The 455,362-nt window shown below is 71.5% G+C and carries 401 protein-coding genes, 3 pseudogenes and 3 riboswitches (2 of these 407 running past the window's edge); of the genes and pseudogenes, 179 read left to right on the forward strand and 225 right to left on the reverse strand.

The genetic code is table 11. From position 1 onward, the window contains the following. From ACQEU8_RS26475 to trpA (ACQEU8_RS26540), 14 genes are all read left to right on the forward strand, one after another. Positions 1 to 122, forward strand: partial view of a VOC family protein gene (locus ACQEU8_RS26475; protein WP_433105320.1) — the end only. It extends 328 nt beyond the left edge of the window; the window shows 122 of its 450 coding nt (coding positions 329-450); the start codon falls outside the window, past its left edge; the stop codon is at positions 120 to 122. Between the two features lie 115 nt (positions 123 to 237). Next, positions 238 to 1,470, forward strand: a complete 1,233-nt coding sequence (locus ACQEU8_RS26480; RefSeq protein WP_433105322.1) for a cytochrome P450 — start codon at positions 238 to 240, stop codon at positions 1,468 to 1,470. A 76-nt stretch (positions 1,471 to 1,546) separates the two neighbouring features. Beyond that, positions 1,547 to 3,250, forward strand: a complete 1,704-nt coding sequence (locus ACQEU8_RS26485) for an MFS transporter (RefSeq protein ID WP_433105324.1) — start codon at positions 1,547 to 1,549, stop codon at positions 3,248 to 3,250. Between the two features lie 225 nt (positions 3,251 to 3,475). Continuing rightward, on the forward strand, positions 3,476 to 3,793 hold the full coding sequence (locus ACQEU8_RS26490; protein WP_433105326.1) for a hypothetical protein: 318 nt from the start codon (positions 3,476 to 3,478) through the stop codon (positions 3,791 to 3,793). Then, positions 3,786 to 4,985: an acyl-CoA dehydrogenase family protein gene (locus ACQEU8_RS26495; protein ID WP_433105328.1), complete on the forward strand. Its 1,200-nt coding sequence runs from the start codon at positions 3,786 to 3,788 to the stop codon at positions 4,983 to 4,985. The genes ACQEU8_RS26490 and ACQEU8_RS26495 overlap by 8 nt, the downstream gene beginning before the upstream one ends. 5 nt (positions 4,986 to 4,990) lie before the next feature. Next, the gene (locus ACQEU8_RS26500; RefSeq protein ID WP_433105330.1) at positions 4,991 to 5,959 is read left to right on the forward strand and encodes a hypothetical protein; all 969 of its coding nucleotides are present in this window, start codon (positions 4,991 to 4,993) and stop codon (positions 5,957 to 5,959) included. Further along, on the forward strand, positions 5,959 to 6,801 hold the full coding sequence (ubiG, locus tag ACQEU8_RS26505) for a bifunctional 2-polyprenyl-6-hydroxyphenol methylase/3-demethylubiquinol 3-O-methyltransferase UbiG (protein WP_433105332.1): 843 nt from the start codon (positions 5,959 to 5,961) through the stop codon (positions 6,799 to 6,801). The genes ACQEU8_RS26500 and ubiG overlap by 1 nt, the downstream gene beginning before the upstream one ends. Then, positions 6,798 to 7,283 carry a hypothetical protein gene (locus ACQEU8_RS26510; RefSeq protein ID WP_433105334.1) on the forward strand — a complete coding sequence of 162 codons (486 nt, stop codon included), beginning with the start codon at positions 6,798 to 6,800 and terminating at the stop codon, positions 7,281 to 7,283. The genes ubiG and ACQEU8_RS26510 overlap by 4 nt, the downstream gene beginning before the upstream one ends. After that, positions 7,280 to 8,359: a type III polyketide synthase gene (locus ACQEU8_RS26515; protein WP_433105336.1), complete on the forward strand. Its 1,080-nt coding sequence runs from the start codon at positions 7,280 to 7,282 to the stop codon at positions 8,357 to 8,359. Before ACQEU8_RS26510 ends, ACQEU8_RS26515 begins: the two co-directional genes overlap by 4 nt. A gap of 56 nt (positions 8,360 to 8,415) precedes the next feature. Further along, a complete protein-coding gene (locus tag ACQEU8_RS26520) occupies positions 8,416 to 9,888 on the forward strand; it encodes an aminotransferase class III-fold pyridoxal phosphate-dependent enzyme (RefSeq protein WP_433105338.1) in 1,473 nt (490 codons plus the stop codon). A 29-nt stretch (positions 9,889 to 9,917) separates the two neighbouring features. Continuing rightward, the gene (locus ACQEU8_RS26525) at positions 9,918 to 11,399 is read left to right on the forward strand and encodes an aminotransferase class III-fold pyridoxal phosphate-dependent enzyme (RefSeq protein ID WP_433105340.1); all 1,482 of its coding nucleotides are present in this window, start codon (positions 9,918 to 9,920) and stop codon (positions 11,397 to 11,399) included. 161 nt (positions 11,400 to 11,560) lie between these two features. After that, a complete protein-coding gene (locus tag ACQEU8_RS26530) occupies positions 11,561 to 13,312 on the forward strand; it encodes an AMP-binding protein (RefSeq protein WP_433105342.1) in 1,752 nt (583 codons plus the stop codon). Next, positions 13,309 to 13,908 (forward strand): NADPH-dependent FMN reductase, encoded by a 600-nt coding sequence (locus ACQEU8_RS26535; protein ID WP_433105344.1) that lies wholly within the window; start codon positions 13,309 to 13,311, stop codon positions 13,906 to 13,908. Before ACQEU8_RS26530 ends, ACQEU8_RS26535 begins: the two co-directional genes overlap by 4 nt. A 153-nt stretch (positions 13,909 to 14,061) precedes the next feature. After that, the gene (gene trpA, locus ACQEU8_RS26540) at positions 14,062 to 14,889 is read left to right on the forward strand and encodes a tryptophan synthase subunit alpha (RefSeq protein WP_433108726.1); all 828 of its coding nucleotides are present in this window, start codon (positions 14,062 to 14,064) and stop codon (positions 14,887 to 14,889) included. A 25-nt stretch (positions 14,890 to 14,914) separates the two neighbouring features. Here the strand turns inward: trpA (ACQEU8_RS26540) and ACQEU8_RS26545 are convergent, their stop codons facing one another. The 13 genes from ACQEU8_RS26545 to ACQEU8_RS26605 all read right to left on the reverse strand — a co-directional run bounded on the left by ACQEU8_RS26545 (position 14,915) and on the right by ACQEU8_RS26605 (position 27,372). Beyond that, positions 14,915 to 15,808 (reverse strand): methyltransferase domain-containing protein, encoded by an 894-nt coding sequence (locus tag ACQEU8_RS26545; protein WP_433105346.1) that lies wholly within the window; start codon positions 15,806 to 15,808, stop codon positions 14,915 to 14,917. Between the two features lie 4 nt (positions 15,809 to 15,812). Next, positions 15,813 to 18,092 (reverse strand): MMPL family transporter, encoded by a 2,280-nt coding sequence (locus tag ACQEU8_RS26550; protein ID WP_433105348.1) that lies wholly within the window; start codon positions 18,090 to 18,092, stop codon positions 15,813 to 15,815. Positions 18,093 to 18,188: 96 nt separating this feature from the next. Further along, entirely contained in the window at positions 18,189 to 19,532 is a 1,344-nt protein-coding gene (gene accC / locus ACQEU8_RS26555; RefSeq protein ID WP_433105350.1) for an acetyl-CoA carboxylase biotin carboxylase subunit, read from the reverse strand. A 1-nt stretch (position 19,533) separates the two neighbouring features. Beyond that, positions 19,534 to 20,055 (reverse strand): acetyl-CoA carboxylase biotin carboxyl carrier protein, encoded by a 522-nt coding sequence (locus tag ACQEU8_RS26560; protein ID WP_433105352.1) that lies wholly within the window; start codon positions 20,053 to 20,055, stop codon positions 19,534 to 19,536. A gap of 161 nt (positions 20,056 to 20,216) precedes the next feature. Then, positions 20,217 to 21,890: an acetyl-CoA carboxylase carboxyl transferase subunit alpha gene (gene accA / locus ACQEU8_RS26565; RefSeq protein WP_433105354.1), complete on the reverse strand. Its 1,674-nt coding sequence runs from the start codon at positions 21,888 to 21,890 to the stop codon at positions 20,217 to 20,219. An 87-nt stretch (positions 21,891 to 21,977) separates the two neighbouring features. After that, on the reverse strand, positions 21,978 to 22,289 hold the full coding sequence (locus ACQEU8_RS26570) for an antibiotic biosynthesis monooxygenase family protein (protein ID WP_433105356.1): 312 nt from the start codon (positions 22,287 to 22,289) through the stop codon (positions 21,978 to 21,980). After that, positions 22,279 to 22,623 carry an antibiotic biosynthesis monooxygenase family protein gene (locus tag ACQEU8_RS26575; protein WP_433105358.1) on the reverse strand — a complete coding sequence of 115 codons (345 nt, stop codon included), beginning with the start codon at positions 22,621 to 22,623 and terminating at the stop codon, positions 22,279 to 22,281. The genes ACQEU8_RS26570 and ACQEU8_RS26575 overlap by 11 nt, the downstream gene beginning before the upstream one ends. Beyond that, a complete protein-coding gene (locus ACQEU8_RS26580; RefSeq protein ID WP_433105360.1) occupies positions 22,623 to 23,375 on the reverse strand; it encodes an SDR family NAD(P)-dependent oxidoreductase in 753 nt (250 codons plus the stop codon). The genes ACQEU8_RS26575 and ACQEU8_RS26580 overlap by 1 nt, the downstream gene beginning before the upstream one ends. 25 nt (positions 23,376 to 23,400) lie before the next feature. Beyond that, positions 23,401 to 23,862, reverse strand: coding sequence for a DUF1772 domain-containing protein (locus tag ACQEU8_RS26585; RefSeq protein WP_433105362.1), 462 nt, complete (start codon positions 23,860 to 23,862; stop codon positions 23,401 to 23,403). Further along, complete coding sequence (locus ACQEU8_RS26590) at positions 23,859 to 24,326, reverse strand: SRPBCC family protein (protein WP_433105364.1); 468 nt, start codon at positions 24,324 to 24,326, stop codon at positions 23,859 to 23,861. Before ACQEU8_RS26590 ends, ACQEU8_RS26585 begins: the two co-directional genes overlap by 4 nt. A gap of 12 nt (positions 24,327 to 24,338) precedes the next feature. After that, a complete protein-coding gene (locus ACQEU8_RS26595) occupies positions 24,339 to 25,643 on the reverse strand; it encodes a ketosynthase chain-length factor (RefSeq protein ID WP_433105366.1) in 1,305 nt (434 codons plus the stop codon). Continuing rightward, positions 25,640 to 26,941: a beta-ketoacyl-[acyl-carrier-protein] synthase family protein gene (locus ACQEU8_RS26600; RefSeq protein ID WP_433105368.1), complete on the reverse strand. Its 1,302-nt coding sequence runs from the start codon at positions 26,939 to 26,941 to the stop codon at positions 25,640 to 25,642. Before ACQEU8_RS26600 ends, ACQEU8_RS26595 begins: the two co-directional genes overlap by 4 nt. Continuing rightward, positions 26,938 to 27,372, reverse strand: a complete 435-nt coding sequence (locus ACQEU8_RS26605; RefSeq protein WP_433105370.1) for a cupin domain-containing protein — start codon at positions 27,370 to 27,372, stop codon at positions 26,938 to 26,940. The genes ACQEU8_RS26600 and ACQEU8_RS26605 overlap by 4 nt, the downstream gene beginning before the upstream one ends. Positions 27,373 to 27,658: 286 nt before the next feature. Between ACQEU8_RS26605 and ACQEU8_RS26610 the strand changes: the two genes are divergently transcribed. Beyond that, complete coding sequence (locus ACQEU8_RS26610) at positions 27,659 to 28,030, forward strand: SchA/CurD-like domain-containing protein (RefSeq protein ID WP_433105372.1); 372 nt, start codon at positions 27,659 to 27,661, stop codon at positions 28,028 to 28,030. A 54-nt stretch (positions 28,031 to 28,084) separates the two neighbouring features. Next, the gene (locus ACQEU8_RS26615) at positions 28,085 to 29,509 is read left to right on the forward strand and encodes a multicopper oxidase family protein (RefSeq protein WP_433105374.1); all 1,425 of its coding nucleotides are present in this window, start codon (positions 28,085 to 28,087) and stop codon (positions 29,507 to 29,509) included. Here ACQEU8_RS26615 and ACQEU8_RS26620 read toward each other — a convergent pair. Next, the gene (locus ACQEU8_RS26620; RefSeq protein ID WP_433105376.1) at positions 29,499 to 30,452 is read right to left on the reverse strand and encodes a LysR family transcriptional regulator; all 954 of its coding nucleotides are present in this window, start codon (positions 30,450 to 30,452) and stop codon (positions 29,499 to 29,501) included. The two genes, ACQEU8_RS26615 and ACQEU8_RS26620, sit on opposite strands and share 11 nt — an antisense overlap. A gap of 216 nt (positions 30,453 to 30,668) precedes the next feature. Here ACQEU8_RS26620 and ACQEU8_RS26625 point away from each other — a divergent pair, with 216 nt between their 5' ends. From ACQEU8_RS26625 to ACQEU8_RS26640, 4 genes are read left to right on the forward strand one after another with little or no spacing between them, the layout of a single operon-like run. Next, positions 30,669 to 31,580 carry an ABC transporter substrate-binding protein gene (locus ACQEU8_RS26625; RefSeq protein WP_433105378.1) on the forward strand — a complete coding sequence of 304 codons (912 nt, stop codon included), beginning with the start codon at positions 30,669 to 30,671 and terminating at the stop codon, positions 31,578 to 31,580. Further along, positions 31,577 to 32,512 (forward strand): amino acid ABC transporter permease, encoded by a 936-nt coding sequence (locus tag ACQEU8_RS26630; protein ID WP_433105379.1) that lies wholly within the window; start codon positions 31,577 to 31,579, stop codon positions 32,510 to 32,512. The genes ACQEU8_RS26625 and ACQEU8_RS26630 overlap by 4 nt, the downstream gene beginning before the upstream one ends. 32 nt (positions 32,513 to 32,544) lie before the next feature. Beyond that, complete coding sequence (locus tag ACQEU8_RS26635; protein WP_433108728.1) at positions 32,545 to 33,297, forward strand: amino acid ABC transporter ATP-binding protein; 753 nt, start codon at positions 32,545 to 32,547, stop codon at positions 33,295 to 33,297. A gap of 55 nt (positions 33,298 to 33,352) precedes the next feature. After that, the gene (locus ACQEU8_RS26640; RefSeq protein ID WP_433105380.1) at positions 33,353 to 34,525 is read left to right on the forward strand and encodes an NAD(P)/FAD-dependent oxidoreductase; all 1,173 of its coding nucleotides are present in this window, start codon (positions 33,353 to 33,355) and stop codon (positions 34,523 to 34,525) included. Positions 34,526 to 34,676: 151 nt separating this feature from the next. Here ACQEU8_RS26640 and ACQEU8_RS26645 read toward each other — a convergent pair whose 3' ends face one another. The 6 genes from ACQEU8_RS26645 to ACQEU8_RS26670 form a co-directional block, all read right to left on the reverse strand. After that, the gene (locus ACQEU8_RS26645) at positions 34,677 to 35,138 is read right to left on the reverse strand and encodes an anthrone oxygenase family protein (protein ID WP_433105382.1); all 462 of its coding nucleotides are present in this window, start codon (positions 35,136 to 35,138) and stop codon (positions 34,677 to 34,679) included. Positions 35,139 to 35,142: 4 nt separating this feature from the next. Continuing rightward, positions 35,143 to 35,523: a SchA/CurD-like domain-containing protein gene (locus ACQEU8_RS26650; RefSeq protein WP_433105384.1), complete on the reverse strand. Its 381-nt coding sequence runs from the start codon at positions 35,521 to 35,523 to the stop codon at positions 35,143 to 35,145. Further along, entirely contained in the window at positions 35,523 to 36,308 is a 786-nt protein-coding gene (locus ACQEU8_RS26655) for an SDR family NAD(P)-dependent oxidoreductase (protein WP_433105386.1), read from the reverse strand. The genes ACQEU8_RS26650 and ACQEU8_RS26655 overlap by 1 nt, the downstream gene beginning before the upstream one ends. Then, positions 36,305 to 36,565: an acyl carrier protein gene (locus ACQEU8_RS26660; RefSeq protein ID WP_433105388.1), complete on the reverse strand. Its 261-nt coding sequence runs from the start codon at positions 36,563 to 36,565 to the stop codon at positions 36,305 to 36,307. Before ACQEU8_RS26660 ends, ACQEU8_RS26655 begins: the two co-directional genes overlap by 4 nt. Further along, complete coding sequence (locus ACQEU8_RS26665; RefSeq protein ID WP_433105390.1) at positions 36,562 to 36,900, reverse strand: TcmI family type II polyketide cyclase; 339 nt, start codon at positions 36,898 to 36,900, stop codon at positions 36,562 to 36,564. The genes ACQEU8_RS26660 and ACQEU8_RS26665 overlap by 4 nt, the downstream gene beginning before the upstream one ends. Positions 36,901 to 37,089: 189 nt before the next feature. Then, positions 37,090 to 38,343, reverse strand: a complete 1,254-nt coding sequence (locus ACQEU8_RS26670; protein WP_433105392.1) for an aldehyde dehydrogenase family protein — start codon at positions 38,341 to 38,343, stop codon at positions 37,090 to 37,092. Positions 38,344 to 38,580: 237 nt separating this feature from the next. On the opposite strand from ACQEU8_RS26670, the gene ACQEU8_RS26675 reads away from it, so the two are divergent. Further along, entirely contained in the window at positions 38,581 to 40,047 is a 1,467-nt protein-coding gene (locus ACQEU8_RS26675; protein WP_433105394.1) for a DUF6002 family protein, read from the forward strand. Next, positions 40,044 to 41,126, forward strand: a complete 1,083-nt coding sequence (locus tag ACQEU8_RS26680; RefSeq protein WP_433105396.1) for a hypothetical protein — start codon at positions 40,044 to 40,046, stop codon at positions 41,124 to 41,126. The genes ACQEU8_RS26675 and ACQEU8_RS26680 overlap by 4 nt, the downstream gene beginning before the upstream one ends. A 125-nt stretch (positions 41,127 to 41,251) precedes the next feature. On the opposite strand, the gene ACQEU8_RS26685 is transcribed toward ACQEU8_RS26680, so the two are convergent. The 3 genes from ACQEU8_RS26685 to ACQEU8_RS26695 form a co-directional block, all read right to left on the reverse strand. Then, on the reverse strand, positions 41,252 to 42,106 hold the full coding sequence (locus ACQEU8_RS26685) for an AfsR/SARP family transcriptional regulator (protein ID WP_433105398.1): 855 nt from the start codon (positions 42,104 to 42,106) through the stop codon (positions 41,252 to 41,254). A gap of 82 nt (positions 42,107 to 42,188) precedes the next feature. Beyond that, positions 42,189 to 43,019 (reverse strand): thioesterase II family protein, encoded by an 831-nt coding sequence (locus ACQEU8_RS26690; RefSeq protein WP_433105400.1) that lies wholly within the window; start codon positions 43,017 to 43,019, stop codon positions 42,189 to 42,191. 113 nt (positions 43,020 to 43,132) lie between these two features. Continuing rightward, positions 43,133 to 43,990, reverse strand: coding sequence for an AfsR/SARP family transcriptional regulator (locus tag ACQEU8_RS26695; protein ID WP_433105402.1), 858 nt, complete (start codon positions 43,988 to 43,990; stop codon positions 43,133 to 43,135). Between the two features lie 305 nt (positions 43,991 to 44,295). Here ACQEU8_RS26695 and ACQEU8_RS26700 point away from each other — a divergent pair, with 305 nt between their 5' ends. The 3 genes from ACQEU8_RS26700 (at position 44,296) to ACQEU8_RS26710 (ending at position 48,276) form a co-directional block, all read left to right on the forward strand. Then, entirely contained in the window at positions 44,296 to 44,652 is a 357-nt protein-coding gene (locus ACQEU8_RS26700; protein WP_433105404.1) for a hypothetical protein, read from the forward strand. A gap of 36 nt (positions 44,653 to 44,688) precedes the next feature. Next, positions 44,689 to 46,977 carry a TOMM precursor leader peptide-binding protein gene (locus ACQEU8_RS26705; protein WP_433105406.1) on the forward strand — a complete coding sequence of 763 codons (2,289 nt, stop codon included), beginning with the start codon at positions 44,689 to 44,691 and terminating at the stop codon, positions 46,975 to 46,977. A gap of 171 nt (positions 46,978 to 47,148) precedes the next feature. Continuing rightward, on the forward strand, positions 47,149 to 48,276 hold the full coding sequence (locus ACQEU8_RS26710) for a sensor histidine kinase (protein ID WP_433105408.1): 1,128 nt from the start codon (positions 47,149 to 47,151) through the stop codon (positions 48,274 to 48,276). Positions 48,277 to 48,337: 61 nt separating this feature from the next. Here the strand turns inward: ACQEU8_RS26710 and ACQEU8_RS26715 are convergent, their stop codons facing one another. After that, positions 48,338 to 48,943, reverse strand: a complete 606-nt coding sequence (locus ACQEU8_RS26715; RefSeq protein WP_433105410.1) for a response regulator transcription factor — start codon at positions 48,941 to 48,943, stop codon at positions 48,338 to 48,340. Between the two features lie 122 nt (positions 48,944 to 49,065). Between ACQEU8_RS26715 and ACQEU8_RS26720 the strand changes: the two genes are divergently transcribed. Beyond that, positions 49,066 to 50,325 carry a cytochrome P450 gene (locus ACQEU8_RS26720; protein ID WP_433105412.1) on the forward strand — a complete coding sequence of 420 codons (1,260 nt, stop codon included), beginning with the start codon at positions 49,066 to 49,068 and terminating at the stop codon, positions 50,323 to 50,325. A gap of 17 nt (positions 50,326 to 50,342) precedes the next feature. Here ACQEU8_RS26720 and ACQEU8_RS26725 read toward each other — a convergent pair whose 3' ends face one another. The 26 genes from ACQEU8_RS26725 to ACQEU8_RS26850 all read right to left on the reverse strand — a co-directional run bounded on the left by ACQEU8_RS26725 (position 50,343) and on the right by ACQEU8_RS26850 (position 82,440). Beyond that, positions 50,343 to 50,996, reverse strand: a complete 654-nt coding sequence (locus ACQEU8_RS26725) for a class I SAM-dependent methyltransferase (RefSeq protein WP_433105414.1) — start codon at positions 50,994 to 50,996, stop codon at positions 50,343 to 50,345. 82 nt (positions 50,997 to 51,078) lie between these two features. Continuing rightward, entirely contained in the window at positions 51,079 to 51,426 is a 348-nt protein-coding gene (locus tag ACQEU8_RS26730; RefSeq protein WP_433105416.1) for a hypothetical protein, read from the reverse strand. Between the two features lie 281 nt (positions 51,427 to 51,707). Then, positions 51,708 to 52,283, reverse strand: a complete 576-nt coding sequence (locus ACQEU8_RS26735) for a hypothetical protein (protein ID WP_433105418.1) — start codon at positions 52,281 to 52,283, stop codon at positions 51,708 to 51,710. Beyond that, positions 52,276 to 52,710, reverse strand: coding sequence for a hypothetical protein (locus ACQEU8_RS26740; protein WP_433105420.1), 435 nt, complete (start codon positions 52,708 to 52,710; stop codon positions 52,276 to 52,278). Before ACQEU8_RS26740 ends, ACQEU8_RS26735 begins: the two co-directional genes overlap by 8 nt. Then, positions 52,707 to 53,180, reverse strand: coding sequence for a hypothetical protein (locus ACQEU8_RS26745; protein ID WP_433105422.1), 474 nt, complete (start codon positions 53,178 to 53,180; stop codon positions 52,707 to 52,709). Before ACQEU8_RS26745 ends, ACQEU8_RS26740 begins: the two co-directional genes overlap by 4 nt. A gap of 86 nt (positions 53,181 to 53,266) precedes the next feature. Further along, on the reverse strand, positions 53,267 to 54,103 hold the full coding sequence (locus ACQEU8_RS26750) for a helix-turn-helix domain-containing protein (protein WP_433105424.1): 837 nt from the start codon (positions 54,101 to 54,103) through the stop codon (positions 53,267 to 53,269). 9 nt (positions 54,104 to 54,112) lie between these two features. Then, entirely contained in the window at positions 54,113 to 54,847 is a 735-nt protein-coding gene (locus ACQEU8_RS26755) for a DUF6879 family protein (protein WP_433105426.1), read from the reverse strand. Positions 54,848 to 55,004: 157 nt separating this feature from the next. Continuing rightward, positions 55,005 to 55,334: a DUF4260 family protein gene (locus tag ACQEU8_RS26760; RefSeq protein ID WP_433105428.1), complete on the reverse strand. Its 330-nt coding sequence runs from the start codon at positions 55,332 to 55,334 to the stop codon at positions 55,005 to 55,007. Between the two features lie 35 nt (positions 55,335 to 55,369). Next, positions 55,370 to 56,473 carry an alpha/beta hydrolase gene (locus tag ACQEU8_RS26765; protein WP_433105430.1) on the reverse strand — a complete coding sequence of 368 codons (1,104 nt, stop codon included), beginning with the start codon at positions 56,471 to 56,473 and terminating at the stop codon, positions 55,370 to 55,372. Between the two features lie 124 nt (positions 56,474 to 56,597). After that, positions 56,598 to 57,932, reverse strand: a complete 1,335-nt coding sequence (locus tag ACQEU8_RS26770; RefSeq protein WP_433105432.1) for an FAD-dependent monooxygenase — start codon at positions 57,930 to 57,932, stop codon at positions 56,598 to 56,600. Next, positions 57,922 to 58,791 (reverse strand): 4'-phosphopantetheinyl transferase superfamily protein, encoded by an 870-nt coding sequence (locus tag ACQEU8_RS26775; protein WP_433105434.1) that lies wholly within the window; start codon positions 58,789 to 58,791, stop codon positions 57,922 to 57,924. Before ACQEU8_RS26775 ends, ACQEU8_RS26770 begins: the two co-directional genes overlap by 11 nt. A 114-nt stretch (positions 58,792 to 58,905) precedes the next feature. Then, positions 58,906 to 59,133, reverse strand: a complete 228-nt coding sequence (locus ACQEU8_RS26780) for an acyl carrier protein (protein WP_433105436.1) — start codon at positions 59,131 to 59,133, stop codon at positions 58,906 to 58,908. A 4-nt stretch (positions 59,134 to 59,137) separates the two neighbouring features. Further along, entirely contained in the window at positions 59,138 to 60,445 is a 1,308-nt protein-coding gene (locus ACQEU8_RS26785) for a hypothetical protein (RefSeq protein WP_433105438.1), read from the reverse strand. Beyond that, positions 60,438 to 61,544, reverse strand: coding sequence for a 3-oxoacyl-ACP synthase III family protein (locus ACQEU8_RS26790; protein WP_433108730.1), 1,107 nt, complete (start codon positions 61,542 to 61,544; stop codon positions 60,438 to 60,440). Before ACQEU8_RS26790 ends, ACQEU8_RS26785 begins: the two co-directional genes overlap by 8 nt. After that, positions 61,544 to 64,594 carry a type I polyketide synthase gene (locus ACQEU8_RS26795; RefSeq protein WP_433105440.1) on the reverse strand — a complete coding sequence of 1,017 codons (3,051 nt, stop codon included), beginning with the start codon at positions 64,592 to 64,594 and terminating at the stop codon, positions 61,544 to 61,546. Before ACQEU8_RS26795 ends, ACQEU8_RS26790 begins: the two co-directional genes overlap by 1 nt. 2 nt (positions 64,595 to 64,596) lie before the next feature. Next, on the reverse strand, positions 64,597 to 64,959 hold the full coding sequence (locus ACQEU8_RS26800) for an acyl carrier protein (RefSeq protein ID WP_433105442.1): 363 nt from the start codon (positions 64,957 to 64,959) through the stop codon (positions 64,597 to 64,599). Between the two features lie 22 nt (positions 64,960 to 64,981). Further along, entirely contained in the window at positions 64,982 to 66,817 is a 1,836-nt protein-coding gene (locus ACQEU8_RS26805) for an acyl-CoA dehydrogenase family protein (RefSeq protein ID WP_433105444.1), read from the reverse strand. After that, positions 66,811 to 68,676, reverse strand: coding sequence for an acyl-CoA dehydrogenase family protein (locus ACQEU8_RS26810; RefSeq protein ID WP_433105446.1), 1,866 nt, complete (start codon positions 68,674 to 68,676; stop codon positions 66,811 to 66,813). Before ACQEU8_RS26810 ends, ACQEU8_RS26805 begins: the two co-directional genes overlap by 7 nt. Next, a complete protein-coding gene (locus ACQEU8_RS26815) occupies positions 68,673 to 70,469 on the reverse strand; it encodes a fatty acyl-AMP ligase (RefSeq protein WP_433105448.1) in 1,797 nt (598 codons plus the stop codon). The genes ACQEU8_RS26810 and ACQEU8_RS26815 overlap by 4 nt, the downstream gene beginning before the upstream one ends. 505 nt (positions 70,470 to 70,974) lie before the next feature. Next, entirely contained in the window at positions 70,975 to 72,801 is a 1,827-nt protein-coding gene (locus tag ACQEU8_RS26820) for a glycoside hydrolase family 15 protein (RefSeq protein WP_433105450.1), read from the reverse strand. Between the two features lie 219 nt (positions 72,802 to 73,020). Further along, positions 73,021 to 74,385, reverse strand: a complete 1,365-nt coding sequence (locus ACQEU8_RS26825) for a lanthionine synthetase LanC family protein (RefSeq protein ID WP_433105452.1) — start codon at positions 74,383 to 74,385, stop codon at positions 73,021 to 73,023. Between the two features lie 291 nt (positions 74,386 to 74,676). After that, positions 74,677 to 75,669, reverse strand: a complete 993-nt coding sequence (locus ACQEU8_RS26830; RefSeq protein WP_433105454.1) for a thiopeptide-type bacteriocin biosynthesis protein — start codon at positions 75,667 to 75,669, stop codon at positions 74,677 to 74,679. Positions 75,670 to 75,844: 175 nt separating this feature from the next. After that, complete coding sequence (locus tag ACQEU8_RS26835) at positions 75,845 to 77,362, reverse strand: tetratricopeptide repeat protein (RefSeq protein WP_433108732.1); 1,518 nt, start codon at positions 77,360 to 77,362, stop codon at positions 75,845 to 75,847. A gap of 205 nt (positions 77,363 to 77,567) precedes the next feature. Then, the gene (locus tag ACQEU8_RS26840; protein WP_433108734.1) at positions 77,568 to 78,551 is read right to left on the reverse strand and encodes a pentapeptide repeat-containing protein; all 984 of its coding nucleotides are present in this window, start codon (positions 78,549 to 78,551) and stop codon (positions 77,568 to 77,570) included. Positions 78,552 to 79,150: 599 nt separating this feature from the next. Continuing rightward, positions 79,151 to 81,571, reverse strand: coding sequence for an ABC transporter permease (locus ACQEU8_RS26845; protein WP_433105456.1), 2,421 nt, complete (start codon positions 81,569 to 81,571; stop codon positions 79,151 to 79,153). Continuing rightward, positions 81,568 to 82,440 carry an ABC transporter ATP-binding protein gene (locus tag ACQEU8_RS26850; protein ID WP_433105458.1) on the reverse strand — a complete coding sequence of 291 codons (873 nt, stop codon included), beginning with the start codon at positions 82,438 to 82,440 and terminating at the stop codon, positions 81,568 to 81,570. The genes ACQEU8_RS26845 and ACQEU8_RS26850 overlap by 4 nt, the downstream gene beginning before the upstream one ends. 111 nt (positions 82,441 to 82,551) lie before the next feature. Between ACQEU8_RS26850 and ACQEU8_RS26855 the strand changes: the two genes are divergently transcribed. Then, positions 82,552 to 83,727: a sensor histidine kinase gene (locus ACQEU8_RS26855; RefSeq protein WP_433105461.1), complete on the forward strand. Its 1,176-nt coding sequence runs from the start codon at positions 82,552 to 82,554 to the stop codon at positions 83,725 to 83,727. Next, positions 83,697 to 84,371 (forward strand): response regulator, encoded by a 675-nt coding sequence (locus ACQEU8_RS26860; protein WP_433105463.1) that lies wholly within the window; start codon positions 83,697 to 83,699, stop codon positions 84,369 to 84,371. Before ACQEU8_RS26855 ends, ACQEU8_RS26860 begins: the two co-directional genes overlap by 31 nt. A gap of 23 nt (positions 84,372 to 84,394) precedes the next feature. On the opposite strand, the gene ACQEU8_RS26865 is transcribed toward ACQEU8_RS26860, so the two are convergent. Beyond that, entirely contained in the window at positions 84,395 to 85,174 is a 780-nt protein-coding gene (locus tag ACQEU8_RS26865) for an SAM-dependent methyltransferase (RefSeq protein ID WP_433108736.1), read from the reverse strand. A 239-nt stretch (positions 85,175 to 85,413) separates the two neighbouring features. Between ACQEU8_RS26865 and ACQEU8_RS26870 the strand changes: the two genes are divergently transcribed. From ACQEU8_RS26870 to ACQEU8_RS26885, 4 genes are all read left to right on the forward strand, one after another. Beyond that, entirely contained in the window at positions 85,414 to 85,809 is a 396-nt protein-coding gene (locus ACQEU8_RS26870; protein ID WP_433105465.1) for a TOBE domain-containing protein, read from the forward strand. 93 nt (positions 85,810 to 85,902) lie between these two features. Beyond that, positions 85,903 to 86,700, forward strand: coding sequence for a molybdate ABC transporter substrate-binding protein (gene modA, locus ACQEU8_RS26875; protein WP_433105467.1), 798 nt, complete (start codon positions 85,903 to 85,905; stop codon positions 86,698 to 86,700). An 8-nt stretch (positions 86,701 to 86,708) separates the two neighbouring features. Next, entirely contained in the window at positions 86,709 to 88,793 is a 2,085-nt protein-coding gene (locus ACQEU8_RS26880; RefSeq protein WP_433105469.1) for an ABC transporter permease, read from the forward strand. Between the two features lie 123 nt (positions 88,794 to 88,916). After that, positions 88,917 to 89,537 carry a helix-turn-helix domain-containing protein gene (locus tag ACQEU8_RS26885; protein ID WP_433105471.1) on the forward strand — a complete coding sequence of 207 codons (621 nt, stop codon included), beginning with the start codon at positions 88,917 to 88,919 and terminating at the stop codon, positions 89,535 to 89,537. Between the two features lie 284 nt (positions 89,538 to 89,821). Here ACQEU8_RS26885 and ACQEU8_RS26890 read toward each other — a convergent pair whose 3' ends face one another. After that, the gene (locus ACQEU8_RS26890; RefSeq protein ID WP_433105473.1) at positions 89,822 to 90,256 is read right to left on the reverse strand and encodes an RDD family protein; all 435 of its coding nucleotides are present in this window, start codon (positions 90,254 to 90,256) and stop codon (positions 89,822 to 89,824) included. 228 nt (positions 90,257 to 90,484) lie between these two features. On the opposite strand from ACQEU8_RS26890, the gene ACQEU8_RS26895 reads away from it, so the two are divergent. Next, entirely contained in the window at positions 90,485 to 91,237 is a 753-nt protein-coding gene (locus ACQEU8_RS26895) for a maleylpyruvate isomerase family mycothiol-dependent enzyme (RefSeq protein WP_433105475.1), read from the forward strand. On the opposite strand, the gene ACQEU8_RS26900 is transcribed toward ACQEU8_RS26895, so the two are convergent. Continuing rightward, positions 91,185 to 92,480: a Cmx/CmrA family chloramphenicol efflux MFS transporter gene (locus tag ACQEU8_RS26900; RefSeq protein WP_433105477.1), complete on the reverse strand. Its 1,296-nt coding sequence runs from the start codon at positions 92,478 to 92,480 to the stop codon at positions 91,185 to 91,187. The two genes, ACQEU8_RS26895 and ACQEU8_RS26900, sit on opposite strands and share 53 nt — an antisense overlap. A 322-nt stretch (positions 92,481 to 92,802) precedes the next feature. On the opposite strand from ACQEU8_RS26900, the gene ACQEU8_RS26905 reads away from it, so the two are divergent. After that, positions 92,803 to 93,402, forward strand: coding sequence for an HD domain-containing protein (locus ACQEU8_RS26905; protein WP_433105479.1), 600 nt, complete (start codon positions 92,803 to 92,805; stop codon positions 93,400 to 93,402). Positions 93,403 to 93,529: 127 nt separating this feature from the next. Here ACQEU8_RS26905 and ACQEU8_RS26910 read toward each other — a convergent pair whose 3' ends face one another. After that, positions 93,530 to 94,105, reverse strand: coding sequence for a TetR/AcrR family transcriptional regulator (locus ACQEU8_RS26910; RefSeq protein WP_433105481.1), 576 nt, complete (start codon positions 94,103 to 94,105; stop codon positions 93,530 to 93,532). Positions 94,106 to 94,205: 100 nt separating this feature from the next. Here ACQEU8_RS26910 and ACQEU8_RS26915 point away from each other — a divergent pair, with 100 nt between their 5' ends. Both ACQEU8_RS26915 and ACQEU8_RS26920 read left to right on the forward strand, forming a co-directional pair. Continuing rightward, positions 94,206 to 94,634, forward strand: coding sequence for a nuclear transport factor 2 family protein (locus tag ACQEU8_RS26915; protein WP_433105483.1), 429 nt, complete (start codon positions 94,206 to 94,208; stop codon positions 94,632 to 94,634). Further along, entirely contained in the window at positions 94,631 to 95,491 is an 861-nt protein-coding gene (locus ACQEU8_RS26920; protein ID WP_433105485.1) for an NAD(P)H-binding protein, read from the forward strand. Before ACQEU8_RS26915 ends, ACQEU8_RS26920 begins: the two co-directional genes overlap by 4 nt. 37 nt (positions 95,492 to 95,528) lie before the next feature. On the opposite strand, the gene ACQEU8_RS26925 is transcribed toward ACQEU8_RS26920, so the two are convergent. From ACQEU8_RS26925 to ACQEU8_RS26935, 3 genes are all read right to left on the reverse strand, one after another. Further along, the gene (locus ACQEU8_RS26925) at positions 95,529 to 96,260 is read right to left on the reverse strand and encodes a maleylpyruvate isomerase family mycothiol-dependent enzyme (RefSeq protein WP_433105487.1); all 732 of its coding nucleotides are present in this window, start codon (positions 96,258 to 96,260) and stop codon (positions 95,529 to 95,531) included. A gap of 5 nt (positions 96,261 to 96,265) precedes the next feature. After that, positions 96,266 to 97,198, reverse strand: a complete 933-nt coding sequence (gene dapA / locus ACQEU8_RS26930) for a 4-hydroxy-tetrahydrodipicolinate synthase (protein ID WP_433105489.1) — start codon at positions 97,196 to 97,198, stop codon at positions 96,266 to 96,268. Positions 97,199 to 97,285: 87 nt separating this feature from the next. Then, entirely contained in the window at positions 97,286 to 98,014 is a 729-nt protein-coding gene (locus tag ACQEU8_RS26935; protein WP_433105491.1) for an SDR family NAD(P)-dependent oxidoreductase, read from the reverse strand. 66 nt (positions 98,015 to 98,080) lie between these two features. Between ACQEU8_RS26935 and ACQEU8_RS26940 the strand changes: the two genes are divergently transcribed. The 3 genes from ACQEU8_RS26940 to ACQEU8_RS26950 all read left to right on the forward strand — a co-directional run bounded on the left by ACQEU8_RS26940 (position 98,081) and on the right by ACQEU8_RS26950 (position 100,501). Then, positions 98,081 to 98,644, forward strand: a complete 564-nt coding sequence (locus ACQEU8_RS26940; protein WP_433105493.1) for a MarR family winged helix-turn-helix transcriptional regulator — start codon at positions 98,081 to 98,083, stop codon at positions 98,642 to 98,644. Between the two features lie 121 nt (positions 98,645 to 98,765). Beyond that, positions 98,766 to 99,425, forward strand: coding sequence for a hypothetical protein (locus tag ACQEU8_RS26945; protein ID WP_433105495.1), 660 nt, complete (start codon positions 98,766 to 98,768; stop codon positions 99,423 to 99,425). Continuing rightward, on the forward strand, positions 99,413 to 100,501 hold the full coding sequence (locus ACQEU8_RS26950) for a hypothetical protein (protein ID WP_433105497.1): 1,089 nt from the start codon (positions 99,413 to 99,415) through the stop codon (positions 100,499 to 100,501). Before ACQEU8_RS26945 ends, ACQEU8_RS26950 begins: the two co-directional genes overlap by 13 nt. Positions 100,502 to 100,600: 99 nt before the next feature. Here ACQEU8_RS26950 and ACQEU8_RS26955 read toward each other — a convergent pair whose 3' ends face one another. The 4 genes from ACQEU8_RS26955 to ACQEU8_RS26970 all read right to left on the reverse strand — a co-directional run bounded on the left by ACQEU8_RS26955 (position 100,601) and on the right by ACQEU8_RS26970 (position 109,729). Next, a complete protein-coding gene (locus ACQEU8_RS26955; protein WP_433105498.1) occupies positions 100,601 to 102,067 on the reverse strand; it encodes a glutamate synthase subunit beta in 1,467 nt (488 codons plus the stop codon). Further along, positions 102,060 to 106,688 carry a glutamate synthase large subunit gene (gene gltB / locus ACQEU8_RS26960; RefSeq protein WP_433105500.1) on the reverse strand — a complete coding sequence of 1,543 codons (4,629 nt, stop codon included), beginning with the start codon at positions 106,686 to 106,688 and terminating at the stop codon, positions 102,060 to 102,062. Before gltB ends, ACQEU8_RS26955 begins: the two co-directional genes overlap by 8 nt. 476 nt (positions 106,689 to 107,164) lie before the next feature. Then, positions 107,165 to 108,529: a cytochrome P450 family protein gene (locus ACQEU8_RS26965; protein WP_433105502.1), complete on the reverse strand. Its 1,365-nt coding sequence runs from the start codon at positions 108,527 to 108,529 to the stop codon at positions 107,165 to 107,167. Next, the gene (locus ACQEU8_RS26970) at positions 108,530 to 109,729 is read right to left on the reverse strand and encodes a cytochrome P450 (protein ID WP_433108738.1); all 1,200 of its coding nucleotides are present in this window, start codon (positions 109,727 to 109,729) and stop codon (positions 108,530 to 108,532) included. A gap of 418 nt (positions 109,730 to 110,147) precedes the next feature. Here ACQEU8_RS26970 and ACQEU8_RS26975 point away from each other — a divergent pair, with 418 nt between their 5' ends. The 10 genes from ACQEU8_RS26975 to ACQEU8_RS27020 are packed head-to-tail and all read left to right on the forward strand — an operon-like array spanning position 110,148 to position 121,727. Then, positions 110,148 to 111,167 carry a LacI family DNA-binding transcriptional regulator gene (locus ACQEU8_RS26975; RefSeq protein WP_433105504.1) on the forward strand — a complete coding sequence of 340 codons (1,020 nt, stop codon included), beginning with the start codon at positions 110,148 to 110,150 and terminating at the stop codon, positions 111,165 to 111,167. Then, positions 111,164 to 112,255 carry a carbohydrate ABC transporter permease gene (locus ACQEU8_RS26980; RefSeq protein WP_433105506.1) on the forward strand — a complete coding sequence of 364 codons (1,092 nt, stop codon included), beginning with the start codon at positions 111,164 to 111,166 and terminating at the stop codon, positions 112,253 to 112,255. Before ACQEU8_RS26975 ends, ACQEU8_RS26980 begins: the two co-directional genes overlap by 4 nt. Continuing rightward, a complete protein-coding gene (locus ACQEU8_RS26985) occupies positions 112,252 to 113,148 on the forward strand; it encodes a carbohydrate ABC transporter permease (protein ID WP_433105508.1) in 897 nt (298 codons plus the stop codon). Before ACQEU8_RS26980 ends, ACQEU8_RS26985 begins: the two co-directional genes overlap by 4 nt. After that, positions 113,148 to 114,485: an ABC transporter substrate-binding protein gene (locus tag ACQEU8_RS26990; protein ID WP_433105510.1), complete on the forward strand. Its 1,338-nt coding sequence runs from the start codon at positions 113,148 to 113,150 to the stop codon at positions 114,483 to 114,485. Before ACQEU8_RS26985 ends, ACQEU8_RS26990 begins: the two co-directional genes overlap by 1 nt. Positions 114,486 to 114,517: 32 nt before the next feature. After that, the gene (locus ACQEU8_RS26995) at positions 114,518 to 115,783 is read left to right on the forward strand and encodes an ADP-ribosylglycohydrolase family protein (RefSeq protein ID WP_433105512.1); all 1,266 of its coding nucleotides are present in this window, start codon (positions 114,518 to 114,520) and stop codon (positions 115,781 to 115,783) included. Next, on the forward strand, positions 115,780 to 117,021 hold the full coding sequence (locus ACQEU8_RS27000; protein ID WP_433105514.1) for an ADP-ribosylglycohydrolase family protein: 1,242 nt from the start codon (positions 115,780 to 115,782) through the stop codon (positions 117,019 to 117,021). Before ACQEU8_RS26995 ends, ACQEU8_RS27000 begins: the two co-directional genes overlap by 4 nt. Further along, positions 117,018 to 118,193, forward strand: a complete 1,176-nt coding sequence (locus tag ACQEU8_RS27005; RefSeq protein ID WP_433105516.1) for an ADP-ribosylglycohydrolase family protein — start codon at positions 117,018 to 117,020, stop codon at positions 118,191 to 118,193. Before ACQEU8_RS27000 ends, ACQEU8_RS27005 begins: the two co-directional genes overlap by 4 nt. After that, complete coding sequence (locus ACQEU8_RS27010) at positions 118,190 to 119,641, forward strand: ADP-ribosylglycohydrolase family protein (protein ID WP_433105518.1); 1,452 nt, start codon at positions 118,190 to 118,192, stop codon at positions 119,639 to 119,641. Before ACQEU8_RS27005 ends, ACQEU8_RS27010 begins: the two co-directional genes overlap by 4 nt. Then, complete coding sequence (locus ACQEU8_RS27015) at positions 119,638 to 120,846, forward strand: CaiB/BaiF CoA transferase family protein (RefSeq protein WP_433105520.1); 1,209 nt, start codon at positions 119,638 to 119,640, stop codon at positions 120,844 to 120,846. Before ACQEU8_RS27010 ends, ACQEU8_RS27015 begins: the two co-directional genes overlap by 4 nt. Continuing rightward, positions 120,843 to 121,727, forward strand: coding sequence for an HpcH/HpaI aldolase/citrate lyase family protein (locus ACQEU8_RS27020; protein ID WP_433105522.1), 885 nt, complete (start codon positions 120,843 to 120,845; stop codon positions 121,725 to 121,727). The genes ACQEU8_RS27015 and ACQEU8_RS27020 overlap by 4 nt, the downstream gene beginning before the upstream one ends. 8 nt (positions 121,728 to 121,735) lie before the next feature. Here ACQEU8_RS27020 and ACQEU8_RS27025 read toward each other — a convergent pair whose 3' ends face one another. The 18 genes from ACQEU8_RS27025 to hisI all read right to left on the reverse strand — a co-directional run bounded on the left by ACQEU8_RS27025 (position 121,736) and on the right by hisI (position 138,687). After that, positions 121,736 to 122,467, reverse strand: coding sequence for a VIT1/CCC1 transporter family protein (locus ACQEU8_RS27025; RefSeq protein ID WP_433105524.1), 732 nt, complete (start codon positions 122,465 to 122,467; stop codon positions 121,736 to 121,738). A gap of 103 nt (positions 122,468 to 122,570) precedes the next feature. Continuing rightward, a complete protein-coding gene (gene mnhG, locus ACQEU8_RS27030) occupies positions 122,571 to 122,969 on the reverse strand; it encodes a monovalent cation/H(+) antiporter subunit G (protein ID WP_433105526.1) in 399 nt (132 codons plus the stop codon). After that, positions 122,966 to 123,592, reverse strand: a complete 627-nt coding sequence (locus tag ACQEU8_RS27035; RefSeq protein ID WP_433105528.1) for a monovalent cation/H+ antiporter complex subunit F — start codon at positions 123,590 to 123,592, stop codon at positions 122,966 to 122,968. Before ACQEU8_RS27035 ends, mnhG begins: the two co-directional genes overlap by 4 nt. Then, complete coding sequence (locus ACQEU8_RS27040) at positions 123,583 to 124,167, reverse strand: Na+/H+ antiporter subunit E (RefSeq protein ID WP_433105530.1); 585 nt, start codon at positions 124,165 to 124,167, stop codon at positions 123,583 to 123,585. The genes ACQEU8_RS27035 and ACQEU8_RS27040 overlap by 10 nt, the downstream gene beginning before the upstream one ends. Then, positions 124,164 to 125,870 (reverse strand): Na+/H+ antiporter subunit D, encoded by a 1,707-nt coding sequence (locus ACQEU8_RS27045; RefSeq protein WP_433105532.1) that lies wholly within the window; start codon positions 125,868 to 125,870, stop codon positions 124,164 to 124,166. Before ACQEU8_RS27045 ends, ACQEU8_RS27040 begins: the two co-directional genes overlap by 4 nt. A 55-nt stretch (positions 125,871 to 125,925) precedes the next feature. Beyond that, positions 125,926 to 126,558, reverse strand: coding sequence for a Na(+)/H(+) antiporter subunit C (locus tag ACQEU8_RS27050; protein ID WP_433105534.1), 633 nt, complete (start codon positions 126,556 to 126,558; stop codon positions 125,926 to 125,928). Continuing rightward, positions 126,555 to 129,623, reverse strand: coding sequence for a Na+/H+ antiporter subunit A (locus ACQEU8_RS27055; RefSeq protein ID WP_433105536.1), 3,069 nt, complete (start codon positions 129,621 to 129,623; stop codon positions 126,555 to 126,557). The genes ACQEU8_RS27050 and ACQEU8_RS27055 overlap by 4 nt, the downstream gene beginning before the upstream one ends. A 149-nt stretch (positions 129,624 to 129,772) precedes the next feature. After that, positions 129,773 to 130,660, reverse strand: a complete 888-nt coding sequence (gene lgt / locus ACQEU8_RS27060) for a prolipoprotein diacylglyceryl transferase (protein ID WP_433105538.1) — start codon at positions 130,658 to 130,660, stop codon at positions 129,773 to 129,775. A 202-nt stretch (positions 130,661 to 130,862) separates the two neighbouring features. Continuing rightward, positions 130,863 to 131,603, reverse strand: a complete 741-nt coding sequence (locus ACQEU8_RS27065) for a DsbA family protein (RefSeq protein WP_433105540.1) — start codon at positions 131,601 to 131,603, stop codon at positions 130,863 to 130,865. Positions 131,604 to 131,704: 101 nt separating this feature from the next. Next, positions 131,705 to 132,523, reverse strand: a complete 819-nt coding sequence (gene trpA, locus ACQEU8_RS27070; RefSeq protein ID WP_433105542.1) for a tryptophan synthase subunit alpha — start codon at positions 132,521 to 132,523, stop codon at positions 131,705 to 131,707. After that, a complete protein-coding gene (trpB, locus tag ACQEU8_RS27075; protein ID WP_433105544.1) occupies positions 132,520 to 133,785 on the reverse strand; it encodes a tryptophan synthase subunit beta in 1,266 nt (421 codons plus the stop codon). Before trpB ends, trpA (ACQEU8_RS27070) begins: the two co-directional genes overlap by 4 nt. Before the next feature lie 225 nt (positions 133,786 to 134,010). Continuing rightward, positions 134,011 to 134,163, reverse strand: a complete 153-nt coding sequence (gene trpM, locus ACQEU8_RS27080) for a tryptophan biosynthesis modulator TrpM (RefSeq protein WP_433105546.1) — start codon at positions 134,161 to 134,163, stop codon at positions 134,011 to 134,013. A 6-nt stretch (positions 134,164 to 134,169) separates the two neighbouring features. Next, positions 134,170 to 134,988 carry an indole-3-glycerol phosphate synthase TrpC gene (trpC, locus tag ACQEU8_RS27085; protein ID WP_433105548.1) on the reverse strand — a complete coding sequence of 273 codons (819 nt, stop codon included), beginning with the start codon at positions 134,986 to 134,988 and terminating at the stop codon, positions 134,170 to 134,172. Positions 134,989 to 135,195: 207 nt separating this feature from the next. Then, positions 135,196 to 135,615, reverse strand: coding sequence for a DUF2752 domain-containing protein (locus ACQEU8_RS27090; protein WP_433105550.1), 420 nt, complete (start codon positions 135,613 to 135,615; stop codon positions 135,196 to 135,198). 23 nt (positions 135,616 to 135,638) lie between these two features. Next, positions 135,639 to 135,920: an HGxxPAAW family protein gene (locus ACQEU8_RS27095; protein WP_433105552.1), complete on the reverse strand. Its 282-nt coding sequence runs from the start codon at positions 135,918 to 135,920 to the stop codon at positions 135,639 to 135,641. Between the two features lie 192 nt (positions 135,921 to 136,112). Continuing rightward, on the reverse strand, positions 136,113 to 136,802 hold the full coding sequence (locus ACQEU8_RS27100) for a TIGR02234 family membrane protein (RefSeq protein ID WP_433105554.1): 690 nt from the start codon (positions 136,800 to 136,802) through the stop codon (positions 136,113 to 136,115). Next, positions 136,799 to 138,316 carry an anthranilate synthase component I gene (locus ACQEU8_RS27105; protein ID WP_433105556.1) on the reverse strand — a complete coding sequence of 506 codons (1,518 nt, stop codon included), beginning with the start codon at positions 138,314 to 138,316 and terminating at the stop codon, positions 136,799 to 136,801. Before ACQEU8_RS27105 ends, ACQEU8_RS27100 begins: the two co-directional genes overlap by 4 nt. A gap of 11 nt (positions 138,317 to 138,327) precedes the next feature. Then, positions 138,328 to 138,687 (reverse strand): phosphoribosyl-AMP cyclohydrolase, encoded by a 360-nt coding sequence (gene hisI / locus ACQEU8_RS27110; protein ID WP_433105558.1) that lies wholly within the window; start codon positions 138,685 to 138,687, stop codon positions 138,328 to 138,330. A gap of 115 nt (positions 138,688 to 138,802) precedes the next feature. On the opposite strand from hisI, the gene ACQEU8_RS27115 reads away from it, so the two are divergent. Both ACQEU8_RS27115 and ACQEU8_RS27120 read left to right on the forward strand, forming a co-directional pair. Beyond that, a complete protein-coding gene (locus ACQEU8_RS27115) occupies positions 138,803 to 139,435 on the forward strand; it encodes a TIGR03085 family metal-binding protein (RefSeq protein ID WP_433105560.1) in 633 nt (210 codons plus the stop codon). 224 nt (positions 139,436 to 139,659) lie between these two features. Then, positions 139,660 to 140,883, forward strand: coding sequence for a serine hydrolase domain-containing protein (locus ACQEU8_RS27120; RefSeq protein ID WP_433105562.1), 1,224 nt, complete (start codon positions 139,660 to 139,662; stop codon positions 140,881 to 140,883). A gap of 161 nt (positions 140,884 to 141,044) precedes the next feature. On the opposite strand, the gene ACQEU8_RS27125 is transcribed toward ACQEU8_RS27120, so the two are convergent. Beyond that, positions 141,045 to 141,935: a LysR family transcriptional regulator gene (locus ACQEU8_RS27125; protein WP_433105564.1), complete on the reverse strand. Its 891-nt coding sequence runs from the start codon at positions 141,933 to 141,935 to the stop codon at positions 141,045 to 141,047. A 96-nt stretch (positions 141,936 to 142,031) separates the two neighbouring features. Between ACQEU8_RS27125 and ACQEU8_RS27130 the strand changes: the two genes are divergently transcribed. Genes ACQEU8_RS27130 through ACQEU8_RS27145 form a run of 4 tightly spaced genes read left to right on the forward strand, consistent with a single transcriptional unit; the run spans position 142,032 to position 146,236 of the window. Next, positions 142,032 to 142,781, forward strand: a complete 750-nt coding sequence (locus tag ACQEU8_RS27130; protein ID WP_433105566.1) for a succinate dehydrogenase cytochrome b subunit — start codon at positions 142,032 to 142,034, stop codon at positions 142,779 to 142,781. Beyond that, a complete protein-coding gene (locus ACQEU8_RS27135; RefSeq protein WP_433105568.1) occupies positions 142,778 to 144,727 on the forward strand; it encodes a fumarate reductase/succinate dehydrogenase flavoprotein subunit in 1,950 nt (649 codons plus the stop codon). Before ACQEU8_RS27130 ends, ACQEU8_RS27135 begins: the two co-directional genes overlap by 4 nt. After that, positions 144,724 to 145,464, forward strand: a complete 741-nt coding sequence (locus ACQEU8_RS27140) for a succinate dehydrogenase/fumarate reductase iron-sulfur subunit (protein ID WP_433105570.1) — start codon at positions 144,724 to 144,726, stop codon at positions 145,462 to 145,464. Before ACQEU8_RS27135 ends, ACQEU8_RS27140 begins: the two co-directional genes overlap by 4 nt. A 37-nt stretch (positions 145,465 to 145,501) precedes the next feature. Beyond that, positions 145,502 to 146,236 carry a class I SAM-dependent methyltransferase gene (locus tag ACQEU8_RS27145; protein WP_433105572.1) on the forward strand — a complete coding sequence of 245 codons (735 nt, stop codon included), beginning with the start codon at positions 145,502 to 145,504 and terminating at the stop codon, positions 146,234 to 146,236. A gap of 95 nt (positions 146,237 to 146,331) precedes the next feature. On the opposite strand, the gene ACQEU8_RS27150 is transcribed toward ACQEU8_RS27145, so the two are convergent. The 3 genes from ACQEU8_RS27150 to ACQEU8_RS27160 all read right to left on the reverse strand — a co-directional run bounded on the left by ACQEU8_RS27150 (position 146,332) and on the right by ACQEU8_RS27160 (position 147,327). Next, positions 146,332 to 146,688: a DoxX family protein gene (locus ACQEU8_RS27150; protein ID WP_433105576.1), complete on the reverse strand. Its 357-nt coding sequence runs from the start codon at positions 146,686 to 146,688 to the stop codon at positions 146,332 to 146,334. 244 nt (positions 146,689 to 146,932) lie between these two features. Continuing rightward, on the reverse strand, positions 146,933 to 147,172 hold the full coding sequence (locus ACQEU8_RS27155) for a hypothetical protein (RefSeq protein WP_433105578.1): 240 nt from the start codon (positions 147,170 to 147,172) through the stop codon (positions 146,933 to 146,935). After that, on the reverse strand, positions 147,169 to 147,327 hold the full coding sequence (locus tag ACQEU8_RS27160; protein ID WP_433105580.1) for a hypothetical protein: 159 nt from the start codon (positions 147,325 to 147,327) through the stop codon (positions 147,169 to 147,171). Before ACQEU8_RS27160 ends, ACQEU8_RS27155 begins: the two co-directional genes overlap by 4 nt. Positions 147,328 to 147,624: 297 nt before the next feature. Here ACQEU8_RS27160 and ACQEU8_RS27165 point away from each other — a divergent pair, with 297 nt between their 5' ends. From ACQEU8_RS27165 to ACQEU8_RS27190, 6 genes are read left to right on the forward strand one after another with little or no spacing between them, the layout of a single operon-like run. Next, positions 147,625 to 148,461 (forward strand): helix-turn-helix domain-containing protein, encoded by an 837-nt coding sequence (locus tag ACQEU8_RS27165; protein ID WP_433105582.1) that lies wholly within the window; start codon positions 147,625 to 147,627, stop codon positions 148,459 to 148,461. Beyond that, positions 148,458 to 148,667, forward strand: coding sequence for a DUF397 domain-containing protein (locus ACQEU8_RS27170; protein WP_433105584.1), 210 nt, complete (start codon positions 148,458 to 148,460; stop codon positions 148,665 to 148,667). The genes ACQEU8_RS27165 and ACQEU8_RS27170 overlap by 4 nt, the downstream gene beginning before the upstream one ends. Next, positions 148,664 to 148,876, forward strand: coding sequence for a DUF397 domain-containing protein (locus tag ACQEU8_RS27175; protein WP_433105586.1), 213 nt, complete (start codon positions 148,664 to 148,666; stop codon positions 148,874 to 148,876). Before ACQEU8_RS27170 ends, ACQEU8_RS27175 begins: the two co-directional genes overlap by 4 nt. Next, positions 148,873 to 149,082 carry a DUF397 domain-containing protein gene (locus ACQEU8_RS27180; RefSeq protein ID WP_433105588.1) on the forward strand — a complete coding sequence of 70 codons (210 nt, stop codon included), beginning with the start codon at positions 148,873 to 148,875 and terminating at the stop codon, positions 149,080 to 149,082. The genes ACQEU8_RS27175 and ACQEU8_RS27180 overlap by 4 nt, the downstream gene beginning before the upstream one ends. Further along, a complete protein-coding gene (locus ACQEU8_RS27185) occupies positions 149,079 to 149,291 on the forward strand; it encodes a DUF397 domain-containing protein (protein WP_433105590.1) in 213 nt (70 codons plus the stop codon). The genes ACQEU8_RS27180 and ACQEU8_RS27185 overlap by 4 nt, the downstream gene beginning before the upstream one ends. Next, positions 149,288 to 149,497, forward strand: coding sequence for a DUF397 domain-containing protein (locus ACQEU8_RS27190; protein ID WP_433105592.1), 210 nt, complete (start codon positions 149,288 to 149,290; stop codon positions 149,495 to 149,497). Before ACQEU8_RS27185 ends, ACQEU8_RS27190 begins: the two co-directional genes overlap by 4 nt. Before the next feature lie 57 nt (positions 149,498 to 149,554). On the opposite strand, the gene ACQEU8_RS27195 is transcribed toward ACQEU8_RS27190, so the two are convergent. Then, positions 149,555 to 150,067, reverse strand: coding sequence for a hypothetical protein (locus tag ACQEU8_RS27195; RefSeq protein WP_433105594.1), 513 nt, complete (start codon positions 150,065 to 150,067; stop codon positions 149,555 to 149,557). 54 nt (positions 150,068 to 150,121) lie between these two features. Continuing rightward, positions 150,122 to 150,481, reverse strand: a complete 360-nt coding sequence (locus ACQEU8_RS27200; protein WP_433105596.1) for a DUF6463 family protein — start codon at positions 150,479 to 150,481, stop codon at positions 150,122 to 150,124. Between the two features lie 78 nt (positions 150,482 to 150,559). Between ACQEU8_RS27200 and ACQEU8_RS27205 the strand changes: the two genes are divergently transcribed. Then, positions 150,560 to 151,198, forward strand: coding sequence for an SIMPL domain-containing protein (locus ACQEU8_RS27205; protein WP_433105598.1), 639 nt, complete (start codon positions 150,560 to 150,562; stop codon positions 151,196 to 151,198). Between the two features lie 29 nt (positions 151,199 to 151,227). Here ACQEU8_RS27205 and hisF read toward each other — a convergent pair whose 3' ends face one another. The 8 genes from hisF to hisD are packed head-to-tail and all read right to left on the reverse strand — an operon-like array spanning position 151,228 to position 157,076. Further along, a complete protein-coding gene (gene hisF, locus ACQEU8_RS27210) occupies positions 151,228 to 151,986 on the reverse strand; it encodes an imidazole glycerol phosphate synthase subunit HisF (protein ID WP_433105600.1) in 759 nt (252 codons plus the stop codon). After that, complete coding sequence (locus tag ACQEU8_RS27215; protein ID WP_433105602.1) at positions 151,983 to 152,414, reverse strand: RidA family protein; 432 nt, start codon at positions 152,412 to 152,414, stop codon at positions 151,983 to 151,985. Before ACQEU8_RS27215 ends, hisF begins: the two co-directional genes overlap by 4 nt. Next, entirely contained in the window at positions 152,414 to 153,139 is a 726-nt protein-coding gene (gene priA / locus ACQEU8_RS27220; RefSeq protein ID WP_433105604.1) for a bifunctional 1-(5-phosphoribosyl)-5-((5-phosphoribosylamino)methylideneamino)imidazole-4-carboxamide isomerase/phosphoribosylanthranilate isomerase PriA, read from the reverse strand. Before priA ends, ACQEU8_RS27215 begins: the two co-directional genes overlap by 1 nt. Before the next feature lie 38 nt (positions 153,140 to 153,177). Continuing rightward, positions 153,178 to 153,834, reverse strand: a complete 657-nt coding sequence (gene hisH / locus ACQEU8_RS27225) for an imidazole glycerol phosphate synthase subunit HisH (protein WP_433105606.1) — start codon at positions 153,832 to 153,834, stop codon at positions 153,178 to 153,180. Beyond that, a complete protein-coding gene (locus ACQEU8_RS27230) occupies positions 153,831 to 153,995 on the reverse strand; it encodes a hypothetical protein (RefSeq protein ID WP_433105608.1) in 165 nt (54 codons plus the stop codon). The genes hisH and ACQEU8_RS27230 overlap by 4 nt, the downstream gene beginning before the upstream one ends. Next, positions 153,992 to 154,582 carry an imidazoleglycerol-phosphate dehydratase HisB gene (gene hisB, locus ACQEU8_RS27235; protein ID WP_433105610.1) on the reverse strand — a complete coding sequence of 197 codons (591 nt, stop codon included), beginning with the start codon at positions 154,580 to 154,582 and terminating at the stop codon, positions 153,992 to 153,994. Before hisB ends, ACQEU8_RS27230 begins: the two co-directional genes overlap by 4 nt. Then, complete coding sequence (locus ACQEU8_RS27240) at positions 154,582 to 155,715, reverse strand: histidinol-phosphate transaminase (protein WP_433108740.1); 1,134 nt, start codon at positions 155,713 to 155,715, stop codon at positions 154,582 to 154,584. Before ACQEU8_RS27240 ends, hisB begins: the two co-directional genes overlap by 1 nt. A 14-nt stretch (positions 155,716 to 155,729) precedes the next feature. Next, positions 155,730 to 157,076, reverse strand: coding sequence for a histidinol dehydrogenase (hisD, locus tag ACQEU8_RS27245; RefSeq protein ID WP_433105612.1), 1,347 nt, complete (start codon positions 157,074 to 157,076; stop codon positions 155,730 to 155,732). A 220-nt stretch (positions 157,077 to 157,296) separates the two neighbouring features. On the opposite strand from hisD, the gene ACQEU8_RS27250 reads away from it, so the two are divergent. From ACQEU8_RS27250 to ybaK, 3 genes are all read left to right on the forward strand, one after another. After that, on the forward strand, positions 157,297 to 158,955 hold the full coding sequence (locus ACQEU8_RS27250) for an oxidoreductase (RefSeq protein WP_433105614.1): 1,659 nt from the start codon (positions 157,297 to 157,299) through the stop codon (positions 158,953 to 158,955). 148 nt (positions 158,956 to 159,103) lie between these two features. After that, entirely contained in the window at positions 159,104 to 159,919 is an 816-nt protein-coding gene (locus tag ACQEU8_RS27255) for an LON peptidase substrate-binding domain-containing protein (RefSeq protein ID WP_433105616.1), read from the forward strand. A gap of 24 nt (positions 159,920 to 159,943) precedes the next feature. Next, complete coding sequence (gene ybaK, locus ACQEU8_RS27260) at positions 159,944 to 160,441, forward strand: Cys-tRNA(Pro) deacylase (protein WP_433105618.1); 498 nt, start codon at positions 159,944 to 159,946, stop codon at positions 160,439 to 160,441. Between the two features lie 131 nt (positions 160,442 to 160,572). On the opposite strand, the gene ACQEU8_RS27265 is transcribed toward ybaK, so the two are convergent. From ACQEU8_RS27265 to ACQEU8_RS27280, 4 genes are all read right to left on the reverse strand, one after another. After that, positions 160,573 to 161,259, reverse strand: a complete 687-nt coding sequence (locus tag ACQEU8_RS27265; RefSeq protein ID WP_433105620.1) for a hypothetical protein — start codon at positions 161,257 to 161,259, stop codon at positions 160,573 to 160,575. Positions 161,260 to 161,326: 67 nt separating this feature from the next. Next, the gene (locus ACQEU8_RS27270; RefSeq protein WP_433105622.1) at positions 161,327 to 162,289 is read right to left on the reverse strand and encodes an ABC transporter permease; all 963 of its coding nucleotides are present in this window, start codon (positions 162,287 to 162,289) and stop codon (positions 161,327 to 161,329) included. 50 nt (positions 162,290 to 162,339) lie between these two features. Beyond that, positions 162,340 to 163,371 carry an ABC transporter ATP-binding protein gene (locus ACQEU8_RS27275; protein ID WP_433108742.1) on the reverse strand — a complete coding sequence of 344 codons (1,032 nt, stop codon included), beginning with the start codon at positions 163,369 to 163,371 and terminating at the stop codon, positions 162,340 to 162,342. 82 nt (positions 163,372 to 163,453) lie between these two features. Further along, positions 163,454 to 164,800, reverse strand: a complete 1,347-nt coding sequence (locus ACQEU8_RS27280) for an NYN domain-containing protein (RefSeq protein WP_433105624.1) — start codon at positions 164,798 to 164,800, stop codon at positions 163,454 to 163,456. A 216-nt stretch (positions 164,801 to 165,016) separates the two neighbouring features. Here ACQEU8_RS27280 and ACQEU8_RS27285 point away from each other — a divergent pair, with 216 nt between their 5' ends. Further along, on the forward strand, positions 165,017 to 165,169 hold the full coding sequence (locus ACQEU8_RS27285; RefSeq protein WP_433105626.1) for a hypothetical protein: 153 nt from the start codon (positions 165,017 to 165,019) through the stop codon (positions 165,167 to 165,169). A gap of 494 nt (positions 165,170 to 165,663) precedes the next feature. Here ACQEU8_RS27285 and dnaE read toward each other — a convergent pair whose 3' ends face one another. Beyond that, positions 165,664 to 169,203 carry a DNA polymerase III subunit alpha gene (gene dnaE / locus ACQEU8_RS27290; RefSeq protein WP_433105628.1) on the reverse strand — a complete coding sequence of 1,180 codons (3,540 nt, stop codon included), beginning with the start codon at positions 169,201 to 169,203 and terminating at the stop codon, positions 165,664 to 165,666. 167 nt (positions 169,204 to 169,370) lie between these two features. Here dnaE and ACQEU8_RS27295 point away from each other — a divergent pair, with 167 nt between their 5' ends. From ACQEU8_RS27295 to ACQEU8_RS27315, 5 genes are all read left to right on the forward strand, one after another. Then, positions 169,371 to 170,699, forward strand: a complete 1,329-nt coding sequence (locus tag ACQEU8_RS27295; RefSeq protein ID WP_433105630.1) for a DUF2252 domain-containing protein — start codon at positions 169,371 to 169,373, stop codon at positions 170,697 to 170,699. Positions 170,700 to 170,810: 111 nt separating this feature from the next. After that, the gene (locus ACQEU8_RS27300; RefSeq protein WP_433105632.1) at positions 170,811 to 171,512 is read left to right on the forward strand and encodes a hypothetical protein; all 702 of its coding nucleotides are present in this window, start codon (positions 170,811 to 170,813) and stop codon (positions 171,510 to 171,512) included. Positions 171,513 to 171,554: 42 nt separating this feature from the next. After that, positions 171,555 to 172,319 (forward strand): thioredoxin domain-containing protein, encoded by a 765-nt coding sequence (locus tag ACQEU8_RS27305; protein ID WP_433105633.1) that lies wholly within the window; start codon positions 171,555 to 171,557, stop codon positions 172,317 to 172,319. 144 nt (positions 172,320 to 172,463) lie between these two features. After that, positions 172,464 to 174,095, forward strand: a complete 1,632-nt coding sequence (locus tag ACQEU8_RS27310) for an alkaline phosphatase D family protein (protein WP_433108744.1) — start codon at positions 172,464 to 172,466, stop codon at positions 174,093 to 174,095. A gap of 28 nt (positions 174,096 to 174,123) precedes the next feature. Beyond that, the gene (locus tag ACQEU8_RS27315) at positions 174,124 to 175,698 is read left to right on the forward strand and encodes a serine/threonine-protein kinase (protein WP_433105635.1); all 1,575 of its coding nucleotides are present in this window, start codon (positions 174,124 to 174,126) and stop codon (positions 175,696 to 175,698) included. Positions 175,699 to 175,707: 9 nt separating this feature from the next. On the opposite strand, the gene ACQEU8_RS27320 is transcribed toward ACQEU8_RS27315, so the two are convergent. Next, positions 175,708 to 176,295, reverse strand: a complete 588-nt coding sequence (locus ACQEU8_RS27320) for a dienelactone hydrolase family protein (RefSeq protein WP_433105637.1) — start codon at positions 176,293 to 176,295, stop codon at positions 175,708 to 175,710. A gap of 167 nt (positions 176,296 to 176,462) precedes the next feature. Here ACQEU8_RS27320 and ACQEU8_RS27325 point away from each other — a divergent pair, with 167 nt between their 5' ends. After that, positions 176,463 to 177,500 (forward strand): mechanosensitive ion channel family protein, encoded by a 1,038-nt coding sequence (locus ACQEU8_RS27325; protein WP_433105639.1) that lies wholly within the window; start codon positions 176,463 to 176,465, stop codon positions 177,498 to 177,500. Between the two features lie 129 nt (positions 177,501 to 177,629). Here the strand turns inward: ACQEU8_RS27325 and ACQEU8_RS27330 are convergent, their stop codons facing one another. After that, complete coding sequence (locus tag ACQEU8_RS27330) at positions 177,630 to 179,234, reverse strand: Na+/H+ antiporter (RefSeq protein WP_433105641.1); 1,605 nt, start codon at positions 179,232 to 179,234, stop codon at positions 177,630 to 177,632. 3 nt (positions 179,235 to 179,237) lie between these two features. Next, the gene (locus ACQEU8_RS27335) at positions 179,238 to 180,179 is read right to left on the reverse strand and encodes an RluA family pseudouridine synthase (RefSeq protein WP_433105643.1); all 942 of its coding nucleotides are present in this window, start codon (positions 180,177 to 180,179) and stop codon (positions 179,238 to 179,240) included. Positions 180,180 to 180,416: 237 nt separating this feature from the next. On the opposite strand from ACQEU8_RS27335, the gene ACQEU8_RS27340 reads away from it, so the two are divergent. Further along, positions 180,417 to 181,679 (forward strand): peptidase M6, encoded by a 1,263-nt coding sequence (locus ACQEU8_RS27340; RefSeq protein ID WP_433105645.1) that lies wholly within the window; start codon positions 180,417 to 180,419, stop codon positions 181,677 to 181,679. 26 nt (positions 181,680 to 181,705) lie between these two features. On the opposite strand, the gene lspA is transcribed toward ACQEU8_RS27340, so the two are convergent. Together lspA and ACQEU8_RS27350 are read right to left on the reverse strand one after the other, a co-directional pair. Then, the gene (gene lspA / locus ACQEU8_RS27345) at positions 181,706 to 182,323 is read right to left on the reverse strand and encodes a signal peptidase II (RefSeq protein WP_433105647.1); all 618 of its coding nucleotides are present in this window, start codon (positions 182,321 to 182,323) and stop codon (positions 181,706 to 181,708) included. 53 nt (positions 182,324 to 182,376) lie between these two features. After that, positions 182,377 to 183,183 (reverse strand): TraR/DksA family transcriptional regulator, encoded by an 807-nt coding sequence (locus ACQEU8_RS27350; RefSeq protein ID WP_433105649.1) that lies wholly within the window; start codon positions 183,181 to 183,183, stop codon positions 182,377 to 182,379. Positions 183,184 to 183,660: 477 nt separating this feature from the next. On the opposite strand from ACQEU8_RS27350, the gene ileS reads away from it, so the two are divergent. Continuing rightward, positions 183,661 to 186,789 (forward strand): isoleucine--tRNA ligase, encoded by a 3,129-nt coding sequence (ileS, locus tag ACQEU8_RS27355; RefSeq protein ID WP_433105651.1) that lies wholly within the window; start codon positions 183,661 to 183,663, stop codon positions 186,787 to 186,789. A 176-nt stretch (positions 186,790 to 186,965) separates the two neighbouring features. Here the strand turns inward: ileS and ACQEU8_RS27360 are convergent, their stop codons facing one another. The 16 genes from ACQEU8_RS27360 to rsmH form a co-directional block, all read right to left on the reverse strand. Then, entirely contained in the window at positions 186,966 to 188,129 is a 1,164-nt protein-coding gene (locus ACQEU8_RS27360; RefSeq protein WP_433105653.1) for a DivIVA domain-containing protein, read from the reverse strand. Positions 188,130 to 188,181: 52 nt separating this feature from the next. Then, on the reverse strand, positions 188,182 to 188,466 hold the full coding sequence (locus ACQEU8_RS27365) for a YggT family protein (protein ID WP_173869241.1): 285 nt from the start codon (positions 188,464 to 188,466) through the stop codon (positions 188,182 to 188,184). Positions 188,467 to 188,530: 64 nt separating this feature from the next. Beyond that, the gene (locus tag ACQEU8_RS27370; RefSeq protein ID WP_433105656.1) at positions 188,531 to 189,169 is read right to left on the reverse strand and encodes a cell division protein SepF; all 639 of its coding nucleotides are present in this window, start codon (positions 189,167 to 189,169) and stop codon (positions 188,531 to 188,533) included. A 141-nt stretch (positions 189,170 to 189,310) separates the two neighbouring features. Beyond that, positions 189,311 to 190,009, reverse strand: coding sequence for a YggS family pyridoxal phosphate-dependent enzyme (locus ACQEU8_RS27375; protein WP_433108746.1), 699 nt, complete (start codon positions 190,007 to 190,009; stop codon positions 189,311 to 189,313). 177 nt (positions 190,010 to 190,186) lie between these two features. Further along, complete coding sequence (gene pgeF / locus ACQEU8_RS27380) at positions 190,187 to 190,918, reverse strand: peptidoglycan editing factor PgeF (protein ID WP_433105658.1); 732 nt, start codon at positions 190,916 to 190,918, stop codon at positions 190,187 to 190,189. Continuing rightward, a complete protein-coding gene (ftsZ, locus tag ACQEU8_RS27385) occupies positions 190,915 to 192,159 on the reverse strand; it encodes a cell division protein FtsZ (protein WP_433105660.1) in 1,245 nt (414 codons plus the stop codon). Before ftsZ ends, pgeF begins: the two co-directional genes overlap by 4 nt. 382 nt (positions 192,160 to 192,541) lie before the next feature. Then, the gene (locus ACQEU8_RS27390) at positions 192,542 to 193,432 is read right to left on the reverse strand and encodes a cell division protein FtsQ/DivIB (RefSeq protein ID WP_433105662.1); all 891 of its coding nucleotides are present in this window, start codon (positions 193,430 to 193,432) and stop codon (positions 192,542 to 192,544) included. A gap of 102 nt (positions 193,433 to 193,534) precedes the next feature. Beyond that, positions 193,535 to 194,629: an undecaprenyldiphospho-muramoylpentapeptide beta-N-acetylglucosaminyltransferase gene (gene murG, locus ACQEU8_RS27395; RefSeq protein WP_433105664.1), complete on the reverse strand. Its 1,095-nt coding sequence runs from the start codon at positions 194,627 to 194,629 to the stop codon at positions 193,535 to 193,537. Between the two features lie 6 nt (positions 194,630 to 194,635). Further along, positions 194,636 to 196,033, reverse strand: a complete 1,398-nt coding sequence (gene ftsW, locus ACQEU8_RS27400; RefSeq protein WP_433105666.1) for a putative lipid II flippase FtsW — start codon at positions 196,031 to 196,033, stop codon at positions 194,636 to 194,638. 48 nt (positions 196,034 to 196,081) lie between these two features. Then, positions 196,082 to 197,518, reverse strand: a complete 1,437-nt coding sequence (gene murD / locus ACQEU8_RS27405; protein WP_433108748.1) for a UDP-N-acetylmuramoyl-L-alanine--D-glutamate ligase — start codon at positions 197,516 to 197,518, stop codon at positions 196,082 to 196,084. A 95-nt stretch (positions 197,519 to 197,613) separates the two neighbouring features. After that, positions 197,614 to 198,678, reverse strand: coding sequence for a phospho-N-acetylmuramoyl-pentapeptide-transferase (gene mraY / locus ACQEU8_RS27410; protein ID WP_433108750.1), 1,065 nt, complete (start codon positions 198,676 to 198,678; stop codon positions 197,614 to 197,616). Between the two features lie 2 nt (positions 198,679 to 198,680). Then, positions 198,681 to 200,114: a UDP-N-acetylmuramoyl-tripeptide--D-alanyl-D-alanine ligase gene (locus tag ACQEU8_RS27415; RefSeq protein ID WP_433105668.1), complete on the reverse strand. Its 1,434-nt coding sequence runs from the start codon at positions 200,112 to 200,114 to the stop codon at positions 198,681 to 198,683. After that, on the reverse strand, positions 200,111 to 201,979 hold the full coding sequence (locus tag ACQEU8_RS27420) for a Mur ligase family protein (RefSeq protein WP_433105670.1): 1,869 nt from the start codon (positions 201,977 to 201,979) through the stop codon (positions 200,111 to 200,113). Before ACQEU8_RS27420 ends, ACQEU8_RS27415 begins: the two co-directional genes overlap by 4 nt. Positions 201,980 to 201,991: 12 nt before the next feature. Continuing rightward, positions 201,992 to 204,082: a peptidoglycan D,D-transpeptidase FtsI family protein gene (locus ACQEU8_RS27425; RefSeq protein WP_433105672.1), complete on the reverse strand. Its 2,091-nt coding sequence runs from the start codon at positions 204,080 to 204,082 to the stop codon at positions 201,992 to 201,994. Then, complete coding sequence (locus ACQEU8_RS27430; protein ID WP_433105674.1) at positions 204,079 to 204,459, reverse strand: septum formation initiator family protein; 381 nt, start codon at positions 204,457 to 204,459, stop codon at positions 204,079 to 204,081. The genes ACQEU8_RS27425 and ACQEU8_RS27430 overlap by 4 nt, the downstream gene beginning before the upstream one ends. 25 nt (positions 204,460 to 204,484) lie before the next feature. Beyond that, on the reverse strand, positions 204,485 to 205,411 hold the full coding sequence (rsmH, locus tag ACQEU8_RS27435; protein WP_433108752.1) for a 16S rRNA (cytosine(1402)-N(4))-methyltransferase RsmH: 927 nt from the start codon (positions 205,409 to 205,411) through the stop codon (positions 204,485 to 204,487). Between the two features lie 461 nt (positions 205,412 to 205,872). Here rsmH and ACQEU8_RS27440 point away from each other — a divergent pair, with 461 nt between their 5' ends. The 4 genes from ACQEU8_RS27440 (at position 205,873) to ACQEU8_RS27455 (ending at position 211,528) form a co-directional block, all read left to right on the forward strand. Further along, entirely contained in the window at positions 205,873 to 206,400 is a 528-nt protein-coding gene (locus ACQEU8_RS27440) for a beta-class carbonic anhydrase (RefSeq protein WP_433105676.1), read from the forward strand. A gap of 189 nt (positions 206,401 to 206,589) precedes the next feature. After that, positions 206,590 to 207,696: an AAA family ATPase gene (locus ACQEU8_RS27445; RefSeq protein WP_433105678.1), complete on the forward strand. Its 1,107-nt coding sequence runs from the start codon at positions 206,590 to 206,592 to the stop codon at positions 207,694 to 207,696. Continuing rightward, the gene (locus ACQEU8_RS27450) at positions 207,696 to 209,138 is read left to right on the forward strand and encodes a DUF58 domain-containing protein (protein WP_433105680.1); all 1,443 of its coding nucleotides are present in this window, start codon (positions 207,696 to 207,698) and stop codon (positions 209,136 to 209,138) included. The genes ACQEU8_RS27445 and ACQEU8_RS27450 overlap by 1 nt, the downstream gene beginning before the upstream one ends. Then, the gene (locus ACQEU8_RS27455) at positions 209,135 to 211,528 is read left to right on the forward strand and encodes a transglutaminase TgpA family protein (protein WP_433105682.1); all 2,394 of its coding nucleotides are present in this window, start codon (positions 209,135 to 209,137) and stop codon (positions 211,526 to 211,528) included. The genes ACQEU8_RS27450 and ACQEU8_RS27455 overlap by 4 nt, the downstream gene beginning before the upstream one ends. A gap of 311 nt (positions 211,529 to 211,839) precedes the next feature. Here ACQEU8_RS27455 and ACQEU8_RS27460 read toward each other — a convergent pair whose 3' ends face one another. The 3 genes from ACQEU8_RS27460 to ACQEU8_RS27470 all read right to left on the reverse strand — a co-directional run bounded on the left by ACQEU8_RS27460 (position 211,840) and on the right by ACQEU8_RS27470 (position 214,223). After that, positions 211,840 to 212,256 (reverse strand): DUF3040 domain-containing protein, encoded by a 417-nt coding sequence (locus ACQEU8_RS27460; RefSeq protein ID WP_433105684.1) that lies wholly within the window; start codon positions 212,254 to 212,256, stop codon positions 211,840 to 211,842. Positions 212,257 to 212,563: 307 nt separating this feature from the next. Continuing rightward, positions 212,564 to 213,340, reverse strand: coding sequence for a methyltransferase (locus ACQEU8_RS27465; protein ID WP_433105686.1), 777 nt, complete (start codon positions 213,338 to 213,340; stop codon positions 212,564 to 212,566). A 313-nt stretch (positions 213,341 to 213,653) separates the two neighbouring features. Then, complete coding sequence (locus ACQEU8_RS27470) at positions 213,654 to 214,223, reverse strand: SAV_6107 family HEPN domain-containing protein (RefSeq protein WP_433105688.1); 570 nt, start codon at positions 214,221 to 214,223, stop codon at positions 213,654 to 213,656. Positions 214,224 to 214,618: 395 nt separating this feature from the next. Between ACQEU8_RS27470 and ACQEU8_RS27475 the strand changes: the two genes are divergently transcribed. The 4 genes from ACQEU8_RS27475 to ACQEU8_RS27490 all read left to right on the forward strand — a co-directional run bounded on the left by ACQEU8_RS27475 (position 214,619) and on the right by ACQEU8_RS27490 (position 220,090). Next, complete coding sequence (locus ACQEU8_RS27475) at positions 214,619 to 215,449, forward strand: ATP-binding cassette domain-containing protein (protein ID WP_433105690.1); 831 nt, start codon at positions 214,619 to 214,621, stop codon at positions 215,447 to 215,449. After that, positions 215,421 to 217,640 (forward strand): YhgE/Pip family protein, encoded by a 2,220-nt coding sequence (locus tag ACQEU8_RS27480; protein WP_433105693.1) that lies wholly within the window; start codon positions 215,421 to 215,423, stop codon positions 217,638 to 217,640. Before ACQEU8_RS27475 ends, ACQEU8_RS27480 begins: the two co-directional genes overlap by 29 nt. A 32-nt stretch (positions 217,641 to 217,672) precedes the next feature. Then, positions 217,673 to 218,302: a TetR/AcrR family transcriptional regulator gene (locus ACQEU8_RS27485; protein ID WP_433105695.1), complete on the forward strand. Its 630-nt coding sequence runs from the start codon at positions 217,673 to 217,675 to the stop codon at positions 218,300 to 218,302. 354 nt (positions 218,303 to 218,656) lie between these two features. Continuing rightward, positions 218,657 to 220,090 carry a phytoene desaturase family protein gene (locus tag ACQEU8_RS27490; protein ID WP_433105697.1) on the forward strand — a complete coding sequence of 478 codons (1,434 nt, stop codon included), beginning with the start codon at positions 218,657 to 218,659 and terminating at the stop codon, positions 220,088 to 220,090. Between the two features lie 27 nt (positions 220,091 to 220,117). Here ACQEU8_RS27490 and ACQEU8_RS27495 read toward each other — a convergent pair whose 3' ends face one another. The 5 genes from ACQEU8_RS27495 to ACQEU8_RS27515 all read right to left on the reverse strand — a co-directional run bounded on the left by ACQEU8_RS27495 (position 220,118) and on the right by ACQEU8_RS27515 (position 224,745). After that, positions 220,118 to 221,158 carry a hypothetical protein gene (locus tag ACQEU8_RS27495; RefSeq protein WP_433105699.1) on the reverse strand — a complete coding sequence of 347 codons (1,041 nt, stop codon included), beginning with the start codon at positions 221,156 to 221,158 and terminating at the stop codon, positions 220,118 to 220,120. A 48-nt stretch (positions 221,159 to 221,206) separates the two neighbouring features. Further along, a complete protein-coding gene (gene metF / locus ACQEU8_RS27500) occupies positions 221,207 to 222,148 on the reverse strand; it encodes a methylenetetrahydrofolate reductase [NAD(P)H] (protein ID WP_433105701.1) in 942 nt (313 codons plus the stop codon). 141 nt (positions 222,149 to 222,289) lie between these two features. Further along, positions 222,290 to 223,015 (reverse strand): thiamine phosphate synthase, encoded by a 726-nt coding sequence (thiE, locus tag ACQEU8_RS27505; RefSeq protein WP_433105702.1) that lies wholly within the window; start codon positions 223,013 to 223,015, stop codon positions 222,290 to 222,292. 113 nt (positions 223,016 to 223,128) lie between these two features. After that, on the reverse strand, positions 223,129 to 223,503 hold the full coding sequence (locus tag ACQEU8_RS27510; protein ID WP_209238355.1) for an Rv2175c family DNA-binding protein: 375 nt from the start codon (positions 223,501 to 223,503) through the stop codon (positions 223,129 to 223,131). 33 nt (positions 223,504 to 223,536) lie between these two features. Then, complete coding sequence (locus ACQEU8_RS27515; protein ID WP_433108754.1) at positions 223,537 to 224,745, reverse strand: NAD(P)/FAD-dependent oxidoreductase; 1,209 nt, start codon at positions 224,743 to 224,745, stop codon at positions 223,537 to 223,539. A gap of 189 nt (positions 224,746 to 224,934) precedes the next feature. Beyond that, positions 224,935 to 225,046, forward strand: a riboswitch (TPP riboswitch). Here ACQEU8_RS27515 and thiO point away from each other — a divergent pair. The 7 genes from thiO (at position 225,042) to ACQEU8_RS27550 (ending at position 232,080) form a co-directional block, all read left to right on the forward strand. Beyond that, positions 225,042 to 226,262, forward strand: coding sequence for a glycine oxidase ThiO (gene thiO / locus ACQEU8_RS27520; protein WP_433105705.1), 1,221 nt, complete (start codon positions 225,042 to 225,044; stop codon positions 226,260 to 226,262). Its footprint overlaps the riboswitch before it by 5 nt. Then, the gene (gene thiS / locus ACQEU8_RS27525) at positions 226,259 to 226,480 is read left to right on the forward strand and encodes a sulfur carrier protein ThiS (protein ID WP_433105707.1); all 222 of its coding nucleotides are present in this window, start codon (positions 226,259 to 226,261) and stop codon (positions 226,478 to 226,480) included. Before thiO ends, thiS begins: the two co-directional genes overlap by 4 nt. An 8-nt stretch (positions 226,481 to 226,488) precedes the next feature. After that, entirely contained in the window at positions 226,489 to 227,286 is a 798-nt protein-coding gene (locus ACQEU8_RS27530) for a thiazole synthase (RefSeq protein WP_433105709.1), read from the forward strand. A gap of 100 nt (positions 227,287 to 227,386) precedes the next feature. After that, positions 227,387 to 229,417 carry a Stk1 family PASTA domain-containing Ser/Thr kinase gene (pknB, locus tag ACQEU8_RS27535; RefSeq protein WP_433105711.1) on the forward strand — a complete coding sequence of 677 codons (2,031 nt, stop codon included), beginning with the start codon at positions 227,387 to 227,389 and terminating at the stop codon, positions 229,415 to 229,417. Positions 229,418 to 229,850: 433 nt separating this feature from the next. After that, positions 229,851 to 230,636 carry a transglycosylase SLT domain-containing protein gene (locus ACQEU8_RS27540; protein ID WP_433105713.1) on the forward strand — a complete coding sequence of 262 codons (786 nt, stop codon included), beginning with the start codon at positions 229,851 to 229,853 and terminating at the stop codon, positions 230,634 to 230,636. A gap of 29 nt (positions 230,637 to 230,665) precedes the next feature. Beyond that, positions 230,666 to 231,520, forward strand: coding sequence for a deoxyribonuclease IV (locus tag ACQEU8_RS27545; protein WP_433108756.1), 855 nt, complete (start codon positions 230,666 to 230,668; stop codon positions 231,518 to 231,520). 92 nt (positions 231,521 to 231,612) lie between these two features. Beyond that, positions 231,613 to 232,080 (forward strand): DUF4396 domain-containing protein, encoded by a 468-nt coding sequence (locus ACQEU8_RS27550; protein WP_433105715.1) that lies wholly within the window; start codon positions 231,613 to 231,615, stop codon positions 232,078 to 232,080. 24 nt (positions 232,081 to 232,104) lie between these two features. Here the strand turns inward: ACQEU8_RS27550 and ACQEU8_RS27555 are convergent, their stop codons facing one another. Then, complete coding sequence (locus tag ACQEU8_RS27555; protein WP_433105717.1) at positions 232,105 to 232,728, reverse strand: sulfite oxidase-like oxidoreductase; 624 nt, start codon at positions 232,726 to 232,728, stop codon at positions 232,105 to 232,107. 221 nt (positions 232,729 to 232,949) lie between these two features. Between ACQEU8_RS27555 and bfr the strand changes: the two genes are divergently transcribed. Next, positions 232,950 to 233,438: a bacterioferritin gene (bfr, locus tag ACQEU8_RS27560; RefSeq protein WP_433105719.1), complete on the forward strand. Its 489-nt coding sequence runs from the start codon at positions 232,950 to 232,952 to the stop codon at positions 233,436 to 233,438. 97 nt (positions 233,439 to 233,535) lie between these two features. Here the strand turns inward: bfr and ACQEU8_RS27565 are convergent, their stop codons facing one another. Next, entirely contained in the window at positions 233,536 to 233,772 is a 237-nt protein-coding gene (locus tag ACQEU8_RS27565; RefSeq protein ID WP_433105721.1) for a (2Fe-2S)-binding protein, read from the reverse strand. Positions 233,773 to 233,937: 165 nt separating this feature from the next. Then, positions 233,938 to 235,281, reverse strand: a complete 1,344-nt coding sequence (locus tag ACQEU8_RS27570) for a class II 3-deoxy-7-phosphoheptulonate synthase (protein WP_433108758.1) — start codon at positions 235,279 to 235,281, stop codon at positions 233,938 to 233,940. A 597-nt stretch (positions 235,282 to 235,878) separates the two neighbouring features. Here ACQEU8_RS27570 and ACQEU8_RS27575 point away from each other — a divergent pair. After that, on the forward strand, positions 235,879 to 237,828 hold the full coding sequence (locus ACQEU8_RS27575) for an anthranilate synthase family protein (RefSeq protein ID WP_433105723.1): 1,950 nt from the start codon (positions 235,879 to 235,881) through the stop codon (positions 237,826 to 237,828). Between the two features lie 123 nt (positions 237,829 to 237,951). On the opposite strand, the gene ACQEU8_RS27580 is transcribed toward ACQEU8_RS27575, so the two are convergent. The 4 genes from ACQEU8_RS27580 to ACQEU8_RS27595 all read right to left on the reverse strand — a co-directional run bounded on the left by ACQEU8_RS27580 (position 237,952) and on the right by ACQEU8_RS27595 (position 241,970). Next, on the reverse strand, positions 237,952 to 238,980 hold the full coding sequence (locus tag ACQEU8_RS27580; RefSeq protein WP_433105725.1) for a 6-phosphofructokinase: 1,029 nt from the start codon (positions 238,978 to 238,980) through the stop codon (positions 237,952 to 237,954). A 200-nt stretch (positions 238,981 to 239,180) separates the two neighbouring features. Continuing rightward, positions 239,181 to 239,852 (reverse strand): response regulator, encoded by a 672-nt coding sequence (locus ACQEU8_RS27585; protein WP_433105727.1) that lies wholly within the window; start codon positions 239,850 to 239,852, stop codon positions 239,181 to 239,183. After that, positions 239,842 to 241,071, reverse strand: coding sequence for a MacS family sensor histidine kinase (gene macS, locus ACQEU8_RS27590; protein ID WP_433105729.1), 1,230 nt, complete (start codon positions 241,069 to 241,071; stop codon positions 239,842 to 239,844). The genes ACQEU8_RS27585 and macS overlap by 11 nt, the downstream gene beginning before the upstream one ends. Positions 241,072 to 241,172: 101 nt before the next feature. After that, positions 241,173 to 241,970 carry a lysophospholipid acyltransferase family protein gene (locus ACQEU8_RS27595; RefSeq protein WP_433105731.1) on the reverse strand — a complete coding sequence of 266 codons (798 nt, stop codon included), beginning with the start codon at positions 241,968 to 241,970 and terminating at the stop codon, positions 241,173 to 241,175. Between the two features lie 216 nt (positions 241,971 to 242,186). Between ACQEU8_RS27595 and ACQEU8_RS27600 the strand changes: the two genes are divergently transcribed. Together ACQEU8_RS27600 and ACQEU8_RS27605 are read left to right on the forward strand one after the other, a co-directional pair. Further along, positions 242,187 to 242,981, forward strand: a complete 795-nt coding sequence (locus tag ACQEU8_RS27600) for an alpha/beta hydrolase (RefSeq protein ID WP_433105733.1) — start codon at positions 242,187 to 242,189, stop codon at positions 242,979 to 242,981. Next, positions 242,968 to 243,570 carry a hypothetical protein gene (locus ACQEU8_RS27605; protein ID WP_433105735.1) on the forward strand — a complete coding sequence of 201 codons (603 nt, stop codon included), beginning with the start codon at positions 242,968 to 242,970 and terminating at the stop codon, positions 243,568 to 243,570. Before ACQEU8_RS27600 ends, ACQEU8_RS27605 begins: the two co-directional genes overlap by 14 nt. Positions 243,571 to 243,574: 4 nt before the next feature. Here ACQEU8_RS27605 and ACQEU8_RS27610 read toward each other — a convergent pair whose 3' ends face one another. The 6 genes from ACQEU8_RS27610 to ACQEU8_RS27635 all read right to left on the reverse strand — a co-directional run bounded on the left by ACQEU8_RS27610 (position 243,575) and on the right by ACQEU8_RS27635 (position 248,997). Further along, positions 243,575 to 244,402 (reverse strand): endonuclease/exonuclease/phosphatase family protein, encoded by an 828-nt coding sequence (locus ACQEU8_RS27610; protein ID WP_433105737.1) that lies wholly within the window; start codon positions 244,400 to 244,402, stop codon positions 243,575 to 243,577. Positions 244,403 to 244,419: 17 nt separating this feature from the next. Further along, on the reverse strand, positions 244,420 to 245,361 hold the full coding sequence (locus ACQEU8_RS27615) for an ROK family glucokinase (RefSeq protein WP_433105739.1): 942 nt from the start codon (positions 245,359 to 245,361) through the stop codon (positions 244,420 to 244,422). 177 nt (positions 245,362 to 245,538) lie between these two features. Next, the gene (locus tag ACQEU8_RS27620) at positions 245,539 to 246,066 is read right to left on the reverse strand and encodes a DUF5304 domain-containing protein (protein WP_433105741.1); all 528 of its coding nucleotides are present in this window, start codon (positions 246,064 to 246,066) and stop codon (positions 245,539 to 245,541) included. 119 nt (positions 246,067 to 246,185) lie between these two features. Then, entirely contained in the window at positions 246,186 to 247,529 is a 1,344-nt protein-coding gene (locus tag ACQEU8_RS27625; RefSeq protein WP_433105743.1) for an ArsA family ATPase, read from the reverse strand. 59 nt (positions 247,530 to 247,588) lie between these two features. After that, positions 247,589 to 248,065: an SRPBCC family protein gene (locus ACQEU8_RS27630; protein ID WP_433108760.1), complete on the reverse strand. Its 477-nt coding sequence runs from the start codon at positions 248,063 to 248,065 to the stop codon at positions 247,589 to 247,591. Between the two features lie 170 nt (positions 248,066 to 248,235). Beyond that, the gene (locus ACQEU8_RS27635) at positions 248,236 to 248,997 is read right to left on the reverse strand and encodes a metallophosphoesterase family protein (RefSeq protein ID WP_433105745.1); all 762 of its coding nucleotides are present in this window, start codon (positions 248,995 to 248,997) and stop codon (positions 248,236 to 248,238) included. Positions 248,998 to 249,358: 361 nt separating this feature from the next. Between ACQEU8_RS27635 and ACQEU8_RS27640 the strand changes: the two genes are divergently transcribed. Next, positions 249,359 to 251,173: an AMP-dependent synthetase/ligase gene (locus ACQEU8_RS27640; protein ID WP_433105747.1), complete on the forward strand. Its 1,815-nt coding sequence runs from the start codon at positions 249,359 to 249,361 to the stop codon at positions 251,171 to 251,173. Positions 251,174 to 251,413: 240 nt separating this feature from the next. Here ACQEU8_RS27640 and ACQEU8_RS27645 read toward each other — a convergent pair whose 3' ends face one another. Then, positions 251,414 to 252,007, reverse strand: coding sequence for an FMN-dependent NADH-azoreductase (locus tag ACQEU8_RS27645; protein WP_433105749.1), 594 nt, complete (start codon positions 252,005 to 252,007; stop codon positions 251,414 to 251,416). A 78-nt stretch (positions 252,008 to 252,085) separates the two neighbouring features. Here ACQEU8_RS27645 and ACQEU8_RS27650 point away from each other — a divergent pair, with 78 nt between their 5' ends. Next, positions 252,086 to 253,018 (forward strand): sigma-70 family RNA polymerase sigma factor, encoded by a 933-nt coding sequence (locus tag ACQEU8_RS27650; RefSeq protein WP_433105751.1) that lies wholly within the window; start codon positions 252,086 to 252,088, stop codon positions 253,016 to 253,018. Here the strand turns inward: ACQEU8_RS27650 and ACQEU8_RS27655 are convergent. Next, positions 253,001 to 254,143, reverse strand: a complete 1,143-nt coding sequence (locus ACQEU8_RS27655; RefSeq protein ID WP_433105753.1) for a glycosyltransferase family 4 protein — start codon at positions 254,141 to 254,143, stop codon at positions 253,001 to 253,003. The genes ACQEU8_RS27650 and ACQEU8_RS27655 overlap by 18 nt on opposite strands. 111 nt (positions 254,144 to 254,254) lie before the next feature. Between ACQEU8_RS27655 and ACQEU8_RS27660 the strand changes: the two genes are divergently transcribed. Next, complete coding sequence (locus ACQEU8_RS27660; protein ID WP_433105755.1) at positions 254,255 to 255,529, forward strand: glycosyltransferase 87 family protein; 1,275 nt, start codon at positions 254,255 to 254,257, stop codon at positions 255,527 to 255,529. Here the strand turns inward: ACQEU8_RS27660 and ACQEU8_RS27665 are convergent. The 5 genes from ACQEU8_RS27665 to ACQEU8_RS27685 form a co-directional block, all read right to left on the reverse strand. Further along, positions 255,483 to 256,703 (reverse strand): hypothetical protein, encoded by a 1,221-nt coding sequence (locus ACQEU8_RS27665; RefSeq protein ID WP_433105757.1) that lies wholly within the window; start codon positions 256,701 to 256,703, stop codon positions 255,483 to 255,485. The genes ACQEU8_RS27660 and ACQEU8_RS27665 overlap by 47 nt on opposite strands. Before the next feature lie 34 nt (positions 256,704 to 256,737). Beyond that, a complete protein-coding gene (locus ACQEU8_RS27670; protein WP_433105759.1) occupies positions 256,738 to 257,778 on the reverse strand; it encodes an NlpC/P60 family protein in 1,041 nt (346 codons plus the stop codon). 227 nt (positions 257,779 to 258,005) lie between these two features. Next, complete coding sequence (locus tag ACQEU8_RS27675) at positions 258,006 to 259,034, reverse strand: NlpC/P60 family protein (protein ID WP_433105761.1); 1,029 nt, start codon at positions 259,032 to 259,034, stop codon at positions 258,006 to 258,008. A 351-nt stretch (positions 259,035 to 259,385) separates the two neighbouring features. Beyond that, entirely contained in the window at positions 259,386 to 260,687 is a 1,302-nt protein-coding gene (locus tag ACQEU8_RS27680) for an NYN domain-containing protein (protein ID WP_433108762.1), read from the reverse strand. Positions 260,688 to 261,184: 497 nt separating this feature from the next. Then, on the reverse strand, positions 261,185 to 261,424 hold the full coding sequence (locus ACQEU8_RS27685; RefSeq protein WP_209238387.1) for a hypothetical protein: 240 nt from the start codon (positions 261,422 to 261,424) through the stop codon (positions 261,185 to 261,187). 211 nt (positions 261,425 to 261,635) lie between these two features. On the opposite strand from ACQEU8_RS27685, the gene ACQEU8_RS27690 reads away from it, so the two are divergent. The 10 genes from ACQEU8_RS27690 to ACQEU8_RS27735 all read left to right on the forward strand — a co-directional run bounded on the left by ACQEU8_RS27690 (position 261,636) and on the right by ACQEU8_RS27735 (position 269,890). Continuing rightward, positions 261,636 to 262,388 carry a rhomboid family intramembrane serine protease gene (locus ACQEU8_RS27690; protein ID WP_433105763.1) on the forward strand — a complete coding sequence of 251 codons (753 nt, stop codon included), beginning with the start codon at positions 261,636 to 261,638 and terminating at the stop codon, positions 262,386 to 262,388. Then, positions 262,385 to 262,666, forward strand: a complete 282-nt coding sequence (locus tag ACQEU8_RS27695; RefSeq protein WP_433105765.1) for an Lrp/AsnC family transcriptional regulator — start codon at positions 262,385 to 262,387, stop codon at positions 262,664 to 262,666. Before ACQEU8_RS27690 ends, ACQEU8_RS27695 begins: the two co-directional genes overlap by 4 nt. A gap of 99 nt (positions 262,667 to 262,765) precedes the next feature. After that, positions 262,766 to 263,083: a small secreted hydrophilic protein gene (locus ACQEU8_RS27700; protein WP_433105767.1), complete on the forward strand. Its 318-nt coding sequence runs from the start codon at positions 262,766 to 262,768 to the stop codon at positions 263,081 to 263,083. Beyond that, the gene (locus ACQEU8_RS27705; RefSeq protein WP_433105769.1) at positions 263,010 to 264,551 is read left to right on the forward strand and encodes a sensor histidine kinase; all 1,542 of its coding nucleotides are present in this window, start codon (positions 263,010 to 263,012) and stop codon (positions 264,549 to 264,551) included. The genes ACQEU8_RS27700 and ACQEU8_RS27705 overlap by 74 nt, the downstream gene beginning before the upstream one ends. After that, entirely contained in the window at positions 264,548 to 265,207 is a 660-nt protein-coding gene (locus tag ACQEU8_RS27710; RefSeq protein ID WP_433105771.1) for a response regulator transcription factor, read from the forward strand. Before ACQEU8_RS27705 ends, ACQEU8_RS27710 begins: the two co-directional genes overlap by 4 nt. 76 nt (positions 265,208 to 265,283) lie before the next feature. Further along, positions 265,284 to 266,720, forward strand: coding sequence for an SLC13 family permease (locus ACQEU8_RS27715; protein ID WP_433105773.1), 1,437 nt, complete (start codon positions 265,284 to 265,286; stop codon positions 266,718 to 266,720). A gap of 86 nt (positions 266,721 to 266,806) precedes the next feature. Next, positions 266,807 to 268,024, forward strand: coding sequence for a glycerate kinase family protein (locus ACQEU8_RS27720; RefSeq protein WP_433105775.1), 1,218 nt, complete (start codon positions 266,807 to 266,809; stop codon positions 268,022 to 268,024). Further along, complete coding sequence (locus ACQEU8_RS27725) at positions 268,021 to 268,377, forward strand: hypothetical protein (RefSeq protein WP_433105777.1); 357 nt, start codon at positions 268,021 to 268,023, stop codon at positions 268,375 to 268,377. Before ACQEU8_RS27720 ends, ACQEU8_RS27725 begins: the two co-directional genes overlap by 4 nt. A 60-nt stretch (positions 268,378 to 268,437) precedes the next feature. Then, positions 268,438 to 269,271 carry a MerR family transcriptional regulator gene (locus tag ACQEU8_RS27730; protein WP_433105779.1) on the forward strand — a complete coding sequence of 278 codons (834 nt, stop codon included), beginning with the start codon at positions 268,438 to 268,440 and terminating at the stop codon, positions 269,269 to 269,271. A gap of 409 nt (positions 269,272 to 269,680) precedes the next feature. Continuing rightward, complete coding sequence (locus ACQEU8_RS27735) at positions 269,681 to 269,890, forward strand: GyrI-like domain-containing protein (RefSeq protein ID WP_433108764.1); 210 nt, start codon at positions 269,681 to 269,683, stop codon at positions 269,888 to 269,890. On the opposite strand, the pseudogene ACQEU8_RS27740 reads toward ACQEU8_RS27735, so the two are convergent. Further along, a pseudogene (locus ACQEU8_RS27740) lies at positions 269,884 to 270,351 on the reverse strand (SDR family oxidoreductase); the annotation flags it as partial. The gene ACQEU8_RS27735 and the pseudogene ACQEU8_RS27740 overlap by 7 nt on opposite strands. Positions 270,352 to 270,698: 347 nt before the next feature. Between ACQEU8_RS27740 and ACQEU8_RS27745 the strand changes: the two are divergent. After that, on the forward strand, positions 270,699 to 271,574 hold the full coding sequence (locus ACQEU8_RS27745) for a glycosyltransferase family 2 protein (RefSeq protein ID WP_433105781.1): 876 nt from the start codon (positions 270,699 to 270,701) through the stop codon (positions 271,572 to 271,574). Between the two features lie 195 nt (positions 271,575 to 271,769). On the opposite strand, the gene ACQEU8_RS27750 is transcribed toward ACQEU8_RS27745, so the two are convergent. Beyond that, the gene (locus ACQEU8_RS27750) at positions 271,770 to 272,672 is read right to left on the reverse strand and encodes a LysR family transcriptional regulator (RefSeq protein ID WP_433105783.1); all 903 of its coding nucleotides are present in this window, start codon (positions 272,670 to 272,672) and stop codon (positions 271,770 to 271,772) included. A 94-nt stretch (positions 272,673 to 272,766) separates the two neighbouring features. On the opposite strand from ACQEU8_RS27750, the gene ACQEU8_RS27755 reads away from it, so the two are divergent. Next, positions 272,767 to 274,008: an MFS transporter gene (locus tag ACQEU8_RS27755; protein ID WP_433105785.1), complete on the forward strand. Its 1,242-nt coding sequence runs from the start codon at positions 272,767 to 272,769 to the stop codon at positions 274,006 to 274,008. Positions 274,009 to 274,066: 58 nt separating this feature from the next. Further along, a complete protein-coding gene (locus ACQEU8_RS27760; RefSeq protein ID WP_433105787.1) occupies positions 274,067 to 274,717 on the forward strand; it encodes an NAD(P)-dependent oxidoreductase in 651 nt (216 codons plus the stop codon). Positions 274,718 to 274,719: 2 nt separating this feature from the next. On the opposite strand, the gene ACQEU8_RS27765 is transcribed toward ACQEU8_RS27760, so the two are convergent. From ACQEU8_RS27765 to ACQEU8_RS27800, 8 genes are all read right to left on the reverse strand, one after another. Next, positions 274,720 to 276,108, reverse strand: coding sequence for an aminotransferase class V-fold PLP-dependent enzyme (locus tag ACQEU8_RS27765; protein ID WP_433105789.1), 1,389 nt, complete (start codon positions 276,106 to 276,108; stop codon positions 274,720 to 274,722). 190 nt (positions 276,109 to 276,298) lie between these two features. Then, positions 276,299 to 276,417, reverse strand: a riboswitch (SAM riboswitch). Positions 276,418 to 277,288: 871 nt separating this feature from the next. Next, positions 277,289 to 277,972 carry a sirohydrochlorin chelatase gene (locus ACQEU8_RS27770; RefSeq protein WP_433105791.1) on the reverse strand — a complete coding sequence of 228 codons (684 nt, stop codon included), beginning with the start codon at positions 277,970 to 277,972 and terminating at the stop codon, positions 277,289 to 277,291. Further along, on the reverse strand, positions 277,969 to 279,132 hold the full coding sequence (locus ACQEU8_RS27775; protein WP_433105793.1) for a uroporphyrinogen-III synthase: 1,164 nt from the start codon (positions 279,130 to 279,132) through the stop codon (positions 277,969 to 277,971). The genes ACQEU8_RS27770 and ACQEU8_RS27775 overlap by 4 nt, the downstream gene beginning before the upstream one ends. 40 nt (positions 279,133 to 279,172) lie before the next feature. Then, complete coding sequence (nirD, locus tag ACQEU8_RS27780) at positions 279,173 to 279,550, reverse strand: nitrite reductase small subunit NirD (protein WP_433108766.1); 378 nt, start codon at positions 279,548 to 279,550, stop codon at positions 279,173 to 279,175. Between the two features lie 44 nt (positions 279,551 to 279,594). Continuing rightward, positions 279,595 to 282,165 (reverse strand): nitrite reductase large subunit NirB, encoded by a 2,571-nt coding sequence (nirB, locus tag ACQEU8_RS27785; protein ID WP_433105795.1) that lies wholly within the window; start codon positions 282,163 to 282,165, stop codon positions 279,595 to 279,597. 5 nt (positions 282,166 to 282,170) lie between these two features. Continuing rightward, positions 282,171 to 283,718, reverse strand: coding sequence for an FAD-dependent oxidoreductase (locus tag ACQEU8_RS27790; protein ID WP_433105797.1), 1,548 nt, complete (start codon positions 283,716 to 283,718; stop codon positions 282,171 to 282,173). Beyond that, the gene (locus tag ACQEU8_RS27795; RefSeq protein ID WP_433108768.1) at positions 283,715 to 285,919 is read right to left on the reverse strand and encodes a molybdopterin oxidoreductase family protein; all 2,205 of its coding nucleotides are present in this window, start codon (positions 285,917 to 285,919) and stop codon (positions 283,715 to 283,717) included. The genes ACQEU8_RS27790 and ACQEU8_RS27795 overlap by 4 nt, the downstream gene beginning before the upstream one ends. Before the next feature lie 25 nt (positions 285,920 to 285,944). Then, complete coding sequence (locus ACQEU8_RS27800; protein WP_433105799.1) at positions 285,945 to 287,321, reverse strand: MFS transporter; 1,377 nt, start codon at positions 287,319 to 287,321, stop codon at positions 285,945 to 285,947. A 199-nt stretch (positions 287,322 to 287,520) separates the two neighbouring features. Here ACQEU8_RS27800 and ACQEU8_RS27805 point away from each other — a divergent pair, with 199 nt between their 5' ends. Further along, positions 287,521 to 288,012, forward strand: a complete 492-nt coding sequence (locus tag ACQEU8_RS27805) for a VOC family protein (RefSeq protein WP_433105801.1) — start codon at positions 287,521 to 287,523, stop codon at positions 288,010 to 288,012. Between the two features lie 228 nt (positions 288,013 to 288,240). Here ACQEU8_RS27805 and trpD read toward each other — a convergent pair whose 3' ends face one another. From trpD to ctaE, 5 genes are all read right to left on the reverse strand, one after another. Beyond that, complete coding sequence (trpD, locus tag ACQEU8_RS27810) at positions 288,241 to 289,308, reverse strand: anthranilate phosphoribosyltransferase (protein ID WP_433105803.1); 1,068 nt, start codon at positions 289,306 to 289,308, stop codon at positions 288,241 to 288,243. Positions 289,309 to 289,523: 215 nt separating this feature from the next. Continuing rightward, complete coding sequence (gene qcrB, locus ACQEU8_RS27815; RefSeq protein WP_433105805.1) at positions 289,524 to 291,173, reverse strand: cytochrome bc1 complex cytochrome b subunit; 1,650 nt, start codon at positions 291,171 to 291,173, stop codon at positions 289,524 to 289,526. Next, entirely contained in the window at positions 291,170 to 292,237 is a 1,068-nt protein-coding gene (gene qcrA / locus ACQEU8_RS27820; RefSeq protein WP_433105807.1) for a cytochrome bc1 complex Rieske iron-sulfur subunit, read from the reverse strand. Before qcrA ends, qcrB begins: the two co-directional genes overlap by 4 nt. Next, entirely contained in the window at positions 292,234 to 293,046 is an 813-nt protein-coding gene (gene qcrC, locus ACQEU8_RS27825; protein WP_433105809.1) for a cytochrome bc1 complex diheme cytochrome c subunit, read from the reverse strand. Before qcrC ends, qcrA begins: the two co-directional genes overlap by 4 nt. Positions 293,047 to 293,148: 102 nt before the next feature. After that, positions 293,149 to 293,766 carry an aa3-type cytochrome oxidase subunit III gene (ctaE, locus tag ACQEU8_RS27830; RefSeq protein ID WP_433105811.1) on the reverse strand — a complete coding sequence of 206 codons (618 nt, stop codon included), beginning with the start codon at positions 293,764 to 293,766 and terminating at the stop codon, positions 293,149 to 293,151. Between the two features lie 243 nt (positions 293,767 to 294,009). Here ctaE and ACQEU8_RS27835 point away from each other — a divergent pair, with 243 nt between their 5' ends. After that, complete coding sequence (locus ACQEU8_RS27835; protein ID WP_433105813.1) at positions 294,010 to 294,423, forward strand: hypothetical protein; 414 nt, start codon at positions 294,010 to 294,012, stop codon at positions 294,421 to 294,423. 115 nt (positions 294,424 to 294,538) lie between these two features. Here ACQEU8_RS27835 and ACQEU8_RS27840 read toward each other — a convergent pair whose 3' ends face one another. The 4 genes from ACQEU8_RS27840 to ctaC all read right to left on the reverse strand — a co-directional run bounded on the left by ACQEU8_RS27840 (position 294,539) and on the right by ctaC (position 299,118). Next, positions 294,539 to 295,834: an Ig-like domain-containing protein gene (locus ACQEU8_RS27840; RefSeq protein ID WP_433105815.1), complete on the reverse strand. Its 1,296-nt coding sequence runs from the start codon at positions 295,832 to 295,834 to the stop codon at positions 294,539 to 294,541. A 148-nt stretch (positions 295,835 to 295,982) separates the two neighbouring features. Continuing rightward, positions 295,983 to 296,381 carry a cytochrome c oxidase subunit 4 gene (locus tag ACQEU8_RS27845; protein WP_433105817.1) on the reverse strand — a complete coding sequence of 133 codons (399 nt, stop codon included), beginning with the start codon at positions 296,379 to 296,381 and terminating at the stop codon, positions 295,983 to 295,985. Then, positions 296,378 to 298,108, reverse strand: coding sequence for an aa3-type cytochrome oxidase subunit I (ctaD, locus tag ACQEU8_RS27850; RefSeq protein WP_433105819.1), 1,731 nt, complete (start codon positions 298,106 to 298,108; stop codon positions 296,378 to 296,380). Before ctaD ends, ACQEU8_RS27845 begins: the two co-directional genes overlap by 4 nt. Continuing rightward, positions 298,105 to 299,118 carry an aa3-type cytochrome oxidase subunit II gene (gene ctaC, locus ACQEU8_RS27855; protein ID WP_433105821.1) on the reverse strand — a complete coding sequence of 338 codons (1,014 nt, stop codon included), beginning with the start codon at positions 299,116 to 299,118 and terminating at the stop codon, positions 298,105 to 298,107. The genes ctaD and ctaC overlap by 4 nt, the downstream gene beginning before the upstream one ends. Positions 299,119 to 299,398: 280 nt before the next feature. Between ctaC and ACQEU8_RS27860 the strand changes: the two genes are divergently transcribed. Beyond that, on the forward strand, positions 299,399 to 300,790 hold the full coding sequence (locus ACQEU8_RS27860; protein WP_433105823.1) for a cysteine desulfurase/sulfurtransferase TusA family protein: 1,392 nt from the start codon (positions 299,399 to 299,401) through the stop codon (positions 300,788 to 300,790). Positions 300,791 to 300,812: 22 nt separating this feature from the next. Here ACQEU8_RS27860 and ACQEU8_RS27865 read toward each other — a convergent pair whose 3' ends face one another. Beyond that, positions 300,813 to 301,685: a GNAT family N-acetyltransferase gene (locus ACQEU8_RS27865; protein WP_433105825.1), complete on the reverse strand. Its 873-nt coding sequence runs from the start codon at positions 301,683 to 301,685 to the stop codon at positions 300,813 to 300,815. 135 nt (positions 301,686 to 301,820) lie between these two features. Then, complete coding sequence (gene nadA, locus ACQEU8_RS27870) at positions 301,821 to 302,999, reverse strand: quinolinate synthase NadA (RefSeq protein WP_433105827.1); 1,179 nt, start codon at positions 302,997 to 302,999, stop codon at positions 301,821 to 301,823. Between the two features lie 237 nt (positions 303,000 to 303,236). Here nadA and ACQEU8_RS27875 point away from each other — a divergent pair, with 237 nt between their 5' ends. Continuing rightward, complete coding sequence (locus ACQEU8_RS27875) at positions 303,237 to 303,590, forward strand: HesB/IscA family protein (protein ID WP_114017239.1); 354 nt, start codon at positions 303,237 to 303,239, stop codon at positions 303,588 to 303,590. A 191-nt stretch (positions 303,591 to 303,781) separates the two neighbouring features. Here the strand turns inward: ACQEU8_RS27875 and ACQEU8_RS27880 are convergent, their stop codons facing one another. Together ACQEU8_RS27880 and ACQEU8_RS27885 are read right to left on the reverse strand one after the other, a co-directional pair. Next, the gene (locus ACQEU8_RS27880) at positions 303,782 to 305,158 is read right to left on the reverse strand and encodes a hypothetical protein (RefSeq protein ID WP_433105830.1); all 1,377 of its coding nucleotides are present in this window, start codon (positions 305,156 to 305,158) and stop codon (positions 303,782 to 303,784) included. Positions 305,159 to 305,299: 141 nt separating this feature from the next. Further along, a complete protein-coding gene (locus ACQEU8_RS27885; RefSeq protein ID WP_433105832.1) occupies positions 305,300 to 305,512 on the reverse strand; it encodes a hypothetical protein in 213 nt (70 codons plus the stop codon). 162 nt (positions 305,513 to 305,674) lie between these two features. Between ACQEU8_RS27885 and ACQEU8_RS27890 the strand changes: the two genes are divergently transcribed. Continuing rightward, a complete protein-coding gene (locus tag ACQEU8_RS27890; RefSeq protein WP_433105834.1) occupies positions 305,675 to 306,649 on the forward strand; it encodes a carbohydrate kinase family protein in 975 nt (324 codons plus the stop codon). A gap of 167 nt (positions 306,650 to 306,816) precedes the next feature. Here ACQEU8_RS27890 and ACQEU8_RS27895 read toward each other — a convergent pair whose 3' ends face one another. From ACQEU8_RS27895 to ACQEU8_RS27915, 5 genes are all read right to left on the reverse strand, one after another. Beyond that, a complete protein-coding gene (locus tag ACQEU8_RS27895) occupies positions 306,817 to 309,966 on the reverse strand; it encodes an efflux RND transporter permease subunit (protein WP_433105836.1) in 3,150 nt (1,049 codons plus the stop codon). A 186-nt stretch (positions 309,967 to 310,152) separates the two neighbouring features. Beyond that, complete coding sequence (locus tag ACQEU8_RS27900) at positions 310,153 to 310,845, reverse strand: response regulator (RefSeq protein ID WP_433105838.1); 693 nt, start codon at positions 310,843 to 310,845, stop codon at positions 310,153 to 310,155. Next, positions 310,842 to 312,167: a sensor histidine kinase gene (locus tag ACQEU8_RS27905; RefSeq protein ID WP_433105840.1), complete on the reverse strand. Its 1,326-nt coding sequence runs from the start codon at positions 312,165 to 312,167 to the stop codon at positions 310,842 to 310,844. The genes ACQEU8_RS27900 and ACQEU8_RS27905 overlap by 4 nt, the downstream gene beginning before the upstream one ends. Before the next feature lie 123 nt (positions 312,168 to 312,290). Next, a complete protein-coding gene (gene pspAA / locus ACQEU8_RS27910) occupies positions 312,291 to 312,569 on the reverse strand; it encodes a PspA-associated protein PspAA (RefSeq protein WP_433105842.1) in 279 nt (92 codons plus the stop codon). Between the two features lie 43 nt (positions 312,570 to 312,612). Further along, entirely contained in the window at positions 312,613 to 313,410 is a 798-nt protein-coding gene (locus tag ACQEU8_RS27915) for a PspA/IM30 family protein (protein WP_433105844.1), read from the reverse strand. A 240-nt stretch (positions 313,411 to 313,650) separates the two neighbouring features. Between ACQEU8_RS27915 and ACQEU8_RS27920 the strand changes: the two genes are divergently transcribed. Then, entirely contained in the window at positions 313,651 to 314,247 is a 597-nt protein-coding gene (locus ACQEU8_RS27920) for a DUF3043 domain-containing protein (RefSeq protein ID WP_433105846.1), read from the forward strand. Further along, on the forward strand, positions 314,244 to 314,930 hold the full coding sequence (locus tag ACQEU8_RS27925; RefSeq protein WP_433108770.1) for a class I SAM-dependent methyltransferase: 687 nt from the start codon (positions 314,244 to 314,246) through the stop codon (positions 314,928 to 314,930). The genes ACQEU8_RS27920 and ACQEU8_RS27925 overlap by 4 nt, the downstream gene beginning before the upstream one ends. A 10-nt stretch (positions 314,931 to 314,940) precedes the next feature. Here ACQEU8_RS27925 and ACQEU8_RS27930 read toward each other — a convergent pair whose 3' ends face one another. Both ACQEU8_RS27930 and ACQEU8_RS27935 read right to left on the reverse strand, forming a co-directional pair. After that, positions 314,941 to 315,378: a hypothetical protein gene (locus ACQEU8_RS27930; protein ID WP_433105848.1), complete on the reverse strand. Its 438-nt coding sequence runs from the start codon at positions 315,376 to 315,378 to the stop codon at positions 314,941 to 314,943. Between the two features lie 57 nt (positions 315,379 to 315,435). Next, on the reverse strand, positions 315,436 to 315,672 hold the full coding sequence (locus tag ACQEU8_RS27935; protein ID WP_433105850.1) for a hypothetical protein: 237 nt from the start codon (positions 315,670 to 315,672) through the stop codon (positions 315,436 to 315,438). Positions 315,673 to 315,756: 84 nt separating this feature from the next. On the opposite strand from ACQEU8_RS27935, the gene ACQEU8_RS27940 reads away from it, so the two are divergent. From ACQEU8_RS27940 to sucB, 6 genes are all read left to right on the forward strand, one after another. Then, positions 315,757 to 316,971 carry a bifunctional adenosylcobinamide kinase/adenosylcobinamide-phosphate guanylyltransferase gene (locus tag ACQEU8_RS27940; protein ID WP_433105852.1) on the forward strand — a complete coding sequence of 405 codons (1,215 nt, stop codon included), beginning with the start codon at positions 315,757 to 315,759 and terminating at the stop codon, positions 316,969 to 316,971. A gap of 168 nt (positions 316,972 to 317,139) precedes the next feature. Next, positions 317,140 to 318,243 carry a nicotinate-nucleotide--dimethylbenzimidazole phosphoribosyltransferase gene (locus ACQEU8_RS27945; RefSeq protein WP_433105854.1) on the forward strand — a complete coding sequence of 368 codons (1,104 nt, stop codon included), beginning with the start codon at positions 317,140 to 317,142 and terminating at the stop codon, positions 318,241 to 318,243. A 141-nt stretch (positions 318,244 to 318,384) separates the two neighbouring features. Beyond that, positions 318,385 to 319,188: an adenosylcobinamide-GDP ribazoletransferase gene (locus ACQEU8_RS27950; protein ID WP_433105856.1), complete on the forward strand. Its 804-nt coding sequence runs from the start codon at positions 318,385 to 318,387 to the stop codon at positions 319,186 to 319,188. A gap of 124 nt (positions 319,189 to 319,312) precedes the next feature. Continuing rightward, a complete protein-coding gene (locus tag ACQEU8_RS27955; protein WP_433105858.1) occupies positions 319,313 to 320,881 on the forward strand; it encodes a leucyl aminopeptidase in 1,569 nt (522 codons plus the stop codon). Positions 320,882 to 321,084: 203 nt separating this feature from the next. Next, the gene (lpdA, locus tag ACQEU8_RS27960; RefSeq protein ID WP_433105860.1) at positions 321,085 to 322,491 is read left to right on the forward strand and encodes a dihydrolipoyl dehydrogenase; all 1,407 of its coding nucleotides are present in this window, start codon (positions 321,085 to 321,087) and stop codon (positions 322,489 to 322,491) included. 61 nt (positions 322,492 to 322,552) lie between these two features. Continuing rightward, complete coding sequence (gene sucB, locus ACQEU8_RS27965; RefSeq protein ID WP_433105862.1) at positions 322,553 to 324,367, forward strand: 2-oxoglutarate dehydrogenase, E2 component, dihydrolipoamide succinyltransferase; 1,815 nt, start codon at positions 322,553 to 322,555, stop codon at positions 324,365 to 324,367. Between the two features lie 93 nt (positions 324,368 to 324,460). Here the strand turns inward: sucB and ACQEU8_RS27970 are convergent, their stop codons facing one another. Genes ACQEU8_RS27970 through ACQEU8_RS27980 form a run of 3 tightly spaced genes read right to left on the reverse strand, consistent with a single transcriptional unit; the run spans position 324,461 to position 327,049 of the window. Then, positions 324,461 to 325,033 carry a hypothetical protein gene (locus tag ACQEU8_RS27970; protein ID WP_433105864.1) on the reverse strand — a complete coding sequence of 191 codons (573 nt, stop codon included), beginning with the start codon at positions 325,031 to 325,033 and terminating at the stop codon, positions 324,461 to 324,463. A 31-nt stretch (positions 325,034 to 325,064) separates the two neighbouring features. Then, on the reverse strand, positions 325,065 to 326,537 hold the full coding sequence (locus tag ACQEU8_RS27975) for a hypothetical protein (protein WP_433105866.1): 1,473 nt from the start codon (positions 326,535 to 326,537) through the stop codon (positions 325,065 to 325,067). Between the two features lie 23 nt (positions 326,538 to 326,560). Further along, positions 326,561 to 327,049, reverse strand: a complete 489-nt coding sequence (locus ACQEU8_RS27980; protein WP_433105868.1) for a hypothetical protein — start codon at positions 327,047 to 327,049, stop codon at positions 326,561 to 326,563. Positions 327,050 to 327,282: 233 nt separating this feature from the next. Between ACQEU8_RS27980 and ACQEU8_RS27985 the strand changes: the two genes are divergently transcribed. The 3 genes from ACQEU8_RS27985 (at position 327,283) to ACQEU8_RS27995 (ending at position 331,988) form a co-directional block, all read left to right on the forward strand. Beyond that, positions 327,283 to 327,909, forward strand: a complete 627-nt coding sequence (locus ACQEU8_RS27985) for a GntR family transcriptional regulator (RefSeq protein WP_433105870.1) — start codon at positions 327,283 to 327,285, stop codon at positions 327,907 to 327,909. Positions 327,910 to 328,176: 267 nt separating this feature from the next. Next, positions 328,177 to 330,867, forward strand: a complete 2,691-nt coding sequence (aceE, locus tag ACQEU8_RS27990; RefSeq protein ID WP_433105872.1) for a pyruvate dehydrogenase (acetyl-transferring), homodimeric type — start codon at positions 328,177 to 328,179, stop codon at positions 330,865 to 330,867. A gap of 83 nt (positions 330,868 to 330,950) precedes the next feature. Then, positions 330,951 to 331,988: a helix-turn-helix transcriptional regulator gene (locus ACQEU8_RS27995; protein WP_433105874.1), complete on the forward strand. Its 1,038-nt coding sequence runs from the start codon at positions 330,951 to 330,953 to the stop codon at positions 331,986 to 331,988. On the opposite strand, the gene ACQEU8_RS28000 is transcribed toward ACQEU8_RS27995, so the two are convergent. Beyond that, on the reverse strand, positions 331,979 to 332,926 hold the full coding sequence (locus ACQEU8_RS28000; RefSeq protein WP_433105876.1) for an SDR family oxidoreductase: 948 nt from the start codon (positions 332,924 to 332,926) through the stop codon (positions 331,979 to 331,981). The genes ACQEU8_RS27995 and ACQEU8_RS28000 overlap by 10 nt on opposite strands. Positions 332,927 to 333,123: 197 nt before the next feature. Between ACQEU8_RS28000 and ACQEU8_RS28005 the strand changes: the two genes are divergently transcribed. Then, a complete protein-coding gene (locus ACQEU8_RS28005) occupies positions 333,124 to 333,645 on the forward strand; it encodes a DUF4240 domain-containing protein (protein WP_433108772.1) in 522 nt (173 codons plus the stop codon). Between the two features lie 34 nt (positions 333,646 to 333,679). Here ACQEU8_RS28005 and ACQEU8_RS28010 read toward each other — a convergent pair whose 3' ends face one another. Then, positions 333,680 to 334,123: a MarR family winged helix-turn-helix transcriptional regulator gene (locus tag ACQEU8_RS28010; RefSeq protein WP_433105878.1), complete on the reverse strand. Its 444-nt coding sequence runs from the start codon at positions 334,121 to 334,123 to the stop codon at positions 333,680 to 333,682. A 202-nt stretch (positions 334,124 to 334,325) separates the two neighbouring features. Here ACQEU8_RS28010 and ACQEU8_RS28015 point away from each other — a divergent pair, with 202 nt between their 5' ends. From ACQEU8_RS28015 to ACQEU8_RS28045, 7 genes are all read left to right on the forward strand, one after another. Further along, a complete protein-coding gene (locus tag ACQEU8_RS28015; protein WP_433105880.1) occupies positions 334,326 to 335,330 on the forward strand; it encodes an SMP-30/gluconolactonase/LRE family protein in 1,005 nt (334 codons plus the stop codon). A gap of 45 nt (positions 335,331 to 335,375) precedes the next feature. Further along, positions 335,376 to 336,263, forward strand: coding sequence for a TIGR01777 family oxidoreductase (locus tag ACQEU8_RS28020; RefSeq protein ID WP_433105882.1), 888 nt, complete (start codon positions 335,376 to 335,378; stop codon positions 336,261 to 336,263). Positions 336,264 to 336,346: 83 nt separating this feature from the next. Then, a complete protein-coding gene (locus tag ACQEU8_RS28025) occupies positions 336,347 to 336,805 on the forward strand; it encodes an effector-associated constant component EACC1 (protein WP_433105884.1) in 459 nt (152 codons plus the stop codon). Positions 336,806 to 336,809: 4 nt separating this feature from the next. Continuing rightward, positions 336,810 to 338,858 carry a caspase, EACC1-associated type gene (locus ACQEU8_RS28030; RefSeq protein WP_433105886.1) on the forward strand — a complete coding sequence of 683 codons (2,049 nt, stop codon included), beginning with the start codon at positions 336,810 to 336,812 and terminating at the stop codon, positions 338,856 to 338,858. 233 nt (positions 338,859 to 339,091) lie between these two features. Next, positions 339,092 to 340,618 (forward strand): FAD-dependent oxidoreductase, encoded by a 1,527-nt coding sequence (locus ACQEU8_RS28035; RefSeq protein WP_433105888.1) that lies wholly within the window; start codon positions 339,092 to 339,094, stop codon positions 340,616 to 340,618. A gap of 195 nt (positions 340,619 to 340,813) precedes the next feature. Then, positions 340,814 to 341,050 (forward strand): hypothetical protein, encoded by a 237-nt coding sequence (locus ACQEU8_RS28040; protein WP_433108774.1) that lies wholly within the window; start codon positions 340,814 to 340,816, stop codon positions 341,048 to 341,050. Positions 341,051 to 341,149: 99 nt separating this feature from the next. Then, complete coding sequence (locus ACQEU8_RS28045) at positions 341,150 to 342,154, forward strand: DMT family transporter (RefSeq protein WP_433105890.1); 1,005 nt, start codon at positions 341,150 to 341,152, stop codon at positions 342,152 to 342,154. Here ACQEU8_RS28045 and ACQEU8_RS28050 read toward each other — a convergent pair. After that, positions 342,069 to 344,309, reverse strand: coding sequence for a terpene synthase family protein (locus ACQEU8_RS28050; RefSeq protein WP_433105892.1), 2,241 nt, complete (start codon positions 344,307 to 344,309; stop codon positions 342,069 to 342,071). The two genes, ACQEU8_RS28045 and ACQEU8_RS28050, sit on opposite strands and share 86 nt — an antisense overlap. Before the next feature lie 160 nt (positions 344,310 to 344,469). On the opposite strand from ACQEU8_RS28050, the gene ACQEU8_RS28055 reads away from it, so the two are divergent. The 8 genes and pseudogenes from ACQEU8_RS28055 to ACQEU8_RS28090 all read left to right on the forward strand — a co-directional run bounded on the left by ACQEU8_RS28055 (position 344,470) and on the right by ACQEU8_RS28090 (position 352,766). Further along, positions 344,470 to 345,201: a hypothetical protein gene (locus ACQEU8_RS28055; RefSeq protein ID WP_433105894.1), complete on the forward strand. Its 732-nt coding sequence runs from the start codon at positions 344,470 to 344,472 to the stop codon at positions 345,199 to 345,201. A 446-nt stretch (positions 345,202 to 345,647) separates the two neighbouring features. Further along, positions 345,648 to 345,829: riboswitch (cobalamin riboswitch) on the forward strand. A gap of 68 nt (positions 345,830 to 345,897) precedes the next feature. Continuing rightward, entirely contained in the window at positions 345,898 to 346,938 is a 1,041-nt protein-coding gene (locus ACQEU8_RS28060; RefSeq protein ID WP_433105896.1) for an ABC transporter substrate-binding protein, read from the forward strand. 68 nt (positions 346,939 to 347,006) lie between these two features. Further along, on the forward strand, positions 347,007 to 348,173 hold the full coding sequence (locus tag ACQEU8_RS28065; RefSeq protein WP_433108776.1) for a FecCD family ABC transporter permease: 1,167 nt from the start codon (positions 347,007 to 347,009) through the stop codon (positions 348,171 to 348,173). Then, positions 348,170 to 348,928 (forward strand): annotated as a pseudogene (locus tag ACQEU8_RS28070) (ABC transporter ATP-binding protein); the annotation flags it as partial. The gene ACQEU8_RS28065 and the pseudogene ACQEU8_RS28070, both read left to right, overlap by 4 nt. 188 nt (positions 348,929 to 349,116) lie before the next feature. Next, on the forward strand, positions 349,117 to 350,130 hold the full coding sequence (locus tag ACQEU8_RS28075) for an ABC transporter substrate-binding protein (protein WP_433105898.1): 1,014 nt from the start codon (positions 349,117 to 349,119) through the stop codon (positions 350,128 to 350,130). Positions 350,131 to 350,134: 4 nt separating this feature from the next. Next, positions 350,135 to 351,160, forward strand: a complete 1,026-nt coding sequence (locus tag ACQEU8_RS28080; RefSeq protein WP_433105900.1) for a FecCD family ABC transporter permease — start codon at positions 350,135 to 350,137, stop codon at positions 351,158 to 351,160. Then, positions 351,157 to 351,954, forward strand: coding sequence for an ABC transporter ATP-binding protein (locus ACQEU8_RS28085; RefSeq protein ID WP_433105902.1), 798 nt, complete (start codon positions 351,157 to 351,159; stop codon positions 351,952 to 351,954). Before ACQEU8_RS28080 ends, ACQEU8_RS28085 begins: the two co-directional genes overlap by 4 nt. Then, entirely contained in the window at positions 351,951 to 352,766 is an 816-nt protein-coding gene (locus tag ACQEU8_RS28090) for a (2Fe-2S)-binding protein (RefSeq protein ID WP_433105904.1), read from the forward strand. The genes ACQEU8_RS28085 and ACQEU8_RS28090 overlap by 4 nt, the downstream gene beginning before the upstream one ends. A gap of 26 nt (positions 352,767 to 352,792) precedes the next feature. On the opposite strand, the gene thrS is transcribed toward ACQEU8_RS28090, so the two are convergent. Then, positions 352,793 to 354,025 carry a threonine--tRNA ligase gene (thrS, locus tag ACQEU8_RS28095; RefSeq protein ID WP_433105906.1) on the reverse strand — a complete coding sequence of 411 codons (1,233 nt, stop codon included), beginning with the start codon at positions 354,023 to 354,025 and terminating at the stop codon, positions 352,793 to 352,795. A gap of 420 nt (positions 354,026 to 354,445) precedes the next feature. Between thrS and ACQEU8_RS28100 the strand changes: the two genes are divergently transcribed. Further along, positions 354,446 to 355,786, forward strand: a complete 1,341-nt coding sequence (locus tag ACQEU8_RS28100) for a DUF5685 family protein (protein ID WP_433105908.1) — start codon at positions 354,446 to 354,448, stop codon at positions 355,784 to 355,786. Positions 355,787 to 355,906: 120 nt separating this feature from the next. Here ACQEU8_RS28100 and ACQEU8_RS28105 read toward each other — a convergent pair whose 3' ends face one another. After that, the gene (locus ACQEU8_RS28105) at positions 355,907 to 358,126 is read right to left on the reverse strand and encodes an NADP-dependent isocitrate dehydrogenase (RefSeq protein WP_433105910.1); all 2,220 of its coding nucleotides are present in this window, start codon (positions 358,124 to 358,126) and stop codon (positions 355,907 to 355,909) included. Positions 358,127 to 358,357: 231 nt separating this feature from the next. Further along, a complete protein-coding gene (locus ACQEU8_RS28110; protein ID WP_433105912.1) occupies positions 358,358 to 359,827 on the reverse strand; it encodes a glyceraldehyde-3-phosphate dehydrogenase in 1,470 nt (489 codons plus the stop codon). Positions 359,828 to 360,053: 226 nt separating this feature from the next. Between ACQEU8_RS28110 and arsM the strand changes: the two genes are divergently transcribed. Beyond that, complete coding sequence (gene arsM, locus ACQEU8_RS28115) at positions 360,054 to 360,932, forward strand: arsenite methyltransferase (RefSeq protein WP_433105914.1); 879 nt, start codon at positions 360,054 to 360,056, stop codon at positions 360,930 to 360,932. Positions 360,933 to 361,205: 273 nt separating this feature from the next. On the opposite strand, the gene ACQEU8_RS28120 is transcribed toward arsM, so the two are convergent. Further along, positions 361,206 to 362,165 carry an alpha/beta hydrolase family protein gene (locus tag ACQEU8_RS28120; RefSeq protein WP_433105916.1) on the reverse strand — a complete coding sequence of 320 codons (960 nt, stop codon included), beginning with the start codon at positions 362,163 to 362,165 and terminating at the stop codon, positions 361,206 to 361,208. Positions 362,166 to 362,333: 168 nt separating this feature from the next. On the opposite strand from ACQEU8_RS28120, the gene ACQEU8_RS28125 reads away from it, so the two are divergent. Next, positions 362,334 to 362,930 carry a TetR/AcrR family transcriptional regulator gene (locus ACQEU8_RS28125; protein WP_433105918.1) on the forward strand — a complete coding sequence of 199 codons (597 nt, stop codon included), beginning with the start codon at positions 362,334 to 362,336 and terminating at the stop codon, positions 362,928 to 362,930. Positions 362,931 to 363,074: 144 nt separating this feature from the next. Here ACQEU8_RS28125 and glnA (ACQEU8_RS28130) read toward each other — a convergent pair whose 3' ends face one another. Next, entirely contained in the window at positions 363,075 to 364,490 is a 1,416-nt protein-coding gene (gene glnA / locus ACQEU8_RS28130) for a type I glutamate--ammonia ligase (RefSeq protein WP_433105920.1), read from the reverse strand. Between the two features lie 345 nt (positions 364,491 to 364,835). Here glnA (ACQEU8_RS28130) and ACQEU8_RS28135 point away from each other — a divergent pair, with 345 nt between their 5' ends. After that, a complete protein-coding gene (locus ACQEU8_RS28135) occupies positions 364,836 to 365,306 on the forward strand; it encodes an RDD family protein (protein WP_433105922.1) in 471 nt (156 codons plus the stop codon). Between the two features lie 95 nt (positions 365,307 to 365,401). Here ACQEU8_RS28135 and ACQEU8_RS28140 read toward each other — a convergent pair whose 3' ends face one another. The 4 genes from ACQEU8_RS28140 to lipB form a co-directional block, all read right to left on the reverse strand. After that, positions 365,402 to 366,091, reverse strand: a complete 690-nt coding sequence (locus ACQEU8_RS28140) for a DUF4191 domain-containing protein (protein WP_433105924.1) — start codon at positions 366,089 to 366,091, stop codon at positions 365,402 to 365,404. 165 nt (positions 366,092 to 366,256) lie between these two features. Then, a complete protein-coding gene (locus ACQEU8_RS28145) occupies positions 366,257 to 366,445 on the reverse strand; it encodes a hypothetical protein (protein WP_433105926.1) in 189 nt (62 codons plus the stop codon). Positions 366,446 to 366,638: 193 nt separating this feature from the next. Then, on the reverse strand, positions 366,639 to 367,586 hold the full coding sequence (gene lipA, locus ACQEU8_RS28150) for a lipoyl synthase (RefSeq protein WP_433105927.1): 948 nt from the start codon (positions 367,584 to 367,586) through the stop codon (positions 366,639 to 366,641). A 148-nt stretch (positions 367,587 to 367,734) separates the two neighbouring features. After that, positions 367,735 to 368,580, reverse strand: coding sequence for a lipoyl(octanoyl) transferase LipB (gene lipB / locus ACQEU8_RS28155; RefSeq protein ID WP_433105929.1), 846 nt, complete (start codon positions 368,578 to 368,580; stop codon positions 367,735 to 367,737). Between the two features lie 249 nt (positions 368,581 to 368,829). On the opposite strand from lipB, the gene ACQEU8_RS28160 reads away from it, so the two are divergent. Beyond that, positions 368,830 to 370,560, forward strand: coding sequence for a regulator (locus tag ACQEU8_RS28160; RefSeq protein WP_433105931.1), 1,731 nt, complete (start codon positions 368,830 to 368,832; stop codon positions 370,558 to 370,560). 55 nt (positions 370,561 to 370,615) lie between these two features. Here ACQEU8_RS28160 and ACQEU8_RS28165 read toward each other — a convergent pair whose 3' ends face one another. Then, positions 370,616 to 371,854 (reverse strand): sensor histidine kinase, encoded by a 1,239-nt coding sequence (locus ACQEU8_RS28165; RefSeq protein ID WP_433108778.1) that lies wholly within the window; start codon positions 371,852 to 371,854, stop codon positions 370,616 to 370,618. A gap of 475 nt (positions 371,855 to 372,329) precedes the next feature. Between ACQEU8_RS28165 and ACQEU8_RS28170 the strand changes: the two genes are divergently transcribed. Beyond that, positions 372,330 to 374,669: an MMPL family transporter gene (locus tag ACQEU8_RS28170; RefSeq protein WP_433105933.1), complete on the forward strand. Its 2,340-nt coding sequence runs from the start codon at positions 372,330 to 372,332 to the stop codon at positions 374,667 to 374,669. A gap of 73 nt (positions 374,670 to 374,742) precedes the next feature. Here ACQEU8_RS28170 and ACQEU8_RS28175 read toward each other — a convergent pair whose 3' ends face one another. From ACQEU8_RS28175 to ACQEU8_RS28185, 3 genes are read right to left on the reverse strand one after another with little or no spacing between them, the layout of a single operon-like run. Beyond that, a complete protein-coding gene (locus tag ACQEU8_RS28175; protein WP_433105935.1) occupies positions 374,743 to 376,218 on the reverse strand; it encodes an APC family permease in 1,476 nt (491 codons plus the stop codon). Further along, a complete protein-coding gene (locus ACQEU8_RS28180) occupies positions 376,218 to 377,798 on the reverse strand; it encodes a GMC family oxidoreductase (protein WP_433105937.1) in 1,581 nt (526 codons plus the stop codon). The genes ACQEU8_RS28175 and ACQEU8_RS28180 overlap by 1 nt, the downstream gene beginning before the upstream one ends. Positions 377,799 to 377,817: 19 nt before the next feature. Further along, positions 377,818 to 379,284 (reverse strand): aldehyde dehydrogenase family protein, encoded by a 1,467-nt coding sequence (locus ACQEU8_RS28185; protein ID WP_433105939.1) that lies wholly within the window; start codon positions 379,282 to 379,284, stop codon positions 377,818 to 377,820. Between the two features lie 196 nt (positions 379,285 to 379,480). Here ACQEU8_RS28185 and ACQEU8_RS28190 point away from each other — a divergent pair, with 196 nt between their 5' ends. Next, a complete protein-coding gene (locus tag ACQEU8_RS28190) occupies positions 379,481 to 380,386 on the forward strand; it encodes a Gfo/Idh/MocA family protein (protein ID WP_433105941.1) in 906 nt (301 codons plus the stop codon). A gap of 109 nt (positions 380,387 to 380,495) precedes the next feature. On the opposite strand, the gene ACQEU8_RS28195 is transcribed toward ACQEU8_RS28190, so the two are convergent. Next, positions 380,496 to 381,302 (reverse strand): putative protein N(5)-glutamine methyltransferase, encoded by an 807-nt coding sequence (locus tag ACQEU8_RS28195; protein WP_433105943.1) that lies wholly within the window; start codon positions 381,300 to 381,302, stop codon positions 380,496 to 380,498. A gap of 314 nt (positions 381,303 to 381,616) precedes the next feature. Here ACQEU8_RS28195 and ACQEU8_RS28200 point away from each other — a divergent pair, with 314 nt between their 5' ends. The 10 genes from ACQEU8_RS28200 to ACQEU8_RS28245 all read left to right on the forward strand — a co-directional run bounded on the left by ACQEU8_RS28200 (position 381,617) and on the right by ACQEU8_RS28245 (position 394,916). Next, positions 381,617 to 382,018 (forward strand): hypothetical protein, encoded by a 402-nt coding sequence (locus tag ACQEU8_RS28200; RefSeq protein ID WP_433105945.1) that lies wholly within the window; start codon positions 381,617 to 381,619, stop codon positions 382,016 to 382,018. Positions 382,019 to 382,250: 232 nt separating this feature from the next. Further along, on the forward strand, positions 382,251 to 383,126 hold the full coding sequence (locus ACQEU8_RS28205; protein WP_433105947.1) for a S1 family peptidase: 876 nt from the start codon (positions 382,251 to 382,253) through the stop codon (positions 383,124 to 383,126). A 279-nt stretch (positions 383,127 to 383,405) separates the two neighbouring features. Further along, on the forward strand, positions 383,406 to 384,053 hold the full coding sequence (locus tag ACQEU8_RS28210) for a LuxR C-terminal-related transcriptional regulator (protein ID WP_433105949.1): 648 nt from the start codon (positions 383,406 to 383,408) through the stop codon (positions 384,051 to 384,053). A 293-nt stretch (positions 384,054 to 384,346) separates the two neighbouring features. Then, positions 384,347 to 387,400, forward strand: coding sequence for an alpha-N-acetylglucosaminidase TIM-barrel domain-containing protein (locus tag ACQEU8_RS28215; RefSeq protein ID WP_433105951.1), 3,054 nt, complete (start codon positions 384,347 to 384,349; stop codon positions 387,398 to 387,400). A 46-nt stretch (positions 387,401 to 387,446) separates the two neighbouring features. After that, positions 387,447 to 388,559 carry a histidine kinase gene (locus tag ACQEU8_RS28220; protein ID WP_433105953.1) on the forward strand — a complete coding sequence of 371 codons (1,113 nt, stop codon included), beginning with the start codon at positions 387,447 to 387,449 and terminating at the stop codon, positions 388,557 to 388,559. Between the two features lie 664 nt (positions 388,560 to 389,223). Beyond that, on the forward strand, positions 389,224 to 391,221 hold the full coding sequence (locus ACQEU8_RS28225) for a hypothetical protein (RefSeq protein ID WP_433105955.1): 1,998 nt from the start codon (positions 389,224 to 389,226) through the stop codon (positions 391,219 to 391,221). 80 nt (positions 391,222 to 391,301) lie between these two features. Beyond that, the gene (locus ACQEU8_RS28230) at positions 391,302 to 392,213 is read left to right on the forward strand and encodes a metal-dependent hydrolase (protein ID WP_433105957.1); all 912 of its coding nucleotides are present in this window, start codon (positions 391,302 to 391,304) and stop codon (positions 392,211 to 392,213) included. Next, entirely contained in the window at positions 392,210 to 393,352 is a 1,143-nt protein-coding gene (locus ACQEU8_RS28235; protein ID WP_433105959.1) for a PDR/VanB family oxidoreductase, read from the forward strand. Before ACQEU8_RS28230 ends, ACQEU8_RS28235 begins: the two co-directional genes overlap by 4 nt. Before the next feature lie 37 nt (positions 393,353 to 393,389). Next, positions 393,390 to 394,103: a TetR/AcrR family transcriptional regulator gene (locus ACQEU8_RS28240; RefSeq protein ID WP_433105961.1), complete on the forward strand. Its 714-nt coding sequence runs from the start codon at positions 393,390 to 393,392 to the stop codon at positions 394,101 to 394,103. A 162-nt stretch (positions 394,104 to 394,265) separates the two neighbouring features. After that, a complete protein-coding gene (locus ACQEU8_RS28245) occupies positions 394,266 to 394,916 on the forward strand; it encodes a response regulator transcription factor (RefSeq protein ID WP_433105963.1) in 651 nt (216 codons plus the stop codon). A 9-nt stretch (positions 394,917 to 394,925) separates the two neighbouring features. Here the strand turns inward: ACQEU8_RS28245 and ACQEU8_RS28250 are convergent, their stop codons facing one another. The 5 genes from ACQEU8_RS28250 to ACQEU8_RS28270 all read right to left on the reverse strand — a co-directional run bounded on the left by ACQEU8_RS28250 (position 394,926) and on the right by ACQEU8_RS28270 (position 401,510). Beyond that, positions 394,926 to 395,939 carry a LacI family DNA-binding transcriptional regulator gene (locus ACQEU8_RS28250; protein WP_433105965.1) on the reverse strand — a complete coding sequence of 338 codons (1,014 nt, stop codon included), beginning with the start codon at positions 395,937 to 395,939 and terminating at the stop codon, positions 394,926 to 394,928. After that, positions 395,936 to 397,585, reverse strand: coding sequence for a glycoside hydrolase family 13 protein (locus ACQEU8_RS28255; RefSeq protein ID WP_433105967.1), 1,650 nt, complete (start codon positions 397,583 to 397,585; stop codon positions 395,936 to 395,938). The genes ACQEU8_RS28250 and ACQEU8_RS28255 overlap by 4 nt, the downstream gene beginning before the upstream one ends. A gap of 81 nt (positions 397,586 to 397,666) precedes the next feature. Then, positions 397,667 to 398,497, reverse strand: coding sequence for a sugar ABC transporter permease (locus tag ACQEU8_RS28260; protein ID WP_433105969.1), 831 nt, complete (start codon positions 398,495 to 398,497; stop codon positions 397,667 to 397,669). A gap of 5 nt (positions 398,498 to 398,502) precedes the next feature. After that, positions 398,503 to 399,429, reverse strand: coding sequence for a carbohydrate ABC transporter permease (locus ACQEU8_RS28265; protein WP_433105971.1), 927 nt, complete (start codon positions 399,427 to 399,429; stop codon positions 398,503 to 398,505). An 806-nt stretch (positions 399,430 to 400,235) separates the two neighbouring features. Continuing rightward, a complete protein-coding gene (locus ACQEU8_RS28270; RefSeq protein WP_433105973.1) occupies positions 400,236 to 401,510 on the reverse strand; it encodes an extracellular solute-binding protein in 1,275 nt (424 codons plus the stop codon). A 364-nt stretch (positions 401,511 to 401,874) separates the two neighbouring features. Between ACQEU8_RS28270 and ACQEU8_RS28275 the strand changes: the two genes are divergently transcribed. From ACQEU8_RS28275 to ACQEU8_RS28285, 3 genes are all read left to right on the forward strand, one after another. Next, positions 401,875 to 403,461 carry a glycoside hydrolase family 13 protein gene (locus ACQEU8_RS28275; RefSeq protein WP_433108779.1) on the forward strand — a complete coding sequence of 529 codons (1,587 nt, stop codon included), beginning with the start codon at positions 401,875 to 401,877 and terminating at the stop codon, positions 403,459 to 403,461. A gap of 25 nt (positions 403,462 to 403,486) precedes the next feature. Beyond that, positions 403,487 to 404,500: a LacI family DNA-binding transcriptional regulator gene (locus ACQEU8_RS28280; protein ID WP_433105975.1), complete on the forward strand. Its 1,014-nt coding sequence runs from the start codon at positions 403,487 to 403,489 to the stop codon at positions 404,498 to 404,500. A 103-nt stretch (positions 404,501 to 404,603) separates the two neighbouring features. Next, the gene (locus ACQEU8_RS28285; protein ID WP_433105977.1) at positions 404,604 to 405,485 is read left to right on the forward strand and encodes a phosphatase PAP2 family protein; all 882 of its coding nucleotides are present in this window, start codon (positions 404,604 to 404,606) and stop codon (positions 405,483 to 405,485) included. A gap of 12 nt (positions 405,486 to 405,497) precedes the next feature. Here the strand turns inward: ACQEU8_RS28285 and ACQEU8_RS28290 are convergent, their stop codons facing one another. Both ACQEU8_RS28290 and glnA (ACQEU8_RS28295) read right to left on the reverse strand, forming a co-directional pair. Further along, positions 405,498 to 408,512 (reverse strand): bifunctional [glutamine synthetase] adenylyltransferase/[glutamine synthetase]-adenylyl-L-tyrosine phosphorylase, encoded by a 3,015-nt coding sequence (locus ACQEU8_RS28290; protein ID WP_433108781.1) that lies wholly within the window; start codon positions 408,510 to 408,512, stop codon positions 405,498 to 405,500. 139 nt (positions 408,513 to 408,651) lie between these two features. Further along, on the reverse strand, positions 408,652 to 410,013 hold the full coding sequence (gene glnA, locus ACQEU8_RS28295; RefSeq protein ID WP_433105979.1) for a type I glutamate--ammonia ligase: 1,362 nt from the start codon (positions 410,011 to 410,013) through the stop codon (positions 408,652 to 408,654). 339 nt (positions 410,014 to 410,352) lie between these two features. Between glnA (ACQEU8_RS28295) and ACQEU8_RS28300 the strand changes: the two genes are divergently transcribed. Next, positions 410,353 to 411,438 carry an LLM class flavin-dependent oxidoreductase gene (locus tag ACQEU8_RS28300; protein ID WP_433108783.1) on the forward strand — a complete coding sequence of 362 codons (1,086 nt, stop codon included), beginning with the start codon at positions 410,353 to 410,355 and terminating at the stop codon, positions 411,436 to 411,438. Next, positions 411,435 to 412,094 (forward strand): FMN reductase, encoded by a 660-nt coding sequence (locus tag ACQEU8_RS28305; RefSeq protein ID WP_433105981.1) that lies wholly within the window; start codon positions 411,435 to 411,437, stop codon positions 412,092 to 412,094. The genes ACQEU8_RS28300 and ACQEU8_RS28305 overlap by 4 nt, the downstream gene beginning before the upstream one ends. Before the next feature lie 194 nt (positions 412,095 to 412,288). Here the strand turns inward: ACQEU8_RS28305 and ACQEU8_RS28310 are convergent, their stop codons facing one another. After that, entirely contained in the window at positions 412,289 to 412,471 is a 183-nt protein-coding gene (locus ACQEU8_RS28310) for a hypothetical protein (protein ID WP_433105983.1), read from the reverse strand. A 174-nt stretch (positions 412,472 to 412,645) separates the two neighbouring features. On the opposite strand from ACQEU8_RS28310, the gene ACQEU8_RS28315 reads away from it, so the two are divergent. Then, the gene (locus tag ACQEU8_RS28315) at positions 412,646 to 413,125 is read left to right on the forward strand and encodes a CAP domain-containing protein (protein ID WP_433105985.1); all 480 of its coding nucleotides are present in this window, start codon (positions 412,646 to 412,648) and stop codon (positions 413,123 to 413,125) included. A gap of 195 nt (positions 413,126 to 413,320) precedes the next feature. Here ACQEU8_RS28315 and ACQEU8_RS28320 read toward each other — a convergent pair whose 3' ends face one another. Both ACQEU8_RS28320 and ACQEU8_RS28325 read right to left on the reverse strand, forming a co-directional pair. Continuing rightward, complete coding sequence (locus ACQEU8_RS28320; protein WP_433105987.1) at positions 413,321 to 414,535, reverse strand: S8 family peptidase; 1,215 nt, start codon at positions 414,533 to 414,535, stop codon at positions 413,321 to 413,323. A gap of 314 nt (positions 414,536 to 414,849) precedes the next feature. Then, a complete protein-coding gene (locus ACQEU8_RS28325) occupies positions 414,850 to 416,001 on the reverse strand; it encodes a helix-turn-helix transcriptional regulator (RefSeq protein WP_433105989.1) in 1,152 nt (383 codons plus the stop codon). Between the two features lie 511 nt (positions 416,002 to 416,512). On the opposite strand from ACQEU8_RS28325, the gene ACQEU8_RS28330 reads away from it, so the two are divergent. After that, positions 416,513 to 418,264 carry an NAD+ synthase gene (locus tag ACQEU8_RS28330; protein WP_433105991.1) on the forward strand — a complete coding sequence of 584 codons (1,752 nt, stop codon included), beginning with the start codon at positions 416,513 to 416,515 and terminating at the stop codon, positions 418,262 to 418,264. Here ACQEU8_RS28330 and ACQEU8_RS28335 read toward each other — a convergent pair. Next, a complete protein-coding gene (locus ACQEU8_RS28335; RefSeq protein WP_433105993.1) occupies positions 418,239 to 419,024 on the reverse strand; it encodes a class I SAM-dependent methyltransferase in 786 nt (261 codons plus the stop codon). The two genes, ACQEU8_RS28330 and ACQEU8_RS28335, sit on opposite strands and share 26 nt — an antisense overlap. Before the next feature lie 132 nt (positions 419,025 to 419,156). On the opposite strand from ACQEU8_RS28335, the gene ACQEU8_RS28340 reads away from it, so the two are divergent. After that, positions 419,157 to 420,383: a sensor histidine kinase gene (locus ACQEU8_RS28340; protein WP_433105995.1), complete on the forward strand. Its 1,227-nt coding sequence runs from the start codon at positions 419,157 to 419,159 to the stop codon at positions 420,381 to 420,383. Positions 420,384 to 420,406: 23 nt separating this feature from the next. Next, complete coding sequence (locus tag ACQEU8_RS28345; protein ID WP_433105997.1) at positions 420,407 to 421,054, forward strand: response regulator; 648 nt, start codon at positions 420,407 to 420,409, stop codon at positions 421,052 to 421,054. Between the two features lie 52 nt (positions 421,055 to 421,106). Here the strand turns inward: ACQEU8_RS28345 and ACQEU8_RS28350 are convergent, their stop codons facing one another. The 5 genes and pseudogenes from ACQEU8_RS28350 to ACQEU8_RS28370 all read right to left on the reverse strand — a co-directional run bounded on the left by ACQEU8_RS28350 (position 421,107) and on the right by ACQEU8_RS28370 (position 426,835). Continuing rightward, the gene (locus tag ACQEU8_RS28350) at positions 421,107 to 421,379 is read right to left on the reverse strand and encodes a hypothetical protein (protein ID WP_433105999.1); all 273 of its coding nucleotides are present in this window, start codon (positions 421,377 to 421,379) and stop codon (positions 421,107 to 421,109) included. 285 nt (positions 421,380 to 421,664) lie between these two features. Continuing rightward, positions 421,665 to 422,864 (reverse strand): MFS transporter, encoded by a 1,200-nt coding sequence (locus ACQEU8_RS28355; protein ID WP_433106001.1) that lies wholly within the window; start codon positions 422,862 to 422,864, stop codon positions 421,665 to 421,667. A 333-nt stretch (positions 422,865 to 423,197) separates the two neighbouring features. Beyond that, a complete protein-coding gene (locus tag ACQEU8_RS28360) occupies positions 423,198 to 424,247 on the reverse strand; it encodes an endonuclease/exonuclease/phosphatase family protein (protein WP_433106003.1) in 1,050 nt (349 codons plus the stop codon). Positions 424,248 to 424,486: 239 nt separating this feature from the next. Further along, a complete protein-coding gene (locus ACQEU8_RS28365; RefSeq protein WP_433106005.1) occupies positions 424,487 to 425,182 on the reverse strand; it encodes a TetR/AcrR family transcriptional regulator in 696 nt (231 codons plus the stop codon). Positions 425,183 to 425,189: 7 nt separating this feature from the next. Further along, positions 425,190 to 426,835: pseudogene (locus tag ACQEU8_RS28370) on the reverse strand (MFS transporter). Between the two features lie 170 nt (positions 426,836 to 427,005). On the opposite strand from ACQEU8_RS28370, the gene panB reads away from it, so the two are divergent. The 3 genes from panB (at position 427,006) to ACQEU8_RS28385 (ending at position 429,832) form a co-directional block, all read left to right on the forward strand. Beyond that, positions 427,006 to 427,833, forward strand: coding sequence for a 3-methyl-2-oxobutanoate hydroxymethyltransferase (panB, locus tag ACQEU8_RS28375; RefSeq protein ID WP_433106007.1), 828 nt, complete (start codon positions 427,006 to 427,008; stop codon positions 427,831 to 427,833). Positions 427,834 to 427,943: 110 nt separating this feature from the next. Continuing rightward, the gene (locus ACQEU8_RS28380) at positions 427,944 to 428,945 is read left to right on the forward strand and encodes an ATP-binding cassette domain-containing protein (RefSeq protein WP_433106010.1); all 1,002 of its coding nucleotides are present in this window, start codon (positions 427,944 to 427,946) and stop codon (positions 428,943 to 428,945) included. Beyond that, entirely contained in the window at positions 428,942 to 429,832 is an 891-nt protein-coding gene (locus ACQEU8_RS28385) for an ABC transporter permease (RefSeq protein ID WP_433106012.1), read from the forward strand. The genes ACQEU8_RS28380 and ACQEU8_RS28385 overlap by 4 nt, the downstream gene beginning before the upstream one ends. Positions 429,833 to 430,120: 288 nt before the next feature. On the opposite strand, the gene ACQEU8_RS28390 is transcribed toward ACQEU8_RS28385, so the two are convergent. Then, positions 430,121 to 433,567 carry an AfsR/SARP family transcriptional regulator gene (locus ACQEU8_RS28390; protein ID WP_433106014.1) on the reverse strand — a complete coding sequence of 1,149 codons (3,447 nt, stop codon included), beginning with the start codon at positions 433,565 to 433,567 and terminating at the stop codon, positions 430,121 to 430,123. Between the two features lie 86 nt (positions 433,568 to 433,653). On the opposite strand from ACQEU8_RS28390, the gene ACQEU8_RS28395 reads away from it, so the two are divergent. Next, positions 433,654 to 434,136, forward strand: coding sequence for a hypothetical protein (locus ACQEU8_RS28395; protein WP_433106016.1), 483 nt, complete (start codon positions 433,654 to 433,656; stop codon positions 434,134 to 434,136). A 104-nt stretch (positions 434,137 to 434,240) separates the two neighbouring features. On the opposite strand, the gene ACQEU8_RS28400 is transcribed toward ACQEU8_RS28395, so the two are convergent. Continuing rightward, the gene (locus ACQEU8_RS28400) at positions 434,241 to 434,615 is read right to left on the reverse strand and encodes a hypothetical protein (protein WP_433106018.1); all 375 of its coding nucleotides are present in this window, start codon (positions 434,613 to 434,615) and stop codon (positions 434,241 to 434,243) included. A 238-nt stretch (positions 434,616 to 434,853) separates the two neighbouring features. Next, entirely contained in the window at positions 434,854 to 435,762 is a 909-nt protein-coding gene (locus ACQEU8_RS28405; RefSeq protein WP_433106020.1) for a LysR family transcriptional regulator, read from the reverse strand. Between the two features lie 135 nt (positions 435,763 to 435,897). On the opposite strand from ACQEU8_RS28405, the gene ACQEU8_RS28410 reads away from it, so the two are divergent. Together ACQEU8_RS28410 and ACQEU8_RS28415 are read left to right on the forward strand one after the other, a co-directional pair. Next, the gene (locus ACQEU8_RS28410) at positions 435,898 to 436,845 is read left to right on the forward strand and encodes an EamA family transporter (protein ID WP_433108785.1); all 948 of its coding nucleotides are present in this window, start codon (positions 435,898 to 435,900) and stop codon (positions 436,843 to 436,845) included. 271 nt (positions 436,846 to 437,116) lie between these two features. Beyond that, entirely contained in the window at positions 437,117 to 437,914 is a 798-nt protein-coding gene (locus ACQEU8_RS28415; protein WP_433106022.1) for a site-2 protease family protein, read from the forward strand. A gap of 123 nt (positions 437,915 to 438,037) precedes the next feature. On the opposite strand, the gene ACQEU8_RS28420 is transcribed toward ACQEU8_RS28415, so the two are convergent. Further along, positions 438,038 to 438,232 (reverse strand): hypothetical protein, encoded by a 195-nt coding sequence (locus ACQEU8_RS28420; RefSeq protein WP_433106024.1) that lies wholly within the window; start codon positions 438,230 to 438,232, stop codon positions 438,038 to 438,040. 53 nt (positions 438,233 to 438,285) lie between these two features. Continuing rightward, positions 438,286 to 439,767 carry an MFS transporter gene (locus tag ACQEU8_RS28425; protein ID WP_433106026.1) on the reverse strand — a complete coding sequence of 494 codons (1,482 nt, stop codon included), beginning with the start codon at positions 439,765 to 439,767 and terminating at the stop codon, positions 438,286 to 438,288. 213 nt (positions 439,768 to 439,980) lie between these two features. On the opposite strand from ACQEU8_RS28425, the gene ACQEU8_RS28430 reads away from it, so the two are divergent. Continuing rightward, complete coding sequence (locus tag ACQEU8_RS28430) at positions 439,981 to 440,688, forward strand: bleomycin resistance protein (protein WP_433106028.1); 708 nt, start codon at positions 439,981 to 439,983, stop codon at positions 440,686 to 440,688. Here ACQEU8_RS28430 and ACQEU8_RS28435 read toward each other — a convergent pair. The 7 genes from ACQEU8_RS28435 to ACQEU8_RS28465 form a co-directional block, all read right to left on the reverse strand. Continuing rightward, positions 440,685 to 441,338: a hypothetical protein gene (locus tag ACQEU8_RS28435; protein WP_433106030.1), complete on the reverse strand. Its 654-nt coding sequence runs from the start codon at positions 441,336 to 441,338 to the stop codon at positions 440,685 to 440,687. The genes ACQEU8_RS28430 and ACQEU8_RS28435 overlap by 4 nt on opposite strands. A gap of 20 nt (positions 441,339 to 441,358) precedes the next feature. Then, a complete protein-coding gene (gene npdG, locus ACQEU8_RS28440) occupies positions 441,359 to 442,072 on the reverse strand; it encodes an NADPH-dependent F420 reductase (protein WP_433106032.1) in 714 nt (237 codons plus the stop codon). 80 nt (positions 442,073 to 442,152) lie between these two features. Beyond that, the gene (locus ACQEU8_RS28445; protein WP_433106034.1) at positions 442,153 to 442,761 is read right to left on the reverse strand and encodes a hypothetical protein; all 609 of its coding nucleotides are present in this window, start codon (positions 442,759 to 442,761) and stop codon (positions 442,153 to 442,155) included. Between the two features lie 9 nt (positions 442,762 to 442,770). Continuing rightward, a complete protein-coding gene (locus ACQEU8_RS28450; protein WP_433106036.1) occupies positions 442,771 to 445,179 on the reverse strand; it encodes a DUF6571 family protein in 2,409 nt (802 codons plus the stop codon). 13 nt (positions 445,180 to 445,192) lie between these two features. After that, entirely contained in the window at positions 445,193 to 445,450 is a 258-nt protein-coding gene (locus ACQEU8_RS28455; RefSeq protein ID WP_433106038.1) for a hypothetical protein, read from the reverse strand. 353 nt (positions 445,451 to 445,803) lie between these two features. After that, a complete protein-coding gene (locus ACQEU8_RS28460; protein ID WP_433106040.1) occupies positions 445,804 to 446,607 on the reverse strand; it encodes a TrmH family RNA methyltransferase in 804 nt (267 codons plus the stop codon). 312 nt (positions 446,608 to 446,919) lie between these two features. Continuing rightward, complete coding sequence (locus ACQEU8_RS28465; RefSeq protein ID WP_433106042.1) at positions 446,920 to 448,041, reverse strand: sialidase family protein; 1,122 nt, start codon at positions 448,039 to 448,041, stop codon at positions 446,920 to 446,922. A 404-nt stretch (positions 448,042 to 448,445) separates the two neighbouring features. Between ACQEU8_RS28465 and ACQEU8_RS28470 the strand changes: the two genes are divergently transcribed. The 5 genes from ACQEU8_RS28470 to ACQEU8_RS28490 all read left to right on the forward strand — a co-directional run. Beyond that, positions 448,446 to 448,652, forward strand: coding sequence for a type A2 lantipeptide (locus ACQEU8_RS28470; protein WP_433106044.1), 207 nt, complete (start codon positions 448,446 to 448,448; stop codon positions 448,650 to 448,652). 214 nt (positions 448,653 to 448,866) lie between these two features. Beyond that, positions 448,867 to 449,673, forward strand: a complete 807-nt coding sequence (locus tag ACQEU8_RS28475) for an HlyD family efflux transporter periplasmic adaptor subunit (protein WP_433106046.1) — start codon at positions 448,867 to 448,869, stop codon at positions 449,671 to 449,673. Positions 449,674 to 449,855: 182 nt separating this feature from the next. Then, entirely contained in the window at positions 449,856 to 451,973 is a 2,118-nt protein-coding gene (locus ACQEU8_RS28480; protein WP_433108787.1) for an NHLP family bacteriocin export ABC transporter peptidase/permease/ATPase subunit, read from the forward strand. Between the two features lie 176 nt (positions 451,974 to 452,149). Next, the gene (locus tag ACQEU8_RS28485; RefSeq protein ID WP_433108789.1) at positions 452,150 to 455,008 is read left to right on the forward strand and encodes an NHLP bacteriocin export ABC transporter permease/ATPase subunit; all 2,859 of its coding nucleotides are present in this window, start codon (positions 452,150 to 452,152) and stop codon (positions 455,006 to 455,008) included. 159 nt (positions 455,009 to 455,167) lie between these two features. Then, positions 455,168 to 455,362, forward strand: the 5' end (the start) of a protein-coding gene (locus ACQEU8_RS28490; protein ID WP_433106048.1) for a GNAT family N-acetyltransferase. It continues 558 nt past the right edge of the window; 195 of the gene's 753 nt are visible here — the first part of the coding sequence; it begins with the start codon at positions 455,168 to 455,170; its stop codon lies beyond the right edge, outside the window.

The raw sequence follows: 455,362 nt of genomic DNA on the forward strand, positions 1-455,362 counted from the left end.
TCGTGCTGGAGCCCCGCGACCAGCCCTGGGGGGACCGGCACGCGTATGTGACCGACCCCGAGGGCAACTACGTGCAGATCACGACGCACAGCAACCACGACTTCGGCTGGAGCGGCGCATGAACAGGTCTCGCCGCGCTCAAGGCGGACTCGAGGCGCGGCTGGGACCCTGGCCGGTGCGGCCGGTCACATCACTGCAGCCTCCGCATGGAAGAACGGCCTTCGAAGGGAGCCAGGTGTGACCACGACAGGTCCGCAGCCCTCGGCACCGCAGCAGGAACAGCCGCCCCTCGCCTACCCGTTGGGCGAGCCCACGCGCCTGGATCTGCACCCGGGCTACGCCAGGCTGCTCGCCGAGGCCCCGCTCACCCGGGTGACGATGCCGCACGGCGGCAGCGCCTGGCTGGCGACCAGCTACGAGGCGGTGCGCGAGGTGATGTCCTCACCCGCCGTCAGCCGCGCGGCTGCGGCGGAGAACCCGGCGATACCCCGGCTGCTGCCCGAACCCCCGCCCGCCGGGACGATCATGACGCTCGACCCGCCGGAGCACTCCCGGCTGCGCCGCCTGGTCAGCAAGGCGTTCACCGCACGCCGGGTGGAGGCCATGCGCCCCCGCATCCAGAAGGCCGTCGACGAACTGCTGGACGGCATGGTGGCGCACGGCGCACCCGCCGATCTGGTGCGGCATCTGGCCGTACCGCTGCCGGTGCGGGTGATCTGCGAGGTGATGGGCGTACCCGTCGAGGACGAGAAGCACTTCCGCGCCTTCACCGAGGGAATCATGGGCACCACGGCCTTCGACTCGGACGAGGTCAAGGCCGCCATGGGCAACTTCTTCGGCTACTTCGCCCAACTGGTCGCCGAGCGCCGCGCCAACCCCACCGACGATCTGCTCGGTGCGCTGGTGACCGCACGGGACGACGACGACAAGCTGACCGAACAGGAACTGGTGTGGCTGGGGGTGGCGCTGCTCATCGGGGGCCACGAGACCACCCTGAACCAGATCACCAACTTCGCCTACGTCCTGCTGGGCAATCCCGCACGCGCGCAGGAGCTGCGCGAGCACCCCGAGCTGTGGCCCAGGGCCGTCGAGGAGCTGCTGCGGTATGTGCCGACCGGTGCCGGCTCGGCGTTCGCGAGCCTGGTGACCGAGGACACGGTGCTGCACGGGGTGCCGGTCGCCGCGGGCGAGGCGGTGATCGTGGACCTGGGGGCCGCCAACCGTGACCCGGCCGCCTTCGATCACCCCGACGAGCTGGACTTCCACCGGGAGCCCAACCACCACCTGGCGATGGGGCACGGCGCCCACTTCTGTCTGGGGGCCCAACTCGCCAGGATGGAGCTGCACATCGCGCTCGGTACGCTCCTCGGCCGCTTTCCCGGCCTGCGGCTCGCGGTGCCCGAGGAGGATCTCACCTGGCGTACGGGGTCACTGATCCGCGGTCTGGACGAGCTGCCCGTCGCCTGGTGACGGCCCCGCCCATGACACGTGCCGAAACCCCGGACCGCCCACAACCTCATAGCACCGACAGTGCGGAGTTGGAGACATGACCACCACAGCGGACAACTCGGTGACCCCGGCGGCCGGGCCGTACCCCAAGCGCTGGCTGGCGCTCGGGGTACTGCTCGCCGCGGCTTTCATGGACCTGCTGGACGTCACGATCGTCAACATCGCCTTACCCGACATCCGCAGTGACCTGGACGCCGGCTACGCGGCATCCCAGTGGGTGGTGACGGCCTACACCCTGGCGTTCGGTCTGGGGCTGATCACCGGCGGCCGGATGGGGGACGGCTACGGCCGCAAGCGGATCTTCCTGCTGGGCATCGGCTTGTTCACGGTCTCCTCGCTGGTGTGCGGCATCGCGCCCAATGTCGAGACGCTGGTGGCCGCGCGTGCGGTGCAGGGCATCGCCTCCGCGCTGATGGTGCCGCAGATCATGGCGACGGTCTACGCGATCTTCCCGGCGAACGAGCGCGGCGGCGCCAGCGGCGCATACGGCGCCGTGACCGGGCTGGCCGCGGTGGCGGGGCCGCTGCTGGGCGGCGTGTTCGTCGCCTACGACGTGCTGGGCCTCGGCTGGCGCGCGGTCTTCCTCGTCAACGTGCCGATCGGGATTGCCGCGCTGTTCGCGGCGTCCGTGCTGGTGCCGGAGACGAAGTCGGACTTCCCGCTGCGGATGGACATCCTCGGCGTGATCCTGGTCAGTGCCAGCCTGCTGCTCCTGCTGTATCCGCTGGTGCAGGGGCGCACCAGCGGCTGGCCCACCTGGATGATCGTTGCCATGGTCGCGGCACCGTTCGTCATGGCCGGCTACGCGCTGCACGCCCGCGCCAAGGAGCGACGGGACGACTCGTCACTGGTGCCGTTGCGGCTGTTCGGGCAGCCCGGATTCAGCGCGGGAACCATCGTGCTGTTCGTCTTCGACGCCACGATGATCGGCTTCTTCCTGGCGATCTCGCTCACCCTGCAGATCGGCCTCGGCTACAGCGCCATGCGTACCGGGCTGCTCTTCCTGCCGTGGGCGATCGGTGCAGCGCTCACCTCCGGCGCCGCCGACGGTCTGGTCGGCAAGCTGGGGCGGCATCTGCTCACCGCCGGCGCGGTGGTGATGGCCGGCGGCATGCTGTGGTTCGCGCTGGCCCTGGAGCCGGGCGCGAGCTGGTGGGAGCTGGCCCCGGGCCTCTTCCTGGCGGGCATCGGCATGGGCGGCGTCATCGGCCCGGCCTTCACCGTCGCGGGCGCGCACGTGGCGGGCCGGGATGCGGGGGCGGCTTCCGGTTCGCTGAGCGCCGCCGTACAGCTCGGCAACGCGACGGGGGCCGCACTGCTGGGCGTCCTGCTGTTCACGCCGCTCGCCAATGCCGCACCTGGCGCCTTCGACGGGCACGAAAAGCAGCTGCGCACCCAGCTGACCGCCGCCGGCGCCTCGGCATCCGAGGCGCGCGAGCTCTCGGCCCAGCTGCGGCCGTGCTTCCTCGACTACGCCGAGGAGGAGAACCCCGACAAGCAGCCGAGGAGCTGTGGCCCGGTGTTCGAGAAGGCCGGCAGCGACCCCAAGGTGCAGCAGGCCGTGGACAAGGCGGTCGACGCCAGCCGCGCCGAGATGTTCACCGACACCTTCGGGCGCTTCGTGTGGTTCACGGTCGGTGGCCTGGCCGTCGTCGCGCTGCTCGCCCAGACGATGCCGCGCGAGGTGCGCGGTTACGAGAGCTGGGGCGAGGAGAGCGAGACGGAGGAAGCCAAGAGCTGACCGACCGTCTCTCCCACACGACCGGAGCCCCGGTCCTGATCCCAGGACCGGGGCTCCGCTCGTGGGCGGAAGCGTGCCGTCGGTGCGGCGCGTCGGGCTCCCGGATGCATCGCGCTCTTTGAGCCGGGTGCGGGTCGGGCGTCTTGAGCGAGTCGGGGCGCTTTGAGCCCGGTGCGAGTCGGGGCGGCCATTCTCCGGGGCACGCGACCGTCCTAATCCCTGGAGATGATCGACGTGCTCGACGGAGCTTTCATTACGGACCACCTGCACGCGTTACGGGTCCAACTGGTCGCGGTCAAGCCCGCCCTGCGGGCGGAGGAGATCGCGCCGGAGGCCTCGCTCACCGAGGACCTCGGATTCGACTCGATGAACCTGGAGGCGCTGGGCCGCAGGATCCGGGAGGCATACCCGGACTTCGACCTGATGCACTGGCTGGACCAGACGTTCCAGTCCGAGTCCGACAGCGTCGGCTCGATGGCCGAGTCGCTGGCCGCGTCCGAGTCCGTGCGGCCCGCCCGTCCGCACCAGGTGCCCCGTGTCTAGCGGCACCGGCAGCGGCCGGGCGGGCCGCACGGGCCGCACCGATTTCGTGGCGCTGGCGCGCGAGCTGGCGCCCGGGTTCGCCGAGCGTGCCGCGGCGCACGACACCGACGCCTCGTTCCCGTACGAGAACCTGGCCGAGCTGGTCTCCAGCGGCTATACGGCGATGACCGTGCCCGAGGAGTACGGCGGTGCGGGGGCGAGCCTGGCCGAGCTGTGCGCGGCCCAGCGGGTGCTGGCCGCCGCCTGCGCCTCGACGGCGTTCTCGGTGAACATGCACGTCCACGGGCTCGCCATGATCGCCAACCTGGGCGGGGAGAGCACCGAGCGGGCCTGCCGGCAGGTCGCCGACGGCGCCGTGATCGCGGGCGGCTTCAGCGAGCCGGGCGTGGGCGGCAACTGGTGGCATCCGACCACCAAGGCGGAGCCGGTGGACGGCGGCTGGATTCTGAACGGCCGCAAGGGCTTCTTCACCGGGTTCCCCGGCGCCACCCATCTGTTCCTGTCGGCCGCCGCCACCGACGACCGGGGCCTGCCGCAGCCGATGGCGTTTCTGATTCCCAAGCCGGCGCCGGAGGACGGGCTGCGGGTCACCGCCGAGTGGGACGCGGCGGGGATGCGCGCCACCGGCAGTCACTCGCTGGCCATCGAGAACCTGTTCGTCGACGAGAAGTGGTCGATCGGCGAACGCGGCAGCCTGCCACTGCTGTTCATGAACGGGGTGCACTGGGCCTGGTGCAGCTTCGCCTCCTGCTTCGTCGGCATCGCGCGCGGCGCCCTGGAGCATGTGGTCGCCACCCAGCGCAAACGGGTCATCAGCGTGATCGGCAAGCCGAACGCGCAGCTGCCCGGCATCCAGTTCCGGGTGGCCGAGATGGCGACCAAGCTGGCGACGGCCGAGGCGTATCTGGAGGCGGCGATCCACGCCGAGCACGACACACCGGACCCGCTGGGCCACTACATCGACATGAGCATCATGAAGTTCACCGTGACCCGGCTGGCGCACGAGGTGGTGACCCTGGCCATGCAGGTGCAGGGCGGCTCCTCGCTGGCCTCCGCCGATCCGCTGCAACGGATGTACCGGGATGTCGTCGCGGGGCTGCTGGTGCCGCCCGCCACCGATGTCGTCCTGGAGTGGGCGGGCAAGCAGGCGCTGGACGTACCGCTGTTCGCCGAGCCCCGGTGGGCGGGGTGAGCGGCATGCCCACGAGCAACGTTGCCGCGCAGAACCTGGAGAGGGGACACGGCGGAATGAACAGCGCGCAGGACACGGCCTGGGAACGGCTCGCCGAGGAAGCGGCACAGCTGGCGGCCGCCTTCGGCAAGCGGCGCACCGACGGCGGTGCCGAGGACCGGATCGCCGAGAACCTGACGGAGCTGACGGCCGCGCTGGGCGCGGACCCGGGCGGCACCGTGGTGCGCCGCGGTGCGCTGCTGCGGATCCTCGCGGGCGGTTGCGGGCGTACGGCGTTCGCGCTGGCGGAGCGGTACGCGGCGGCGGCCCGGGAGCGGGCGACGGCGACCGGCGAGCGGGCGGGGGCGGTCGAGGGCGGCACGGCCACCGGCGAGCGGACGGCGGCAGCCGAGGGCAGCACGACCGCCAGCGAGCAGGCGGCGGCCGATGGCAGCCCGGCGACCGGTGCGGCGGCCAGGACGGCCGAAGACGCCGCGGACCGGGCGGCCGAGGACGCCGCGACCCGCGCGGCCGACCACGCGGAGGCCGCCGTACTGCTGGGCCTGGCCGAGCGCGCGTACCGGCTGGCCGTCGCCGACCTCAAGGAGCGCTCGGCCGAAGCGGCGAGCCCCGCCGAAGCGCCGGCGCTGCTGCCGGGCACCCAGTTCGCGGTGGCGCGGATGCGGGCCGAGCTGGCCTCGGCCGACGCGCTGCTGGCCGCGTACGCCCGTGCCGAGGACGATCCGCACACCACGACCACCCGCGCCGACAGCGCCGTTCCCCGGCTGCGGGCCGGGGCCGTGGCCGAGCAGGTGGTCTCGACGGCGTACGAGCAGATACGCGGCGGGCGGCAGCAGACCGAGCGCCGGCTGTCCCGGATCTGGCAGGACGTGAAGAGCGGCCCGCGGCCCGGCTACGACGCCGACACCGCCTGGGAGCTGGTCGGCAAGGCCGCGTTCGGCATCGACCCGACGCAGACCCCGAGGTGGTTGTGATGGCGGCCACCGGCAGGGACACCGCGGCGCTCGACCCGGCCGCGGCGGCGATCGACAACGACTACTACTCCACCATCGGGGACTCGTGGTGGGACCCGCAGGGGCCGCTGCGGGCCCTGCACGACATGAACCCGGCCCGGGTGGGCTACTTCGTCCGCACCGTGCGCGAGCTGCTGGGCCGCGACCGGTCCGCGCTGCGGGTGCTGGACATCGGCTGCGGCGGCGGGCTGATGAGCGAACCGCTGGCCGCGCTGGGCTACCGGGTCACCGGCCTCGACCTGTCGGAGGGCTCGGTGCGCACCGCGCGCGCCCACGCCGCGGCGAGCGGCGTCGAGGTCACCTACCAGGTCGGCTCGGCCTACGAACTGCCCTTCGCCGACGGCAGTATGGACGCGGTGCTGATGTCCGACGTACTGGAGCATCTGCACGATCTGCCCACGGCGGTCGCGGAGGTCGCCCGGGTGCTGCGGCCCGGTGGAGTGCTGGTCTACGACACCATCAACCGCACCGCCGCCAGCTATCTGATGGCGATCCTGGTGCTGGAGCGGCTGCTGCGGGTCATCTACCCGGGCACCCACAACTGGCGGATGTTCATCCGCCCCCACGAGCTGCGCGCCGCGCTGGCCCGGTGCGGGCTGACCCTGGCCGCCCCGCGCGGCCTGGCACCGACGGCACCGCCGCACCGGCTGCTGGCGGCTCTCGTACGCCGCCGCCCGCTCGGCACCTTCGGGCTGACCTCCTCCACGGCCGTCAGCTACATCGGGCACGCCGTCAAATCCCCCACGGATCCCAACAACAACCCGGCTCCGCCGGACGAGAGGCCCCGGAGGGCCGAGAGATGACATGGGTACGATCCGCCAGTGACAAGAGCGTCACCATCCGCTGCGAACGCGACCGGCTGCGTGCGCTGATCGGTGACGTGGTCGGCTGCGGCCGGCTGATGCCCGGTGTGGAGAGCCTGGAGCGGGCAGCGGCGGGCCCGGACGTGTACCACTACCGGCTGGCCACCGTCTCCAACGGCGCCGTCACCTTCACCCCGGAGTACGAGGCGCGCTTCGACACCTCGGACCCGGACGCGATCGGCTGGGAGCCGTACGGCGAGCACAACTTCCGCTCCTGGGGCACCTTCCGCATCGAGGACGGCGCCGACGACGGTGAGCAGCGGCTGCGTATCGAGACCCGCACGGAAGCGTCGGTCGATGTGGCGCCGGTGGTGATCGTCCTGATCGAACCGTTCGCGCAGAAGGAGACCGACGAGGTCACCGAGGGCTTTCTGCGGGCGATCAAGGAGGCGGCGGAGGACCAGCGGGTGGGTGTGTCGTGACGGCGACAGCGGCGCGGATCCTCGGCCTGGCCCCGGCCTCGGTGGGCGAGCCCGTCGGACAGCAGGAGATGTTCGACGCCTTCTACCGGGGGCTGTACGCCGAAGTGCCGGACGCCGAGAGTCTGTTCCTCAACACCCAGGTGCGCGAGCGCTACATGGCCTGGCCGCCGCACAAGCACTACGCCGAGCGCTACCCCAGCATGCGTGAGCGGATGGCCGCCTGGGAGGAGCACGCCTTCGCGATGGGCCGCGACTCGGTGGCCGCCGTGCTGGAGAGCGTGGCTCCCGGCGGGGTGACCACGGCGGACGTGGGCAGCTACACCTTCGTCAGCTGCACCGGATACGCGGGTCCCACGCCCGAGATGCTGCTGGCCAAGGAGTTCGGGCTGCGCAAGGACCTGCGCCGTACCTTCGTCGGGCACATGGGCTGCTACGCCGCGTTCAACGGCCTCAAGGTCGCCCTGGACGCGCTCACCGCGCGTCCGGCCGAGCTGGCCATGGTGACCTGCGCTGAGGTGTGCTCCGTCCATCTGCGGCCCGAGGTGACCAAGGAACAGATCGTGGTGCACGGCCTGTTCGGGGACGCGGCCGCCACCGTGCTGCTGGCGGCAGGCGACACCGACGAGCCGCCGGAGGTCTCCGGGCCGCTGGTGCTGGGCACCCACACCGAGACGCACCCCGAGAGCGTCCGCGCCATGACCTGGAAGGTGATGGACGACGCGTTCCGGATGACGCTCTCGCCGTATGTGCCGCTGTATCTCTCGGAGACCATCGGGCCGTTCGTGGAACGGCTGCTGACGCCGTACGGGCTCACCCGCGACCAGGTCGCGTACTGGGGCATCCACCCGGGCGGACCGAAGATCATCGAGTTCATCGGGGACCGGCTCGGGCTGCCCGAGGAGGCGGTCCGGCCCTCGCTGGACATCCTCGCCTCGCGCGGCAACTGCTCCTCGCCGACGGTGCTGCTGATCCTGGACCACCTGATGCGCGAGGTCCGTCCCGCACCCGGTGAGTACGGCGTCTTCATGGCCTTCGGACCCGGTCTGACCATGGAATCCGCGCTGATCAGGTTCTGAGCCGGGCTCCCTCCGGCACTCTTTTCGACCCCATCGACACACCGGAGCGATGTGTGATGACGACTTCCGAATCCCCCACCATCGAATCCCTGGTCGCCGATCTGCTCACGCAGAGCTGGGTGACGGACCTGTTCACCGAGCTGACCGAGCGGCAGCAGCAGTCCATGGCGATATCCGGGCAGGTGCGCGAGAAGTCGGTGTCCTCGCACGCCTTCTGGCCGTTCCACGCCCCGCAGTTCCCGCTGGTCACCACCGAGGCGGCCGGCTGCCGGATCACCGACGCGGACGGGCACACCTACCTCGACAGCCATCTGGGCTTCGGCGCCCAGGCGCTGTTCGGACACAATCCGCCGGCCGTCGTGGAGGCGGTACGTGACGTGCTCGGGCGCTCCACAGGCAACGGCTATCTGCACCCGGTGGAGCAACAACTGGCCGCGCTGCTGGGCGAGTTCGTGCCGCACTGCGAGAAATTCGCCTTCCTCAACTCCGGCACCGACGCGACCGCCGCCGCCATCCGGCTGACCCGCGCCCACACCGGGCGCCGGATGGTCGCCAAGTTCGAGGGCGCCCTGCACGGCGTGCACGACCTCGCGGCGCACAACACGGCGTTCTGGTACCACGGCCACCCGGTCGAGCCGTTCCCCTCGATCGGTCCCCAGGGAGTCGCGCCGCTGCCCGCGCTGACCGGTGTCGCGCCGGCACCGGCGAGCGAACTGCTGATCCTGCCCAACGACACCGAAGCGGCACTGGCGCTCATCGAGCAGCACCGCGACGAGCTGGCGTGCGTACTGGGCGAGGCGGTCTCCTCGTCGTTCCCGTACGAGGAACACACCGTGCCGCTGATCCGGCAGGTCGCCGAGCGCTGCCGGGGGCTGCGGGTGCCGTTCGTGCTGGACGAGGTGCTGACCGGGTTCCGGTACGGGCCCTCCGGCGCCGCCGGGCACTTCGGTATCCCCGCCGACCTGTACTGCTACGGCAAGGTCGTCACCGGTCTCGGGCTGCCGCTGTCGGTGCTGGGCGGGCGGGCCGAGCTGCTGGAGCACATGCTCACCTCCGGTCTGGCCCTCACCGACCTGGGCCGCAAGACCTGCGTACAGACCACCCACGCGGGCAACCACCTCTCCCTGGCGGCCTCCTACGCCTCGCTGAGCCTGCTGCGGGAGCAGGGCGACGCCTACTACGCGCGCACCCGCGCCAAGGTGGACCGGGTCCGCTCCCGGCTGGCCGGCTTCCGCGCCGAGACCGGCGTCCCGCTGCGGCTGCTGGGTTTCGGCGACTTCATCGGCTCGTTCGGCTTCACCGCCGAGGAGTCGTACGCCGACTACCGCGAGTTCGCCGCGGCCGTCAACCCGATCGGCCTGTTCCTGCTGACGCTGATGCTGCGGCGCCGCGGCATCTACACGCTGAGCCTGCCGATGCTCTTCACCGGCGACGCGCACAGCGACGCGGACGTCGACGAGATCTGCACGGCCGTCATCGACGCGGCACGCGAGATGGCCCGCAACGACTTCCCGTTCGTGCTGCCCTGAGCTTCTTCCGAGAGAGAGCAACTGCTGCCATGACGACATCCGACATACCGCGCGCCCAGACCGCGGCCGATGTGGCGAACGACGTACTCGCCCAGCCCTGGGTGGGCGAACTGCTCACCGAACTCGCCGAACGGCACCCCGGCTCCCAGCGGTTGGCGGACCGCACCGGCGGCCAGGCGTCCTCCAGCCACGCCTTCCTGCCCTTCCACGCCCCGCAGTTCCCGCCCGCCGTGGTACGCGCCGAGGGCAGCCGCATCACCGATGTGGACGGCAACACCTACCTCGACATGCATATGGGCTTCGGCGGCCAGTCCCTCTTCGGACACAACCCGCAGCCGGTGCTGGACGCCGTACGCGCCCAGCTGACCAGCGCCAACACGGGGAACGGCTATCTCAACGAGATCGAGGCCGAACTGAGCTCGCTGCTGGGCGAGATGCTGCCGCACTGCGAGAAGTTCGCGTTCCTCAACTCCGGCACCGACGCCACCAACGCCGCCATCCGGCTGGCCCGGGCGCACACCGGCAGACAGCTGGTGGCCAAGTTCGAGGGCTGCTGGCACGGCGTGCACGACGTCGCCGCGCACAACACCTCCTTCCTCGCACACGGCACCCCGGGCCTCGCCCCGTTCCCCGCCGTACGGGACGACGGCAGCGTGCGGCCCACCTCGGCGTTCGCCGGCGCGGCCCCGGCCGATGTGCTGGTGCTCCCGCACCATGCGCCGACCGCGCTGGCGCTGCTCGACCAGCACCGGGACCGGCTGGCGTGCGTCATCGCGGACGCGGCCTGCCAGTCGTACCCGTTCACCGAGCACACCATCCCCGAGCTGCGCGAGGTCTCCGCGCGCTGCCGCGCGCTGGGCGTCCCCTTCGTGCTGGACGAGGTGCTGACCGGGTTCCGGTTCGGCGTCGGCGGGGCCGCGGCGCGGTTCGGGCTGGACGCCGACCTGATCGCCTACGGCAAGGTGACCTCCGGACTCGGCCTGTCGCTGGCGGCGCTGGGCGGCCGGGCCGAGCTGCTGGACATCATGCGCACCTCCGGGCTGTCCGCCGGGGACGTCGGCGTCAAGACCTTCCTGGTCAACACCCACTCCGGCAACCATCTGGCGCTGGCGGCCTCGCTCGCCTCGCTGCGAATGCTGCACTCGGCAGGCCCCGGCTTCTACACGCGGGTCAACGCGAAGGCCGACCGGTTGCAGGACAGGCTCGCCGCCTTCCGCAGCCGCACCGGCATCCCGCTGCGGCTGCTGGGCTTCGGCGAGTACTGCGGCACGTTCGGCTTCGTGGAGAAGGAGACCTACGCCGACTACCGCGAGTTCGCCACCGCCGTCAACGCACTCGGCTCCTTCCTGCTGACTCTGCTGCTGCGCCGCCGCGGCGTCTTCACCCTGAGCCTCCCGATGATCTATCTCGGCGACGCGCACGATGAGGCGGACATCGATGAACTGAGTACGGCCGTCACGGACTCCGCGCTTGAGCTGGAACGCCACGGCTTCCCGTTCGTCCTCCCCTGAGGCGTACCCCGCGAGGGGGCTGCGCAGGGGAACACGCGCCCCGTCAGGGGCGCGGGGAACTGCGCGAGCGGCCACGACGCACCCGCAGCCTGCAACGGCCAGGCAGGGGCAGCCCCTGACCAGTCATACCGAAACCGAACCATGACCACCGCGGAGCGGACATGCGTACCAGCACCAGCACAAGCACCCAACCAACCGTCCACCCCGACCGCCTCGACTGGCACCCCGACCCAACCCCCGCGCGGCCCACCGCGAAGCGGAACCTCGCCGCGGCACTGATGGACCGCGCGGCGCGCGAGCCGGACGCCGTCGCCTACTACCTGCCGGAGGAGCCCGAAGAGGCCGAGCGCATGACGGTGGGCGTGCTGTACGAGCGCGCGAACGCGGCAGGCGCCGCGCTGTCCGCCGCCGGAGTCCGCCGCGGGGACCGGGTCATCCTGTGCCTCGACACCTCCGCGGAGCTCGTGGCGGCCCTCTACGGCACCGCGCTGTTGGGCGCCGTACCGATACTCGCCGAGCCGCCACTGACCGTCGGCCGCCGCAAACTGTGGCTGGACCGGGTGACCCATATGGTGCGGGTCACCGGACCGAAGGCCGTCGTCTGCGACGAGTTGCTGCGCGAGACCGCCCACGAGACGCTGACCCCGCGCGGACTGCGCGTACTGTGCCCGCCGTTCGCACCCGGCGCGGTGGCCGAACCGGCGGTCGACGCGGCCCCCGAGGAGCTCGCGCTGATCCAGTTCAGCTCGGGCACCACCTCGGCGGCCAAGGGCATCATGCTCTCCCACCGCGGGCTGCTGGCCGCCGCCCGCTCCATCGGCGAGGGCATCCCCTACCGGCGCGGCGACATCATGATCAGCTGGCTGCCGCTCCACCACGACATGGGCATGGTCGGCGGCCTGCTCTCCACGTTCCTGCACGACCTGCCCTCGGCGCTGATGCGGCCGCTGTCCTTCGCGACCAGGCCGCAGACCTGGCTGCGCGCCATCCACCGCTACCGCGGCACCGTCTCGCCGGCGCCCAACTTCGCGTACCGGCTGGTGGCCTCCACCGCGCACCGGATGGATCTGACGGGTCTGGACCTGAGCAGCTGGCGCTCCGCCTTCAACGGCGCCGAAGTGGTGGAGGCCGGTACCCTGCGCGACTTCACCCGCGTCATGCGCCCGCACGGTTTCCGGCCCGAGAGCATGCGGCCCTGCTACGGGATGGCCGAACTGGGCCTCGCCGCCACCTTCGCCCCCGCCGGATCGCTGCCGCGGATCGAGGTGCTCTCCCGTACCGCCATGGCCGACCAGGGGATCGCCGCGCCGCCGGTCAGCGAGCAGGACGCCCAGAGTTACGTCTCCTCCGGCATCCCCGTCCCCGGCATCCGGGTGCGCGTCACCGACCCGGAGGGCCGCGAACTGCCGGAGGGCCACGCGGGTTCGGTGCGGGTGGCCAGCGAGTCGATGATGGCCGGCTACTACGGGATGCCCGAGCGCACCGCAGAGGATCTGCGTGACGGCTGGCTGGACACCGGCGACCTCGGCTTCACCCTGGGCGGCGAGCTGTTCGTGACCGGGCGCTCGAAGGACCTCATCATCATCGCGGGCGGCAACTACCAGCCCCAGCCGCTGGAGCTGGCCGCCACCACCGTGGAGGGCGTCCGGCCGGGCGGCGTCGCGGCCGTCGGCGTCCTCGACCCCGAACAGGGCACCGAGCGGCTGGTGATGGCCGTGGAGTCGCGGCTGCACTCCGACCCGGAGGAGGCGGCGCTGCTGGGCAAGCGCATCGAACTGGCCGTCAGCAAGGCGACCGGGCTGCGGCCGAGCGAGGTCGTCGTCGTACCGCGCAAGACGCTGCCCAGGACGCCCAGCGGCAAGGCGCAGCGGCCGCTGCTGGCCCGGATGCTGGCGGAAGGCACCCTGCCGTGAGCGGCGGCCCCGGCATGGGGGGCGGCGGGGTCGAACTCGCGCTGCTGGGCGGGTCCCTGCGCCCCGGGTCGTTCAGCACCCAGGTGCTCGGGGTCTGCGCCGAGCTCGCCCGGCGGCGCGGGGCGCACGTCACCGTGATCCCCGCGCCGCAGCTGCGGCTGCCGCTGTACGAGCCGGGGGTCGAGCAGCCCACCGGTGAGGCGCGGCGGCTGCTGGCCGGTGTACGCCGCGCCAACGGGCTCGTCGTCGCCACACCCGTGTACCACGGGGGGATGTCCGGGCTGCTCAAGAACGCCCTCGACCACCTCGAGGACCTCGCGCAGGACACCCCCGCCTATCTCGACGGCCGCGCCGCCGGCGCGGTGGCCGTCGGCTGGAGCGAGCACGGCGCCGCACACGCCGTCGCGGAGGTCCGCAACGCCGTGCTGTGCCTGCGGGGTTGGGTCACCCCGATGAGTGTCACCGTCAACTCCGCGGATTTGCCTCCGGCGGAGGACGCGATATGGGGCAGCCCGCGTACGGTGCGGCGGCTCGAGATCATGGTTGACCAGGTCGTTGAATTCGCCGCCCGTTCCGCCGCCCTGTCCCGCGCTTGAGGAGCAGTTCCCCGCGCCCCTGACGGGGCGCGTCCCCCCGTTGTTGTGAAAGTTCAACCAAACGCAACGCAAGAGGCTGGCGCTGATCGTCGGGGCCCGTCATGATCACGTCGATACGGACTCGATCACGGGGGAGCTCCGATGACGCCTGGCATGGATATACGCGGCACCACCAGCCCAGATGTAAGCCGCCGGGCCACCGGCCCGACCGATTTGCTTGCTCAACAGCAGCCCGCCCTCGGTGCCTTCTGGATGGCGGGGTTTCCGGATGAGCAAGCAGGCGTGGACGTTCTCGTCGCCGCCGCCCGAAGTGGTGCGAGTGTGCTGGAAGTAGGTGCTCCGGCAGCAGATCCGTGGCTCGACGGCCCGGCAATCGCCGCGACGCACCACCATGTTCGCCGTGCGGGGCACGGCATGGATGTCACGCTCGCCACGGTGCGGCAGGTCTCGGCGCTCACCGGCAAGCCCGTCATCGTGATGAGTTACTGGGCCACGGTCTCGGCGTACGGCCCGCAGCGCACGGCCCTCGAACTGGCCGCGTCGGGAGCTGTGGGGTGCCTCGTTCCCGATGTCCCGCCGGAGAGTGTCGCGGCATGGGCAGCCGCGGCCGCCGATGCCGGGATCAGCGCTCCGCTGCTGGTCGGCCGCGAGGCATCGGCTGCCGAGCTGAGCGCCGTCTGCCGGGCCGCCACGGGTTTCGTCTATGCGCCGGCGGTCGCGGGGCAGCGTACGGGCTACTCCGACGGGTTGGATCTGGACGGGCTCGCCTCGTTCGTCGCGGCCATCCGGCGTGCGGCTCCGACGACTCCGGTCCTCACCGGTATCGGGGTCTCCACGCCTGCCCTGGCTGCTGCCGTCGTCCGCCGGCCTGGCGTGGCGGGGGTGGTGATCGGCTCGCCGCTGATCCGTGCCTTCGCCGACGGCGGGCTGAGCGAAGCAGCCGGTCTGGTCGCGGAGTTCGCCGCCGCCGTCGCCCGGTGACGGTGACGGACGGGAGCGGTCCCGCTCACTCCGGTTTGGTGGCGCGGAAGACGCCGTAGCGCATGATGTTCTTGTCGTAGGCCTGCTTCATCAGGGGCACGGAGTTCAGGAAGCGGAAGGTGTTGAAGCCCTTCGCCTTGATGAGGTCGCGTACGACACGCGGATCGCGCACCACCGGCTTGACGATGTCCGCCGACAGCTTCCAGGTGGCGCGCACGTGCTCCGTCCAGTCGACGGTGTCCACATCGGTGAATCCGAGTTCGGCGCAGAGTTCGGCGTAGTGGTCGAGCGGCAGCACGAAGGCGATCGCGAAGTCGCGGTAGAGCTTGCGCAGCAGCCGCACCTCGGCCGGAGCCAGTCGGTCGTCGCGGCAGCACCAGGTGGCGACGGCGAGGGTGCCGCCGGGCTTCAGCACCCGATGGCACTCGGCGAGGAACGCCTTCTTGTCGGGCATCAACTCGCAGCTCTCCATGGCCCAGACGGCGTCGAAGGTGCCGTCGTCGTAGTCGGTGGCCATGGCGTCCAGCAGCCGGAAGCCGGCGCGGTCGGCGACGCCCGCCGCGGCGGCCTTCTCGGTGGCGCGGGCGACCTGCTCCTCGCTGAGTGTGATCCCCTCGACGTGGCAGCCGTGCTGCTGCGCGAGCCAGATCGCGGAGGCGCCGATACCGCAGCCGGCGTCCAGGACGCGGGCGCCTTCGGGGAGCCGGGAGAAGGCGGCCAGTTCGCGGGTGGTGCGCTCCTGGGCCTGGTGGCGGGGGACGTCGGGCGCATCCAGGTCCCAGTAGCCGTGGTGGATGTGCTCGCCCCACAACTGCTCGTACAGGTCGATGAGTTTGTCGTAGTGCTCGCGTACGGCGTCGTGGAGTTCCGCGACAGAACCGGAGGGTGTCAGTCCGGTGTCGCTTGCGGCCTTGTTCACGGCTTCACCTCTTGGCTGGGGCGGGCGGAGTGTGCTGCGCCGGTTCCGGACCGGCGGCAGGCGTGCCCGCTGCGGAAGGGACCCGGCCCCAGACACGCGGGCCGAGCAGGTGGAGGGCTGCCGGCATCACCAGCAGCCGGACGACCAGGGCGTCCAGCACCACGGCGAGCGCCAGGCCGAGACCGAGCTGCTGTACGACGCTGATCCGGGCGGCGAGGAAGGAGACGAAGACGGCGACCATGATCACGGCGGCGCCGTTGACCAGCCCCGCGGTGCTGCGCATCCCCTCGGTGACGGCGCGCTGGTGGTCGGGGTCGCGCAGATAGTGCTCCCGCATCCGGGCGATCATGATGACCATGTAGTCCATGCTCAGCCCGAACATGATGGCGAACAGCAGTACCGGTGTGGTGCTGTCGATGCGCTGGCCCAGCGCCTCCTGGCTGATCAGGGTGAGCAGTCCCATGCTGGCGCCGACGACCATCGCGTTGAGGACGAGCGCCAGCAGCGGCAGCAGCCAGGAGCGGAAGGCGCGGGTCAGCAGGGCCAGCGTGATCAGCGCCACGGCGCCCAGGATGGCGGGCAGCGCGCCGATGAGCGCGTCGTCGAAGTCCACGCCGTGCGCGGTCGCCCCGGTCACCTTCGTATCGAGACCGGGCAGCACATCGGCGCCCGGGAGTTCGTCGCGCAGCTTGCGGACCAGGTCGTGCGCCGCGTCGCTGTCCGGGTCGTCCTTGGCGACGACGACCACCCTGCTCACATAGCGGCCGTCCGTCTGGGTCCACAGCTGCTCGAACGCGGCCTGCGCCCGCGGCGGCACGCCGGTGAAGTCGCCCTTGGTGGCGGACTCCTGGGCGGCGCGCGGCAGTCCGAGGGTGGTGATCGCCTGGACGGAGCCGGTCTCCTCCAGCGCGCGGGCCCGCGTGGTGGCTTCGCCGACCGCGTCGAGCAGCTTGTCCGGCTCGGCGTTGCGCGGTGCGGTGAGGACGGCTTGGAGCGGGAAGAGTTCTTGGGACTTCAGGTCCTCGGAGAGCCGTTCGATGCCCTGCCGGGATTCCGCGTTCGCGGGGAGGATCGAGGCGCTGGCTACTGGCGCTTGGAGGCGGACCTGGGTCATTGGGAGGGACAGGGCGGCGAAGACGGCGACCAGGACGACGAGCAGCCGCACCGTCTTGCCCCGCCCCTCGCTGCTCCGGTAAGGGAGTGCCCCTGCCTGTATCCGCGGGCTGCGGGCCTGTTGTGGTTGCTCGCGCAGTTCCCCGCGCCCCTTACGGGGCGCGGGTCCCAGCGACGCCCAGTTGATCCGGGGGCCCAGTACCCGCAGCACGGCGGGGAGCAGGGTCATGGAGATGGCCAGGGCGATCAGGGTTACGACGATGCCGGCCAGGGCGATGCTGGTGAAGACCATCATGCGGGGGATGAACAGCGCCAGCAGGGCCACCACAACGGCCAGTCCGCTGAACCGTACGGCGTGCCCCGCGGTGCGCATGGCGGTCTCCAGCGCGGTCCGCTGTTCGACGCCGTCCGCCAGCTCGTCGCGGTAGCGCTTGATGATGAACAGGCAGTAGTCCACCGAGACCGCGAGGCCGATGATGGTCAGCGCGTTCATGAACAGCACCGACAGATCGGTGACCTGGGCCAGCAGATATCCGACGGCCATGGCCACCACGAGCGCCACCCCGGCCAGCACGATCGGCACCAGCATGGAGCCGACCGAGCGGAAGACCAGCAGCAGCACGATGATCAGCAGCGGGAAGGCGATCATCTCCGCGGTGACGGTGTCCTTCTCGGACTGCACGCTCATGTCGTAGTCGAGCGCCTGCTCCCCCGTCACCTTCACGTCCACGCCGCGCTCGTCCAGCGCGGAGTCCAGGCGCTCGCGCAGCCCGTCGATCTCCTCCTGCACAGCCGTCGCGTCGGCGTCGAAGCCCAGTTGCAGGAAGGTGGTGTGCCGGTCCTTCGAGAGCCAGGTGGGCTGCGCACGGTAGTCCTCGACGGTGCTGACCTTCGGTGCGCCCTTCGCCACCTCGGCCGCCTGCGGCACGGCGCGGGTCACATCGCCGTCCGGGTCGTGCAGCACGGCCTGCAGGGCTTCCTCGGGCTCGTCGAAGTCCCGTTGGAGCGCCTGCTGACCCTTGCGGTCCTCACCGCGCGGATTCTCGAACCCGCCGGCTTTCAGGGCGCCGGTCAGCCCCATCATCAGCGGAGTGCACAGCGCTGCCAGCACGATCCATACGGCGATCACCGTGCGTGGCCGCTTGATCGCGACCCGGACGACGGATTCCATCGCGACTCCCTGCGGTCTGGGGGAGGTTCCATGTTTCCGTGCGCGGCTCGAGCGCGCCTTGAGCGGCCGTCCCGCCCGGGCCGTTCCCGGGCGGGCTCAGCCCCGGCTGTCGAGGAACGAGGTGATGTGCCGGCCCGCGCGGAAGACGGGGTCGGCGACGATCTCGCGCAGCAGCGGGATGGTGGTGTGCACCCCGGGCCCGGCGACCCGGAACTCGGCCAGCGCCCGGTCCATCCGGTCCAGCGCCTCGTCCCGTTCGGGCGCCCAGCAGATGACCTTCGCCAGCAGCGAGTCGTACTGCGGCGGCACCTTCCACCCGGCCCTGCCGTGCGTGTCCACCCGTACGAACGGGCCGCCCGGCGGGACGAACTCCTCCAGGGTGCCCGGGGCCGGTGCGAAGTCGCGGTCGGGGTCCTCCGCGTTGACCCGGCACTCGACGGCGACACCGCGCGGCACCAGATCCTCCTGGGTCATCCGCAGTGCCTCCCCCGAGGCGACCCGGATCTGCTCGCGTACCAGGTCGACCCCGTACACCGCCTCGGTGACCGGGTGCTCGACCTGGATGCGGCAGTTCATCTCCATGAAGGAGAAACCCTCGTCGTGCACCAGGAACTCGAAGGTGCCCGCGCCGGTGTAGCCGATGGCGCGCGCGCCGCGCACCGCGGCGCGGGCCATGGCCGAGCGCAGCTGCGGGTGCAGCCCGGGTCCTGGGCTCTCCTCGACCAGCTTCTGGTGCCGGCGCTGTACGGAGCAGTCCCGCTCGCCCAGGTGCAGTACGGTGCCGTGTCCGTCGGCGAGTACCTGCACCTCGATATGGCGGGCGCTGTCGCAGTACCGCTCCATGTAGACGCGGTTGTCGCCGAAGACCGCCTGTGCGGTGGCCCGGGTCTGCCGGTAGGCGGGGAGCAGATCCGCCGAGTTGCGGACGACCGTCATCCCGCGGCCCCCGCCACCGGCCGCCGCCTTGATGATGAGCGGGTAGCCGATCCGGGACGCCAGATCGGACGCCTCGGCCGCGCTGTCCACGGTGCCGGGGCTGCCCGGCAGTACGGGCAGCCCCGCATCGGTCATCAGCGAGCGGGCGACGGCCTTGTCACCGAGCTGGGCCAGCACCTCGGGCCGGGGCCCGATGAAGGTGAGCCCGTTCTCCGCGCAGATCTCCGCGAAGTCCGGGTCCTCGGACAGGAACCCGTAGCCCGGGTGCACCGCGTCGGCCCCGGTGCGCAGCGCCGCCTCGATCACGGCGGGCGCCGACAGATACGACTTGCGGGGCGCCCCGGGCCCGATCTGCACCGCGGCGTCCGCCGCCCGCACATGGCTGCTGTCCTTGTCGGCCGTGGAGTGCACGGCCACGGTGCGGATGCCCAGCTCGCGGCAGGTCCGTATGACGCGTATCGCGATCTCGCCCCGGTTGGCCACCAGGACTGTGCCGAAGCCCACGTCATGTCCTCTCGTCCGGGCCGCCGGCGGCAGCGTCGTCGGGGTCGAGCAGCACCAGCGGCTCGCCGTACTCGACGGGCTCACCGTCGCCGACCAGCACCTCCACGACCCGCCCCGGCCGGGTGGCCTCCAGCGGGTTCATCAGCTTCATCGCCTCGATGATGCCGAGCTGCTGGCCCTTCTCCACATGGTCGCCCGGCTGTACGAAGGGCGGTGCGCCCGGCGCGGGGGCGGCGTAGAAGGTGCCGACGAGCGGGGCACATTCGCGATGCCCTTCGAGGAATGTCTCCTCGGCGCCCCCCGCGGCGCCGAGTTCGCTGTGCGAGGCCAGGACGGTCGACGGTGCGGGGGTGTGGTCGCCTTCCCACTCGACCTCGATGCTGGCCGCGCCGAGTGCGATCCGCACCCTGCGCGGCCGGTCGGGTCCTACGCGGACCACTTCGGCGATACTTCGGCAGATGTCTTCGAGGGCCAGGCCACTGTTGTCGTAGTCCAGACCCTGCGTCTGGGTGAACTCACTCATGAGTGCCTCTCAATTGATAATGCGTGCCCGGCATGGGGACTGCGCCCCGAAGGGGCGCGGGGAACGGCTCCCACAGCCTCCGGCCGGGAGGTGCCCCCAGCAACCACAGCGGACGGGCGGCCCGCAAAAAACGCACAGGGGCACCCCCTCACCGGCCGCCATCAGCCCTCCGCAAGTCCGAAGGACCGAAAGCGGCGTCTCCGCGCGGGCACCGACTCCCCATCCGGCGCGGCCCGCAACTCGCGCAGCGCCGCGACAACAGCTCTCCGCACGGAGTCACTGAGCGCGGCGGTGTCCACATGACCGCCGCCCTCAGGTTCAGGAATGACCCCGTCCACCACGCCGAGCCGCAGCAACGACGCCGCATCAAGGGCGAGTTCATCCGCGGCGACAGCCGCCTCCGCGGCGTTCTTCCACAGAATCGCCGCGCACCCCTCCGGACTGATCACCGAATACGTCGCGTTCGCGCAGATCAGCACCCGGTCGGCGACGCCCAGCGCCAGCGCCCCACCGCTGCCGCCCTCGCCGGTCACGACGGCGACGACCGGGACCGGCAAGGACCCCATCAGCCGCAGGTTCTCAGCGATTGCACCGGACTGACCGGTCTCCTCGGCGGTCAGCCCGGGGTAGGCGCCAGGGGTGTCGATCAAGGTGACGACGGGCAGCCGCAGCTTGGCCGCCAGCCGCATCAGCCGGGCGGCCTTGCGGTAGCCGGCGGGTGAGGGCATCCCGAAGTTGCGGCTCACCAACTCGGTCGTGGTGTGGCCCTTCTGGTGTCCGATGACCATCACCGGCAGGTCGTCCAGGCAGCCGATCCCGCCGACGATCGCCGGGCACTCCTCGCCCGCCCGGTCGCCGTGCAGTTCGACGAAGCCGTCCAGCCAGAACCCGATGTGCTCCAGGGTGGTGGGCCGGCCGGCCTCGCGGGCGAGCTGCACACAGTCCCAGGCGGGCAGTTGGTCCAGCAGCTGGCTGTCGCGGACGACGGGATCCTCCTCGCCGCTGCCCCACGCGGGTGCCGGGCTGTCCGAGACGGCGAGCAGCCGGGCGAGCCGGGCCCGCAGTTCGCCCCGTTCCCATACGTCGTCCACCAGGCCGTGGTCACGCAGGAATTCGGCGGTCTGGAAGCCGTCGGGCAGCTGCTGGCGGATGGTCTGCTCGATGACGCGCGGCCCGGCGAACCCCATCCGGGCACCCGGCTCGGCGACGACCACGTCGGAGAGCGTGGCGAAGGACGCGGCGACCCCGCCGTAGGTCGGGTCGGTGACCAGGGTGACGGTCAGCAGCCCGGCCTCGTCCAGTTCGGCCAGCGCGTTGCTGGTCTTGGCCATCTGCATCAGCGCCAGCGCACCCTCCTGCATCCGGGCGCCGCCGGAGGCGGTGACCAGCAGCAGCGGGGTGCGGTCCTTGAGCGCGTGCTCGGCCGCCGTGGTGACCGCCTCGCCCGCCGCGACGCCGAGGCTGCCGCCGAAGAAGCGGAAGTCCATCACGGCCGCCGTGAGGGGACGCCCCTCGATACGGCCCCGGACGGCGAGGACCGCGTCCTGCTGGCCCGTCTTGTGGCGGGCCTGCTGGAGCCGCTCGGCGTACGGGCGCTGGTCCACGAAGTCGAGGGGATTGTGCTGTGTCTCGGGTACGTCGAGGCCTTGGACACTGCCCTCGTCGAAGAGCTGCGCTATGCGGGAGGGGGCGTCCAGTCGGGCGTGTGCCCCGCATTCGGGGCACACGTGCAGCAGCCGCTTGTACCGCTTGCCGTAGACGAGGGAGCGGCAGTTGGTGCACGAGACCCATGAGGGTTGTTGCTGTTGCGTTGGCAGCGCGGTGGAGGTTGTCATTGGTGTCCCTGGGGTTCGCGTAGTTCGGCACCGCCGGTTACCACCCGTCGTGGTACGCGCCGTCGCGGCGGGAAGGAAATGCGGCCGTCAATAGGTGGCATCCACCTCGTAGATGCCGAACGGCACCTTCAGCCGCGTGTCCCGGTACGGGCGCAGCGGCGCGGTGTCGTCCTTGTGGGTGGCGCCCTCCTCCCACGCGCGGAAGGCCGCCATGTCGGACCAGCGGCTGACGACGACGAGCGCGGTCGGGTCGGCGGGCGACCGCAGCAGCTCGTTGCCGAGCATCCCGGGCACCTGTGCCATCCGCTTGCTGACCTGGTGGTACGCCGCGCGTACCGCGGCCAGTTGCTCGTCGTCGTATGCCGCCTGGTGGACCAGTACGCGGACTTCAGCGGGCATCCGTGCCTGCCGTGCCCGGCACGTGTGCGACGACCGTCATCGTGTTGAAGGAGCCCTGGGAGCGGTAGGGGTGCAGCCGCTCGCGGTGGGCGAGGTGCGCGTCGCTGGTCTCGAACTCGCGGAAGCCCGGCTCGTCCACCCAGTCGCTCACGATGTAGTAGACGGACTCCTCGTCGGCCGACTTGGACAGCCACTGGCCCAGGCAGGCGGGGTGGCCGGTGACGGCCTCGGTGCTGCCGCGCCACACCTTCTCGAAGTCGGCTTCCATGCCGGGGTTGATCTGCATCCGCAGCAGCACCCGGAACTGCCCTTCGCGCTTGGTTTCCGTAGGCATCAGGAGATCCCTCCGTCCACGCCGATGGTGGCGCCGGTGACATAGCGGGACAGGTCGCTGGCCAGCCACAGGATGGCGCCGGCAACCTCGTCGGGGGTGCCGAGCCGGCCCAGCGCGGTCTTGGCGCTGTACCGCTCGATCATGAGTTTCTGCTGGTCCTCGGGCATCTTGTGCAGGTTCTCGGTCTCGATGACGCCGAGTGCGACGATGTTGAAGCGGATGCCCTTGGCGCCGAACTCCTTGGCCAGGGACCGGTTCAGGCCGACGAGCGCGGCCTTGGTCGCGGTGTAGTGGGAGCGCAGCGGGATGCCCGCCTCCACCGCCTTGGAGCCGATGCTGACGACCGACGAGCCCTCGCGCAGCAGCGGCAGCGCCGCCTGGATGACCAGGTGGACGCCGGTGAGGTTGGTGTCGACGATGCGCCGCCACTCCTCCAGCGGCAGCTCGGCGTAGGGGATGTGGCTGATGGCGCCCGCGTTGTTGACGACCACGTCGAGCCGGCCCCAGCGGCTGCGGGCCTCGGCGATGAGGGCGCCGACGCTGTCCGGGTCGGAGACGTCGGCGCAGACCACATGGTGGTCGCCGTCGGTCTGCTTGAGTGCCGCCTCCAGCGAGGCGACGGCTTCGCTCTCCTTCTGGTAGCAGGTCAGCACATCGGCGCCGGCCTCGGCGAGGGCGAGCGCGATGCCCCGGCCCACTCCCCTGGTACCGCCGGTGACCAGGGCCTTCTTGCCCTTGAGGCCGAGATCCATGAGTTCCTCCGTAAAGGGTCGTCTGTCACAGCAGCAGCGTGAGGGCCGCGCAGTTGGCGATCAGGGCGAGGACGGTCAGCGCGCTGCGGCGCTGGTTCCAGGCGCCCCAGCGCCAACGCGGGTCGCGGTCGGCGAAGTCGGCGGGCAGATTGTCCGGATCGAGGGTCTGCACCCACTTGTTGACCGGGACGTTCTTGGTGAGCGAGATGGTGATGGTGCCCGCCGCGAGGGCGGCGCCCGCGACGAACAGTCCGCGGGCCACCGCGTGCGGGCTGACCGCCGCCAGCCAGATGTCCCCGGCCAGGGTGCCGAGCAGGCAGATCGGCATGGCCGGGTCGTAGCGGGTGGCGAAGAACGCGTGTGCGTGCACGTACCGGTCGGCGGGCAGCGCCGCCAGCAGCGGCCAGCCGCCGAGCTGCGTGCCGAACAGCACACCGGCGGCCAGCCCGTTGAACAGGACGACGAGCGGGGCGAGATACGCGATCACGACCGCCCCGCCGCTGCCTCGACCTTCTCCTTGATGAGCTTCATCTGGATGGCCGTGTTGCGGTTGAGATGTTCGGTCATGCCGTCGTCGGTGACCGGCGCGGCTTCCTTCATATGGAAGTCCTGCACCCAGCGCATCCTGGTGCCGTCACCCTCGGGGAGGTACTCCCAGTAGATGTTCATGTACTCGAACGGCCCGGTCTCCACACGGTGGGCCCGCACCTGGCGGGCCTTCGGGTCGGGGATCCGCTTGGAGACCCAGCTCCAGACGTTGCCGTCCTCGTCGGGGTGCATGGTGAGCCGGAAGATGATCTCGCGGCCCTGCTCCCCGTCGTTCTCCTCCAGCACCTCGACTGCCGCGTACTCGCTGAACAGCTGGGGCCAGGACTTGAGGTCGTTGGTCATGTCCCAGACCAGGTCCATCGGCGCGTCGATGACGATGCTGTTGTCGGTGTGGCCCGCCATGGCGGTCCCTCCTCACTTCTCGTTGTGTCCCGGCGCGTCCTGCGGCGCGTGTCCCAGCACGAGTGCGGCGTTGAAGCCGCCGTGGCCGCGTGCGACGACCAGCGCGGTTCGCAGCTCGGCCCGGCGTGGCTCACCGAGTACGAGATCGATCTCGTATCCGGGCGCTGCCGCGGCCGGGCCCGCGGTGTGCGGGATGATCTGGTCGCGCAGTGCCAGCAGGGCCGTGGCGGCGTCCAGTGCCGCTCCCCCGCCGTAGAGCCGTCCGGTGAGCGTCTTGGGCGCGGTGACCGGTACGCCGCGCGGTCCGAACACCTCGGCCAGCGCCTCGGCTTCGGCCCGGTCGGCCTCCGGTACGCCGAGCGCGTCGGCGAACACCACGTCCACATCGGCCGGCGCCAGCTCGGCGTCGGCGAGCGCGGTGCGCACGGTGCGGGCCAGCACGGGCCCTCGGTCCGAGTCCGGCGGCGGATCGAAGGCGGCGGCGTAGCCCAGCACCCGGCCGTAGCCCTGCCCGGCGCCGCGGGCCTCGGCCGCGTCGGCGTCCTCGACGACGAGCAACGCACCGCCCTCACCGGGCAGATAGCCGGAAGCGTCGGCGTCGAACGGCAGATAGGCGCGTGCCGGGTCCTGCACGGTGGACAGCTGCCCGGTGGTCAGCTGCGCCGTCAGCCCGTACGGGCACAGCGAGGCGTCGGTGCCGCCCGTCATCACCAGCTTGGCGCCGGTACGAATCAGCCGCCGGGCCTGGCCGATGGCGTCCAGTCCGCCGGCCTGTTCGCAGCACAGCACGCCGCAGGGGCCGCGCATCCCGTGCCGGATGGAGATCTGGCCGGTGGTGGCCGCGTAGAACCAGGCGATGGACTGGTAGGCGCCCACCCAGTCGGGGGCGTGCTGGTAGAGGTTCTCCATCTCGTGCTGGCCGAACTCGGTGCCGCCGGAGGAGCTGGCGGTGACCACGGCCATCTCGTACTCGGGCAGTTCGGCCGGGGTGACCCCGGCGTCGGCGATGGCGGCCTCGGCCGCCGCGAGCCCCAGATGGGTCCAGCGGTCGGTCTGCTGGATGAGCCTGCTGGGCACCCGCTCCTTGGCCACGAATCCGGGCACCTGGCCCGCGAGCCGCACCGGGTAGGGCGTCGGGTCGAACAGTGTGATCCGGTCGATGGCGGAGCGGCCCGCCAGCACGGAGGCCCAGTGCTCCTCGGTGCCGATGCCGGTGGGTGCCAGGACACCGAGCCCGGTGACCACGGGGGCGCGGGTCGGGGTGGTGACGCCGGTCGCGGAGACGGGCGTCGGCCGAGCGGTCGCGGTGGGGCTCATGCGGCCCTCCCCTCGTACGCCACAACTCCGGGCCTGGCCAGCACGGTCGCGCTCTGGAAGCCGCCGAAGCCGCTGCCGACGCTGAGCACCACGTCCATGGCGTGCTCGCGCGCGGTGAGCGGAACGTAGTCCAGGTCGCACTCGGGGTCGGCGTTGTGCAGATTGGCGGTGGGCGGTACGACCTGCCTCTCCAGCGCGAGCGCGCAGGCGGCCACCTCGATGGAGCCGATGGCGCCCAGCGAGTGGCCCACCATGGACTTGATGGAGCTGACCGGGACCCGGTAGGCGTGCTCGCCGAGGCTGCGTTTGAACGCGGCCGTCTCGTGGCGGTCGTTCTGCTTGGTGCCGGAGCCGTGCGCGTTGATGTAGTCGACGGCGGTCGGATCGAGCCGGGCCCGGTCGAGGCAGACCCGGATGGCCTCGGCCATCTCCCGCCCGTTGGCCTTCAGCCCGGTCATGTGGAAGGCGTTGCTGCGGCCCGCGTAGCCGACGATCTCCCCGTAGATACGGGCCCCGCGCGCCTCGGCCGCCGCCTTCTCCTCCAGTACGAGGACGGCGGCGCCCTCGCCGAGGACGAATCCGTCGCGCTGCGCGTCGAACGGGCGGGAGGCGTGCTCGGGGTCGTCGTTGTTGGGCGAGGTGGCCTTGATGGCGTCGAAGCAGGCGGAGGTGATCGGCGAGAGCGGCGCGTCGGTCGCCCCCGCCAGCACCACGTCGCTGCTGCCTTCCTCGATCAGCTGCACGCCGTGCCCGATGGAGTCCAGCCCCGAGGTGCAGCCGGTCGAGATCAGCGCGACCGGCCCCTCGGCGCCGACCTCCCAGGCGACCTCGACGGCGAGGGTGGAGGGCACCATGTAGCCGTACAGATGCGGCACTCCGTAGGTGTGGTCCACCAGCCAGTGCTTGCCGGCGTCGCTGAGCAGGACGTACTCCTCCTCCAGGCCCATGGTGCAGCCCACCGCGCTGCCGATGCTCACCCCGGTACGGGCCGGGTCGGCGGCGGTGAAGTCGTAGCCGCTGTCCGCCACGGCCTCCCGGGCGCTGACGACGGCGAACTGCGCGGCGCGGTCCATCCGCCGGATCTGCCGCGGGGTGAGTCCCGCCGCGACGGGGTCGAAGTCGGCCTCGGCCGCCATCTTGGAGCGGAAGTCCGCGGGGTCGAACAGGGAGATGCGGCGGGTCGCTGTCCGGCCGTCGGACAGCAGCTTCCAGAACGCCTCCCGGCCCACGCCGCCGGGCGCGACCACGCCGACGCCGGTGACGACCGCGCGGCGGCCGGTCGCTGCGTCACGGGTCACGAGGCACCGCCGACCGAGGGGTTGGGCTGCTCGGGCCGGGTCACCTGCTCGGTGTCCACATGCCCCAGGTCGGGCCGGGGCGCCAGCGGCGAGAGGTGGAAGGCGGCGTGCGCGGACTCGGTGCCGGTGTTCACCAGCCGGTGCCGTACCCCGATGGGCACCAGCAGCGAGTCGCCGGGCCCCAGCTGTACGGCCTGCCCGTCCATCGTCATCTCCAGCCGGCCGGTGACGATGTGCAGGAACTCCTCGGAGTAGGGGTGGTAGTGCTCGGTGACGTGCTCGCCCGGCGCCAGGGTCAGCACCCCGCCGAAACCGCTGGTGCATCCCGTGGTCTTCGGGCTGAGCGTGGTCCTGATGTCGCCGCCGCGCCGGGTGTTGGCCTCGACGTCGTCGGCGTGCACCCGGACGGTGCGCGTGATCTCGGTGGTCACTGACCCCCGCCTCCTTCGGTGTCCTTGGCTGGTGCCGCCGGGTGGTTGCGCCCTCGCCCAGCGCGGGGACCTTGGCAGCCGGCCCTACAAGTCCGCTCGAACCGCCATGGATGGGGGCTTCGCCCCGAAGGGGCGCGGGGAACTGCGCGCCAAGCCACAACGCGCCCGCAGTCTGCAGACGGCGGACAGGGGCAACCCCTCCCCAGCGGAGCTCAAGCACGCGGCGAGCGGCATCCGGCGAGATAGCCCCGCAAGGACCATGTCCGCGACAGCGAGGGAGCAGCCCATGCCGTTCGCCGCCATTACCTACGACATCAAGGCGGGGTACGAGAAGGAGATCTCCGAGATCTTCGGCAACTTCCGGCGAGTGGGCTCGCCCGTCGTCCAGGACGAGGCGGGCGGCGAGGCGGCGCGCATCCTCTCCACCGCCGTCTTCATCCGCGACGACACGATGGTCCGGGTCATCGAGTACCAGGGCGACCTGGACGCCATCGCCCGGCACATGGCGACCCAGCCGGGGGTGCGCGAGGTGGAGGAGAAGCTGGCCCCGTATCTGGCCCGGCCACGGGCGACCGACACGGTCGAGGGCTTCGTCCAGACGTTCCGCCGTTCGCTGCTGACCTGCATGGCGCAGATGTCGGTGAGGGACGCCGCCTGATCCGGGCCCGCCCGATCCCGGCTCGCCAAGTCCGGCTCTCTGGAGGAGTTCTCCTTGCTCACACGCAGAAACATGCTCAGGGCCACCACCGCGGCGGGCGTGCTGGCCGCCGTACCGGCGGGCGTCGTCGTCGGCAGCCGGTCGGGCACCGCACGGGCGGCCGAGTCGCCGTTCACCACCCCGCTGAAGGTGCCCACCCCGATTCGCCCGGTGCGGCTGGCCGACCACGACTTCTACCGGCTCACGACGCGGGAGGCCGACGTCACCGTGCTGCCGGGCACCACGACGCGGATCCGCTCCTTCAACGGGACGATGAGCCCGCTGATCGTGGCCCGGCGGGGCAGGCCGGTGGTCATCGAGCAGATCAACAGGCTGAACGTGCCGTTCTCCATGCATCTGCACGGCGGCCACACCCCGGGGAGCTCGGACGGCCACCCCAAGTACCAGGTGAACCCCGGCGACCAGCGGATCTTCCGCTATCCCAACGCCCAGGACGCCGCCACCCTGTGGATACACGACCACACGCACCACGAGCACGCCGAGAACGTCTACCGCGGGCTGGCGGCCACCTACCTCGTCACCGACGAGTTCGAGGAGAGCCTGCCGCTGCCCAAGGGGCAGTACGACGTGCCGCTCCAGCTGCGTGACGCCGAGTTCGAGGAGAACGGCGCGCTGGTGTGGGACATGCATGACTTCGAGGGCCGCCACACTGTCCTCGTCAACGGCCGGCCGCGCCCCTACTTCGAGGTGGCGGCCCGTAAGTACCGGCTGCGGCTGATCAACACCTCCAACGAGCGGCTGTTCCTGCTCCAGCTCGGCGAGGGCGAGGGCGAGGAGTTCACGCACATCGCGACGGACGGCGGGCTGCTTCCGGCGCCCGTCACCACCCGGCTGCTCCAGCTGTGGCCGGGCGAACGGCACGAGATCGTCGTCGACTTCGCCCGCTACGGCGTCGGCCGGAAACTGGTGCTCAACAACACCTACCCGTACGAGGGCGAGGCCCCCGGGGTCATGCGCTTCGACGTGGTCCGCGAGGCCGCCGACCCGAGCAGCGTGCCGTCGAAGCTACGGCCCGTCCCGGACTTCGGGACCTCACAGGTCGAGCGCGAGTTCACGATGTCCTTCAATCCGAAGACGGGCGAGCACCTCATCAACAACAAGCCGTTCGACGTCGACCGCGTCGACATCCGGCCGAAGCTGGGCGTCACCGAGACCTGGAAGATCACGAATGCCGACACCCAGTACGGCATTCCGCACTCCATGCATCCCCACCTCAACGCCTTCAAGATCCTGGACCGCAACGGCAAGCCACCCGCGGCCGGTGAGGCCGGGCTCAAGGACACGATCTCCGTCCTGGCCGGGGAGTCGGCGCGTATCCAGCTCCGCTTCACCGACTACGAGGGCCTGTACATGTACCACTGCCATCTGCTGGGGCACCTCCAGATGGGCATGATGGGCCAGATGGACATCACGCGGTGACCGCGTGGCACTCCCCATCGGCCCGCTCGGGCAGTGCGGCCGCGGCGGCGTGCAGCAGGGTGAGGGCCTGGGGGAGGAACGGGTTGGGGTCGGTGGTGCGCCGGGTGGCGTAGACGCGGCGGGTGTGCGTGGGGTCGGTGAGCCGGACGAGCCGGGTGCCGGAGGTGTCGGGTGAGGTCGGCGGGTCCGGGACGGCCAGCTCGGGTGCGATCGCCACGCCCAGACCCTGCCGGACCAGCTCGTAGGGCAGGTTGTAGTCGTTCGTACGGAAGAGCACTTCGGGCAGGAAGCCGCCGGCCGCGCAGATGTGGCGCAGACAGCGAGCGGCGTCCGTGTCCTCGTGGTAGCTGATCCAGCGCTCGTCCCGCAGTTCGGCCAGGCGCAGCTGCGGCCGTCCGGCCAGCGGGTGCGCGGCGGGCAGCAGCAGATAGAGCGGCTCCTCCAGGACCAGCGTGTGCTCCAGCCCCTCGGGCCAGCTGTGCGGCACCACTCCATACTCGAAGATCACCGCGAGGTCCAGCCGCCCCTCCAGTACGGCGGGCACCGTGACCTGCGGGTCTCCTTCCTCGTAGCGGACCTCCACCTCGGGCCGGTCACGCAGGAACCCGGTCAGCACCGTCGGCACCAGCCGGAACCCCGCGGACCAGAAGCTGCCCAGCCGCAGCCGTCCCCGCTCGGCGGCGGCGTAGGCGCGCAGCTCGTTCTCCGTCGCGGCCAGGTCGGCCAGCAGCCGTCCCGCACGCCGGGCCAGTTGGAGCCCGGCCGGGGTCGGGCGCACGCTGCGCGGTGAGCGCTCGAAGAGCGGGACGCCCAGGGCGCGCTCGACGGTGGAGATCTGCTGCGAGACGGCGGAGGGCGTGTACCCGAGGCGCTGGGCCGCCGTACGGAAGGATCCCGCGGCGACGACCTCGCATATCGCTTGCAGCTGCGGTGGGGTCAGCATCAGCTGAACTTAACACCCCGTACGGCAACGTTCATTCTCTCTGACCTTGCCCAGGCCTCCGCCATCCCGCAGATTATTGAGCCTCGCCTCGCGATGTCATGCCCCATCTGGCCTGTTTGTCCGGCTGGGGGCACGGGGGTCATCCCCCGGGAAATCGCAGCGGGCGTCCACCGCCTGCACCGGTCCCCTGACCAGCAGCTGAAGAAGGGAGGCACCGTGCCGGGAAGGCATCCGCGGGCCCGCGCCACCGCACTTCCCCTCGCGCTCGCGGCGCTGCTCATCTCGACCGTGACGGCCTGTGGCGGCACCGATACCGTCAACCGGTCCAAGGTGCCCGAGCAGCGCACCGACCCCGCTCTCCGCGCGCTGCTCCCCGAGGACATCCGCGCCAAGGGGAGTCTGACCTCGGCCGTCGGCAACGACTATCCGCCGCTGTCCCTGCTGGACATCGACAACAAGACCGTCATCGGCGCCGAACCCGATCTCATCCGCGCCGTCGGCCAGATCCTCGGCGTACGCGTACACCTGGTGCAGGCGAACTTCGACAGCATCATCGGCGGCGTCCGCTCCCACCGCTACGACGTGGCGATCCAGGCCATGCTCGACAAGAAGGAACGCCAGTCGCAGGTCACGTTCGTCGACTACATGAAGACGAGCAGCTCCATCCTCGCCTCGAAGCAGTCCGCCGGGAACATCCGCTCCCTCACCAGCCTGTGCGGCAACCAGGTCGCCGTCGAGCAGGGCACCTCGCAGGTCGACGACGTGGCGGCGCAGGCGAAGAAGTGCGCGGCAGCCGGCAAGCCGAAGCTGGAGAAGCTGGTCTTCCCCGACTCCGTCGGCTGCTTCCAGGCCCTGTCCACGGGCCGCGCCGACGCCTTCGTCGGCGGTACCCCCACCGTCGTCTACCAGGCGGAGATGTCCCACGGGAGGTTCCGCACGGCAGGCAAGCCGTACCGCTTCCTGCCCTACGGAATCCTGATCAACAAGGAGGAACGCACCTTGGTCCGGGCCATCCGCGGTGCCATGCAGAAACTCATCGACAACGGCACCTACGCGAAGATCCTCAAAGCATGGGACATCGAGTCGGGGGCTCTCGAGCGCGCCACGGTGAACGGGGGCTCGGCATGACCCAGATCCTCGCCCCCGCGGACCGCGGCGGCACGGCCGAGTCGCTGACCGCCGTCCCGCTGCGCCGTCCAGGACTGCGCGTCGCCGCGGTCGTCGTCACCTTCCTGCTGGTCTTCCTGCTGGAGGGCTGGATCACCAATCCCCGGATGCAGTGGGGAACCGTCGGTGAGTTCCTCTTCTCGCCGGTGATCATGGAGGGGCTACGGACCACGCTGCTGCTGACGGCGCTCGCCATGGCGCTCGGCATCGCCGGCGGTGTCGTCCTCGCCATCCTGCGGATGTCCTCGAACCCGATCCTGTCCCAGCTGAGCTGGTGCTACATCTGGATCTTCCGCGGCACCCCGCTGCTGGTCCAGCTGCTGTTCTGGTACTTCCTGTCCGCGGTCGTCCCCACCGTCGGCCTCGGCATCCCCTGGGGGCCGACGTTCGTCCAGGCCGACACCAACACCCTCATCACCCAGCTGACCGCCGCCGTCCTCGGACTCGGGCTGCACGAGGCGGCGTACATGGCGGAGATCGTGCGGGCGGGCATCACCTCCGTCGACGACGGCCAGAACGAGGCGGCCCAGGCGCTGGGCATGTCCCGCGGGCAGACCCTGCGCCGCATCGTGCTGCCGCAGGCGCTGCGCATCATCATCCCGCCCACCGGCAACCAGGCGATCTCCATGCTGAAGACCACCTCGCTGGTCTTCGCCATCGCCGTACCCGAACTGCTGACCTCGATCCAGGGCATCTACTCGCGGAACTTCCAGCAGGTTCCGCTGCTGGTCGTCGCCTGCTTCTGGTATCTGGTGGCGACCTCGGTGCTCAACGTCGGCCAGTTCTATCTGGAGCGGCGCTTCGGCCGCGGCGCCAGCCGTGATCTGCCGCCCACCCCGCTCCAGCGGCTGCGCGCCGCAGCCCGGAACCACCGTGAGGAGAAGGCACGTTGACCCCCGCAGCGACATCGACAGCGGCCCCGGCCGTGATCAGAGCCGAGAGTGTGCACAAGAGCTTCGGCCGGACCGAAGTACTCAAGGGCATCGACCTGACCGTCGCCCCCGGCGAGGTGATGTGCCTGGTGGGCCCCTCAGGGTCCGGCAAGTCCACCTTCCTGCGCTGCGTCAACCATCTGGAGGCCATCGACCGGGGACGGCTGTACGTACGCGACGAGCTCGTCGGCTACGAGGAGCGGGACGGCCGGCTGTACGAGCTGAGCGAGAAGGCCGTCTCCCGGCGCCGCCAGGGCATCGGCATGGTCTTCCAGCGCTTCAACCTCTTTCCGCACATGACCGCCCTGGAGAACATCATGGAGGCTCCCGTCCAGGTCAGGCAGGAGCCGAAGGAACAGGCCAGGGCACGCGGCACCGCGCTGCTCGACCGCATCGGGCTGGCCGACAAGGCACACAGCTACCCCGCCCAGCTCTCCGGCGGCCAGCAGCAGCGGGTGGCCATCGCCCGCGCCCTGGCGATGGAGCCAGAGCTGATGCTCTTCGACGAGCCCACCTCGGCGCTCGACCCCGAACTGGTCGGCGAGGTGCTGGAGGTGATGCGGACGCTCGCCGAGGACGGTATGACCATGGTCGTCGTCACCCATGAGATGGGCTTCGCGCGGGAGGTCGGCGACTCGCTGGTGTTCATGGACGACGGGGTCGTCGTCGAGACCGGCCCGCCGGCGGACGTGCTGGGCGCCCCGCGCCACGAGCGCACCCGCGCCTTCCTCAGCAAGGTCCTCTGACCGCCCCGCCCGACCCTTCCCGCTGCACCCGCCACCCCCCCAAGGGAGTTCCGTCATGTCCCGAGCCGTCGTCATCGGTGCCGGAGTGATCGGCGCCGCCACCGCGCACCGGCTCGCCGAAGCAGGCGTCAGCGTCACCGTCCTCGACGCGGGCGGCCCTACGCCGGGCACCTCCAGCGCCACGTTCTCCATCGACGTCACCCACCTCAAGACCCCGCACTCCTACTTCCAGCTCAACCGGCGCAGCGCGGCCCTGCACCGGGAGCTGGAGGAGGAGATCCGCGCCGTGGGAGGGGATGCCGGCTGGCGCCACCGGGCACCGCTCGTGCAGTGGGGCCACACCGAGGAGGAACAGCGCACCCTCCGGGCCCGTGCCGAGCGCCTGGCCGGCTGGGGGCATCCCTGCCGCACCGCCGACCCCGGCGAACTGCGCACTCTCGCCCCCGGTGTCGACCCTGCCGCCTGCCACGCGCCCGAACTCGTCGTGCACGACGACGCGGCCTGGTACGACGCGCCCCTCCTCGCCCGCACGCTGCTCGACCGCGCCGCGACGCTGGGCGCCGACATCCGCTACGACAGTCCCGTCACCGCTCTGCTGCTGGACGGCGGGCGGGTACGCGGCGCCGAGGCACGCGGCCGGCGCTTCGAGGCCGACCACGTCGTCAACTGCGCAGGGCCCGACGCCGGGCGCGTTGCCGAACTGGCCGGTGTACGGCTGCCGTTGCGGCAGATCCCCGGGCTGGTGGGCGAGTCGACCCCGCTCGCCGAACCGCTGCGGGCCATCCTCGCGACGCCCGGCGTGGATCTGCGCCCGGCGCCGGGGAACCGGGTCTGCGCCATCTCCTGGCCGGTCGACGCGCTGCTCGAGCCCACCGCGGCGACCGCCGTCCCTCCCGAGGCGGATCTGCTCGGACGGTGCGCCGCGTTGCTGCCCGCCTTCCGTGCCTTGGGAGGGACCCGCATCGGGGTGCGGCCCGTCCCTGAGGACGGCCTCCCTCTGGTCGGCCCGCATCCGGAGGCGCCCGGCCTTTACACCATTACGACGCACAGTGGGGTGACCCTGGCGCCGCTGCTCGCCGCCTTTGCGGCACAGGAGTTGACTACCTCCGCCCCCATCCCGGAGCTGGCCCCCTACCGGCCCGACCGCGACACTTCCCGCCCGATCCGCGACGAAAGCCTCGCCGTGATGAGCGGCCACCGAGCGGAGGCTTCGCCGTTGTCCCGGTGAGGGGCTGCCCCTTGCTGTCGGTTGCGGACTGCGGGTCGTTTGTGGCTTGTCGCGCAGTTCACCGCGCCCCTTCGGGGCGCGTCCCCCTTGCTGTGCTTGGGCAGTCTGCGCCAGGGGCGCAGGGTGGGCAAGCGCAGCACCCCCACGCGGGTCACAGCGCTGTCACCGCAACGGCGTTCAGCGCCAAGGCGGCGAGGGACAGCGCGGTGCGCAGCAGGTGCCAGCGGCGCCACAAGGGGCGGGGGTCCTCCCAGTCGTCGGGCAGCGCGGTGGGGTCCGCGACAGCCTTGACCCGTCTGTTGATGGGCACGTTGCACAGGTGGGAGACGGCGGAAACGCCCAACAGCAGGACCGCCGCGACGGCGAACAGCGCACGGGCCGAGGCGCCGTCGGCCACGAAGGCGAGGGCGACGGCCAGCCCCGTGGACGTCAGGACGACGACCGGCATGGTGGGGTCCCAGTTCCGCCCCAGCAGCTTGTGCGCATGCACATACGTGCCGGTCTCCATGGCGAACAGCGCCGGCAGCACGCTGAGCGCCACGGCGAAGAGGACCCCCGCCGTGACGCCGCTGCCGAGGAGAACGGCCACCCCGAGGACAGCGTCCACCCGCATCGGTTCAGCTCCCGGCTGGGTGTGTGTCCACGGTCAGCTGGGCGATGGACCGCATGGTGGCATCCCGGAAGTAGGCCGCGAAGGCCGCCGGGGAGGAGGTGTCGCGCTCCTCGGCGAGATACGGCTGGAGCTTCTCCTCCAGGATGTGCACGCCCTTCTGCTGGGCCATGTGCTTGCCGACCGCGGCGAAGTCGCCCTCGTAGTGGATGACGCGCACCATCACGTCGTCCTTGATGAAGACGCCGGTGCCCAGCAGCCGTCCGGCCGCCTGGCCGTCGTCCCCGGTCAGATCGGGGGTGTCGACGCGCTTGAAGTTGGCGAAGATCTCCGCGATCTCGTCCTCGTGGCCGGGCTTGACCCGGTAGGTGATTGCCGCGTAGGGCATCAGATTCCTCCATCGACTGTGAGCGTGGCGCCGGTGATGTAGCGGGAGGTGTCACCCGCGAGGTAGAGGACCGCGCCCGCCACGTCCGCCGCGGTGCCCAGCCGGCCCAGTGCGGTCATTCCGGCGAGGCGCTCGACCAGCTGCGGCGGCAGCCCTGCACCCGGCTCGTCCTCGGTCGCGGTGACGCCGGGCGCGACGGTGTTGACGCGGATGCCGCGGCTGCCGACCTCCTTGCACAGCGCCCGGCCGAAACCGACGAGCGCCGCCTTGGAGGCGGAGTAGTGGGTGCCCAGCGCCCGTCCCCGCAGGGCGACCGAGGCGCCGACGTTGACGATCGAGGCGCCGTCCGCGAGCAGTTCGTGGACGGCGCGGGTGACCAGATAGGCGGAGGTCACGTTGGAGTCCATCAGCCGGTGCCACTCGGTCTCGTCCAGGTCGGCGAACTTGCTGTGCCCGTCGACACCGACGTTGTTGACCAGCACATCCAGGCCGCCCAGCCGCGTGCGGCACTCCTCGGCGAGCCGGGCGGCGTCCCGCGACTCGGTGACATCGGCGCGCACCAGGTGGTGTTCGGCACCGGTGGCGGCCAGCGCCTCGGTGAGGGTGCGCGCGTCGTCACCAGCCGTACGGTGGGCGACGACGAGCCGGGCACCCGCCTCGGCGAAGGCCAGGACCGTGGTACGGCCGATGCCCCGGGTGCCGCCCGTGACCAGCACACGCTTGCCCGCGAGTCCCGGCGCTGGGAGCACACCGCCTTCCGTACCGGCTGCGGTTCCGCCGCTCATGCCGCATCGGGCAGGTTGGCGTTGATCATCTTGAGCAGCAGCCGGGGCGTCTCCGCCTCCACCACGGCATCGTCGGACAGTTCGACGCCGTACTCGCGCTTGATGACGCCGGTCACCTGGAGCAACGCTAGTGAGTCGTAGCCGAGTTCGAGGAACGGCACGTCCAGTGCCGACTCGTCGGCGATGTCGACGTCCTCGGCCTCGCCCGCGCACTCCAGCAGCTTCTCGGCCAGCTCGCGCTGGGTGAACTCGCTCACTGGATCCTCCCTCCGTCTTCCGTCCATACGTAGAACGGGTTGGCCATCGCGTCCTTGGGCTCCTGCCAGTTCGGGTCGTAGGGCGACACGCACTGCGCGAGGCGGGTGTTGATGTCGTCGTAGAGGGGGTGGCTGCGGGCGCGGTAGAGGTTGGGAGTGATGTCGTCGTCCGCCTCCACGAGGTGGAAGTACAGGTCGTGGAAGGTGAAGAGCGTCCGCCGCGCCACCCCCACCATGTGGGGGAGTTCGGTCGCGTCCGACTCCTCGAAGATCCGCGCGATGGAGTCGGCCTTACCCGGCTCCATCCGCGCCACTATGAGCGTCCGGTGTGCCACCGTCGCCTCCTTCGGAAAGGTCTGGAGCAGCCCGTCCCATCCATCCGACGGGCCTACCCGCGCAGATTGCCAGGGGGCTCTACAGCGCCACTCAACCCGCGCCCCGAAGGGGCGCGGGGAACTGCGCGCTCGGCCAGGTCGTGCCCGCAGCCTGCGAACGCAGCAAGGGGCAGCCCCTCTCCAGCACGGCTACCGCAGCGGGCCGGTAATCACAGCCCGGCGCTGCGCGACCTCGCGCGACAGCAACAGCGGACGCCCAATCAGCCGCCCCTCCCGCCGCACACCACTGGCCCGCACGCCATACCCGCCGAACGGCTGATTCCCGTCCTCCGCATCAAAAGGCGTGGCATCACGCAGAACGACAGCCGTACCAAGGGTCTGCCCTGTCAGCCGCGGCTCACCGAGCACCCCCGCGTACATCCCGCGCTCCAACTCCAACGGATGCCGCGCCCAGGCCCGCAGCAGTTCGGGGTCCTCATAGGGGACGACACAGAACAGCGGCCCGGCCAACGGCGGCGGATGGAAGCCGGGATCCTCGTCGAAGACGAGAAGTGAGGGCTCAACCTGCATCCGCTCCAGATCGGTTCCACCACCCGCCACCACCCGATCCCCGTGCGCGGCCAGAAAGCGCGCAGCCCCCTGCACGGCCTCCCCGTAAGTGAGCGCGGTGAGCACGGCGTCGGGCCAGCTACGGGCACCGACCGTCAGCACGGACAGCTCGGCACGCAACTGCTCGACCAGCGCGTTCAGCCGCAGCCTGTGGACGAACAGCACATCGGGGCAGAGCCGGTCCTGGCCCGAGTTGTGCAGCCGGGCACGCAGCACGGCACGGCACGCGGCGGCCGGTTCGGCACGCGGCCCGACGATCAGCGGGTTGGGCGCGGGCCCTGAGAGGAGGAAGAGCGGTCCGTCGCCGATCCGGGTCATCAGCCGGCTGCCGTCCTCGGCGGAGCCGGTGAAGACGACGGCGTCGGACTCGGCGCACACGGGCGTGAAGTCGCTCTCGGCGGCGTCGGTGAACCGGATCCGCTCGGCCAATTGCGGCTCCAGCCTGCGGCTGATGATCCGGTGCACCTCGTAGGCGGTCTCCCGGATCCGGGGCGCGGGCCGTACCACCACCTCGTCGCAGTAGAGCGCGGGCACCAGGCAGTCGCGGACATAGGAGTAGAGCGCGGTCTGCTGCGGGAGGACGACGGAGATCCGGGACAGCTGCGGCACTCCCGTGCGGGCCAGCTCCCAGGGCGCTCCGGCCACCGCGCGCAGCGAGCGCAGCAGTTCGTCGCGGGCGCTCGCATAGGTGGCGAGCCGGGTGAGCGCTGTCAGCAGTTCGGTACGGCCGTGCAGCAGCGCGGCGCCGGCGCCCGTGGCCCTTTCGTGCGCGGCCTCGAGGTCGGGCCACGTGCGGGTGACGGATTCCAGCACGGGCATGGAGGGCTGGGTCATCGACGACTCCTCGGGCGCGGGCGGGGCCGGTCCGACCGGTTTCAACCGGCACTCGACCCAGCCGGGTTACCTTTCCCTGCGGCTCGCCGCCGCATTTCCGAGGAATCACCGATGTCGTTCGATGTCATGCAATCTCATACCAGAGACGGTGATTTCAGCGTAGAGGGACACAGGCGGGGTGTCGAGAGGGCCGACCCGGGCAGCGGGCCGGTCCCGGATCAGGAGGGGGACCCGTCCATGACTCTCACCGCACACACCGGCCCCGACACGGATACCGGCCTCGCCGGGCCCCGGCAGCGGACGGCGTCCTCCGGGCAACCGCTGACCGACCACTGGGACACCGTCCGTACCCTCGTCCGTGCCCTGCACGAGCGAACGGCTGCCGCGGAACCGGGTGGCGCGGCGGAGGATCCCGCCGCCTTCACCCCGGACGGCGAACTCCCGGCGCTCGACGGCCAGTTGCGCGCCTACCTGGCCCCCGCGAGCGCGCGCGTCGTACGGCTGCCGGACTACCGCGGCACCCGGCTGCATCTGCTCGACCTGTGCCGGGGCCCGGGAGCGCAGGCGGTGCAGCCCGGCGGGGCGCTGGTGACGGTCGCGCGCGCTGTGCAGCACGTACGGCGCACCGGCCAGGGCGTCACGCTGCTGGCACCCTCGTCCGGCAACAGGGCGACCGCGCTGCGCGCTGCCGTGCTGCGCGCCCAGATGTGCGGGCTGGCGGGCCCCGACCAGGTGCGGGTGGTCAGCCTGGTGCCCGCCTGCTCGCGGCACAAGGTGGCGGACTCGGCGCTGGCCCGGCACCCGCAGCTGCGGCGCCGCAATCCGCTGGTGGTCTACCACGGTTCGGAGCCGGGCGCCGTGCACGAACTGGCCGCCGCGTACTGCCGGGAGCGCGCGAGTGCGCTGCGCACCGGGACGGGCACCGCGCTGTGGTACGTGCACGATCCCGTCGAACAGCAGGCGATGGACGCGCTGCGCGCCTTCGTGGAACGGGACGCGCTGGGCGCCGCTCCGGCCGCCGGCCGGGTGCACGCGCAGGCGGTCGCCACCGGATCGGGACTGCTGGGCCACCGCCTGGGCAGCACACTGGTGCAGCCGGACGGTGCGACAGAGCCGTCTTCTTCGCGCTATCTGCTGGTGCAGCAGTTGCACACTCCGGAACTGGTGCTCCATCTGCTGACCGGATCGTTCTCCCGCGACGGCGTGCCGCCGTACAGGTACGACAGGGCGCGCCGCCTCCACCAGCAGCCGCCCGAGAGCCGGGACCCGCACTTCCCGCGTACCGCCCACAGCCTGGAAGAGATTCTGGAGCCCACCTTCTTCACCCGCGCCCCGGCGACGGCGCCCGCGACGACCGCGCTGGTGCGCACGCACGGGGGCGACGGAATCGTCGTCTCGCGCTACGAGTGCCTGGCCCGCTATCCGTCCGTACGCGCCATGCTGCGCCCGGCGGGCATCGAACTCCCCGCCGACCCGGCGCGGCTGGCCGAGTGGTCGCTGGTGATGACGCTGACCGGGGTCATGAACGCCGTGCAGCGGGGCCTGCTGACCGAGCCCGAGGTGGTGGTGCACGGCACCGGCTCGTACAGCGCGGACGACGACCGCGCCCCGGTGCCGGACGAGCTCGTGCGGTACGCGGACTCCGTCGACGAGCTGCACTCCGTCGTCACCCGGGCACTGCACCCGTACGGATGGCGGCCGTGACGGCGACGCCGGGCCTGCCCGGCGTCCCCCTGCCGCCCGCCGGTCCGCTGGTGCTGCCGCGGCACTCCTACGACGAACTGTTCGACACCGCGGCGCAGTTGCTCGCGCTGGTGCGCAGAGCGGTGCTGGCGCCGGCACCCTCCTGGCCGGAACGGCTGGTCGCCCTGGGCGCGGACCCAGCGGACCAACTGCCGCACTCAGGGCTGGAGACCACGGAGACGGACTGCTGCACCCTGCTGGCCGGTGCCGATTTCGTGGTCGGCGAGGCGGGACCATGGCTGGTGGGCCTGGACACCGGCGCGGCCCTCGGCGTTCCCCACGAGTGCGAAGCACTCCCGGAGCAGGGTGGGGAGCCGCTGTTCGGGTACGACCCGCGGGCCGCCCGTGCCGAGGCGCTCGCTGACCTGTGCGCCCGCAGGGGGCTGCCGCCCGCCGTGGCCCTGATCGGGCCCGGCTTCCACCCGGACGAGGCACAGGACCTGCGGGACCGCGGCTTCACCGCCGACCTGGTGGACCCCGGCCGGCTGCCCGGCGCACTGGGCCGCCCCGGCCGGCTGCGCTATGCGCTGGGCATGCTGGGCACACGGCAGTCAGGCGGTACGGACCCGGCGCCCGTACGGCACGCACAGCGCGCCGGACTGTTGCTGCTGCCGCCGTTCAGCAGTGGTCTCTTGGCCGACAAACGGGCGCTGGCCCTGGTCTCCGAGGGCCTTCCCTGGATGACCCGCGGCGAGCGCGCACTGGTGGAACGCCGACTGCCATGGACACGGATCACCCTCGCGGGCCGCACCGGATGGCACGGCACCGAGCAGCAACTGCCCGACCTGCTGCTGGCCCACCGCGAACGGTTCATATTGAAGCGAGCTGTGTCCGGTACGGGGCCCGTCCTGGTGGGCCACGAAACGGACGACCGCACCTGGACCACCGCGATACGGCGGGCCTTCGAGCAGGCCGACAGCGTGGTCCAGGAACACGTGCGTCCCGCGGCTTCGCCGCTGGTGCTACGCACTCTGCTATTCGGCAACCGCCCGGGCGGCTGCCACCTCCGCCATCCGCCCCGCACCGTGCTGGCCCACTAAGGCTTGCCCCCGCATGGGAGCCGCGGACCGCGCCCCGTCAGGGGCGCGGGGAACTGCGCGAGCGACCACAACGCACCCGCAGCCCGCAAAGGACGGACAGGGGCACCCCCTCCCCGGAAAACGACTCAGCCCCCACGGAGTGCCCTCAGCGGCCCCCCGCTGCCGCTGAAGGCCGCCTCACGGGCAGCACCGGTCAGCTCCAGTTCGACGGCCGAGTCGAGCACGGCACACTGCAGCCGCTGCAGATCGGGCGAGGGATCCAGACCCAGTTCGCGGGATAGAACCCCCCGCAGCCGCTGGTAGACCTCCAGCGCGTTGCCGCGTCTGCCCGAGCGGTACAGGGCGAGCATCAGCTGCGCCTGAATCCCCTCGTGCAGCGGGTGCTGCGCGGCCAACCCGGAGAGTTCGCCGACCAGTTCGTGGTGCCGGCCCAGGCTGAGGTCGACCTCGATGCGCTGGTTGAGGATGCCCAGCCGGGACTCCTCCAGCCGGGTCGCCTCGATCTCCAGCAGCGGTCCGCACTGCACGTCCACCAGTGCGGGCCCGCGCCACAGCTCCAGCGCCCTGCGGAAGGAGGCGGAGGCGCCCACGAAGTCACCGGCCTCCAGCGCCCGGTGTCCGGCGCCGGAGAGCCGTTCGAACTCCGAGACGTCGACCATGCCGCCCTGGGTGTCCAGCAGATAGCCGCCGGACTCGGTGATCAGTACGCTCTTGGCGCCGTTCGGCAGGTCGGCGGGAAGCCGATCGCCGAGGGCCGCCGCGATGAGGTTGCGCAGTTGTAGTACGTACGTTTGCAGTGTGGTCTGGACGCTGCGCGGCGGTGACTCTCCCCATAGCTCCTCCACCAGGGAGGCGACGGAGACCACCTGGTCCGGGTAGAGGGCCAGCAGGGCGAGCACCTTTCTCGGTTTGACCGCGGTCGGGACGACGGAGACCCCCGATTGGACGACCCTGCAGGGCCCCAGCACGCTGATGTCCATCTCTCGCTCCCTTCGGGTGCGTTGTGTGCGAGATCGAAACGATGTGTCGTACGTCGGAACTCGGAACACTCGGAACTCGGAACTACATGGATGCTTCGGACAGGTGCGAGACGCGCTCCCGCCCGGTGCGCAGGCGCAGTTGTGCCGCCAGCAGCTCGGGCAGCGCGGTGTCGCGGACGAAGAAGTGGCCGCCGGGGACGGTGTGCACGGCGAACGGCCCGTTCGCCCAGCGCCGCCACTCGGCGACGGCGGCGGGCGGTGCGGCCTCGTCCGCGGTGCCGGCGAAGGCGTGCACAGGGCAGTCGAGCGGCTCGTTCCAGCCCTCGTCCGCCGCACCGTCGACCCCGCGCAGGCTGGCGGCGAGCCGCAGGTCGTCGCGCATGGTGGACAGCAGGGTGCGCAGCCAGCGCGGGCGCTCGAACAGATAGGAGGGCAGCGTGCCGTAGCGGTCCAGCGCGGCCAGCAGCGCCGCGTCGGGCAACTCACGCTGGTCGGTCAGCGGCGTCGGCAGATGCGGCGGCGGGCAGGCGCCCAGCCCGACCAGTGCCGGCGTCGGGCGGCCCGCGCGCCGTACCCGCTGTGCGAAGCGGTAGGCGACGAGGGCGCCGAGGCTGTGCCCGTACAGCGCGTACGGCTGTTCCAGCAGTGGACCGAGTTGTGCGTCGAGCTCGTCCAGCAGCCGGCGCCCGTCGGTGATCCTGGGCTCACGCAGCCGGGTCTCCCGGCCGGGGAGCCGGACGGGCAGTACACATACGCCGGGATCGAAACCGCGGCGCCAGCGCGCGAAGGTGAGCGCGCCCGCACCCGCGTGGTGGAAGCAGAACAGCCGCAGTCCGTCGGCGGACACCTCGCCCGTGCCGGGCGGTGCGTCCGTCGGCCGGTGGCCGGGAGGTGCCGCGAGATACGCGTTCATCCCTCCCCCCTTCCCCCGTCCCCTTGACGGGGCCGGTCGCCGAGGGCCAGATCCTCACGACCGGCGCTGGACGACAGCTCGAAGCGGGGTGGACCGGGCCCGGGTAGGGCACATCACCCCGCGAGACCGGCGGCCTGGCCCGAGCCGGTTCCGCGCCACGCGTCCAAGGCATCCTCGCCCCGGAGAATGGCCTGGTGAAGGCGGTCGATCCGGGGCGAGGGCTCCAGGCCCAACTCCTCCACGAGGGTGCCGCGCAGCCGCCGGAAAGCGATCAGCGCGTCCGAGGAGCGGCCGTCCTGGTGGAAGGCGACCATCAGCAGCGCGTGCAGATTCTCGTAGAGCGGATAGCGGCCGCGCAGCGCGCACAGTTCGCCCAGCACCTCGCGGTGCCGCCCCATCCTCAGGTCGGCGTCGATACGCCGCTCCAGCGCGCCCAGCCTGCTCTCCTCCAGCCGGGTGGCCTCGATGGACAGGTGTTTGCCGTGCGGGAGGTCGGCGAGCGCGGGGCCGCGCCACAGCGCGAGTGCGGAGTCCAGCAGCTGCGACGACTTGGCCATGTCGCCCGCCTCGTAGGCGGCGTGCCCGGTGCGGGTCAGCCGCGCGAACTCGAGCGCGTCGACGTCGCAGTCGGCGATCTCCAGCTGATAGCCGCCGTGCCGGGTGGCCAGGATGTCCTTGTCGCTGGGCGCGTACGGGTCGCGGGGCGCGGGTCCGGCGCCGGGCAGCGCGCCCGGTTCGCCGAGCGCGGCGCGCAGCCTGCGGCGCAGTTGCAGGATGTAGGTCTGGAGTGTGGTGGGGGCGCTGCGCGGCGGGCCCGAGCCCCACACCTCCTCCATCAGGTCGGACACCGGCACGATGTGCCGGCTCTGGAGGGCGAGCAGGGCCAGGATCTGCCGCGGCTTGGCCGCGCTCGGCGCGATCGAGACGCCCGCCGTCTCGGCGTGCAGAGTTCCCAGCACCCTGATACGCATTGGGGGCCTCCCCGTTGGCGGTTCTCGCAGAAGTGATGCGAAGTGATACAGGATCTGGAGAATCCCACCCCGGCCGTGTGGGGGAACAGTGAGTAACTCACGATCATGGCGCGGATATGTGGCGGGACGAGCCATGAATTCTTCACATGGAGGGTCGTGAAGCGGCCACTGGCCCCCGTACCGGGTCCCACTCACACTTCTGTTCTGCGCAACGGACCCATCAAATCGGGCCACTCCCCACACCGCGTCGCCCCATGAGTCCACGGGGGGCCATGGGTTTCTCTCAGCAGACGGGAGACGTCACGATGTCAGGTCACGCGCTCGCCAAGGTCACCGTCAACCGCGCGCACAGCGCCCTTGACTCCATCGACCAGGACTGGCGCTTCGCCGAATTGACCGCCCAGTGCTGTCTCGACCCGGCCCTCGCGGTGCGCTACGCGGTCGAACCGCGCAGCGTGCTGGCCGAGTTCGGCATACCCACCGACGAGCGGACGCACATTCCGGCGCTGCCCACCGGGCTCGGCTGCGAGGTGACCATCACCAGCCTCAACCCGCGCGACACCGTCGGCCACTCCGCCCTGTGCGACAGCTGGACGTACGCAGCGCCGGCCGAGCAGCGCATCCCCACCGTTCCGATCTCCCCCATCGAACCGGGCTGCTGAGTCAGCTCGAAGCACACAGAGCGGGGGATACACAGAATGGAGATCGAAACCGCACTGCCCCGACTGGGGTTCCGTAAGAATCTGCGCCCGGCCGTCGTGCCGGGGGACGCCACGTATCTCGTCTCCGAGCAGGGAGTCACAGCGGTCGAGGGCGCGGCGATGGCCGCCCTGGCGCCGCTGCTCGACGGCAGCCGGGATCTGGCCGAACTGGCCCGCGATACCCGCGGAGTGCTCTCGCCCGGCCAACTGGGCAGCCTGCTGGGCCAGTTGACCGAGGCCAACCTCGTCGCCAGCTTCGCCCCCACCTCCGGTTCGAGCGCGGCACAGTCCGATGCCACCTCAGCGTTCTGGGAGTCCGCCGGGCTGAACGGGGTACGGGCCGACGCCGAACTGTCCGCGGGACGGGTCAGACTGCTCACCCTCGACGGGAGCGAGGACCCCGGCGCCGCCCGGGACGCGTTCCGGGCCGCCGGAGTGGCGCTGACCGAGCCGGACGACACCTCCGGGCACACCCTGACGGTGGTGCTGTGCGAGGACTATCTCTCGCCGGCGCTGGCCGATATCGACGCGGCGCAGCGGCGCACCGGCCGGCCCTGGCTGCTGGCGAAGCCGTACGGCGTCGAACCGTGGCTCGGGCCGTTCTTCCAGCCGGGCGAGGGCGCCTGCTGGCACTGCCTCGCGCACCGCCTCAGACACCACAGGACGGCGCACAGCTATGTGGGCCAGGCGCTGGGCCTGTCCGCGCCGGTCACGCCGCCGCGTGCGCACATCCCCGCGAGCCGGGCCTGTGCGCTCCACATGCTGGCGTTCCGGGCGGCGACCTGGCTGGGCGGGTTCCGGGACGCACGCCAGTCGGCGGTATGGACCCTGGACAGCCTGCGCGGCGAGGGCCGGCACCACCCGGTCGAGCGCCGGCCGCAGTGCCCGGCCTGCGGCGATCCGGCGCTGGTTGCCGTCCGCACGCGGCAGCCGGTGACGCTCGTCTCCCGTCCCAAGGTGATCACGGGCGGTGGTCACCGGTCGCTGTCGAGCCGCGAGATGCTTCAGCGGTACGAGCGCCTCGTCGGCGAGGTCACCGGCGTGGTGCGGCTGCTGCAACGTGACCCGCGCTGCCCGTCCGACCTCAACGCCTTTGTGTCCGGCAGCAATCCGGCCCTGCTCGGCAACGGGGTGCGCACCCTGCGCTCGGCGCTGCGCAGCCACAGCGCGGGCAAGGGCGTCACGGAGCTGGAGGCGAAGGTCGGGGCGCTGTGCGAGGCGCTGGAGCGGTACTCCGGCACCTTCCAGGGAGACGAGGCCCGCATCCAGGGGCGCTTCACCGAGCTGGGCGGCGCGGCGGTGCATCCCAACTCCTGCCAGCTGTACGACGAGCGGCAGTACGCCCACCGGCGGGAGTGGAACGCGGTGCACTCGCCGTTCCAGTTCGTCTGCGATCCGTTCGACGAGCAGGCGGTCATCGACTGGACCCCGGTGTGGTCGCTGACCGAGCGGCGGCACCGGCTGCTGCCCACCTCCATGCTCTATTTCGCCACCCCGCAGCACACCGAAGCGCCGGTCTTCGCCCGCGCCGACTCCAACGGCAACGCGGCGGGCAGCAGCCTGGAGGACGCCATCCTCCAGGGCTTCCTGGAGCTGGTGGAACGCGACGCGGTGGCGCTGTGGTGGTACAACCGCACCCGTCAGCCGCAGGTGGACCCGGAGTCCTTCGGCGAGGAGTGGATCTCCCGGATGCGCGCCTCGTACGCCGCGATGGGCCGCGAGTTCTGGGTGCTGGACCTGACCTCGGACCTGGGCATCCCGGTGATGTGCGCCGTCTCCCGGCACACCGACCGCACCCGCTGCGACCGGGAGGACATCCTGTTCGGCTTCGGCTGCCATCAGGACCCGGCGCTGGCCCTGCGCAGGGCGTTGACGGAGATGACCCAGATGCTGCCCGCAGTGCTGGACACCCGACTCAGCTTCGAGGACCCGGTCTTCCGGGACTGGTGCGTCCGGCGCAGGGTCGCCGACCAGTCCTATCTGGCGCCGGATCCGGAGGCGGCCGTGCTGTGTGCCGCCGACTACACCTACACACCACGCCCCGACCTGCGCGAGGACGTGGAGGACGCGGTGGCGCTGCTGCGCCGGCACGGCATGGACATGCTGGTGCTTGATCAGACCCGGCCCGATCTGGGCATCCCGGTGGTGAAGGTCGTCGTGCCGGGGCTGCGGCACTTCTGGGCACGATTCGCACCCGGAAGGCTCTACGATGTGCCCGTTTCACTCGGCCGTCTCGCTCAGCCGCCGCACTACGACGGCCTTAACCCCATCCCGGTGTTCGTCTAGCCGATGGTGGCCCCCGACCCCCTCGCCTATGCTGTGCACACCTTCGGCGGGGCGAGGGGGGATCGCAAGGTGAGCCCTGGGGGAGAGCGAGCCTCTTTACAGCAGCAATCTTTACGTCAGCGACCACAGCACTGGGCACTGAGGACGCCCGTGTACGGGGTCGACGCCGCCATGGCTCCGCGGATAGTGCTGACCGTCTTCGTCGTGGCGCTCAGCGGAATCATGGGCGCGGCCGTGCTGCACCTGCTGACCATCGGCGGCTCGCTGAACCAGATCCTGGTCGGCGGTACGGCGATCGCGGTGATGTTCTGCACCCAGGTGGCCCGCTCGACCCAGCGCGGCATGCGGCTTAGCCGCGCCTACCAGTACGGGGTGCTCGTCGTGCAGACGATCTGCACCTTTCTGCCGATGCTGCTGCTGGGTACGTCCTGGGTCGGGCTGCCGGGGCTGCTCGCCGGCTCGCTGCTGCTGACGCTGCGGAAGCCCTGGTCATGGCTGGGGATGGCCGGCTGCCTGGCCAGCGTCATGATCGTCACCACCTCCTCGGGCTGGCCGCCGCTGGACGTGGCCTACAACGGGGTGTCCACGCTCACGACCTGCGCCGTCGTCTACGGGCTCACCAAGCTGTCCGAGATCGTCATCCAACTGCGTGCGGCACAGCAGGAGATCGCGCGGCTGGCCGTCGAGGAGGAGCGGCTGCGCTTCGCCCGTGATCTGCACGACCTGCTGGGCTACAGCCTGTCGGCGATCACCCTGCGCAGCGAGCTGGCGCACCGGCTGGTGGACGCCGATCCGCCCCGCGCCAAGGACGAGGTGACACATGTCCTGGAGATCTCCCGGCAGGCGCTGTCCGACGTACGGGCCGTGGCGCGCAGCTACCGCAACATCTCGCTGCCCGTCGAGATCTCCTCGGCCGTCTCGGTGTTCGAGGCGGCCGGAATCGAGGCGGAGGTCGACTCCACGCTGGAGAACATCTCGGAGACGGTCGGTACGGTGCTGGCCACGGTGCTGCGCGAGGGCGTGACCAACATCCTGCGGCACAGCAAGGTGCGGCACTGCCAGATCACCGTGCGCGGCGGCCCGGACCACGCCGTGCTGCGGCTGGTCAACGACGGGGTGCAGCCGCGCCCCGACCCGCTCGACCCGACCACTCCGCAGCCGGACGCCGACGGCGGCAGCGGCATCGGCAACCTGGCCACCCGAGTCGCCGCGATCGGCGGCACCCTGCACGCGGATGTGCACGAGGACGGCTGCTTCCATTTGGAAGCGAAGATTCCGCCTTCGGTACGCGGCGCCTAGGACCGGCGCTCCAGGCCGGCGACGCTCCAGGCCCCGCATCGCACGGAGGCGGGTCGTCCGGCTACAACCAGCCCTGCTCGCGGGCGATCCGCAGGGCGTCCACCCGGTTGCGCGCCCCGAGCTTGATCACGATGGTCGTCAGATAGTTGCGCACGGTGCCCACCGAGAGGAACAGCCGCCCCGCGATATCGGCGGCCTCCGCGCCCTCGGCCGCCAGCCGCAGCACCTCGGTCTCGCGCGCGGTGAGCGGGTTCTCCCGCGCCGACCAGGCATCCAGGGCGAGTTCGGGGTCGATGACGCGCTCCCCCGCCTGGATGCGGCGGATGGCGTCCGCCAGCTTGCTGGGCGGGGCGTCCTTGAGGAGGAAGCCGGAGACATGGGCCTCCAGCGCTCGGCGCAGATTGCCGGGCTGGCCCAGGCTGGTGAGGATCAGGGTGCGGCAGGACGGCAGCTTCTCGTGCACCTCGGCGGCCGCCGTCAGCCCGTCCATGCCCGGCAGATCGATGTCGATGACGGCGACGTCGGGGCGGTGCGCGAAGACGGTCGGCAGAATGTCGCTGCCCGAGTCGACCTCGGCGACGATCTCGATGTCCGTCTCGATGTCGAGCAGCGCCACCAGAGCGCCACGCACCATATGCATGTCCTCGGCGAGCACCACTGAGATCATCGTCGAGGTCCCCCGCGGACTCGGCCTGGCCTGACTGGCGTTGGAGACGAGAGAATACCGCCTCCCGCCGCCCGCAACACCGCCTCGACCATGAATCGAGGCCAAAGTTGAACAGTGCGTGCATGGCCCAGGATTCCGCCGCCCGTACCGACATCCGCGCCGACGCGCACACCAACTCGCACGCCTACCCTCCACCGCGCCGTTCGGCGACCGAGGTGCCCGACGCCTATGCCGTACTGCGTGCCCAGGAGCCGGTCGCCGAGGTCACCCTGCCCAGCGGCGACACCGGACACCTGGTCAGCCGCTATGCCGACGTACGGGCCGTGCTCGCCGATCCGCGCTGCTCACGGGCCGCGACCGTACTGCCCGAGGCACCGAAGCTGACGGCCGTCCCGTTCGACGCGGGCGGCCTGTTCACCATGGACCCGCCCGAGCACACCCGGCTGCGCGGCCTGGTCGCCCGCGCCTTCACCCCGCGCAGGGTGGAGGGCATGCGGCCCCGCATCGCCGAACTGGCCGGGGAGCTGGCCGACTCCATGGCGGCGGCAGGCAGCCCCACCGACCTGAACGCGGCGTTCGCCTTCCCGTTCCCGGTGGCCGTCATCTGCGAACTGCTCGGCGTCCCCTACGCGGACCGGGAACGGTTCCGTACCTGGTCGGACGCCGTACTGTCGCTGACCGCGCATACGCCCGAGGAGATGATGCGGCACAAGCAGGCGCTGCTGGGCTATTTGCGCGACCTGGTTGCCGACAAGCGGCGTGCGCCGGGCGAGGATCTGCTGAGTGCGCTGGTCGCCGTACGGGATGAGGAGGGCGGCGCGGAGGGCGGGCTGAGCGAGCATGAACTGCTCACCCTCGCCATGACGTTGCTCATCGCCGGGCACGAGACCACGGTCGGTGTGCTGGGCACCTCCGTCTTCACCCTGCTGCGGCAGCCCGGCCGGCTGGCCCTGGTACCGGACGGGGAGGAGGAGTCGGCCGCGCTGGTCGAGGAGCTGCTGCGGATCAACCCGATCGGGGACGGCGGGCCGCTGCGGGTCACCACGGAGCCGGTCGAGATCGCCGGGCGGGTACTCCCCGCCAACAGCGCGGTGATCGCCTCCATCTGCTCGGCGAACCGGGACGGTGCCCGCTTCCCGGACGCGGACCGCTTTGTTCCAGGCCGCGCCGATGATCCCACCCAGCCACCCCACCTGGCCTTCGGCCACGGCCCCCACTACTGCCTGGGCGCCCCTCTGGCCCGCGCCGAACTGTCCATCGCCCTCCACGTACTGGCCGACCGCTTCCCGACCATGCGCCTGGCCGCCCCCGTCGAGTCCATCACCATGCACACGGGCTTGCTGGTCAACCGCCTGACGGAGCTGCCGGTCGAGTGGGATTGAGCTTCTTGTGTCCCGGCTCAGGCTTGTGCGGTGACGATGAGCGTGCCGATGTGTCCCGGCTCGGGAGCGTCCAGCACGGTGGCCTCCGCGGCGGTGAACCCTGCGCGGGTCAGCAGGCGTTCCCATACGCGGGGCCGGAAGCTGTAACGGTAAGTGAACATCGCAGGCCCGGCGAAGCCGCCCTTGTACATGCCCTGCGGGCCATAAGCACCGGGAATGGCCGGCGGCTGGGAGAACACGAACACACCACCGGCGTTGAGCCGGGCCCGGACGAGGGGGAAGAGCCGCCCGGGATCGGCGAACCACGCGCAGCCGAAGACGGAGTAGATCGCGTCATAGGACGCCTTGTGCGAGTCGAGATGGTCGAGCACTTCGCCGCAAACGAAGGTGGCGCCCGGGATGCGCCAATGCTCTTTGAGCTTTTTGACCATGACGGGCGAGAGATCCAGTCCGGTCGCCTGCAACCCCTGCTTCGCGAGGTAGGCCACCGCGCGACCGGTGCCACAGCCGATCTCCAACGCGGTCTTCGGGGCCCCGAGCAGCTCGGGGCCGGGGCCGTGCGCGGCGTACTGGGTCCAGCGGAAGGCGGGCTCGGCGTCGGAGTCGAACGCCGATTCCGCGTACGAGTTCCACAGTTCGGTCTCGACGGCGATGTCGTGGGGAACGGGCACGGGGGGGTTCCTCTCCGGGAAGCCGGGGGGTGCCCGCCCCGGGCACGGTGCGGGCGGGGGCGGGCGCGGTCCTGGCGGTCGGTCAGCGAGGCGGGTCGGGGCAACGCTCGCCATCGCGCGGGCACGCCAACGCACACCGCACCACCAACTGCCCGCGCGAGTAATAGCCCGCGTACGCGTCGGCGTCCCGGTCGACACAGCCCCGCAGGTAGGCCAGCTTTCCGTCGACATCCGTCGGCGGCATGCCGCGTACCTCCTTCTCCAGCCAGGCGTAGGCATCTTCCGGGTCGGTGAAGGTGCCGGCCCGCATGGACTGCGGTTTGCGGAACCACTGCGCGATGGTGTTCGGGGGAACTGCCGACTGAAGATTCCGAGCCTCGCTGTCCTTCGGCCACTGTGCCCCGGTGTAGGCGTACGCGTGCCAGTGCACCGTCCGGCTTCCTTCCTGGTGGACGTGGCGCCCCGGTCCGCGAACGGAGCGCCACGCGTGCGGAGTTGTTACCGGTCGCCGCCGCCACAGCCTTGGCCGCTGCCGCAGTCAGGGGCGTCAGCCGGGTCGGTAGGCTCATCGTCCTCGGGATCGGCGGCCAGGATCAGGGCATGCATGGTGCTCCTCCTTCTGCTGGCTTTCTCGGGGACCCGCCTCCGGGGCTGCGGCCGTCACGCGTTGGAGTGGAAGCCGTGCGCGGCGGCTCGCCCAGGGGGCGGGGGTCATGAGGGGGCGCCTCCTCGTTTCCGCGCCCGGCGGATGATCTCGTCGACCACGGGCGGCAGGTTGGCCGGTCGCCTCCTGCAATCCGCGCACACCGGCACATCGCGGTCCGGACCGGTGGTGGACATGCAGCGGACGATTTCGACGCCGTGTGCGGTGCCGCAGCCTTCGCAGCGGGCCGTCACATCGCCACCGCCCTCACCGCGGAGAGCGGGTGTCGTCGGCCGCGACTCCGAGGCTGTGAGGATGGCGTCCAAGAGCAGCATCCCCGCCTCCAGCTGGACCATCGGGTTCGCGGGCAGCCCGTCCGACACGACGCGCGAGCCGGTCGGCGCTTCACGAGCGGACCGTTGCAACTCGACGGCGAACTGCCCGGCCTCGGGCCCGGTCGGATGCGCCAGTTCCAGATACGCGGCCTGGCGGGCGAGATGCGTGAGGACACGAGCGCGGTCCCCAGCACTGAAGTTCTCCCAGAAGAGCCGTAGGAACTTCGACTTCATGGCCTCCTCGGGGCCGTGTGTCCGCAGGCGCTCGGTCATGAACCGGCGGAGCGTCAGGTGGCGGGTGTCAGACACGACCGGCCTCCCGGGCCTCGGCCGCGGCGGCTCGCCTCGCCAGCGCCGCGATCGCCTGTTTGGCATCGGGGGATGTCGTCCACTGATGGGCCAGCGCTCGTGCGCACGGCAAGCAGGCGTACTCCCCACTCCCCGCTCCCGAGCCCTGCTCGTGGATGGTGATGAGCGCGACGTCGTCGGCCATGCCTTGGTGCCAGGCGCAGTATCCGGCCGTCATGTGGTCTTCTTCCTTCTCTGCGGATGGGCAGGCGCAGGTGCCCTGCGCGGTGATCCAGCCGGGCTCATCGCCGCTCGATGTGGGCTCGGCCCCGATCAGGACGGTCGGCAGTACGCCGCAGCGTCGGCACGCCACACGTTCGGCCAGGACCGCGTCCAGGACCGCGCGGACTGCCGGGTCACCGGCTGCTGTTGTCGGTGCGGCGCTCATACGAATGCCGCCGCGGGTAGACGGATGCGAGCGCCGAAGGCAGCGCCGAGCGCGACAGGGTCTGTCAGTCGGCCCGTACCGTCCGGGCTTTCGAGCCAGCCTCGGCCGTGCCCGTAGTCCCCGGGCGCCGGGCACCGCAGGGGTTTGCTGCGGGGCCACACGATGAGGCGGCGGAGGTTGTCCAAGTGGTCAGCTGCGTCCGGCGGAAGGAGCCACCAGGCCAGGCGGCTCTCCGGGTGGACGAGAACGGGGCCGAGCTTGCCCGCGCGGGAGAGGGCCGGTATGGCGTCCATGCTTTCCAGCAGGTCAGCCTCGACCACGTTCCACGTGGGCGGCACCCCCAAGGTGGCCAGACCATCGCGGGCCCATGCGGCGTAGACGTCAGTGGGGTGCGGCGTTGACTCGGCGAGCCAGCGGGCGCCGGCCGACCATGCGGGTCCCGCCTTTGTGTGCGCTGTTGAGAGCACCATGGCAGGACCGTAGGGAGAATCGGGATTCACCCAGGGCCTTGATTCTCGAATATTCGCCGCTCGTCAGCGCTGATTCGCCCGGATGCTCAAGTGAGGTCGATCTGCGCCCTCGCGCGGGTGATGAGCCGGTGCGCCTTGGCGCCGTAGACAGCCGGTGCCGTGATGGTCTGCCAGAGGCGGGCGTACAGTCCCACGCTCCCAGCGTCGTCCAGCCACAGTTCTGCGTGCCAGTCCTCGACGATGACCAGCCGCTCGTCGTACAGCCAGAACCCGTTCGCCGGGGGGATGTCCAACGGGGCCCCGAAGGGAACGATGCCAAGGTGCACGGTGTCCATGCCGAGGACACCGCTCAGTCTGTCGAGTTGCCCGGCGAGAACAGAGGGCGGGCACACCATGGCGTGCAGCGCTCCTTCCCACAGCACGATCTCGAAGCGGCGCCCCGGGTTGTACAGCTCCTCTTGGCGCCGTATACGGGCGCGGACAGCGTCGTCGATGTCCCGGACGGACTGCTGGAGGTCGGCGTACCGGGAGAAGATCGCACGGGCGTACTCGGCGGTCTGGAGGATTCCTACAACCATGGCAGGCTGCCATGCCCGCATCAACCGGGAGCGTTCACACTCGACGGTGAGCGTTTCCTGCACTGGCCGGTGCCCACTGGCCAACTGGCGGCGCCACGAGCGCGACCGCGACTCCAGCCCTGCGAGGCGGGATGTCAACTCGTCCGCAGCATTGGGGTGGCCGGTTGCCTGCGCCCAAGCGGTCAGGTCATCCGGGGTCGCGGTCTGCCGTCCCGTCTCCAGCTTTGAGACCTTCGACTGCGTCCAGCCCAGGCGTTCGGCGAGCTGGCGCCCGGTGAGGCCGCCACGCATTTCGCGGAGGCGGGCGCCGAGCGCCACACGCGCCTGTTGGAAGTCCGTGCTCACACCGCGAAGTTATCGTTCTGCCCGGTCGTAGGGGGTGGCGTAGTGCCACGCTGCCTCTCGCACCTGGCAGTACCGCACGACCTCAACCGGGTTGGAGACCAGCTCGACCCCGGTCATCTCGTCGGCTTCGTCGAACTGAAGCAAAGCCACCACACGGGCGTCGAAGATCCAGAAGTCTTCGGTGGGCAGCCGTAGCTCCTCGGCGGTGGCTCGCGGCAGAGTCCGGATGGTCTCTCCGACCGCCGTGTTGCGGCGGGCGTTGTCCAGGAGGTAGCGCTGGCCCTCGGTGGGTGGCGAGTCGAGGATGCGGACACGCTCGAACCGCTTACCATCCGCGGCCTGTTCGCGCCGGTTCACGCACCACGGGTCGTCAAGGTCCCATTGCACCGAGCCGGTCCGCAGGAACTCGCTGTAGGTGTCGGTCTCCTCGTCGGAGGCGTAGCGGCGGCGGGTCTCCAGTCGCCATGCCGAGTGCTTGAGTGTGGTGAACATCTGGCCGAAGTCTTCGAGGGTGATCGCCTCGCGGGTGGGCACAGGCTCCTTCGGGCCGAAGTTCGCGAGCAGCGCCCGCGGTACGGTCACGGCACATTCGGTGGGTTTCACGTTGGCGAGCTGCGCCATCTCTGCCGGGTCTGTGACTTTGTCGCCCTGGACGAGCCACTCGTCAGTGCCCTCGATCTCGTACAGCGTGGGGCATCCGTCGTTACCGCTGCCGCTGCCCACCATGCGGATTCGCCGCGTCATGCCGTCACCTTCCTCGGTTGCGGGATGGACCCGACGCTAGCTGGAGAGGCGGACAGTGCGGCAGGTATCGGGGGAGTCTCGTACAACCAGCGCAGCGACTCGGTAGGGTCGCTCGCTGAATCGGTGAGGTTCCCCAGCCCTCACAGCACGGAGCGTGCTAAAGCCGCGAGCCGTCACGCGCTCGCGGGCCGTAGCCGAAGGCCCGGTCGACGGCGATGTGGGCGAGCCAGCCGCAGGCGGCGACGGCCAACGTCCGGTTGCGCAGGGCGCGGGCGGCGCCGAAGAGGGTGAGGGGGATGCCGGGTGAGTGCAGGACGTTGTAAGGGCGGACCGCGTAGGGCGGGAGGGGGTCGAAGGTGGGTGCCGACGCCGCACCGTAGAGGAGGGCGGCGTCGGGGAGGAGCGCGGAGGTCCACAACACGCGGTTGCGGGGGCCGCCCAGCCTGGCGCCCGCGACAAGGGCCGCCGCGCCGATCGTGCCGCTCACAGTTCGGCCCCAAGGGGTGCGCCAGCTCCAGCCGTTCATGTCCGCAACCGGCCCCGCCGACCCCCGCGCAGTCCGGCGGCCGCCTCAAGTGCCGTACGGCGCAGCGGGTGGATGCCCAGATCGCGCAGGGCCGAGCCGAGCAGCAGGGGGCGGATCCGCGCGAGGTGGGCGGGGGCGCCGTGTTCATCGTCGACCATGAGGAACCGGCGCCGCGCCGACGGGTCGCGGGCCAGCGCCGCCGCGTCGCTGAGCGGCACGATGTCGTCCCGCAGCGCGGCGACGTAGGTGACGGGCAGGTCCGTCAGCCGGGCCAGCTCGTCCGCCGTCAGCGCCCACTCCCCCAAGTCGGCGGGCGGACGGCCGGTGAGCCGGGCCAGGGTGTGCACCGTCGTCGCGGGGAGGCCGGCGTGCCAGTCGCGGTCGTGGAAGAAGTGGCGTACGGGCGCGCCCACCGTGGAGACGCCCACGAGGCGGCGGTCCGTCAGCGCGGCCCGCAGCGCGAGGTGGCCGCCGAAGCTGAGGGCCACGGCGTGGGTGCGGCTGACGTCGGCCCGGTCCGCGAGCCGGTCGAGGAGGGCGCTCACCATGGCGGGCGCGGCGGCGTCGTAGGGCAGGGTGTTCTCCCCCACACCGGGCAGCTCCGTGACAGCGAGGGCGGTGCCCAGCGTGGTGGCGCGGGCCAGCAGCGGCGCCCACTGTTCCTTGACGGAGACGATGCCGCCGCAGACGACGATCAGGGGGCGGGGCGCCTGCCGGGACAGGCCAGCCGTCCATGCCGCGAACCCACCGCCGAGGGCGGGCAGTTCGAGCTCCGTACGGCTGATGCCGGGGTGGGCCGACCGCCAGTTGTCGAAGGAGCGGACGCACAGCCGCTGCGCCCGCTCCCGCGCGGGTCCGTCCACATAGGGGAAGCGGGCCAGCGCGTAGTGGCGGGCGGCGTCCAGGTGGCGACCACGGGCGGCGAGCGCGTCCCCGGCGCGGTTCCAGACGGCGGGCCAGGAGTCGGCGGCGTCGCCGTGTGCCGTACGGATACGGGAGAGCACGGCGCGGCAGCGGGCAGCCGGTATGCCCTGCGCGCGGGCGTGCAGGGGCGCGAGCGCGCGGAGTTCCGTCAGCGTCGGTGATTCGGTGCCGCTCATACGGGTCTCACCTCGCGTGCGAGCGCGCGGAGTTCCGTCAGCGTCGGTGCTTCGCTGCCGCGCATGCAAGTGGCGCCTCGCTTCATACCGGTGTCACCTCGCTTCATACACGTGTCGCCTCGCTTCATACGGGTGTCACCTCACTCGGGCAGTCCGCCTCGTCCCGTGCAGCGTCCGGGCGCCGGCCGGGGAAGTACGCCGGGGCCAGCACCCGCCGCCGCAGGGCCGGGCTGGCGTCCAGGGTGCGGTAGAGGGTCCGGCGCAGCGCTGTCGCGGCGGGCGCGGTCAGGGTGAACATCCGCTCCTGCCGCAGCTGGAGGGCGCGGGAGCGGCGTACGTGCGGCTCCCGGCGGCGCTGGAAGACCTGCAGGGCCCCGGTCAGTGCCCGGCCGCGGACCCGCCGGTCGCGGCCCAGCGCCTCGGCGACCAGCGGTGCCAGCTCCACCGCGTCGGCCAGCGCGTGGTTGACGCCCTGGCCGAGGACGGGCGAGAGGGTGTGCGCCGCGTCGCCGATCAGTACGACGCCGGGCGCCGACCAGCGCGGTACATCGGTGGTGAAGATGTCCAGCAGCGCGGTGTCCGACCAGCTGCGCAGCCCGGTGCGGGCCGACTCGGCCGCCTGCGCGGCCAGTTGGCCGAGTCGGGCGTGCAGCTGGTCGAGGCCGCCCGCGCGCAGTGCCCGCAGCCCGCCCTTGGGGATGTTGAGGCCGACCCGGACCGTGCCGTCCGTGCTGGGCAGGAACAGCCCGTGGCTGCTGCCGGCGATCCGCACCCGGTAGGCGCGTCTGTCCCAGTCGGCGGGGAAGGGCAGCTTCATCCACACCACGTCCCGCTCCAACGGCAGTTGCCGCGCCCGCTCCGCCAGCCCGCTCAGCCGGCGTACGGCGCTGTAGCGGCCGTCGGCGCCGACGGTCAGTGCCGCGCGGACCCGCACCGTTCCGGTCGGTGTGCTCGCCCGTACGCCCGTCACCGCCGGGCCCTCCACCAGCAGGCCGACCACCGTGGCGGGCTCCAGTACGGTGCAGGAGCCGGGCTGCCCGCCGGTCAGCTCCGCGAGCGCCGCCAGCAGGGTGGGCTGGGCGAGTTCCACCGGGTGCCGGTAGCGGTAGGGGAAGTCGGCGAACCGTACGTCGAGCACGCGGCGGCCCGCGTCCTCGATCTCCAGCCGGTCCACCCGGTGCGCCGCCTCGCGCACCCGCTCCCAGACGCCGAGCCCGGCCAGCAGCCGTACGCCGTCCGGTGAGACGGACTCGCCGCGGAAGGCGGGGCCCGTGCCGCGGGCCGGGTCGCGCTTCTCCAGCAGGACGACGTCGCAGCCCAGCCGGGTCAGCGCCAGCGCGAGAGCGCGGCCGCCCGGCCCGCCGCCGACCACGCACACGTCCGTGTCCAGGTCCGCCGTCCCGCTGCCGCTCGGCGCCGTCGGCTCGCAGCGGTCCTCCCCGGGCTGTTCACTCCGCACGGTTCCCCTCCCCCGTCTCGTCCACCAGTGCCGCGATGAGCCCCGCGTCCAGCATCGTGGCCGCCGCCGTGTCGCTCGTGTCGCCGAAGCCCGCGTCGAAGAGGGCGACGCTGACGGTGTAGGCCCGGTCGATCAGACAGGTGTGGAACGCCCACTCCTCGCCGGTGCCCGGCGCCCCGTCGGGCCGCAGCACCTGCACGTTGCGGTCCTGCGGGCTGAATCCGAACTCGGTGAAGCGGAACCGCATGCCCTGCCCGATGGCCTTGCTGTACGCCTCTTTCAGCGTCCACAGCCGCACCAGTGCGGCGTTGCGCCGCTCCTCGGCGATCTGCGCCAGGGTGCGGCGCTCGTACGGCGTACAGACCTGGTTCTCGGTGCCCAGACCCAGCATCGGCCGGTCCTTGGCCTCCGCGTCGACGCCGATCCAGCCGCGCCGGGTGAGGCCGACGAGCAGCAGGTCCTCGGTGTGGCTGAGGCTGATGTCGATCTGGTCGAGGCCGCGCAGATAGGGGCGCCCGCCGGGCTTGTAGGCCAGTTCGACGGCTTCCGGCGCGGCCTCGATGACCGCGCACGCCACATGTTTGAGCAGCAGTCTGGACGCCACGAAGCGGGCCCTGACCTGCGGATGGGTCATCTTCTGGAAGCGGACGTGGTCCCGGCCGAGCAGCGGCCGCAGCCGCGGGTCCTCCAGGTCGTCGGGCAGCCACTGCGCCAACCGCGCGTGCACGACGACGCTGCCGTGGCGCTCGACCGCCGCACGGACCCGCTCCCAGGGTCCCTCCGGTCCGCTCACCCGCACCGGCCGGGCGAGGGTCTGTGCCGTTCGCTCGTCCGTCGCGGGGCCCAAGGTGATCGCCATGCCAGCCCTCCAGGCGTGTCCCCACGCCGTCGAGTACGTCCGCCGCGCGGTGACCCGGCGAGTTCACCGCGAGCGTGCCCGGCAGTGCCTGCCGGGCGGCCGGGGCGCGTGCGGTCATGTGCCCACCGCTACGGCCCAGATGTCGCGCAGGCTGCGTGCCTGGAGTACGGCGTCCACCGGTACCGGCCGGCCCAGTTCCTGCTCCAGCAGCGCGACCAGCCGCAGCAGGTGTACGGAGTCCCACTCGGCCAGCTCGGTCAACTCCGCCTCGGCGTCGGCGGAGGCGAGCGCCGTACCGAGGTGCGTATTGGCGAGTTCGATCAGTTCTTCGACGGTGCGCACGCCCTCACCTCCCCCCTCCTACTGGATGTGCCCAGGGTCCGGCCGGGGCTCTCCGCTCCTCGTCGGGGAGGGCCGGAGTGTCGAACCAGCCGTCCGCGAGCAGACGTTCGACGTGCAGTGCGGGCTCGCCGCCCAGCGGGACCACGACGGCATCGGGCTCTTCGGCGCGGACGGTCTCCCGCTCGAAGGGCGTGTTGTCGGCGAAGACGACGGCCTCCGGGGCGATGCCCAGCCGTGCTGCGACGGTGCGCACGCCCTCGGCCCTGGAGCCCCAGTCCGCGACGACGGTGGCGAAATGGTCGGCGCTCAGCGGGAATTCGGGATGCCCGGCCAGGGTGCGGGCGACGTCCTCAGGGTCGTTTCTGCTGCACACGGCGAGCAGGACGCCCTGCGAGGCGAGCTGTCCGACGGTGCGCTGGAAGGCACGGAAGGCCGCGCCGCGCAGAGTGCGGGTGCCGTCCAGATCGAGCACCAGGCACTTCTTGGCGGCTCCGCGCAGTCCGCGGATCAGGTGCGCGGCCTCACGGGCGTAGCCGGCCAGCAGCTCGGTGGTGCAGTGCGCGTCGGCGTAGGCGCCGGTGCGCGGCGCGTCGGCCCGCACTCCCGCGCTGGTGACCGGTTCCAGGTCGAGGACGGCGAGCCCGGCGGACGGGTCGGTCATGTACAGCAGATCGGCGTTGAACTGCCGCCACAGTCCGCCGAGTTCGGCGCGCTGGGTGAGCGAGGTGAGCTGGTGGGTGAAGCGGTGCAGCAGTGGCACGGTGTTCAGTACGAGGGTCGCCCCGGCGGGCGCGTACGCGGCGTGTGCCTCGGCCAGTTCGCCGAGCAGCCTGCGCTGCCGCTCGGCCGCGACGCTCACCTCGATCGGCTGCCACGGCGCGGTGACCTTGTCCCAGACGGTGAGCGGATCCAGCACGCACAGGGTGACGTCGGGGGCGTGGGCGTAGAGCGGGGAACGGGGATCGGCGAGCTCTCCCAGGTGGCCGCCGGTGCCGCACACCCGGATACGGGCCAGGATGCCGTGCCGCGCCAGCTGTCCGGTGAGCGCGGGCACCAGCTCGCCGACGGTTCCCCGCCCGGTGACCGCGACGCGCACGGTGGGGGTGTCCGGGTGGTGGGCGAGCACCTCGTCGGGGTCGAGCGGGGCGAGCACCCGTCCGGCGAAGTCGAGTTCGTCGCCGGCCGCGTCGGCCAGCAGCCCGCGCACGGCCGGGTACGCGGCGGCGAGCCTGCCCTGCGCGTGCAGCGTACGCAGGGACGGCGCGTGGCCGAGGTTCCCGTACCCGGTCGGCGTGCGGTCCCTCTCACGCATCGGGTGCCTCCTGAGGTGCTGCTCGCGGTGCCCCTTCCGGTGCCTCCACGGTGAATCCGGCACGGATCCATTTGCTGGACTCGACAGCCAGCGCCAGCGCCCGCTGTGCCCGGGTCAGGCGGGGCAGCAGGCGGTCGAGCTGGAGGAAGACCAGCGCGTTGCCGTTGTTGCCGGTCTCCGCGACACAGGAAACCGGCTCCCACTCGAATCCCTGGCCCAGCTCACTCGTGATCCGCTCGGTCATCCGGCCGCTGAGCTGCGGGGGAAGGAGGTAGTCCACGGTGTCGGGGCGCCAGCCCGAGACGGTCAGCAGCGTGTCCCGCAGCTCGCGGGCCAGCACCGGTACCCGGTGCTCCACCGCCTTGTAGTCCTCCGTCACCGCCGGGCCCCGCACCCCGCCGTTGCGCAGGTCGGCCGCGCCGAACCACTCGACGCGCTGCCCCGGGGGCAGTCCCAGCCCCGCCAGCCGGTGTTCGAGATGGGTGAGTACGGCCCGGGTGCCGGGGCGGTGCGTTCCGCTGACGACGGCGGCGCCCGCCCCGTCGCCGAACAGTACGTAGTTGACCAGCGCGCCCGGCGGCAGCTCGCGGAAGTCCTGCGCCAAATCCAGGTGTTTGCTGCACACGTCACCGCCGACCACCAGGCCGAGCCCGGACGGGCTGACGGCCAGCAGAGCGCGGGCCACGGCGAACGCCTGCACGGCGCCGCCGCAGCCGGACTGGAGCTGGTAGGCGGCGGCTCCCTCGATGCCCAGCCGGTCGGCCAGCAGCGCGGCCGTGGTGGGCATCAGCGCGTCCGGGGTGGCCGTGGCCAGCACGATGAAGCCGACCTCGGACGGTTCGGCACCGGCGTCCGCCAGCGCGCGGTCGGCCGCGTCGGTGCACAGGTCCTCCAGGGACCAGCGGACCCGCCCGCTGTCCAGATCCACGGCGAAGTGCCGGGTCCTGGTGCCGATGAACGTCTCCACCCACGCGGAGGGGATGCCGAGGCGGTGGGAGAGCCGGTCGTTGCCGACCGGCTCGCCGGGCAGCGCGGTACCCATGCCCAGCACGTGCAGGGAGGGGGCACCCGCCGCCGCTGCCGCGCGGGCGCGGGCCATCACACGGCCGCCGGTGCCAGCAGGCCGCGCAGATAGGCGGCGAGGGAGCCGATGCTCACCAGGCTGGAGAGCATCTCGGGCAGCGACAGCTCGCCCAGCTCGGGAAAGCGGACTTCCAGCCGGTATTTGAGCTCCATCAGCATCACGGAGTCGAAGCCCAGGTCGTCGTAGAAGCGCACTTCCTCTTTCAGCTCGGTGGGGGCCCTCCCGGTGATCTCGGCCACCACGATGCGGATTCCGGCGAGGAGGTGCCCCTGTCCGTTGATTGCGGACTGCGGGTGCGTTGTGGTTGCTGGGGGCACCTCCCGGCCGGAGGCTGGGGGAGCAGTTCCCCGCGCCCCTTGACAGGGACCCCGCAAAGCTTGGGAGGTCTGCGCCAGAGGCGCAGGGCCGGCAAGCGCAGCGCCCTTCGCGGGGTACGCGGACTCGTACCAGGACCGCCAGTGGGTGGCGAAGACATGCGGCTGCATCCGCACGATGCGCCGGTCGGCTTCGGCGTACAGGCGGTCCCACTCGGGGTCGAGGCCGTCCTGGTAGAGGCGGGCCACAACTTCAGCGAGCTGCCGGGGACCGGAGTCGGCATTCCGGCAAGGAGCCAGCGCAGCGACCCCGCGGGCCGCGGTGATACGGCGCAGCAGCCCGGTGAGCACCGGCTTGGGGCCGATCTCCACGATGTGGGTGGGCGGTTCGGCGCACAGCGAGCCGACGGCCTCCTCGAACCGTACGGTCGCCGGGATCTGCGCCGTCCAGTACGCGGCGTCCAGCGCGGCCCCCTCGGGCAGCTGCCCGCCGTACACCGTCGAGTGGAACGGGATCCGCGGCGGCGCCCCCGGCACCTCGTCCGCCGCGTCGGCGAAGGCGTCCAGCATCGGCTCCATCAGCGGCGAGTGGAAGGCGTGCGAGACGGTCAGCGGGGTGCAGCCGAAGCCGCCCCGGTCCAGCCGCTCCCGGATCCGGGCCAGCCCCGCCAGATCGCCGGAGAGAACCGTGGCGCCGGGGGCGTTGACGGCGGCGACCGCGCACAGCGGCTCGTCCTCGGCCAGGGCCCGCGCTTCCCGGGCGCGGGCCCGGGTGGCGAGCATGCCGCCGCCCTCGGGCAGCGCCTCCATCAGCGCGCCCCGCCGCGCCACCAGCCGGGCCGCGTCGGCCAGTTCCAGCCCGCCGGCGAGCACCGCGGCGGCGAACTCGCCGATGCTGTGCCCGATCACCGCGCACGGCCGCAGCCCCAGCTCCGTCAGGGTCCTGGCCAGCGCGTACTCGACGGCGAACAGCGCGGGCTGGGTGAGCCCTGTGCGGTGCACACGCTCGCTGCCGCCCAGGATCAGCTCGTGCACCGGCTCGCCGGTCCAGGGGCGCAGCGCGGCCGACGCGTCCTGGAGGAAGCCGCGGTAGAGCGGCGAGCCCGCGTACAGCGCGGCCGTCATGCCGGGGTACTGCGACCCCTGACCGGTGAACGCGAAGGCCACCATGGGCTCTTCGGTGGCGGCGACCGGCTCCGGCATCGACCCGGCCGCCGTCCGCAGCTCTTCGGCCAGCTCCTGAGGGGTGCCGGCCACCGTGGCGAACCGGCACGGCTGCGCCGACCGCACCCGGTTGCTCGTACGGCACAGGGCCGCCAGATCCCCGTCCGGAGCGGCTTCGGCAGCCGCCGCCTGGACGCGGAGGTTCTCGCGCAGCGCGTCGGGGGTGTCGGCGGAGAGGGTGAACACACCGGGTGCCGTCCCGTGCCCCGATTCGGGTGGCGGTGTGTGCGGTGCCGGGCCCAGGACGAGGTGGGCGTTGGTGCCGCCCATGCCGAAGCTGGAGACGCCGACCCGGCAGCCGGGCCCCTCGGCGGCCAGCTCCAGCGGTTCCGTCACCAGCTCCATACTCCGTTTGGCCAGGCCCAGTTGGCCGTTCTCGGTTCCCACGGACGGGCCGGGCGGCACGGTGCCGTGGTGCAGCGCCAGCACGGCTTTGACCAGCCCCGCCATTCCCGCGGCGCCCTCGGTGTGACCGATGGCGGCCTTGACGGAGCCGAGCGCGAGCGGTGCCGCGCGCGGGCCCTGCCTGGCGCCCAGCGCGTCGTCGAGGGCGAGCACCTCGATGAGGTCGCCGAGCGCGGTGCCGGTGCCGTGCGCCTCGACGTAGCGGATCTGGTCGGGCTCCGCGCCCGCGCGCACGCACGCGGCCGTGACGACCTCCCGCTGGGCCGCCCGGTGCGGAGCCATGATGCCGTTGCTGCGCCCGTCCTGGTTGACGGCGCTGCCGTGGATCACCGCGTACACCGGGTCGCCGTGTTGTACGGCCTCGTCGAGCCTGCGCAGCGCCACCACGCCCACGCCCTCGCCACGGCCGATGCCGTCGGCCTCGGCGGCGAACGGCTTGCAGCGTCCGTCGGCGGCGGCGAGCCCGGCCTGCTGGTAGATCTGGTCCAGCGCGGTGCCGATGACGATGTTGACGCCGCAGGCCAGCGCCAGGTCGCACTCGTCGGTCAGCAGCGCGTTGCAGGCCAGGTGCACGGCCACCAGCGACGAGGAGCAGGCGGTGTCCACGGTGAGGCTGGGGCCGCGCAGATCGAGCTGGTAGGCGAGCCGGTTGGCGAGCATCGAGCGTCCGCTGCCGGTGCCGGTGCGGGGTGTGATGCCCGCGGGGTCGGCCAGCGCCAGCCGCGCCCAGTCGTCGGACATGGCGCCGACGTAGGTCCCGGTGCGGCTGCCGGCCAGCTCGGGCGGCGGCACCCCGCAGTCCTCGACGGCCCGCCAGGCACACTGCAACAGCAACCGCTGCTGCGGATCCATGGCGGCTGCCTCGGCGGTGGAGATGCCCAGGAAGCCGGGGTCGAAGGCGTCGGCGTCGGCGAGGAACGCGCCCTTGGCCCCGGCGCGGAACCGGGACGGCGGAGGGCTGCCGACGGCGTGCGCGGAGCCGTTCAGCAGCCGCCAGTACGCGGCCGGATCCGGCGCCCCGGGAAAGGCGCAGTCCAGGCCGACGACCGCGACCGCACGCGAACTCGGCTGCGGCGCCGGTCGGTTGGCCGCCGTTCCGTTGGCCGACTCGGGGCGGGGCATCGTCACACCTCCGCTGATCCGTCGGCGCGTGCGTGGCCGCCTCTGCGCGCGTACTCGTCGGCGAGGCAGCGGGCCAGCGCCTCGACGGTGGGGTGGTCCCAGGCGACGGTGGGCTCCAGATACAGCGCGAACTCGTCCTCGATGTCGCCGTAGAGGCTCAGCGCGGCGACGGAGTCCAGCCCGTACTCCGCGAACGGCGTGCGCGGGTCGATGTCCTCGGCGGGCCGGCTCAGGAACTCCGCGAGCCGGGCGGTCAGCCACCGCGCGAACTCGCGCTCACCCGGCTGCGCGTGCAACGCCGCGCGGGCCGGCGTACGGGTCCCTGACGGGTCCGGGGCCTGCGCCCCGGTCGGTTGCGGCACCATGGCATGCTCCTCGTCCTGCTCCTCAGCCGGCGAGCGGGGTGTCGTACAGGTCGTAGCTGCGGGCCTCGTGGTACCGCGACAGCACCTCGTCCAGCAGATGTTCCTCCCAGCCGGCGGGCAGCTTGGGCAGCGGACGGCCGAGCCGCTTGGCGAGCCGGGTGAGGGCGACGGTCAGCCACACCGGTGAGGCGAGGAAGTCCGTGGAGGCGGCGTGCGGGTCCGCCTCCCCATCCGGGTCCGGGGCGCCGCCCTGGTTGCGCCATACGCCGAGGCAGGCCGCCGCCGCCAGCAGCAGTGCGTAGCGGTCCGCACCTGCGTAGGCACGCGGACTGGCCAGCACGGTACGGTCCTTGGCGGGCATGGCGGAGCACTCCTCCTGGAGGCCGCGCAGCTCCGCCTCAAGCTCCCCGGCCAGCGCGACCATCGCCTCGCCGTACTCGCCGGTACGGGCACCGATGCCCGCGCCCTCCGCGCCGCCCTCGCCCGCCAGTTCGTCGGCGACGCCCACCAGGGAGCACGCCAGCCCGTCCGCGGTGGCCACCAGTTCCAGCCGCCCGGGGTCCAGCGGCGGCAGCGGGTCGCGGATCCGGAAGAGCCCATCCGGTGCCGGTGGTCCCGTGAACCAGGCGGTGCGGGCCAGCCGGGGCAGCTGCGGGATGATCGTCGCCTGGCAGGCCGCGGTTCCCGCGTGTCCGAGGCTGATCATCGGCAGGTCCCGTACGTGCTTCTGGAAGGCGCCGTACTCGCCGCCGCGCACATAGAAGTTGGCGCCCAGGACGACGGACAGGTCGTAGGTGGTATCCGTCAGCAGCTTCGGCAGCAGATACTTCACGGCTGCCGCGTACACGCTCGTCTCGGCGGGCAGCAGATGCACCGCGCGGGTGGCGACCAGCGCCAGACAGTCGCAGATCAGCAGGTCGGTGAAGGCGCCGACGAGAGTGGCGCGGGCGTGCGGGATCTCCAGCACCGAGCGGTTGTACAGCTGCCGGTTCAGCGCGAAGCTCACGGCGGTACGCAGCGCGGTGTCGCCCCCGCCCAGGATCATCGACGGCACGACGCTGCGGGTGATCTGGAAGGAACGCAGCGCCAGTTCGACACCGTCACCCAGCTCGCCGACGAGCGCGTCGCCGGACACGGGACAGTCGGTGAACTCGATTCCGGCGTTCTGGCAGCCGCGTACGCCCACGGTGGCGTAGCGCGGCAGATAGCGCAGATGGCCGTCCGGCAGCCGGTCCTTCTCCACCAGCAGCACGGAGTGGCTGCGGCTGCCCGCGGCGTCGTCCGTGCGGCTGAAGAGGACGAGCGCCTCGGCACGGACGACGTTGTTGATCACCTGCTTGACGCCGTCGAGCAGGAAACCACCGTCGGCGGTGGGGGTGGCCCGGAACTCGTTGCGTACGAAGTCGTTGCCGTGCGCCAGCTCGTGGTACGCGATGGCCAGCCGGCCGCCGCCCAGCAGCAGTTCGGCCACCCGCCGCCGCTGCTCGTCGGTACCGGCCGCCCAGACGGCGATGGCGGCGAGGAAGGAGGTGGCGCCGTAGCCGAGCCCCAGGCTGGCGTCCCTGCGGAAGACGGTACGCAGCACCCGGCCCATGGTGTCGACCCGCTCCAGCCTGCCGCCCCACTCCCGCGGTACGAACTCGGCGTTCAGCTGGAAGTCGGTCAGTACGTCCTCGGCCTCGGCGAGCAGTTCCCCCCGCTCGTCGGCGGCCAGCAGCGCGGTGATGCCCAGCGGGTTGTCCGGGTCGGACGGATCGCCGAAGCGGCGTTCCAGATCGGCGACACGGTGCTGGACCCGGAGCTCTTCTTCGGCTCCGGCGCCCTCGGTGTGCCCGGTGCCCTCGGTCGGCGTCAGCATGGCGGTCCCTCTGCTATGCGGCACGGGAGCAGCGAGAACAGCTCCCCCGCCGCGTACTGTGCGGCCATCCGTTCCAGCAGCCGCTCGTAGAGCGACTCCCGCGCCTCCTCCTCCACCCCCCAGGGCCGCGGCAACGGCCCGGTACTGCCGGGTACAGCCTCCTCCAGCGCGCTCGAGAGCCGGTCCAGCACCGCCTGGAGCCACAGCGGCGACGGAGCGCCGTCGGCCTCGCCGGGCGGCTGTCCCTCGCGCCAACCTCCGTCGTACGGCCCGCTGTTGTGCCGCCACAGGCCCAGTGCGCAGGCGGCGGCGAAGCAGGCGCTGTAGCCGCGCGCCAGATCGAAGCTCTCCACGGGCGCCCCGCCGGGCAGCAGCCGGGCCGCGCCCATCCGGGCATGCAGCTCGCGGCACGCCGCTGTGAGGGTGGCTGCCGAGCGGGCCGCGGGCGCCAGCCGGGCGTCCGCGGCGGCCGCCCGTTCGAGGGCCGCTGTGCTCGTGGGCAGGGACGCCATCAGCGCGCTGCCGTCCCGGGCCAGCAGGCTCAGCCGGTCGGGCCGCAGATCCGGCAGCGGGCCGGTGAGGGAGAAGGTGGCGGCGTGCTGCTCCGGGTCGCAGGATCGGCCCGTCCGCCGGGCGAATCCGCGGGCCAGCGTGCGGAACTGGGCGGTGAGCGCGTACAGGTTCACCATCGTGTTGCCGTCGAAGATGCCCACTATGCGGTGGTCGCGCTCCAGCTTCTGGAACCGCCCGTGCGCGTGGTAGTCGCTGAGGAACGCCCGCGCTCCGAGCACCCCGCGCAGCCGCAGCAGCATCCGGTCGACCATGGTGGGCACCAGATACTTGGCGACCGCCGAGGTGACGCTCAGCTCGCCCGGCAGTGTGTGGATGCTGCGTGCCGCGACCGTGCTGAGCGCCTCGGCGGCCAGCAGATCTCCGTAAGCCTCCGCCAGCGTCCGCCGCACCTGCGGCAGATCCAGCATCCGCCGCCCGTACAACTCCCGCTCCGCGGCGAACCCGTGGGCGAGCCGCAGCCCGTGGTCGGCCGCGCCCAGCGACAGCGCCGTGCACAGCGAGCGGGTGATCTGCAGCGCCTTCAGTACGGTTTCCGGACCCTTGCCCTCCTGCCCCACCAGACAGTCGCGGGCCACCGGCGCCCCGTCGAAGGCGAGGCCGCTGATGTCGGCGCCCCGGATGCCGAGCGTGGGCACCTTGGGCAGGGTGCGGAAGGTGCCGGACGGCAGCTCCGCCTTGTCGACGAGGAGCAGGCTGAAGCCGCGCGGGCCGCCCTCGGGCGCCGTACGGGCCAGCAGGCAGACGAGGCGGCCGCGGGTGGCGTTGTTGATCAGCCACTTCTCACCGGAGATGCGGTAGCCGTCGGGTGTCGCCTCAGCGACGACCTCGCCCGCCATCAGGTCGCTGCCGTGGGCACGTTCGGTCAGTCCCAGCGAGACGGGCTCTCCGGCGCGCACCAGATCCGCCAGCCGCGCGGCCCCCGCGCCCTCCTCGGCGACCCAGATGCACACCGCGCCCAGAAAGGTCTTGCCGTGCCCGACGGCTGTCGTCAGATCCCGCCGGGCGAGGGTACGGATCAGCTCCAGCAGCTGCGGCAGGCAGGTGAGGGTGCCGCCGTACTGGGCGGGCACGTAGTAGTGCTGGAGCCCCAGCTCGTCGAGCGCGGCACAGGCGGCGGAGGGGAACTCCTCCGCGGCATCCGCGCGCGCGGCGGTGGCGTAGCCGAACGGCCCGGTGCTGTCGTGCGGGTCACCGAGCCAGGCGTCCAAGCGTTCGGCGAGCGGCCAGCGCGCGGCGGACGCCGCCTCGCGCTCCTGCCGCGTACGCCGCCCGCGCAGCACCGTCATCCCCGCTCCCCCGCAGCACGGCGGCTGCCTGCGCGCGCGTCGGCCCCGGCGTCGACCAGCTTGCGCACCTCGGGGGCGACCACCTCGTGCAGCGGCTGGATCTGTCCCTCCAGGAACATCTGCCGCATGGCGCGGCGTTGCAGCTTGCCGCTGGTGGTCCTGCGCACGGTCCCCGGACGCACCAGCAGCACGTTCTCCGCGGCGACCTCGAACTCCCGGGCCACGCACTGCTGCACATCCGCCGCCAGCGACGCCAGCTGGGTGTCGTAGTTACGGCTGGTGCGTACCTCCTGGACGACGACCACATGGTCGCGGTCCGACTCCACCGAGAACGCGGCACTGGAGCCGAAGAGCGCGCTGACCTGCTGCACGCTGCGCTCGATGTCCTGCGGGTACAGATTGCGGCCGGCGACGATCATGATGTCCTTGAGCCGTCCGGTGACGAACAGCTCCCCGCCGTCCAGCACTCCCAGGTCCCCGGTGCGCAGGAACCCCTCGGTACCGTCGGCAGTGGTGGCGCGGAAGGCGTGCGCGTTGTCCAGCGGCCGGTTCCAGTAGCCGTGCGCCACGCTGTCCCCGCGCACCCACACCTCGCCGACCCGTCCGTCCGGCAGCTGCGCATGGCTCTCGGGGTCGACGATCCGCACCTCGCAGCCGCGCGGGATGCCCGAACTGACCAGGGTGCGGCTCGGCCTGGCAGGCCGCGCGTCGCACAGGGAGTGGTGCTCCAGGTCGCCCGAGTCGACGGTGCGCTCCAGCGCCGGGGCGCCCGGTGTCCCGCCGGAGACCAGCAGGGTGGCCTCGGCCAGCCCGTAGCAGGGGTAGAACGCCGAGCGGCGGAACCCGGTGGGGGCGAACCGCTCGGCGAACGCGTCCATCGTCTCAGCGCGCACCGGCTCGGCCCCGTTGACGGCCGTCGTCCAGCGGGAGAGGTCCAGCCCCCGCATCTGCTCATCAGTGACGCGGCGCAGACACAGGTCGTAGCCGAGGTTGGGGCCGCCGCCCGTGGTGATGCCGTAGGTGTCGACCATCCGCAGCCAGTTGACAGGTCGCTTGACGAAAGTGATCGGCGGCATCAGCACCCCTCTGCCGCCCAGCCACAACGGGTGCAGCAGATGGCCCGCCAGCCCCATGTCGTGGTGGAACGGCAGCCAGCCGCCGACCACCGAGTCGGCCGTCGTGCGCATTCCCTGCCGGATGGCCTCCTGGTTGGCCAGCATGTTCCGGTGCGTCACCATGACGCCCTTGGGGTCGCTGACCGACCCGGAGGTGTACTGGAGGTAGGCCACGTCGTCGGGGAAGAGCCCGGGCTCGTGCCACTCGGGCGCGGGCGCGCTGTTCGTGCTCGTCGCCCGGTCGGTGGCCAGGCAGACGACCTCGGAGTGGCCGATGGTGGCCAGGAGTTGGGAGACGGCGGAGGCGTTCGCGGAGTCCGTCATCAGATAGCTGACGGCTGCGTCCTTGATGATGTTCGCGACGCGCTCCACGTTCTGCCGGGCGCCGCTGGGGGGTGGCGCCGGAACGGCCACGGCGCCGGCGAGCAGACAGCCCAGGAAGCTGGTGACGAACTGCGCCCCGTCGGTGTGCAGGATCAGCACCCGCTGCCCGTGACAGCCACGCTCCTGGAGCCAGGCCGCCAGGTGCAGGGAGCGCGTGCCCAGGTCGCCGTAGCTGAGGGAATCGGCTTCGAGTCCGTCGTCGCGGCCTGCCCGGACGAACTGGTAAGCGGTCGCTTCGGGCCGCTCGTGGATTCTCCGCAGTGCGAGTTCCGAGAAGTTCCTGGGCACAGCCATCATCGCCCCCATAGCCCCGTTGGCGACCCGCCCGACGGGCGGGCCGTTTCAGACGACCCGCGAACGTGTCATCTCTGGCCAGAGCTTGACTCGACCCTCTCAAGTCCCCCTTTATTCACCGTGGATCCTTGCGGATCGGGAGCCGTCGCTTTGTTCTCCCGCACCTCGAAGTGCGGGACCACCCAGAGCATTCCGTATGTGGAGAGGGCCCTCCATATCACCGTCAACGCCTTGCGAACCCACACGTTTCCTCCCGGGGGGCAGCCGATTGGGCCCCCAGCGTGAGAGCTCCCACTCGTGGACGGCTCTAGACCCCGACTCCCCCCCGGTTTCCGGCCAGGGGGTGCCACTGCCCGTGGCACGCGGGCTGCGGGCGCATTGTGCTTGCTCGCGCAGTTCCCCGCGCCCCTTCGGGGCGCGTCCCCCTGCGGAGCTTGGGAGGTCTGCGCCAGAGGCGCAGGGCTGGCAAGCGCAGCCCCCACGCCGGGCAAGCGGAATGCCGGTGTCAGCCCTCACCTTCGGCGGGACGCCCTAGGCGCAACGCGGCGTCTATGAGGGGCACATGGCTGAAGGCCTGCGGAAAGTTGCCGACCAACCGTTGGCGCGCGGTGTCGAACTCCTCCGCGAGGAGGCCCACATCGTTGCGGAGGGCGAGGAGGCGCTCGAAGAGGCGGCGGCCCTCGGCGGGGCGGCCGATGAGGGCGAGGTCGTGGGACAGCCAGAAGGAGCAGGCGAGGAAGACGCCCTCGCCCCCCGGCAGCCCGTCCCCCTCGCCGGTGACGGGGTAGCGCCGTACGAACCCGTCCTCGCACAGTTCCCGCTGCACCGCCTCCACCGTGCCGACGACCCGCGGGTCGTCCGGCGGCAGAAAACCCACCTGCGGTATCAGCAGCAGTGAGGCGTCCAGTTCCCGCGAACCGTAGGACTGGGTGAAGGTGTTGCGGTCCGCGTCGTACCCCTTGGCGCACACCTCGCGATGCACATCGTCACGCAGGGCACGCCACCGCGCGACGGGGCCGTCCAGGCCGAGCCGGGACAGCCGGCGCACCGTGCGGTCGGCGGCCACCCAGGTCATCACCTTGGAGTGGGTGAAGTGCCGCCTGGGGCCGCGTACTTCCCAGATGCCCTCGTCGGGCTCCCGCCAGTTGGACTCCAGATAGTTCATCAGCTTCATCTGGAGGATGTGCGTGCTGTCGTCACGTACGTCGGGCGTCAGCCCGGAGGTCTGGCCGAGCCACAGCGTGTCGACGACCTCCCCGTACACATCCAGTTGGAGCTGGTCGGCGGCGCCGTTGCCGATACGTACCGGCCGGGAGCCCTCGTATCCGGGCAGCCAGGCCAGCTCGGACTCGGCGAGCTCCCGCTCACCGGCGACGCCGTACATGATCTGGAGGTTCTGCGCGTCCCCGGCGACGGCCCGCAGCAGCCACTCGCGCCAGCGCCGGGCCTCCTCGCGGTAGCCGGTACGCAGCAGCGCGCCCAGTGTGATGGCGGCGTCCCGCAGCCAGGTGTAGCGGTAGTCCCAGTTGCGCACCCCGCCGAGTTCCTCGGGCAGCGAGGTGGTGGGCGCGGCGACGATGCCGCCGGTGGGCGCGTAGGTGAGGGCCTTGAGGGTGATGAGGGAGCGGACGACGGCCTCCCGCCAGCGCCCGGTGTAGCTGCACTGCGCTGTCCACCCGGCCCAGAACCGCTCGGTGCCGCACAGCAGTTCGTCCGCGTCGGGCCGGGGCGGCGCCGCCAGATGCGAGGGCTGCCAGCTGAGGGTGAGCGTCACCCGCTGCCCCGCGGCGACGGCGAAGTCCGCATGGGTGGTCAGGTCGCTGCCGTACGTATCGGCCTCGGTGTCCAGCCACAGCGAGTCGGGCCCCGCGACGGCGACCGTACGGTCCGCGAGCCCGGTGGCACGCTGCCCGCCCTCCCGCCGCACCCACGGCACGACACGGCCGTAGCTGAACCGCATCCGCAGCGCGGAACTCATCCGCACCCGCCCGGAGACGCCCTCCACGATCCGCACCAGGCATGGCGCCGCGTCCCGGCGCGGCGGCATGAAGTCGATGACGCGTACGGTGCCCTCGGGCGTGTCCCACTCGGACTCCAGCACGAGTGAGTCGCCCCGGTAGCGGCGCCGCGCGGCAGCCTCCCCGGGCGCCGGACCGCGGGCGGCGGGCGCCAGCCGCCAGAACCCGTGCTCGTCGGTGCCGAGTAGGCCCGCGAAGACCGCGGGCGAGTCGAAGCGCGGCAGACACAGCCAGTCCACCGAGCCGTCCCTGGCGACCAGCGCAGCTGTCTGCATGTCACCGATCAGCGCGTAGTCCTCGATCAGCGTCGCCACCCGGCCTCCCCGAAACCGCCGTAGGGCCCACGGCCCCACCAGCACAAGCGCCCCCTGTGGAGCCTCGCTAGAGCCCCGCTGGGGCACCCCGCAGCGGGTCCGGCGGCCGACGGGCTGGGCACGGCGCGTACCCGGTAGGTGCGGCAGAGCGCGGCACGTAACCGGTACGTGCGGCGGTGCGACTCAGCGGCACGTAACCGGTACGTGCGCCGCCGCGGCTCAGCGCAGGCCCAGGCACGGCAGCCAGCTGCGGCTTCCGCCCGTCGCGGTCAGCATGGCGGCGAGGGCGCCGCCCGCACCGCCCAGCAGCCCGCACCGTTCCTCGGCCAGGGCCGCCAACTCGTCCTCGTGCGCGACGAGATGGCACAGCAGGCGGCTCCGCAGCGCGGTGGCGGCGGGCAGCCCGCCGTGGCGGTGCAGCGCGTCGGCGATCGCCAGCACGCCCGCAGCGCCGTGGCACAGACCGAGCCGGTCGCCGGGGTGGTCCCCGAAGAGGTGGTAGCCCTCGTGGAAGCCCTCGGCCAGCGAGGTGAAGGCGGTCGCAGCCCAGGCGGATGCCGCCCCGTCGCCGAGCGCGTCGGCGGCCTCCCACAGCGCCCAGGAGACGCCGGGCGTGCCGTAGCACCACCCTTGGCGCGCGTTTCCGCCGGGCAGCCGCGGAGCTCCGGCGGGCCCACTGGCGTTCCAGCTGCGGATGTCCCGCGCGTCGTCGAAGGACTCGCCCGTCAGCCAGTGGCAGGTGTGACCGAGTGCGGCGGTCAGTTCGGGGCGCGGGCCCAGTCGCCGTACGGCCGCGCTGAGCGCCGCCGTGACACCCGCGACGCCGTGCCCCATACCGGTGTTGATCCGCCCGTGCAACCATCCCAGCAGCGGGTGGTCGGGGTAGTGGGCGCGCAGACCGGGCAGTTCGGGCGTGTCGCAGAGGGCCGCGAGGTGCTCCGCGTATGCGGTCAGCCCCACCAGGCCGGGAGCGTTTCCGTCCGCGACGCCGTCGGTCAGCCCCTTTCCGAAGCCCTTGGGCGCGCGCCTGTCGTCCGCGCCGGCCGGCATGCTTCGCGCGCCGGCCGCCCTGTCCCGCGTACTCCTCGCGTGGGGCAGGTCCGCGGTCAGCACGAGGAGGACGCCGGAGGGGCCGAGGATCAGGTCGTAGTCGGGGAACGTCACCGCCCCGTACGGCACTTGGCCGCTGACGGGCCGGTCCAGCAGCCGGTCCCGCAGCCGGTCGGCGACCGGCTGCAGTGCCGGGTGCAGTACGGCGCACTGCCGCAGCCCCACCAGCGTCCCGGCCAGCCCGCCGTCGTACAGCCCGCGGTGGCCGGGGCCGCGGCCCGCCGCACGGGCCCACACGGCGCAGGCGCGGGCGGCGACCGCCGCCGCCTCGGCGCTTCCGACCGCGGCCACCTGCCGCGCCAGTACGGGGATTCCGGGGTCACCTGCGGGTTCGGGCGGCGTGCCGACGGATACGTCGGGCGGGCGCTGTACCGCGGCCTGTCTGGCGCGGTCGGCCCATCGGTCGAGCGCGGCGACGGCGACCCGTAGGGCCACCGCACGGATCCCGGCGTCGGTGAGAGCGTGCTGGGTCATGGCGGGGTGCCTCCCATCGGTCGATGAAGGTGTCCGGGGAGCCGCCCGGCCCGCTGCCGGGCGGCTCGTGGCAGCCATCGGCCCTGTACGGGCCGAGAAGCGGTGCGGGTCAGCAGATCACTACGGATCCGCAGACGACGATCGTGCGGAGTTCGCTGTGATCGGCCTTCGGCGAGGGCTCCGCCAGTTCGCTCTCGGTGACCCGCGCGTCGGGGCTGCGGCAGGGTCCTCGGCTCCGCCCCGGGTCGGCCCGCCGCACTCGGGCCGAGGTCGCACCTTGTGGCGGCGGCGTCAGTGCCGGGGTGGTGTGCCCTCATGGGGGAGCCCTCCCTCGGCTGCCAGCGCGTCGGTCATGATGCTCTGGCGGGCCAGGGACAGTCGGCCGCGGTTCCAGTGGAAGACCGTGAAGTAGGCGGCGGCCGTACGCGGACCCACTGTCGCCTGACCGGCCTCGAAGTACCCCTTCCGCCAGCGGGTGGCCGCCTGGCGGACCGCCTCGGCATGCCGGGTCAGCGCAGGGCGGCGCTTCTCCGGGAAGGCACGCAGAGCCTCTTCGCGGGACGCACGCCAGTACGCGACGATCCCAGCGGCGGCCTGCCGCCGTGCCTCCGGATCGACGCCCGCCGCCGCGCCGCGCAGCCCGCGTCCCGCCTCACGGCTCACGGCGTGCCACACCCCCCGGTGCTCCCAGCCGACGATGCCCAGCCCGGCGAAAAGTTCCCGCAGCAGCAACAGCGAATGCCGCCAGGCCGTCAACTGGCCCTCGCTACCGCCGTGCTGGGCGTGGTGATCCAGCCAGGCGAAGGAATCGAGGGTGAACAGGTCGTGCACGTACGCCATCGATGCCGGACCGCCGAACAGATACTGCTCCGGCTCGTACACCACCGACACCGGCCGCGTCCGTGCCCCCTGGCACCGGTCGAGCCGACGCAGCAGCGCGGCGCGCAGCGGTTCGACGTCATCCGCCCCTGACGCCTGAAAGCGCACCCGCATTCCGGGTTCCTTGTGCATGAAGAAGAAGTTCCGCGCCCGGTCGGCACCGAGGAATTCCCGTGCCACGACACCGAGTTCCGCGCAGAAATGCGCGCGGGCCCGCTCCTCCCGCTCCACCGCCAGATTGACCTGCGTCCAGGGCGGGTCGGCCCTCGTGTCCCGCGCGGCGGCGAGCCCCGCGGCAACACCGGCCGACAGGGCCGCCCGACCACGCGATCGCAACTCCCGCAGCCGCTCTCCGACAACGGACCGGGTATGCGGCGGACGCAGCAAATACCAAGCATCGGGCAATTTCCAGCCCCTTTCGCCGGTGATTACGCTGCCGCAATCACGTCATAAAAGGGACTTGCCCGCCTTTCCGATCACCCAACGACCGACCCGGATTCTTCATATGACCGGCAGTTGTGCGCCGGTGACCCGAGGGCGGACTGCGGGCGCCAGGGGAAGCGGGGGAGGCGCCCGGTCGTCAGTCCTGCGAGGGCCCCGTGGCAGCAGTTCCCGTTGTGGCATGGGCATCCGGCGGGGCATGGGCACCCGCCGGGGCGAGGGCTTCCGCCGGGGTGGCCGCTCCGGCCAGCGCCTTCTGGCCGGGGGCAGCCAGGTCGGCGGCCTTCGTACGGGCGGTGGCGGCCAGCGCCGCGCGGCCCAACTCGTCGGCGAGGCGCGCCTGGCCGAGCCAGTTGTAGGGGCTGGTGGGGCGCAGGTTGAGGCGTTCGCTCAGCAGGGTGCGGGCCAGTTCGCAGCGGCGGGCACGCAGCGCCGCCTCGACCAGCGTGCGCTGCACGGCATCCCGCTGCGCATGGCTGCCGCCGAACGTATGGAGCCGCCCACGCAGCGGCAGCAGCAGGTCCACAGTCTCTTCGTACCGTCCCCGCGCGAAGGCGATCAGCGCCCGGCAGACCGGAAGCCCGATCTCCGCCGTCATTGTGTGGTTGGTGACGCCGGGGAGCGGACGCGCCGCCCACTCCGTACGGTCGGCCACCAGCGCCTCGGCCTCGCGCACCCGACCGGCACCCAGGTACGCCATGACGGCATGGGTGTCGTTGAAGGCGTAGTGCGGACCGTCGCCGCGCGCCGCCCAGGCGTCGGCGAGCGGCCCCCAGCGGTCGCCGACAGCCCGCCGGGCCTCCTCGCCCTCCAGGTAGAGCCGCCACAACAGCGCGGCCGCGTCCAGCAGTTCGAGGGCCAGACCCGCGGAGGAGGCGGGGTCGAGCACGGCGTCGTAGATCTCCAGCACGCGGCCCGTATCGCCGGCCTCCAGCGCATAGAGGGCGTAGTGCCACCAGTTGTGCACCGCCATCATGTTGTTGGCGCCCCAGTCCGGCGTGCGCGCGTCGAGATAGCGGATGCCCTCCGCGAAGCGCCCCTGCATCTCGAGGGTGTGCACGACCGCGTGGATGCCCCACACATCGTACGGCTGGCGCTCCACGGCAGCCGACGCCATCTCCTCGGCCCGGGTGTAGTGGCCCGACTCCTCCAGACCGAAGCCGAACATGCCCAACAGCGGCCCGTAGTGCGGATCGTCCTCGTCCCACGCCGTCAGCGCCCCGGCGATCCGGTCGCGCAGCGATGCGGCGTTCCCGGTGAAGAAGTCGATCTGGTGCCCTACGGTCAGCGCCAGAGTGTCCCGCGGCCAGCAGACGTTGATCTCGCGCAACAGCTCCCCGGCCCGCTCGACGTCCCCGCCGAGCCAGACGGACGCGGCACACAGGTGGGCCCGCTCGCGCTCGGTGAACCCGCTGTTGTCCGCCTCGGCACGGAACCGCGCGAACTCCTCACCCGCGGCCGCCGCCTGCGTCTGCTCCGTACCGAGCAGACCCAGATACGCCGCGAACACCTGGCCCATCGGCGCCCCTGGCGCCACCCGGCGCATCGCCCCGACGGACTCGGCTACATCACCCCGGAAGAACAGCAGCGAGTCCACCGCGCTCTCGTACCACGCCGCTGCCTCCGCACCGCCCTCCCCACTGCCGAGCCCACTCATCTCCAACCCGTGCCGGTCCCGCCGCCGAGAGCCGGCCCGCCCAGCCCGCGCCGTCTCGCCCGGACCACCTTGCCCGGAGGCGGCGGTCCCCTCCACCTGGTCCGATCCCACCGGGGCCCCGCCCTCTGGGACCTGGTCCCCGACAGCCGCACCGGGCCCCTCCGCAGCGGGCTCCTTCATGGCCGACCCGTTCGGCGCGGGTGCCTCACTCGGTGGGGCGGCGCCCGGACTGACCGGTGCCGTTGCGGCGTACCACTCCTCCGTTCCGTTTGCCGCGTCCTCCACGCCCGGTGCGCTGCTCATTGCCGCTCCTCCCGCCGACGCCGCCACCGCCGCCCGCGGTGGCCTTCCCACGCGGCATACCCCGCACCTGCCGCGGAGCCTCATGCTGCCCGGGCGGAGGGCCGGTCAGCCAGTGCGCGGGGCGGGTCAGCGTGTCGGGCACCGTGGTCGCGGAGTCACCGCGGGCGGCGTTCAGTTGCGGCTGGGTCAGAAAGAGCGAACCCGACAGGTCGGCACCCCGCAGATCGGTGTCCCGCAGATCCGCTCCGAGCAGGTCGGCCTGACGCAAGTCCGCACCGCGCAGGTCGGCCGCGATCAGCAGCGCACCCCGCAGCGTGGCCCCGCGCAGCCGCTCGCCCCGCAGCCGGGCGCCCATCAGATCGGCCCGCCGCAGATCACGCCCACCGAGACCGCTCCGCACGCGCGCACTGACCGTCTCCAGCACCGGCCCCACGCGCCCCCGCCACACGTCCACATCCACACCGCGCAGCACCTCGGCGTCGCCCTCGACCAACGCGTCGAGCTCCGCGATCAAGCGCCGCGCCTCCTCTTCCTCCCCGCCCTGCTCCGCGGCTTCGGCCTCCGTCAGCAACCACAGCAACTCATGCAGCTGCCTCGTCACCCGGAAAACGGCGAACATCTCCGGCCCCGGCGTCAGCCCCTCCCGCGCGGTCACGCGCTGCCCGGCCCCGTAGCAGTCGAAGACCGAACAGCCGGTGAAACCGCTCTCCCGCAGCCCCGCGTGGATCGAGCACCGATTGTCCGCGGTCAGGTTCGCGCATCGCTTCCCGGCCGGCTTGTCCACAGCGAAGTCGGCCGACGCCGTGAACGGCAGCGCCACACAGCACAGGCCCGCGCAGCTCCCACAGTCGGCCCGCAACCGCTCCGTACTCCCCCGCCCACTCATCTCACTCACCCACCCAACGTAACCCGCCCCGAAACCCCCTCCCGCCCCCATGACGACGCCCAGACCACCCCTCCCACCAGCCCACCCAACGCCTCCGGAATGCCTCCGCGCCAAGGCCCCGTCCCGGCCGCCCCCCCTGGCCGGACCCGTCCCGGCCGGACTGCGGCCGCGCGAGGGCCCGGCCCGCGAGGGCCCGGCCCGCGAGGGGCCGACGCGTGAGGGGACCGACGCGTGAGGGGACCGGCGGGCGAGTAGGGCCCGGCCCGCGGGTGGGCGGGCACGAGGGTGGGCGGGCGCGGGGGGCTGGCCCCCTGCCGTGGCCTGACATGCGAGGAGGGCTCGTCCGCCGGAGGGCCCTCACGAGCGGCCCGAGGCGCCCCGCGCGGGGGCCGCCCTGCCAAGCGAGCGCGACCACCCTGTCAGGGAAGTCCGCCCCATGAAGGGCCCCGCGATGGCCCGGCCCAGCGAAAGCGCCTGCCCTCGCGAAAGCGTCTGCTCGCCGAAGGCGCTCGTCCGACAGGGGCCCCACCCGCAACTGTCCGGCCGAAGACCCTCGCGAGCCCGGCGAAGCGGGGGCGGGGGGGGCGGACCACCGTGCGCTATCCCACACGTGCCCCGGGTCTTCCGGCCGGGCCCCGCAGCAGGCCGTACGCCGGAACGACGCTCGCCACCAGGCCCAGCACCAGGCAGCCGCCCACGGCGCCCGCCACCCACCGCCAGGCGACCACCGCCTCCACAGGGACACCCATGCTCTCCCGCAGCCCGTGGACCATCCCCAGCAATGCGGGTATGACCACGACCATGCCCAGCGCGGCCCCCAATGCGACAGCGCAAACCGTCTCCCCGGCGACCGCTCGCAGCCCCTGCCTGGCAGTTGCTCCCGAGAGCCGCAGGATCCGCAGGTCCCGAGCTCTGTCAGCGGTGGCCGTCAGCAGCGTGGAGGCCACGGCTATGGCGGTATACCCCGCAGTCATGGCCACCAGCATCAACGTGAAGATCCATACCAGTCTGTCTTCTTCCGCCTCGCTCGAAGAGGCATAGCTTTCCACCGAGACCTCGCGCGCCCCCAGTTCATCGCCCAGCTGGGGCACCACGTCCTCACTCGTCCGATAGGCGACGTCCGTGAGAGCCGACGGGTCGTGCGCCCGCACCACCCCACGCGGGAGCAACAGTTGATACGGCACCTCCCCGTCGCCCAACACTCCCGCCACCCGCAGCCGCTCGCTGCGGCCGTCCTCGAAGGTGAGCACCGCGCTCCGGCCCTCCTGCCAGCCATGCGCGGCGGCCACGGATTCAGTCACCAGGACCCCGCCGACCGGTGGCCAGGGGTGGCCGTACAGTCGCGCAAACCCCTCACCGACCCCCGCCGCTGTGAACGCCTCCTTCCCGCGTCCGCCGTAGACGGTGGTGCCCAGCATCGCGTTGCGTGTCACACCGGCTTGTGCCGTCGCCGCATCGCTGAGCCCCGGAGTACCCGCGGGCGCCAGCGCGGTGCGTGCTCGCACAGAGGCCGCCTGCCGGTCGGTGTCGGCGGTCTCCGTCGTCTGCACCGTGCTGGTGATCAGCACGGCAAACGTCACGGTGGCCAGCACCGGAGCGACGGTGGCAGAGGTGCGGCGCACCGCTGCTCGCATGTTCTCGCGTACGAGCAGTGACGTCGCCCCTGGACGGCGGGCCAGCGGACGGGTGAGCGCTCCGACGACGGGTCGCACCAGCCCCGGTGTCAGCAGGGTGAGCCCGGCCGTCAGTCCTATTGCCGTGCCCAATCCGAGCAACACCATGGTGTCGCTGTCTGCGAATGCCGTTCCCACCGCGCACGCCAGCCCGAGCGCGGTCGCCGTCAGCCCGGCCGCCCAGCGCCTCCGGGGCATGGGCCGCTCGTCGACCGCCGCTTCCCGCATCGCCTCCATCGGTGCCACCCGCGCCGCACGCCGAGCTGCCGACCACGCCCCGACCAGGGCGACAGCATTCCCCAGGAAAAGCGCGGCACACGGCACCCACCAGCGGAAGCGCACCGAGAAGCCCTCCGGCTGCAAACCCGCGTCCACCAGCACACCGGCGACCGAGGGGGCGACCGCCGACCCCACCACCGCCCCCACGGCGGCACCGAGCACCCCCACAGTCATCGCCTCCGCACAGACCGTGCGGCGCACCTGTTCGGGGGTGGCCCCGATGATCCGTAGCAGCCCGAACTCCCGGCGTCGCTGCGCGACGGTGAAGGCGAACGTCGAAGAGACGATGAAGACGGTCACGAAGGCCGAGAGCGCGGCCATGGCGGTGAGCACCTGCGAACCGATCCACCGGGTCATCTCGTCCTGTTGGGGCGCCAGGGCGTCGCGGTCTCCTCCGGTGAGGACCTCGCCTCCCCCGGCCGTGTCCGCCACGGTGCGCTCGGCAGCGGACACCACGTGGGCGACGGATGTGCCGGGCTCAAGGGTGAGTCCGATTACGCGGACCCCGCCGGCGAGAGCTGCTGCACGCGTGTCGGTGACGTAATAGCCGGGCCCGTCCAGCGTGCCGGAGACGGTGAACCGGTGGGGACCGTCGGCGGTGAGCACAGTGATCCGGTCTCCGGGCTGGTGCCCGTATGAGCGGTCGAGGGCGATGTGGTCGTGTTTCGTCGGCGCCCGCCCATCGTGGAGACCGTAAGAGGCGAGGGCGGCCGAGGACCAGCCGTGCCCCTGTCGTTCGCTCTTGTCCTGCTCAGTATCGGGTAGTTGGGCGTAGAAGGAGCGGTCGGCGACGGCCGCGCGGACCCCCGGAAGCCGGTCCAGCTTCCGTCTCAGCTCTGTGGCGTGTCCCGGCTCCCATGGCGGCGGCTCAGCGAACTTGCCTCCCACCTGGTCCCCTGCTGACGCCCGCACCAACACAGGTGCGCCGGCCAGTCGTTCAGGCACTCCGGAGCCACCGGACAGCAATATCAGTGCGCTCATTGTCACGACGGCGACGCCGAGCGCCACGGCCACGAACGATCCGAGGAACGCCGGCCAGCGCTCGCGCACGGTGGAAAGACTGATCACGGCTGAACCGCCCCTCGGCCGTCGTCGGCGGGCCGGGGATCGGGGTCCTCGGCAGCGTTTCCGACTGTTGCCGACTCCTCCAGCGCGGCCATACGTGCCGCAATCGCCTCCGCCCCTTCACTGCCGCGCAGTTCGTCGACGGGTCTGCCATCGGCGAGCAGCACTACTCGGTCCGCATAGGCGGCGGCTGCGGGGTCGTGGGTGACCATGATGATTGTCTGGCCGTTCGCATCGACCAGTTCGCGCAGCAGCCGAAGGACACCCCGTGAGGTATGTGTGTCGAGCGCGCCTGTCGGTTCGTCGGCCAGGAGCACTGCTGGGCGCGTGATGACGGCCCGGGCCAGGGCCACCCGCTGCTGCTGGCCGCCGGACAGCTCGCTGGGCCGGTGCCCGGCACGCTCGCCGAGTCCGAACCGTTCGAGGGCAGCGGCCACTTCTCCCGGGTCGGCACGGCGCCCGGCCAGCCGCAGCGGCAGCTCGACGTTCTGGGCAGCGGTCAACGCGGAGACGAGGTTGAATGCTTGGAAGACGAAGCCGATGCGGTCACGACGCAGCTCGGTCAGCGCGTTCTCGTCCAGTCCGCCCAGCTCGTCACCGGCGACCAGCACACTTCCCTCAGTCGGCCGCTCTATACCGGCCGCACAGTGCAGCAACGTGGACTTGCCCGAGCCGGATGGGCCCATCACCGCGGTCATGGTGCCGCTGGCGAACCCGAGGGTGACGTCGCGAAGTGCGGTGAAGGCTCGGTCGCCTTCTCCGTACCGCTTCCCCACTCCCCGAAGTTCTACGGGCGCCGGCGCCTCGGTACGTGCGGCGGGATCCCCGGCCGTCGGGCCGGTGGCCCGTGACGTGATCTGTTCCTTGGTCATGGCTCCAAGGGAACGCCGCGGGATGCCCCGAACACACCAGTGCCTGGGCGAGTATCAGGACTACACCTGGCACTACTGCCCCGGCCCATGCCGCCGGGCTACGGTCGTTCGGTGATCTCACGAACCGTCCTGGAAGCTCTCGGCCGTGCGCCACTGCGGTTTCCACTCACCGCTTGGCCATGGCGCTCGCTGGCCTACCTACTGACCGGTGGCGGGCTGGCGGCCGCGGTGTATCTGACCGTCGCGGCCGTGCTGGCCGCGCCGTTCGGCAGAGCGACCGGAGTGCTGTGCTCGGTGCTGGCCATAGCGTTCGGCGCCGCGTTGTCCGGCCCGCTGGAGCGGTGGCGACTCGGCTTGGTGGAGCTCGATGTTCCGCTGCTGCCCAAGGGCCGGAGAGCCTATGGCTACGGCGCGGTCTCGGTGCTGGCGGTGGCATGGGCCGACCTGGCGGTGGCGCTGGTCTCGCTCGGCATCCCCGGAATGCTGCTGCTCTCGCCGCTCCAGCCGACGGCGACGAGTTGGGAGAGGGTCACGGGCCCGATAGCCGGCGCGATGCTGCTGGTCGTCGCGACCTATCCAATAGGCGCGTGGGCGGGGGTCCGAGGTGCGGTCACACGCTCGGTCCTGGCGCCCAGGGACGGCGAGCTGCGTGAGGTTGTCCGCTCCCGGGCCCGGCTGGTGGACGCGTTCGAGACCGAGCGTCGCCGTATCGAGCGCGATCTGCATGACGGGGCGCAGCAGCGACTGGTGGCGCTCAACGTGCGGTTGGGTCTGGCCACGTTGGACCTGCCTGCGGGGAGCGTCGCGGCCAAAGAAGTCGGTGAGGCGCACGCGCTGGCCAAGGAGGCTCTGGCCGAGTTGCGGGAGCTGATCCGCAACGTGCACCCGCAGGTCCTCAGCGAGCGGGGCCTGCACGCGGCGGTGCGGGACATAGCGGGCCGCTCGCCGATACCTGTGGACCTGGATATCGAGTTGCCGGGTCGGCTGCCGGCCGCTGCGGAGACCACAGCGTTCTTCGTGACGTCCGAGGCGCTGACCAATGCGGCGAAGCACAGCAGGGCAGCGCGCTGCGCGGTGAGGACACGCGTCCAGGAGGGAGTGCTGCACTTGGAGGTGACGGACGACGGGGTAGGCGGTGCCGACACAGAGGCCGGCTCGGGCCTGACCGGTCTGGCCGACCGGGTGGCCGCTGCCGACGGCAGAATGTTCCTGTCCAGCCCACGAGGCGGACCGACCCGGGTGAGAGCGGAGATCCCATGCAGGCCGAGCGCCCTCTCCGAATCGTGATAGCTGAGGACGGCGTGCTGCTGCGCGAAGGGATGGTCCAGTTGCTCCAGCGCTTCGGCCACGAGGTGTCGGCGGCGGTGGGTGACGGTGATGCACTGCTCGCGGCGGTGCGGGAGCACCGGCCGGAGCTGGTCGTGGCGGATGTGCGGATGCCGCCGGACTTCTCCGACGAGGGTCTGCGTGCGGCGCGCGCCCTCCAGGCGGAGCAGCCGGAACTGGCCGTGTTGGTGCTGAGCCAGTATGTGGAGCAGACGTTCGCCGAGGAGTTGCTGGAGAACGGCGAAGGCGGGGCCGGTACGGGGTATCTGCTCAAGGAACGGGTGGGAGATGTAGGGGAGTTCATGGATGCGGTCGGCCGCGTCGCCGACGGAATCACGGTGGTGGATCCGGAGGTGGTGCGCCAGCTCCTCGCCCGTCGCCGCGGTCCGCTGGAGCGGCTCACTCCCCGGGAGCGCGAAGTGCTGGCGCTGATGGCGGAAGGGCACTCCAACGCGGCCATCGCGCGTCGCCTGGTGGTGACGGAAGCGGCCGTCGCAAAGCACATCGCGGGGATCCTGCACAAGCTTGAACTTCCCGCGGACGATCCGGACGTCAACCGCCGTGTGGTCGCCGTGCTGACGTATCTGCGAGGGGAGGGCACATAGGAGAAGAGCGTTAGGAGAGGGAGTCAGGGCTTGCGGGCCACGGCGCCGAACTGGGCGACGGTCTTCTCCTCTTCCGCCACATGGCCCGGACGCCAGCGAGCGCACGAGACGATGCCGGGCACCAGCAGCTCCAGTCCCTGGAAGAAGCGGGCGACTTCGGCGCCGGTGCGGGCGGTGATGGGGGGTGTGGCGTTCTCGTTCCAGAAGCGCATGGCCTCGATGTTGCCGTCGCCGCCCAGTTCGAGGGTCGGGTGGGTGAGCGCCAGGTAGCTGCCGGAGGGGACGGCCGCCATCAGGGTGTCCACGATGGCTGTCGCCTCGTCGGTGTCGGCGATGAAGTTGAGGATGCCCAGCAGTATGACGGCGACCGGCTCGGTGAAGTCGAGGGTGTCCGAAGCGGCATCGAGGATGGCTCGCGGCTGGTGGGCGTCCGCGTCGATGTAGTCGGTCTCGCCCTCCAGGGAGCCGGCGAGGCGGGCGCGGGCGTGGGCGAGGACGGTGGGGTCGTTGTCGACGTAGACGATCCGGGAGGCGGGAGCCACGCTCTGGGCCACCTGGTGGGTGTTCTCGACGGTGGGCAGCCCGGTGCCGATGTCGAGGAACTGCCGGATGCCCGCCTCCCCCGCGAGGAACCGTACGGCGTGGCCGAGGAACGCGCGGTCCGCGCGGGCCACCTCGCGGATGCTGGGGAACATGCTGCTGACGTGGTCGCCGACCTGCTGGTCAACGGCGTAGTAGTCCTTGCCGCCGAGCCAGTAGTTCCACACCCGGGCGTTGTGCGCGATGCGGGCGACCGGGGGCATGTCCCCTGGGGGATCGCTGCGCTCGCTCACCTCGGTGCCCTCTCCACTCGACGCCTGCCCCCAGGAGCTGTGCGCCGAGTCCAGGCCGCACCGTGGGTGGGTCGGCAGCGCAGCGCCGCGCGCAGCTCCGCTCGGCCGAGACGCGGGGTTGGTGATTCATCCAGGGAGGGCTGGCAGATGCCATAAAGAGAGGGGATAAACATTGCAGATGCGAGGCCGGACCTCATACGTTGACGCACATGCAGTCGTACACCATCGGGCAGGCCGCGCGGCTGCTCGGCGTCAGTCCGGACACGGCCAGACGCTGGGCCGACGCGGGACGGGTCGCCACGCACCGTGACGAGAGTGGGCGCCGACTGATCGAGGGGCGCCATCTGGCGGCCTTCTCGGTGGAGCTCGCCCAGCACACCGGCGAGGACGAGGAGAACCCCTATACCTCGGCCCGTAACGCGTTCCCCGGCATCGTCACCGCCGTCAAGCTCGGGGATGTGGCGGCGCAGGTCGAGATCCAGGCGGGTCCGCACCGGCTGGTCTCCCTGCTGACCCGGGAGGCGGTCGAGGAGCTGGGGCTGGAGGTCGGGATGCAGGCCACTGCCCGGGTGAAGTCGACCAACGTCCATATCGACCGCCCCTGAGCTGTCGACCGTGCCTGAGCTGTCGACCGCCCCCGGTACCGAGTCACAGCTCCCTCGCCCCACCCGCTCACTGCCTCACCAGGAGTTCCGCCGATGGCCACGAATCCTCTGACGCCTCTGACGCCTCGCCGGGTGCTGGCTGCGCTCGGCACCGTTGCCGTTCTCGTCCCCCTGGCGGCGTGCGGAAGCGACAGCGGCGACGGAGACGAGGGCGGTAAGGGCGGGAAGACCGAGCTGACGGTGCTCGGTGCCGCGTCGCTCACCGATGTGTTCCAGGCGGCGGGCAAGGCGTACGAGAAGGAGCACCCCGGCACGAAGGTGAAGTTCTCCTTCGCCGGGTCGCAGGAGCTGGCGGCGCAGGTCAAGCAGGGTGTTCCCGCGGATGTGCTGGCCACGGCGGACACCAGGACCATGGACGGGCTCAAGGGCGAGACGGGCAGGCCGGCCGTCTTCGCGAAGAACCGGCTGGTGATCGCCACGGGCGAAGGCAACCCGAAGCACGTCAAGGGCCTCAAGGACCTGGCGGACAGCAAACTCAAGGTGGTGCTGGCCGCGCCGGAGGTACCCGTCGGCCGATACGGCAAGCAGGTGCTGGACGCGCAGAAGCTGAAGGTCGATCCCGTCTCGCAGGAGCCGAACGTACGAGCCGTGCTCAGCAAGGTGGAGCTGGGCGAGGCGGATGCGGGCCTCGTCTACAGGACCGACGCGGCCACGGCGCCCAAGAAGGTCGACGCCGTCGACATTCCCGACAGTCAGAACGCCATCGCCTCCTACCCGGCCGCCCCGCTGAAGCAGTCCGAACACCCGAAGGAGGCCGCGTCGTTCGTGAAGTGGCTGAGCACGCCCGAGGCGCAGAAGTTGCTGCGTAAGGCCGGCTTCCAGCGCCCATGACCCCGCCCATGACGCAGCTTCCAGCGCCCGCGACCCCGCCGGCGAAGCTCCGCGCCCGCTCCGGGAGGCCCCGGACCCGGCCGCGTACGCCGTTCGCGCTGGCGGTCCCCGCGCTGCTCGCGATCGCGTTTCTGCTGGTGCCGCTGCTCGGCATCCTGACGCGTACGCAGTGGGGGGACCTGGGCTCGCATCTGGGCAGTGAGGGCGTCACCGAGGCGGTGCAGCTCTCGCTGCTGGTGTCGTTCGGCGCGCTCGCGCTCTCCCTGGTTCTGGGCGTGCCGTTGGCCTGGCTGCTGGCGCGGGTCGACTTTCCCGGCAAGGCGGTGGTGCGCTCGCTGGTGCTGTTGCCGATGGTGCTGCCGCCGACCGTGGGGGGCGTGGCGCTGCTGTTGGGCTTCGGGCGTCGGGGGCTGCTGGGGCCGTGGCTGGAGGACACGTTCGGCATCGTTCTGCCGTTCCACACCTCGGGTGCGGTGGTCGCGGCGACGTTCGTGGCGATGCCGTTCCTGGTGATCAGCCTGGAGGGCACGCTGGCCGGGCTGCGGCCCGCCTACGAGGAGACGGCGGCCTCGCTGGGCGCCGGGCCGCTGCGGGTGTTCGGCACGGTGACGCTGCCGCTGGTCGCCCCGGGGCTGGCGGCGGGCGCGGCGCTCACCTGGGCACGGGCGCTGGGCGAGTTCGGGGCGACGATCACGTTCGCGGGGAACCTGCCGGGGACGACGCAGACGCTGCCGCTCCAGGTGTATCTCCTGCTCCAGGACCAGCCGGAGGCGGCGACATCCGTGTCGCTGCTGCTGCTCGTCATCGCCATGGCGGTGCTCATCGGACTGCGCGGCCGGTGGGCGGGAACGGGCCCGCGCCCCGAAGGCGCACGGGGAACTGCGCGCTCAGCCATGGGGGTACCTCCCTGCTCGAAGAGCCTGGGGGAAGACCCGCAGCCCGCGACGAACAGCCAAGGGCAGCCCCTCCTCGACCCCCTTCCCCGGACAGAGAAGTGGCCGCTGCACGCTCGCGTCACCGGTTTCACCGAGCTCACGCTGGAGGCCGCGCCCGGCACCACGGTGGCTGTCGTCGGCCCCAACGGTGCGGGGAAGACGACGCTGCTGCGCGCGCTGCTCGGCCTCACGCCGCGTGCTCGCGCCGAACTGTCGCTCGGTGACACCGAGGTCGGCGGACTGCCGCCGCACCGGCGCGGGGTCGCATGGGTCCCCCAGGACGATGCGCTGTTCCCGCATCTGAGCGCGCTGTCGAACACCGCGTACGGGCTGCGCGCGCAGGGCGTACGGCGTACCGAGGCGCGCCGTCAGGCTCAGGAATGGCTGACGCGGCTGGGCGTCGGGCACCTGGCGCACCGCAGACCGGGGCAGCTGTCCGGCGGTCAGGCGGGGCGGGTGGCGCTGGCCCGTGCGCTGGCGGCGCGGCCCCGACTGCTGTTGCTGGACGAACCGCTGGCCGCGCTCGACCAGACGACGCGCGCCCAGGTACGGCACACGCTGCGCGGCCACCTGGCCGGGTTCGGCGGCGTCTGTCTACTGGTCACGCACGACCCGGTGGAGGCGGTCTCGCTGGCCGACCGGGTCCTGGTGCTGGAGGACGGCCGGGCCGTCCAGGACGCTCCGCCCGCCGAGGTCACCCGCCATCCGCGTTCGCCATGGGTCGCGCGGATGCTGGGCCGTAACGCACTGGCGGGAACGGCAGCGGGGGACGGCACGCTGACCCTCGACGGCGGGGGCAGCATGGTGGTCGCCGACACGGTGGCGGAGGGGGCCACCGTGCTGGCGGTCATCGCTCCGGAGGCGATCGCCCTGCACCGCGAGCGCCCGCACGGGAGCCCGCGCAATGTATGGCCGGGGACGGTACGGGAGATCACGGCGGTCGGCAGCCGGCTGCGGGTGCTCGTCACGTCGACACCCGGCCCCGCGAGCCCGAACGACGCGGACAGCGCGCCCGGTCCGCACAGCCCGTACAGCCCGCACGGACCGGATCTGGTCGCCGAGATCACCACGGAGGCCGCTGCCGAGCTCGGGCTGGCGGACGGCGCCGAAGTGTTCACCAGCGTCAAGGCGACGGAGATAACCCTCGTCGAGAGATGACTCCTCCCGGCGGCCCCTGCCGGAGCCGCCCGACCTCTGTTCGGGATAATGACCAGGCACGCCGTTGACATCGTTCCGTAAAGCGAACGTACAGTGCGAGGAACGCGACGAAAGGGAGGGGCCGTGAGCGGTCCTGAGGGGTCGATCCGGGGAATGCTGGCGCTCAATCTGAAGCGGGCGCGGACCCAGCGGGGACTGTCGATCTCCGAGCTGTCCCGACGGTCGAAGATCGGCAAGGCGACGCTGTCCCAACTGGAGTCCGGCACCGGAAACCCCACCATCGAGACGGTCTTCAGCCTGTCGCGGGTCCTGGAGGTGCCGATCTCCGACCTGTTGGACACCCGGCAGCCCGCGGGGCTGCGCGTGGTGCGGGCCAAGGACGTCGAGGTGCTCAGCGGCGAGGCCATCGACCTGCGCCCGCTGCAGCGGATCGAGTCCGGGCAGGCCGTCTTCGAGGTGTACGACCAGCAGGTCAGGGCCGGTGAGCGGCGGGACTCGCTGGGTCACGTGGGCATCGAGCACACCATCGTGCAGGCCGGGCGGCTGGCGGTGACGGTGGACGGGCACGAGGTGGAGCTGTCGGCCGGGGACTACGTCGGTTTCGACGCCACACTGCCGCACAGTTACGCCGCCGTGGAGGGGACGGTGCGCTCGGTACTGCTGCTCCAGTACCGAGCGGACCAACAACTGTCCCCGGACACCCCGGGCTCCCTCCCGGGCGAGGTCGCGCCGTGCGGTGAGTAGGGGTCCCGCACGGGGATAGGGCGGCCCGCGAGGGCGCCGCCCTTCGTTTGGTTCGACGAACGGGAAGGTTCGGTGAACGGAACGCGAGTCGTCGTGCTGCGCTTGCCCAAGCACAGCAGGGGGACGCGCCCCGTCAGGGGTGCGGGGCTGTGTTCATGTGCGGCTCCGCCGCGATGGGGGTCCCCCCTGTTCGAGCGAAGCCGAGAACTTGGGGGAGCGACCAGCCACAACACACCCGCAGCCCGCAACCGTCAGACAGGGGCACCCCCTCCCCGGAAGCGGCGTCAACCCGCGGCAGCTCGGCGCGCCCTCCGGTCCAACGCAAGGGTCCCCGCGGCATTGTCGTGCCAACACCGCTGATACGGCTTGTCCCACAGGCAGGAGGCGACGTTGAGCAGGCCCACGATGGGGATCACCGCCAGGAACAGGTACAGGAACTCCCGCCCCAGCGCCTGGAAGAACCCCGCATGCCGGCCGGTCCGCATCCGTGCGACCTGCACCCCCATCAGCCGCTTGCCCACCGTGTAGCCGAACCGGGAGAGGGCGAAGGGGTACAGCAGCGTCCACAGGAGCGCACTGCTGCCGAGAGAGGCGAGCGCACGTGCGGTGCCCTCCTCGGTGTACGTCGTCACGACGCCGTACACCGGGACGCTGACGACCGCCCAGAGCATCAGGTCCACCAGTCGAGCCGCGAACCGGGCGGATCGGCTCGCGAGCACGAGAGTTTCCTGGTCACTGTCGGACGGCACGTGATCCCCCATGGTGTGGTCGTATCCCGAAGCTTGGAACGCGGTCACACTATGGGGCGCTGTCATCGCCCCGTCGGCCACCCCCGCGATCAGCGCAGTTCCGCGCGCACCTTCGGGGCGCGTCGCTCAATCTCCTGCGGCTCCGCTTGCAGCGGAATTCGGTCGCCGTCGAGGGTGTCGGCGGGCAGGCTGCGTGCCATGGAGAACTCCGAGTTCATCGACGTGCTGCGCCGTGAGGGGCGCCTGTTCGCGGATGCCGTCGAGCAGGCCGATCCCACGGCACCCGTCCCCTCCTGTCCCGACTGGTCGGTACGCGACCTGGCCACCCACCTCGGCACGGTGCACCGCTGGGCGACCGGCTTCGTACGGGACGGCCGTACCGAGCGGGTGTGGCCCTCCGAGCCGCCCGGCGCTGAGGAGTTGCCCGACAAGGAGCTGGCGCCGTGGCTGCGGGAGGGGCACGGGCTGCTGGTCGAGGCGCTGGAGGCGGCGCCGGACGACCTGTCCTGCTGGACGTTCATACCCGCACCCTCCCCGCTCGCGTTCTGGGCGCGGCGGCAGGCGCACGAGACGGCGGTGCACCGGGTGGACGCCGAATTGGCGCTCGGCGTCCCGCTGTCCCCGCTGCCTGCCGCGTTCGCCGCCGACGGTACCGACGAGCTGCTGTGCGGCTTCTATCCGCGCCGCGGCACCCCGGAGGGCTTCGCCGCCGAGCCCCGCACTGTGTACGTACGGGCGACGGACGTGCCCGGCGCGGCCTGGACCGTGTTCCTGGGCGACCCGGCGCGCGCCGACCGCGTCACCGGGCCGCCCGCCGCGCCGGACTGTGTGTACGAGGGCACGGCCGGGGACCTGTACCTCGCGCTGTGGAACCGGCTGCCGCTGGAGGACCTGACCCTCAGCGGTGACGTGTCCGTGGCGCACCGCTGGCGGGAGTTGTTCCAGCCGTAGCCGCGGCGACCGTACGCGTGCGGGCGGCGCGGCGGGCGGCAACGGCCCGCGCCGCCCCGCCCGTCGCCAGCGCGAGCGCCACCAGCAGCGCGCTCACCCACAGCGGCGCGCGGTAGCCGAACCCGGCGCCGAGGGCGACGCCACCGGCCCACGGGCCCAGCGCCGCACCGACGTTGAGGGCCGCCGTCGCGAAACCGCCCGCCAGCGTCGGCGCCTCGGTCGCCGCGTACAGGGCCTGCGAGATCAGCGTCGAGCCGACGGCGAACGAGAGGGTGCCCTGGACGAGTACTAGGACGACGGCCGCGGCCGGGCTGCCCGCCGTCAGTGCGAACAGCACCCACCCGGCGAGCAGCGCGCTCCCGCCCACGGTCAGCAGCCGCAGCGGCCGGGTGTCGGCCACCCGGCCCGCGGCGGTGACGCCGAGGAACGAGCCGAGCCCGAAGAGCGCCAGCAGCACCGGCACCCAGGTGTCACCGAACCCCGCGACATCGGTGATCAGCGGGGCGAGGTACGTGAACGTACAGAACGTGGCACCGTTGATCAGCGCGCCCAGCAACAGCGTCACCGACAGCCGCGGCCCGCGCAGCGCCCGCAACTCACGGCGGACACTGACGGGTTGGGCGTGCGCCGGGTCCGCGAACGCCGCGTCCGAACGCGCCGCGTCCGCCGCCGGCGCGGCTGCCCGTGGCGGCCCGTCGTCCGCCCCCGGCCGCGACCGTACGAGGGCGAACACCGTCGGCGCCGACACCAGCGCCACGGCCCAGAACGCCGAGCGCCAGCCCCAGGTCTGCCCCAGCAGCGCCCCCGCGGGCACCCCGGCGACACAGGCGAGGGTGACGCCGCTCAACAGCACGGACGTGGCCCGCCCTTTGGCGTCCGGCGGCACCATCCCGGCGGCGGCGGTCAGCGCGACGGCGAGGAACCCGGCGTTGGCCAGCGCCCCCAGCACCCGGGTGGCGACCAGCACCGCGAAGCTCGTCGTCACCGCGCCCACCACATGCACGAGCAGAAACGCGCACAGAAAGCCGAGCAGCGCCCGCCGTCTGTCCCAGCGACGGCTCAGCACCGCCATCAGCGGCGCGCCCACGACCATCCCGACGGCGAACGCCGAGGTCAGCAACCCGGCTGCGGAGACGGACACTTCCAGGTCGGCGGCGAGGTCCGGGACGAGCCCGGACAGCATGAACTCCGACGTTCCCTGCGCGAACACCGCCAGCGCGAGAACGTACAACACAAATGGCATGAAAAACTCCGCAATCCCTTTCGGAAAAGGACAGCGGCAGGCGCGAGCAGCACCCGGCGGCAGGGCATGCCTGAAGAAGCCTCGGAGAAAGGCGTGACTCAGGAAGGGAATCCGTCCAGCCGGGCACGCGGCAGCACTACCGCGAAACAGCCCGTGGCACGGCGATCCGATGGCGCTCGGCGCACACAGCGACAGCCACCGGACGACCGGTGGCTAGAGTCTGGAAGCCTCTGGGCTGGACATGCCCGCACCTTAACGGCGCCCCACCGCCAGGGTCCAAGCATTTTTGGACGAGAACGAGAACGAGGACAGGACGAGAACCATGCCGGACACCCGCCCCCTGTTCGACTTCATCGCCTACACCGCCCGGCTGCGGGAGGTCGAACGGCACAACCGGGCCACCGCCACCCGGCCCGAATCGGTGGCCGAGCACTCCTGGCATCTGGCGATGGTGTGCTGGGTGCTGCACGCCGAGTTCGAGCGGGAGAGCGGGCTGCGGCTCGATCTGGGCCGGATGCTGAAACTGTGCCTGATGCACGACGTGGTGGAGATCGACGCGGGTGACCCGTCGGCCTGGCACACGGCCGACGAGGACGCCGTCGCGGACAAGGCGCGCACGGAGGAGGCGGTGGCGCGCGAACGGTTCGGCGCGCTGCCCGCACCGCTGGGCCCTGAACTGCTCGCTCTCTGGCGGGAGTACGAGGAGGGCGCCACCCCGGAGGCCCGGCTGGTGCGCGGCGTCGACCGCCTCAACCCGGCACTGATGCGGCTGCTCACCGGTCAGGGCTGGTCAGACGTGGGCGCCGACGCCGCGGCCCTGGACAGCCTCCAACTCCCCCGGGTGAGCGTCAGCCCGGCCTTGACGGCGCTGTACGAGGAGGTACGGGAAGCCGCGGTTGCCTGCGGCCTGCTCCGCCGCTGACACCTGTTCTGGAGACCGCCTCTGCCTGACCGTTGCAGGCTGCGGCTGCGTTGTGGCTTGTCGCGCAGTTCCCCGCGCCCCTTCGGGGCGCGTGTCCCTGCGGACACGCCCTGGGCCCGCGGATCGCTCAGCCCAGCACCCGGGCGGTGAAGGCCGCCAGTCGGGCCCGCGCCTGTTCGCGGTCGGCCTGTTCGTGGCGTACGAGGTGTTCGACGAGGTCGGCGCGGGTGGCGGCGAGCAGCGCGTGCGCGGTGAACCCGCCGTCGGTGAAGCCGGGGAGCTGCTCCAGCAGGTCCTGGAGTGTGCGGTGCCAGCGCGCGTAGTGCGCGGCCTGGTAGGGGCTGTCGCTGCCGGTGCCCTCCAGGGCCAGGGCGAGGTGGCGGTTGTCGAACTTGAAGCAGAGGACGGCGTCCAGCAGGGCCGACACCCGTTCGTGGGGCGGGGCAGCCGGGCCCAGCGGCGGCTCCCCCTCCTCCACGGCGTTTCTGATCGGTTCGAGCCGTGCTTCGTACAGTGCGCGGATCAGGCCGGTGCGGTCGCCGAAGGCGCGGAACAGCGTCGCTTTGCCCACGCCGGCCGCTGCCGCGACGTCCGCCATGGTGATGGCCTCGGGGCTCTCGCAGCGGGCGAACAGCTCGTCGGCTGCCGCGAGGACGGCAGCCCGGTTGCGGGCTGCGTCCTTGCGTGGTTTGCGCTCGGGCATGAGGTCTCTCCGTGCCACTCCGGTTGCAAAACGGACCCGGGGTCCGTATCGTCCAACATGAAACGGACCCGAGGTCCACATCGTACGGGACAGGAGCACCATGCCCACTCACCCGGCACCGGCGGACCTCTTCCGCCATGGCCTGCAACTGCTGCTGGAGAAGAACATCCCCGCCTGGGTCGAGCTGTGGGACGACGACGGGGTGTTCGAGTTCCCGTTCGCGCCCGAAGGCCGGCCCCGGCGGCTGGCGGGCAAGGCCGCGGTCGCCGACTACATGCGCGGCTACCCCGACCACATCGACCTGCACGACTTCCCCCACCTGGAGATCCACCAGACCACCGACCCACGCACCATCGTGGTCGAGATGCGCGCAGTGGGCCGTCTCGTGCGGACCGGCAGCCCCTTCGAGATGACCTACATCGCTGTCGTGACCGTCGAGAAGGGCCTCATCACCCACTACCGCGACTACTGGAACCCGCTCACCCTCCTCCAGGACCCCGCGAGCGACTTCACCCGGAGCAGCCGATGACCACCACCGGCACCACTCTCGTCATCGGGGCCACCGGCACCACCGGCAGCCGCGTCGCCGCCCGGCTCGCCGCCGGAGGACACCGCGTCAAGGCCGCCTCCCGGCGCGCCACAGCGGTGCCCGGCACCCGCCCCGTCCGCTTCGACTGGGACGATCCCGCATGCCACGGCGAGGCCCTGCACGGCGCGGACCGGGTCTATCTGATCCCGCCGCTCGGCGACCCGGAACCGACCGGCATCATGCTGCCCTTCCTCGAACAGGCCCGCGCGGCAGGGGTACGGCGCGCGGTGCTGCTCAGCTCCTCGGCGATCCCCGCGGGCGGCCCGGCCACCGGGCGGGTGCACCAGGCCCTGCCCGGCCTGTTCGAGGAGTGGGCGGTGCTGCGGCCCTCGTGGTTCATGCAGAACTTCACCGGCGACCACCCGCACGCACAGACCCTCCGGGCGGACGGGACCGTCCTGACCGCGACCGGCGAGGGCCGTGTCGGCTTCGTGGACGCCGACGACATCGCGGCCGTCGCCGTACACGCGCTGACCGATGCCCAGGCCCCGAACACCGATCTGGTCATCACCGGCCCGCAGGCGCTGAGTTACGACGACGTCGCCGCCACCCTCACCCATGTCACGGGCCGCACCGTCACCCACCGGCGGCTGACCTACGAGCAGTTGCGCGACCGGCTGGCCGCCGTCCTGCCCGTGGAGTTCGCCGCGCTGCTGGCCGGGCTGGACCAGGCCATCGCCGAGGGCGCAGAGGACCGCACCACCGACACCGTCGAGCGCCTCACGGGGCGCCCGCCCCGCAGCTTCCGCACGTTCGCCGTACGGGAACTGTCGCGGAGCGCTCGCGTTCCGGGGTGACGCTCAGCGTTCCGGGGTGACCCTCAGCTCCGGGTCCTCAGCTCCATACTGTCCGGTCGGTCTGCTGGGGCGGATGCGGTGGCCAGGGGCCCAGTTCGGGGAGGCCGTCCGGGGAGCGGGGCGGACAGTCCGGCACCCGCCCGGCCAGCCATGCCGCCAAGTCCCGTACGGCGCCGCGCACTTCGCGGTCCGGTGCGGTCTCGCCCCCGCCGGCGTGCCAGCGCCGGTCCAGATCCGTGGCGACCAGGCTGGTGCCGGGCGGCAGCCTGCCCAGCAGAAAGTCCAGGGCATGGCCCGCCAACTCCGGGGGCCAGGCTGCCGGGCCGACACCGAGGTCCAGATCGACCAGATGGATCCACACCTCGCGCCAGCGGGCGAACACCGTCGCGGCGATATCGGCGTCCCGGAACGAGACGGGACGCCGCCAGTCCTCGGCCTTGGCACGGGACCAGACCGACATCAGCGCCTGGGTGTGTCCGGCCAGCGCCGCCCGGTGCTCCGCTGCCGTACGCCCGGCCGTGGCCTCGATGATCGCGTCGCGCTCGGCCTGTCCCCCGTCGTAGGCGGGCACCCGCTCCCCGCGCAGCGCGTGCTCGGCGAGGCGGGCGAACATCCGGGCGTTGTCGGTCAGATGCGCCAGCACGTGCCCACGCGACCAGCCGGGCAGCGCGGACGGCGCCCGCACCTGCTCGTCGTCCACATCGGCGAGCAGCTCTCGGAGCACTCGCTGGGCCTCGGCCACTTCCGCAACAGGAGGTATCACAGGCACCGACACTAGACCCTCGCCCCGGCCCCCGGCCCGGCCACCGCCGCTGTCGCCGTCTCCGCCTTGTCCAGCAGCTCCAGCAGATGTGCCGTCAGCGTCGGGCCCGCGTCCAGGAGTGGGCCCCGCACCGGGCCCGCGGGCAGGCCGCGCGCGTTGAGCAGGGCCTTCACGGCGACGGTGCCCGGCTGGCCGGTCATCACCGCCTCGGTCAGCGGGGCGAGCGCGAGATGGCGACGCGCCGCCGGCTCGTGCTCCCCCGCGTCATAGGCGTCGAGCACCCCGCGCACCAGCGGCGCCGCGACATTGGCGACGGTGCTGATGCACCCCGCGCCGCCGATCGCCCGCAGCGGCAGCGCGAACTCGTCGCAGCCCGCGTAGTACGCCAGCCCGGTGTCCGCCATCACCCGGGAGGACTTGATCAGGTCGTACGCGCAGTCCTTCACGCCCCTGATCCGCGGATGCCCGGCCAGCCGCAGCAGCGTGCCGGTGGTCAGCGCCGTTCCGGTGCGGCCCGGGATGTCGTAGAGCAGCACCGGCAGCCGGGTGGCATCGGCCACCGTACGCAGATGGTGCGCCACGGCCTCCTGGGTGGGACGCGAGTAGTACGGCGTCACCACCAGCAGGCCGTGCGCGCCCGCCGCCTCGGCGGCCCGGGCGAGCGCGACGGTGTGGCGGGTGTCGCTGGAGCCGACCCCCGCCACCACGCTCGCCCGGTCCCCCACCTCCGCCACCACGGCGCGCACCAACGCGGCCTTCTCGTCGTCGGAGGTCGTCGGCGACTCACCCGTCGTCCCGCTGAGCACGAGGGCGTCACACCCGCCCTCGTCCACCAGGTGCACGGCAAGGCGCCGAGCCCCCTCGACATCGAGCTCCCCCGCTGCGTCGAACGGGGTGACCATGGCTGCTGCGATACGGCCCAGGGGCCCTGCGGAGATCGGCATGGCCGGAGTGTGCGGCCGGGAGGGTCCGCGCACCATTTAATTGCCGTGAATCCTGCGTATAAGCAGCGCTTCACTGTGCGGCGGCGGTCAACGGGTGCCGCGTTCCCCGCCGTTGACGTTGAGCACCTGCGCCGTGATGTCGCGTGCCGCGGGCGAGGCCAGGAAGGCGACGGCTCCCGCGATGTCCCCCGGAACGCCCGGGCGGCCCAGCGCGGTGGAGGCGATGAGATGGTCGCGCCGCTCGGGCGTGAGGTGATCGCGGAAGAACTCGGTGTCGGCGATGTAGCCGGGCGAGACGACGTTCGCGGTGATGCCGCGCCGCCCCAGCTCCTGTGCCAGGCCCAGGTTCCAGGAGGCGACGCCCGCCTTGGCCGCCCCGTACGCTCCGGAGCCCTTGTCGGCCGCGATGGAGCCGATGCTGATGACAGCGCCGCCCTCCGCGAGCCGGTCCTCGACCGCCTTGGTCGTCAACGCCGCGCTGAGCAGATTGGCGTCCAGGTTGGCGCGGAAGCTCCGCGCGAACGCCGCCAACGGGCTGATTCCGGGGTCCTCCGAGGCGTCGAAGTCGGTGTTGCCGCCCGCGTTGTTGACCAGTACGTCCAGCCGCTCGGGCAGCTGGGGCAGCAGCCGCTCCACCGCTTCCGGGTCGGTGTGGTCGCAGACCACGGCCCGCGCGCCGATCTCCTCGGCAGCCGCCTCCAGTACCTCCTTCCGGCGGCCCGTGATGACGACCGCCTCCCCCTGTTCCGCGAAGTGCCGCGCCACAGCCAGCCCGATGCCTGTCGCACCGCCGGTGACCAGGATGCCGCGTGCCATAGAGTGTCCTCCACGTTCTGTGCAGACCTAAATTTAGACCTGAACATAACACGGGAAGAAGGGGCCATGGCAAGCGATCACTACCCGCTGGACAGCGCGGGCGACTACCCCGTGGCGGACATCGCCGCAGCGTGGAGGCGCGAGCGCCCCGGCACGCCGGTCTCCTCGATCGGCATCGTCACCCCGCTCTGGCGGCTGGCCAAGCTGTTCGGCGACGACCGCCGCCGCGTGCTCGCCCGCGCGGGCGTGGACACCGCAACCCTGGATCTGCTCAGCGTGCTCCGGCGCGCGGGTGAGCCGTACACCCTCACCACGCGGGAACTGGCCGACCGCTCCATGATCACCGCGGGCGCCATCTCCCAGCGGGTGGCCCGCGCCGAACGGGAGGGCCTGGTCACCCGCCGCCCCGGGGGCGGCCGCCGCCGCTCGGTCCTGGTCGAACTGACCCCGGCCGGACACGAATTGGTCGAGTCCACCGTCGACCAGGTCCTCACCCGGGAGGCCGAACTACTGACGGGCCTCGACCCCGACCAGCAGAACCAGCTCGCCGAGTTGCTGCGTGTTCTCCTCCAGGACGTGCAACGGCAGTTGAATGATCACCGATTGACACAAGTGGGAGAACCGGACTGAGTGGGAGAACCGGACTGAGGACTGTTCGGCACTCCTTTCACTGTAGTAACTTTAAGTGATCAAAACTGCGGGTGATTCGTACCGCCGGCGCCCACGGACAGAGAGCTGAGAGAACTTGCGCATGAATAAGCAGGCCAGCACAGCGATGTGGACCGCAGCAGCCCTCGCCGCGTCCCTCCTCCTGGGCGCGTGCGGGAGCGACGGCGGGTCGAAGGACAAGATCGACGGCGCCAAGGGAGAGGGCAAGGCGGAGTCCAAGTCCCCCTCCCCGTCGAAGAGTTCGGCTGGATCCGGGCGCCAGGCGCCCGAGGAGATCAAGCTGGCGAAGGACGCGAAGAACGTCTTCGAGGACGCGAAGACCGGTGACCCGAAGAAGGATGAGGTCCTGGCGGACAACCAGGCGCGGATCAATGTGGTGGACCGGATCATCACCACAGGAAAGAGCGTGAACGATCTGAAGCTGTACGCCGATGGTCAGGCATTCATCGATGCCACCAAATACATCGAGGAGTACACCGATGATCAGTACAGCTGGGCAGGCGTCACCCGTTACTACAACCAGCAGGTCAAAATCCTCGACGGCAGCACCGCGCAAGTCTCCTACTGCGTCGACGACTCGAAGGCGAACGACAAAAACCTGAAGACGGGAAAGCTCGACCCCTACGAGTCCGACGACAAGAGGGACACGCTGGAAACCAGCCGCATGCGGCAGAGCAAGAGCGGAATCTGGCAGGCCTATTCCAGCCAGACGAAACGGGGAGCAGAGGAATGCGAAAAGTAGCGAAGGCAGGTGTCGCTCTCTCTCTGGTCGTCGGAGTCTCCCTCTCCATGGGGTCACCGGCACAAGCAGAGAAGAGGCGAGGAGACCGGGCCAGCGGCTCCGCCAGCAACGGCAAAGCGGCGGCCGAGGTCTCCCACGTCCAGATAACCGGCGGCGGCGGTGGGGGAAAGAACACCGTCAAGCTGAACCCCAAGGACCCCAACTGGGAGCCTCCGGCGTGCTGGTATGAGCCGAAGACCACTCCCAAGGAGCTCAAGGAGCAGATCGAGAGCCTGAAGCCGAAGAAGCCGAAGAAGAAGGACAAGGACGAGGGATCGATTCTCGCGCCCAGCACCGACGCCACGGATCTCTCCAACGCCCTCCGCGGCCAGGCCAAGAACGTTCTCGACAACTACTACCAGACCGACAAATACAAGGACTACAACATCGACAAGCAGGGCGAGGGGATGTTCTGGGAGGGGGTGCGGAATCCCAACAAGGCGGATGACCCGAAGGCGGACGCATGCAGCGAGCACGCGATCTGGGTGCCCAAGGGGAAGCCCCCGAAGAGCATGCCGCTCGCCGTCAGCCCGAAGATCCTCGCGCAGTACGCGTACGAGGAACTGCCCATTCCGGGGACCGAGATCTCGCTGAACCCGGAGAACAAGCAGACGGTGAATCTCGACACCTGGGTGTGGCTGGACAAGGGCAAGTTCAAGCCGGTGGATGTGACGGCGTCGCTGGACCTCGCCGACGGCACCCACCTCTCGGCGACCACCACCGCCAAGCCCACTTCCCTCACGCTCGAACCCGGCACCGGCGATGCCAAGACCTACCCCGGGTCCGGAAAGTGCGTGGTGAAGAACGGCCAGCTGGGCGAGGAGTACTCGGCGGGGAAGAAGGACCGGACTCCGCCGTGCGGGATCAGGTATCTGCGGGCCAGCGGAAAGAACGGGTCCTATCCGCTGAAGGCGACGCTCACCTGGAACATCAGCTGGAAGGGTTCCGACGGCACCGGCGGCGATCTGCCGGCCGGCACTTTCAGCGAAACCAAGGACGTCACGGTGAAGGAAATCCAGTCCATCGTCCGGGACTGACGAACCGCCGGACGGACACACACCGCGGCGCCTGCCACAACCCGGTCGGGGACTGGCAGGCGCCGCGTCGTCCGTACGCCCTTGTACGGAAGCAGGGGGTCAGACCGTCAGCGCGCGGTCCGTCGGGCGGATCGGCGCGTGCAGGGTGCTGCTCTCACCGGTGAGGTGGCGGTCGACCGCCTTGGCGGCCGAGCGGCCCTCGGCGATGGCCCAGACGATCAGCGACTGGCCGCGGCCCGCGTCACCGGCGACGTAGACGCCGGGGACGTTGGTGGCGTAGTCGCCGTCCCGCGCGATGTTGCCGCGGGCGTCCAGCTCGACGCCGAACTGCTCGACCAGGCCGTTCTCCCGGTCGACGCCGGTGAAGCCCATGGCGAGGGTGACCAGTTGGGCGGGGATCTTCCGCTCCGTGCCGGGCTTGGGCTCCAGCTTGCCGTCCACCATCTCCACCTCGACCAGGTGCAGCCACTGGACGTTGCCGTCCTCGTCGCCCTCGAAGTGGGTGGTGTTGACGGAGTAGACCCGCTCGCCGCCCTCTTCGTGGGCGCTGGTGACCTTGTAGAGCATGGGGAAGGTCGGCCACGGCTGGCGGGCCGGGTCCCGCTCCTCGCCCGGCTTGGGCATGATCTCCAGCTGGGTGACGGAGGCCGCGCCCTGCCGGTGCGCGGTGCCGACGCAGTCGGCACCGGTGTCGCCGCCGCCGATGACGACGACGTGCTTGCCCTCGGCGGTGATGGGGGGCGTCACGAAGTCGCCCTCCTGCACCTTGTTGGACAGCGGCAGGTACTCCATCGCCTGGTGGATGCCGTTCAGCTCGCGGCCGGGGACCGGCAGGTCACGCGGCGTGGTGGCGCCCGCCGCGATGACGACCGCGTCGTACCGCTTGCGCAGCTTCCGCGCGTCGATGTCGCGGCCGATCTCCACACCGGTACGGAACTTGGTGCCCTCAGCGCGCATCTGCTCGATACGGCGGTTGATGTGCCGCTTCTCCATCTTGAACTCGGGGATGCCGTAACGGAGGAGACCTCCGATACGGTCCGCGCGCTCGTAGACGGCCACCGTGTGGCCTGCGCGGGTCAGCTGCTGGGCGGCGGCCAGTCCTGCGGGGCCCGAGCCGATGACGGCGACGGTCTTGCCGCTGAGCCGCTCCGGGGGCTGCGGGGTGACGCCGCCGGTCTCCCACGCCTTGTCGATGATGGAGACCTCGACGTTCTTGATGGTGACCGCCGGCTGGTTGATGCCCAGCACGCACGCCGACTCGCACGGCGCCGGGCACAGCCGCCCGGTGAACTCGGGGAAGTTGTTCGTGGCGTGCAGCCGCTCGCTCGCGGCGTCCCAGTCGCCGCGGTAGGCGTAGTCGTTCCACTCGGGGATGAGGTTCCCCAGCGGACAGCCGTTGTGGCAGAAGGGGATGCCGCAGTCCATGCAGCGCCCGGCCTGCTTGCTGATGATGGGCAGCAGGGAGCCGGGTACGTAGACCTCGTTCCAGTCCTTGACCCGCTCCTCGACAGGGCGGGTCTTGGCGACCTCGCGGTCGGTGTTCAGGAAGCCCTTGGGGTCAGCCATTGGTCGCCGCCTCCATCATCTTCTCGTGGGTCTCGGACTCACTGAGCCCCGCTCGCTCGGCGGCGTCCTTGGCGGCGAGCACAGCCTTGTACGTGGCGGGCAGGACCTTGCTGAAGCGGCTGAGCGCCCCGTTCGGTCCGTCCCAGTCGGCGAGGAGCTTGGCGGCCACGGTCGAGCCGGTCTCCTCCTGGTGGCGTCGCACGACCTCGTGCAGCCACGTCTTGTCGTCGTCGGTCAGCTCCTCGACGGCACCGCGCAGCCCTGCGTTGACGTTCGCCAGGTCCAGGTCGATGACGTAGGCGGTACCGCCGGACATGCCGGCGCCGAAGTTGCGCCCCGTGCTGCCGAGGACGACGGCCGCGCCGCCGGTCATGTACTCGCAGCCGTGGTCGCCCACGCCTTCGGAGACGACCAGGGCACCGGAGTTGCGGACGCAGAAGCGTTCGCCGACCCGGCCGCGCAGGAAGATCTCGCCGCCGGTGGCGCCGTAGGCGAGGGTGTTGCCCGCGATGGTGGAGTACTCGGCGAGGTGGTCGGCGCCCCGGTCGGGGCGGACGATCACGCGGCCGCCGGACAGGCCCTTGCCGACATAGTCGTTGGCGTCGCCCTCCAGCCGCAGTGTGATGCCGCGCGGTACGAAGGCGCCGAACGACTGGCCCGCGGAACCGGTGAAGGTGATGTCGATGGTGTCGTCGGGCAGTCCGGCGCCGCCGAACTTCTTGGTGACCTCGTGCCCGAGCATGGTGCCGACGGTCCGGTTGACGTTGCGGATCGCGACCTGGGCGCGGACCGGCTCGGCCTGCTCGGCGGTGTCGGCCTGGAGCGCGTCGGCCGCCAGCTTGATGAGCTGGTTGTCCAGCGCCTTCTCCAGGCCGTGGTCCTGCGCGGTGGCCTGGTGCAGTACGGCGCCCTCGGGCAGTTCGGGCACGTGCAGCAGCGGCGCCAGGTCGAAGCCCTGGGCCTTCCAGTGGTTCACGGCGCGGGAGGTGTCGAGCAGTTCGGCGTGCCCGATGGCCTCGTCCAGGGTGCGGAAGCCCAGCTCGGCGAGGAGTTCGCGGACCTCTTCGGCGATGAACTCGAAGAAGTTGACGACGTACTCGGCCTTGCCGCTGTAGCGCTCGCGCAGCACCGGGTTCTGGGTGGCGATGCCGACCGGGCAGGTGTCCAGATGGCAGACGCGCATCATCACGCAGCCGGAGACGACCAGCGGCGCGGTGGCGAAGCCGAACTCCTCGGCGCCCAGCAGCGCGGCGATGATCACGTCACGGCCGGTCTTGAGCTGGCCGTCGGTCTGTACGACGATCCGGTCGCGCAGCCCGTTGAGCAGCAGCGTCTGCTGTGTCTCGGCCAGGCCCAGCTCCCAGGGGCCGCCCGCGTGCTTGAGCGAGGTGAGCGGGGAGGCGCCGGTGCCGCCGTCGTGCCCGGAGATGAGCACGACGTCCGCGTGGGCCTTGGAGACGCCCGCCGCGACCGTGCCGACGCCGACTTCGGAGACCAGCTTCACATGGACGCGGGCTGCCGGGTTGGCGTTCTTCAGGTCGTGGATGAGCTGGGCGAGGTCCTCGATGGAGTAGATGTCGTGGTGCGGCGGCGGCGAGATGAGGCCGACGCCGGGCGTGGAGTGCCGGGTCCTGGCAACCCACGGGTAGACCTTGTGGCCAGGGAGCTGGCCGCCCTCGCCGGGCTTGGCGCCCTGGGCCATCTTGATCTGGATGTCGTCGGCGTTGACGAGGTACTCGGAGGTGACGCCGAACCGGCCGGAGGCGACCTGCTTGATCGCGGAGCGCCGGGCCGGGTCGTACAGCCGCTCGGGGTCCTCGCCGCCCTCGCCGGTGTTGGACTTGCCGCCGAGCTGGTTCATGGCGATCGCCAGCGTCTCGTGCGCCTCCTGCGAGATGGAGCCGTAGGACATGGCGCCGGTGGAGAACCGCTTGACGATCTCACTCGCGGGCTCGACCTCCTCGACGGGGATCGAGGGGCGGTCGTTCTTGAGGGAGAACAGGCCGCGCAGCGTCATCAGCCGCTCGGACTGCTCGTCCACCCGCTGGGTGTACTGCTTGAAGATGTCGTAGCGGCGCTGCCGGGTGGAGTGCTGGAGCCGGAAGACGGTCTCCGGGTCGAACAGGTGCGGCTCGCCCTCGCGGCGCCACTGGTACTCGCCGCCGATGTCCAGCAGCCGGTGCGCGGGCGCGATCCCGGAGGACGGGTACGCCTTGGCGTGCCGGGCCGCCACCTCCTTGGCGATGACGTCGATACCGGCGCCACCGATCTTGGTGGTGGTGCCGTGGAAGTAGGTGTCGACGAACGACTCGTCCAGTCCGACGGCCTCGAAGACCTGTGCGCCACGGTAGGAGGCGACGGTGGAGATGCCCATCTTGGACATCACCTTCAGCACGCCCTTGCCCAGCGCGTAGATCAGGTTGCGGATGGCCTGCTCGGGCGGCAGCTCCTCGGCGCCGGGCAGGAACGTACCGGCGCGCACCAGGTCCTCGACGGACTCCATGGCCAGGTACGGGTTGACCGCGGCGGCGCCGTAGCCGATGAGCAGCGCGACATGGTGCACCTCGCGTACGTCACCGGCCTCGACCAGCAGCCCGACCTGGGTGCGCTGCTTGGTGCGGATGAGGTGGTGGTGCACGGCCGAGGTGAGCAGCAGCGACGGGATCGGCGCGTGCTCGGCGTCCGAGTGCCGGTCGGACAGCACGATGAGCCGGGCCCCGGATTCGAGCGCCGCGTCGGCCTCCGCACAGATCTGCTCGATACGGGCCGCGAGGCCGTCCCCTCCTTCGGCGACTCGGTAGAGCCCGGAGAGCGTGGCGGACTTGAAGCCCGGCAGATCGCCGTCGGCGTTGATGTGGATGAGCTTGGCCAGCTCGTCGTTGTCGATGACGGGGAACGGCAGTGTGACGCTGCGGCAGGAGGCGGCCGTCGGGTCCAGCAGATTGCCCTGCGGGCCCAGCGACGAGTACAGCGAGGTGACCAGCTCCTCGCGGATCGCGTCCAGCGGCGGGTTGGTGACCTGCGCGAACAGCTGGGTGAAGTAGTCGAAGATCAGCCGGGGCCGCTCGGAGAGCGCCGCGATGGGCGAGTCGGTGCCCATGGAGCCGATCGGCTCGGCACCGCTGCGGGCCATCGGGGCGAGCAGGACCCGCAGCTCCTCCTCGGTGTAGCCGAAGGTCTGCTGGCGGCGGGTGACCGAGGCGTGGGTGTGCACGATGTGCTCGCGCTCGGGCAGGTCGGCCAGCTCGATCAGGCCGGCGTCCAGCCACTCCTGGTACGGGTGCTCGGCGGCCAGCTGCGCCTTGATCTCGTCGTCCTCGATGATCCGCTTCTCGGCGGTGTCCACCAGGAACATCCGGCCGGGCTGGAGCCGGCCCTTGCGCACGACCTTGGCCGGGTCGATGTCGAGGACACCTACCTCGGAGGCGAGGACGACGAGCCCGTCGTCGGTGACCCAGTACCGGCCGGGACGCAGTCCGTTGCGGTCGAGAACGGCGCCGACCTGGGTGCCGTCGGTGAAGGTGACGCAGGCGGGGCCGTCCCAGGGCTCCATCATCGTGGAGTGGTACTGGTAGAAGGCCCTGCGCGCGGGGTCCATGGAGTCCTGCGACTCGGCGCTCTCCCAGGCCTCGGGCACCATCATCAGCACCGAGTGCGGCAGCGAACGCCCGCCCAGGTGCAGCAGCTCCAGCACCTCGTCGAAGGTCGCCGAGTCGGAGGCGCCCTCCGTACAGACGGGGAAGATCCGCTCCAGCGTCTCGTGCCCTCCGCCGTGCTCGCGGCTGAAGAGTTCGGAGGCGAGCTGCGACTCGCGGGCGCGCATCCAGTTGCGGTTGCCCTGCACTGTGTTGATCTCACCGTTGTGCGCGACGAACCGGTACGGGTGGGCCAGCGGCCAGCTCGGGAAGGTGTTGGTGGAGAAGCGCGAGTGCACCAGCGCGATGGCGGTGGCGAAGCGGCGGTCCGACAGGTCGGGGAAGAACGGCTCCAGCTGCCCGGTCGTCAGCATGCCCTTGTAGACCAGGGTGCGCGCGGACAGCGAGGGGAAGTACACGCCCGCCTCGCGCTCGGCGCGCTTGCGCAGCACGAACGCCAGCCGGTCGAGAGCGATGTCGCTGCGCTTGCCCTCGGCGTCGGCGACGAACAGCTGCCGGAACGTCGGCATGGTGGCGCGGGCGCCGGGGCCCAGCAGCTCGGGCGCTACGGGCACCTCGCGCCAGCCGAGCACCGTCAGCCCCTCCTCGGACGCCAGTGTCTCGATGTGCGAGACGGCCGCCGAGGTGGCCCCGGGGTCCTCCTCCTGCTGGGGCAGGAAGGCGATGCCGACGGCGTAGGAGCCCGGCTCGGGCAGCGCGAACGGAACGCTCTCGCGGAGGAAGGCGTCGGGGACCTGAAGCAGGATGCCGGCGCCGTCCCCGGTGTCCGGGTCCGATCCGGTGGCGCCCCGGTGCTCGAGGTTACGGAGCACGGTCAGCGCCTTTTCGACCAGCTCATGGCTGGGCTCACCGGTCAGGGTCGCCACGAAGCCGACACCACAGGCGTCGTGCTCGTATCGGGGGTCGTACATCCCCTGCTTGGCAGGGTGGTGGGCGGCCCAATCCGCTGTCGGCGCAGCACGCATCGGCTCTCCCGTCGTCTCGTGGCAGTGGTACGTACCGAGGGACGACGTTGGCCCTCATGTGGCAAAACGTGGTGCAGAAATTTTCGTGCAGGTTACATGGTGGCCGACTTCCCGGAAAGTGGAAGCCGCATCTCACCATACGAACGCGGGCGCAGCTGTGTGAGCGCGCCGACGCGGGATGGCCCTTATGGGACCTGAAGGAACCTGCACAGAGGGTTCGGGGTGGGTGGCCCCGAGTGAACGAGCGGTGTTCTCTCGCACGCAGGCGTCATTGCCGGCGGCGTTACGGACTTCTGCCCAGCCATACGCAAGCTGAAACCGCCGGGTAACACAAGGATCATGCGACGTTTGCCGCCGCGCGTGCCATGAACCGGGTCACAGCCTGCGTGTCCCGCATGGGGGGCTGCGCTTGCCCACCCTGCGCCCCTGGCGCAGACTGCCCAAGCTTCGCGGGAGGAGCTGCCCCCCATATCGGCCTACCGCAACCGCACCGGCAGCGACTCCAGCTCGTTCTGCGTCAGCACCGGCCGATTGCGGATCTCCGCGACGGGGACGGCCAGCGACAGCGCGGGGAAGCGCTCGAACAACGCGGGTAGCGCGACCGACGCCTCCAGCCGGGACAACGCGGCGCCGGGGCAGATGTGCGGCCCGTGCCCGAAGGCCAGGTGCCGGATGGGCGCGGGCCTGCGCACGTCGAAGCAGTCGGCGTCGTCCCCATGCTGCGCGCGGTCCCTCCCGATGGCCCGGTAGGACATGACCACCCCCTCCCCCTCGCGCACCACCACGTCACCGACCTCGATGTCGGAGGTCGCGAACCGCATCAGCAGATGGGTGGAGGGCGACTCCCAGCGCAGCGTCTCCTCGATGACCGCCTCCCAGCCCACCTCGCCGTCCAGCACCAGGCGCAGCTGGTCCGGATGGGTGAGCAGCGCCCGTACGGCGCACAGGATCAGGGTCACCGTGGTCTCGTGCCCGGCGGCGACCATGGCCTCCAGATTGCCGCGTACCTCCTCGGCGGTCAGCGGCTCGCCGCCCTCGTCGGCCAGTATGAGGGCGCTGGTCAGGTCGTCGCCGGGGGACGCGGTCTTGTCCCGGACCATCTCCGCGTAGAGGCAGTCCAGCTCCTCGATGACGGCGAGCCGCTCGTCCTGCGGCGTCAGCATCGAGAAGAACGCCTCGTACAGCCGGTGCAGCCGTGGCTCCAGCGCGGGATCGACACCCATCAGGGAGCAGACCACCGACATCGGCAGCGGCTGCGCGAAGGCCGACTTCAGATCGAGGGGCGCGTCGGGGGCGTGTGCGGCGTGCTCCTCCATCGCGTCCAGCAGCCGACCGGTGATCCGTTCGACGGCGGGCCGGATCGCCTCCAGCCGGCGCGGGGTGAGGGCCTGCGCCGTCTTGACCCGCAGCCGCCGGTGCTCGGCGCCGTCGACGGTGAACATGGAGCGGCCCGCGTCGACCATGCCGATCAGCGGCCAGCTCGCGTCGATCGCGCCGCTGCGCCACAGGTTCCAGCGGGTGATGTCCTTGACCAGCCGGGTGTCGGTGAGCAGCTTGCGCGCTTCGGCGTGGGTGGTGACCGTCCATGCCTCGGCGCCCATGAGATCGATCCTGGCGAGCGGCCCGGCGGTGCGCAGCGCCTCGGTCTCCTCGGCGAGGGTGCCGACGAGCGGGTCGATGGCCAGCGGTTCGACGGCGACCCGGTCGACGGTGACCGGACAGCTGCCGGAACCGGGCGCCGCTCCCCCGCCCGCCGGGCAGCCGTCCGGGCCGGGGGCTGCCGTCCCGGCGCCGGGATGTGCGGCGCTCGCAGTGGTCCGCGGCTGTCCGTTCCCGTTCATTCAGCGGCCTCCGTACGGGGGTGTGGTGGCGAACCGGACGGGGAGCACCGTCATGCCGCGCAGGAAGGGCGAGGGGCGGCGGGCCAGGGTGCTGGGCGCGACGGCCAGTTCGAGGTCGGGCAGCCGGTCCAGCAGCACCTCGATGCCCGTTCTGGCGATGACTTCGGCGATCTCCTGCGCCGGGAAGGGGCACTGGTACTCGCCGTGGCTGAAGGCGAAGTGGGCGAAGTTGCTGTTGCGCAGGCCGTCCGCGCTGTCCTGGGTGTGCGCCGTCGGGTCGCCGTTGGCGCCGGCGAGGCCGAGCAGCAGCATGTCGCCCTGGGCGATCACCTGGCCGCCCAGCCGGGTGTCGCGCGCGGCCCAGCGGCCGGCCAGGATCTGGGTGGGGGTGTCTTCCCACAGCACTTCGTTCATGGCCTCGGGGATGCTGTGCCGGCCTCCGGTCAGCGAGGCGGCGAAGCGTTCGTCGGTGAGCATCAGCCGCACCGAGTTGCCGATCCAGTCGGCTGTCGGGAGGAACCCGGCGGAGGTGATGGCCATGAGATTGAGGGCGTAGGCCTCGTCGGTGAACTCCGAGGGATGGGCCAGCATGGCGGAGACCACGTCGGCGCCCGGGGAGAGGTGTTTGCGGACGACCAGCCGCTGCATGAGGGCCAGAGCCTGCTCGAACCCGGCCAGCGCGTCGGGGCCGCCGTCGCACATGTCCGTCAGGAAGCGGATCAGCTCGGGCCCGTCGGAGTCCGGGAAGCCCAGGATGCGGGCGAGGGTGAGCAGCGGCAGCGGCTTTGCGTACGCGGAGACGATCTCGGACTCGCCCGCGCCGCAGAAGCCGTCGATGAGCCGGTCGGCGATCTCCTCGGCGGTGCGGCGCAGTTCGATGTGGTCCACGCTCTCCAGCGCGTACTGGACCATGGCCAGATGGCGGCGGTGCTCCTCGCCGACGGTGAAGTAGACCGAGGGCTGCCGGGTGCCGATCATCGGGCGCAGCGGCCAGTCCTCGGGGAGGGTGTCCCACTGGTTCCACAGCCCCTGGTCGCGGGGGAAGAGCACCGGGTCGGTGGTGACCTGGTAGAGCTCGCGGTAGCCGATGACGAGCCAGGCGGGTACGTCGCCGGGGAGGGTCACGGGGACGACGGGGCCGTGGTCGCGGCGCATGTCCCGGTAGACCGCCTCCAGGTCGGTGTGGAACCGGGGGCCCATGAGCGGGACCGGCCCCGGGGCGCCTTGGCCGCCGCCCGCCTTGGCCGGGCACCCCCGGCGCTCCGCGGAAGGGGCGCTCGCGGCCGGTGGGCCGTGCGCGGCGGCGGGCTCGTAGGGCTGGGGCTGACTGGTCACGGTCGTAACTCCCCTGGGGGCGGCGGCACTTGGAGTGTTCGCAGGTGTCACTTCGTGCCCAGCCTAGGCACGTTACCGATCAGCATGAGGCCGTTCTCGACGATCGGTACCACTCTTTACGTCCGTATCCGTCCATGGTTGTTCGCTCAACTATCCGGTGTGCACGCCCCCTTGACGCGCCGAGCACCCGGCCGCACCATCTGTAAACGTTTTCAGTCGCTGTAGCGGTTACCTGTAAAGGCGTTCAGCCGACTGGCGGCCCACCATCGCGAAGGGGCGAGTGATGCCTGAGCGCGTACCACCGACCGTCGTGTCGATCGCGGAACGAGCGGGCGTCTCCATCGCCTCCGTCTCCCGGGTACTCAACGGCGTGGGAGCGCGGCCCGAGACCGTACGCCGGGTCGAACGCGCGGCGGCCGAACTGGGCTATGTGCCCAACGCCGTGGCCCAGTCCCTCAAGGGCGGCCGTACCAAGCAGCTGACGTTCGCCATGCAGGACATCGGCAACCCCGTCTACGTCGCGATGGTCCGCCAGATCCAGGCCGTCGCCCGGACCGCCGGCTACCGGCTGCTGCTGCACTCCACGGACGCCGTCCTGGAGGACGAACTGGCCGTCGTACGCAGCCTCGGGGACCGCACCAGTGACGGCCTGATCCTCTGCCCCATCCGCATCACTCCCGAGCACATCGAGGTGCTGAAGGCCGCGGCGGGCCCGGTGGTCGTCATCGGATCGCTGCCCGGCGACGTGCCGGTGGACGCGGTGGCGGCCGACTCCGTCACCGGTGCCCGGCTGGCCGTCACCCACCTCGCGGAGACGGGCAGACAGCGCATCGCCTTCCTCAACGGCCCGCTGGACACGGTGCCGGGACACAACCGCCGCCAGGGCTACCTCAAGGCGCTCGCGGACCACGGAATCGTGCCGGAGCCCGCGCTGGAGCGCGCCACCGCCTTCGGCCCGGCGGCCGGCCGCGCGGCGATGCTCGACCTGCTCGACTCCGGTGCGGCACCGGACGCCGTCTTCTGCGCCAACGACCAACTCGCGCTCGGCGCGGGGCAGGCCGCGCACGAGCGGGGGTTGCGGATACCTGAGGACGTGGCCCTCGTCGGTATGGACGACAGTGAGCTGGCCCGCGCCGGCTGGCCGCCGCTCACCAGCGTGGATCTGGGCTCCGAGGAACGGGGTCGGGCGGCGGCACGGATGCTGCTGGAGCGGCTCGCGGGTACGGCGACGGCGGCCCGCCGGGTAACCGCCGCTCCCCGCCTTGTCGTGCGCGGCTCCTCCGCACCGCGGTTCGGCTCATGAGCGGCGGTACCCGGCATGGGGCGCTGCGCTTGCCCACCCTGCGCCCCTGGCGCAGACTGCCCAAGCTTCGCAGCGCAGGGGAGACGCGCCCCGTAAGGGGCGCGGGGAACTGCGCGACCAGCCACAAAGTGCCCGCAGCCCGCAAACCCCAGACCGGGGCACCCCCTCCCCGAACCCCCGCGGCCCGCAAGCGGCTGCTCGGGCTCGACCATGGGGCCTGGTTTCTGTTGCTGCCCGCGTTGATACCGATCCTGGTGCTGAGCGTGGGGCCATTGCTGTACGCCGTCTCGCTGGCCTTCACCGACGCGCAGGCAGGCCGCACCGTGCGGACGGACTTCATCGGCGTCGACAACTTCGCGGACTTGCGGCTGGACTCGCTGTTCTGGGAGTCGTTCCGGATCGGCCTGGTGTGGGCGGTGTCGGTGACCGCGCTGCAACTGCTGCTGGCGCTCGGGCTCGCGCTGCTGCTCAATCAGAACCTGCGGTTCCGCTGGCTGGCCCGCACGCTCGCGCTCGTCCCGTGGGCGATGCCCGAGGTCGTCGTCGGCATCATGTGGCGGCTCGTCTACCACCAGGACGCGGGCATCCTCAACCGGACACTGCGCCAGCTGGGGCTGCTGTCAGGGGGCTCGGGCAACATCGACTGGCTGACGAACCTCTCGCTCGCGCTGCCCGCCGTCATCCTCGTCGGCGTCTGGGCAGGCATGCCGCAGACCACCGTGGTGCTGCTGGCCGGATTGCAGAACGTGCCCCACGAACTGACCGAGGCCGCACAGCTGGACGGCGCCGGGGTGTGGCGGCGGTTCGCCGCGGTGACCTGGCCCGCGCTCAAGCCGGTGGCTCTCGCCATCACCGCGCTCAACTTCATCTGGAACTTCAACTCCTTCGGCCTGGCCTATGTGCTCACCCAGGGCGGCCCCGGCGGGCAGACCCGGCTGCCGATGCTGTTCGCGTACGAAGAGGCGTTCACCTACGGACAGTTCGGCTACGCCGCCGCCATGGGCGTCGTGATGATGGCCGTCGTCGCCGTGTTCCTCACGGTATTCCTGCGCAAGCGGCTGAAGGGCTCGGAGGAGGGCACCGTATGAGCGCGCCGACCGGCACCCGAAGCCCGGCACCGCCCGCCCCGGCCCTGCCAGCGCGGCGGCGGGTACGGCGGATCGCGGGCCGTACTGGGCAGTACGCGGGGCTGCTGTGCTATCTCGTCTTCCTCGCCTTTCCGCTGGTGTGGCTCGTGTCCACGGCGTTCAAGTCGCCCGGCGAACTGGGGGAGATCGACCCGACGTGGCTCCCGCGGCACCCCACCCTGGAGAACTTCCGCTCCGCCTTCGAGGCGCAGCCACTGGCCCGCTCGGCGCTCAACAGCCTGATCGTGGCGGGCGGCGCGACCCTCGTCTCCGTCACGATCGCGGTGCCCGCCGCCTATGTGCTGGCCCGCCACCGCTCCAAGGTGAGCGGCGCGGCCAACGGCTGGGTGCTGGTCAGCCAGATGTTCCCGTTCGTGCTGGTGATCATCCCGCTGTTCCTCGTACTGAAGAACCTCCACCTGATCGACTCGGTGGGCGGGCTGGTGATCGTGTACGTCGTCTGGAATCTGCCGTTCTCGCTGTGGATGCTCCAGGGGTATGTACGCGCGGTGCCGGTGTCGCTGGAGGAGGCGGCGGCCGTGGACGGGGCGAGCAGGTGGCGCGTACTGCGCAGCGTCGTGCTGCCGGTGCTGGCGCCGGGGCTGGTGGCGACCTTGATGTTCTCCTTCGTCACCGCATGGAACGAGTTCTTCTTCGCGCTCGTGCTGCTCAAGTCCCCGGAGAACCAGACGATGTCCGTCATCCTCACCCGGTTCCTCGGCGCCGAGGGCGTCGCCGACCTGGGCCCGCTGGCCGCCGCCTCGGTGCTGGCGACCATTCCGAGCCTGCTGTTCTTCGCACTGCTCCAGCGGCGGCTCGTCGCCGGGATGCTGGCAGGGGCGGTGAAAGGCTGATGCGCCGCGTCACACTCCCGGGCCGTCGGGCCGCCGCGACCCTGCTGGCCTGCGTCCTGCTCGCCGCCTGCGGAGGCGGCGGCGAGGGTGACGAGGACGGCACCGTCACCCTCGACTACTACAGCCTGGCCTGGCAGAAGGAGTCCGTCGCGGCCAACAAGAAGCTGGTCGCGCAGTGGAACAGGACGCACAAGAAGGTCAAGATCCGCTACGTGCAAGGCACTTGGGAGACCGTCCACGACCAGCTGCTGACCTCGTTCGAGGGCGGCGAGGCACCCGACATCATCCACGACGACGCCAGCGACCTGACCGACTTCGCCTACGGCGGCTACCTCGCCGATCTGCGCCCGTATCTGCCCGAGGCCACCCGCACCGCCATCCCGCGGCAGAGCTGGGACTCCGTGACGATGAACGGCGGCCGCCTCTACGGTGTGCCGTTCCTCCAGGAGCCCAGGGTGATCATCGCCAACCGGAAGCTGCTGGAGCGCTCCGGGGTGCGCGTTCCCACTGCGGAGCAGCCGTGGACGTGGGGCGAGTTCGAGCGGGTCGCGAAGAAGCTGACCCGCGACAAGGACCGCAACGGCAAGCCCGAGCGGTACGGCACCGTGTGGACGATGAAGGAGCCGGTCAAGCAGACGGTCAACCTGGCGCTGTCCACCGGCGGGAAGGTCTTCACCAAGAAGCGGACGGACGACGGCATCAAGAACGCGGTCCGCTTCGAGGCGCGGGACGCGGCGATGAGCCGGCTCATCCGCCGCCAGGTCGACGAGGACCGTACGGCGCCCAGAAGCGGGCTCGGCATGGGCGGCTCCGACGCGCTGCCCGGCTTCTTCGCGGGGCGCTACGCGATGGCGCCGCTCAACTTCTCCTACCGGCAGCAGGTGCAGCAGCAGGCCCCGGACGGCTTCGAGTGGACCGTACTGCCGCTGCCCCGGGGTGAGCGCCCCGGGGAGAACGTGCAGGGTGTCGTCCCGCAGACCCTCTCGGTGGCGGAGGAGAGCCGGCACAAGCAGGCCGCCGCCGACTTCGTCGCGTATATGACCACGCCCGGGCGCCAGGCCGAACTCGCCAAGGGGGACTGGCTGTTGCCCACCGCAACGGAGGCGCTGCGGGATCCCGCCATCAACCGGCGGAAGGACGGCTGGCGGACGGGCGCGCAGATCGCCCGCACCCTGCGGCCGTCACCGACGCTGGGCGTGCGGGGCTACGCGGAGTGGTCCGACAAGGTCGCCACCCCCGCCTTCCAGCGCTACTACCACGGGGACACCGATCTGGAGACGCTGCGCGACTCCCTCGTCGACGACGGCAATCTCATACTCGACCGCTACCAGCGCTAGGGCACGCACAGCACGCACAGAAAGAGCACCGCATGAGCGCCGAGCACTCGGCCGCAGCACCGACCGCGCCACCGCCCTCCCACCCCTCGCTCCCACCCGTCCCGGTCCCCGCACCCATGGCTCCCCCGTCGCTCGCCCCCTCCCCCGCCGACCGCGCCCGGGGCGCCATGGTCGGGCTCGCCGTCGGTGACGCCCTCGGGGCCCCGGCCGAGAACATGAAACCCTCACAGATCCGTGAACGCTGGGGCCGGATCGAGGGGTTCGTCTGCGAGGACCCGGCCGGTACGGACGACACCGAGTACGCCATCTTCTCCGGGCTGTTACTGGCCGAGCACGGCTCGGCCCTCACGGTCGCGCATGTGGAGGCCGCCTGGCACCGCTGGATCGCCGACCTGGAGGGCGACGGGGCGGGCTCCTTCCGGGGCGCGGGCTTCAGCGAACGCGGCACGCTGGAGAATCTGCGCCGGGGCCTGGCAGCGCCCATCTCCGCACAGCACCGGCACGCCTGGAGCGACGGACTGGCCATGCGTGCCGCGCCGTTCGGTGTCTTCGCCGCGGGCCGGCCGGCCGAGGCGGCGCGGCTGGTCTCCATCGACGGCACCGTCAGCCACGAGGGCGAGGGCATCTACGGCGGGCAGGCCGTGGCGGCAGGGGTGGCCGCCGCGATGGTGAGCGACAGCCCGCACGCCGTTGTGCAGGCCGCGCTGTCGGTCATCCCCGAGAACGCGTGGACCTCACGCTCCCTCCAGCGCGCCGTCTCGGCGGCGCGGCGGGCACCGCTGCGGCCCGACGCCACCCGGCTGAGCGTCGAGCGGGCCGTACGCTCGTCCGTCGTCATCGGCGGCTATCCGTGGACGGACCTCGCGCCGGAGGCCGTCGGGCTGGCGTTCGGCGCGTTCACCGCCGCGCGCGGGGACTTCACCGGCTCGGTGCTCACCGCCGTCAACATGGGCCGCGACGCCGACACCACGGCTGCCGTCGCGGGGGCGCTGGCGGGTGCGCTCCGCGGCGAGCCGGCCATCCCAGCGCAGTGGGCCGCCGCGATCCGCCCCGCACGCGGCAGTTGTCTGCCCGCCATGGCCGGGCGGCACGTCCGCGACATCGCCGACCGACTGGCTCCGGTCCACGACGCACCGGCGCCCCGCCCAGGCACACCGGGGACGCGGCCAGGCACACCGGGGACGCGGCCAGGCACACCGGCCCCCCGCCCAGGCGCACCGGCGCCGCGCCGTGAGCCGCTGGCGCCGGTCCGCGACACGCGGGATGCCGCGTACCACGACGCCCGGGACGCCTCGTGAGCTGCGCGACGGCCGCCCCGCGCCCCACCCCCTCGCCCGGCGGTGACGGCGCCGCCCGGATCGAGGGGCTGCTGCTGGGGCTGGCCGCCGGGGACGCGGCGGGCTGGCCCTCCGGGCGGCACCGGGCTGCGCGGCTGCCGGACTGGACGCGCAGACTGACCCGCGAACTCGACACGTTCGCCGAGCAGAACGCCACCACGACACTGCCGGTGCCCATCGCGCTCAACCAGCCGCCCGAACCGCTGCGGCTGGGCCCGTCCGACGACGCCGAGTGGGCCGCCTTCACCGCGCACGCGATCCTGTCGGCCGACGCGGCGGGGCACAGCGACCTCACCCTCGACCAGCGGGTGCGCACGGCGCTGACGCTGGCGTGGAACGCGCTGGCCGACGAGGTCGCGGCTGCCGCCGAACGCGCCGAGGAGATCGAGTCGGCGCAGATACCGCTGCGCGCCCGGATCTCCGTACGCGCGGGCCTGGGCAACCTCGCCGCCGGGCTGCGGCCGCCGGCCACCGGGCACGACAACCCGCACTACTTCGACGACGCCGCCTGCGTACGCGCCGCCGTACTGGCCGTCGTCCACCCCGGTGACCCGGCGTCGGCGGCGGCGCTCGCGGAGTTCGACGCCCGCTACTCGCAGGACGACGACGGGGTGCACGGCGCCCGCGCGATGGCCGCGGCCGTCGCGGTCGCACTGGCGGGCGGCGACACCGGCGCCTGTGTGCAGGCAGCGCTCGGCCAGTTGCCCGAGGGCACCGAGATCCGCCGCAACGCGCTGCACGCCGTGCGGCTGGCGCGCTGTGCGCTGCGGGAGAGCGCCTCGGGGTCGGGCAGCGCGTTCGCGCTCGTCCCCGTGCTGGAGCACGAGATCGTCGACCACGTCTACAGCTACGGCATCGCCGCCGCCGAGACCGTGCCCGTCGCGCTCGCCGTGGCGACCGCCGCGCGGGGCTCGCTCAGCGCCGCCGTACCCGCCGCCGCCTGTCTGTCCCGGGTGGCCGACTCGGCACCCGCGCTGACCGGGGCGCTGGCGGGCGCGCTCGGCGGCTCCGGATCGCTGCCCGTCTCCTGGCGGGAGAGCTGCCGGGAGCTGTCCGGCTGCGCGCTGCCGCAGTTCGCCGGCACCGATCTGGTGGCGACCGCGCGGCGGCTGGCCGCACACCATCTGCTCACGCCACCGACGGACGCACCACCGACCACTGCCCGGACCCTCGCCCCGGAAGGACCCCCGGAATCATGAGTTCCTCCCCCGCACCGGACCGCGCCCTGCCCGCACTGGAGGACCGCAGCGTGGGCTGCCTGGTCGGCGCCGCAGTCGGCGACGCACTGGGCGGCCCGGTCGAAGGCTGGACCCCCGAAGCCATCGCCGAACGGCACGGCGGCCGGGTCAGGGGCATCGTCGAGCCGTTCCACAAGGACCAGTGGCGTACGGCCCGGCCCATCGCGCCGTACCACAAGGGCGACGGGCACGTCACCGACGACACCCTGATGACCCACGCCCTGGTCCGCGTCTACGAGACGGTCCGCGACCATCTGGACGCGTACGCCGTCGCCGACCATCTGGTGCCAGAACTCATCGGCACCCCCCGCTGGATCCCCGAACTGGAAGCGGAGGCCCTGCTGTTGCAGCGGGTCTTCCTCGCCGAGAAGTGGCTGGTGGCCCGGCTGCACTACGGGCATGTCGACCCGCGCGAGGCGGGGACCGGCAACATCGTCAACTGCGGCGCCGCGATGTACATGGCGCCGGTCGGCATCGTCAACGCGGGCAACCCGGACGCCGCCTACGCGGAGGCGCTGGATGTGGCGGGCGCCCACCAGTCCTCGTACGGGCGGGAGGCGGCCGGGGTGTTCGCCGCCGCCGTGGCCGCAGCGCACCGGCCGGGCGCCACGCCGGGCTCGGTCGTCGAGGAGACACTACGGCTCGCCAAGGACGGTACCCGCGCCGCCATCGCGGCCGTCTGTGAGACGGCCGCGCGGTACGACGACTGGGAGGCGGCGCTGGCCCCGCTGCGGGAGGCCGTCGCGCCCTTCGACACCGTAGGACCCGACTACCGCAGCCCCTCGCTGGGCGCCCGCCGTCCCTCCCGGCTGCACGCCATCGAGGAGCTGCCGATAGCGCTGGGCATGCTGCTGGTCGGCGCCGGTGACTACCGCGCCACCGTGCTCGGCTCCGTCAACTACGGGCGGGACTGCGACTCCATCGCCTCGATGGCCGGAGCCCTCGCCGGTGCCCTGCACGGCGAACGGGCCGTCCCGGCCGACTGGAGCGAACAGGTCGCCGCCGCAAGCAAATTGGACCTCCACACCCCGGCCGTGTCCCTGGCCGCCGTCACCCGCGAAATCTTCACCCGCGACCTCGCCCGCCGCCGCGCCCACGAAGCCGCGTTCGCCGCGCTGGGAGGGCCACGATGACCAACGGCATGCCCGGCGCCCCCGGCGCATCCATGTTGCGGCTCACCTGGGTGCAGCCCGAGGATCTGGTCGGGCACGAGTTGCGGCAGGCGGCCGAGGACGGGCGGGATGCTTCGGGCGTCGAGCGGCGGTGGCTGGCGGCGGGAGGGCGGGCGGCGCCGGAGCGGGCCGGTGCGTCGGAGGGCCCGGCCGATCCGCGACTGCGGTCGCTCGCCGAGGAGTTGCTGGACGAGCTGGCTCAGCTGGCGGTGCCGTCGGCCGGGCAGGAGCCGACCGGTCTGGAGGCGATCCGTGCCGCCTGCCCGGACTGGCCGGCCGCGCGGCACGAGGTGCGGCCCGGACTGGAAGAGCGGCTGCACGCCGCCTGGTTGGGCCGCGCCGCCGGGTGCGTACTGGGAAAGCCCGTGGAGAAGGTGCCGCTGGAGGGGATCCGGGCGCTCGCCCGGGCCACCGGTAACTGGCCGCTGACCACCTGGTTCACCGCGCGCGGCCTCGATCCCGAGACCGCCGCCGCGCACCCCTGGAACCGCCGCTCCGCCGCGACCTCGCTCGCCGAGAACCTCGACGGGGCGCCCGAGGACGACGACCTCAACTATCCGCTGCTCGGCATCCTGCTACTGGAGCGGTACGGCCGCGGGTTCGGCACCGCCGACGTGGCGCGGCTGTGGCTGGACGAGCTGCCCGCAGGCCGTACGTTCACCGCGGAGCGGGTGGCCTACCGCAATCTGCTGGCGGGGGTGGAGCCGCCGCGTACGGGCGCGTACCGCAACCCGTTCCGCGAGTGGATCGGCGCCCAGATCCGGGCCGACATCTTCGGCTGGACGCACCCGGGCGACCCGGCGGCAGCGGCTGAGGCCGCGTGGCGGGACGCGGTGCTCACCCACACCGCCAACGGCGTCTACGGTGCGATGTTCGTCGCGGCGGCGCTGGCCCGCGCGGCGGGCGGCGGCGGGGACGTGGACGCGGAGACCTGCCTGGCGGCGGGGCTGTCCGTCGTACCGCCCGCCTCCCGGTACGCGACCGCTGTCCGTACCGGCATCGCCGCCGCCCGGGCAGCCAGGGACGACAGCGTGGCGGGGTTCGAGGCGGTGGTCGACGGGCTGCACGAGGCGTACGGCAGCCACCACTGGGTCCATGTACTGCCCAACGCGGCGCTGCTGGCCGCAGCGGTGGCCCATGCGCGCGGCGACTTCGACGGGGCCGTCCGCCGGGTGGTGTCGGGCGGTTGGGACACCGACTCCAACGGGGCGACGGCCGGTTCCCTCACCGGCCTGCTGGCGGGCTCCCCCGCCACCCTCCCCGACCGCTGGACGGACCCGCTGCACAACCGGCTGGCGACGAGCGTGGGCGCCATGGACGGCGTCGGCTTCGACACGCTGGCCTCCCGTACGGCTGCGCTGGCATCCCCTACGACCGTGCCGACCAGCGAAGGGAGCACAACCCCATGACTGACGGGCCCTCAACCGACGCCCCGCTCACCGGACTCCGCGTCCTCGACCTCGCCACCCTCTTCGCGGGCCCGCTCGCGGCCACCATGCTCGGTGACTTCGGCGCCGAGGTCATCAAGGTCGAGCACCCGCACAAGCCCGACCCGTCCCGGGGGCACGGACCCAGCAAGGACGGGGTCGGCCTGTGGTGGAAGCTGCTGGGCCGCAACAAGAAGACGATCACCCTGGACCTCTCCTCTCCCGACGGCCGCGACGTACTGCTGAAGCTCGCCGCGAAGGCCGATGTCGTCGTGGAGAACTTCCGCCCCGGCACCCTGGAGCGGTGGGGGCTGGGCTGGGAGGAGCTGTCCGGGGCCAATCCGCGGCTCGTGCTGGCCCGGGTGACCGGCTTCGGCCAGCTCGGCCCGTACGCGCGCCGCCCCGGATTCGGCACCCTCGCCGAGGCGATGAGCGGCTTCGCGGCGCTCACCGGCGAGCCGGACGGGCCGCCGACGCTGCCCCCGTTCGGCCTCGCCGACTCGATCGCCGCGCTGTCCACCGCGTACGCCGTCATGACGGCGCTGGCCGGGCGGAACCGCACCGGGCGGGGCCAGATGGTGGACATGGCGATCATCGAGCCGATGCTGACCGTGCTGGGCCCGCAACCCCTCTGGTACGACCAGCTCGGCTACCTCCAGCCGCGCACCGGCAACCGGTCGGCCAACAACGCGCCGCGCAACACTTACCGCACGGCGGACGGCCGTTGGGTCGCCGTCTCCACATCCGCCCAGTCCATAGCCGAGCGCGTGCTGCGGCTGGTGGGGCATCCGGAGTTCCTGGCCGAGCCGTGGTTCGCGACCGGCGCGGGCCGCGCCGCGCACGCGGCGGAGCTGGACGAGGCGGTCGGGGATTGGATAGCCCGCCACGGCCACGACGAGGTGCTCCGCGCCTTCGAGGAGGCGCAGGCCGCCATCGCGCCCGTCTACGACGTCCGCGACGTACTGGCCGACGAGCAGTTCCGCGCCCTCGGTTCGATCGCCGAGGTCGAGGACGACGAACTCGGCACGGTGCGGATGCAGAACGTCCTCTTCCGGCTGTCCGAGACCCCAGGCGGGATCCGCTGGGCGGGCCGCCGGCACGGCGCCGACACCGACGAGGTGCTCTCGGGCCTCGGCCTGACGAAAGAGGAGATCGACAAGCTGCGGGAGGGAGGTGTGGTGCGGTGAGGACCTCAACGGCCGCACCGGCCCCGCGGGCAACCGGACCGGCCGCTCCGGAGACCTGGCTGACCTGGCTCTACGTTCCCGGGGACCGGCCCGATGTGGTCGCCAAGGCACTGCGTTCGGGCACCGACGTGGTGCTGGTCGACCTGGAGGACGCCGTCGCCCCCGAGCGCAAGGCGTATGCGCGTGCCGCCACCGCCGAGCTGCTGTCCGACGACGCGCCCGGCCCGGTGCCCGTCCATGTACGGGTCAACGACCTGGACGGCCCGCTCGCCGAGGACGACATCCGCACCCTGGCGCCGCTGCCCGGGCTCGCCGGTCTGCGGCTGCCGAAGGTGACGGGCACGGCCTCGCTGCGGCGCGTCGCCGGCTGGGTACCGAGGGGGAACGTGCCACCGCTGTACGCCCTGCTGGAGTCCGCGCTCGGAGTCGAGCACGCCTTCGAGATCGCGACCGGGCACCACGCGGTACGCGGTATCGCACTGGGCGAGGCCGATCTGCGCGCCGACCTGGGCATGACGTCCGGCACCGGCGGCGGACTGGAGTACGCGCGGGGGCGGGCGGTGGTCGCGGCGCGGGCCGCCGGGCTGCCACCACCGCCGCAGTCGGTGTACCCGGATGTACGGGACGTCGAGGGCCTGGCCCTCGACTGCGCGGAGGGGCGGGCGCGCGGGTTCCTCGGCCGGACGGCCATCCATCCGCGGCAGCTCCCGGTGATCGAGGAGGCGTACCGGCCCAGCGCGGAGGAGGTTGCCGCCGCGGAGGAGATCGTGGCGGCCGCCGGCCCGGACGCGGGGGCGCTGGCGCTGCCGGACGGCCGGTTCGTCGACGCGGCCGTCGTCGCGGGGGCCCGCCGCACGCTGTCGCTGGCCCGCCGCCACTGATCCGTCCGCTATCCGACCGCGACCCCGAACAGGGCGCCCAGCCCGTAGGTGACCGCCGCGGCCGCTGCGCCGAGGCCAAGCTGGCGCGCTCCGCTGAACCACCAGCTCCGCGCGGTGACCCGAGCGACGACCGCCCCGCACACGAACAGTCCCATCAGCGCGAGCAGCACAGCGGGCCACAGCGCGGTGGTCCCGAAGAGGTACGGCAGCACGGGCAGTACGGCGCCCAGTGCGAACGAGAAGAACGAGGAGACGGCCGCGACGGTGGGTGAGGGCAGGTCGGCGGGGTCGATGCCCAGCTCTTCCCTGGCGTGTATCTCCAGCGCCTGCTCCGGGTCGCGGTGCAGCTGCCGCGCGACCTTCATGGCCAGGTCGGCGTCGACGCCGCGTGACTCGTACAGCGCTGCCAGTTCCCTGACCTCCTCGCGCGGGCTGCGCCGCAGCTCACGGCGTTCGATCTCCAGCTCGGCCTGGACGAGTTCACGCTGCGAGGCGACGGAGGTGTACTCGCCGGCGGCCATCGAGAAGGCGCCGGCCGCCAGACCGGCGAGACCGGCGATCACGATGGTCTGGGAGGAGGCGGCGCTGCCCGCCACGCCGGTCATCAGACCGAGGTTGGAGACCAGCCCGTCCATCGCGCCGAACACGGCGGGCCGCAACCAGCCGCCGTTGACGTCGCGGTGGGTGTGGTTGTCGCGGTGTGCGACGTGGGTCGGGTCGGTGACTCCGGCTAGGGACATGGCCGGTACGGCTCCTTCGCTTCGAACAGTGGGCGCAGATGTGCGTCCACTGTTCGAAGCGTAGACACCAATCCCCGTACGCTGCCAGCAAGCAAGGCCGAACTTACCCCTCTGACCTGGGGTTTTCCTCAGGGCCCTGGCGATCTTGGGCGGCGGCCTCCGTGCGCAGCGCTTCCGCCAGTTCGTCGCGGACCACGGCATCCCGGTCCAGCCGGCCGGTCCGGTAGGCGGCCCGGCCCACCATGTGCGCGGCCACCGGTGAGGTCAGCAACTGGAAGAGGCCGACGAGCAGCAGGGTGCACAGGTCGATGGGGCTGCGCAGCCACAGTCCGGCGCCGATCAGCACGAGCAGCAGGCCGAGGGACTGCGGCTTGGTCGCGGCGTGCATCCGGGCGAGGACGTCCGGCAGCCGCAGCAGCCCGATCCCGGCCAGCAGACACAGCAGGGCGCCCGTCAGCATGCAGACGGCACCCGCCACATCGGCCACGGCGATCCAGCTCATCGCGGCTCCTCCTCTCCGGTGCCGTCCTCGCCGGTACCTTCCTCGCCGGTGCCCTCACTCTCGTCCACGTCCTCGGTCCCGGCCTCGTCCCGCAGCGCCATGAAACGGGCGACGCCGACCGAGCCGGTGAAGCCGAGAAAGGAGAGGACGAGGAGAACAGGCAGATAGAAGGGGTTGCCCCCGACCGCCGACTGGAGGGCGATACCGGCCATCACCACCGCGACCAGCGCGTCGAGGGCGACGGCACGGTCCAGCGTCGAAGGCCCTCGCACCAGCCGCAGGGTGACCATCAGCCCGGCGGCCAGCAACAGCCCCGCGATCACCGCGGAGGCCAGCTCGTAGACCGCCGCGTGGGGAGCCGCGGCCAGTTGGGCGTACGGCGCGTGGGGAGCCGGCGCCAGCTGGGAGTACGCCGCGTCGGGAGCCGCCGCCAGCTGGGAGTACGCCGCGTCGGGAGCCGCCGCCAGCTGGGAGTACGCCGCATCGGGTGCCGCCGCCAGTTGGGCGTACGGCGCGTCAGGAGCCGCCGTCAGCTGGGAGAGCGCGTCAGGAGCCGCCGTCAACTGGGCGTACGCCGCATCGGTTGCCACCGTCACCCCAAGCGGCGCCGCTGTCACCGCCACCGGCCGAACACCTCCTCGGCGGCCTCGGAGGCGCGGATCGCGGTGACGTCGGCGGCGGTGCCGAAGGCCTCCACGACCCGGGTCTCCAGGCGCAGCGCGTCCCGCCGGGCGCGGGCCAGATCCTCCTCCCGTTCGCCGCCGAGCACATGCAGATAGAGGGTGCCCGACCGGCGGTCGACCTCCAGGACGGTGCTGCCCGGTACGGCGGTGACCGCGACGGCCGTGACGGTCAGCATCAGGTCGCCGGGGCAGCGCATCTTCACCGCGAGTACGGCGCAGCGCGGGCGCCCGGGCCCGAGGATGTAGCGGTTGATCCGCCAGCTGGAGACAGCCATGTCCAACCCGAAGGTGATGACGAACCGCACGATGCCGAGCGGATGCAGCCGGGCCTGCTTCTCGATGGGCGGCAGCGGGAACACGAGCACCACCAGCAGCGCGACCAGCACCCCGGTCCCGATGTTGGCCGGGGTCGGGGTGCCCCACAACAACAGCCACAGCAGAGTGAGGCCGAGGACCATGGGCCACTGGGTGGCACGCAGCCGACTGGCCTCGCGGAGCCGCTGAGGGGCCGTCATCCGGACATCACCGCCTCCACATAGGGGGTGCGCGCCAGCAGTTCGTCGGCCGCGCGGTCGGTCAGTGCGAACAGCGGCCCGGCGAGCACGGTGAAGCCCAGCCCGAAAAGCACGAGGGCCGTGGTGGCGCCCGCCATGCTGACGGGGAGTGAGCTGCTGGTGGTGATCTCCTGGCCGCCGAAGGTGGCCGTCCCCCGCCGTGGCGCCAGCACCGTGAGTCCCCCGGTGGGCCAGTCGCCGACACCGCCCGCCGGCGTTCCCCCGCCGCCGGCGGCCGAGGGTTCCCCTTCCCGGCCGCCCTCGCGGGGAGCGCCGTCCTCGGGGGTGTCCTCCTCCGTCGATTCCAGCACCGTGCCCGCCTCGCACATCTCGGGTGCGGGGGCGCGCCAGAACGCCACGTTCCACGCCTTGGCCAGCGCGTACAGGGTGAGGAGGCTGGTGACGGTGCCGCCGCCCACCAGTACGTAGGCGAGGGCCCCGCCGTCGTCGACCCCGGCCCGCAGCAGCCCGAACTTGCCGAGGAAGCCGGAGAGCGGCGGGATCCCGGCGAGGTTCAGGGCGGGGACGAAGAACAGCACGGCCAGCAGCGGGGAGAGCCGCGCCAGGCCACCGAGGCTCTGGAGGTCGGTCGTCCCGCTGCGCCGCTCGACCAGCCCGGCGACGAGGAAGAGCGTGGTCTGCACGGTGATGTGGTGGGCGACGTAGAACACCGCACCGGAGATACCGCTGGGGCTGCCCAGCCCGATCCCGAAGATCATGTATCCCATGTGGCTGATGAGGGTGAAGGACAGCAGCCGCTTCAGGTCGGTCTGCGCGACGGCACCGAGGATCCCCACGAGCAGCGACAGCAGCGCGAGGACCAGCAGGACGGTGCCGATACCGGGCCCCGGGAACAGCAGCGTCTGGGTGCGGAGCATGGCGTAGATGCCGACCTTGGTCAGCAGCCCCGCGAAGACGGCCGTCACCGGTGCCGGGGCCGTGGGATAGGAGTCGGGCAGCCAGGCGGCCAGCGGGAAGACGGCCGCCTTGATGGCGAAGACGCCGAGCAGGGCGATCTGGATGACCATGCCCACGCTGTCCGGCAACGCGTCGAGCCGGGCGGGCAGTGGGGCCATGGTGACGGTCCCGGCCGCCGCGTACACCATGGCGACGGCGGCCAGGAACAGCATGGACGACAGCAGCGAGACGATCGCGTACGTGGCGCCCGCGCGGATCCGCGCCAGGGTGCCGCCGATCGTCATCAGCACGTAACTCGCGGTCAGCATCAGCTCGAAGCCGACGTAGAGGTTGAACAGGTCCCCGGCCAGGAAGGTGTCCGAGACCCCGGCCACCAGCACCAGGTACGAGGGGTGGAAGACGGACATCGGGGTGGTGTCGTCGTTGTCCGCCATGCCCTGGCCCACGGAGTAGACCAGCACGGACAGCGTCACGGACGAGGAGATCACCAGCATCAGCGCGGAGAGCCGGTCGGCGACCAGCACGATCCCCACCGGCGGCGCCCATCCCCCGGCGAACATCACCTGCGGCCCGTGCCGGTCCGCTGCGATAAGCAGCAGCAGCGAGACGACGAGCACGGCCAGCAGCACGGCAGCACTGATGAAGCGCTGCACGCGTTCCAGTCGCGCGCCGATCGCCAGTTTCAACCCCGCCGCACAGAGGGGCAGGATCACCGGCAGGGGCACCAGCCCCGCGGCCCCGCTCATCGCCGCCCTCCCCACGCGGGCCAAGAAGTTCGCGGCGGACACAAGGTGCTCGGCGTCATCGGTCCGCGCCCAGGATGGTCTGCCATGGGTCGTCCTCCCCTACGATCTCCTCCGCGGTCTCCTCGGCCCGCGCCTGCCGGGCGCGGAAGGCCCGGGCGTCGGCGCGGGCGCGGCGGCGCAGCCGGCGGTACCGGTCGCGGGCCGTGCCCAGCCGCTCGTAGGCGGTGAGCTCCCGCGCCTCGCGCTCCTCCTCGCCGCGTGCCAGGGCCCGGTATTCGAGGCGCCGCTTGCGGTACGCGGTGCGGAGCCGTTCGCGCTCCTCGGCGTAGGTGGCGCGGCGGACGACGCGGATGTCCTCGATGTCGTCGGGTACGTCGTCGCTGCCGGAGTGCTGCCAGGAGCGGTAGGCCATGGTCGCCAGGAACGCCGTCAACGCGAGGGTGATGACGATGGCGGTGAGGATGAACGCCTGCGGCAGCGGGTCGGCCATCCGCTCCCGTGCCGAACCCGGGTAGAGCAGCGCGGCCTCGCCGTCCGGCCCTGAGGTGGCGAGCACCAGGATGTTGACGCCGTTTCCGATGAGCACGGCGCCCAGCAGGATGCGGGTCAGCGGCCGGGCCAGCAGCAGCGCCGTACCGGCGGCGAACAGCACCCCGCCGCAGCACACCAGGGCGACCGTTCCCGTCATGCCGACCGGCCCTCCCCCGCGGCGGGCGAGCCCGCACCGCCGCGTTCGCGCTCCAGACGGCGGTCGATCTCCGAGCCGAGGCTGCGCAGCACATCGAGGACGACGCCGAGCACGAGCAGATAGACGCCGGCGTCGAAGAGCACGGGGCTGGCCGCGTGGAAGTGCCCGACGAGCCAGAATTCGCCGGTCACCTTGCCGGCGGCCAGCACGCTGCCGCCCAGCCAGAGCCCCACGAGTCCGGTACCGGTGATGATCAGCAGGCCCAGCCCGAGCAGAAAGCCCGCGTCCACGGGTGCGGCCGCCGCCAACTCCAGGCGGCCGCCCGCCAGATAGCGCACGGCCAGCGCCAGCCCGGCCACCAGGCCCGCGGTGAAGCCGCCGCCCGGCTGGTTCTCGGCGGAGAAGAGCAGGTACAGGGAGAGCACCAGGATCGGGTGGAAGACCAGCCGGGCCATCACCTCGAACATCACCGAGCGCCCCTCGGGGGCGAGCGTGGAGCTGGCCGCCAGCCAGGTGCGGCGCGGTGCGACGGGCGAGCCGTGCGGCGGGCGGGCCCCGGGCCGTACGGGCAGCTTCCAGGCGTCCCGGCGCCCGGCGGGGAGGCGGTGTGCCCCGGTTTCCGCGACCTCGCCGGGCCGGGCCAGGGCGACGCTCGCCGAGCCGGGTGCGGCGGCGGGCCCCGCTTCCGGTCCCGCGACGGGCGCCGTCGGCGGAGGGCCGCCGGGCTCCTCCGCCCTCGGCACCGGCTGGGCGACAGGCACCCGGGTGCGGCGGCGCAGATAGACGAGGCTGGTGACACCGATGGCGGCGACGGCGAGCACCGCGGACTCGCCCATGGTGTCCCAGGCGCGCAGGTCGACCAGGGTGGTGGCCACCACGTTGCGGACGCCCTCGTGCGCCGTCGCGGAGAGCAGCTCGGGCCCCGAGGGCGGGGCGGTGCGGGCCGCGAGCGAAATCTGGACGAGCCCGGCGATCAGCCCGCCCGCGGCGACGGAGAAGACCAGCTGCACACTTCGCCGCGTCCGCCACATCCGGCTGCCGTCCGGGAAACGCGCCGGCAGCCTGCGCAGTACGAGGACGAAGACGGTCAGCGAGACGGTCTCCACGGCGAACTGCGTCAACGCCAGGTCGGGCGCGCCGTGCAGTACGTAGAGGAGTCCGGCGCCGTATCCGGTGATGCCGGCGAGGACGGCGGCCTTGAGCCGCTGCTGTGTCACCACGCACAGCACCCCGACCCCCGCCACCCCGGCCGCGACGACCAGCTGGGGGATCGAGTCGTACCAGCGTGGGGCGCCCAGTTCCGTCCAGGGCCGGCCCGCCACCAGCTGCGCCGTCTCGAAGCCGAACAGTACGACGAGGGCCGTACCCAGGTAGACGGGCAGCGAGCCGCGCTGCACGGCGCCGGTGACCTGGAGCGAGAGCCGCTCCAGCGCCCACAGCGAGCGGGCGAACGCCTGGTCGCCGTCGATCTGCGAGAGCCGCTCGCCGAGTGCGCCGAGCGGCCGTTGGGCGAGGAAGACCGCGGCGCCCAGCGCCCAGGAGAGGGCCGCGAGGGCCAGCGCGAGGCCCCAGCCGTGCCACAGCGCCAGGTGGTAGGGCGCGCCCACGGTGGGGAACGCGTCGGCGTACCGGCCCAGCAGCGGGTCGAGCCACACCACACCCGGGCCCAGCACCAGCCCGGCCAGCACACACACCAGCGGCGGCCCCAGCAGCAGCGCTCCGGCGCGGGCACCCTCCGGGCAGGTCACCGGGTTCAGCGGCGGGGCTCCGCCCTTGCGGGCGAAGGCTCCCCACAGGAAGCGCAGCGTGTACGCCGTGGTCAGCGCCGAGCCCGCGACCACGGCAACCAGCGTCCACGCCTCGGCCGTCCCGGCGTCCAGCAGCGCCGCGACGGCCGCCTCCTTGGCGGCGAACCCGAGCAGCGGAGGCACCCCCGCCATCGACAGCCCGGCGAGTACGGCGACACCGCACAGCGCGGGCAGCGCCCGGCCGACGCCGGAGAGCCGTTCCAGGTCACGTGAGCCGGTGAGGTGGTCGATGATGCCGACGACGAGGAAGAGCGGCGCCTTGAACAGCGCGTGTGCCAACAGCACATCGGCCCCGGCCAGCGCCGCGTCCCGGGTTCCGTCGCCGACCAGCACGGTGAGGAAGCCGAGCTGGCTGACCGTACCGAAGGCCAGCAGCAGCTTCAGGTCCGTCTCACGCAGCGCCCGCCAGCCGCCCAGCAGCATCGTGACGCTGCCCAGCACGAGCACCAGCGTCCGCCACGGCGCCACCTCGGCGAAGCCGGGCGCGAGCCGCGCGATCAGATAGACCCCGGCCTTGACCATGGCCGCGGCGTGCAGATACGCGGAAACCGGTGTGGCCGCGGCCATCGCCCCCGGCAGCCAGAAGCTGAACGGCCATACGGCGGACTTGGACAGCGCCCCCACCAGCACCAGCACCAGACCGCCCGCCACCAGCGCCCCGCCGCCGGGCGGATCGGCGAGCAGCTGCGAGATCCGGTAGGTGTGGCCGGCCCGCCCCAGCATCAGGAAGCCGACGAGCATCACCAGCCCGCCGAGCGTGGTGACCAGCAGCGCCTGCAGCGCGGCACGCCGGTTGGTGCGGTGCTCCGAGCTGTGCCCGATGAGCAGGAACGAGAAGACCGTGGTGAGTTCCCACAGCACATACAGCACGATCAGGTCGTCGGCCAGGACCAGCCCGAGCATGGCCCCGGCGAACGCGGTCAGCGATCCGGCGAAGGCCCCGAGCCGTGGTTCGCCGCGGTCGAAGTAGGCCGCGCAGTAGACCATCACCAGGGCGCCGATGCCGCCGGCGATCAGCACCATCACCAGCGCGAGCGCGTCACACCGCAGCGCGATCCCGACACCGAGCGCCGGGATCCAGTCGGCGTGCTCGGTGACGGCTCCGCCGTCTGCGACCTGGGCGTAGTGTGCCGCCGCCCATCCGGCGGCGCCGGCCGGCACCGCCGCGAGCAGCAGGAACGCGCGCGGACCGAGCCACCGCACCAGTGGCCCGGCGCAGCACGCTGCCGCGAAGTGGGCGACGATCAACCACAGCACGCACCGAGAATTGCATACATAGCTATGCAATTCGGACAGGCCGCGTCCCCTCTGCTGCGCTTGGGCAGTCTGCTCCCCCAGCCTCCGGCCGGGAGGTACCCCCAAGGCGCAGGGCTGGCAAGCGCAGCCCCCGACGCCGGGTACGGACGCTAGGTGGCGGACTTCTCCGCGGGGGACCCCTCAGGCGCGGCGTCAGGGCCATCGGCGTCAGAGTGTGGCTCGACAACATCCTCGCGGCCGGGCCGCTTCTTCGCGGAGACGACGATGTAGACGACCGCCGCCACAAAGACGATGAGCGCCGTCCAGTTGTTCAACCGCATGCCGAGCAGGTGGTGCGCGTCGTCCACGCGCAGATACTCGGTCCAGAAGCGCCCCGCCGTGTACCCGGCCACATAGACCGCGAACGCCCGGCCGTGCCCCAGCTTGAAGCGGCGGTCCGCCCAGATCACCAGCAGCGCGACGCCGATGCACCACAGCGACTCGTACAGGAAGGTCGGGTGGTACGTCGCCACGTCGGGGGTGTCGACCGGCCGGTGCTCCGGGTCGATCTTGAGGGCCCACGGCAGATCGGTGGGCCGCCCGTACAGCTCCTGGTTGAACCAGTTGCCCCAGCGGCCCAGTGCCTGCGCCAGCACGATGCCCGGCGCCACGGCGTCCGCGTACGCGGGCAGCGCGATGCCCCGGCGGCGGCAGCCGATCCAGGCGCCGAGCGCGCCAAGCGCGATGGCACCCCAGATGCCCAGTCCGCCGTCCCAGATCCGGAGGGCGTCGACGGGGTTACGGCCCTCTCCGAAGTAGAGCTGGTAGTCGGTGATGACGTGGTACAGCCGGCCGCCGACGAGGCCGAACGGTACGGCCCATACGGCGATGTCGGCGACCGTTCCAGGCTGTCCGCCCCGTGCGACCCACCGGCGCCCGCCGAGCCAGACCGCGGCGAAGACGCCGAGGATGATGCAGAGCGCGTAGCCGCGCAGCGGGAGCGGCCCGAGGTGAATCTCACCGGCCGATGGACTGGGGATAAAGGCAAGGGTCTCCATGGCGAACCCGACGCTACCGTGCCCGGCACCACCCCGGACAATCAGCCCGCACAACGGCTGGATAACGCTGATCCCCGCACCCGAAGGGGCGCGGGGATCAGCGCCCCGAAGGGGCGCGGGGAACTGCGCGACAAGCCACAACCCACCCGCAGCCCGCAACCGGCGACCAGGCGCACCCCCTCACCGGCACCAGGAGAGGGGGCTAGCTCTTGGCCTCGACGAGCCTCCGCAGCTTCGCCGGGGTCAACGGATCCGACTGATCACTGAAAATGTCCTTGCCGTTCAGCAGCACGGTGGGGGTCCCCTTGTACCCCGACGAACGGAACGCCGCGTCGGAGCGCTTCACCCAGTCGTCGTGCCGCCCACTCGTCACGCACTCCTTGAATCCGGCGTCCGCCAACCCGTCCACCTTCCCGGCCAGTTGGATCAGCCGCTGGGTGCTGGCGAACGCGTCCTGCTGCTCGCCGGGCTGGTTGCGGTACAGCACATCGTGGTAGGGGGCGAACTTCCCCTTGTCGCGGGCGCACGCTGCCGCGTTGGCCGCCTCGTGGGAGCCCCGGCCGCCCATGTTCCCGTCGATGAGCGTCACCAGGTGGTACTCGGCCTTGAGCTTGCCCGCCCGCTCCAGGCTCTTGATCGTGCCCCCGAAGGCGTTCTCGAACTGCCCGCACGCCGGGCAGCGGAAGTCCTCGTAGACCGTGAGCTTGGCCGGGGCGCCGGCCCGGCCCACCGTGACCGGCTTCGCCGACTGGCTGCCCTTCTCGTCGCCGCCCATGCTCGCCACAGTGGCGCCGATGCCGGTGGCCAGGGCCAGTGCGCCGACGACCAGGGCGCCCGCCTTGAGCGAGCGCCGCCTGCGCTCGGCTGCCTTGTCCCGTTCCCGCTCGGCCCGCAGGCGCTCGCGGGCCGAGCGCTTGCCGCCGTCCTTGCTGTTCTGGCTCATCACGCCCGACCCAACGAGAGGGCTCCGCCTCCGACGAGCACACAGCGCGCTTTTTCACCCAAAAGGGATGGCCCCCCGGATTGCTCCGGGGGGCCGTTCCGCTACCGGCGGACGCCCTCGGCCAGGGCCGCGGCGAGCTCCCGCACCTCGGCGAGGCCCGCCTCCAGGTCGTCGGCCGCCAGCAGGAGCTTGACGAACGCCGAGCCGACGATCACTCCGTCCGCGAAGGCGGCCACTTCGGCGGCCTGCGCCGAGTTGGACACCCCGAGCCCGACGCACACGGGCAGCGAGGTCGTGGACCGTACCCGCGCCACCAGCTCGCGGGCCTCGTTGCCCACCGACTCGCGCGTACCGGTGACCCCCATCAGCGAGGCGGCGTACACGAAGCCGCTGCCCGCGGCGGTGATCCGGGCCAGCCGCGCGTCCTGGCTACTGGGCGCGACGACGAAGACCGTGCCGAGCCCGGCCTGCTCGGCCGCCTTCCGCCAGCCGTCCGACTCCTCGACCGGCAGGTCGGGCAGGATGCACCCAGCACCGCCCGCCGCCGCCAGCTCCTCGGCGAAGCGTTCAGCGCCGTACCGGTCGACGGGGTTCCAGTACGTCATGACCAGCACCGGCTTCCCGGTGGCGGCGTGCGCCTCGCGGACCGTACGCAGTACGTCGGCGATCCGCACCCCGCCTTCCAGCGCGATGGTGTCCGCCGTCTGGATGACCGGTCCGTCCATCACGGGGTCGCTGTGCGGCAGGCCGACCTCGACCACGTCGCAGCCGCTCTCCAGCAGCGCCGTACAGGCGGCGATGCCGCCCTCGACGGTGGGGAACCCGGCCGGGAGGTAGCCGACGAGCGCGGCCCGGTTCTCGGCCTTGGCCTGCGCCAGGGTCTCCTGAAGCAGTGCGATGTTTCCGCCCGTGCCGCTCATGCGTGCTCCCCCTCGGCCTTCTCGTCCGTCCCGTCCGTGCCGTCCAGCAGGCCGAAGTACCGCGCGGCCGTGTCCATGTCCTTGTCGCCGCGGCCCGAGAGGTTCACCAGGACGATGCCCTCACTGCCCAGCTCCTTGCCCAGTTCGAGGGCGCCCGCCAGCGCGTGTGCGCTCTCGATGGCCGGGATGATGCCCTCGGTCTCCGAGAGCAGCCGCAGCGCCCGCATCGCCTGGTCGTCGGTGACCGGGCGGTACTCGCCGCGCCCGCTGTCCTTGAGGAACGCGTGCTCGGGGCCGATGCCCGGGTAGTCGAGCCCGGCCGAGATCGAGTACGGCTCGGTGATCTGCCCCTCGTCGTCCTGGAGGACATAGCTTCGCGAGCCGTGCAGGATGCCCGGCTCACCCGCGGTCAGCGTGGCGGCGTGCTCGCCCGACTCCACGCCGTGCCCCGCCGCCTCGAAGCCGACCAGCCGCACGCCGGTGTCCGGCAGAAAGGCGTGGAAGAGCCCGATCGCGTTGGAGCCGCCGCCCACACAGGCGGCGACGGCGTCCGGCAGCCGCCCTGTGCGCTCCAGGATCTGCCGCCGCGCCTCGACGCCGATCACGCGGTGGAAGTCGCGGACGATCTGCGGGAAGGGGTGCGGCCCCGCGACCGTGCCGAACAGGTAGTGCGTACGGTCCACATTCGCCACCCAGTCGCGGAACGCCTCGTTGATGGCGTCCTTGAGGGTGCGGCTGCCGGAGGCGACGGGGACGACCTCGGCGCCGAGCATCCGCATGCGGGCGACGTTCAGCGCCTGCCGCTGGGTGTCGATCTCGCCCATGTAGATGGTGCATTCGAGGCCGAAGAGGGCGCACGCGGTGGCGGTGGCCACGCCGTGCTGGCCCGCGCCGGTCTCGGCGATGACGCGCGGCTTGCCCATGCGCTTGGTGAGCAGGGCCTGGCCCAGCACGTTGTTGATCTTGTGCGAGCCGGTGTGGTTGAGGTCCTCGCGCTTGAGGAAGACGCGGGCGCCGCCCGCGTGCTCCGCGAACCGCCGCACCTCGGTGAGGGCGCTGGGGCGGCCCGTGTAGTTGACGAGCAGCTCGTCGAGCTCGGCGGCGAAGGCGGGGTCCGCCTTGGCCTTCTCGTACTCGGCGGCCACCTCGTCGACGGCGGCGACCAGCGCTTCGGGGATGAACTTGCCGCCGAACGCGCCGAAGTACCCGGCGACGTTGGGGCTGAGACCCTCGGGGTCAGGAATGAAGTAGTCGGATGACATGCCGACAGTGCTCCTCGCGAGTGGGCTGACGTGATGACTCGGCCCCCGCCCCACCCCTTCCCGAAATTCTTTGGGGGCTCCGCCCCCGAGCCCCCGCTCCTCAAGCGCCGGAGGGGCTGAGATTCAGCCTGCCTGGACGCGAAGCGATCAGGGGGAAAGGGGGAGCCCTCTATTCGGGAAGTGGGGGTACCTCCCGGACGGAGTCTGGGGGAGGATCGGGGAACGTCAGCGCCATCGACGGCCGCGGATCACGCCCGGCTCGCACCCGATGTGGTACCGGACGGACCGCCCCCGCACCCGCCGTGCCGGAGCCCGGCAGCCACGCGGCCGGCACCCGCGCGCCAGCGCGAGGGAGCACAACGAGACGGCGACGGACACGGGGCGTCAGCCCCTCCCGTGCCGCAGCGCCGGGTGCGCACCGGCGGCGACGAGATCGGAGACCGCGGTCTTCGGGTCCTTGCCGGTGACCAGCGACTCCCCCACCAGAACGGCGTCGGCCCCCTCGTTCGCGTACGCGATCAGATCGTGCGGGCCCCGGACGCCGGACTCGGCGACCTTGACGATGTGGTCGGGGATCTCGGGCGCGATCCGGGTGAAGTTGCTCCGGTCCACCTCGAGGGTCTTCAGATTCCGCGCGTTGACCCCGATGATCTTCGCCCCGGCCGCCACCGCCCGCTCGGCCTCCTCCTCGTCGTGCACCTCGACCAGCGGGGTGAGCCCGATGGACTCGGCGCGCTCGATCAGGGAGACCAGCGCCTCCTGCTCCAGCGCGGCGACGATCAGCAGCACGACGTCGGCGCCGTGCGCACGGGCCTCCCACAGCTGGTAGGAGGAGAAGATGAAGTCCTTGCGCAGCACGGGGATGTCGACCCGGGCCCGTACGGCCTCGAGGTCGGCCAGCGAGCCGCCGAAGCGGCGGCGTTCGGTGAGGACGGAGATCACGGCGGCGCCGCCCGCCTCGTAGTCGGCGGCGAGCCCGGCCGGGTCGGCGATGGCAGCCAGCGCGCCCTTGGACGGGCTGGAGCGCTTGACCTCGCAGATCACCCGCACTCCGGCCGTGCTGTCGCCCTTGAGCGCCGCGAGCCCGTCCTTGACCTGGGGCGCCCGGGCGGCACGCTCCTTGAGCTCCTCGAGGCTGACGCGCGCCTGCCGCTCGGCGAGGTCCTCACGCACGCCTTCGATGATCTCGTCGAGCACACTCACCGAGCGGCCTCCTTGCTGGCTGTGGTTACGGGCTGGCTGGATCGATCGGCCTGGTGACCGGGGGCGGCCCCTCATGGACGGAGCAGGGGATGGTCGGGTGGGGCACTGTGATGGTATCCGCCGCGGCGCGGAGGTCCCGCATCCGGTTGAACACGGTCCCATATAGCGGACAAATCACCGCCCCGGTGGCCGTCCGTGCGGGACCGGTCAGGGAGTCAGCCCGCTGCCGAGGGGCGTATTCCGGACAACCGTGAACGCCACCACCAGCACCCCCGCGGCCCACCAGTGCCAGGCCCGCAGCCGTACCGGAAAGGAGTACGGCCGGGCCCGTACCGCGCGGGCGGTCCAGTGCAGCCAGCCCAGCGCGAGGGCGGCGAAGAGCAGGACAGCGAGCGCGTTGGCGCCCAGCGCGGTGGCCAGCTCACCGTGCGCTGCGGCGTGCGCGCTGCGCAGCCCGCCGCAGCCGGGGCAGTACAGCCCCGTGACGGTCAGAAAGGGGCAGGCCGGGTAGTGGCCCGGCTGATTGGGGTCGACGGCGGCCACATAGCCGAAAGCCGCGCCCGCCACGGCGAGGGAGCCGAGGGGCGCGGCCAGCCGCGGCACCGCGCTGCGGAGGCGGTGCCGCACCGTCGCGGCGTGCTGCCGGTCGCTCAGGAGGAGTGCGCCTTGCTGTGGACCTGCGGGTGTGCCTGCTGGTGCGCCAGCCGGTGGGCGCGCGCCTGCTCGGCCGTCATGCCCTTGGACTTGGACTGGCCGAGGCCCGCCGCCCGCATGATGCCGCCGATCACAGCACCCGCTCCGATGATGACCAGTCCCGCGATCACACCGGCGGGCTGCGCCATCACCGTGAAGGCGGAGGCGACGCAGAAACCGACGAAGGAGATGATCGAGCCGGTCCAGGCGGCCGGGGTGTGTCCGTGGCTGTGCGCCATGAATGCTCCTTGAATCACAACATGAGGTGGGGCCACCCGGCCCGTTCGCCGCCTATTGTCCCCCTTCCCCGGCAGCCCGCCACCGCGGGGGTCGCGTCCCGCGCCCCGTCAGGGGCGCGAGGAACTGCGCGAGCAACCACAACGTGGGCGCACCCCGCGAACCACAGCCAGGGGCAGCCCCGAATCGGAACTTCAGGCCGTGCCGCGAGTGGGGTCCTCCCCCCGATCCAGGGCCTTCCACAAATCCTCGGGCCGGTCGGGATCAACTCGCCGAGGCCCGCGCGCAGCGCGCTGCCGCAACGGCGCCCGCTCATACCGCGCACTCCCCGACATCGACGGCCACCCACTCCCGTACCGCAGCGCCAACAGCCCCGCGATCAGCAGCAACGCGCCACCCGCGGCCGAGACGTACGGCCACGCAGTGACGGAGACGGCACCGATACCACTGTCCGCAAGCCCACTGGTCCTCGCAGCCTCAGCGGCCAGCGCCCCGGTGTCGTCGGCGCCGAGCAGGGCGGAGGCCAGCACGGCGGCGCCGCACAGGGTGAGCAGCCCGGCGACGACACGGCGGCCGGTGCGGCGTACGGCGAAGACGGCGACAAGTGCGGCGAGGCCGACCAGGGCCAGGGCGCTGGGCAGGCCGGTGACGTCGCCGCCCTCGGCGCTGACCGGCACCGCGCCCTGTGCGAACTTCGCCGTGGACTCGCTCCACGTCTGTCCTGCGGAGACCAGCGCGAGCGCTGCCCCCACCGCACCGCTCAGCAGTGCGACCGCCAGCGCGGTACGTGCCGCGCGCGAGCGCCCGGGGCGGGGGGCCGCGTCCGCGGAGTGCGGGGTTCCCTCGGCACCGTTCGGGTCAGGAGCGGGGGCTGAAGAAGTCACCCCTCAACGCTACCCCCGAGCCGCTCGGCGGTCCGGACCGCCCTCAGTACCGCCGCTGCCTTGTTGGCGCACTCGGTGTCCTCGGCCGCGGGGTCGGAGTCGGCGACGACACCGGCACCAGCCTGGACGTAGGCGGTCCCGTCGCGCAGCAGTGCCGTACGGATCGCGATGGCAGTGTCGGAGTCGCCCGCGAAGTCGAGATATCCGACACATCCGCCGTAGACGCCGCGCTTGGTGGGCTCCAGCTCCTCGATGATCTGGAGCGCGCGTGGCTTGGGCGCCCCGGAGAGGGTGCCGGCCGGGAAGCAGGCGGTGAGGGCGTCGAACGCGGTGCGGTTCTCGGCCAGTTGACCGGTGACGGTCGAGACGATGTGCATCACATGGCTGTAGCGCTCGATCGACATGAAGTCGACCACTTCGACGCTGCCCGGCTCGCAGACCCGCCCCAGGTCGTTGCGGCCCAGGTCCACCAGCATCAGATGCTCGGCGCGCTCCTTCGGGTCGGCCAGCAGTTCCTCCGCCAGCGCGGTGTCCTCGCCCGGGGTGGCGCCGCGCGGCCGGGTGCCGGCGATGGGGTGCATCATCGCGCGGCCGTCCTCCACCTTGACCAGCGCCTCGGGGCTGGAGCCGACGATGTCGAAGCCGTCGAAGCGCAGCAGATACATATACGGGCTCGGATTGGTCGCCCGCAGCACCCGGTAGACGTCCAGCGCGCTCGCCTCGCAGCGGGCCTCGAACCGCTGCGAGGGCACCACCTGGAACGCTTCCCCGCCGCGGATCCGTTCCTTGATGTCCTCGACCCAGCCCTGGTACGTCGCACCGCCCGACCTGGCCTCGAACGCGGGGAGTTCGGACGGCGGCAGCGCCACCGGCTCGACGGGTGCGGGGCGGGCGAGGTCGGCGGTCATCGCGTCCAGCCTGCGTACGGCGTCGGCGTGCGCCTCGTCCACGCCGGTGTCCAGGTCGTTGTGGTTGATCGCGTTGGCGATGAGCAGCACCGTGCCGTCGCGGTGGTCGAGGACGGCGAGGTCGGAGGTGAGCAGCATCGTCAGCTCCGGCAGCGCGAGATCGTCCCGGGTGCCGGGGTGGTGGCCGACCTTCTCCAGCCGCTGGACGATGTCGTACCCGAGGTAGCCGACCATGCCGCCGGTGAACGGCGGCAGGTCCCCGCCCTGGTGCAGGTCGCGCGGGGTGTGCAGGGCCTCGACCGTCTCGCGCAGCGCGGCGAGCGGGTCACCTGCGGTGGGTACGCCGACGGGCGGGGTGCCCTGCCAGTGCGCCTGGCCGTCGCGCACGGTCAGCGCCGCGTCGCTGCGGACGCCGATGAAGGAGTACCGCGACCAGGTGCGGCCGTTCTCCGCCGACTCCAGCAGGAAGGTGCCGGGGCGCTCCTGAGCGAGCTTGCGGTACAGGGCGATGGGGGTGTCGCCGTCTGCCAGCAGGCGGCGGGTCACCGGGATGACCCGCCGGTCCTTGGCGAGCGTGCGGAAGGTTGCGAGGTCGGGCGCCGTCATGGCCCCTCACCCTACTGGTCGGCGGGCAGCAGCACGTCCGCGTCGAAGCAGGTCCTGCTGCCCGTGTGACAGGCGGCGCCGAGCTGGTCGACCTTCACCAGCACCGTGTCGGCGTCGCAGTCGAGCGCCACGGACTTGACCCACTGCACATGCCCGGAGGTGTCTCCTTTGACCCAGTATTCGCCCCGGCTCCGGCTCCAGTACGTGGCCCGGCCCGAGGTCAGCGTGCGGCGCAGCGCCTCGTCGTCCATCCACCCCAGCATCAGCACCTCTCCGGTGTCGTACTGCTGGGCGATGGCGGGCAGCAGCCCGTCCGCGTTGCGCTTGAGCCGGGCGGCGACGGCAGGGTCGAGAGTGGTCTCCTGGGACATGGCTCCATTGTCCCGCACCGCGCGGAGCCTCCGTACGGACCGGCGGACACGCCCCGCACACGCCCGCACACCCACAGCGCCCCGCTGTCCTCGGGCCCGCCGTACGCTTGCAGGCATGTCGACCCATGCGAAGCGTGAACGCCTGCTGCTCGCCGATCTCTTGGAGACGCACGGCCCGGAGGCTCCCACCCTGTGCGAGGGGTGGCAGACCCGGGACCTGGCCGCGCACATCGTCGTACGGGAGCGCCGAAGCGACGCGGCGGGCGGTCTGCTGATCAAGCAGCTCGCGCCCCGACTGGAGCGGGTGCAGGGCGAGTTCGCGGCCAAGCCGTACGAGGAACTCATCCAGCTGATCCGCACCGGGCCGCCGCGGATGTCGCCCTTCGCGCTCAAGCAGGTGGACGAGGCGGCCAACACGGTCGAGTTCTTCGTCCACGCGGAGGACGTACGCCGCGCGCAGCCCGACTGGACCCCGCGCGAGCTGGACCCCGTCTTCGAGGACGCGCTGTGGCGGCGGCTGGAGACCGCTGCCCGGATGTACGGCCGCAAGTCCCCGGTCGGCCTCGTGCTGCGGCGGCCCAACGGGCAGACGGCCGTCGCCCACCGCGGCACGCCCGTGGTCACCGCGGTCGGTGCTCCCTCGGAGCTGCTGCTGTTCGCCTCCGGCCGGCAGGAGCACGCGGATGTGGAGCTGGACGGTGACAAGGACGCCATCACCCGTCTGACCCAGGCGAATCTGGGCCTGTAGCGCCGGGGAGGGGGTGCCCCTGACGGGGCGTCTCCCTGCTGTGCTTGGGCAGTCTGCGCCAGGGGCGCAGGGTGGGCAAGCGCAGCCCCCATGCGGGGTACGCGGCCGGAAGTGCGCCCCCATTGGCGCCGGGCGGCGACCCTGGGGCGGGACAGGGATCGGTACGGGGGCGGGTCAGGGTGTTCCCGGATGGAGCCGGGGCGCTCAGTCGCGAAGGTGGAGGTATGACTTCCTTGCCGCTCTCCCGCAGCCGAAAGTCCACTCCCCGCACCCCCTCCCGCAGGACCCTGCTGACAGGGGTGCTCTCCGGCGCCGCGGTCGCCGCCGTCGGTACGCCGGTGCCGGTCGCCGTCGCCGACAGCGCGGGCGGGGCCGGGCGCCCCACCCTGCCTCCGCCCGACGCCCGCGCGCTGCGGGCCGCCATCGACGATCTGGCGCACCCCCGCTCCTCCGGCGCCCAGCTGCGGGTGAGCGGTTCGGCCGGCAGGTGGTACGGCACCTCGGGGGTGTCGGACCCGGCGACCGGACGCGCTGTCGGGCTCAACGACAAGGTACGTGCGGGCAGCATCACCAAGCCGTTCGTGGCGACGGTCGCGCTCCAGCTCGCCGACGAGGGGCGGCTGCGGCTGGAGGCCCCCGTACGGCACTACCTCCCCGATCTGCTGCCGGAGCGGTTCGGCGCGATCACCGTGGCGCAGTTACTCGACCACACCAGCGGGCTGCCCGACCATGTCGGACTGCCCGAGCGGAAGACGCCGGAGGACGTACTGCGGCACCGCTTCGACCGGTGGACGCCGCAGCAGATCGTGGAAACGGTCACCGGCGGCCCGCTGAAGTTCCGACCCGGCACCAAGCAGGAGTACCGCGGCATCAACTATGTGCTGGCGGCGCTGGTCGTCGAGCAGGTGACGGGGCGGCCGTACGGCGTCGTGATACGGGACCGCATCCTGCGTCCGCTCCGGCTCGGGCACACCTCGTTCCCGTCGGCCGAGGGCAATCCGCGGCGCATCCGCGGGCCGCATATGCATGGCTGTCTGGAGTTGAGCGACGGCTCGCTGGCGGATGTCACCGAGTTCGACATGTCGATCTCGCACGCGGACGGTGAGATCGTCTCCAGCACCGGTGATCTGCACCGGTTCCTGTCCGCGCTGTTCTCCGGTGCGTTGCTGCCGGAGCGGCAGTTGCGGCGGATGTTCACACTGCCGCCGCGGCATGTACGGATGCTCGATGGGAGCCCCGCGCGGTACAGCGCCGGGCTGCAGACCGCCACCGTGAACGGGGTTGCCCTGTGGGGCAAGACCGGTGAGTTCTACGGCTACGCGGCTGGCATGTTTTCCACCCGCGACCAACAGCGCCGTCTCGTATGGGCGTTCACCCCAGTGCGGCTGGACGCGGACCAGTCGCCGATGGCGCAACGGATTGCTGACGCGGCGACGGCGCCCCGCTGAGGGGCTGCCCCTGTCTGTCGTCCGCGGACTGCGGGTGTGTTGTGGCTTGGCGCGCAGTTCCCCGCGCCCCTTACGGGGCGCGTCCGCGTCCCCCTTGCTGCGCTTGGGCAGTCTGCGCCAGGGGCGCAGGGTGGGCAAGCGCAGCCCCTATTGCGGGGCACTCAGGAGCCGCCGGCCAGCCGCTCCGCAATGATCTGCTGGAGCTCCCGCGCCGCGCGAGGTGGCGAGACATCCCCGCGGTGGGCCACCGAAATGGTGCGGTGCAATCCCGGCGAGGCGAAACGGGTGATCCGCAGGCCGGAGCGGGCGGCGACCATGCTGGGGACGACGGCCAGGCCGAGGCCGGCGCGGACGAAGCCGAGGACCGCGTCCATCTCGCCGCCCTCCACGGCGAAGGCGGGTTCGAAGCCCGCGTCCCGGCACGCGGCGACGGTCAGCTCCCGCAGGTCGTAGCCGCGCCGGAACATCGCCAGCGGGCGGTCGCGCAGGTCCTGGACCCGGATCCGGGAGCGCCGCACCGGCGCCGGCGCGTCCGGTGACGAGACGACGACCAGTTCCTCGCTCAGCAGCTCCGCCGTGGTGAGCACCGGCCCCTGCCCGGCGAGCGGGGTGATGATCAGCGCCAGGTCCAGCTCGCCCGCCGCCAGCACCCGCACCAGGTCCTGGGAACCGTCCTCGTGGACGACCAGCTCCACACCGGGGTACCGGTCGTGGAAGGCGCGCAGTACGTCAGGGACCAGGCTGGCGCACAGGCTCGGCGGCGCCCCCAGCCGCACCCGTCCGCGCCGCAGCTGCGCCACCTCCTGCACCTCGCGGCGCGCCGTCTCGGTGTCGGCCAGCACCCGCCGGGCCAGCGGCAGCAGGGCCTCGCCCGCGTCGGTGAGCGAGATGTGGCCGCGTGCCCGGTGGAACAGCTCCGCGCCCAACTCCCGCTCCAGCGACCGGATCTGCTGGGAGAGCGAGGGCTGCGCGACGTGCTCACGCTGGGCGGCCCGGGTGAAGTGGCGGGTCTCGGCGACGGCCACGAAGTAGCGGAGCTGCTGTAGCTGCATACGGCAAGCATACGGCTCGGCGATAGCCAGCCTCTATCGTGCGCAGCCGTTCTATGTCTTGGACTGATGCCGGGGCAGGCTCCTACTTTCATGGCCATGGCGACGGTTACGCGCACTCCCACCTCCCAGAGCCCCGGGCCCGGCCCCCGTCCGCCGGTCAGGCAGCGGCGGGGCGGCGTCCTGCGCACCCTGTGGGGCTCGACGATCGGCAAGAAGACGGTCATGGCGGTCAGCGGGCTGCTGATGCTGGCCTATCTGCTCGTCCACATGTTCGCCAATCTGAAGGTCTTCTTCGGCCCCGAGGAGATGAACGGCTACGCGCACTGGCTGCGCACCTTCGGGGAGCCGCTGCTGCGCCACGGCTGGTTCCTGTGGATCGCCCGCGCGGTGCTGCTCGCGGCCGTGGTGCTGCACGGCGTCAGCGCCTACCAGCTCAGCAGGCGCGACATCGCGGCGCGCCCCGTCAAGTACCAGCACACCCGGCGCCGAGCGAGCTACGCGACCCGCACCATGCGCTGGGGCGGGATCATCCTGGCGCTGTTCATCGTCTGGCACGTCCTCGATCTGACGACCGGAACGGTGAATCCGCGCGGCCAGGAGGGCCACCCGTACGAGAACATCGTCGCCGGCTTCCGGAACTGGTACGCGAACGTCATCTACATCGTCGCCATGCTCGCCGTCGGCCTGCACATCCGGCACGGCTTCTGGAGCGCCGCCCAGACCCTCGGGGTGACCCGACCCGGCGCCGCCCGCCTGCTCAAAGCCGGGGCGACCGGCCTCGCGCTGGTCATCACCGCGGGCTTCCTCTCCGTACCCATCGGCGTCATGACGGGAGTGGTGAAATGAGCACCCCTTACCAGAGCTACCGCACCGGCGATCCCGTCGCCGACACCAAGGCGCCCGACGGGCCCATCGCCGAGCGGTGGAACCGGCGCCGGTTCGAGGCGAAGCTGGTCAATCCGGCCAACCGCCGCAAGCACACCGTCATCGTCGTCGGCACCGGTCTCGCGGGCGGCTCGGCGGGGGCCACCCTGGCGGAGGCGGGCTACCACGTCGTCCAGTTCTGCTACCAGGACTCCCCGCGCCGTGCCCACTCCGTCGCGGCGCAGGGCGGCATCAACGCTGCGAAGAACTACCGCAACGACGGCGACTCCGTGCACCGGCTCTTCTACGACACCGTCAAGGGCGGTGACTTCCGCTCCCGGGAGTCCAATGTGCACCGGCTGGCGGAGATCTCCACCGAGATCATCGACCAGTGCGTGGCGCAGGGCGTGCCGTTCGCCCGCGAGTACGGCGGGCTGCTGGACACCCGCTCGTTCGGCGGCGTCCAGGTCTCCCGCACCTTCTACGCCCGCGGCCAGACGGGCCAGCAGCTGCTGCTCGGCGCCTACCAGGCGCTCTCGCGGCAGATCGCCGTCGGGAACGTGGAGATGCACCCCCGCGCGGAGATGCTGGATCTGATCGTCATCGACGGGCGGGCCCGCGGCATCGTCGCCCGCGATCTGCTGACCGGCCGCATCGACACCTACTTCGCCGACGCGGTGGTGCTGGCGACCGGCGGCTACGGCAACGTCTTCTACCTGTCGACCAACGCCAAGAACTCCAACGCGACAGCCGTCTGGCGCGCACACCGCAGGGGCGCCTACTTCGCGAATCCCTGCTTCACCCAGATCCACCCCACCTGCATCCCGCGCTCCGGCGACCACCAGTCCAAGCTGACGCTGATGAGCGAGTCGCTGCGCAACGACGGCCGGATCTGGGTGCCCAAGGCGGCCGGCGACGACCGCGCGCCGCAGGACATCCCGGAGGAGGAGCGCGACTACTACCTGGAGCGCCTCTACCCCTCCTTCGGCAACCTCGTCCCCCGCGACATCGCCTCCCGTGCCGCGAAGAACGTCTGCGACGAGGGGCGCGGTGTGGGCCCCGGCGGTCAGGGCGTCTATCTCGACTTCGCGGACGCCATCGCCCGGCTGGGCCGGGCGGCCGTCGAGGAGAAGTACGGCAACCTCTTCGAGATGTACGCGCGGATCACCGCCGAAGATCCGTACACCCGTCCGATGCGGATCTATCCCGCCATCCACTACACGATGGGCGGGCTGTGGGTCGACTACGACCTGATGACCACCATCCCCGGCCTCTTCGCCATCGGGGAGGCCAACTTCTCCGACCACGGCGCCAACCGGCTCGGCGCCTCCGCGCTGATGCAGGGGCTGGCCGACGGCTACTTCGTGCTCCCGGCGACACTCGGCGACTATCTGGCCCGCCACCCGCACCAGGACGTCGATCCGGACCATCCGGCCGTCCACGAGGCGGTGTTCGCCGTCACCGACCGGCTCTACGCCCTGCTGTCCAACAACGGTGACCGCTCCCCCGACTCCTTCCACCGCGAACTCGGTGAGCTGATGTGGGACGAGTGCGGGATGTCCCGTACGGAGGAGGGGCTGCGCAAGGCGCTGGAGCGGATCCCCGAGCTGCGCGCCGAGTTCTGGCAGCGGATCAGGGTGCCCGGCTCGGGCGAGGCGCTGAACCAGTCCCTGGAGAAGGCCAACCGGGTCGCCGACCATCTGGAGCTGGCCGAGCTGATGTGCCTGGACGCGCTGCACCGCGGCGAGTCGTGCGGCGGCCACTTCCGCGAGGAGTCCCGCACGGCCGACGGCGAGGCGGCGCGCAAGGACGAGGAGTTCTGCTACGCCGCCGCCTGGGAGTTCACCGGCGTCGGCGAGGCCCCCGTGCTGCACAAGGAGGCCCTCCGCTTCGAGTACGTCCACCCCACCCAGCGGAGCTACACGTGAATCTGACCCTTCGGATCTGGCGCCAGCCGGACGCCTCGGCGGACGGCGAGATGCGCACCTACGAGGTGGCGGACATCTCCCCCGACATGTCGTTCCTGGAGATGCTCGACACCCTCAACGAGCGGCTGATCGAGCGCGGCGAGGAGCCCGTCGCCTTCGACCACGACTGCCGGGAAGGCATCTGCGGCGCCTGCGGCATGGTCATCAACGGCCAGGCCCACGGGCCCGAACGCACCACCACCTGCCAACTGCACATGCGGCACTTCACCGACGGCGACACCATCGACATCGAGCCCTGGCGGGCCGCCGCCTTCCCCGTCGTACGGGATCTGGTCGTCGACCGGTCGGCGTTCGACCGGGTGATCGGCGCCGGCGGCTACATCACGGCGCCGACCGGGGCAGCGCCCGAGGCGCATGCCACAGCCGTACCGAAACCCGCCGCCGATGCGGCGTTCACCCACGCCGAGTGCATCGGCTGCGGCGCCTGCGTGGCCGCCTGCCCGAACGGCTCGGCCATGCTGTTCACCTCCGCCAAGGTGAACCACCTCAACGTGCTGCCGCAGGGCGCCCCCGAGCGGGAGAGCCGGGTGCTCGGCATGGTGGAGCAGATGGACGCCGAGGGCTTCGGCGGCTGCACGCTGGCCGGGGAGTGCGCCACGGCCTGCCCCAAGGGCATCCCCATGCCGTCGATCGCCGCGATGAACCGCGAGTATCTGCGGGCCGCCGCCAAGCGGTGATCGCCTCCGGGAGGGGGCCGCATACAGTGGGGACACCATGAGTAGCGAGCGGCCCACCCTCCCCGAACTGGCGCGCCAGGCGCTCTCCTCCGTACAGCGGGGCTACGACCTGCTGGCCCCGAAGTTCGAGCACACGCCGTACCGGACCCCGGACAGCGTCCTGGACGCCACCACCAATGCCCTGAAGACGATCGGCCCGTTCACCGACGGCCTCGACCTGTGCTGCGGCACCGGCGCCGGCGCCCGTGTGCTCCGCGAGGTGTGCACGGGCCGGACGGTGGGCCTCGATTTCAGCGCGGGCATGCTGACGGAGGCCCGTTACCGGTACGCGACCGCGCCCGACCCCGCCCCGCACTGGGTACGGGGCGATGCGCTCGCACCGCCGTTCCGCCCTGGCACCTTCGATCTGGTGGTCAGCTTCGGCGCGTTCGGCCACTTCCTGCCCGCCGAGCGCCCCCGCCTGTTCACACGGATCCGCGAAGTCCTCCGCGACGGCGGCACGTTCGCGTTCCCCATGGCGGCCCCGCCGCGCCCCGGTACGGCGGCGTACTGGACGCTGCTCGGATTCGATGCCGCGATGCGCGTACGAAACGCCGTCTGGCGGCCCCGCTTCGTCATGTACTACCGCACCTGGCCACTGGCCGAAGTCCACCGCGATCTGCTTGCCGCGGGCTTCGACGTGTCATTGCGGCCCCTCCCCGAACTGGGCCGCCGGGCGGACGGCTCCCCGCGGTGCCGGCTGCTGCTCGCGACCGCCGCACGGAGTGCCTGAAGTAGGGGGGTGCCCCTTGCGCGGTCCCGCAGACCGCGGGTTGGTTGTCGTTTCCCGCGCAATTCCCCGCGCCCCTTCGGGGCCCGGCCCTCATATCACCAGGAACCGTGGTAGGCCAGGTTCAGGGACAGGGCGGCCACCGCCAGACAGAAGAACACGGCCCACGGTCCCAACTGCCGGTCGTGTACCCGCACATGGGCACAGAACGCACCGACGAAGTACAGCACGAGACCGGCGGCGGAGAGCATCCCCAGCACCGGCACGGCAAACCCGGCCAACAGCCCCAGCGCGCCCGTCCCCAGCAACGCGCCCAGTGGAAGCATCCACGACCGGGGCACGCGCAACTTGTCCGCCTGGCTCTTGGGGTAGTCGTGGCCGATGAAGTTGGCGATGGCGGCCGAACCGTTGGCGACGGAGGTGAGAAGGGTGACCACGAGGTAGGCGGTGAACACGAAGGTCTCCTTCTTGGCGAGCTTCTTGGCGAGAGCGACGGTTGAGTGTCCACTTCTTGGACGAGACGGGGCACCTGAAGGTGACATCCGCTGCCCGGGCAGCCCCTGACCGCCGGTGGAGCCCCCTTCCCTCACAGGTAGATCCGTTTCTTGCACTTCGTGCAGTGCTTCGCCCCTCGGGCGACTTCGTGCCGGCAGGGCTTCTTCAGCTCGTCGGCTGGGGGGCGCTCCCCTCGGGGATCAGTCACAGCCATGCTCCCGGTTCGAACCGGTACGGGCGCGTGATGATCTCCCGGTAGGTGAGGTGCTCCGGGTTGTCCTTCAGATGGCGGGTGACCCAGTTGTGGGGTACCGACTGGCTGGTATGTGGGGAGGGGGTCTGGTCGCAGACGGCGCACTGCATGGTGAAGGTCACCGGCTCGGCGTCCGGCTCCGTATCCGGCACCAACCGGAACTCACGAAGCCGGAAGGTCACACGGGTCACGCACGCACCACCGACTTCCTCCCGTGCCCCGGATGCCGCCGCAGCAGCACGACACAGTCGGTGACCCGACTCCAATCCCCCACCGTGCGCGCCGCTTCCCGCTCACGCTCCAGCCGCGCACACTCCACGCAGGCCGCGCTGTCCTTCGCAGTCACGATGCCGCCTCCGATACGCGACGCGCCTCCTCCAACCGCCGCGCCATCGCACACGACCGCCTGCGCGTACAGCTACGACACTCCTGGCGGTGCATCAGATACGCGGCCTGAAGCTGCTCGACATCAGCCCTGCGCGGGGGCGTAGACCTCACGGCCTCGCCGACCCGGCCTCGTGAGTCGTACTCGATCACGACTGCTCCTCTCCGTAGCCCTGTGACTACCAAGGGGATTCAGCGTGGCGTGGCGTGGGGAACCATTCAACGTGTCAGACGAGAACGGAAGGTCGGTGAAAGCCCGTTGAACATCAAGGAGTTGGACCCGGACAGCTCTCCTCAGGCAGCTTTCGGAGCGCGCCTACGCAGCATGCGGGAGGCGCGCGGCTGGAAGCAGGAGGAGCTGGCCGAGAAGACCGGGTATTCCAGCACGCATATCTCAGCCGTCGAAACTGGTCGCAAGATGCCGACCTTGCGCTTCTCGCGCAGCGCGGACATTGCCTTCGGCATCGCGGACACGACGGACACGTTCGAGCGCCAACACCGCGAGATCCGCCACGGCAGCTTGCTGGAGGGCTTCCCGCAGTTCGTCGACCACGAGGGGCGCGCCGTAGAGATCCGGCTGTACGAAGTGGGGGTCATTCCCGGTCTGCTTCAGACTCCGGAATACGCAACGGTCCTGGCGGACAGCGCCGTCAGGCGGGGGGCGATCACCGACGAGCAGGCTCACGAGCGGGTCACGCTCGTCGCGGAGCGGCAGGCCGCACTCGTCCGAACGCCCCCGCCGCTGGTCTTCGCAGCGCTGGACGAAAGCTGCCTGCGTCGTCCTGTCGGCGAACTCGCCGTTATGAACGCCCAGTTAGAGCGGCTGATCGAGTTCGCCCAACTGCCGAACACCGTCCTCCAGGTCGCTCCGTTCAGCATGGGGGCTCACCGCCCGTTCGACCTGCCGGTCACCGTCCTCACGATGCCGGACCGCTCGCTGATGTCGTACGCCGAGTCGGCACAGCGGGGCCATCTCGAACGGGACAACAAGTTCGTCCTGCCGATGCTGACGGCCTACCATCAACTACAGGCCGAAGCCCCCTCCCAGGCTGAATCCGTGGCCTTGATCCACCAGTTGCGAAAGGGCACCCCGTGACGACTGAATCCCCCCGTTGGTACAAGTCCTCGTACAGCAACAACGGCGGCCAGTGCATCGAGGTCGCCGCAAACCTCGCCGCCACACACGGCGTGGTCCCCATCCGCGACTCGAAGAACCCGACAGGCCCAGTCCTCAACCTCCCCACCGACGCCTTCACCACCTTCGTGGCAAGCGTCAAAGCCGGAGACTGGGGCACCCAGTGACGACCGAAGCCCCCCGTTGGTACAAGTCCTCGTACAGCAACAACGGCGGCCAGTGCATCGAGGTCGCCGGAAACCTCGCCGCCACACACGGCGTGGTCCCCATCCGCGACTCGAAGAACCCGACAGGCCCAGTCCTCAACCTTCCCGCCACCGCACTCACCGCCTTCATCACCGGCGTCAAGACCGAAGACTTCGGAGGCACCCCGTGACGACCGAAACACCCCGCTGGTTCAAGTCCTCCTACAGCAACAACGGCGGCGCCTGCGTGGAGGTCGCCACCAACTTCGCCGCGTCGAACGGCACAGTCCCCCTCCGGGACTCCAAGAACCCAGCTGGCCCCGTCCTCAACCTCCCTACCACCGCATTCGCCACCTTTGTGGCAAGCGTCAAGGCCGGTGACTGGGGCACCCCGTGACGACCGAAAACCCACGCTGGCTCAAGTCTTCCTACAGCGACAACGGCGGCCAGTGCGTAGAGGTCGCCGCAAACCTCGCCACCTCACACGGCATCGTCCCCATCCGCGACTCGAAGAACCCCACCGGCCCCGCCCTCAACATCCCGGCCACCGCATTCGCCGCCTTCATCACCAGCGTCAAGACCGAAGACTTCGGAGGCACCCAGTGACAACCGAAACCCCCGGCTGGTTCACCTCCTCCTACAGCGAGAACGGCGGCGCGTGCGTGGAGGTCGCCGCAAACCTCGCCGCCACACACGGCGTGGTCCCCATCCGCGACTCCAAAAACCCCACCGGCCCCGTCCTCAACCTCCCGGCCACCGCATTCACCACCTTCATCGCGGGCGTCAAGACCGGCGAACTCGGCACCGTCTGACCGCCAGGGCTGCCCCATCGTGCGAACACGATGGGGCTTCTCGCTGTCCGAAGTCCGCTACGAACGGTCGATCGATCCCCAGGCTCGGTATGGCCGTTGCGGCTCATGCCCGGAGGGCGGTGTGCTGGGGCGGGAGCGCCTCTCGCGCCGGGCGTACACCCCCACGACGAGGAGGACTGCCACGGGAATGAGGAGCACGGCAGCGAGCACCAGGCTGATAACCGCTGCTGCGGTCTTCCCATCCTGTACAGCCCCGATGCCGGTGGCGGCGAAGGCCCCACCGAGCACGAGCGGGGGCAGCCCCCAGGGCCACGGGTGGGGCTCGGGAACGGGCTGGGAGGACCGTCCCTCCCGGAAGGCCGCGTACCAGTAGCGGGCGCACCACCAGGCGACCGCGTACGCCGACAGCGCAGCCGAGCCGAAGCCGATCAACGGCCACGGCCGCTCGGACATACTGACCGCCGTGGCACTCAGCGCCACGCCGGCCAGGGCCAGGAACGGCGTGAGGATCGACCCCATGGCCAGGCGATGTCGACGGCTGCCGCTGAGAGCGTTGGAGGGCATGAACATGAAACAAACCCTAACCATGCGCACCCGGTGAGCACCCGGCCGCGCTGTAGCCGCTCAGCCGCGCCGGGCCCTCCGCAGGAGCACGCCGCCGATGCCGACCAAGGCGGGGAAGCCGCCCTTGGGCATGGCCGTGGCTCCCACCGCGCCGACGCCGATCAGTACAGCGCCCGCAGCACGCTGGGCAGCGGTGTCGCCGTGCTCCTCCGCCGAGCTGAGCAACCGGCCGCCCATCCACAGCGCGGGCGCCGCCGCCATGAACCAGAAGGCCGCCGCCCGGTCGCCACGGTCCGGAACAGAGTTGACCAGCCCGTCACGGGCCAGCTGTGCCAGTACATCGCGGTAGATCACCGCGCCGATCGCCCCGTGTCCCAGCGCGGTGGCCTGAAGCCACCAACCTGCTGATCGTCGCTTCATGTGCCGATCGTAGCCACAGCCAACGGAGTTGAGCGGACCGCCCCGCCCGCCATGGCGCACGCGTGTTTGACTGGCCGCATGCAGATGAAGATCGACAGCCCATGGGGCATCAGCGTCTACGGCGCCGCGAGTGTGAACGCCACCCCCGACCTCGTGCGGCTGCGGATCGCCGTGGACCGCACCGAGCAGACGGCCGGGGAGGCATTCGGCTCGGCGCGAGAGGGAGTCGCGGCGCTGCGGCGGACGTTCCGGGAGTACGGCGTGCCGGACACGGCCGTCTCCTCGTCGCGGCTGGGGCTGCGCACGGAGTGGGAGGGATACAACGCGAGCCGGAAGTTCCTGGGATACCGCTGCCAGGCGGACTTCTCGGTGACGCTGACGGAGATGGACGCGCTGGAGCCGCTGCTGGTGGCCGCCGTGGAGGCAGGCGCCAACCGGGTGGACGGGGTGGACTTCGACGTACGGGACAAGCCGGGGCTGCGCGCCCGTGCCCGTACGGAGGCGGTTGCCGCCGCCCGCCGCAAGGCCGAGCTGTACGCGGAGGCGGCCGGGGTCACACTCGGCGCGGTGGTGCACATCGAGGACGTGGACCCGGAGGGCCCCCTCGCCTCCCGATACCGGGGCCACGCCGCCGACGCGCCCTCGGGCGACGGGGATCTGTCGCCGGGCCAGGTCACCGTCCAGGGCGCCGTCCTGCTGGGTTTCGCCCTGGCATGAGTGCCCTCACGTAAACGCGGCAGGGGCCGTCAGCGCACCGGGTGACCCGCGTCCCGCAGGGTGTCCTTCACCTCGCCGATCCGCAGATCACCGAAGTGGAAGACGGAAGCGGCCAGTACGGCGTCGGCTCCGGCTCCGATGGCCGGCGGGAAGTGGTCGAGGCGTCCGGCGCCACCGGAGGCGATCACCGGGATGGTGACGTGCTTACGGACGGCGGCGATCATCTCCGTGTCGTAGCCGTCCTTGGTGCCGTCCGCGTCCATGGAGTTGAGCAGGATCTCTCCCGCGCCCAGCTCCGCGGCGCGGTGCGCCCACTCGACGGCGTCGATGCCGGTGCCGCGGCGCCCGCCGTGCGTGGTGACCTCGAACCCGGTGCCCTCGGCACGGCGGCGGGCGTCGACGGAGAGCACCAGCACCTGGCTGCCGAAGCGTTCGGCGATCTCGCCGATCAGCTCGGGACGAGCGATGGCCGCGGTGTTGATGCCGACCTTGTCGGCCCCGGCGCGCAGCAGCTTGTCCACGTCCTCGGGGGTGCGTACCCCGCCGCCGACGGTCAGCGGGATGAAGACCTGCTCGGCGGTGCGCCGCACCACGTCGTAGGTGGTCTCGCGGTCGCCGGAGGAGGCGGTGATGTCCAGGAACGTCAGCTCGTCGGCGCCCTCGGCGTCGTAGACCTTGGCCATCTCGACCGGGTCGCCCGCGTCGCGCAGGTTCTGGAAGTTGACGCCCTTGACGACCCGGCCGGCGTCCACGTCCAGGCAGGGGATGACTCGGACCGCGAGGGTCATGGTGCTTGTGCTCCTTGCTGCTCCCGGCTGTCCGGGCCTTGCTGGTTCCGGTATGCCTCGATCTCCACCTCGACGACGAGGCTGGGGTCGGCGAACCCGGACACGATGATCATGGACGAGACGGGCTTGATCTCGCCGAACAGCTCCTTGTGGGCGCGGCCGACCTCCTCCACGTCCCGCGCGTGGGCGAGGAACATACGCGTACGCACCACGCTCTCGGCGCCGAGCCCCAGTCGCTTCAGCGCTTCCAGCCCGACACCGAACGCGGTGACCGTCTGCTGGTACGGGGTGTCCGCGGCGACCTCACCGCCCACGACCGAGGTGCAGCCGCCCACCAGCACCAGGCCGTTGGGCAGCTCCACAGCGCGGGAGTAGCCGAAGGCTTCCTCCCACGGCGCATCGGACGCGATCCGGTGTATCGAGCCCATCAGGCAACCGCCTCCAACGCCTCTTCAAGGGTGAACGCCTTGGCATACAGGGCCTTACCCACGATCGCGCCCTCGACGCCTTCGGGTACCAGCCCCGCGATGGCCCGCAGATCGTCGAGGGAGGAGACGCCGCCGCTGGCGATCACGGGCCGGTCGGTGACGGCGCACACGTTTCGCAGCAGCTCCAGGTTGGGGCCCTTGAGGGTGCCGTCCTTGGCGATGTCGGTGACGACGTAGCGGGCGCAGCCCTCGGAGTCCAGCCGGGCCAGCGTCTCGTAGAGGTCGCCGCCGTCCCGGGTCCAGCCCCGGCCGCGCAGCGTGGTGCCGCGTACATCGAGGCCGACGGCGATCTTGTCGCCGTGCTCGGCGATGACCTTGGCGACCCACTCGGGGGTCTCCAGCGCGGCCGTACCGAGGTTGACGCGGCGGCAGCCGGTGGCCAGCGCCGCTTCGAGAGAGGCGTCGTCGCGGATGCCGCCGGACAGCTCGACCTTGATGTCCATGGCGCGGGCGACCTCGGCGATCTGCTTCCGGTTGTCGCCGGTGCCGAACGCGGCGTCCAGGTCCACGAGATGCAGCCACTCGGCCCCGGCACGCTGCCAGGCCAGTGCGGCCTCCAGCGGGTCGCCGTAGGAGGTCTCGGAGCCGGACTCCCCGTGTACGAGACGGACGGCCCGTCCATCCCGGACGTCCACGGCGGGCAGCAGTTCAAGCCGGTTGCTCACGGCGCTCTCGCTCTCTCGGCTCACAGAGCTCACAGGACTCACAGGGTTTCGATCCAGTTTCTCAGCAGCTGTGCTCCGGCGTCGCCGGACTTCTCGGGGTGGAACTGGGTGGCCCACAGCGGCCCGTTCTCCACGGCGGACACGAAACGGTCGGCGTGCGTCGTCCAGCTGACCACCGGCGGCTTGAGGGCCGGGTTGGTGGCTTCGAGCTCCCAGTCGTGCACGGCGTAGGAGTGTACGAAGTAGTAGCGCTCGTCGGCGGAGAGTCCGGCGAACAGCTGCGAGCCGGCGGGCGCCTCGACGGTGTTCCAGCCCATGTGCGGGACCGGGTGCGCGGCGTCGTTCTTGAGCGGGCCGACGGTGCCGGGCCACTCGTCCATGCCCTCGGCCTCCTGGCCGTGCTCGATACCGCGGGAGAAGAGGATCTGCATACCGACACAGATCCCCAGCACGGGCCGGCCGCCCGCCAGCCGCCGCCCGACGACCCAGTGGCCGCGCGCCTGGATGAGCCCCTCCATGCAGGAGGCGAAGGCACCCACGCCGGGCACCAGCAGGCCGTCGGCGGCCATCGCCTTGTCGTAGTCGCGGGTGATCTCGACCTCGGCGCCGACCCGCTCCAGGGCGCGCTCGGCGGAGCGCACGTTTCCGAAGCCGTAGTCGAAGACCACGACACTCTTCTTGCTCTGCGTCGTCATGACCACCACTCCAACCGCAGGATTCCGGCCACCAGACACATGGCGGACGCCAGGGCGAGCAGCACGATCACGCCCTTGGGCAGCTGCTGCTTCCAGAACGAGATCGCCCCGCCCGCCAGAAACAGCCCGACGAAGATGAGCAGGGCGGACAGTCCTGTCATAGCGCGCCCTTGGTGGAGGGGATCCCCGTCTGCCGCGGGTCGATCTCGCTGGCGTAGCGCAGGGCGCGGGCCAGCGCCTTGAACTGGCACTCCACGATGTGGTGCGCGTTGCGCCCGTACGGCACGTGGACGTGCAGCGCGATCTGCGCCTGGGCGACGAAGGACTCCAGGATGTGCCGGGTCATCGTGGTGTCGTAGCTGCCGATCATCGGCGCCATGCCCTCGGGCTCGGTGTGCACCAGGTAGGGGCGGCCCGACAGGTCGACGGTCACCTGGGCGAGCGACTCGTCCAGCGGCACCGAGGCGTTGGCGAACCGCACGATGCCGCGCTTGTCACCGAGGGCCTGCTTGAAGGCGGCGCCCAGTGCCAGCGAGGTGTCCTCGATGGTGTGGTGGCTGTCGATGTGCAGATCGCCCTCGGTCTTGACCGTGAGGTCGAACAGGCCGTGCCGGCCGAGCTGGTCGAGCATGTGGTCGTAGAAGCCCACGCCCGTGGAGATGTCCACATCGCCCTTGCCGTCGAGGTCGATCTCGACCACGACAGAGGTCTCCTTGGTGGTGCGCTCCACCCGGCCCTTGCGCGTCATCAGTCGCTCTTCTCCTTCAGCTCCTTCGTCACGGCTCGCACCGCGTCGAGGAACGCGTCGTTCTCCTCCGGCGTGCCCGCCGAGACCCGCAGCCAGCCGGGGACCCCGTTGTCCCGGACCAGTACGCCGTGTTCCAGCAGCGCCTCCCACACGGCGTGCGATCCGGCCGCGCCGTCGAAGCGGCCGAACTGTACGAAGTTGGCGTCCGAGGGGGTGACCTCGCAGCCGATGGCCCGCAGTTCGGCCACCAGCCGGTCACGCTCGGCCTTCAGCTGCTCGACGTAGCCGAGCAGGGTGTCGGTGTGCTCCAGCGCGGCCAGCGCCGTGGCCTGGGTGACGGCCGACAGGTGGTACGGCAGCCGCACCAGCTGGACGGCGTCCACCACGGCGGGCGCCGCGGCCAGATAGCCGAGCCGCAGCCCGGCGGCGCCGAACGCCTTGGACATGGTGCGCGAGAGCACCATCGTGGGACGGCCCTCGATCAGCGGCAGCAGCGAGGGCCGGTGCGAGAACTCGCCGTACGCCTCGTCCACCACCACCAGCGCCCCGCGCTCGGGCCGCGCCGCCTGCGCGGCCTCGTACAGCGCCAGTACCGTCTCCTCGCCGACGGCCGTGCCGGTGGGGTTGTTGGGCGAACAGACGAAGACGATGTCCGGCTTGTGCTCGGAGATGGCGGCTACGGCGGCCTCGGTGTCGATGGTGAAGTCGTCGTTGCGCGGCCCCGAAAGCCACCCGGTGCCGGTACCGCGGGCGATCAGCGCGTGCATCGAGTACGACGGCTCGAAGCCCAGCGCGGTACGCCCTGGGCCGCCGAACGCCTGGAGGAGCTGCTGGAGCACCTCGTTGGAGCCGTTGGCCGCCCACACCTGCCGGTGGTCGACGCTGTGGCCCGCCGTACGGGACAGATAGCGGGCCAGCTGGGTGCGCAGCTCGACCGCGTCCCGGTCCGGGTAGCGGTTGAGCTCGCGCGCGGCCTCGGTGACCCGCTCGGCGATGCGCTTCACCAGCTCCTCGGGGAGCGGGTAGGGGTTCTCGTTGGTGTTCAGCCGTACGGGCACGTTCAGCTGGGGCGCGCCGTAGGGGGACTTGCCGCGCAGCTCGTCCCGGATGGGGAGTTCGTCCAACGAGGACACAGAGGGGTTACCGGTCACGAGCCGTTCTCCGGAACTTTCCAGTCGAACCTTGCCTTCAGAGCCGCACCGTGGGCCGGCAGATCCTCCGCCTCCGCCAGCGCGACGACATGGTGGGTGATCTCGGCCAGCGCGTCCCGCGTGTAGTCCACGACGTGGATGCCGCGCAGGAAGGACTGGACCGACAGGCCCGAGGAGTGGCAGGCGCAGCCGCCGGTGGGCAGCACATGGTTGGAGCCCGCGGCGTAGTCGCCGAGCGAGACGGGCGCGTACGGGCCGACGAAGACGGCGCCCGCGTTGCGCACCCGCGCCGCCCAGGCCGCGGCGTCGGCGGTCTGGATCTCCAGGTGCTCGGCGGCGTAGGCGTTGACGACGGCCAGCCCGGCTTCGAGGGAGTCGACGAGCACGATGCCGGACTGCCGCCCGGCCAGCGCCTCGGCGATGCGTTCGCTGTGCTTGGTGGCGGGCACCTGCGTCTTCAGCTCCGCCTCGACGGCCTCGGCCAGCGCCTCGGAGGGGGTGACGAGGACGGCGGCGGCCACCACGTCGTGCTCGGCCTGGCTGATCAGGTCGGCGGCGACATGGGCCGCGTCCGCGGTGTCGTCGGCGAGGATCGCGATCTCGGTCGGGCCCGCCTCGGAGTCGATGCCGATGACGCCCTTGAGCAGCCGCTTGGCGGCGGCCACATAGATGTTGCCGGGGCCGGTCACCAGCTGGACCGGGGGGCACTCCGCGGTGCCGTAGGCGAACATCGCCACGGCCTGGGCGCCGCCCACCGCGTAGACCTCGTCGACGCCCAGCAGTGCGCAGGCGGCGAGGATGGTGGGGTGCGGCAGGCCGCCGAACTCGGCCTGTGCGGGCGAGGCGACGGCCAGCGCGCCGACGCCCGCCTCCTGCGCGGGGACCACGTTCATCACCACGGACGACGGGTAGACGGCGCGCCCGCCCGGTACGTAAAGGCCCACGCGCTCCACCGGCACCCAGCGCTCGGTGACGGTGCCGCCGGGCACCACCTGCACGGTGGAGTCGGTGCGCCGCTGGTCGCGGTGGACGATCCTGGCCCGCCGGATGGACTCCTCCAGGGCCGCGCGAACGGCCGGATCCAGCTCATCGAGGGCCTTGCCGAGCTCCTCGACGGGCACCCGGGACTGCGCCAGGCGCACCCCGTCGAACTTCTCCGTGTACTCGATCACCGCCGCCGAGCCACGATGCCGTACGTCCTCGCAGATGGGCCGCACCTTTTCCAGGGCGGCCTCGACGTCGAGCTCGGCACGGGGCAGCAGGTCACGGTCCAGCACGCCGGTCGCCGACCCGGAGGGGGAGGCGGCGACGGCTGCACCACGCAGATCGATTCGGGAGATCACACACCCAAGTCTCTCAGACCGGCAGTGGGCAGCTGTCGCCTGTATCAGAGGCTGATACAGGTCACACGAGACGATCGTCGCCACCCGCGTTCATCCGGTCACGGAGCGGGAATGGGAGCGGTACGACCACTGTGTTCGAACGCCGGGCGACACGACTGCCGTGTTCTGCCGATTTCGAACGCCGAGACATCGAGGAATTGAAAACCGAGGGGGGAACAGCGTGAGCGAGCCAGCGGACTCCGGCGAGCCGCCTCCGGGGCTGCATCTGACGACTGCCGAGTGGGGGCTGTGGCAGGCGTTCCGCAACGGCAGCGAGCAGGATCTGCGCAGCGGCGAGGCCGAGCTGGACGACCCGAACGGGGATCACGTCTGGGGCCCGGACCGTACGGTGCGGGCGAGGGTGATCGCGCTGCTGCTGCTGCACGGGCCGCCGCCGCTGCTGGGCCGGGTGGCCTCGCTGCATCTGACCGGCGCCTTCGTGACGGGCTGCCTGGATCTGGCGGGCGGCGCCGTGGAGTCGTACTTCGAGCTGCGGCAGTGCCGGTTCGAGGACGAGGTGCGGATGCCGGAGGCGCGGGTGAACACCGCGCGCTTCGTGGACTGCTACCTCCCCCGGCTGGAGGCGGCGCGGCTGACCACCGAGGGCGATCTGCATCTGCCCAGGTGCAGCATCCCGGAGGGCATCAAGCTGACGGACGCCACGATCGGCACCGACCTGCTGCTCAACGAGGCCACCATCGGCAGCGGGCGGCGGACCCGCGCCATAGCCGCCGACGGCGTCACCGTCTCCCAGGAACTCCAGGCCAGCCTGCTGGTCACCGACGGGCAGGTCAGTCTGCGCGGTGCCTCCGTCGGCAGCTCGCTGCACATGTTCGGCTCGGTGCTGCGCAATCCGCGCGGACGCTTCGCGCTGTACGCGCCGCAGATGACCGTCGAGCAGGTGGCGAGCTTCGCCGACGCCGGCCGCGGCAGCGCCCCGCAGATCTACGGCGCCACTCCGCCGACCGGCACCCGCTACGACACCACCGACCAGGGGGCCGCCTTCCCCCGGGGTCTCGGCTTCGCCCGACCGGGCTGGGACCCCCATCGCACCAAGCACTTCCAGTGCACCGGCGGCATGGTGCTGGACGACGGGCGGTTCGGCTCCTCGCTGGTGATCGAGAACGCCCGGCTGGAGATGCAGCGCGACCAGGAGCTGTCGCTGCGGCGCATCACCACTCCGGAGCTGACCTTCACCCCGCAGCTGCCCGAGCGCGGCCTGGTCGTGCTGTCCGGGGCGAGCGTGGAGAAGCTGATGGACCGCGCCTCCAGCTGGCCGGGCGACCACCGGCTGTGGATGGCCGGCTTCACCTACCAGCACGCGATCCCCAAAGAAGGCCACTTCAACGTCCGGGAACGGCTCCAGTGGATCAACTCCGCCACCGCCGAGTACGCCCCCGAGCCGTACGAGCAGCTGGCGGCGATGTACCGGAACAGCGGTGAGGACACCAACGCGCGCCTCGTCCTGCTGGCCAAGCAGCGCCGCCGCCGCGAGACCCTGCCGCTGCCCGGCAAGCTGTGGGGCTTCCTCCAGGACTGGACGGTGGCGTACGGCTACCGGCCGGGGCAGGCGGCGCTGTGGATGGCGCTGCTGTGGCTGACCGGGGCGATGCTGTTCGAGGCGCACCGGCCGCCCGCGCTCAAGGGCGACGAGGCGCCGCACTGGAACGCCGCGCTCTACACCCTGGATCTGCTGCTGCCCGTCATCACCTTCGGGCAGGACACCGCGTGGGACCCGGGCGGCGGCTACCAGTGGATCGCCGCGGGGATGATCCTGGCCGGCTGGGTGCTGGCGACGACGGTGGCCGCGGGCGCCACCCGGCTGCTGCGGCGGCAGTAGCGGCGGGGGTGTGTCCCGGTCGCGCCGCTGGTGAGCGCGTCGGTCCCGGCGCGGGCGTACGGAGCCCGCGCCGGGAAGGGCGTCGTAGGCGCCTCGTAAGGCGCACCGGGCCCCGCAGTGGGCGCCGGAGGCTTTAGGCTTACCGGTTGTGACAACCGCGCTTCCGCTCTTCCCGCTCAACTCGGTGCTGTTCCCGGGGCTGGTGCTGCCGCTGAACATCTTCGAGCCGCGGTACCGTGCGCTGATGCGTGACCTGCTCGCGCTCCCCGAGGACGCGCCGCGCCGGTTCGGCGTCGTCGCCATCAGGGACGGTCGCGAGGTCGCACCCGCGGCCACCGGTATGCCCGACTCGGCGCCGCCACAGGGCACCGACCCGACGGCCGGCTTCGGCCCCGACCCGATCAAGTCGTTCTACACGGTCGGCTGCATCGCCGACGCCTCCACCATCCGCGAGCGGGTCGCGGGCCTGGGCGCCCCGGAGGCCGCGGACGCAGCCGAGGAGGCGGCGCCGGGGGCCGACCCCCGCACCAGTACGACCGGCTACGAGGTGCTGGCGACCGGCACCACCCGGTTCCGGCTGCTGTCGGTCGACGCCTCAGGGCCGTATCTGACCGGCGAGATCGAGGAGTTGCCCGAGGAGGAGGGCGACGAGGCAGGCGCGCTCGCCTCCGGAGTGCTGCGCGCCTTCCGTGCCTACCAGAAGCGGCTGGCCAGCGCCCGCGAGCGGACCCTGGCCGCCGGTCAGGAGCAGGATCTGCCGGACGACCCGTCGGTCGTCTCCTATCTGGTCGCGGCGGCCACCGTGCTGGACACCCCGGCGAAGCAGCGGCTGCTCCAGGCGCCGGACACCGCGACCCGGCTGGCCGACGAGCTGAAGCTGCTGCGCAGGGAGACCGCCGTCATCGGCAAGCTGCCGTCGCTGCCCGCGGCGGACCTGACCCGAAGCCCGACCAGCCAGAACTGAACAACCTACCCGGGGGCGGAGCACATGGCGAAGAAGAACAAGCGGCAGGGGTCCGCCACCCCGGCGATCGTCGCCGCGACCGAGGCCGGTATCCCGTTCGAGACCCACGCCTACGAGCACGATCCGGCAGCCCCCTCCTACGGCGAGGAAGCCGCCGAGGCCATGGGTGTGCCGCCGGAGCGGGTCTTCAAGACGCTGGTCGCCGAGGTCGACGGCGCCCTGACCGTCGCTGTCGTCCCGGTTTCCGCCTCGCTGGACCTCAAGGCCCTCGCGTCGGCTGTCGGCGGCAAGCGCGCGGCCATGGCCGATCCGGCGGCGGCCGAGCGCACGACGGGCTATGTGCGCGGCGGCATCTCCCCCCTCGGCCAGCGCAAACAGCTGCCCACGGTGCTGGACGCTTCCGCTGAGGAGCACGCCGCGATCTGCGTCTCGGCGGGCCGCCGAGGCCTGGAAATAGAGCTCGCCCCCTCGGACCTGGCCAAACTGACGGGAGCCGTGATCGCCCCGGTGGCCCGCGCCTAGCTCACCCGCAACGCCTGCGTACCCCGCATGGGGGCTGCGCTTGCCCACCCTGCGCCCTGGGGGCACCTCCCGGCCGGAGGCTGGGGGAGCAGACTGCCCAAGCGCAGATATAGAGCGGCGCCCAGAAGCGCTCAGCTCTTCCAATGCTGCGGGGCGGCGACAACCGCGCCGGGGGCGTCGTCCCGAGGCCCGAAAAGGGCGGTCACCAGCAAATGGACGAGGACGGCCGCGAACGGCCAAGCCAACAGCACCCCGTACGCGTGCAACTCCAGCGGAGCGTCAAACGTGGCGCCCTTACCCGCCGCCTGCGCCGCCGCGGACAAATCCGTCTCGGGGCCGAACAAGACCCCGGCCCGCCACGCCAGCAAGGAACCCAGCACCCCGCCGACGCCGAGGCCGACGACAAGGCCGACGCCGCCCTTCCGGCGGAGCAGGAAGACCGCGAGGCCCGTCACGACGCCGAACGCCAGACCGAGCAGCGTGAAGACACCCTCAGCTCCGATGGCCTCCTCGCCCTCCGGGTGCTTGGGGACGGCGATCTTGCCGTACGCGTACATCGGCACCCGGGGCGCCAGCCACAACCACAGCAGCCCCATCAGCACCCCGACAACAGCGACGGCCACCGCACAGACGGCGGCGTCCCGCAGTTCGCGGCGCACGAGCGGCCCGCCCTCGCCGCCGTAGCCCGCGCTCACCACGTGCGGCGGCGCGGGAGGCGGGGCCGAGGCGGCGGTGCCGGGCTGGTCACCCGGTCCGGGCGGCGGCGCGGAGGGGTGCGAGTGGTCCGGGTTGTGCGGGGAGGGCGTCGGTACGGTCACCCCGCCATCGTGCCAGGTCCGCACCGTACGGGAGGCCCCGGCCCACTCCGCGCACGCCCGGGCGGGGTCAGCGGGTGGCGGCCCACCGGTAGGCCCGGGTGGCGACGGCGAGGGAGAGCACCCCGACCGCCGCGCAGACGCCCAGGTCGGCCACGACATGCCCCCAGTCGGGGTGCGGCTCGAAGGTGCGGGCGAAGGCTTCCACGCCGTAGGTGGACGGCAGCAGGTCCCGCGTCCACCGGACCGCCAACGGCAGCCCACCGGCGGGCAGCACGCCCAGCAGCAGCGCCGCCGACATCCCCAGCTGTCCGCCGAGGGTGGCCAACTCGGGGCGCGGGGCGAGCAGTCCCAGCGCGGCGCCCAGCCCGGCGAGCGCGGCGCCGGCGAGCGGGACGACGGCGACCAGCACCCACAGTCCGCCCAGCGGAAGCTGGTAGAGCACGCTGCCTGCCACCGCCGTCACCAGCACACCGGGCACGGTGAACGACGCGTAGGCGGCCGCGGCCCCCAGCACCACGGACGCTGCCGGTACCGGCAGCGTCGCGTAGTGGTCGAGGCCGCCGCCCGCGCGGAGCTGCCCGAAGTACTGCGCCAGCAGGTTGAGCGCGACGAAGGCGACGACCAGCACGCTGGACCCGGCGACCACGGCCCGCGCCTCCGCGCCGCCGTCCACCACACCGCGCATCAGCACCATGATCCCCAGCGACTGGAACGTCGCGACGAACAGCAGCGGGATCCGCGCCACCCGGGCCCTGGAGAGCTGCGCCCGGTAGACGGCACCCAGCGCGGGCCACATCCGCGCCCGCGGGGCCAGCGGCGCGCCCGGATCCCCACCGGCGGCCACGCCGCCCAAGTCCCCACCGGCGACCGCGCCGCCCGGATCCCCACCGGCGGCCACGCCGCCCAGGTCCCCGCCGGCGGCCGCGCCCACGCCGTCACCGGCGGCCGTACGGTGACCTTCGGTCTCCACGGCACCCGGCGCCGCCGCGTCGCTGTCGGTCCTCGTAGGGCTCTTCACCGTCGTCCTCATCGTCACGCCTCTCCCCCAGCCCGCGGCCGGGGAGGTGCTTTCGTCCGCCCTCACCCTTTGACCAGGCCCTCGGCGCCGTCCTGGCCGGCGGCCCGGCCGCCGAGCGCCACATAGACGTCCTCCAGGCTCGGGGTGGCGAGCCGGAAGTCGTCGAGCGCGGCGAACGCCGCACCCGTGGTGACCCGCGCGACCGCCTCCCGTGCGGCCTCCGGCGGCATCCGCAGCGTCCAGCGGCGGCCGGTGACGACGGCACCGGCGGCGAGCGCGGCGACGTCCGGGAGCTCCACCGGTGCCCTCTCGCGCCACACCAGCTCCAGCCGCACCTCGTCGCCGACGGCCGCCTTCAGTCCGCCGGGGGTGTCACAGGCGATCACCCGGCCCTGGTCCAGCACGGCGACCCGGTCCAGCACGGTCTCGGCCTCGATCACGTTATGGGTGACGAGTAGTACGGTCACCCCTCGCTCGGTACGGCGCCGGTCGACGGCCGCCCACACCGCACGCCGCGCGTGCGGGTCCATACCGGTGGTCGGCTCGTCCAGCACCAGCAGCGGCCGGTCCCCGACCAGTGCCGCCGCCACACACGCCAGCCGCCGCTGGCCGCCGGACAGCTTCTTGAGCGGCCGGGCCGCCAGCGGGGTCAGCCCCAGCTCGGCCAGCACCTCGTCGCGTGCCACCCGGGCCGCCGCGGTCTCCATCCCGCGCAGCCGCGCGGTGGTCTCGGTGGCGAGGGACACGGTCAGCTCGTCCAGCGCGGTGGACTCCTGGCCGAGATAGGCCAGCAGCCGCGCGGCCCGCTCCGGGTGGCGTACCAGATCGTGGCCGAGCACCTCGACCGCTCCGGCGTCGGGCCGCAGCAGGCCGGTGAGCTGTCGTACGAGGGTGGACTTGCCGGCGCCGTTGGGGCCCAGCAGGCCGAAGATCTCGCCTTGCCGCACATCCAGACAGATCCCGTCGGTGGCCCGGACCGCTGGGGCTGCCGGTGTGCCGCGCTGGGCCCGCACCGGCGGATAGGTCTTGACCAGGTCCTCGACGCGCACGGCGGCCCGGATCGGCGTCGTTCCGCTTGCCACCGAGCTGTCCACCGCCTGCCGAGTGCCCGTTCTCACGACCTATGAGGGTACGCGTCCGGGTTCCGCCGCCCCGCTTCGGGCCCGTACCGGCCGGTCAGTCCGCGGCGGGGGCGGCTTCGGCCGAGGTGCCGGAGCGGGCGTCGACCTCGCGCCAGAAGCCCGCGCGGATCGCGTAACGGTCGTGTTCGTCGATCTGGTCGTCCTTGTGCGCGAGCAGCCCGAACCGGGCCGCGTAGCGCAGCAGTTCGCCGTCGATCCGGTGCGGAATCCGTGGATACTCGCCGGAGAGCTGCGTCAGATGGCTGTCGTTGGTCAACCGTTCGATCCAGCGGCGGGCGAAGACCTGGCCGACCTCGTACGGGTCGCCGCTGACCGCGGTGATGTCCTCCTCGCGATCCGCCCAGCGCTGCTCGGCGGTGGTGAGCTGGGCGAGCATCGGCAGCGCCGCCGTCTCGGGCGACTCGCCGGGTGCGGCCCGCTCGACCCAGCCGCGGTCGGACGACCAGCGCAGCGTGGCCCCGGGCGGCCCGGCCTGCGGGCTCGTCTGCTGCCCGTGCCGGCCGAGGTCCGCCAGGTCCTTGGGCGTGGGGACGCCCTCGGTCCGGTTGGGCCCCGCGCCGCCGGACGCGTGCTGTTTGCCGGCCACGGTGTCGCCGGCGGTGTCCGCGCCCGGCTCGGTGTCCTCGGCCCGCGGGTCGGCCGGGGCCGGCGCGGGCGCCTGGCCGGGCGGCCCGGGCGGCACCCCCGGTCCCGCTGGACGGTGCTCGACGGCGGCGTCGCCGTTCTTGGCGGTCTCCGGCAGCGGCGCGGAGAGGATCGCGGCGATCTCCGGGCGGGGTGCGGGCTGCGGCGCGCAGGGCGCGGTGAGGTCCTTGGCGCGGACGACGGGCGTGATCCATGTACGGTCCAGCACGCGCCGCTCGTCCGCCTCGGCGACCAGGTCCTCGGACTGGTTGTAGTCACCGTCGGCGGCCTGCACGGCCCACAGATGGACGGCGACGCCATGCTCCTTCGCCGACATCAGGCCCGGCAGCAGATCGCCGTCGCCGGTCACCAGCACGATGTCGGAGCAGGCACGGTTGCGGGCGAGTTCGGTCAGCTCCGCGTGCATGGCGGCGTCGACGCCCTTCTGCGCCCACCGTCCGTCGCTGCGGGTGAGGGCGCCCAGCCGTACGGTCACCCGTGGCATCACGCGCAGCCTGCGATGCTCGGGCTGGGGGACCCGGTCCGGGGCGCCGTCGAACCAGTAGATACGCAGCAGCGCACGCTGGGTGTCCGCCTCGGCCTGCTGGCGGAGCGCCTGGATGAGACCGGCGTGGTCGACGGTGATCCGCGAGCGGGTGGGTTCCCGGGCCAGGAGGCTGGCGGCGGCGCCCAACAGATAACCGGCGTCCACCAGGACGACGCAGCGGTCCACGACGTTCCACCCACTCTCGGTCATGACGTACAGCCGAGGCTGTGCCTTCGCGTGCCGGCCGTTCCCCGTGTCCTTCGAGTCTGCCCGACCGTACGGGGGTTATCAGCCGGAACTCGATCATCGGCGTGGCGCCTGCGGCTGCTTACTCGCCGTAATTGTCCGACATGCACGGCATTTCGGAGCATGTAACGCTGAACGCGGGGCTGTGTGGAGCCCCTCGTTCAGGAGGCGATCACGATCATGGCCAAGAACAAGAACCGTCAGCAGCCGCGGCAAGGGCGCTCCGCGGAGGAGCAGCGGCGGGAGAGGGAGCGGGCGAAGGCGGCTGCCGCCGAGAGGGCTCCCTCTGACGTCTCCCGCAAAATGAGGGAGCGCCGCTTCGGCCACAACTGACCGCTACCAATAAGTGAGGGCCGCGGGTGGGTTGAGGGCCTCGCCTTGGGCCCTCTCCCGTTGTTGGGGGCGCTGCCCCCAAACCCCCGGTCCTCGCCGGACGGGCGTTGGGGCGGCTCCGCCCCCCAACTGCCCCCCGCTACGGGGGCTCCGCCCCCCTAGGAGCCCCCCCGACCCCATGCCCCCGTCTGGACAATTCGACCCCCGCCCCCGGTCCAGGACCATTCGGTGCGGGTGGCGCCCATATCTGGGGTGGTTGAGAGCGCCCATTGCTCCAACCCCAGATATGGGCGCCACCCGCAGACAAAAGGCAGCAGCTCACGGGCGGTCTGCTCTTACGTCAGTAGAGCCCGAAAGTGCGGAAGGGGGGTCCTAGGGGGGCGAAGCCCACCTAGCGGGGGCCGTTGGGGGGCGGAGCCCCCCGACACGACCCGTCGGCGGCAGCCGAAAAACAAAGGGGGCGTGCCCCCACAAGCGACGGGGCCCTCGCAGGGTTATGCGAGGCAGGAGGGACCCAACAATTCCTTGAGGTCACCAAAGAGCGCGGGGTCCGGGGTCACCCGGTGCCGATCAAGGCGAAGAACCGTCGTCTTCCGCGCCCCCTCAAGACGAACCCGCACCTCACTGGCCCCCCGATGCTGAGCAAGCACATAGCCGAGCTTTTCAACCAGCGGCGGCGTCACCTTCACGGTCGGAATCGTAATCGTGACCGGCGCCGACGCGGACGCCTCACTCAGATCAGGGACCTGCAATTCCATGGCGACCAGCCGCGGTACATCCTCCCGCTTGTCAAGGCGGCCCTTGACGAAAACGATCGCGTCCTCCACCAACTGCGTGGAGACCAACTGATACGTCGCGGGGAAGAACATGCAGTCGATGGACCCCGCCAAATCCTCCACGGTCGCGATCGCCCACGCATTGCCCTGCTTGGTCATCTTCCGCTGAAGGCCGGAGATGATCCCACCGATCGTGACGATGGAGCCGTCGGAGTAATCGCCCCCGGTCAACTGAGCGATAGCGGCGTCCGCCTTGTCGTTGAGCACATGCTCAAGACCGAACAACGGATGGTCGGAGACGTACAGGCCGAGCATCTCCCGCTCCTGCGCCAGCAGATACGTCTTGTCCCACTCCTCCTCGGAGAACTGCACATCGAGTCCGAAGCCGGGACCGGAGTCCTCGGCCTCACCACCGAGATCGCCGAAGAGGTCGAACTGCCCCTCGGCCTCCTTCCGCTTCACCTGCACCACGTTGTCGATCATCGGCTCGAACTGCGCGGTCAGCCCTTTACGCGTATGTCCCATCTCATCAAAGGCACCGGCCTTGATCAGCGACTCGACGGTCCGCTTGTTGCAGACGACGGCTTCGACCTTGTCCAGGAAATCGGGGAAAGAGGTGTACTTCCCCTTGGCCTTGCGGCACTTGACGATCGAGTCCACCACATTCTGGCCGACATTCCGAACGGCGGTGAGACCGAAAACAATGGTGGAGTCGTCCTTCGAGGTGAAGTTCGCCTCCGACTCGTTCACATTCGGCGGGAGCACCTTGATGCCCATCTTGCGGCACTCGTTGAGATAGACCGCCGACTTGTCCTTGTCGTCGCGCACCGAGGTGAGCAGCGCGGACATGTACTCGGCCGGGTAGTTGGCCTTGAGATACGCCGTCCAGTAGGTGACCAGCCCATAGGCGGAGGAGTGCGCCTTGTTGAACGCGTATCCGGCGAAGGGCACCAGCACGTCCCAGACGGCCTGGACGGCGGCGTCGGAGTAGCCGTTGTCCCGCATGCCCTTCTGGAAGTTCACGAACTCCTTGTCGAGAACCTCCTTCTTCTTCTTGCCCATCGCCCGGCGCAGCAGGTCGGCCTGTCCGAGGGAGTAGCCGGCCAGGACCTGGGCGGCCTTCTGCACCTGCTCCTGGTAGACGATCAGGCCGTAGGTGATGTCGAGGACCTCCTTGAGAGGCTCCTCCAGCTCCGGGTGGATCGGAGTGATCTCCTGCTGGCCGTTCTTCCGCAGCGCGTAGTTGATGTGGGAGTTCATCCCCATCGGGCCGGGACGGTACAGCGCCGAGACGGCGGAGATGTCCTCGAAGTGGTCGGGCTTCATCATGCGCAGCAGGGAGCGCATGGGGCCGCCGTCGAACTGGAAGACGCCGAGGGTGTCACCCCGGCACAGCAGCTCGAAGGTCTTGGGGTCGTCCAGCGGCAGATCGAGGAGCTTGAGGTCGACGCCCTTGTTCTTGCGGATCATCTTGACCGCGTCGTCCATGATGGTGAGGTTGCGCAGCCCCAGGAAGTCCATCTTCAGCAGGCCCAGCGCCTCACAGCTGGGGTAGTCCCACTGGGTGACGACCGTGCCGTCGTTCTTCGGCGAGAAGATCGGCGCGTGGTCGATGATCGGCTCGCTGGACATGATGACGCCCGCCGCGTGCATGCCCATCTGCCGCACCAGGCCCTCGATGCCCATGGCGGCGTCGATGACCTTCTTGACGTCCGGCTCGTTCTCGTACATCGACCTGACCTCGCCCGCCTCGCTGTAGCGGGGGTGGTTGGGGTCGGTGATGCCGGAGAGCGGGATGCCCTTGCCGAGCACATCGGCGGGCATCGCCTTGGTGATGCGGTCGCCCATCGCGTACGGGTAGCCCAGCACCCGGGAGGCGTCCTTGATGGCGGCCTTCGCCTTGATCGTGCCGTAGGTGCCGATCATGGCGACCTTGTCGGCGCCGTACTTCTCCGTCACATAACGGATCACGTCTCCCCGCCTGCGCTCGTCGAAGTCGATGTCGACGTCGGGCATGGTGACGCGCTCGGGGTTGAGGAACCGCTCGAAGATCAGCCCGTGCACCACCGGGTCGAGGTCGGTGATGCCCATGGCGTACGAGACGATCGAGCCCGCCGCCGAGCCACGGCCCGGGCCGACCGCGATGCCGTTGTCCTTGGCCCAGTTGATGAAGTCGGCGACCACGAGGAAGTACCCCGGGAAGCCCATGTCGATGATGACCTTCATCTCGTAGTCCGCCAGTTCCTGGCGGTCCTGGGGGACGCCGTCCGGGTAGCGGCGGGCCATACCGCGCCGGACCTCCTCGCGGAACCAGGAGATCTCGTCGTATCCCTCGGGCACCTCGAACTTCGGCATCAGATTCTTGGGCTCGAACATGCCCTCGGTCTCGATGCGTTCGGCGATCAGCAGCTGGGTGTTGCGGCAGCCGGACTGCCAGGCGTCCGAGGAGTCGATGGCATACATCTCCTCGGCGGACTTGATGTAGTAGCCCGCGCCGTCGAAGCTGAAACGGTCCGGATCGGAGAGGTTGCTGCCCGTCTGGATGCACAGCAGGGTGTCGTGCGCCGCCGCCTCGTGCTCGTAGGTGTAGTGCGAGTCGTTGGTGACGACGAAGGGCGCGTTGATCTTCCTCGCGATGCGCTCCAGGCCGTCCCTGGCGCGCTTGTCGATGTCGATGCCGTGGTCCATCAGCTCGACGAAGAAGTTCTCCTTGCCGAAGATGTCCTGATACTCCCCGGCGGCCTTCAGGGCCTCGTCCTCCATGTCGAGACGGATCTTGGTGCTCACCTCCCCCGAGGGGCAGCCGGTGGTCGCCATCAGTCCCTCGGCGTACTCGGCGAGCAGTTCGCGGTCCATCCTGGGCTTGCGGAAGAAGCCCTCCAGGCTGGCGCGCGACTGGGCGCGGAAGAGGTTGTGCAGCCCGGTGGAGTTCCGCGCCCACATCGTCATATGGGTGTAGGCACCGTTACCCGACACGTCGTCCCGCTTCTGGTGCGGGGTGCCCCACTTGACCGGGCGGGTGTTCCTGCGGTGGTCGGGTGCCAGATACGCCTCGATGCCGATGATCGGGGTGATCCCGGCATCCTTTGCGGAGTGGAAGAAATCGTAGGCCCCGTGAAGGTTCCCGTGGTCGGTCATCGCGATATGCGACATGCCCATCTCATTGCAGGCGTTGAACATGTCCTTCAGCCGGGCTGCGCCGTCGAGGAGTGAGTACTGCGTGTGCACATGCAGATGTGTGAAGGGCTTGTCGGTCACGACGAAGGCCACCTCCGGGCGCGGGTCTTCTGGGGCGGCCTAGGAGTCTACGACCCCCCACCGACAGCCGCCGAAGAACCGACCGGGCACCCCGCCACGTCCACGTACGTTGGACACTCGATTCCTCGTACACCGGTTCAGTCCCTACCGCCTTACGGAGCGCACCCATGACCACGGCAGGCCAGGCAGCAGAGCGCGGCGAGACCATCCTGCGGGTCTTCGACACCGCTTTCGGCGACCTTCTCGCCGCCGACCCGGCGGCTTTCCGTACGAAGTTCCGCAAGATGGCGTCCTCCGCCTTCGCGTTCTACCGCGGCACGGCCTGCCTCTTCTACGCCGATCTGCACGAAGAGCGGGACGGCGGCCCGTTCCTCGACGAGCGCACCAGCCGGGTGTGGATACACGGCGACCTGCACGCCGAGAACTTCGGCACCTATATGAACGCCAACGGCCGGCTGCTGTTCAACGTCAACGACTTCGACGAGGCGTACGTCGGCCCCTTCACCTGGGACCTCAAGCGCTTCGCGGCCTCGGTGGCGCTGCTGGGCTACAGCAAGGCGCTCAGCGACGAGCAGATCACCGCGCTGGTGACCACCTACGCCGACGCCTACCGCGACCGCATCCGCGCCACGGCCTCCGGAGTCGCCGGAACCGAGCCCTCCACCCTCACCCTGGAGACCGCCCGCGGCCCGGTGCTGGACGCGCTGCGCGCGGCCCGCGCCAACACCCGCTTCGGGCTGCTGGGCACCATGACGGAGATCCGCGACTGGGAGCGCCGCTTCAGCCCGGGCGGCGGCTCCATCGAGCTGGACAAGGTGACGCGGGACGCGGTCCTGGAGGCGTTCGACGCCTATCTGCACACCCTCCCGCCGCACGAGGGCCGGGACCGGCACGGCGCCCACCGCGTCAAGGACGTGGTGGGCCGCCGCGGCATCGGCATCGGCAGCGCGGGGCTGCCCTCGTTCAACATCCTGCTGGAGGGGCACAGCGACGCCCTGGAGAACGACCTGGTCATCTATATGAAGCAGGCGCAGACCCCGGCCGTCTCGCGGCACATCACCGACCAGGCCGTACGGGACTACTTCCAGCACGAGGGCCACCGCACCGTCATCTCGCAGCGTGCCCTCCAGTCGCACGCCGACCCGTGGCTGGGCTGGGCGGAGCTGAACGGCACGGGCCAGCTGGTGGCGGAGGTCTCGCCCTACGCGGTGGACCTGGACTGGTCGGATCTGTCGGACCCGGACGAGATCGCGCAGGTCACCGCCGATCTGGCCCGCGCGACGGCGACCATGCACGCGGCGGCGGACGAGGCGGAGAGCGGCCACAGCCTGGTGCCGTTCTCCACCGAGCGCGCCATCGACGAGGCGATCTCGGCGGACGAGGCCGGCTTCCGCGAGATGCTCGTCGATTTCGCGCACACCTACGGCGCCCAGGCGCGCCGGGACCACCAGATCTTCGTGGACCTCTTCCGCAATGGGCGTATTCCGGGGGTCTGAGCACGGTCGTCCCGGGTCCGAGCACGGTCGCGGGGGCGCCGGGAAATGCCGGGCCCCCGGATCCGGCCCTTTAGAGACCGCTTACGCGATCCCATGGCACACTCGGTCACCATGGGAGCAGCAGGGGTAAGGACAGCACGCGCGGGGCTCTTCACGGCCCTGTGCGTCACCCTGTCCTCCGGCGCCCATGTGCTCCTCTCCGGCGCCCCCGTCCCGCTGCTGCCCTGTCTCACCGTCTCCGCGGTGATCTTCGCCCTCGCCTTCGCGCTGGCCGGGCGGGAGCGGAGCTTCGCCCGGATCGCGGCACTGCTGATCCCGCTGGAGCTGTCGGCGGACACCGTCTTCACCACCGGCCAGCACGCCTGCTACGGGCAGACGGGCGGGCCGGTGACCGGCCCGCTCCGCTCGGTCGGCCTCGATCTGCTGTGCGGCGGCGGCAGCGTGGGCACGCCGCTGGCGCGGATGGCCGCACGCGGCGGTGAGGCCGGTGCCTATCCGCTGGGCGTGCACGGGGTGCCGGGCCCGGCGCTGCCCTGGCTGCTGCTGGCCGCCCACGTCGGCGTGGGCCTGCTGGGCGCCCTGTGGCTGCGGCGCGGCGAGGCGGCCCTGGCCCGGCTGCTGCGCGCTGTGGCGACCAGCGCCTTCCGCCCCCTGCGGCTCGCGGTGGCGGTCCACCGCGCCTCCCGCGGCAGCGGCCCGGCCCTGCCGCGGCGTACGCCGCACCCCGGCCGTCCCCGCGCACTGCCGCTGCTGACCCATTCCGTACACCGTCGCGGACCCCCCGCGCTCGCCACCGCCGCACCGGCGGTCTGAGCAGGGTTCCCTTTCGCGTACGGACAACGGAGAAGAACAGTCATGAGCAAGCGCAACAGTTCGGAAGCCAAGCGCGCGGCCCGCGAGCGGCTGCGTGCCGAGCGGGAGAAGCAGGCCAAGAAGGAGCGGACGCGGCGGCAGCTGCTGGTCGCCCTCTCGGTGGTCGGAGTGCTGGCCGTGGTGGCCGGTATCGGCATCTTCATCGCCAAGCTGAACGACCAGGACTCCAGCGGCGACGACATGGCCGTCACCACCGCGGGTGCCAAGGCCGAGAAGACCATCGACGTCTACGAGGATCTGCGCTGCCCGGCCTGCGCCAGCTTCGAGCAGGCGGTGGGCGAGCCGCTCCAGAAGGGTGCCGAGCAGGGCAAGTACAAGCTGCGTATCCACCTCGGCGCGATCATCGACGGCAACATGGGCGGCTCCGGCTCCAAGAACGCCGCCCGCGCGCTGGGTGCCGCGAAGGCCGTGAGCGCCAAGGCGTTCGCGGACTACAAGCAGCAGCTGTACTCGGCCAAGTGGCACCCCGAAGAGCAGGGGCCCGACAAGTTCGCCGACAACAACTACCTGCTCAAGGTCTCGGACACCGTCCCGGAGCTGAAGGACAACAAGGCGTTCGAGAAGGCCGTCAAGGGCAAGAAGTACAACAAGTGGGCCAAGGACATGATCGCCAGCTTCAACGGCTCGGAGATCCAGAGCACCCCCACCATCAAGATCGACGGTGAGCAGGTGCAGCCGCAGGACGTGCCCGCCAAGCTCAAGGACATGGGCGTGGACCTGAAGTCGGGCAAGGAGAAGACGAAGTAGCCGACGCAGAACCCGGCGAGACGAGGGGCAGACCGCAACCTGCGGTCTGCCCCTCGTTCTTACTGATGCGTAGCATGGCCGCTCGTGACTTCTACCGACTTCGCGAGAACCCAAACAGCCCTGCCCGCAAGAGCCGAGGGGCCGGTGCCGGCGCCGCGGCGCCGCGCCGTGGTCGCCGCCGGCGCGGCGGGGGCAGCGCTGCTGCCGCTCGCGGGTGCGCTGCCCGCCGCGAGCGCCGCCGACGCCGGTCCCGCGTTCGTGCACGGTGTGGCCTCGGGTGACCCCCTCCCGGACGGGGTGCTGCTGTGGACCCGGGTCACCCCGGAGCCCGGCGCCGTCCCCGGTTCCGGCAAGGGCGCCCCGGTCGAGGTGGCCTGGGAGGTGGCCGAGGACCGCGGGTTCGGCACCACCGCGGCGCACGGCACCGTGAAGGCCGAGGCGGCCTCCGATCACACCGTCAAGGCCGATGTGCGCGGGCTGCGCCCGGCCACCACGTACTACTTCCGCTTCACGGCCGACGGTGTGCACTCCCCCGTGGGCCGCACCCGTACCGCGCCCGCCGAGGGTTCCGAGGTCGCCAACCTGCGCTTCGGGGTGGTCTCCTGCGCCAACTACGAGGGCGGCTACTTCGCCGCGTACCGGCACCTGGCGGCCCGTACCGATCTGCACGCGGTGCTGCACCTGGGCGACTACATCTACGAGTACGGGCACGGCGAGTACCCCACCGGGGACGCCGTCGTACGGACCGTGCAGCCCACGCACGAGATCGTCTCGGCGGCCGACTACCGAATACGGCACGGCCACTACAAGTCCGACCCCGACCTCCAGGCCCTGCACGCGGCGCACCCGCTCATCGCCATCTGGGACGACCACGAGTTGGCCGACAACGCCTGGTCGGACGGTGCCGGCAACCACGACCCGGCAGCAGAGGGCGAGTGGGCGAAGCGGATGGCCGCGGCGAAGCAGGCGTACTTCGAGTGGCTTCCGGTGCGGCCCTCCACCGCGGGCACCACCTTCCGGAAGCTGCGCTTCGGGCAGTTGGCCGAACTGCATCTGCTGGACCTGCGCTCGTTCCGCGACGCGCAGGCGGAGGTGGGCGACGGCAAGGACATCGACGACCCGGACCGGACGCTGACCGGGCGCCGGCAGCTGGACTGGCTCAAGCGGGGTCTGGCGGACTCCGCAGCCCGCTGGAAGCTGGTCGCCAACCCGGTGATGATCTCCCAGGTGGCCTTCGGCTCCGTCCCCGCCAAGTTCCTGGGCCCGCTGGCCGAGTGCCTGGGCGTGCCCAAGGAGGGGCTGGCCGTCAACACCGACCAGTGGGACGGCTATACGGACGACCGGCGGGAGCTCCTCACGCACCTGCGCGACAACCGCGTCACCGACACCGTCTTCCTGACCGGTGACATCCATATGAACTGGGCCAACGAGGTGCCGCTGCGCGCCGCCGACCAGCACGAAGAGCCCCCGGTCGCCACGGAGTTCGTCATCACCTCCGTCACCTCCGACAACCTCGACGACATCCTGCACGTCGCCCCCGACACCCTCTCCGGCGTCGCCGAGGCGGCTGTCCGCGCCGCCAACCGCCATGTGCGCTGGGTCGACATGGACTCGCACGGCTTCGGGGTGCTGGACGTGGACGCGGCGCGGGCGCAGATGGACTACTTCGTGCTGTCCGACAAGACGGACAAGAACGCCACCGCCACGCTGCGCCGCTCCTACCGCACCGCCTCCGGCTCACAGCGCGTCGAACGCACATATCAGCCGATACGCTGAGCCGCAGTACGCGCCGTACGCTGACCCCATGACAGGGGGCGGGCGCGGAAGGCGCGGGCAGGTCGTCGACGGGCGGTTCGAGCTGCTGGAGCGGCTCGGGGCCGGGGGCATGGGCACGGTTTGGCGGGCGCGGGATGTCGCGCTGCACCGCGAGGTGGCGCTGAAGGAGGTCCGGCCCCCGGCCGCCGATCCGGACGACCCGGAGGCGGCGCTGGAAGGCTCGGAGGGCTCCCGGGCGCTGCGCGAGCGGGTGCTGCGGGAGGCTCGCGCCCTGGCCCGGCTCAGCCATCCACATGTGGTGACGATCCATCACATCGTGGACGAGGGCCCCTACCCCTGGCTGGTGATGGAGCTGGTGGGCGGTCCGTCGCTCGAACAGCGGCTGGCCCAGGGCCCGTTGGAGCCGCGCGAGGCGGCGCGGCTCGGCCGGGAAGTGCTCTCCGCGCTGCGTACCGCGCATGCGGCGGGCATCCAGCACCGCGATGTGAAGCCCGGTAACGTGCTGCTGCGCGAGGACGGTTCGGCGGTGCTGACCGACTTCGGGATCGCCGCGCTGCAGGGCTCGGCGACGGTGACGGTGACGGGCGAGTTCCTGGGCTCGCCGGAGTTCATCGCCCCGGAGCGGATCCGGGGCATCGACGACGACCCGGCGAGCGACCTGTGGTCACTGGGGCTGACGCTGTACCTGTGCACGGAGGGCCACAGCCCGCTGCGCCGCGCCACCACGCTGGCCACCATCGCCGCCGTCATCGACGACCCGGTTCCGCCGCCGGTACGCAGCGCGGCCCTGGGGCCCGTGCTGGAGGCCGTACTCGTCAAGGATCCCGCGGCCCGGATCGGCGCCGCGGAGCTGGAGCGGATGCTGACCGATGTGGCGGAGGGGCGGGAGGCTACACCGTATCTGCCGACGGAGCCGTCGATGCCGGTCCGCACGCCCGCCCCGGCCGGGCCACCAGCGCCGCCGCCGTCCGGGGCGGCGACCACTCCGCTGCCCGCCGGCGGCGCCCCGGAACGGCGCCGCGGCCGTATCGCGTTCGCCGTCGTCGGAGCCGTGGTGGCTGCCGCCCTCGTCGCCGGGGGTGCGTATCTGCTGACGCGGCCGGACGGGAAGTCCGCCGACGCGGGGGACAGCAAGCCCAGCGCACGGCCCTCCCCGACGATGACGGACGCCAAGGATCGCTCCTCCCCCGGGCCCTCCCCCAAGGAGAAGGCGAGCCAGCAGCCGGAGCGGAGCCAGAGCCCGGGCGCGGAGTCCTCCGGCTCCCCCGGCAACACCTGGGTCGCCCAGCTCGGCTCGGTCGCCAAGTCGGACGGCATCGGCGAGCGCGACAGGATGCGGGCCACGTTGAGCCGCAAGACGGAGGGGGTGCGCTATGTGGACAGCGACCGTTACGCCTCGCTGCGTCCGGGCTACTGGATGTTCTACGCCCCCGGCCCCTCCGGCGGCTTCCGCAGCGGCCTGGAGGTGACGGACTGGTGCGTCGCGCGCGGCCTGACGTCGTCGAGCCAGTGCGTGGGCCGCTTCGTCAGTGACAACGCGGCCGACCGTCGCTACGTCTGCGCCCCGGACAAGAGCCGGGGTACGGGGCGCTGCCAGCGCTGAGCCCGTCGCCTACAGCGTCTCCAGGAACCCCAGCACCGTCCGCCAGGTGCGCTCGGCGGCTTCCTTGTCGTAGTCCTCCAGCTCGGCGTGGGTGTACAGGTGCCCGGCACCGGGGTATCTGTGCACCTCCACGTCGGCGCCGGCCCGCTGCATCCGCAGATACCAGGCGGTCAGCCAGTCGTGCGACTCGAAGGCGTCGGGGTCCCCGACGTGCAGCTGCACCGGGAGGTCGTCCACCGCGGCGTCCTCCGCGATGTCCGACGTCCCGGAGAACAGCACCAGGCCGCGCGCCTTCTCGTCGGCCAGCGCGAGGGTCTGGGCGATGGAGCCGCCCAGCGAGAAGCCCGCGTAGACCAGGCCCTTGTCGGAGTGGGGTGCCGTGGCGGTCACGGCCCGTCGCAGCAGCTCGTCCCGGTCGGGGCTGCCCTCCTCCTCGCGCATCCGCATCCCCTCCTCCACCGAGGCGGCCGTCCGCCCGTCGAAGAGGTCCGGGATGATCACCTCGTGCCCCGCGGAGCGGAGCCGCTCAGCCGCGGCGTGCACATCCGCGGTGAGCCCGCACACGGAGTGCAGGAGAACGATCGATACGGATGCCACAGATGTCACTTCCTTCACAAACAGCCCCCGGTGGGAGCCCTGGAGCCGGGTACTCCACATGGTGCCAGGTACGGTCGTCCGTGGTCCTCGGGCGGCCGCCGCGCGACCGCCCACCCCGGTGCCGCGCGACCGGCGGCCCTCACAGGTGACCTAGGAGAAAGGCGACCATGGAGAACGTGCTCCGGCCCGTCATCGTCTTCGGTGGCGCGATCGTGCTCTCGTACGTCCTCGCCTGGGCCGTCGACCGGCTGATGGTACGTCTCGACGTCCGCCACCCGGAGACCCCGATGTGGGGGCTGCTGCGCAGCGGCCGCTTCCCCTTCCAGGCGGTGCTCTTCGTCGCGCTGGTCAGCTCCTTCTTCGACCAGACCGAGCTGGCCAAGGACCACAGGGCCGGCGTCGACCGGTGGCTGACCATCGTCCTGGTCGCGGCCTCGGCCTGGCTGATCCTGCGGATCGTCGCCGCGATAACGGAGACGATCGCCACCCGGTACGCGGGCGCCACCCACGATCCGGCACGCGGGCGCCGGGTGCGCACCCAGCTGACGCTGATCCGGCGGCTGATCACCGCCGTGGTGACGGTGATCGCGGTGGCGGCGGTGCTGCTCCAGTTCCCCGGCATGAAGACGTTCGGCACCTCGATGCTGGCCTCGGCCGGTGTGCTGGGCATCGTCGCCGGTATCGCGGCCCAGTCGACGCTGGGCAACCTGTTCGCCGGGCTGTCGATCGCCTTCGGGGACATGGTGCGGATCGGCGACGAGGTCGTGGTGGACGGCGAGATGGGCACGGTCGAGGAGATCACCGTCTCGTATCTGGTGCTCCTGACCTGGGACGAGCGGCGGATCACGATGCCCGTCTCGTACTTCACCAGCAAGCCGTTCGAGAACTGGTCGCGCGGCGGCCCGCAGCAGACCGGCACCGTCTATCTCCACCTCGACCACTCGGCCCCGATCGCCGAGCTCCGCGCCAAGGCGGAGGAGCTTGTGCGGGCCAGCGACGAGTGGGACGGGCGCAGCTGGGGCGTGGTGGTCACCGACACCACGCCCACCACGATCGAGGTGCGGGTCGCGGTGACGGCACGCTCCTCGGACGATCTGTGGACGCTGCGGTGTTCGCTCCGCGAGGAGCTGATCGCCTGGCTGAAGGCGTGCCACCCCGAGTCGCTGCCGGGGATCCGGCACATTCCGCAGGAGAAGCTGGTCTAGTCATCCGCGGTACTGGGACGGGGGTGCCCCTTCCTGGCCTCCGCAGACTGCGGGTTCGTCGTGGCCGGTGGGGGCACCTCCCGGCCGGAGGCTGGGGGAGCAGTTCCCCGCGCCCCTTCGGGGCGCAGCTCACAGCCCCCGAAAACTGCGGACGTCCAACTGGTGCAGCACCCGGTCCACAACCTCCGGATCGACACCGGCCTCCCCGCGCGCCGCAAGCACCTCATGCCGCGCAGCGGACAGCAGCTCGCCCTGGAGCCGCCGCATCTTCTGGGCCCGGGCCACCCGCTTGCTGTGCGCGGCGCGGCGCTCCTCGCCGACGATCTCGGGGGAGATCCGCGCGCCCACGTCCCAGGCCCGCCGCAGCAGCGTCTCGGAGACCTCTTCGGGCAGCTCCTCGACCTCTTCGATCTCCTTGAGCCGCTTGCGGGCCGCCTTGGCGACGCGCAGCGCCAGCTGCCGCTCCAGCTCGCGCTCGGCGGCGCTGTCGGTCTGCACGTTCAGCCGCCTGACCAGCCGGGGCAGGGTCAGCCCCTGGAAGATCAGGGTGACGATCACCACGGCGAAGGCGATGAAGATGATCGCCTCGCGGCCGGGGAAGGCACCGCCCCCGGCCTCCGGCTCCACGGACAGCGGGACGGCCAGCGCCAGCGCGACGGAGGCCACCCCGCGCATCCCGGCCCACCACACGACGACGGTCTCCCGCCAGTTGCGCGGAATGTCCTCGTCCAGGTCCTTGCGCTGGTGCAGCCGCTGCGCCAGCCATGCGGAGGGCAGCAGCCACAGCAGCCGCAGAACGACCACGACGCCGACGACCGCGAGGGCCGCGGGCAGCAGCTGCCGCCAGTCCTCCTGCACGGTGCCGAAGATGGTATGCAGTTCCAGCCCGATCAGCCCGAAGGCGATCCCGGTGACCAGCGTGTCCACGATCTGCCAGAATGTCTGCCCGGCCAGCCTGCCCTGCACGTCGTCCGCGTCCACGGCGTGCCCGGAGGCCAGATAGAGCGCCGTCGTCAGGACGCCCAGCACGCCCGAGCCCATCAGCTCCTCGGCCAGCACATAGGAGGCGAACGGCACCAGCAGGGTCAGCCCGGTCTGGAGGGTGGCGTCCCCGAGGTAGCCCATCAGCTTGTTGGCGAGCCAGCCCAGCGCGAGGCCGACGGCGACGGCCACCACTCCGGAGAGCACCAGTTCGCCCAGGGCGACGGGCAGCGAGAACGAGCCCGTGACGGCGGCGGCGATCGCCACGTGGTAGAGGGTGATCGCCGTCACATCGTTGAACAGACCCTCGCCCTCCAGCGCGGAGACCAGCCGCCGCGGCAGACCGACATTGCCCGCGACGGCGGTGGCGGCGACCGGGTCGGGCGGCGCCACCAGCGCACCCAGCGCCACGGCCCCCGCGACGCCGAGCCCGGGCACCAGTGCGTTGGCCACGGCGGCCACCGCTGCGGTGGTGACGAAGACCAGTGCGACCGCCATCAGGAAGATCGGCCGCTTGTTCGCCGCGAACTGCCGCCAGGACGTGCGCTGGGCAGCCGCGTAGATCAGCGGCGGCAGCACCAGCGGCAGGATGTACTCGGGCGGCAGCGTGACGTTCGGTATGGAGGGGATCAGCGCCAGCACGCCGCCGAAGATCGTCATCAGTACGGGCGAGGGCAGCCCGAGCTTGTCCCCGAGGGGGACCATGAGGACGGCGGCGAGCAGCAGGGCGAAGAAGAGAGCGAGCTGATCCATGGATCAGGAGCTCTCGGCGCGCACCTTGTCCAGTGCGGCCTGGAGGTCTGCCGGGTAGGCACTCTCGTACTCGACCCAGCCCCCGTCGCCGGGGTGTTCGAAGCCGAGCCGCACCGCGTGCAGCCACTGGCGCTCCAGCCGTAGCCGCTTGGCCAGCGTCGGGTCGGCGCCGTAGGTGAGGTCGCCGACGCAGGGGTGCCGGTGGGCCGCCATGTGCACCCGGATCTGATGGGTGCGGCCGGTCTCCAGCTTGATGTCCAGCAGACTGGCGGCGCGGAACGCCTCGATCAGGTCGTAGTGGGTCACCGAGGGCTTGCCGTCGGAGGTGACCGCCCACTTGTAGTCGTGCTGGGGATGGCGGCCGATGGGCGCGTCGATGGTGCCGCTGAGCGGATCGGGGTGGCCCTGGACCAGCGCGTGGTAACGCTTGTCGACGATGCGCTCCTTGAACTGCCGCTTGAGCAGCGTGTAGGCCCGCTCGGACTTGGCGACGACCATCAGTCCGGAAGTGCCCACGTCCAGCCGGTGCACGATGCCCTGCCGCTCGGCGGCGCCGGAGGTGGCGATGGTGTACCCGGCGGCGGCCAGCCCGCCGATGACGGTGGGACCGCTCCAGCCGGGGCTGGGGTGGGCCGCGACACCGACCGGCTTGGCGATCACCACGAGGTCGTCGTCGTCATGCACGATCTCCATGCCCTCGACGGGCTCGGCGACGATCTGCACCGGCTGCGCCTGCCGGGGCATCTCGACCTCGATCCACGCCCCGCCCTGCACCCGGTCCGACTTGCCGGCGGGCGCCCCGTCCAGCAGCACCTTCCCGCCCGCGGCCAGCTCCGCCGCCTTGGTCCGTGAGAAGCCGAACATCCGGGCGAGCGCCGCATCGACGCGTTCGCCCTCCAGACCATCGGGTACGGGCAGGGTGCGGGTTTCAGGAAGCGTGCTCACCTGATCGAGTATGCCGGACGGCGGCATTCGGCCGTATGCCACCTTGACGCGGCCCCCTCTCCGCGCTTGATGCGGCCCCCTCTCCGCGCGGTAACGGATCCCTTTCCGCCCCCATCTCCCGGCCGGTGCGAGGCGACGTCACTCGCGCGGCTCCGCCCGAGGTGCGGCGCCCCGCTCCGCGGCCGACGGTGTCCGTGAGCCTCGGGACCCGTCGAGCACCCCCGGAGGGCACGCCCGATGACGCCGCGCAGGACACCGAAGCACCCCGCGCCGGACTCCGGCGCCGAGCCGGGCATACGCCGCAGCCCCGCGCACCGCCGGGCGCTCGCGGTGGCGACGGCGCTGGCCACCGCCTGCCTCACCCTGGCCCCGGCCCAGGTCGCGTCGGCCGAGGGCATCGCGGGCCCCTGCGCGATAGCGCCCGGCAGCGGCACCGACGAGGGCCCGCTCAACCCCGCCTACGTCCGCCCCCACGGCCACAAGCGGGCGCTGATGCTGATGGTCGACTTCAGCGACCACCCGGCGGTGACCCCGGCCCATGAGCGCGCCCGCTTCTTCTCCCGGTACGGCGACCGCTTCTGGGACCGCGCCTCGTTCGGGAAGTACCGGCTGGACACCGACACCAGCTCCGACTGGATACGCATGCCGCGACCGTGGTCCTCGTACGGGATAACCCGCGGCATACCGACCGGTCTGATGCGCGGCTACGTCCAGGACGCACTGGAGGCCGCACGGCGGCAGGGCACCGACGTGGACAGTGCCGACCTGGTCTTCATCGTCGCCGACAGCAATCTGCCCGCCGCGCCGACCGTCTCCCAGGCGCACACCTTCCACGGGCTCAGGGCGGCCGGCACCCGGGTGCACGGCGCGGCCCTCGTCTTCGGCCGCGCCGTCGACTCGCCGCTGTGGCAGCGCGGCAACTTCGTGCACGAGGCCCACCACCTCTACGGCCTGCCCGACCTCTACAACGTCGCCGAGAACGCCTCCGTCGAGTACGTGGGCGGCTGGGACACCATGAGCATGGCGGGCATCTCCGACCTGCTGGGCTGGCACAAGTGGAAGTTCGGCTGGCTGTCCCGCTCCCGGGTCGGCTGCGTCACCTCGTCCGGCACCACCGAGCACACCCTCTCCCCGGTCAGCTCGGCCGACGCGGGCCTGGCCGTCATCCGTACGGGGCGGCACCGCGCGATAGTCGCCGAGGCCCGCACCCGCTCAGGACTGGACCGGGACATCTGTGCCGAGGGCGTACTGCTCTATACCGTCGACTCCGGCAGACCCACCGGCGAGGGCCCCGTACGCGTCGTCGACTCCCGGCCCCGCAGCGGCGGCGGCGCGGCCTGCGCCGACCGGCTGCCCACCGAGCTCGCCGAGATGTCGGACGCGCCCTTCACACCCGGTGAGAGCCACACCTTCCGCGGCGGGATACGGATCACCATCACCGAGGCCACCGGCCACGGCCGTTACGGCATCCGCGTCCAGGTGCCGGACGAAGGCGACTGAGCCACGCGACCGCCGGCCGGGGCGGCTCAGTCCCGGTGGACGGTCCCGTCCGGGTCAAGGCCGCGGAAGGAGAGCAGCACGATCAGGATGCCGCCGCACACGATGGCCGAGTCGGCGAGGTTGAAGACGGCGAAGTGCTTGGGCGCGATGAAGTCCACGACGGCGCCCTGGAAGACGCCCGGCGTACGGAAGATCCGGTCGGTCAGATTCCCGCACGCGCCGCCCAACAGCAGGCCGAGCGCGATCGCCCACGGGGTGCTGTAGAGCTTCCGGGCGATCCGCGCGATCACCACCACGACGGCCACCGCGATCGCGGTCAGCAGGATCGTCAGCGCCTCCCCGATCCCGAAGGCGGCGCCCGCGTTGCGGATGACGTTCAGCTGGAGCCAGGGCCCGAGCAGCTCGACCGGCGCATGGTTCTCCAGCTTCGCGACCACGACCAGCTTGCTGAGCAGATCCAGCACGAAAGCGAGCCCGGCCACCCCGATCAGCACACTGATCCGGCGCCTGCGCTGTGCTGGAGCGGCCGGCTCCTCCTCGGTGCGCTCCGCCTCGGAGCGCACCTCTTCGTCCCTGCGCTCCGCTTCGCCGCCGCCGGCCGCGCCTTCGTCGGGGCCATCGACAGGCCGCTCCACCTCAGTCACGCTTTGAGGGTACGACACGCGCGGACGGCGGCGTTCACGGCGTTCTCCCGCGGTCAGCGGCGCTCCTGCTTCTGCTTGCACTCCACGCACAGCGTGGCCCGCGGGAACGCCTGCATCCTGGCCTTCCCGATCGGTTTGCCGCAGTTCTCGCACAGCCCGTACGTCCCCGCGTCCAGCCGCTCCAGCGCCCGCTCGCTCTGGTAGAGCATCTCGCGCGCGTTGGCGGCCAGCGCCATCTCGTGCTCGCGGGTGATGTTCTTGGTCCCGGTGTCGGCGTCGTCGTCACCGGCGCCGTCGCCCGAGTCGCGCATCAGCCCGTTGAGCGCCTCATCCGCGGAGATGATCTCCTGCCGCAGCCGCTCGGCCTCGTCCCGCAGCCCCGAGCGCGCCTCCTCGACCTCTTCCGGGGACCAGGGGTCCTCGTCGGGGCGTACCGGCAGTTCACCGGGGGCCGCAGCGCCCTCCCCGTTCCGCGCCGAGGGCACTGCCTCGGCCTCCGTCACTGCCGGAGTCTTCTTCGCAGCCACCGTCCCTGCTCCCGTCGTCTTCTGCGCGGCCTGCCCGGCGGGCGCCTGTGCGGTGCCCTCCGCGCGGTCCGCTGCCGCTTCGGCCGCCGTCACTTCCGCGGCGCCCTCATCGGCCGCCGCCCGTTCCCCCGCGGTCCTCTTCGCCGCGGCTTTCTTCGCCGGAGCCTTCTTCGCCGGTGCCTTCTTCGCCCCCGCCTTCTTCGCCGGTACCTTCTTGGCGGCCCCCTTGCTCGCCGGTGCCGCCTTGCCGGGAACCTTCTTCGCTGCCGCGGCCTTTTTCGTGGTCTTCTTCGATGCTGCCGTCTTCTTCGCGGCGCTCTCCTCCGCCACCATGACCGCGGCCCCTTCACATTTTGTGATCTTGCTCGCGAACGTGACCGGAACGATAAATCGACTTCAAGCACACGGCAACGGGGCACGCCGGTCTGCAACCTTTGTGCCCCGCCCGGGCGCTCGAAAACCGCTCCGTGCCCGCGCGTGAATCCCCGTACACTGGGGGCGGCGAGAGGCGTTGATGGGGACGAGTAGCGTCCGTGAGCGGCCCAGAGCGATCCGGGGACGGTGGAAGCCCGGAGGCGAGCGCGGCGTGAAGATCACCCCGGAGCCGCCGGAAGAAAGTCCGGAAGCAGCAGCTTCCGGGCGAGTAGAACCGGCAGCGCTGACCCAATGAGGGGACGGTGGGCACAGCCCGTCGTCAAGGAGGGTGGTACCGCGGGTCCGCCGCCGGCCAGGCAGGCGAGCTCGTCCCTCCGACGGAAGTGAAGACGCGCAGCATCTTCCCGATGTCCGCCGGAGGAAGAAGACCCGCCGATGCAATACAACCAGGTGCCCGCCCAGGTCGACCTGCCCGCGCTGGAGCGCGCTGTGCTCGACTTCTGGCGCGAGAGCAAGGTGTTCGCCCGCAGCCTCGAGATGTCCGAGGGCCGCCCGGAGTGGGTCTTCTACGAGGGCCCGCCCACCGCGAACGGCATGCCGGGAGCGCACCACATCGAGGCCCGTGTCTTCAAGGACGTCTTCCCCCGCTTCCGTACCATGCGCGGCTACCACGTGGCCCGTAAGGCCGGCTGGGACTGCCACGGCCTGCCGGTCGAGCTGGCCGTCGAGAAGGAGCTGGGCTTCAACGGCAAGCAGGACATCGAGAACTACGGCATCGCCGAGTTCAACGCCAAGTGCCGCGAGTCGGTGACCCGCCACACGGACGCCTTCGCCGAGCTGACGACCCGGATGGGCTACTGGGTCGACCTGGACGACGCGTACCGCACGATGAACCCCGAGTACATCGAGTCGGTCTGGTGGTCGCTGAAGCAGGTCTTCACCAAGGGCCTGCTGGTCCAGGACCACCGCGTCGCCCCCTGGTGCCCTCGCTGCGGCACCGGCCTGTCCGACCACGAGCTGGCCCAGGGGTACGAGACGGTGGTGGACCCCTCGGTCTACGTCCGGATGCCGCTCACCTCGGGACCGCTGGCCGGCGAGGCGTCCCTGATGGTGTGGACGACCACCCCCTGGACGCTGGTCGCCAACCTCGCCGTGGCCACGCACCCCGACGTCACCTACGTCGTCGCCTCCGACGGCACCGACAAGATCGTCGTCGCCGAGCCGCTGCTGGACACGGCACTCGGCGAGGGCTGGCACATCACCGGCGAGCGCTACACGGGCCGGGAGATGAACGGCTGGCACTATCAGCGCCCCTTCGAGCTCGTCGACATCCCCGGCGCCCACTTCGTCGTCAACGACACCTATGTCACCACCGAGGACGGCACCGGCATGGTGCACCTGGCGCCCTTCGGTGAGGACGACTTCCGGGTGGCCCGTGCCAACGGCATCGAGCCGGTCGTGCCCGTCCGCGCCGACGGCACGTTCGAGCCGGAGCTGGACCTGATCGGCGGCCAGTTCTTCAAGAAGGCCGACGAGGCCCTGGTCGCCGACCTGGACGCCCGAGGTCTGCTGTTCCGGCACGTGGCCTACGAGCACAGCTACCCCCACTGCTGGCGCTGCCACACGGCCCTCATCTACTACCCGCAGCCGTCCTGGTACATCCGTACGACGCAGATCAAGGAAGCTCTGCTGCGGGAGAACGAGGCGACCAACTGGTTCCCCGACTCGGTCAAGCACGGCCGGTTCGGCGACTGGCTGGACAACAACGTGGACTGGGCGCTGTCCCGCAACCGCTACTGGGGCACCCCGCTGCCCATCTGGCGCTGCGAGGAGGGCCACCTCACCTGCGTCGGCTCGCTGGCCGAGCTGAGCGAGCTGTCCGGCAGCGACCAGTCAGGGCTCGACCCGCACCGCCCCTACATCGACGCGGTCACCTTCGGCTGCCCCACCGAGGGCTGCACGCTGGAGGCCCAGCGCGTCCCCGAGGTCATCGACGCCTGGTACGACTCGGGCTCGATGCCCTTCGCCCAGTGGGGTTACCCGTACAAGAACAAGGAGCTGTTCGAGAAGCGCTACCCGGCGCAGTTCATCTCGGAGGCCATCGACCAGACCCGCGGCTGGTTCTACACGCTGATGGCCGTGGGCACCCTCGTCTTCGACAAGTCGTCGTACGAGAACGTCGTCTGCCTCGGCCACATCCTCGCCGAGGACGGCCGCAAGATGTCCAAGCACCTGGGCAACACCCTGGAGCCCATCCCGCTGATGGAACAGCACGGCGCGGACGCGGTGCGCTGGTTCATGGCCGCGGGCGGCTCGCCCTGGGCCGCCCGCCGGGTCGGCCACGGCACCATCCAGGAAGTCGTCCGCAAGACGCTGCTGACCTACTGGAACACCGTCGCCTTCCAGGCCCTCTACGCTCGTACGGCCGGCTGGGCGCCCTCCGAGTCCGACCCGGCGCCGAACCTGCGGCCGCTGCTGGACCGCTGGCTGCTGAGCGAACTGCACGCCCTGGTCGACCAGGTCACCCTCGCCATGGACAGCTACGACACCCAGCGCGCGGGCAAGCTGCTGTCCACCTTCGTCGACGACCTGTCCAACTGGTACGTCCGCCGCTCCCGCCGCCGCTTCTGGCAGGGCGACGCCGCCGCGCTGCGTACGCTGCACGACGTGATCGAGACCGTCACCAAGCTGATGGCGCCGATCACCCCGTTCCTGACCGAGCGCGTCTGGCAGGACCTCGTCGTCCCGGTCACCCCCGGCGCCCCGGACTCGGTCCACCTGACCTCCTGGCCGCAGGCCGACCTCAGCCGTATCGACCCCGAGCTGTCCCAGGACATGCTGCTGGTCCGCCGGCTGGTGGAGCTGGGCCGCGCCTCCCGCGCCGAGTCCGGCGTCAAGACCCGGCAGCCGCTGTCCCGAGCGCTCATCGCCGCGCAGGGCTTCGAGACCCTCTCCCCCGAGATGCGCACCCAGATTACGGAGGAGCTGAACGTCGAGCAGCTCGCCTCCCTCTCGGAGGTCGGCGGCTCGCTCGTCGACACCACGGCCAAGGCCAACTTCCGGGCGCTGGGCCGCCGGTTCGGCAAGGAGACCCAGACGGTCGCCAAGGCCATCGCCGAGGCCGACGCCGCCGCGCTGTCGGTGGCCCTGCGGGAGGGCACGGCCACCGTGCGGGTGAACGGGGAGACCGTCGCCCTCAGCCCGGAGGAGGTCATCATCACCGAGACGCCCCGGGAGGGCTGGTCGGTGGCCTCCGACTCCGGTGCCACCGTCGCGCTGGATCTGGAGATCAGCCCCGAGCTGCGGCGCACCGGACTCGCCCGCGACGCCATCCGGCTCATCCAGGAGGCCCGTAAGAACTCCGGCCTCGATGTCGCCGACCGGATCGAGCTGCGCTGGCAGTCGGGCGACCAGGACGTGGCCCGCGCCCTCGCCGAGCACACCTTCCTCATCGCGGAAGAGGTCCTCGCCGAGGAGTTCGCCCAGGGCGACCCCGCCGAGATCGAAGGCCCGACCTTCGAGGACGAGGCTCTCGACCTGAAGTTCCGCCTCCGCAAGCGCTGAGCCCTCCCCGGCAGGCCGTCCATCGAAGCACCCCCACCCATTCCGGGTGGGGGTGCCCGCTTTTGTCGGGTTGCCAGCTTTGTCGGGTTGCCGGTGTCGAACCACAAACAGGCCGGGCCCGAGAGCACCTGGTGCTCTCGGGCCCGGCCTGTCAAAAGGGGCTCAGCGCTTGCGGCTCAGCTCTCGTCCTCGTCGATGAGGAAGCCCCGCATGGGCGACGGCGCCTGCTGGCCCTGCGGACCGCCCTGCGGCCGCACCGGCGCCATCGGCTGCGTCATGGCAGGCGACATCTGCTGCTGCCCACCGTAGGACTGCCCGGCACCGCCCTGGGTGTGCGGGCCACCACCGTGGCCGCCCATGGAGTGCCCGTTGCCGCCCATCGACTGGTGCCCGCCCATGGAGCCGCCACCGCTGGTGGCCGCCCCCGCCGGGGCTCCGGCCGACGCCATCGACGGCGTGGGCGCGGGCAGCGACGCGGTCGCCGGCGTCCGCGGCGGCGCGAGCGAGTCGTCGGCCTGGTTCTCCAACTGCCGCAGCTGGCTCTCCAGGTACGACTTCAGCCGCGTACGGTACTCGCGTTCGAAGCCGCGCAGGTCCTCGACCTTGCGCTCCAGGGTGGCGCGGGCGGACTCGAGGGAGCCCATCGCGACCCGGTGCTTCTCCTGCGCGTCCCGCTCCAGCGCGTCGGCCTTGGCGCGGGCGTCCCGCTCCAGGCCCTCGGCGCGGCTGCGGGCCTCGCCGACGATCTTGTTGGCCTCGGAACGGGCCTCCGCGATCGCCTGGTCCGCGGTCTGCTGCGCCAGCGACAGCACGCGGGCCGCGCTGTCGTTGTTCTGGCCGCCGCCGGGCATCTGCGGGCCGCCCTGCGGGCCACCTGGACCCATGGGACCGCCCTGCTGCGGGCCGGGGCCACCGGGGCCCATCGGACCGCCCTGCGGACCCGGACCACCGGGACCGCCGTGTCCACCGGGGCCGCCGGGGCCCGCGGGGAGCTGCGCCTGTCCGCCGGGAAGCTGCGGCGGGCCGCCCATGCCCTGCTGTTGGGGCGGGACGGGCTGCGGTCCGGATATGGCGGCGGGCACGGGGGCCCCGCCTTGCTGCTGCTGCCTGTCCTGAGGTTCAGGAGGCTTTCGCATGCCGCCCTGTTGTTGCTGGTTCTGCGCGGCCGCGCGCGTGGCCGCAGCCAGCTTGGCGCGCAGGTCCTCGTTCTCGCGCAGCAGCCGGGTCAGCTCGGCTTCGACCTCATCGAGGAAGGCATCGACCTCGTCCTCGTCATAGCCTTCGCGCAGACGGACGGTCGTGAACTGCTTGTTCCGCACGTCCTCGGGGGTCAGTGGCATCTCTTCACCTCAACGTAAGTCGTCGGCATATCGGCAAGACCATTCCGATCGTTCACAGCCTGGCCACGACGTTGATCAGGATGTAGACGATGATCATGAGTACGAAGAAGGACAGGTCTAGCGCCACGCCCCCGAAGCGCAGCGGTGGGATGAACCGCCGCAAAAGCTTGAGTGGCGGATCGGTGACAGTGTAGGCGGCCTCCAGAACGACCACCATCGCCTTGCCGGGTTGCCATGAGCGGGCGAACTGGAAGACGTAGTCCATCACCAGCCGGAAGATCAGCACGAGCAGGAAGCAGTACAGCGCGATTTGGACCACGTCCAGTGCGGTTCTCATCTGCGCGTCCCTCTCCCCTGGGGCTCTCGTGCGGCCTTGGCGGCCTGTTCCTGGATCCTGCGTCTCAGCTCTGGTTGAAGAACCCGCCCTCTGCGATGCGGGCCTTGTCCTCCGCCGTGACATCGACGTTAGCAGGAGACAGCAGGAACACCTTCTGCGTCACTCGCTCGATACTGCCGTGCAGACCGAAGACCAGACCAGCCGCAAAGTCGACAAGTCGCTTCGCGTCGGTGTCGTCCATCTCCGTCAGATTCATGATCACCGGAGTGCCTTCACGGAAGTGTTCCCCGATGGTACGGGCTTCGTTGTAGGTCCGAGGGTGCAACGTGGTGATCCGGTACGGCTCACGTTCGGACACGACCTTGGGCATGATCACCGGGGCACTCTTCTCGACATTCTGGCGTTCAGGTGTGATGGATGACACCGGAGCAATTCTCCCGGCTCGTCCGCTTTCGGCAGCAACCGCCGGGGTCGACTCCGGCTCCCGCTCCCGCTGCGCCGGGGGGTGAGCAACCCTCACCGGCTCCTCAGGTTCGGTCTTTTGGAGGGAATGGTGTGATTGTTCCGACTCGTACCGCCGACGGTCACGTTCGGGCTCGGGCTCGGGCTCGAACTCGTCGTCAGGGTCGAATCCCCGGCCGTCGTACCCATCGTCCTCCACGAGGCCGAGGTAGACCGCCATCTTGCGCATCGCGCCGGCCATTCTCTGCGTCCTCCGCTCTGTGGTGGATCGACTCCGCCCCCGTCACCGGTGGCCCTGGGATGATCCACGCAGCCTCTCCGACCGGCCTTTTCCGGCGGAAATGACCATATATTCTGCTGTGGCCCAACTCGCTTCGCGACGTTACCGGAGCCGGGGTCGGTCTCCGAGTACCGCGCTGCCGACGCGCACATGTGTCGCACCGGCAAGCACTGCCTCTTCGAGATCCGAACTCATTCCCGCCGACACCATCGTCGCAGCAGGATGCGCCGCTCGCAGGGCGGTTGAGATTTCCAACAACTGGTCGAAAGCCGCCCTCGGCCGCCCGGCCAGCGGTCCGGTCAGCGGTGCGACAGTCATCACTCCGTCGAGCCGCAGACCTTGGGCGGCCGCCACCGTCTCCGCGACATCCGTCACACCGTCGGGCGCGACACCGCCGCGCTCCCCCACCGAGCCTGACTCGGCGTCAAAGGCGACCTGGATGAGACACCCGATCTCGTGTTCCACGCGCACGGCGGCGTTCGAGAGCGCGGTCACGAGCCGGGCGCGGTCCACGGAGTGGACGAGACCGGCATAACCGGCAACCGACCGCGCTTTGTTGGTCTGCAACTGGCCGACGAAGTGCCAGGTGAGCGAGGTGTCCGCACAGGCTGCCGCCTTCGGCGCCGCCTCCTGGTCGCGGTTCTCGGCGACGTTCCGCACCCCCAGCTCGGCCAGCAGCCGGACATCGCTCGCGGGGTAGGTCTTGGTCACGACGATGAGAGTGACTTCCTCGCGCTTACGCCCCGCCGCGAAACAAGCGCCTGCGATGCGCTCCTCCACCCGGGCGAGGTTGGCGGCCAGCTCCGCCCTGCGCGCCGCCTCAGGGGATTCTGGCGGCTCCTGGGACCCGGCGGGGGCCTCGAACCGCCCAGAAGCCGCAGAGGCCGCAGCGGCGGACTCAGTGGGCACAGAGGACTCACCGGACACAGGGGACTCGGAAGACCCAGGGGGCTCAGGAGACATCTCTGCGGTCACTTCTCAGCTCGCCTCGATCCAGACATAACTCGCAAGCCTCCCCGTCGTCTTGTCCCGGCGGTACGAGAAATGATCAGCGGACTCCAGCGTGCATACGGAGGACTGTTCGCACCGGGTGACTCCCGCCCGGGCGAGCTGCGCCCGCACCCCGGCGGCCATGTCGACGGCGGGGGTCCCCTGCCGGGTGGTCGCGTACGCCTCGGGAACGGCCGCCGCGACCTCGGCACGCATCTCGTCGGGCACCTCGTAGCACCGGCCACAAACGGCGGGACCGGTGCGTGCGACCATGCGCTCCGGCTGTGCGCCGAGCTCGGTCATCGCCTCGACCGTCGCACTCACCACGCCCGCCAGCAGGCCGGGCCGCCCGGCGTGCGCCGCGCCCGCGACTCCCGCAACCGGGTCGGCGAGCAGCACCGGCGTGCAGTCGGCGGTGAGCACCGCCAGCGCGAGCCCCCGGCGCGCCGTCACCACCCCGTCGACGGGCGGCGCGTCAGCGCCGAACGGGCGGTCCACGACGGCGACGTCACGTCCGTGCACCTGATGCATCCAGACCACCTCGTCGGGCGACAGTCCGAGCACCCGAGCGGCGCGCTCCCGGTTGGTCAGTACCGCCTCGGGGTCATCACCGACCGCGCCGCCGAGGTTGAGCTCCTCATACGGAGCGGCGCTCACCCCACCCCACCTGTCGGTGAAAGCGAAGTGCGCGCCGCTGACCGTCTCTTGCGCAGCTATCACTTCAGGAAGTCCGGCACATCCAGCTCTTCCGCCTGACTGTCGTGGTACGGGCGGGCCGGCGGCACCTGCGGGGTGGGGGCCGCGGGCGGCGGCACCTCGCTCACCGGCGCGGGCTCCGGGCGGGGCGGGGTGTCCTCCTCGCGGGGCGGGGCGACAGCGCCGAGACCGCTGAACGAGGGCCGCTCGGGCTCCGGGTCAGGGGAGGAGGACGGCTCGTCCTTGTACGAAGGCGGAGCCGGGGAAGCGGCGGACGACGACTGGCCGAGCGCCTTCTCGCCCTTCTTGGAGGGCGGCTGGCCGCCGTCGAACCCGGCGGCGATGACGGTGACCCGGACCTCGTCGCCGAGCGCGTCGTCGATGACCGCTCCGAAGATGATGTTCGCCTCGGGGTGCGCCGCCTCGCTCACCAACTGGGCGGCCTCGTTGATCTCGAACAGACCGAGATCCGAGCCACCGGAGATGGACAGCAGCACTCCCCGCGCCCCGTCGATGGACGCTTCAAGCAGCGGCGAGGAGATGGCCATCTCGGCGGCTGCCACCGCACGGTCGTCGCCGCGGGCCGAGCCGATGCCCATCAGCGCCGACCCCGCCTCGGACATCACCGACTTGACGTCCGCGAAGTCGAGGTTGATGAGGCCCGGCGTGGTGATGAGGTCGGTGATGCCCTGAACACCGGAGAGCAGCACCTGGTCCGCCGACTTGAAGGCGTCCAGCACGCTGACCTGACGGTCCGAGATGGACAGCAGCCGGTCGTTCGGAATGACGATCAGGGTGTCGACCTCGTCGCGCAGCCCCGCGATGCCGTCCTCGGCCTGGTTGGCACGGCGGCGGCCCTCGAAGGTGAAGGGACGGGTGACGACACCGATGGTGAGGGCGCCGAGCGAGCGGGCGATGTTCGCCACGACGGGCGCGCCGCCGGTGCCGGTGCCACCGCCCTCGCCCGCGGTCACGAAGACCATGTCGGCCCCCTTGAGGACCTCCTCGATCTCCTCGCGGTGGTCCTCGGCGGCCTTGCGGCCGACGTCCGGGTTGGCTCCGGCGCCGAGGCCGCGAGTCAGCTCGCGGCCCACATCGAGCTTGACGTCGGCGTCGCTCATCAACAGGGCTTGCGCGTCAGTGTTGATCGCGATGAACTCGACGCCCTTGAGACCGACCTCGATCATCCGGTTGATGGCGTTCACGCCACCGCCGCCAATACCGACGACCTTGATGACTGCGAGGTAGTTCTGCGGTGCTGCCACGTCGAAGGCCTCTCGCCTCGAGTTACGTATCCCTGTGGGGCGGTTCGAACGCCGACCCGAACCCTAAGTGTGAAGTTTAGGGTTACCAGTGCCTGTCTTACTTGGACTCTTCGCAACGGACACTAAGTCGACAAGTGCTGGGTGTTCAACGAACACGCCGAACCTCCCGTTTTTCTTTTCACCCTATGTGATCAGACCGAGCAGTAGCCATCCAGGGTGCTCACCAGCAGCAATGCCCGTCAACTGGGACGGGTTGCTCCCGGTGAGGACATCAGCCTGATCATGTGGGGCAGCCCGGGTCAACTGACGCGGCCACGGAACGGTGGAGTCCAGTCGTTCGCCGAACCCGGCTGGGCGTACACGGGCTTTGTGGGCGAGGCGGCTAACTGTCCGATGCGGCTGGGGCGCTGGGAGCTGTGACGTCGAAGTGCTCGGCGTCCTTGGCGGCTTTCATCAGGGCCGTCAGCGCCTTGGTCTTCGCCGGGCCGCGCTCCGGGCTTCCCCACCGGACCGTGCGACCGCCCGTCAGATGCAGAGTGATGTCGTCGTAGGAACGGACCCTTACGGTGCGGACGGCGCGGTGGACGGAATCGGGCAGCGCGCCTGTGACCCGGGCCGCCGCACGGCGTAGCCGCGCCGCTGAGAAGTACCGCTCGGCTTCCGGTTCCTTCGGTTCCACTACGAGATGCGGAACGCCTTTCGGCGGCTTGCCGACTGTGGCGAATCGCACCCCTTCGGAGTCCACTTCCACGTATTTGCCGGCGCTCTCCATGGCGAGTTCGGGCCGTCTTTCGGTGACGGTGAGCGTGACGCCGTGCGGCCACGACCGTTCGGCCTTGACCTCGCGCACGCGGGGCAGCGCCTGACGTACGCGCTGCTGTACGGCCGCCTTGTCGACGGTGATGAGCGGCGCGCCGCTGGGGACGGCCGCCGCGCGGGAGACCGCGGAGTCGCTCAGTGCCCTGGTGCCGGTGACGGAGACCCTCTCGACACGCAGCCACGGCGAGCCGTACAGCAGCCAGCTGCCGAAGCCGCCCAGCGGAACGGCGAGAACGAGCAGCAGGAGGAGGACGCGCCGCCATCGCAGGCGCGTCCTCAACCCTCCCGGGCGCGGCCGGTCCTCGGGGTCGCGGTTGCCCGAACGTGCGCCGGAGCGGGCGGCGGCACCGGGGTTGCCCCGCCCGCTCCGGTCGGCGGTCCGGCTCCGCGAGCGCGTGCCGTCGGCCCCGCCGGACGCCTCCGGCGCCGTCGACTCTCTGGACGCCTTGGACATCTTGGACGCTTTCGGCGCCTTGGTCGCCCTGACGGCTTTGGCAGCTCGGACCACAAGGACCACCCTGCTTTCTGTGAGCCGCCGCTTCCGCGCCGCGCCGTATCAGCCCTGGCGGCGCGCGGCGATCGCCTCGTACACCATGCCGACAAGCAGTTCATCGGCGTCCGGACGGCCGAACTCGGCTGCCGCGCGCGACATGGCGGTGAGCCGCTGCGGGTCGGCGAGGACCGGGAGCACATTGCTCTGGATCCACTCCGGCGTCAGCTCCGCGTCGTCGACGAGGAGTCCACCGCCCGCCTTGACGACCGGCTGGGCGTTGAGCCGCTGTTCGCCGTTGCCGATCGGCAGCGGGACGTAGGCGGCGGGCAGCCCGACAGCCGACAGCTCCGCTACGGTCATCGCGCCCGCGCGGCAGAGCATCATGTCGGCCGCGGCGTACGCGAGGTCCATCCGGTCCACATACGGTACCGGCACATACGGCGGCATTCCGGGCATGTGGTCCACGTGGGGGAGTTCGTTCTTGGGGCCGACCGCGTGCAGGATCTGGATGCCCGCGCGCTGGAGATGCGGAACGACCTGCTGGACGACCTCGTTGAGCCGGCGGGCGCCCTGCGAGCCGCCGGAGACCAGCAGCGTCGGCAGGTTGGGAGCCAGCCCGAACGAGGCACGCGCCTCGGGCCGTACGGCGGAGCGGTCGAGGGTGGCGATGGAGCGGCGCAGCGGAATGCCGACGTAGCGTGCGCCGCGCAGCTTGCTGTCGGGCGTGGAGACGGCGACCCCGTGCGCGTAACGGGAGCCGATCTTGTTGGCGAGCCCCGGGCGGGCGTTGGCCTCGTGCACGACGATCGGCACACCGGCGCGCTTGGCGGCCAGATAGCCGGGCAGCGCCACATAGCCGCCGAAGCCAACGACGCAGTCGGCCTTGGTGCGCTCCAGGATCTGCTCGGCGGCCTTGATGGTGCCGCGCAGCCGCCCGGGCACGGTGATCAGCTCGGGCGTGGGTTTACGCGGCAGCGGAACGGCCGGAATCAGCTCGAGTTGGTAACCACGTTCCGGCACGAGCCGCGTTTCCAGGCCGCGCTCGGTACCGAGGGCCGTGATCCCCACGGTCGGGTCCTGCCTGCGCAGGGCGTCCGCGAGGGCGAGCGCGGGCTCGATATGGCCGGCGGTCCCCCCACCGGCGAGTACGACGTGCACGCTGTTTCACCGCTCTCCGGACGGCGGCCTTCCGGCGCGCCGTCTCATCGTCTTCTCTCTCTTCCGGCCGGGGGTGCTCCGCGATCGCAGCACCCCTGCCAGCCCTCCCCGAGACGTGCGCTGCCACAGGGCGGGCTGCCGCACGGCCAGGGCAGCGCGTGCTGCCGGGTCGCTGCGCGCGAAGGCGATCAGCAGTCCGACAGCGAACATCGTCGGCAGCAGGGCGGACCCACCATAGGAGAACAGCGGGAGAGGGACACCGGCGATGGGCAGCAGACCGAGCACCGCTCCCACATTGATCACCGCCTGCGCGATGATCCACGTCGTCACTCCTCCCGCGGCATACCTGACGAAGGGTTCCTCCGTGCGTCCGGCCACGCGGATACCCGCATAGCCTAGAGCCGCGAAGAGGGCGAGTACCGACAGCGTCCCCGCCAGACCGAGTTCCTCCCCTGTCACGGCGAAGATGAAGTCGGTGTGGGGTTCGGGGAGTTGACCCCATTTTTCCACACTCGCCCCCAGTCCGGAACCGAACCATCCTCCGGAGGCCAGCGCATAGATTCCGTGCACTGCCTGCCAGCACCGGTCGTCGGGCCCGGGATCGGTGGCGCCGATGCAGCCGAGCCGCGCCATCCGGTTGGGGCTGGAGGTGACCAGCAGCGCGGCGGCTGTGAGTCCGGCCACGAGGACGCCGGTGAACAGCCGGGTCGGCGCGCCCGCCAGCCACAGCAGCCCGAACAGCACGGCGCCGAGGATGAGTGCGGTGCCCATGTCGCCGCCGAGCATGATCAGTGCGAGCAGCAGCAGGGCCACCGGGACCAGCGGAACGAGCAGATGCTTCCACTGGGTGAGCATCTTCTTGTCGCCCTTGCGCGCGAGCAGGTCGGCGCCCCACAGGACGAGGGCCAGCTTGGCGAACTCGCTGGGCTGGAGCTGGAACGGGCCGCCCAGATAGATCCAGTTCTGCTGGCCGTTCACCTCCTGCCCCACACCGGGCACCTGCACCAAGCACATCAGGAAGACGGAGACCAGCAGCAGCGGGTAGGCCAGCGCCCGGTGCAGCCGTACCGGCATCCGGGAGGCGGCCAGCAGCAGCACCGCACCCAGCGCCGCGGCCACCAACTGCTTGCGGAAGTAGTAGGTGGAGGCCAGTCCTGACTGGAGCGCCTGGATCTGCGAGGCGGAGAAGACCATGACCAGACCGAGCACGGTGATGAGCAGACTGCCGCCCAAAATCAGGTAATACGCCGTCAACGGGCGGTCCCAGGCGCGCTTGGCGCGGGCGTAGAGCCGCTGCGGCGCCGAGGTGCCCGTAGGCGTACCGGGGTGTCTCGGCGGACGCATGGGCGCGGGCTGGCTGCTCGCGCGCCGGGGCGTGGGCGGTTTGGCGGATCGCGCCGTCATTCCGTATCCCCTCCGTCTCGCCCGCGTCCTCGGCCGGCGGGGACGGGGTCAGTGCTCGCTATGGCCTTCGGCAGGCTCGCTGTGGCCTGCGCCGGTGCTGTGACCTTCGGCGGTGGCGAGGGCCCTGACCGCCTCGGCGAACGCGTCGCCGCGGGCGTTGTAGTTGACGAACATGTCCATCGAGGCGCACGCGGGGGCCAGGAGTACGGTATCGCCGGGCCGCGCCAGCGCTGTCGCCCGGCGGACGGCCTCCGCCATCGCCCCAGTGTCCGTGCGTTCGAGGTCGGCCACGGGCACATCGGGCGCGTGTCGCGCCAGCGCTTCGGCGATCAGCTGCCGGTCGGCGCCCATCAGCACGACGCCGCGCAGCCGGGGCGCGGACGCGGCGACCAGTGCGTCGAACGTCGCCCCCTTGGCCAGCCCGCCCGCGATCCACACGATGGACGGGTAGGCGGCCAGCGAGGCCTCGGCCGCGTGTGTGTTGGTGGCCTTGGAGTCGTCGACGTAGGAGACGCCGCCCACCTCGGCGACGTGGGTGATGCGGTGGGCGTCCGGGCTGAAGGCCCGCAGTCCGTCGCGTACGGCCGCGGGCGGTACGCCGAAGGCGCGGGCGAGGGCCGCCGCGGCGAGCGCGTTGGCGATGTTGTGCGGCGCTGCGGGTGTGATGTCGCCGGTCTCGGCGAGCTCCTGCGCCTGCTGCTGCCGGTCGGCGACGAAGGCCCGGTCCACCAGAACGCCTTCGACCACGCCGAGTTGGGAGGGCGCCGGGGTGCCGAGGGTGAAGCCGATGGCGCGGCAGCCCTCGACCACGTCGGCGGCCCGCACCAGGTCCTCGGTGCGGGGCACGCCGGTGTTCTCGGGGTCGTCGGCGTTGTAGACGCAGGCGATCTGGTTGCCCTCGTAGATCCGGCCCTTGGCGGCGGCGTACGCCTCCATCGAGCCGTGCCAGTCGAGGTGGTCGGGCGCGAGGTTGAGCACGGCGCCGGAGTGCGGGCGCAGGCTCGGGGCCCAGTGCAGTTGGTAGCTGGACAGCTCGACGGCCAGGACGTCGAGGTTGTCGTAGGGCTCCTGCTCCAGTACGACGTCGATGAGGGAGACGCCGATGTTGCCGACCGCTGCCGTCCGCAGCCCCGCGGCGCGCAGGATGCAGGCGAGCATCTGCACGGTGGTCGTCTTGCCGTTGGTGCCGGTGACCGCCAGCCATGGCGCGGCGTCGGGTCCGCGCATCCGCCAGGCCAGCTCCACATCGCCCCACACCGGTACGCCGGCCTCGGCCGCCGCCTGGAAGAGGGGGCTGGTGGGTTTGAAGCCGGGGGTGGTGACGATGAGGTCTGTGCCCTCGGGGAGCGTACGGTCGTCGCCGAGCCGGACGGTGACCCCGAGCGCCTCCAGTTCGGCCGCCTGGCGGCGTGGGCCCTCGCCGTCGCCGCCGTTGACGGCTGTGACGCGGGCCCCGAGCCGGTGCAGCGCCTTGGCCGCGGGCATGCCGCTGACGCCGAGCCCGGCGACGGTGACGTGCTTGCCGGACAGCTCCTCGGAGAGCTTCGTCAGGTTCGTCCGGTTCGTCGCGTCGGCGGCGTTCACTTGCTCGCCGCCCAGCCCGCGTAGAAGATGCCGACGCCGACGATGGCGCACATGCCCTGGATGATCCAGAACCGGACCACCACAAGGACTTCGGACCACCCCTTGAGTTCGAAGTGGTGCTGGAGCGGGGCCATCTTGAAGACCCGCTTCCCGGTGAGCCGGAACGAGCCGACCTGGATCACCACGGACATCGTGATCAGTACGAACAGGCCGCCGAGGATCGCCAGCAGCAGTTCGGTGCGCGAGCAGATGGCCAGCCCGGCCAGCGCGCCGCCGAGGGCGAGGGAGCCGGTGTCGCCCATGAAGATCTTCGCGGGCGAGGTGTTCCACCACAGGAAGCCGAAGCAGGCGCCCATCAGCGCGGCCGCTACGACGGCCAGGTCGAGCGGATCTCGTACTTCGTAACAGCCGGGCCCCGCGGTGGCGATATGCGCGCAGGACTCCTGGTACTCCCATACGCAGATGAACACATAGGCGCCGAAGACCATCACCGAGGCACCGGTCGCCAGACCGTCGAGGCCGTCGGTGAGGTTCACGCCGTTGGACATCGCCAGGATCATGAACAGCGCCCAGACGACGAACAGCACGGGCGGCAGGGCCCAGCCGAAGTCCTGGGTGAAGGAGAGCTTGGTGGAGGCGGGGGTGAGCTGGCGCGCGTCCTCGAAGCTGAGCGCGAGGAGGGCGAAGGCGATACCGACGATGAGCTGGCCGGCCATCTTCGCCTTGGCGCGCAGGCCCAGGCTGCGCTGTTTGACGATCTTGATGTAGTCGTCCAGGAAGCCGACCAGACCCATCCCGGCGAACAGGAAGAGCACCAGCACACCGGAGAAGGTGGGCTGCTCGCCCGTGATGAGCTTGGTCAGCACATAGGCGAGCAGCGTCGCCAGGATGAAGGCGATACCGCCCATGGTGGGGGTGCCGCGCTTGCTGTGGTGGTTCTGCGGGCCGTCGTCGCGGATGAACTGGCCGTAGCCGCGCGAGGCGAGCAGTTTGATCAGCAGAGGGGTCCCGATCAGGGACAGGAAGAGTCCGATGACCCCGGAGAAGAGGATCTGCTTCATCGTCATCGGGCGGAGCCCTCACCCTCCCTGGTCCCGTCCTCGAGGAGGGCGGCCGCCACCCTCTCCAGACCCACCGACCGGGAGGCCTTCACCAGTACGACATCCCCCGTACGCAGCTGACCGCGCAGCAGGTCGACGGCCGCCTCAGTGCCGGACACATGCACCGACTCCTCACCCCACGAACCCTCGTTCTTGGCACCCATGTCGAGCCAGGCGGCCTCCCGGCCTCCGACTGCCACGAGCTTGCTGACGTTGAGCCGGACGGCGAGCCGTCCGATCGCGTCGTGCTCGGCGAGTGCTTCGTCGCCGAGCTCGGCCATCTCGCCCAGCACCGCCCAGGTCCGGCCCCCCCGGGCCTTCGCCGCCTCCCCCATGGCGGACAGCGCACGGAGCGCGGCCCGCATGGAGTCGGGGTTGGCGTTGTAGGCGTCGTTGACGACCGTGACGCCGTCGGCGCGCTCGGTGACCTCCATCCGCCAACGGGAGAGCGTGCCGGCGGAGGAGAGCGCGTCGGCGATGTCCCCAGCGGGCATGCCCAGTTGGTGGGCGACGGCCGCCGCGGCGAGCGCGTTCGACACGTGGTGCTCACCGTACAGGCGCATGGTCACATCGCCGCACCCGGTAGGTGTGTGAAGGGTGAAAGCTGGTGTGCCGCGTTCCGACAACCTCACGTTTTCGGCCCGTACGTCCGATTCCGGGGCCTCGCCGAAGAGCAGCACCCTGGCCCGGGTACGTGCGGCCATCGCGCGGACGTACGGGTCGTCGGCGTTGAGCACCGCCACTCCCCCGTCGTCCGCCGTCGGCAGCGTCTCCACCAGTTCGCCCTTGGCCTGGGCGATCTGCTCACGCCCGCCGAACTCGCCGATGTGCGCCGTCCCGACGTTGAGGACGACACCGATCCTGGGCGGGGTCAGCTCTGTGAGGTAGCGGATGTGGCCGATGCCGCGGGCGCCCATCTCCAGCACCAGATGCCGGGTGGTCTCATCGGCACGCAGGGCGGTCAGGGGCAGGCCGATCTCGTTGTTCTGCGAGCCCTCCGGCCACACCGTGGGGCCCAGCCGCTCCAGCAGCTGGGCGATGAGGTCCTTGGTGCTGGTCTTGCCGCTGGACCCGGTCAGCGCGACGACCTCGGTGCCGAGCGTGTGCGCGGTGTGCCGGGCCAGGGCGCCCAGGGCGCGGGTGACGTCGTCGACGACGATCGCCGGGACGCCGACAGGGCGGGTGGCGAGCACGGCGACGGCACCGGAGGCGACCGCGGCGGCGGCGAAGTCGTGCCCGTCGGCACGCTCACCGGCGAACGCCGCGAAGAGCGCGCCGTGGCCCGCCTCCCGGGAGTCGATCACCACCGGCCCGGTGATCCGCGCTTCCGGGTCCGTTATGTCGTGCTGCCGTCCGCCGGTGAGGGCGGCGATCTCTGCGAGGGAGAGGGGGATCATCGGTTCTGGTTGTCTGTCCGGTGGTTCTCGGCGGGAGAGGACGAGGGGTAGGAGGGAGAGGCAGGGGACGGTGCGGCCGGTACGGCGGCCGCGGAGGAGTGCTGGGGTTGCTCGGCCGACCGGGCGCGGATGGCGTCGTGCAGGACCTGGACGTCGTCGAAGGGCCGCACCACGCCGGCGATGTCCTGGCCCTGTTCGTGGCCCTTGCCCAGCACGAGGACGGTGTCGCCGGGTTCGGCCCGGTCGACGGCGGCCCGGATGGCGGCGGCCCGGTCCTCCTCCAGAAGCACGGTGCCGCGCTCGTGGGCCGGGACCTCGGCGGCGCCGCCGAGCATGGTGGCGAGGATCGCGAGCGGATCCTCGGAGCGCGGGTTGTCCGAGGTGAGCACCGCCGTGTCGGCCAGCCGGGCCAGCGCGGCGCCCATGGCGGGGCGTTTGTGCGGGTCGCGGTCGCCGCCGCAGCCCAGGACCGCGTGCACGGCGCCGTCGGTGACCTTGCGGACGGCGTAGAGCACGGACTCGACGGCGTCGGGCTTGTGCGCGTAGTCGACGATGGCGAGGAAGTCCTGGCCCGCGTCCACCCGCTGGAGCCGGCCGGGAACGCCGGGGACGGCGCCGATGCCCTCGGCGGCGGTGTCCGGGTCGATCCCGGCGGCGACCAGCGCGGTGAGCGCGGCGAGCGCGTTGGCGACGTTGAAGGGACCGGCGATGGGAGCGCTGGCGAGCACTTCCCGGCCGTCGGGTCCCACGGCTGTGAACGTCGAGCCGAGCGGGCCGACCTCCACGTCCTCGGCCCGCCAGTCCGCGTCCGGGTGGCCCTCGGCGGAGAAGCTGGTGACGGGGAAACCTTCGTCCTTGAGCTCGCCCAGCAGCCGGAAGCCGTACTCGTCGTCGAAGTTGACCACTGCGGCCCGCGAGCGCTTCGGCGTGAACAGCTGCCGCTTGGCCTGGAAGTAGTCCTCCATGTCCGGGTGGAAGTCGAGGTGTTCGGGGCTGAGATTGTTGAACACCGCGACGTCGAAGACGCAGCCGTCGACCCGGCCGAGGACCAGCGCGTGACTGGAGACCTCCATCGTCACCGAGCTGACGCCGCGCTCGCGCATCACCGCGAACAGCGCCTGGAGATCGGTGGCCTCCGGCGTGGTGCGCTCGGATTTGATCCGCTCGTCGCCGATCCGCGACTCGACGGTGCCGATCAGTCCGGTCAGCCCGCCGCCCGCCCGTCGCCCGCCACCGCCCTTCGCAGGACACGCTGCGCGTGGCTCCCCTTGTTGGGCCACTCTGCGCAGCCCGCCATCGACCAGGTAAGCCGTCGTGGTCTTGCCGGAGGTGCCGGTGATGCCGATCTGGAGCAGGTCCTCGCCGGGGGTCCCGTAGATGGTGGCGGCCAGCTGTCCCATCCGGCCGCGCGGGTCGGGCACGGTCAGCACCGGCAGCCCGGTGGCCTCGGCGCGCCCGGTGCCGCCCGGGTCGGTCAGTACGGCGACGGCACCCAGGCTCTGCGCCTGCTCCACGAAGTCGGCCCCGTGCAGCCGGGCGCCGGGCAGCGCGGCGTAGATGTCGCCGGGGCGTACGGCGCGCGAGTCGTGGGTGATGCCGGTGACGGACACATCGGCCTCGGCTGCGTCGCCGGCGCCGGACACCGGAGCGCCGGGGTCGTCGGCATCCAGCAGTCGGGCCAGCTCCGCGAGCGGGACGGGTACGACCCGCGTGGGGCGGGGCGGCCCGGGGAAGGACTCGGGGGAGGTCTGATCAGCTTGTGGCACGGCGGTGAGCGTACCGGGCGGGACGGTCGCGCCGCGAAGCGAGGGGCTCGGCGGCGCTGATCCCTCAGGGTTGTACGCGCTGTCAGTGATCGTTCTCACGTGGTGCATGGCTCAGCCGTTCCGGCCCTTCCCCGCGAGTACGGGGATTCGCGCGGGTTTCGCCCCGGTCGGGGGGATCTGGAGGCTCTTGAGGGAGAACTTCATGACCTTCTTGTAGACGGGGCCGCACACGTCGCTGCCGAAGTAGCTGCCCTTCTTGGGGTTCTGGACAGCGCAGTAGACGGTGATACGCGGCTTGTCGGCGGGCGCGAACCCGGCGAAGGAGGCGGTGTAGCCGTGGTAGCGGCCGGTCTTCGGGTCCACCCGGTTGGCCGTACCGGTCTTCCCCGCGACGCGATAGCCGGGGATCTTCGCGGTGGTGCCGGTGCCCTCCATGTCGCCCACCACGGACTCCAGCATCCGCGACAGGGTCCTGGCGGTCTTCTCGCTCACGACCCGGCGCTTCTCGGGCGGCGCGGCGGGTTCGTAGTGCCCGTCGGGTCCGGTGGTGCCGCGTACGACCGTCGGTTCGATCCGCTCGCCGCCGTTGGCGATGGTGGAGTAGATGGAGGCCGCCTGGACGGCGTTGAGGGAGAGGCCCTGGCCGAAGGGGATCGTGTACTGCTGGGAGGCGCTCCACTTGCCGGGCTTGGACAGCAGGCCGTCGGTCTCGCCGGGGAAGCCGAGCCCGGTGGGCCGGCCGATGCCGAACTCGCGCAGATAGTGGTGGAGGACCTTGTTGGCCTGCCGCTGCGTCCTGCCGAGCTGCTCCGTGGCGAGGATGGTGCCGATGTTGCTGGACTTGGCCAGTACGCCGTTGAGGGTCAGGTGCCAGGTGGGGTGGTCGACGTCGTCGGCGAAGGCGCGGTCGGCGCGCTTGAGCCGGTTGGGAACGGTGACGGCCGTGGTGGGGGTGGCCTTGCCCTCCTCCAGCACGGCGGCCATCGACATGACCTTGCTGGTGGAGCCGGGCTCGTAGACGTCCTGGACCGCGGGGTTGCCGAAGGAGTCGACCTTCGCGCCGCGGATGTCGTTCGGGTCGAACCCGGGCGCGCTGGCCATGGCGAGCAGCTGGCCGGTCCTGGTGTCCTGGACGATGACGTAGCCACTGTCGGCGTGCGAGGTGGACACCTGGTCGGCGATGGCCCGCTGGGCCGACCACTGGATGTCCCGGTCCAGCGTGAGCTCTATGTCGGAACCCGGCTTGGCCGCCTGCTCGCGGGCGCTCACGGTGGGAACCTGGCGGCCGCCCGACTGGGCGTAGGTGATCTTTCCGTTCTCGCCCACGAGCTTGTCGTTCAGCATCGCCTCGAGCCCGGCACCGCCCTTGCCGTCGGAGTTGACGAAGCCGAGCACGTGGGCGGCCAGCTCCTTGTTCGGGTAGACGCGTTTGGCGTGCTTCTCCTGGTAGATCCCGGCCAGCACATTGGGCTTCTCGCCCTTGGGCGCCGCTGCGGACTCGGCGGCGAGCCCCGCCTTGAGTTTCTTGATCTTCCGCCAGGTCTGCGGGGTCTGCTGGCGGGCGAGCAGAACGTAGCGGGTGCCCGGCCGGGAGAGCTTTGCGGCCAGTTCCGCCCGGTCCTTGTGCAGCAGGGGCGCCAGGATCCTGGCGGCCCGCTCGGGGGCATCCTTGATCTTGGTCTGCTTGGGGCTGAACAGATACGGGTCGGCTGTGATGTCGTAGGCGTCCACCGTGCTCGCCAGCGCGGAGCCGTCCCGCGCCGTGATGGCGCCGCGCTCGGCGGCCAGCGGGACGGTGATGTAGCGGTTGACCGCGGCCTTGTCCGCGTAGGCGCTCGCGTCGATGGCCTGCACCTGGAGCAGCCGTACGGTGAAGGCCAGGATGACCAGCGTCAGCCCGACGGCGACCAGCCGCAGCCGGGGCCGCGGGTTCACCAGCCGCAGCGGAGCGGACCCGCCGCCCTGCGGAGGGCGGGCACCGCCGCCACGCCGAGCCGCCGGCGGCCGGGCGCTCTTGGACGTCGTACGGGATGTCGTACGGGACGCGGCCGGGCGGCCGGGGCGGGGCACGCGGCGCGGGTTGTCCTCCTGGCTCCGGTCGGCGGTGCGGCCCTTGCCCGGCGCCTGGGCCCGGCCCTGGTCCGGTGCCTGGCGGGGGGTCTGGCGGGCGCCGCGGCCCGGCTCGCGGGGACGCTCCGTCACGGGCCCACCTGCTCGGTGTCCTCGGTGGGCGCGCTCTCCGGTTTGCCGCGCACGGTGCCGTCCGGGTTGAGGAAGACGGGGTTGCCGCTCGGCACCAGACCCTGCTCACGGGCGCGCTCGGCCAGCTCGCCGGGGGCCGCGTAGCCGTCCACCTGCTGCTGGAGGGCCTGTTGCTGGTCCGTCAGCTCCTCGGTCTCCTTCTCCAGACGTTCCAGCTGGAAGGAGCCCTTGTTGAGCGCGGAGTTCAGCAGCAGCAGGGCCAGCAGTCCGCTGCCCAGCAGCAGGACGACCAGCAGGACGAACGGGGCGCGGGCCGCCGGGGTGTTCCCGGCGGGCATCAGTCTGGCCAGCCGCGCGATGCGCTGCTGTGCGGTCATGTCGCCTCCCTCGTGCGGCGGGCGGTCATGGCGCCTCCCTGATGCGCTGGACGGCCCGCAGTCTGGCCGGTGCGGCCCGGCGGTTCTCGGCGATCTCCTCGTCGGTGGGCAGCTCGGCGCCGCGGGTCAGCAGCCGCAGCCGGGGCTGGTACTGCTCGGGTACGACCGGCAGTCCTGGCGGGGCCGAGTTGCGGGAACCGGTGGCGAACAGCTGTTTGACCAGCCGGTCCTCCAGCGAGTGGTACGCCAGGACCACCATCCGGCCGCCCACGGCGAGCAGGTCGAGTGCGGCGGGCAGCGCCCGCTCCAGCACCGCGAGCTCCCCGTTGACCTCGATCCGCAGCGCCTGGAAGGTCCGCTTGGCCGGGTTGCCGCCGGTGCGCTTGGCGGCCTGCGGCAGGGCGTCCCGGATCACCTCGACCAGCCGGGCGCTGCGGGTGAACGGTTCCTTCGCGCGTTCCCTGACGATGGCCTCGACGATCCGGCGGGCCTGCTTCTCCTCGCCGTAGGAGCGCAGGATGCGCACCAGGTCGCCGGGCGGGTAGGTGTTGAGCACCTCGGCGGCGCTGAGCCCCTTCGTCTGGTCCATGCGCATGTCCAGCGGGGCGTCCTGCGCGTAGGCGAAGCCGCGGTCGGCCTCGTCCAGCTGGAGCGAGGAGACGCCGAGATCGAACAGCACGCCCTGGACGCGGGGGACGTCCAGCCGGGCCAGCACCTCCGGCAGTTCGTCGTAGACGGCGTGCACCAGGGTGGCGCGGTCCGCGTAGGGAGCCAGCCGCTCGCCCGCGAGCTCGAGCGCTGCGGTGTCCCGGTCCAGGCCGATGAGGCGGGCCGAGGGGAAGGTGGCCAGCAGCGCCTCGCTGTGGCCGCCGAGGCCGAGGGTGCAGTCGACGACGGTCGCGCCGGGCTCGGCGAGGGCGGGGGCGAGCAGGTCCAGGGTGCGCCGGAGCATGACCGGGCTGTGGAGTTCGCCGATGGGCCGCTCGTTGGTGGTCACTGTGCCCTCTCAGATCTGGCGGGCACCGTGCACATGCTCCTTGGTCCCCGCCCGCTCGAAGGGGAGCGGCCACCCGCGCCGAGCGGGCGCCGGAGGCCGGGAGCGGGAGGAGGCCGAGCCGCACGTGCGCGCCCGCGCACGCGAGGGGAATCGGGGTCCTTGGGGAGCGTTCGTCGCCTCCCACTTCGCGTCACTTTAGTCCACTCGTCCCCTCGGTCAACTACGGGACCAGGCGCGTCCACCTACGGGATCACGGCCATCCTGACAGCGGCTGACACCTGACGGGTGACCACGGTGTGCGCCGGACCAGGAAGGCCGCCGAGGGCCCTGTGGGTTACCTCACACCGCGGCGAGCCGCCCGTTTTCGCCACCCTCCGGACAGGCCGCCCACCCCGGAAGCGTCTAACGTCGTACACATGTCGATATCTGCGCCTCGGCCCCAGCCCGCACCGACCGTGATCGATGACCTCGTCGCAGCGAACCAGGACTACGCGCGCGAGTTCACCGACCCCGGGATGGACGCCCGCCCGGTCCGCAAGGTGGCCGTTGTCGCCTGCATGGACGCCCGCCTGGACCTGCACGCCGCGCTCGGCCTGGAGCTGGGTGACTGTCACACCATCCGCAACGCGGGCGGCGTCGTCACCGACGACATCATCCGCTCCCTCACCATCAGCCAGCGCGCGCTGGGCACCCGCTCCGTGGTGCTCATCCACCACACCGGCTGCGGACTCCTCAATCTCACCGAGGATTTCCGGCACGAGCTGGAACTGGAAGTGGGCCAGCGGCCGTCCTGGGCTGTCGAGTCCTTCAAGGACTTGGACCAGGACGTGCGTCAGTCGATCGAACGCGTACGGACCTCACCGTTCCTGCCCCACCGGGACGATGTACGCGGCTTCGTCTTCGACGTGACGACGGGCCTGCTGCGCGAGATCGCCCCGGCCTGAGCCCGGCCCGAGCCGGTCCGGCTCTTGGGGGGGGGCCGCTGCCCGGAACACCCGGGAGAGTGACGGAAGGCCCTGTCGCCGTGAAGAATACGCAACAGCGCACACAGCAGGGCCCGGTGGAGCGGACGCGGGCGCGTACGCAGCGGGCACGTATGAACGGGCAAACGGGGATGGGGCCGAGGAGGGCCGGTGACGACCTATGACGAGCGGGCGAACCTGAGCGATCTGAGCGCCACAGCGGGCGAGGTGCGCCGCTGTGTCGAGTCGGTGATCGAGGGAAAACCCGAAGTCGTCCGGCTTTCGCTGACGGTGCTGCTCGCCGAGGGGCACCTGCTGATCGAGGACGTGCCGGGCGTCGGCAAGACGATGCTCGCCAAGGCGCTGGCCAAGGCCATCGACTGCTCGGTACGCCGCATCCAGTTCACCCCCGATCTGCTGCCCTCCGACATCACCGGAGTCAGCGTCTACGACCAGCAGCGCAAGGACTTCGAGTTCAAGCCCGGAGCCGTCTTCGCGCAGATCGTGATCGGCGACGAGATCAACCGCGCCTCCCCCAAGACCCAGTCCGCGCTGCTGGAGTCCATGGAGGAGCGCCAGGTCACCATCGACGGGCAGACCTACGAACTGCCCGACCCTTTCATGGTGGTCGCCACCCAGAACCCGGTGGAGATGGAGGGCACCTACCCGCTGCCCGAGGCCCAGCGCGACCGGTTCATGGTGCGGGTGTCCATCGGATATCCGAGCCCGGCCGCCGAGCTGGAGATGCTGGACGTGCACGGCGGCGCCTCCCCGCTGGACGACCTCCAGCCGGTGGCGCACGCACACGACATCGCCAAGCTGATCGAGACCGTACGGGGCGTGCACGTATCGGACGCGGTACGGCGATACGCGGTCGAACTGGTGGCCGCCACCCGGTCGCACCCCGAGCTGCGGCTGGGCGCCTCGCCGCGCGCGACGCTGCATCTGCTGCGGGCCTCCAAGGCGTCGGCGGCACTGGCCGGGCGCGAGTTCGCGCTGCCCGACGATGTGCAGTCGCTGGCGGTACCGGTGCTGGCGCACCGTCTGCTGCCCACCGCGCAGGCGCAGTTGAACCGCCGTACGGCAGAGCAAGTGGTGGCCGAGATCCTGCAACGGGTTCCCGTACCCGCCATCGGCCCCGGCCCCTCGGCACCCGGAACGGCACCGGGCGGCCCCGGGGCGCCGGGCGCGCCGGGCGATTACGGACAGCCCCCGGCACCACCCGGACAGCACCCCCCGATGGGCCGGCCGCAGACCGGGCAGCCCCGGGGCTACTGATGGCCTACGGACCGGCCCCCAGCGCACCACCGGCCCCCGGCGCGGCGCCGCAGAGCGGTACGGGGCCGTACGGTGCGGGGCCCTACGGCGCGGGCGCGGCCGGTGGTCCCGGCAGCGCCGACGAGGACCGGGGCCGGCCGGAGCGCCGGGGTTCGCTGCGGCTGGCGTTCGGCGGGCTCACCACCCGCGGCCGCTCGTTCCTGGCGGCCGGGGTGGCGGCGGCGCTGTGCGCGTACGTACTGGGACAGGACGAACTGCTGCGCGTCGGCGTGCTGCTGGCGGTGCTGCCGCTGGTGTGCGTGCTGGTGCTGCACCGCACCCGCTACCGGGTCGCCGGCTACCGCAAGCTGTCGCCCTCCCGGGTTCCGGCCCGCTCGGAAGCGCGCGTCAAGCTGCGGATCGAGAACGTCTCGCGGCTGCCCACCGGGCTGCTGATGCTGCAGGACCGGGTCCCGTACGTGCTCGGTCCGCGCCCCCGGTTCGTCCTGGACCGGGTGGAGCCCGGCGGGCGGCGCGAGGTCTCCTACCGGGTCCGCTCCGACCTGCGCGGACGCTATCCGCTGGGCCCCCTCCAGCTGCGGCTGACGGACCCGTTCGGGATGTGCGAGCTGACGCGCTCCTTCAGTTCGTACGACACCCTCACCGTCGTACCGCCCGTCGAAGCCCTGCCGGCAGCGCGGCTGGCCGGCGAGACCAGCGGCTACGGCGAGGGGCGGCAGCGTGCCCTGGCGCTGGCCGGGGACGACGATGTGATCCCGCGCGGCTACCGGCACGGCGACGACCTGCGCCGGGTGCACTGGCGGTCGACGGCGCGCTACGGCGAGCTGATGGTGCGCCGCGAGGAACAGCCGCAGCAGGCCCGCTGCACCGTACTGCTGGACACCCGCCGTGCCGCCTTCCCCGGCGCCGGGCCCGACTCCCCCTTCGAGTGGGCGGTGGCGGCCGCCGCCTCCGTCTGTATGCATCTGCTGGAGCGGGGTTACTCCGTACGGTTGCTGACCGACACCGGGGCCGCCGCACCGGGCCCGGAGAGCGGGGGCTTCCTCTCGGACACCTCGGACACTGCGGGGCTGCTCCTGGACACCCTCGCCGTCGTCGAGCACTCGCACGAGCAGGGGCTGTCCGGCGCCTATGACGCGCTGCGCGGCGGGACGACCGGAAACGAGGGACTGCTGATCGCGTTCCTCGGGGCGCTGGACGAGGAGCAGGCGCTCACGGTCGGCCGGATGCGGCAGCGCTCCAACCGCGCCGTTGCCTTCCTCGCCGGTCCCGCCGGGCAGCAGCACGCGGGCGGCGCGCAGGCCGCGCCCGATAGCGAACAAGCCCCGCTGCGCGCCCTGCGCGAGGCCGGGTGGACAGCGCTGCCCGGCGGGCCGGGAACATCGCTGGCCACGCTGTGGCAGGAAGCCGACAGTGACAGCACCAAGGGGCTGGGACGATGAGTGGACGGGGAAGGCTCGCATGCTGCGCCGCGCTGGCGACCCTGGCCGCGTCCTGCGCGCTGCTGCCGCTGGTGGACCCGGCGACCTGGCTGCTCCAGGCCGCGCTGCTGACCGCCGTACAGACCGGAGTGGGCGCGGCAACCCGCCGGGTGCCGCTGGCCCGGCCGGTGACCGTGCTGGCACAGGCCGTCATCTCGCTGCTGCTGCTCACCGTCGTCTTCGCACGGGAGTACGCGCCGGCCGGCTTCCTGCCCAGTCCGGCGGGCCTCCAGCACTTCGGCACGCTGTTCGAGCAGGGCATCCAGGACGTGAGCAGGTACGCGATACCGGCGCCCCTCACCGACGGCATCCGGCTGATGCTGGTCGGCGGCGTCCTCGTCATCGGCCTGCTGGTGGACATGGTCGCGGTCACCTACCGCAGCGCGGCCCCCGCCGGGTTGCCGCTGCTGGCCCTGTATTCGGTGGCCGCCGGGCTCTCCCAAGGCGGTGCGCGCTGGCTGTGGTTCCTGTGCGCCGCGGGCGGCTATCTGCTGCTCCTGCTGGCGGAGGGGCGCGAGCGGCTGTCGCAGTGGGGCCGCGTCTTCGCCGACCGGGCCCGGCCGGGTGCGGCACCGCATCAGCCGGGCAGCATCGGCGGCCCCGCCCTGGCGCCGGTACGCACCGGACGGCGGATCGGCGTGCTGGCGCTGGGCCTCTCACTGGTGGTACCGGCCGCGCTGCCCTCGCTGAGCGGCGGGCTGCTGGAGGACGTGGGCTCGGGCGGTGGAGGCGGCGGCAACAAGGGCGGCGGCACGGTCTCCGCCGTCAACCCGGTCGTCGCCCTCAAGAACAGCCTCAACCAGCCGCAGAACCGCACCGCACTCACCTACTCGACGGACAGCGACGACGAGGAGCTCTATCTGCGGATCGTCGCACTCGACAAGTTCGACGGCGCCCAGTGGAAGCCTTCCGAACGGCGCATCGGCGAGATCCCGAACCCGCTGCCCACCCCACGGGGCCTGGGCCCTGACATCCGGACCCGCACGGTCAGCAGCACCATCCAGGCGAGCGACGCGTACGCACAGGACTGGCTCCCGATGCCGTACCCCGCGAGCCGGGTGCAGGTCGACGGCAAATGGCGGTTCGAGCCCGAGGGCCGCACCATCGTCGGCTACGACAAGCAGACCACCCGCGGCCTCCGCTACAGCGTCGACAGCCTCAGCGTCCAGCCCACCGCCGAGCAGCTGCGGAACGCCCCCGCGCCGCCGCCCGCGCTCCAGCGCGAGTACACCGCGGTCCCCGACTCACTGCCGTCCGTCGTACCGAAGACGGCACGCAAGGTCACCCGCGGCGCGAAGGACGACTACGACCGCGCCGTGCTGCTCCAGGACTGGTTCGCCGACAAGGGCGGGTTCAGCTACGACACCGAGGTGGAGGCCGGCACCGGCGCCAACGCCATCGCCGACTTCCTGAAGCAGAAGGAGGGCTTCTGCGTCCACTTCTCCTTCGCCATGGCATCGATGGCACGCACCCTGGGCATCCCGGCCCGGGTCGCGGTCGGCTTCACCCCGGGCACGGCGCGCGGCGACGGCAAGATGGAGGTCGGCTTCCAGGACGCGCACGCCTGGCCCGAGCTGTATTTCGAAGGGGTGGGCTGGACCCGCTTCGAGCCCACCCCCACGCGGGGCACCACCCCGCCCTACGCCCAGCCGGACTCGCCGGACACCGACGAGAACCCGGGCGAGGAGCTACCCGACCGGAGCCAGGACGACCAGCCCTCGGCAAGCCCCTCGCCGTCCGACCGGTGCTCGGCCCAGGAGAAGCGGGCCGATCCCGAGTGCGGGGCCGCGGCCCCGCTCCCCGACGCGGGGAACTCGGCGCAGGGGCCGCCCGTGGGCACCATCGCCGGTGTCGGCGCCGCAGGTGTGGCGGTGCTGGGGTTGCTGCTGCTGCCGATGCTGCTGCGGATGCGCAGACGTTCCCGGCGGCTACGGGTCCCGGGCTCGGGCCCTGGCGGTCCTGACGCGGTGCTGGCCGCCTGGCACGAGCTCCTCGACACCGGGTGGGACCACGGGATCCTGCCCGAGGACTCCGCGACCCCGCGGACGGCCGCCGCGCGGCTGGCCCGGATCGGTCAGCTACGGCCGGACGACGCCGAGGCGGTGCAACGGGTGGCGCTCGCGGTCGAGCAGGTGCTGTACGCGCCCGCCCCGGGGGCCGCCCCCGGGATCGCGGACGAGGTCCGCCGCATCCACGCCGGGCTGCGTGCCGCCGCCCCCCGCACCGTGCGGATCCGCGCCCTCCTCCTGCCCCCTTCGACGGCCCGCCTCCTGTGGGCCGCCCGCCGCCGGGCACGCGCCATGCGGGCCCGCTGGACCCGCGCGCTCACCCGCCCCCGCCTCGCGAAGTGACCGGGCGGGGCGGGGGGGGCGGTCTCCCCGGTGCGGCACGGCGAGAGTTCGACGCGGAACGACGCAGCCCGGGCGCGGAACGACGTAGCGCGGACACCGAACGACGTAGAAACGCGAAACGAAGCAGCGCGGACGCAGAACGACGTAGGGACACGGAACGACGTAGCCCGGCGGTGCCGAATCCACCTCTATCGGTGAGTTCGGCACCGCCGGGCTACGTCATGGCTGGTCACCGCTGCGGCGGACGAAGGGGCCGGGGGCGGCGGGAGCGAGAGGAGACAGGTGCGGCGTCCGCGTCGGCGCGCTCCGCGTCAGTGGTGGCCCTCGTCGCGGCGGCGCTGCCAGCGCTCCTCGATGCGGGCCATCATCGACTTGCGGCTCCGTGGCTGCTGTCGGCGACCCGATCCGGACCCCGACCCCTGCGCGGGCTGGCCGCCGGTCTGTCCCTCGCCCTGCTTGGGGGCCTTCCGCCACCCTGTCACCGCGAGGACAGCGCACCCCAGCATCACCAGGAAGCCGACGACGCTGATCCAGATCTGCTGAGCGACCATTCCGGCCATGAGGAGCGCGATACCCACCAGAAAGCCCGCAACCGCTTGGTAGACCCGCTTGCGGGTGTACCGGCGCAGCTCACTTCCCTCGAGCGCTGTCGCGAACTTGGGATCTTCGGCGTACAGCGCTCGCTCCATCTGCTCGAGCATCCGCTGCTCGTGCTCAGAGAGCGGCACGGAGTCCTCCTACTCGTCGGTCGCGGGGGCGACCGGATGCGACTCTTTCAGGATAGGCAGGGAATCGCCCCCGTGAAACCCGCCCCTCTACGCCAATTCCTCCCACCACACCCGATATACCGGACGGGGGTGCCGACGGCGTGTTCCGTTCATTCCCGCACCACCTTTCCGCCATGCCGGACGGTGTGCCTCGATCATACGGCGCGTAGCGGATGATCGGGCGGTCGTGAACAGAGCCCTCGCCGCACAACGCGAGCGCCCCTGCCGCGCGGCACGAGCGCCCCCCGCCGGACAAACGCGGGAGACGTCAGCCGACGGTGCCCATGGGCGCGCGAGGGGAAACCTCGGCCAGCACATGCAGCTGGCTGGCGACCGACTGGAAGTCGGGCAGCTCGGCGGCGGCGGCCTCCAGCCTGGCAAGCGCCTCCAGCGCGTCCGGCTCGGTGTCCACGAGCGCGCCGGGCACCAGGTCGGCGAAGACCCGTACGCCGTGTACGGAGATCACTTCGAGGCCGGTGCTGGTCACCAGCGCGGTGAGCTGCTCGGGGGTGAAGCGGCGGGGCATGGGGTCGCCCTCGCCCCAGCGTCCGCCGGGCGAGGTGAGGGCGTGCCGGGCCTCGGTGAAGTGGCCGGCGAGCGCGCGGGCCAGCACGGCTCCACCCAGCCCCGAGGCCAGCACACTGAGCGTGCCGCCGGTCTCGCGCAGCGCGGCGACGGCGTTGCCGAGGCCCTCGGCCGGGTCGTCCACGTACTCCAGGACGCCGTGGCAGAGCACCACGTCGTAGGCGCTGCGCTCGGCCACGTCGAAGAGGCCGCGCACATCGCCCTGGACGCCGCGCACCCGGTCGGCGACGTCTGCCTCGGCGGCGCGGCGCTCCAGCGCGAAGAGGGCGTCCGGGCTGGGGTCGACGACGGTGACACGGTGGCCGAGCCGGGCGACGGGCACGGCGAAGTTGCCGGTACCGCCTCCGGTGTCGAGGACCTCCAGCTCGGCGCGGTCCGCCAGTTTGGCGCGCTGGTCGAGAGCTCCCCTGAGGACGTCCCAGACCACTGCGGTCCGGAGGGTTGCGCTGGGGCGGGACATGCGGTGCTCCTCGGCTCAGGGACGGGCGGTTCCCACCTTATTGCCTCCGGCTGTGGTCGGCGGATCTTGGGCCCGTCCCTCCGTTGTTCCGGGGAGGGGGTGCCCCCGGCCGTTGCTTGCGGGGTGCGGGTCGTTGTGGTTGATCGCGCCGTTCCCCGCGCCCCTTCGGGGCGCGTTCCCCTGGCCGCTCATCCCGCCCGCCGGGCCCAGGCCGAGGAGGGGGTGCCCCTGGCCGTTGCTTGCGGAGTGCGGGTGAGTTTGTGGCTGGTCGCGCAGTTCCCCGCGCCCCTTCGGGGCGCGTTCCCCTGGCCGCTCATCCCGCTCGCCGGTTCCAGGTTGGGGAGGGGGGTTCGTCGGTGGTGGTCGTGCGGGGGTGGGGGAGGGCGGGCTGGGTGATGAGCAGGCGCTCGACGAGGCGGAGGAACATCCCGGCGTAGTGGACCAGGTCGTCGGCGTCGCGCCAGGTCGCGGCGCCGGCTATGCCGGCTTCGGCGCGGGCGCGGCGGGCGGCGCCGGAGGCGAAGAGGGCGGCCCACTCGGCGAGTTCGGGCGCGACTTCGGGCAGCACCTCCCAGGCGCTGCGGATGGCGGGGCGCCGCACCCGGCGCGGACCGGCTCCGCGCTTGCGGGCCGGCTCGAGCTCGGGCCTGCCGCGGACGGCGAGGACGGCGGCGGCCGTGCGCAGTGCGGCGAGGTGGGCCGTGGCGTACCGCTCGTTGGCGGTCTCCATGGCGGCCGCCTCGTCGAGGCCGTGCTGAGCCTGGGCGAGCAGGTCGAGCGCGGCGGGCGGGGCCGTGGCCCGGCGGAGCACGGGGTGGATGTCGTGGGCGTCGCGGGTGGGGTCGGGGTGGCTGGCGGGCTGCGCTGTCGGCTGCGGGGGCACGGGGCGCGCTCCCCGAGAAGGTCGCATCACGTGAATCAACCTCCCGTCGGCTGATGCCGGTTCAGGAACCGGTCGTATGGGCACATCGTGTCGCATGCCACTGACAATCGGCTTGACCTGCGCAAACGCCGTGCGGTGCGACGAGGCGCCGGGGCGATCGGCCCGGCGGCGGGGCCGGTTGGCGTACGAGCCCACGTCTGCGGCATACTTTGGACTGACCAGTCAGTTCAAAAAGCGCCGTGCCCGGCACCGGGGACCGGGCACGGCGCGCCGGTCCGGGATTGCGCCGGGCGCTGCGGCCTGCGGGCACGACCGGCGGCGGGACAGCAGACCGACCGGCAGCAGGCCGACAGCAGACCCGGTATCGGCAGGCGCGACAGAGAGCGGGAGGGGCCGTGACACAGCTGCGGGGAGCCGCCGTATCGGCGGAGGACTTCGGGCTCGACGGGCCACGTGGCCCGGTATTCGACGGGGTGAGCTTCACCGCGCAGGCGGGCTCACTGATCGCCGTGACCGGCCCGTCCGGGTCCGGACGCACCTGTCTGCTGCTGGCGCTGACCGGCCGGATGAAGGCGAGCCGTGGGCACGCCAAGGTGGCCGGGCACCCGCTGCCCAAGCGGCTCGCGGCTGTACGCCGGATCAGCGCGCTGGGCCCGGTCCCCGGCGTCAACGACCTGGACCCGGCGCTGACCGTCACCGAGCAACTCCGCGAGCGCGTACTGCTCCAGCGGCGGTTCGACAGCCCGCTGCGTGCGCTGCTGCGTCCCCGCAAGGAGCGGGCCGCGGCGAGCCGGGCGCGGCTGGAGGCGGCGCTGGAGACCGCGGGCCTCGATCTGGACGCGCTGCCCAAGGGCGGACGCACAGCAGTACGTGATCTGGACCGGCCGACGGAGCTGCGGCTCGCGGTGGCGCTGGCGCTGCTGGGCGAGCCGCGGCTGCTGGCCGTCGACGATGTGGACCTGAAGCTGTCGGAGAGCGAACGCGGGGACGCGTGGGGGCTGTTGCGCGCCGTGGCGGAGGAGGGCACCACGGTGCTCGCGGTGTGCAGCGAGCCGCCGGCCGAGGGCGCCGTGGTGGTCCGTATCGAGAAGGCCCGCGCGGGCGACGACCGCGAGGCGCGGAAGACCGGGGCGGCCGGGGAGTCCGGCGACGCGCGGACCGAAGGGGACGACGACCTGGAGAGGGAGGGGGCGGACGATGCGCTCGCCGAGGCTAGCCGCGCTTGAGCTGAAGCGGTTCGGCAGGGGACGGCTGCCGCGGGCCGCGATGGCCGCGATGCTGCTGCTGCCGCTGCTGTACGGCGCGCTGTACCTGTGGTCGTTCTGGGACCCGTACGAGCGCCTGGACAAGGTGCCGGTGGCGCTGGTGAACGAGGACCAGGGGGCCTCCGTCAAGGGCGAGAAGGTGAACGCGGGCGACGACATCGCCAAGGGCCTGCACAACAGTGACTCGTTCGATTGGCACGAGACCAGCGCGGCCGACGCGCGCAAGGGGGTCGAGGACGGGCGGTACTACCTGTCGCTGACGGTGCCCGCCGACTTCAGCAAGCGGGTCTCCTCCAGTTCGGGCGACTCCCCCGAGACGGGTGCGCTCAAGGTGCGTACCAACGACGCGAACAACTACATCGTCGGGCAGATATCCCGCACCGTCTTCTCCGAGGTCCGCGCCAGCGCCTCCAGCAAGGTGTCGCGCGGCTTCTACGACAAGATCTACGTCTCCTTCTCCACGCTGCACGGCAAGACGGCGAAGGCCGCCAAGGGCGCCGACGATCTCGGCGAGGGCATCGGCAAGGCGAAGAAGGGCGCGGGCAAACTCAAGAACGGGCTCGGCGACGCGGAGGACGGCAGCGGCCGGCTCAAGAGCGGCACGGCCAAGCTGCACAAGGGCTCCGGCACCCTGGAGACGGGCGCGGGCCAGGTCGCCGAGGGCACCCAGAAGCTGGCCGACAAGGTGAACGGCGCCGCCGGCAAGGTGCGGCCGTTCCTCAAGGCGCACAGCGGCGACATCGGCAAGGCCGCGCGCGGGGTGGCCCGTACGAGCAAGACGCTCAAGCAGAACCTCAGCAAGCTGCCGGGCGCCGCCCAGCGCGCGCAGACCGACTCACGCGAGGCCGCCGACACGCTCTCGAGGCTTTACGAGGCACGCTGCGGCAAGGGCGCTCCCGGCAAGGGCGTTCCGGGCAGGCCCAGCCCTGACGTGACACTTCCGGGCGACGCGTCCCCCGAGGCACCGCAGCCGCCCCCGCCCTCCTCGCCGTCTTCGCCCTCCACCGGCAAGACCGGCAATGCCGGCACGGCTCTCGCGCCAAGCTCCTGCCCGGAGTTGAAGAAGGCCGCGGATGCCGCCGAGCGGTCGGCTCGGGTCGCCGCGAAGGTCAACGGGTACGTCAAGAACGAGAAGAACCTCGACGAGCTCGGCCGCGACCTCGACGACCTCAACCGCGCCGCGAACGACGTCGCCAAGCGGGCCCCGCACCTCCAGCAGGACGTGGACAGCGCCGTACGGCAGATCAACAAGCTCAACAAGGGCGCCCACAAGGTCGCCAAGGGCGCCGGAAAGCTGCACTCCGGGCTCGGTACGGCCAAGAGCGGCGCCGCGACACTCGACACCGGTCTCGGCAAACTGTCCGGCGGTGCCGCCTCGCTCGACGGCGGACTGTTCAAACTGGCCGACGGCTCCGGAAAGCTGGCCGGCGGCCTGCACGACGGCGCCGAGCAGATCCCGGACTACGACAAGAAGCAGCGCGACGACCGTACGGGCGTGATGGCCGACCCGGTCGACCTCGCCTCCCACAAGGCGCACACGGCGCCCAACTACGGCACGGGCTTCGCGCCGTACTTCATCCCGCTCTCCCTCTGGGTCGGCGCGATGATCGCGTACATGCTGCTCCAGCCGCTGAACAAGCGGGCGCTGGCGGCAGGTGCCCCGGCCTGGCGGATCGCACTGGCGGGCTGGCTGCCGGTGGCCGCGATCGGGGTGGCACAGGTGGCCGCGCTGATGAGCGTGCTGCACTGGGGGCTCGGCCTCCAGATGGCGCGCGGCCTGGCGACGGTGGGCTTCCTGGCGCTGGTGACGGCGTGCTTCACGGCCGTCGTCCAGTTCCTCAACGCGCGCTTCGGACCGGCGGGCCGGATCCTCGTACTGGCGATGCTGATGCTCCAGTTGACCTCGGCGGGCGGTACGTACCCGATCCAGACCAGTCCCGGCTTCTTCAACGCGATCCACCCGTTCCTGCCCATGAGTTACGTGGTGGAGGGGCTGCGGCATCTGATCACCGGCGGGGAGCTGTGGCCGGTGTGGCGGGCGTGCCTGGTGCTGCTGGCCTTCACGCTGGGCGCCCTCGCGCTGACGGCCGTCACCGCGCGCCGTAAGCAGGTGTGGACGCTGGACCGGCTGCGTCCGGAGATCTCGTTGTGAGGACGAGGTCGTTCCGAGAGGAGAATGGCCGCATGACGAGTGCCCGCACCACCACGCCACGCAGCCGCAGCGCCACCAGGGACAAGCTCTTCCACGCGGCGGTCACCCTCATCGCCGAACAGGGGTTCTCCTCCACGACCGTGGAGGAGATCGCCGAACGGGCCGGAGTGGCCAAGGGCACGGTCTACTACAACTTCGCCAGCAAGACCGAGCTGTTCGAGGAACTGCTGCGGCACGGGGTGGAACTGCTCACCGCCGATCTGCGGCAGGCCGCCGAGGAGACGGCCGGGCGGGGCGGCAGCCGGGTGGACGCGCTGGACGCGATGGTCCGCGCGGGGCTGCAGTTCATCGACCGCTATCCCGCCTTCACCCAGCTCTACGTCGCCGAGCTGTGGCGCACCGGGCGGGCCTGGAACGACACCCTGCTGATGGTGCGCAAGGAAGCGGTCGCCGTGGTGGAGGGCGTACTGCGGGCCGGCGTCGCGGAGGGAGAGCTGAGCGAGGAGATCGACATCCAGCTCACCGCCGCCGCGCTGGTGGGGATGGTGCTGGTGGCCGCGCTGGACTGGAAGGCCTTCCAGCCGGAGCGCTCCATCGAGGACGTGCACGGGGCGCTGTCCCTGCTGCTCCAGGGCCGGGTCGGCGGGGACCGGCTCCGCTGACCGCGGAACCGGCCCCCTATGCGAGGCGGCCCCGCGCGCTGCGCGGGGCCGCCTCATCTGTGCGGGGGGTGGCTTCCGGAAAGGCGCCGGGCGCCGTTCCGCGGCCCCGTGTCAGCGGTGCGGCCCCGTGCCCTTCCGTGTGGCCTCACTCTGCCGACCCGAACGGATGGGTCCATCCGTTCGGGTACTCAAGATCTCGGGTGAGTACGGGTACCTACGCCTGCGTGCGCCCCGCCTCTCCGTCTTTCCGGGGGGTGCCCCTGCCCGAAGCTTGCGGGCTGCGCGTCTGTCGTGGCTGGGCGCGCAGTTCCCCGCGCCCCTGACTGGATGTGGGGGTCGGTAGGGTCGGTGGGCATGGCACGGATCGTGGTGGTCGGGGCAGGGATGGGTGGGATGGCGGCGGCGGCTCGGCTGGCTGTCGCCGGGCACGAGGTCGTGGTGCACGAGCGGGCCGGAACGCACGGCGGTGCCGTACGGCAGTACGCGCGCGGGGGCTTCACCTTCGACACCGGGCCGGGGCTGCTGCACCTGCCGGCCGTCTACCGGGACCTGTTCGTCAAGACCGGCCGCGAGCGGCTGGAGGACCGGGTGGAGCTGGTCCAGGTGCCGGTGACCGCGCGCCATGTGTTCGCCGACGGCGACGGCAGCGCCGTATCGCTGCCGAACGCCTCCCGAGGCAAAGTGATCGCCGCGCTGGACGAGGCGCTGGGCGGCGGCGCGGGCGAGCGCTGGGCCGGGATGCTGACCCGGGCCCGCGAGGCGTGGGAGGCCACGCGCCGCCCGCTGCTGGAGGAGCCGCTGCGCGACGAGCCGTCTTCCCGGGGCACGCTCGTTCGGGACGGCGCCTATCCGGCTCTGCGGAAGAGGGGCCTGTTCCATCGGCGTACGCCGACACTGGCCGAGGCCGCGCGGCACGAGCTGCGTGATCCACGGCTGGCGGCGATGCTGTGCGGCTGCGTCTGGGCGCACGGTCTGGATCCGGCAACGGCCCCCGCGAGCGCCGCCGTTCTCGCCTACGTCGAGGACACCTTCGGCACCTGGTACGTACGCGGCGGCATGCGTGCGCTCGCCGACGCGCTCTATGAGCGCTGTCTGGAGCGGCGGGTGACCTTCCACTTCGACAGCGCTGTGACCGGCGTACGGGAGAAGGACGGCCGGGCGGCGGGTGTGGAGCTGGCCGACGGCTCGGTGGCCGACGCGGACGTGGTCGTCGCGGCCGGCGGTCCCGCCGCGCCCGGTGGCCAGGGCGGTGCGGAACGGGGCGCGGCCCGGTTCACCGTGCTGCTCGCGCTGCGCGGCGCCCGCCCGGAGGGCACGGCGCACCGCACGCTGGTGCACCGGGCCGACGCGCCGGGGCAGCCGGTGACCGTTCTGCGGCCCGATGATCCGGCGCTGCGCCCGGATGACGAGCACGAGACGGCGGTGCTCACGCTGCCGGTGCCTCCGGGGACGGGCGAGGCACCCGGTGCGGCGGAGCGGCTCGCCGAGCAGTTGCTGGCGGCGACGGACGCGGCGGGGCTGGGGCTGAGCGAGCGGCTGCTGTGGCACGAGGTGCGTACCCCGGCGGACAGCGAGGCGGAAACGGGCGCTCCGGGCGGCCGGGTGCCGCCGCCCGCGCTGCCCGGGGCAGGCGGTGCCTTCCTGTATCCCGCGAACCGGACCGGGTTGCCGGGCCTCTACGCGGCGGGCGGCTGGTCCCACCCGGGCGGCGGGCTGCCCGCGGCGGGCATGAGCGGCGCCATGGTGGCGGGGCTGGTCCAGGACCCGGAGTGGCGCGGCTCGGTCTGAGCCCCGGCACCCCGCGTCAGGCGGGGCTCAGTACTGGCCGCTGCCGTAGTAGTCCTGCGGATACTGCGGCGTCTGCTGCGGATACGGCTGGGCCTGGGCCTGGGGCTGCGGCTGGGAGGCCGCGTCGTCGGCGTAGTAGTCGCCGTACTCGTTCCCGTAGCCGTACGGGGCAGGCGGTTCGGCCGGAGGCAGGGGCGCACCGGCGTCCCGCTGCTGGGGGACCCAGACGCCACCGGGCGGCGTCTCGGGGACATCGGGGTAGTACGGCTGAGCGGGCTGTTGGGGCGGCGTCGCCGGGTAGCCGTACTCGTCGGCGTAACCGCCGTAGCCGGCGTACGGGTCCGCGTACTCCTGCTGGGCGGGATAGCTCTGGTACTCGGCGGCTCCGGCGGGGTCCGGGTACCCGGCGTACTGACCGGCGTATTGCTCGCCGGACCCGTCCCCGTAGGCGAACACCTGGGTCTGGTCGGGCGCCTGGGCCGGCATCGGTCCCGGCGTCGGCATCGGTCCCGGGGCCTGGCCGAAGAGTGAGGTCTCTTCCTCGTAGCCGTCGGTGCCGGTGCCGGTGCCGCCGTACGCGTCGTAGCCGGCGTAGGCGTAATCGGGCCCGGCGCCGGTTCCCGTGCCGAACTGGGCGGCGGGCTCAGGCTGGCCGTAGCCCTGCTGGCCGTAGTCGTCGACGGGATCGGGCACCGGAAGCGTGCCGGGGGCCTGCACGGCGCCGGGGCCGTGGGTCTGGAGGTCGGAGACCTGGAGCGAGGCGGTGTCAGGGCCGGGCGCCGCGCCCCCGCGGCGGCGCCGGCTGGAGCCGGGGCCACCGCCGAGCGACCACCCGGCGGTGAACCCGCTCCGCACGGAGAGCGTGACGAACGTCTGGCCGACGGCGAAGGCCGCGATGCCGACGCCGATCACGATGACCGACGGCAGCACGGTGCCCACCACCACGCCCAGGAAGCCGGCGAAGGCCAGCGCCCGCCAGCGCAGCCGGGCCTTGTACTGGAGCAGGACCTCGCCCAGCAGCCACAGCGCAACGACGCCGAACGCGATATAGAGGACCGTCCAGCCCATCTACGCCCCTCTTCCCGCTCCCGCCGCCCTCATGGGCGGATCCGTGGCTCAAGCCCCCTTGCGAAGGCCCAGGTTAGCCCTCTCCCGAAGGCCGAGATTCTGGTGGATCTCCAGCGTCGCCGTGGAGTGGTTGAGCGTGATGAAGTGCAGCCCCGGGACGCCTTCGGCCATCAGCCTCGCACACAAGTCTGTGGCGTACTCGATTCCCACCGAGCGTACCGCTGCCGGATCGTCCTGGACCGCGTGGAGTCGCTCGATCATCTCGGTCGGCAGGGTGGCGTTGCTCAGCTGCGCGAACCGTTCGATCTGCTTCACGTTCGTGACGGGCATGATCTCCGGGATGATGGGCGTGTGGCAGCCGGCCGCGGCGACCTTGTCACGCAGCCGCAGGTAATCCTCTGCCCGGAAGAACATCTGGGTGATGGCGTAGTCGGCACCGGCTTTGCACTTGTTCACGAAGTGCCGGATGTCGCTCTCCCAGTCGGTTGAGCGCGGGTGCATCTCGGGGAAGGCCGCCACGCCGACGCAGAAGTCGCCGGACTCCTTGATCAGCTCCACGAGTTCGGAGGCGTAGTTGATCCCGTCGGGGTGCTCGACCCACTCCCCCAGCGGGTCGCCGGGCGGGTCGCCGCGCAGCGCGAGCACGTTGCGGATGCCCGCGTCCGCGTACTGCCCGATGACGTTGCGCAGCTCGGCCCGCGAGTGGTTGACGGCGGTGAGGTGCGCGACCGGGGTCAGCGTGGTCTCGTTTGCGATGCGCTCGGTGTTGCGGACCGTGCCCTCACGCGAGGAACCGCCCGCTCCGTAGGTGACGGACACGAAGGTCGGGGACACCGCCTCGATGCGCCGCAGCGCGTCCCACAGGGTCCGCTCTCCCTTCTCGGTCTTCGGCGCGAAGAACTCGAAGGAGTAGGACTGCTCTCCGCTCGCGAGCAGATCACGCACAGTCGGCGGACGGTCTGTCCTGGGAGCTGAGATACCGATGGCCATGGATGCAGGCTAGCGGCCTGACCTGTAGAGCGGCTCGACACTGCCACGTTAAGGGATGATCTGTCCGTTTCCCGGATGGCCGATGTCCACCTGTTGGACAGGCGGCCACCCCGTGTTACGGGAACGGCCGGGTCACTGCACTCAGGGGTGCGGGTCGCCGTCGGCCGCCTCCCGCAGCCGCTGCGCCAGCGAGGCCGCGGCGGCCCCCGGATCGTCGGCCCGGGTGAGCGCGCGGACCACCACCACCCGGCGGGCCCCGGCCTCCAGCACCTGGTCCAGGTTGTCCGCGTCGATCCCGCCGATGGCGAACCAGGGCCGTGCCGCCGGATTCGCGGTGGTACGGGCGGCGGTGTGACGGACGAGATCCAGCCCCGGTGCCGGGCGGCCCGGTTTGGTGGGGGTCGGCCAGCACGGACCGGTGCAGAAGTAGTCGACGCCGGGCTCGGCCAGCGCCGCGTCCGCCTCGGCCGCGGAGTGCGTGGAGCGGCCGATCAGCACCTCGTCGCCGAGCAGCGCGCGGGCTGCGGGAACGGGGAGATCGCCCTGGCCGAGGTGGAGCACGTCGGAGCCGGCGGCGTGGGCCACGTCCGCGCGGTCGTTGACGGCGAGCAGCGCGCCGTGCCGGCGGCAGGCCTCGGCGAAGACGGCCAGCTGCGCCAGCTCCTCCGCCGCCTCCATGCCCTTGTCACGCAGCTGGACGATGTCCACGCCGTTCGCCAGCACCGCGTCCAGGAACTCGGGCAGATCGCCCTGCTCCCTGCGGGCGTCGGTGCACAGATACAGCCGTGCGTCGCCGAGCCGCTTCCGCGCTTCGGCGGACGGGCCGGAGCCGGTGGACGCGGCGGGCGTGGTGGTGCTGCGGGACATCGTGCGGTGCTTCCCCCCATGAGGGGGTGCGTGGACCCGCGAGCGGGCCCACGCACCCGGTGGTGTCGGTGTTCTTCCGGGTGCCCCGGGCCGGCCGGCCCGGGGCAGCGGCGTCAGACGGCGAGCGCCTGGGCGCGGCGCTTGACCTCCGTGCCCCGGTTCTCCCGCAGGGCCGTCACGGGCGAGCCGGGCAGGGACTCGTCCTCGGTGAACAGCCACTCGAGCATCTCTTCGTCGCTGAAGCCGTCGTCCTTCAGGAGCGTGATGGTGCCCGACAGGCCCTTCACGATCCGCCCCTCGCCGATGAAGGCGGCCGGAACCTGGAGCACCCTGTTTCCGGACTCCGCTTCCCGCCGCACCGCGATCAGCTGGCCTTCCTTCACGAGCTGCCGTACCCGGGTCACTTCGACGCCGAGCTTCTCGGCGACGTCGGGAAGGGTGAGCCAGGCGGGGACGAGAGCATCGGTCTTTGCGTCAATCTCGGTCACGGGTTCCAGACTGCCATCTGGGACCGACGGTCACTACCGCGCCGCCTGCTTCAGGGCGACGGCCGCGTCGCCCAGCAGTGTCCGGTCCACGGTCATACCCTGCTGAATCAGCTTCCGGCCCTGCGCGAGATCGCGCGGACGGCCGACGGCCAGCAGCGCGGCGAGCCGCTCCCCGCGCAGCCAGCACACGCTCCAGGCTGCACTGTCGGGAGAGCCGCGCCACACCAGTTCGTCGTCCTGGTCGTGGTGGCCGATGTACTGCACGAAACGGCCGAACTGCTCGGACCAGAAGTACGGCACCGGATCGTAGGCAACGCTGTCGGCCTCCCCGTCGGCGTGCCCCTCGGCCAGCAGGTTCGCGGCAACCGTACGGGGGCCCTGGAGCGCGTTGTCCCAGTGGTGGATCAGCAGCCGCCGGCCGTACCGGGCCGACGGGAAGGAGGCGCAGTCGCCCACGGCGTAGATGCCGAAGTCGTGACTGCCCGAGACCGGGGCGCGCAGCCGGGCGTCGGCGGCCACGGCACCGTCGGGGCCGAGTTCCACGCCGGAGTCGCGCAGCCAGCCGGTCGCCGGACGGGCACCGATCCCGACCAGTACCGCGTCGGCCGCCAGCCGCGTGCCGTCGGCGAGCAGCACCTCACCGCGTTCGACCGCCGCCACCGCCACCCCGGTGCGCAGCGTCGCCCCGGCCTCCGCGTACCAGGCCCGCATCGGCTCGGTGACCTGCGCGGGAAGCGCGCCCGGCAGCGGGGTGTCCGCGGCCTCCACGACGGTGACCTCGCAGCCCCGCTCGCGTGCCGCCGTCGCGAACTCCGCGCCGATCCAGCCCGCGCCGACCACCACGATCCGGCCCCGCTCGGCCAGCACCGGCCGCAGCCGCCGCGCGTCGTCCAGGGTGCGCAGCAGATGGACGCCGGGCACGCCCTCGCTGCCGGGCAGGGTCACCGGCTCGGCGCCGGTCGCCAGCACCAGACGGTCGTAGTGGACGGGCCCCGCGTCGGTGACCAGCAGCCGCTCGCCCGCATGCAGCCCGGTGACGGTTCTGCCCAGCTCCAGCTCGATGTCCAGCCCGGCGAAGTCGATCTCGAAGAGCGGTGCCTCCGCCGCCTCTCCCGTACCGAGGAGCACGGCCTTGGACAGCGGCGGCCTGTCGTACGGCGCGTGCGGCTCCGCCCCGATCAGCCGTACGGAACCGGGCCAGCCCTGTTCCCGCAGCTGCACGGCGGTCTGCACGCCGGCCATACCGGCACCCACGATCACGACCCGCTGCTGTTTCTGACTGTCGCTCACGCGATCACTGTATGCCGGGCGGCTCGTGCAGCCATCGGTCACCGGTCGTAGGGCCGCCGGTCGAGCGTCGCGTGGCGCCTGGCCGGGCGCCGGTGGGCCTTACCCGGCTCGGAGGCACCGCAGTAGGGTGGGTGCGGTAGTTACGGCATACGCGGGAGCCCGGACGCACCGGGCTGAGAGGGAGGCTGACGGCCTCCGACCGTCCGAACCTGATCCGGGTCATTCCGGCGAAGGGAGCAGCAGCGCCCATGCGCGTCATCTCGATTCCTGCGGAGCGCACCGCGAAGGACGCCACCCCCGACGGACGGGGTGCGAGCCCCGATGTGCTCGTCCTCGGCGGCGGCCTCATCGGCCTGGTCACCGCCTGGCGCGCCGCCGGCCGCGGGCTGGCGGTCACCGTCGTCGACCCCGAGCCCGGCGGCGGCGCCGCACAGGTGGCGGCGGGCATGCTGGCGGCCGTCACCGAGCTGCACTACGGCGAGGAGACGCTGCTGGACCTCAACCTCGCCTCGGCGGCGCGCTATCCGGACTTCGTCGCCGAACTGGAGGCCGCCACCGGGCTGGACACCGGCTACCGGGCCTGCGGCACCCTCGCGGTCGCGCTCGACGCCGACGACCGCGCCCATCTGCGCGAGCTGCACGCGCTCCAGCAGCGGTGCGGGCTGGATTCGCAGTGGCTGACCGGCCGCGAGTGCCGCCGCCTGGAGCCGATGCTGGCGCCCTCGGTACGCGGCGGAGCCCGCGTGGACGGCGACCACCAGATCGACCCGCGCCGGCTGGCGACCGCGCTGCTGCGCGCCTGTGAACGTACGGGGGTCACCTTCCGGCGCTCCCGCGCGGTGCGGCTGCTCACCGCCCGCGACCGCGCCGCGGGGGCCGCCCTCGACGACGGCACCGAGCTGCACGCGGGGCAGACAGTGCTCGCGCTGGGATCCCGCAGCAGCACGCTGGAGGGCCTGCCGCCTGAAGTGGCGCCGCCGGTCCGCCCGGTGAAGGGCCAGGTCCTGCGGCTGCGGATGCCCGCCGCCCGACACGGCGCCTTCCTCTCCCGTACGGTCCGCGCCGTCGTACGCGGCGGCCCGCTGTATCTGGTGCCGCGCGAGGACGGCGAGCTGGTCGTCGGCGCCACCAGCGAGGAGCTCGGCTGGGACACCACGGTCACCGCGGGCGGCGTCTACGAGCTGCTGCGGGACGCGCATGAACTGGTACCCGGCATCACCGAACTGCCGCTGGCCGAGACCCGCGCCGGACTGCGCCCGGGCTCCCCCGACAACGCGCCGCTGCTCGGCCCCACCGCACTGCCGGGTCTCCACCTGGCCACCGGCCACTACCGGCACGGCGTACTCCTGACCCCCGTCACCGGCGAGGTGCTGGCCGAACTGCTGACAACGGGCGAACTGCCCGAGTCCGCGCGCCCCTTCGCACCCCGGCGCTTCGCCGCCTCCCATCTCCAGGAGCAGCCCGCATGACGTCCACCACCCGGATGCTGACCGTCTCGGTCAACGGCGAGCCCCGCCGGATTGCCGCCGGGCTCACCCTCGACCGGCTCGTGGCCACCCTCACCACCGCGCCCTCAGGGGTGGCCGCGGCGCTCAACGAGGACGTGGTCCCCCGGAGCCGCTGGGCCGCCACCCCGCTCGGCGAGGGCGACCGCGTCGAAGTTCTCACCGCAGTCCAGGGAGGCTGAGCACAGCGATGGCCGACGATCCGCTGACCATTGGCGACACCACCTTCACTTCGCGCCTGATCATGGGCACCGGCGGCGCGCCCAGCCTCGACATCCTCGAACGCGCCCTGCTGGCCTCCGGTACGGAGCTGACGACGGTCGCCATGCGGCGGCTGGACCCCTCCGTGAGCGGATCCGTGCTGTCCGTACTCGACAAGCACGGCATCCGCGTACTGCCGAACACCGCCGGGTGCTACACGGCGGGCGAGGCCGTACTGACCGCGCGGCTGGCCCGCGAGGCGCTCGGTACCGACTGGGTGAAGCTGGAGGTCATCGCCGACGAGCGCACCCTGCTGCCCGACCCCGTCGAGCTGCTCGACGCCGCCGAGACCCTGGTGGACGACGGCTTCACCGTGCTGCCGTACACCAACGACGACCCGGTGCTCGCGCGGAAGCTCCAGGACGTGGGGTGCGCCGCCATCATGCCGCTCGGCTCCCCCATCGGCTCCGGGCTCGGCATCCGTAACCCGCACAACTTCCAGCTCATCACCGAGCGGGCCGAGGTCCCCGTGATCCTGGACGCCGGTGCCGGTACGGCGTCCGATGCCGCCCTCGCCATGGAGCTGGGCTGCGCCGCCGTGATGCTGGCCTCCGCCGTCACCCGCGCCCAGGAACCGGTGCTGATGGCCGAGGGCATGCGCCGTGCGGTCGAGGCGGGGCGCCTGGCTTTCCGCGCGGGGCGCATTCCCCGACGCCATTTCGCGGAGGCGTCCTCGCCTGTTGAGGGAGTCCCCGTGCTGGATCCCGAGCGCCCCGCCTTCCACTAGCGAGGGCGGCGCCGACGGCTTGTCACTGTTCGGCTCCAGATCCTCCGCAACCCGCAACCACACGGCCGAGCCGGCGCAGGCCCCTCGTACACTCTGCGCAATGGACACCACCCTCAAGGACCCCCTGGTCGGTCAGGTTCTCGATGGCCGGTACCGCGTCGACGCCCGGGTAGCCGTCGGCGGCATGGCGACCGTGTACCGCGCCATGGACACCCGCCTGGACCGCGTGCTGGCCCTGAAGGTGATGCACACCTCCCTCTCCGCGGACGACACGTTCGTGACCCGCTTCATCAGGGAGGCCAAGTCCGCCGCGCGCCTGGCGCACCCCAACGTGGTCGGGGTGTTCGACCAGGGCACGGACGGCACATACGTCTACCTCGCGATGGAGTACGTGGAGGGCTGCACGCTCCGCGACGTACTGCGCGACAGGGGCGCCCTGCGCCCCCGCGCGGCACTCGACATCCTGGAGCCCGTGCTGGCCGCGCTGGGTGCGGCGCACCGTGCCGGTCTCGTACACCGGGACGTGAAGCCGGAGAACGTGCTGATAGGGGACGACGGCCGGGTGAAGGTCGCCGACTTCGGGCTCGTCAGGGCCGTGGACAGCCAGACGTCCGCGACGACGGACTCGATCCTGGGCACCGTCTCCTACCTGGCGCCGGAGCAGATCGAGGACGGTACGGCGACCCCGCGTACGGATCTGTACTCGTGCGGCGTGATGCTCTACGAGATGCTGACCGGCAGCAAGCCGCACTCGGGGGCCTCCCCGGCGCAGGTGCTCTACCAGCATCTGAACAAGGACATGCCGGCCCCGTCAGCTTCGGTGCCGGGGATGGCGGCGGCGCTGGACGCCCTGGTCGCGCGGGCGACGGCGCGGGCGCCCGAGGGGCGCCCCGAGGACGCTGTCGCGCTGCTGTCGGAGGTGCGGACGGCCCGCGCGGCGCTGACCGACGAGGAGCTGGACGCGGTGCCGCCGCAGGCCAAGGCCGACGGCGCAGGTCCGGCGGGTCCGGCAGCCGCCGAGGACGCTTCCCCGGTCCCCGGTGAGATGGCCGCGGCAGCGCACACCGACGCCGGCACGCGGACCGAGGCCGACACCTATGTGATCCCCCGCCCGGCGGGGACCGCGGCCGACGACCCGGTGCCGGACGCGGAGCCGCTGGACCGTACGGCGCTGCTGAGCGCGCCCCCGGCCGCGCCGCCCACCGCTCCGCCGGACGGCGCGGTCGGGCCCGGTGGCGGCGCCCCGCGGCGGCGGGCGCTCCAGCCGCGCTGGGTGCTGGTGACACTGGGGGTGCTGCTGGTCGCGCTGGTGGGCGCGGGTGTCTGGTACGTCAACTCCGGGCAGTTCATCCGCACGCCCGCCGTGCTGGACAAGACCCAGTCCGAGGCGACGAGGACGCTGTCGGACGCCGGGCTCGATGTGAAGGTGGACCGCGACTACAGCGAGCGGGTCAAGCGCGGCCATGTCATCAGCAGCGACCCGAAGCCGGGCGAGCGCGTCCGCAAGACGGGCAGCGTCACACTGACCGTCTCGCGCGGCCCCCAGGTGGTGAAGGTCCCGGATCTGAAGGGCACCCCGCTCTCGGACGCCCGCCGCAAGCTGAAGGACGCCGGTCTCGAGCCGGGGGTGGTCAAGCGGCGGTTCGACGAGGAGACCGCGCAGGGCTCCGTCGTCTCCACCGACCCCGCCCCCGGCAGCAAGCGCAGGCCGGGCGTGGCCGTGGCGCTCACGGTCTCCAAGGGCGCGCCCGTGGACGTGCCCGATGTGGTCGGTGACGACCAGAGCGACGCGGTGGACGAGTTGAAGGAGGCGGGCCTGAAGGTCCGTATCGCGTCCGAGCGAGTCCACTCCGAGCACGACAAGGGCACCATCGCCCGTCAGTCGCCCACCGACGGCACCAGGGCGGCCAAGGGCGACACGGTGACGCTCACCGTCTCCAAGGGCCCCGACATGGTCGAGGTGCCGGATGTGGAGGGCAGCAGCGAGGACGAGGCCACCTCGAAGCTGGAGCAGGCGGGCTTCGAGGTGAACGTACGCCGCATCTTCTTCGGCGACACCGTCTTCAACCAGTCCCCCGACAGCGGCGAGCAGGCGCCCCGGGGCTCGGAGGTCACCATCTGGCTCCGCTGAGCCCTCTCCCGCCCCCGCTCACCCCTGCTCCGCACAGCCCCGCGACGGCCGGTACGCCGGCCGACTCGCGGGGCTTTTCCGTGTGGTGGATCGGTCACCGTGCGTGGAGTCATGTCCGACTTGGCGCGCATATCCCGTCACGGGCAGTGGTGCCCGGCCTTGCGGCATGTGAGCCCACCCATAGGACGCACGTCACCTACGACATGGAGTAGTGGAAAGGAATCCACCGCGCGACCTGGAATGCAGGGGTGAAAAACGCGGTGTGCGCGGACCCCCGGCAACGAATTCAGGTAGTACGTCACACCTTTGATTTCGTAAAACGGGCCCTTTAACAATTGCGGTCGTCGCACGGCGCCGAAACAGCACTCGGCGTTTCTCCCCGGCTCCCCCGCCTCTGCGACGACGCCAGCGATGAAAGGTTCCGCACTTCCTCATGCCCAACATCTCCAGCCTCAGTCTCAGCCCCAAGGCCAAGAAGTTCTCCGCCATCGGTCTCGGCGCCGCGGGCGTCGCCACCCTGGCCGCGACGGTTCTCCCGAGCACGGCGGCCCACGGCGACTCCGGCCAGGCCACGGCCAAGAAGGTCACCGCTGAGAGCGTCGCCTTCAGCTCCCACTCCTCGGTGCTGCCCAAGCAGGGCAAGGACCTCACCGCCCAGGAGCAGTCCCTGGTGAAGGTGCCCGCCGACGCCGAGAAGGTGGCGAGCGTCAAGGACGCCACCACCACCGCCAAGAGCTTCACCAGCACCGACGAGGCAGCCGCCGCGATCAAGGCCGATGCCGCCAAGCGTGCCGCCAAGGCCGCGGCCCAGGAGAAGGCTCAGGCAGCAGCGGCGAAGGAGCGTGCGGTCCAGGCCGCGGCGAACCGCTCCAAGCAGCGCGCCGCCGCGCCCAGCTACCCGAACAACCTGGACGGCTGGATCCGTGAGGCCCGCGCCATCATGGCCAAGCACGGCATCCCCGGCTCCTACGAGGGCATCAAGCGGAACATCATCCGCGAGTCCGGCGGCAACCCGCGGGCCATCAACAACTGGGACATCAACGCCGTCAACGGCGTGCCCTCCAAGGGCCTGCTCCAGGTGATCAAGCCGACCTTCGACGCCTACCACGTCGAGGGCACCGCGTACGACCAGTACGACCCGGTCGCGAACATCGTCGCCGCCTGCAACTACGCGGCGGACCGCTACGGTTCGATGGACAACGTCAACTCGGCATACTGAGTGGTGTGACCACGAACGAGACGCAGCGCATGCGTAATCCCATTGGCGGCCATGTCCCCGTAGCCGGGGGCCTGGCCGCCACTGGTATTTCCTATGCCGCAGATATCGGCGCCGAAGCACTTCAGGTATTTGTCGCGAATCCGCGCGGCTGGGCCACGCCGCCCGGAAATCCGGACCAGGACGCCGAATTCCGCACCGCATGCGCGGAGCGTGGACTTCCCGCGTATGTACACGCTCCTTATCTGATCAATTTCGGCTCGCACACGGAGGAAACGGCCACCAAGTCCGTGCTCTCGCTGCGGCATTCGCTGCGGCGCGGGCGTGCCATCGGCGCGCTGGGTGTCGTCGTCCACACCGGCGCGGCGACCGGCGGCCGGTCCAGGTCGACGGCGCTCGCCCAGGCGCGCGAGCTGATGATGCCGCTGCTGGACGAGCTGACCCACGACGACGACCCGTGGCTGCTGCTGGAGCCGACGGCCGGGCAGGGCGCCTCGCTCTGTTCCCAAGTGCACGAGCTGGCCCCGTACTTCGAGGCGCTGGAGCACCATCCGAAGCTCGGCGTCTGCCTCGACACCTGCCATGTCTTCGCCGCCGGCCACGACCTGGCCGCACCCGGCGGGGTGGAACGCACCCTGGAAGAGCTGGTGTCGGTGACAGGGCCTGGGCGACTGCGGCTGATCCACGCCAACGACTCCAAGGACGTGGTCGGCGCGCACAAGGACCGGCACGCGAACATCGGCGCCGGCCACATAGGGAGCGAGCCGTTCGCCGAGCTGCTGGCCCATCCGCTGACGGCGGGCGTACCGCTGGTGATCGAGACCCCGGGCCGCAAGGAGGGGCACGCGGCGGACGTGGCCATGCTGAAGAAACTGCGGGACCGCTGAGGCTCATCCGGACACTGGTGGAATACCCCCAAGGGGTATAACGTTATGGCGACGCGACAGCGCTATCCGCTCTGCTCACGACGAGGTGTCCCATGACTCAGCACGCCCAGCACGACGCCGTCCACTCCTCCTGGGCCACAGCGGCCAAGGCCACCCTGCACTGCCTCGTCGGCTGTGCGGTGGGCGAGATTCTGGGCATGGTGATCGGTACGGCTCTGGCCTGGCACAACGCGCCCACCATGGCGCTGGCGATCGCCCTTGCGTTCGCCTTCGGCTACAGCTTCACGATGTACGCCGTCGTCCGCGCCGGCCTCGATCTCCGTACGGCGTTCAAGGTCGCCCTCGCCGCCGACACGGTCTCCATCCTGGTCATGGAGCTGGTCGACAACGGCGTCATCCTGCTGGTCCCCGGCGCGATGGACGCGCATCTGGACACGGGGCTGTTCTGGGGCGCCCTCGCGGTGGCCTTCGCCGTCGCCTTCGTGGTCACCACGCCGGTCAACCGCCGGCTCATCAGCGCGGGCAAGGGCCACGCGGTGGTGCACCAGTACCACCACTGACGGGACGGGGGGCGGGCGGAGCGCCTACAGCTCCGGGCCGTCCCCCGGCTCCTCCTGGTAGGAGTAGCGCTGTTCCTTCCAGGGGTCGCCGATGTTGTGGTAGCCGCGCTCCTCCCAGAAGCCCCGGCGGTCCGCCGTCATGTACTCGATGCCCCGGACCCACTTGGGGCCCTTCCACGCGTACAGATGGGGCACGACGAGGCGGACGGGGAAGCCGTGCTCGGCGGTCAGCAGCTCACCGGCGCGGTGCGTGGCGAAGACCGTCTTTTCAGATGTGAAGTCCGACAGCCGCAGGTTCGCGCTGAAGCCGTACTCCGCCCACACCATCACATGGGTGACATCGGCCGCGGGCGGCGCCAGTTCGAGGATCGTACGGGCGAGTACGCCACCCCACTCGGCGCCCAGCATGCTGAACTTCGCGACGCAGTGCAGATCGGCCACCACGGTCCGGTACGGCAGCGCGGAGAACTGCTCATGGTCCCAGCAGTGCTTCTCGCCGTCCGCCGTGGCGCCGAAGACCCGGAAGTCCCACCGCTCCCGGCGGAACTTGGGTACGGGGCCGTAGTGGGTGACCGGCCACCCACGCTGGAGCCGCTGCCCGGGCGGAAGCTCCGGTTGCTCCCCTTCGCGGCTTTGCGGCTGACCCATGTCCCCATGGTGACAGACCCGGGGCGCTGGTCTTGACCACCCCCCGAGCGGGTAGTCGGTGGGGAGCTCGACACCGCTCACAACAGCAAATTTGGGCACACCCGGTAAGCGTGCACTTACTGGACCGAGCCGGTGGGCGGTGACAGGATGCGCGATTGCGCGCCACGCAAGGCGCGCACTGCCCGGTACATGCGTCATGCCCCTGGAAGGAGCCCGCCACCATGCAGGGCGACCCCGAGGTCATCGAGTTCCTCAACGAACAGCTCACCGCCGAGCTGACCGCGATCAACCAGTACTTCCTGCACGCGAAGATGCAGGAGCACTTCGGCTGGACCAAGCTCGCCGAGTACACCCGCGCCGAGTCCTTCGACGAGATGCGGCACGCGGAGCGGCTCACCGACCGCATCCTCTTCCTGGAGGGCCTGCCGAACTACCAGCGGCTCTTCCATGTACGGGTCGGCCAGACCGTCACCGAGATGTTCCGGGCCGACCGGCAGATCGAGGTCGAGGCGATCGACCGGCTGAAGCGCGGCATCGACCTGATGCGGAACAAGGGCGACATCACGTCCGCCAACATCTTCGAGGACATCCTCGCGGACGAGGAGCACCACATCGACTATCTGGACACCCAGCTCGACCTGATCGACAAGCTGGGCGAAGCGCTTTACATCTCCCGGCAGATCGAGCAGACGGCCCCCAAGGAGACGTGAGGGGGTGCCCTTCCGGCGAAGCTTGGGCAGTCTGCGCCAGGGGCGCAGGGTGGGCAAGCGCAGCCCCCATGCGGGGTGCGCAAGAGGCGCCGCAAGCCTAAGCAGCAGCTGGGGCCGGTGACGGCTGGGCCGTGAGCGGGGACTCGCCGCGGTCGAGGGCTGCTCGGCGTGGGCACTGACCCCGGCCGAGGATGCCCTGGATACGGCGGACACAGGAACCGCAGTCCGTGCCGGCCTTGCTGGCGGAGGCTATCTGGCGCGGGGTGCACGCCCCCGCCGCCGCGTGCTCTTGCACCTGCTCTTCGGTGACGCCGAAGCACGAGCAGACGTACACGCGGCCACCTCCGCCTCGGATCGATCCGGTCAGTCTCAGACTTGCTGAGGTTAACCTAACCTTACCCATCTGGGCCTGTCCACATACGCCACTGGGGCCCGCGTCACACAGGTGATGCGGGCCCCAACGGTGCGGCAGTACATGACCGGGCGCGGACGCCTCCGGTCACTGGTCGCGGTACATCTCCGCGACCAGGAAGGCCAGGTCGAGCGACTGGCTGCGGTTGAGCCTCGGGTCGCAGGCCGTCTCGTAGCGCTGGTGCAGATCGTCGACGAAGATCTCGTCGCCGCCGCCCACGCACTCGGTGACATCGTCACCGGTCAGCTCCATGTGGATGCCGCCGGGGTGGGTGCCCAGGCCCTTGTGGACCTCGAAGAAGCCCTTGACCTCGTCCAGGACGTCGTCGAAGCGGCGCGTCTTGTGGCCGCTGGCCGCCTCGAAGGTGTTGCCGTGCATCGGGTCGCAGACCCAGGCCACGGTGGCGCCGGAGGCGGTGACCTTCTCCACCAGCTCGGGGAGCCGGTCACGGATCTTGTCGGCCCCCATTCTGGTGATGAAGGTGAGCCGGCCCGGCTCGCGGTCCGGGTCGAGCCGCTCGATGAGGGCGAGCGCCTCTTCCGAGGTCGTCGTGGGGCCCAGCTTCACCCCGATCGGGTTCCGCACCCGGGAGGCGAACTCGATGTGCGCACCGTCCAGCTGCCGGGTGCGCTCGCCGATCCAGACCATGTGCCCGGACACGTCGTAGAGATTGCCGCTGCGCGAGTCGACGCGGGTGAGCGCCGACTCGTAGTCGAGCAGCAGTGCCTCGTGCGAGGAGTAGAACTCGACGGTCTTCAGCTCTTCGGGGTCCGTGCCACAGGCGTGCATGAACTTCATGGCCTGGTCGATCTCGCGCGCCAGCGCCTCGTACCGCTGCCCGGAGGGGCTGGACTTGACGAAGTCCTGGTTCCAGGCGTGCACCTGGCGCAGATCGGCGTAGCCGCCGGTGGTGAAGGCGCGGACCAGGTTCAGCGTGGCGGACGACGCGTGGTACATCCGCTTCAGCCGCTCCGGGTCGGGCCTGCGGGCCTCGGGGGTGAACTCGAAGCCGTTCACCGAGTCGCCGCGGTAGGAGGGCAGCGTCACACCGTCGCGGGTCTCGGTGGGCTTGGAGCGGGGCTTGCTGTACTGGCCCGCGATCCGGCCCACCTTGACGACCGGAACCGAGCCCGCGTAGGTGAGGACGGCTCCCATCTGGAGGAGCGTCTTCAGCTTGTTGCGGATGTGCTCGGCGCTGACCTGGTCGAACGCCTCGGCGCAGTCGCCGCCCTGGAGCAGGAACGCCTCACCGCGCGCGACCGACCCCAGCCGCTCCCGCAGCTGGTCGCACTCGCCCGCGAAGACGAGCGGCGGATAGGACTCGAGCTCGGCGAGGACGGTACGCAGAGCCTCGTGGTCCGGCCAGTCGGGCTGCTGTGCTGCGGGCAGGTCCCGCCAGGTGTGGGCACCGGCATCGGTGTGGGCGTTCACAGTCACGGACCCAAGGTTACGGGGTTGTACGGGAAACCTGTTCAGCTGCCCGCCATACGAGACCCGTATCACCAGCGGCCGGGCGGGGACGGCGCCCGGGGCGGCACAGCGGGCGGGCGGCGGCATCGGGGGAACCGGCGGCGGGCCGTCGTGGAGCGGCTCCCCCAGCGGAAACGGCAGGTCCAGCGGCGGTGGCCGCGCAGCCCTCGCGGGTGCCGGCGCACTCGCCCAGCACCTCAGTGGCCCGGAACGCGCTGCCCGGGAGCGGACCCGCTCCGCTCGACGAGCGGCTGCCGAGCGGTGTTCAAGTGCGCCTCTGCAGGGGTGCGTTGGCGCACCCGGTCCGGGCATCCTGGCCGCGCGGCGCGGCGGGTCTCCGGACGCGGAGGCGGACACGGCTGCCTGCTGGTCCGCTATGGTGTCCGGCATGCACACGCTGTCGACCATGAACTGGTGGTGGCCCGCCCGCACGGCGGCCCGCCACGACGCGCGTATGCACTGAACAAGCTCAGTCACGTGCCAGGCCGCCCGAGGGGCGGCCTTTGCGTTTCCGCGGCCGTTCCTCCCGTACACCTCGTACACGCGAAGGGACCCCGCATGCACCGCACCGCCACACCGGCCCACACCCCCTCACCCGCCGCCCTTGTCGAGCGTCTGACCAGCGACGACGCCCCACCGTTCGCGCTGTTGCGCAGGCGGACGCCCGGCCGGGACTCCGATCTCGTCGAGGTGCTCACCGGCAGCGTGCACGAGGTGGAGCGGCTCGCCGATCTGCCCGTGCGCCCGGACGGCGAGGCGGGCGCGCTCGCGCTCGTACCGTTCCGGCAGATCCGCGAACGCGGCTTCGATGTACGGGACGACGGCACACCGCTGTCCGTGCTGCTGCCCGACGAGCGGTACGAGCTGCCGCTGACCGGCACGCTCGCCGCGCTGCCGGACCATCCGGTGCGCGTCGAGCAGGGAGCGTTCGATGTGGCCGACAGCGCGTACGAGGAGATCGTGCGCCGGGTCGTCACGGACGAGATCGGTGCCGGCGAGGGCGCCAACTTCGTCATCCGGCGCGACTACCTGGCCCGCGTCCCCGGCTTCTCCCGGGCGGACGCGCTGGCCCTGTTCGGGCGGCTGCTCCGCGGTGAGCAGGGCGCCTACTGGACGTTCGTCGTCCACACCGGCGACCGCGTACTGGTGGGTGCCAGTCCGGAAGTACATGTCCGGATGACCGGGGGAACCGTCGTGATGAACCCCATCAGCGGCACCTACCGCTATCCGCCGCAGGGCCCGGATGTGGCGGGGCTGCTGGACTTCCTGGCCGACCGCAAGGAGAGCGAGGAGCTGTCCATGGTCGTCGACGAGGAGCTGAAGATGATGTGCACCGTCGGCGACGAGGGCGGGGTCGTCGTCGGGCCGCGGCTGAAGGAGATGGCGCACCTGGCGCACACCGAGTACGAGCTGCGCGGCCGCAGCACGCTGGATGTGCGCGAGGTGCTGCGCGAGACGATGTTCGCCGCGACGGTGACCGGCTCTCCCGTGGAGAACGCCTGCCGGGTCATCGAGCGGCACGAGGCCGGCGGGCGCGGCTACTACGCGGGAGCTCTCGCGCTGCTCGGCCAGGACTCGGGCGGCGCCCAGACGCTGGACTCCCCCATCCTCATCCGCACCGCTGACATCGACGCGCGCAGCGGCCGGCTGCGGGTGCCGGTGGGTGCCACGCTGGTGCGCGCCTCCGACCCGGCGAGCGAGGTGGCGGAGACACACGCCAAGGCGGCGGGCGTGCTGACGGCGCTGGGGGTGCGCGAGGCACGGGACCGTACGCCGGACGGTCCGCGCCCGCGGCTGGCGGACGACCCGCGGGTCCGGGCCGCGCTGGAGGGGCGGCGCGCCGGGCTCGCGCCGTTCTGGCTGCGGATGCGGGTGGGGCGGCAGGAGCGGGCCGACGCGGCGCAGGTGCTGGTCGTCGACGGCGAGGACACCTTCACCTCGATGCTGGCGCACCTGCTGGGCTCGACGGGGCACCCGGTGCGGGTACGCCGCTACGACGAGCCCGGACTGACCGAGGCGGCGCTGCGGCACGAGGGGCCCGTGGTGCTGGGCCCGGGCCCTGGCGATCCGCGCGATGCGGCCGACCCGAAGATGCGGCTGCTGCGCGGCCTCACCCGCGAACTGGTGCGTGCCCGGCGGCAGCCACTGCTGGGGGTCTGCCTCGGGCACGAACTGCTCGCCGATGAACTGGGTCTGGAGCTGGTCCGCAAGCAGCGCCCCCACCAGGGCGCGCAGGAGACGATCGAGCTGTTCGGGCGGCAGGAGACGGTCGGCTTCTACAACTCCTACACCGCACGCTGCGACGACGAGGCCGCCGCCGAACTCGCCCTGCACGGCGTCGAGTTGAGCCGCGACCGGGCCACCGGCGAGGTCCACGCGCTGCGCGGGCCCGGCTTCGCCGGGGTGCAGTTCCACCCGGAGTCGGTGCTGACCCTGGACGGGGTGACCGTGACGGCGCAGTTGCTGGCGGCGGTGAGCGAGGGAGCCGCGAGCGCGGGACGGCCGTGAGCACCCCGGTGTGATGTGAGCACCCCGGTGTGAGGGGTGGGAGCCCCCGAGGGGGCTCCCTTCTCCTCGTTCCTCCCCGGATCCCGCGCTGGCCGCGTCCCTCGCCGGCGCCCGAGGGACGCGTCAGCCGAAGAAGACGCCCGCCTCCTCGTAGAGCGCCGGGTCCACCGTCTTCAGCTTCTCGGTGGCCTTGGCGAGCGGGACACGGACGATGTCGGTACCGCGGAGGGCGACCATGCTGCCCCACTCCTCGTCCCGTACCGCGTCGATGGCGTGCAGCCCGAAGCGGGTTGCCAGCCAGCGGTCGAACGGCGTGGGGGTGCCGCCGCGCTGCACATGGCCGAGGACGGTGGTGCGGGCCTCCTTGCCGGTGCGGGACTCGATCTCCTTGGCCAGCCACTCGCCGACCCCCGAGAGCCTGACGTGCCCGAAGGAGTCCGTGGAGCCGTCCTTGAGGACCATCTCGCCGCCCTTGGGCATCGCACCCTCCGCGACCACGACGATCGGCGCGTAGCTCGCCTTGAAGCGGGAGGTGACCCACTCGCAGACCTGGTCGACATCGAACCGCTGCTCGGGGATCAGGATGCAGTTGGCGCCGCCCGCCAGCCCCGAGTGGAGGGCGATCCAGCCCGCGTGCCGCCCCATGACCTCGACCACCAGCACCCGCATATGGGACTCGGCCGTGGTGTGCAGCCGGTCGATGGCCTCGGTGGCGACGGTGACGGCTGTGTTGAAGCCGAAGGTGTAGTCCGTCGCCGACAGGTCGTTGTCGATCGTCTTGGGCACGCCGACACAGCGGATGCCGTAGTCGTCCGTCAGCCGGGCCGCGACGCCCAAGGTGTCCTCGCCGCCGATCGCGATCAGCCCGTCGACCTCGTACTTCGCGAGGTTCTCCTTGATCCGGCGGACGCCGTCCTCCTCCTTGAACGGGTTGGTGCGCGAGGAGCCGAGGATCGTGCCGCCGCGCGGCAGCATGCCGCGCACCGCCGGGATGTCGAGCCGGACCGTCTCCCCCTCCAGCGGTCCGCGCCAGCCGTCGCGGAACCCGGTGAACTCGTAGCCGTACTGCTGGACTCCCTTACGGACGACAGCCCGCATGACCGCATTGAGACCGGGGCAGTCGCCGCCCCCGGTCAGCACTCCGACCCGCATGGGATCTCCCTTCTCCGCATGGACGCACCTGGATGCGACGCCGTGAACACACGGCGCAACGTCCGTCACGCTAGCGGTGATCCACGTCACACGGGATGTGGCGAGCGGTGGATTTCCTTGGGAGAGGAGGGATTTGAGGATAGGGCAATCACTCGTACGAAGGACGTGCGTACGCGGTGCCGGCTGCCCCGCCAAAGGCGCTAGTCGTCCAGGCCGCGTTCGATGGCGTATCGCACCAGCTCGACGCGGTTGTGCAACTGGAGCTTGCCCAGGGTGTTCTGGACGTGGTTCTGCACGGTGCGGTGGGAGATGACGAGCCGTTCGGCGATCTGCTTGTAGCCGAGGCCCTTGGCGACCAGGCGCAGCACCTCCGTCTCCCGCTCGGTCAGCTTCGGCACGTCCGGGGCGTCCTCGGCGGCCGGGGCCGGGTCGGCGGCCAGCCTGCGGTACTCGCCCAGCACCAGCCCGGCCAGCCCGGGTGTGAAGACCGGGTCGCCCAGCGCGGTGCGGCGTACCGCGTCCAGCAGCTCTTCGGGGCCCGCCGACTTGACCAGATAGCCCGTGGCCCCGGACTTGACGGCCTCCAGCACATCGGTGTGCTCCCCGCTGGCCGAGAGCACCAGCACCCGCAGCGCCGAGTCGGGACCGACCAGTTCGCGGCAGACCTCCACACCCGGTTTGCCCGGCAGGTTCAGATCCAGCACCAGCACATCGGGGGAGGTGGCGCGGGCCCGGCGGACCGCCTGCTCACCGTCGCCCGCCGTGGCGACGACCTCGAACCCGGCCTCGGCCAGATCGCGTGCGACGGCCTCGCGCCACATCGGGTGGTCGTCGACGACCATCACCCGGACGGGTTGTGCCTCAGTTGTCATGTTTCGGAACCCTCATCTCCACTTCCGTTCCCTGTCCGGGCACCGACACCAGCTCCGCCGTGCCGCCCAGGTCCCGCAACCGGCCCCGGATGGAGAGCGCGACTCCCATCCGGCCCTCGGCCTCCGCGTCCGCCAGCCGTCCCGCGGGGATGCCGGGTCCGTCGTCCCGTACGGTCACGAGCACCGCGTCCGGCTCGTCCTCCAGCAGGATCCACGCGTGCGCCTCGCCGCCCGGCCCGCCGCCGGCGTGCCGGGCCACATTGTCCAGTGCGGCACCGACAGCGGCCGCCAGTTCGGTGGCCGCCCTGGCGGGCAGCAGCACCGGCGCCCCGGGCTCGGAGAAGGTGACCCGGGAGGTGGCGTACGAGGAGAGCAGCGCGCGGACGTCGCAGGGGGCGGTGTCGTCGTCGGTGGCATCGGGGGCGGTGGCATCGGGGGCGGTGGCCGGGTTGCCGCCGTCCGTGGCGAGCGCGGGCCAGCGGTCACCCGTGGGGGCGCGCCCGGGCTCCGGCACCACGCCGCTGGAGACCAGGGCGCGCAGAGCCACCTCCTGTTCCCCCGCCATCCGGCCCAGCTCCGCCGCTTCACCGCCGAGAGCCGTGCCTCTGCGCTGCACCATGGCCAGCACCTGGAGGACGCTGTCGTGGATGTCGCGGGCCAGCCGTTCCCGCTCCCGGGTGGCCGCCTCTATCTGGAGGGCGCGTGCCAGGGTGCGTTCACTGGCGCGGGCGACCTCGATGACATAGCCGATGGCGACGCTCGCGACACAGACGAGCAGCACGTTGTGGAAGGTGGAGCGGGTGATCATGCCGCGCTCCACGATGTTGGCGATCCCCACCAGCACCGAGGCGCCCGCGGCCCACCGCCAGCCGCCCTTGAGCGCGAACGCGAGGACGGGGCCCGCCACCCAGATGGACGGCAGGGTCGGGCCCACCAGACCGTGACCGTCCACGACCGGGGAGAGCAGGATGCCGACGACGCCCAGCACGATGTCCGTGACGAGGAACGGCAGCGTGCAGCGGTCGGCCGAGCCCACGTTGCGCAGCGTGCCGAACGTCCAGCAGGCGAGCACCAGGAGGTAGACCCCGCCCGGCACCGGAGCGCTGTACTCCCGGTAGCTCCAGAAGAAGACGCCGAGGACGTAGAGGACGGCAAGGATGCGGTAGCCCGTCAACGCCCGCCACAGCGGCTGCTCCACGGACATCAGCTTCGCACCCATGGCTCCCCCACCTTGTCCCGTGCTTCTGCCGCAGCAACTTCTTCCCGCCGCAACGGCGGGACGACGAACGGCGAGAGTCCGGCGGTCCGACGACTGCCGGACTAGGCAGCCTTGTTGCCGCCCGCCTCATCCTGACCGGTCCGCTTCTCGGCGGCTCCCTCGCCCTTCGCGGCTCCCTCGCCCTTGGCGGCCTCCGCGATCTTCGCGGCCTTCGCGGCCTCCGCGATCTGCCGCTTCGCCGCCGTCGCGTACATGTCCACGTACTCCTGGCCGGACAGCTTCAGGATGGCGTACATGACCTCGTCGGTGACGGCGCGCTGGATGAACCGGTCGTTGTCCATGCCCTGGTACCGGCTGAAGTCCAGCGGGGTGCCGATCCGGATGCCCGGGCGCATCAGCTTGGGGACGACCTTGCCGGGTGGCTGGATCTTCTCCGTATCGATCATGGCCACCGGGATCACCGGAGCGCCGGAGCGCAGCGCGACCCGGGCGAGGCCGCCGGGCTTGCCCCGGTAGAGGCGGCCGTCGGGCGAGCGGGTGCCCTCCGGGTAGATACCGAAGAGCTCGCCGCGCTCCAGCACTTCGAGGCCGCTCTTGATCGCCGCCTCACCCGCACCGCGTGCGCCGGAGCGGTCGACGGGGAGCTGGCCGACGCCCTTGAAGAACGCGGCCGTCAGCTTGCCCTTGACCCCGGGCGAGGTGAAGTACTCGGCCTTCGCGATGAAGGTCACCTTGCGGTCGAGGACGGCGGGCAGGAAGAAGGAGTCGGAGAAGGACAGATGGTTGCTCGCCAGGATGGCGGGCCCCTCCGCCGGCACATTCTCCAGGCCCTCCACCCAGGGCCGGAACGCGAGCTTCAGCGTGCTGCCGACCGACAGCTTCATCGCGCTGTAGAACAACCTCGACCTCCTTGGTGGGACGCCTCGACCCTATCCCGCCACCGTGCCACCGGATCCCCGCCGTCCGCCGTCCGGCTGCTGGGGCGGTCGCAGGCCGCCCGAGGTGTGACCCCGGGGGCCCCTTGGACACTGCCGGACCGCCGGAGGACGAATTAGGGTGGCAGCACTCCTTGCCGAGTTGCCGAGCCACGACCGCTGAGCCTCTGGAGGCCCACCGTGCCGCCCATCCTTCCCGGAGCCGAGCCATTCCACCGCGACGGATCAGCGACCGGTGTGCTGCTGTGTCACGGCTTCACCGGGACCCCGCAGTGCCTGCGCCCCTGGGCCGAGGACCTGGCCGGGCACGGGCTGACGGTCTCCCTGCCGCTGCTCCCCGGGCACGGCACCCGCTGGGAGGACATGGCCATGACGAGCTGGGAGGACTGGTACGCGACCGTCGACCGGGAGCTGCAGCTGCTGCGCGAACGCTGCGACCAGGTCTTCGTCGGCGGGCTCTCGATGGGCGGCACCCTGGCGCTGCGGCTGGCCGCGCTGAACGGGAACGCGGTACGCGGGATCATCGTCGTCAACCCGGCGATGACCTTCCCCCGGCTGCCGGGGTATCTCCTGCCCGTCGGCCGCTTCCTGGTCCGCTCTGCGCCGGGCATCGTGAGCGACATCGCCAAGGAGGGCCGGCAGGAGCTGGGCTACGACCGGGTGCCCACCCGGGGCGCGTACGCGCTGCGCAGTTTCCTCCGCGTCGCCCAGCGGGATCTGCCGAAGGTGACGCAGCCGCTGCTGGTCCTGCGCAGCCGCACCGACCATGTGGTGCCGCCCGCTGACTCGGCCCTCATCCTCAGCCGCGTCTCGTCCGAGGATGTGACCGAGACCGTGCTGGAGAACAGCTACCACGTCGCCACCCTCGACCACGACGCGGAGCGGATCTTCGCCGACGCCCGCGGCTTCATCGACCGGCTCACCGGCGTACAGGAGCCGCTCAGCACAGCACGGAGCGCCCGTGACGGCGCCTGACCCCGACGAGGGCGAGCCCCGCGACCCGAACGAGCCCAAGGACTCCGCCGACGACCGAGGGAGCGGATCGGCACTGCCGCCCGAGGAGGAGGCGGCCTGGGCGGCGATCGTCGCGGCGTACGGCGAGGAGCCGGCGGAGCCCGTCGAGCCGACGGCCGCGGACGGTACGCCCGAGAGCCGCAGCGGGGACGGGGCCGGGGAGCCGGACGGTGACATGCTCACCAAGCCGCGGCCCGCGCCGGACGCGGAGCCGCCGGTGCGCAGCTTCACGGTCTACGCCGCTGGGACCGGGCCCCGCGACTGGGAGCCCGCCGAAGACGAGGACGAGGACGGCGAGGGGCACTTCGAGCCGCCCGAGCCGCCGCCGCTGCCCGAGACGGACACCACGACGAAGTTCGCCTGGCTGGCCGCGCTGGGCGGGCCGCTGCTGCTGATCGGCACCGTACTGGTGCAGGCCGATCTGACGTGGTGGATCATCACCCTCGGGGTCGGCGGCTTCCTCGGTGGCTTCGCCACCCTGGTGACCCGGATGCGGGACGGCCGTGACGACGACGACTGGGACGACCCGGGGCGCGGCGCCGTGGTGTGAGCCCTCAGGCCCGCCCGCCCGCGCGGATCCGCAGCGCCGCCAGCACCGGGAGGTGGTCGGTGGCGGCGGACAGATCGCCCTCGGTCACACCCGGCAGCCCGCGGGGCACCCCGGCGCCCAGTACCTCGACGCCCTCCCCCGCGAAGACGGCGTCGATGCGCTGCACCGGTGCCGCGGGCGTCGAGGTGTACTCGGCGCCCCACGGCGCCACCCCCCACGCGTCCCGCAGCCCCTCTCCGAGCAGCCCGAAGGTCCGGCCGCCCGCCCGCTCGTTGACGTCGCCCGCGGCCACCACCGGGCAGCCGAACGCGGCGGTCCGCTCCAGCAGGGCGCGGGCCTGCTGCCGCCGCTCGCGGGCCTGGAGGCTGAGGTGGAAGCTGACGACGCCCAGCCGGGTCGGCGGCACCTCCTCCGGACAGCCGGGAGCAGGCCCGAACCGCAGCTCGGCGGTGGCGAAGCCACGCTGGTGCAGTCCGGGCGTACGCGGCAGCAGCACGTCCTCGGTGCGTTCGACGTGGGCCCGCAGCGAGGCGAGGATCATCGGTCCGGCCGCCGTCGCGCCGCCGGTGACATAGGTGAGGTCGGTACGGCGCGCCAGCCAGGCCGCCCGCTTGCGCCAGCGGAAGAAGCGCGGCGCCTCCTGCACGCAGACGACATCGGGGGCGCACGCCCGGATGACCCGGACGAGCGCCTCCCCGTCGTCCCGCAGGGAGCGGATGTTGTAGCTGAGCAGCCGGACGACGGCCGAGCCGTCGGACTCCGTACGCGAAGCCGGCAGGTCGGCGACCGGCACGGCCCCTCCCGCCGTCGTCTCGCCCGTCTCCCTGGACACCCCGCCCCCCGATCCGCTCAGCCCTGGCGGGCCAGGTCCGCGACGCCGACCATGCCCGCCTTGTTGCCCAGTTGGGCGGCGAGGACCTCGGCGTGCGGGCGCCAGCGGCTGCCGACGAGCCAGCGGCGGTAGGACTTGCGGATCGGGTCGAGCACCAGCTCGCCCTCGTCGGAGACACCGCCGCCGACGATGAAGGCGCCAGGGTCGAAGAGGGAGGCGAGGTCGGCGAGGCCCGCGCCCGCCCAGCGGGCGAGCTCGCGGAAGGAGTCGATGGCGACCGGGTCGCCCTGCCGGGCCGCCTCGCTGATGTGCTTGCCGCGGATGCCCTCGGAGGTGCCGTCGCCCAGCCCCAGCAGGATCGCGGCGTTGTCCGGGGTGGCGGTGGCGCGCTGCTGGGCGTAGCGGAGCAGCGCACGCCCTGAGGCGTACTGCTCCCAGCAGCCCTGGTTGCCGCAGCCGCACAGCAGGCCGTCCGGGACCATCCGGATGTGGCCGAACTCGGCAGCCACGCCGTACCGGCCGCGGTGCAGCTTGCCGCCGATGATGGTGCCGCCGCCCAGGCCCGTGCCGATGGTGATGCAGACGACGTCCTCGTGCCCTGTGCCGACGCCGAACTTGTACTCGCCCCAGGCAGCGGCGTTCGCGTCGTTCTCGATCACGACGGGCAGGTCGATGCGCTGCTCGACCTTGTCCTTGAGCGGCTCGTGCCGCCAGCTCAGGTTGGGGGTGAACAGCACGGTGGCGCGCTTGTCGTCCACATACCCGGGGGCGCCGATTCCGACGGCCTCCACCTGGTACTCGGCGCTGGCCTGGCGTACGGCGTCCGCGATGGCGTCGATCACTGCTTCAGGGGTGTCGGGTGTGGGCACCGTGCTGGTCTCGAGAATGGTGCCTTTCTCGTCCACAACGCCAGCCGCGATCTTGGTGCCGCCGATGTCGACCCCGATTGTCAGTCCCATGTGTCCCTCGGTCATCCGAATGTGATCCCCGCCGCCGCCAACGGTACCGGAGCACGCTTCCGCGAGGGGCACGCCCCGAAGGGGCGCGGGGAACTGCGCGCCCGGCCACGACGCGCCCGCAGTCCGCACGCTTCGCGCAGGGGCACCCCCTCGCCGGCCCCCCGTGCGGGGCCCGCTCTAGTCGCGGTCGTGGTCCTCGTCGTCGGGCTCGACCTCGATGTGCTCCTCGACGGCCCGCTCCGCGGCTCGCGCGTCCAGGTCCGCCTGATGGGAGAGGTCGGCGATCTCTTCGACGTCGATCCGCTCCGCGTCTTCGGCGCCGGGGCGTTCGGTCCAGCGGCGTTCGGCCTCGTGGACCACCGAGCGATAGGCGGCGAGGAGTTCGCCGCCCGCGGCGGCGAGGTGGTCGAAGAGCTGCGGATTGCGCTCGACGACGGGCTCGATGGTCGCCTTCGCCTGCTTGAAGAACTGCTGCGCCATGCCCTGCGCTGCGGCCGATCCGACGGCGCCCATCAGCGGCTTGCCGAGTTCGGCGACCTTCTCGGTGACCGCGTCCGCCAGCCGGCGCAGCTCCTCGGCGGCGTTGACGGGCGGCGGGCCGTACTCGGCGCGGCGGCGGGCCTTCTCGGCGGCCAGGTCCTCCTCGCACGCGGTGGCCCAGGCGTCGGGGTCCGGGGCGGCAGGGCGCTCGGCGGCATCGCTCATGGCGGGCTCCTACGGGCGAAAGGTGGTGGCATGGTGCGGGCCGTGCACTTTCCGACGTTACCCGAACGGCGGCACGGGGTTGAGGGGGAACGGCAGTGCGCGGCCGGGCCTGCGCACGGTCAGCCGCTCTGCCCCGCCGGTTCGGGGCGCCCTCGCCGGCCGGGCCACAGATCGGGGTCGGGGGTGAAGCGGACGCTCAGCACCCCGCCCTTGAGGCCAGCGCCGGACACCCGGCAGCGGCGCAGAGCCGACGGGAGCGGGAGCACCCGGCGGTAGGGGCCGACGCCCACGGTCAACTCGTCGCCGCGCCGCACCAGTTCCAGCTCGTCGCGTTCGGCGCCCGGCAGCGGCAGGTGCCACACCAGTTTTCCGTCCCCGGCCAGCCGGTCCTCCAGCCAGCCGTACGGGATGTCGGTGCCGGGTCCGCTCTCGGTCCCGGCGGGCGGGCGCAGGCCCTCGCCCGCTGTGCGGTCGGCGGCCACGGCGGTGCGGGCGGCGTTGGCGAGGGCCTTCAGGTCCTCGGGGCCGCGCGGATCGCGGCCCAGGTGCGGCAGCTCGCACAGCGGCACGGACTCGGCCTCGCACTTCTCCCGCAGCGCTGCCAGCGCGGTCTGCTGCTGTCCGGCCAGCGCGGCCAGCCAGGGGTCACCGGAGCCGGTCGGCAGCAGCCGGTTGGCGACGACGGACTCCAGCGCGAGCCCGTGCAGCCGCAGGCCGGCCCCGGCGGTACGCAGCGCCTCGGCGGCGAGCGGTCCCGGCTCGGTGACGAGGCGCACGATCGTCGTCGGGGACTCCACGATCCGCTGCACTCCGGCGAGTTCGTCCGACCAGCGCGTGGCGGCGTCGTACAGCCACTGCGCGGGCATGGGGGCGCCGGCGAGCTGGGCCAGTACGGGGCGCAGGGCGCGGGCGGCCTGCCGCTCGGTGGGTATGAGGCGGCGCAGATAGCGGCGCAACTGTTCAGGCAGGACGAGCAGATTGAGGCCCTCGGGTGCGGCCGGCATGTCGACGACGACGATGTCCCAGCCGGCGCCGTCTGCCGTGCCACCCGTGTGCGCGGTGTGCAGGGCGCGCAGCAGGGCGAAGGTTCCGGCGCCGGGGAGCTCGGTCAGCTCGTCCTCGTCCAGCGGTACGGCGCCGAGCAGGTCGAGCACGGTCTTGCCGCGCGTCTGGAGGTCGACGGCCTGCTTGCGGAACTCCTCGCCGGAGTCGATACGCAGCAGCCACAGCCCCGTCGCACCGGCGACAGGTTCGGGCCTGCCAGGCCCGGGGGCTTCCGGCGGGTGTGTGGCGGGCTCCGCGCCGGCCCCGTCGCCGGGGCCGACCGCGCCCAGCAGCGCGGTCAGCCGGCGTGCGGGCTCCGCGCTCAGCAGCAGGGTGCGGTGCCCCTGGGCCGCGGCAGCGCACGCGGTGGCGGCGGCAACGGTGCTGCGCCCCGCCCCGCCCGCGCCGGTGACCAGCACGGTCTGAGGGCCGGGGCGCTGCGGTGCGGAGGGCTGGGACCCGGCGCCCGCTCCGCCGGTCAGTTGCCCTCTCCGGACGCCTCGGCGCCGCCCGCCTCGACGCGCTTCTTCAGCCCGTCGAGCGCCCGGTCGATGATGACCTTCTCGGCCTTGCGCTTGATCATTCCGAGCATGGGGATCTTGACGTCGACGGTGAGCTGGTACATGACCTCGGTCCGCTCGCCGCCACCGACCGGAGTGAGGCGGTAGACGCCGTCGAGGGAGCGCAGCATCTGGGACTTGACCAGCGACCAGCGCACCTCGTGCACCTCCGGGTCACCGATCCACTCGTAGGCGAGGGTGTGCTCGTCCTTGATGGCTCCGGCGTCCAGCAGCAGGCGCACCTGCTCGGCACGGCCCTGCTCGTCCGTGCCGAGGATCTCGGCCTCCTTCACCTCGCCGGCCCACTCCGGGTAGCGGGGGAAGTCGGAGATCACCTTCATCACGGCCTCGGGTGCCGCGTCAACGGTGATGCTCGAGCTGGTGTGTTCCGCCATCGCCATGGCCCTCCGATATACCCGTGTCCGAAATGCCCGCCGTAGGTGGAATGACCGCGCGGGATGCCCGCCGTGGCGCGGGGAAGCGTCTGCGAGGGAAGGCTACCGCGCGGTCGTACGGGCCGACGCCGCGCGGGTCATCACCCCGAGCCTCCGGCCCTCTTGCCCCGTCACCACTCCAGCACCCACGGCGTCCCGGTCGCGTTGAAGTGGCCGACGTTGACGCACTCGGTGGCGCCGATCCGCATCCGCTGCGCCAGCGGCTGATGGACGTGACCGAACAGGTGGTAGCGGGGGCGCAGCGTGTGCAGGGCCTCCAACAGCTGCGGACTGCCCCGCTCGAAGCGGCGCGCGACGGTGTCGTAGCACAACTCGGGCACTTCGGGCGGGATATGGGTGCACAGCACGTCGATCTCGCCCAGCGCGGCGATCTTCGCCGCGTAGGCCTCGTCGTCGATCTCGTACGGAGTGCGCATCGGCGTGCGCAGCCCGCCGCCGACGAAGCCGAAGCGCCACCCGCCGATCACCACCGTCTCGCCGTCGAGGACGTTCACACCCGGGCGCGCGTACTCGGGCCACAGGGGAGGCATGTCGACGTTGCCGTATGTGGCGTACGTGGGGGTGGGGAAGGCCGCGAACAGTTCGGCGTACTGCTTGCGCACCGCCGCCTCCATCGCGGCGTCCCGGTCGAGCCCGGCCCACAGCTCCCGGGAGAACGCGCGGGCCTCGGTGAAGCGGCGGGCCGTACGCAGGGCGACGATACGGTCCGCGTTCTCGACGCCGAACAGATCGGGGAAGATCCCGCGCGAGTGATCCGCGTAGTCGAGGAAGAGGATGAGGTCTCCCAGGCACACCAGCGCGTCAGCTCCCTCGCCCGCTTTCGCGAGGTCCGCACTGTTGCCGTGTACGTCGCTGACCACGTGGACTCGCATGCGCCCCACCCTAGATCGCCGCGCAGGTCACGGGGAGGGGGAGCAGACCCGCGGAGGGTGGCACGGCCCGGCGGACGGAGCGGCCCGCTCCACCGCGGCAGCCGAAAAGTGCCGTAAGCCCGCTCTTACCGTTCCCTCCCCCTCGCGGCTTCCGTGTCCCCGAACGCCTCGACTAGGCTGCTATCTGCCATCTCCACCTGTGACGCACAAGACATCTCCGCGTCACCCTCTACCCCCGCCCCCATACCGATGGGTAACGTCCGGGCCGTCATTCTTCCGGGATCGCTCGCCGACCCTGGACCGAGCCAATGGAGGCCGACCCCCGCGGCCCCGGTTGGCGCGCCGACGAGGAGCAGCAGTCTTGCGCGAGTACAGCCTTCCGGCCCTCTACGAAGTCCCCGCAGAGGGAAACCTGACGGACCTCATCCGCCGGAACGCGGCTCAGCACCCCGATCTCCCCGTCCTGGGGCGCAAGCGGAACGGCCGGTGGGAGGACGTGACCGCCACCGCCTTCCTCGCCGAGGTGCGGCAGGCCGCCAAGGGACTGATCGCGGCAGGCGTGGAGCCCGGCGACCGGGTGGGCCTGATGTCGCGCACCCGCTACGAGTGGACGCTGCTGGACTTCGCGATCTGGAGCGCGGGCGGTGTCACCGTGCCCGTCTACGAGACCAGTTCGCCCGAGCAGATCTCCTGGATCCTCGGCGACTCGGGCGCCGTCGCCTGCCTGGTGGAGACCGGCAGCCACGCGGCGGCCGTCGACTCCGTCCGCGACCGGCTGCCCGAACTGCGGGACGTGTGGCAGATCGAGCCAGCGCCCGACACCGACGGGGGCGAGGCCGCCGTCGCACAACTCGCCGCGCTCGGCGCCGGGATCAGCGACGAGAAGGTGGAGGAACGCAGCTCCGTCGCCGACGCCGACTCGCCCGCCACCATCGTCTACACCTCCGGCACCACGGGCCGCCCCAAGGGCTGTGTGCTCACCCACCGCAGCTTCTTCGCGGAGTGCGGGAACGTGGTCGAGCGGCTGCGCCCGATGTTCCGGCCCGGCGAGGGATCGGTGCTGCTGTTCCTGCCGGTCGCGCACGTCTTCGGGCGGCTGGTGCAGGTGGCGGCCGTGATGGCACCGATCAGGCTGGGGCTGGTCTCGGACCTCAAGAACCTCACCGAGGAGCTCGGCTCCTTCCGGCCGACGATGGTGCTGGGTGTCCCCCGCGTCTTCGAGAAGGTCTTCAACTCCGCGCGGGCCCAGGCCGTCGCGGGAGGCAAGGGCAAGATCTTCGACAGGGCCGCCGAGGTGGCCGGCGCCTACAGCCGCGCCCTGGACGACCCCGCGGGCCCCTCACTCAAACTGCGGATCCAGCACAAGGTCTTCGACAAGCTGGTCTACAGCAAGCTGCGCGCCGTCCTCGGCGGCCGGGCCACCCACGCCATCTCCGGCGGCGCACCGCTGGGCGCGCGGCTGGGCCACTTCTTCCGCGGCGTCGGCTTCACGGTGCTGGAGGGGTACGGGCTCACCGAGTCGTGCGCCGCGACGGCCTTCAACCCGTACGACCGGCCCAAGATCGGCACCGTGGGGCAGCCGCTGCCCGGCTCCGTCATCCGGATCGCCGACGACGGCGAGGTCCTGCTGCACGGCGAGCATCTGTTCACCGGCTACTGGAACAACCAGCAGGCCAGCGACGAGGCGCTGGCCGACGGCTGGTTCCACACCGGCGACCTCGGCACGCTGGATGTGGACGGCTATCTGACCATCACGGGGCGGAAGAAGGAGATCCTGGTGACCGCGGGCGGCAAGAACGTCGCCCCCGCCGTCATCGAGGACCGCATTCGCGCCCACGCGCTGGTCGCCGAGTGCATGGTCGTCGGTGACGGACGCCCCTTCGTCGGCGCGCTGCTGACCGTGGACGAGGAGTTCCTGCCGCGCTGGGCCGCCGAGCACGGCAAGCAGGACCTCAGCCATGAGCAGCTGCTGGCCGACGCCGATCTGCTCGCCGAGCTCCAGACCGCCGTGGACGAGGGCAACAAGGCCGTCTCCAAGGCCGAGTCGGTGCGCAAGTTCCGGGTGCTGCGGGAGCAGTTCACCGAGGACTCCGGCCACGTCACCCCCTCGCTGAAGCTGAAACGGGGCGTGGTCGCCAAGGACTTCGCCGACGAGATCGAGGCGCTGTACGCCTGAGGCGTGCCCGCGCTCCTTACGGGGCACCGTCTTGCGCTTGGGCAGTCTGCGCCAGGGGCGCAGGGTGGGCAAGCGCAGCCCCCGTGCCGGGTACGCAAGATCCGCCGGGCACGCCATTGCGCGCCCCTGTCGGGGCGGGGAGCTGAGCCGCCAGTTCGGTGACCGTTTGCCGTGCGGCGGTCATTGATTCCGAGGCCAGGTGTTGGAGGGGCGCCAGTGCTGGGATGTCCCAGGCGCGGGTCAGTTCGGCCGTGGCGAAGTGCAGCTGGTCTGCGGGGACTCCGCGGTCGGTGAAGTAGCCGCGCAGGTAGGGGACTTGGAAGTCGAGTCCCTCGCGCGGGGCCGGGGTCCGTAGCCGCCGCGGGCGCTGATGACCACGACGTGCTTGTCCCGCAGTCGGCTCAGGCCCGTCGCCGGGTCGAGGAGCGCCCCCGGAAAGCTGATGCGGTCGATCCACGCCATCAGCGCCGCGGGCACCGTCAGGTTGTACATCGGCACGCCCAGCAGCAGTACGTCCGCCGCCAGCACCTCCTCGACCAGCGGCCGCGTCGTCCGCCACACGCGCTCGTCCGCGACGTCCCGCACCAGTGCGGCCACCCGGTCGACCGGCACGGTGCCGTGCCGCTCCACCCAGTACCCGAACCGGGCATAGGCAGCGGTCACCTGCGGCACCGGATCGGCGGCCAGGTCGCGGTAGTGGTAGCCGGTAGTGCCGTGCCGGGCGCGCCAGGTGTCGGCGAACAGCGCGGTCAGCCGCCTGCTGACGGACTCGCCCGCCGGGCTGACACTGGCGTCGATGTGCAGCAGGGACGGCTTCGCCGCATCGTGGTTCATAAAAGAGGGCTCCCGGTCACTTCTGTCGCGTCGGATACGTCGATGAAGGTGACGGAACGCGCTGGGGAAAGGTGACCGATGGACGAGCTGACCGGGCTGGCCGAACGTTTCGAGGAGCGCCGGGCTCTGCTGCTGGCCCTCGCCTACCGGATGCTCGGCTCGCTCAGCGAGGCGGAGGACGCGGTGCAGGAGGCATGGCTGAGGCTGAGCCGTACGGACGCCGCCGCCATCGACAACCTGGCCGCCTGGCTGCGTACCGTCGTCTCCCGTATCTGCCTGGACATGCTGCGCGCCCGCGCCGCCCGCCCCGAGGAACCCGTGGGACAGCAAGTGCCGGACGCGGTACGGGGATTCGAGGAGGCCGGCGGCCCGGAAGACGAGGTGCTGCTGGCCGACTCGGTGGGCAGGGCGCTGCTCGTGGTGCTGGACACACTGGGGCCCGCCGAGCGGGTCGCGTTCGTGCTGCACGACATGTTCGCCGTTCCGTTCGAGCAGATCGCGCCACTGCTGGAGCGCTCCCCCGTCGCCGCGAAGAAACTCGCCAGCCGCGCCCGCCGCCGGGTACGCGGCACGCCCGCCGTGCCCGTCGCGGAGCTGGGCGAACAGCGGGCGCTCGTCGAGGCGTTCCTGGCCGCGGCGCGGGGCGGCGAGCTGGCCGGGCTGCTCGCCGTGCTCGCTCCCGATGTGGTGCGGCGCAGCGATCCCGCCGTACTGCCCCCGGGCGCCGCCGCGCTGGTGCGGGGCGCGGACGCGGTGGCGCGCGGCACGGTGCGGCTGGGCCAGCGGTCGCGGTATGCGCAGACCGCGCTGGTGGACGGGGCCGTGGGAGCCGTTGTGGCGCCGCGCGGACGGCTGCTGTGCGCCCTCACCTTCGTCTGCGAGGGGGGCAGGATCGCGGCGTACGAGGTGATCGCGGACCCGGCGCGGCTCGCCGGGCTTGAGCTGGCGCTGCTCGATCCGGTGCCGTCCGCGCCGGCTGCGGGGCTCCCGCTGTCACAGCAGTTCGCGTAGTCGTTCCGCGAGCAGATCCCAGCGCCAGCGCTCCTCGACCCACTGTCGGCCGCGGGTGCCCATGCGGGTGCGCAGTTCGGGATCGCGGAGGAGTTCGGTCAGCCGGTCGGCGGTCTGCGCGGGGCTGCCGCCGTCGACGACCCAGCCGGTCTCGCCGTCCAGCACGGCGTCCGGCGCTCCACCGGAGTCACCGGCGACGACGGGCAGCCCGGTCGCGGACGCCTCCAGGTAGACGATGCCGAGCCCCTCCACGTCCAGCCCGCCGCGCCGGGTGCGGCACGGCATCGCGAAGATGTCACCCGCACCGAAGTGCGCGGGCAGCTCCTCCCAGGTGACGGGGCCGGTGAAGCGGACGGCGTCGGTGAGCCCGCGGGCGGCGGCCAGCTTCTCCAGGTCGGCGCGGTAGGGGCCGCCGCCGACGATCAGCAGCACGGCGTCGGGTACGGCCTCCAGCACCCGGGGCATGGCCTCGATGAGGGTGTCCTGGCCCTTGCGGCGTACGAGACGCGAGACGCAGACGACCACGGGCCGGTCGGTCAGCCCCAGCCGGGCGCGGACCGCGTCGCCGCCCGAACCGGGGTGGAAGGTCTTCTCGTCCACGCCGGGCGGCAGTTGCACCATCCGCGCGGCGGCCCCGGGCGTGAGCGCGGCGGCGATCCGGCGGCGCGTGTAGTCGCCGAGGTAGGTGAGGGTGTCGGTCTCCTCGCCGATCCGCCGCAGCAAGCCGCGGGCCGCGGGGAGCTGTGCCCAGCCCGCCTCGTGGCCGTGTGTGGTCGCCACGATCCGCTCGGCCCCGGCCCTGCGCAGCGCGGGCGCCATCAGCCCCAGCGGCGCTGCGGCGCCGAACCACACCGCGCGGCAGCCGTGCTCCCGCAGCAGCGAGACGGCACGCTTGGTCACCCGTGGAGTGGGCAGCAGCATCGTCGTACGGTCACGGACGACCGTGAAGGGCTGCTCGGCGTCGAACGCCGCGGTGGCTTCCGCACCCTCCCGGCCCCGCTTCCAGGTCGAGGCGTAGACGACGACCTGGGACGGGTCCAGGCGCAGCGCCATGCTGTGCAGGAACGCCTGGATGCCGCCGGGGCGGGGCGGGAAGTCGTTGGTGACGATCAGGGTCTTGTGCATCGCCGCCGACAGTACCGCGCACCGGCGCGGGCGGGCGGCCGAGGTGTGGTGCCTGGTGGGACCGGAGGAAGGACAGGTGTGCGGGGCGAGGCGAGGAGGGCCCGCGGTGCGGTGGCGCCCGTGCTGGTGTGGGCGGTCACCCGGGCGGTGCTGCTGCTCTACGTCTTCAAGGTCTTCACCGTGCCGGGAGGCATGGACATCACCACCGATGTCTCGGTGATCTACCACGGCTGGTTCGACCGGCTGAGCGGCGGAACGTTTCCCTCCCATGACGTGACCTGGCAGTATCCGCCCGCCGCCGCACTCGTGATCCTCTCCCCCGGGCTGCTCACCGGGCTGGGCCTGCTCGGCTACGCCTCCGCCTTCTTCGTACTCGCCTGCGCCGCCGACGCGGTGGTGCTCGGGCTGCTGCTGTACGCGGTACGGCGGCGCGGAACCAGAGACCCGGACGCCGGCTCCCGGCGGCGGGCCGGGGTATGGGCGTGGGTGGCCGGGGTGCCGCTGCTGGGGCCGACGGCGTACGCGCGCTACGACCTGATGGTGACCGTGCTCGCCGTCGCCGCGCTGCTGGCGGCCGCGCGGCATCCCCGTACGGCGGGGGCGCTGGCCGGACTTGGCGCGCTGGTGAAGGTGTGGCCGGCGCTGCTGCTGCTCGGTACGCCGCGGGGCCGCGCGACGCGGACGGTCTGGCTGAGCGCGCTGGTGACCGTGCTCGCGGTGACGGCCGGCTTCGCCGCCACCATGCCGGGGGCCATGGACTTCCTGTCCGCGCAAGGCGGTCGCGGCACGGAGGTGGAGTCGGTCGGTTCCCTGGTGCTGCACGCGGCGCGGCAGTTCGGCTGGGAGGGGCAGGTGCTGCTGCGGTACGGCTCGATGGAGTTCGTGGGGCCGGGGGTTGGGGCCGTGAGCAATGTGGCCGTCGTACTGACCGGTGTGGTGTTCGGCTGGCTGCTGTTGTGGCGGTTGCGGGCCCGGGTGTGGACCTCGGCGACCCCGGCGGACGCCGCGCTCGCCGGGGTGCTCGTCTTCGTGGTGACGAGCCGGGTGCTGAGCCCGCAGTATCTGATCTGGCTGGTCGGACTGGCCGCTGTCTGTCTGACCCTGCGGGCCAGCTGCCAAGCGGTGCCGGCCTGGCTGGTCCTTTTCGCCGCCGCGCTCACACAGTTGGAGTTCCCGGTCTGGTTCGCGGACGTGGTCGCCAGCGAGGGGAAGGGCACGGTGGTGTTGGCCGTACGGAACCTGGTGCTGGTCGTTGCCGCGGTGCTCTCCTGCGTACGGCTGTGGCGGTCGGCCGTTGTGGAGCCGCCCGAGGTGCCCCGGCCCCGCGAGAGGGCCGGGGTCAGTGGCGCAGCTGCTGAAGTACGTACGTCCGCCAGCGGTCGGTGAACTCCTTCTCGGAGATGCCCAGGACGGAGCGGAGCGCCGCGTTCGCGTCCGGGCGCTTGCCGTCGTTCTCGCGGCCCGCCTGCTCGTAGAGGGCGAGCAGTTTGCCGGTGCCCCACTGTTCGGCGATCATCCGGCAGGCCAGCCAGCTGCCCTCGTAGGCGCGGGCCAGCGCGGCGGGGTCGTTGCCGAAGTGGAAGTCGCCGTCGGAGGGGAGCGTGTGCGCTTCGTCCGGTGCGCGGGCCAGTTCGGGCGCCGCCTCCTTGGGGGTCAGCTGGGAACGGCGGTAGCCCGACCAATCGGCGATGCCCTCGGAGAGCCACAGGGGGGTGGCGGGGGTGGTCTGCCTGCGGGTGGCTACATGCGTCGTCTCGTGGGTCAGCACCACCTGTCGGCCTTCCTCGCTGAGCAGCCCGTAGGCGCGCGGGTTGACGACGATGCGGTCGGCGTCGCTCCTGGCCGCGCCAGTCACCTCACCGGTGGTGACGGCGGCTATGCCCGCGTATGTACGGGAGTTCGCGGCGGGCGAGCCCAGCAGACGGGCCATCTGCCGCGTCGAGGCGGGCGCCTCCAGCACCGGCCTGCGGGACCAGCCGTCCGGCCAGGTCGCGGTGACGGCGGGTACGGCGCGGTCGGCGGCGTCGGCGAGTGCGCGGAGTTCGGAGCGTTTCCGGCCCACGCCGAGCACCAGGCTGTGGCTGCCCCGTACGACGGTCATGGTGCCCTGCTCCCACAGCTGGGCGTCGCTGCCGGATGCCTCGGCGGCGATACGCCAGGCGCCGTCGCGCCGTACGAAGCGAAGCCGTTCGGTGGCAGTGCTGGCGACCCGGTCGTAGCCCGCGAGCCGGTAGCGCAGCGTGGCCTCGACAGTCGCGATGTCGTGCGCCTTTGTGACCTTGCGCACATCGTAGGACCACTCGGCGAGTGGCAGCCGGCGCAGATTGTGGAAGGCCCGGCGCTGTTCCCCGCGGTGGCCCGGGTCGACGGCGGTGAGATAGCCCGGCTCATCGCCGCCGCGCAGGGCCGCGGCCTGGCGATCGAGGGTGTGCTGGAACGGGCCGTGGTCGTGGCCGCGGCCGGCCGTGCCGAGGCAGGCGCCGAGGCCGCACAGCAGGGCGAGCGCTGCCGTACCGCTCAGCGCTCGCCCGTACCGGAACCGTTGCCGCCGTGTGCCCACCCCACCGAGGGTACGGGCGGGCCGGCGGGGGTGATCAGGGTCTGGTGACCGAGGAGATCGGCATCATGCCGACCGGGTCGTAGCGCACCGGGGCACCGGGATGGGGCGCGTGCACGACCTGGCCGCCGCCCACATACATGCCCACATGGCTGGCGTCGTCGCGGTAGACCACCAGATCGCCGGGGCGGGCCTGGCTGAGCGGGACCTGCCGCCCTGCCGAGCCCTGGGCCTGCGAGGTACGGGGGATGGAGGTGCCAGCCTGTTTGTACGCCCACTGCATGAGACCCGAGCAGTCGAAGGCGCCGGGCCCGGCCGCACCCCACGCGTACGGGCGTCCGACGGCGGACTTGACGGCGGCGACGGCCGCGGCGGCGCGCTGCGAGGAGGGCTTGGAGCCGCCGAGATCGACCCCGGCCGCGTCCTTGGCCCGCTTCCCGTTCCGGGCGGCGCGTTCCTGGGGGGAGAGCTGGTGGAGCAGCCGCCGGGCCGAGGCGAGCTTCTGCTGCACGTCCTTCTTCTGGCGTTTGAGGGTCTTCTGGAGCCCGTCGAGCTGTTCGAGCTTGCCGGCGGCCTCGCTGCGCTGCTGCTCCAAGTGGCGCTGGGCCGAGCGGAGTTGGCGCAGCTTGGTCTGCTGGCGGCTGCCGATACGGTCGAGAGTGGCGGCCTTGTCGAGATAGCTGTCGGGATCCTCGGTGAGCATCAGCGCCACGGCCGGGTCGATGCCCCCCGAGCGGTACTGTGCGCCCGCGAGCGAACCGAGGGAGTCGCGCAGCCGGTTGACCTTGGCCTGGCCACGGGCGACGCCGTCCTGGGCGTTGGCCACCTGCTTGCGCAGCTCGCCGGTGCGCTCCGCCACCCCGTTGTACTTCTCCGTCGCGACTTCCGCCTGCTCGTAGAGCCGGTCGATACGGGAGTTGAGGCGGGCCGTCGGCTTGTCATCGGGCTTGGCGCCCGCCGGTGCCGCGGGGACGAGCGCGGCTGCCGCGCCCGCAGCGGCGGCGGACAGCACGGTGACTCGCGCTGTCCAGCCCTGCCCGGGCTGCGGGGTACGTCGAGGGGACCGGTGCGATGCCACTGGAGGAGGCGTTCCTTCCGCTAGGCGACTTGCGCCCGCAGAATGTAGCCGTGCCCTTACAGGGGACAAAGGACCGTCCGGCGTCCGTAAATCCCGCTCCGCACCGCGGTGTTCGCCGATCACGCAGGTCACCGGCCAGGTTCCGGGGTCATCCGGATCCGGGTGGTTTCACTCGGACGAAGGACGTTTAGCGGTCATCACACTGGCTGGTGATCAGCCGGGACCGGTCAGACCCGTACGCCGAACTGGAAGGGCATGTTGCCCATCGCCTCGAAGCGCACGTTGGCACCGGGCTTGGGCGCGTGCAGCACCTGGCCGTTTCCGGCGTAGAGGCCGATGTGGTGCAGGTCGCCGTAGAACAGCACCAGGTCGCCCGGCTTGAGCTGGCTCTGGCTGGATATGCGGGTACCGGCGTTGGCCTGCGCCTGGGAGGTACGCGGCAGCGAGACACCCGCCTGCTTGTACGCCCACGAGGTCAGCCCGGAGCAGTCGAAGGAGCTGGGGCCCGTGGCGCCCCATACGTAAGGGCTGCCGATCTTGCCCTTGGCGGCGGCCAGCGCGGCGCCCGCACGGCCCGAACCCGGCGGCACCTTGCCCAGGTCGGCGCGGTCGCTGGAGGCGCGGTCGGCGCGCTCCTGCTTCTCGGCGAGCTTCGCCTTCTCCTTGGCGGTCAGCGTGTTGAGCAGCCGCTGGGCCTCGGAGAGCTTGCCCTGGATCTCCTTCTTCTTCTTGCCGAGCTCCTTGCGGGTGCTGCTGAGATCCTTCAGCTTGCCGGAGGCCTCCTTGCGCTGCTGCGCGAGGGTGCGCTGCTTGGCCTGGATCTTCTTGAGCGCGGTGGCCTGCTTGGTGCTCAACTGGTCCATGGCCGAAGCCTTGTCCAGGTAGTTGTCCGGGTCGGACGAGAGGAAGAGCTGCACCGAGGGATCGATACCGCCGGAGCGGTACTGCGCGGTGGCCATCGAACCGAGCTTGTCGCGCATGGTGTTGAGCTCACCCTGGCCGCGGGCGACGCTGTCCTGGAGGTTCTCGACCTCCTTGGAGAGCTTGGACTGCTTCTCCTTGGCGCCGTTGTACTTCTCGGTGGCCGCCTCGGCGTCCTCGTAGAGCTTGTCGACCTTCTCCTTGACGTCCTTCTTGGAGGACTGCGGGTCGGCGTGGGCCGCCTGGGAAGTGAGAGCGACTGCCGCGGCAGCGGTCATGGTGAAGACACTGACACGTGCGCGACTCGGCTGCTTGGGACGACGGTGGGACGCCACTGGGGCGAGCTCCTTCTTCCTCAGCCGCCTGCCGGTCTGGTCATCTCCGGCTCCGCCGCACGGGACTGGGCGATCCCGGCGCACGGAACGAGGCGGTCCTCCGCTGTCACCCCGGATAGGTGATCTACCGAGCGAAGGTTTGGGCTGAGAGTAGCCACGCGTAGTGATCCGATCAAATCCCTCGGGAAAAAAGGCGTCCCGCAGCCGCATTCTTTACCCGGCATACACGTTGGGCGACCACAACCTCACACAGGGCTCATCACACCGCGCTGCGCGGCAGTCCCGATGTCCTTTATGTACCGAGGAGTTAAGAGCGTGCCCTTCAGTTCCGTGCGGAATCCGCTGACGAAGTCAGGTACGGGCAAGCCGTTTGAGGAGAAGGGCGGAGGACACCGGCCGCGCTCCGGCCGCCGCGCAGCCGTCGGCGACCTCCCGGTCGCTGGAGACCACCACCACGGCGCGGCCCGGCGGTTCGGCACGTACCAGCCGGCGGATCAGCTCGTCCGCGGTCTGTCCCGGTTTGGAGAAGAGCACCCGCACCCCGCGCGGCGGCGCCAGCAGCACCGGCGCGGCGAGCTCGGCGCCGTCGAAGACGCAGGTGACCTCGGCGCCCGACTGCGCCGCCAGCACGGCGAGTCCGCCCAGCAGCCGCAGCCGCTGCTTCTCCAGCGGCAGCGTGGGATAGCCGGTCTTGGTGACGTTGTAGCCGTCCACCACCAGATGGGAGTGCGGCAGCGCCAGCAGCTGGTCCAGCAGCGCGGGGTCGGTGTCCGAAAGCGCCCGGGCCGCCACGTCCTTGGGCGACATCCGGCCCGGCTCCACGGCGTCGACCGTATCGGCCGGGCGGGTCTCGGACGGTGGCAGCGCCAGTTCGCGGCGCAGCCCCTGCGCCGCGTCGAGCACGGTGTCGAGCAGCAGGCGTACCCGCATGTCCTCCACGCTGCGGCCCTCGCGTGCCGCACGCCGACCGGCCTCCAGCGCGGACTCGGTCTCGGAGAGGCGGGACTTGAGCCGGCGCACCTCGCTGTCGAGCGCCGCCTTCTCCGTACCGGCGGCGGAGCGCACCGCGTCCAGTTCCTCCTGGAGCTTGCGCAGCGACGCCTCGCGGCGGCGCACATCCGACTGTGCGCTGCGCAGCTTGCGCTGGGTGCCGTCCAGCTCCTTGCGCAGCGCCTCCAGCTCACGGCGGCGCTGCTCGGCCTCGTCCCGCGCCGCGCCCCTGGCCTGGGCCAGCTCCTCGCGCAGCCGGGCCAGCTCGCGCTGGGCCTCCTCGCCGGCGCGTTCGGCCTGCGCGCGCTGGGCCTCCTCGCCCGCCGCCGCGACCAACTTGGCCCAGCCGACCGGGCGCAGGATGTACGCCGCTGCCGCCACGTCCACCGGGTCGGCGGCCGGGGGCGGGGTGCCCTCGTCGAGCGCGCCCGCCAGCTCGGGGAGCTGTTCGCGCACCCTGGAGGCGATGCGCTGCCGGAAGACGGCGTCGTTCTCCAGCGCCGCCGCCATCGCGTTGCCGCCGAACTTGGCGCGGCGCTGCGGGGTGAAGCGTGCGTACTGGCGCAGCGGGGGCGGGAGTTCGGCGACGGTCAGCCCGCCGAGGGCTTCACCGGTGACGGCGACCACTCGCCGCCGCACCTTCTCCGGCAACGGCCGCTCCAGGCTCTCACTCTCGGCGTCGGGACCGTCGGTGCCGGGCCGCTCGGTGTGGGGCCCGTCGGTGCGGGGGCCCTCCGCGTGGGGGCCCTCGGCGTTGGGCCCTTCCGTGCCCGGTCCATCCGTGCCGGGCCCCTCGGCGTCATGTCCTCCGGTGTTGGGCCCCTCCGCGCCGGGCCCGTCCGTGTGGCGCCCCTCGGCGTCGTGCCCTTCCGCGCTGGGCCCCTCCGTGCCGGGCCCGTCGGTGCGGGGCCCCTCGGCGTTATGCCCCTCAGTTCCGGAGCCCTCCGTGTGGCGCCCCTCGGCGTCGTGTCCTTCCGCGCTGGGCCCCTCCGTGCCGGGCCCCTCCGTGCCGAGGTCCGGGGCCGTCCGGGCAGCCGGGTCCTGGGCCGCCGCGCGGGCAGCGGGCCCGGTTCCCTTTCCGGCAGCCGGTTCCGGCTGCCGAGGGTCGCCGCCCGTCCGTTCCTCCACCGGTCACACCTGCCGTCTCTGAGCCCTGAGCCCTATACCTGAGCGCTGGGCCGGTCCACCAGTTCGACCTGGTCCACGGCGTTGCACCATCTACAGCGCACGGACTCGATGCTCTCACTGAGCACATCCCGCTCCTCGACCGTCGGCGCTCCGGCCAGGTCCAGATGGACGTACTCGACCACCTTGCTGGAACGCGTCACGTCGAACCGGGTGAGATTGCCGCACAGGGTGCAGCGCCAGCGGGTCTCGTCCGTCGGCGTGGGGACCGCCATCGTCTCGTCCTCTTTCGTCGAAGTGCCCAGTCTCGAAGGGCCCAGTCCGGAAGGCCTCGGCCTCGAAGGTCTCGCTGCTGTAGATCCGCGGAACACATCACGGACATGCGGCCCGGGGTCACATCCCGTAAACCCTACGGCCTGGGACCGTCCGCGTGCCTCCACGTGTGTCGAGGAGCATGCCCGGACACCGAGCCGTCATGATCCGGACATGGACGGCACCGACCGCGCCGACACCACGCGCCCGGACCGCGGCGAGAGGACGTGGCCCCGGCCCCCGACCCGGCCGCTGACCACCTACGCCCTGCTGGGCTGCTGCTGTCTGGTCTTCCTGATCGGACCGGCCTCCGGCTTCGTGCACTCGTACGGTACGGGGCAGGCGCTGGAGCAGGCGCGGTCGGCCTACTTCGAGCGGTGGGGCGTGGTCCCCCGCGCGCTGCTCAGCGGTGCCGCGCGCCCGCTGACGACGCCGCTGACCGCGCTGTTCCTGCACGGCAACTGGCTGCATCTGCTCGGTAACCTGCTGCTTCTCCATGTCTTCGGCGGGCTGGTCGAGCAGCGTATGGGCCCGGCGCGCTTCGTCCTCTTCTTCCTGGGCACCGGTTGCGCGGCCATGCTCTGCTACGCGGTGGCCCACCCGGAGTCCGGCGAGCCGCTGGTCGGCGCCTCCGGGGCGATCTCGGCGGTGCTGGGCGCCTTCCTCCGGCTGTCCCCGCACACCAGGGTGACCAGCCTCTTCCCCTTTCTCTTCTTCCTCCCGCTGCGCTTTCCCGCCTGGGTGGTACTGCTCTTCTGGCTGGCCTTGCAGTGGCTGGCCGCCCGGCAGGACGGCGACGGACCAGGCGTCGCCTATCTGACCCACGTGGTGGGTTTCACGCTCGGCTTCCTGTATGCCTGGCTCCGTTACCGCCGGGCTAGAGTGACCGGGCCAACCCCGGCGTCAGAGGGAGAGACCGAACCGTGATCACTTCCATCGTCCTCATCAGGACGAGCACCGAACGCATCCCCGAGATCGCCGAGCAGATCGCCGCCATCGACGGTGTCAGCGAGGTCTATTCCGTCACCGGTGCGCACGATCTGATCGCCATGGTCCGCGTCGCCCGGCACGACGACCTCGCCGACATCATCCCGGGCCGGATCAGCAAGGTCCCGGGCGTCCAGTCCACGGAAACCCATATCGCCTTCCGCACCTACTCCCAGCACGACCTGGAGACTGCCTTCGCCATCGGGCTCGACTCCTGACAGCAGCGTTCGGGCTCGACTCCCGACAGCCGCGTTGATGAACGTTTTCTCATCCGCGCTTCATCGGCCCGCACCGGTGGGCGCGGCAGCGTGGCCCGTATGGCCTTCTCACACCGCATCGCGACGCTCACGGCCGTGGTGGCGATCCCGCTGGGCATCGCCGCCACCAGTTACGCGCTGACCGACAGCCCGGATCCGCCCAAGCCGCCCGCGAAGGTCGAGCTGGAGAGCGAGAGCCCGTCCGCCGAGCGCCCCGAACCGTCCACCGGCCCCTCGAAGGGGTCCTCCCGGCCGTCCGGGGACGAGACGGTGCGGCCACCCGCCACCGACGACACGAGCGACGATGACCGCAGCGAGGACACGGACGACGGGAACGACGACGACGGCAGGGACGACGGGCCGGGAGACGACGGCTGACGGCGGGCCCGGGCCGGCGCCCGCGCGGCGGCCATGGATCTCCGCCCGGGTCCGCATCCTGCTGTGGCTGCTGGCCGTGATGGCGGTGGCGCTGGGCACCGTCGCCACCACCACCCGGTCGATCCTGGTGCGCGACGTGGACCACAGGGTGACGCGGCTGCTGGAACAGGAGACGGGCGAGTTCGCCAACTTCGTCGACCGCGGCCGGGACCCGGCGACCGGACGCCCCTTCACCGAGGCCAGACGGCTGCTGAAGGTCTTCCTGGAGCGGCAGTACGCCGACCCGGACGAGGAGTTGCTGGGTGTGGTGCGGGGCAAGGTGATCCGGCAGGACCGCGACATACCCTCCGCGCTGCCGCTCCACCAGGACGAGCAGGCGCTGCGCCGTATCACCTCGGGCGAACGGCGCAGCGGCGTACTGCACCGGCCGCAGGGCGAGGTGCGCTGGGCGCGCGTCCCGATCGAGCCGGGCGGCGGCGCGCCGTCGGGCACCTTCATCGTCGCCTTCCACGCCGACCGCGAACAGGCCGGGCCGCAGACGGTCTTCCGCATCCTGCTGGCCATATCCGGCGTGGCGCTGCTGCTGACGTGCGGCATCGGCTGGGCCGTCGCGGGGCGCATCCTGGCCCCCGTACGGCTGGTGCGGACGACGGCCGCGCAGCTGACCGAACAGGATCTGACCCGGCGCATACCGGTGCGCGGCAGGGACGACATCTCGGCGCTCGCCGAGACCTTCAACGCCATGCTGGACCGGCTGGAGCGCGCCTTCGCCGCGCAGCGGCAGTTCGTGGACGACGCCGGGCACGAGTTGCGCACCCCGATCACGATCGTGCGGGGCCATCTGGAGCTGATGGGGGACGGGCCCGAGGAACGCGAGGAGACCGTCCGGGTCGTCACCGACGAGCTGGACCGGATGAGCCGCATCGTGGAGGACCTGCTGCTGCTCGCCAAGGCCGAGCGGCCGGACTTCGTCACCCCGGAACCGGTGGAGCTCGCCGAGCTGACGGCCGATGTGTTCGTCAAGGCGCGGGCTTTGGGCGAGCGCGGGTGGCGGCTCGCCGAGGTGGCGGAGGGCACGGTGCACGTCGACCCGCAGCGCATCACCCAGGCGATGGTCCAACTGGCGCAGAACGCCGTCCAGCACACGGCCAGGGGCACGCCCGTACACATCGGCTCCCGACGCTCGCGTACCGGGCACGCGGTGGAGCTGTACGTCGCCGACAGCGGACCCGGCGTCAGCGCGGCGGACGCCGAGCTGATCTTCGAACGCTTCCGCAGGGGCACGGCCAGGCGCGGCTCGCGCGGCAGCGGCGCCGGGCTCGGGCTCGCCATCGTGAAGGCCATCGCCCAGGGGCATCCAGGGGGCCGGGTGGAGCTGCGGCCCACGGCGGGCGGCGGGGCCACATTCGTCCTCGTCCTGCCGGAATCGGGGGCAGCCCACTCGGAGCAGGAGGAGGAAGACATATGACGCGGGTGCTGATCGTGGAGGACGAGGAGCGGATCGCCGCGTTCGTGGAGAAGGGGCTGCGCGCCAGCGGCTTCACCACGACGGTCGCCGCTGACGGGGACACCGCGTACGACTACGCCCACACCGGCGGTTTCGACCTGGTCATCCTCGACATCGGGCTGCCCGGCCGGGACGGTTTCACCGTGCTGCGGCAGCTGCGGGAGGCGCGGATGACGGTGCCGGTGATCGTGCTGACCGCGCGGGACTCGGTACGGGACACGGTCGCGGGCCTTGAGGGCGGCGCCGACGACTGGATGACCAAGCCGTTCCGCTTCGAGGAGCTGCTGGCCCGGGTACGGCTGCGGCTGCGTACGGCGGCACGGGAACCGGAGATCACGGTGTTGCGCAGCGGTGAGCTGTCCCTGGATCTGCGCACCCGGCGGGCCCGTGCGGGCAGCCGCACGGTGGACCTGACGGCGCGGGAGTTCGTCCTGCTGGAGCTGTTCCTGCGGCACCCGGGGCAGGTGCTGTCGCGGGAGCAGATCCTCTCGCACGTGTGGGGCTACGACTTCGACCCCGGCTCCAACATCGTGGACGTATACGTGCGTGCCCTCCGCAAGAAGCTGGGTGCGGAGCGGGTGGAGACGGTCCGCGGGATGGGGTACCGACTGCCCTGAGCGCGGCACAGCCGGATGAAATCCCCTTCATCAGCCGCTCATCGAGGGCTCACCGCCGGGCCGAAGACTCCTGGGTATGACACCGCCCGTCCGGCAGGGTCTCCCCCTGACCGCCCTCTGCGCCCTCTGCGTCGCGCTGAGCCTGTGCGCGCTGCTCGCCGTGCCCGGCAACTTCCCCGGGCTGAGCGGTCAGGCCCGCGTGACGCTGGCCGTGTTCGCCCTGGCGACGTGCGCCTGGATCGGCACCCCGATCGACGACACCTACGTGGCGCTCGGCGGCGGGCTGGCACTGGCTGTGACCGGGGTGATCAGCTCCGACACGCTGTTCGGCACCCTCGGCGACGCGACGGTCTGGTTGCTGATCTGCGCGTTCGTCCTCGCCGCAGCGGTCACCAGGACAGGGCTGGCGGCGCGGGCGGCCGCCTTCCTGGTCAGCGGGGCCCGGTCGGTGCGGCAGCTCGTTCATCTGACGACCGCCGCACTGGTGGTGAGCGCGTTCGCGATACCCGCCACCTCGGGGCGGGCCGCGCTGGCGCTGCCCGTCTTCCTCGCCCTCGCCGCCGTACTGTGGGAACGCGTACGGCTGGTGGTGATGCTCGCGCTGCTCTTCCCCACCGTCATCCTGCTGTCCGCCGTGGCCACACTGATCGGCGCGGGCGCACATCTGATCACCGTGAGCGTGCTGTGGGAGTCGGCGGGCCGGCACGTCGGCTTCACCCAGTGGTTGCTGCTCGGTCTGCCGCTGGCCGTCGTCTCCTCCCATCTGGCCGCAGAGGTGGTGCTGCTGACCACCACGCGGCGTGCTGACCGGCGCGAGGGGGTCCGCGTCACCGCCGAGGACATCCAGCGGCACTCCACGACCCGGGTCACCGGACCCCTGTCCCCGCCGGAGGCCCGCGCCGCGCTGCTGCTCGTCACCGTCGTCGTCCTGTGGTGTGCGGAGCCGCTGCACGGGGTGTCGCCCGCGCTCGTCGCGCTGATCGGCGCCGTCGTCGCCGCCTCGCCCGCGCTGGGCACGGTCGGGCTGAAGGACGCGCTGAAGACGGTGCCGTGGTCGCTGCTGCTGTTCATGGCCGCGACGATGGCGATGGGCGTCGCGCTGTCCACGTCCGGCGCCGCCGAGTGGCTGGTCGGCGGGCTGCCCGGAAGTTCAGCCGTACCGCCGTGGGCGTTCCTCGCGGCCGTCGTGGTGGTGAGTACGGGAGCGCATCTGCTGCTCCAGTCCCGGTCGGCCCGCTCCAGTGTGCTGGTGCCGCTCGTGGTGGCCGCCGCGGCGGGTGCGGGCGTCAATCCGGTGTCGGCCGCGCTCGCCTCCACCGCGGCGGCCGGCTTCTGCCACACACTCCCCGCCTCGGCGAAGCCCGTGGCCCTCTTCGCCGATGTTCCCGACACCCCCACCTACACGCGGAACGACCTGCTGCGGCTGTCCGCCGTGCTCGCGCCGCTGACGGCGCTGCTCGTCCTGCTGTTCGCGCTGGCGGTCTGGCCGCTGCTCGGCGTTCCCGTGCTGTGAGCCGTACCGCTGTTGTGAGCAGTACCGCTGCTGTGAGCCGTACCGCCCCGCCCTGCTCTGTCACCCCGCGCTCTTCAGGAGATCCGATGCCGTTCCACTTCGCTCTCGCACCCAGCGGATTCAAGGAGTCCCTCTCCGCACGGCAGGCCGCCGAGGCCATGGCCGTGGGTATCCGCAGAGTCGCCCCTCGGGCCACGCTCGATCTGATACCGCTGGTGGACGGCGGTGAGGGCACGGCCGAGGCACTGGCTGTGGCGACCGGTGGCCGGCTGGTGCACCGTACGGCGACCGGGCCGGTGGGCGAGCCGGTGCCGAGCCACTTCGCGCTCCTCGGCGGGGCAGGCACGCTCGGCGCACGTCCCACCGCGGTGGTGGAGATGGCGGCGGTCGCGGGTCTCTCCCTGGTTCCGGCAGACCGCCGCGATCCGGGGTCGACGACCACGTACGGCGTCGGGGAGCTGATCCGCGCGGCGCTGGACGCGGGGGTACGCCGGGTGATCGTCGGGTGCGGCGACTCCGGCACCTCGGACGGCGGCGCCGGAGCGCTCCAAGCACTGGGCGCGCGACTACTGGACGCGGACGGCGTGGAGCTGCCACACGGCGGAGCCGCCCTGGCGCGGCTGGACCGTATCGATCCGTCGGGCCTCGACCCCCGGCTGGCGGGGACCGAACTGGTGGCCGCCTGCAATCCGTTCAACGTGCTGTGCGGGCCCTCGGGTGTCGCCCAGGTCTTCGGGCCGCAGAAGGGCGCGACGCCTGCCCAGGTCCGGTCGCTGGCGGCGGCGCTGGAGAGGTGGGCGGCGGTGCTGCGGCGCGACCTGGGCGCGGGCGGTACCGCCGTCGATCTGCGCACCGGCCCCGGAACGGGCGCCTCCGGTGGCCTGGGCGCCGGGCTGGCCGCGCTCGGCACCAGTCTGCTGCCCCGCTTCGAGGTGCTGCTCGACCATCTCGACCTGGACGCCCGGCTCTCCCGCGCCGACCTCGTGCTGACCGCCGAGGGCTCCCTGGACCGGCAGACCGCACGCGGCAAGGTGCCCGCCGAAGTGGCTCGCCGCGCCAAGGAGTTCGGCAAGCCCGTGCTGGCACTGGCCGGCACCCTGGGCGAGGGCGCCGACGAGACCCGGGCCAGCGGCATCGACGCGTACCGCTCGATTCTCCCCGCGCCGCTCACACTGCCCGACGCCCTCGCGCTGGCCCCACTGCATCTGGCCGACGCCACCGAACACGCCGTCCGCATGGTGCTGCTGGGCACCCGGCTCCCCGCGGCGCGGCAGCTGACCGGGGCCGGTAGCGTGGGGGAATGAGTACGGGGCAGGTTGCGACGACCACGCTGTGGCGGCCCACCGGGCCGAAAGAGCTGGAGCTGGTACGGGAACTGGAGTGGCGGGCGTGGCCGCCGCGGCTGCCGGAGCAGCCGATCTTCTATCCGGTCCTCAACGAGGACTACGCCGTACGGATCGCCCGGGACTGGAACGTCAAACACGACGGGGCGGGTTACGTGACGCGGTTCCGCGTCGAGTCGGAGTTCCTCGCGCGGTACCCCGTCCAGCAGGCCGGCGGGGAGACCATTCTCGAACTGTGGGTCCCGGCCGAGGAGCTGGCGGAGTTCAACGCGCACATCGTCGGGCCGATCGAGGTCGTGCACGAGTTCCGGTGAGCTGACGGGCCGGATCCGGGGGTGGACTCTCCCTCCCTGGGAGAGTCCATTGTTGTCCCCGTGAACGACGACGTTGCCCCCGTGAACGACGACCGACTGCTGTCCATCGGACAGTTCGCCCGCCTGGCCCGGCTCAGCGTCAAACAGCTGCGGCACTACGCCGATCTGGGACTGCTGCCGCCCGCCCGGGTGGACTCCGTCACCGGATACCGCTACTACCGCGCCGGGCAGGCCCGCGACGCGCTGACCATCGGACTGCTGCGCTCCCTCGACGTGCCGCTGCCCGTCGTCGCGGAGGTGCTGCGCGGGGCGCCCGAGGCCACCGGCGCACTGACCGCCGTGCGCGACCAGCTCGACGACGAGCTGGCCCGGCGGCAGCAGAGCCTCGCCGCGCTGGAGCGGATCCTGGAGCGGGGCCTGCCCAGCGCGGAGACCGCCCACATCGCCCTCCGCGAGGAGAACCCGCAGCGCGTCGCCCTCGTACGGGACGTCGCCACCTCGCCGTACGACATCGGCCGGGTCACCTCGCAGTGCGTGGCCCGGTTGCTGCCGCTGCTCGACCCCGCTCACCCTCCCCGGCTCACCGGACTCTTCCCCCTCGACATGGAGGAGCAGGTCCCGGTCGCGGTCGCCGCCGCACTGGAGGAGGGGGCCGCCGCGCCGGAGTCCACCGCCGTGGATCTGCTGCCCGGCGGGGTGTTCGCCTGCGCCACGCACATCGGTCCGTACGCGCAGATCCCGCTGACCGCGCACGCCCTGCTGGCCTGGTGCGCCGAACACGGGCACGCCCTCGCCGGACCGCTGCGGGAGGTCTACGTCGACGATCCCGCCGTCACCCCACCCGACCAGCTCGTCACCCGGCTGATGGTTCCCGTACGGGAGACCGGCGCATGACCGGGACGGGCGCGCAGAGCAGTACGAAGCAGAGCAGCATGAAGGAGACCCGGACACCGTGAAGACCGATACCGCTTCCTGGTACACCGCCACCGACGAGCCCGAGCCGGCCGAGTACGGGCCCGTGCGCGGCCTGGGCGTCACCGGGCAGGGCGAGCCCGGCGGGGAGGAGTACGGAATCTGCGTACGCGCCCTGTACGCCGTCGCCGGTGCGCTGCCGGACGCCGAACCGGTGCCGCTGGAGGGCCGGTGGTGGGTCGAGGACCCGCGTCCGCCTCTTGAGGTGGAACGCGAGCTGTGGCGGTGGCATCTGTTCCTGCGGCTGCCGGACGAGCTGGACCCGGCCCTGGCCGATCAGGCCCGGGAGGCGGCGCGCCCCTCGGGTGCGGCCGTCGACCGGGTCCAGCTGGTGACGTTCACCGAGGGACGCTGCGTACAGCTGGTCCACCACGGGCCCTACGCCGATGAACCGGCCTCCCTCGCCCGCATGGACCGGTATATGCGAGAGCACGGCCTGGTGCCGAACGGACTGCACCACGAGATCTATCTGTCGGACGTGTCGGAGACCGACCCCGCCAAGATGCGGACGCTGCTGCGCCACCCGTGCCGCCCCGCGTGAGGTGCCGCCCCGTACAGGTTGCCGACCGTCGGGAGGATGCCCGCGACGCTGCCGACCAGCACGATCCCCCCCCCCGTCGCCCGCAACTGCTCCGTGGCCGCCCGGATCAGCAGGGCAGGGCCGAGGACATTGGTGAGCACCATGCCCCGCCAGCCCCCGGGGTCGCCATCGGTGACGGTGTCGTGGGTGGCGAACCCCGCGTTCGCCACCGCGTTGTCGAGCCGCCCGAACCGTTCGACGGTCGCCTCCACGGCGGCCTGCACCGCCATGTGGTCCCCCGCGTCACCGGCCACCGTCAGCAACGCTTCCGCCTCCCCGACCTCCGCCGCGAACCGCCCCAGCCGCCGCTCATCCCGACCGGTGACGGCCACCCGATGCCCGACCCCCAACAACCGCCGCGCCACCGCAGCCCCAATACCGGCCGAGCCCCCCGTGATCAGCGTGACGGGTGAGTCGCTCATGAGTCCTCCAGGACAGCAATAGGGGCCGGACCGGAACGCCGGCCCCGGACAAACGCCGACGTTCCGAACGCCCTGGCGGATACCACCACTTCGAGTGCGCTCCAACGCAAGTCCCGCGTACGACACCGGGAGCTCGGGACGGCGCATGCTGCCCTGGGTGCGGCCAGGAAGTCAGCCAACTCCGCGTCGCTCAAGTCGGCATACGGGGTGTCGGCGGGCATTCCGGCGCTGGGTGAACTGAGGTAATCGCCGATACGTAGTGGGGGCATGAAGACCTCTCTTGCGGTCGGCCCCGCTGCCCGGATCGTTAGCATCTGCGGCAGTCCCGAGGAACGGAGCGTTCATCTGTGAGTAGTCCGCGCATCGGCGTCGCCATCCTGACGATGGGCAACCGGCCAGCCGAACTGAGGGAGCTGCTGGAGTCGGTCGCCACGCAGGAGACGCCCGCGCAGCGGGTGGTGGTGGTCGGGAACGGGGCGCCACTGCCTTCGCTCCCGGACGGGGTGACCGGCCTCGAACTGCCGGAGAACCTGGGCGTGGCCGGCGGCCGGAACGCGGCCCTTGCCTGCCTGGCCGAGTTCGAGGACGTCGATGTGGTGGTGGATCTGGACGACGACGGTCTGCTGATCAGCCGCGATGTCTTCACCCGCCTGGCAGCCCTGTACGAGCGGGACGAGCGGCTGGGCATCGTCAGCTTCCGTATCTGCGATGAGCGCGGCCGTACCCAACGGCGCCATGTGCCGCGGCTGCGGGCCGGTGACCCGATGCGCGGCGGCCTGGTCACCACCTTCCTCGGCGGTGGCCACGCCCTCTCGGCCCGGATGCTGAAGCAGACCGGCGGCTGGCCGGATGCCTTCTTCTACGCCCATGAGGAGACCGACCTTGCCTGGCGGGCCCTGGACGCGGGGTGGAAGGTGCTCTACGAGCCCGCCCTGGTGCTCCAGCACCCGTGGACCTCGCCGACCCGGCACGCGGTCTTCCACCGCATGGTCGCCCGGAACCGGGTGTGGCTGGCCAAACGCCACCTGCCAGCGCCGCTCGTCCCCGCCTACCTCGGCGCCTGGACCCTCCTCACCCTTGCCCGAACCCGCTCCTGGGGCGGGCTCCGCGCCTGGTTCGGAGGGTTCGCCGAGGGCGTGCGCACATCGTGTCCACCACGGCGGCCGATGCGCTGGGCCACGGTCTGGCGCATGACCCGCCTCGGCCGCCCGCCGGTGCTCTAGCCACCCGCGGCCCGCTCGGCGAGCAGCCAGCCCGGCACCGCGCCCGGGGTCCCGCCCAGCCACCGCCCGCTGACGGAGGACATGGTCCGCAGCATCAACCCCGGACGTTCACTCGCCGACATCACGCGGAGCACCGCAGGCGTGCACTACGCGAAGAGCTCGTCGAGCTCCCCTTCATGACGCCGCTGTGAGCCCTCAGTCCGCCAGCTCCCCCTCCCCCTCCCCCACCCCCAGCTCCCGCAGGAACGCGGTGCCCGCGGGGGTGAGGCGGGTGGTGCTCCAGACCAGGCGTTCATCGCGTTGGGGGCCTTCGTGTACGGGGAGGACGCGGACGCCCGAGAGTTGGGAGACGAAGGCGGAGGGGAGGAGGGCGATGCCCATGCCGTTGCGGACGAGGCCCGCGAGGAACTCCCAGTGGGAGACCTCGAAGGCGACGTCGCGGTGCAGCCCGGCGGCGGCGAAGATCTCTTCCGTCTGGGCCCGGGCGTGGCTGCCCGCGGCGAAGTCGACGAAGGTCTCCTCGGCCAGCCGCGCCAGCTCCAGCGGCCCGTCGGCGCCCTCGTCGGCGAGGGGGTGGTCGGGGGCGACCATGACGACATGGCGGTCCCGCACCAGGGTGCGGGACCGGACGCCCTTGGTGCGGAAGGCCGGGGTGACGCCGAGGAACGCCAGGTCGAGCGTGCCGCGGCGGACTTCCTCGACCAGCATCTCGCTGCGGCTGGAGGTGAGGCTGATCCGCACCTGCGGATAGCGGGTGTGGAAGTCACGGAGCAGCCGCGGCAGGTCGACGGAGGCGATGGTGCTGATCGCGCCGAGGGCGAGGGTGCCGCGGATCTCGCCGGTGGCTGCCGCGACCTCGGCGGCGGCACGCTCCGCGGCCTCCAGGGACTGCCGGGCGGCGGGAAGGAACGCCTCACCGGCGGGGGTGAGCGCCACCCGGCGGCTCGTACGGTCGAACAGCCGGGCGCCCAACTCCTTCTCCAGCTTGGCGATCTGGTGGCTGAGCGCGGACTGGACGACATGGCAGCGCTCGGCGGCACGGGTGAAGCCGCCGGTCTCGGCGACGGCGACGACATAGCGCAGCTGCTGGAGTTCCATGCGCCCACCCTAGACGGATCGATCGCAGTCCACGATCGCTCGCATGACAAGGATGTGTTGGACTCATCGATACCGGCGACCGCAGTCTGAACGCATGACCGAAACCGCCGCCGACGCCCGGCCCACGAGGCCCGCCGAGGCCGACCCCGCAGCCGGGGCCGCCGCGCCCAGCCGCAGGCTGCTGCTCCTGATGGCCGTCGCCACCGGGCTCTCCTGCGCGGGCAACTACTTCGCCCAGCCCCTGCTCGACCTCATCACCCGCGACCTGCACATCGGCACCACCCTCGCGGGCCTGCTGGTGACCGCCTCACAGGCGGGTTACGCGCTCGGCCTGCTGCTGATCGTCCCGCTCGGGGACGTGCTCGACCGGCGTCGCCTCGCGGTCGGCCTGCTGGCGGCCACCGCGCTCTTCCTCGCGCTGACGGCCGCCGCGCCCAACGGGCCGCTGCTGCTGGCGGGCACCGTGGCCGTGGCGCTGACGGCGGTCGGCGCGCAGGTCGTCGTCGGCTACGCCGCGGCCCTCGTGCCGGACGAGGCACGCGGGCGGACCGTGGCCACCGTGATGTCCGGGGTGCTGCTGGGCGGGCTGCTCGCCCGTACCGTCTCCGGCGCGCTGGCCGGCCTGGGCGGGTGGCGCACCGTGTACTGGGTCAGCGCGATACCCGTCGCGGTGATGGCCGTGGCGCTGCACCGCTACCTGCCCCGGGCACGGTCCACAGCCCGGCTGTCGTATCCCGCACTGCTGCGCTCCTCCCTCTCACTGCTGCGCGAAGAGCCGCTGCTGCGCAGCCGTTCGGTGCTGGGCGGCCTCTCCCTCGCCTCGTACAGCGTGCAACTCACCGCGCTGACCTTCCTGTTGGCCCGGCCGCCCTACAACTGGTCGGAGGGGGCGATCGGCCTCTTCGGACTGCTCGGCGCCATCGGCGTGCTGGCGATGACCTTCGCCGGACGGCTGGGCGACCGCGGCTTCACGCAGTACGTGACCGGGTCCGGCATCGTCCTGCTGGGCGGCGGCTGGCTGCTGCTTCTGGCCGGTGAGCGCTCGCTGCTGTGGCTGTCCCTGGGCATCGTCGCGCTGAACATCGGTCAGCAGGCCGTGCTCAACAGCAGCCAGACGGTGCTGTACGCGCTGCGCCCCGAGGCCCGTAACCGCCTCAACTCGGTCTTCATGACCAGCTTCTTCATCGGCGGCGCCACCGGCTCGGCACTGACGGCCGTGGTGTGGGCACGCGTCGGCTGGCCCGGCGTGTGCCTGCTGGGGGCCGGACTGGCCGCGGGCGCCCTCGCGGTGTGGGGGCTGGAGCGGATCCGCGCGGAGCGCGGCACGGCGCACTGACCACACACACCCCCGAACCACTTATCGACAAGTCGTTCTCACCTAGGAGTTGAGCACCATGCGCATCACCGTCTTCGGCGCGGCGGGCAACGTCGGCAGCCGGATCGTCACCGAGGCCCTCTCGCGCGGCCACCAGGTCACCGCCGTCGTCCGCGACCCGGCCCGCTTCGCCGCGCTGCACCCCGGAGCTGCACACCGGGTGGGCGACGCGGCCGACGCCGGTGACGTCGCGGCCCTCAGCGACGGCCAGGACCTGGTCGTCAGCGCAACCCGCCCCGCGCCCGGCAACGAGGAGGGCCTGCTGCTGGCAGCACGCGGCCTGCTGGCCGGCCTCGGCACCACCGGCGTACGGCTGCTGCTCGTCGGCGGCGCGGGCAGCCTGACGGTGCCCGGCACCGAGGGCCGCGTCCAGGTCAGCGACGACCCGCGCTACGTACCCGAGGAGTGGCGCCCCATCGCCGAGGCGTGCAACGACCAATACGAGCTGGTGCTGCGGCACGCCCCGGCCCACCTGGACTGGGCGTACGCCAGCCCGCCCGCGCTGCTGGAGCCGGGCCGCCGCACCGGCCGCTACCGGCTCGGCGCCGACGAACTGCTGCTGGACGGCGAGGGCCACTCCGCAATCTCCATGGAGGACTTCGCCGTGGCTCTGATCGACGAGGCGGAGCGGCCCAAGCACCACCGGGTGCGGTTCACGGTGGCCTACTGAGCTCAGCTCCCGGCGTGCCCGGGTGCCTCCGAGACGCAACGGCCGTCCTCCGTACGGTAGTTCAAGCGCGCCCCGTCCCGCACCAGCTCCCGTACGGCGGCGACGAACCGGTCCACGTGCTCGTCCGGCGTCCCGGCGCCGAAGCTGACGCGGATCGCGTTCAGCGACCGTTCGCCGGGCGCGGCCTCGGGTGCCCCGCACTCGCCGGGAGTGTCGCCCTGCCGGCCGAGAAGGGCGCGCAGCAGCGGGTGGGCGCAGAAGAGGCCGTCGCGGACACCGATCCCGTACTCGGCGGAGAGCGCCGCCGCGAAGTGCGAACTGTTCCAGCCGTCTACGACGAACGAGACCACGCCCACCCGGTCGGCGTCCTCCCCGAAGAGGGAGAGGATCTGCACCTCGGGGACGTCGGCCAGGCCGGTGCGGAGCCGGGCCAGCAGCTCCTCCTCGCGGGCCACGAGGCGGTCGAACCCCGCCTCGGTCAGTGCCCGGCAGGCGGAGGCGATGGCGTACGCGCCGATGACGTTGGGCGAGCCCGCCTCGTGCCGGGCGGCGGTGGTGTGCCACTCCACGTCCACGCCGCCGTCCGCACCGCGGGTCACCCGGCGGCTCGCGCCGCCGCCCGCCAGATACGGCTCCGCGGCGCGCAGCCAGTCGGCGCGGCCGGCCAGCACACCCGCGCCGAACGGCGCGTACAGCTTGTGCCCGGAGAACGCCACCCAGTCCGCCTCCAGTTCGGTCAGGCTGACGGGACGGTGCGGGGCGAGCTGCGCCGCGTCCAGCACCAGGCGCGCGCCGTGCCGGTGCGCGGCGCGGGCCAGCTCGCGCACCGGCCACACCTCGCCGGTGACGTTCGAGGCACCCGTCACACAGACCAGCTTCGGCCCGACGGGGGCCCCGTGCAGCGCCGACTCCAGCGTGGCGACGGCCTGTTCGGGCGAGCGGGGCGCGTCCAGATACGTCACGTCGTGCGTCCGCCACGGGAGGAGGGAGGCGTGGTGCTCGGTCTCGAACACGAACACCCTGGTGCCCTGGGGAAGTGCCGCCGCCAGCAGGTTGAGGGAGTCGGTCGTCGCGCGGGTGAAGACGACCTGGTCGCCCTCGCGGCAGCCGAGGAACTCGGCGACGGCCTGCCTGCTCTGCTCGAACAGCTCCGTCGACAACTGGGAGAGGTGGCCGGCGCCGCGGTGCACGCTGCCGTAGTACGGGGCGTACGCCGCCACGTCGTCCCAGACCCGCTGCAATGCGGGGGCGCTGGCCGCGTAGTCCAGCGCCGCGTAGGGGGCTTCGCCCCCGGTGCCGAGCGGCACCTGGACGTCGCGGCCCAGTACGGGGAGGGGGGCGTCGCTGCGCGTGGGGGTACAAGAGGGGGCAAAAGCGATTGCGGACGGCATAGCGGTACTCCGGCAAGGTGAAGAGCGTGCGTGGCAAGGGGAATCACGGCATGGCGATGCCGTGTGCTGGTCGCCTTACGGCGGAACAGTGGGAGGGCCGGGGCGCGTTGAAAAGTGCCGCCCGTCGGCCCTAGCGCATTCGCTTGCTCACAGAAGGCTCCCTCGTAGACCAGGACCCCTGGCGGAGAGGGATCCGCGCTTGCCGTAGACCTTGCTGTCCTACGGCCTGGTCATCACCCGGGGCACCCCGCCACGGACGGAGGGTTGCCGGACAGCGGGCCGGGGCCTTTGTCGCTGTCGCTCGTGACCTGCGAGGGAGTATGCCACAGGCCCCGCCGCCCCACCATTGGTACGTCCGCGATGTGGACGCCCCCTGTGCTCGAGGGAGCACAGGGGGGCGGGTCGTGGCTGTGGGGGTGGGGGGGTGGCGGTGAGGGCTCGGGGTGGGAGGGGTGGGGCAGAGGTGGGGAGTTGGGGTGGCGGGGTGGGGGGGTTGGTGGTCTGGGGTGGGTGGTGGCGTGGGCGGGTGTGGGTGGTGGGTCGGGTGGGTGGGTGTTGGGGGTGGCGTGGGTGGGTGGGGTTGGTGGCGGTGCGGGGTGGGTGGGGGTGGTGGTGGCCTGGGGTGGGTGGGGGGTGGTGGCGGCTCCCCCCGCCTGCCGCCGGGACGGCTGGCTTGTGGGGGCACGCCCCCTTTGTTTTTCGGCTGCCGCCGACAGGTCGTGTCGGGGGGCTCCGCCCCCCAACGGCCCCCCGCTAGGTGGGCTTCGCCCCCCTAGGACCCCCCTTCCGCAATCGCAGAAGCCACTGACGTAAGAACCGCCCGCCCATGAGTCGCTGCCCTTTGTCTGCGGGTGGCGCCCATATCTGGGGTTGGAGCAATGGCCGCTCTCGACCACCCCAGATATGGGCGCCACCCGCAGCGGATGGTCCTGGGCCAAGGGCGGAGGACGAATTGTCCAGAGGGTCGATTGGGGTCGGGGGGCTCCTAGGGGGGCGGAGCCCCCGTAGCGGGGGGCAGTTGGGGGGCGGAGCCGCCCCAACGCCCGTCCGGCGAGGACCGGGGGTTTGGGGGCAGCGCCCCCAACACAGGAGGGGGCCCCGGGGTGGGGCCCTCAACCCACCACCACCCCCACCCACCCGCAGCCCTCAAACCACCAGCCCCCACCCACCCGCGAGGCCCTCACCCCACGGCGGCGCCAACACGAAGGGGCACCCTCGCGGCGAGCGCGGCGGCGACGGCGGGGTGCCCTCCGAGGGGCGAGGCCACGACATCGGCGCCGGCGGCGTGGAGCCGGTCGGCGAACAGGCCGGGCGCCAACAACCAAGAGGCGACGGCAACCCGCGAAGCGCCCGCACGGCGCAACCGCGCAACCTCGTCCGCGACAGCCGGCTCCGCGGTCGCGGCCCAAGCCACCGGCACGGGCCCCCGCAAAAGCCGGCCGAGCCGCCGCGCCATGGCGTGCGCCTCGGCACGCGCACCGGCGTCGGAGGACCCGGCGGCGGCCAGCACCACGGCGTCCCCCTCCCGTACCCCGGCCTCGGCGAGCCGGTCGACGAGGGCGGGCAGCAACGCGGCGTCGGCCCCCAGCGCGGGGGTGATGGTCACATCGGCGGCCCGCCCCGCGGCAGCGACCTGCGCGGGGATGTCGACCCGCACGTGGTAGCCGGAGGCGAGAAAGGCGGGGACGAGGCTGACGGGGCCCGGCAACCGCTCCAACGCCTCGGCGACGGTCGGCCCCCGTACGTCCGCGTAGGCAACGGCGACCGGCTGCCCCAGCCGGGCGGCGACACCGTCGGCCAGCTCCCGTACGGTGCGGGCGCCGGTGAGGTGCCGGGTGCCGTGCGCGACGAGCAGCACCGTCATGCGTCGGCCTCACAGACCGATGTGGGGTCGAGGGCGATGCGGTAGCCCCGCTTGGTCACGGTCTGTACGACCGAGGAGACCCCCAGCGAGGTGCGCAGCCGGGCGACAGCGGCTTCGACGGCGTGTTCGTCGGTGCCGCCGCCGGGCAGATAGGGCAGCAGATCGGCGCAGGACATCACCTGACCGGGGTGGCGGGCCAGCGCGCGCAGGATGGCCATCGGGCCGGGGCTGACCGGCCGCAGCTCGCCGTCCAGGAGTGCGGCGGAGCCCCGTACTTCCAGGGTGTGGCCCGCGGCGGGCAGGGTCGGCGCGGTGGCGGGCAGCCGTTCGCACAGCAGCCGGACGAGGGCACCGACACGGAACCGCTCCGGCCAGTAGGCGGGGATGTCCCGGGCGAGCAGCGGCGCGGCGGTGACGGGCCCGACGCAGGCGACCTGGGTGCGGCCGCGCAGCGCCTGGGTCAGTTCCCCGGTGACGCCGTTCTCCTCGGCGCGGGCGTAGAGCCCGGCGGCGGCCAGCGCGCTGGTGAAGGTGAGGGCGTCCACGCCGCCGCCCAGTACGCCGTCGATGAGCCGGTCGAGCGGGCCGGGGTCGACGGGGCCGGTCCACCGGTAGACGGGCACCGGCACGACCTCGGCACCTGCGCCGCGCAGCGCGTCGATGAAGTCCCGCAGTGGTTCACCGTGCAGTTGGACGGCGATCCGCAGTCCGGCCAGGTCGTCGCGGGCCAGCAGCCGCTCGAGGACCTCGGTGGAGGACTCCGAGGCGGGCGACCAGGACTCGCGCAGCCCGGCGGCGCGCAGGGCACCGCACGCCTTGGGGCCGCGGGCCAGCAGTTCGCCGGTGGCGAGGGCGCTGCGCAGGGCCTCGCCCTCGCCCCAGCCGTCGGCGGCCTCCATCCAGCCGCGGAAGCCGATGCCGGTAGTGGCGACGGCCACGTCGGGCGGGCGGGCCACCAGTTCCTTGGTGGCGTCGCGCAGTTCCACGTCGTCCGCGAGCGGGACGATGCGCAGCGCGGGCGCGTGGACGACCTCGGCGCCGCGGCGCTCCAGCAGCGCGCCCAGCTCCTCGGCCCGGCGCGCTGCCGTGACCGCGACGGTGAACCCCGCCAGCGGGGGAACGGATCCCGTGCGGCTTCGCGACGGTTGAGGTGCCGACACCGCGTCTCCTCTCAGTGCTCAGGTGGGGGCTGCATGCTGTTCATCGTCCCCCGACCAGCGTTTCCACCGTGTTTCGCGGGGCAGAGACCTCGATCACTCCGCCGGTCAGCCGCACCTCGTGGACGGGGAGCCGGGCGGTCTCGTCGTCCAGGCAGCGGCCGGTCGCCAGCTCGAAGGTCTCCTTGCCCAGCGGCCCGGTGACGACGGGGACGCCGTCCCGGTCGCCGACGATGCCGTGGCAGATGACGGGTGCCCCGCTGAACGGGTCCAGATTCCCGACCGCGTACACCTCGCCGGTGTGCAGCCGGAAGAGGGCGACGGCGCTGCCGTCCGGCAGCAGTGCCGCGCGGCCCTGCTCGACGGGGAGGACGTCCAGGGGGCAGACGGCGGACCAGTCGGTGGAGGTGCTGGTGGTCATGGTCGTCACGGCGGTCACCTTTCGGCTCGTACGGGCAAGGGTGCTCATCGGGTGCGCGCCCCCTCGGCGGCGGGCACCGGCGGCATGCCGAGCGACACCGGGCCCGGCACCGGCACCGGCTGCTCCCGCTCGACGGCGAAGGAGATCGCCGGGTCGGGGGTCTCGGGGGCGTTGACGAAGGAGGTGAAGCGGGCCAGCTTCTCGGGGTCCTCCAGGACGCCGCGCCACTCGTCGTGGTAGTCGGCGACATGGCGCTCCATGGCGGCGTCGAGTTCGGCGCAGATGCCGAGCGAGTCGTCCATGATGACGGCCCGCAGGTGGTCGAGGCCGCCTTCCAGGTTCTCCAGCCAGGCGGCGGTGCGCTGGAGGCGGTCGGCGGTGCGGATGTAGAACATCAGGAACCGGTCGATGGTGCGCACCAGCGTCTCGTGGTCCAGGTCGGAGGCGAGGAGTTCGGCGTGCCGGGGGGTGAAGCCGCCGTTGCCGCCGACGTAGAGGTTCCAGCCCTGCTCGGTGGCGATGATGCCGAAGTCCTTGCTGCGGGCCTCCGCGCACTCGCGGGCGCAGCCGGAGACGCCTGCCTTGAGCTTGTGCGGGGCGCGCAGTCCCCGGTAGCGCAGCTCCAGTTCGATGGCGAGGCCGACCGAGTCCTGGACGCCGTAGCGGCACCAGGTGGAGCCCACGCAGGACTTCACCGTACGGACGGCCTTGCCGTAGGCGTGCCCCGATTCGAAGCCGGCGTCGGTGAGCCGGCGCCAGATGGCGGGGAGCTGTTCGAGGCGGGCGCCGAGCAGGTCGATGCGCTGCCCCCCGGTGATCTTGGTGTAGAGGCCGAAGTCGCGGGCCACCTCGCCGAGCACGATGAGCCGGGCCGGGGTGATCTCGCCGCCGGGGACGCGGGGTACGACGGAGTAGGTGCCGTTGCGCTGCATGTTGGCGAGGTGGCGGTCGTTGGTGTCCTGGAGGCCGCCGCGTTCGCCGTCGAGGATGTGGGTGCCGCTGTCGCGGGAGGCGAGGATCGCGGCGACGGCCGGCTTGCACACGTCGCAGCCCCGCCCGCGCCCGTGCTCGGCCACCAGCTGCGAGAAGGTGGTGATGCCGGTGGCCGCGACGATCTCGAAGAGTTCGGCCCGCGAGTGGTCGAAGTGCTCGCACAGCGCCTTGGACTGCTCGACACCCGCTGCTTCGAGGATCTGCTTGAGCGCCGGTACGCAGGAGCCGCAGCCGGTCCCGGCCTTGGTGCAGGACTTGAGCGCGGGGACGTCGGCGCAGCCCTGTTCGGTGATGGCCTCGGTCAGCGCGCCCTTGGTGACGGCGTGGCAGCTGCAGATCTGCGCGGTGTCCGGCAGTCCGGCCACCCCTCCCCCGGCCGCCGCGCCGCCCGCGGACTCCGGGGCCAGCAGGGTGGCCGGGTCGGCGGGCAGCGCGCTGCCGACCAGCGGGCGCAGCAGCGGATAGCCGGAGGTGTCGCCGACGAGGATGCCGCCGAGCAGCGTCTTGGCGTCGTCGGAGACGACGAGCTTGCCGTAGGTGGCGGCGACCGGGTCGTTGAGGACGACCTCCAGCGCGCCCGGCGTGGTGGCGTGCGCGTCGCCGAACGAGGCCACGCCGACGCCGAGCAGCTTGAGCTGGGTCGCGGTGTCCGCGCCGGGGAAGGCGGCCTCGCCGCCCAGCAGCCGGTCGGCGACCGTCTCGGCCATCGCGTATCCGGGTGCGACCAGTCCGAGTGTCCGCCCCTCGATGCAGGCGACCTCGCCGACGGCCCACACCCGCGGGTCCGTCACCGACCGGCAGCTCTCGTCCACGACGACGCCGCCCCGCTCCCCCACCTCCAGCCCGGCGTCCCGGGCGAGTTCGTCGCGGGGCCGCACGCCTGCGGCGAAGACCACCAGGTCGGTCTCCAGGAAGGTGCCGTCGCTCAGCTCGACTCCGCCGGCCGCGCCGGTCTCCGGGTCGGTGACGACCTGCTTGGTGCCGGTGCCGGTGTGCAGGGTCACGCCGAGCTCGCTCACCATGCGGCCGAGCAGCGCGCCGCCGCCCTCGTCGAGCTGGACGGCCATCAGATGCGGGGCCATCTCCACGACGTGGGTGGTCAGTCCCAGCAGCCGCAGCGCGTTGGCGGCCTCCAGCCCGAGCAGTCCGCCGCCGACGACGACGCCCCGACCGGTGGCCGACTTCTCGGCTGCCGCGCGGATGGCGTCGATGTCGTCCAGGGTGCGGTAGACGAGGCAGCCGGGCGCCGTGGAGCCGGGCAGCGGCGGCACGAACGGCCGTGATCCGGTGGCCAGTACGAGCGCGTCGTACGGCACCCGCTCGCCGGACGCGGTGAGTACGGCGTTCGCGTCGCGGTCGAGCGCGGCCGCCGGGTCGCCCAGCCTGAGGTCGACCCGCCCGGGGTCGTGCTCGGGCAGCCGCAGGGCGCTCTCGTCGGCGCCGTCGAAGCAGGACGAGAGGGCGACGCGGTCGTAGGCGGGGCGGTGCTCCTCGGCGAGCACGGTGATGTCCCACTGCCGGTCCGCGTCACGGGAGTCGAGGGCTTCGACCAGTCGGTGGCCGACCATGCCGTGGCCGACGACGACGAGCTTGCGCGGGGCTTCGGAGTGCGAGTCAGTCATGGTGTTCACCTCGGGGCGGTCGTGGCAGGGGTGTCACGGCTGGAGAGCGGGTCGGTCTCGGCGAGCCAGGCGGCGATCTTCTCGACGGCGCCGCGGCAGCCGCCGCAGCCGGTGGTGGCGCGGGTGGCGTCGGCCAGTTCGCGGGCCGACCGGGCGCCGTCGTACCAGGCCGAGCGCAGGGCGCCCTTGGTGACGCTGTTGCAGCGGCACACCATCGCGTGGTCGGGCAGCGCCTCGCCGGTCTCGCCCGCCGACTCGGGCGGCAGTGCCCGGCCGAGCATGAGGGCGAGCCGGTCGGAGGGGGCGGGGGCGCCCTTGTCGTAGAGCTGCACAAGGCCGGCGGCAGCGTCGGGCACCCCGAGCAGGATGGCGCCGGTGACCCGGTCGCCGTGCAGCACGAGCTTGGCGTAGCGCTCCCGGCTCGGGTCCTCCAGCCGCAGGACCTCGGGGCCGCCGTCGTCCGCGAAGCCGCCCTGCGCCGGGCCGCCACCGGCCGGGGCGTGCCCCGCGAAGCCGTCGTCGTCCACGAACGGATCGCCCAGGCAGGCGAGTTCGATACCGGCGGCCTTGAGCCGAGTCACTCGCGGGGTGCCGAAGTAGCGCGCGTACGGGTCCTCGCCGGTCAGCCGCTCGGCCAGCACGGTCGCCTGTTCCCAGCCGGGCTGTATGAGCCCGGGCTCGGCGTCGGCGCAGTCGCCGAGCGCGTAGATGTCCGGATCGGAGGTGGTGAGGGTGTCGTCGACGGCGATTCCGGCCGGGCCCACCTCCAGGCCGCACTCCTCGGCGAGCCCGGTCTCGGCCCGTGCGCCCGTGCACAGCAGCAGCCCAGCGGCGGGCAGCACACTGCCGTCGTCCAGGTGGAGCCCCTTGCCGGGCTCCCAGCGCACCGCCATCACGCCCAGCCGCTGCTCGATGCCGGTACGGCGCAGCGCCCGGCCCAGCACCCGCCCGGCGGGCGCGTCCAGCTGCCGGTCCATCACATGCGGCGCCGGGTGTACGACGGTCACCGCGACTCCGCGGGCCACCAGCGCGCGGGCTGCCTCCAGCCCGAGCACGCCGCCGCCGAGCACGGCGATCCGGGCGCCGACCGCGCGGGCCCGGTCGGCGAGGCGGCGCAGCCGGCGCGCGTCGGCGAGCGTACGCAGCGCGGTGACGCCACGCGCCAGTGTGCCGCTCCCCTCGTCCGTGTCGTCGCGCAGTCCGGGCAGCGGGGGTACGGCGGTGCGGGCACCGGTGGCCAGTACGAGCCTGTCGTACGGGAGTTGCCGCCCGTCGGCGGTGCTGACGGTGCGGGCCTCACGGTCGATGCCGGTGACGGTGGTGCCGGTGGCCAGCGGGCTGCCATCGGGGGCTTCCTGGGCCAGATCGGCCTCCGTCAGCGAGCCGGACAGCAGCCCGGGCAGCAGTACCCGGTTGTAGCCGCCGACCGGTTCGGCGCCCAGCACGGTCATCCGAACCCGCCTGCTGCGCGGGTCGCGCCGCAGCGTCTCCTCCTGCAGCCGCGCGCCGACCATTCCGTTGCCGACGACCACGACGTTCAGTGCCCGGTTCACGCTGCCTCCCTCCGGCCGGCGGCGCCGCCCCCGTCGGCGCGCTCCAGCCGTACGGCGCTCAGCTTGAACTCCGGCATCCGGCTCACCGGGTCGAGCGCGGGGTTGGTGAGCGCGTTGGCTGCCCCGTCGCCCGGGAAGTGGAACGGCAGGAACACGGTGTCGGTGCGCAGGCTCGGCACGCAGCGGGTCCGGGCGAGGACGGCCCCGCGCCGGGAGACGATCCGCGCGGTGTCCCCGTCGGCGAGCCCGGCACGACGGGCCGTGTCGGGGTGCACCTCGACATACGGCTCGGGTGCGGCGGCCAGCAGTTCGGGCACCCGGCGGGTCTGCGCACCGGACTGGTAGTGCTGCAACTGCCGCCCGGTGGTGGCGTACAGCGGGTGCTCGGCGTCGGGGAGCTCGGCCGCGTCCCGGTGCTCGACGGGCAGGAACCGGGCACGCCCGTCGGGGTGCGCGAACCGGTCGAGGAAGAGCCGCGGCGTGCCGACGGTGCCCGCGCCGGGGTCCGCACCTTCGCGTACGGGCTCACCGGCCGCGCCCTCGCGTACGGGCCAGTACACGGCCTCGCCCGCGTCCAGGTGTTCCGGTGCGGCGCCCGCGTAGTCGGCGGTGCCGCCGGCCGAGGCACGGCGCAGTTCGTCGAAGACGGGCGCCGGGTCGGCGGGGAACTCGTGCCCGGCGCGGCCCAGCCGCACGGCGAGTCCGTGCAGCACCTCCAGGTCGGTACGCACACCCGGCGGCGGGGACTGGGCCGCGCGGCGCCGCAGCACGCGGCCCTCCAGATTGGTCATGGTGCCTGACTCCTCGGCCCACATGGTCACCGGCAGCACCACATCGGCGAGTTCGGCGGTCTCCGAGCGGAGGAAGTCGGCGACGACGAGGAAGTCCAGCGCGCGCAGCCGCTCGACGGCGCGGCGTGCCCGCGGCGCGGAGACGGCCGGGTTGGAGCCCATCACCAGCAGCGCCGCCGGGCCGTCCGGCGTACCGAGCGCGTCCAGCAGCTCCCAGGCGCTGCGTCCGGCACCCGGCAGCGACTCGGCCGCAACTCCCCAGATCCGGGCGATGTGTTCGCGGGCCGCGGGGTCCTCGATGTGCCGGTAGCCTGGCAGCTGGTCGGCCTTCTGGCCGTGCTCGCGGCCGCCCTGGCCGTTGCCCTGCCCGGTCAGGCAGCCGTATCCGGAGCCGGGGGTACCGGGCAGGCCCAGGGCGAGGGCCAGGTTGATCCAGGCGGAGACGGTGTCGACACCCTTGCTGTGCTGTTCGGCACCGCGCCCGGTGAGGATGTGGGCGCGGCGGGCGCGGGCCAGCGCGGCGGCGGCGCGGCGCAGATCGGCCGCGGCAACGCCGGTCAGCCGCTCCGTACGCTCCGGCCACCAGCGCGCGGCGCACTGCCGTACGTCCTCCCAGCCCACGGTGCGCTCCTGGCGGTATGCGGTGCGCCGCGGGGTGTCCAGATGGCCCTCCACCAGTGCGACGTGGAGCAGCCCCAGCGCCAGCGCGAGGTCCGTACCGGGCGCCGGCTGGAGGTGGATGCCGCCACCGTCCAGCGCGGCCTGCGCGGTGGCCGTGCGGCGCGGGTCGACGACGATCAGCCGGGCCGGGTCGAAGTGACCCATCAGCGGCGGCATCGTCTCGGCGGGGTTGGCACCGACCAGCACCACGGCCTCGGAGTCGTCCAGGTCCGTGACGGGAAAGGGCAGCCCCCGGTCGAGCCCGAACGCCTTGTTCCCGGCCGCCGCGGCCGACGACATGCAGAACCGGCCGTTGTAGTCGATCTGCGAGGTGCCGAGCGCGACCCGGGCGAACTTGCCGAGTGTGTACGCCTTCTCGTTGGTCAGCCCGCCGCTGCCGAAGACGGCCACCGAGTCGGCACCGTGCGTCTCACGGAGCTCCGCGAAGCGCCGGGCCACCAGGTCGAGGGCCTCGTCCCAGCCGGCCTCACGGAGCGGAGCGCCCTTGGCGTCCCGTACCAGCGGGGTGGTGAGGCGCTCGGGCGAGTCCAGCAGATGTGCGGAGGTCCAGCCCTTCTGGCAGAGGCCGCCCTGGTTGGTGGGGAAGTCGCGCGGGGTGACGGTCAGCCGGACGGGTGTGGGACCCGGGCCGGTTTCGGGGGTCAGGGTCATGGCGCATTGCAGGGCGCAGTACGGGCAGTGGGTCGCGGTGCCGGTCCCGCCGCCGGTCGTGGTGCCGGTCGCGGTCACGGGGCCTGCGGCGGCCGTGCTCACGTCAGCCCCTCCGCTCGGCGGTGGCGGGCTCCGGCTGCCGCGTACCGGCTGCCCGGTCGGCGCGCTCCGCCGCGGGCCGCCGTACGTACCCGACCAGGGTCACCACCAGGCACAGGACGTAGAAGCCGAGGAACGCGCCGATGGCCGCGTCCGCGCCGCCCGTCGACTGGTACGACTGACGAAAGGCGAGGTTGATGGCCACACCGCCCAGCGCGCCGACCGCACCCGAGATCGCGATGACGGCACCGGAGAGCCGGCGCCCCTGGGCTCGGGCCTCGGCCGGGTCGTCGCCCGCCTCCACCGCGCTCTCGGCCCGCGCCGCGTAGATGGCGGGGATCATCTTGTAGGTCGACCCGTTGCCAAGACCGGTCAGTACGAACACCACCGTGAAGACGGCGACGTACGCGGCGAACGAACCGACGGCCGAGGCGATCAGCACACATCCGGCACCGACCGCCAGCGCGAGGAACGTCCACGCGGTGACCCGCGCCCCGCCGAACCGGTCGGCCAGCCGCCCGCCCAGCGGCCGGGAGAGCGACCCCAGCAGCGGCCCGAGGAAGGTGAGCGCCGCGGCCTGCACGGGGGTCTTGCCGAACTCGTTCTGCAGCACGAGACCGAAGGCGAAACCGAAGCCGATGAAGGAGCCGAACGTCCCGATGTACAGCAGCGAGACGGTCCAGCAGTGGCGGTCCCGCGCGGCGATCCGGTAGGCGCCGTAGTCGGTGCGGTTGGTGGCCAGGTTGTCCATGCCCCGGCGGGCCAGCAGCGCGGACAGCAGCAGGGCCGGTACGAACAGCAGGGGCAGGATCTCCGGGCGCGCGACCCCGGCAGTGGCCAGTACCACCAGTCCGAGGATCTGCACCATGGCGACCCCGAGGTTGCCGCCCCCGGCGTTCAGCCCGAGCGCCCAGCCCTTCTCACGCTCGGGGAAGAACTGGTTGATGTTGACCATGGAAGAGGCGAAGTTGCCCCCTCCCAGCCCGGCGACCCCGGCGCACAGCAGCAGCGCCCACAGCGGGGTCTCCGGCCGCCGCACCAGTACGGCCGCCAGCAGCACCGGCACCAGCAGCGCCAGCGCGGAAGCCACCGTCCAGGTGCGTCCCCCGAACCGGGTGACGGCGAACCCGTACGGCAGCCGCAGCAGCGCGCCGACCAGCGACACCGACGAAACCAGCAGAAACTTGTCGTCCGGGGTGAGCGAGAAGCCCGCCTCGGGGGTCATGAACAGCACCAGCACCGACCACAGGCTCCACACCGCGAACCCGATGTGCTCGGCGAACACGGACAGCCACAGGTTCCGCCGCGCCGTGCGCCGCCCCTCACGTTCCCAGAACCCCGGGTCCTCGGGCTCCCATCGAGTGATCCACCGTGCCCTCACGTCGCCTCCTGTCCGCTGGAAGGAACACCGACGCTAGGAGCCCGCTGTTTCGACCTGCGTGTCCTCCCGTAACACGCAGGAAAGGGACTGCTCACTCGAGCCGGGGGCCCCATGTGAGAACTCGGCCCTGAGGACCGATGAATTTCTCCGGCGAAGCCGGTCCGTATCCGCAGAGACCCACCGACCAGGAGGTATCACCATGAAGCCGCAGAAGATCAAGACGTTCCTCTGGTACGACGGGCAGGCCGAGGAGGCGGCGAAGTTCTACACCTCGCTGTTCGACGACTCCCGCATCCTGGAGACCACCCACTACAACGAGGCGCACAACGAGGTGGCCCCCGGCAGGGCCGGCTCCGTGCTGACCGTCCTCTTCGAGCTGGCGGGACAGCAGTTCGTCGCCCTCAACGGAGGCCCGGAGTTCCAGTTCACCGAGGCGATCTCCCTCCAGGTGGAGTGCGGCTCCCAGGAGGAGGTGGACACCCTCTGGGCCAAGCTGACCGCCGACGGCGGCGAGGAGGGCCCGTGCGGCTGGCTCAAGGACAAGTACGGCGTCTCCTGGCAGATCGTCCCCCGCCGCCTGTTCGAACTCCTCGACGAGGGGGCACCGGCCCAGGCCGAGTCCGTCACCAAGGCCATGCTCGGCATGCACAAGCTCGACATCGCCACCCTGGAATCCGCCGCCAAGGCGTGATCCCCGCACCATGTCGCGGGGCTCCGGTGCCCGCTTGTGGGCATCTGTTCCGCCAAGGGCGGAACGGGTGGGCACAAGCGGGCCCGCACCCGCGCGACGGCCGCACCCCGCACCGCGCAGTGGGCGCCCCTCGGGTGCGGCCCGGTGGCCGGTGGCTGCGCTTGCCCACCCTGCGCCCCTGGCGCAGACTGCCCAAGCGCAGCGCAGGGCAGGGGCGGCGCCGCGCCGTTACGGCCGATTACTCGCCGTAACCCACCGTTCCAGGACCTCCCTCGCCGCGCCGGAGTCAATCGACTCCGCCGCGCTCCGCATCCCCGCGGCAATCTGCTCCGCGAACGGCGCCGCACCCGGCGAAAGCGCCACCAACGCGGCGGCTGCATTCAGCAGCACCGCGTCCCGCACCGGCCCCCGCTCCCCCTCCAGCAGCCGGCGGGCCACATCCGCGTTGTAGGCGGCGTCCGCACCCCGCAGCGCCTCGACGGGCACCAGTTCGATGCCGACGTCGCGCGGATCGAAGCTCTCCTCCCGTACGACACCGTCCCGCACGACCCACACGGTGGAGGTCGCGGTCGTGGTCAGCTCGTCCAGCCCGTCGTCCCCGCGGAAGACCAGCGCTGAGCTGCCGCGCGCCGCCAGTACACCCGCGATGATCGGCGCCATCCGCGCGTCCGCCACTCCGGTGGCCTGCGCGGCGACCCGGGCCGGATTGGTGAGCGGACCGAGGAAGTTGAACGGGGTGGGCACCCCCAACTCCTTGCGGGCCACGGCCACATGCCGCAGCGAGGGGTGGAACTTGACCGCGAAGCAGAAGGTGATGCCCGCCTCGTCGGCCATCTCCGCGACCCGCTCCGGCGACAGCTCCAGATTGACGCCCAGCTTCTCCAGCACGTCCGAGGCGCCGCTGGCGCTGCTCGCGGCGCGGTTGCCGTGCTTGACGACCTTGACGCCGGTGCCCGCGACGACGATCGCCGACATGGTGGAGATGTTCACGGTCTTCGCCCGGTCGCCGCCCGTACCGACGATGTCGACGGTGGGCCCGGGGACCTCGATCGTCCGGGCGTGCTCGTACATCGCCTGTACGAGACCGGAGATCTCCTCGACGGTCTCGCCCTTGGCCCGCAGCGCCACCGCGAAGCCGGCGATCTGTACGTCGCTGGCCTCTCCGCGCATGATCCGGTCCATCGCCCAGGCGGTGGCATCCGCGCTCAGGTCCTCGCCCGCGAGCAGTGTGCTCAGCACGTCGGGCCAGGTACGCGCCGCCATGGTGTCGCCTCCGGCGGGGGTAGCAGCGCTCATGGTGACCACTTCCTGGCAATAGACCGACGCGTTGGTGCGGCCACCCTACCGAGTCCAGGTGCCGCACCGGCCAACCGTTCAGCTGGAGGACCCCCGGCCCCGGAGACCGGGCCGGAACAGGGGCGCCGGCGGGCCCGGGGCACAAAGCCGGGAGGGGCCCGCGGGATGTACCCGCGGACCCCTCCCGATGTGGCGGATCCAGCTGTGCGAACCGGTCAGTGGTGCCCGTGGCCGCTCTCGATCTCGCGGTACTCCTCCCGGGTCGGCTTCGGGATCTGACCCGCCTCCCCGTAGTAGCCCTTCGAGAGCTTCGCCCGCAGCTTCTGCCCGCGGGACACCTTCCGCTGGACACCGTTCTCGTCCTTGAGCGGACCGATCTCCACCGGCTCGTACTGGTCGTGCGCGGTGAGCGTGTGCAGCTGCTCCTGCGAGAGCGGCTCATGGATCTCGACGAACTCGCCGTGCGGCAGCCGCTTGATCGTGCCGGTCTCCCGGCCGTGCAGCACCTTCTCCCTGTCCTTGCGTTGCAGGCCGAGGCAGATGCGCCGGGTGGCCCAGAAGACCAGGACCGGCGCGACGAAGAAGCCGATGCGTACGAACCAGGTGATCGCGTTGATCGACAGATGGAAGTGCGTCGCCCACAGGTCGTTGCCGCCGCCGACGAGGAGCACGAAGTACCAGGCGATCCACGCGGCGCCGAAGGCCGTACGCGTAGGTGCGTTGCGCGGCCGGTCGGCGATGTGGTGCTCACGCTTGTCCCCCGTCACCCATGCCTCGATGAACGGGTAGACGGCAATCGCGACCAGCACCAACGGGAAGATGATCAGCGGGATGAACACGCCGAGCACCAGCGTGTGACCCCACAGATTGACTTCCCATCCCGGCATGAACCGGATCAGGCCCTCGGAGAAGCCCATGTACCAGTCGGGCTGCGCGTTGGTGGACACCTGGTCGGGCCGGTAGGGCCCCAGCACCCAGATCGGGTTGATGGTGAACAGCGCCGAGATGGCCGCGATCACACCGAAGACCAGGAAGAAGAAGCCTCCGGCCTTGGCCATGTACACCGGCAGCAGCGGCATGCCGACCACATTGGTGTTCTTCCGGCCGGGGCCCGCGAACTGGGTGTGCTTGTGGTAGAAGACCAGGATCAGATGCGCCACCAGCAGCCCGAGCATGATGCCCGGCAGCAGCAGGATATGGACCGAGTAGAACCTGGCCACGAAGTCGTGCCCGGGGAACTCGCCGCCGAACAGGAACATCGACAGATACGTGCCCACGATCGGCACGGACAGGACCGCGCCCTCCATGAACCGGACACCGGTGCCGGAGAGCAGGTCGTCCGGGAGCGAGTAGCCGGTGAAGCCGGTGAACATGCCCAGGACGAAGAGCAGGAACCCGAAGACCCAGTTGACCTCGCGCGGCTTGCGGAACGCCCCCGTGAAGAAGACGCGCATCATGTGCACGAACATCGCCGCGAGGAAGATCAGCGCCGCCCAGTGGTGAATCTGCCGCACCAGCAGACCACCGCGCACATCGAAGCTGATGTCCAGCGTCGAGGCGAACGCCTCCGACATCCGGACGCCCTGCATCGGCGTGTACGGGCCGTGGTACTCCACCTCGTTCATCGACGGGTGGAAGAACAGCGTCAGATAGACACCGGTCAGGATGATGATGATGAAGCTGTAGAGCGCGACCTCACCCAGCATGAAGGACCAGTGGTCCGGGAAGATCTTGCGCATATTGGCCTTGGCGAGGCTGTAGATGCCCAGCCGTCCGTCGGCCCAGTCGGCGACCCGCTCACCAGCGGGTGCCTTCTTCTTGCCCTCGGCAGCCGCGCTGCCCGGGGTATCGGTTGCAGTACTCATCCGCGCTCCCAGAAGGCCGGACCGACGGGCTCCGCGAAGTCGCCCTGCGCTTCGAGGTAGCCGTCCTTGTTGACGCTGATGTTGAGCTGCGGCAGCGGGTGGCCGGCGGGTCCGAAGAGCACGCGCGCACCGTCGGACAGGTCGAACGTCGACTGGTGGCACGGGCACAGGACGTGGTGGGTCTGCTGCTCGTAGAGGCTGACGGGGCAGCCGACGTGCGTGCAGATCTTCGAGAAGGCGACGATCCCCTCGTGCGACCAGTCCAGCTCGCGCTTGTCCTTGATGTCGCTCGGCTCCAGCCGCACGATCATCAGAGCCGCCTTGGCGATCTCCTTCGCGAACTCCTCGTCGTCGTGCTCCAGGCCCTCGGGCTTGGCGAACGTGAGCGAGCCGACGGCGATGTCCTCGGGACGCAGCGGCTCGTTCGTGTTCTCGTTGACGAGCAGCTTGCCCTTCTTCCAGGCGGTGTGCCGCAGCTTGTCCTCGGGCAGCGGGCCCAGATCGCGCAGCAGGACGACGCCGGAGAGCGGCACCAGGGCCACGGCACCGAACATCGTGTTGCGGATGAGCTTCCGGCGGCCGAAGGCCGACTCCTTGGCACCCTGCTTGAAGTCCGCGATGACCTTCTCGCGCACCTCCGGGGGCGCGGTGATCGGATGCCGCTCGTCGACCATCTCCTCGTCGGACATCAGCGTGCGGGCCCAGTGGACCGCGCCGGCGCCGATGCAGAAGAGGGCGATGCCGAGGGTGAGGCCGAGTGCCAGGTTCAGCGCGCTGACGTGCCCGATCGGCCAGACATAGACGATCTCGTCGATCGGGAAGGCCACGAAGGAGGCGATGAAGCCCACCGTGGCCAGCATGGACAGCGTGAAGAAGAAGGCGACGGTGCGCTCGGAGCGCTTGGCCGCCCGCTCGTCGATGTCCTGGATGCGGTGCTCGTGCGGCGGCAGGCCGGGGTCCGCGAAGGGGTCGCCCTTGGCGACTTCCGCGCCGTGGGCCTCTTCCCGCGCAGCGGGCAGGTTCTCGTCTGACACGTTCTCGTCTGGTCCAGTCTCGCTACTCATGACTTCTTGGCCTTTGCGGTCCGAGCGGCGACCCAGACGGCGACGGCGATCAGCACGCCGAGACCGAAGACCCAGGCGAACATGCCCTCCGCGACAGGGCCGAAGCCACCGAGCTTGAACCCACCGGGGCTCTCCGACTTGTCGCTGTTGACCTCCTTCACGTACGCGACGATGTCCCGCTTGTCCTTCTCGGGAAGCGCACCGTCGGTGAAGGACGGCATGTTCTGGGGGCCGGTCTGCATGGCCTCGTAGATGTGCTTGGGGTCCACATCCTCGAGGTCGGGCGCGAACTTGCCGTGCGTGAGGGCGCCGCCCTCGCCGGTGAAGTTGTGGCACTGCGCGCAGTTGGTGCGGAAGAGTTCCCCGCCCCTGGCGACGTCGGCACCGCTCGGGTCGTACATGTCCTTGGTGGGCTTGGTCGGGCCCGAACCCAGTGAGGCGACATACGCGGCGAGCTGGTTGATCTCGTCCTGGTCGTAGATCCTCTTCTTCTTGGGCACCTGGGCGCCAGGCTGCTGGGCCGGCATCCGGCCGGTGCCGACCTGGAAGTCGACCGCCGCGGCCCCGACACCGACCAGGCTGGGACCGTCGCTGGTCCCCTGGCCGCCGGTCCCGTGGCAGCTGGAGCACCCGGTGGCGTAGAGCTTCTTGCCCTCCTCGATGGCGAGGGACTTACTCGACTCCTGCTCGGCCTTGGCCTCACCCGCGGGAGCGAACGCGGTGTACAGCCCCCCGGTGGCCGCCAGCGCGAAGAGTAGAACGACAAGCGCCGCCAGCGGATGGCGCCGTCGTGCGGAGAGCTTTTTCACGGATTACCCCGGTGTCAGGATCTTCTCGTCGATGCTGTGTCTGTCCGTCTGTTCCGTAATCCGCCTGTGCGGTACGGCGCGCGGCCCTGCCGCGCCCCTCGGTTACCGGATCAGGTAGATCGTGGCGAAGAGGCCGATCCAGACGACATCGACGAAGTGCCAGTAGTAGGACACGACGATGGCGGCGGTGGCCTGGTGGTGAGTGAACCGCCTGGCCGCGTAGGTGCGCCCCAGGACGAACAGGAAGGCGATGAGACCGCCTGTCACGTGCATCCCGTGGAAACCGGTGGTCAGGTAGAACACCGATCCGTACGGACTCGAGGAGAGTGAGGTGCCCTCCTTGACCAGCTCCGTGTACTCGAAGACCTGGCCGCCGATAAAGATCGCACCCATGACGAAGGTGACGATGAACCACGCGCGGAGCTTCTTCACATCACCGCGCTCGGCAGCGAAGACGCCGAGCTGGCAGGTGAGCGAGGAGAGCACCAGGATCGTGGTGTTCGTCGCGGAGAAGGGAAGGTTCAGCTCAGCGGCATGCTCCTTCCAGTACTCGGCGCCGGTCACCGACCGCAGGGTGAAGTACATCGCGAAGAGGGCCGCGAAGAACATCAGCTCGGAACTCAGCCAGATGATGGTTCCGACGCTGGTGAGGTTCGGCCGGTTGACCGACGGGTGCGCGTGCCCGGTTTCTACTGCTGTTGCTGTCGCCACGACCGACATTATGTCGGTCGCTTATCCCGGCCTCACTTCGGGGGGTCCCGTTCGGTGTGTCCGTACCCGGCTCCCGCGCCGTGTCCTGGGAAGACGGCATTCCCACCGCCCGCTTACGGCCCAGTATCGGGGTGTGCCGACCGCTGTTGACGGTGCGTCGGAGGGAGTAGCATCCGAGCGGCGCCACCGCGGAAATGTGGCTACGAGCCGCCCGGTGCGTCACGGTTCGCCCGATACGGACGCGGAGGAACGATGCAGCCGACCGCCACGGTGCTGGTCTACAGCGACAACGCCACCACCCGCGAGCAGGTGCGGCTCGCAGCGGGCCGCAGGCCCGCCACCGATGTGCCCGAGGTCCGCTACGTGGAGTGCGCCACCCTCCCCGCCGTGCTCGAAACGCTGGAGGAGCTGCACGTGGACGCGTGCGTGCTGGACGGGGAGACCGCCCCGGCCGGCGGGATGGGCGTATGCCGGCAGATCAAGGACGAGATCTTCGACTGCCCCCCGGTGCTGCTGCTGATCGGCAGGCCGCAGGACGCCTGGCTGGCGACCTGGAGCCGGGCCGAGGCGACCGTCTCGCACCCGGTGGACCCGGTGGCGCTGGCCGACGCGCTGGCCGGGCTGCTGCGGGACCGCACCGGCGACGGCACCCTCGCCCGGGCCTGAAGCCCCGGGCCGTCCGGGCCCTCAGCGCAGAAGTGCCGCGCCCGTCCGCCCCCCGATCGGGGCGCGGACGGGCGCGTCTTTCTTGTCACACCTTTCCGGTCACACAGCGGAGGGGTCATACCTGGGGGCGCAGCCGCGCGGCGTCCGCGGGGCTGCTGCCGACGGGTTTGTCGCTGTCGACGGCGCTGCCGGCGCGCCACTTTCTCCAGTCCAGATTCCAGTCCCCGAAGCCGTTGCCGAAGGGGGCCATCTTCTCGCCGGCCGAGTTGACGTGCTGGACGATGTCGCCCTGGCGAACGTTGTTGAAGAACCACTTGGCGTTGGCGCTGCTCATTCCGGTGCAGCCGTGGCTGGTGTTCGACACGCCCTGGGAACCGACCGACCAGGGGGCGCCGTGCACGTACTCACCGCTGTTGGTGAGCCGGGTGGCCCAGTAGACGGGCAGGTCGTAGAAGTCCGAGGCACCGATGCTGGCGCTGGTCATCCGGACGAACGGCTCCTTGGTGAGGATCACCTTGATGCCGTTGCGGGTCTCGTAGCCCGCCTTGCCGGTGGTGACGGGTATGGAGCGGACGGTCTTCCCGTTCTTTCTGACGGTCATCACATGCGAGGAGGCGTCGGTGAGCGCTTCTATTCGGTCGCCGGTCTTCATCCGAACGGATTCCGCCTTGCCGCCGTAGAGGCCGTCGCGCACCTTCAGCCCTTTGAGTGACGAGCGGAGGGTGATGGAGGCGTGGGCCGGCCAGTAGGAGCGGGGCCGGTAGTGCAGCTCCTTGCTGTCCACCCAGTGCCAGGAGCCCTCCACATGGGGCCGGGACTCCACCTTCAGCGCCCGCTCGACCAGCTCGCGCTGCTTGCGGCCCTTGACGCGGTGGCTCAGCTCCGCCGTGAGCGGCTGTCCGACGCCGTAGGTGCCGCTGTCCGGGCCCAGTTTGACGTCGAGGTGCTTGGATGCGGGCTTGGTCTCGAAACGCAGTGTGCGCCGTCCTGGGGCGCCCTCGTCGTTCTCCGTACTCACCTGGAGGGTGTAGCGGGCGCCGGCGGCCAGCGGCCCGGTGCTGTGCCAGCGTTTGCCGTCGGTGGACAGTTCGCCCGGCACCACATGGCCCGAGGCGTCGGTGGCGAAGATGTCGGTGAGGGTGTCGCCGTGCTGGGCGGTGATTTCCAGGGGCTTGTTCGGGTCGACGTCCTTGCTGTCGGCGTCGGCGTTGACGGCCACGGCGTCCGTGGCGTCGTAGGGGGTGGAGGCGAGCGAGTTGCCGCTGCTGCCGGTGCCGCAGGCGGCGAGCCCCACGGAGAGGGGTGCCAGCAGCAGGGCGCAGCTCTTCACCACCCGGCGCTTGTACTTACGGGACACGGTTCGGGGGGTGAGGACCCCCTGCGCTATCGCGGTGCGTGGGCTGTAACTCATGGCCCCAAAATATGAAGAATCGTCATTTCGGGCCCGCTGAGTGCGTACAAACGGGTCGGCCCCCCGGAGTGTCGGGGGGCCGATCCTTGCCTTTTCAGTTCTGTGGTGCCGCGTCAGTTCCGCGGTGCCGCGTTGCGGTGCTCGACGGCTACTGGGTGCGGTTCACGCCGTGGTAGTACTCGAACACCCAGCCGAACAGGCCGATCAGCAGCAGCGGCGCCGAGACGTACACCAGCCACCAGCCCAGGGCCACGCCCAGGAAGGCGAAGGCGCCACCGAGGCCCAGAATCAGCGGCTGCCAGCTCCATGGGCTGAAGAAGCCCAGCTCACCGGCGTCGTCCGCGACGTCGGCCTCCTTGTTGTCCTGGGCTCCGGTGTCGACCCGGCGCGCGGTGAACGCCAGGTAGTAGCCGATCATGATCGACAGACCGAAGGCCAGGAAGAGGCCCGTGGTACCGACCGGCTCCTTCGACCAGAGCCCGTAGGTGATGGCAACTGCCAGCAGGAACACCGACAGCCACAGGAACATCTTGCCCTGGATCTTCACTTCCCGGCCTCCTTGCTGCCGGCGAGCGCCTTCTCTTCCCTGTCCACGTTCTCCAGCTCGTCAAGCGCGGAGATTTCCGGGTGGTGCAGGTCGAAGGCCGGGGATTCGGAGCGGATACGGGGCAGGGTGAGGAAGTTGTGCCGCGGGGGCGGGCAGCTCGTCGCCCATTCGAGCGAACGGCCGTAGCCCCACGGGTCGTCGACCTCGATCTTCTCGCCGTACTTGTGCGTCTTCCACACGTTGTAGAAGAACGGCAGCAGCGACATGCCCAGCAGGAACGAGCTGATGGTGGAGATGGTGTTCAGCGCGGTGAAGCCGTCGGCCGCCAGGTAGTCGGCGTACCGGCGGGGCATGCCCTCGGCGCCCAGCCAGTGCTGCACCAGGAAGGTGCCGTGGAAGCCGATGAACAGCGTCCAGAAAGTGATCTTGCCGAGCCGCTCGTCCAGCATCTTGCCGGTGAACTTCGGCCACCAGAAGTGGAATCCGGCGAACATCGCGAAGACCACGGTGCCGAAGACGACGTAGTGGAAGTGCGCGACGACGAAGTACGAGTCGGAGACGTGGAAGTCCATCGGCGGCGAGGCCAGGATGACACCGGTCAGACCACCGAAGGTGAAGGTGATCAGGAAGCCGATGGTCCACAGCATCGGTGTCTCGAAGGACAACGAGCCCTTCCACATCGTGCCGATCCAGTTGAAGAACTTCACACCTGTCGGCACGGCGATCAGGAAGGTCATGAACGAGAAGAACGGCAACAGCACGCCGCCCGTCACATACATGTGGTGCGCCCAGACCGTCACCGAGAGGCCGGCGATGGCGATGGTGGCGCCGATCAGACCGATGTAGCCGAACATCGGCTTGCGGCTGAAGACCGGGATCACCTCGGAGACGATGCCGAAGAACGGCAGCGCGATGATGTACACCTCTGGATGGCCGAAGAACCAGAAGAGGTGCTGCCACAACAGCGCCCCGCCGTTGGCCGAGTCGAAGATGTGCGCCCCGAACTTCCGGTCCGCCTCAAGGGCGAACAGCGCGGCGGCCAGCACCGGGAAGGCCAGCAGCACCAGCACACCGGTCAGCAGCACGTTCCAGGTGAAGATCGGCATGCGGAACATCGTCATGCCGGGTGCGCGCATGCAGATGATGGTGGTGATGAAGTTGACCGAGCCGAGGATGGTGCCGAAGCCGGAGAGGGCCAGGCCCATGATCCACATGTCGGCGCCGACACTCGGCGAACGGACCGCGTCCGAGAGCGGCGAGTAGGCGAACCACCCGAAGTCGGCCGCGCCCTGCGGGGTGAGGAAGCCGCCCACCGCGATCAGCGAGCCGAACAGGTAGAGCCAGTAGGCGAACATGTTCAGCCGCGGGAAGGCCACATCGGGCGAGCCGATCTGCAGCGGCATGATCCAGTTCGCGAAGCCGGCGAACAGCGGGGTGGCGAACATCAGCAGCATGACCGTGCCATGCATGGTGAACGCCTGGTTGAACTGCTCGTTCGACATGATCTGCATGCCGGGACGGGCCAGCTCGGCGCGCATGAAGAGCGCCATGACGCCGCCGATGCAGAAGAAGACGAACGACGTGATCAGGTAAAGGCTCCCGATCTTCTTGTGGTCCGTCGTCGTCAGCCAGTCGACAACGATCTGTCCTGGCCGCTTGGGGCGTCCAGGGGTTGTCGCCTCAGCCGTCGCGGCGGCGGCACCCTGGGGTTCGTTGAGGATGCTCACGGGTTATTCGTCTCCGCATTCTTGGCGCCGCCCGTGGTGGCGGTACCCGCCGGGATGTAGCCGGTCTGGCCCTTCTTCGCCAGGTCCTCCAGGTGCTTCTGGTACCGCTCCGGGGAGACGACCTTCACGTTGAAGAGCATCCGGGAGTGGTCGACGCCGCACAGCTCGGCACACTTGCCCCTGAAGGTGCCCTCCCTGTTGGGGGTCACCTCGAAGCGGTTGACATGGCCCGGGATGACGTCCTGCTTCATCAGGAACGGCAGGATCCAGAAAGAGTGGATGACGTCACGGGAGGTCAGGATGAACTGGACCTTCTCCCCCTTGGGCAGCCACAGGGTCGGACCCGGGTTGCCGTTCTGCGGGTTCTTGTCCGCGGGAGTGCCGGCCGTGTAGACGCCCTCGGCACCCTTGGGGAAGCCCTTGGTCATCCGGTCCGGGATGGCGCTCAGCTCCTTGTCCAGCGCCTTGTCCGTGTTGACGTCCGTCTTCGGGTCGCCGTCCACGTCCTCGACGTAGTTGAAGCCCCAGCTCCACTGGTAGCCAACGACGTTGATGACGTGGGTGGGCTTCTTGGAGGTCGCCAGAAGCTTCGTCTCGTCCCGGGCGGTGAAGTAGAACAACACCGAGATGATGATGATCGGGACCACCGTGTACAGCGCCTCGATGGGCATGTTGTACCGGGTCTGCGGGGGGATCTCGACCTTGGACCGGGAGCGCCGGTGGAAGATGACGCTCCACAGGATCAGACCCCACACCAGCACGCCCACGGCGAGCGCGGCCGCCCAGGAGCCCTGCCACAGGGAGAGGATCCGCGGCGCCTCGTCCGTTACCGGGGTGGGCATGCCGAGGCGGGGGAAGTCCTTTGATGTGCAACCGGTCGCGGTCGCCAGGACCAGGCCCGCAGCCAGCGCCTGCTGCAGCTTCCGCCGCATCGGGCGCCGCGACGTGGGGGTGCCGCCCACTGCGCCCGAAGGGCGCCCGTGGGGGAGGTCTGAGCCGTTGGGACTCACGTAGCGCCTTCCCGAGAGTCTCGCCCGCGACGGTCGGGCGCGGCCCTCTTACGTGGTCGGGCGCCGGCCCAGGCGCGGGCAGGGGTTTGGATGTTTATGCGGACCAAACCCTAGCCGACGCCATTTGGGGTCGCGCGGGGAGGGGGTGTAACGCGCCGCGCGCCACCCTGATGGGGTGGAATGCCGTCCCGGCGCCCCTGAACTGACGTTGTGCAGGCCGGTTCCGGGCCGTCTGCGGCGCCCGGTTCGCGGGGTGCGCGTGCGGCGGTAGCGTACAAGTGTGTCCTATTTTGATGCCGCCTCTTCGCTCCCCCTCCACCCCGTCGCGCGGCAGGCGCTGCTGGCGTCGATGGATGAGGGATGGGCCGATCCCGGCCGCCCGCACCGCGAGGGCAGGCGGGCGCGGATGCTGCTGGACGCGGCGCGCGAGACCGCGGCCGAGGCCGTCGGGTGCCGCCCCGACGAGCTCCGTTTCACCTCATCGGGTACGCAGGCGCTGCACACCGGGATCACCGGGGCGCTGGCCGGGCGGCGCCGGGCCGGGCGGCGGCTGGTCGTCTCGGCCGTCGAACACTCCGCCGTACTGCACACCGCCGAGGTCCATGAGCGGGCCGGCGGCCAGGTCCGCCAGGTCGGCGTCGACCGTACGGGCCGGGTGGACGCACAGGAGTGGGCGCAGGCGCTCGGCGAGGACTGTGCGCTGGCCTGTCTCCAGTCCGCGAACCACGAGGTCGGCACCGTCCAGCCGGTGGCGGAGGCTGCCGCGGCCTGCGCCGAGGCGGGCGTACCGCTGCTGGTGGACGCGGCGCAGTCGCTGCCCTGGGGGCCGGTGGAGGGGGCCTGGTCGCTGCTGACCGGGAGCGCTCACAAGTGGGGCGGCCCCGCGGGCGTCGGGCTGCTCGCCGTGCGCAAAGGTGTGCGCTTCGCGCCCCAGGGACCGGTGGACGAGCGGGAGTCCGGTACCGCGCCCGGCTTCGAGAACATCCCGGCCATCGTCGCCGCGGCGGCCGCGCTGCGGGCCGTACGGGCCGAGGCCGAAGCGGAGGCCGCCCGGCTGTCGGCGCTCGTCGACCGGATCCGGGCCCGGGTGCCGCAACTGGTGCCGGACACCGAGGTGGTCGGCGACCCGGTGCGGCGGCTGCCGCATCTGGTGACCTTCTCCTGTCTGTACGTGGACGGTGAGGCGCTGCTGCACGCGCTGGACGCCGCGGGCTACTCCGTCTCCAGCGGCTCGTCCTGCACCTCCAGCACGCTGACCCCGAGCCATGTGCTGCGGGCCATGGGCGTGCTGTCGGAGGGCAACGTACGGGTGTCGCTGCCCCCGGGGACCGCCGAGAGCGAGGTGGACCGGTTCCTGGAGGCGCTGCCCGCCGCGGTCGAGGGCGTACGGGCGCACCTGGGCGCCGGGGCCGGCACCGCCGCCGAGCCCGCGCCCTCCGGCGCCGCCGCGGAGGTCACCGTCGACGCGCGGGGCAAGCTGTGCCCGCTGCCGGTCATCGAGCTGGCCAAGGTCATCGAGGATGTGCCCGCCGGCGGCGTGGTCCGCGTCCTCGCCGACGACGAGGCAGCGCGCCTCGACATCCCCGCCTGGTGCGAGATGACGGGGCACGCCTTCGAAGGGGTCGAGGGCGTCGAGTACCGGGTGCGGCGTACGGGGGCGCGCGCCGGCTGAGCCGGGCCGGCCGGGCAGGCCCTCACAGGAAGGCGCCGGACGGGATGTACGGCGACGGGGGACGCATGCCGCGGAGGCAGACGAAGCCTTCCGCGCGGAGCTCCAGGCCCGCGCGGAGGCCGACGTCGACGGCCCACTGCTGGTCCGCGGTGAGGTCCTGCACCTCCACGACGGTCCCCTCCCCCACCCCGAGCAGCGCGGCGGTCAGCACGCGGGTGGCGAGCCGCCGGGAGGTGGCGCCCAGGAGGGCGACCTTCGCGCTGCCGTCGTCGTCGCTGAGGTAGCAGTAGCCGCTGCCGGCCAGGTCGTCGGCGACCACCAGCCGGTGGTGCCGCATCAGGAACTCGTGGTCGGGCCCGTGGGCGCCGCCGCGCAGCCGCCGGTCGACGGAGTCGAGCAGGTCGCGGTCGCGCGGGCCGCCCTCGACCGCCGCGCCCTCGACGGGGCCGAGGCCCGCGCGGTCGACGACGCCGCGCATCCTGATGGTGGGGTGCAGTTCGAATCCGGCCTGCCGGTACACGCGGGCGGCGGCCGGGTGCCGGGAGCAGCAGATGATGCCGCGCAGACAGCCGCGGCCGTACTCCAGGGTGCGGGTGAGCAGTGCTCGCCCGACGCCCTTGCCCTGGACGCCGGGCAGTACGACGAGGAGGGCCAGGCCCCAGGTGCCCTCGCGGATGTGGGACTGCGCGGCACCGATGGCCTGGCCGGCCTCGTCCTCGGCGAGCCAGCTGCCCGCGGGGTCGTGCCGGACGATGTGCCGCACCTTTTCGCGGCTGCGGGGCGCCTGCGGCGGGGCAGCCCCTTTGAGGGCGTGCGGCTCCCCGAACGCCGCTTCAGTCAGCTTTCTTACGGTCTCCGCGTCGTCCTCGGTGTCTCTGACGGGTCGCAGCAGCATCCGCGCACGGTACGGCGACATGAGGGATCGCCTCAACGATGCTGATGAGGGAGTGCCCCTGCCCGTTCGTCCGCAGGCTGCGGGCGCCTTGTGGTTGCTCGCGCAGTTCCCCGCGCCCCTGACGGGGCGCGAGCCTTACGGAAGGGCCAGCATCCGTTCCAAGGCCAGCTTGGCGTACTTTTCCGTTTCCGCGTCGACCTGGATCCGGTTGACGACGTTGCCGTCGGCCAGTGACTCCAGAGCCCACACCAGGTGCGGGAGGTCGATGCGGTTCATCGTGGAGCAGAAGCAGACGGTGCGGTCGAGGAAGACGATCTCCTTGTCCTCGGCGGCGAACCGGTTGGCCAGCCGCCGTACGAGGTTGAGTTCGGTGCCGACCGCCCACTTGGAGCCGCGGGGAGCCGCCTGGAGCGCCTTGATGATGTACTCCGTGGAGCCCACCTGGTCGGCCGCGGCGACGACTTCGTGCTTGCACTCGGGGTGCACCAGCACGTTGACGCCGGGGATGCGCTCGCGTACCTCGCGGACCGAGTCCAGCGAGAAGCGGCCGTGCACCGAGCAGTGGCCGCGCCACAGGATCATCTTGGCGTCGCGGAGCTGCTGCGGGGTAAGCCCGCCGTTCGGCTTGTGGGGGTTGTAGACGACGCAGTCGTCCAGCGTCATCCCCATGTCGCGGACGGCGGTGTTCCGGCCGAGGTGCTGGTCGGGCAGGAAGAGCACCTTCTCGCCCTGGCCGAACGCCCACTCCAGGGCCCGCTTGGCGTTGGAGGAGGTGCATATGGTGCCGCCGTGCCGGCCGGTGAACGCCTTGATGTCCGCTGAGGAGTTCATGTACGAGACGGGGACGGTCGCCTCGGCGACCCCGGCCTCGGTGAGTACGTCCCAGCATTCGGCGACCTGTTCGGCGCTGGCCATGTCCGCCATCGAGCAGCCGGCCGCCAGATCGGGGAGGACGACCTGCTGGGCATCCGAGGTGAGGATGTCCGCGGACTCGGCCATGAAGTGCACGCCGCAGAAGACGATGTACTCGGCCTCGGGGCGGGCCGCGGCGTCCCGGGCCAGCTTGAAGGAGTCACCGGTGACATCGGCGAACTCGATCACCTCGTCGCGCTGGTAGTGGTGGCCGAGCACGAAGACGCGGTCGCCGAGCTTCTCCTTGGCGGCGCGGGCACGGGCCACCAGGTCCGGGTCGGACGGGGCGGGAAGGTCGCCGGGGCACTCGACTCCGCGCTCGCTCTTGGGGTCGGCCTCGCGGCCGAGCAGCAGCAGTGCGAGCGGTGTCGGCTGTACGTCCAGCGGCTGGGCGGCACTCACAGGACCAGCCCTTTCTGTGGCTCTGATTCGACTTCGCGTCGGATTCTCGTCTAAGTGACGTTATCTATCATAACTGCTTCACGTCAGTTTGACGATGGCCATCGCGTCGATGTGACGCATTCCCAGCCGCTCCGGCGGTGTGCGAGCATGAAGTGACGCTCCTGGAATGAATCCGGGATGCCGTCGGTTGAGCCCGACGGTAAGAGAGCAGTCCGTACCAACCCGGGAGAGAAGCAGATGTCCGTTTCGGACGAGACCGCTGTAAGCGAGGGCATCATCCTGTCCGACGCCGCCGCCGCGAAGGTCAAGAGCCTGCTGGAGCAGGAGGGCCGCGACGACCTGGCGTTGCGCGTCGCCGTCCAGCCGGGTGGCTGCTCCGGCCTGCGGTACCAGCTCTTCTTCGACGAGCGCTCGCTCGACGGCGACGTGGTCAAGGATTTCGACGGTGTGAAGGTCGTCACCGACCGGATGAGCGCCCCCTACCTCGGCGGCGCCTCCATCGACTTCGTCGACACCATCGAGAAGCAGGGCTTCACGATCGACAACCCGAACGCCACCGGCTCCTGCGCCTGCGGCGATTCTTTCAACTGAGCCCACTTGTTGTGCGGGGGGCCGCCGTAGCAGTCGAGGCCGTCGGCCGCCTGCGGGTCGGTTTCGGCTGATCGCGCAGTTCCCCGCGCCCCTTCGGGGCGCGCGCACCATTTGCGACATGACAAGGGCGGCGGACTCCCCCCACCAGGAGTCCGCCGCCCTTGTCGTTCCGGTGGACGGCGCCGGTCCGGTTACTTACGGGGCAGCTTGTCGCCGTCCCGCGCGTCGACCACCTTGCGGTCGCCCAGCTCCTTGTCGAGCTTCACCTCGGCGGTCTGCTTCTTGGCGATCTTGACGCAGACGTTCTTGCCGTCCTTCTTCTTCTTTGCCTCGATCTTGACCTTCACCGCGGATCCCGACTCGTCGGCGGTGGCCTTGTAGGTGTCGCACACCCCGCCCCAGAAGGTCAGCTTCAGGGTGCGGCCGTCCGCCCGGTACGACTCGATCGCCTGCGAGGGCTGCTTGCCGCCCGTGCCGACGTCACCGCTGCCCGGCTTCGAGGGGTGGCCGGAGGTCTTCGAGGGCTTGAGGTACTTCTGCTGCACGGCCGGGTGGGTGACCTCAAGGTCACCGCCGCCGGGCCGCTCCACCTTGTAGATCCACGCCGGGACGAGCAGCGGCTTGCCGTGCGAGCGCTCCAGCGAGAGCCCGAAGACGGCGTCGCCGACCTTCGTCGGCTCGTTGCCCCGCTCGCCCTCGTCCCCGTGCCCGCCGCGCGACTGGTTCGCCTTGTTCATCTCGTCGAGCGTCGCGGTGGCGCTCTGCACCGGGTAGACCTCGCCCTTGTCGGTCTTGTTCCAGCTGCCCTGCGCCCGGGTGATGGTGCCCTTGTCGTCCACCACGAAGGTGCTGTCCCAGCCGTGCGTGGGCAGGTGGTCCACCCTCGGCGAGGCGGTGACGGTACGGGTGCCGCCGACCGGCGATCCGGCGTCCAGCGTGGCGTCGTCGAGCCCGAGCGCCTGCAGCGCCGGGCGTACGGCGTCCTCCGCCTTCTTCTCGGACAGGGGTTTGCCGCCCGGTGCCGGGTCGGGGTCGGCGTCCAGCGGTACGGTCTGGCCGTTCTGGTACGTCCACGCGCCGCCGGCCGCCCCGCGTTCGGCGGTCAGCCGGGGGCCCTTGCCCTGGCCGCCGCCCACCTGCCAGCGGCCGTCCTGGTCCTTGATGGTGCCCTTGACGTGCAGCGCCTCGGCGAGCTTCGCCACCTGCGCGCGGCTCACATCGTGCCCGGGCCGGTAGACGGCCGCGGCCTTGGGACCGTCCGGCAGCTCACCGTCGGCGCGGTAGCCGCGCGGGCCCATCGGCTCGCCGGGCGCGATGCCCTCGCCGCTGTCCCGCGCCGAGGTGGCGGTGCCGTCCAGGGCCAGCCTCGGAGGGCTGCCGTCGGGGCCGCGGTCGGCGTTCTTGCCGGCCGAGCCGTTCGTGTCGCCGGAAGAGGCGGTGGACGCCCAGTACGCGCCGCCCCCGCCCGCGACGAGGACCGCGGCGGCCACGGCGCCGACGGTAAGCTGCCGCCGCCTGCTCCGGGGTGCCGGGCGGCCCTCGGTCTCGGAGGACTGGTCTGTACTCACCGAAAACTCCTTTGGCTCCGCGTCCATGAGCCCTCCCGCACGGGGGTGCTCATGTCCCCCGTCATGCGGGGGTCGTGAGTGGGACGGAGACCGGAAGCGGACGGTTCCCGGGTGGCGCGCTCCGTGGCAGAACCCGGCCGCTCAGTCGCCGTACTCGGACATGCCGTCCAGCAGCCGTGCGGAGCGTACCGGCACGCGCACGCCGTGCAGCGAGGCCGGCCGGACGGGGCGCCGTTCCTCGGGCATTGCGGGCGGAACCGTCCAGTGCGGGACCATCCGCGCGCAGTCGCCGAGCAGTTGCTCCATCGACTCGTGCTCGGCGTACTCGGCCGGGAAAGGCGCTGTTTTCCACATGAGGATCACGCTACGCATCCGATGAGCTGCCCGGAAGACCCTACTATGAGGTAGTTGTGTCCTGTTCGGCTCCGGGGACCCAGCGGGTAGCGTGGCGAGCGCCTTTCCCTCGTGCGCTGGGCGTACGGGGGTACCCGATGTCTCTCAGGAGCAGAATTCGTCGTGCGTATCGCAGTCTGCGGCTCCATCGCAAACGACCACCTGATGACCTTCCCGGGGCGCTTCTCCGACCAACTGGTCGCCGACCAGTTGCACACGGTCTCGCTCTCCTTCCTCGTCGACCGCCTCGACATCCGACGAGGCGGCGTCGGCGCCAACATCGCCTTCGGCATGGGCCAGCTCGGCGTCCGGCCGGTCCTCGTCGGCGCGGCGGGAGAGGACTTCGAGGAATATCGAGCCTGGCTCGACCGCCACGGTGTGGACACCGAGTCCGTGCACATCTCCGAGGTCGCGCACACCGCACGATTCGTCTGCACCACCGACGCGGACAACAACCAGATCGGCTCGTTCTACACCGGCGCCATGAGCGAGGCCAGGAACATCGAGATCCAGCATGTCGCCGACCGCGTCGGCCGGCTCGACCTCGTGCTCATCGGGGCCGACGACCCCGAGGGGATGATGCGCCACACCGAGGAGTGCCGTACCCGCGGCATCCCCTTCGCCGCCGACTACTCGCAGCAGATCGCGCGGATGGACGGCGAGGGCATCCGCAACCTCACCGACGGTGCCACCTATCTCTTCTCCAACGAGTACGAGAAGGAGTTGATCGAGGCCAAGACCGGCTGGAGCGACGAGGAAGTGCTCCAGCGCGTCGGCACGCGCGTCACCACGCTGGGCAAGAAGGGGGCGCGTATCGACCGGGCGGGCGAGGAGCCGATCGTCGTCGGCGTCGCCGAGGAGAAGAAGAAGGCCGACCCCACCGGGGTCGGCGACGCCTTCCGGGCCGGCTTCCTCTCCGGACTCGCCTGGGGCGTCAGCTTGGAGCGGGCCGCGCAGGTGGGGTGCATGCTGGCGACCCTCGTCGTCGAGACGGTGGGCACGCAGGAATACGAGCTGAGGCGGGTGCACTTCATGGAGCGCTTCACCAAGGCCTACGGCCATGACGCCGCCACCGAGGTCCAGGCCCACCTGGCCTGAGCGCCCGCGGGCGGAAGCAGCCGACACAGCGAGGGGGCCCGAATCCGGGCCCCCTCCCACTGTTTCCGGGCCGCTGTCTCCGGGGCTCCGATCTGTTTCCGGGGCTCCGTTCCAGCAGGGCCGGGGCCCGGCGATGGCCCCCCACGGGCGGCCGGGCCCCGGCAGTCTCAGGAGCCGGAGGAGGACTCCGCCGGCTCCGCCTCGGAGCGAGCCCGCGGTGAGGCGCCCTCACCCGCGGGTGAATCCCCGCGCTTGGCGGCCCGCTTGGCGGCGCGGCGCTCCTTCCTCAGTTCCACCATGGCGTACAGCGTCGGCACCAGCAGCAGCGTGAGCAGCGTCGAGGTGATCAGGCCGCCGATGACCACGACCGCCAGCGGCTGCGAGATGAACCCGCCGTCCCCGGTGACGGCGAGCGCCATCGGGGTCAGCGCGCAGATGGTGGCGAGCGCCGTCATCAGAATGGGCCGCAGCCGGTGCCGGCCGCCCTCGACGACGGCGTCGATGACGCCGTAACCCTGCCGCCGGTACTGGTTGATCAGGTCGATGAGGACGATGGCGTTGGTCACCACGATCCCGATCAGCATCAGCATGCCGATCATCGACGGGACGCCCAGCGGGGTGCCCGTCACGACCAGCAGACCCAGCGCGCCGGTGGCCGCGAACGGGATGGACACCAGCAGGATCAGCGGCTGGACGAGCGACCGGAAGGTCGCCACCAGCAGCATGAAGACGATCGCGATGGCCGCCAGCATGGCCAGGCCGAGCGAGCTGAACGCCTCGTCCTGGTCCTGCGAGAGCCCGCCGATCTCGGCGGTGGCGCCCTTGGGCAGGTCCAGCGAGTTGATCTCGGACTGGAGCTCGGCGCTGACCGCGCCGGTGTTCTCGCCGGTCGGCTTGGCGGTGATCGTCGCAGCGCGGGCGCCGTCGATACGGGTCAGCTGCACCGGCCCCTCGACGGTCCGTACCTCGGCGACCTTGCCCAGCGTGGTGCCGCCGAGCGGCAGCCGCTTCAACTCCGCGACGGTCTCGGCCGGTTGCGGGGAGCGGACGACGACATCGCGTTCGGTGTCGTCGAGCACCGCCTTACCGGATTTGGTCCCGCTGACCGCCTGGGTGACGGCCTGGCCGAGCGCGGCGTCCGAGAGCCCGTGGCGGGCCGCCTCGGGCTTGGCGGTGACCGAGACGCGGGGCACGGACTGCGACAGGTCGGAAGATACGTCGGTGACGTCGTCCAGCCCGGCGACCTTGGCGCGGACCTGCTCGGACGCCTTCTTCAGCACCTCGGCGTCGCCCGACTTGACGACGACGCTGAGGTCCTGGGTGCCGAAGCCGTCACCGGCGTTGACGGTGGTCTCGCCGATGGACGGGCCGAGCTTCCGCAGACCGTCGTCCACCGCGTCCTGGACCGCGTCGCTGTCGGCGGACTCCTTCAGCCTGATCTGGTACGTGGCCTGGTTGGCGTCCGTACTGCCGCCGAACGCCGCCATCAGGCCCGCCGAGCCGACGGTGACCTGGTAGTCCTCGACGCCATCGACGCCGGACAGCATCTTCTCCACCTTCTCGGCCTGCTTGTCGGCCGCGCTCAGGCTGCTGCCAGGCGGCAACTCCTGCTGGACGGTGAGCTGCTGGGTCTCGCCCTGGTCGAAGAAGTTGGTCTTCAGCAGCGTCGCCATGCCCCCGGTGGCCACCAGCACCACGACCGCGATGAGCAGGCTGGTGAAGCGGCGGCGGGTGGCGAACCGGAGGACGGGGACGTACAGCCGCTGGAGCGGGCTGTTCGCCTCCTTCTCCTCGGCCTTGCGGCGCTGTTCGGCGGGGTCGAGCCCGCGCAGCGACTTGGGCGCGCGCAGGAACCAGTACGAGAGCACCGGTACGACGGTCAGCGACACCAGCAGCGAGGCGAGCAGTGCGACGGTGATGGTGAGCGAGAAGCCGCCGAACAGCGCGCCGACCATGCCGCCGACGAACGCCATCGGGAGGAAGACCGCGACCGTCGTCAGCGTGGAGGAGGTGATCGCGCCGGAGACCTCCTTGACGGCGTCCAGGATCGCGGTGGTGCGCTCCTTGCCGTAGGTCAGATGCCGTTTGATGTTCTCCAGGACGACGATGGAGTCGTCCACGACCCGGCCGATGGCGATGGTCAGCGCGCCCAGCGTGAGCATGTTGAGCGACAGGTCCCGCGTCCACAGCACGATCAGCGTGAGGACGACGGACAGCGGGATGGAGACCGCGGTCACCAGCGTGGAGCGCAGCGACAGCAGGAAGACCAGGATGACGACGACGGCGAAGACCAGCCCGAGCATGCCCTCGGTCGTCAGCGAGCTGATGGACTTGGAGACCTGCGGGCCCTGGTCGGCGACGACGGTCAGTTCGGCGCCCTTGCCGAGGTCGGCGCGCAGCTGCGGGAGCTTGTCCTCGACCGTCTCGGAGATGTCGACGGCGCTGCCGTCGTTGTCCATGGTGACCGACACCGACAGGCTGCGCTTGCCGTTGGTGCGGGTCAGCGAGGTGGCCTTGTCGGGGGTCTCCTCGACGGTGGCGATGTCACCGACGTCGACCGGCCTGCCCGCACCCTTGCCGGGGATGCGCAGCCGCTCGATCTGCTCGATCGAGGTGTAGCCGTTGCCGACCTGCACGGTCCTGGACTTGCCGGATTCGTCGAAGGACCCGGCGGGCAGCGAGGCGCCGCCCGCCTCCAGCGCCTTGGCCAGATCGGCCGGGGTCAGCTTGGCCGCGGCCAGCTTCTTGGGGTCGGGGGTGACGGCGACCACCTGGTCCTGCACGCCGTCGACGGTGACCTGGCTGACGCCGTCGATGTCCTTGAGGACCGGCACCACGGAGGTGTCCAGCGCGTCGGCCAGCGCCTGCTGGTCCTTGCCCGCGGAGGAGGCGGCGAGCACGACGGTGGGGATGTCGTCGGTGCCGCCGGAGACGACCTGCGGGTCAACGTCGTCGGGGAGCTTGGCGCGTGAGCGGTTGACGGCCTGCTGGACGTCGGCGACGGTCTGCTCGGAGCCGTCGCCGTAGTCGAACTGGGCCATGACGACGGCGGAACCCTCACTGGCCGTCGAGGTGACCCCGGTGATGCCGTCGACGCCCTGGATGTTCTCTTCCAGTGGCTCGACGACCTGCTTCTCGACCACATCGGGGGAAGCGCCCTGGTACGGCGCGATGACCGAGACCATGGGCAGGTCGATGGAGGGCAGCAGCTGCTGTTTGAGCTGGGGGACGGCGATGGCGCCGAAGGCGATGGCGACGAGCGCCATCAGACCTATCAGCCCACGCTGGAGGAGGCTGAGGCGGGACAGCCAGGACATGGGAGCCGGATCTCTCTCTCGGTTCGGGACGTGCGGGTGCCGCCGCCGGGCGGGCAGACACCTGGAGCCGCCTACACCCTCACGCACGTACGGCGCGGAATTCTCCGCCGCAGGTCCCCTTCTGCCGACGGGCGCGTACTGCGGCCGCAGTACACGACTGAGAGAGCCGCAGTACGCCGCGGCAGGTCACTCCGAGAGGGAGGGCCGCACCAGGCCGCTCTCGTACGCGGCGACCACCAACTGCGCCCGGTCCCGGGCGCCGAGCTTGGACATGGTGCGGTTGACATGGGTCTTGATCGTGAGCGGGCTGACGTCGAGCCGTTCGGCGATCTCATCGTTGGACAGCCCCGCGGCCACCTGGGTGAGCACCTCGCGTTCGCGTGCGGTGAGCGCGTCCAGCCGGGCCGCGCCACGTCCCTCGCCGGCCAGGCCGTCCGCCTGTGAAGTGCCGCCCTGCGCAAGGAACCTGGCTATCAGTCCTTTGGTCGCCGCCGGGGAGAGCAGGGCCTCGCCGTTGGCCGCCGTGCGGATCGCGGAGAGCAGTTCACCGGGCTCCGCACCCTTGCCGAGGAAGCCGGAGGCCCCGGCGCGCAGCGCGCTGACCACGTACTCGTCCACCTCGAAGGTGGTGAGGATGACGACCTTCACCTCGGCCAGCGCCGGATCGGCGCTGATGGCGCGGGTGGCGGCCAGTCCGTCGGTGCCGGGCATCCGGATGTCCATCAGCACCACGTCCGCGCCCTTTTCGCGGACCAGCGCCACGGCCTCGGCCCCGTCGGCCGCCTCGCCCACGACCTCCATGTCCGCCTCGGAGTCCACCAGCACCCGGAACGCGCTGCGCAACAGCGCCTGGTCGTCGGCGAGTACGACTCGGATCATGCGGGGGTCTCCTTCCGGGGAGCCGTCGTAGTCTCCAGCGGCAACCGTACGTGGACCCGGAAACCGCCGCCGGGCAGCGGTCCGGTCTCGCACGCGCCGTGCAGCGCGGCGGCCCGCTCCCGCATCCCGACCAGGCCGTGTCCGCCGCCCGCCCCCTCCGGGTGCGCTTCGTCGACGCCGTCGGGATCGGCGGGGTCGGCGGCGGGGGCGGTGTCCTCGGGGATGGTGTGGGTGGTGCCCGCGCCGTCGTCGATGACGTCGATCTCCAGCGCCTCCGCGTCCCGCCGTATCCGCACCTCGGCGTGGGCGCCGCTGCCCGCGTGCTTCTGCACGTTGGTGAGGGCTTCCTGGACGACGCGGTAGGCGGTCAGGTCCACTGCCGAGGACAGCGGCGTCCCGGCACCGAGCGGCGGGGTGTCCACGACGACGGACATCCCGGCGTGCCGGAAGCCGTCCACCAGTTCGTCCAGCACCTCCAGCCCCGGCGCGGGTTCCGTGGGTGCGGTGCTCTCCCCGGACTGGCGGAGCAGCCCCAGGGTGGTCTGCAGCTCGGCGAGGGCGTGCCTGCTGGCGTCCCGGACGTGCGCGAGTGCCTGTTTGGCCTGGTCGGGGCGCTGGTCCATGACATGTGAGGCCACCCCGGCCTGCACGTTGACCAGCGCGATGTGATGGGCGACCACGTCGTGCAGCTCCCGGGCGATCCGCATCCGCTCCTCCGCGACGCGGCGCCTGGCCTCCTCCTCACGGGTGCGCTCCGCCCGCTCGGCGCGCTCCCGGATGGCCTTCACGAACGCACGCCGGTTGCGGACGGCCTCCCCGACGGCGGCGGCCAGCGCGGTCCAGGCGAGTATGCCGAGGTTCTCCTGCGCGTACCACGGCCGCGCTCCGAAGAGCATGCCCGCGCCGGTGAGCACCCCGACGGTGAGGGCGCCGACCCGCCAGCTGGTGCGGCGGTCGGTGGTGTTGGTGACGGTGTAGAGCGCGACGACCGCGGCCGCTGCGAGCGGCGCCCGGGGGTCGGAGTTGGCGGACGGGCCGGGGCTGAGGACGAGCCCGACGACGCAGATCAGGCTGGTCAGCAGCAGCACCGGGATCGGGGCCCGGCGGCGCAGCGCGAGCACTCCGCAGGAGAGCGCGGCCAGCAGCACGGTCTGCCCGCTGATCGCGCGCTCCGCGAATTGCGGCTGGCCGTCCGGTCCGTGCGGTTCCGTGGCGGCGCCGAGGAGGATGCAGCAGAACGTCCCGAGGGCGATGAGGGCGTCGACCGCGTGGGGGTGTGCACGGAGTCGCTCGCGGATGTCGCGGAGTGTCACGGCAGGCACCGTATGCCCGGCTCTCCTGGTGTGGGCTGTCGGATCTGCTCTTGCAGGTCGCGTTGTGCGGTTGTGCGGGTGGTGCGCGTGGGGGGTGGCGGGGGCGCCGGATCGGGGCGCCGATTCCGGGGGCTAGCCGGGGATGAGTCCGTCGTCGCCGAGCATCTGCCTTACCTCTTCCAGGTCGGCGTCGGGCGCGGGGAGGATCAGCTCGGAGGGTTCGAGCGCGTCGTCGGGCAGCGGGCTGCCCAGCCTGCGGACGGCCTCCAGCAGCGCGTAGAGGGTGCGGCGGAAGGCTGCCTCGTCACCGCTCTCCACCTCCGCGAGCAGTTCGTCATCGAGCTTGTTGAGTTCGACGAAGTGGCTGTCGTCCAGTCTGAGCTGGCCTTCGCCCATGATCCGTACGATCATGCCGTTCTCCTCCTCCGGCTGGGGGTGCCGCTGAGGCCCGGGTTCACTCCTTGTTGAACTTGGGCGCTTCCTGCTGGCCGTTCGCCTGGCCCTCCTGGCCCTGGCCCCCCTCGATGGCCTGCTGGCCGTTGCCGCTGCCGCCGGCCAGCTCCGCCTTCATCCGCTGGAGCTCCAGCTCCACGTCGCTGCCGCCGGAGAGGCGGTCGAGCTCGGCGGTGATGTCGTCCTTGGCCATACCGGTGGGGTCGTCCAGCGCGCCGGAGGCCAGCAGCTCGTCGATGGCGCCGGAGCGGGCCTGGAGCTGGGCCGTCTTGTCCTCGGCCCGCTGGATGGCCATGCCGACGTCGCCCATCTCCTCGGAGATGCCGGAGAACGCCTCGCCGATCCGGGTCTGCGCCTGGGCAGCCGTGTAGGTGGCCTTGATGGTCTCCTTCTTGGTGCGGAACGCATCCACCTTGGCCTGGAGGCGCTGCGCCGCGAGGGTCAGCTTCTCCTCCTCGCCCTGCAAGGTCTGGTGCTGTCCCTCCAGGTCGGTGACCTGCTGCTGGAGCGCCGCCCTGCGGGAGAGCGCCTCGCGGGCCAGGTCCTCGCGGCCGAGCGCGAGTGCCTTCTTGCCCTGTTCCTCCAGCTTCGAGGACTGCCCCTGCAACTGGGTCATCTGCAGTTCCAGGCGCTTGCGGGAGGTCGCGACATCGGCCACGCCCCTGCGCACCTTCTGCAAGAGCTCCAGTTGCTTCTGGTAGGAGTAGTCGAGCGTCTCGCGCGGGTCCTCAGCCCGGTCCAGGGCCTTGTTGGCCTTCGCGCGGAAGATCATCCCCATACGCTTCATGACACCGCTCATGGGCCTCGCGCGCCCCCTTCGTAACGGACTCAAGCCCTCGGCAATCTACAGACCCCAGAGTACGGGGCTGTCTTCCATTACCGCACCGTTCGGGCGCGGATGCGCTCATCCTGGAGGACGATCAGCCGCCCGCACTCTCCGGCGCAAGGAGTAGGCACCGCTCCACGGCGGGGCCGGTGCTCTCCGGTGCTTTCCCCCGGGGGCTGGGGCCCACTCTGATTCACACCGTACTCTTGAGATGTGTTCCGTAGCCGTTCGACGAAAGCAGGGCAGGCCGACTCACCTCAGGTGACGGCTGCCGAGCCCAAGCAACCCCGCGACCCGCAAGCCCCCAAGGGTCGCCCCACCCCCAAGCGCAACGAGGCGCGCGGTCCGCGCCGCCCGGTGGCCGGGCCGCAGAGCCGCAAGGACGCGGTCAAGCGGCAGCGCGAGGCCCGCAGGGCCGCGCTGGCCAAGCAGCGCGAGGCGCTGGCCAGCGGGGACGAGCGCTATCTGCCCGCGCGGGACAAGGGCCCGGTGCGGCGGCTGGCGCGGGACTTCGTGGACTCCCGGTTCAGCGTGGCGGAGTTCTTCCTGCCGATGGCCGTGATCATCCTCGTGCTGAGCATGCTGCCCTCGCTCCAGCTGAAGAACATCTCGCTGCTGCTGTGGCTCGTGGTGATCCTGCTGATCATCGTCGACTCGATCGGCATCTCGGTACGGCTGAAGAAGAAGATCCGCGAGCGCTACCCCGACGAGAACCGCCGGGGTGCCGTCGCCTACGCGCTGATGCGGACCCTCCAGATGCGCCGTATGCGCCTGCCCAAGCCGCAGGTCGCCCGCGGCGAGAAGCCCTGATCCGGCACGAGCTGGTCGCCCGACAACTTGAGGAGCGGATCGCCGCGCACTTCGAGGTGGGGCGGCGGCTCAGAGTGCTGGACGCCGGGCTGGGCGACGGCGCGCAGGCGCTGCGGCTGGCCCGGGCCGGCCACGCGGTGACGGGTCTGGAGGCCGATCCATCGCGGCTGGCCGAGGTCGAGGCGGCGCTGGCGGACGAGCCCGAGGGCATCCGCGCCCGCTTCCGCACGATGGCCGGCAGCGGCCAGGACACCGGCGCCCACTTCCTGCCCGGCACCTTTGACGTGGTGCTCTGCCATGACGTGCTCGACCGGACCCGGGACCCGGACAGCACGCTGGCCGGGCTCGCCCGGGTGCTCGACACCGGAGGGCTGCTCTCGATCGTGCTGCCCAACGTGACGGCACGCGCGATGCGGCCGGGGCTGGCCGGTGACTGGGACGGCGCCCATGCCGCGCTGGTGGCCGACCCCCCGGAGAGCGACCGCTTTCTGCGGCTGGAGGCGCTGACCTCGTTCCTCGCCCGGATCGGGGTGCCCATGGAGCGCTGGTACGGCGTGGGGGTCTTCGCGGCGGACGATACGGCCACGGGCGCGGCGGCCCTCGATGTCGAGGAGCGCGCCTGCCGGATGGACCCGTACCGGGGGGTGGCCCGGTCGCTGCACCTGTTCGGGGTGCGGGGCTGACCAGTCGCGGTCAGCCTGCCGGGGGCCGGAACTGAGGGGGCTCGCGGAGCTCTATGTCGGCGACGTCGATGCCCCGCTCGCGGGCCAGATGGGCGAGGGTCTCGGTGCGGGCCGGTTCGGGGGCCTGGGTGTCGATGAAGGCACCCAGCCACTCCCCCGTCCGCCGGTTGTAGGCCAGCCGGCGGGAGGCGGCGGCGCTGCTGATGGTGCCCGTCTCCGCGACCTTGAAGTCGGAGCCGATGGCTGCCTTGGCCACATGCGCGGCACAGGCATCCATGAAGCGAGGACTGGGGCGCTCGTCGCCACCGTAGAAGAACGCCTCGATCACCTCGGGACCGCGGACGGACTTCTCCGCGAAGATGCCCGCCTTCTGCAATGCCGCCAGTGTCCGGTCCCGCTTCTCGGCCGGGCCCCGCAGAACCACGTAAACCGCGCCACGTACGTTCATGAGTACCGAGGGTAGCGGCTCTGCGGAAAGATCAGACCTCCGCGGGGAAGACCGCTTTCACTCCGCGGCAGCGCCCCCGTTGTCGCTCTCCGTGGCGGAGTGCAGGCTCATCGGCCCGTAGACGGTGTCGCCGTCGTCCTGGAGGATCACCTGATCGGTTCCGCCCTCCAGCAGCTCCCGCCACACCTCCCCGAGCCACGACTCGGCGTCCGACTGGGTGGGGAACTCCTCGGGCTGCACGGCGGGTTCCGTCTCCGTACCGTCGGCCTTCTCGAACCGCCACGTCCACGCCATCAGTGCCTCCGTAAGATCGCCGGTTGCTCCCGGAAGCGTAGTCCCCTGTGCGCACGCGGCGGCAGGTCACGAGACGATCAGAGGGTGGAACTCACTCTGCTCGGCACCGGCGAACCCGCCGGTCTCCCCCGGTCCGACTGCCCCTGCGCGTGCTGCGCCGCCGCGACCGGCCAAGAGGCCCGCGCCGCGACGGCACTGCTGGTGGACAGCACCCTGCTGCTCGACCTGACCCCCGGGCCCGCGTTCGCCGCGGCGCGGGCCGGCCAGTCGCTCAGCGGCGTACGGCAGGTGCTGCTCAGCCACCCGCACGACGGGCCCGCGCTGGAGGTACCCGCCGGGCTGCCGGCGCCCATTCGGGTGCCGGACCGGCAAGAGCTGGCGCTGATCAGCGGGCACCGGGTGCGGGCGCTGGCACTGGACTCGCCGGGCACCGGCTATCTGGTGACGGGACCGGACGGGGAGCGGCTGCTGTATCTGCCGCCGGGCGCCGCGCTCGCCGGGACGGGCAGCGGGGTCGGGCACGGCGGCCCGTACGACGTGGTGCTGCTGGACGTGGTCGGGCGGCCGGACGCGCTGGCCCGGCTGCGGGACGCGGGCCTGGTCGGCGCGGCCACGGATGTGCTCGCCGTCCACCTCGGGCACGACGTACCGCCGGGTGCCGAGCTGCACCGGCGGCTGGCCGCGGCCGGCGCGCGCGCCGTGCCGGACGGTACGACGCTCACCGTCGGCGAGTTCCACGGCGGGGTGGACGTCTCCGAGATCCCCCGCCGGACGCTGGTGCTGGGCGGGGCGCGCTCGGGCAAGTCGGTGGAGGCCGAGCGGCGGCTGGCCGCGTTCCCCGGGGTGGTGTACGTGGCGACGGGCGGCACCCGCGAAGGCGACCCCGAGTGGGCCGCCCGGGTGGCCGAGCACCGCGAGCGGCGGCCCGCCTCGTGGCGTACCGAGGAGACCTGCGATCTGGTGCCGCTGCTGGAGCAGGACGGACCGCCGCTGCTGATCGACTGTCTGGCGCTATGGCTCACCCACACCATGGACGAGGTGGGTGCCTGGGACGACACCCGATGGGCACAGGGCGGCGCCACCGAGCTGGCCGCCCGGGTGCGGGCGCTGATCGAAGCCGTACGGGCCACGCGGCGCCGGCTGGTGGCCGTCAGCAACGAGGTGGGCTCCGGAGTCGTACCGGCCACCCCGGCCGGCCGCCGCTTCCGGGACGAACTGGGCCGACTGAACGCGCAGTTCGCGGACGAGTGCGAGCACGTACTGCTGGCGGTGGCGGGCGTGGTGCTGCCGCTGCGGTGAGGGGCCCGCGCCCCGTCAGGGGCGCGGGGAACTGCGCGACCAGCCACCAAGCACCCGCAGCCTGCGATGCACAGCAAGGGGCACCCCCTGTGCAGCAAGGCGCCGGACACAGGCGCAACCCGCAGCAGCTGATGAACCCGAAAGGGCACTCACGTACGCTCAGCGAGCATGAGCGAGCGCAGTCTGGATCTGGATGACTTCTCCGACCTCATCGAGCGGCCGCACGGCGGACTGCGCCGGGAAGCCGAGGAGCGGCGGGCGCTGACCGGGCTGCCCCCGCGGGCCCTGGGGCGGCTGGAGGACGTGGGCGAGTGGCTCAGCTCCGCGCAGGCCCAGGTGCCGGTGCGGCCGGTGGCCAACCCGCGCCTGGTGGTGTTCGCGGGCGACCACGGCGTCGCCGAACTCGGCGTCTCCACCCGGCAGCCGGGCACCGCCACCGAGCTCGTCCGTGAGCTGCTGGACGGTGTCTCCCCTGCGGCCGTACTGGCGCGCCGCTTCGAAGTGCCGGTGCGTGTGGTCGACATGGCGCTCGACTGCGACCCGGGGGAGCTGCCCGCCGAGGTGACCCGGCACCGGGTGCGCCGTTCGTCCGGGCGGCTGGACATCGAGGACGCGCTGACGCCGGAGGAGGCCGAGGCGGCGTTCCGCGCGGGGATGGCCGTCGCCGACGAGGAGGCCGACGCCGGTACCGACCTGGTGGTGCTCGGCGATCTGAGCGTGGGCGGCACCACGGCGGCCGGGACGCTGGTCGCCGCGCTGTGCGGCACGGACGCCTCCGTGGTGACCGGGCGCGGCGGAGGCGGCATCGACGATCTGACGTGGATGCGCAAGTGCGCCGCCATCCGCGACGGGCTGCGCCGGGCCCGGCCCGTACTGGGCGACCAGCTGCAACTGCTGGCGACGGTGGGCGGCGCCGATCTGACGGCGATGACGGGGTTCCTGCTCCAGTCGGCGGTGCGGCACACCCCGGTCGTCCTCGACGGGGTCGTCTCCGCGGCGTGCGCGCTGGTCGGCCAGCGGGTGGCCTTCCGGGCGCCGGACTGGTGGCTGGCGGGCCAGGCAGGCAGCGAGCCGGCCCAGGCCAAGGCGCTGGACCGGCTGGCCGCCGATCCGCTGCTGGAACAGGGCGTCGAGGTCGGCGGCGGCACCGGTGCGCTGCTGGCGCTCCCCCTGGTGCGAGCCGCCGCCGCCCTGGCCGCCGAACTCCCGGTGCGGAAGGGGGCGTCCGACTCCGCCAAGGGCGCGGCCGCGGGCGCTGTGGACGCCACCTGACTTGAGCGCCCTCCCGGCTGTGCTGGGGAGGGGCTGCCCCTGGCAGTCGTTTGCAGACTGCGGCAGGACTGTGGTTTCTCGCGCAGTTCCCCGCGCCCCTTCGGGGCGCGTCCCGCCGCTTGGGCAGTAGCCTGCCCGGCCATGGAATCCTCCTCGCCCGCCGCGGACGCAGCGCCGGCCTCGACAACCGAAGGGCTGCGGTTCGCGTTCGGCACGTTGACCGTGCTGCCCGTGAGCGTCGCCCGCTGGGACCGCGCCGCCGCCCGTACGGGCATGGTGTGTGCGCCGGTGGTCGGGCTGGTGGTGGGGCTGGTCGCCGCCGCGGCAGGCGCCGGGCTGCTGGTGTGCGGGGCCTCCCCGCTGCTCGCCGGGGTCGCGACCGTGGCGGTCCCCGCTGTACTGACCCGGGGCCTGCACTTGGACGGGCTCGCCGACGTCGCCGACGGGCTCGGCAGCGGCAAGCCCGCCGCCGAGGCGCTGCGGGTGATGAAGCAGTCCGACATCGGGCCGTTCGGCGTCCTCACGCTGGTCTTCACACTGCTGGGACAGGTGGCCGCGATCGCCGAGCTGTACGGGGAGGGCTGGGCCGCCGGGGCGGTGGGCGCCGTCGCCTCCGCCGTCGTCGCGCGGGGTGCGCTGACCCTCGCCTCCCGGGAGGGCGTGCCCGCCGCACGGCCCGAGGGGCTCGGCGCCGCCGTCGCGGGGACGGTGCCGCGGGGTGCCGCGCTGGGCGTCGCCGGGTGCTGTGTCGCGGTGGCGGCCGCTTTGGCGGTGGCTGTGGGGCATGGTGCCGGGTTCGCGGTTGCCGCCGTGCTCGGACTGGGGGCCGCCGAGGCGCTGTTGCGGCGGTGTGTGCGGCGGTTCGGGGGTGTGACGGGGGATGTGTTCGGAGCGGTGGCCGAGGTCGCGGCCTGCGGCACGCTGGTCGCGGTCGCCGTTCTCTGATCCCGCCCCCGCACCGTAACTCCCCCGAGAGTGTGGGAATGCGGGCATACGATGCCCGGAGCGTCCGAAGCCGGAGGCGCCCACGCGCCTTCGAAGTCATGTCCAGGAAGAAGGTCTCTCCCACGTGTCTGCACTGACTCTCAGCTCCTCGTCCGCGGCGACGCTGCGCGCGGACGCCGTCGTCGTCGGTATCGCCAAGAGCGGTTCCTCCGGCAAGGGCCGGGCGGCCAAGGCGGCCGTCGCCCTCGCTCCCGGCGCCGAGGCCGTGGACAAGGCGTACGGCGGCAAGCTGGCCGCGACACTGGAGACGCTCGGCGCGAGCGGCGGCGAGGGCGAGGTCACCAAGCTGCCGGCGCCCGCGAACGGTCTGAAGGCCCCGCTCGTGGTTGCGGTGGGTCTCGGCGACGCGGCCGGCGGTCAGGAGCCGTACGACACCGAGGTGCTGCGCCGTGCGGCGGGCGCCGCGGCCAGGGCGCTGGCCGGCAACAAGAAGGCCGCGTTCGCGCTGCCCGTCGCGGACGCCGAGGCGGTGGCGGCGGTCGCCGAGGGCGCGCTGCTGGGCGCGTACTCCTTCACCGCGTACCGCGGCAAAGAGAATGAAAAGGACAGCAAGGCCAAGGACGCCTCCGCGCCGCTCGCGGAGATCGCGCTGGTCGGCGCCAAGCCGCGGGACAAGGCGCACAAGGCAGCCGTGGAGCGGGCGCTGGTGGTGGCCGAGGAGGTGCACCGGGCCCGCGATCTGATCAACACCCCGGCGAACGGGCTGGACCCCAAGACCTTCGCCGCCGAGGCCAGGGCCGCCGCCAAGGCGTTCGGGCTCACCTTCGAGGTGCTGGACGAGAAGGCGCTGGCCAAGGGCGGCTACGGCGGCATCCTGGGGGTCGGCAACGGCTCGGCGCAGCCGCCGCGGCTGGTCCGTATCGGCTGGTCGCACCCGAAGGCGAAGAAGTCCCTCGCGCTGGTCGGCAAGGGCATCACATACGACTCGGGCGGCATCTCGCTCAAGCCGGCGGGCCACAACGAGACGATGAAGTGCGATATGAGCGGCGCAGCGGCCGTCCTCTCGGCCGTCGTCGCGACGGCCCGGCTGGGGCTGCGGGCCAAGGTGACCGGCTGGCTGGCGCTGGCGGAGAACATGCCGTCGGGGTCGGCCACTCGTCCGGGTGATGTGCTGACCATGTACAGCGGCAAGACGGTGGAGGTGCTCAACACCGACGCCGAGGGCCGGCTGGTGCTGGCGGACGCGCTGACCCGGGCCATCGAGGAGGAGCCGGACGCGATCGTGGACGTGGCGACGCTGACCGGCGCGATGGTGCTGGCGCTGGGCAACCGCACGTTCGGGATCATGGCGAACGACGACGCGTTCCGCGACGCGCTGCACGAGGCGGCCGACGAGGCGGGCGAGGCGGCCTGGCCGATGCCGCTGCCCGACCACCTGCGCAAGGGCCTGGAGTCCCCGGTCGCCGACCTCGCCAATGTCGGGGAGCGGATGGGCAGCGGCCTGCTGGCCGGGCTCTTCCTGAAGGAGTTCGTCCCCGAGGGCACTCCCTGGGCGCACCTGGACATCGCGGGCCCCGCTTTCAACGAGTCCGGCCCGTTCGGCTACACGCCCAAGGGCGGCACGGGCTCGGCGGTACGTACGCTGGTCCGGCTCGCGGAGCGCACGGCCGAGGGCGATGTGCCCCTCGACTGAGAGCGCGGCGGGAGGGGGCCCGGGGGCGTCGTCCCCAGGCCCCCCAGGACCCCACTCCCCGGTTCCTTTCAACAAGTGCGAAGATGGGTGACCGGCAGGACAGGGCCCCGCACGGCTTGACAGAAGCCGAGACAGGGCCGAGCAGACAAAAAGCGGCCGAACCTCAAGCCGCCCGGTCGCAGGAGACCGGCTACGGCGTACCCATGCATGGAGGACGTGACGTGGCGAACGACGCCAGCACCGTTTTCGACCTAGTGATCCTCGGAGGCGGTAGCGGCGGTTATGCCGCTGCCCTTCGCGCCGCGCAGCTCGGTCTGGATGTCGCCCTCATCGAGAAGGACAAGCTGGGCGGTACCTGCCTGCACCGGGGCTGCATCCCGACCAAGGCACTGCTGCACGCCGGCGAGGTTGCCGACCAGTCCCGGGAGAGCGCCGAGTTCGGTGTCAAGACCTCGTTCGAGGGCATCGACATGGCCGGCGTCCACAAGTACAAGGACGGCGTGATCTCGGGGCTCTACAAGGGCCTCCAGGGGCTGGTCGCCTCCCGGAAGGTGACCTATGTGGAGGGCTCCGGCTATCTCTCCTCGCCCACTTCGGTGGACGTCAACGGCCAGCGCTACGAGGGCCGCCACATCCTGCTGGCGACCGGCTCCGTGCCGAAGTCGCTGCCGGGTCTGACCATCGACAACGAGCGCATCATCAGCTCCGACGACGCGCTGGTCATGGATCGGGTGCCGAAGTCCGCGATCATCCTGGGCGGCGGCGTCATCGGCGTCGAGTTCGCCTCGGTGTGGAAGTCCTTCGGCGCGGACGTCACCGTCGTCGAGGGTCTCAAGCACCTGGTGCCGGTCGAGGACGAGAACAGCTCCAAGCTGCTGGAGCGGGCCTTCCGCAAGCGCGGCATCAAGTTCAACCTGGGCACCTTCTTCGACAAGGCCGAGTACACGGCCGACGGCGTCAAGGTCACGCTGGCGGACGGCAAGGAGTTCGAGGCCGAGGTGCTGCTGGTGGCCATCGGCCGCGGCCCGGTCTCCGAGGGCCTGGGCTACGAGGAGGCCGGGGTCGCCATGGACCGCGGCTTCGTCACGGTGGACGAGTACTGCCGCACCAGCGTCCCGACGATCTCCGCCGTCGGCGACCTCATCCCCACTCTCCAGCTCGCGCATGTGGGCTTCGCGGAGGGCATCATGGTCGCGGAGCGGCTGGCCGGGCTGAACCCGGTGCCGCTGGACTACGCCGGTGTGCCGCGCGTGACCTACTGCAACCCGGAGGTGGCCTCGGTCGGCCTCACCGAGGAGCAGGCCAAGGAGCGGTACGGTGCCGACAAGGTGGTCACGCTCAAGTACAACCTCGCGGGCAACGGCAAGAGCAAGATCCTGAAGACGGCGGGCGAGGTGAAGCTCGTCCAGGTGCGCGACGGTGCCGTGGTCGGCGTCCACATGGTCGGTGACCGCATGGGTGAGCAGGTCGCCGAGGCCCAGCTCATCTACAACTGGGAGGCGCTGCCGGCCGAGGTGGCCCAGCTCATCCACGCCCACCCGACGCAGACCGAGGCGCTCGGCGAGGCGCACCTGGCGCTGGCCGGCAAGCCGCTGCACTCCCACGACTGACCGCCGGGTTCCAGTCAGGGCGCGACCCATCCGCACAGTTTTGTAAGGAGCAACAGAAACCATGGCGGTTTCCGTAACCCTGCCGGCGCTCGGCGAGAGCGTGACCGAGGGCACCGTCACCCGCTGGCTGAAGGCCGAGGGTGAGCACATCGAGGCCGACGAGCCACTGCTCGAGGTCTCCACAGACAAGGTCGACACCGAGATCCCGGCGCCCGCTTCCGGGACCATCGCTTCCATCAAGGTCGCCGAGGACGAGACGGTGGAGGTCGGCGCCGAGCTGGCCATCATCGACGACGGTTCCGGCGCACCGGCCGCCGCCGCACCGGCAGCCGAGCCCGCGCAGGCCGAGGCCCCCGCCGCCGCTCCGGCCGCAGCGGAGCAGCCCGCTCCGCAGCCGCAGCCGCAGCCCGAGCCCGCCGCCGCGGCCCCGTCCGGCGGTGGCGCGGCCGAGGGCACCGATGTGGTGCTGCCCGCGCTGGGCGAATCCGTGACCGAGGGCACCGTCACCCGCTGGCTGAAGCAGGTCGGTGACGAGGTCGAGGCCGATGAGCCGCTGCTCGAGGTCTCCACCGACAAGGTCGACACCGAGATCCCCGCCCCGGCCGCCGGCACGCTGCTGGAGATCACCGTCGGCGAGGACGAGACGGCCGAGGTCGGCGCCAAGCTGGCCGTCATCGGTGCGGCCGGTGCCGCTCCGGCGGCCGCGGCTCCCGCGCCTTCGGCTCCGGGCAAGCCCGCCGAGGCGGCGCCGCAGCCCGCGCAGGAGGCCCCGCAGGCCCCGGCTGCTCCGGCGCAGCCCGCCGCGCCGCAGACGCCGCCGGAGCCCTCGCAGGCCCAGCCCGCTCCGGCACAGCCGGCTCCGCCCGCCCAGCCGGCCCCGGCCCAGCCGGCGCCCGCTGCGCAGGCGCCCGCGGCCCCGGCCGCTCCGGCAGCGGCGCCGGAGGCCGACGGTGCCTATGTGACGCCGCTGGTGCGCAAGCTGGCGGCCGAGCAGGGCGTGGACCTCTCGTCCGTGCGCGGCACGGGAGTGGGCGGCCGGATCCGTAAGCAGGACGTCATCGAGGCTGCCGAGGCGAAGAAGGCCCAGGCTCCGGCCCCGGCTGCCGCACCGGCCGCGTCCGCCCGGCCGACGTCGCCGAAGCTGGAGCCGTCGCCGCTGCGCGGTCAGACGGTGAAGATGCCGCGGATCCGCAAGCTCATCGCCGACAACATGATGAAGGCGCTGCACAGCCAGGCGCAGCTGTCCACGGTCGTCGAGGTGGACGTCACCCGCATCATGCAGCTGCGGGCCCGCGCGAAGGACGCCTTCGCGGCGCGGGAGGGCGTCAAGCTCTCGCCGATGCCGTTCTTCGTGCAGGCGGCAGCCGAAGCGCTGAAGGCCCACCCGGCCGTCAACGCGCGGCTGAACGACGACGGCACCATCACCTACCACGACGTCGAGAACATCGGCATCGCGGTGGACTCGGAGAAGGGCCTGATGGTCCCGGTCATCAAGGAGGCCGGGAACCTCAACCTGGCGGGCATCGCCCGCAAGACCGCCGAGCTGGCCAAGAAGGTCCGCGAGGGCGGTCTGGGTCCGGACGACATGTCCGGCGGTACGTTCACGATCAGCAACACCGGTTCGCGGGGCGCGCTCTTCGACACCATCATCGTGAACTACCCGCAGGTCGCCGAACTGGGCATCGGCGCCACTGTGCGCCGCCCGATGGTCGTCAACCACCCGGACCTGGGCGAGACCATCGCGATCCGCGACATGGTCTACCTGACCCTGTCCTACGACCACCAGCTGGTGGACGGCGCCGACGCCGCCCGCTACCTCAACGACGTCAAGGCCCGTCTGGAGGCCGGCGAGTTCGAGGGCGAGCTGGGGCTGTAGCCCTGGTTGCCTGTTCAGCTGAAGACGGTGCCCCCGCCACATCCCCGTGGCGGGGGCACCGTCGTGTGAAGAGTCCGTCTTCCGGCCTGCCGCCTATTCGATGTCCGACCTGATGTAGAAGCGCGTGGCACCGGGCTCGAAGTCGTGAGTGAAGAGGCGGACGCAGTGGTTCAGGCGCTTGAGCCCGGGCGGCTCTTCTCCTACCTCGTCCAACGGCGCGCTGTCCGGGCAGAGCGACAGCATTCGCAGCCCCTCGGTGAGGGTCTCGGGCTCCGGGACGTGCAATCGGCGGAAGGGTGCTGTGGGGCGGTGGTCGGGCCCCTTGGGATGGTCGTTGGAAACCATCTCCTGGTCCGGCGGCTTCAAATCGGCGAGATATTCTTTCGCTTCTTTCGCGGGAAGCGTGAAGGTCAACAGCGCAGTGTCGTACCGTGACCCGATCTTGAGGGCTGCCCGCTTTTCGGTGGCGTCAGCCGGTATCCGTACCCCCACCTTGCGGCTCAGCGACGCCGAGGTCACACCTTTCTTCCAGCAGCATTTCTCTTCCTTCTCGGCCTGGTCCGACTGCACCCGGTCGGCGAGGAGGGACAGCCCGAGAACGAGGGCGGCCGCACCGCCCAGCACAGCCGCGCCGATGATGAGGGTCAGGCGCGCGGTCCGCGACATGAGGGGCCTCCCGTGGTTCTTGCCGGCGTTTTCACAATTGCCGGTCAGGGTCTGCTCTTCCGCCGTCCCGCCCCAGACCGGGCCCTTCCGGCTCCGGAAATGTGCCCTCCCCCGGGGTGTCGGCCAGTTCGCGGTGCAAGACCGAACTGTTGCCGGACACGTCGAACTCTTTGGCCAATCCGGTCTCATGAAGGCTCGCAGGCTGTCCGTCAGGAACGGAAATCGGGCCGATATGTATTCCCTTTCCCTTGGACCAGTTGTAACGGTCCCACATGTTCACCTGGTAATCGAGATCGACTTTGGGATCACCGTTGTCATCGGGCTTCACAGTGACCACGCCGGTCACGTTGGCCTGCGCCGAACCGATGGCGTAGAACCAGTTCGGATCGTCGTCCTGATCGAACCTGTAACCGTTGGCTCCAGTCTCCACCGGGATGGAAACCGGCCTGTTGCCGTTGTTCTTGAATTCTTGCAGCGCCTTCTCGCGCCACTCGCCCTGCTGGCTCTTGATCAACTCTTCGGTATATTCCTTGAAGTCGTCGGAGTCATCCATCACCTTGTCGACGGAAATCTCCAGGGGGCTGCCGTCGTTCGACAAGTAATGGTCCAGGTACCGAGAGGCATCCGACATGCCCAGCCAGCCTCCGCCCCCGGCGAATGCCAGCATCTCCGCCTCGGTCAGGCGCTCCCGTACCCCCGGCTCCCGCGCCCCGTGCCGTCCGGACCCGGCGTCCGGCGAGATCCGTTTTACGGTGGGGCCGAAAATCCCGGCGTCCTTCAGTCCGTCCTTGTGCTTCTCCCACAACTCGGCACGGGCGCCCGGGCTCAGGGACCGCCAGAGTCGTCGTAGCTCGGCCTTCTCCTCCTTGCCGCTGTCACCCTGCGCGGCGAGCTTCATGGCCCGGGGCAGTTGGGCGGCGTCGAGCGAGGGGTACTTGCCATGACCCGCGTTGTGCGGCGACTTTCCATGGCTCTTGCGCAGCAGATCCCGGGCGGCCTTGTCGATCTCCGCGGCATGCGCGACCAGGTCGGTCAGATTTTCGGCGTAGTAGTCGATCAAGCCCTGCGCCCGGGCGGGGATGTAGCCGTCGACCCGGCACTCCATCGGCGAGACCCGCACGGTTCCTCCCTTGCCGTCGAAGACCAGGAGGCTGGGATTATTGGACTCTATATCGGGTGAGCCCGACCTGGCCTCACTCGTCAACGCCTTCGCCAGCTTCTGCAGCCGGGACAGTTCCGTATGAGCGTCGTCGAGCACGGCATGAATGCTCTTCGCTTCCGCGTGCAGGTCCCCGATTTCTTTGGCCGTGGCGGTGACGAACTTCTTCGTCACCGTGGCGTTTGCGCCCTTCCAGGCAGCCGCGTTCGCTTTTGCCTGCAACCCGTCGGTGGCCATCGTCTTCAGGCCGGCGAGGTCGTCGACCATGGTCTTCCAGTCGTCGACCGCAGACTTGAGCTTGCCGAGGTTCAACTCGATCAGGTCGGTGTACGAAAATTTAGCCACCTGTCCGCTCCCGCCCGCTTCCGCTACTTCACATACTTGAGGATCTCGGACGGGCTCATCGGCGTTCCGTCCCGGTGGCGCATCGAGGCGGCTATCTCGATGTCGTCATTCTCATGAGCCTTCTTCGAATAGTCCAGGTGATTCGATATGTGGGCACACATCTGAAGCACCGTCTTCACCTGGGAACCCCACACGGCGAGCGTGTTGTCGAGTTCGTCGCCCGTGAGGAGGTGGTGCGCGGACAGCTCCTTCGCCGCACTCGCGGTGGAGCACATATCTCCCTTGTCCCGGCCCGCGTTGGCGATATCCGCCTTCTTCCGCAGTGCCCCGTGCAGCTTGAACGCCTCATGCCCGACGGCACCGAGATCGTCCTGGTGCGCCACGAGATCGGGCTCCCCCGAGGCCGCACCGTCGCCGGCGCCGTCGGCGGGCGGGGCGTGGTTCAGTTGCATGCGGGTTTCCTGCGGCCCTTGGCCGACTTTCAATTGCGTCCATTCACGTTCGAAGGTCATCTCGTCCCCCATTGACCAGCAAAGCGGACAGCGCGCACGCTCAACTCTGCGTAAGAGTATGACGAGCCGAATCGTAGCCGTCCGCCGTCAACGGCGTCGGCTTCGTTCGGCCTGGTCGGGAATGGCGGCGCCGCCCTTCCCGAGTGGCCGCGGTGGCACGGAGTGCCTTGGTTGGTCGTATCGTCTAAGACGCCCTCGGCATCGACTCGCCAGGCAATCGGTAAGGAGCCCTCATGACCCCGCCCGTCGTCCAGTCGCTGCGCGAGCAGATCCGCGAGCACCTCGTGGAGGGGATCGTCAGCGGGCGGTGGAAGCCCGGCGAGCGGATCGTGGAGCGGCGGATCGCGGTGGAGCTGGAGGTCAGCCAGACCCCGGTGCGGGAGGCGCTGCGGGAGCTGGAGGCGCTGCGGCTGATCGAGTCGTCACCGAACAAGGGCGTACGCGTACGGGAGCTGTCGGCGGCGGATCTGGAGGAGATCTATCCGGTGCGCGCCGGGCTGGAGCAGATCGCCGCGGAGTTGGCGGTGCCCCGGCTGGCAGGCGATGTCTCGGCCCTGCGGCCCCATGTGGCGGCGCTGTACGAGGCCGACCGGCACGGGGACGGGGAGGCCCAGGTGCGGCACACGGTGGCCTTCCACCGCGAGCTGGTCCGCGCCGCCGGAAACAGCGTGCTGCTGCACACCTGGGAGGGCCTGGGGATCGAGGTGTGGACCGCGCTGTCGATCCGCTGGCTCGGCACGGTGCAGGAGTCGTACGCGGAGGAGCACGAGGCTGTTATGGCCGCGATCGAACGTTGTGACCCGAACATCGGGGTGCTGGTGAAGGAGCATGTGCTGGGCTGCGCCCCGGCGCCCCGATAGGGGCGCGGGGAACTGCGCGAGCAGCCACAGGGCAGCCGCAGCCGGGGACGTGCCCCGGACCGCAACGGCGAGCTTCCGGCATGGGGTGCCAAATTCCATGGCACGGAATGCCAATTTCGGCAGAAGCTTTGATCGATCATCGATCAGAGGCGTACAGTCCCTCCGTTGGGTGCCCCCTGTCCTGCCCGTCAGGGTTTACAACGCCCACCCGCACAACCGCCCTCCCGACCCGTTTGGAGGGGCCTACACGTCCGGAAGGTGGCCACCATGCCCGATCCCGTACGCCCGCGTCCGAGCGAGCTGGACCAGCTCCCGGACCGTGATCCGCAGGAGACCGGCGAGTGGCGCGAGTCGCTCGACGCCGTCGCGGCACATGCGGGCGACGAACGAGCCGCGTACCTGGTGCGTCGTACCGTAGAGCACGCGCAGCACAGCGGTCTGGCCGTACCGGCCCTGCTGGAGACGGAGTACGTCAACACCATCCCGACCTCGGCCGAGCCCGCCTTCCCGGGTGACGAGGCGATGGAGTCCCGGATCACCGCGTGGAACCGCTGGAACGCGGCGGCCATGGTCACCCGCGGCAGTCGCTACGGTCTCGGCGGCCATATCGCGACCTTCGCCTCGGCGGCCTGGCTGTACGAGACGGGCTTCCAGCACTTCTTCAAGGGCAAGGAGGCGCCGGGAGGCTCCGGCGACCAGCTCTTCGTCCAGGGCCACGCCTCCCCCGGCATCTACGCCCGTGCCTTCCTCGACGGGCGGCTCACCGAGGCGCATCTGGACCGCTTCCGCCAGGAGGCGAACGGCGACGGGCTGCCGTCCTACCCGCATCCGCGGCGGCTGCCGTGGCTGTGGGAGTTCCCCACCGTCTCCATGGGGATCGGTCCGATTTCCGCGGTCTACCAGGCGCGGTTCAACCGGTATCTGACCCATCGCGGGATCAAGGACACCTCCACCTCGCATGTGTGGGCCTTCCTCGGTGACGGCGAGATGGACGAGCCCGAGTCGACCGCTGCCCTCGCCCTGGCCGGGCGTGAGCAGCTGGACAACCTCACGTTCGTCATCAACTGCAACCTCCAGCGCCTGGACGGCCCGGTCCGCGCCAACTTCAAGATCGTGCAGGAGCTGGAGACCCAGTTCCGCGCCGCCGGCTGGAACGTCGTCAAGTCGCTGTGGGGCTCCGCCTGGGACGAGGTGTTCGCGCTGGACACCACCGGCGCGCTGACCCGGCGGCTGCGCGAGGTGCCGGACGCGCAGTTCCAGACGTACGCCACCCGCGACGCCGGCTACATCCGCGAGCACTTCTTCGGCGCCTCCCCCGCCCTCGTCGAGCTCGGCAAGCTGCTGAGCGACGACAAGATCACCGAGCTGTTCAAAACCTCACGCGCCGGCCACGAGCCGCGCAAGGTCTACGCGGCGTACAAGGCGGCCGTCGAGCACAAGGGCGCCCCGACGGTGATCCTGGCGCAGACCGTCAAGGGCTGGACGCTGGGCCCGGGCTTCGAGTCCCGCAACGCCAACCACCAGATGAAGAAGCTCACCGGCAAGGAGTTCCGCGCCATGCGGGACCTGCTGGAGCTGCCCATCCCGGACAGCAAGCTGGACGACGAGCTGGTGCCGTACGTGCACCCGGGCCCGGACTCCCCCGAGGTGCGCTACCTCCAGGAGCGGCGCGCCGAGCTCGGCGGCCCGGCGCCGGCCCGCAAGGTGCATCCGGTCGGCCTGCCCGCACCCGCCGACAAGCCCTTCGACGTGCTGAAGAAGGGCTCGGGCTCGCAGGAGATCGCCACCACCATGGCGTTCGTGCGGCTGGTCAAGGACCTGATGCGGGAGAAGGAGACCGGCAAGCGCTGGGTGCCGATCGTCCCGGACGAGGCGCGTACGTTCGGTATGGAGTCGCTGTTCCCGTCGGCCGGTATCTACTCGCCGCTCGGCCAGAACTACGACCCGGTCGACCGCGACCAGCTGCTGTACTACAAGGAGGCCAAGGACGGTCAGATCCTCAACGAGGGGATCACCGAGGCCGGTTCGCTGGCGGACTTCACCGCGGCGGCCACGTCGTACGCCACGCACGGCGAGCCGATGATCCCGTTCTACATCTTCTACTCGATGTTCGGGTTCCAGCGCACCGCCGACCAGTTCTGGGCGCTCGCCGACCAGCTCGGCCGCGGCTTCGTCATCGGCGCCACGGCCGGTCGTACGACGATGACCGGCGAGGGCCTCCAGCACGCCGACGGCCACTCGCATCTGCTGGCCTCCACCAACCCGGCGGTCATCTCCTACGACCCGGCGTTCGCCTACGAGGTGGGCGTCATCGTCAAGGACGGGCTGCGCCGGATGTACGGCCCGGATGGCGATGCGCAGGAGGACGTCTTCTACTACCTGACGGTCTACAACGAGACCAAGGTGCAGCCGCCGATGCCCGAGGGCGAGGGCGTCGAGGAGGGCATCCTCAAGGGCCTCTACCGCTTCCGGGAGGCCGAGGACGCCGCTGGTGACGCCCCGCGGATCCAGCTGCTCGCCTCCGGTACGGCGATCCACTGGGTGCTCGAAGCGCAGCGGATCCTCGCCGAGGAGTGGGGTGTCGCCGCCGATGTGTGGTCGGTGCCGTCCTGGACCGAGCTGCGGCGCGAGGCCATGGAGTGCGACGCGGCGGCGCTCCGCGGCGAGGAGCGGGTGCCGTATGTGACCCGCGCACTGGAGGGTGCACCGGGTCCGGTGCTGGCCGTCAGCGACTGGATGCGGGCCGTGCCCGACCAGATCAGCCAGTGGGTCGAGCAGGACTGGGCGTCGCTGGGCACCGACGGGTTCGGGCTCTCCGACACCCGCGAGGCCGCCCGCCGGTACTTCGGCGTCGACGCGGAGTCCGTCGTCGTGGCAGCGCTGTCGCGGCTCGCGCGGCGGGGCGAGGTCAAGACGGAGGACGTCCGCCGGGCCGCCGAGAAGTACGGCCTCGCGTAGTAGGACCCCGGCCCGTGCCCCGTCCCTCCCGCGTATGGGAGGGGCGGGGCGCGGGTTCTTTGCTGCGGGGGACAATCGACGGCATGCGTGCCGCCCGGCTGATCAAGATGGTGCTGCTGCTCCAGGCGCGGCGGGAGATGACCGCCGCTGAGCTCGCTCAGGAGCTGGAGGTCTCGGAGCGTACGGTCTCGCGTGACGTACTGGCGCTCTCCGAGGCGGGCGTGCCGGTGTACGCGGACCGGGGCCGCGCGGGCGGCTACCGGCTGGTCGGCGGCTACCGCACCCGCCTCACCGGTATGGGCCGCAGCGAGGCTGAGGCGCTGTTCCTGTCGGGGGTGCCGTCGGCCCTGCGGGATCTGGGGCTGGACGACGCGGCCTCGGCGGCACGGCTGAAGGTCTCGGCGGCACTCGACCCCGCCCTGCGCAATGTGCACGACAGTGCGGCGCAGCGCTTCCATCTGGATGCCCCGGGCTGGTGGCAGGCGCCCGAGACACCGCCGTTGCTGCCCGCGCTGGCCGACGCCGTCTGGTCGGACCGGAGGGCCGCCGTCCGCTACCGCCGCCGGGACGAGCGGGGCGGCGGTGAGGTCGAGCGGGAGCTGGAGCCGTACGGGCTGGTGCTGAAGGCGGGCCAGTGGTATCTCGCGGCCCGCGTCCCGGCGGACGCGGGCCACCCGGACCGCAGCCCCTGGCGGGTCTACCGGGTCGGCCGGTTCACCGAGGTCGCGGTCAGGGACGAGCACTTCGACCGCGACACCGGCTTCGACCTCGCCGCGTTCTGGACGGAGCAGGCCGCGGCTTTCGCCCGCTCCCTCCTGCGGTACGAGGTGACGCTGCGGCTGACGGAGTCCGGTGCGCGCCGGCTGCGGTACCACACCGACCGGGCCGCGGCCGACGAGGCGCTGGCGGATGGCACCGCCGACGATCAAGGCCGTACGACAGTGCGGCTGCGGGTGGAGAACGAGGAGGTGGGCTACAGCCAGCTTCTCGCTCTCGGCCCGGAGTGCGAGGTGCTGGGGCCGCCGTCGTTGCGGGAGCGCTTCGTGGAAGCGGCACGGCGGACGGCGGCCCTCTACGGCCCCTCCACCTCGGCGGCGGAGGGGCCCGCGGGTCAGCGGTAGCCGGTCACGTCCGCCGGCTTGCCCGCGAACTGGACCTCGGCGATATAGCGCCAGGCGTCAGGGGCGGAGCCGTCCACATCGGTGAAGCCGTAGACCTTGGCGAGACCGCCGCTGGAGAGGGACTGCCCGTTCCAGCGGGCCACCTCCGGGTCGGCGGCGAGCGCGGCCACGGCGCGGCCGATGAAGACGGGGGTCTCGGAGATGGCGAAGTGCGGGTCTGTGGCGCAGCCGTCCCGCCAGTTCTCCTCCGTCACCTTGAAGTGGGTGTCGAGCATCGCCTCCGAGCGCAGCCAGCCCGGGGTAAGGCAGACCACGGTGGTGCCGTACTCCTTGGCGTCCTCGGCGAGCGCGCGGGCCATCCGGAGGGGGGCGGCCTTGGCCAGGTCGTAGTAGACGGGCTCGCGGTAGTTCCGGTTCGACTCCTCGGTGCCGTCGGTGATCTCGATCAGCAGTCCGCCCGGGCGCCGGTTCAGCAGCGGCAGGGCGTAGGTACTGGTGATCAGATGGCTGTCGATGCCGAGCCGCAGCACCCGCAGCCCGTCGGCCAGATCGTGCTCCCACAGCTTCTTGTCGAAGCCGACGAGGTGGTCGCCGCCCCACAGGTCGTTGACGAGGATGTCGAGTGCGCCCTGTTCGCGGTCGATACGGGCGATCAGTTCCCGCACCTGCTCGGGGTCGAGGTGGTCGACGGCGACGGCGATGCCCGTGCCACCGCTCTCCCCGCCCGCCTCGGTCGCCAGTTCGGCCGTCCCCTCGATGGTCTCGCTCGTCCGGCCGACCTCGCTGGCCTTCTCCCGAGTGGTGCGGCCGGTCGCGTAGACGGTGGCTCCGGCCCGGCAGAGTTCGACGGCCATGGCCCGGCCCGCTCCCCTGGTGGCGCCCGCGACCAGGGCCACCTTGCCCGCCAGCGGACCGTGGGAGCTGTTCGGTTTCTGCACCTGTTCCTCCTTGCTGCCGCGGCTCGTTGCCGCGTGCGCTGCCGCGTCGGTTGGTGGGAACACGCTGACAGCGATACAGGACAGCCTCTGTCGGGTATTGCCGGGTATCGCATTCGCATCACGTCTCATAACGACACAGCCGCATCTGGCGCACTCCGCGTGCGTTGTGGGCGCACAGGCCCGATGCTGAGGGCGTGATGGACGAGACGGAGTTCTGGGAGCTGATCGACTCCACCCGCCAGGAGGCCGACGGCGACCCCCAGGAGCAGGCGGATCTGCTGGTCGAGCGGCTGACGCAGCTCGACCCCGACGCGGTGACGTACTTCGCCCGCCACTTCGAGTCGCGCTACAACCGTGCCTACCAGTGGGACCTGTGGGCAGCCGCCTGGATTCTGCTGAACGGCGCCAGCGACGACGGGTTCGACGCCTTCCGCTGCTGGCTGATCGGCCAGGGCCGGGAGGTCTTCGAGGGTGCGGCGCACGACGCCGACGCGCTCGCCGAACTGCTGGACGACTTCGACGAGGAGCTGGACGGCGACGGCGAGGAGCTGGGCTTCGCGGCCGACGAGGCGTACGAGCAGCTGACCGGTACCGTCCTGCCCGACCTGGGCTTGCCGGAGGCGTCGGCCGACCCCGACGGCATCCCCCTCGACATGGAGGACCCGGCAGCGCTGGCCGACCGGCTGCCCCGGCTGTGGGACCGCTTCCGGAGCGAGTGACCCCCGGCCCGGCTCAGCGGCGCCGGTCGCCGACTCACTCCGGCCGTACGGACTCCAGATACTCCACGCTGCGCGCCAGCAGCGAGATCAGCTGTTCGCGTTCCTCGTCGGTGAACGCGGCGGCCAGTCCCCGCTCGACGCGGATCGCGTTCTCGTCCGCCTGTGCCATCACCTCGGTGCCGAGCTCCGTCAGCCGGGTCTCCAGCACGTTGCGGTGCCAGGCGTGCGGGGTGCGGGTGATGAGACCGCGCTGCTGAAGGTTCTTGAGGATCGTGTTCATCGTCGGCGCCGTCACCCGGCACGCCCGGGCGAGGGCGGCCGCCGGCATGCCGGGGTTCTCCGCGAGCTGGAGCAGCGCCGCGTACTGAGGGACCGTCAGCCCGGCGGGCTTGAGCACGGCGTGCTTCGTCGCGTTGAGCGCGTGCTCGGCGGCCTTGATGTGCGAGCCGAGGCGCTCGGCGGCGGGCATGGAGGTCATTGCTGCATCGTATCGACCAGCACGAAAGTAAGTATCTTGACGATGATTAGAGTTCTAACTAACGTACGCGTACGTCTTACTAGTAGGGGACTCAGGGGCGACGTGTCCGCCCCATTCACCCCTCTTCTGCCGCTTCTGCCGTTGGAGGCACACCATTCCTCGCTCGACGTCCCGTCCGCGCGCCCTCCTCCGCCGCCGCGCCGTGCCGACCGCGCTCGCCGTGCTGACGGCGGCCACCGCGCTGACCGCCTTCACCACGCCCGCCACCCACCCCGCGCCGCCCGCACACTCCGCGCACGCTTCCCAGCTGCGGATCTCCACCGCCTACGAACTGCCGGGCGACCGCGTCTACCCGGAGGGGATCACCGCGGATCCCCATTCGGACCGGATGTACGCGGGGTCGTACGAGACCGGTGCCGTCTACCGGATGACGCCCGGGCACCGGGTGGCCGAGACATTCCTGCCCGCCGGTGCCGACGGCCGGCACACCGCCAACGGACTGAAGGTCGACCGCGCGGGCCGGCTGTGGGTCACCGACTCCACCCGAGGCGTCTCCGTCTACGACACCCGCACCCGGCAGCTGCTCGCCCGCTTCGACGTCACCGGCGACAAGCCCTTCTTCGTCAACGACCTCGCCCTCACCCCGGACGGATCCGCGTATCTGACGGACAGCATGCGCAATGTCGTCTACCGCGTCACACCCGCACAGCTGGCCCGCGCCCGGGCGGAGGGCGGACGCGGACAGCTGGTCCCCCGCTTCGACCTGTCCGGGCTGCTGCCGCCGCGGCCCGACGAGAAGCCGTACGCCCTCAACGGCATAGCGGCCGGGCCCCATGGCCGCTATCTGCTCACGGCCGACATGACCGGCGGCGGGCTCTACCGTCTGGACCCGAGCACCGGCAGGGCGTCCCGCGTCGAGCTCCACGGCGCGGACCTGCGCAACGCCGACGGCCTGGAGACAGCGGGCAACCGGATGTGGGTCGTGCACAACACGGACAACGCGCTGAGCCGTTGGCGGCTCGGCCACGACGGCACCGAAGCCCGCCAGGAGGCCCGCGCGAGCGACCGGGACCTCCAGCTGCCCACCACGCTGGCCAGGGAGAACGGCACCCTGTACGTGGTCCGCTCGCAGTTCGACAAGGGCGGGCCGATGGGCCCGGGCACGCCGCGGACGCCGTTCACGATCGCCGCCGTAAGGGGGCTGTGAGGCTCAGCGGCGCCGACCGCGGTACGCATACGCCAGGATGGGCGCATGCGTATCGCGGTCACCGGCTCCACCGGACTCATCGGCTCGGCTCTCACCCGCTCACTGCGGGCCGAGGGCCATGAGGTGCTGCGGCTCGTACGGCGGCCCGCGGAGGCGTCCGACGAGGTGCGGTGGGACCCCAAAGAGGGCCGCGTGGAGGTGGCCGAACTGGTCGGCTGCGAGGCCGTCGTCCACCTGGCGGGGGCGAGCGTGGGCGCACACCGCTGGACGGACAGCTACAAGCGCGAACTGCGCGACAGCCGGGTGCTGGGCACCCGGACCCTCGCCGGCGCCCTCGCCTCGCTGGACACCCCGCCCCGCACCCTGATCGTCGGCACCGCGGTCGGCTACTACGGCGACACCGGGGACCAGGCCGTCACCGAGAGCGCCGGTCCCGGCACCGGCTTTCTGGCCGAGCTGTGCCAGGACTGGGAGGCCGCGGCGAAGCCCGCGCAGGACGCCGGTATCCGTACGGTGTTCGGCCGCACCGGACTGGTCGTCGCGCGGGGCGGCGGGGCGTGGGGGCCGCTGTTCCCCCTCTTCAAGGCCGGGCTCGGCGGCCGGCTGGGCAACGGCCGCCAGTACTGGAGCCATATCGCGCTGCACGACCATCTGGCGGCGCTGCGCTTCCTGCTGGGAGAGGAGTCGCTGAGCGGCCCGGTGAACCTCACAGCGCCGCAGCCCGCCACCAACCGTGAAGTCACCGCCGCCATGGGGCGGGTACTGCACCGTCCCACCCTCTTCGCGGTCCCCGCCCCCGTGCTCCGGATCGCACTGGGCGAGTTCGCCCAGGACGTGCTGGGCAGTCAGCGCGTCCTCCCCCGCCGGCTGCTGGACGCGGGCTTCCGCTTCGCCTTCCCGACGGTCACGGACGCCATCCGCAGCGCTGTATGAGCCCCTGATCCGCGCCCTCACAGATGTCAGGGAGGTTCGGGAACTACCTCGCTGTATACGGGAGTTGTGCGTACCGTAACCACATGGCGAGGGAACCGGACGGGGGCGCTGTGAAGGTTGAGATCTCTGTGCTCGGCGACGACACGACGGTGACCGCGGACCTGTACCAGTGGCTGCGGGACGACCCCGGCATCCGCCGACACGCCGAGCTCGAACTGGTCAGTACGCCGGGCGACGGCACCGCCATGGGCGCGCTGGAGGTCATCAGCCTCGTACTGGACCAGGGCTTCGCCGCGGCGAACCTGGGCTTCGCCTACGCCGCTTGGCGCGCCGCACGCCCCACGGCCCCGCCGCTCACCGTGACGGTGGAGGGCAGGCAGCTCACGGTCAGTGGCGGCTCCGAGGAAGAGGTGGCCCGGCTGGTGCGGGCGTTGACCGATACGGCGGAGGACGAGGACACCGCGGAGGACCAGGACACCGCGGAGGACGACGACGCCGCGGAGGACGAGGATCGGGGCGAGGGCGGGAGCGAGGAGGGGTAGCGGGATGGAGGCGGGACTCAACGGGCTGCCGGACCCCACCCGTTCACGGGCCGTCGTCATCGGAGCCGCCGAGTACGACGTCCTGCACAGCCTCCCCTCGGTGACGAACAACGTCGACCGGCTGACGGAGCTGCTGCGCGGCCCGGACGGCTGGGGACTGTCGGACGATGACTGTGTACCGCTCCTCGACAGCAGCCGCGAGGACGTGTTCGAGGCGGTCAGCGCCGCCGCGACAGCAGCCGATGACGCGCTGCTCGTGTACTACGCAGGGCACGGTCTGCTGGACGGAGAGGACGGCCTGCACCTGGCCCTGCGGACCTCGCACGCCGGCGAGCTGTACCGCGCGGTCGAGTACGCGCCACTGCGGAAGATGATCCTCAACAGCCGGGCGCAGCACCGCGTGGTCATTCTCGACTGCTGCTACAGCGGCAGCGCGGCCGGCCGCCATCTGAACGCCTCGGACGGCATCGCCGACCACGCGGCGATCGAGGGCACGTATCTGATGACGGCCACCGCGCGGACCAGGATGGCGCTGGCCCCGGAGGGTGAGACGTACACCGCCTTCACCGGCGAGCTGGTGAAGGTGCTGGAGGAGGGCATCCCCGAAGGGCCGCGGCTGCTGGACCTGGACACCGTCTTCCACCGGGTGTGGCGCGAGCTGAAGGCCAAGGACCGCCCCGAGCCCGAACAGCGCTCGCGCAACACCGGCCACCTGCTCGTCCTCGCCCGCAACCGCTGGAACCCGGCGCCGACCCAGGAGGCACTCCGCTACGCCGCGGCTCTCCGGGAGGTGTTCGGCCAGCGGCGCGACGGCGTCGCCGAGGACTCCGCGACGGTGGAGCGCTATCTGAGCGGCGCCTGGATCGCACCCCGCGAGTTCCTGGAGGAGATCTGCCCGGAGGGGTCGGCCGAGGCGGACCGCCTGCACGCCCTGCGGCGGGAGGCCCAGAAGACCGCAGCGGACACCGAGACGCAGCTGGCCTACGCGCAGGAGGAGGGCGAGCGGCTGCGGTCCGAGGTGGAGCAGCTGCGCACGGAGACAGCCCAGCTCCGGGCCGAGGCGCTGACCGAGGAATCGAGTGCCCAGCGGTGTGCCGAGCTCAGCGAGAAGCTGACGGCGCTGACACAGCAACTCGCCGAGGAGCGACAGCGCGCGGAGCACCTCGACCGCGCATGGCACGAACTCCAGCAGTCGGATGCGGCCAAGCAACGGCAGCTGGAGCACGCCGGCGTCTACGTCCGCGAACTTGAGGCCGAGCTGACGGGCCTGCGCCAGGCCCAGGACCGCGATCAGAAGGCCATCCGCCGGCTGAGTCACGAGGTGAAGGTCCTCCAGCGCCAGCTGCGGCTGCACGCGAAGGAGGAGTCGGCGGAGGCCCAGGAAGACGTCGGCCTCGGGCGGAGTGTGCGTACCCAGGCGGAGCAGCGGGCGAGCCACGAGAGCGAGGAGACAGGAGAGGCAGGGGACGCCACGGGGCCGACCGGGGTGAAGGTGCAGAACCCGGACAGTACAGCCGCCCCTGCGCCGAAACCCGGTGGGGTGGCGGTGGGCTCGGCGACGGTTCTGGCCATCATCTTCGGGATCCTGTACTTCGGCTGGGCGCTCGTCGCCGACGCGGAGAACGAGGGGTTGACGTTCTCCAGCGGACGCGAGCCGGTCACCGCGAACAACAGCACGTCCCGGGTCAGCATCTACGACCACGCATGGGATGTGGCGGAGACGATGGACTCCACCTTCCGTCCCGTCGGGGGTGTCCTCGGCGATCCCGATCTGAGCGGCGTGACCAGCGGCCTGGAGGTGACGGTGCCCGAAGGGTGCAGCGACAGGACCGTGCGCTGGCAGCTCAAGGTCGACGGCAAGCGGGCGAAGTCCGGCGTCCTCCATGGCAAGCGGAAGTACGAGATCGACGCCTCGATTCCGCTGACGCAGCGGCCCAAGGCGGTGACGCTACAGGCGGACTGGAACGGGCGCAGCAGCTCATGCCCCTCCTTCGGGCTGAAGTGGCTGGACCCGGAGCTGGACGTCTCGTTCGATCCGCTGTTCCCGTTCTAGCCTTCCCTCGCCGTGGGCGCCCGGGTGTGCCTCCGGGCGCCCCCCGCGCGACGTACCGCCAACCCGGTCACACACCAACTCTCGAACACGGGTATGAGGCGAGCCCGGTGGGGCATCAGGACGACAGCCGAAGCCCCACAGCGGCACAAGAACGCACGCACAGCACCAACGCGACAGCAGCGACAAGGCCAACCCCCATCAGACCCGCACGCGCGTCGACGTCGGGAGGACACGTGCTGACCAGCAGCGCAGACGCAGACATCCGCACCGGGACCTGCGGTGAGGAGGTGGATGCCGTCGGCAGAGACCGGACCGCCGACGTGGTGATCGTCGGTGCGGGTCTGGCCGGGCTGGCCGCCGCGCACCGGCTGAGCCGCGCGGGGATGCGCGTGCTGGTCCTGGAGGCGGCCTCCCGCGTCGGAGGGCGGCTGCGTACCGACCACGTCGAGGGGTACCGGCTCGACCACAGCCCCGGGGTGGTCAGCCTGGACCGGGACGCGGACGCTTTCGCGCGGCTGCCCGCGCTGGAGCCGCTCGCGCTGCGCCCGTTCACCCCGGGAGCGCTGCTGCACTCGGAGGGCCGTACGCATCGCGTGGCGGCCCGGCCGGCGGAGCGCGCTGCGCAGTCGGTGCGGTCGGGCCGCCCGGCCGGGTTCGACCGGCGCACGAAGGGCGCAGGAAGCACGCGGGGCGCACTGACGGCGCTGCATACGGCTCGCGCGCTCACCGGCGCGCGCAGCCGCGCCGACATGTCGGACGCGCTGGGTCTGGTGAGGCTGCGCGCGTCCCTCGCCCGGTTCGCCGCGGTGCCGCCCCAGGGACTGCTGGCGCGGCCCGAACTCCCTGCCTGCCAGGCGCTGTCGGCGCGCGGCCTGCCCTCCCGGCCGGCCGAGACGCTGGTGCGGCCGCTGCTCACCGCGCTGCTGTCGGACCCGGCGCTGACGACCTCCAGCCGGGTGGCCGACCTGACGCTGCGCGGCTTCGCGCGGGGCGGGCTCGGCGTACCGGCGGGCGGCCAGGCCACCGTGACCGAGCTGCTGGCGGCCGCACTGCCGCCGGGCACGGTGCGCACCGGCGTACGGGTCACCTCCGTGAGCACCCACACCGTCGAGACCGCGGAACACGGCACGTTCGGCTGCGAGGCGGCGCTGGTGGCGACCGGTGCCCGCTCGGCCGCCGCGCTGCTGCCGGGGCTGCGGGTGCCCCAGTTCCACCCGGTGACCGTCCTGCACCACGCGGCGCCCGACCCCCTCCCGCCGCCGGTCGCGCGCGTGCCGTCGTTCACCGTGTGTGCCGAACGGGACGGCACGGATCCTGATCCGGTCAGCCACACCTGGGTGGCCTCGGCGGTGGACCCTTCGCGTGCCGCGCCGGGCCGCACGCTCGTCACGTCCGTCGTACTGGGCGAGCGGGCGGCCGAGCCGCCCACCGCGCTGGACAAGGCGGCCCGTGACCAACTCGCGGGCGTCTACGGCACCTCGACCGACCGCTGGGAGCTGTTGGCGGCCTACCACGATCCGGAAGCGGTACCGGCCATGCCCGCGCCGCACGACCCTCGGCGGCCGGTACGGGTGCTGTCGGGGCTGTACGTGTGCGGGGAGCACCGGGACACCAGCACCCTGCGCGGGGCGCTGAGTTCGGCGCAGCGTGCGACGGAGCAGATCCTGCGGGACTTCGGCCGTCCGGCCGCCGGGGAACAGGCCGCGCAAGAGGCCGCGCAAGAGCCCGCAAAGGAGACCGCACAGGAGACCGCCGCCTAATCGAACAAAGATCCCGAACTCCCCAGTGACCAGCGGGTTTTGTCAGTGGGGCGGGGTAGAATCGAAGTAGTTTCCAGGAAGCGCACCGACGTCGTGAGGAGACTGTCGATGACTGCTGTCCGTTCCCGTACCTCTCGTTCGCACTCCCGCCCCACCACCCGCAGCCAGTCGCACCAGCAGCAGCACCTGCCGAAGATGTCCACCCTGCCCGTCCTGCCCAAGAAGCCGCTCCCTGCCGGGCAGCCGCGCGAGTGGTACGAGGCACACAACCGCCGGCTCAAGGCCATGCGGATCGCCATAGCCCTGCTCGACACCGGCGTCTACACCGCCGCGCAGGCCCGCAACCACACCATCCGGGCGACGGCGCACCGCATCGGCGTGCATCCGCCGTCGCCGACCACCTGCCGTCTGGTGCGCTCCCTGCTGCCGTAGCGATCCAAGGGAGCACATCGGAAAACCAGTGGCGTCATGAGCATGGGTAGCCTACGGTCCTGACTCGCATGCGCGGTCGGTGAACCAGAAGGAGCCCTCATGGCGGCAGGCAAGGGACGCGCCGAGGCCACGGCGCTGGCAGCAGCCGGAATCACGGTGGTGCTGTGGGCCTCGGCATTCGTCTCCATACGCAGTGCGGGCGAGCACTACAGCCCAGGTGCCCTGGCACTGGGACGGCTCGGGGCCGGCGCCCTGGTGCTGTGCGCGGTGCTGCTCGTCCGGCGCGAAGGGCTCCCGCCCAAGGCCGCCTGGCCCGGCATCATCACCTCGGGCGTCCTGTGGTTCGGCGGCTACATGGTGGCGCTCAACTGGGGCGAGCGGCTGGTGGACGCGGGCACGGCCGCGATGGTCGTCAACATCGGGCCCATCCTGATGGCGGTGCTCGGCGGCTGGCTGCTCAAGGAGGGCTTCCCCCGCCGGCTGCTGGCCGGGATGGCGGTGTCCTTCGCGGGCGCCGTCGTCGTCGGCCTGTCCGTCTCCGAGGGCGGCAGCTCCTCGCCACTTGGGGCCGCGCTGTGCGTGCTGGCAGCCGTTGCCTACGCCGTCGGGGTCATCAGCCAGAAGCCCGCGCTGCGGCACGCCTCGCCGCTCCAGGTCACCGCGTTCGGCTGCCTGATCGGCTTCGTCGCCTGCCTGCCGTTCAGCGGCCAACTGGTCTCCCAGGCGGCGGACGCGCCCCTGGCGGCCACGCTCAACACGGTCTATCTGGGCGTGTTCCCCACCGCGCTGGCCTTCTCGACCTGGGCCTACGCGCTGTCCCGCACCACCGCAGGACGGATGGGCTCCACGACGTACGTGGTGCCCTTCCTCGTCGTCCTGATGTCCTGGCTCTTCCTGGACGAGGTGCCCGGCTGGCTGACCCTGGCGGGCGGACTGCTGTGCCTGGCGGGGGTGGCGGTCTCACGCTCGCGCAGCCGCACACCACGCCCCCCGCGCCCCGGCACCGTGACCGACCCCGCTACGGCGCCGTCAGACCCGCAGCAGACCGGCCCAGCCGCGCAGCCGACGTCCCCAGCCCCGCAGGCCCGTCGAACGGCCACGTAGGCAGGAAGTGGCGGCGCAGATCCGCCTCCTTGTAGCGGCGGCAGTCGTGATGCCACACCAGGATGCCCGCCATCCAGTTCTCCAGCTCCCGCACATAGCCGTCCAGCGCCGCCCGGCCCGCCTCGTCCAGCGCGAAGTCGTCGTAGAGGACGGGGAACTCGTGCGCGGCCACATGCTGGAACTGCCGCATCCGTGACTTCATCAGGTCGTCCACGATGCGCAGTGCCGTCGGATAGTCGCAGTCGAAGAAGTCGCGGACGACCAGCAGCCCGTTGTGCAGCTCGCCCTCGAACTCGATCTCCTTCTGGTACGAGAAGACGTCGTTGAGCAGACAGGCGTAGTCGGCGGCGGCGTTCTCCAGCGACTTCATCGGGCCGCTGCGGTAGATCTCCTCCGGGATGGTGTCCGGCTGGGTGAGCCGGCACAAGCTCATCGTCAGATCGGAGCCGAAGGTCCTGCGCCGCATCTCCACATAGTCGACGGGGTCGGGGATGCGGTTCTGCGCCTGGTTGTCGAGCTCCCACAGCCAGCTCTCGGCCATGGTCTCGATGGCGGTGCGGAACCGCCGGCGCTTGGCGGGGCTCATCGGGCCCGCCGTCCTGACCCACAGATCGGCCAGTGAACGCTCGAAGGGGCTCGCCGGAGGCGGGGGCGGTTCGCCGTCGACGGGCATGAAGTGGGACAGCCGCCGGGTGCACTCCTTGGCGCCCGCCAGATCGCGGGTGCGGCCGAAGCGGGCCGGATAGTAGTCGTCACCCCAGGTGCCCCAGGCCAGCCAGGCGGAGGCCAGATCGAGCTCGTCGGCCGTCGCGTCCGGGTGCAGTCCGGCGGCGCACAGCGGCAGATCGTAGTCCCGGATCAGCTCCTCGTCCCACACCCGGCTGCCGGGCACATCCGGCTGCGGGTCCAGCAGGCCCATCGTGTGGGCCCAGTCGACGAGCCGTTCCCGGGCGCCGCCCAGGTGCGGGCTGAGCCGGTGCTCGAACGGCATCTCGAAGTCGGGCAGCACCGAGGGCCCGGTGCGCTCGTGCGGTACGTGGGTGAAGGAGCGGGCGCGGCGTACCTGCGCCCGGGTCTGCGGGCGCAGCACATCGGCCGCAGAGGTGCCGAGACCGGCCGGGACGAACGGCAGCCGCGCCGGGCCGGTGCCGTCCACGCCGCCGCCGTTCATATAGCGGCTGGAGCGCATGTGCCACTCGTGGCCGCCGGACTGCCAGTCCTGAAGTCCCTTGGTGTAGGCGGCGATATCGGCGCACGCCGCCGCGTCCAGTCCCTCGTCGGCGCAGAGCGCGGGCAGTTCGGTCAGCGCGGTGTGCTCGAACTGCTGGAGGCGGGAGGTCAGCAGGTCGTTGACGGCGTCGGCGGCCTCCTGGGTGCCGCACTCCAGAAACGTCTCCAGGACCAGCACACCGTTGGACAGCTCTCCCTCGTCCTGGATCTCGCGCTGGTACGAGAACAAGTCGTTACGCAGATGGACGGCGTCGGAGAAGGTGTCGCGCAGTACGCACAGCGGCCGGGACGCGGCAACAGCCGCCGGCACCTCGGCGTGCGCCGCGAACTCCACCAGCCCGGCCGACCAGGGCGCGCCGCCGACCTTGCGCCGCATCTCGATGTACTCGACCGGGTTCGGCACCCGCCCGATGTTGATGTTGGACAGCTCCCACAGCGACTCGTTGAGCAGGTTCTCGGTGCTGACGGCGAACCGCTTGCGCCAGTCCGCAGACATCGACGGCACCGTCCTGGCCCACAGATCGGCCAGCCCCGCCTCGACGGGGTTGGTGGGTTCGGGCACCGTGGCCGCGGGGTCGTCCTCAAGCGGCATGAACAGCGGCAGCCGGTCGAGATACGCCTTGCCGCCCGCCCGGTCCTGGGTGCGCTTGAACTCCTCCAGGAAGTGGTCGTCGAAGAAGAAGACCCACACATACCAGTCGGTGACCAGCGCCAGATCCTCCGCGCTCGCGTCGGGGTGGGTGTACGCGCACAGCAGCGCGTAGTCGTGCGCGTCCAGGTCGGCGGTGTCCCAGATCCCCGACCCCTCCAGCATCCCCATCTCCCGTGCCCACTCCCGCGAATGGGCCCGCGCCTCGGCCACGTGCGGGTTGAGCCGGGCCGGGTAGGGCACGTAGAAGTCGGGCAGTTCGAAGGGTTGCGACAACGTCACTGTCCCCCAGGTCGTCGGATCGGGTGCTGCCTTGGCCTACCCGGCGCGGGATGACGAGCATCCTTTTTCACTCGGACGTGGGACCCCGCTCTGTTACCAAGCCGTCGAACAAATGCCTGGAACGGCTGGCGATCGGGCTGCTAACTTCGCGTTCGTGGCGAAGCTGAATCAGATCATCGCAGTCGAGAAGGGCGTCAAGTCCAAGGTGCTCCAGGACCTGGCGCAGGCACAGCACGGGCTGGCGAAGCCCCAGATGCTGGCCGGTATCTCGCGTACGTACCAGCCCAAGGACGAAGAGGGCGAGCAGCTTCCGCCGGAGTCGACGCGGGTCCAGGTCAAGGCCGAGGATGTGCTGAAGGAAACGGCGAAGATCCTGACCCGGCTGTTCGATGTGACGGCGACGAAGGACTGGGCGAACCTCACGGCTCGTGCGGACGTCGTCGTCGACGGACGCACCGTCCTGTCCGAAGTACCCGTCTCCTACCTGCTGTTCCTGGAGAAGCAACTGGGCGAGCTCGGCTCCTTCCTGCGGAAGCTGCCGGTGCTGGACGGTGCGGAGGCGTGGGAGAAGGACCCGTCCACGGACTGGTGGAAGACCGAGCAGGTCCGTACGGTGCGCACCAAGAAGGTGCCGCGCAACCATGTGAAGGCGGAGGCCACGGAGAAGCACCCGGCCCAGGTCGAGGTGTACTACGAGGACATCCCCGTCGGCTACTGGACCACGGTCAAGTACTCCGGCGCCCTGCCCGCACGCCGGGTCAACGAACTGCTGGAGCGGCTGGACAAGCTGGCCGCCGCGGTGAAGTTCGCCCGCGAGGAGGCCAACGGCACCGAGGTCACCGACAAGCGCGTCGGGGACGCCGTCTTCGGCTACCTCTTCGCCTGACCGACTCGGGAGCAGCCCACGATCAAGACCGCACAGACTCCCCGGGCCAGGGGTTCGACGACCTCTCGGTCCGGGGTGCGCCAGGAGCGCAAAGCTGAAGCTGAAGCTGATGTGTGAACCCCCGGCGCCCTGTACGAACACAGGGGGCCGGTCAGTCTCAACCTCTCGCTCCAAGCTCAGCATCGCCGTTCATCGCCCGGCAACCGGGGCGGTGACGACCTCGAGACGCTGGTTCGAACCCAGCCGGCGCATCCACGCTGCGCCGTGGTGGAGTGGCTCCACGCGAGGACATCGCCGAACGATCCGCCCATGAACCGTCAGGGCGTGCGAACGAACGGCAACCAGGACCCCGGGGCCGGGTAAAGCCCCGGGGTCTCTTTCTTCCCCTTCTCCCTCTCCGCCGGTTTGCGCGGCTCTGCCGTGCTTGTTCCGGCTGTCTGCCCGCGTGGTACGTTGCAGCCGCCAGTCAAACCCTTGAACGGGTCAGGGAATCCGGTGCGAATCCGGAGCTGACGCGCAGCGGTGTGGGACTGGGGCATGCACGAGGCCACTGGGGACGTACGTCCCTGGGAAGGCGCACGCCCCCACAGTCCCGAGCCCGAAGACCTGCTGGCACCCGCGCTCGGACCACCCCGGGCGCGGTGGCACGCCGGGCCCCGCGACTTGGGCCTTACGACGGAGAAGGAACACCTGGCCATGCGCCGACCGCGCCGTATCCGCGCCCTCGTGCTGGGTCTCGCCCCGGCACTCGTCCTGAGCACAGCAGGCTGCGGCGAGGGCTCCACGACGGAGGCGTCCGGCAAGGGCACGGCCCCCGGATACCCCCGTACGCTGCACAACTGCGGGCAGGACGTCACCCTCCAGCGGCCCCCGCGGCGGGCCGTCTCCCTCGACCAGGGCTCGACCGAGATCCTGCTGGCGCTGGGCCTGGGCGACCGGATGGCGGGCACCGGCACCTGGACCGACCCCGTCATGAAGGGCCTCGGCAAACAGAACGCGAAGGTGCCGCGGCTGGCCGACGGTTACCCCGCGCTGGAGAAGGTGCTCGATACGGACCCGGACCTGGTGACCGCCTCCTTCTCCGCCACCCTCGACAAGGGCGGGGTCGCCCCGCGCGGCAAGTTCGCCGACCTCGGGGTGCCCACCTACCTCTCCCCCGCCGACTGCGCCAAGAAGTCCGGCTCCAACGGTGACGGAGCACGCGACAGCCGGCTGGAACTGAGCACCGTCTACGGCGAGATCCGCGATCTGGCCAAGGCGTTCGGCGTGCGGAAGCGCGGCGAGCGGCTGGTGGCCGACCTGAAGGCGCGGGTGGCGAAGGCCACCCGGGGCGTCGACGCACGTGGCACCTCCGTCATGTACTGGTTCGCCAACTCCGAGTCGCCGTATCTGGCGGGCTGCTGTGGAGCGCCCGGCATCATCACCCGCGCGGTGGGCGCCGAGAACGTCTTCGACGACACCCGTGACGAATGGCCGCAGATCGGCTGGGAGACGGTTGCCGACCGCGACCCCGATGTGATCGTCCTGGGCGATCTGACCCGCAAGAACCAGACCGCCGAGACGGCCAAGGCCAAGATCCGGAAACTGGAGTCGGACCCGGTCACCCGCCATATGACAGCAGTCCGCCACAAGCGCTACATCCTCCTCCCCGGCGCCGCGATGAATCCATCTATCCGCACGGTGGAGGGAGTGGAGAAGGTGGCGCGGGGGCTGCTCGAGTTCGGGCTGGCGAAGTGACAGACGAACGGAGCTCGGAAGCTGCTGCCGACCCGGCACCGGGGGCTGCGCTTGCCCACCCTGCGCCCCTGGCGCAGACTGCCCAAGCTTCGCAGGGGACACGCGCCCCGTCAGGAGCGCGGGGAACTGCGCGAGCAACCACAACGAAGCCGCAGCCCGCAAACTTCAGGAAGGGGCACCCCCTCAGCGGAGCCTTCCGTACCGCGCGAGGCGCAACCCTCCTGTGCGGGATCGGAGTCCTCGCCCTCGCGATATCGATCGCCGCAGCAATCACCGTCGGCCAAGCCGGGCTCGGCGTAACCGACGTATGGCGGGTCGTCATAGAACGACTGGGCGGCGCCGACGCGGGGGTCTCACCCCTGCGCGAGGGCATCATCGTGGAACTGCGCCTCCCTCGCGCGATGCTGGCCGCACTGTGCGGCGCCGGCCTCGGCCTGTGCGGCGCCGTCCTCCAGTCCCTGCTCCGCAACCCACTTGCCGACCCGTTCGTACTGGGCGTCTCCTCCGGCGCCTCCACAGGGGCGGTCGCCGTGGTGGTGCTCGGCGTGGGCGGCGGCGCCCTCTCATTGTCGGCGGGCGCTTTCGCGGGCGCCGCACTCTCATTCGCGCTGGTCCTGCTGCTTGCGCACACCTCGGGCGGCACCACGGACCGGGTGCTGCTGTCGGGCATCGCCGGTATGCAGCTGTTCTCGGCGCTGACCTCGCTGATCGTCTTCACCTCGGCGGACGCGGAGCAGACCCGCGGGGTGCTGTTCTGGCTGCTGGGTTCGCTGGGTTCGGCCGACTGGAACGAAGTGGCGCTGGGCGCGGCCGCGTTGGTGGTGGCGCTGGTGGTGTGCCTGGCGCGGGCCGACGCGCTGGACGCCTTCGCCTTCGGGTCGGAGGCCGCCGCCTCGCTGGGCGTACCGGTGCGGCGGGTACGGCTGACGCTGCTGCTGGTCACCGCGCTGCTCACGGCCGTACTCGTCAGCTCGGCCGGCGCGATCGGCTTCGTAGGGCTGGTGCTGCCGCACGCGGCCCGCGCGCTGACCGGGCCCGCGCACCGGCGGCTGCTGCCGGTAACAGCGCTGGTGGGCGCGGTCTTTCTGGTGTGGGTGGACACCGCGGCCCGCACCCTGCTGGCGCCGCGCGAGCTCCCGGTCGGGGTGGCGACCTCACTGCTGGGGGTGCCCGCCTTCGTGGTGATCCTGCACCGGGGGCGGCGCGCCCGTGCGGGCGGGGGTGCGGGGCTGTGAGCCTGAGCGCGGACGCGGTGTCCTGGACGGCGGGCGGACGGCTGATCGTCGACGGGGTGAGCCTGGAGCTGCGGCCCGGCCAGACGGTGGGGCTGCTGGGCCCCAACGGCTCGGGGAAGTCCACGCTGTTGCGGCTGCTGGCGGGTATCCGGCCGGCCTCCTCGGGTGTGGTCACGCTGGACGGCAGACCGCTGCGCGAGTTGGGCCGCCGTGCGGTGGCCCGGCGGGTGGCCGTGGTGGAGCAGCACGCGGAGACCGGCGTGGAGCTGACCGTCGGCGATGTCATACGGCTCGGCCGCATCCCGCATCGCGGCGTCTGGTCCGGGCCCCGGGCCGGGGACGAGTCGGCGGTGCGGGAGGCCGCCGTGCACACCGGGCTCGCCGACCGGCTCGACCAGCCCTGGCACAGCCTCTCGGGCGGGGAACGGCAGCGGGTGCAGATCGCGCGTGCGCTGGCGCAGCGGCCGAGCGAGCTGCTGCTGGACGAGCCCACCAATCACCTCGACATCCAGTATCAGCTGGAGCTGCTGGCGCTCGTCGTCCGTACACCGGTCACCAGCGTGATCGCCCTGCACGACCTCAACTTGGCGGCGATGTTCTGCGACCACCTGGTGGTGCTGCGGCAGGGCCGGTCGGTGGCGGCGGGCCCGCCGGGCGAGGTGCTGACGGAGCGGCTGGTGTCCGATGTCTACGGGGTGCGCTCGGTGGTGACACGGGACGGCACGGACGGCCGGCCCTCGGTCCGTTTCCTGCCCCCGGCCGAGCGCCCGGAGCCACCCGATCCCCCGGAACAACCGGAGCCCGCGGAGCAACCCGATCCCGCGGAGCAACCGGAGCCCTCAGAGCCCATGACCCCCGCGGAGCCCGCAGAGCCCGCAGAACCCCCGAAGCCACCGCCGCGCCGCGAGACCACCCACGCCAACACCTCGTCGAGGAGACGCTCATGAACCGGCCGGGACCGGCCGCACCGCGCGGTGCCAGGTGCGCGGTGCTCGTATCACTGCTGCTGATATCCCTCACCGCATGTGCGGGCTCCGGCGGGGGCGCGGCGAAGTCCGGCCGCTCCGCCGAGGGTTTCCCGTACACGGTCACCAACTGCGGGGTGAAGACGACCTTCACCGAGCCGCCCCGGCGCGCCGTGACCATGAACCAGCACGTCACCGAGATCATGCTGGCCCTCGGCCTCCAGGACCGGATGGCGGGTACCGCCTATCTCGACGACCGGATCCTGCCCCGCTACGCGAAGGCGTACCGCGGCATCAAGGTGCTGGCGAAGAAGTACCCGTCCAAGGAGGCGCTGCTGGCCGCCAACCCGGACTTCGTCTACGGCGGTTACGCCAGCGCCTTCGACAAGACGGAAGGCCGCGAGCGCGCGGCCCTCACCGGGAGCGGCGTCAAGACGCGGCTCAACGTGGAGAACTGCACCAAGGATGTCGGCGTCTCCACGCTGCACCGCGAGATCCGGGAGATCGGCCGTACCTTCGGCGTGCCCCGTCGTGCCGAGGCGCTGATCAGGAAGCAGGACCGGCAGCTGGCGGCCACCGCCCGGCGGCTGAAGGGGACGGAGCGCACCCCGGTGTTCGTCTACGACAGCGGCGACAGCTCCGCGTTCACGGCGGGCGGCAAGGGCATCGGCAACGAGATCCTGCACCGGGCCGGCGGCCGCAACGTCTTCGCGGATGTCGACAAGAACTTCGCCGATGTCTCCTGGGAGAAGGTCGTGCAGCGCAAGCCCGAGGTCGTGGTGATCTACGACTACGGCGGGACGACCGTCGCACAGAAGAAGAAGCGGCTGCTGGACGATCCGGCGCTGGCGGACGTACCCGCCGTCAAGCACCGGCGGTTCGCCGTGCTGCCGCTGTCCTCGGCGGTGCTGGGGCCGCGGGTGCCCGACGCGGTGGACGAGCTGGCCCGCCAACTGCATCCCGGACAGGGCTCGGACGACGGTGCCGAGTAGCGGTATGCGGGCCGGTTCCGGGTCGCGGTGCACGCTGGTGACCGTGGTGCTCGTCGCCGTACTGGTCGCCGGGGGCCTCGCCGGGCTGGCGCTGGGGTCGGCGCGGATCCCGCTCGGTGACGTGGTGGCCGCGCTGACCGGCCGCGCGCAGCCGGGGCCGTTCGCCACGATCGTGCTCGACGTACGGCTGCCGCGGGTGCTGCTGGCGGCCGTGGTGGGGGCCGGACTCGCCCTGGTGGGCGCGGTGCTGCAGGCGCTGGTGCGCAATCCGCTGGCCGACCCCTATCTGCTGGGCATCTCGTCCGGCGCTTCGACGGGTGCGGTGCTGGTCATCGTGCTGGGGATCGGTGCCGTCTCGATGCAGCTGGGCGCGTTCGCCGGGGCGCTGCTCGCGCTGGTCGTCGTCTACGCGATGGCGCGGCGCGGTGGAACGCTGACGTCGCTGCCGACGGGACGGCTGGTGCTGGCGGGAGTGGCGGTGCAGTACGTGCTCTCGGCGCTGACGAGTCTGGTCCTGGTGACCTCCTCGGAGAACGAGCATCTGCGGGCCATCCTCTTCTGGACGCTGGGCGGGCTCGGCCAGGCCCGCTGGGGCACGCTGCTGCTGCCGGCTGTGGTGCTGGGCGCCGGGCTGGTGCTGCTGCTGGCGCTGGCCAGGCCGCTGGATCTGCTGCTGGCCGGCGATGAGGGCGCCACCGTGCTCGGCCTGGACACGGGGCGCTTCCGCGCCGCGGCGTTCGTACTGGCCTCGCTGGTGACGGCGGTGCTGGTGACGGTGAGCGGCGCGATCGGCTTCGTCGGGCTGATGGTGCCGCACGCGGCGCGGATGGCGGTCGGCGCCGGGCACCGCGCGCTGCTGCCGGTCGCGGCGCTGGGCGGGGCGGCGTTCCTGGTGCTGGCCGATCTGGCGGCCCGTACCGTCGCCGCGCCGCAGGAGATCCCGGTCGGTGTGCTGACGGCGCTCACCGGCGGACCGTTCTTCCTGTGGCTGCTGCGCCGTACGCAGCGCACCGAGGGGGTGTCGGCGTGATACGGCCGGGTGCGCTGCGCGCCGAGGAGCTGTCGTACGAGGTGACTTCGGGGCGTGCCCTTCTCGACGGGGTGACGCTCGACGCCGCACCCGGCGAGACCATCGGCGTCGTAGGGCCGAACGGCAGCGGCAAGACGACGCTGCTGCGGTGTGTCTACGGGACGCTGCGGCCCACCCGGGGCCGGATCACGCTCGACGGCGACGACGCGGCGGCGCTGAGCGTCAAGGCGCGGGCCCGGCGGGTGGCGGCCGTGCCGCAGGACACGGGCGGCGGCTTCGGGCTGACCGCAGCGCAGGTGGTGGCCATGGGCCGCTCCCCGCACAAGCGGTTCTGGGAGGGCGACACCGCGCGGGACGCGGCACTGGTCGCCGAGGCGCTGGAGCGTACGGGGGCCGCCGCGCTGGCCGGGCGGCCCTTCGACGAGCTGTCGGGAGGGGAACGGCAGCGCGTGGTGGTGGCCCGCGCGCTGGTGCAGGACCCCGCGCTGCTCGTCCTGGACGAGCCGACCAACCATCTGGACGTGCGCTACCAGTGGGAGCTGCTGGCGCTGGTGCGGAAGCTGCCCGCCACCGGTCTGCTCGCCCTGCACGACCTCAACCTCGCCGCGTACTTCTGCGACCGGCTGTATGTGCTCCAGGCCGGGCGGGTGGTGGCGGACGGTGCGCCGGAAGAAGTGCTGACGCCTGGTCTGCTGGCCCGGGTGTACGGGATACGGGCCGAGGTGAGCGTGCATCCTGAGACCGGTGCGCCGACCGTGGTGTACCTGCCGCCGAAGGAGGTGCAGCGCCGATGAGCGGACGCCGGGCGCCTGTGCTGCTGGACGAGTTGACGGCGCTGATCGAACTGACGGACCTCGCGTCGGCGCACGGCCCGCGCTACCACATGCTGCCGGGCGACCCACCCGCCGCCGAAGCGGACGCGGGCGAGTGGCTGCCCGCCGACCAGCTCGTGGACCCGGAGCCCGGCCCGGGCACCGCCGAGCTGCGGCGGCTGCTGACCGCCGAGTGGGAGGGCAGCGGGCACCGTACGGCACATGCGGCCGCGCTCACCTTGATCGCGGTGTACGCGGGGCGGGTGACGGCGGCGGCGATGCTGGGCTGGGTGCTCGACGGCCGGGTGTGGGACGTGCGGCCGCACAACGTCCTGGTACGGCCGGGCACGCATGGCATCGCGGGCGTACGGCTGCGCGTCCCGCGGCTGCTCGCGGCGCCGGCCGAGGACCGCGGAGCCGGCCTGGCCGCCCTCCACGAGGCCGTGCTGGACACCCATCTGCTGCCGCTCGCCGCCGCGCTGCACCGGGCCACCCGCGCCGGGCTGCGGCAACTGCACGGCGGGGTGGCCCACGGCTGCGCCACCGCGCTGAGCGCCGCCGCACCTCGTCCGGCCGGTGAACTGGCCCGGCGCTGGGCGGAGTTCACCGCCCCGCTGCCGCGGCTGGCCCGGCTCGGCGAACTCGCCGAGGTCACCCGCACCGACGGCACCAGCCGCCTGCACTACCTCCGCAACACCTGCTGCCTCTACTACACCAGCGCGGAGGCGGTTCGCTGCGTCAGCTGCTGCCTGACTCCACGGGCCGACCGGCTACGGGCGTACGCCGCCCGCTGAGCGGGTTCCCGACCTCCGAGGCGCAGTCACCACAGCTCGGTGCTGTGCTGCCCGACGAGTCCGGTGATACTAGCCAGCGCCTCCTCGACTGGCAGCGAGTCGAGGCGGCGACCGTCACGCAGCCGCACCGCGAGGCACCCCTCGGCGGCCTCCCGGGGCCCGATCACCGCCTGGTACGGGACGAGCCGCGCTTCCCGTACCCGGGCGCCCAGGCTGCCCCGTTCCGGTGCGGCGAGTTCCGCGCGCAGACCGGCGGCGGCACAGCGCTGCACCAGCGCCTCGCCGTCGGGAACCTGCGCCTCGGACACCGGCAGCGCCACGACTTGGGTGGGCGCCAGCCAGCCGGGGAACGCGCCACCGTGCACCTCGATCAGCTGCGCTACGGCACGTTCGACGCTGCCGATGACGGCCCGGTGCACCATCACGGGCCGGTGCCTGGCGCCGTCCGCACCGATGTAGTGCAGGTCGAAGCGTTCGGGCTGGTGGAGGTCGATCTGCACGGTGGAGAGGGTCGACTCCCGGCCCGCCGCGTCGGCGATCTGCACATCGATCTTCGGCCCGTAGAACGCGGCCTCGCCCTCCGCCGCCTCGTACGGCAGCCCCGCCTCGTCCAGCACCTCGGTCAGCAGCGCGGTGGCCTGCCGCCATTTGCCGGGATCTGCCACGTACTTGCCGCCGGGGGCCGGGAGGGAGAGCCGGTAGCGGGCCGCCGCGATGCCGAGCGCCAGATAGGCGTCGCGGATCAGCTCCAGCGCCGCCCGCGCCTCGGCGGCCACCTGGTCGAGGGTGCAGAAGATGTGCGCGTCGTTCAGCTGGATGGCCCGTACCCGGGTCAGCCCGCCGAGCACGCCGGAACGCTCCGACCGGTACATGGCGCCCAGCTCCGCCATGCGCAGCGGCAGTTCGCGGTAGCTGTGGGAGCGGGACCGGTAGATGACCGCGTGGTGCGGACACAGGCTGGGCCGGAGCACGAACTCTTCGCCTTCGCTCCCCTCGCCCACCTTCAGCGGAGGAAACATGTCGTCGGCGTAGTGCGCCCAGTGCCCGGACAGTTCGTACAGCTCGCGCTTTCCCAGCACCGGCGAGTACACATGCTGATAGCCCGCGCGGCGCTCGGCGGTGCGGATGTACTCCTCCAGCGCGTGCCGGACGGTGGCCCCGTCCGGCAGCCAGTACGGCAGACCGGCCCCGATCAGCGGATCGGTGCCGAAGAGACCCAGCTCGCGGCCGAGCGAACGGTGGTCGTGGTGGGCGGTCATACGGCTCTCCCTCGTCGTGCGGGCGGACACCCGAGGGAGCGGACGACAAAGCCCCGGGCGCTCGGCCCGGGGCTTCGGTGGTACGTGGTACGTCGGTCAGCGCGCCGGGACCTGGTCCGGCGTCGTCGTCCTGGAGATGCGTACGGCACGCTGCATGGGAGGGAACGTAGCAGAGGGCGGGCGCGGTGGTCGCGGGGTTTTCCGCCGCCTGCCGCCCGCTGCCGCCGCCCGAGTTCGTCACGTTGCCCGGCGCCGTCTCGCGATACGGACCCGTTTCCCCGTCCCCCTCCCAGCCAACCTGACCTGCGGCGACGGGAGTTGGGAGGGAGAGGCAGGGGGCCCGTGGCAACCGGGGGGACAGTCGGTAGCATCCGGCACTGCGCATGCACCACAGCAGTCGAATGACGTACGGGGGAGCTCGTGTTCGGAATCGTCAGGCCCTGCAAGCACCGACTGTCGGAGGGGCTCAGGACCGAGTGGATGGCGCATCTGTGCGGGCTCTGTCTCGCGCTGCGGGGCGACCACGGGCAGTTCGCCCGGGTGGTGACGAACTACGACGGGCTGCTCATCTCCGTACTGACGGACGCGCAGACCGGTGTCGCCACCGCCGGGCGCCGCACCGCGGGGCCGTGCCCGTTGCGCGGTATGCGGACCGCGTCCGTCGCACAGGGCGAGGGGGCACGGCTGGCGGCCTCGGTGTCGCTGGTGCTGGCCTCGGCGAAGGTGCGGGACCACATAGCCGACCGGGACGGGCTGCTGCGCCGCCGTCCGGTGGCTGCCGCAGCGCGCCGGATAGCCTCCGGCTGGGACCGGGCCGGTGCCCGTACCGGCAGCACGCTGGGCTTCGACACGGCCGTCCTGGTCGACGCCGTGGACCGGCAGACCGACGTGGAGCGCGCCGCGGGCCCCGGCACCGCGCTGACAGCCGTCACCGAGCCCACCGAGACGGCGACGGCCGCGGCCTTCGCGCACACCGCGACGCTGGCCGGCAAGCCGCACAACGCCGCCCCGCTCGCCGAGGCGGGCCGGCTCTTCGGGCGCCTCGCCCATCTGCTGGACGCGGTCGAGGACCGGGTCACGGACGCCGCCGAGGGCGCCTGGAACCCGATCAACGCCACCGGCGCCACCCGCGCCGAGACCCGCCGGCTGTGCGACGACGCGGTGCACGGCATCCGACTCGCGCTGCGCGACGTGGAATTCGCCGACCCGCGGCTGGCACACGTCCTGCTGGTGCACGAGCTGCCGCGCGCCGTGGACCGCGCGTTCGGCACGACGACGTGCACGCACACCACCGCCCACGCCCCCGGCCCCGGCCCCGCTCCCGGCAACCCGTACCAGCAGCCGTACGGCCATCCCCCGCAGGGCCGGCCTCCCTACGGCCAGGCCCCGCAGAACCTCAACGGCCCCGGCAACCCGTACGCGGGCGGCGGCGGCCAGATGCCACCCGGCGGCGGCAACGACTGGGGCGGCTGGGGCGGCGGCCCTGGCGGCAGCCACAACCCCAACTCCCCCAACCAGCGCCCCCCTCGCGGCTTCTTCGCCGGCTGCGCGGCCTTCGTCGGACTGTGCTGCACCTGCCAGCTGTGCTGCGCCTCGGAGTACGAGGGCCCCTGGTCCCGCCGCAAGCGCGAAGGCCTCTGCTCCGACTGCTGCGACTGGTGCGACTGCTGCAGCAACTGCTGCAACAGCGGCGGCGAAAGCGGCGGCGGCGGCGATGGTGGCGGCGGCTGCTGCGACTGCGACTGCGGGTGCGACTGCTGACGGAACCCGCCGTCGTACGTCACAAGACAGGCGCCCCGACATGACGGTCGTCGCGACAACAGAAGGGCCCGGGAACGGTCACCACCGTTCCCGGGCCCTCCCGCATGGCGGGGTGCTGCGTCAGCCCAGCGAAGCCAACGCGTCGTTGAAGGTCTTCGACGGGCGCATCACGGCCGCCGCCTTCTCGGGGGACGGCTGGTAGTAGCCGCCGATGTCGGCGGGCGAGCCCTGGACGGCGAGGAGTTCGTCGACGATCGTCTGCTCCTGCTCGGCCAGCGTCTTGGCCAGCCCGGAGAACGCCTGCGCGAGCTGCGCGTCCTCGGTCTGCTTGGCCAGCTCCTGCGCCCAGTACAGGGCGAGGTAGAAGTGGCTGCCGCGGTTGTCGATGCTGCCGAGCTTGCGGCTCGGCGACTTGTTCTCGTTCAGCAGCGTGCCGGTGGCGCGGTCGAGGGTGTCCGCGAGGATCTGCGCCCGCGGGTTGCCCGCCTTGTGCGCCAGGTGCTCGAAGCTGACGGCCAGCGCGAGGAACTCGCCCAGGCTGTCCCAGCGCAGGTAGTTCTCCTTGACGAGCTGCTGCACGTGCTTGGGGGCCGAGCCGCCGGCGCCCGTCTCGAACAGCCCGCCGCCGTTGATCAGCGGTACGACGGAGAGCATCTTGGCGCTGGTGCCCAGCTCCATGATCGGGAACAGGTCGGTGAGGTAGTCGCGCAGCACGTTGCCGGTGACGGAGATGGTGTTCTCACCGCGGCGGATGCGCTCCAGGGAGAACGTCATCGCGTCGGCCGGGGACATGATCTCGATCCGCAGGCCCTCGGTGTCGTGCAGCGGCAGGTACTCGCGGACCTTCCGGATCAGGTTCTTGTCGTGCGCCCGGGTCTCGTCCAGCCAGAAGACGGCCGGGTCGCCGGTGGCGCGGGCGCGGGTGACGGCCAGCTTGACCCAGTCCTGGATCGGCACGTCCTTGGTCTGGCACATCCGGAAGATGTCGCCCTCGCCGACCGCCTGCTCCAGCACCAGCTCGCCCTCGCCGTCGAGGACCCGCACCGTACCGGTGGTCGGGATCTCGAACGTCTTGTCGTGGCTGCCGTACTCCTCGGCCTTCTGCGCCATCAGGCCGACGTTGGGCACGGAGCCCATGGTGGCCGGGTCGAAGGCGCCGTTGGCGCGGCAGTCGTCGATGACGGCCTGGTAGATGCCCGCGTAGCTGCTGTCGGGGATGACCGCGAGCGCGTCCTGCTCCTGGTCGTCCTTGTTCCACATGTGGCCCGAGGTACGGATCATCGCGGGCATGGAGGCGTCCACGATGACGTCGCTGGGCACATGCAGGTTGGTGATGCCGCGGTGCGAGTCGACCATCGCCAGGTCCGGGCCCTGGGCCAGCTCCGCGTCGAAGGACGCCTTGATCTTGTCGCCCTCCGGCAGCGACTCCAGGCCCTTGAAGATGCCGCCCAGACCGTCGTTCGGGGTCAGACCGGCGGCGGCCAGCTTGTCACCGTAGGTGGCGAAGGTCTTCGGGAAGAAGGCGCGGACGGTGTGACCGAAGATGATCGGGTCGGACACCTTCATCATCGTCGCCTTCAGGTGCACCGAGAACAGCACACCCTCCGCCTTGGCCCGCTCGACCTGCGCGGTCAGGAACTCACGCAGCGCGGCCACCCGCATGACGGCGGCGTCGACGACCTCGCCCGCCTGCACCGGCACCGACTCGCGCAGCACGGTGGTGGAGCCGTCGTCGCCGTGCAGCTCGATACGGAGCGCGCCGTCCTGGGCCAGTACGACGGACTTCTCGGTGGAGCGGAAGTCGTCGCCGTCCATGTGCGCGACGTTCGTCTTCGAGTCGGCGCGCCACTCGCCCATACGGTGCGGGTTGGCCTTGGCGTAGTTCTTCACGGAGGCCGGGGCGCGGCGGTCGGAGTTGCCCTCGCGCAGGACCGGGTTGACGGCGCTGCCCTTGACCTTGTCGTAGCGGGCGCGCACCTCCCGCTCCTCGTCGGTCTGCGGGTCGTCCGGGTAGTCCGGCAGCGCGTACCCCTTCTCCTGCAACTCCGCGATGGCGGCCTTGAGCTGCGGGATGGACGCCGAGATGTTCGGCAGCTTGATGATGTTGGCCTGCGGGGTCTTGGCCAGCTCGCCGAGCTGCGCCAGGGCGTCCTCGATGCGCTGGTTCTCCTCCAGGCGCTCGGGGAAGCTGGCGATGATCCGACCGGCCAGGGAGATGTCGCGGCTCTCGACGGCGACACCGGCCGTCGAGGCGTATGCCTCGACCACGGGCAGGAACGAATACGTCGCCAGGGCCGGGGCCTCGTCAGTGTGCGTATAGATGATGGTCGAGTCAGTCACCGCTACTCCGCTTCGCGTCTACATCGTCTCGATATCAAGATATCCCGTCGGGCGGCGCCGGAGTAAAGCGGCCCGCGCTTGGCCGCCTGCGCGCGGGGGACACACCGCGCGAGGGAGGACGGGTAGCCGTCCGGGCCGCTCGACAAGCGGAAGTCGAGCCGCCCGGACGGTGCGCGAGATCGCTTCGCGAAATCGGTCCGCAAGAACGGTCCGCGAAATCGGTTCGCGAGATCAGCCGGCCGGGGCCGACGCGGGAGCCGACGCCGGGGCCGGGTACGTCGGGTACTCCGTCCCGGAGACGTACTGAACGACGCGGATGACCTGGCAGGAGTAGCCGAACTCGTTGTCGTACCACAGGTACAGAATCGCGTTGTCGCCGTCGACCTTGGTGGCACCGGCGTCGACGATCGAGGCGTGGCGCGAGCCGATGAAGTCGTTGGAGACCGCGTCGGGGGCGCTGATGAAGTCGATCTGACGCTTGAGCGGCGAGGTCAGGGAGACATCGCGGAGATGGTCGAGGACCTCCTCGCGGCTGGTCTCGCGGGCGAGCTGCAGATTGAGGATGGCGATCGAGACATCCGGCACCGGAACGCGGATCGAGCTGCCCGTGATCTTCGCCTTGAGGTCCGGCAGCGCCTTGGCTACGGCGGAGGCGGCACCGGTTTCGGTGATGACCATGTTGAGCGGCGCCGAGCGGCCACGCCGGTCGGATTTGTGGTAGTTGTCCAGCAGGTTCTGATCGTTGGTGAACGAGTGAACGGTCTCCACATGACCGCGCAGCACCCCGAACTCGTCCGCCATCGCCTTCAGCGGCGGGACGATCGCGTTGGTGGTGCAGGACGCGCAGGAGATGATCTGCTCGTCCGGCTTGATCATGTCGTGGTTGACGCCGTGCACCACGTTGGGCACATCGCCCTTGCCCGGCGCGGTCAGAATCACCTTGTCGACACCGGGGCGCAGATGCTTGGACAGCCCCTCGCGGTCGCGCCACCTGCCGGTGTTGTCGATGAGGATGGCGTCCTTGATGCCGTACGCCGTGTAATCCACCGACGTCGGGTCGTCGGAGTAGATCACCTTGATCTCGTTGCCGTTGGCGATGATCGTGCTGTTCGCCTCGTCGACGGTGATCGTGCCCTGGAACTGGCCGTGGATCGAGTCGCGGCGCAGCAGCGAGGCGCGCTTGACGAGATCCTGGCCCGCGCCCTTGCGGACGACGATGGCGCGCAGCCGCAGCCCGTTGCCGGAGCCCGCCTTCTCTATCAGCAGGCGGGCGAGGAGACGGCCGATGCGGCCGAACCCGTAGAGCACTACGTCCCGCGACGCACGGCGTTCAGTCGCGTCGGCGCCCGTGGCACCGGCGACGGCCCGCGCGGTGAACTCCTCGACCGACAGACCGCGGTCGTCGGCCTTGTACGTCGCGGCGAGCATGCCGATGTCGATCTGGGAGGGGCCGAGATCGAGCGCGGCGAGCGCTTGCAGGAACGGCAGCGTCTCGGTGACCGACAGCTCGGCGCCGGCAATCTGCCGGGCGAACCGATGGGCCTTCAGGATGCTGATCACCGACTTGTTCACCAAGGAGCGGCTGTGCAGCAGGACCGTTACGTCCCGCTCCCGGTGCAGCTTCCCGATGATCGGGATCATCGACTCCGCGATTTCCTCGCGGTGCTTCCAGTTGGTGAACACGTCGTCGTTGACAGTCACAGATTTATCTTTCGAGCTAGGCGGTGCTCACATGTTAACCCCCGCCCCTACAGGCGTTCGACCGGCCACCCCCTCGCCGGGGTCCCCCCTGATTCGACGAGCTTCTATCTTGACGACTGTCGATTCAGCGCGCACCCTTGAATTCAAGAACATCGAAACAGCACCAGCACCGGTACACAGCCGGCTTCATCCCCAGTAGCCGGCCCTTACCTCCCAGGAGTGCGTCATGAGCGAGACCGATGAGCTGCGCGAGACCGTCCGCCGACGGTACGCGGCCGCAGCGATCCAGGTGGCCGAGGGAAACGCGGCGTGCTGCGGGCCGGAGTCGGGCGAGGCGGGGTCGGGGTCCGGGTCCGGGGCCGAGGCGGGGCCAGGGGCCGAGGCGGGGCCCGGGGGCGAGGCCGGGACCGGGGCCGAGGTCGGCGACAACTTCGGCGCCCAGCTCTACGCGGCCGATCAGCGCGAGGGCCTGCCCGCCGAGACCGTCGCCGCCTCCCTGGGCTGCGGCAACCCGACCGCAGTCGCCGAACTCCACGAGGGCGAACGCGTCCTCGACCTCGGCTCCGGCGGCGGCATCGACGTCCTGCTCTCCGCCCGACGCGTCGGCCCCACCGGCAAGGCGTACGGCCTGGACATGACCGAGGAAATGCTCGCCCTGGCCCTCGCCAACGCGAGAAAGGCCGGCGCGACCAACGTCGAGTTCCTCAAGGGCACCATCGAGGCCGTACCGCTGCCCGCGAACACCATCGACGTCATCATCTCCAACTGCGTCATCAACCTCTCCACCGACAAGCCCGCCGTCTTCGCCGAGGCGTTCCGCGTCCTGCGCCCCGGTGGCCGTATCGGCGTCTCCGATGTCGTCGCGGACGATCACCTCACCCCCGCACAGCGAGCCGAACGCGGCGATTACGTCGGCTGCATCGCGGGCGCGCTGTCGTTCGCCGAGTACCGCCGAGGGCTGGAGGCCGCGGGATTCACGGCCGTCGAGATCACCCCGACCCACCAGGTGGCCGACGGCATGCACTCCGCCCTGGTCCGCGCCACCAAGCCGACCACCACAGCCGAGTCGACGGCCGGACGTGACGGAGCCGATGCCCGGGCATGACGCGGGCCCGTGGCCGGACTTGGCACGCAGCGGAGGCACGCGGAGCCCGGGGTCGTAGCCGCAAAGGACGGCGAACCCGCCGTCCTCCCCACCATGACGTGGCGCTGCGCGGCGTGCCCCTCATGCTGTGCGGGATCGATACCGGCTGACGAAGTGTTGCGGCCCACGCCGGGCAACACGGCTACCGTCACCAGCTCGCCTTCACCAGCTCAGTGGGTCACCACATCCGACCATCGTCGGTGACACCCGCTCCGAAACGATGGCCCTGCGGGGCTACTTGGATTCGATCCGTCCGAGCGGGTCGGGGCTGCTCGTCAGCGCGTCGCGCGCCGCCTGCCAGGCGGAGTCCCCGGGGCAGAGCTCGGTTCGGAGGTACGCCCAGGTGAGCCGCTGGACTGCGGACACCCGCACGGGGTTCTCGTCCGTCGTCTCGGCGACGTCGTATCCGGAGACCCCGCCGAGCCCGTGCTCCGCGCCGAACAGGGTGAGCAGGGACTTGGGGCCCGGGGAGAGGACGTACGGATCGGCGTGCCAGTCCGGGCCTCGAACCGTCAGATGGTCGGAGATGTCCTTGTCACCGGCGACCACGAGCGCGGGCGTCGTCATCGTGGAGAAGTCCGTGGTCAGGAGGAAGGCGAAATTCTCGGCCACGGACTCGGTGAGCGCGTCGCCACCCCTGCCGGGCGCGGCAAGCAGTACGCCCGCCTTGATCCGCGGCTCGGTCAGGTTCACTTCCGCTCCGTCGTCCGGATCGATGAGCCGGGCGCCCAGCAGCAGGCTCGCGGTGTGCCCGCCCATCGAGTGCCCGGCCACGGCGACCTTGCTCCGGTCCAGGCGCCCGACGAGTTGCGGGACGGCGGCCTCGATGACGTCGAACTGGTCCAGGATGCGCGTCATGTCCTCGGCCCGCGATCGCCAGTACATCGGCGCACCGGGGGTATCGGGGGCCAGGCTCAGCGTCCGCGAGCTCAGATGGGTGGGCTGGATCACGACAAAGCCGTGCGCAGCCCAGAAGTTGGCGAGAGGTGCGTAGCCGTTCAGTGAGGAGAGGTGGTTCGAGAAGCCCTGACCATGCGAGAGGAGGATGACCGGCAGGTCGCCCCCGGTCACGGGCGCGGAGACACGTACCTCCAGGTCCACGGCCCGGCCGGGAGCCGGCAGCACCACAGGGCTGACCGAGAGGACGGGAGCGGGCGAGCCGAAGGTGTCGGCAGGGTAAGTCGATTCACTCATGAGGCATTTGTCCATTCGATGGCCTCCAGCGCCGGTCCGATACGACTGACGGCAGGGGGAGGCAGGCAGAAGCATCCGGCTTCAGCTAGGCTGAAAGCGGAGCGTTGTTCCGATTGACGATACGGAGCGCTGTTCCGTTTCGTCAATGGCCATCGGAAGGAGAGCGCGGTGTCCACTGCAGGCCACTCCGGGCAGGCACCGGCCCGAACCAAACGGGCCGACGCGCAGCGCAACCAGCAGGCGCTGCTCGCCGCGGCCGCCGCGGTATTCGTCACCTCCGGCGTCGACGCGCCGATCCGCGAGATCGCGGCCAAGGCAGGCGTCGGGATGGGAACGATCTATCGCCACTTCCCGACCCGGGCGGATCTCGTCGTCGCCGTCTACCGCCACCAGGTCGAGGAGTGCGCCGAGGCCGGCCCGAACCTGCTGGCCGACGCCGACTCTCCCCTCGCGGCACTCCGTGAATGGGTCGACCTCTTCGTGGACTTCCTGGTCACGAAGCACGGCCTCGCCAACGCCCTGCAATCCGACAGCAGCGGCTTCGAAGCGCTCCACACCTACTTCCTCGACCGCCTCGTGCCCGTCTGCGCCCAACTACTCGACGCCGCAGCCGCCGCCGGCGAAATCAGCCCCGGCACCCAGGCCTACGAACTGATGCGCGGCATCGGCAACCTCTGCATCACCCGCGACACCGACCCCCACTACGACCCCCACCGCCTGATCGAACTACTCCTACGAGGCCTACAACACCCGCAGCCGTCCTGATGCCCCGGCACTGCGGCAAAGCACCACCTCTCAAGGACCGCCAACACACGAGGGCCGCCACCCAACATGGGTAGCGGCCCTCAGCAAACTACTGACACACCGTCAACGCTTCAGACTCCCTCACAGGCAGCCCGAACCCGCGGTTTAGATGTCGAAGTACAGCTCGAACTCGTGCGGGTGGGGGCGGAGCTGCATGGGGGCGATTTCGTTGGTGCGCTTGTAGTCGATCCAGGTCTCGATCAGGTCGGCGGTGAAGACGCCGCCGGCCTGGAGGTACTCGTTGTCGGCCTCGAGGGCTTCCAGGACGGCCGGGAGGGAGGTGGGGACCTGGGGGACGTCGGCGTGCTCTTCGGGGGCGAGCTCGTAGAGGTCCTTGTCGATCGGCTCGGCGGGCTCGATCTTGTTCTTGATGCCGTCCAGGCCCGCGAGGAGGAGGGCGGAGAAGGCCAGGTAGGGGTTGGACGAGGGGTCCGGGGCGCGGAACTCGACGCGCTTGGCCTTCGGGTTGGAGCCGGTGATCGGGATCCGCATCGCGGCGGAGCGGTTGCGCTGCGAGTAGACCAGGTTCACCGGGGCCTCGAAGCCGGGCACCAGGCGGTGGTAGGAGTTCACCGTCGGGTTGGTGAAGGCCAGCAGCGACGGGGCGTGGCGCAGGATGCCGCCGATGTAGTAGCGGGCGGTGTCCGAGAGGCCCGCGTAGCCCTGCTCGTCGTAGAAGAGGGGCTCGCCGCCCGTCCACAGGGACTGGTGGACGTGCATGCCGGAGCCGTTGTCACCGAAGATCGGCTTGGGCATGAAGGTGGCGGTCTTGCCGTTGCGCCAGGCCGTGTTCTTGACGATGTACTTGAACAGCATCAGGTCGTCGGCCGCGGCCAGCAGCGTGTTGAACTTGTAGTTGATCTCCGCCTGGCCCGCGGTGCCCACCTCGTGGTGCTGGCGCTCGACCTTGAGGCCGGCGCGCATCAGCTCGGAGGAGATCTCGGCGCGCAGGTCGGCGAAGTGGTCGACCGGCGGGGCCGGGAAGTAGCCGCCCTTGTAGCGGACCTTGTAGCCGCGGTTGCCGCCGACCTCGATGGCGCCGGTGTTCCAGGCGCCCGCCTCGGAGTCGATGTGGTAGTAGCCGGCGTTCGCCTTGGTCTCGAAGCGGACGTCGTCGAAGACGTAGAACTCCGCCTCCGGGCCGAAGAACGCGGTGTCGGCGATGCCGGAGGAGGCGAGGTACGCCTCGGCCTTCTTGGCCACGTTCCGCGGGTCACGGCTGTACTGCTCGCCGGTGATCGGGTCGTGGATGAAGAAGTTGATGTTGAGGTGCTTCTCGGAGCGGAACGGGTCCACACGCGCGGTCGACAGGTCCGGGACCAGGGCCATGTCGGACTCGTGGATGGCCTGGAAGCCGCGGATCGAGGAGCCGTCGAACATCAGGCTCTCGGCCGGGTCGAAGGACTCCGCCGGAACGGCGAAGTGCTGCATGACGCCGGGCAGGTCGCAGAACCGGACGTCGATGTATTTGACGTCGTTGTCCGCGATGTACTTCTTGGCCTCGTCGGCGTTCTGGAACATCCATCCTCCTAGTCCCGCCGCGTCGGGACGGGCTTGCTCCGGCTCCGGCTGCGGGCACAGGGGCGCCGCACGCCTGGTGGCCGACCTTAGGCAGGGGCCATTTCTCCAGCATGACCCATCTGTTTCGCCGATGTTAACCACCAGGCCGGACGGGCAGCGGATAACCGTACGGAGTGCGACTGTTACGGTCGGTTTGCGACCTTCTTGCCCGGCGTTTAACCGGAGCCGCGAGGGCTACGCCGTGTATACGGCGTACAGCGCCTGGTGTACGGCGTACGAGCCGATCCGGCCGTACGGCCCTACGGGGGTCGATCCGCCGCGAAACCGGCGCGATACCGTTGGCGGGTGGACAACAGGGACGCAATCGGGTCGTGGCTGTCGGGACCGCGCGCCGCGGCGGAGGAGATGGGAGCCGACTTCGGCTACCGCGGCAAGCGGCTCGGTCTCCCCGAGGAGGGCCCCGGAGCCATCGCTCCGGTCGGGCGCCGGATCGGCGCACTCTTCATCGACTGGACGCTCTCGGCCGTGATCGCCTTCGGACTGCTGGCGGGACGCCGTCTGGAGGCCACCAACAACTGGGCGCTGGTCGTCTTCCTCGTCATGAGCCTCCTGACCGTCGGAACGGTGGGCTCGACACCGGGCAAGCGGCTGCTGGGGCTGCGCGTGGTCTCCCTGGACGGGCTGGAGAAGCTGCCGGTGTGGCGTGCCGCGGTCCGTACGGTGCTGGTCGGCCTCGCCATCCCCGCGCTCATCTGGGACCGCGACAACCGCGGACTGCACGACCGGTTCTCGGGCTCGGTCCAAGTACGGATCTGAGCGAAGCGAAGCCGTGAGACGGCAAGCAGGGTGGGACTCCCCGAGAGGGAGCCCACCCTGCTTTTCGATTCACCGCTACGCGACCAGGTGCGGGGTCAGCGGCCCTGCGGGCCCTTGGGGAGCTTCATGCCCTTGGGCATCGGGCCCTTCGGGATCGGCATGTTGCTCATGAGATCGCCGAGCGCCCGGAGCCGGTCGTTGATCTGGGTGACCTCGGCGCCCTGGAGCTGTCGCGGCAGCTTCATGATCCTGACGCGGAGCTTCTGCAGCTCGACCTGGCCCTCGTCGTTGCCGACGACCAGGGTGTGCACCGGTACGTCGCCGACGACCCGGTTCATCTTCTTCTTCTCGGACGCCAGCAGACCGCGCAGTCGGTTCGGGTTGCCCTCACCGACGAGCACGATGCCCGCCTTGCCGACCGCGCGGTGGACGACGTCCTGGCTGCGGTTCATCGCCACGGCCGGGGTGACCTGCCAGCCCCGTCCGATGTTCTCCAGCACGGCGGCCGCTGCTCCCGGCTGTCCCTCCATCTGCCCGAACGCGGCCCGCTCGGCACGCCGCCCGAAGACGATCGCGCAGGCCAGCAGGGCCAGGAGCACGCCCACGATCCCCGCGTAGACCGGGTGGTCGATCAGAAAGCCGACCGCGAGGAGTACACCGAAGGTGACAAGCCCCACGCCGGCCAGGATCCAACCGATCTTCCGGTCCACGCGCCGGGTCATCTTGTACGTCTGAGCGATCTGCTTGAGCCGCCCAGGGTTCTCGGTGTTGTCCTTCCTCGCCATGCGGTGAAGTTTACGTGGGACAGCGGGCGGACCGCTGCGCGGCTGGGGGTACGGGGGTTGCCCCGGAAGACAGCAGCACGTGGGACAGCGAGCCGATCACCCCGAGGGCGAACCGACCGCCGCGCGGTCACAGGTGCGGCGGTCGCCCTCGCTGGGTGGGTGGGGTCAGCCGCGGGAGGTCAGAAGGGTGCGGTGGTCCGAGGCGGCGTTCAGTACGGTTTCCGCCTCGTGCCGGGCACGGGCGCGGCGGCGGTCCTCCAGGACCGCCGACCACGCGTTACGCCGGGCGACCCGCTGCCCGTTGCCGAAGAAAAGGTGTTCCAGACCTTCCAGTGCCCACAGGGTGGTTCGCACTGTCGTCCCCTCCGTCAGTCATCCGTCTGAACCGGGCGCTCTGTCGCACAGCCGACCGGGCCGCACATGCGCGGTATGTGGTTTCAGCGTTACGCATTGGTGTTACCAGGCGATGACCGGAGGGTCAAAGTCCACGAAAGCCTGTGCGGCGAAGCTCACTCTCCGCCTCGCCGCACAGCCCCGCCCGTACGCGTCAGGCGGCGGACGTCGTGCCCGTACGGCGGGCCTCGACGGCCTGCTGGTAGAGGCGGCCGGCCCGGTACGAGGAGCGGACGAGCGGTCCTGACATGACGCCCGCGTAGCCGATCTCGTCGGCCTCCTGCTTCAGCTCGACGAACTCCTGCGGCTTCACCCAGCGCTCGACCGGGTGGTGCCGCGGGGTGGGCCGCAGATACTGGGTGATGGTGATCAGCTCGGTGCCGGCCTCGTGCAGGTCGCGCAGGGCCTCGCTGACCTCCTCGCGGGTCTCGCCCAGGCCCAGGATGAGGTTGGACTTGACGACCAGCCCGGCCTCGCGGGCGCGGGTGAGCACCTCCAGCGAGCGCTCGTAGCGGAAGCCGGGCCGGATGCGCTTGAAGATGCGGGGCACCGTCTCGACGTTGTGCGCCAGCACCTCGGGACGGGAGGAGAAGACCTCCGCGAGCTGGTCGGGTTCGGCGTTGAAGTCGGGGATCAGCAGCTCGACGCCGGTGTCCGGCATCAGACCGTGGATCTGGCGCACGGTCTCGGCGTAGAGCCAGGCGCCGCCGTCCTCGAGGTCGTCGCGGGCCACGCCGGTGATCGTCGCGTAGCGGAGCTCCATCGTGCGCACCGACTCGGCGACGCGGCGGGGCTCGTCGCGGTCGAGCTCGGCGGGCTTGCCGGTGTCGATCTGGCAGAAGTCGCAGCGGCGGGTGCACTGCTCGCCGCCGATCAGGAAGGTCGCCTCGCGGTCCTCCCAGCATTCGAAGATGTTGGGACAGCCCGCCTCCTGGCAGACCGTGTGCAACCCCTCGCTCTTGACCAGGTTCTGGAGGGCGTTGTACTCGGGGCCCATTTTCGCCCGGGTCTTGATCCACTCGGGCTTGCGCTCGATGGGGGTCTGGCTGTTGCGGACCTCCAGGCGGAGCATCTTGCGACCGTCGGGTGCGACAGCGGACACGTCCGGCTCCCTACGTACTTTCGATTCAGCGGCGGGTATCAGCCTACGCCTGCGGTTTACGGCTTTCGTACGGGCCGGAGCCCAGGAAAAGCGCCCTGGTCAGCCCACGGCGGGACCGCGACCTGTTCGGCCGCGGCGGGACCGGGACTCAGACCGCGCGGGGCAGCGGGGTCGAGGACTCCAGCACCTCGCGCAGGTGCTTCTCCATCAGAGGAAGCACCTCGGAGACCGGAACATTCCTGCCCAGCTCCTGCGAGAGCGAGGTGACGCCCGCGTCGCGGATACCGCAGGGGACGATCCGGTCGAAACCGGTCGTGTCCGGGTTGCAGTTCAGTGCGAAGCCGTGCATGGTCACGCCCTTGGCGACGCGGATACCGATCTGCGCCAGTTTCCGGTCCTCACCGCGCTGGCCCGCGTTGGAGGGCGCGTACTCCGGGCCCATCAGGCGCGGGTCGTAGTCCTCCTGGTTCAGCCGCGGGTCGAAGTCCAGCGCCAGGCCGGACGCCCCGTCGCCCGCGGAGTGCTTGCCGGCAGGCTTCTCGACGGTGTCGCCCAGCACCCATACGCCGCTGCGGCCCTCGACCCGCGTCGTCTCCAGGCCGAGATCGGCGCAGGCGCGGATCATGGCCTCCTCGAGGCGTCGGACGTGCGCGACGACGTCGACGGGGCGCGGCAGCTTCAGGATCGGATAGCCGACGAGCTGGCCAGGGCCGTGCCAGGTGATCTTGCCGCCGCGGTCGACGTCCACCACGGGAGTGCCGTCGAGCGGGCGCTCGCTGTCCTCGGTACGCCGCCCGGCCGTGTAGACCGGTGGGTGCTCCAGCAGCAGACAGGTGTCGGGGATCTCGTCGGCGAAGCGGGCCGCGTGCACCCGCTTCTGCTCCTGCCAGGCGTCCAGGTAGTCGACGGCGTTGTCGCCGAATCCCAGGTGGACGAAGCGAAGTTCGCCGTCCACCGGACCGTCCGCCGGACCCTCCAGCCGGGGTTCTCCCATGCCTTCTCTCCTTCGTAAGCCCGCGTCCGCACGCCGGCACACCAGGTGGCGGGCCGCTCCGCGCTCCGCGCCCTCAGCCACTGTACGGCCGTCGCGGTCCGTCCCCGCAGGTGGCTGCCCCCTCACACGTACGGATGAATACGCGACGAAGGACGCGAACGTTGTACGAGGGCCCGTTACATTCGCGCCGTTCCAGCAGGGCGCCCCGGCGTCTGACACAAGCCGTGAGGGCAGGAGACCGTAGACCTGATGACGATGGAACGACCTGGGGAGTCCGTGAACGACGCGGCCCAGCCATCCCAGCAGCGCATCCCCAACCGCCAGCTCGCCGCCCTGATCGCCGAGGCGGGCTTCTCCAACGCGGGCCTGGCCAGGCGCGTGGACCAGCTCGGCCTCGAACACGGTCTTGACCTGCGCTACGACAAGACGTCGGTGACCCGGTGGCTGCGCGGCCAGCAGCCCAGGGGCACCACCCCCGCACTGATCGCCGAGGTCTTCACCCGGCGCCTGGGGCGGCGGCTGACGGCGCAGGATCTCGGCCTCGACGCCTGCGCGCCGGTGTACGCGGGGCTGGAGTTCGCGGCGACGCCCGCCGAGGCGGTGGACATCGTCAGTGGCTTGTGGCGCAAGGACTCCGGCAGCCACGCGGAGCTGCGGAAGATCGCGTTCACCCCGGCGGGGCTCGTGGTGCCCAGCCGGGACTGGCTGATCGGACGGGCCGACGAACGCGTGGCACGCGGCCCGGAACCGGACGGCTCGGGCAGCCCCGCGGGCCCCGGCGGCCCGGGCTCCGCCGGAGGACCGGCAGGCTCAGGACCGGGACCGGGACAGTCCGCTGCCGGCCCCGGTGCCGGAGTGGGCGCGGCCCGTGGGCACGGCCTCGGAACGGGACACGGGCCGAACCATGGCCCCGGCCCCGGGCACGGGCCCGCCGCCGGCGGCCCGGGCGGCGCGGGCGCGGGGCACGGCGGCGGGCTGCGCGTCCCGCCGCAGTCCCGGGTCGGCGGCGCTGGCGTGCCGACCCGGCCCCCGTCGCCGGCCGCCGCACGGCTGGACCGGGTGGAGCGCGGGCCAGGCCAGCGGGTCTCCGGGGGCGATGTGGCGGCGCTGCGTTCGGTGTGCGAGCTGTTCCGCGCCCTCGACCACGCCTACGGCGGCGGGCACGCGCGGCAGGCCCTGGTGCGGTATCTGGAACACGAGGCCGAGCCGATGCTGCGCGGTGTCTACGGAGAGCAGTTGGGCAGGCGGCTGTTCGCCGCCGCGGCCGATCTGACCCGGCTGGCGGGCTGGACCTCGTACGACATCGCAGCGCACGGACTGGCGCAGCGCTACTTCGTCCAGGCGCTGCGGCTGACCCAGGCCGCGGGCGATCGCGCTTTCGGCGCCTATGTGCTGGTCACGATGAGCAGGCAGGCCGTCTATCTGGGGCACGGGCGGGAGGCGGTGCAGCTGGCGCGGGTCGCGCAGCAGGGCGTCGGCACCTCCGTGCCGCCGGTGGTCCAGGCGCTGCTGCACGCGGCGGAGGCACGCGGGCACGGGGTGCTGGGCGAGGTGCGCGCCTGCACCGCGTCGCTGGCCCGCGCCGAGCGGGCGCTGGAGGCCGCCCGGCCCAGCGAGGACGTACCCGCCTGGGCGCGGTTCTTCGACGAGGCGCAGCTGGCCGACGAGTTCGGGCACTGCCATCGCGACCTCCAGCAGTACCGCGCCGCCGCGCAGCACGCCGAGCGCTCGCTCCAGCTGCGCAGTGCCGGGTTCGCGCGCAGCCGGCTGTTCTGCCGGGTGGTGCTGGCCACGGCCCGGCTGGGGCTGGGCGAGATCGAGCAGGCGTGCGCGCTGGGCGCCGAGGCGGCGCACCAGGCGGCGGAGATGCGGTCCGTACGTGCTCATGAGTACGTACGGGATTTCGAGCGGAGGTTGGAGCCGTATCGGGACGCGGCGGCCGTTCGGCAGTACCGGGAGAAGGTCTCGGCGCTGGTGTGAGGGTGTTCTGGGGAGGGGGCGCGTCCCCTCCCCCTGCACTGTGGTCGGGCGCGCCTCAGATGGGGCGGCAGGGGATCTCCATGGTGACCATGGTGGGGCCGCCCGGTGGGCTGCTGATGGCCAGGATGCCGTCGAAGGTGCCCAGCCGGCGCTCGATACCGGCTATGCCAGAGCCCTTCGAGATGTCGGCGCCGCCCTGCCCGTCGTCGGTGACGGATATCCGGAGCATGCCGCCCGCGTCGTAGGAGTAGTGGATGTCCAGCCAGATGTGCTCGGATCCGGCGTGTTTGACCGCGTTGGTGAGGACCTCGCTGACCGCGAAGTAGGCAGCCGACTCGACCGGTTCGGCGAACCGGCCGGGCAGTTCGATGTCGACCTCGACGGGCAGCTGCATCCGCAGTGCGAGGGCCTGAGCCGCGTCGCCCAGGCCGCGTTCGGCGAGCACCGGCGGATGGATGCCGCGCACCAGGTCGCGCAGCTCCGTCAGCGCCTCCGCTGAGGACTCCCTGGCCTGCGCGATGAGTTGCTTGGCCTTGGCGGGGTCCTGTTCGACGAGGGCTTCGATGGTGCCGAGGCTCATCCCCATGGCGACCAGCCGCGCCTGCGCACCATCGTGCAGATCGCGCTCGATCCGCCGCAGCTCCGCGGCCGAGGTGTCCACGGCGTCGTGCCGCGTCTCGTACAACTGCTCCACCCGCCGGGCGAGGAGGGCGCCCCTGGTGGGGGCCAGCAGTCCGCGGGCCAGCTGGAAGTGGGCCGTGAGCAGATACGGGTTGGCGTAGCGGGCGAGGAGCAGTACGAAGCTGCCGAGGGCCGCGCACTGCACCGCGTCGCTGAAGGTCTCGACGTGGATGAAGCCGTACCAGTAGTCCCCCGCGACGGCGTGCCATACGCCCGCGAACATCACCCAGCCCTCCACGCCGTAGCCGATCAGTGCGGGCGGCAGCAGTGCGAGGACGTAGCCGAACACGGCGTCGGTGATCAGCCATATGAAGTCCCGCCAGGTGGCCGGGTCCTTGAGCAGCAGCACGCAGCGCTCGACGTACCCCGTCACGCCGTACGGGCCCGGCGGCAGCGGCCGGTAGGGGGTGCGGATGTGCAGGCCCGCCCACTCGCCGGCCAGCGCGCGGCGCCGGTCGGCGTGCATCCTGACGACGTGCAGCACCCATGGGGTGGTGAAGACGCCGACGCCCAGCGGCAGGAACACCAGCGAGAGCAGCGTCATCAGGAACAGGGTCAGCGAGAAGCCGAGGGAGAGGACCGACAGCACGAGGCCGCGGCCGGCCGCCAGCAGCGCGGCCCCGGCGCCGCCCGCAGCCGGACGCCACCGGGCCGGCTCCGGCCGCTCGGTGCCGTCCCTGCGTCCCGTCGCCGCCTCCTTGGTCCAGGACTCCCTGGCCCCGGGCTCCTTGGTCCCCGTCACCTTGCTCCCGCTCACCGCTCGTCCTCGGTCACCACTCGCCCCCAGCTTCGTCGTCCTCCGGCCCCGCGGTCCGGGTGCCGTGGCCGTGCCGTTCGTCGGGCACGGTGCCAGTCTGCGCCCTGTGCCGGGGCGAGCGCACTGGTCCGGGCTACCGTCCCGTAGGTGGACCTAGCACCACCTTCCGGCTCTCCTTTTGCTTCTCCGCCAGGGGTGCTGCGCTTCTCCGGCACGGGTGTTCGCGTCTCCGCGCTACGGGTGCTCGGCGGCTGTGACCGCCGTCCCGCTGTTTCTAGCGTCGTTGCTGCCCGGCAAGGCCAGGCCAACCGACGGAAACGGGGAGAGCCCGATGCACAGACCACCCACACCCACCCGCCCTGGAACGTCCGCCCGGACGCCCCGCCCGGGGCTTGCCGCGCGGCTCGGCGGCTGGAGCACCCGGCACCGCAAGACGGCGGTCTTCGGCTGGCTGCTCTTCGTCGTACTCGCCGCGGCGCTCGGCGGGATGGCCGGACTGACGGAGCCCACCGACAGCGAACAGTCCGTACGGGACTCGGCGCGGGCGACCACCATCCTGGAGGACGCCGGGATCGACGAGCCGCCGGCCGAGTCGGTGATGGTCTCCAGCACCGGCAAGGGCGGCTGGCGGGCGACCGCCGACGAGGTCACCCGGGCCGTCAAGGACACCGGCCGGGTCGAGAACGTCCGCGAACCGCTCCCCTCCCGCGACGGCAAGGCTGGCCTGATCGGCTTCGAGATGCGGGGCGATCCCGACTCGACGGACGAGAAGCCGATCGACGAGGTCATCGACGCGGTCGGCAAGGTCCGCGAGGCGCACAGCGGTGACGGCATCGAGATCCACCAGTACGGCGACGCCAGCGCCCAGAAGTGGCTGAACAAGATCCTCGGCGAGGACTTCGCCAAGGCCGAGTGGACGGCCGTTCCGCTGGCGCTGGGCATCCTGCTGGTGGCGTTCGGGGCGCTGGTGGCCGCGCTGCTGCCGGTGGCGCTCGCAATCACCGCGTTCATCGCCGCGAACGGCATCCTCGCCCTGGTCTCCAGCCGGCTGCACATCGACGAGACGACCAACTCGGTGATGCTGCTGATGGGGCTCGCCGTCGGCGTCGACTACTGCCTGTTCTATCTGCGACGGGAGCGGGACGAGCGGGCCGCGGGGCGGGACGCGGAGACCGCGCTGCGGATCGCCGCGGCCACCAGCGGCAGGGCGGTACTGGTGTCGGGTGTGACGGTGATGGTGGCGATGGCGGGCATGTTCCTGTCGGGGCTGCTGCTGTTCAAGGGCTTCGCCGTCGCCACGATCCTGGTCGTCTTCATCGCGATGCTCGGCTCGGTGACGATCCTGCCCGCGCTGCTGTCCTGGCTGGGCGACCGCGTCGACAAGGGCAAGGTTCCCTTCTTGGGCGGCCGCAAGCGGGACCGCGCCGCCGGGCGGCGCAAGCCCGCGGGCCGGATCTCAGCGGCGCTGCTGCGCCCGGTGCTGGCGGCCCCGGGGCTGTTCGCCGTGCTGGCCGCCGCGGCGATGCTCGTACTGGCCGCACCCGCGCTCGGGATGAAGACCGAACAGCTCGCGCTGGACAAGCAGATGCCCAAGGGCGCCGAACTGCGGGTCAACGCCGAGAAGATCACCGAGACCTTCCCCGGCGGCCCGGCACCGGCCCGGATCGTCCTCAAGGCCGACGACGTCCGCTCGCCGGAGACCCGTGCGGCGCTCGCGGACTTCAAGAAGACGGTCGGCGAGGACACCGACCACTTCGGCCGGGGTGTCGAGACCGCCGTACACGCCGGGGAGAACGTCGCGGTCATCGACGTACCGCTGGCGGGCAACGGCACCGACGACACCTCGCTCGCCGCGCTGGAGACGCTGCGCCACACGGTTGTCCCCGACACGCTGGGACCGGCCGCCGCCGACGGGCAGGTCTACGTCACCGGGGAGCTCGCCGGGTCGAAGGACTTCAACGACCAGCTCAAGGACGGCATCGTGCCGGTATTCGTCTTCATCACCGTCGTCACCTTCCTGCTGATGCTCGTCTGCTTCCGTTCGGTGCCCATCGCGCTCGCCTCGATCGTCCTCAACCTGCTGTCGGTCGGCGCGGCGTACGGGGTGATGACGGCGGTCTTCCAGCACGGCTGGGGTGCCTCGCTGTTCGGCACCGAGGCGGTCGGCGCCATCGAGTCGTGGATGCCGCTGTTCGTCCTGGTCGTGCTGTTCGGACTGTCGATGGACTACCACGTCTTCGTGGTCTCCCGGATCCGGGAGGCGAAGGACCGGGGAATGAGCACCCGGGAGGCCATCCGCGACGGCATCAGGGCGACGGCCTCGGCCGTGACGGGTGCGGCGCTCATCATGGTCGCCGTCTTCTCGGTCTTCGCGACGCTGTCGATGCAGGACATGAAGCAGATGGGGGTCGGCCTCGCGGTGGCCGTCCTGCTGGACGCCACAGTGGTGCGGATGGTGCTGCTGCCCGCGGTGATGATGCTGCTGGGCGAGCGGAACTGGTATCTGCCGCGGTGGCTTCGCTGGTTGCCGCGGATGGAGCATGGTGAGGCCGCGGTTCCGGTTGCCGCCTCGCACGCGCCCGAGGGGGCGACGCCGCTGGACGCTTGGGGCGCCGGGCCTTACGGGCAGCCGCCTCAGCTGGGGGACCGGCCCCCGGAGCACGTTCGGTAACCAGGACGGCGTCCCTGGGCGGGCCCAACCTGGATGCCCACAACCGCCCCCATCACCGCGCCCCCTCAGCGCGTTACGGAATCGCATCGCCTGAGGGGGCGTCGCCGCGGCCGTAGTGGTGGGTGGTGAACATGTACAGCAGGCCGGTGACCACGATGACGCCGCCGCAGAGCAGCACGATGTAGTTGGAGTACCAGGGTTCCTCGGGGGTGCGGGCCCAGCAGATGTTGATGATGGCGAAGATGCCGTAGGCCAGGGCCGTGCTGTTGACGAGCAGTCCCCAGCGGCCGAGCTTGAACTCGCCGGTGGCGCGCCAGCCCTTCAGCCGGGCCCGCAGTGCCGCGAGGACGACCATCTGGAACGAGCCGTAGATGCCGAGGATGGCGAACGACACGATCTTGGTGAGGGCGTCCTCGGAGACCAGTGAACCGAACGCGATCAGGCCGGGGATGACGGCGGCCACCAGCAGCGCCACTTCGGGCACGGCCCGCTTGTGCGAGAAGCGGCGCAGCAGCTTGTGACCGACGACCATCCGGTCGCGGGCGTAGGAGTAGATGAGGCGGCCCGCGGCGGCCTGGAGGCTGATGGTGCAGGAGAGGAAGGAGATGAGGACGACGGCCATCACCAGCCGCGCCCCGACCTCGCCCATCGCGTCGAAGAGGACGTTGACGACCGGGTCGGTGTCCTTGCCCGAGATCACCGCGCCGTAGTCGGTGACGGACAGCAGCAGCGAGCCGCAGGTGAAGGTGGCGGCGGCGCCGCCGACGTAGATGGTGCGGCGCATCGCCTTGGGGATGACCAGGCCCGGGTGCGCGACCTCCTCCGCGGTGTCACCGCAGGCCTCGAAGCCGTAGTACTGGTAGAAACCGATGATGGCGGCGGCCAGGAAGACCGGGGCGTACGAGCCGTCGCCCTGGGTTCCGTGGGTGTCGAAGATGACGCCGAGGCCGTGTTCGCGGTGGGTGACCAGCAGATAGACGCCGACGATCAGGGCGCCGACCAGCTCCGCGCTGAAGCCGATGATGGCGGCGAGCGAAAGCGCCTTCGTACCGGCGTAGTTGATCAGCGCGGAGACGACGATGAGGCAGACCGTGCAGATCACCGTGGTGTGCACGGTCGAGTCGAAGCCCAGCAGGATGGCGATGTAAGGGCCGGCGCCGTACGCGACACTGGTGATCGTCACCAGCAGCGCCCACATGTAGACCCAGCCCGTCATCCACGCCCACCGCATCCCCCACAGCCGCCGGGCCCACGGGTAGACGCCGCCCGCGATGGGGAACTGGGCGACGACCTCGCCGAAGACGAGCGCCACCAGGAACTGGCCGCAGCCCGCCAGCAGGAACGCCCAGATCATCGGCGGGCCGCCCTCGGCGAGGGCGGAGCCGAAGAGGGTGTAGGTGCTCACCACGGGCGAGAGGTAGGTGAAGCCGAGCGCGAAGTTCGCCCACGGCCCCATCTCCTTGCGGAACTCCGTGCCGGGCACGAAGTCGTCGCCCGCCGCGGCCGCCCGGGGCCGGCCCGGCTGCTGTGGTTGCGGTGGCTGCGCCATCAGCGCTCGCCTCCCTCGGGCTGCGGTCCCGGGCGCCCGGTGATCAGGTCGGCGGCGCGTTCGGCGACCAGCAGCACGGTCACCATGGGGTTGACGGTCGGCATGGTGGGGAAGACCGACGCGTCGATCACCCGTACCCCCTCCTGGCCGCGCAGCCGCAGCAGCGGGTCGACGACGGCCATCGGATCCTCGGCGGCGCCCATCCGGCAGGTGCCGGCCGGATGGTAGACGGTGTGCGCGACGCGCCGCCCGTACTCCGACAGTTCGGCATCCGTGCTCACCCGCGAGCCCGGCGCGATCTCGCTCTTCAGCCAGTCGCGCAGCGGCGCGGTGTTCGCCACCTCGCGGGCCAGCCGCAGCCCGTCGACGATGGTGCGCTCGTCGTGCCCGTCGGGGTCGGTGAAGTAGCGGAAGTCCAGCGCCGGGTGGGTGGCCGGGTCGGAGCTGCGCAGCCACAGCCGCCCGGTGGAGCGGGCACGCGGCACGTTCGGCGTCATACAGACACCGTGCGGGGGTGTGGGGTAGCCGAGGCGTTCGGTGTTGACGGTGAACGGCACCTGGTAGAAGTGCCACATCAGGTCGGGGCGCGGCTGACTGCTGTCGCGGCGTACGAACAGCCCGGCGTCGGAGTCCATCGCGGAGTTCGGCGGCAGCGGCTCGTGGGTCTCCCAGACGATCACCGACTCGGGGTGGTCGAGCAGGTTCTCGCCCACGCCCGGCAGATCGGCTCTCACCTCGATGCCGAGCGCCCGCAGCTCGTCCGCGGGGCCGATACCGGAGAGCAGCAGCAGCCGCGGGGTGTCCACGGCCCCGGCGCACAGCAGCAGTTCGCGCTCGGCGCGCAGGGTGCCGGTGGAGCCGTCGGCGTACCGCACCCGGACGCTGGTGAGCCGCCCCGTGGCGTCGGGCACCAGCTGATACGCCCAGGTCTCCAGCTTCAGCGTCAGATTGCGCCGCCGGTCCATGACCGGGTGGAGGTAGGCGACGGAGGCGGAGGAGCGTTGGCCGGTGGCCGGGTCGTAGGCGAGGGAGAAGAAGCCGACGCCGTCGGGGAAGGGGCGGCGGTTGAAGTCCTCGATGACGGGCACGTGCAGTGCCTCGGCGGCGGCGGTCACGAAGTCGCGGGCGATGGGGTTCCGGTCCGCCTCGCCGACGGGGACGATGTTGTTGCGCAGCCGCTTGCGGTACGGCAGGACGGTCACCGGGTCCCAGCCCGCGCAGCCCATCCCCACCCATTCGTCGAGGTCCTGGGGGAAGGGGAGGAAGCTGATGAGTGTGTTGTGCGAGGAGCAGCCGCCCAGCACCCTGGCCCGGGAGTGCACGATGTGCGAGTTGCCGCGGGGCTGTTCGGTGGTGGTGTAGCCGTAGTCGTACTCCGACTCCAGCAGGTTGATCCAGTTGCGCAGCCGCAGCACCCGCTCGTCGCCGACGTCGCTGGGCCCGCCCTCGATGACGCACACCCGGCAGTCCGGGTCCTCGCTCAGCCGGGCCGCCAGCACGGAGCCGGCCGTGCCGCCGCCGACGATGACGTAGTCGTAGGTGCGCTCGGTGTTGCCGGGGTTGTCTTCCGTTCCGCTCATGCTCGCCTCACTCGCCCGCTCAGCCCTTGAACCAGCCGGAGGGGGCCGGTGAGAGGTTCTGGTAGATGTGCTTGGCCTCCTGGTATTCGCGCAGCCCGGTGGGTCCCAGCTCGCGGCCGATGCCCGAGCGGCCGAAGCCGCCCCACTCGGCCTGCGGTACGTACGGGTGGAAGTCGTTGATCCAGATCGTGCCGTGCCGCAGCCGGTTGGCCACCCGGTGGGCGCGGCCCGCGTCACTCGTCCACACTCCGCCGGCCAGCCCGTAGCGGGTGTCGTTGGCCAGTTCGACCGCCTCGTCCTCGGTGCGGAACCGCTCGACGGTGACGACCGGGCCGAAGATCTCCTCCTGGACGATGCGCATGGAGCGGTCGCAGTCGGCGTAGACGGTCGGCAGCAGGAAGTATCCGTTGGCGAGTTCGGGGTCGTCCGGGCGGCGCCCGCCGGTGACCAGCCGGGCGCCCTCCTCGCGGGCGATCTCCAGATAGCCCTCCACCTTCGCCCGGTGCTCGGCCGAGCTGAGCGGGCCCGACTCGGTCATCGGCTCCAGTCCGTTGCCGATCCGGATGGCGGCGGCCCGGGCGCCCAGCGCTTCCACGAACTCGTCGTGGATGCCCTCCTGCACCAGCAGCCGCGAACCGGCCGAGCAGACCTGCCCCGAGTGGAGAAAGGCGGCGTCCAGCGCGTAGTCGAGCGCGGCAGTGAAGTCCGCGTCGTCGAAGACCACGTTGGGGTTCTTGCCGCCCAGCTCCAGGGCGAGGTTCTTCACCCCGGGCGCGACGCCCTCCATGATCTTCCGCCCGGTCGCCAGCCCGCCGGTGAACGAGACCATGTCGACCTCGGGGTGGCTGGTCATGGCCGCACCGACCGTCGCACCTGAGCCGAGTACCAGGTTGGCGACCCCGGGCGGCGCCCCGGCCTCCGCGATGAGGCGGATCATGGCGATGGTGGACAGCGGCGTCGTCTCGCTGGGTTTGAGTACGAAGGTGTTGCCGGCGGCCAGCGCGGGGGCGACCTTCCAGGACGCCTGGAGCAGCGGATAGTTCCACGGTGCGATGAGGGAGCAGACCCCGATCGGGTGGTAGACGACGCGGCTGAGCACGTCGGGGCCGACGTCCACCACCCGGCCGCCGTCCTTGCCGGCCAGTTCCGCGTAGTAGCGGAAGGCGTTGGCGACGTCCTCGATGTCGATCCGGGCCTCGGTCAGGGTCTTGCCGGTGTCGAGGGTCTCGGTGCGGGCGATCTCCTCCTGGTCGCGCAGCAGCAGCTGGTGCACGCGGTAGAGGACATCGGCGCGCTGCCGGGTGGGCGCGCCGGACCAGTCGGCCCGCTCGAAGGCGCGTTTGGCGGCGCGTACGGCCATATCGACGTCGGTCTCGTCCGCCTCATCGACGGTGGTGATCACGGAGGCGTCGAACGGGTTGATCACATCCCGCCGCCCGCCCGCGGTGGCCTGCCGCCACTCCCCGTCGATGAACAGCTGAGCCATCGCCCGTCTCCCTCGCTCGCACCTGACCGGCGCCAAGATTGCGCCTGCGCACCACCAGTGGCTACGGGGCACACCGGACGAGGGGGCCTGCGGCTGGATAATCAGCACTGATGGGGCAATCCCCCTGCTCCGCGGCCGGACCGCACCGCCGCAGGAGCCCTGGGGGCCGCGCCCCGGACCTCGTAGGCTGCCCGGTATGAAGTTCGGACTGCTGGGGACGGGTCCCTGGGCGGAGCGCACCCACGGGCCCGCGCTCGCCGCGCACAAGGACGTGGAGCTGGTCGGGGTGTGGGGGCGCCGCGCGGAGCCCACGGGGGCGCTCGCCGAGCGGCTGGGGACGCGGCCGTACGCCGATGTGGACGCGCTCTTCGACGCCTGCGACGCGGTTGCCGTCGCGCTGCCGCCGGACATCCAGGCGCCGCTCGCCGTCCGTGCGGCGGACGCCGGGTGCCATCTGCTGCTCGACAAGCCCGTGGCCACCACGCCCGAGAGTGCCCGCGGTGTCGCCGAGGCGGTCGAGCGGGCGGGGGTCGGCTGTGTCGTGTTCTTCACGCTGCACTTCTGCGAGTCGACCGGCGGCTGGCTGCGCGAGCAGGCGGAGCGCGGGGACGCCGCGCGGCCGGGGGGCGGCTGGCAGGTGGGGCGGGCGGACTGGCTCTCCCCCGTCTTCGGCGGCGCCGACTCGCCGTACACCGCCTCGCCCTGGCGGCGCGAGAAGGGCGCGCTGTGGGATGTGGGGCCGCACGCGCTGTCCGTACTGCTGCCGCTGCTCGGCCCCGTCTCGGAGGTGACGGCAGTACGCGGCGGCACCGGTGACACCGTGCACCTCGTACTGCGGCACACTTCGGGGGCGTCCAGCAGCTGCACGCTGACCCACTCCGTGACCCCCGCCGCGGCGGGGGTCACGGCCGAGGTGCGGGGCGGCCCGGGTGTCGCGGAGCTGCCCGTCCGCGACGAGGCTCCCGCCGACTCGTTCGGGCGCGCTGTCGACGCGCTGCTGACGGCGGCCCGCACCGGCGAGGAACACCTGTGCGGGGCGCGGTTCGCGGAGACGGTCACCTTGCTGCTGCACGAGGCGCAGCTGCAGCTCCGCGACGTGTGAAGGGGCAGCCCTCCACCCCCGCCTGGTCTGAGGCCGTTCGGCACCGCCGGAATCCCCGGCGGGGGCTGATCGCCGTCGCGGCGGGAAAAGTGGGAGCGGCAGAACAGGCTCAGGGGGCTGTGGGGCGGCGGCCCGTGATGGTGGTGGCGGTGAGGTCGGGGTCGGTGGTGACCGTGACCGTCAGACCGGCGCCGGACAGGATGCCGGCCGCCCCCTCGGCCTGGCGGGAGCTGGTCTCCGTCAACAGAGCTCCGCCCGGGGCGAGCCAGTCCCCGGCGTCCGCGGCGATCCGGCGCAGCAAGGAGAGGCCGTCGGGACCGCCGTCCAGCGCCGGCCGCGGCTCGTGGTCACGGGCCTCGGGCGGGAGGAGCGGTATGTCCGCGGTGGGTACGTAGGGGACGTTGGCCGTCAGCACGTCGACGCGGCCCCGCAACCGGTCCGGCAGCGCCGCGAACAGATCGCCCTCGTAGACGTACGAGCCGGGCCCGGCGAGGTTGCGCCGCGCGCACCGTACGGCGGCGGGGTCGAGGTCCGCGGCGTGCAGTTCGCCGCGCCCGCCCAGCGCGGCCAGCAGCGCCGCGCCGATCGCGCCCGTACCGCAGCACAGGTCGACGAGGACGGGGGTTCCCTGCGCGGGGGCGCACTCGGCGGCGCCCCGTACCAGCAGCTCGGTGCGGCGCCGGGGCACGAAGACGCCGGGGTCGACGGCGATCCGCAGACCGGCGAACTCCGCCCAGCCCAGTACGTGTTCGAGGGGGTGCCCGGCGACGCGGCGGGCGGTCATCTCCCGCAGCTCGGCCGGGCTGCGGGCGGTCTCGTACAGCAGTCGCGCCTCGTCCTCGGCGAAGACGCAGCCCGCGGCGCGGAGCTGGGCGACAAGGTCGGCGGGGTCGGTGTGGCGGGTGGGGCGGTGCATGGCTGGGAGGCCCTTCCAGGTGCTGGAACGCTCCCGTCGCCGCGAGGGCCTCCGCTAGCTGGTGCGGGGACGCCCGCCGCGAGGCGAGAGCGCGTTGTCTGCCAAAGCGGAAATGCGTCTCACCTCCTCTGTCACCACGTCGCTCGAACATCCGTTGCCGGTTGCCGCACCTTAACCCGGGCAGCGGCCGGGCGCACAGGGCCGGTGTGCCGCGCAGGGCGCGCGGCCCGGCACTGCGGGAGGTGCAAAAAGCCGTGGACAAGCGGGAGTTGAGAAGGTGGGATGGAGGCGTCGCAGGTAACGGGGAGATGTTTGTGTCATCTGGTGATGTGACCGACGCCGCAGCACAGGGCGTCGGCGGGGCTCCGCCTGACCAAGTGGAGCCCGAGCAGGTGAGGCCCGAGCAGGCAGAGGCCAACGCGGGACCACCCGACGGGGCTGGGCCGGACGAGGCGCCGGTCATCGACGCGGAGCCGGCACACCGGCTGACAGCGACGCCGCTTCCGCAATGGGCCGCGCTGCCCGTGCACGACGTCCCCAAGGCGCGCGGCACGTTCCGCGCGGCGCTCGGGGTGGACGACGCCACCTGGGCGCGGGGCCGCGACTGGGCGCCGGCCTCGTCGCTCCCCGTACCCGACGACCCGTACTTCAGCGGCCACCCGGCTCGGATCGCGAGCGCGCTGCGGCGGCTGGAGGAGATCGTCGCCGACGGCTGAGCAGCGGCGGCTGCTCAGGCGCGGCGGCTCCTCGACGGCGGCAGGTGTACGGCGCGGCAGGCGACCGTGCGCCACGTGCGGGTCAGCGCCACCCTCCCCCACCGGCAAGCCCCCTTTGCCATGCGGGGCGTCCGCCCGAGAGAGCAAGGACCCGGCGCCTGCCCTGGCGCCGGGACGGAAGAGAAAGGACACGCTCATCAAGACCAGCCAGGACAACCTCGGAAACCGCCTGGTGCGCCGCAGTGCCTGGGGCACCGGCAAGGCCGCGCGTGCGGTGTTCGTATCGGCTCTCTCCCTGGGGCTCGCCACGGCGGGCACGGTGGCCTACGCGGCCCAGGGGTCGGGTACGTCCGGGGACTCCGGATACGAGGCGAAGATCATCGGTGGTGAGGAGTCCACCGAGAAGTACCCGTTCGTCGTCTCCCTCCAGAAGCAGCGCGGCGACGACCCGAACGGCCACACCTGCGGCGGCACCCTCGTCAAGGCCGACTGGGTGCTGACGGCGGGGCACTGTGTCACCACCACGGCGGGCACCAACGACCCGAAGGCGTACCACGTGCGGGTCGGCTCCCTCGACCGTACGCAGGGCGGCGAGGTCGCCAAGGTGGCGAAGATCGTGGTCCACCCGGGCTACGACTACACCGACGAGAACCGCGGGAGCGCCGACGACCTCGCGCTGCTCAAGCTGTCCTCCAAGGTGTCGAAGAAGCCGGCACCGCTGGCGTCCCGCACCCCCGCCGCTGGGGAGACCGTCAAGGCGACAGGTTGGGGCTACACCAAGGCGACGGGCAACGACCCCTCGCAGCTGCCGGTCAAGCACCGCGAGATCGATCTGCCGGTGCTCGCCCCCGACACCCCCAAGTGCATCTCCAACGAGACGGACGGGGACGCCTGGGGCATCCGTGAGGGAGACTTCTGCACCGACAACCCGGACGGCAACGCCGGTACGTGCGGAGGCGACTCGGGCGCTCCGGCGCTGACGAAGGTGAAGGGCCGCTGGCAGCTGTCCGGCGTCACCAGCCGGTCCGTGGGTGACTGCGGCACGACACCCGACATCTACCCGAGCGTCGCGGAGCACCGCGACTGGATACGCGACCTCATCGGCTGACCTGCCGCACTCGCCGTATCAAGGGAGGAGTCTCCCGCGCCCATCCGGCCCGGGAGCCCCCTCCCCCAGGCACAACGCTCGGAAAAGACGCCCGGGATGAACCGGATCGGCCTGGTCACGCAGCTGGTGGCGGACTATGACGACGCCCTCGCGTTCTATTCGGCAGGCTCGATGCCGTCGCAGCCGCCCTGCGGGAGGACGCGGGCCGGAGGAATCGCCGGTAGATTCATGGCGTCCTGCCGCCATCCGGCCCAACCCGCCGTGAGTTTGGAGTTTTCCGTGCGTGTCGTGATCGCCGAGGATCTTTTTCTGCTCCGGGACGGGCTCGTACGAATGCTGGAAGCGTTCGACTTCGAGATCGCCGCGGCGGTCGACAACGGTCCTGAGCTGAGCCGCTCGCTGCTGGAGCTGGAGCCGGACGTCGCCGTGGTGGACGTACGGCTGCCGCCCTCGTTCACCGACGAGGGGCTGCAGTGCGCGCTGGAGGCCCGCCGCAAGCGGCCGGGCCTGCCGGTGCTGGTGCTCTCGCAGCATGTCGAGCAGCTGTACGCGCGCGAGCTGCTGGCGGACGGGAACGGCGGGGTGGGCTATCTGCTCAAGGACCGGGTCTTCGACGCGGACCAGTTCGTGGACGCCGTACGCCGGGTGTCCGAGGGCGGTACGGCGATGGATCCGCAGGTCATCCAGCAGTTGTTGACGCGGCGGGCGCAGGACGAGCCGATGGGCAATCTGACCTCCCGTGAGAAGGAGGTCATGGAGCTGATGGCGCAGGGCAGGTCGAACGCGGCCATCGCGGCGCAGCTGTTCGTCACGGAGCGGGCCGTCGCCAAGCACACGTCCAACATCTTCGGAAAGCTGGGGCTGCCGCCCTCGGACGACGACAACAGACGGGTACTCGCCGTGCTCGCCTACCTCGACCGAGGCTGACCGCTTCGTTACCGTGCCTCCCCGTACGTGTCTTTGGTCACAAAGGCAGGACATCCGACAGGATTCCGTCACCTGGAGGCGCCCCCATGCACGAGCCGATCAACGAGCGTGAAAGATACGACAAATCCGATCAGCCCGGTGACTCCGGTCAGCCCGGCGCGGCAGCCGACTCCGTAGAGTCCCGTCAGCGCTCGGTCCCCCCGGCCCGCTCCCCCCTCAACCGACGCGCCGTACTGGGCACCACGGGGGCGCTCGGGGCGGGTCTCGCGCTCGGGAGTGGGTACGTCCCTGCCATGGCAGCGGACCGAGCAGGCGCCCCACAGACCGCACGGAACACGGACACCGCAAGGGGACAGGCGCCCACCACCGACGCCGCACGCGCGGCGCTCCGGCGGCTGCTCCCCAGGCACGCCGACCAGATCACGCTCCAGCAGATCGGCGGCCCCGAACGGTTCAAGGTCACCGGCAGCGCGGGCCGCATCCAGGTGGCGGGCACCGGCCCGGTGGCGCTGCTGACAGGCGTGCACTGGTACCTCAAGTACAGCTGTGAAGCCCACATCTCCTGGGCCGGCAGCCAGCTGGACCTCCCCGCGACGCTGCCCGCGCCCCGCAGGCAGCACGCGCAGCGGGCCACCGTGCCGCACAGATTCGCGCTCAACGACACCCACGACGGCTACACGGCCCCGTACGCCGACTGGGGACACTGGGAGCACTTCCTGGACGTCCTCGCGCTGCACGGCTTCAACGAGGTGCTGGTCACCGCGGGCCAGGAAGCCGTCTACCACCGGCTGCTCCAGGACTTCGGCTACAGCGACCAGGAGGCCCGCGCCTGGATCCCGGCGCCCACCCACCAGCCGTGGTGGCTGCTGCAGAACATGGCCGAGTACGGCGGCCCGATCAGCACCGAGCTGCTGAACCGGCGCACCGCGCTGGGCAAGCGGATCGTGGAGCGGATGCGCCAGCTGGGCATGAAGCCGGTGCTGCCGGGCTACTTCGGCACGGTCCCCGCCGACTTCGCCAAGCGGAACAACGGCGGCCGCACCATTCCGCAGGGCAAGTGGAGCGGACTGGAGAGGCCGCCGTGGCTGGACCCGCGTACGGCGGTCTTCCGCAAGGTGGCGGCGTCCTTCTACAAGCACCAGCGGGAACTGTTCGGCGACGTCGACCACTTCAAGATGGACCTGCTGCACGAGGGCGGCGACCCCGGTGACGTACCGGTGCCGGAGGCGGCGCGGGCCGTGGAGAAGGCACTGCACACCGCTCGGCCCGGCGCCACCTGGGTGATTCTCGGCTGGCAGGAGAACCCGCGCCGCGACCTGCTCGACGGGCTCGCGGCCAAGGACCGGATGCTCATCGTCGACGGCCTCTCCGACCTGGACCGGGTCACCGACCGGGAGAAGGACTGGGGCGGGGTGCCGTACGCGTTCGGCACCATCCCCAACTTCGGCGGCCGCACCACCATGGGCGCCAAGACCCACATGTGGACGGAGCGCTTCACCGCCTGGCGCGACAAGCGGGGCAGCAAGCTGGTCGGCACCTGCTACATGCCGGAGGCCACCCACCGCGACGCGGCGGCGCTGGAGCTGTTCAGCGAACTGGCGTGGCGGCAGCGGGCGGTCGACCGGGGCACCTGGTTCGACGACTGGGCGAAGATCCGCTACGGCGGCGCCGACGCCCACGCGAAGAAGGCGATGACGGCGCTGCGGGAGACCGCGTACCGCATCAACAGCAAGGACGGCCGGCCGCACGACAGCGTCTTCGCGGCCCGTCCCAGCCTGACGGCCCGCTCCGGCGCCTACTACGCCACCCACACCCCGGCCTTCGACCTGCCCGCCTTCGACGCCGCCTTCGACGCGCTGCTGGGCGTCGGCACGCGGCTGCGGGAGACCGACTCCTACCGCTACGACCTGACCGACACCGGCCGCCAGGTCCTCGCCAACCGCTCCTGGTCGCTCATCCCGCAGCTCCAGGCGGCCTACAAGAAGAAGGACGCGGCCACCTTCAAGAAGCTGGCCGCGCTGTGGCTGAAGCTGATGGAGCTGGCCGACGAGATGTCCGGCGGCCACCGCGCCTTCCTGCTGGGCCCCTGGCTGGCGGCGGCCCGCGCCTCCGCCGCCTCCCAGCAGGAGCGTGCCGACCTGGAGCGCACGGCACGAGTGCTGGTCACCACCTGGGCCGACCGCCCCACGGCCGACGGCGGCCACCTGGCCAACTACGCCAACCGCGACTGGCAGGGCCTCATCCGCGACTTCCACCTCCCGCAGTGGAAGGCGTTCCTCGACGACCTGCAGGACGCGCTCGAACAGGGCCGCGCCCCCAAGAAGTTCGACTGGTACGCGGAGGAGGAGCCCTGGACGAAGAAGACGAACGACTACCCCACCAGGCCCCTCACCGACCCGTACACCACCGCAACCCGGGTACGTGACGTCCTCGTCAAGGCGCCCTACCAGGGCTCGCTGAAGGTCTCCGCCGAACCGCGCGCCGTCCCGCCGGGCAAGGCCAGCACGGTGGAGGCGGTCTTCCGCAACGAGAACGGGCTGTCCCCCACCGGCGCCGTCGATCTCGCGCTGCGCGGCCTGGACGGCGCCGAGACGCAGGACCCGACCTCGCACCGCGCCGTCAGCCCCGGCGGCACGGCCACCGTGCGCTGGCGGTTCACCACCGCCGACCAGCGACTGACCAAGCCGCTGGAGCCGCTGGAGTACACCGTCGAGGTCGAGAACGGCCCCGAGGGCCAGGAGCGGGTCACCACCGTCGAGGCCGGGCGGATCTACCGCGCGGGCGCGCTCCCCGACGACGTACGGACCGCCACGACCAACGACGCGGCCTTCGGGCATCTGGAGGGACGCTGGGCGATCGACGGCGCCGGCGCCGACCTGTGGAGGGCCACCGCCGAGTTCGGCACCGTCTACCGTCCGCAGGCGCTCGACGACGGCGGTACGGTCACGCTCAAGGTCGTCTCCCAGGAGGACAGCGGCCCGTGGGCCCGCGCAGGCATCGTCGTCCGCAACCGGCTGGCCGAGCCGGCCTCGGCCGGTTTCGTGAACCTGGCGGTGACCCCGCGCAACGGCGTCGTCCTGTCGTACGACAGCAACGGCGACGGCACCCTCGACACCTACCGTGCGGTCTCCGGCGTCAAGGCCCCGGTCCTGCTGCGGCTCTCCCGGTCCGGCACCTCCTACAAGGGGGAGCTGTCAACGGACGACGGCGCCTCGTGGCGTACCGTCTCAACCGTCGAGGTGCCGGGCGCGTCCGGCAAACAGGACACGGGTCTGTTCATGTCGGCCACCAACGGCGGCAGCGGCGATCGCGCACTGGTGGAGTTCGCCGACTGGCGGACACCGTAGAGCGGACGCTTGGCCGGGGCGGGGAACGGGCGGAGGACACGGGGACGTGACGGAGGACAGACCGCGGGCGGCGGTACAGACGCACGAGTTGATGCTGGCACTCGTGAGGGGACCGGCGCTCGCGATCGTCACCCTTCCTCTCTCCATCCTGCTGTTCACCCTGTGCCTGGTCTCGATCGTGCTGCTGCCGATCGGGGTGGGCGTCGTCACCACGCCGCCCACCCAGCAGGCCCTGCGCTGGTACGCAGGCCAGCGGCGGCGGCTGGTCCGCGAGTGGGGCGGCCTGGAGGTGCCCGAGCCGTACCGGCCCTGGCCGCGCGAGCTGCACAGCGGCATCGTCGGCCAGGTGGAGCGCTGCACGCTGCTGCTCAAGGACCCGGCGACCTGGCGGGACATGGCCTGGCTGCCCGCCGATATGACGGCCGGTTTCGTCACGGCGCTGCTGCCGCCGATGCTGCCGATCAACCACCAGCTCACCAAGGCGATGCTGGAGCCCACTCGGGAAATGCTGCTGGCGCAGCGGGTGGAGCAGTTGTACGAGACGCGGCACGACGCGGTGGACGCTTCCGCTGCGGAGCTGCGCCGTATCGAGCGCGACTTGCATGACGGTGCGCAGGCGCGGCTCGTTGCCATGGGGATGAGCCTGGGCACCATCGAGGCTCTGGTCGAGCGGGATCCGGCCCGCGCCAAACAGATGATCGCCCAGGCGCGGGAGAACTCCGCGGAGGCGCTGACCGAACTGCGCGACCTGGTGCGGGGCATCCATCCGCCGGTGCTTGCCGAGCGCGGCCTGCCCGACGCGCTGCGCGCGCTGGCGTTGCGGATGCCGGTCCCTGTCGAGGAGGACATCGAGCTGCCGGGCCGTTTCGACGAGCCCGTCGAGACGGCGGTGTACTTCGCGGTGAGTGAGCTCCTCACTAATGCTGCCAAGCATGCGGAGGCCACGAAGGTGTGGCTCGACGTGTTGCACGTCGCCGCCGCTTCGGGGGGCGCCGTGATTCGGGTGACGGTCACCGATGACGGCAAGGGCGGCGCCTTGCTGGACGCCGGCTCGGGGCTGGGCGGCGTCCAGCGCCGCCTCGCCCAGTTCGACGGTGTGCTCGCGGTGAACAGCCCTTCTGGGGGGCCGACCATGATCACCCTTGAGGTTCCCGTGTGACCCTGCGCCCTGTGAGGGCCGTCGCTTGTGGGGGCACGCGGGTGGGTGGGGGTTGGGGGCGGCTCCCCCCCGCCTGCCGCCGGGCCGGCTGGCTTGTGGGGGCACGCCTCCTATCGTTTTCGGCTGCCGCCGACAGGTCGTGTCGGGGGGCTCCGCCCCCCAACGGCCCCCCGCTAGGTGGGCTTCGCCCCCCTAGGACCCCCCTTCCGCAACACCGCCACCTACTGACGTAGGAGCAGTCGGTGTGAGGGCTGCTGCCCTTTGTCTGCACGTGGCGCCCATATCTGGGGTGGATGACGGCACCCATGCTCCAACCCCAGATATGGGCGCCACCCGCAGACGAATGTCCTGGACCGGGGGCGGGGGTCGAATTGTCCATAGGGAGGCATGGGGTCGGGGGGGGCTCCTAGGGGGGCGGAGCCCCCGTAGCGGGGGGCAGTTGGGGGGCGGAGCCGCCCCAACGCCCGTCCGGCGAGGACCGGGGGTTTGGGGGCAGAGCCCCCAACACAGGAGGGGGCCCGGGGTGGGGCCCTCAACCCACCACCCCCCACCCAAGGCACAAGGCTGGGCCCTCAGCCACACCCCCACCCACCCTGAGCCCTCAAGCATTGGCGGCGGTCCCAACCGGAGGTGACCCGCGGGGACGGGACTCGTTCTCAGGGGTGTGAGTGAAGGCACGCTGGACGTCGAGCAAGCCGAACTCGCCCTCGTAGAGCACTACGAAAGACTGGTCCGTCTCGCGTACTGCGTATTGGGCGACAGCCCCCGCCGGGCACACGCAGTGACCCGCAGGGCACTCCCCCGACGGTGTACGTCGACGGCGGCGCTCCCCCGGCCCCAGCCCCGGCCGGGGGAAGCACAGGACGAGGACCCCGCGTATGTGTGGCTGCGGCTCCGCGTACTGCGCGCGGCGCTGGCCGGTCCGCGGGGCGGGGCCCCGGCCCGCGCCGCGTACGCGCTGCGGCACCTGGAGCGGATGGCCGACCCCGACATCCGGCAACTACTGCGCGCCGCCCGGGTGAAGGACCCGGACGCGGCCCTGGAGGAGGCCGGTACGGAGGTCACCGCCCAGCCCGCGCCGGGCATCCCGGACAGCCAGGAGCCGCCGGATCCCGAGGGCGGCTCGGGCAGCGCGGGCCCGCCGGATCCTGGGCGCGCCCCGGATCCCCAGGGCACCCTGGTGCCCGAGCGCGCCCCGGACGCCGGGCGCACCCCCGACGCCGGGTGCACCCCGAACCCCGAGCGCACCCCGCACGCCGAGCGCGCCCCGGAGCCGCAGGCGACCCCGTGCCCCCTGTGCAAAACCCACCCGCCGCACCCCCTCGACCTGGTGCGGCGCCGCCGGTACTGGCGGGCGGCCGGGGCCTCGGTGTTCGCGGCGGTGGTGTGTGCCGGGATGTTGGGGGTGCCCGGGGACACCTGGGGGCCGGATGCGGCCGCGCGGCCGCCGCTCGTGCGGGGCACCGATCAGGAGCGCGCCCTCGATCCGGGCGCGCTGGTCCGTGCCGGGCCCGGTGACTGGCGGCGGGCCGCGCGTGTGGACTTCGCCGCGTGGCCCGCGCGCGGCGCTCTGATCCGCGATGAATCGTTGCTGCGCCGCGCGCTGGTCAGCTGGGCGCGGCCGCGCGCCGATGTACGGGTCGGTGCGACGCCCGGCACCCCGCAGGGTCCGCCGCCGGGCCCGGCCCAACTGCTGTACGCGGGGCGGCTGGACGGTTCAGCCGTGGTGCTGCTGTACGACGGGCTGCGGGTGGCGCGGTACTCCGAACCGCTGGACCCGGACGACGGTTCGGCCGCCGCCAAGGACGGGGTCTCGCTGGAGCTGGCCCGTATCGCGGGGGCCGGCACGGCGGCGTCCGGGGCGCTGGCCGTCAGCCGGGGCCAGAACGAGGTGCGGTATCTGACGGCGCCGTGGATCACCCACGCCGCCGAGGTGGATCTCCTCGACCCGGCGGATACGGCGGGCCGGCCGCTCTCCCGCCGCGAGGACGGAGTGACCGAGCCGGTGCCGCTCCCGGTCACGCTGCCGCGCCACTGCGAGAGCTGGCCGGGTCTGGCACTGCGCGGCAGCCCAGGCGCGGCGCGGGACGTGCAGCTCTACACGGACCTGGGCGAGTTGACCCCGGCACGGCTGACGGACGGCAAGGGGCGGGCGCCGGCCACCGGCACCGGGGCCCGCAAACGGCTGGCGCACACGGCCTGCCATCTGCCCGCGGTGCTCGACCGGGGCGTCAAGGCCGTCAACTCCTGGCAGTTCGCGCGGCAGCGGCTGCCGGACGGGGACGGGGAGGCGGCGTGGGTGTGCACCCGTGCCGGTACCTGGCGGGGTGCGGGCGCCCGGGCGATGACGCAGTTCCAGCCGTCCGCCGCCGCTCCGGGGCGCCCCGGAGCCGTCACCTCCCGCGCTGAGGACACCCGCGCGTGCGGCCCGCGTGCCCCGGAGGTCCTCACGGGGCTGCTGTGGAAGTCGACCGAGGGCCACTGGTACGTGCTGGCCGCAGCGGACGAGGGCGTCACCCGGCTGCGGGCGCGCGGCAGCGGGCTCGTCGGCGGCCCGGCGGAAGCGGCGGGCAACACCCTGGCCGTACGGGCCGAACGGGACGCCTCCGCCCGGCTGTCGGCAACCCGCGCGGACGGCACGCGGGCGCGGACGCAGCGCTGACGTCGCAGCGCCCTGGCGGCTGCGTCATGGAAGCGTGCACAACCCTGTCGCCGGAGCTTACGCGTCAGTACATTGACAGCATGTCTAATACGGAGCGCACGGAGCTGAAGGCGAGGCGGGTCGCCTTCGACTGGTCGGCCACTCCCCTGCACTGGTTGCCGGGCGACCCGGCGACGACCCACACCATCAACGTGCTGCACCTCCTGCTGCCCGCGGGGGAGCGCTGGTTCGTGCACGTCTACAAGCAGGTACTCCCGCAGATCCGCGACCCGGAACTGCGCAAGGACGTCATCGGGTTCATCGGCCAGGAAGCCGTGCACTCGCAGGCGCACGACGATGTGCTGCCGCACCTCAAGCGGCTCGGTCTCGACCCGACTCCGTACACCGCGCAGGTGGACTGGTTCTTCGAGAAGCTGCTGGGCGACCGCACCCTGCCGCCGGGCAGGCCGCGCCAGTGGTGGCTGATGGAGCGGGTGGCGCTCATCGCGGCCATCGAGCACTACACCGCGTTCCTCGGCAACTGGGTGCTGAACGCCGAGGCGCTGGACCGCAAGGGCGCCGACCCGGTGATGCTGGATCTGCTGCGCTGGCACGGCGCGGAGGAGGTCGAGCACAGGTCGGTCGCGTTCGACCTGTTCATGCACGTCGACGGCGGCTACCGGCGCCGGGTGCGCACCTGGGCGCTGGCCTTCACCGCGCTGGTGTTCCTGTGGCAGCGCGGCGCCCGCTTCTTCATGGAGAACGATCCGACGCTGGTGGACGGCCGGGCCGGCTTCCGCGAGTTCCTGCGCGCGGGGCGGCAGGGTGTGCTGCCGACGGCGGGCTCCATGCTGCGCTCCATACCGACCTATCTGAGCCGCGACTACCACCCCTCCCAGGAGTGCAGCACCGCGCAGGCCGTCGCCTATCTGGCCACCTCTCCCGGCGCCAACGGCCGCCCGCAGACCGCGGGTTCCCCGGCGGCGGACAGCTCGAAGGAGGCTGCCCGATGACGCGGGAACGTACGGCGCGTACGGCGCGCAAAGCGGCGGCCCTCGTACTCACGGCGGGCACGGCCCTGCTGGCCAAGCGCGCGATGGGGCGGCGTATCGAGCGCTCCCCGCTGTGGCCGATGCCGGCGCTGGAGCACCCCGTCTCCGGGACGATGGGGCAGCGGCGCACCGGTACCGACCGCTCCAGCCGTACGGTGCTGGTGACCGGACGCCGCGAAGTGGCCGACCGTGTCGTACAGCTGCGGCTCGGCGCGCCGGACGGTGCCACGCTGCCGGGCTGGGAGCCGGGCGCGCACCTGGATCTGGTGCTGCCCTCCGGGCTGGTGCGGCAGTACTCGCTGTGCGGCGACCCGGCCGAGGCCGACACCTACACCATCGCCGTCCGTCTCACCGACGACTCCCGTGGCGGCTCCCGCGAGGTGCACGAGCAGCTCCACGAGGGGATGGAGCTGGAGATCCGCGGCCCCCGCAACCGCTTCCCCCTCACCGAGGCACCCGCCTGTCTCTTCCTCGCGGGCGGCATCGGCATCACCCCGCTGCTGCCGATGGTCCGCGCGATGGCGGCGGCGGGCGTGCCGTGGCAGCTGGTGTACGGCGGCCGTACGCGCGCCTCGATGCCGTTCCGCGACGAACTCGCGGCGCTGGACGGTGGGCAGGGCCGGGTGACGATCGTCCCGCAGGACGAGGCGGGCCACCCCGACCTGGCGGGCGCGCTGGCGGCCTCGCCGCGGGAGGGCGCCGTCTACTGCTGCGGGCCCGAGCCGCTGCTGACGGCGGTCACCGCGCTGTACCGGGACGGCGCCCACGCGCCGGGCGGTGGACTGCACCTGGAGCGGTTCACGGCAGCGACGGTCGCCCCGAGCGGGGAGAACCAGCCCTTCGAGGTCGAACTGCACCGCTCGGGCCGTACGTTGACGGTGCCCGCCGACTCCACCGCGCTGGCCACCGTCCGCGCCGCCCGCCCCGACACCCCGTACTCCTGCGAACAGGGCTTCTGCGGCACCTGCCAGACACGGGTGCTGGAGGGCACCGTCGAACACCGCGACGGACTGCTGACGGACGCCGAACGGGACACCTCCATGCTGCTCTGCGTCTCCCGGGCGCGCGGTGCGGGGGAACGGCTGGTACTCGACCTGTAGGCCACCTCGCGGGGCGCCGCTCGTTAGGGTGAGGCGCATGACGACCGGGGCGGGGCGCAGGAGCAGGATGGGTGTCGAGGAACGGCGCCGGCAGCTGATCGACGTCGCGCTCGAACTGTTCAGCCGGCGCTCCCCCGAGGACGTCTCCATCGACGACATCGCGACGGCGGCCGGGATCTCCCGGCCGCTCGTCTACCACTACTTCCCCGGCAAACACAGCCTGTACGAGGCCGCGGTACGGCGGGCCGCCGAGGAGCTGACGGCACGGTTCGTGGAGCCGCCCGAGGGACCGTTGAGCGGGCGGCTGCTGCGGGTGATGAAGCGGTACTTCGACTTCGTCGCCGAGCACGGTCCCGGCTTCGCCGCGCTACTGCGCGGTGGTCCCGCGGTGGGCGCCGGGCCGGCCCGGGAGCGGACCAGCGCGATGATCGACGAGGTGCGGGCCGCGGCCTGCCGGCATGTGCTGGCGCACCTGGGCATCGACGCGCCGGGGCCGCGGCTGGCCCTGGTGGTGCGCTCCTGGGTGGGGCTCGCCGAGACGACGGCGCTGTCCTGGTTGGAGGCGCGTGCCGTTCCACGGGAGGAGTTGGAGGCACAACTGGTGCACGACTTCGTGGCTCTCGCCGCTGTGAGTGCGATGTACGACGCCGAGACGCGGGACGTTGTGCGGCACATCCTGGCGCAGGAGCCCGGTGATGGGCCGCTGGGCGAGCTTGCGGAGCACCTGGGCGGGCTGGTGCGGCTCGGTTGAGCGCTGCGGAGGGCTCCGCCATTGGGGCTTGGGGAGTTGGCCGAGTGCGGGTTGTCGGTGGTTGCTCGCGCAGTTCCCCGCGCCCCTTCGGGGCGCGCCCCTTCGGGGCGCGCTGGGTTAGCGTGCTGCCGTGAGCGGGGCGGAAGCGGGGGCGGGAACAGGATGATCCGGGTACTGCTGGCGGACGACGAGACGATGATCCGGGCCGGGGTGCGCGCGATCCTCGCGTCGGCCGCGGACATCGAGGTCGTCGCGGAGGCGGCGGACGGGCGGGAGGCCGTCACGCTGACGCAGCGGCACCGCCCCGACGTGTGCCTGCTCGACATCCGCATGCCGAAGCTGGACGGCCTGCGCGCCGCGGCCGAGCTGCGGCGCACCTGCCCGGACAGCGCGGTGATGATGCTGACCACCTTCAGCGAGGACGAGTACATCGCCGCCGCGCTCGGCTCCGGCGCCGCCGGTTTCGTCCTCAAGTCCGGCGACCCGCGGGAGCTCCTCTCGGGCATCCGCGCCGTCCATGAGGGCGGCGCCTACCTCTCCCCCGCCGTCGCCCGGCATGTCATCACGCACATGGCCGCCGGGCAGCTCGGCCGCCGCGCAACCGCCCTGGCCCGCACCGCAGCGCTGACCCCGCGCGAGCGCGAGGTACTCGGCCTGGTCGGCGCGGGCCTGTCCAACGCCGACATCGCAGCGCGCCTCCATGTGGTCGAGGGCACGGTGAAGACGTACGTCAGCCAGATCCTCGCCCGGTTGGAGATGAAGAACCGCGTACAGGCCGCGATCCTCGCCTACGAGGCGGGGCTGGTGCCCTGAGACCCTGCCTCACCGTCCGGGCGCGTGGGCTGTGGAGCCGCGTACGACCAGTTCCGGCTGGAAGACGAACTCCGTATCGGCCATCGGGCTGCCGCCCATGGGTTCCAGCAGGGCGTGCACCGCGGCGTTGGCCATCGCGCGGACGGGCTGGCGCACGGTGGTCAGCGGCGGGTCGGTGAAGGCGTTGAGTTCGGAGTCGTCGTAGCCGACCACCGACACCTCGTGCGGCACCGCGAGGCCCCGTTGCCGCGCGGCCCGTACCGCGCCGAGGGCCATCAGGTCGCTGCCGCACACGATCCCGGTGCAGCCCTCGTCGATGAGGGCGCCGGCCGCGGCGTGGCCGCCCTCCACGGTGAAGAGGGTGTGCTGGATACGCGGCTCGATCCCGGCCTCCCCCACCGCGCGGGTGAAGCCGGCGACCTTGCGCCGGGTGGGTACGAAACGTTCCGGGCCGACGGCCAGCCCGATGCGCCGGTGTCCCAGCTGGCGCAGGTGGTCGACGGCCATCGCGGCGGCGGCCTGGTCGTCGGGGGAGACGAAGGGCGCGCTGATCCTCTCGTTGTAGCCGTTGATCAGGACGAACGGCACCCCGCGTTCGGCCAGCCTGACGTAGCGGCCGGGGTCGGCGGTCAGGTCGGCGTGCAGGCCGGAGAGGAAGATGATCCCGGACACATCACGCTCGACGAGCTGGCCGACCAGCTCGTCCTCGGTCGCGCCGCCCAGCATCCGCGTCCCCAGCACCGGCGTGAAGCCGTACCCGGCCAGGGACTGTTCGATGACCTGCGCGAACGCCGGGAAGATCGGGTTGGTCAGCTCGGGGATGACCAGCCCGACCAGCCCCGCGCTGCGCTGCCGGGCACGCGCGGGGCGCTCGTAGCCGAGCACGTCGACCGCGGCCAGCACCCGCTGCCGGGTGGCGGCGGCCACGCCCGGTTTGCCGTTCAGGACGCGGCTGGCCGTCGCCTCGCTGACCTCGGCCTGCGCGGCGATGTCGGCGAGGCGCGCGGTGAGGGCACTGGTCATCCGCCGACCCACCAGGCGGTAGTGTCGCCGGGCAGCTCGACGCCGCCCGCCGCCTGCTGCACCGTCAACGTACGGCTGGCCAGCAGGAGTTCGCCGGGCTCGAAGCCCAGCCGCACCGGCTCCGCACGGGTGTTGGCGGCGCACACGAACGCGCCGCGCCGGAAGACCAGCACACCCTCGGGCGCGGGCAGCCACTCCAGCGGTGCGCCGTCGCCCAGTTCGGGACGCTCCCGGCGCAGCCGCAGCGCGGTCCGGTAGAGCTCCAGCGTGGAGGTGGGGTCACCGGTCTGCGCGGCGACGGAGAGCGCGCCCCAGCCGGGCGGCTGCGGCAGCCAGCTGCCGCCGCTGCCGAAGCCGTAGGAGCTGCCGCCGTCCGCCGTCTCCTCCTCCGCCCAGGGCAGCGGCACCCGGCAGCCGTCGCGGAGCCCGTCCTGGCCGCTGGAGCGGAAGAACGAGGGGTCCTGGCGCGCCTCGTCGGGCAGTTCGGTGACCTCCGGCAGCCCCAGCTCCTCGCCTTGGTAGACGTACGCGGAGCCGGGCAGCGCCAGCATCAGCAGCGACGCCGCGCGCCCGCGGGCGTGGCCGCCGCCGAGCCGGGTGCGGTGGCGTACGACGTCGTGGTTGGAGAGCACCCAGGTGGCGGGCGCGCCGACGGCGCCGAGCGAGGTGAGGGAGGCGTCGATGACCTCGCGCAGTGCCGCGGCGTCCCAGCCGGTGTTGAGGTAGTGGAAGTTGAACGCCTGGTGCAGTTCGTCCTCGCGTACGTACAGCGCGGTGCGCTCGGCGCTGGGCGTCCACGCCTCGGCGACGCCGACGCGCCCGCCCGGGTATTCGTCGAGGACCTGCCGCCAGGAGCGGTAGATCTCGTGCACCCCGTCCTGGTCGAAGAACGGCAGCTCGGCGGCGCCCAGCAGCTTCAGCTGTTCCGTACTGCCCATGTCGGGCAGCCCGGCCGCCTTGACCAGCCCGTGCGCCACATCGATCCGGAAGCCGTCGACGCCCATGTCCAGCCAGAACCGCAGTACGGAACGGAACTCGTCGCGCACTGCGGGGTGGTCCCAGTTGAAGTCCGGCTGCTCGGGCGCGAACAGATGCAGATACCACAGCCCCGGAGAGCCGGGCACCGGGCTCCAGGCGGGGCCGCCGAAGACGGACTCCCAGTCGTTCGGCGGCAGTTCGCCAGCCGTGCCCTTGCCGGGTGCGAAGTGGTAGCGCTCCCGGGCCGCCGCGTCCCCCGCCAGGGCCCGTTTGAACCATTCGTGCTGGTCGGAGGAGTGGTTGGGGACGATGTCGATGATGACCCGCAGCCCGAGCGCGTGCGCGTCCCGGATCAGGGCGTCCGCGTCGTGCAGCGTCCCGAACATCGGGTCGATGGCGCGGTAGTCGGCGACGTCGTATCCGGCGTCGGCCTGCGGTGAGGCGTAGAAAGGGCTGAGCCATACGGCGTCGACGCCGAGCTCGGCCAGGTGCGGCAGCCGCTGCCGGATGCCGGGCAGGTCGCCCATGCCGTCGCCGTTGCCGTCCGCGAAGGAGCGCGGATACACCTGGTAGATCACCGCGTCCCGCCACCAGCCGGCTGCGCCGCGCGACGCCGCCGGGGCGGCCTCTTCCACGGTGCCTTCGGTTGCACTGCTGTGCTGAGTCATGTCATCCCTGAAGAGTTGAAAGAGTTCGGAGGGGGGAGGGGACGCCGGAAAAATGGCGAGGCCGAGGACCTGGGATACGGCCTAGGACTTGGTGGCTCCAGCAGTCAGCCCCCCGACCAGGTGCCGCTGCGCGAAGCCGAAGACCACGGCGGCCGGTACGGCGATCACGACGGCGGCCGCCGTCATCGAGCCCCAGTCGGAGCCGTAGCGGTTGACGAAGGTCTGCAGGCCGCCCGCCAGGGTCAGGTTCTCCTCGCCGGTCATGAAGGCCGTCGCGTAGGCGACCTCCGCCCACGCGGTCACAAAGGTGTAGAACCCGGTGACGGCGATACCGGGCTTGGCCAGCGGCAGGATCAGCCGCCAGAACGTGCCGAACGGGTTGAGCCCGTCCACCCGGCCCGACTCGTCGATGTCGACGGGGATCGTGTCGAAGAACCCCTTCATCATCCACGCGCAGAACGGCACGGCAATCGTCAGATACGTGATGATCAGCCCGAGCGGCTGGTTGAGCAGTCCCAGCCTCGCCATCGTGTTGTACAGCGGGACGATCAGTACGGCCATCGGGAACATCTGGGTGATCAGCAGCACCCACATCAGCGGCCGCATACCAGGAAAGCGGAACCGGCTGAGCGCATATCCCGTCGTGGCGGCGATGAGAACACCGACGACGGTGGTGCCGACAACGACGATCAGCGAGTTCCCGAACCACGTCAGGAAATGCGTATCGGCAATAACATGCCGGTAGTTGGCAAAGGTGAACTCTTTGACCAGCGCAGTGGTGAACGACTCGCTCTTCGGCTTGAACGAGGTCACCAGCAGCCACAGCGGCGGAAAAAGCGCACACGCCGTGCCCAACAACAGCCCCGCGTGCAGTCCGACGGAGGCGAGCGGATTTCTCTTCTTCGTTCTCATGGTTGTCACCACGCCTCTCCCTGGCGGCGCAGCGCCCGCCGGTAGACGACCGTGAACAGGGAAAGCAGCAGCAGGATGAGTACGCCCCAGGCCGCCGAAGTGGCGAAATCACGGGGGCTGTTGACGAAGGACAGCCGGAACGCGTACGTCACCAGGATCTCCGTCGAATCCTCGGGCCCGCCCTTGGTGAGCAGGAAGATCACCGGGAACATGTTGAACGTCCAGATGGTGCTCAGCAGGATCACCGTGCTGCTGACCGAGCGCACGCCCGGCAGCGTGATGTTGCGGAACCGCTGCCAGGGCCCGGCACCGTCCATCTCGGCCGCCTCGTACAGCTCGCCGGGTATCGATTGCAGCGCACCCAGCATCGCGACGATCATGAACGGAACGCCCAGCCATACGTTGACCGCGATCACGGAGACCTTCGCCCATGTCGGGTCCCCCAGCCACGGGACGCCGTCGATCCCGCCGCCATCCAGCACCTTGTTGAGCAGGCCGTTCTTCTCGTTGAAGAGCATCTTCCAGGCGAAGACGGAGACGAATGCCGGAATTCCCCAGGGCACGATCATCGCGACGCGGTAGAAAGAGCGGCCCTTCACCTTGCGGTTGAGCATGATCGCGAGGGTCAGTCCGAGGGTGAAGGTGACGCCGACGCAGCCGACGGTCCACGCCGCCGTCCAGCCCAGGCGGTCCCAGAAGACGCTGTCCGTCAGGATCGCCTTGTAGTTGTCCAGGCCGATGAATTCGTAAGTCGCCGGGATGTGGTTGACGCCGATCGTGCGTTCCACGTTGGCTTCGTCGGCGTCGGTGAGGGAGAGGTAGATGCCGCGGGCGAGGGGGTAACCGATGATCAGCCCGGTGACCAGGGTCACCGGGGCGATCATGGCCCATGCGTACCAATGCTTCGCCGCCCAATTTCTGACCCGCGTCATCGCAAAACCTCTCCTTTTTTCGGGCCCGGGGTGGGTTGGGGTTGGGTTGGGAGGTGGGGGTTCGGTTGGGGGGTGGCTCAGGTGGGTTGGGGTGGCGTGGGCGGGTTGGGGTTGGTGGTGAGGGCTCGGGGTGGGCGGGGGTGGTGGCTGGAGTGGGTTGGTGGTGGCGCTGGGTGGGTGGGGGGCGTGGGTGGGAGGGGCAGTGGCGGTGCGGGGTGGGTGGGTGGGGGTGGTGGCGGCTCCCCCCGCCTGCCGCCGGGACGGCTGCTTGTGGGGGCACGCCCCCTTTGTCCTTCGGCTGCCGCCGACAGGTCGTGTCGGGGGCTCCGCCCCCCAACGGCCCCCCGCTAGGTGGGCTTCGCCCCCCTAGGACCCCCCTTCCGCACACCCTTGAGCCATTGACGTAAGAGCAGCCCGTACGTGAGTTGCTGCCCTTTGTCTGCCCGTGGCGCCCATATCTGGGGTGGATGACGGCACCCATGCTCCAACCCCAGATATGGGCGCCACCCGCACCGAATAGTCCTAGGCCAGGCGCGGAGGACGAATTGTCCAGACGGGGGCATGGGGTCCGGGGGGGCTCCTAGGGGGGCGGAGCCCCCGTAGCGGGGGGCAGTTGGGGGGCGGAGCCGCCCCAACGCCCGTCCGGCGAGGACCGGGGGTTTGGGGGCAGCGCCCCCAACACGAGAGGGGACCCGGGGGTGGGGCCCTCAACCCACCACCACCCCCACCCACCCACCCCGCACCGCCACCACCCCACCCACCCCAGCCCTCAATCCACCCGCAGCCCTCAACCCGCGAGGCCCTCGCTACTTGTAGTCCTTCAAGAGTTTGCGGAACTCCGCACCAGTCTTCGCGGCAGCTTCCTTGGGCGACTTCCCCCCGGCAAGCACCCCATCGACCCCCACCCGAATAGGCTCGAAGAGCGAATTCCCCTCGGCGATCCAAGGCCGCTGCACGGCCTTGGAAACGGCGGGCCGGAAGAACTTCACCATCTCGTTGCCCCGCACAGCGGGCCGCTCGTAGACGGACTTCCGCGTGGGCAGGAGCGACAGCTCCTCCGTGGTGCGGGCCTGCACCTGGGCACTGGTCATGTACTTGGCGAACTCCTGCGCGGCCCGCATGTTCTTCGTTCCGGCGTACACGGACAGGTTCCAGCCGCCCTGCGGCGAACCCTGGGCCTTGCTGCCGGCCGGGACGGGGGCCACCCCGAGGTTGTCCTTGTTCGCGCCCTTGAACTCCTTGCCCTCGCGGGCGAGGGCGATGTCCCAGGGGCCGTCGACGATCATGGCGACCTTGCCCTCCTGGAACGCCTTGATGCCGTTCTCCTGGCCGTCGCTGGAGTCGGTGACGGCCGCCTTGGAGTCGACGAGATCCTTCATCGTCGCGAGGGCCCGCACGCCGGGCTTCTGGTCGACGGTGACCTTCTTGCGCTTGGCGTCGATCAGGTCGCCGCCCTCGCCGTAGAGGTAGGGCAGGAACCAGTAGGGGTCGTCGCCGCGCAGATAGAGCGCGGTGGCGCCGGTCTTGTCCTTGATCTTCTTGGCGTTCTTCTTCAGATCGGCGAATGAGGTGGGCACCTTCACGCCCGCCTTCTTCAGCAGCCGCTTGTTGTAGAAGAGGCCGAGGGTGTCGGTGACCTGCGGCACCGCGTAGGTCTTGCCCTTGAACCTGGTGGAACCGGCCGCCGTCTCCAGGTAGTCGGACTCCTTGTCCAGCGCCGGGGTGCCGTCCAGCGGGGCGAGGTAGCCGAGGTTGGCGAAGTCGGCGACCCAGGCGACCTCGGTGCGCATCACGTCGGGGGCCCCGGAGTTGCCGCCCGCCGCGTTCTTGAACTTCTGGTTGGCGTCGCCGAAGTTGACGTGCACGTACTTGACGTTCACCTTCGGGTGCTTCTTCTCGAAGTCCTCGGCGATCTTCTTGTAGGTGCCCTTCTCGCCGTCGTTCGAGGTGTCCCAGTAGGTGACGGTGCCCTCGATCTTGCCGTTGGCCCCGTTGTCCGCGCCGTCCGAACCGCCGCCGCAAGCTGTTGCCGCAAGTGCCAGCCCCGCTACCAGCGCGGTGGCGCCTATGCCACGCCGCATGTCCGATCCCTCCGCAAGGTGAAAGGGCGCACGCATCGCCAACTGCTGGCCTGTGGCGGCGCCCGGCTGCGGAGGAACGTAACAGCGGTGACATCCGAGGGAAAGACCTTGCCGCAAATTTCTGCAAGGATGCGAGCGGCCCGATGCGGCACGTAACTCCGGCGCCGTGTCCGCGTTGTCACCCTTGACACTGGCTTGCCGCACTTCGCGACCCGTACCGGGTCCCGCCCGATGGGGATGACTTGTGACCCAGCACGCCACGACCCACCACGCCACCACCCGACCCGCCGGCTCCGAGCACACCGTCTCGCAGCAGACCGTCGGTGCCGACCCCGCGCCCGAAGCCCGCGCCCCGCAGTCCTCGTTGGGCTGGTGGCGGGACGCCGTGATCTACCAGGTGTACGTCCGCTCCTTCGCCGACAGCGATGGTGACGGCGTGGGGGATCTGCCCGGGGTGCGGCAGCGGTTGCCCTACCTCGCCGAGCTCGGCGTGGACGCCGTATGGCTGACGCCGTTCTACGCCTCCCCGCAGGCCGACGGCGGCTACGACGTGTCCGACTACCGCGCGGTCGACCCCCGGTTCGGCGAACTGTCCGACGCCCGGGCGCTGGTGACCGAGGCGCACGCGCTCGGGCTGCGCGTCATCCTCGACCTGGTGCCCAACCACACCTCCGACCAGCACCCCTGGTTCCTGCGCGCGCTGGCCGGCGACCCCGAGGCACAGGCCCGCTACCACTTCCGCGACGGCCGCGGCGAGCGCGGCCAGCTGCCGCCCAACGACTGGGAGTCCGTCTTCGGCGGCTCCGCCTGGAGCCAGGTGCCAGGCTCGCCGGGGCGGTGGTTTCTGCATCTGTTCGCGCCCCAGCAGCCGGATCTGAACTGGCGGCATCCGCGGGTGCACGAGGAGTTCGACTCCGTGCTGCGGTTCTGGCTGGACATGGGGGTCGACGGATTCCGGATCGACGTGGCGCACGGCATGGTCAAGGCCGACGGGCTGCCCGACATCGGCACGGGGAAGCAGGCTCGCATGATCGGCGCGCAGCAGCTGCCGTTCTTCGACCAGGACGAGGTGCACGAGATCCACCGCTCCTGGCGCCGGCTGCTGGAGTCCTACGGCCCCGACCGGATCGGTGTCGCGGAGGCGTGGGCACCGACCGCGGAGCGGCTGGCGCTCTACGTACGCCCCGACGAGCTGCATCAGGCGTTCAACTTCCACTTCCTGAAAGCCGGATGGGATGTCGGGGAGCTGCGGAAGGTGATCGAGGAGTCGATGGCGGCCACCACCTCCGTCGGCGCACCGACCACCTGGGTGCTCTCCAACCACGACGTCGTACGCCACCGCACCCGGCTCGGCTCGCTGGCCAGGGCCCGCGCCGCCGCGCTGCTGATGCTCGCGCTGCCCGGCTCCGTCTACCTCTACCAGGGCGAGGAGCTCGGCCTGCCGGAGGTGACCGAGCTGCCCGACGAGGTACGCCAGGACCCCGCGTTCTTCCGCGCCGTGCCGGGAGCGGCCGAGGGCCAGGAGGGGCTGCGCGACGGCTGCCGGGTGCCGATGCCGTGGGAGACGGACGGCCCCTCCTACGGTTTCGGGCCGAACGGCAGCTGGCTGCCGCAGCCGCCGGGCTGGCGTGAGCTGTCCGTACGGGCGCAGACCGGCGATCCGCTCTCCACCCTGGAGCTGTACCGGACGGCGCTGCGGCTGCGCCGGCTGCTGCCGGGGCTCGGCGACAGCGCGATGGAGTGGCTCCAGGCGCCCGACGGGGTGCTCGCGCTCTCCCGCCCCGGGCTGGTCTGCCTCCTCAACACCAAGGACGAGCCGGTGTATCTGGCCCCTCCCGGCGAACTGCTGCTCTCCTCCGTGCCCGAGGAGTCGCGGGATTCCATGGAGGCCGGAGCGCCCGCGGGACAGCTGCGTATTCCGTCGAATTCCTGCACCTGGTGGGCAGCGTGATGCGGGGCCGGTAAGGTCCAGTCCTGTGACCGCGCGGCTAGCTGACATCGCAGCACAAGCGGGGGTCAGCGAAGCCACCGTCAGCCGGGTGCTCAACGGCAAGCCGGGAGTGGCCGCGGCCACCCGCGAATCGGTGCTGGCCGCGCTCGACGTACTCGGCTACGAGCGTCCCGTCAAGCTGCGCCGCCGCAGCGAGGGCCTGGTGGGGCTGATCACGCCCGAGCTGGAGAACCCGATATTCCCGGCCTTCGCGCAGGTCATCGCGCAGGGCCTCACCCGGCAGGGCTACACCCCGGTGCTCGCCACCCAGACCCCCGGCGGCTCCACCGAGGACGAGCTGACGGAGATGCTGGTGGACCGCGGCGTCGCCGGGATCATCTTCGTCTCCGGGCTGCACGCCGATACGACGGCCGACATCGGGCGGTACGAACGCCTGCACGGCCAGGGCGTCCCCTTCGTCCTCGTCAACGGCTTCTCCGAGGGGGTGCGGGCACCGTTCGTCTCGCCCGACGACCGTGCCGCCATGCGGCTGGCCGTGACCCATCTGGTCTCGCTCGGCCACGAACGCATCGGGCTGGCCCTCGGCCCGGAGCGCTTCGTACCCGTCCAGCGCAAGATCGAGGGCTTCACACGGACCATGCGGGAGCACTTCCGTTGTGATACCGCCGAGCTGATCGAGCACTCCCTCTACACCCTGGAGGGCGGACAGGCCGCCGCCACCGCGCTGCTCGGGCGGGGCTGTACCGCAGTGGTGTGCGCCAGCGACATGATGGCGCTCGGCGCGATCCGCGCGGCCCGGCAGCGCGGGCTCGCCGTTCCCGCCGATGTCTCCGTCATCGGGTTCGACGACTCCCCTCTCATCGCGTTCACCGATCCGCCGCTGACCACCATCCGGCAGCCGGTCACCGCGATGGGGCAGGCCGCCGTTCGGGCGCTGCTGGAGGAGATCGGCGGGACCCCGGCGCCGCACAGCGAGTTCGTGTTCCTGCCGGAGCTGGTGGTACGCGGCTCCACCGCGTCCCGTAGGAAAAACCCGTAGGAGGACTGGTCTCGCGGCGTCCCCCGAGGGGACGACGCCGAGGGTCCAAGACCCGACCGCAGGATGATCGGCCCACGGCCCCTGTCTGGCAGACTGTCGCCCTATGGGGGTACCGACCACGAGGACCGAAGACGCCAGCCGGCAGGAGACCACCGACGCCCCGGCGGAGCAGTCCGCTGCGCATGCCGAGAGGGATGAGGCGGCAGTCGGCGGAGCACATTCCGCGGGCCGCGAGGTCCTGGCGCGATGGCGTTCCCCCCGGCACCCCCGGCTGTGGTTCGAGATCGTTCTGATCGCGGTCAGCTACTGGACGTACTCCCTGATCCGTAACGCGGTCCCGGAGCAGCGCGCGGAGGCACTGCGCAACGCCGACTGGATCTGGCGTACCGAGCATGCGCTGGGAATCGCGGTCGAGCACTCCATCAACCATGCGGTCGGCGGGGTGACCTGGCTGATCGTCACGATGAACTACTACTACGCCACGCTGCACTTCGTCGTGACGATCGGAGTGCTGGTGTGGCTCTACCGCACGCATCCGGGGCGGTACGCCGCCACCCGGCTGGTGCTGTTCGCCACCACCGGCAGCGCGCTGCTGGGCTACTACCTCTTCCCTCTCGCGCCGCCGCGGCTGATGGGGGGCGGGCACTTCATCGACACCGTGCAGGTGCACCAGACGTGGGGGTCGATGGCGTCGGGGAACCTCGCGCAGATGTCCAACCAGTACGCGGCCATGCCCTCCATGCACATAGGGTGGTCCGTCTGGTGCGGGATCACCATCGCGATGCTGGCCCGCCCGGTGTGGGTGAAGGTGCTGGGAGTGCTGTACCCCTTGGCGACGCTGACCGTCATCGTCAGTACGGCCAACCATTTCTGGCTGGACGCCGTGGGCGGGCTGCTCTGCCTCGGTCTCGGCTTCGGCCTCTCCTACGCCTGGTACGGCCGCCTCTCCTACCGTCTCCCCCGGCTGGCCACCGCCCCGGCGTGAGGGCGCGGCGCCCTAGTCCGCGGCGTAGAAGAGGCGGTCCACCACGGCGCGGGCCCGCCGGGTGACGCGGCGGTAGTCGTCGAGCATTTCACCGACGTGCCCCGGCTCGTAGCCGAGGTAGCGCCCGACGGCGGCGAGCTCCCTCGATTCGGAGGGGAAGGTGTCACCGGGCCGCCCCCGCACCAGCATCACCGCATTGCGGACCCGCGAGGCCAGCACCCACGCCTCGTCGAGGACATCGGCGTCATCGGCGCCGATGAGTCCCGCGTCCCGGGCCGCGGCAAGTGCCGTACGGGTCCGGGTGGTGCGCAGCCCGGGCACCTGTGCGCCATACCTCAGCTGCGTCAACTGCACGGTCCACTCGACGTCGGTGAGCCCGCCGCGGCCCAGCTTGGCGTGGGTCGTGGGGTCGGCACCGCGCGGCAGCCGTTCGCTCTCCATCCGGGCCTTGAGGCGGCGGATCTCCCGTTCGGCGTCGTCGGCGAGGCCACCGGCGGGATAGCGGAGGGGGTCGATGAGCTCGATGAACCGCTCCCCCAGTCCGGCGTCGCCCGCGACGAACTCGGCGCGCAGCAGCGCCTGGCTCTCCCACACCACGGACCAGCGGTCGTAGTAGGCGGCGTACGAGTTGAGCGAGCGGGCCAGCGCCCCGGACTTGCCCTCGGGGCGCAGGTCGGCGTCGATGACCAGCGGCGGGTCGGAGGTGGGGAGCTGGAGGAGCCGCCGCATCTCGGTGGCGACCGCGAAGGCGGCCTTGCCCGCCTCGTGTTCGCTGACGCCGTCCCGGGGTTCGTGCACGAACAGGACGTCGGCGTCGGAGCCGTAGCCCATCTCGTGGCCGCCGAAGCGGCCGACGGCGATGACGGCGAACCGGGTGGGCAGCTCGTCGCCCCACTGCTCGCGGACGGCGGCCCGCAGGGCTCCGGCGAGGGTGGCGGCGTTGAGGTCGGTGAGCGCGTCACCGACCCGGTCCAACGCCTCGCCCGGCTCCTGCTGGGCCACGTCCTCGGTGCCGTACGCGCCGATCAGATCGCCGGCGGCGGTACGGAACAGCTCCCGGCGGCGCACCCCGCGCGCGGCGGCGACGGCTGCTTCGGCGCCCTCGGCGCGGCCGACGGCGGCCAGGGTCTCCTGGGTGAGCGCGGGCCGCGAGCGGGGCCGCAGCCCGTTCTCGTCGCCGAGCAGGGCGACGGCCTCGGGGGCGCGGAGCAGCAGATCGGGGGCGAACCGGCCGGCCGACAGTACGCGGGCGAGGTTTTCGGCCGCGGCGCCCTCGTCGCGCAGCAGCCGCAGGTACCAGGGCGATTTGCCGAGCGCGTCGGAGACCTTGCGGAAGCCCAGGAGTCCGGCGTCCGGGTCGGCGGAGTCGGCGAACCAGCCGAGCAGCACCGGCAGCAGGGTGCGCTGGATGGCGGCTTTACGGGTGACGCCGGAGGCCAGCGCCTCCAGATGGCGCAGCGCGGCGGCCGGGTCGGCGTAGCCGAGGGCTTCCAGCCGCTGCCGGGCCGCCTGCGGGGAGAGGCGTTCGTGTCCGGCCTCCAGCTGGGCGACCGCGTCCAGCAGCGGGCGGTAGAACAGCTTCTCGTGCAGCCGCCGCACCGCTGAGGCGTGCCGCCGCCAGGACTTGTGCAGTTCGGTGACGGGCTCGCTGCGGTAGCCGAGGGAGCGGCCGAGGCGGCGCTGGTCGGCTTCCGACTCGGGCATCAGATGGGTGCGGCGCAGCTGGTGCAGCTGGATGCGGTGCTCCATGGTGCGCAGGAAGCGGTAGGCGGCGTCCAGCGCCGCCGCGTCCTGGCGGCCCACGTACCCGCCGGCGGCCAGTGCGTCGAGCGCCTCCAGCGTGGTGGGGCTGCGCAGTGTGGCGTCGCTGCGGCCGTGCACCAGCTGGAGCAGCTGGACGGCGAACTCGACGTCCCGCAGCCCGCCGGGGCCCAGCTTCAGCTCGCGGTCCAGCTGGGCGGCGGGGATGCTGGCGATCACGCGGCGGCGCATCTGCTGGACGTCGGTGACGAAGTTCTCCCGTTCGGCCGCCTGCCAGACCATCGGCGCGACGGCTTCCACGTACTGCCGGCCCAGCGCCGCGTCACCCGCCACCGGGCGGGCCTTGAGCAGTGCCTGGAACTCCCATGTCTTGGCCCAGCGCTGGTAGTAGGCCAGATGGCTGCTGAGGGTGCGGACGAGCGGCCCGTTGCGGCCCTCGGGGCGCAGGTTGGCGTCGACGGGCCAAATGGTGCCCTCGGCGGTGGTGTCGGAGCAGATCCGCATCATGTGCGCGGCCAGCCGGGTGGCGGCCTTGAGGGCCTGCTCGGCCTCCTCGCCGGATTCGGCGCCCAGGCCGGTGGCGGCGGGTTCGGCGACGAAGATGACGTCCACGTCGGAGACGTAGTTGAGCTCGTGGCCGCCCGCCTTGCCCATGGCGATGACGGCCAGCCGGCAGGCGGCCGCGTCGTCGGGTGCCTCGGTCTCGGCGATCGTCAGTGCCCGGCGCAGTGTCGCGGTGGCCAGGTCCGCGAGTTCGGCGGCGGTCTGCGACAGTTCGCTGGTGCCGCACACATCGCGGGCGGCGATGGACAGCAGCGCCCTGCGGTAGGCGACGCGCAGCCCGTCGGGCCCGTCGGCGTCGCGCAGTGCCGTCTCGAACTCGGCCACCCCGGGGTGCAGGTCGGCCGACTCGTAGGTGACCAGCGCCTCCCAGTCGTGCGGGTGGCTCGCGAGATGGTCGGCCAGCGCGTCGGAGGCGCCCAGGACGCCGAGCAGCCGGTCGCGCAGCGGCTTGGCGGTCAGCAGGGTGTCGAGGAGGGGCTGCGCGTCCTTGTCGAGTGCTTCGAGGGACTCGATGAGGCGGACGAGGCCGAAGAGGGCCAGGTCCGGGTCGGCGGTGGCGCCGAGCGCGTCGAGGAAGAGGGCGTCGTCCCTGACCGGGGCGAGCGGAGGGCTGTCGAGCAGGCGCGTCGCGGTTTCCGGGTCGGTGAAACCGTGCCGCAACAGTCGCCCGTACCGGGTGCCCCGCCGCCCGTCTGGTGTCACGCTCACTCCTGTGTTCCTTTCCCCGGCCCCGCCCCGCCCTTTATAGCCCCTCCGGCTCGCGGCCCGTCCGGCGCGCGAGCGGCAGGGGTCCGAGGGGGCCCGGCCCCCCGGGAAACGGCGAACGGGGAGGGACAGGGACCTACAGCACGGGCAGGCTCTTGCGCAACTCGAAGGCGGTGACCTCGCTGCGGTACTCCTCCCACTCCTGCTTCTTGTTCCGCAGGAAGAAGTCGAAAACGTGCTCTCCCAGCGTCTGGGCGACCAGCTCGCTGCGCTCCATGAGGCTGATCGCCTCGCCGAGGTTCTGCGGCAGCGGCTCGATCCCCATGGCGCGCCGCTCCGCGTCGGAGAGCGCCCATACGTCGTCGTCCGCCCCCGCGGGCAGCTCGTAGCCCTCCTCGATGCCCTTGAGGCCGGCGGCGAGCAGTACGGCGTAGGCGAGGTAGGGGTTGGCGCCGGAGTCGAGGGAGCGCATCTCGATGCGCGTCGAGCCGGTCTTGCCGGGCTTGTACATCGGTACGCGTACGAGCGCGGAGCGGTTGTTGTGGCCCCAGCAGATGTACGAGGGCGATTCGCCGCCCTCGCCAGCGGTGCGGTTGGCGCCGCCCCAGATGCGCTTGTAGGAGTTGACCCACTGGTTGGTGACGGCGGAGATCTCGCCGGCGTGGGTGAGCAGCCCCGCGATGAAGGACCGGCCGACCTTGGAGAGCTGGTATTCGGCGCCGGACTCGTAGAAGGCGTTGCGGTCGCCCTCGAAGAGGGAGAGGTGGGTGTGCATGCCGGAGCCGGGGTATTCGGAGAACGGCTTGGGCATGAAGGTGGCCTGGACGCCCTGCTCCAGTGCGACCTGCTTCATGACCAGGCGGAACGTCATGATGTTGTCGGCCGTGGACAGCGCGTCGGCGTAGCGCAGGTCGATCTCCTGCTGCCCGGGGGCCCCCTCGTGGTGGGAGAACTCGACGGAGATGCCCATGGACTCCAGCATGGTGATGGCCTGGCGGCGGAAGTCCATGCCGACGTTCTGCGGGGTGTGGTCGAAGTATCCGGAGGAGTCGGCGGGCACGGGGCGGGAGCCGTCCACCGGCTTGTCCTTGAGCAGGTAGAACTCGATCTCCGGGTGGGTGTAGAAGGTGAACCCGAGGTCCGACGCCTTGGCCAGCGCGCGCTTGAGGACGTAGCGCGGATCGGCGTAGGAGGGGGAACCGTCCGGCATCAGGATGTCGCAGAACATCCGCGCGGTGCCGGGGGCCTCGGCCCGCCACGGCAGTATCTGGAACGTGCTGGGGTCGGGCTTGGCGATCATGTCGGACTCGTAGACGCGGGCGAAGCCCTCGATGGCCGAGCCGTCGAACCCCATCCCCTCGTCAAATGCCTGTTCGAGCTCGGCGGGGGCGACCGCGACTGATTTCAGGAAGCCGAGGACATCGGTGAACCAGAGCCGGACGAACCGGATGTCGCGCTCCTCCAGAGTGCGGAGGACGAATTCCTGCTGCTTGTCCATGGGCCTATCCTTGCAGGTCAGAGGGTTCGCTCGGGTCCCCCGGCACACGGGGCCGTCATCAGCATTGCACCACAGGGTTTCCGGCGGATTGCGCGCCCCGATCGGGCAGCTGTCCGATCGCCCCCGCGGTCCTCCTCGCGGCAGTCCCCGCACACCCTCTTCCGATCGTTTCACAGCGGCCGCCGCCGGGCACCGCGCGGCCGTGCGGGGGCGGAATTTTCCGGGGCCCGGGTGCATTGAGGGAGGCAAGGTAGTTCAATAATCAACTACTCCACCGATGAACGCACCCCCGAGGCACCTCCGAGGACGGCGAGCAGCATGACGGTCACGGCCACCCCCATCCAGTTCGGGATCTTCACCGTCGGCGACGTGACGCCCGACCCCACCACGGGACGGACGCCGACCGAGCACGAGCGGATCAAGGCGATGCTGGCCATCGCCCTGAAGGCGGAGGAGGTGGGGCTCGATGTCTTCGCCACCGGCGAGCACCACAACCCGCCGTTCGTGCCGTCCTCACCGACGACCATGCTCGGCTATCTGGCGGCGCGCACCGAGCGGCTGATCCTCTCCACCTCCACCACCCTGATCACCACCAACGACCCGGTGAAGATCGCCGAGGATTTCGCGATGCTCCAGCACATCGCGGACGGCCGGGTCGACGTGATGATGGGCCGCGGCAACACGGGACCCGTCTACCCCTGGTTCGGCCAGGACATCCGGCAGGGCATCCCGCTGGCGATCGAGAACTACGCGCTGTTGCGCAGGCTGTGGACCGAGGACGTGGTCGACTGGCAGGGCCGCTTCCGTACGCCGCTGCAGGGCTTCACCGCCACCCCGCGTCCGCTGGACGGCGTACCGCCGTTCGTCTGGCACGGCTCGATCCGCAGCCCGGAGATCGCCGAGCAGGCCGCGTACTACGGTGACGGCTTCTTCGCCAACAACATCTTCTGGCCCAAGGACCACTTCAAGCGGCTGATCAACCTCTACCGCGACCGCTTCGAGCACTACGGCCACGGGACGCGGGAGCAGGCCCTGGTGGGCTTGGGCGGCCAGGTGTTCATGCGGCGGAACTCGCAGGACGCGGTGCGGGAGTTCCGGCCGTACTTCGACAACGCGCCGGTCTACGGACACGGGCCCAGCCTGGAGGAGTTCACCGAGCAGACCCCGCTGACCGTCGGCAGCCCGCAGGAGGTCATCGACAAGACGCTGACCTTCCGTGAGTCCTTCGGCGACTACCAGCGCCAGCTCTTCCTCATGGACCACGCCGGGCTGCCGCTGAAGACCGTGCTGGAACAGCTGGACATGCTGGGCGAGGAGGTCGTCCCGGTACTGCGCAAGGAGATGGCCGAGGGCCGCCCCGCGGGGACGGCTGACGCGCCGACGCATGCGGCGCGGGTCGCGGAGAAGGAGGAAGTTGCCGTATGACCGCTACGGAAACCCGGCGGCCCGCGCGGCTGGCCGTCGTCTCGGCAGGGCTGAGCGAGCCCTCGTCCACCCGGCTGCTCGCGGACCGGCTCGCCGAGGCGACGCGGGTCGCGCTGCGCGAGGAGGGCGTCGAGGCGGAGGTCGCCACGGTCGAACTGCGGGATGTGGCAACGGAGATCGCGCACAACTTCACCACCGGCTTCGCCGGCGGGGCGCTCCGCACGGCGATCCAGCGCGTGACGGAGACGGACGGGCTGATCACCGTCACGCCGGTGTTCTCCGCTTCCTACAGCGGGCTGTTCAAGTCGTTTTTCGACGTCCTCGACGAGGGCGTACTGGCCGGCAAGCCGGTGCTGCTCGGCGCCACCGGCGGCACCCCGCGCCATTCCCTGGTGCTGGAGCACGCCATGCGGCCGCTGTTCGCCTATCTGCGGGCCGTCACGGTGCCGACCGCGGTGTACGCGGCCACCGATGACTGGGCGGCTCCGGATGACGGGGTGACCCCGTCCCTCCCCCGCCGGATCGCCCGCGCGGGCGGGGAGCTCGCGGGCCTAGTCGCCCCTCGCGCCACCACCACCGCCGACGCTGCACAGTCCGGGGAACCCGAAGTGATCCCCTTTGAGCAGCAGTTGGCGGCACTGCGGGTGGAGGAGTAGCGGACCGCCGGCAGGGTGGGCGGCTCCTCGGGCTGAAACGCTGAGCTGAATGGCGGACTGAATCGCCGACGGAAGGCGGAAGGCAGAAGGCGGAAGCCGGAAAGGTGCTGCCGGACGCGGAAAGGCGAGGTGCCCGGGAATCGCTTTTGGATTTCCGGGCACCCCGCACCCATTCCAGGCTGTTCCGGCCGGCCCTAGCGGGGGACCACGAAGGGGCCGAAGTGGATTTTCCCAGGTTTCCAGCCGCCCTGTTCGGCAGCGGCGGGACCGGGTGCGTCCGGTGCTGCGGGGGCCGCCGCGGCAGCGCCCGCACCAACGCCTGTGGCCAGCGCGAGCGCGAACAAGGACGACACCGCGGCGCGGCGGACAAATGACATGGGTTCTCCTCCGGGAAGAGCACTTCCGAGCGTCCTGACGGAGCAAGTATCGCCATTCCCCCGGAATGTGCACGCAGCCTTCGCTGCAATTACCACTAAAGTGGAATGCGGCGTCCGGAAGTGCCGTCCCGGAGATGATTCGAGCGAGTGCAGGACCGGAAAGGAGAGGGAGATATGGAATTCGCGTTCAGCCGGTTCGCCGGGCGCGGCGCGGCCGTTGGGCTCGCGCTGGGGCTGGTGACCGCCACGGGGTGGGAGGCCGCCGCCATGTCGACGCACGCCGAGGTCCTCGCGCTGGTCAACGCGGAGCGGGCCCGGGCCGGCTGCCCCGTGGTGACCGAGCGGGGGGCGCTGCGGCGCGCCGCACAGAAGCACAGCGTGCGCATGGCACGCTCCCACCGCCTCTCCCACACGGCGCCCGGCAGCTCAGGCCCGGGCCGGCGGGTGGCCGCCCAGGGCTACCGGTTCCAGCGCGTGGGAGAGAACCTCGCCCGGGGCCAGTGGAACGCCGCGCAGGTCGTACGGGCGTGGATGCGCAGCCCGAAGCACCGCGCCGCGCTGACCAACTGCGCCTACCGGCATGCCGGTGTGGGTGTGAGCAACAGGCCGGGCGGCCCGTGGTGGACGCTGCTGCTGGCCAGCAAGCGGAAGTGAGCCGCCGCGGGCGGGTCCGCTCGACGGGGAGAGTGCTCCGCACACACGCCGCGGGCCTCCGCACTACCGCGGGCCTGCGCACACACGACCGCGGCCCGGTGTGTGGGGCACCGGGCCGCGGAAGGTGGGGGTGTTGGGCCGGGTGGCGTCCGCCGTCACCCGACGATATTCAGACTGTTTTCCCGAACAGGGCCGTCACTTGACGACGTTCAGCAGCAGGTTGGGCGAGCCCTGACCCGGGTTGCCGACGACGTCCTTGGACGCGCCCTCGGTCAGCGCCTTGGAGACGGCGTCGGGCTTGGCGTCCTTGTGGCCCGAGAGGTAGACCGCCGCGGCGCCCGCCACGTGCGGCGAGGCCATCGAGGTGCCGGAGATGGTGTCGGTGGCGTCGTCGCCGGTGTTCCAGGCACCGGTGATGTCGACGCCGGGCGCGTACAGGTCCAGGACCTCGCCGTAGTTGGAGAAGTCGGCCTGGGCGTCCTTGTTGTCGGTCGCGCCGACCGTGATGGCTTCCTTCACCCGGGCCGGCGAGCTGTTCCCGGCGTCCGTGGACTCGTTGCCCGCGGCCACCGCGAAGGTGACACCGGCCTTGATCGAGTTCTGCACCGCCTTGTCCAGCGCCTCGTCGGCGCCGCCGCCCAGCGACATGTTGGCGACCGAGGGGGCCTTGGCGTTCTTGGTGACCCAGTCGATGCCCTGGACGACCTGCTCGGTGGTGCCGGAGCCCTGGTCGTCCAGCACGCGGACGGCGACCACGTTGGCCTTCTTCGCGACGCCGTGCGCCTCGCCCGCGACCGTGCTGGCGACGTGCGTGCCGTGCCCGTTGCCGTCGTTGGCGTCCTCGTCGCCGTCGACCGCGTCGAAACCGCTCTTGGCGCGGTCACCGAAGTCCTTGTGCGTGGTGCGGACACCGGTGTCGATGATGTAGGCGTTCACACCCTCGCCCGCGCCGTCCGGGTAGGTGTACTTCTTGTCGAGCTTCAGCTCGGGGGTGTCGATACGGTCCAGGCCCCAGGAGGGCGGGTTGGCCTGCTCGCCCGCGAGGGAGTGCTTCTGGTTCGCGTAGACCTTGTCGACCGACGGGTCGGCGGCCAGCTTCTTGGCCTCGCTCGCGGACATCTTCGCGGAGTAGCCGTTGAGTGCCTTGGTGAAGGTCTTGCGCACCTTGCCGCCGTGGTCGGCAATGACCGACTTGCCCTTCGCGGCGGCCGACGAGGTGCTCACGGCCGACTTCTTCATCGTGACGATGTAGCTGCCCTTGACGGCCTTCGCCGAGTTCGCTCCGACGACGGTGCCTTCCGTCTGCGCCTCCGGAGACGCGTTCGCGGGGAGCGCCGAGACGGTGCCGATGGCTGCCGCGGCAACTGCCGCCGATATGCCGAGGGCAACTTTCTTACGCGTCACTGCCATGGGGAGGGTTCCTCCTCGAGTGGGGGGATGCGCCTGTGGGGTGCGCGATCCGAACGCTAAGCGCACTGTCACGAGCAGGACAAGGGGGGCAGTGCAACGCGGGTAGACGGTCAATTGCCGTACGAGGGGCCATTCTTGGCGGTTCGGACGGGGTTGGTGGCGGAGGGGGAGGGGGTGGTGTCGGGTGCGTGTGCGTCTGGGGCGATGTGGGTCAGTTCGAGGTGCGGGGATATCCGGAGTGTGCGGATGTCCGGAGTGCGTGTATGTCCGTTGTCCGGAGTGCGTGTATGTCCGTGGTGCGCCAATGCCCGGAGTTACGGCTGGGTCTGAGGCCGACTGTGGTTCTGCGACTGCGTGGGTGGTTGCGTCTGCGACTGCGTGGGGGCTTGCGCTTGGGCTTGCGTCGGTGGCTGCGTGGCAGCTTGCGTCTGCGACTGTGCCGGCGGCTGGGCTTGGGGGAGCCAGCCGAGGCTCGCGGCGCGTACGCCGAGCTGGAATCTGGTCGCCGCACCGAGGCGCTCCATCAGCCCGTGCAGCCGCCGCTGGAAGGTGCGGTAGCTGATGCCCAGTTGGCGGGCCATCACCTGGTCCGTCATACCTGTCGTCAGCAGCGCCAGCAGCTTGGCCTCCTGCGGACTGGGCCCGTCCGGAGCCCCCGGACGGCGGCCCGACAGATACTCCGAGATCGGCAGCGCCCTGCCCCACAGCACCTCGAAGAACTCGCACAGCACCTCCAGCAGCCCGGAGGGGTGGACGACGACACTGCTGGCCAGCTCGTTCGGCGCGGCGCGCAGCGGGATCAGGGCGATGCGGTCGTCCGCGATCAGCATCTTCGTCGGGGTGTCCGCCATCACCCGGGCGTCCTCGCCCAGCTCGGCCGCCGCGCCGATGTCCTTGTCGAACCGGTGGAAGGTGGCAAGCCCCTCTGTGTCGTAGATCACCCGGTAGCTGATACCGCGCCGCATCATTTGCGCCTGCACCGGCATCATGCCGGTCTTCGGGTCGAGGCGGTCGGGGTCGCTGTTGGCGTACGGCGGCCGGTCGATTCCCCGTATCTCGGCGCGTGCGCTGCGCTGGAGCTGGTCGACCTGGCGGATGACGGCCGCCCGCCCTGTGACGATCTCCACCAGCTCCAGCGGATCGCGGCCTGCCGTGTGGGCCCGGAAGCGCGCGGCCAGGTGCTGGATATGGCGGCGGGTGCGGTGGATCTCCTCCTCGCGGGCGAGCAGCAGCGACTCGAAGGCGATCTCCGGAGCCACCGGCAGATAGCGCTCGGCTCCCTTGCTGCCCCGGTCCGCGGAGAATCGTCCCACCAGGTTGAGCTTTTCCAGGGAGGCGAGGGCTGTGCGGACACGGGCGGCGCTTACGCCCGCCGCCGCGCGTAGCTCGTTGACGGTGACGGCACCGTCCACCAATGCCTCGTAGACCTGCTGCTGGACGGGGTCGAGATCAAGAGCCTCCAACATGGTGGGCATCCTGTGGGTGGTGGCGAGTTCACGTCAATGACCGAAGCGTGACAGGGGGTTGGCAAATGGATAGGAACCCTGCGGAATCCGGCGCGGCGCGCTGACGCCGGGTCCGAGTGCGTGAGGGGCTCGCCCCCTGAGGCTTCCGGCTGGCGCCGGACCGCTGCTTGTGGGGGCACGCCCTCTGATGCTTCCGGCTGACGCCGGGTTGCCTGTGGGGGCACGCCCCCTTTCGTTTTCGGCTGCCGCCGACAGGTCGTGTCGGGGGGCTCCGCCCCCCAACGGCCCCCCGCTAGGTGGGCTTCGCCCCCCTAGGACCCCCCTTCCGCAATCCCGGAAGCCATTGACGTAAGAGCAGTCCGTGCGTAAGTGCTGCCCTTTGTCTGCGGGTGGCGCCCATATCTGGGGTGGAGCATGGGGCTCGGGGTCTTGGGGTGCGTGGGTGGTTACCGTCAGTGGGGATTGGGTTCCGGGTGACTATAGCGTCAGGGCGACGATTACACTCGACGGCGTGGCTCACCTACGTCTCGCGCTGAATCAGATCGACTCCACCGTCGGCGATCTGGAGGGCAATGCCGCGGCTGTCCTCCGGTGGACCCGGCACTCCGTCGAACAGGGCGCTCATCTGGTCGCGTTCCCGGAGATGATGCTGACCGGGTATCCGGTCGAGGACCTGGCGCTGCGCCGGTCGTTCGTCGAGGCGAGCCGCACCGCCGTGCGGGACCTCGCGCGGCGGCTGGCCGGTGAGGGGCTGGGTGAGGTGCCCGTCGTCGTCGGGTATCTGGACCGCGCCGAGCAGGACAGGCCCCGCTCAGGGCAGCCCGCCGGAGCCCCGCAGAACGCGGTGGCCGTACTGCACCGTGGCGAGATCGTGCTGACCTACGCCAAGCACCATCTGCCGAACTACGGCGTCTTCGACGAGTTCCGTTACTTCGTGCCCGGCGACACCATGCCCGTACTGCGGGTGCACGGGGTGGATGTGGCGCTCGCCATCTGCGAGGACCTGTGGCAGGAGGGCGGCCGGGTCCCGGCAGCGCGCAGCGTCGGTGCCGGGCTGCTGCTGTCGGTGAACGCCTCGCCGTACGAGCGGGACAAGGACGACACCCGGCTGGATCTGGTGCGCAAGCGCGCGCAGGAGGCCGGCTGCACCACGGCGTATCTGGCGATGATGGGGGGCCAGGACGAGCTGGTCTTCGACGGCGACTCGATCGTCGTCGCCCCGGACGGGCAGGTGCTGGCGCGTGCGCCGCAGTTCGAGGAGCAGTGTCTCGTCCTCGATCTGGAGCTGCCCGCTGCCGCCGCGACCCCGCCCTCGGGGGTGGTGGACGACGGGCTGCGCGTCGAGCACCGCGTCCTGTCCGCCGAGCCGCTGCCCGCGTACGAGCCGCGGGCCACCGGCAGCGAGGCGCCGCGCATGGACGACGACGAGGAGATCTACCACGCCCTGGTGGTCGGGCTGCGTGCGTACGTGGTCAAGAACGGCTTCCGTTCGGTGCTGATCGGGCTGTCCGGCGGCATCGACTCGGCGCTGACGGCCGCGATCGCCTGCGATGCGATCGGGGCTGAGAACGTGTACGGCATCTCGATGCCGTCGCGGTACTCCTCGGAGCATTCGAAGGAGGATGCCGCCGAGCTGGCGGAGCGCACCGGGCTCAACTTCCGCACCGTCGAGATCGAGCCGATGTTCGCCGCGTACATGGGCGCGCTGGGGCTCACCGGGCTCGCCGAGGAGAACCTCCAGGCCCGGCTGCGCGGCACGCTGCTGATGGCCGTCTCCAACCAGGAGGGCCACATCGTGCTCGCCCCGGGCAACAAGTCCGAGCTGGCGGTGGGCTACTCGACGCTGTACGGCGACGCGGTGGGCGCCTATGGCCCGATCAAGGACGTCTACAAAACGAACATCTTCCGCCTCGCGAAGTGGCGCAACCGCGCGGCCCAGGAACGCGGCCGGACCCCGCCCATCCCGGAGCGCTCCATCACCAAGCCGCCCAGCGCCGAGCTGGCCCCCGGCCAGGTGGACACCGACTCGCTGCCCGACTACGACGTCCTCGACCGCATACTGAAGCGGTACGTCGACGGCGACCAGGGCGCGGCCGCCATCGTCGAGGCGGGCTACGACGCGGAAACGGTGGCCCGGGTGCTTCGGATGACGGACCGCGCCGAGTACAAGCGCCGGCAGTACCCGCCGGGCACCAAGATCTCCCCCAAGGGCTTCGGCAAGGACCGCCGCCTGCCGATCACCAATCAGTGGCGGGAGGGCTGACGGCCGCCGCCGGGCAGGTCCGCAGCCACCAGGCTCGGGCCGGCGGGAGGTTGGCCCAGGCGGTGCGGGAGCCGGCGCGACAGCGCTCGCGGTAGCCCGCGAGGACGGCCTCCACCGCGCGGTGCCGGCGTGCCTCGGCCGCCGACGAGAACAGCCGGCGCGCCCGTGCGGTGCCCAGATACGCGAAGTAGGTGAGGGTGCCGCCCGGCTTCAGCAGCGTCAGCAGGTGCTCCATGACCGTCCCGACCTGAGCCGGGTCGAAGTTGGTGAAGGGCAGCCCGGAGACGATCACGTCGTAGTGGTGATCGGGATGCCAGTGCTCGATCCGGGTCTCCCGCACACGTGCGTACGCCTGGCCGGGGTGCGCCTCGGTCAGCGCCCGCAGCCGCGCGGCGAAGCGGGGGTTGCTCTCGATCACGTCCAGGCTGCTGCCCTCGCCGAGCGCGTCCAGCAGCAGCCGGGTGACCGGACCGGTGCCCGCGCCCACCTCCAGGACCGTGAGGGGGCGGTGCCCGGCCTGGCGGAGTACGGGCTCGGCCAGCAGCCCGGAGAGCCGGCGGCCGCTGGGGGCGAGGGCTCCGGTGGTACGTATGTCGGTCAGCGCCTCGGCGAGGAACAGCAGCCCGGCGCTGCCGGTACGGCGGTGCGGTGCGCTCCCGTCAGGGGTGTCGTCGGGGTTCCCCGAAGGGGCCGCCGCCGGACCGTCGTCGGGCGGGAAAGCCGTGTTCAGGGCGGTGTTGCGGGCGAACGGGTCGGTCATGCCGACGACGCTAGGAGCGGCGGCCGCATGGAAGATCCGCCGTTGTGCGACGGGAACCCCCTACGAAAGTCGGGGGTGACGCCGTCCGCGGGTGGGAGCCGGTGAGCGCGGGCCGTTTCTAGGCTCGGCCCGGTGAACGCGCACATCCTGGACCGGCCGGGCCCGCTGGGCCGGCGGGCGGCGTGGTGGGTCGACGGCGCCCTGGTGGCGCTCACGACCGCGGTCTCCGTGCAGGAGGCCGCCCTGATCGACGGGGCGCGGTACGGCACCTTCTGGGTCGCCCTGGCCGCGGCGGCCGGGCTGTCGCTCGCCGTACGGCGCCGGTGGCCGTCAGCGGCCGCGGCGCTCACCGCCGCCGCGGCCGGTCTGGCCGGGCTCGTCCTGCCGTTGCTGGTGGTGCTCTTCCACCTCGCTGCGCGGGGGCGGGCGCGCGCGGCGGGCTGGGCCGTGCTCGCCACGGTGGCGGTGAACTCGGCGGCGCTCGTCCTGCAAGTGAAGCCCGCCCCGCACCTGTGGGACGCCCGCTCCTACGGGCCCGTACTGCTGCTGGTCACCGCGGTGGCGCTGGGGCTGTGGACAGGTGGCAAGCGGCGGCTGGTGGCAGCCCTGGACGCGCGTGTCGAACATCTGCGTACGGAGCGGCTGTTGCGGGAGCGCTCCGCACGGCTCGCGGAACGGGCGGCCATCGCGGCGGAGATGCACGACGTACTGGCGCACCGGCTGAGCCTGATCGCGCTGCACACGGGCGTACTGGCCACCCGTAAAGAAGCCCTGCCGGAGCGGGTGGCGGACCGGGTCGGGCTGTTGCGGACGGCCGCCACGGACGCGCTCACGGACCTGCGGGACGTACTCGGCGCACTGCGCGAGCCGGATGGCGGCCCGGACGGCGATCCGGGGAGTGTCCCGGTGCGCGCGGCCCAGCCTGTGCCCGGGCAACCGGCGCTCCGGCAGGTCACGGACGTGGTCGCCGAGGCGCGGGCCGCGGGGCAGCGGGTCACAGCGGAGCTCGACGGGGCCGCGGCGCGTGCCCCCGCGGCGCATCGGCTCGCGGTGCTGCGGATCGTGCAGGAGGCGCTGACCAACGCCCGTAAGCACGCACCGGCCTCGCCCATGCGGATCGCCGTCCGGTACGGTCCGCCGGTCACGCTGGTCGAGGCCGTCAACGCCACGGGGCCCGCGTCCCGGCCGCTCCGGCTGCCGCCGTCCGGCTACGGCCTGGTCGGGCTGCGGGAACGGGTCGAGGCGCTGGGTGGCGAGCTGTCCGCGGGCCCGCACGAGGCGCCCGGCGGGGAGGCGTGCTGGCGCCTGGCCGTCCGGATTCCGCACGCGCTCCCGTATCCGCCGGGCCCGGACGACTAGGACCAACGAGAGGGGGGACGCGAGTGATCCGCGTCATGATCGTCGATGACGACGCGCTGGTGCGTCTGGGCCTCACCGACCTGATCGAGGGTGACAGCTCCCTCGAACTCGTCGCCGCCGCGCGGGACGGCGCCGAGGCCGTCGCGACGGCGACCGCGCACCGGGTGGACGTCGCGCTGGTGGACGTACGGATGCCGGGTACGGACGGCATCGCCGCCACCGCGCGGCTGCGCGCGCTGCCCGACCCGCCGCGGGTGATCACGCTGACCACCTTCGACCTGGACGCGTACGTCTACGACTCGCTCGCCGCGGGCGCGGACGGATTTCTGCTCAAGGACACCGACCCCGCGGAGATCCTCCGCGCCGTGCACCTGGTCGCTGCGGGCTCGGCCATGCTGCACCCAGCGGCGGCACGCCGGCTCATCGACCAGCACCATCGGCGCGGCAGCGCCCGTACGGCGCGGGCCCGCGCCGCCGTCGACCGGCTCACCCCGCGGGAACGCGATGTGCTGGCCCTGCTGGCGGAGGGCGCGGGCAACGCCGAGATCGCCGCCGCCCTGACCATGCGGGAGAGCACGGTCAAGGCGCATGTGAGCCGGATACTGTCCGGCCTCGGCGTGGACAACCGGGTACGGGCCGCGCTCGCGGCCCGCGATGCGGGGCTGGTGTGAGGCGGAGCCGGACCGGGTGCTGGTTCCGGCGCCCCGGTCCGGCCCTCAGGCGTCAGTCCTTGAGCATCAGCGCCCAGCCGTACGCATACAGCTCACAGTAGTAGTCGCTGTAGCCGTGGCGGACATAGTAAGCACCGGCGTCATTGCAGGCGGCCTTGGTGCGGTACCAGTCCTTGAAGCTGTAGCCGGCGGCGTGCTGTTCGGACGCGGCGCGGGGCGGCGCGTTGTCGCCGGGGGCGGCAACGGCCGGTGCGGCGGCGGCCAGGGTGCCGAGCATCGCCACAGCTGCGGCGGTGGCGGCGAGACGGGCCGAACGGGATCTCATGCGGGTTTCCTCCCTGTGGGACACGAACCGACCTCACGGGAGGGCGCGCACCGCGTGCCGAGGAGCGGGCACGCGCGCCCGATGTCCTCAACTGGCCGCCATTTCATGGCAGTTGGCAAGTCCCCGTGGTGTCGCGAAGAGAGTATGCAGGCACCGGGGCAACTGCCAGCGGCACACGCGGTGACTCAGATCACACGCGTCCCCCGCGTGCTCTTCGCACCCCACACGCGCCCGCCACCGCCTCCCCTCCTCTCCCCCCGGGAGCTGACCGCCGGGCGGCACGGGTTACACGTGCGAGTGAGCCTCCACCGGGACCTCGCCGGCGCGAGCGACAACGCGCGAGTCGCCCCGATCCAGTACGCCCGCCGTAATGGCGATGGCGAGGCCGGCCAGGGCGAGGGCCGCGCCGACCAGGGTGGGCGAGGTCCAGCCCCAGCCGGCGGCGATGACGACACCGCCGAGCCACGCGCCACCCGCGTTGGCGAGGTTGAACGCGGAGTGGTTGGACGCCGAAGCGATGGTGGGCGCGTGCGACGCGGCCCGCATCACCAGCATCTGGACCGGCGTGGTGATCAGGAAGCCGACGGCCCCCAGCAGCCCCACCAGCGCCAGCGCCGCCCACTTCACGGGCGCCACGAAGTGGAAGGTGACCATCAGCGCGGCCATCAGACCCAGCGCCACATACAGCGTGCGGCGCGGGGCGCGGTCGGTCAGCGGCCCGGCGATCAGCGTGCCCAGCGTCATACCGATGCCGAACAGGGCGAGCACCCAGGTCACCGAGGTCTCGGCAAGTCCTGTGACCTCCGTCATCATCGAGGCGAGATAGCTGTAGACGGCGAACACGCCGCCGAAGCCGAAGACGGCGGTCAGCAGCCCGAGGACGACCTGGCGGTTGCCCAGAGCGCGCAGTTCGTGACGTACGCCACCCTGGTGCTCCAGCGGCATACGGGGCACGAGCAGCGCGAGGGCCGACATGGCGACCAGGCCGATGAGGGTGACGACCACGAAGGTGGCGCGCCAGCCGAGTTGCTGGCCCAGCGCGGTGCCGCCGGGTACGCCGACGATGTTGGCGACGGTCAGCCCGAGGAACATCGTGGCGACGGCGCGGGCCGCCCGGCCCTCCTTCACGAGCCGGGCCGCGACCACGGCACCGACGCCGAAGAACGCACCGTGCGGCAGCCCGGCCAGCACCCGGCCGGCCAGCAGCGTGCCGAAGCCGGGAGCGAGCGCCGAGGCGAGGTTGCCGACGGTGAACAGCCCCATCAACAGCAGCAGCATCCGCTTGCGCGGGACGCGGGCGCCGACGGCGGTCAGCAGCGGGGCACCGAGTACGACACCGAGGGCGTAGGCGGAGACCAGATACCCCGCGGTCGGTACGGATGTACCGAGATCACCGGCGACGTTCGGCAGCAGGCCCATCATCACGAACTCGGTGGTGCCGATACCGAAGGCGCCCACGGCGAGTGCGAGCAGAGCCAGAGGCATGCGCAGACCTTTCTTATGCGGCAGGGGGTGTAACCGATTACATTGCCGGGTGCCCGGCGGTGCGGGTCTATGTTTGGCGGTGTAACAAAGTCTCGCAGCCGGATGTTCCACGGTGCAAAACGCGACGTTACGAGGGGTGGAATCTCCGCGGACCCGGGCGATACGGGGTGCCCCTTGCCCGCCGTCCGCGGCCGCGCCTGCGCTGTGGCTGTGGGGGCACTCCCCCAGCCTTCGGCCGGGGGTACCCCCACCCGGCCGGAGTCCCCCAGCCTCCGGCCGGGAGGTGCCCCCAGGGGAGCAGTTCCCCGCGCCCCTGACGGGGCGCAGCCCTCCCTAGCCCGTCAGATCGACCTTCGCCGCGATCGGGAGGTGGTCACTGTCAGTCGCCGGGAGGGTCCACGCGGAGACGGGGTCGGCGCCCTTGACCATGATCTGGTCGATCCGTGCCATCGGGAACGAGGCGGGCCAGCTGAAGCCGAAGCCGTCCCCCGCCGCACCCTGCGCGGACCGCATCTGGGAGGTGATGGGCGCGAGCGCACGGTCGTTCATGGTGCCGTTGAGGTCGCCGAGCAGCAGCACCTTGTCGGCCGGATCGTGCGCGATCGCCTCACCGAGCGCCGAGGCGCTGCCGTCGCGCTGCCCGGCCGTGAAGCCGGAGCGGAACTGCACCCGGACAGACGGGAGATGGGCGGCGTAGACGGCGACATCGCCCTTGGGCGTCTGCACGGTCGCGCGCATGGCGCGGGGCCAGCCCATCTTGATGTCGACCGTCCTGATGTCCTTCATCGGGTACTTGCTCCACAGCCCGACCGTGCCGGTGAGCTTGTGGTAGCGGTGCGTCTTGTCGAGCGCCGCCTGGTAGGAGGCAGCCTTGGCCGGGGAGACCTCTTCCAGCGCGATCACATCGGCGCCGGAGTCGACCAGCGCCCGGGACGTGCCGGCGGGGTCGGGGTTGCCCGCGTTGACGTTGTGGGTGAGGACGGTGAGGTCACCGGCGCCGCTGCCGGTCTTGTCGTCGAACAGGCCGCCGAACAGGTTCACCCAGACCAACGCCGGCACCAGCAGGGCGATCAGCGCGGTGGCCGACCGGCGCAGCACGGCGGCGGCGAGGAGTACGACGATCAGCAGCCCGCCCCACGGCAGGAACGTCTCCCACAACGAGCCGAGGTTGCCGATGGCGTTGGGCACCTCGGCGTGCAGCCAGAAGGCGAGCGCGAGGAGCAGGGCGATCACCGCCAGGACCCGGCCGCGCCGCCACTTCCCTGGACCCGACCAGCCCCGGGAAGCACCGTCGGCGCGGCTGCCGGTGAACCGGGACAAGAGTCCCTGCCGTCCGCCGCCGTCCTCGCTGTAGGTGGCCTCCGACGTGTACACGCGCGCCATCCGCCGTCCGTCCTCACTTGCCTGTGTTGGTGCCCGATGAACGATAGGCGATGCCCGTTTTCATTTAGTTAAACCCTTCGGTTCAACTGCGGGTCAACTGCCGCTTTCGCCCTGAAGTCCGGTGTGGAGTCTGAGAGGAGGACGAGAGCCGGCCGTCCTCGGGTTCCGGCAGGTCGGCGCTGGTTCGCGACTGTGACACAAGCCGCACTCCGCACGTACGGGCCGTCCGGCAGCACGCGTCACTCGCGCGGGCGGAGGCCGTCCAGGAAGGTGTCGACGATCTGCCGCGGCATCTCCTCGGGCAGCTCTTCCCAGTCGCGCAGCAGGATGCGGGCGAGGATCGGTGCCGTCAGCATGTCGACGAGGACGTCGATGTCGATGTCGTCGCGCAACTCCCCGCGCTCGATCCCCCGCCGCAGTACGAAGGCCAGCCGCTCGCGGCGGGCGCTCATGACGGTCTCGTGGTAGCGCTTCCACAGTTCGGGGCGGCTGTGCACATGGCCGGCCAGCACCCGCAGCAGCGCCGAGCGCCGCTTGGCGAGACCGATCTGGCGCAGCCGTCCCAGGGCCCCGGTCAGGACCTCGCGCAGCGGCCCGTCCCCTGGTCCCTCGTACGCCGGCTCCTCCATCTCCTTGACGACGTACAGGAAAAGCTCGTCCTTGCCGGACCAGCGGCGGTAGACAGCGGCCTTGCCGACGCCCGCGGTGCGGGCGATCCGTTCGACGGAGAGGGCGTCGTAGGAGACGCCCTCCTCCAGGAGCCGTGTCACCGCGTCCAGGATGGCGCGTTCGACGGCCTCGCTGCGCGGCCGCCCGCGCTGCTTCCCGGCGGGCTTTCCGGAGGACTTCCCGTAAGACTCCCCGGGCGGGATGGGCGGGTTCTCGCCGCTGTCCGGGCCCACTTCCGCAGCGCTGCTGCCGTCCTCACGCTTCACCGCAGGATCACCGCTCCGTCCCGACTCGTTCCCTCTCCTCTTCCCCACCGGTGTCATCCTCCCCTGCCGCGTCCACCACGGGTTTGCCGGGCAGCCAGTCGGCGACGACCAGCGCACCGAGCAGCGCGACGGCCCCGGAGGCGAGCACGGTGGTGTGCATGGCGTCGACGAAGGCCGACTTGGCGGGGTGCACCAGCGCCCGCCCCGCGGGTCCCAGCCGGTCGGCGAGCGCGAGGGTGGCCTCGATGGACTCGCCGGCCGAGTGCCGTGCGCCGTCGGACAGGCGCGGCACGGCGGCGAGGGCGCCGTCGACGCCGTCCCGGTAGCGGGTGGAGAGCAGCGAGCCGAGGACGGCCACCCCGAGCGCCCCGCCGACCTGGCGGAAGGTGTTGTTGACGGCCGAGCCGGAACCCGCCTTCTCGGGGGGCATCGTCTGCATGATCGAGACGGTGGCGGGCGGCATGATGTGCGCCATCGCGCCGCCGATCACGAAGTAGATGACCTCCAGTTGCCACAGCGGCGTAGCCTCGTCCAGCGCCGTGAAGGCGAACATGCCGACGGCGACCAGCACCATGCCCACCGTGCACACGGCCTTGGCGCCGAAGCGGGTGACGGCCTTGGCAGCACGCGGCGAGAAGATCATCTGGGCGGCGGCCAGCGGGAGCATCAGCAGTCCGGCCTCCAGCGGGCTGAAGCCGCGCACGCTCTGGATGTAGAAGACGCCGAAGAACATCACTCCCATGAGCGCGAAGAAGACAAGGGCGATCGCGGCGACGGCGGCGGAGAACGCGGGCTCGCGGAAGTAGCGCACATCGAGCGCCGGGTGGCTGCTGCGCCGCTCGTGCAGCACGAACAGCACAGGAGGAGGACGCCGCCGCCCGCCGCGGCGAGCACCTTCGGGTCGGTGAAGTCGGCGAGCTGGCCGCCCTCGATGATCCCGTAGACCAGCAGTACCAGCCCGGCGACCGAGAGGAGTACGCCCAGCGGGTCGAGGCGGCCGGATGCGGGATCGCGGGAGTCGGGCACCAGCACCAGGATCGCCACCAGGGCCACGACCACCACGGGCGCGTTGACGAGGAAGACCGAGCCCCACCAGAAGTGGTCGAGCAGCACCCCGCCGGTGATGGGGCCGATGGCGATGGCGAGCCCGACGCCGCCCGCCCAGACGCCGATGGCCTTGGGCTGTTCCTCGCGCGGGAAGACGTTCATCAGGATGGCCAGGGTGGCCGGCATCACGAAGGCCGCGCCGAGCCCCATCAGGGCGCGGTAGCCGATCAGTTCGCCGGGCCCGGCGGAGAAGGCGGCGAGCACGGAGCCGAGACCGAACACCAGCAGCCCGCTCAGCAGCACCTTCTTACGGCCGAGCCGGTCGCCGAGGAGGCCCGCGGTGAACAGGAGCCCGGCGAAGACGAGCGTGTAGGCGTTGATGGACCACTCCAACTCGCTCTGGGTGGCGCCGAGTCCATTCGGTGCGGGCCGGGCGAGGGTCTTCATCGCCACGTTGAGGATGCTGTTGTCCAGGACGACGACCAGCAGGCTGAGCATCAGGACGCCCAGGACCGTCCACCGGCGCCGGTGGAGCGCCGCGGCTGCCGCGGGCATCTCAGGTGGAGCGGAGGGCTCGGGCGAAGCGGAAGGACCGGGGCTGCTCATGCCAGGCAGCGTAGGGGCTCTTTTCGAAACGGTTCCGTTCCGTTTCGCAAAAAATTGGTCATGCCCACCCCGGATCCGGCCCTCTACCGGGCCGCAGAGGGGCGTGCCAGCATGGACACAGATCCGGAGACGCCGTAGGGGCGCTTCGAGACGACAACAGGAGTCCTGCCATGCCACAAACGCTGTACGGGGGAACCCGAAACCGCCGTGTGACCGTGCGCGACCTCGCACTCGCCAAGGAGCGGGGCGAGAAGTGGCCCATGCTCACCGCCTACGACGCGATGACCGCCTCCGTCTTCGACGAGGCCGGCATCCCCGTCCTGCTCGTCGGCGACTCGATGGGCAACTGCCATCTCGGCTACGAGACGACCGTACCGGTCACCATGGACGAGGTGACCATGCTGACGGCTGCCGTCGTACGGGGCACCAGCCGCGCCCTGATCGTCGCCGACCTGCCGTTCGGCTCGTACCAGGAGGGCGAGGTACACGCACTGCGCAGCGCCACCCGGCTGATCAAGGACGCCGGGGCCCAGGCCGTCAAGCTCGAGGGCGGCGAGCGCTCCGCCGACCAGATCGGGCTGCTGGTGCGCTCCGGCATCCCGGTGATGGCGCACGTCGGGCTGACACCGCAGTCCGTGCACACCATGGGCTACCGGGTGCAGGGCCGCGGCGAGGAGGCGGCACACCAGCTGATGCGCGACGCCAAGGCCGTCCAGGACGCCGGGGCCTTCGCCGTCGTCCTGGAGATGGTGCCCGCACCGGTCGCCGCCGAGGTCACCCGGGCGCTGCACATACCCACCGTCGGCATCGGCGCCGGGCACGAGTGCGATGCCCAGGTGCTGGTGTGGACCGATATGGCGGGCCTCACCCCGGGCAAGCTGCCGCGCTTCGTGAAGCAGTACGCCGCACTGCGGACGACGCTGGGTGACGCGGCGCGCGGCTTCGCGGAGGACGTCACGACAGGCGCGTTCCCGGCGGCGGAGCACTCCTTCGAGTAACCCCTCCCCGGAAGCGCCGCGACGGCCCACCGACAGCGCCCGACTCGGCTGTCGGTGGGCTGTCGGTCGTTTGTCGGACGTTTGTCAGTGGGGCCTGGCACATTAGCGGCATGACGCGAGAGAAGACGACGAACGCGGTCGAGGTCCGCGGACTGGTCAAACACTTCGGGGAGACGAAGGCCGTCGACGGCATCGACCTCGATGTGCGCGAGGGCACCGTGATGGGGGTGCTGGGCCCCAACGGCGCGGGCAAGACGACGCTCGTCCGGATGCTCTCCACACTCCTGCAGCCCGACGCGGGCACGGCGAAGGTCGCCGGGTTCGACGTGGTGCGCCAGCCCCGCGAGTTGCGCCGCACGATAGGCCTGACCGGTCAGTACGCCTCGGTGGACGAGAAGCTTGCGGGCTGGGAGAACCTCTACATGATCGGGCGGCTGCTCGACCTGCCCCGCAGCGAGGCGCGCAAGCGCGCCGACGAGCTGCTGGAGCGGTTCTCCCTCACCGAGGCCGCCCGCCGCCCCGTGATGAAGTACAGCGGGGGTATGCGGCGCCGGCTCGACCTGGCGGCTTCCATGATCGGCCGCCCCAGGGTGCTGTATCTGGACGAGCCCACCACGGGTCTCGACCCCCGCACCCGCAACGAGGTGTGGGACGAGGTCAAGAACATCGTGGCCGACGGCAACACCGTGCTGCTCACCACGCAGTACATGGAGGAAGCCGAGCAGCTGGCCGGTGAGCTGACCGTGATCGACCGCGGCCGGATCATCGCCGAGGGCCGGGTGCCCGAGCTGAAGGCGAAGGTCGGCGGCCGCACGCTGGAGATCCGCCCGGCGGACCCGGGCGAGCTGACGCGGATGGTCGGCGCCATCGCCCAGGCGGGTCTGGACGGGGTGGCCGGTGCCGCTGCCGACGAGGCCTCCGGCGTGGTCAGCGTCCCGATCGTCAGCGACGAACAGCTGACGGCCGTGGTCGCGCTGCTGGGCGAACGCGGCTTCGCGATAGCCGACATCGCCACCCATCTGCCCAGCCTGGATGAGGTGTTCCTGGCCCTGACCGGCCAGAAGGCCACCCACCAGGACGACGAGAACGAGCTCGAGGAGGTCGCGGCGTGAGTACCGCCACCGTCAAAGCGCCCGGGTCCGAGCAGGCCCCGACCGGCGGCTCCGGATCCGGGAAGGACCGCGCAGCCGACCGGCCCGGCACGGTAGAGGGCCGCATCGGGGTGCGGGCCAACCTGCGGCACATCGGCGCGCTCGTCCGCCGCAACGCCCTGCAGATCAAGCAGGACCCCGAGTCGATGATGGACGCGCTGCTGATGCCCATCATCTTCACGCTGCTGTTCGTCTATGTCTTCGGTGGCGCCATCGGAGGCGACGGCGGCAGCGGCAGCCGGGACCAGTACATCCAGTATCTGATCCCCGGCATGATGGGCATGATGGGCATGTCCATCGCGATGGCCGTCGGTACGGGCATCAACGAGGACTTCCGCAAGGGCGTGATGGACCGCTTCCGGTCCATGCCGATAGCCCGCTCCTCGGTGCTGATAGCCAAGTCGGTGGTGGAGATCGGTCGGATGCTGGTCGCCGTCACCGTGCTGCTGACCGTGGGCTTCCTGGTCGGCTTCGACATCCATGGGCACTGGCTCGGCATGCTGGGCGCCATCGGGCTGACCGCGCTGTTCGGCGCCTCGCTGCTGTGGATCTTCATCCTGCTGGGACTGACGATGAACACGGCGCAGGCCGTGCAGGGCGTCTCGTTCCTGGTGCTGATGCCGCTGCAGTTCGGCTCCTCGGTCTTCGTGCCGACCGGCACCATGCCGGGCTGGCTGAAGGCGTTCACGGACGTCAATCCGCTCACCCATGTCGCCAACTCCGCCCGCGGGCTGATGCTCGGCAAGGGCGAGGTCGCCGAGCCCGTGATGTGGACGGTCATCTGGGCCGTCGGCCTGACCCTGGTAACCGCGCCGATCGCCATCTCGAAGTTCCGCAAGAAGACCTAACGGTCTGCCGCCGCCCCACCCTTTGCTGCGCTTGGGCAGTCTGCGCCAGGGGCGCAGGGTGGGCAAGCGCAGCACCCACCACCGGGCCGCACCCGAAGGGCGCCCACGCTGCGGTGCGGGGTGCGGCCGTCTCGCGGGTGCGGCCCGCTTGTGCCCACCCGTCCCGCCCTTAGCGGGACAGATGCCCACAAGCGGGGAAGTGGAGGCCCAAGCGCAGCTGGGGGGGCGCAGCCCAGGGCCCAAGCGCAGCGAGCGCAACAGGCAGGGCGGCAAAGCCAAGCGCAGCGGTCAGATGTTGCGGACCAACGCGACGGCCTCGTCCATGGCGAGGCCGCGCCCCGCGGCGTGGACTCGCTCGTACGCCTCCTCGGACAGCACTTCCCGCACAGCCGCCTCGGCGGCCACCCGCGACTCGCGCTCGACGGGGTGCGGGAAGTGCCCCTCGGGCAGCTCCGACAGGCCGTCGTAAGCGCCCACCAGCCGCCCGGCCTCCTCGGCGCGGCCCAGCATGGCCAGCGCCCGTGCGGCGGTCAGCAGTTGGCTGAGCGTCAGATGCGGGGCCACGGCCGCCGCCATCAGATCGCGGGTCTTGACGATCGACCCGCGCAGCTTGGCCAGCGCCTCGGTCGGTCTGTCATCGACCACATACGTCCAGGCCACAGCGCCCTCGATCATTCCCGCGAACAGCTGCGGCATCCGGTCGGCGAACTCCTCCTCCAGCGGGGCGAGCAGTTCCCGCGCCCGCCGGGGCTCCCCGTTCCGGGTGAGGTGCACGGCGTACTGGACGGCCGCGAAATTGGGACCGTCGCCTCCGATGTGCTCGGAGTCCTCCGTCGCCTGCCGCATCAACCGCTCGCCCTCGGCCGCGGATTCCGGATCGTCCAGCTCCACCAGCACCGAGCCGAGCCGGGCCTTGAGCGGCGGCACCTGGCTGTGCGCGCCGAGCTGCTCGGCCCGTGTGATGGCCAGTCGGCAGGCCTCGGCAGCGCGGTCGAACTCCCCACGCGCCGTGAGCGCTTCGGCCTGGCCCGAGAGCGCCTCGGCCTCGCCCCAGGCGTCCCCGACCCGGCGGAATATCTCCAGGCTCTCCGCCGCGTCCGCAGCGGACTTCGCCCAGGTGGCGGGGTGGTCGCTGGTCAGCTTGGCGCGCAGCTGGAGGGCGAAGGCCAGCTCCCACTCGTAGCCCAGCTCGCGGCAGCCGGCCACGAACGCGTCGGCCAGCTCGGCGAGTTTCCCGAAGTCGCCGGTCATCAGCCAGGCGAAGAACCACATACAGCCGGGGATCCGGCACACCTGCGGCATTCCGGGGGTGTAGACGCGGGTGATGTTGCGCAGTTCGGCCTGCCGCTCAGGGCTCTGCAGCTTCGCGACGCCCTCCTCGGCGTCGGTCAGCGCCATCAGCCGTACTCCGCGCCGGGCCTCCCACAGCTGCTCCTCGCTCATCGGCGGCGGCGTGGCCGTGCACGGCTCGTACAGCGGGGGTGCGGGGCGGAGCGGTGTCGCGAAGGGGTTGGGGCCCAGGGCGAGTGCGGCCTCGCTCCAGTTGCGCGCGTCGGCGCGGTGCCCGCGCAGCTGCCAGAACCAGCTCATCGACAGGATCAGACACAGCACCTCGTGCTCGTCGCGCGCGGACAGCGCACGGCGCAGCGCGGTGCGGATGTTGTCGTGCTCGCGCTCCAGCCGGTCCAGCCACGTCACCTGCTGGGGGCCGCGCAGCAACGGGTCGGTCGTGCGGGCCAGTTCGCGGTAGACGATCAGATGGCGGCGCTCGGCGTGCTCCCGTTCGCCGGGCACCTCGTCCAGCTTCTCGGCCGCGTACTCGGCGACGGTCTCCAGCAGCCGGTAACGCATTCCGGCCGTGCCGTCCCCGGGCACCGCCACCACCAGCGACTTGTCGACAAGGGAACTCAGCAGCGCGGCAGCGTCCCCGTCCGCGTCCTCGACGAGATCCGCGCACACCTCCTCCGCCTGCTCCAGCTCGCAGCCGCCGGTGAAGACCGCCAGCCGCCGCAGCACCGCCCGTTCCGCCTCGTCGAGCAGCTCCCAGGACCAGTCGACAACCGCGCGCAGCGTCTGCTGGCGTGGCAGTACGGTACGGTTCCCGCTGGTCAGCAGCCGGAACCGGTGGTCGAGGCGGCTGGCGAGCTGGCTGGGTGTGAGGGAGCGCAGCCGGGCCGCCGCCAGTTCGATCGCCAGCGGCAGCCCGTCGAGCCGGCGGCAAATCTCCGCGCACGCCTCGGGGTCGTCGTCGATTCGGAACCCGGGGCGCGCCGAGGCGCCGCGCTCGGCGAGCAGCCGGAGCGCCACCGGGTCGGGCAGCGGTTCGACGGGCCGGACGAACTCGCCGGGCACGCCGAGCGGTTCGCGGCTGGTCGCGAGTACGGTGACGCCCGGGCACTCCACCAGCAGCGTCTCCACCACCCTGGCCGCCGCGTCGATGAGGTGCTCGCAGTTGTCCAGCACCAGCAGCATGCGGCGGGCCGCGCAGCGCTCGGCGAGCTGTGCGAGGGGGTCCGCGGCGGTGGGGTCGGTCGCCGCGCGCAGCCCCTCGGCGGTGGTGCCGGTCAGCACCGTCTCGCGCCCGCCGAGCGCGGTGAGCACCGCCTCGGCCGTCGCGCCCTGGTCGTACGGGTCGCGTACGGCGGCGAGTTCGGTCACCCATACGCCGTCCGCCCACTCAGCGTCGCGCTCGGCACACGCCCGGGCCGCCGCCTCCAGCGACAGCCGGGTCTTGCCCGCACCGCCGGGCCCGATGAGCGTCACCAGCCGCGCCTTGCCGAGCTCCTGGCACAGCGCCCCGATCTCCCCCTCGCGCCCCACGAACGAGGTCAGACCAGCACGGAGGTTGCCCGGTGGCCGCCGGGCCGGCCGCGGCTCGGGCCGTTCGGCGGGGTCCTCGGCAGGAGGAACGGCCTGACGGGTCGCGGGACTTGACGACGCTGTCGCAGGCGTCGCCGTCAGACGTCGCGCGTGGTCTCCCCCGGTGCGGGCGGGGTCGTCGGCCAGCAACTCGGCGTGCAGGGCGCGCAGTTCGGGGCCCGGGTCGGTGCCGAGCTGGTCGGCGAGCCGGGTCCGGACCCTCTCGTAAGCCGCCAGCGCCTCGGCGGTACGGCCCGCGTCGCGCAGGGCACGCAGCAGCAGCGCCTGGAGCGGCTCGTGCAGCGGGTTCTCGGCTGCGAGCTGCCGCACCGTGGGCAGTACGGTCTCGGCCTGCCCCAACGCGAGTGCCGCCTCGGCCCGGTGGCGGCGCGCGGCCAGCGCACGGTCGGCGGCGCGGACGCCCGCGGCCCCTCCCCCGTCGGGCAGATCGGCCAGCGCGGGCCCGCGCCACAGCGCGAGGGCGTCGTCGAGCAGGTCGGCGGCCTTGCCGGGGTCGCCGTCCGCGAGGGCCGCTGCGCCCTCGGCGGCCAGCCGCTCGAAGCGGTACAGATCGATGTCGTCGCGCGCCGTCACCAGCCGGTAGCCGCCCTCGACGGAGCCGACGGCCTCCCGCCCCAGCGATCTGCGCAGCCGTCCGACGAGCGCCTGGAGCGCCGCTGTCTCGTCGGCGGGCGGGTCCTCGTGCTCCGACCACACGGCGGCGGCGAGCTCGCCGGTGTGTACGGCGCGGCCTCCCGCGAGGGCGAGCGCGGTCAGCAGGGCACGCAGCCTCGCTCCGCCGATCGGCACGGTGGTGCCGTCCTCGCGGAGGGCCTGCGTGGTGCCCAGAACGCGGTAGAGGTAGCGCACCCCCACATACTGCCACCGGCCCCGTGCCGCCCCGTCGGCAGCCGGTCCACCCCGCGGGAGGTGCGGGCGTGCCCGTATCTAGGGTGGGCGTCATGACTGCGACACCACGCACGTCGCCGGTGGGCGCCGTGGGCTATGCGGGATCCGTCGCCCTGGTGCCGTGGGCGCTGGGGGCGTTGGTGATCGCGCTGTCCTACGCCCCCGAGTCCCTGGGGCTCCTGGTGTCGGGGGAGGGCGGAGAGGGGACCGCCGCCCTGGTCTTTCCCGGCGCGCTGTCGCTCCCCTGGGCCGTCGCGTTCCCGGTGGCCTGCCTGGTGACGGTGCTCGTGCTGCGGTGGGTCCGGCCCACCTCCTCCCGGCCGGTCGCCGCCGCCGTGGACACGGCCGCGTACGCCGTGGTGCTCGGTGTGACGACGGCGACGGGAGCGGTCGCACAGGGCGTGGGGCAGCCCGTGGACCATGCCTCCCTGGAGCTGAGCATGGCGTTCTTCACGCTCCAGTTCCCGGCCTGCTTCGTGCTCTCCCTCGTCCTGTCCAAGCCGCTGCTGGGAATGGACCGGCCGGTGTTCGACTGAGGCCCGCCGGACGGCGGCGAGAGCGCGCGGCGCCTCTGCGGGGCGGGCCGGGCAACGGGACGGGCCGGGGTCACGGCGTTCCGTGTCCCCGGCCCGGGTCGTGACTACCAGACGCGGTGGCAGTCCTTGCCGCGGACCCACTTGGGGGTGTTGGCGTAGCCGGAGGTGCCGTGCTTGTGCTTGCACACCACCTTGTGGGGGTGCTTGTGGTGGTGGTGACCCTTGCGGGCCTCGATGGTGAAGGTGCCGCGGATGACGCCCTTGCGCGGCGCGTTGATGGCCTTGCAGTGGCCGATGCCTACTGCGGCGTGGTGGTGCTTCACCAGCTTGTCGCAGACGTAACCGCGCTTGTGGTGGTGGCCGCCGCCCGGCCCGTCACCGGCGACCGCAGCCACCGGCGCCATGCCCACCAGAGCGGTCGCCATCGCCGCCACCACGGTCAGGGCCCGTGCGCGGCGGGTTGTTACCGACTTCCTCATACTGTGGTCCTTTCGCTTTCCCGGTCTGCTCCGCCCCCATCGGCGGGAGTTCAGGGGATGTGCAGTCGCACACGTTCAGCAGAGCAGGCGAGTCCGCCTCGGGCACTGATACATGACGCGAGGTCACCCGTTGAGCGAGTGCAGACCACCCTCTCGGTCGCATACGCAGCACGTCGGCGGCACGGCAGTACTGCGCAGCACGTCGGCGGCACGGCAGTACGGGGTGCGTCGCCGCCCTCTACGGGAGCGGGCCGGCGCCCGCCGCGTCCCGCATGGCGTCCACCCCGACCCTGACCGCCGGGCGGTTCAGCAGACAGTCGCGGGTGACGGCGAACAGGCGGCGGGTGGGGACGGGAACCAGTGGGCGCAGTACGACACCCTCGGGCAGCGGTGGCCGCCCCAGCCGGGGCAGCAGCGCGATGCCCAGGCCCGCTGCCACGAGCGCCACCTGGGTCTGGAACTCGGCCACGTAGTAGGCGACGTCCGGCTCCTGGCCCGCCGTACGCAGCGTCGTGTGCAGCCAGTCGTGGCAGACCGTGCCGGGCGGCTGGCACACCCAACGCCGGCCGGCCAGGTCCGCCGTGACGAGCTTGTCGCGCTCGGCGAGCTGATGCCCGGCGGGCACCAGCACCTCGCAGCGGTCCTCGCCCAGCGGGATGCTGCACACCCCCTCGGGGGCGGGCATCGGCGTGATGTCCCAGTCGTGCGCTAGGGCCAGATCGATCTCGCCCCTGGCGACCAGCCCCACCGACAGATGCGGGTCCACCTCCGACATCCGCAGGTCCAGTTGCGGGTGCTTGTCGGCGAGTTCGGCCAGCACGCGGGGCATCAGACCGCGGGCGCCGCTGGGAAACGCGGCGAGCCGCAACCGGCCCTCGGGGCGGCCCTTGCGCTCCTCCAGCGCGACCTGGGCCCGCTCGGCGAGGTTGAGCATCTCCTCCGCCGTACGGACGAGCATCAGCGCGTCGTCCGTCAGCGCGATGCCGCGGCCCTGCCGCTCCAGCAGGGTGGTGCCGGTCTCCCGCTCCAGCTTGGCGATCTGCTGGGAGACGGCGGACGGGGTGTAGCCGAGCGCCTGTGCGGCGCCGCCCACCGAACCGTGCAGTTGGACGGCGTGCAGGGCACGCAGCCTGGACAGGTCGAGCATGCTTCGTACCTCCGCCTGCGGGCGCTCCCGCCGGGACGATTCCCGGCCGGCATTCTTCAGTATTGCTGAATCCAACCATGCACGAATCCGTGCTAGTGCTGAACGGTACGGAGGGCGACGATCAGAGGCATGCGTCTGCGTCCCCTTCACGCCGCCCTCGCCGTGCTCTGCGCCGCGCTCTGGGGCTTCAACTTCGTCGTCATCGAGATCGGGCTGCGGCATTTCCCGCCGCTGCTGTTCTCCGCGCTGCGCTTCCTCGTCGCGGCCCTGCCCGCCGTCTTCTTCGTCCGCCGCCCGCGCGTGGCGCTGCACTGGGTGCTGGGGGTCGGACTGGCGCTGGGCGTGGCGAAGTTCGGACTGCTGTTCCTCGGCATGCACCAGGGGATGCCCGCCGGGCTCTCCTCGCTGGTCCTGCAGGTGCAGGCCGTCTTCACCGCGGTCTTCGCCGCCGCGACGCTGGGCGAGCGGCTCGGCCGCGTACAGCTGACCGGGATGGCCGTCGCACTGTGCGGGATAGCGGTGGCCGCAGTCGGCCAGGGCACCTCAGGGCCGCTGGGCGGGTTCCTCCTCGTCATCGCCGCCGCCGCGGCCTGGGGCGTCTCCAATGTGCTGACCCGCAAGGCGGCGCCGCCCGACGCGCTGTCGTGGATGGTGTGGGTAAGCCTCGTCCCGCCGCTGCCGCTGTTCGTCCTCTCGCTGCTGTTCGAGGGGCCCTCCGCCGATCTGGCCGCGCTGCGCTCCCTCGATCCGGGCGGCCTGAGTGCCATCTGCTTCATCGCCTGGGTCGCCACACTGTTCGGCTTCGGCGTGTGGGGCTTCCTGCTGCGGCAGTACGACGCCTCATCGGTGGCGCCCTTCACGCTGCTGGTGCCGGTGTTCGGCATGGCCTCCGCCGCACTGCTGCTCGGCGAGGGCATCACCACGCTGGACACGCTCGCCGCCGCGCTGCTGATCGGGGGCGTCACGCTGGTCTCCCTGGCGGGCCGACGCGGCAAGGGGAGGAAGCCGGAGCCGGTGGCCGGGGCAGTGCCGGAGACCACCGGGCGGGAGCCGCAGGCCGCGGGGGCGGGGCCGCTGGGATGATGGGCGGCGCCGGTGCGGGGACCGGGCCGCTGGGCTGGGGCTGACGGGCGGCGCCGGTAGCGGGGCCCGGCCGACGCCGATGCGGGGCCGGGCCGGGCGTCGGCTCGGCGCTCACAGACCCCGCCACCAGGCACAAGATCGGCCACGACGCGCAAGGTCGGCACTCCGGCCAAGGGTGCCACTACGGGCCAATGGCGCGCTCGCGTACCAACGGCCCGTATCGTGCGCGGGGTTCGCGGGGTGCGGGCAGCTGCGGGTACGGTCTGGCTCCATGACCAGCGCAGCGACCCACCCGGACCATCACCGGATCAGCCCGGTCTTCCTCGGACTCGTCGCCGTCATGGCGGTCTCCGGCTGGGCCGTATGGGCCGGCCTGGCCGAGGTGACGGGCGTGGCCGTCTTCTTCTTCGTCGTCTCCGGATGGATCGTCTCGCTGTGCCTGCACGAGTACGCGCACGCGCGGTCCGCGCTGGGCGCGGGGGACGTGTCCGTGGGGGCGAAGGGGTATCTGACGCTCAACCCGCTGCACTACACCCATGCGATGCTCAGCATCGTGCTGCCGGTGATCTTCGTCGTGCTCGGCGGTATCGGGCTGCCCGGCGGGGCTGTCTACATCGAGCGGGGCCGGATCGCGGGGCGCTGGAAGCACAGCCTGATCGCGGCGGCGGGACCGCTGACGAACGCGCTGTTCGCGGCCGTGCTCACGGCGCCGTTCTGGCTCGACGCCATGGACGAGGTGCCCGTCGCCTTCCGCAGCGCGCTCGCCTTCCTCGCGCTGCTCCAGGTGACGGCCGCGCTGCTGAACCTGCTGCCCGTACCGGGGCTCGACGGCTTCGGCATCCTGGAGCCCTGGCTGTCACCGCGGGCCCGGCAGCAGGCGGAGCCGTTCGCCCCGTTCGGCCTGCTGATCGTCTTCGGCTGCCTGTGGATCCCGCAGGTCAACGAGGTCTTCTGGGACTTCGTCGACGCCCTGCTACGCGGCATGAACGTCTCCGACCTGGAGACCTACCTCGGCCTGGAGTACTTCCGCTTCTGGGAGGGCGAACCGGAAAACGTCCTACTGCCGTGAGGGGGGTCGCCGGCTCGGGGCTGTGGGGGCGGAGCCCTCATACTCTTGGCTGCCGCGACGGCGCGAAACCACGACGCGACAGGGTCCGGCAGCATGGGCGACGGCCCGCGCCGCAACGTTCGGTTACTCGGCGGCCCGCGCCGCACGGCGGTGGTAGTACCAGGCCATGTTGGACGTCAGACCCGCCAGCAGTACCCATACGACGCCGAGCCAGCTGCCCTTCGCGAAGGAGACCACAGCGGCGACGGCAGCCAGGACGCAGATGATGGTCGCGTAGCGGGCGAGGCCCTGGGGGATGCGGCGGGTGGGGGCTGACATGGCTCGGTCTCCAACGAGAGGGGCGGTGCGCTGTGTGCACCGGCCATTCTCCCTCACCCCTCCCGGCGTGCGGCGCGGCGCCCGTACATGACGTCGACGACGGCCACCACCAGCGCCCCCGCGACGAAGCACACGGCCGTGAGCAGCCCGTAGTCCAGCGCGGTCGCCCAGTTGTGGCTGCTGGCCAGCCAGGCGAAGAACACCGCGCCCACGGCGGCGATCCCGGCGGCGGAGCCGATCCGCTGGCCAGTCTGGATCACACCGCCCGCCGCGCCGCCCTGGGCGACGGGTACGGAGCGCAGCGCGAGGGTCTGGTTGGGCGCGATGACCAGCCCGGAGCCGAGGCCCGCACACAGCATGGGTGCGATCAGCACCCAGCCCACGCCGCTGTTCTGCACCTCGTGCACGGCCAGCGCCGCACCCCCGAGACCGACCAGTACGAGCACCAGGCCGACGGCGATCAGCGGGCGGCCCACCCGGGTGATGAACCGGCCGCCCACGGCTGCGGAGACCGCCGAGCCGAAGGCGAAGGGGGTCAGCGTGAGCCCGGCCTGCAGGGCGCTGTAGCGCATCCCGTTCTGGAGGAAGAGGGTGAAGATGAAGAAGATCGTGGTGAATCCCGCGAAGTAGACCAGCGCCAGCAGCGCGCCCAGCGAGTACGAACGGTCCCTGAAGAGCCGCAGGTCGACCAGCGGTTCGTTGCCGCGCCGCAGATATCCCCGCTCCCACCACACGAAGGCCCAGATCAGTACCGCGCCCAGCAGTACGAGCAGCCATTTGCCCTGGCCGTGCCACTGCCGTTCCTCCACCAGCGGCAGCATCACGCAGAGCACGCCAGCGCCCAGCAGCACCACACCGACCGGGTCGAGGCTGTGCCGGTGCCGGGTGTCGCGCTCGGCGCACGCGCGGGGCACCAGGCGCAGGGCGAGCAGGAACGCGAGGATGCCGATGGGCAGGTTGACGAAGAACACCCAGCGCCACCCCTCGGCGGCGCCGAACACCTGGATGAGCAGCCCGCCCAGCAACGGGCCGACCGCGGTGGACAGGCCGATGGTGGAGCCGAGCATCCCGAACGCCTTGCCGCGTTCGGCGCCGCGGAACAGCTGCTGGATCATTCCGGAGATCTGCGGCATCACCAGTCCGCCGCCCACACCCTGAAGCAGTCGGGCGCCCACCAGCCATCCGGCGCCCTGGGCGAAGCCGCAGGCCATGGAGGCGACGGTGAACAGGACCAGTCCGCCGAGGAAGGCGGTACGCCTGCCCAGCGCGTCGCCGATCCGCCCCGAGGGGACGAGGACGAGTCCGAAGGTGAGCGCGTAGCCGGACACCACCCAGGAGAGCGCGGACTCCGAGGCCCCCAGCCCTTTTTCGATGGCGGGCAGTGCGACGTTCACGATGGAGACGTCCAGCAGGGACATGAAGCCGACGAGGAGACACACCGACAGGGCCTTCCAGCGCCGTGGATCCGGCGTGTACGCGCTGTCGTCCGGCGTCGTCCCGGCCCGCCCGCCGGCGGGTACGGGCTGCTGTGCCATCGTGCCTCCTGGCGGACGCGCCCCGTGGCCGGTCACCGCTCACCCCATGATGAGCGGGGCGTACGCGGCCCGCATGTCCGAGTGGCCCGGTATGCCCGAGGGGCCCCGCGTGGGGGGGTGCCCGGAGCCCCGCGCGGCTACACCTGCTCATCGGCGGCATCCTCTTCGACGTACAGCCGCGCACACTATTCAAATTTGACTAGGATCCTCGGCATGGGAGAAACAGTCGTTCCGATCCTGCCGTGCAGGACCCTCCAGCCCCTTCTCGACTTCTACACGTCCCTCGGCTTCGAGGTGACGTTCCAGCAGAAGAGCCCCAACCCCTACGCCGTCGTCCAGCGCGGCGGCATACAGCTCCAGTTCTTCGGCATGAGGCAGTACGAGCCGACCGAGTCGTACAGCACCTGCGCCATCCGGACCGATGACGTCGACGGACTCCACGAGACCTTCCGGAGCGGGCTCAAGACGGCGTACGGAAGAGTCCCGACGCGCGGGCTGCCGCGCATCGGGCCGCTGAAGGACACCTCGTACGGCACAAGGCAGTTCCTGTTGACCGACCCGGGCGGCAACTGCCTGCGCATCGCGCAGCCGACGAGCGAGGACCCGCACCATCGGCCCGCGCCCAAGGAGACCTTCGCGCGGGCCCTGCACCACGCGTCGCTCTTCGCGGACTCCAGGGAGGACCTGGTGGGCGCCGCGAAGGTCATCGACCGGGCGCTGGGGCTGCCGGACGAGCGACCGACGCCCGTGCAGCTGCTCCGCCTGCTGGTGCTGCGCGCGGATGTCGCCGGGCGGCTCGGCGACGCGGAAACCGCGGCCTCCGCGCTGGCCGAGGCCACCGCCACCGCCGGGCAGCTCGGCGCGGAGGAGCGGGAGGCGGTGTCCGACGACCTCGAGCGGCTGGAGGAGCTGCTGCGCTAGCGGCGGGCCTGGCCCGCCAGCCGGGTGGCCAGGTCGGTGACCTGACCACGAGGCAGCCGCGTACGGTCCTTGCCGATGCTGACTACGAGGGCGAGGTCGCCCTCGCCGGTGACCGGCAGCCGGACGGCGGCGACGTTTCCGCTGGAGGTGAGCAGCGGCTCGCCGCGCTTCGCGCGCTGCGCCCGGCGCGCGTATCCGAGCAGCTCGTCCATGGGGATCGCGGCGTCGTGCTGGATCTGGGGCAGCAGCACGCTGACGGCCGCGCCCTTGGTGACGCCGATGGTGAACAGGCGTACCCGCTCCTTGCCGAGGCGGTAGCCGCAGTCGACGAGTGCACCGTCGGCCCGCGCCAGCGGCGAGTCGGCGTCGTCGGGCAGCTCACCTTCGACGGAGCCGGCCGTGACGGCGCCCGCGCCGTCCACTCCGGCGGCCCGCGCCGCACCGGCCATGTCGTAGCGGACGGGGCAGCGGGAGCCGGGCCCGGCCGCCATCCGCTCGATGTCGGCGACGCTCAGCGGCGCGGACCGCTGCCGCTTGCCGCCGCCGCTGTCCTCGCCGTCGTCCCTGGCCTGCTGCGAGCAGCTGGCGAGCACCGCCGCCACCACGACGGCGACCGTCCAACCGCCGCCGGGGATCTTCCGCTTCCCCACGTGCGCCGCCGACCCGACCGTCAGATGTCGGTGAGGCGGACGCCCGCGTGCGCCTTGTAGCGCCGGTTGACGGAGATGAGGTTGGCGACCAGCGACTCCACCTGGTGCGCGTTGCGCAGCCGTCCGGCGAAGACGCCGCGCATTCCCGGGATACGGGACGCCAGCGCCTGCACGATCTCGCAGTCGGCGCGCACCTCGCCCAGCACCATCACGTCCGTCTCGATCTCCTCGACCTCCGGGTCGGAGAGCAGTACGGCGGACAGGTGGTGGAAGGCGGCCGTGACCCGCGACTCGGGCAGCAGGGCCGCGGCCTGCTCGGCGGCGCTGCCCTCCTCGGGGACCAGCGCGTAGGCGCCCTTCTTGTCGAAGCCGAGCGGGTTGACGCAGTCCACGACGAGTTTGCCCGCGAGCTCCGTGCGCAGCGACTCGATCGTCTTGGCGTGCCCCTCCCATGGGACGGCGACGATCACGATGTCCGAATCGCGGGCGCACTCGGCGTTGTCCGCGCCCCGCACTCCGTGCCCGATCTCCTCGGCCGCCTGCTGCGCCCGTTCGGCGGCCCGCGATCCGATGGTCACGGACATCCCGCCCCGCGCGAGCCGATACGCCAGCCCCCGCCCCTGATCCCCGGTCCCCCCGAGCACCCCCACCCGCATCCCGGACACATCCGGCAACTCCCACGGGTCCTTCTTGGGCGCACTGGCATTGGCGGCGGAAGAGGCATCAGAAGTCATGGCGGCATCCTGCCACTGGACGCCGACAGTTGCGTGGCCGCCCGCTCGTGAGGGTGATCACGTACTCGCGACCCGCGCACTCACTTCACTTGGCTCACGCGGCACGGAAGCTTCTTCGCGACCTTCTCCATGACCTCCTGCGCCAGCTTGCCGAACACTTTGTGAGCACGCTCAGGGTCGTCGTTGAGCGGGGTGTCGGTGGCAAAGATGTCGACCAGGTATCTCGTGAACGACGCGTCGTCATCGCCACGCGGGCGAGGGCAGTCAATCGCAGCCACTGCACCCCTCTGCCATGTGGCCACGTCGTAGGCACCCTCATACTTTCTCGGCTTGTCCCGAGTGTTGTGCCACTTGATCGCCTCAGCGGGCGTCGAAGGCGCAGCTTGATCGTTCTCCTCCGCCCACTCTCCCGAAACGGAAACGGCGGGTTTCCCGTCCACGAAATAATGACAACCCTGCGAAGTAACTCTTGCGCTTCCGAGTTTCACCGGATCGTCGTCCCGGTAGATTTTTTCACCCGGCCCGAACAGCGGAGCATAGCGTTTTTCGGCGACCTTCAGACCGCACAAACTCTGAGGTACCCGGTATTCTCGTTCCGGCGCATGGCTGCAAGACGCAAGCAGCACCGCAGAGCAAACCAAGAGGACGCGCACCTCGGAAAGCCTCTCGCCGCGTGCAAAACTCTTCACCGCACACCCCTACCCAGTGGGTCCCGTGCTGCCATGAGAGCGGGACGTGCCTGAGCCATCCTGAAAGCCAGCAATGGTTTCATTCCGCACGCCAGCCTTTACACTGTCGAGAATTTCCGGGTCCAACCCAGCGTCTCGGCCCACACTTTCCGCCCAATCCCGATAGTAGTTCCGAAGGCGCTCCTGGGCGTCGGAGAAATCATATCTACCTTGCCCCTCTGCTTTGTCGGCCTCCACTGGCAGGTCCTTCTTGATCTGCTCCATCACCGCAGCGTTCAAATCTTCCTGGGCCCACCCCGCCGGAGTGGACAGCACTGCTCCGCCTTGCGAGCCACCAATATTTCCGGTGCCCAAACCAACAAATCTGTTTACCCATTTGCTGGCCTCGTCCGCGTTCTTGTTGAAGTCTTCGGCCTCATCGATTTTGTCGTCGTACAACGCATCGGCCTTCGCCTCACTGAGGATGCCTGCTACATACGCTCCCCCGAGCACCGCGTCACCGGCGTAGTCGCGGGCGTCACTCGGGTCAGTCCCCGACGGAAGATTGTTGATCACGTGCTGAAGATGTTCAGCGGTATACATCTGTTGAGACGCCTTGATCACGCCGTAGCCGTACGGGTCCCGTCCGACCTGGTTCAAGTACTCATGGAGTGCACCGACATCGAAGTTCGCAGCGTGCCCTCTCACCTTCAACTCGTTGTCCCCGTACGTCTCACGCTGCACGTCGCCCGGATAGTCGGCAATCATCTCGCCCAGAGTGCCGCGGAAATCAACGAAATCGCCGTCCTTGGCGATGGGAGAGATCTCTCCCTTTGCCACCGGCCCGCCGAATACGCGAACAGCCTCCTCCATGACCTGCGCATTCGCTGCGGAATGCCTCGGCGGCGCGCCGTCGGCCACCGCATCCGGAAGACGCCCGGTGGCCCCCACCTTCAGTGCGGCCTCGAAGCCCTCGTGGGCGTTGGTGGCGGCGCGGTCGTCGGCGTTGTCGGTGACCGGGCCGAGGGCGGTGTCCGGTGGGTTGAGGAATTTCCAGTCGCGGTGTTTGACCAGGTATTCAAGGCGGTCGTTCTTCTCCTCCTTGTTGTCGGCCGGGTTCGGGTCGGAAGCGGGGTTCAGGTAAGTGGCCGCAGTCTCGGGGTCCTTGGCCATGATGCCGAGGAGGCCGTCGTAGGGGTCGCTGGCGATGGGGACAGGCTTTCCTCCGAAGGTGGCCGTCCCGGTGTCGGTGCCGCGTCGGTCCCAGATGTGCGGGTCTTTTTCCTCGGTGGCCCGGACATCGTCGGCCAAGTCATGCAGCACCTGGGGCGAGTAGCCGTCGCCGTGCTGCATCAGCGTGACCAGGGTGGGGTAGCCGCGGCCGGTCACCTTTGTCTGAGGCGCGGTTCCGGACTGCCCATAGGTGTGCGACCACTCTTTGGGGCCGACCTCGCGCATGTCCTCGCGCCAGTTCTTGTAGAAGGCACCGTCCTTGCTGTCCAGCCAGGCGCGGTATTTCTCCGCGTACTCCTTATGACTGGCGTCGAGTACGTTCCCCTTGCCGTCGCGGAAGACCGGGACCTTGGTCGCTGTGGCCAGGGAGGTGGCGAGGCCTTCTTCCATGTTCTGGAAATGCGACCGGCTGTTTCCGCCGGCGGTGTGAGACAGGGCATTCAGCTGGTACGCGGCATCGATCAGGCCGTCCGGGCCGAGTGAGTTGATCAGGGTGCGGCTGAACTGCTTGTCGTCGGAGTTCGCACGCAGCATCACTTGGAGCTCGTGCCGCTCCTTCGCGGAGAGGCCGCCGCCCTTGTCGGCGCGGTCGAGATCGCTGATCAGCTCGGCCGACCGCTTGGCCGCATACTTCTCGACGTCTCCGACGGCCTTGCTGTTGAAGCCGCCGGACTCGCCCTTGCCGTCCTTGTCCGTCGCGGCGGCCTTGAGTGCCAACATGTTTTCGTGGTCCACGTCGTCGACGTGTTTGACCGTCTCCTGGATGCGTCGGTTCCATTTGGCTTCGGCGTCCATGCGGCTGGGGTCGTGGAGGGCGCCCTGTGCTTCCTTGTCCGTCATCTTGCTGGTGTCGAGGTTGCACTTGCCGTAGGCGTCGACCTTCATGCCGCCTTCGTGGATCGCTTGGTCGCGAACCTTCTTCAGCTCCCCCCGGGCCTTGACCAGTCGGCCGTGTGCATCGTCCAGCAGTTCGGCGATCCTGTTGGCTTGCCGTTTTGCTGCGGATAACTCGTGCAGCGTGATCTCGGAGGACTTCCAGAAGGCTTCTGCCGACTCACCGTTCCATCCGGTGAGCTTCTTGCGCACGTGGTCGCGGTAGTTGTTCCGCAGCGTGCCGCATCGCTTCGCCATCGCCCGCCAGTTCTTGGCGGTCTCCGTGAGGGCGGAGAAATTGGCGTTCATGATGTCGTGGTAGGTCAGCTCCATGGCAGCCCGCCCCTCACAGGTCGTCGAGGCGGCTGCCGCGGGGCGGGGGCGTGAGGCTGCGGAAGCTTCGGACGCGGTCCAGCTCCTGGTTCTGGAAGGAGGTCTTCGTCGCGTTGAGGGCGTGCATCTCGCTTCTGAGCCGGCCGGTGACCTTCTTCCACGCCTCGTCCCAGCGTTCCAGGCAGAAGTCGAGCCCTTTCCTCGTGTCCCAGCCCCGCAGCTCGCCCGGCGTGGTGTTGCTGCTGCCGAACACGCTTGTCGACGCCGTCACGGCTTGCCCGCCTTCTCGTACAGCGTCCGGGCCGAGGTCTGTCTCGATGTAGCGCGCAGCCGCCCGCTTGTCCGCAGGTGTCACCGACAGATCCGCGTCGCCCCTTCCCTTCCCCCCGGGGCTGTTCGGTGCTCCGTCGAGTTGCATACGGGCAGACGTACCCGCGTGGCTCCGCTCTTCCTCGAAGGACAATGCCTTCCCCCCTGCTGGTCGGTGAACTCGATCCCCCGTGTTCTCCCGCACCACAGACCGCCGTAACGCGAACGCGGACTGTAACGAAGCGAATACTCTAGCGCCCGCACTGCGTACGGAGCCAACCGTCCCCGCCCGGCACAGCTTTGGGCAAAGCGGGCTCATCGCCGCTGGCGGGCTGCTTCGTAGAGGGTTGCTGTGGCGGCGTTGGCGGCGTTGAGGGAGCTGGCGGTGCCGCGCATGGGGATGCGGACGGTGCGGTGGCAGCGGCGGCGCCAGGTGTTGCTGAGGCCGGTGGTCTCGTTGCCGACGAGGAGCAGGACGGGCCCGGTCAGGTCGGCGTCGAAGAGGGTGGTCTCGCCGTGTTCGTCGGTGCCGACGACGGTGATGTCCCGGTCGGCCAGCCAGTCGTCGACCTGGTGTGGGGAGGGGACACGGACGGTGGGGAGGGAGAAGAGGGAGCCGGTGGAGGCGCGTACGGACTTGGGGTCGTAGACGTCGGCGGCGTGCCCGGTGACGATCAGCCCGTCGGCGCCGAAGGCATCGGCGGAGCGGATGAGGGTGCCGATGTTGCCGGGGCTGGTGGGACGGTCGAAGAGAACGCCGAGGAAGGCCGGGCCGACGGGGATGCGGGCGAGATCGTCCTCGGGTAGCCGGGCGACCGCGACCAGCTCGGCGTCGCCCTCCGCCCGCTCGCTCAGTTCTGCGAGGAGATCGGGCGCCATCGCGATCCGTTCGCCAGGCGCGGGTGAGTCCAGCAGTTCGCGAGCCCAGTTGGACAGCCGTCGGCCCTCGGCGTACAGCAGGGCACTGAGCGGCCAGCCGCCTTCGACGGCCAGGGTGATCGGGCGTACGCCCTGGACCAGGAACTCCCCCGCGCGCTGCCGCTTGGTGCGGTTGGTCAGCAGGGCCTGCCACTGCTGGAAGCGGGCGTTGCGCGTGGTGATCCGTTGAGCTCGGGGCATTCCGCCGAGAGTAGCGGGGGTGAGGGCTCGGGGTCGTTCCAGGTGGTGGGCGAGCGAGTTCCGGGGGTGCCGGGCGAGCGGATCCAGGGTGTCGGGCGAGGGCGTCACACAAACCTGTCACGCAAGCCCCGCCACGAGCGCGCCCCGTCACACGAGCTCCGCCAGGCGAGCCCCGTCACGCCCGAGCCGCGCCACAACGCGCGTCCCGTCAGGCAAGCTCCGTCACGACGCGAGGACCGTCACGGCGCGCGTCCCGTCCCGCGAGCCCTGTCAGGCGCGACCCCCGTTACGCGAGCCCCCTCACGCGCCCCCTCACGCCAGCTCCCTCACCGGGATCCGGCGGAAGGTGATCGTCTCGTAGGCGCTGTCTCCGCCCGTCTCGAAGAACAGCCCCACCGTGTCCTTGTCCACCCGCACCAGATCGGAGTAGGCGGCGCGGCGTTCGTCCACGACGTGTGCCTCGCGCCAGGTGGTGCCGCCGTCGGTGCTGGCCCGTACGGACATGCGGAACCGGGTGTCGGGCCGGGAGGGTGCGGAGAAGAGGAGGACGTCCGGGTCGCGGAGTTGGAGGACGGAGCCCTGGACGACGGGGGTGGTGAGGCTGTCCTGTGGGGTGAAGGGTGCCACGAGGGTTTCGCCGCCGTCGGTGGAGCGGGCGTCGGCGCGGTGGGCCGGGGCGTCGGAGTCGTTGCGGGTGTTGAAGTAGACGGTGCCGTCGGGGAGTTCGGCGGCGGTGGTCTCGTTGACGTTGACCCAGCCGTCGGGGTTGTCGTTCACATAGCCGATGCGCCAGTTGGCGCCGCCGTCGTCGCTGAGCAGGTCGTGGCCGCCGTTGTAGCGGCCCTCGGTGCCGTCGTCGTCCGGGAGGGTGGGCGGGGTGGAGTGGTTGGCGGGGACCACGATCCGGCCGGAGGCCAGCTGGAGGGCGTGGCCCGGTGTGGTGGCGTACCAGCGCCAGTCGGGCTTCTTCACGGCAGCGGTGATCTCGCGGGGCGCGCTCCAGGAGACGCCGTGGTCCTCGCTGAACTGGACCCAGACGCGGCGCCCTTCGGCGTCGCCGACCTCGCCGCGCCTGATGCGCTCCTCGGTGGCGTCGGCCGCGCTGCGTACGAAGACCAGGACGACGCGGCCGTCGGCGAGGGTGACGGGCGCTGGATTGCCCGCCGTGCCTTTGACCGCGGCGTCGCCCTTGTCGCCGCCGGTGCCGTCTTCGTCGCTGTAGCGGGCGACGACGGACAGGTCGCCCCAGTTGCGGCCGCCGTCCGTGGAGCGTTTGAGGACGAGGTCGATGGCTCCGCTGTCCTGGACGGAGTCGACCCGCCCTTCGGCGAAGGCGAGGAGGCCGCCGTCCGAGGCCCGGACGACGGCGGGGATCCGGAAGCTGGCGTAGCCCTCGCTTCCGGCGCGGAACGGTACGGAACTCTCGTACGGCATCGAGCGATTCCCAACTGCCGGAGGTAGAACGTCCCTTGTCCTGGGGCGAACGGTAGGCAGCCCGCAGAGAGCCGTCAAGAACGTACGGCGTGAACGAGTGAGAGGAATGAGCGAGCGGAACTCGGCAGGAACGAGCGACACATAGGGGTCGAGGGTGTGCTGATTCTTCACCAGGCAGTGCACCATGTGGAGATCTTGAGACGAGTGGACCCTCAAGTGGCGGACTGCTGCACCGGCGTGTTTCGCTCTTCGGGCAGTCGGGCGGAACGACCGCTACCGGTTCCGAATTCGTCCGGTTTTCCGGGTGTGCCCGTGCCCGACTGATGAGCGCCCCGATCGGCATTTCGCGCCGCCTGGGGCGAGTCCCCCTCATAAACCCGAAAGCAATGAAGGGAAGCGCATTTATGCGTCACCAGATCGAGACCGCTGAGCTTGCCGACGCCGAGCTGGACGCCGTTGCCGGCGGCGTTGTGAGCGAGCAGCTCCACACGGTCGCCGACACCGTCGGCGGCGTCGAGGGTGTGGCCGGCGGCGTTACCAGCGGCGTCGTGCCCGGCCTCAGCTCCCAGGGTCTCCCCAGCGTCGGCGTCTCCGCCGGCGCCCAGTCCTGAGCATCTGCCCAGGAATCCTGGTGTCATCGACCGACGTTCGCGTCATTGACTGACACCTTTTCCCGCGCCATCTCGGAACTGCTCGCATAATCCCTTGGCGCGGGAACCAGGCATAAGCCCCGGAACTTCGTTCCGGGGCTTATGTGTTACGGTCATGCGCCGTTACCGCCACATGGGTGACCGGCCGCAGAGAATTATGTGAAGGAAAGGTGACGTGGAGTTCCGGCAAAAGGCGCTTGCCAAGCTGCAATCGCCCGAAGAACTCGACGTTCCGGTACGTTTCGCACGGCCGCAGGGCCTTCTCGTACTCGTCGTCACACTTGTGGTGATGGCGGCGGGCTGCGTATGGGCCGTCACCGGCACGGTGTCGTCCAAGCTCACCGCTCCCGGCGTGCTCACCCACTCGCAGGGCAGCTACCTCCTCCAGAGTCCCGTCGCGGGGCAGGTGACCGCCGTGCACGCCAAGCCGGGCCAGCAGGTCGAGAAGGACGCGCCGGTGGTGAGCGTGCGCACGGACCGGGGCGTACGCGCGGTGCGAGCGGTGGCACGCGGCCGGGTCAGCTCGCTGACGGCCGAGGCCGGTTCGGTGGTCACCACCGGAGCGGATGTGGCCACTGTCGAGCGGGTCAAGAGCCGCGACGATCCGCTGGTGGCGATGGTCTACGTGCCCGCCGACAAGGGCGCGACGGTGCGGGTGGGCGCGACCGTGGATCTGACCGTCGGCTCCGTCTCCACGGACCGGTACGGGCTGCTGCGCGGCACCGTGCGGGCCGTCGGGCAGGCCCCGCAGACCCGGCAGCAGATCAGCAGCTTCCTGGGAGACAAGGACTTGGCACAGCAGTTCACCCGCCAGGGCCGGCCCCTGGCCGTCCAGGTGCGGCTGGAGCGCTCGTCGGCCACCAGGTCCGGGTACGTCTGGTCCCGCGGTGGCGGGCCGCCGTCCGCACCCGAGTCGGCGACGCCGGTGAACGGCGCCGTCCACCTCGCCGCACGGCGGCCCGTCGACTGGCTGCTGCCGTGACCGCACAGCAGCAGCAACAGCAACGCCAGCAGCACCGGCGCCGGCACCGCGGCCGCTCGGCCCCCGCCCCCACCCCGGCCGCCCGCCGGACCAAAGGCGGCCCGAAAGCCCGACCGAAAGCGGGCCCGAAAGGCAGCCCCAAGCGCGGGTACAAGAGCGTGCGTACCCCCACCGTGCTCCAGATGGAGGCCGTCGAGTGCGGTGCCGCCGCGCTCGCCATGGTGCTGGGCCACTACGGGCGGCACGTACCGCTGGAGGAGCTGCGCATCGCGTGCGGCGTCTCCCGGGACGGCTCGCGGGCCAGCAGCCTGCTGAAGGCGGCACGCGGCTACGGGCTGACGGCCAAGGGCATGCAGATGGAGCCCGCGGCGCTGGCCGAGGTCCGCGCACCGGCCATCCTGTTCTGGGAGTTCAACCACTACGTCGTCTTCGACGGCCTCGGCCGCCGCTTCGGCCGCCGCGGCGTGTACATCAACGACCCGGCCCGGGGGCGCAGGTTCGTGCCCATGGAGGAGTTCGACACCTCCTTCACCGGTGTCGTGCTGACCTTCGCGCCGTCCGAGGAGTTCCGGCGCGGCGGCCGTAAACCGGGTGTCACCGGCGCCCTGCCGGCCCGGCTGCGCGGCACCTCGGGGGCGATGCTGGCGGCGCTGGTGGCCAGCTTCCTGCTGGTGGTCGTCGGTGCCTCGGTGCCCGCGCTGAGCCGCACCTATATCGACACCTTCGTCTTCGGCGGCCAGGACTCGCTGCTGGACGTGCTGTTCGCCGCGATGGGCGCCACCGTGCTGCTCACCGGCGTACTGACCGCGCTCCAGCAGGGCAACCTGCTGCGTGCCCGGCTCATCTCCTCGACGCTCAGCAGCGCCCGCTTCCTGCGGCATCTGCTGCGGCTGCCGGTCACCTTCTTCGCGCAGCGCAACCCGGCCGATCTCGTTCAGCGCCTGCAGTCGAACGACACGGTGGCCGAGACGCTGGCCAGGGACCTGGCGGCGGCGGGCGTGGACGCGTTGGTCGTCGTCGGCTATGCGGTGCTGCTGTGGACGTACGATCCGCAGCTGACCCTCGTCGGTGTGGGGATCGCGCTGCTGAACGTGGTGGCGATGCGGGTGGTGATCCGGCTGCGGGCCACCGGGACGCAGAAGCTGCGCGCCGACCGTGCCAAGCTCACCAACACCTCCTACAGCGGCCTCCAGCTCATCGAGACGATGAAGGCGACCGGCGGCGAGAACGGGTACTTCCGGCGCTGGGCGGGCCAGCACGCCACCACTCTCGACATACAGCAGCGGCTCGGGGTGCCGAGCGCGGCGCTGGCGGTCGTCGCGCCGACGCTGGCGACGCTCAACAGCGCCATGATCCTGCTGATCGGCGGGACGCGGGCGGTGGAGGGCGCCATCACGGTGGGGCTGCTGGTCGCGTTCCAGGCGCTGGTCACCAGCTTCACCGCACCGCTGACCCGGCTGAACTCGGTGGCGGGCCGGATCCAGGACTTCGCCGCAGATGTCGCCCGGCTCAAGGACGTGGAGACCTTCCCCGCCGACCCGCTCTACACCCGGCGCGAACCGCCCGCCAGCACCCGGCGGCTGGCCGGGCATGTGCTGCTGGAGAACGTCACCTTCGGCTACAACCCGCTGGACAAGCCGCTGCTCACCGGCCTGTCGCTGGCCGTGGGTCCTGGCCGGCAGGTCGCGCTGGTCGGCGGCTCGGGCAGCGGCAAGTCCACGGTCTCCCGGCTGATCGCGGGCCTGTACACGCCGTGGGAGGGGGTCATCCGGATCGACGGGCAGCGGCTGGAGGACCTGCCGCGCGGCGCGCTGGCGGCCTCCGTCTCCTTCGTCGACCAGGACGTGTTCCTCTTCGAGGGCACCGTGCGGGACAACGTGGCGCTGTGGGACCCGTCCATCCCGGACGAGGCGGTCGAGGAGGCGCTGCGGGACGCGGCGCTGTACGACGACGTCGCGCGCCGCCCCGGCGGGCTGCACAGCCGCGTCGAGCAGGACGGCCGCAACTTCTCCGGCGGCCAGCGGCAGCGGCTGGAGATCGCCCGCGCGCTGGTGCGGCGGCCCAGCATCCTCGTACTCGACGAGGTGACCAGCGCCCTGGACGCCGAGACCGAGGCCGTCATCATCGACAACCTGCGGCGGCGCGGCTGCGCCTGCGTGGTCATCGCGCACCGGCTGAGCACCGTACGGGACAGCGACGAGATCGTGGTGCTGGACCGCGGCACCGTCGTGGAGCGGGGACGGCACGAGCAACTGCTCGCCGCGCAGGGCCCGTACGCCCGACTCGTCAAGGAGCATTGAGGTACCTTCAGGTGACGTACGCGCATTCGGCCGGTGAGGAGACACAGCCCGGCACCTCGGTGAGCGACGTGGTGGTCGCGCACTTCGGGCAGCTCGGCGAGGCGGTGGCCCACACGCCCGGCAGCGGTCTGGCGCTGGAGGGGCCGCAGGTGCTGTGGCTGGTCGCGGACGGCGCGATGGACGTGTTCGCGGTGGACGCCGCGGGGCAGGGCCACTGGCACTTCCTGGGCCGGCTGGAGGCGGGCACCCTGCTGCTCGGCCCCGTCCAGGGCCCGCGGCACACGCTGGTCGGACGGCCGGTGCGGGGCGGGGTGCTGCGCCGGATACCGCTGATGGAGCTGTTCCGGCAGCCGGCCCGGGGCGAATACGGCGGCTACGGCGACACGGGGGCGTACGACACCGGCTCGTATCCCGTGTACGACACCGGTGGCTATCCCGTGTACGACACCGGGGGTCACCCCGTGTACGACACCGGCGGTTTCCCGGTCCACGACACCGGCGAACACCCGGCCTACGACACGGGCGCGTACCCGGTGTACGGCGGTCAGGCCGACCCCTGGGGTCAGGGCGCTGTGCTCGGGCCGCTGGAGGACGCCTTCGCGCGGGGCGTCGGCCGGGGGCTGCGGGTGCTGTTCGAGGCGCCGCTGGACGGCCAGCCCGGGCACGAGGGCCACGGGGGCCATGAGGCGCCCGCGACCGACGACGACATCCTGTGGATGCCGATAGCGCCCGGCAGCGTGCAGTACGGCAGCTCGGTCGAGCTGCTGATCGACGGTACGACCTGGCAGCTCATGGTCGACCAGCTCTCCCGGCTGCTGTTCACCCTGGACCGCTGGATCGAACGGCTGGAGCGCACCCACGAGGACCGTACGGCGGCGGGCATGGAGGCGGGCGAGACCGTCCGTGCCGAGGCCGACGAGGCGCTGCTGGCGGCAATCGACAAGTCCGCGCGGGGCGGCACCGGGGGGCAGGGCTCGGACGACAGCACGGTCGCCGTGTGCCGCGCTGTCGCCGAGGCGGCCGGAGTCACGCTGCGGCTGCCTTCGGACGGGCTCACCTCCGACGACCGGATGGACCCTGTCGAGCGGCTCGCCGTCACCTCGGGGCTGCGCACCCGTCCGGTGAAGCTGTCCGGCGACTGGTGGAAGGAGAACACCGGGCCGTTGGTGGGCTACCGGGCCGCGAGCGGGGCGCCGGTGGCGCTGCTGTGGCGGCGCGGCCGGTACGAGGCGGTACAGCCGGGCAGTGGCAGCCGGTGGCGGCTCGGCAGGTCGAACGCCGGCACCCTCGCCCCCCGCGCCGTGATGTTCTACCGGCCGCTGCCCGAACAGCCGCTGTCAGCGCGGCGACTGCTGCGCTTCGTGCTGCACGGCGCCCGCGGGGACCTGCTCACGCTCGTACTGAGCGGGCTCGTCGCGGTCGGCCTCGGCGCGCTGGTGCCGGTGGCCACAGGGCAGGTGCTCGGCGAGTACGTGCCCAACGCCGAGAGGGGTCTCATCGTGCAGGCCGCAGCGGCGATCGTGGGTGCCGCCGTGGTGGCGGCGGCGTTCATGCTGTTGCAGAACACCGCGCTGCTGCGGCTGGAGGGACGTATCGAGGCCGGGCTGCAACCGGCGGTGTGGGACCGGCTGCTGCGGCTGCCGACGCGGTTCTTCGCCGAGCGCTCCACCGGAGAGCTGGCCAGCGCCGCCATGGGGGTCAGCGCCATCCGGCGGGTGCTGTCGGGCGTCAGCTCGATCGTCGTGCAGTCCGGCACCGTCGCCGCGGTCAACCTCGTGCTGCTGCTGGCCTACAGTGTGCCGCTGGCCCTGGCGGCGCTCGGTGTCCTCGCGGTGGTCGCGGCGGTGTTCGCCGCCACCGGGCTGTGGCAGCTGCGCTGGCAGCGGCGCTTGGTGAAGCTCAACAACAAACTCAACAACCAGGCGTTCCAGACCCTGCGCGGACTGCCGAAGCTGCGCGTCGCGGCGGCCGAGTCCTTCGCGTACGCGGCGTGGGCGAAGGAGTTCGCCCACAGCCGGGAGCTGCAGCGGCGCGCGGGCCGCATCCGCAATCTGAGCACTGTCGTCAACGCCGTCTATCTGCCGCTGGCGATGCTGCTGCTGTTCGTCCTGCTGGCCGGTCCCGCGCGGGGCGCGCTCTCCCCGAGCGGGTTCCTCACCTTCACCACGGCCATGACGATGCTGCTGACGTCCATCACCCAGCTGACCAACGCGCTGATCTCGTGCGCCACCGTGCTGCCGATGTACGAGCAGATCAAGCCGGTGCTGCACGAGCTGCCGGAGGTGCGGGGCGGAAGCGTGCAGCCGGGCAGGCTGTCGGGCGCCCTGGAGGCGCGGGACGTGTCCTTCCGCTACTCCGAGGAGGGGCCGCTGGTGCTGGACGGCGTCTCGTTCCGGATCCAGCCCGGGGAGTTCGTGGCGATCGTGGGGGCGAGCGGCTGCGGCAAGTCGACGCTGCTGCGGCTGCTGATCGGCTTCGACCGGCCCACCTCGGGCGAGGTGCGCTACGACGGGCAGGACCTCGCTGCCCTCGACCAGGCGGCGGTGCGCCGGCAGTGCGGCGTCGTGCTGCAGAACGCCCAGCCGCACGCCGGCTCGATCCTGGAGTGCATCTGCGGCGCGGAGACCTTCCCGCTGGAGGAGGTGTGGGAGGCGGCGCGGATGGCGGGGGTGGCAGACGACATCAAGGCCATGCCGATGGGCATGCACACCATGCTCTCCGACGGCGGCGGCACCGTCTCCGGCGGCCAGCGGCAGCGGCTGATGATCGCCCAGGCGCTGGTGCGGCGGCCGCGGCTGCTGTTCTTCGACGAGGCGACCAGCGCGCTGGACAACGAGACCCAGCGTGTGGTGACCGAGTCCACCCGGGAGCTGCGCGCCACCCGGATCGTCATCGCCCACCGGCTGTCCACCGTGCTGGACGCGGACCGGGTCATCGTCATGTCCGAGGGCCGCGTGGTGCAGCAGGGTGCCCCTGCCGCACTGCTGGCCGATGCGGGAGGGCTCTTCCACGAGTTGGTGCGGCGCCAGCGGTAGGCGGGGGTGCGCCGCGATCCGCGTTCGACCGCGTACGGCTGCACGCGCTTCATGAGCAGCTCACACGTTCGTCGGCCGGTGCTGTGACGCTCCGGGCGGTGGGACCCCCCAGTCCTGAGGCGAGTCCCCAACGAGCCTGCCCTGGAGGCACCAGCAGCCATGACGCTCTCATCCGTTGCCAAGGGAAGCACTGCCTACGTCACCGCTGTCGCCGATTCAGCCGCTGAGGTACGGGCCGCGCAGCGGCTCCGCCACCTGGTCTTCGCCGAGGAGATGGGCGCCGACCTCGAATCCCCGCTGCCCGGCCACGATGTGGACGCCTTCGACGCCTTCACCGACCATCTGATCGTCACC

It is taken from the genome of Streptomyces sp. CA-250714, from assembly GCF_050936705.1.
Taxonomy (GTDB): Bacteria; Actinomycetota; Actinomycetes; order Streptomycetales; family Streptomycetaceae; genus Streptomyces.

Coding starts and splice junctions, on each gene's coding strand:
- ACQEU8_RS28310 (WP_433105983.1), bottom strand. CDS start 412,471: ATGTCATTTGTCCGCCGCGCCGCGGTGTCGTCCTTGTTCGCGCTCGCG.
- ACQEU8_RS28415 (WP_433106022.1), top strand. CDS start 437,117: ATGACCAGCGCAGCGACCCACCCGGACCATCACCGGATCAGCCCGGTC.
- arsM (WP_433105914.1), top strand. CDS start 360,054: ATGAGCGAGACCGATGAGCTGCGCGAGACCGTCCGCCGACGGTACGCG.
- ACQEU8_RS28355 (WP_433106001.1), bottom strand. CDS start 422,864: ATGCCTCTGGCTCTGCTCGCACTCGCCGTGGGCGCCTTCGGTATCGGC.
- qcrA (WP_433105807.1), bottom strand. CDS start 292,237: ATGAGTAGCGAGACTGGACCAGACGAGAACGTGTCAGACGAGAACCTG.
- ACQEU8_RS27840 (WP_433105815.1), bottom strand. CDS start 295,834: ATGAGTTACAGCCCACGCACCGCGATAGCGCAGGGGGTCCTCACCCCC.
- ACQEU8_RS27550 (WP_433105715.1), top strand. CDS start 231,613: ATGACTCAGCACGCCCAGCACGACGCCGTCCACTCCTCCTGGGCCACA.
- ACQEU8_RS26510 (WP_433105334.1), top strand. CDS start 6,798: ATGACATGGGTACGATCCGCCAGTGACAAGAGCGTCACCATCCGCTGC.
- ACQEU8_RS26850 (WP_433105458.1), bottom strand. CDS start 82,440: ATGACCAAGGAACAGATCACGTCACGGGCCACCGGCCCGACGGCCGGG.
- ACQEU8_RS27690 (WP_433105763.1), top strand. CDS start 261,636: ATGGACGGCACCGACCGCGCCGACACCACGCGCCCGGACCGCGGCGAG.
- ACQEU8_RS28215 (WP_433105951.1), top strand. CDS start 384,347: ATGGCAGCGGACCGAGCAGGCGCCCCACAGACCGCACGGAACACGGAC.
- ACQEU8_RS26560 (WP_433105352.1), bottom strand. CDS start 20,055: ATGAGTGAGTTCACCCAGACGCAGGGTCTGGACTACGACAACAGTGGC.
- metF (WP_433105701.1), bottom strand. CDS start 222,148: ATGGCCATCGGTATCTCAGCTCCCAGGACAGACCGTCCGCCGACTGTG.
- ACQEU8_RS27950 (WP_433105856.1), top strand. CDS start 318,385: ATGGAATCCTCCTCGCCCGCCGCGGACGCAGCGCCGGCCTCGACAACC.
- ACQEU8_RS28430 (WP_433106028.1), top strand. CDS start 439,981: ATGGGAGAAACAGTCGTTCCGATCCTGCCGTGCAGGACCCTCCAGCCC.
- ACQEU8_RS28405 (WP_433106020.1), bottom strand. CDS start 435,762: ATGCTCGACCTGTCCAGGCTGCGTGCCCTGCACGCCGTCCAACTGCAC.
- ACQEU8_RS28380 (WP_433106010.1), top strand. CDS start 427,944: ATGACGCGAGAGAAGACGACGAACGCGGTCGAGGTCCGCGGACTGGTC.
- ACQEU8_RS26765 (WP_433105430.1), bottom strand. CDS start 56,473: ATGAGCGGCACCGAATCACCGACGCTGACGGAACTCCGCGCGCTCGCG.
- ACQEU8_RS27545 (WP_433108756.1), top strand. CDS start 230,666: ATGCGTAATCCCATTGGCGGCCATGTCCCCGTAGCCGGGGGCCTGGCC.
- ACQEU8_RS26705 (WP_433105406.1), top strand. CDS start 44,689: ATGGAGATCGAAACCGCACTGCCCCGACTGGGGTTCCGTAAGAATCTG.
- ACQEU8_RS27490 (WP_433105697.1), top strand. CDS start 218,657: ATGGCACGGATCGTGGTGGTCGGGGCAGGGATGGGTGGGATGGCGGCG.
- ACQEU8_RS26965 (WP_433105502.1), bottom strand. CDS start 108,529: ATGAACGGGAACGGACAGCCGCGGACCACTGCGAGCGCCGCACATCCC.
- ileS (WP_433105651.1), top strand. CDS start 183,661: ATGCAATACAACCAGGTGCCCGCCCAGGTCGACCTGCCCGCGCTGGAG.
- ACQEU8_RS27710 (WP_433105771.1), top strand. CDS start 264,548: ATGACGCGGGTGCTGATCGTGGAGGACGAGGAGCGGATCGCCGCGTTC.
- murD (WP_433108748.1), bottom strand. CDS start 197,518: ATGCCCGCGGCCAAGGCGCTGCACCGGCTCGGGGCCCGCGTCACAGCC.
- ACQEU8_RS26655 (WP_433105386.1), bottom strand. CDS start 36,308: ATGAGCGGCGGAACCGCAGCCGGTACGGAAGGCGGTGTGCTCCCAGCG.
- thiE (WP_433105702.1), bottom strand. CDS start 223,015: ATGTCCCGCAGCACCACCACGCCCGCCGCGTCCACCGGCTCCGGCCCG.
- ACQEU8_RS27205 (WP_433105598.1), top strand. CDS start 150,560: ATGCAGATGAAGATCGACAGCCCATGGGGCATCAGCGTCTACGGCGCC.
- ACQEU8_RS26790 (WP_433108730.1), bottom strand. CDS start 61,544: ATGGCCCGCGCCCGCGCGGCAGCGGCGGCGGGTGCCCCCTCCCTGCAC.
- ACQEU8_RS27365 (WP_173869241.1), bottom strand. CDS start 188,466: ATGAGAACCGCACTGGACGTGGTCCAAATCGCGCTGTACTGCTTCCTG.
- ACQEU8_RS27615 (WP_433105739.1), bottom strand. CDS start 245,361: ATGGGACTGACAATCGGGGTCGACATCGGCGGCACCAAGATCGCGGCT.
- ACQEU8_RS27125 (WP_433105564.1), bottom strand. CDS start 141,935: ATGCAGCTACAGCAGCTCCGCTACTTCGTGGCCGTCGCCGAGACCCGC.
- ACQEU8_RS26525 (WP_433105340.1), top strand. CDS start 9,918: ATGACGACATCCGACATACCGCGCGCCCAGACCGCGGCCGATGTGGCG.
- ACQEU8_RS26490 (WP_433105326.1), top strand. CDS start 3,476: ATGATCGACGTGCTCGACGGAGCTTTCATTACGGACCACCTGCACGCG.
- ACQEU8_RS28020 (WP_433105882.1), top strand. CDS start 335,376: ATGCGTATCGCGGTCACCGGCTCCACCGGACTCATCGGCTCGGCTCTC.
- ACQEU8_RS28160 (WP_433105931.1), top strand. CDS start 368,830: ATGACGATGGAACGACCTGGGGAGTCCGTGAACGACGCGGCCCAGCCA.
- ACQEU8_RS28005 (WP_433108772.1), top strand. CDS start 333,124: ATGGACGAGACGGAGTTCTGGGAGCTGATCGACTCCACCCGCCAGGAG.
- ACQEU8_RS27230 (WP_433105608.1), bottom strand. CDS start 153,995: ATGACAGGACTGTCCGCCCTGCTCATCTTCGTCGGGCTGTTTCTGGCG.
- ACQEU8_RS26910 (WP_433105481.1), bottom strand. CDS start 94,105: ATGCCCGAGCGCAAACCACGCAAGGACGCAGCCCGCAACCGGGCTGCC.
- ACQEU8_RS26670 (WP_433105392.1), bottom strand. CDS start 38,343: ATGACCCAGCCCTCCATGCCCGTGCTGGAATCCGTCACCCGCACGTGG.
- ACQEU8_RS26720 (WP_433105412.1), top strand. CDS start 49,066: ATGGCCCAGGATTCCGCCGCCCGTACCGACATCCGCGCCGACGCGCAC.
- ACQEU8_RS26865 (WP_433108736.1), bottom strand. CDS start 85,174: ATGCCCCCGGTCGCCCGCATCGCGCACAACGCCCGGGTGTGGAACTAC.
- ACQEU8_RS27580 (WP_433105725.1), bottom strand. CDS start 238,980: ATGCGGGTCGGAGTGCTGACCGGGGGCGGCGACTGCCCCGGTCTCAAT.
- ACQEU8_RS28040 (WP_433108774.1), top strand. CDS start 340,814: ATGTCCACCCTGCCCGTCCTGCCCAAGAAGCCGCTCCCTGCCGGGCAG.
- glnA (WP_433105979.1), bottom strand. CDS start 410,013: ATGGACAAGCAGCAGGAATTCGTCCTCCGCACTCTGGAGGAGCGCGAC.
- ACQEU8_RS27480 (WP_433105693.1), top strand. CDS start 215,421: ATGCGCTCGCCGAGGCTAGCCGCGCTTGAGCTGAAGCGGTTCGGCAGG.
- ACQEU8_RS26695 (WP_433105402.1), bottom strand. CDS start 43,990: ATGCGTATCAGGGTGCTGGGAACTCTGCACGCCGAGACGGCGGGCGTC.
- ACQEU8_RS28265 (WP_433105971.1), bottom strand. CDS start 399,429: ATGACGCGGGTCAGAAATTGGGCGGCGAAGCATTGGTACGCATGGGCC.
- ACQEU8_RS28320 (WP_433105987.1), bottom strand. CDS start 414,535: ATGGCAGTGACGCGTAAGAAAGTTGCCCTCGGCATATCGGCGGCAGTT.
- ACQEU8_RS26715 (WP_433105410.1), bottom strand. CDS start 48,943: ATGATCTCAGTGGTGCTCGCCGAGGACATGCATATGGTGCGTGGCGCT.
- ACQEU8_RS27040 (WP_433105530.1), bottom strand. CDS start 124,167: ATGACGGCCCCTCAGCGGCTCCGCGAGGCCAGTCGGCTGCGTGCCACC.
- ACQEU8_RS27010 (WP_433105518.1), top strand. CDS start 118,190: ATGACCAACGGCATGCCCGGCGCCCCCGGCGCATCCATGTTGCGGCTC.
- ACQEU8_RS27465 (WP_433105686.1), bottom strand. CDS start 213,340: ATGTCCCGCCCCAGCGCAACCCTCCGGACCGCAGTGGTCTGGGACGTC.
- nirB (WP_433105795.1), bottom strand. CDS start 282,165: ATGACTGACTCGCACTCCGAAGCCCCGCGCAAGCTCGTCGTCGTCGGC.
- ACQEU8_RS28465 (WP_433106042.1), bottom strand. CDS start 448,041: ATGCCGTACGAGAGTTCCGTACCGTTCCGCGCCGGAAGCGAGGGCTAC.
- ACQEU8_RS28235 (WP_433105959.1), top strand. CDS start 392,210: ATGACGCGGGAACGTACGGCGCGTACGGCGCGCAAAGCGGCGGCCCTC.
- ybaK (WP_433105618.1), top strand. CDS start 159,944: ATGGCGAAGAAGAACAAGCGGCAGGGGTCCGCCACCCCGGCGATCGTC.
- ACQEU8_RS26970 (WP_433108738.1), bottom strand. CDS start 109,729: ATGGGCCCCCGGTTCCACACCGACCTGGAGGCGGTCTACCGGGACATG.
- ACQEU8_RS28030 (WP_433105886.1), top strand. CDS start 336,810: ATGGAGGCGGGACTCAACGGGCTGCCGGACCCCACCCGTTCACGGGCC.
- ACQEU8_RS27390 (WP_433105662.1), bottom strand. CDS start 193,432: ATGTCCAAGGCGTCCAGAGAGTCGACGGCGCCGGAGGCGTCCGGCGGG.
- ACQEU8_RS26870 (WP_433105465.1), top strand. CDS start 85,414: ATGCAGTCGTACACCATCGGGCAGGCCGCGCGGCTGCTCGGCGTCAGT.
- ACQEU8_RS28450 (WP_433106036.1), bottom strand. CDS start 445,179: ATGGAGCTGACCTACCACGACATCATGAACGCCAATTTCTCCGCCCTC.
- ACQEU8_RS28090 (WP_433105904.1), top strand. CDS start 351,951: ATGAGCGGACGCCGGGCGCCTGTGCTGCTGGACGAGTTGACGGCGCTG.
- mnhG (WP_433105526.1), bottom strand. CDS start 122,969: ATGAGCTGGATCGCCGTGGCCGATGTGGCGGGTGCCGTCTGCATGCTG.
- ACQEU8_RS26800 (WP_433105442.1), bottom strand. CDS start 64,959: ATGGTGCCGCAACCGACCGGGGCGCAGGCCCCGGACCCGTCAGGGACC.
- ACQEU8_RS26995 (WP_433105512.1), top strand. CDS start 114,518: ATGAGCGCCGAGCACTCGGCCGCAGCACCGACCGCGCCACCGCCCTCC.
- ACQEU8_RS27305 (WP_433105633.1), top strand. CDS start 171,555: ATGAGCAAGCGCAACAGTTCGGAAGCCAAGCGCGCGGCCCGCGAGCGG.
- ACQEU8_RS27270 (WP_433105622.1), bottom strand. CDS start 162,289: ATGAGGACGACGGTGAAGAGCCCTACGAGGACCGACAGCGACGCGGCG.
- dapA (WP_433105489.1), bottom strand. CDS start 97,198: ATGCCGATCTCCGCAGGGCCCCTGGGCCGTATCGCAGCAGCCATGGTC.
- hisF (WP_433105600.1), bottom strand. CDS start 151,986: ATGACCCTCGCGGTCCGAGTCATCCCCTGCCTGGACGTGGACGCCGGC.
- ACQEU8_RS27515 (WP_433108754.1), bottom strand. CDS start 224,745: ATGGCCGGCGTGCAGACCGCCGTGCAGCTGCGGGAACAGGGCTGGCCC.
- nirD (WP_433108766.1), bottom strand. CDS start 279,550: ATGACCACCAGCACCTCCACCGACTGGTCCGCCGTCTGCCCCCTGGAC.
- ACQEU8_RS26775 (WP_433105434.1), bottom strand. CDS start 58,791: ATGGCGATCACCTTGGGCCCCGCGACGGACGAGCGAACGGCACAGACC.
- ACQEU8_RS28185 (WP_433105939.1), bottom strand. CDS start 379,284: ATGGCTCAGCTGTTCATCGACGGGGAGTGGCGGCAGGCCACCGCGGGC.
- ACQEU8_RS26810 (WP_433105446.1), bottom strand. CDS start 68,676: ATGACGGTGCTGCGCGGGCGGCGTACGCGGCAGGAGCGCGAGGCGGCG.
- thrS (WP_433105906.1), bottom strand. CDS start 354,025: ATGACCGCCCACCACGACCACCGTTCGCTCGGCCGCGAGCTGGGTCTC.
- ACQEU8_RS28305 (WP_433105981.1), top strand. CDS start 411,435: ATGACCGCTACGGAAACCCGGCGGCCCGCGCGGCTGGCCGTCGTCTCG.
- ACQEU8_RS28080 (WP_433105900.1), top strand. CDS start 350,135: ATGCGGGCCGGTTCCGGGTCGCGGTGCACGCTGGTGACCGTGGTGCTC.
- thiO (WP_433105705.1), top strand. CDS start 225,042: ATGCGCGTCATCTCGATTCCTGCGGAGCGCACCGCGAAGGACGCCACC.
- ACQEU8_RS28480 (WP_433108787.1), top strand. CDS start 449,856: ATGGAGGCCGTCGAGTGCGGTGCCGCCGCGCTCGCCATGGTGCTGGGC.
- ACQEU8_RS27835 (WP_433105813.1), top strand. CDS start 294,010: ATGCAGCCGACCGCCACGGTGCTGGTCTACAGCGACAACGCCACCACC.
- ACQEU8_RS27050 (WP_433105534.1), bottom strand. CDS start 126,558: ATGACGGGAACGGTCGCCCTGGTGTGCTGCGGCGGGGTGCTGTTCGCC.
- trpB (WP_433105544.1), bottom strand. CDS start 133,785: ATGTCATCCGACTACTTCATTCCTGACCCCGAGGGTCTCAGCCCCAAC.
- accA (WP_433105354.1), bottom strand. CDS start 21,890: ATGACAACCTCCACCGCGCTGCCAACGCAACAGCAACAACCCTCATGG.
- ACQEU8_RS27700 (WP_433105767.1), top strand. CDS start 262,766: ATGGCCTTCTCACACCGCATCGCGACGCTCACGGCCGTGGTGGCGATC.
- pspAA (WP_433105842.1), bottom strand. CDS start 312,569: ATGATCGTACGGATCATGGGCGAAGGCCAGCTCAGACTGGACGACAGC.
- ACQEU8_RS28140 (WP_433105924.1), bottom strand. CDS start 366,091: ATGGCGAGGAAGGACAACACCGAGAACCCTGGGCGGCTCAAGCAGATC.
- ACQEU8_RS28285 (WP_433105977.1), top strand. CDS start 404,604: ATGGGGGTACCGACCACGAGGACCGAAGACGCCAGCCGGCAGGAGACC.
- ubiG (WP_433105332.1), top strand. CDS start 5,959: ATGGCGGCCACCGGCAGGGACACCGCGGCGCTCGACCCGGCCGCGGCG.
- rsmH (WP_433108752.1), bottom strand. CDS start 205,411: ATGCTCCGGCGCACCCTGGACCTGCTCGCCCCCGCCCTCGCCGAGCCC.
- modA (WP_433105467.1), top strand. CDS start 85,903: ATGGCCACGAATCCTCTGACGCCTCTGACGCCTCGCCGGGTGCTGGCT.
- ACQEU8_RS26645 (WP_433105382.1), bottom strand. CDS start 35,138: ATGCGGGTGGACGCTGTCCTCGGGGTGGCCGTTCTCCTCGGCAGCGGC.
- ACQEU8_RS27370 (WP_433105656.1), bottom strand. CDS start 189,169: ATGGCCGGCGCGATGCGCAAGATGGCGGTCTACCTCGGCCTCGTGGAG.
- ACQEU8_RS27755 (WP_433105785.1), top strand. CDS start 272,767: ATGACCGAAACCGCCGCCGACGCCCGGCCCACGAGGCCCGCCGAGGCC.
- lipB (WP_433105929.1), bottom strand. CDS start 368,580: ATGGGAGAACCCCGGCTGGAGGGTCCGGCGGACGGTCCGGTGGACGGC.
- ACQEU8_RS27645 (WP_433105749.1), bottom strand. CDS start 252,007: ATGAACCACGATGCGGCGAAGCCGTCCCTGCTGCACATCGACGCCAGT.
- ACQEU8_RS26590 (WP_433105364.1), bottom strand. CDS start 24,326: ATGGCGGGCCACACCGACAACAGCATCGTCATCGACGCGCCGATGGAC.
- ACQEU8_RS28025 (WP_433105884.1), top strand. CDS start 336,347: ATGGCGAGGGAACCGGACGGGGGCGCTGTGAAGGTTGAGATCTCTGTG.
- ACQEU8_RS26990 (WP_433105510.1), top strand. CDS start 113,148: ATGCGCCGCGTCACACTCCCGGGCCGTCGGGCCGCCGCGACCCTGCTG.
- ACQEU8_RS27415 (WP_433105668.1), bottom strand. CDS start 200,114: ATGATCCCCCTCTCCCTCGCAGAGATCGCCGCCCTCACCGGCGGACGG.
- ACQEU8_RS26620 (WP_433105376.1), bottom strand. CDS start 30,452: ATGCTGACCCCACCGCAGCTGCAAGCGATATGCGAGGTCGTCGCCGCG.
- ACQEU8_RS26915 (WP_433105483.1), top strand. CDS start 94,206: ATGCCCACTCACCCGGCACCGGCGGACCTCTTCCGCCATGGCCTGCAA.
- ACQEU8_RS27770 (WP_433105791.1), bottom strand. CDS start 277,972: ATGACGGTGCTGCTCGTCGCGCACGGCACCCGGCACCTCACCGGCGCC.
- ACQEU8_RS26955 (WP_433105498.1), bottom strand. CDS start 102,067: ATGGCTGACCCCAAGGGCTTCCTGAACACCGACCGCGAGGTCGCCAAG.
- ACQEU8_RS27350 (WP_433105649.1), bottom strand. CDS start 183,183: ATGGTGGCGGAGGAGAGCGCCGCGAAGAAGACGGCAGCATCGAAGAAG.
- ACQEU8_RS28260 (WP_433105969.1), bottom strand. CDS start 398,497: ATGAGAACGAAGAAGAGAAATCCGCTCGCCTCCGTCGGACTGCACGCG.
- ACQEU8_RS27985 (WP_433105870.1), top strand. CDS start 327,283: ATGACCCCGCCCGTCGTCCAGTCGCTGCGCGAGCAGATCCGCGAGCAC.
- ACQEU8_RS27015 (WP_433105520.1), top strand. CDS start 119,638: ATGACTGACGGGCCCTCAACCGACGCCCCGCTCACCGGACTCCGCGTC.
- ACQEU8_RS28420 (WP_433106024.1), bottom strand. CDS start 438,232: ATGTCAGCCCCCACCCGCCGCATCCCCCAGGGCCTCGCCCGCTACGCG.
- ACQEU8_RS27130 (WP_433105566.1), top strand. CDS start 142,032: ATGGCGACGGTTACGCGCACTCCCACCTCCCAGAGCCCCGGGCCCGGC.
- ACQEU8_RS27655 (WP_433105753.1), bottom strand. CDS start 254,143: ATGCACAAGACCCTGATCGTCACCAACGACTTCCCGCCCCGCCCCGGC.
- ACQEU8_RS26580 (WP_433105360.1), bottom strand. CDS start 23,375: ATGGATCTCGGCCTCAAGGGCAAGAAGGCCCTGGTCACCGGCGGTACC.
- ACQEU8_RS28350 (WP_433105999.1), bottom strand. CDS start 421,379: ATGAGATCCCGTTCGGCCCGTCTCGCCGCCACCGCCGCAGCTGTGGCG.
- hisI (WP_433105558.1), bottom strand. CDS start 138,687: ATGTCCCAGGAGACCACTCTCGACCCTGCCGTCGCCGCCCGGCTCAAG.
- ACQEU8_RS27315 (WP_433105635.1), top strand. CDS start 174,124: ATGACAGGGGGCGGGCGCGGAAGGCGCGGGCAGGTCGTCGACGGGCGG.
- ACQEU8_RS28060 (WP_433105896.1), top strand. CDS start 345,898: ATGCGCCGACCGCGCCGTATCCGCGCCCTCGTGCTGGGTCTCGCCCCG.
- sucB (WP_433105862.1), top strand. CDS start 322,553: ATGGCGGTTTCCGTAACCCTGCCGGCGCTCGGCGAGAGCGTGACCGAG.
- ACQEU8_RS27945 (WP_433105854.1), top strand. CDS start 317,140: ATGAGCGAGCGCAGTCTGGATCTGGATGACTTCTCCGACCTCATCGAG.
- ACQEU8_RS27340 (WP_433105645.1), top strand. CDS start 180,417: ATGACGCCGCGCAGGACACCGAAGCACCCCGCGCCGGACTCCGGCGCC.
- ACQEU8_RS26945 (WP_433105495.1), top strand. CDS start 98,766: ATGAATAAGCAGGCCAGCACAGCGATGTGGACCGCAGCAGCCCTCGCC.
- ACQEU8_RS28325 (WP_433105989.1), bottom strand. CDS start 416,001: ATGTTGGAGGCTCTTGATCTCGACCCCGTCCAGCAGCAGGTCTACGAG.
- ACQEU8_RS26710 (WP_433105408.1), top strand. CDS start 47,149: ATGGCTCCGCGGATAGTGCTGACCGTCTTCGTCGTGGCGCTCAGCGGA.
- ACQEU8_RS26795 (WP_433105440.1), bottom strand. CDS start 64,594: ATGCCCCGCCCCGAGTCGGCCAACGGAACGGCGGCCAACCGACCGGCG.
- ftsW (WP_433105666.1), bottom strand. CDS start 196,033: ATGACGGCGCGATCCGCCAAACCGCCCACGCCCCGGCGCGCGAGCAGC.
- bfr (WP_433105719.1), top strand. CDS start 232,950: ATGCAGGGCGACCCCGAGGTCATCGAGTTCCTCAACGAACAGCTCACC.
- ACQEU8_RS27915 (WP_433105844.1), bottom strand. CDS start 313,410: ATGAGCGGTGTCATGAAGCGTATGGGGATGATCTTCCGCGCGAAGGCC.
- ACQEU8_RS28400 (WP_433106018.1), bottom strand. CDS start 434,615: ATGAGGAAGTCGGTAACAACCCGCCGCGCACGGGCCCTGACCGTGGTG.
- ACQEU8_RS26980 (WP_433105506.1), top strand. CDS start 111,164: ATGAGCGGCGGTACCCGGCATGGGGCGCTGCGCTTGCCCACCCTGCGC.
- ACQEU8_RS27805 (WP_433105801.1), top strand. CDS start 287,521: ATGAAGCCGCAGAAGATCAAGACGTTCCTCTGGTACGACGGGCAGGCC.
- ACQEU8_RS27970 (WP_433105864.1), bottom strand. CDS start 325,033: ATGTCGCGGACCGCGCGCCTGACCCTCATCATCGGCGCGGCTGTGCTG.
- ACQEU8_RS26895 (WP_433105475.1), top strand. CDS start 90,485: ATGGAGAACTCCGAGTTCATCGACGTGCTGCGCCGTGAGGGGCGCCTG.
- ACQEU8_RS26630 (WP_433105379.1), top strand. CDS start 31,577: ATGACCCAGATCCTCGCCCCCGCGGACCGCGGCGGCACGGCCGAGTCG.
- ACQEU8_RS27285 (WP_433105626.1), top strand. CDS start 165,017: ATGGCCAAGAACAAGAACCGTCAGCAGCCGCGGCAAGGGCGCTCCGCG.
- qcrB (WP_433105805.1), bottom strand. CDS start 291,173: ATGAGTACTGCAACCGATACCCCGGGCAGCGCGGCTGCCGAGGGCAAG.
- glnA (WP_433105920.1), bottom strand. CDS start 364,490: ATGTTCCAGAACGCCGACGAGGCCAAGAAGTACATCGCGGACAACGAC.
- ACQEU8_RS26550 (WP_433105348.1), bottom strand. CDS start 18,092: ATGGAATCCGTCGTCCGGGTCGCGATCAAGCGGCCACGCACGGTGATC.
- ACQEU8_RS27495 (WP_433105699.1), bottom strand. CDS start 221,158: ATGGGCTGGACGGTCCTCTATATCGCGTTCGGCGTCGTTGCGCTGTGG.
- ACQEU8_RS27895 (WP_433105836.1), bottom strand. CDS start 309,966: ATGTCCTGGCTGTCCCGCCTCAGCCTCCTCCAGCGTGGGCTGATAGGT.
- ACQEU8_RS26755 (WP_433105426.1), bottom strand. CDS start 54,847: ATGACGCGGCGAATCCGCATGGTGGGCAGCGGCAGCGGTAACGACGGA.
- ACQEU8_RS28230 (WP_433105957.1), top strand. CDS start 391,302: ATGTCTAATACGGAGCGCACGGAGCTGAAGGCGAGGCGGGTCGCCTTC.
- gltB (WP_433105500.1), bottom strand. CDS start 106,688: ATGCGTGCTGCGCCGACAGCGGATTGGGCCGCCCACCACCCTGCCAAG.
- ACQEU8_RS27885 (WP_433105832.1), bottom strand. CDS start 305,512: ATGTGGAAAACAGCGCCTTTCCCGGCCGAGTACGCCGAGCACGAGTCG.
- ACQEU8_RS26745 (WP_433105422.1), bottom strand. CDS start 53,180: ATGGTGCTCTCAACAGCGCACACAAAGGCGGGACCCGCATGGTCGGCC.
- mraY (WP_433108750.1), bottom strand. CDS start 198,678: ATGAAGCAGATCCTCTTCTCCGGGGTCATCGGACTCTTCCTGTCCCTG.
- ACQEU8_RS27485 (WP_433105695.1), top strand. CDS start 217,673: ATGACGAGTGCCCGCACCACCACGCCACGCAGCCGCAGCGCCACCAGG.
- ACQEU8_RS28470 (WP_433106044.1), top strand. CDS start 448,446: ATGCGTCACCAGATCGAGACCGCTGAGCTTGCCGACGCCGAGCTGGAC.
- ACQEU8_RS27635 (WP_433105745.1), bottom strand. CDS start 248,997: ATGCGAGTCCACGTGGTCAGCGACGTACACGGCAACAGTGCGGACCTC.
- ACQEU8_RS27930 (WP_433105848.1), bottom strand. CDS start 315,378: ATGAACGTACGTGGCGCGGTTTACGTGGTTCTGCGGGGCCCGGCCGAG.
- ACQEU8_RS27995 (WP_433105874.1), top strand. CDS start 330,951: ATGCGTGCCGCCCGGCTGATCAAGATGGTGCTGCTGCTCCAGGCGCGG.
- ACQEU8_RS27440 (WP_433105676.1), top strand. CDS start 205,873: ATGTCGATATCTGCGCCTCGGCCCCAGCCCGCACCGACCGTGATCGAT.
- ACQEU8_RS27715 (WP_433105773.1), top strand. CDS start 265,284: ATGACACCGCCCGTCCGGCAGGGTCTCCCCCTGACCGCCCTCTGCGCC.
- ACQEU8_RS27330 (WP_433105641.1), bottom strand. CDS start 179,234: ATGGATCAGCTCGCTCTCTTCTTCGCCCTGCTGCTCGCCGCCGTCCTC.
- ACQEU8_RS28250 (WP_433105965.1), bottom strand. CDS start 395,939: ATGACCAGTGCCCTCACCGCGCGCCTCGCCGACATCGCCGCGCAGGCC.
- ACQEU8_RS28170 (WP_433105933.1), top strand. CDS start 372,330: ATGCACAGACCACCCACACCCACCCGCCCTGGAACGTCCGCCCGGACG.
- ACQEU8_RS26840 (WP_433108734.1), bottom strand. CDS start 78,551: ATGAGTGGGCGGGGGAGTACGGAGCGGTTGCGGGCCGACTGTGGGAGC.
- ACQEU8_RS27005 (WP_433105516.1), top strand. CDS start 117,018: ATGAGTTCCTCCCCCGCACCGGACCGCGCCCTGCCCGCACTGGAGGAC.
- ACQEU8_RS27620 (WP_433105741.1), bottom strand. CDS start 246,066: ATGAGCGATGCCGCCGAGCGCCCTGCCGCCCCGGACCCCGACGCCTGG.
- ACQEU8_RS26530 (WP_433105342.1), top strand. CDS start 11,561: ATGCGTACCAGCACCAGCACAAGCACCCAACCAACCGTCCACCCCGAC.
- ACQEU8_RS27630 (WP_433108760.1), bottom strand. CDS start 248,065: ATGGCGGAACACACCAGCTCGAGCATCACCGTTGACGCGGCACCCGAG.
- ACQEU8_RS28180 (WP_433105937.1), bottom strand. CDS start 377,798: ATGAGCGGAACGGAAGACAACCCCGGCAACACCGAGCGCACCTACGAC.
- ACQEU8_RS28175 (WP_433105935.1), bottom strand. CDS start 376,218: ATGGCGCAGCCACCGCAACCACAGCAGCCGGGCCGGCCCCGGGCGGCC.
- ctaE (WP_433105811.1), bottom strand. CDS start 293,766: ATGTCGGTCGTGGCGACAGCAACAGCAGTAGAAACCGGGCACGCGCAC.
- ACQEU8_RS27685 (WP_209238387.1), bottom strand. CDS start 261,424: ATGGCGGTCCCCACGCCGACGGACGAGACCCGCTGGCGCTGCACCCTG.
- ACQEU8_RS26485 (WP_433105324.1), top strand. CDS start 1,547: ATGACCACCACAGCGGACAACTCGGTGACCCCGGCGGCCGGGCCGTAC.
- ACQEU8_RS27935 (WP_433105850.1), bottom strand. CDS start 315,672: ATGGCGTGGACGTGGCGGTTCGAGAAGGCCGACGGTACGGAGACGGAA.
- aceE (WP_433105872.1), top strand. CDS start 328,177: ATGCCCGATCCCGTACGCCCGCGTCCGAGCGAGCTGGACCAGCTCCCG.
- ACQEU8_RS27120 (WP_433105562.1), top strand. CDS start 139,660: ATGACTTCCTTGCCGCTCTCCCGCAGCCGAAAGTCCACTCCCCGCACC.
- ACQEU8_RS27750 (WP_433105783.1), bottom strand. CDS start 272,672: ATGGAACTCCAGCAGCTGCGCTATGTCGTCGCCGTCGCCGAGACCGGC.
- ACQEU8_RS28425 (WP_433106026.1), bottom strand. CDS start 439,767: ATGGCACAGCAGCCCGTACCCGCCGGCGGGCGGGCCGGGACGACGCCG.
- ACQEU8_RS27095 (WP_433105552.1), bottom strand. CDS start 135,920: ATGGCGCACAGCCACGGACACACCCCGGCCGCCTGGACCGGCTCGATC.
- ACQEU8_RS27195 (WP_433105594.1), bottom strand. CDS start 150,067: ATGTTCATGCCCTCCAACGCTCTCAGCGGCAGCCGTCGACATCGCCTG.
- ACQEU8_RS27450 (WP_433105680.1), top strand. CDS start 207,696: ATGGCCTACGGACCGGCCCCCAGCGCACCACCGGCCCCCGGCGCGGCG.
- ACQEU8_RS26975 (WP_433105504.1), top strand. CDS start 110,148: ATGCCTGAGCGCGTACCACCGACCGTCGTGTCGATCGCGGAACGAGCG.
- ACQEU8_RS26860 (WP_433105463.1), top strand. CDS start 83,697: ATGCAGGCCGAGCGCCCTCTCCGAATCGTGATAGCTGAGGACGGCGTG.
- ACQEU8_RS26880 (WP_433105469.1), top strand. CDS start 86,709: ATGACGCAGCTTCCAGCGCCCGCGACCCCGCCGGCGAAGCTCCGCGCC.
- ACQEU8_RS26575 (WP_433105358.1), bottom strand. CDS start 22,623: ATGCCTACGGAAACCAAGCGCGAAGGGCAGTTCCGGGTGCTGCTGCGG.
- ACQEU8_RS28360 (WP_433106003.1), bottom strand. CDS start 424,247: ATGGCGCGCGTGTACACGTCGGAGGCCACCTACAGCGAGGACGGCGGC.
- ACQEU8_RS26900 (WP_433105477.1), bottom strand. CDS start 92,480: ATGCCATTTGTGTTGTACGTTCTCGCGCTGGCGGTGTTCGCGCAGGGA.
- ACQEU8_RS28190 (WP_433105941.1), top strand. CDS start 379,481: ATGAAGTTCGGACTGCTGGGGACGGGTCCCTGGGCGGAGCGCACCCAC.
- ACQEU8_RS27045 (WP_433105532.1), bottom strand. CDS start 125,870: ATGAGCGGGGCCGCGGGGCTGGTGCCCCTGCCGGTGATCCTGCCCCTC.
- ACQEU8_RS26675 (WP_433105394.1), top strand. CDS start 38,581: ATGACTCTCACCGCACACACCGGCCCCGACACGGATACCGGCCTCGCC.
- ACQEU8_RS28315 (WP_433105985.1), top strand. CDS start 412,646: ATGGAATTCGCGTTCAGCCGGTTCGCCGGGCGCGGCGCGGCCGTTGGG.
- ACQEU8_RS26905 (WP_433105479.1), top strand. CDS start 92,803: ATGCCGGACACCCGCCCCCTGTTCGACTTCATCGCCTACACCGCCCGG.
- npdG (WP_433106032.1), bottom strand. CDS start 442,072: ATGACTTCTGATGCCTCTTCCGCCGCCAATGCCAGTGCGCCCAAGAAG.
- lpdA (WP_433105860.1), top strand. CDS start 321,085: ATGCATGGAGGACGTGACGTGGCGAACGACGCCAGCACCGTTTTCGAC.
- ACQEU8_RS26920 (WP_433105485.1), top strand. CDS start 94,631: ATGACCACCACCGGCACCACTCTCGTCATCGGGGCCACCGGCACCACC.
- ACQEU8_RS26740 (WP_433105420.1), bottom strand. CDS start 52,710: ATGAGCGCCGCACCGACAACAGCAGCCGGTGACCCGGCAGTCCGCGCG.
- ACQEU8_RS28395 (WP_433106016.1), top strand. CDS start 433,654: ATGACTGCGACACCACGCACGTCGCCGGTGGGCGCCGTGGGCTATGCG.
- ACQEU8_RS28120 (WP_433105916.1), bottom strand. CDS start 362,165: ATGAGTGAATCGACTTACCCTGCCGACACCTTCGGCTCGCCCGCTCCC.
- ACQEU8_RS26690 (WP_433105400.1), bottom strand. CDS start 43,019: ATGAACGCGTATCTCGCGGCACCTCCCGGCCACCGGCCGACGGACGCA.
- ACQEU8_RS26650 (WP_433105384.1), bottom strand. CDS start 35,523: ATGCCCTACGCGGCAATCACCTACCGGGTCAAGCCCGGCCACGAGGAC.
- ACQEU8_RS27135 (WP_433105568.1), top strand. CDS start 142,778: ATGAGCACCCCTTACCAGAGCTACCGCACCGGCGATCCCGTCGCCGAC.
- ACQEU8_RS27765 (WP_433105789.1), bottom strand. CDS start 276,108: ATGCCGTCCGCAATCGCTTTTGCCCCCTCTTGTACCCCCACGCGCAGC.
- ACQEU8_RS28460 (WP_433106040.1), bottom strand. CDS start 446,607: ATGCCCCGAGCTCAACGGATCACCACGCGCAACGCCCGCTTCCAGCAG.
- ACQEU8_RS27760 (WP_433105787.1), top strand. CDS start 274,067: ATGCGCATCACCGTCTTCGGCGCGGCGGGCAACGTCGGCAGCCGGATC.
- ACQEU8_RS28195 (WP_433105943.1), bottom strand. CDS start 381,302: ATGCACCGCCCCACCCGCCACACCGACCCCGCCGACCTTGTCGCCCAG.
- ACQEU8_RS27300 (WP_433105632.1), top strand. CDS start 170,811: ATGGGAGCAGCAGGGGTAAGGACAGCACGCGCGGGGCTCTTCACGGCC.
- ACQEU8_RS26805 (WP_433105444.1), bottom strand. CDS start 66,817: ATGCTGACGCCGACCGAGGGCACCGGGCACACCGAGGGCGCCGGAGCC.
- trpA (WP_433108726.1), top strand. CDS start 14,062: ATGGATATACGCGGCACCACCAGCCCAGATGTAAGCCGCCGGGCCACC.
- hisH (WP_433105606.1), bottom strand. CDS start 153,834: ATGACGACGCAGAGCAAGAAGAGTGTCGTGGTCTTCGACTACGGCTTC.
- ACQEU8_RS28255 (WP_433105967.1), bottom strand. CDS start 397,585: ATGACTCAGCACAGCAGTGCAACCGAAGGCACCGTGGAAGAGGCCGCC.
- ACQEU8_RS27115 (WP_433105560.1), top strand. CDS start 138,803: ATGTCGACCCATGCGAAGCGTGAACGCCTGCTGCTCGCCGATCTCTTG.
- ACQEU8_RS27455 (WP_433105682.1), top strand. CDS start 209,135: ATGAGTGGACGGGGAAGGCTCGCATGCTGCGCCGCGCTGGCGACCCTG.
- ACQEU8_RS26835 (WP_433108732.1), bottom strand. CDS start 77,362: ATGAGTGGGCTCGGCAGTGGGGAGGGCGGTGCGGAGGCAGCGGCGTGG.
- ACQEU8_RS28485 (WP_433108789.1), top strand. CDS start 452,150: ATGGACGTGTTCGCGGTGGACGCCGCGGGGCAGGGCCACTGGCACTTC.
- panB (WP_433106007.1), top strand. CDS start 427,006: ATGCCACAAACGCTGTACGGGGGAACCCGAAACCGCCGTGTGACCGTG.
- ACQEU8_RS27430 (WP_433105674.1), bottom strand. CDS start 204,459: ATGACCGCACAGCAGCGCATCGCGCGGCTGGCCAGACTGATGCCCGCC.
- ACQEU8_RS27280 (WP_433105624.1), bottom strand. CDS start 164,800: ATGACCGAGAGTGGGTGGAACGTCGTGGACCGCTGCGTCGTCCTGGTG.
- ACQEU8_RS27865 (WP_433105825.1), bottom strand. CDS start 301,685: ATGCTGCTGCGACCCGTCAGAGACACCGAGGACGACGCGGAGACCGTA.
- ACQEU8_RS26610 (WP_433105372.1), top strand. CDS start 27,659: ATGCCGTTCGCCGCCATTACCTACGACATCAAGGCGGGGTACGAGAAG.
- hisB (WP_433105610.1), bottom strand. CDS start 154,582: ATGACGCGCAAGGGCCGGGTGGAGCGCACCACCAAGGAGACCTCTGTC.
- ACQEU8_RS27980 (WP_433105868.1), bottom strand. CDS start 327,049: ATGACCTTCGAACGTGAATGGACGCAATTGAAAGTCGGCCAAGGGCCG.
- ACQEU8_RS26940 (WP_433105493.1), top strand. CDS start 98,081: ATGGCAAGCGATCACTACCCGCTGGACAGCGCGGGCGACTACCCCGTG.
- ACQEU8_RS27215 (WP_433105602.1), bottom strand. CDS start 152,414: ATGGGCTCGATACACCGGATCGCGTCCGATGCGCCGTGGGAGGAAGCC.
- ACQEU8_RS27065 (WP_433105540.1), bottom strand. CDS start 131,603: ATGAGCCAGAACAGCAAGGACGGCGGCAAGCGCTCGGCCCGCGAGCGC.
- trpD (WP_433105803.1), bottom strand. CDS start 289,308: ATGAGCGCTGCTACCCCCGCCGGAGGCGACACCATGGCGGCGCGTACC.
- ACQEU8_RS26950 (WP_433105497.1), top strand. CDS start 99,413: ATGCGAAAAGTAGCGAAGGCAGGTGTCGCTCTCTCTCTGGTCGTCGGA.
- ACQEU8_RS27725 (WP_433105777.1), top strand. CDS start 268,021: ATGAGTACGGGGCAGGTTGCGACGACCACGCTGTGGCGGCCCACCGGG.
- ACQEU8_RS26785 (WP_433105438.1), bottom strand. CDS start 60,445: ATGCGTGAGAGGGACCGCACGCCGACCGGGTACGGGAACCTCGGCCAC.
- ACQEU8_RS28045 (WP_433105890.1), top strand. CDS start 341,150: ATGGCGGCAGGCAAGGGACGCGCCGAGGCCACGGCGCTGGCAGCAGCC.
- ACQEU8_RS28010 (WP_433105878.1), bottom strand. CDS start 334,123: ATGACCTCCATGCCCGCCGCCGAGCGCCTCGGCTCGCACATCAAGGCC.
- ACQEU8_RS27585 (WP_433105727.1), bottom strand. CDS start 239,852: ATGACAACTGAGGCACAACCCGTCCGGGTGATGGTCGTCGACGACCAC.
- ACQEU8_RS26685 (WP_433105398.1), bottom strand. CDS start 42,106: ATGGACATCAGCGTGCTGGGGCCCTGCAGGGTCGTCCAATCGGGGGTC.
- ACQEU8_RS28270 (WP_433105973.1), bottom strand. CDS start 401,510: ATGCGGCGTGGCATAGGCGCCACCGCGCTGGTAGCGGGGCTGGCACTT.
- ACQEU8_RS27650 (WP_433105751.1), top strand. CDS start 252,086: ATGGACGAGCTGACCGGGCTGGCCGAACGTTTCGAGGAGCGCCGGGCT.
- macS (WP_433105729.1), bottom strand. CDS start 241,071: ATGGGTGCGAAGCTGATGTCCGTGGAGCAGCCGCTGTGGCGGGCGTTG.
- ACQEU8_RS27875 (WP_114017239.1), top strand. CDS start 303,237: ATGTCCGTTTCGGACGAGACCGCTGTAAGCGAGGGCATCATCCTGTCC.
- ACQEU8_RS27325 (WP_433105639.1), top strand. CDS start 176,463: ATGGAGAACGTGCTCCGGCCCGTCATCGTCTTCGGTGGCGCGATCGTG.
- ACQEU8_RS28240 (WP_433105961.1), top strand. CDS start 393,390: ATGACGACCGGGGCGGGGCGCAGGAGCAGGATGGGTGTCGAGGAACGG.
- ACQEU8_RS26985 (WP_433105508.1), top strand. CDS start 112,252: ATGAGCGCGCCGACCGGCACCCGAAGCCCGGCACCGCCCGCCCCGGCC.
- ACQEU8_RS27295 (WP_433105630.1), top strand. CDS start 169,371: ATGACCACGGCAGGCCAGGCAGCAGAGCGCGGCGAGACCATCCTGCGG.
- ACQEU8_RS26520 (WP_433105338.1), top strand. CDS start 8,416: ATGACGACTTCCGAATCCCCCACCATCGAATCCCTGGTCGCCGATCTG.
- ACQEU8_RS26700 (WP_433105404.1), top strand. CDS start 44,296: ATGTCAGGTCACGCGCTCGCCAAGGTCACCGTCAACCGCGCGCACAGC.
- ACQEU8_RS27025 (WP_433105524.1), bottom strand. CDS start 122,467: ATGTCCCTAGCCGGAGTCACCGACCCGACCCACGTCGCACACCGCGAC.
- ACQEU8_RS27145 (WP_433105572.1), top strand. CDS start 145,502: ATGAGTAGCGAGCGGCCCACCCTCCCCGAACTGGCGCGCCAGGCGCTC.
- ACQEU8_RS26500 (WP_433105330.1), top strand. CDS start 4,991: ATGCCCACGAGCAACGTTGCCGCGCAGAACCTGGAGAGGGGACACGGC.
- ACQEU8_RS28335 (WP_433105993.1), bottom strand. CDS start 419,024: ATGACCGACCCGTTCGCCCGCAACACCGCCCTGAACACGGCTTTCCCG.
- ACQEU8_RS26815 (WP_433105448.1), bottom strand. CDS start 70,469: ATGGCTGTGCCCAGGAACTTCTCGGAACTCGCACTGCGGAGAATCCAC.
- ACQEU8_RS27530 (WP_433105709.1), top strand. CDS start 226,489: ATGGCCGACGATCCGCTGACCATTGGCGACACCACCTTCACTTCGCGC.
- ACQEU8_RS27575 (WP_433105723.1), top strand. CDS start 235,879: ATGCACCGCACCGCCACACCGGCCCACACCCCCTCACCCGCCGCCCTT.
- lgt (WP_433105538.1), bottom strand. CDS start 130,660: ATGGAGACCCTTGCCTTTATCCCCAGTCCATCGGCCGGTGAGATTCAC.
- ACQEU8_RS28075 (WP_433105898.1), top strand. CDS start 349,117: ATGAACCGGCCGGGACCGGCCGCACCGCGCGGTGCCAGGTGCGCGGTG.
- ACQEU8_RS27900 (WP_433105838.1), bottom strand. CDS start 310,845: ATGATCCGAGTCGTACTCGCCGACGACCAGGCGCTGTTGCGCAGCGCG.
- ACQEU8_RS26570 (WP_433105356.1), bottom strand. CDS start 22,289: ATGCCCGCTGAAGTCCGCGTACTGGTCCACCAGGCGGCATACGACGAC.
- ACQEU8_RS27200 (WP_433105596.1), bottom strand. CDS start 150,481: ATGAAGCGACGATCAGCAGGTTGGTGGCTTCAGGCCACCGCGCTGGGA.
- ACQEU8_RS26595 (WP_433105366.1), bottom strand. CDS start 25,643: ATGAGCCCCACCGCGACCGCTCGGCCGACGCCCGTCTCCGCGACCGGC.
- pknB (WP_433105711.1), top strand. CDS start 227,387: ATGGACACCACCCTCAAGGACCCCCTGGTCGGTCAGGTTCTCGATGGC.
- ACQEU8_RS26640 (WP_433105380.1), top strand. CDS start 33,353: ATGTCCCGAGCCGTCGTCATCGGTGCCGGAGTGATCGGCGCCGCCACC.
- ACQEU8_RS27720 (WP_433105775.1), top strand. CDS start 266,807: ATGCCGTTCCACTTCGCTCTCGCACCCAGCGGATTCAAGGAGTCCCTC.
- ACQEU8_RS27540 (WP_433105713.1), top strand. CDS start 229,851: ATGCCCAACATCTCCAGCCTCAGTCTCAGCCCCAAGGCCAAGAAGTTC.
- ACQEU8_RS27705 (WP_433105769.1), top strand. CDS start 263,010: ATGACCGCAGCGAGGACACGGACGACGGGAACGACGACGACGGCAGGG.
- trpA (WP_433105542.1), bottom strand. CDS start 132,523: ATGAGCGGCACGGGCGGAAACATCGCACTGCTTCAGGAGACCCTGGCG.
- ACQEU8_RS28245 (WP_433105963.1), top strand. CDS start 394,266: ATGATCCGGGTACTGCTGGCGGACGACGAGACGATGATCCGGGCCGGG.
- thiS (WP_433105707.1), top strand. CDS start 226,259: ATGACGTCCACCACCCGGATGCTGACCGTCTCGGTCAACGGCGAGCCC.
- ACQEU8_RS27105 (WP_433105556.1), bottom strand. CDS start 138,316: ATGACGGCGCCCGACCTCGCAACCTTCCGCACGCTCGCCAAGGACCGG.
- ACQEU8_RS26935 (WP_433105491.1), bottom strand. CDS start 98,014: ATGGCACGCGGCATCCTGGTCACCGGCGGTGCGACAGGCATCGGGCTG.
- ACQEU8_RS26825 (WP_433105452.1), bottom strand. CDS start 74,385: ATGACCCAGCACGCTCTCACCGACGCCGGGATCCGTGCGGTGGCCCTA.
- ACQEU8_RS27360 (WP_433105653.1), bottom strand. CDS start 188,129: ATGCCACTGACCCCCGAGGACGTGCGGAACAAGCAGTTCACGACCGTC.
- ACQEU8_RS27555 (WP_433105717.1), bottom strand. CDS start 232,728: ATGGGTCAGCCGCAAAGCCGCGAAGGGGAGCAACCGGAGCTTCCGCCC.